This is a genomic window from Ferdinandcohnia sp. GQ5 (genome assembly GCF_059759275.1).
In genome coordinates this window covers 1-438,403 of sequence record NZ_JCAXEW010000001.1, presented here as the reverse complement: position 1 = coordinate 438,403, position 438,403 = coordinate 1, and the positions used below count along the sequence as shown (strand labels likewise).

General features: G+C 37.0%; 402 protein-coding genes, 1 tRNA gene, 3 pseudogenes and 4 riboswitches. Of the genes and pseudogenes, 265 read left to right on the top strand and 141 right to left on the bottom strand.

Translation table 11 applies throughout. The annotated features are described in order from the left end of the window. Positions 1–59: 59 nt before the first annotated feature. Entirely contained in the window at positions 60–1,796 is a 1,737-nt protein-coding gene (gene ade, locus AC6CHV_RS02030; RefSeq protein WP_341331530.1) for an adenine deaminase, read from the bottom strand. 91 nt (positions 1,797–1,887) lie between these two features. Further along, positions 1,888–1,989, bottom strand: a riboswitch (purine riboswitch). A gap of 278 nt (positions 1,990–2,267) precedes the next feature. On the opposite strand from ade, the gene AC6CHV_RS02025 reads away from it, so the two are divergent. Together AC6CHV_RS02025 and AC6CHV_RS02020 are read left to right on the top strand one after the other, a co-directional pair. Continuing rightward, positions 2,268–3,245 (top strand): S8 family serine peptidase, encoded by a 978-nt coding sequence (locus tag AC6CHV_RS02025; RefSeq protein ID WP_121446042.1) that lies wholly within the window; start codon positions 2,268–2,270, stop codon positions 3,243–3,245. Between the two features lie 51 nt (positions 3,246–3,296). Beyond that, a complete protein-coding gene (locus tag AC6CHV_RS02020) occupies positions 3,297–4,202 on the top strand; it encodes an endonuclease (protein WP_121446043.1) in 906 nt (301 codons plus the stop codon). A 201-nt stretch (positions 4,203–4,403) separates the two neighbouring features. On the opposite strand, the gene AC6CHV_RS02015 is transcribed toward AC6CHV_RS02020, so the two are convergent. Then, positions 4,404–4,658, bottom strand: a complete 255-nt coding sequence (locus AC6CHV_RS02015; protein WP_246006377.1) for a PGDYG domain-containing protein — start codon at positions 4,656–4,658, stop codon at positions 4,404–4,406. A gap of 301 nt (positions 4,659–4,959) precedes the next feature. Between AC6CHV_RS02015 and AC6CHV_RS02010 the strand changes: the two genes are divergently transcribed. From AC6CHV_RS02010 to AC6CHV_RS02000, 3 genes are read left to right on the top strand one after another with little or no spacing between them, the layout of a single operon-like run. Beyond that, a complete protein-coding gene (locus tag AC6CHV_RS02010) occupies positions 4,960–5,283 on the top strand; it encodes a helix-turn-helix transcriptional regulator (RefSeq protein ID WP_121446044.1) in 324 nt (107 codons plus the stop codon). Further along, complete coding sequence (locus AC6CHV_RS02005; protein WP_121446045.1) at positions 5,276–5,836, top strand: HAAS signaling domain-containing protein; 561 nt, start codon at positions 5,276–5,278, stop codon at positions 5,834–5,836. The genes AC6CHV_RS02010 and AC6CHV_RS02005 overlap by 8 nt, the downstream gene beginning before the upstream one ends. Then, complete coding sequence (locus tag AC6CHV_RS02000) at positions 5,829–6,743, top strand: DUF4097 family beta strand repeat-containing protein (protein ID WP_121446046.1); 915 nt, start codon at positions 5,829–5,831, stop codon at positions 6,741–6,743. Before AC6CHV_RS02005 ends, AC6CHV_RS02000 begins: the two co-directional genes overlap by 8 nt. 91 nt (positions 6,744–6,834) lie before the next feature. Here AC6CHV_RS02000 and AC6CHV_RS01995 read toward each other — a convergent pair whose 3' ends face one another. Further along, on the bottom strand, positions 6,835–7,197 hold the full coding sequence (locus AC6CHV_RS01995; RefSeq protein ID WP_121446047.1) for a winged helix-turn-helix transcriptional regulator: 363 nt from the start codon (positions 7,195–7,197) through the stop codon (positions 6,835–6,837). Positions 7,198–7,365: 168 nt separating this feature from the next. On the opposite strand from AC6CHV_RS01995, the gene AC6CHV_RS01990 reads away from it, so the two are divergent. The 18 genes and pseudogenes from AC6CHV_RS01990 to AC6CHV_RS01905 all read left to right on the top strand — a co-directional run bounded on the left by AC6CHV_RS01990 (position 7,366) and on the right by AC6CHV_RS01905 (position 23,345). After that, positions 7,366–8,580: an MFS transporter gene (locus AC6CHV_RS01990; RefSeq protein ID WP_341331532.1), complete on the top strand. Its 1,215-nt coding sequence runs from the start codon at positions 7,366–7,368 to the stop codon at positions 8,578–8,580. A 27-nt stretch (positions 8,581–8,607) separates the two neighbouring features. Then, positions 8,608–9,036: pseudogene (locus AC6CHV_RS01985) on the top strand (aldo/keto reductase); the annotation flags it as partial. Positions 9,037–9,171: 135 nt separating this feature from the next. After that, positions 9,172–12,210, top strand: a complete 3,039-nt coding sequence (locus tag AC6CHV_RS01980) for a Tn3 family transposase (protein WP_498077966.1) — start codon at positions 9,172–9,174, stop codon at positions 12,208–12,210. 13 nt (positions 12,211–12,223) lie between these two features. Further along, entirely contained in the window at positions 12,224–12,538 is a 315-nt protein-coding gene (locus tag AC6CHV_RS01975) for a hypothetical protein (RefSeq protein WP_066418426.1), read from the top strand. A 446-nt stretch (positions 12,539–12,984) separates the two neighbouring features. Next, positions 12,985–13,371 (top strand): DUF302 domain-containing protein, encoded by a 387-nt coding sequence (locus AC6CHV_RS01970; RefSeq protein ID WP_066418422.1) that lies wholly within the window; start codon positions 12,985–12,987, stop codon positions 13,369–13,371. 438 nt (positions 13,372–13,809) lie between these two features. Then, positions 13,810–14,073, top strand: a complete 264-nt coding sequence (locus AC6CHV_RS01965) for a metal-sensitive transcriptional regulator (protein ID WP_066418419.1) — start codon at positions 13,810–13,812, stop codon at positions 14,071–14,073. Between the two features lie 87 nt (positions 14,074–14,160). Then, positions 14,161–14,640 (top strand): DsrE/DsrF/DrsH-like family protein, encoded by a 480-nt coding sequence (locus AC6CHV_RS01960; RefSeq protein WP_066418416.1) that lies wholly within the window; start codon positions 14,161–14,163, stop codon positions 14,638–14,640. Between the two features lie 43 nt (positions 14,641–14,683). Beyond that, a complete protein-coding gene (locus AC6CHV_RS01955; RefSeq protein ID WP_121446050.1) occupies positions 14,684–15,046 on the top strand; it encodes a rhodanese-like domain-containing protein in 363 nt (120 codons plus the stop codon). 14 nt (positions 15,047–15,060) lie between these two features. Further along, positions 15,061–15,357, top strand: a complete 297-nt coding sequence (locus AC6CHV_RS01950; protein ID WP_066418413.1) for a rhodanese-like domain-containing protein — start codon at positions 15,061–15,063, stop codon at positions 15,355–15,357. Positions 15,358–15,411: 54 nt separating this feature from the next. Then, positions 15,412–15,987: a sulfurtransferase TusA family protein gene (locus AC6CHV_RS01945; RefSeq protein WP_066418408.1), complete on the top strand. Its 576-nt coding sequence runs from the start codon at positions 15,412–15,414 to the stop codon at positions 15,985–15,987. Between the two features lie 11 nt (positions 15,988–15,998). Further along, a complete protein-coding gene (locus AC6CHV_RS01940; protein WP_066418407.1) occupies positions 15,999–16,247 on the top strand; it encodes a glutaredoxin family protein in 249 nt (82 codons plus the stop codon). Further along, positions 16,244–16,639, top strand: a complete 396-nt coding sequence (locus AC6CHV_RS01935) for a DsrE/DsrF/DrsH-like family protein (protein ID WP_121446051.1) — start codon at positions 16,244–16,246, stop codon at positions 16,637–16,639. Before AC6CHV_RS01940 ends, AC6CHV_RS01935 begins: the two co-directional genes overlap by 4 nt. Before the next feature lie 52 nt (positions 16,640–16,691). After that, positions 16,692–17,825 (top strand): MBL fold metallo-hydrolase, encoded by a 1,134-nt coding sequence (locus AC6CHV_RS01930; RefSeq protein ID WP_121446052.1) that lies wholly within the window; start codon positions 16,692–16,694, stop codon positions 17,823–17,825. 122 nt (positions 17,826–17,947) lie between these two features. Further along, the gene (locus tag AC6CHV_RS01925; protein ID WP_066418396.1) at positions 17,948–18,175 is read left to right on the top strand and encodes a sulfurtransferase TusA family protein; all 228 of its coding nucleotides are present in this window, start codon (positions 17,948–17,950) and stop codon (positions 18,173–18,175) included. Between the two features lie 199 nt (positions 18,176–18,374). Continuing rightward, the gene (locus tag AC6CHV_RS01920) at positions 18,375–18,566 is read left to right on the top strand and encodes a hypothetical protein (RefSeq protein WP_121446053.1); all 192 of its coding nucleotides are present in this window, start codon (positions 18,375–18,377) and stop codon (positions 18,564–18,566) included. 184 nt (positions 18,567–18,750) lie between these two features. Beyond that, complete coding sequence (locus AC6CHV_RS01915; RefSeq protein ID WP_121446054.1) at positions 18,751–20,397, top strand: sulfate permease; 1,647 nt, start codon at positions 18,751–18,753, stop codon at positions 20,395–20,397. 23 nt (positions 20,398–20,420) lie between these two features. Then, the gene (locus AC6CHV_RS01910) at positions 20,421–20,963 is read left to right on the top strand and encodes a carbonic anhydrase (protein WP_121446055.1); all 543 of its coding nucleotides are present in this window, start codon (positions 20,421–20,423) and stop codon (positions 20,961–20,963) included. Positions 20,964–22,583: 1,620 nt separating this feature from the next. Continuing rightward, positions 22,584–23,345 (top strand): polysaccharide deacetylase family protein, encoded by a 762-nt coding sequence (locus AC6CHV_RS01905; protein ID WP_121446057.1) that lies wholly within the window; start codon positions 22,584–22,586, stop codon positions 23,343–23,345. A gap of 242 nt (positions 23,346–23,587) precedes the next feature. Here AC6CHV_RS01905 and AC6CHV_RS01900 read toward each other — a convergent pair whose 3' ends face one another. Beyond that, on the bottom strand, positions 23,588–23,749 hold the full coding sequence (locus AC6CHV_RS01900) for a hypothetical protein (protein ID WP_341331534.1): 162 nt from the start codon (positions 23,747–23,749) through the stop codon (positions 23,588–23,590). A gap of 225 nt (positions 23,750–23,974) precedes the next feature. Here AC6CHV_RS01900 and AC6CHV_RS01895 point away from each other — a divergent pair, with 225 nt between their 5' ends. The 3 genes from AC6CHV_RS01895 to AC6CHV_RS01885 are packed head-to-tail and all read left to right on the top strand — an operon-like array spanning position 23,975 to position 27,820. Then, on the top strand, positions 23,975–25,543 hold the full coding sequence (locus tag AC6CHV_RS01895; RefSeq protein WP_121446058.1) for a spore germination protein: 1,569 nt from the start codon (positions 23,975–23,977) through the stop codon (positions 25,541–25,543). Beyond that, positions 25,543–26,721, top strand: a complete 1,179-nt coding sequence (locus AC6CHV_RS01890) for a Ger(x)C family spore germination protein (protein ID WP_165918132.1) — start codon at positions 25,543–25,545, stop codon at positions 26,719–26,721. The genes AC6CHV_RS01895 and AC6CHV_RS01890 overlap by 1 nt, the downstream gene beginning before the upstream one ends. A gap of 28 nt (positions 26,722–26,749) precedes the next feature. After that, positions 26,750–27,820, top strand: a complete 1,071-nt coding sequence (locus tag AC6CHV_RS01885) for a GerAB/ArcD/ProY family transporter (RefSeq protein WP_121446060.1) — start codon at positions 26,750–26,752, stop codon at positions 27,818–27,820. 313 nt (positions 27,821–28,133) lie between these two features. On the opposite strand, the gene AC6CHV_RS01880 is transcribed toward AC6CHV_RS01885, so the two are convergent. The 3 genes from AC6CHV_RS01880 to AC6CHV_RS01870 form a co-directional block, all read right to left on the bottom strand. After that, complete coding sequence (locus tag AC6CHV_RS01880; protein ID WP_235858170.1) at positions 28,134–28,289, bottom strand: SDR family NAD(P)-dependent oxidoreductase; 156 nt, start codon at positions 28,287–28,289, stop codon at positions 28,134–28,136. Between the two features lie 436 nt (positions 28,290–28,725). Then, positions 28,726–29,160 carry a CBS domain-containing protein gene (locus tag AC6CHV_RS01875; protein ID WP_066417336.1) on the bottom strand — a complete coding sequence of 145 codons (435 nt, stop codon included), beginning with the start codon at positions 29,158–29,160 and terminating at the stop codon, positions 28,726–28,728. A gap of 309 nt (positions 29,161–29,469) precedes the next feature. Continuing rightward, complete coding sequence (locus tag AC6CHV_RS01870) at positions 29,470–30,048, bottom strand: cupin domain-containing protein (protein WP_066417339.1); 579 nt, start codon at positions 30,046–30,048, stop codon at positions 29,470–29,472. 322 nt (positions 30,049–30,370) lie between these two features. Here AC6CHV_RS01870 and AC6CHV_RS01865 point away from each other — a divergent pair, with 322 nt between their 5' ends. Then, positions 30,371–30,682, top strand: coding sequence for a hypothetical protein (locus AC6CHV_RS01865; RefSeq protein ID WP_084380491.1), 312 nt, complete (start codon positions 30,371–30,373; stop codon positions 30,680–30,682). A gap of 120 nt (positions 30,683–30,802) precedes the next feature. Here AC6CHV_RS01865 and AC6CHV_RS01860 read toward each other — a convergent pair whose 3' ends face one another. Continuing rightward, positions 30,803–31,756, bottom strand: a complete 954-nt coding sequence (locus AC6CHV_RS01860; RefSeq protein ID WP_066417341.1) for a zinc-binding dehydrogenase — start codon at positions 31,754–31,756, stop codon at positions 30,803–30,805. 637 nt (positions 31,757–32,393) lie between these two features. On the opposite strand from AC6CHV_RS01860, the gene AC6CHV_RS01855 reads away from it, so the two are divergent. The 3 genes and pseudogenes from AC6CHV_RS01855 to AC6CHV_RS01845 all read left to right on the top strand — a co-directional run bounded on the left by AC6CHV_RS01855 (position 32,394) and on the right by AC6CHV_RS01845 (position 37,990). Then, positions 32,394–32,969, top strand: a complete 576-nt coding sequence (locus AC6CHV_RS01855) for a recombinase family protein (RefSeq protein WP_066417344.1) — start codon at positions 32,394–32,396, stop codon at positions 32,967–32,969. A gap of 57 nt (positions 32,970–33,026) precedes the next feature. Next, positions 33,027–33,446, top strand: a pseudogene (pgoN, locus tag AC6CHV_RS01850) (glyoxal/methylglyoxal reductase); the annotation flags it as partial. A 758-nt stretch (positions 33,447–34,204) separates the two neighbouring features. Next, positions 34,205–37,990 carry a PDDEXK-like endonuclease domain-containing protein gene (locus AC6CHV_RS01845; RefSeq protein ID WP_498077965.1) on the top strand — a complete coding sequence of 1,262 codons (3,786 nt, stop codon included), beginning with the start codon at positions 34,205–34,207 and terminating at the stop codon, positions 37,988–37,990. Positions 37,991–38,058: 68 nt separating this feature from the next. Here AC6CHV_RS01845 and katG read toward each other — a convergent pair whose 3' ends face one another. The 3 genes from katG to AC6CHV_RS01830 all read right to left on the bottom strand — a co-directional run bounded on the left by katG (position 38,059) and on the right by AC6CHV_RS01830 (position 43,663). Next, positions 38,059–40,275 (bottom strand): catalase/peroxidase HPI, encoded by a 2,217-nt coding sequence (gene katG, locus AC6CHV_RS01840; protein ID WP_121446064.1) that lies wholly within the window; start codon positions 40,273–40,275, stop codon positions 38,059–38,061. Between the two features lie 588 nt (positions 40,276–40,863). Beyond that, positions 40,864–43,329 (bottom strand): heavy metal translocating P-type ATPase, encoded by a 2,466-nt coding sequence (locus AC6CHV_RS01835; RefSeq protein ID WP_121446065.1) that lies wholly within the window; start codon positions 43,327–43,329, stop codon positions 40,864–40,866. 13 nt (positions 43,330–43,342) lie between these two features. After that, a complete protein-coding gene (locus AC6CHV_RS01830; protein WP_121446066.1) occupies positions 43,343–43,663 on the bottom strand; it encodes an ArsR/SmtB family transcription factor in 321 nt (106 codons plus the stop codon). Positions 43,664–44,474: 811 nt separating this feature from the next. Here AC6CHV_RS01830 and AC6CHV_RS01825 point away from each other — a divergent pair. The 3 genes and pseudogenes from AC6CHV_RS01825 (at position 44,475) to AC6CHV_RS01815 (ending at position 46,045) form a co-directional block, all read left to right on the top strand. Continuing rightward, positions 44,475–44,678 carry a nucleic acid-binding protein gene (locus AC6CHV_RS01825; RefSeq protein ID WP_121446067.1) on the top strand — a complete coding sequence of 68 codons (204 nt, stop codon included), beginning with the start codon at positions 44,475–44,477 and terminating at the stop codon, positions 44,676–44,678. Positions 44,679–44,835: 157 nt separating this feature from the next. After that, on the top strand, positions 44,836–45,291 hold the full coding sequence (locus tag AC6CHV_RS01820) for an SRPBCC family protein (RefSeq protein WP_121446068.1): 456 nt from the start codon (positions 44,836–44,838) through the stop codon (positions 45,289–45,291). An 89-nt stretch (positions 45,292–45,380) separates the two neighbouring features. Beyond that, a pseudogene (locus AC6CHV_RS01815) lies at positions 45,381–46,045 on the top strand (HAD family hydrolase). Between the two features lie 161 nt (positions 46,046–46,206). On the opposite strand, the gene AC6CHV_RS01810 reads toward AC6CHV_RS01815, so the two are convergent. Further along, positions 46,207–46,830: a LysE family translocator gene (locus AC6CHV_RS01810; protein WP_341331545.1), complete on the bottom strand. Its 624-nt coding sequence runs from the start codon at positions 46,828–46,830 to the stop codon at positions 46,207–46,209. A 230-nt stretch (positions 46,831–47,060) separates the two neighbouring features. Here AC6CHV_RS01810 and AC6CHV_RS01805 point away from each other — a divergent pair, with 230 nt between their 5' ends. Together AC6CHV_RS01805 and AC6CHV_RS01800 are read left to right on the top strand one after the other, a co-directional pair. Then, positions 47,061–47,264, top strand: a complete 204-nt coding sequence (locus tag AC6CHV_RS01805) for a hypothetical protein (RefSeq protein WP_121446070.1) — start codon at positions 47,061–47,063, stop codon at positions 47,262–47,264. Between the two features lie 87 nt (positions 47,265–47,351). Beyond that, positions 47,352–47,897 (top strand): DUF1572 family protein, encoded by a 546-nt coding sequence (locus AC6CHV_RS01800; protein WP_498077964.1) that lies wholly within the window; start codon positions 47,352–47,354, stop codon positions 47,895–47,897. 441 nt (positions 47,898–48,338) lie between these two features. Here the strand turns inward: AC6CHV_RS01800 and AC6CHV_RS01795 are convergent, their stop codons facing one another. Genes AC6CHV_RS01795 through AC6CHV_RS01785 form a run of 3 tightly spaced genes read right to left on the bottom strand, consistent with a single transcriptional unit; the run spans position 48,339 to position 52,197 of the window. Beyond that, entirely contained in the window at positions 48,339–49,514 is a 1,176-nt protein-coding gene (locus AC6CHV_RS01795; RefSeq protein WP_498077963.1) for a Ger(x)C family spore germination protein, read from the bottom strand. After that, positions 49,511–50,602, bottom strand: a complete 1,092-nt coding sequence (locus AC6CHV_RS01790) for an endospore germination permease (RefSeq protein WP_498077962.1) — start codon at positions 50,600–50,602, stop codon at positions 49,511–49,513. Before AC6CHV_RS01790 ends, AC6CHV_RS01795 begins: the two co-directional genes overlap by 4 nt. Before the next feature lie 44 nt (positions 50,603–50,646). Continuing rightward, a complete protein-coding gene (locus AC6CHV_RS01785; protein ID WP_498077971.1) occupies positions 50,647–52,197 on the bottom strand; it encodes a spore germination protein in 1,551 nt (516 codons plus the stop codon). 182 nt (positions 52,198–52,379) lie between these two features. Here AC6CHV_RS01785 and AC6CHV_RS01780 point away from each other — a divergent pair, with 182 nt between their 5' ends. Both AC6CHV_RS01780 and AC6CHV_RS01775 read left to right on the top strand, forming a co-directional pair. Further along, entirely contained in the window at positions 52,380–52,655 is a 276-nt protein-coding gene (locus AC6CHV_RS01780; protein ID WP_440272588.1) for a histidine kinase, read from the top strand. A gap of 732 nt (positions 52,656–53,387) precedes the next feature. Then, complete coding sequence (locus AC6CHV_RS01775; RefSeq protein WP_341331551.1) at positions 53,388–53,813, top strand: hypothetical protein; 426 nt, start codon at positions 53,388–53,390, stop codon at positions 53,811–53,813. A 107-nt stretch (positions 53,814–53,920) separates the two neighbouring features. Here the strand turns inward: AC6CHV_RS01775 and AC6CHV_RS01770 are convergent, their stop codons facing one another. Genes AC6CHV_RS01770 through AC6CHV_RS01755 form a run of 4 tightly spaced genes read right to left on the bottom strand, consistent with a single transcriptional unit; the run spans position 53,921 to position 56,611 of the window. Further along, on the bottom strand, positions 53,921–54,688 hold the full coding sequence (locus tag AC6CHV_RS01770; RefSeq protein ID WP_440272589.1) for a thiazole synthase: 768 nt from the start codon (positions 54,686–54,688) through the stop codon (positions 53,921–53,923). A gap of 2 nt (positions 54,689–54,690) precedes the next feature. Further along, positions 54,691–54,894 (bottom strand): sulfur carrier protein ThiS, encoded by a 204-nt coding sequence (gene thiS, locus AC6CHV_RS01765; RefSeq protein ID WP_121446079.1) that lies wholly within the window; start codon positions 54,892–54,894, stop codon positions 54,691–54,693. A gap of 12 nt (positions 54,895–54,906) precedes the next feature. Next, on the bottom strand, positions 54,907–56,019 hold the full coding sequence (gene thiO, locus AC6CHV_RS01760; protein WP_498077961.1) for a glycine oxidase ThiO: 1,113 nt from the start codon (positions 56,017–56,019) through the stop codon (positions 54,907–54,909). Then, positions 56,009–56,611: a thiamine phosphate synthase gene (locus AC6CHV_RS01755; protein WP_498077960.1), complete on the bottom strand. Its 603-nt coding sequence runs from the start codon at positions 56,609–56,611 to the stop codon at positions 56,009–56,011. Before AC6CHV_RS01755 ends, thiO begins: the two co-directional genes overlap by 11 nt. A 118-nt stretch (positions 56,612–56,729) precedes the next feature. Next, a riboswitch (TPP riboswitch) is annotated at positions 56,730–56,840 on the bottom strand. Positions 56,841–57,132: 292 nt separating this feature from the next. On the opposite strand from AC6CHV_RS01755, the gene AC6CHV_RS01750 reads away from it, so the two are divergent. From AC6CHV_RS01750 to AC6CHV_RS01685, 14 genes are all read left to right on the top strand, one after another. After that, a complete protein-coding gene (locus AC6CHV_RS01750) occupies positions 57,133–58,239 on the top strand; it encodes a DUF4145 domain-containing protein (protein WP_498077959.1) in 1,107 nt (368 codons plus the stop codon). A gap of 524 nt (positions 58,240–58,763) precedes the next feature. Further along, a complete protein-coding gene (locus AC6CHV_RS01745) occupies positions 58,764–60,023 on the top strand; it encodes an ATP-binding protein (RefSeq protein ID WP_341331557.1) in 1,260 nt (419 codons plus the stop codon). 204 nt (positions 60,024–60,227) lie between these two features. Further along, positions 60,228–61,601, top strand: a complete 1,374-nt coding sequence (locus AC6CHV_RS01740; RefSeq protein WP_440274361.1) for a hypothetical protein — start codon at positions 60,228–60,230, stop codon at positions 61,599–61,601. A gap of 290 nt (positions 61,602–61,891) precedes the next feature. After that, positions 61,892–62,053: a hypothetical protein gene (locus tag AC6CHV_RS01735; protein WP_165918134.1), complete on the top strand. Its 162-nt coding sequence runs from the start codon at positions 61,892–61,894 to the stop codon at positions 62,051–62,053. Next, a complete protein-coding gene (locus AC6CHV_RS01730; protein WP_440274362.1) occupies positions 62,046–63,257 on the top strand; it encodes an MFS transporter in 1,212 nt (403 codons plus the stop codon). Before AC6CHV_RS01735 ends, AC6CHV_RS01730 begins: the two co-directional genes overlap by 8 nt. 101 nt (positions 63,258–63,358) lie before the next feature. After that, positions 63,359–64,054, top strand: coding sequence for a metalloregulator ArsR/SmtB family transcription factor (locus AC6CHV_RS01725; RefSeq protein WP_341331560.1), 696 nt, complete (start codon positions 63,359–63,361; stop codon positions 64,052–64,054). Positions 64,055–64,548: 494 nt separating this feature from the next. Then, complete coding sequence (locus AC6CHV_RS01720) at positions 64,549–65,739, top strand: hydantoinase/carbamoylase family amidase (protein WP_498077958.1); 1,191 nt, start codon at positions 64,549–64,551, stop codon at positions 65,737–65,739. A 1-nt stretch (position 65,740) separates the two neighbouring features. After that, the gene (locus tag AC6CHV_RS01715) at positions 65,741–67,381 is read left to right on the top strand and encodes a helix-turn-helix domain-containing protein (protein WP_498077957.1); all 1,641 of its coding nucleotides are present in this window, start codon (positions 65,741–65,743) and stop codon (positions 67,379–67,381) included. A 144-nt stretch (positions 67,382–67,525) separates the two neighbouring features. Further along, on the top strand, positions 67,526–68,977 hold the full coding sequence (locus AC6CHV_RS01710) for an aldehyde dehydrogenase family protein (protein ID WP_440274365.1): 1,452 nt from the start codon (positions 67,526–67,528) through the stop codon (positions 68,975–68,977). Positions 68,978–69,007: 30 nt separating this feature from the next. Continuing rightward, a complete protein-coding gene (locus tag AC6CHV_RS01705; RefSeq protein ID WP_440274366.1) occupies positions 69,008–69,889 on the top strand; it encodes an NAD(P)-dependent oxidoreductase in 882 nt (293 codons plus the stop codon). Between the two features lie 23 nt (positions 69,890–69,912). Continuing rightward, positions 69,913–71,106, top strand: a complete 1,194-nt coding sequence (locus AC6CHV_RS01700; RefSeq protein WP_498077956.1) for an amidohydrolase — start codon at positions 69,913–69,915, stop codon at positions 71,104–71,106. A gap of 43 nt (positions 71,107–71,149) precedes the next feature. Continuing rightward, on the top strand, positions 71,150–71,968 hold the full coding sequence (locus AC6CHV_RS01695; RefSeq protein ID WP_341331566.1) for a DUF3100 domain-containing protein: 819 nt from the start codon (positions 71,150–71,152) through the stop codon (positions 71,966–71,968). 6 nt (positions 71,969–71,974) lie between these two features. Further along, the gene (locus AC6CHV_RS01690; protein WP_341331567.1) at positions 71,975–72,430 is read left to right on the top strand and encodes a hypothetical protein; all 456 of its coding nucleotides are present in this window, start codon (positions 71,975–71,977) and stop codon (positions 72,428–72,430) included. Positions 72,431–72,772: 342 nt separating this feature from the next. Next, positions 72,773–76,165, top strand: coding sequence for a phosphodiester glycosidase family protein (locus AC6CHV_RS01685; protein ID WP_498077955.1), 3,393 nt, complete (start codon positions 72,773–72,775; stop codon positions 76,163–76,165). Between the two features lie 74 nt (positions 76,166–76,239). On the opposite strand, the gene AC6CHV_RS01680 is transcribed toward AC6CHV_RS01685, so the two are convergent. Beyond that, complete coding sequence (locus tag AC6CHV_RS01680) at positions 76,240–76,806, bottom strand: TetR/AcrR family transcriptional regulator (RefSeq protein WP_440274369.1); 567 nt, start codon at positions 76,804–76,806, stop codon at positions 76,240–76,242. Between the two features lie 204 nt (positions 76,807–77,010). On the opposite strand from AC6CHV_RS01680, the gene AC6CHV_RS01675 reads away from it, so the two are divergent. The 9 genes from AC6CHV_RS01675 to AC6CHV_RS01635 all read left to right on the top strand — a co-directional run bounded on the left by AC6CHV_RS01675 (position 77,011) and on the right by AC6CHV_RS01635 (position 86,458). Then, entirely contained in the window at positions 77,011–79,011 is a 2,001-nt protein-coding gene (locus AC6CHV_RS01675) for an MMPL family transporter (protein ID WP_498077954.1), read from the top strand. A gap of 2 nt (positions 79,012–79,013) precedes the next feature. Continuing rightward, entirely contained in the window at positions 79,014–80,804 is a 1,791-nt protein-coding gene (locus AC6CHV_RS01670) for a methyl-accepting chemotaxis protein (RefSeq protein WP_341331572.1), read from the top strand. A 554-nt stretch (positions 80,805–81,358) separates the two neighbouring features. After that, positions 81,359–81,736 carry an SET domain-containing protein-lysine N-methyltransferase gene (locus tag AC6CHV_RS01665; protein ID WP_121446096.1) on the top strand — a complete coding sequence of 126 codons (378 nt, stop codon included), beginning with the start codon at positions 81,359–81,361 and terminating at the stop codon, positions 81,734–81,736. 205 nt (positions 81,737–81,941) lie between these two features. Next, positions 81,942–82,202, top strand: coding sequence for a DUF1292 domain-containing protein (locus tag AC6CHV_RS01660; RefSeq protein WP_440274563.1), 261 nt, complete (start codon positions 81,942–81,944; stop codon positions 82,200–82,202). A 3-nt stretch (positions 82,203–82,205) separates the two neighbouring features. Continuing rightward, positions 82,206–82,583, top strand: a complete 378-nt coding sequence (locus AC6CHV_RS01655) for a hypothetical protein (protein WP_440274564.1) — start codon at positions 82,206–82,208, stop codon at positions 82,581–82,583. Between the two features lie 9 nt (positions 82,584–82,592). Next, complete coding sequence (locus tag AC6CHV_RS01650) at positions 82,593–83,861, top strand: erythromycin esterase family protein (RefSeq protein ID WP_440274572.1); 1,269 nt, start codon at positions 82,593–82,595, stop codon at positions 83,859–83,861. A gap of 289 nt (positions 83,862–84,150) precedes the next feature. Further along, on the top strand, positions 84,151–84,804 hold the full coding sequence (locus tag AC6CHV_RS01645; protein WP_440274565.1) for a 2OG-Fe(II) oxygenase: 654 nt from the start codon (positions 84,151–84,153) through the stop codon (positions 84,802–84,804). Positions 84,805–84,881: 77 nt separating this feature from the next. Then, complete coding sequence (locus AC6CHV_RS01640) at positions 84,882–85,658, top strand: alpha/beta hydrolase (RefSeq protein WP_440274566.1); 777 nt, start codon at positions 84,882–84,884, stop codon at positions 85,656–85,658. Positions 85,659–85,660: 2 nt separating this feature from the next. After that, positions 85,661–86,458 carry an alpha/beta hydrolase gene (locus AC6CHV_RS01635; RefSeq protein WP_440274567.1) on the top strand — a complete coding sequence of 266 codons (798 nt, stop codon included), beginning with the start codon at positions 85,661–85,663 and terminating at the stop codon, positions 86,456–86,458. A gap of 43 nt (positions 86,459–86,501) precedes the next feature. Here AC6CHV_RS01635 and AC6CHV_RS01630 read toward each other — a convergent pair whose 3' ends face one another. Then, positions 86,502–87,992, bottom strand: coding sequence for an extracellular solute-binding protein (locus tag AC6CHV_RS01630; RefSeq protein ID WP_341331579.1), 1,491 nt, complete (start codon positions 87,990–87,992; stop codon positions 86,502–86,504). A 283-nt stretch (positions 87,993–88,275) separates the two neighbouring features. Here AC6CHV_RS01630 and AC6CHV_RS01625 point away from each other — a divergent pair, with 283 nt between their 5' ends. The 6 genes from AC6CHV_RS01625 to AC6CHV_RS01600 all read left to right on the top strand — a co-directional run bounded on the left by AC6CHV_RS01625 (position 88,276) and on the right by AC6CHV_RS01600 (position 97,510). Then, the gene (locus AC6CHV_RS01625) at positions 88,276–89,379 is read left to right on the top strand and encodes a glycoside hydrolase family 88/105 protein (protein ID WP_440274568.1); all 1,104 of its coding nucleotides are present in this window, start codon (positions 88,276–88,278) and stop codon (positions 89,377–89,379) included. Between the two features lie 105 nt (positions 89,380–89,484). Beyond that, positions 89,485–90,159, top strand: a complete 675-nt coding sequence (locus AC6CHV_RS01620) for an FCD domain-containing protein (RefSeq protein WP_121446104.1) — start codon at positions 89,485–89,487, stop codon at positions 90,157–90,159. A gap of 22 nt (positions 90,160–90,181) precedes the next feature. Next, a complete protein-coding gene (locus AC6CHV_RS01615) occupies positions 90,182–91,102 on the top strand; it encodes a dihydrodipicolinate synthase family protein (protein ID WP_341331581.1) in 921 nt (306 codons plus the stop codon). 13 nt (positions 91,103–91,115) lie between these two features. Next, positions 91,116–92,570: an alpha-ketoglutaric semialdehyde dehydrogenase GucD gene (gene gucD / locus AC6CHV_RS01610; RefSeq protein ID WP_440274569.1), complete on the top strand. Its 1,455-nt coding sequence runs from the start codon at positions 91,116–91,118 to the stop codon at positions 92,568–92,570. A gap of 51 nt (positions 92,571–92,621) precedes the next feature. Continuing rightward, the gene (locus AC6CHV_RS01605) at positions 92,622–93,794 is read left to right on the top strand and encodes a mandelate racemase/muconate lactonizing enzyme family protein (protein WP_440274570.1); all 1,173 of its coding nucleotides are present in this window, start codon (positions 92,622–92,624) and stop codon (positions 93,792–93,794) included. A gap of 329 nt (positions 93,795–94,123) precedes the next feature. Beyond that, the gene (locus AC6CHV_RS01600) at positions 94,124–97,510 is read left to right on the top strand and encodes a carbohydrate binding domain-containing protein (protein WP_498077953.1); all 3,387 of its coding nucleotides are present in this window, start codon (positions 94,124–94,126) and stop codon (positions 97,508–97,510) included. Positions 97,511–98,334: 824 nt separating this feature from the next. Here the strand turns inward: AC6CHV_RS01600 and AC6CHV_RS01595 are convergent. Continuing rightward, positions 98,335–99,930, bottom strand: a complete 1,596-nt coding sequence (locus AC6CHV_RS01595) for an FAD-dependent oxidoreductase (RefSeq protein ID WP_498077952.1) — start codon at positions 99,928–99,930, stop codon at positions 98,335–98,337. A 165-nt stretch (positions 99,931–100,095) separates the two neighbouring features. Further along, the gene (locus AC6CHV_RS01590; RefSeq protein WP_341331586.1) at positions 100,096–100,725 is read right to left on the bottom strand and encodes a YesL family protein; all 630 of its coding nucleotides are present in this window, start codon (positions 100,723–100,725) and stop codon (positions 100,096–100,098) included. A gap of 186 nt (positions 100,726–100,911) precedes the next feature. Here AC6CHV_RS01590 and AC6CHV_RS01585 point away from each other — a divergent pair, with 186 nt between their 5' ends. The 5 genes from AC6CHV_RS01585 (at position 100,912) to AC6CHV_RS01565 (ending at position 106,404) form a co-directional block, all read left to right on the top strand. Beyond that, positions 100,912–102,033, top strand: a complete 1,122-nt coding sequence (locus tag AC6CHV_RS01585; RefSeq protein ID WP_341331587.1) for a GNAT family N-acetyltransferase — start codon at positions 100,912–100,914, stop codon at positions 102,031–102,033. Positions 102,034–102,298: 265 nt separating this feature from the next. Beyond that, on the top strand, positions 102,299–103,561 hold the full coding sequence (locus AC6CHV_RS01580) for a sugar ABC transporter substrate-binding protein (protein WP_341331588.1): 1,263 nt from the start codon (positions 102,299–102,301) through the stop codon (positions 103,559–103,561). A 208-nt stretch (positions 103,562–103,769) separates the two neighbouring features. Continuing rightward, positions 103,770–104,636: an ABC transporter permease subunit gene (locus AC6CHV_RS01575; protein ID WP_121446168.1), complete on the top strand. Its 867-nt coding sequence runs from the start codon at positions 103,770–103,772 to the stop codon at positions 104,634–104,636. A gap of 31 nt (positions 104,637–104,667) precedes the next feature. Beyond that, positions 104,668–105,474: an ABC transporter permease subunit gene (locus AC6CHV_RS01570; protein ID WP_121446115.1), complete on the top strand. Its 807-nt coding sequence runs from the start codon at positions 104,668–104,670 to the stop codon at positions 105,472–105,474. Positions 105,475–105,504: 30 nt separating this feature from the next. Then, positions 105,505–106,404, top strand: coding sequence for a Gfo/Idh/MocA family protein (locus tag AC6CHV_RS01565; RefSeq protein WP_440273709.1), 900 nt, complete (start codon positions 105,505–105,507; stop codon positions 106,402–106,404). Between the two features lie 565 nt (positions 106,405–106,969). Here AC6CHV_RS01565 and AC6CHV_RS01560 read toward each other — a convergent pair. Continuing rightward, positions 106,970–108,325 carry a helix-turn-helix domain-containing protein gene (locus AC6CHV_RS01560; RefSeq protein ID WP_440273708.1) on the bottom strand — a complete coding sequence of 452 codons (1,356 nt, stop codon included), beginning with the start codon at positions 108,323–108,325 and terminating at the stop codon, positions 106,970–106,972. A gap of 217 nt (positions 108,326–108,542) precedes the next feature. Between AC6CHV_RS01560 and AC6CHV_RS01555 the strand changes: the two genes are divergently transcribed. The 16 genes from AC6CHV_RS01555 to AC6CHV_RS01480 all read left to right on the top strand — a co-directional run bounded on the left by AC6CHV_RS01555 (position 108,543) and on the right by AC6CHV_RS01480 (position 127,822). Continuing rightward, complete coding sequence (locus AC6CHV_RS01555) at positions 108,543–109,559, top strand: NAD-dependent epimerase/dehydratase family protein (protein ID WP_440273707.1); 1,017 nt, start codon at positions 108,543–108,545, stop codon at positions 109,557–109,559. Continuing rightward, positions 109,559–110,614 (top strand): dihydrodipicolinate synthase family protein, encoded by a 1,056-nt coding sequence (locus AC6CHV_RS01550; RefSeq protein ID WP_440273706.1) that lies wholly within the window; start codon positions 109,559–109,561, stop codon positions 110,612–110,614. Before AC6CHV_RS01555 ends, AC6CHV_RS01550 begins: the two co-directional genes overlap by 1 nt. 21 nt (positions 110,615–110,635) lie before the next feature. Continuing rightward, positions 110,636–111,637 (top strand): zinc-dependent alcohol dehydrogenase, encoded by a 1,002-nt coding sequence (locus AC6CHV_RS01545; protein WP_440273705.1) that lies wholly within the window; start codon positions 110,636–110,638, stop codon positions 111,635–111,637. Between the two features lie 44 nt (positions 111,638–111,681). Then, complete coding sequence (nagA, locus tag AC6CHV_RS01540) at positions 111,682–112,839, top strand: N-acetylglucosamine-6-phosphate deacetylase (RefSeq protein ID WP_440273704.1); 1,158 nt, start codon at positions 111,682–111,684, stop codon at positions 112,837–112,839. A 39-nt stretch (positions 112,840–112,878) separates the two neighbouring features. Further along, the gene (locus tag AC6CHV_RS01535) at positions 112,879–114,762 is read left to right on the top strand and encodes a beta-N-acetylhexosaminidase (RefSeq protein WP_440273703.1); all 1,884 of its coding nucleotides are present in this window, start codon (positions 112,879–112,881) and stop codon (positions 114,760–114,762) included. A 134-nt stretch (positions 114,763–114,896) separates the two neighbouring features. After that, complete coding sequence (locus AC6CHV_RS01530; protein ID WP_440273702.1) at positions 114,897–115,901, top strand: Gfo/Idh/MocA family protein; 1,005 nt, start codon at positions 114,897–114,899, stop codon at positions 115,899–115,901. Between the two features lies 1 nt (position 115,902). Further along, positions 115,903–116,877: a Gfo/Idh/MocA family protein gene (locus AC6CHV_RS01525; protein WP_341331597.1), complete on the top strand. Its 975-nt coding sequence runs from the start codon at positions 115,903–115,905 to the stop codon at positions 116,875–116,877. Positions 116,878–116,956: 79 nt separating this feature from the next. Beyond that, complete coding sequence (locus tag AC6CHV_RS01520; RefSeq protein ID WP_440273701.1) at positions 116,957–118,534, top strand: FAD-dependent oxidoreductase; 1,578 nt, start codon at positions 116,957–116,959, stop codon at positions 118,532–118,534. 29 nt (positions 118,535–118,563) lie between these two features. Further along, a complete protein-coding gene (locus AC6CHV_RS01515) occupies positions 118,564–120,405 on the top strand; it encodes a hypothetical protein (protein ID WP_498077951.1) in 1,842 nt (613 codons plus the stop codon). A 17-nt stretch (positions 120,406–120,422) separates the two neighbouring features. Beyond that, complete coding sequence (locus tag AC6CHV_RS01510) at positions 120,423–121,988, top strand: hypothetical protein (RefSeq protein ID WP_440273699.1); 1,566 nt, start codon at positions 120,423–120,425, stop codon at positions 121,986–121,988. Continuing rightward, positions 121,985–122,602: an SGNH/GDSL hydrolase family protein gene (locus tag AC6CHV_RS01505; RefSeq protein ID WP_121446127.1), complete on the top strand. Its 618-nt coding sequence runs from the start codon at positions 121,985–121,987 to the stop codon at positions 122,600–122,602. The genes AC6CHV_RS01510 and AC6CHV_RS01505 overlap by 4 nt, the downstream gene beginning before the upstream one ends. Before the next feature lie 167 nt (positions 122,603–122,769). Next, the gene (locus AC6CHV_RS01500) at positions 122,770–123,324 is read left to right on the top strand and encodes a hypothetical protein (protein WP_341331603.1); all 555 of its coding nucleotides are present in this window, start codon (positions 122,770–122,772) and stop codon (positions 123,322–123,324) included. Positions 123,325–123,538: 214 nt separating this feature from the next. Further along, positions 123,539–124,702 (top strand): mandelate racemase/muconate lactonizing enzyme family protein, encoded by a 1,164-nt coding sequence (locus AC6CHV_RS01495; RefSeq protein WP_440273697.1) that lies wholly within the window; start codon positions 123,539–123,541, stop codon positions 124,700–124,702. Positions 124,703–124,732: 30 nt separating this feature from the next. Then, on the top strand, positions 124,733–125,779 hold the full coding sequence (locus AC6CHV_RS01490) for a tripartite tricarboxylate transporter substrate-binding protein (RefSeq protein ID WP_121446130.1): 1,047 nt from the start codon (positions 124,733–124,735) through the stop codon (positions 125,777–125,779). A 90-nt stretch (positions 125,780–125,869) separates the two neighbouring features. After that, the gene (locus AC6CHV_RS01485; protein ID WP_121446131.1) at positions 125,870–126,289 is read left to right on the top strand and encodes a tripartite tricarboxylate transporter TctB family protein; all 420 of its coding nucleotides are present in this window, start codon (positions 125,870–125,872) and stop codon (positions 126,287–126,289) included. 18 nt (positions 126,290–126,307) lie between these two features. Next, the gene (locus AC6CHV_RS01480) at positions 126,308–127,822 is read left to right on the top strand and encodes a tripartite tricarboxylate transporter permease (RefSeq protein ID WP_440273696.1); all 1,515 of its coding nucleotides are present in this window, start codon (positions 126,308–126,310) and stop codon (positions 127,820–127,822) included. A gap of 40 nt (positions 127,823–127,862) precedes the next feature. Here AC6CHV_RS01480 and AC6CHV_RS01475 read toward each other — a convergent pair whose 3' ends face one another. Then, positions 127,863–128,534 carry a response regulator gene (locus tag AC6CHV_RS01475; protein WP_498077950.1) on the bottom strand — a complete coding sequence of 224 codons (672 nt, stop codon included), beginning with the start codon at positions 128,532–128,534 and terminating at the stop codon, positions 127,863–127,865. Positions 128,535–128,539: 5 nt separating this feature from the next. Next, the gene (locus AC6CHV_RS01470; protein WP_440273694.1) at positions 128,540–130,138 is read right to left on the bottom strand and encodes an ATP-binding protein; all 1,599 of its coding nucleotides are present in this window, start codon (positions 130,136–130,138) and stop codon (positions 128,540–128,542) included. Positions 130,139–130,277: 139 nt separating this feature from the next. On the opposite strand from AC6CHV_RS01470, the gene pdhA reads away from it, so the two are divergent. Genes pdhA through AC6CHV_RS01450 form a run of 4 tightly spaced genes read left to right on the top strand, consistent with a single transcriptional unit; the run spans position 130,278 to position 134,589 of the window. Further along, positions 130,278–131,345 carry a pyruvate dehydrogenase (acetyl-transferring) E1 component subunit alpha gene (gene pdhA, locus AC6CHV_RS01465; protein WP_246006379.1) on the top strand — a complete coding sequence of 356 codons (1,068 nt, stop codon included), beginning with the start codon at positions 130,278–130,280 and terminating at the stop codon, positions 131,343–131,345. A gap of 13 nt (positions 131,346–131,358) precedes the next feature. After that, the gene (locus tag AC6CHV_RS01460) at positions 131,359–132,339 is read left to right on the top strand and encodes an alpha-ketoacid dehydrogenase subunit beta (protein ID WP_440273693.1); all 981 of its coding nucleotides are present in this window, start codon (positions 131,359–131,361) and stop codon (positions 132,337–132,339) included. An 18-nt stretch (positions 132,340–132,357) separates the two neighbouring features. Beyond that, on the top strand, positions 132,358–133,623 hold the full coding sequence (locus tag AC6CHV_RS01455) for a dihydrolipoamide acetyltransferase family protein (protein ID WP_440273692.1): 1,266 nt from the start codon (positions 132,358–132,360) through the stop codon (positions 133,621–133,623). 48 nt (positions 133,624–133,671) lie between these two features. Next, positions 133,672–134,589 (top strand): malate dehydrogenase, encoded by a 918-nt coding sequence (locus AC6CHV_RS01450; RefSeq protein WP_440273691.1) that lies wholly within the window; start codon positions 133,672–133,674, stop codon positions 134,587–134,589. A gap of 45 nt (positions 134,590–134,634) precedes the next feature. Here AC6CHV_RS01450 and AC6CHV_RS01445 read toward each other — a convergent pair whose 3' ends face one another. After that, positions 134,635–135,966: an NAD(P)/FAD-dependent oxidoreductase gene (locus AC6CHV_RS01445; protein ID WP_440273690.1), complete on the bottom strand. Its 1,332-nt coding sequence runs from the start codon at positions 135,964–135,966 to the stop codon at positions 134,635–134,637. Between the two features lie 148 nt (positions 135,967–136,114). Here AC6CHV_RS01445 and AC6CHV_RS01440 point away from each other — a divergent pair, with 148 nt between their 5' ends. Both AC6CHV_RS01440 and AC6CHV_RS01435 read left to right on the top strand, forming a co-directional pair. Then, positions 136,115–136,843, top strand: a complete 729-nt coding sequence (locus AC6CHV_RS01440; protein WP_440273689.1) for an ABC transporter ATP-binding protein — start codon at positions 136,115–136,117, stop codon at positions 136,841–136,843. Then, positions 136,840–137,592 carry an ABC transporter permease gene (locus AC6CHV_RS01435; protein ID WP_341331614.1) on the top strand — a complete coding sequence of 251 codons (753 nt, stop codon included), beginning with the start codon at positions 136,840–136,842 and terminating at the stop codon, positions 137,590–137,592. The genes AC6CHV_RS01440 and AC6CHV_RS01435 overlap by 4 nt, the downstream gene beginning before the upstream one ends. 111 nt (positions 137,593–137,703) lie before the next feature. On the opposite strand, the gene AC6CHV_RS01430 is transcribed toward AC6CHV_RS01435, so the two are convergent. From AC6CHV_RS01430 to AC6CHV_RS01410, 5 genes are all read right to left on the bottom strand, one after another. Further along, complete coding sequence (locus AC6CHV_RS01430; RefSeq protein WP_341331615.1) at positions 137,704–138,414, bottom strand: cell wall hydrolase; 711 nt, start codon at positions 138,412–138,414, stop codon at positions 137,704–137,706. A 177-nt stretch (positions 138,415–138,591) separates the two neighbouring features. Then, a complete protein-coding gene (locus tag AC6CHV_RS01425) occupies positions 138,592–139,287 on the bottom strand; it encodes an FCD domain-containing protein (protein WP_498077949.1) in 696 nt (231 codons plus the stop codon). 108 nt (positions 139,288–139,395) lie between these two features. Beyond that, positions 139,396–140,946, bottom strand: coding sequence for a Na+/H+ antiporter NhaC family protein (locus tag AC6CHV_RS01420; protein ID WP_498077948.1), 1,551 nt, complete (start codon positions 140,944–140,946; stop codon positions 139,396–139,398). A 139-nt stretch (positions 140,947–141,085) separates the two neighbouring features. After that, positions 141,086–141,949: a fumarylacetoacetate hydrolase family protein gene (locus AC6CHV_RS01415; protein ID WP_498077947.1), complete on the bottom strand. Its 864-nt coding sequence runs from the start codon at positions 141,947–141,949 to the stop codon at positions 141,086–141,088. A gap of 157 nt (positions 141,950–142,106) precedes the next feature. Next, on the bottom strand, positions 142,107–143,276 hold the full coding sequence (locus tag AC6CHV_RS01410; RefSeq protein WP_498077946.1) for an amidohydrolase: 1,170 nt from the start codon (positions 143,274–143,276) through the stop codon (positions 142,107–142,109). A gap of 209 nt (positions 143,277–143,485) precedes the next feature. On the opposite strand from AC6CHV_RS01410, the gene AC6CHV_RS01405 reads away from it, so the two are divergent. The 12 genes from AC6CHV_RS01405 (at position 143,486) to yodN (ending at position 155,198) form a co-directional block, all read left to right on the top strand. Continuing rightward, complete coding sequence (locus tag AC6CHV_RS01405) at positions 143,486–143,617, top strand: YjcZ family sporulation protein (RefSeq protein ID WP_099353023.1); 132 nt, start codon at positions 143,486–143,488, stop codon at positions 143,615–143,617. Positions 143,618–143,840: 223 nt separating this feature from the next. Further along, complete coding sequence (locus AC6CHV_RS01400; RefSeq protein ID WP_498077945.1) at positions 143,841–144,761, top strand: FAD-dependent oxidoreductase; 921 nt, start codon at positions 143,841–143,843, stop codon at positions 144,759–144,761. Positions 144,762–145,708: 947 nt separating this feature from the next. Next, complete coding sequence (locus AC6CHV_RS01395) at positions 145,709–147,064, top strand: aspartate aminotransferase family protein (RefSeq protein WP_498077944.1); 1,356 nt, start codon at positions 145,709–145,711, stop codon at positions 147,062–147,064. 20 nt (positions 147,065–147,084) lie between these two features. Then, positions 147,085–147,777 carry a 3-oxoacid CoA-transferase subunit A gene (locus AC6CHV_RS01390; RefSeq protein ID WP_498077970.1) on the top strand — a complete coding sequence of 231 codons (693 nt, stop codon included), beginning with the start codon at positions 147,085–147,087 and terminating at the stop codon, positions 147,775–147,777. Continuing rightward, the gene (locus tag AC6CHV_RS01385) at positions 147,762–148,424 is read left to right on the top strand and encodes a 3-oxoacid CoA-transferase subunit B (protein ID WP_498077943.1); all 663 of its coding nucleotides are present in this window, start codon (positions 147,762–147,764) and stop codon (positions 148,422–148,424) included. The genes AC6CHV_RS01390 and AC6CHV_RS01385 overlap by 16 nt, the downstream gene beginning before the upstream one ends. Positions 148,425–148,439: 15 nt before the next feature. Next, entirely contained in the window at positions 148,440–149,711 is a 1,272-nt protein-coding gene (locus AC6CHV_RS01380) for a peptidase (RefSeq protein WP_341331623.1), read from the top strand. A 40-nt stretch (positions 149,712–149,751) separates the two neighbouring features. Next, entirely contained in the window at positions 149,752–150,606 is an 855-nt protein-coding gene (gene ablB, locus AC6CHV_RS01375) for a putative beta-lysine N-acetyltransferase (protein ID WP_498077942.1), read from the top strand. 63 nt (positions 150,607–150,669) lie between these two features. Continuing rightward, on the top strand, positions 150,670–152,040 hold the full coding sequence (locus AC6CHV_RS01370) for a sigma-54 interaction domain-containing protein (protein WP_341331625.1): 1,371 nt from the start codon (positions 150,670–150,672) through the stop codon (positions 152,038–152,040). A gap of 84 nt (positions 152,041–152,124) precedes the next feature. Then, a complete protein-coding gene (gene kamA / locus AC6CHV_RS01365; protein WP_341331626.1) occupies positions 152,125–153,540 on the top strand; it encodes a lysine 2,3-aminomutase in 1,416 nt (471 codons plus the stop codon). Positions 153,541–153,561: 21 nt separating this feature from the next. Beyond that, positions 153,562–153,834, top strand: a complete 273-nt coding sequence (locus tag AC6CHV_RS01360) for a YokU family protein (protein WP_341331627.1) — start codon at positions 153,562–153,564, stop codon at positions 153,832–153,834. A gap of 73 nt (positions 153,835–153,907) precedes the next feature. After that, positions 153,908–154,126: a YozE family protein gene (locus tag AC6CHV_RS01355; protein WP_121448634.1), complete on the top strand. Its 219-nt coding sequence runs from the start codon at positions 153,908–153,910 to the stop codon at positions 154,124–154,126. A gap of 379 nt (positions 154,127–154,505) precedes the next feature. Then, complete coding sequence (yodN, locus tag AC6CHV_RS01350; protein WP_341331628.1) at positions 154,506–155,198, top strand: germination protein YodN; 693 nt, start codon at positions 154,506–154,508, stop codon at positions 155,196–155,198. Here the strand turns inward: yodN and AC6CHV_RS01345 are convergent. Then, on the bottom strand, positions 155,195–155,392 hold the full coding sequence (locus AC6CHV_RS01345; protein WP_498077941.1) for a hypothetical protein: 198 nt from the start codon (positions 155,390–155,392) through the stop codon (positions 155,195–155,197). The genes yodN and AC6CHV_RS01345 overlap by 4 nt on opposite strands. A 145-nt stretch (positions 155,393–155,537) precedes the next feature. Between AC6CHV_RS01345 and AC6CHV_RS01340 the strand changes: the two genes are divergently transcribed. Together AC6CHV_RS01340 and AC6CHV_RS01335 are read left to right on the top strand one after the other, a co-directional pair. Next, positions 155,538–155,705, top strand: a complete 168-nt coding sequence (locus AC6CHV_RS01340) for a YozD family protein (protein ID WP_121448698.1) — start codon at positions 155,538–155,540, stop codon at positions 155,703–155,705. A gap of 114 nt (positions 155,706–155,819) precedes the next feature. Further along, positions 155,820–156,590, top strand: a complete 771-nt coding sequence (locus AC6CHV_RS01335) for a sporulation protein (protein ID WP_341331630.1) — start codon at positions 155,820–155,822, stop codon at positions 156,588–156,590. Between the two features lie 40 nt (positions 156,591–156,630). Here AC6CHV_RS01335 and yoyE read toward each other — a convergent pair whose 3' ends face one another. Further along, positions 156,631–156,777: a protein YoyE gene (yoyE, locus tag AC6CHV_RS01330; RefSeq protein WP_010281467.1), complete on the bottom strand. Its 147-nt coding sequence runs from the start codon at positions 156,775–156,777 to the stop codon at positions 156,631–156,633. A 171-nt stretch (positions 156,778–156,948) separates the two neighbouring features. After that, positions 156,949–157,083: a hypothetical protein gene (locus AC6CHV_RS01325; RefSeq protein WP_281254514.1), complete on the bottom strand. Its 135-nt coding sequence runs from the start codon at positions 157,081–157,083 to the stop codon at positions 156,949–156,951. 135 nt (positions 157,084–157,218) lie between these two features. Here AC6CHV_RS01325 and deoD point away from each other — a divergent pair, with 135 nt between their 5' ends. From deoD to AC6CHV_RS01300, 5 genes are all read left to right on the top strand, one after another. Next, on the top strand, positions 157,219–157,923 hold the full coding sequence (gene deoD / locus AC6CHV_RS01320) for a purine-nucleoside phosphorylase (protein ID WP_099353011.1): 705 nt from the start codon (positions 157,219–157,221) through the stop codon (positions 157,921–157,923). Between the two features lie 255 nt (positions 157,924–158,178). After that, positions 158,179–160,371: an amidohydrolase family protein gene (locus tag AC6CHV_RS01315; RefSeq protein WP_498077940.1), complete on the top strand. Its 2,193-nt coding sequence runs from the start codon at positions 158,179–158,181 to the stop codon at positions 160,369–160,371. 67 nt (positions 160,372–160,438) lie between these two features. Continuing rightward, on the top strand, positions 160,439–160,678 hold the full coding sequence (locus tag AC6CHV_RS01310) for a hypothetical protein (RefSeq protein WP_121448699.1): 240 nt from the start codon (positions 160,439–160,441) through the stop codon (positions 160,676–160,678). A gap of 100 nt (positions 160,679–160,778) precedes the next feature. Further along, positions 160,779–161,588: a bifunctional DNA-formamidopyrimidine glycosylase/DNA-(apurinic or apyrimidinic site) lyase gene (mutM, locus tag AC6CHV_RS01305; protein ID WP_498077939.1), complete on the top strand. Its 810-nt coding sequence runs from the start codon at positions 160,779–160,781 to the stop codon at positions 161,586–161,588. Positions 161,589–161,662: 74 nt separating this feature from the next. Next, a complete protein-coding gene (locus AC6CHV_RS01300; RefSeq protein ID WP_121448641.1) occupies positions 161,663–161,929 on the top strand; it encodes a phosphocarrier protein HPr in 267 nt (88 codons plus the stop codon). Between the two features lie 224 nt (positions 161,930–162,153). On the opposite strand, the gene AC6CHV_RS01295 is transcribed toward AC6CHV_RS01300, so the two are convergent. After that, complete coding sequence (locus tag AC6CHV_RS01295; RefSeq protein WP_121448642.1) at positions 162,154–162,387, bottom strand: hypothetical protein; 234 nt, start codon at positions 162,385–162,387, stop codon at positions 162,154–162,156. A 177-nt stretch (positions 162,388–162,564) separates the two neighbouring features. Between AC6CHV_RS01295 and AC6CHV_RS01290 the strand changes: the two genes are divergently transcribed. From AC6CHV_RS01290 to AC6CHV_RS01275, 4 genes are all read left to right on the top strand, one after another. Beyond that, a complete protein-coding gene (locus AC6CHV_RS01290; RefSeq protein ID WP_121448643.1) occupies positions 162,565–162,909 on the top strand; it encodes a DUF1806 family protein in 345 nt (114 codons plus the stop codon). Positions 162,910–162,954: 45 nt separating this feature from the next. Next, positions 162,955–163,620, top strand: a complete 666-nt coding sequence (gene bshB2 / locus AC6CHV_RS01285) for a bacillithiol biosynthesis deacetylase BshB2 (protein ID WP_440273446.1) — start codon at positions 162,955–162,957, stop codon at positions 163,618–163,620. Positions 163,621–163,676: 56 nt separating this feature from the next. Further along, positions 163,677–163,955, top strand: coding sequence for a protein YoyC (gene yoyC, locus AC6CHV_RS01280; RefSeq protein ID WP_341331635.1), 279 nt, complete (start codon positions 163,677–163,679; stop codon positions 163,953–163,955). Positions 163,956–164,088: 133 nt separating this feature from the next. Beyond that, positions 164,089–164,274 carry a hypothetical protein gene (locus AC6CHV_RS01275; protein WP_341331636.1) on the top strand — a complete coding sequence of 62 codons (186 nt, stop codon included), beginning with the start codon at positions 164,089–164,091 and terminating at the stop codon, positions 164,272–164,274. A gap of 47 nt (positions 164,275–164,321) precedes the next feature. Here the strand turns inward: AC6CHV_RS01275 and AC6CHV_RS01270 are convergent, their stop codons facing one another. Continuing rightward, positions 164,322–164,450 carry a hypothetical protein gene (locus AC6CHV_RS01270; protein ID WP_498077938.1) on the bottom strand — a complete coding sequence of 43 codons (129 nt, stop codon included), beginning with the start codon at positions 164,448–164,450 and terminating at the stop codon, positions 164,322–164,324. A gap of 92 nt (positions 164,451–164,542) precedes the next feature. Between AC6CHV_RS01270 and AC6CHV_RS01265 the strand changes: the two genes are divergently transcribed. Then, positions 164,543–165,373 carry a deoxyribonuclease IV gene (locus AC6CHV_RS01265; RefSeq protein WP_498077937.1) on the top strand — a complete coding sequence of 277 codons (831 nt, stop codon included), beginning with the start codon at positions 164,543–164,545 and terminating at the stop codon, positions 165,371–165,373. Between the two features lie 155 nt (positions 165,374–165,528). Here AC6CHV_RS01265 and AC6CHV_RS01260 read toward each other — a convergent pair whose 3' ends face one another. Beyond that, positions 165,529–166,893, bottom strand: a complete 1,365-nt coding sequence (locus AC6CHV_RS01260) for an MATE family efflux transporter (RefSeq protein WP_440273445.1) — start codon at positions 166,891–166,893, stop codon at positions 165,529–165,531. A gap of 184 nt (positions 166,894–167,077) precedes the next feature. Here AC6CHV_RS01260 and AC6CHV_RS01255 point away from each other — a divergent pair, with 184 nt between their 5' ends. From AC6CHV_RS01255 to AC6CHV_RS01235, 5 genes are all read left to right on the top strand, one after another. Further along, positions 167,078–168,316 carry a DHH family phosphoesterase gene (locus tag AC6CHV_RS01255; protein ID WP_498077936.1) on the top strand — a complete coding sequence of 413 codons (1,239 nt, stop codon included), beginning with the start codon at positions 167,078–167,080 and terminating at the stop codon, positions 168,314–168,316. Positions 168,317–168,400: 84 nt separating this feature from the next. Further along, positions 168,401–168,508 (top strand): putative holin-like toxin, encoded by a 108-nt coding sequence (locus tag AC6CHV_RS01250; protein ID WP_373604844.1) that lies wholly within the window; start codon positions 168,401–168,403, stop codon positions 168,506–168,508. A gap of 458 nt (positions 168,509–168,966) precedes the next feature. Beyond that, the gene (locus AC6CHV_RS01245; protein ID WP_498077935.1) at positions 168,967–169,851 is read left to right on the top strand and encodes an AAA family ATPase; all 885 of its coding nucleotides are present in this window, start codon (positions 168,967–168,969) and stop codon (positions 169,849–169,851) included. Positions 169,852–169,861: 10 nt separating this feature from the next. Next, positions 169,862–171,778 carry a cobaltochelatase CobT-related protein gene (locus tag AC6CHV_RS01240; RefSeq protein WP_498077934.1) on the top strand — a complete coding sequence of 639 codons (1,917 nt, stop codon included), beginning with the start codon at positions 169,862–169,864 and terminating at the stop codon, positions 171,776–171,778. Between the two features lie 604 nt (positions 171,779–172,382). Continuing rightward, entirely contained in the window at positions 172,383–172,781 is a 399-nt protein-coding gene (locus tag AC6CHV_RS01235; protein ID WP_498077933.1) for a hypothetical protein, read from the top strand. 206 nt (positions 172,782–172,987) lie between these two features. Here AC6CHV_RS01235 and AC6CHV_RS01230 read toward each other — a convergent pair whose 3' ends face one another. Further along, positions 172,988–173,437, bottom strand: a complete 450-nt coding sequence (locus tag AC6CHV_RS01230; protein ID WP_498077932.1) for a cupredoxin domain-containing protein — start codon at positions 173,435–173,437, stop codon at positions 172,988–172,990. A gap of 179 nt (positions 173,438–173,616) precedes the next feature. On the opposite strand from AC6CHV_RS01230, the gene AC6CHV_RS01225 reads away from it, so the two are divergent. Together AC6CHV_RS01225 and AC6CHV_RS01220 are read left to right on the top strand one after the other, a co-directional pair. Continuing rightward, positions 173,617–174,732: a histidine kinase N-terminal domain-containing protein gene (locus AC6CHV_RS01225; RefSeq protein WP_341331645.1), complete on the top strand. Its 1,116-nt coding sequence runs from the start codon at positions 173,617–173,619 to the stop codon at positions 174,730–174,732. A 199-nt stretch (positions 174,733–174,931) separates the two neighbouring features. Next, positions 174,932–177,103 carry a DNA topoisomerase III gene (locus AC6CHV_RS01220; RefSeq protein ID WP_498077931.1) on the top strand — a complete coding sequence of 724 codons (2,172 nt, stop codon included), beginning with the start codon at positions 174,932–174,934 and terminating at the stop codon, positions 177,101–177,103. A 60-nt stretch (positions 177,104–177,163) separates the two neighbouring features. Here the strand turns inward: AC6CHV_RS01220 and AC6CHV_RS01215 are convergent, their stop codons facing one another. Beyond that, positions 177,164–178,993 (bottom strand): M6 family metalloprotease domain-containing protein, encoded by a 1,830-nt coding sequence (locus AC6CHV_RS01215; RefSeq protein ID WP_498077930.1) that lies wholly within the window; start codon positions 178,991–178,993, stop codon positions 177,164–177,166. Positions 178,994–179,258: 265 nt separating this feature from the next. On the opposite strand from AC6CHV_RS01215, the gene AC6CHV_RS01210 reads away from it, so the two are divergent. The 4 genes from AC6CHV_RS01210 to AC6CHV_RS01195 all read left to right on the top strand — a co-directional run bounded on the left by AC6CHV_RS01210 (position 179,259) and on the right by AC6CHV_RS01195 (position 184,015). Then, a complete protein-coding gene (locus tag AC6CHV_RS01210) occupies positions 179,259–180,140 on the top strand; it encodes an aminoglycoside 6-adenylyltransferase (RefSeq protein WP_498077929.1) in 882 nt (293 codons plus the stop codon). Positions 180,141–180,161: 21 nt separating this feature from the next. Then, positions 180,162–180,863, top strand: a complete 702-nt coding sequence (locus tag AC6CHV_RS01205) for a methyltransferase domain-containing protein (RefSeq protein ID WP_498077928.1) — start codon at positions 180,162–180,164, stop codon at positions 180,861–180,863. Between the two features lie 135 nt (positions 180,864–180,998). Then, the gene (locus AC6CHV_RS01200; RefSeq protein ID WP_498077927.1) at positions 180,999–183,368 is read left to right on the top strand and encodes a polyprenyl synthetase family protein; all 2,370 of its coding nucleotides are present in this window, start codon (positions 180,999–181,001) and stop codon (positions 183,366–183,368) included. A gap of 158 nt (positions 183,369–183,526) precedes the next feature. Next, positions 183,527–184,015: a hypothetical protein gene (locus AC6CHV_RS01195; RefSeq protein ID WP_121448659.1), complete on the top strand. Its 489-nt coding sequence runs from the start codon at positions 183,527–183,529 to the stop codon at positions 184,013–184,015. A 57-nt stretch (positions 184,016–184,072) separates the two neighbouring features. Here AC6CHV_RS01195 and AC6CHV_RS01190 read toward each other — a convergent pair whose 3' ends face one another. Then, positions 184,073–184,513 (bottom strand): GNAT family N-acetyltransferase, encoded by a 441-nt coding sequence (locus AC6CHV_RS01190; protein ID WP_440273440.1) that lies wholly within the window; start codon positions 184,511–184,513, stop codon positions 184,073–184,075. A gap of 147 nt (positions 184,514–184,660) precedes the next feature. Here AC6CHV_RS01190 and AC6CHV_RS01185 point away from each other — a divergent pair, with 147 nt between their 5' ends. The 3 genes from AC6CHV_RS01185 (at position 184,661) to AC6CHV_RS01175 (ending at position 186,370) form a co-directional block, all read left to right on the top strand. Further along, a complete protein-coding gene (locus tag AC6CHV_RS01185) occupies positions 184,661–185,416 on the top strand; it encodes a methyltransferase domain-containing protein (protein ID WP_498077926.1) in 756 nt (251 codons plus the stop codon). A 16-nt stretch (positions 185,417–185,432) separates the two neighbouring features. After that, on the top strand, positions 185,433–185,822 hold the full coding sequence (locus AC6CHV_RS01180; RefSeq protein WP_498077925.1) for a VOC family protein: 390 nt from the start codon (positions 185,433–185,435) through the stop codon (positions 185,820–185,822). A gap of 71 nt (positions 185,823–185,893) precedes the next feature. Beyond that, positions 185,894–186,370: an NUDIX domain-containing protein gene (locus AC6CHV_RS01175; RefSeq protein WP_498077924.1), complete on the top strand. Its 477-nt coding sequence runs from the start codon at positions 185,894–185,896 to the stop codon at positions 186,368–186,370. Positions 186,371–186,454: 84 nt separating this feature from the next. On the opposite strand, the gene pepF (AC6CHV_RS01170) is transcribed toward AC6CHV_RS01175, so the two are convergent. Then, positions 186,455–188,269, bottom strand: coding sequence for an oligoendopeptidase F (gene pepF / locus AC6CHV_RS01170; RefSeq protein ID WP_498077923.1), 1,815 nt, complete (start codon positions 188,267–188,269; stop codon positions 186,455–186,457). 479 nt (positions 188,270–188,748) lie between these two features. On the opposite strand from pepF (AC6CHV_RS01170), the gene AC6CHV_RS01165 reads away from it, so the two are divergent. Beyond that, entirely contained in the window at positions 188,749–190,968 is a 2,220-nt protein-coding gene (locus AC6CHV_RS01165; RefSeq protein WP_498077922.1) for a glycoside hydrolase family 3 N-terminal domain-containing protein, read from the top strand. A gap of 79 nt (positions 190,969–191,047) precedes the next feature. Here the strand turns inward: AC6CHV_RS01165 and corA are convergent, their stop codons facing one another. Beyond that, positions 191,048–191,998 (bottom strand): magnesium/cobalt transporter CorA, encoded by a 951-nt coding sequence (corA, locus tag AC6CHV_RS01160; protein WP_341331656.1) that lies wholly within the window; start codon positions 191,996–191,998, stop codon positions 191,048–191,050. A gap of 125 nt (positions 191,999–192,123) precedes the next feature. Here corA and AC6CHV_RS01155 point away from each other — a divergent pair, with 125 nt between their 5' ends. The 5 genes from AC6CHV_RS01155 (at position 192,124) to AC6CHV_RS01135 (ending at position 200,151) form a co-directional block, all read left to right on the top strand. Next, positions 192,124–193,458: an MFS transporter gene (locus tag AC6CHV_RS01155; protein WP_498077921.1), complete on the top strand. Its 1,335-nt coding sequence runs from the start codon at positions 192,124–192,126 to the stop codon at positions 193,456–193,458. A 116-nt stretch (positions 193,459–193,574) separates the two neighbouring features. Next, positions 193,575–195,314, top strand: a complete 1,740-nt coding sequence (locus AC6CHV_RS01150; RefSeq protein ID WP_498077920.1) for an ABC transporter transmembrane domain-containing protein — start codon at positions 193,575–193,577, stop codon at positions 195,312–195,314. Continuing rightward, positions 195,298–197,094: an ABC transporter transmembrane domain-containing protein gene (locus AC6CHV_RS01145; protein WP_498077919.1), complete on the top strand. Its 1,797-nt coding sequence runs from the start codon at positions 195,298–195,300 to the stop codon at positions 197,092–197,094. Before AC6CHV_RS01150 ends, AC6CHV_RS01145 begins: the two co-directional genes overlap by 17 nt. A 79-nt stretch (positions 197,095–197,173) precedes the next feature. Continuing rightward, positions 197,174–197,617 (top strand): YndM family protein, encoded by a 444-nt coding sequence (locus AC6CHV_RS01140; RefSeq protein ID WP_440273435.1) that lies wholly within the window; start codon positions 197,174–197,176, stop codon positions 197,615–197,617. 521 nt (positions 197,618–198,138) lie between these two features. Then, the gene (locus AC6CHV_RS01135; RefSeq protein WP_498077918.1) at positions 198,139–200,151 is read left to right on the top strand and encodes a DUF4179 domain-containing protein; all 2,013 of its coding nucleotides are present in this window, start codon (positions 198,139–198,141) and stop codon (positions 200,149–200,151) included. Positions 200,152–200,176: 25 nt separating this feature from the next. Here AC6CHV_RS01135 and mntR read toward each other — a convergent pair whose 3' ends face one another. Together mntR and AC6CHV_RS01125 are read right to left on the bottom strand one after the other, a co-directional pair. Then, complete coding sequence (mntR, locus tag AC6CHV_RS01130; RefSeq protein ID WP_341333538.1) at positions 200,177–200,593, bottom strand: transcriptional regulator MntR; 417 nt, start codon at positions 200,591–200,593, stop codon at positions 200,177–200,179. 66 nt (positions 200,594–200,659) lie between these two features. After that, complete coding sequence (locus AC6CHV_RS01125; protein ID WP_498077917.1) at positions 200,660–201,616, bottom strand: hypothetical protein; 957 nt, start codon at positions 201,614–201,616, stop codon at positions 200,660–200,662. A gap of 135 nt (positions 201,617–201,751) precedes the next feature. Between AC6CHV_RS01125 and AC6CHV_RS01120 the strand changes: the two genes are divergently transcribed. The 4 genes from AC6CHV_RS01120 to AC6CHV_RS01105 all read left to right on the top strand — a co-directional run bounded on the left by AC6CHV_RS01120 (position 201,752) and on the right by AC6CHV_RS01105 (position 204,881). Beyond that, positions 201,752–202,486: a glucose 1-dehydrogenase gene (locus AC6CHV_RS01120; protein WP_341331663.1), complete on the top strand. Its 735-nt coding sequence runs from the start codon at positions 201,752–201,754 to the stop codon at positions 202,484–202,486. Positions 202,487–202,510: 24 nt separating this feature from the next. Continuing rightward, positions 202,511–203,263 (top strand): exodeoxyribonuclease III, encoded by a 753-nt coding sequence (locus tag AC6CHV_RS01115; RefSeq protein ID WP_498077916.1) that lies wholly within the window; start codon positions 202,511–202,513, stop codon positions 203,261–203,263. A 99-nt stretch (positions 203,264–203,362) separates the two neighbouring features. Beyond that, positions 203,363–203,977, top strand: a complete 615-nt coding sequence (locus AC6CHV_RS01110; protein WP_498077915.1) for a VTT domain-containing protein — start codon at positions 203,363–203,365, stop codon at positions 203,975–203,977. Positions 203,978–204,050: 73 nt separating this feature from the next. Then, positions 204,051–204,881, top strand: a complete 831-nt coding sequence (locus tag AC6CHV_RS01105) for an undecaprenyl-diphosphate phosphatase (RefSeq protein WP_341331666.1) — start codon at positions 204,051–204,053, stop codon at positions 204,879–204,881. Between the two features lie 98 nt (positions 204,882–204,979). Here AC6CHV_RS01105 and AC6CHV_RS01100 read toward each other — a convergent pair whose 3' ends face one another. Then, positions 204,980–205,945, bottom strand: coding sequence for a PAS domain S-box protein (locus tag AC6CHV_RS01100; RefSeq protein ID WP_498077914.1), 966 nt, complete (start codon positions 205,943–205,945; stop codon positions 204,980–204,982). Between the two features lie 178 nt (positions 205,946–206,123). On the opposite strand from AC6CHV_RS01100, the gene AC6CHV_RS01095 reads away from it, so the two are divergent. From AC6CHV_RS01095 to dacB, 8 genes are all read left to right on the top strand, one after another. Then, on the top strand, positions 206,124–207,008 hold the full coding sequence (locus tag AC6CHV_RS01095; protein WP_498077913.1) for a nitrilase-related carbon-nitrogen hydrolase: 885 nt from the start codon (positions 206,124–206,126) through the stop codon (positions 207,006–207,008). A 63-nt stretch (positions 207,009–207,071) separates the two neighbouring features. Then, positions 207,072–209,195 carry a hydantoinase/oxoprolinase family protein gene (locus tag AC6CHV_RS01090; RefSeq protein WP_498077912.1) on the top strand — a complete coding sequence of 708 codons (2,124 nt, stop codon included), beginning with the start codon at positions 207,072–207,074 and terminating at the stop codon, positions 209,193–209,195. 19 nt (positions 209,196–209,214) lie between these two features. Next, positions 209,215–210,987 (top strand): hydantoinase B/oxoprolinase family protein, encoded by a 1,773-nt coding sequence (locus tag AC6CHV_RS01085; protein ID WP_498077911.1) that lies wholly within the window; start codon positions 209,215–209,217, stop codon positions 210,985–210,987. 17 nt (positions 210,988–211,004) lie between these two features. After that, positions 211,005–211,790, top strand: coding sequence for a glucose 1-dehydrogenase (locus AC6CHV_RS01080; RefSeq protein ID WP_498077910.1), 786 nt, complete (start codon positions 211,005–211,007; stop codon positions 211,788–211,790). 186 nt (positions 211,791–211,976) lie between these two features. Beyond that, entirely contained in the window at positions 211,977–212,804 is an 828-nt protein-coding gene (locus AC6CHV_RS01075) for an alpha/beta fold hydrolase (protein ID WP_498077909.1), read from the top strand. After that, positions 212,805–213,578, top strand: a complete 774-nt coding sequence (locus AC6CHV_RS01070; RefSeq protein ID WP_498077908.1) for a glucose 1-dehydrogenase — start codon at positions 212,805–212,807, stop codon at positions 213,576–213,578. A gap of 51 nt (positions 213,579–213,629) precedes the next feature. Beyond that, the gene (locus tag AC6CHV_RS01065) at positions 213,630–215,087 is read left to right on the top strand and encodes a cytosine permease (protein WP_498077907.1); all 1,458 of its coding nucleotides are present in this window, start codon (positions 213,630–213,632) and stop codon (positions 215,085–215,087) included. 180 nt (positions 215,088–215,267) lie between these two features. Beyond that, positions 215,268–216,749, top strand: coding sequence for a D-alanyl-D-alanine carboxypeptidase/D-alanyl-D-alanine endopeptidase (gene dacB, locus AC6CHV_RS01060; protein ID WP_498077969.1), 1,482 nt, complete (start codon positions 215,268–215,270; stop codon positions 216,747–216,749). Between the two features lie 34 nt (positions 216,750–216,783). Here the strand turns inward: dacB and AC6CHV_RS01055 are convergent, their stop codons facing one another. Continuing rightward, positions 216,784–217,317, bottom strand: coding sequence for a YceI family protein (locus AC6CHV_RS01055; protein ID WP_498077906.1), 534 nt, complete (start codon positions 217,315–217,317; stop codon positions 216,784–216,786). Between the two features lie 220 nt (positions 217,318–217,537). Between AC6CHV_RS01055 and AC6CHV_RS01050 the strand changes: the two genes are divergently transcribed. Beyond that, positions 217,538–218,875, top strand: a complete 1,338-nt coding sequence (locus AC6CHV_RS01050) for a CNNM domain-containing protein (RefSeq protein WP_498077905.1) — start codon at positions 217,538–217,540, stop codon at positions 218,873–218,875. A gap of 36 nt (positions 218,876–218,911) precedes the next feature. On the opposite strand, the gene AC6CHV_RS01045 is transcribed toward AC6CHV_RS01050, so the two are convergent. Then, complete coding sequence (locus tag AC6CHV_RS01045) at positions 218,912–220,255, bottom strand: sodium-dependent transporter (protein WP_498077904.1); 1,344 nt, start codon at positions 220,253–220,255, stop codon at positions 218,912–218,914. A 312-nt stretch (positions 220,256–220,567) separates the two neighbouring features. Here AC6CHV_RS01045 and AC6CHV_RS01040 point away from each other — a divergent pair, with 312 nt between their 5' ends. The 6 genes from AC6CHV_RS01040 (at position 220,568) to AC6CHV_RS01015 (ending at position 226,839) form a co-directional block, all read left to right on the top strand. Beyond that, on the top strand, positions 220,568–221,590 hold the full coding sequence (locus AC6CHV_RS01040) for an ABC transporter substrate binding protein (RefSeq protein WP_498077903.1): 1,023 nt from the start codon (positions 220,568–220,570) through the stop codon (positions 221,588–221,590). Between the two features lie 177 nt (positions 221,591–221,767). Next, complete coding sequence (locus AC6CHV_RS01035; protein WP_341331671.1) at positions 221,768–222,796, top strand: ABC transporter permease; 1,029 nt, start codon at positions 221,768–221,770, stop codon at positions 222,794–222,796. Continuing rightward, positions 222,771–223,565: an ATP-binding cassette domain-containing protein gene (locus AC6CHV_RS01030; protein WP_498077902.1), complete on the top strand. Its 795-nt coding sequence runs from the start codon at positions 222,771–222,773 to the stop codon at positions 223,563–223,565. Before AC6CHV_RS01035 ends, AC6CHV_RS01030 begins: the two co-directional genes overlap by 26 nt. A 225-nt stretch (positions 223,566–223,790) precedes the next feature. Then, complete coding sequence (locus AC6CHV_RS01025; protein WP_341331673.1) at positions 223,791–225,536, top strand: carbon starvation CstA family protein; 1,746 nt, start codon at positions 223,791–223,793, stop codon at positions 225,534–225,536. A 71-nt stretch (positions 225,537–225,607) separates the two neighbouring features. Continuing rightward, on the top strand, positions 225,608–225,871 hold the full coding sequence (locus AC6CHV_RS01020) for a cory-CC-star protein (RefSeq protein ID WP_341331674.1): 264 nt from the start codon (positions 225,608–225,610) through the stop codon (positions 225,869–225,871). Between the two features lie 14 nt (positions 225,872–225,885). Beyond that, entirely contained in the window at positions 225,886–226,839 is a 954-nt protein-coding gene (locus AC6CHV_RS01015) for a TRC40/GET3/ArsA family transport-energizing ATPase (protein WP_498077901.1), read from the top strand. 34 nt (positions 226,840–226,873) lie between these two features. Here the strand turns inward: AC6CHV_RS01015 and AC6CHV_RS01010 are convergent, their stop codons facing one another. Further along, on the bottom strand, positions 226,874–227,074 hold the full coding sequence (locus AC6CHV_RS01010) for a hypothetical protein (RefSeq protein ID WP_121448684.1): 201 nt from the start codon (positions 227,072–227,074) through the stop codon (positions 226,874–226,876). A gap of 179 nt (positions 227,075–227,253) precedes the next feature. On the opposite strand from AC6CHV_RS01010, the gene AC6CHV_RS01005 reads away from it, so the two are divergent. Beyond that, complete coding sequence (locus AC6CHV_RS01005) at positions 227,254–227,547, top strand: DUF6509 family protein (RefSeq protein ID WP_498077900.1); 294 nt, start codon at positions 227,254–227,256, stop codon at positions 227,545–227,547. An 89-nt stretch (positions 227,548–227,636) separates the two neighbouring features. After that, positions 227,637–228,569, top strand: a complete 933-nt coding sequence (locus AC6CHV_RS01000; protein WP_341331676.1) for a manganese-dependent inorganic pyrophosphatase — start codon at positions 227,637–227,639, stop codon at positions 228,567–228,569. A gap of 47 nt (positions 228,570–228,616) precedes the next feature. Here AC6CHV_RS01000 and AC6CHV_RS00995 read toward each other — a convergent pair whose 3' ends face one another. Continuing rightward, entirely contained in the window at positions 228,617–229,207 is a 591-nt protein-coding gene (locus AC6CHV_RS00995; RefSeq protein WP_498077899.1) for a guanylate kinase, read from the bottom strand. Positions 229,208–229,514: 307 nt separating this feature from the next. On the opposite strand from AC6CHV_RS00995, the gene desA reads away from it, so the two are divergent. From desA to AC6CHV_RS00945, 10 genes are all read left to right on the top strand, one after another. Then, positions 229,515–230,552 carry a Delta(5) desaturase DesA gene (desA, locus tag AC6CHV_RS00990; RefSeq protein WP_341331678.1) on the top strand — a complete coding sequence of 346 codons (1,038 nt, stop codon included), beginning with the start codon at positions 229,515–229,517 and terminating at the stop codon, positions 230,550–230,552. Positions 230,553–230,809: 257 nt separating this feature from the next. Next, the gene (locus AC6CHV_RS00985) at positions 230,810–231,943 is read left to right on the top strand and encodes a histidine kinase (RefSeq protein ID WP_498077898.1); all 1,134 of its coding nucleotides are present in this window, start codon (positions 230,810–230,812) and stop codon (positions 231,941–231,943) included. Further along, positions 231,940–232,539 carry a response regulator gene (locus AC6CHV_RS00980; protein WP_341331680.1) on the top strand — a complete coding sequence of 200 codons (600 nt, stop codon included), beginning with the start codon at positions 231,940–231,942 and terminating at the stop codon, positions 232,537–232,539. Before AC6CHV_RS00985 ends, AC6CHV_RS00980 begins: the two co-directional genes overlap by 4 nt. 93 nt (positions 232,540–232,632) lie before the next feature. Next, entirely contained in the window at positions 232,633–232,806 is a 174-nt protein-coding gene (locus tag AC6CHV_RS00975) for a twin-arginine translocase TatA/TatE family subunit (protein WP_498077897.1), read from the top strand. A gap of 129 nt (positions 232,807–232,935) precedes the next feature. After that, a complete protein-coding gene (locus AC6CHV_RS00970) occupies positions 232,936–234,693 on the top strand; it encodes a sulfatase-like hydrolase/transferase (protein ID WP_498077968.1) in 1,758 nt (585 codons plus the stop codon). A gap of 382 nt (positions 234,694–235,075) precedes the next feature. Then, entirely contained in the window at positions 235,076–235,915 is an 840-nt protein-coding gene (pgoN, locus tag AC6CHV_RS00965; protein WP_498077896.1) for a glyoxal/methylglyoxal reductase, read from the top strand. A 130-nt stretch (positions 235,916–236,045) separates the two neighbouring features. Continuing rightward, a complete protein-coding gene (locus AC6CHV_RS00960) occupies positions 236,046–236,495 on the top strand; it encodes a MaoC family dehydratase N-terminal domain-containing protein (RefSeq protein WP_341331683.1) in 450 nt (149 codons plus the stop codon). Then, a complete protein-coding gene (locus tag AC6CHV_RS00955) occupies positions 236,492–236,896 on the top strand; it encodes a MaoC/PaaZ C-terminal domain-containing protein (protein WP_341331684.1) in 405 nt (134 codons plus the stop codon). The genes AC6CHV_RS00960 and AC6CHV_RS00955 overlap by 4 nt, the downstream gene beginning before the upstream one ends. 169 nt (positions 236,897–237,065) lie before the next feature. Then, entirely contained in the window at positions 237,066–237,503 is a 438-nt protein-coding gene (gene hutP / locus AC6CHV_RS00950) for a histidine utilization transcription antiterminator HutP (RefSeq protein ID WP_121448695.1), read from the top strand. A 108-nt stretch (positions 237,504–237,611) separates the two neighbouring features. Beyond that, positions 237,612–238,427 (top strand): DNA polymerase beta superfamily protein, encoded by an 816-nt coding sequence (locus AC6CHV_RS00945; protein WP_498077895.1) that lies wholly within the window; start codon positions 237,612–237,614, stop codon positions 238,425–238,427. A gap of 22 nt (positions 238,428–238,449) precedes the next feature. Here AC6CHV_RS00945 and AC6CHV_RS00940 read toward each other — a convergent pair whose 3' ends face one another. Together AC6CHV_RS00940 and AC6CHV_RS00935 are read right to left on the bottom strand one after the other, a co-directional pair. Continuing rightward, positions 238,450–238,605, bottom strand: coding sequence for a hypothetical protein (locus AC6CHV_RS00940; protein ID WP_165918300.1), 156 nt, complete (start codon positions 238,603–238,605; stop codon positions 238,450–238,452). Between the two features lie 162 nt (positions 238,606–238,767). After that, positions 238,768–238,896 (bottom strand): hypothetical protein, encoded by a 129-nt coding sequence (locus tag AC6CHV_RS00935; RefSeq protein ID WP_309099552.1) that lies wholly within the window; start codon positions 238,894–238,896, stop codon positions 238,768–238,770. A 188-nt stretch (positions 238,897–239,084) separates the two neighbouring features. On the opposite strand from AC6CHV_RS00935, the gene AC6CHV_RS00930 reads away from it, so the two are divergent. Continuing rightward, positions 239,085–240,200 carry an FAD-dependent oxidoreductase gene (locus tag AC6CHV_RS00930; protein WP_498077894.1) on the top strand — a complete coding sequence of 372 codons (1,116 nt, stop codon included), beginning with the start codon at positions 239,085–239,087 and terminating at the stop codon, positions 240,198–240,200. Between the two features lie 2 nt (positions 240,201–240,202). On the opposite strand, the gene AC6CHV_RS00925 is transcribed toward AC6CHV_RS00930, so the two are convergent. Continuing rightward, positions 240,203–240,697, bottom strand: a complete 495-nt coding sequence (locus AC6CHV_RS00925; RefSeq protein ID WP_498077893.1) for a YfcE family phosphodiesterase — start codon at positions 240,695–240,697, stop codon at positions 240,203–240,205. Between the two features lie 99 nt (positions 240,698–240,796). Here AC6CHV_RS00925 and AC6CHV_RS00920 point away from each other — a divergent pair, with 99 nt between their 5' ends. The 6 genes from AC6CHV_RS00920 to AC6CHV_RS00895 all read left to right on the top strand — a co-directional run bounded on the left by AC6CHV_RS00920 (position 240,797) and on the right by AC6CHV_RS00895 (position 246,641). Beyond that, on the top strand, positions 240,797–241,519 hold the full coding sequence (locus tag AC6CHV_RS00920) for an NAD-dependent deacylase (protein ID WP_440273464.1): 723 nt from the start codon (positions 240,797–240,799) through the stop codon (positions 241,517–241,519). A gap of 194 nt (positions 241,520–241,713) precedes the next feature. Further along, complete coding sequence (locus tag AC6CHV_RS00915) at positions 241,714–242,628, top strand: hypothetical protein (RefSeq protein WP_341331688.1); 915 nt, start codon at positions 241,714–241,716, stop codon at positions 242,626–242,628. Positions 242,629–242,641: 13 nt separating this feature from the next. Then, positions 242,642–243,295, top strand: coding sequence for a DUF4129 domain-containing protein (locus tag AC6CHV_RS00910; protein WP_341331689.1), 654 nt, complete (start codon positions 242,642–242,644; stop codon positions 243,293–243,295). After that, a complete protein-coding gene (locus AC6CHV_RS00905) occupies positions 243,282–244,409 on the top strand; it encodes a DUF4350 domain-containing protein (protein ID WP_341331690.1) in 1,128 nt (375 codons plus the stop codon). The genes AC6CHV_RS00910 and AC6CHV_RS00905 overlap by 14 nt, the downstream gene beginning before the upstream one ends. After that, positions 244,406–245,335: an AAA family ATPase gene (locus AC6CHV_RS00900; protein ID WP_498077892.1), complete on the top strand. Its 930-nt coding sequence runs from the start codon at positions 244,406–244,408 to the stop codon at positions 245,333–245,335. The genes AC6CHV_RS00905 and AC6CHV_RS00900 overlap by 4 nt, the downstream gene beginning before the upstream one ends. Further along, positions 245,286–246,641: a DUF58 domain-containing protein gene (locus tag AC6CHV_RS00895; protein WP_498077891.1), complete on the top strand. Its 1,356-nt coding sequence runs from the start codon at positions 245,286–245,288 to the stop codon at positions 246,639–246,641. Before AC6CHV_RS00900 ends, AC6CHV_RS00895 begins: the two co-directional genes overlap by 50 nt. Here AC6CHV_RS00895 and AC6CHV_RS00890 read toward each other — a convergent pair. Further along, complete coding sequence (locus AC6CHV_RS00890; RefSeq protein WP_498077890.1) at positions 246,619–247,599, bottom strand: stage II sporulation protein M; 981 nt, start codon at positions 247,597–247,599, stop codon at positions 246,619–246,621. The genes AC6CHV_RS00895 and AC6CHV_RS00890 overlap by 23 nt on opposite strands. A gap of 101 nt (positions 247,600–247,700) precedes the next feature. Between AC6CHV_RS00890 and AC6CHV_RS00885 the strand changes: the two genes are divergently transcribed. The 3 genes from AC6CHV_RS00885 to AC6CHV_RS00875 all read left to right on the top strand — a co-directional run bounded on the left by AC6CHV_RS00885 (position 247,701) and on the right by AC6CHV_RS00875 (position 251,044). Beyond that, positions 247,701–248,507, top strand: coding sequence for an RDD family protein (locus tag AC6CHV_RS00885; RefSeq protein ID WP_440273459.1), 807 nt, complete (start codon positions 247,701–247,703; stop codon positions 248,505–248,507). A 125-nt stretch (positions 248,508–248,632) separates the two neighbouring features. Continuing rightward, complete coding sequence (locus tag AC6CHV_RS00880) at positions 248,633–249,307, top strand: N-acetylmuramoyl-L-alanine amidase (protein ID WP_498077889.1); 675 nt, start codon at positions 248,633–248,635, stop codon at positions 249,305–249,307. 147 nt (positions 249,308–249,454) lie between these two features. Further along, entirely contained in the window at positions 249,455–251,044 is a 1,590-nt protein-coding gene (locus AC6CHV_RS00875; RefSeq protein ID WP_498077888.1) for a long-chain-fatty-acid--CoA ligase, read from the top strand. A gap of 42 nt (positions 251,045–251,086) precedes the next feature. Here the strand turns inward: AC6CHV_RS00875 and AC6CHV_RS00870 are convergent, their stop codons facing one another. Further along, on the bottom strand, positions 251,087–251,968 hold the full coding sequence (locus tag AC6CHV_RS00870; RefSeq protein WP_498077887.1) for an EamA family transporter: 882 nt from the start codon (positions 251,966–251,968) through the stop codon (positions 251,087–251,089). A 420-nt stretch (positions 251,969–252,388) separates the two neighbouring features. On the opposite strand from AC6CHV_RS00870, the gene AC6CHV_RS00865 reads away from it, so the two are divergent. Continuing rightward, entirely contained in the window at positions 252,389–252,667 is a 279-nt protein-coding gene (locus tag AC6CHV_RS00865) for a DUF1292 domain-containing protein (RefSeq protein ID WP_341331698.1), read from the top strand. A 47-nt stretch (positions 252,668–252,714) separates the two neighbouring features. Here the strand turns inward: AC6CHV_RS00865 and AC6CHV_RS00860 are convergent, their stop codons facing one another. Continuing rightward, on the bottom strand, positions 252,715–253,002 hold the full coding sequence (locus AC6CHV_RS00860) for a hypothetical protein (RefSeq protein ID WP_498077886.1): 288 nt from the start codon (positions 253,000–253,002) through the stop codon (positions 252,715–252,717). A gap of 191 nt (positions 253,003–253,193) precedes the next feature. On the opposite strand from AC6CHV_RS00860, the gene AC6CHV_RS00855 reads away from it, so the two are divergent. The 5 genes from AC6CHV_RS00855 (at position 253,194) to AC6CHV_RS00835 (ending at position 257,947) form a co-directional block, all read left to right on the top strand. Then, positions 253,194–253,742 (top strand): isochorismatase family protein, encoded by a 549-nt coding sequence (locus tag AC6CHV_RS00855; protein WP_498077885.1) that lies wholly within the window; start codon positions 253,194–253,196, stop codon positions 253,740–253,742. A gap of 28 nt (positions 253,743–253,770) precedes the next feature. Next, positions 253,771–255,246 carry a nicotinate phosphoribosyltransferase gene (locus tag AC6CHV_RS00850; RefSeq protein ID WP_341331701.1) on the top strand — a complete coding sequence of 492 codons (1,476 nt, stop codon included), beginning with the start codon at positions 253,771–253,773 and terminating at the stop codon, positions 255,244–255,246. A 39-nt stretch (positions 255,247–255,285) separates the two neighbouring features. After that, positions 255,286–256,104, top strand: coding sequence for an NAD(+) synthase (gene nadE, locus AC6CHV_RS00845; RefSeq protein WP_440273453.1), 819 nt, complete (start codon positions 255,286–255,288; stop codon positions 256,102–256,104). Positions 256,105–256,227: 123 nt separating this feature from the next. Further along, a complete protein-coding gene (locus AC6CHV_RS00840) occupies positions 256,228–257,133 on the top strand; it encodes a WD40/YVTN/BNR-like repeat-containing protein (protein WP_498077884.1) in 906 nt (301 codons plus the stop codon). Beyond that, complete coding sequence (locus AC6CHV_RS00835) at positions 257,120–257,947, top strand: hypothetical protein (RefSeq protein ID WP_498077883.1); 828 nt, start codon at positions 257,120–257,122, stop codon at positions 257,945–257,947. Before AC6CHV_RS00840 ends, AC6CHV_RS00835 begins: the two co-directional genes overlap by 14 nt. Positions 257,948–257,974: 27 nt before the next feature. Here AC6CHV_RS00835 and AC6CHV_RS00830 read toward each other — a convergent pair whose 3' ends face one another. Further along, the gene (locus AC6CHV_RS00830) at positions 257,975–258,190 is read right to left on the bottom strand and encodes a hypothetical protein (protein WP_341331705.1); all 216 of its coding nucleotides are present in this window, start codon (positions 258,188–258,190) and stop codon (positions 257,975–257,977) included. Between the two features lie 108 nt (positions 258,191–258,298). Between AC6CHV_RS00830 and AC6CHV_RS00825 the strand changes: the two genes are divergently transcribed. The 3 genes from AC6CHV_RS00825 (at position 258,299) to glnA (AC6CHV_RS00815) (ending at position 265,204) form a co-directional block, all read left to right on the top strand. After that, positions 258,299–258,880, top strand: a complete 582-nt coding sequence (locus AC6CHV_RS00825) for a GNAT family N-acetyltransferase (protein WP_498077967.1) — start codon at positions 258,299–258,301, stop codon at positions 258,878–258,880. Positions 258,881–259,296: 416 nt separating this feature from the next. Further along, a complete protein-coding gene (gltB, locus tag AC6CHV_RS00820; protein WP_498077882.1) occupies positions 259,297–263,784 on the top strand; it encodes a glutamate synthase large subunit in 4,488 nt (1,495 codons plus the stop codon). Between the two features lie 85 nt (positions 263,785–263,869). Beyond that, positions 263,870–265,204 (top strand): type I glutamate--ammonia ligase, encoded by a 1,335-nt coding sequence (glnA, locus tag AC6CHV_RS00815; RefSeq protein WP_341333541.1) that lies wholly within the window; start codon positions 263,870–263,872, stop codon positions 265,202–265,204. Positions 265,205–265,519: 315 nt separating this feature from the next. Here glnA (AC6CHV_RS00815) and AC6CHV_RS00810 read toward each other — a convergent pair whose 3' ends face one another. Next, entirely contained in the window at positions 265,520–266,092 is a 573-nt protein-coding gene (locus AC6CHV_RS00810) for a DUF502 domain-containing protein (protein WP_341331707.1), read from the bottom strand. Between the two features lie 138 nt (positions 266,093–266,230). After that, a complete protein-coding gene (locus tag AC6CHV_RS00805; RefSeq protein ID WP_341331708.1) occupies positions 266,231–267,481 on the bottom strand; it encodes an MFS transporter in 1,251 nt (416 codons plus the stop codon). Between the two features lie 233 nt (positions 267,482–267,714). Between AC6CHV_RS00805 and AC6CHV_RS00800 the strand changes: the two genes are divergently transcribed. Further along, positions 267,715–267,981 carry a Parvovirus coat protein VP1-like protein gene (locus AC6CHV_RS00800; protein WP_498077881.1) on the top strand — a complete coding sequence of 89 codons (267 nt, stop codon included), beginning with the start codon at positions 267,715–267,717 and terminating at the stop codon, positions 267,979–267,981. A gap of 60 nt (positions 267,982–268,041) precedes the next feature. Here the strand turns inward: AC6CHV_RS00800 and hmpA are convergent, their stop codons facing one another. Continuing rightward, positions 268,042–269,262, bottom strand: a complete 1,221-nt coding sequence (hmpA, locus tag AC6CHV_RS00795; RefSeq protein ID WP_341331709.1) for an NO-inducible flavohemoprotein — start codon at positions 269,260–269,262, stop codon at positions 268,042–268,044. A 174-nt stretch (positions 269,263–269,436) separates the two neighbouring features. Here hmpA and AC6CHV_RS00790 point away from each other — a divergent pair, with 174 nt between their 5' ends. Continuing rightward, positions 269,437–269,892, top strand: a complete 456-nt coding sequence (locus AC6CHV_RS00790; RefSeq protein WP_341331710.1) for an RrF2 family transcriptional regulator — start codon at positions 269,437–269,439, stop codon at positions 269,890–269,892. A gap of 133 nt (positions 269,893–270,025) precedes the next feature. Then, the gene (locus AC6CHV_RS00785; protein WP_341331711.1) at positions 270,026–270,472 is read left to right on the top strand and encodes an RlpA-like double-psi beta-barrel domain-containing protein; all 447 of its coding nucleotides are present in this window, start codon (positions 270,026–270,028) and stop codon (positions 270,470–270,472) included. A gap of 44 nt (positions 270,473–270,516) precedes the next feature. Here AC6CHV_RS00785 and AC6CHV_RS00780 read toward each other — a convergent pair whose 3' ends face one another. Both AC6CHV_RS00780 and AC6CHV_RS00775 read right to left on the bottom strand, forming a co-directional pair. Next, positions 270,517–270,660 carry a hypothetical protein gene (locus AC6CHV_RS00780; protein ID WP_258722788.1) on the bottom strand — a complete coding sequence of 48 codons (144 nt, stop codon included), beginning with the start codon at positions 270,658–270,660 and terminating at the stop codon, positions 270,517–270,519. A gap of 128 nt (positions 270,661–270,788) precedes the next feature. Next, positions 270,789–271,841: an alpha/beta fold hydrolase gene (locus AC6CHV_RS00775; protein ID WP_341331712.1), complete on the bottom strand. Its 1,053-nt coding sequence runs from the start codon at positions 271,839–271,841 to the stop codon at positions 270,789–270,791. A 160-nt stretch (positions 271,842–272,001) separates the two neighbouring features. Here AC6CHV_RS00775 and AC6CHV_RS00770 point away from each other — a divergent pair, with 160 nt between their 5' ends. The 4 genes from AC6CHV_RS00770 (at position 272,002) to AC6CHV_RS00755 (ending at position 274,025) form a co-directional block, all read left to right on the top strand. After that, positions 272,002–272,346 (top strand): MerR family transcriptional regulator, encoded by a 345-nt coding sequence (locus AC6CHV_RS00770; RefSeq protein WP_341331713.1) that lies wholly within the window; start codon positions 272,002–272,004, stop codon positions 272,344–272,346. Then, positions 272,343–272,780 carry an SRPBCC family protein gene (locus AC6CHV_RS00765; RefSeq protein ID WP_341331714.1) on the top strand — a complete coding sequence of 146 codons (438 nt, stop codon included), beginning with the start codon at positions 272,343–272,345 and terminating at the stop codon, positions 272,778–272,780. The genes AC6CHV_RS00770 and AC6CHV_RS00765 overlap by 4 nt, the downstream gene beginning before the upstream one ends. Before the next feature lie 325 nt (positions 272,781–273,105). After that, positions 273,106–273,237 carry a hypothetical protein gene (locus AC6CHV_RS00760; protein ID WP_257215736.1) on the top strand — a complete coding sequence of 44 codons (132 nt, stop codon included), beginning with the start codon at positions 273,106–273,108 and terminating at the stop codon, positions 273,235–273,237. A gap of 125 nt (positions 273,238–273,362) precedes the next feature. After that, the gene (locus tag AC6CHV_RS00755) at positions 273,363–274,025 is read left to right on the top strand and encodes a DNA alkylation repair protein (RefSeq protein ID WP_341331716.1); all 663 of its coding nucleotides are present in this window, start codon (positions 273,363–273,365) and stop codon (positions 274,023–274,025) included. A gap of 20 nt (positions 274,026–274,045) precedes the next feature. On the opposite strand, the gene AC6CHV_RS00750 is transcribed toward AC6CHV_RS00755, so the two are convergent. Then, positions 274,046–274,444, bottom strand: coding sequence for a hypothetical protein (locus tag AC6CHV_RS00750; RefSeq protein ID WP_121448611.1), 399 nt, complete (start codon positions 274,442–274,444; stop codon positions 274,046–274,048). Between the two features lie 135 nt (positions 274,445–274,579). Then, positions 274,580–274,686, top strand: a riboswitch (TPP riboswitch). A 91-nt stretch (positions 274,687–274,777) separates the two neighbouring features. Between AC6CHV_RS00750 and AC6CHV_RS00745 the strand changes: the two genes are divergently transcribed. Then, a complete protein-coding gene (locus AC6CHV_RS00745) occupies positions 274,778–275,539 on the top strand; it encodes a 3-oxoacyl-ACP reductase (RefSeq protein WP_341331717.1) in 762 nt (253 codons plus the stop codon). A gap of 21 nt (positions 275,540–275,560) precedes the next feature. Continuing rightward, complete coding sequence (gene thiW, locus AC6CHV_RS00740) at positions 275,561–276,064, top strand: energy coupling factor transporter S component ThiW (RefSeq protein WP_440274514.1); 504 nt, start codon at positions 275,561–275,563, stop codon at positions 276,062–276,064. A gap of 885 nt (positions 276,065–276,949) precedes the next feature. Here thiW and AC6CHV_RS00735 read toward each other — a convergent pair. Then, entirely contained in the window at positions 276,950–278,365 is a 1,416-nt protein-coding gene (locus tag AC6CHV_RS00735; protein WP_498077880.1) for a Na+/H+ antiporter NhaC family protein, read from the bottom strand. A gap of 100 nt (positions 278,366–278,465) precedes the next feature. Between AC6CHV_RS00735 and AC6CHV_RS00730 the strand changes: the two genes are divergently transcribed. Next, positions 278,466–278,999 carry a GNAT family N-acetyltransferase gene (locus AC6CHV_RS00730; protein WP_498077879.1) on the top strand — a complete coding sequence of 178 codons (534 nt, stop codon included), beginning with the start codon at positions 278,466–278,468 and terminating at the stop codon, positions 278,997–278,999. Between the two features lie 47 nt (positions 279,000–279,046). On the opposite strand, the gene AC6CHV_RS00725 is transcribed toward AC6CHV_RS00730, so the two are convergent. Together AC6CHV_RS00725 and AC6CHV_RS00720 are read right to left on the bottom strand one after the other, a co-directional pair. Continuing rightward, positions 279,047–279,754, bottom strand: a complete 708-nt coding sequence (locus tag AC6CHV_RS00725) for a YetF domain-containing protein (protein ID WP_498077878.1) — start codon at positions 279,752–279,754, stop codon at positions 279,047–279,049. A gap of 112 nt (positions 279,755–279,866) precedes the next feature. Continuing rightward, a complete protein-coding gene (locus tag AC6CHV_RS00720; RefSeq protein ID WP_498077877.1) occupies positions 279,867–281,117 on the bottom strand; it encodes an Nramp family divalent metal transporter in 1,251 nt (416 codons plus the stop codon). A 197-nt stretch (positions 281,118–281,314) separates the two neighbouring features. On the opposite strand from AC6CHV_RS00720, the gene AC6CHV_RS00715 reads away from it, so the two are divergent. Together AC6CHV_RS00715 and AC6CHV_RS00710 are read left to right on the top strand one after the other, a co-directional pair. Further along, positions 281,315–282,316 carry an MsnO8 family LLM class oxidoreductase gene (locus AC6CHV_RS00715; RefSeq protein ID WP_498077876.1) on the top strand — a complete coding sequence of 334 codons (1,002 nt, stop codon included), beginning with the start codon at positions 281,315–281,317 and terminating at the stop codon, positions 282,314–282,316. Between the two features lie 109 nt (positions 282,317–282,425). Beyond that, a riboswitch (FMN riboswitch) is annotated at positions 282,426–282,555 on the top strand. 164 nt (positions 282,556–282,719) lie between these two features. Continuing rightward, a complete protein-coding gene (locus AC6CHV_RS00710; RefSeq protein WP_121448604.1) occupies positions 282,720–283,295 on the top strand; it encodes an ECF transporter S component in 576 nt (191 codons plus the stop codon). Between the two features lie 819 nt (positions 283,296–284,114). On the opposite strand, the gene AC6CHV_RS00705 is transcribed toward AC6CHV_RS00710, so the two are convergent. Beyond that, a complete protein-coding gene (locus tag AC6CHV_RS00705; protein ID WP_341331724.1) occupies positions 284,115–284,972 on the bottom strand; it encodes a nuclease-related domain-containing protein in 858 nt (285 codons plus the stop codon). A 150-nt stretch (positions 284,973–285,122) separates the two neighbouring features. On the opposite strand from AC6CHV_RS00705, the gene AC6CHV_RS00700 reads away from it, so the two are divergent. Genes AC6CHV_RS00700 through AC6CHV_RS00690 form a run of 3 tightly spaced genes read left to right on the top strand, consistent with a single transcriptional unit; the run spans position 285,123 to position 286,697 of the window. Continuing rightward, on the top strand, positions 285,123–286,019 hold the full coding sequence (locus AC6CHV_RS00700; RefSeq protein ID WP_341331725.1) for a TIGR01777 family oxidoreductase: 897 nt from the start codon (positions 285,123–285,125) through the stop codon (positions 286,017–286,019). A 57-nt stretch (positions 286,020–286,076) separates the two neighbouring features. Then, positions 286,077–286,280: a zinc ribbon domain-containing protein gene (locus AC6CHV_RS00695; protein WP_121448601.1), complete on the top strand. Its 204-nt coding sequence runs from the start codon at positions 286,077–286,079 to the stop codon at positions 286,278–286,280. Between the two features lie 21 nt (positions 286,281–286,301). Beyond that, complete coding sequence (locus tag AC6CHV_RS00690) at positions 286,302–286,697, top strand: secondary thiamine-phosphate synthase enzyme YjbQ (protein ID WP_341331726.1); 396 nt, start codon at positions 286,302–286,304, stop codon at positions 286,695–286,697. Positions 286,698–286,721: 24 nt separating this feature from the next. Here the strand turns inward: AC6CHV_RS00690 and AC6CHV_RS00685 are convergent, their stop codons facing one another. Further along, positions 286,722–287,966, bottom strand: a complete 1,245-nt coding sequence (locus AC6CHV_RS00685; RefSeq protein WP_341331727.1) for a TolB family protein — start codon at positions 287,964–287,966, stop codon at positions 286,722–286,724. A 140-nt stretch (positions 287,967–288,106) separates the two neighbouring features. Here AC6CHV_RS00685 and AC6CHV_RS00680 point away from each other — a divergent pair, with 140 nt between their 5' ends. The 4 genes from AC6CHV_RS00680 to AC6CHV_RS00665 all read left to right on the top strand — a co-directional run bounded on the left by AC6CHV_RS00680 (position 288,107) and on the right by AC6CHV_RS00665 (position 290,226). Next, complete coding sequence (locus AC6CHV_RS00680) at positions 288,107–288,625, top strand: YfiT family bacillithiol transferase (RefSeq protein ID WP_498077875.1); 519 nt, start codon at positions 288,107–288,109, stop codon at positions 288,623–288,625. A 92-nt stretch (positions 288,626–288,717) separates the two neighbouring features. Next, positions 288,718–289,203: a Cys-tRNA(Pro) deacylase gene (gene ybaK / locus AC6CHV_RS00675; RefSeq protein ID WP_341331729.1), complete on the top strand. Its 486-nt coding sequence runs from the start codon at positions 288,718–288,720 to the stop codon at positions 289,201–289,203. Positions 289,204–289,605: 402 nt separating this feature from the next. Further along, the gene (locus tag AC6CHV_RS00670; RefSeq protein WP_341331730.1) at positions 289,606–290,052 is read left to right on the top strand and encodes a DUF5392 family protein; all 447 of its coding nucleotides are present in this window, start codon (positions 289,606–289,608) and stop codon (positions 290,050–290,052) included. Between the two features lie 15 nt (positions 290,053–290,067). Then, positions 290,068–290,226 (top strand): hypothetical protein, encoded by a 159-nt coding sequence (locus AC6CHV_RS00665; RefSeq protein WP_341331731.1) that lies wholly within the window; start codon positions 290,068–290,070, stop codon positions 290,224–290,226. 23 nt (positions 290,227–290,249) lie between these two features. On the opposite strand, the gene AC6CHV_RS00660 is transcribed toward AC6CHV_RS00665, so the two are convergent. Both AC6CHV_RS00660 and AC6CHV_RS00655 read right to left on the bottom strand, forming a co-directional pair. After that, positions 290,250–290,705, bottom strand: coding sequence for a CBO0543 family protein (locus tag AC6CHV_RS00660; RefSeq protein ID WP_341331732.1), 456 nt, complete (start codon positions 290,703–290,705; stop codon positions 290,250–290,252). Further along, positions 290,632–291,771 (bottom strand): DUF2515 family protein, encoded by a 1,140-nt coding sequence (locus AC6CHV_RS00655; protein WP_498077874.1) that lies wholly within the window; start codon positions 291,769–291,771, stop codon positions 290,632–290,634. Before AC6CHV_RS00655 ends, AC6CHV_RS00660 begins: the two co-directional genes overlap by 74 nt. Positions 291,772–291,843: 72 nt before the next feature. Here AC6CHV_RS00655 and shc point away from each other — a divergent pair, with 72 nt between their 5' ends. After that, positions 291,844–293,730: a squalene--hopene cyclase gene (shc, locus tag AC6CHV_RS00650; protein WP_498077873.1), complete on the top strand. Its 1,887-nt coding sequence runs from the start codon at positions 291,844–291,846 to the stop codon at positions 293,728–293,730. A gap of 17 nt (positions 293,731–293,747) precedes the next feature. Here the strand turns inward: shc and AC6CHV_RS00645 are convergent, their stop codons facing one another. Continuing rightward, the gene (locus tag AC6CHV_RS00645) at positions 293,748–294,536 is read right to left on the bottom strand and encodes a hypothetical protein (protein WP_498077872.1); all 789 of its coding nucleotides are present in this window, start codon (positions 294,534–294,536) and stop codon (positions 293,748–293,750) included. A gap of 133 nt (positions 294,537–294,669) precedes the next feature. Between AC6CHV_RS00645 and pepF (AC6CHV_RS00640) the strand changes: the two genes are divergently transcribed. Then, a complete protein-coding gene (gene pepF, locus AC6CHV_RS00640; protein WP_498077871.1) occupies positions 294,670–296,460 on the top strand; it encodes an oligoendopeptidase F in 1,791 nt (596 codons plus the stop codon). Between the two features lie 34 nt (positions 296,461–296,494). On the opposite strand, the gene fumC is transcribed toward pepF (AC6CHV_RS00640), so the two are convergent. Further along, positions 296,495–297,883, bottom strand: coding sequence for a class II fumarate hydratase (gene fumC, locus AC6CHV_RS00635; RefSeq protein ID WP_498077870.1), 1,389 nt, complete (start codon positions 297,881–297,883; stop codon positions 296,495–296,497). A gap of 145 nt (positions 297,884–298,028) precedes the next feature. Here fumC and AC6CHV_RS00630 point away from each other — a divergent pair, with 145 nt between their 5' ends. Then, a complete protein-coding gene (locus tag AC6CHV_RS00630; protein WP_498077869.1) occupies positions 298,029–300,227 on the top strand; it encodes a UvrD-helicase domain-containing protein in 2,199 nt (732 codons plus the stop codon). A gap of 645 nt (positions 300,228–300,872) precedes the next feature. On the opposite strand, the gene AC6CHV_RS00625 is transcribed toward AC6CHV_RS00630, so the two are convergent. After that, on the bottom strand, positions 300,873–301,211 hold the full coding sequence (locus AC6CHV_RS00625; protein ID WP_498077868.1) for a lipopolysaccharide assembly protein LapA domain-containing protein: 339 nt from the start codon (positions 301,209–301,211) through the stop codon (positions 300,873–300,875). Between the two features lie 137 nt (positions 301,212–301,348). Between AC6CHV_RS00625 and AC6CHV_RS00620 the strand changes: the two genes are divergently transcribed. Genes AC6CHV_RS00620 through AC6CHV_RS00610 form a run of 3 tightly spaced genes read left to right on the top strand, consistent with a single transcriptional unit; the run spans position 301,349 to position 303,270 of the window. Next, entirely contained in the window at positions 301,349–301,951 is a 603-nt protein-coding gene (locus AC6CHV_RS00620) for a methyltransferase domain-containing protein (RefSeq protein WP_498077867.1), read from the top strand. 2 nt (positions 301,952–301,953) lie between these two features. After that, the gene (locus AC6CHV_RS00615) at positions 301,954–302,238 is read left to right on the top strand and encodes a DUF3219 family protein (protein ID WP_498077866.1); all 285 of its coding nucleotides are present in this window, start codon (positions 301,954–301,956) and stop codon (positions 302,236–302,238) included. A gap of 15 nt (positions 302,239–302,253) precedes the next feature. Beyond that, the gene (locus tag AC6CHV_RS00610) at positions 302,254–303,270 is read left to right on the top strand and encodes an MsnO8 family LLM class oxidoreductase (RefSeq protein WP_498077865.1); all 1,017 of its coding nucleotides are present in this window, start codon (positions 302,254–302,256) and stop codon (positions 303,268–303,270) included. 32 nt (positions 303,271–303,302) lie between these two features. Here the strand turns inward: AC6CHV_RS00610 and AC6CHV_RS00605 are convergent, their stop codons facing one another. The 6 genes from AC6CHV_RS00605 to AC6CHV_RS00580 form a co-directional block, all read right to left on the bottom strand. Then, a complete protein-coding gene (locus AC6CHV_RS00605) occupies positions 303,303–304,403 on the bottom strand; it encodes an AI-2E family transporter (protein WP_498077864.1) in 1,101 nt (366 codons plus the stop codon). An 85-nt stretch (positions 304,404–304,488) separates the two neighbouring features. Beyond that, positions 304,489–305,226 (bottom strand): phosphonate ABC transporter ATP-binding protein, encoded by a 738-nt coding sequence (phnC, locus tag AC6CHV_RS00600; protein WP_498077863.1) that lies wholly within the window; start codon positions 305,224–305,226, stop codon positions 304,489–304,491. Positions 305,227–305,280: 54 nt separating this feature from the next. Then, positions 305,281–306,036 (bottom strand): phosphonate ABC transporter, permease protein PhnE, encoded by a 756-nt coding sequence (gene phnE, locus AC6CHV_RS00595; protein ID WP_498077862.1) that lies wholly within the window; start codon positions 306,034–306,036, stop codon positions 305,281–305,283. Positions 306,037–306,047: 11 nt separating this feature from the next. Further along, positions 306,048–306,941 (bottom strand): phosphate/phosphite/phosphonate ABC transporter substrate-binding protein, encoded by an 894-nt coding sequence (gene phnD, locus AC6CHV_RS00590; protein WP_498077861.1) that lies wholly within the window; start codon positions 306,939–306,941, stop codon positions 306,048–306,050. An 83-nt stretch (positions 306,942–307,024) separates the two neighbouring features. Then, positions 307,025–308,077: a selenide, water dikinase SelD gene (gene selD, locus AC6CHV_RS00585; RefSeq protein ID WP_498077860.1), complete on the bottom strand. Its 1,053-nt coding sequence runs from the start codon at positions 308,075–308,077 to the stop codon at positions 307,025–307,027. Between the two features lie 50 nt (positions 308,078–308,127). Beyond that, positions 308,128–308,224 (bottom strand) — tRNA-Sec (locus AC6CHV_RS00580). Positions 308,225–308,359: 135 nt separating this feature from the next. On the opposite strand from AC6CHV_RS00580, the gene selB reads away from it, so the two are divergent. The 4 genes from selB (at position 308,360) to htpG (ending at position 313,486) form a co-directional block, all read left to right on the top strand. Next, positions 308,360–310,231 carry a selenocysteine-specific translation elongation factor gene (gene selB, locus AC6CHV_RS00575; RefSeq protein ID WP_498077859.1) on the top strand — a complete coding sequence of 624 codons (1,872 nt, stop codon included), beginning with the start codon at positions 308,360–308,362 and terminating at the stop codon, positions 310,229–310,231. Positions 310,232–310,243: 12 nt separating this feature from the next. Further along, the gene (locus AC6CHV_RS00570) at positions 310,244–310,477 is read left to right on the top strand and encodes a SelT/SelW/SelH family (seleno)protein (RefSeq protein WP_498077858.1); all 234 of its coding nucleotides are present in this window, start codon (positions 310,244–310,246) and stop codon (positions 310,475–310,477) included. 89 nt (positions 310,478–310,566) lie between these two features. Then, on the top strand, positions 310,567–311,478 hold the full coding sequence (locus tag AC6CHV_RS00565) for a CBASS cGAMP-activated phospholipase (protein WP_440272980.1): 912 nt from the start codon (positions 310,567–310,569) through the stop codon (positions 311,476–311,478). Positions 311,479–311,605: 127 nt separating this feature from the next. Further along, positions 311,606–313,486 (top strand): molecular chaperone HtpG, encoded by a 1,881-nt coding sequence (gene htpG, locus AC6CHV_RS00560; protein ID WP_498077857.1) that lies wholly within the window; start codon positions 311,606–311,608, stop codon positions 313,484–313,486. 251 nt (positions 313,487–313,737) lie between these two features. On the opposite strand, the gene AC6CHV_RS00555 is transcribed toward htpG, so the two are convergent. Beyond that, entirely contained in the window at positions 313,738–314,280 is a 543-nt protein-coding gene (locus AC6CHV_RS00555) for a transcription repressor NadR (RefSeq protein WP_341331752.1), read from the bottom strand. A 30-nt stretch (positions 314,281–314,310) separates the two neighbouring features. Further along, positions 314,311–315,429, bottom strand: coding sequence for an IscS subfamily cysteine desulfurase (locus tag AC6CHV_RS00550; RefSeq protein WP_498077856.1), 1,119 nt, complete (start codon positions 315,427–315,429; stop codon positions 314,311–314,313). 173 nt (positions 315,430–315,602) lie between these two features. Here AC6CHV_RS00550 and nadB point away from each other — a divergent pair, with 173 nt between their 5' ends. Together nadB and nadA are read left to right on the top strand one after the other, a co-directional pair. Continuing rightward, entirely contained in the window at positions 315,603–317,150 is a 1,548-nt protein-coding gene (gene nadB / locus AC6CHV_RS00545) for an L-aspartate oxidase (RefSeq protein ID WP_498077855.1), read from the top strand. A gap of 18 nt (positions 317,151–317,168) precedes the next feature. Continuing rightward, entirely contained in the window at positions 317,169–318,281 is a 1,113-nt protein-coding gene (gene nadA, locus AC6CHV_RS00540) for a quinolinate synthase NadA (protein WP_498077854.1), read from the top strand. Between the two features lie 54 nt (positions 318,282–318,335). Here nadA and ilvD read toward each other — a convergent pair whose 3' ends face one another. Continuing rightward, entirely contained in the window at positions 318,336–320,015 is a 1,680-nt protein-coding gene (ilvD, locus tag AC6CHV_RS00535) for a dihydroxy-acid dehydratase (protein ID WP_121448573.1), read from the bottom strand. A 350-nt stretch (positions 320,016–320,365) separates the two neighbouring features. Here ilvD and gnd point away from each other — a divergent pair, with 350 nt between their 5' ends. From gnd to glgA, 15 genes are all read left to right on the top strand, one after another. After that, complete coding sequence (gene gnd, locus AC6CHV_RS00530) at positions 320,366–321,778, top strand: NADP-dependent phosphogluconate dehydrogenase (RefSeq protein ID WP_341331756.1); 1,413 nt, start codon at positions 320,366–320,368, stop codon at positions 321,776–321,778. Between the two features lie 200 nt (positions 321,779–321,978). Further along, positions 321,979–323,247: a nickel pincer cofactor-dependent isomerase, group 22 gene (locus AC6CHV_RS00525; RefSeq protein ID WP_341331757.1), complete on the top strand. Its 1,269-nt coding sequence runs from the start codon at positions 321,979–321,981 to the stop codon at positions 323,245–323,247. Between the two features lie 72 nt (positions 323,248–323,319). Continuing rightward, a complete protein-coding gene (locus tag AC6CHV_RS00520; protein ID WP_121448570.1) occupies positions 323,320–324,090 on the top strand; it encodes an SDR family oxidoreductase in 771 nt (256 codons plus the stop codon). A gap of 83 nt (positions 324,091–324,173) precedes the next feature. Continuing rightward, positions 324,174–324,974, top strand: coding sequence for an ATP-dependent sacrificial sulfur transferase LarE (gene larE, locus AC6CHV_RS00515; RefSeq protein WP_341331758.1), 801 nt, complete (start codon positions 324,174–324,176; stop codon positions 324,972–324,974). 334 nt (positions 324,975–325,308) lie between these two features. Beyond that, on the top strand, positions 325,309–326,781 hold the full coding sequence (locus AC6CHV_RS00510; RefSeq protein WP_341331759.1) for a gluconokinase: 1,473 nt from the start codon (positions 325,309–325,311) through the stop codon (positions 326,779–326,781). A gap of 87 nt (positions 326,782–326,868) precedes the next feature. Further along, on the top strand, positions 326,869–327,624 hold the full coding sequence (gene larB / locus AC6CHV_RS00505; protein ID WP_341331760.1) for a nickel pincer cofactor biosynthesis protein LarB: 756 nt from the start codon (positions 326,869–326,871) through the stop codon (positions 327,622–327,624). Continuing rightward, on the top strand, positions 327,625–328,581 hold the full coding sequence (larC, locus tag AC6CHV_RS00500) for a nickel pincer cofactor biosynthesis protein LarC (protein WP_498077853.1): 957 nt from the start codon (positions 327,625–327,627) through the stop codon (positions 328,579–328,581). 201 nt (positions 328,582–328,782) lie between these two features. After that, the gene (locus tag AC6CHV_RS00495) at positions 328,783–329,760 is read left to right on the top strand and encodes a ring-cleaving dioxygenase (RefSeq protein WP_341331762.1); all 978 of its coding nucleotides are present in this window, start codon (positions 328,783–328,785) and stop codon (positions 329,758–329,760) included. Between the two features lie 262 nt (positions 329,761–330,022). Then, positions 330,023–330,406: a hypothetical protein gene (locus AC6CHV_RS00490; protein WP_341331763.1), complete on the top strand. Its 384-nt coding sequence runs from the start codon at positions 330,023–330,025 to the stop codon at positions 330,404–330,406. Then, positions 330,396–330,917 (top strand): hypothetical protein, encoded by a 522-nt coding sequence (locus AC6CHV_RS00485; RefSeq protein WP_341331764.1) that lies wholly within the window; start codon positions 330,396–330,398, stop codon positions 330,915–330,917. The genes AC6CHV_RS00490 and AC6CHV_RS00485 overlap by 11 nt, the downstream gene beginning before the upstream one ends. A 462-nt stretch (positions 330,918–331,379) precedes the next feature. Further along, positions 331,380–332,393: a glycoside hydrolase family 15 protein gene (locus AC6CHV_RS00480; RefSeq protein WP_341331765.1), complete on the top strand. Its 1,014-nt coding sequence runs from the start codon at positions 331,380–331,382 to the stop codon at positions 332,391–332,393. Between the two features lie 454 nt (positions 332,394–332,847). Then, a complete protein-coding gene (glgB, locus tag AC6CHV_RS00475; protein WP_341331766.1) occupies positions 332,848–334,791 on the top strand; it encodes a 1,4-alpha-glucan branching protein GlgB in 1,944 nt (647 codons plus the stop codon). Continuing rightward, positions 334,788–335,942, top strand: a complete 1,155-nt coding sequence (locus AC6CHV_RS00470) for a glucose-1-phosphate adenylyltransferase (protein WP_341331767.1) — start codon at positions 334,788–334,790, stop codon at positions 335,940–335,942. The genes glgB and AC6CHV_RS00470 overlap by 4 nt, the downstream gene beginning before the upstream one ends. A gap of 24 nt (positions 335,943–335,966) precedes the next feature. Continuing rightward, a complete protein-coding gene (gene glgD / locus AC6CHV_RS00465; RefSeq protein WP_341331768.1) occupies positions 335,967–337,073 on the top strand; it encodes a glucose-1-phosphate adenylyltransferase subunit GlgD in 1,107 nt (368 codons plus the stop codon). 12 nt (positions 337,074–337,085) lie between these two features. Next, positions 337,086–338,525: a glycogen synthase GlgA gene (glgA, locus tag AC6CHV_RS00460; RefSeq protein ID WP_341331769.1), complete on the top strand. Its 1,440-nt coding sequence runs from the start codon at positions 337,086–337,088 to the stop codon at positions 338,523–338,525. 34 nt (positions 338,526–338,559) lie between these two features. Here the strand turns inward: glgA and AC6CHV_RS00455 are convergent, their stop codons facing one another. Further along, complete coding sequence (locus AC6CHV_RS00455) at positions 338,560–338,697, bottom strand: hypothetical protein (RefSeq protein WP_341331770.1); 138 nt, start codon at positions 338,695–338,697, stop codon at positions 338,560–338,562. A 49-nt stretch (positions 338,698–338,746) separates the two neighbouring features. Then, positions 338,747–338,911 carry a hypothetical protein gene (locus tag AC6CHV_RS00450; RefSeq protein ID WP_165918252.1) on the bottom strand — a complete coding sequence of 55 codons (165 nt, stop codon included), beginning with the start codon at positions 338,909–338,911 and terminating at the stop codon, positions 338,747–338,749. A gap of 142 nt (positions 338,912–339,053) precedes the next feature. On the opposite strand from AC6CHV_RS00450, the gene AC6CHV_RS00445 reads away from it, so the two are divergent. After that, a complete protein-coding gene (locus AC6CHV_RS00445) occupies positions 339,054–339,983 on the top strand; it encodes an SDR family oxidoreductase (protein ID WP_121448557.1) in 930 nt (309 codons plus the stop codon). A gap of 40 nt (positions 339,984–340,023) precedes the next feature. Here AC6CHV_RS00445 and AC6CHV_RS00440 read toward each other — a convergent pair whose 3' ends face one another. Both AC6CHV_RS00440 and AC6CHV_RS00435 read right to left on the bottom strand, forming a co-directional pair. Next, the gene (locus AC6CHV_RS00440; RefSeq protein WP_281254541.1) at positions 340,024–340,158 is read right to left on the bottom strand and encodes a hypothetical protein; all 135 of its coding nucleotides are present in this window, start codon (positions 340,156–340,158) and stop codon (positions 340,024–340,026) included. A 53-nt stretch (positions 340,159–340,211) separates the two neighbouring features. Next, the gene (locus AC6CHV_RS00435) at positions 340,212–341,363 is read right to left on the bottom strand and encodes a glycosyl hydrolase family 18 protein (RefSeq protein ID WP_341331771.1); all 1,152 of its coding nucleotides are present in this window, start codon (positions 341,361–341,363) and stop codon (positions 340,212–340,214) included. Between the two features lie 140 nt (positions 341,364–341,503). On the opposite strand from AC6CHV_RS00435, the gene AC6CHV_RS00430 reads away from it, so the two are divergent. From AC6CHV_RS00430 to AC6CHV_RS00370, 13 genes are all read left to right on the top strand, one after another. Further along, complete coding sequence (locus AC6CHV_RS00430; RefSeq protein ID WP_341331772.1) at positions 341,504–343,999, top strand: DEAD/DEAH box helicase; 2,496 nt, start codon at positions 341,504–341,506, stop codon at positions 343,997–343,999. Positions 344,000–344,111: 112 nt separating this feature from the next. Continuing rightward, entirely contained in the window at positions 344,112–344,786 is a 675-nt protein-coding gene (locus AC6CHV_RS00425) for a YdeI/OmpD-associated family protein (RefSeq protein WP_341331773.1), read from the top strand. A gap of 221 nt (positions 344,787–345,007) precedes the next feature. Next, positions 345,008–346,285 carry an efflux RND transporter periplasmic adaptor subunit gene (locus tag AC6CHV_RS00420; RefSeq protein WP_498077852.1) on the top strand — a complete coding sequence of 426 codons (1,278 nt, stop codon included), beginning with the start codon at positions 345,008–345,010 and terminating at the stop codon, positions 346,283–346,285. Then, the gene (locus tag AC6CHV_RS00415; protein ID WP_121448553.1) at positions 346,269–346,949 is read left to right on the top strand and encodes an ATP-binding cassette domain-containing protein; all 681 of its coding nucleotides are present in this window, start codon (positions 346,269–346,271) and stop codon (positions 346,947–346,949) included. Before AC6CHV_RS00420 ends, AC6CHV_RS00415 begins: the two co-directional genes overlap by 17 nt. Beyond that, entirely contained in the window at positions 346,946–348,157 is a 1,212-nt protein-coding gene (locus AC6CHV_RS00410) for an ABC transporter permease (protein ID WP_498077851.1), read from the top strand. Before AC6CHV_RS00415 ends, AC6CHV_RS00410 begins: the two co-directional genes overlap by 4 nt. Positions 348,158–348,268: 111 nt before the next feature. Beyond that, a complete protein-coding gene (locus AC6CHV_RS00405) occupies positions 348,269–349,084 on the top strand; it encodes an alpha/beta hydrolase fold domain-containing protein (protein ID WP_121449451.1) in 816 nt (271 codons plus the stop codon). A 157-nt stretch (positions 349,085–349,241) separates the two neighbouring features. Beyond that, positions 349,242–349,916: a serine/threonine protein kinase gene (locus AC6CHV_RS00400; RefSeq protein WP_341331775.1), complete on the top strand. Its 675-nt coding sequence runs from the start codon at positions 349,242–349,244 to the stop codon at positions 349,914–349,916. 182 nt (positions 349,917–350,098) lie between these two features. Further along, the gene (locus AC6CHV_RS00395; protein WP_341331776.1) at positions 350,099–351,256 is read left to right on the top strand and encodes a pyridoxal-phosphate-dependent aminotransferase family protein; all 1,158 of its coding nucleotides are present in this window, start codon (positions 350,099–350,101) and stop codon (positions 351,254–351,256) included. A gap of 222 nt (positions 351,257–351,478) precedes the next feature. After that, positions 351,479–352,768, top strand: coding sequence for an SPFH domain-containing protein (locus AC6CHV_RS00390; protein ID WP_498077850.1), 1,290 nt, complete (start codon positions 351,479–351,481; stop codon positions 352,766–352,768). 45 nt (positions 352,769–352,813) lie between these two features. Then, positions 352,814–353,893, top strand: a complete 1,080-nt coding sequence (locus AC6CHV_RS00385; protein WP_341331778.1) for a TFIIB-type zinc ribbon-containing protein — start codon at positions 352,814–352,816, stop codon at positions 353,891–353,893. Further along, positions 353,887–354,708 (top strand): TPM domain-containing protein, encoded by an 822-nt coding sequence (locus tag AC6CHV_RS00380; RefSeq protein WP_498077849.1) that lies wholly within the window; start codon positions 353,887–353,889, stop codon positions 354,706–354,708. The genes AC6CHV_RS00385 and AC6CHV_RS00380 overlap by 7 nt, the downstream gene beginning before the upstream one ends. A 305-nt stretch (positions 354,709–355,013) precedes the next feature. Then, on the top strand, positions 355,014–356,549 hold the full coding sequence (locus AC6CHV_RS00375) for a carboxypeptidase M32 (RefSeq protein WP_341331780.1): 1,536 nt from the start codon (positions 355,014–355,016) through the stop codon (positions 356,547–356,549). Positions 356,550–356,738: 189 nt separating this feature from the next. After that, positions 356,739–358,037, top strand: a complete 1,299-nt coding sequence (locus AC6CHV_RS00370; RefSeq protein ID WP_498077848.1) for a Na+/H+ antiporter NhaC family protein — start codon at positions 356,739–356,741, stop codon at positions 358,035–358,037. Positions 358,038–358,081: 44 nt separating this feature from the next. On the opposite strand, the gene AC6CHV_RS00365 is transcribed toward AC6CHV_RS00370, so the two are convergent. Then, the gene (locus AC6CHV_RS00365; protein WP_498077847.1) at positions 358,082–359,305 is read right to left on the bottom strand and encodes a Bcr/CflA family efflux MFS transporter; all 1,224 of its coding nucleotides are present in this window, start codon (positions 359,303–359,305) and stop codon (positions 358,082–358,084) included. Between the two features lie 574 nt (positions 359,306–359,879). Between AC6CHV_RS00365 and AC6CHV_RS00360 the strand changes: the two genes are divergently transcribed. The 8 genes from AC6CHV_RS00360 to AC6CHV_RS00325 all read left to right on the top strand — a co-directional run bounded on the left by AC6CHV_RS00360 (position 359,880) and on the right by AC6CHV_RS00325 (position 372,092). After that, on the top strand, positions 359,880–362,825 hold the full coding sequence (locus tag AC6CHV_RS00360) for a fibronectin type III domain-containing protein (protein ID WP_498077846.1): 2,946 nt from the start codon (positions 359,880–359,882) through the stop codon (positions 362,823–362,825). Between the two features lie 548 nt (positions 362,826–363,373). After that, positions 363,374–363,661: a heterocycloanthracin/sonorensin family bacteriocin gene (locus AC6CHV_RS00355; protein ID WP_498077845.1), complete on the top strand. Its 288-nt coding sequence runs from the start codon at positions 363,374–363,376 to the stop codon at positions 363,659–363,661. Between the two features lie 173 nt (positions 363,662–363,834). Next, positions 363,835–365,799, top strand: coding sequence for a putative thiazole-containing bacteriocin maturation protein (locus tag AC6CHV_RS00350; RefSeq protein WP_121449440.1), 1,965 nt, complete (start codon positions 363,835–363,837; stop codon positions 365,797–365,799). Then, on the top strand, positions 365,796–367,739 hold the full coding sequence (locus tag AC6CHV_RS00345; protein WP_498077844.1) for a TOMM precursor leader peptide-binding protein: 1,944 nt from the start codon (positions 365,796–365,798) through the stop codon (positions 367,737–367,739). The genes AC6CHV_RS00350 and AC6CHV_RS00345 overlap by 4 nt, the downstream gene beginning before the upstream one ends. Before the next feature lie 20 nt (positions 367,740–367,759). Beyond that, positions 367,760–369,328, top strand: a complete 1,569-nt coding sequence (locus AC6CHV_RS00340) for a SagB family peptide dehydrogenase (protein ID WP_498077843.1) — start codon at positions 367,760–367,762, stop codon at positions 369,326–369,328. A gap of 430 nt (positions 369,329–369,758) precedes the next feature. Then, positions 369,759–370,475, top strand: a complete 717-nt coding sequence (locus AC6CHV_RS00335) for an HAD family hydrolase (RefSeq protein WP_440272953.1) — start codon at positions 369,759–369,761, stop codon at positions 370,473–370,475. A 131-nt stretch (positions 370,476–370,606) separates the two neighbouring features. Further along, positions 370,607–371,386: an SDR family NAD(P)-dependent oxidoreductase gene (locus AC6CHV_RS00330; RefSeq protein WP_341331789.1), complete on the top strand. Its 780-nt coding sequence runs from the start codon at positions 370,607–370,609 to the stop codon at positions 371,384–371,386. A gap of 361 nt (positions 371,387–371,747) precedes the next feature. Further along, positions 371,748–372,092: a hypothetical protein gene (locus tag AC6CHV_RS00325; protein WP_440274232.1), complete on the top strand. Its 345-nt coding sequence runs from the start codon at positions 371,748–371,750 to the stop codon at positions 372,090–372,092. 93 nt (positions 372,093–372,185) lie between these two features. On the opposite strand, the gene AC6CHV_RS00320 is transcribed toward AC6CHV_RS00325, so the two are convergent. Then, a complete protein-coding gene (locus AC6CHV_RS00320; RefSeq protein ID WP_440274231.1) occupies positions 372,186–372,443 on the bottom strand; it encodes a hypothetical protein in 258 nt (85 codons plus the stop codon). Between the two features lie 135 nt (positions 372,444–372,578). Between AC6CHV_RS00320 and AC6CHV_RS00315 the strand changes: the two genes are divergently transcribed. Continuing rightward, complete coding sequence (locus tag AC6CHV_RS00315) at positions 372,579–373,760, top strand: DHHA1 domain-containing protein (protein ID WP_498077842.1); 1,182 nt, start codon at positions 372,579–372,581, stop codon at positions 373,758–373,760. Positions 373,761–373,791: 31 nt separating this feature from the next. Here the strand turns inward: AC6CHV_RS00315 and ytvI are convergent, their stop codons facing one another. The 4 genes from ytvI to AC6CHV_RS00295 all read right to left on the bottom strand — a co-directional run bounded on the left by ytvI (position 373,792) and on the right by AC6CHV_RS00295 (position 380,074). Continuing rightward, entirely contained in the window at positions 373,792–374,847 is a 1,056-nt protein-coding gene (gene ytvI, locus AC6CHV_RS00310; protein ID WP_498077841.1) for a sporulation integral membrane protein YtvI, read from the bottom strand. 159 nt (positions 374,848–375,006) lie between these two features. After that, positions 375,007–377,451 (bottom strand): DNA topoisomerase IV subunit A, encoded by a 2,445-nt coding sequence (parC, locus tag AC6CHV_RS00305; protein ID WP_498077840.1) that lies wholly within the window; start codon positions 377,449–377,451, stop codon positions 375,007–375,009. 6 nt (positions 377,452–377,457) lie between these two features. Continuing rightward, positions 377,458–379,440 carry a DNA topoisomerase IV subunit B gene (gene parE / locus AC6CHV_RS00300; RefSeq protein ID WP_498077839.1) on the bottom strand — a complete coding sequence of 661 codons (1,983 nt, stop codon included), beginning with the start codon at positions 379,438–379,440 and terminating at the stop codon, positions 377,458–377,460. Between the two features lie 220 nt (positions 379,441–379,660). Continuing rightward, entirely contained in the window at positions 379,661–380,074 is a 414-nt protein-coding gene (locus tag AC6CHV_RS00295) for a CoA-binding protein (RefSeq protein ID WP_121446683.1), read from the bottom strand. Positions 380,075–380,357: 283 nt separating this feature from the next. Between AC6CHV_RS00295 and plsY the strand changes: the two genes are divergently transcribed. Further along, a complete protein-coding gene (plsY, locus tag AC6CHV_RS00290) occupies positions 380,358–380,969 on the top strand; it encodes a glycerol-3-phosphate 1-O-acyltransferase PlsY (RefSeq protein WP_121446682.1) in 612 nt (203 codons plus the stop codon). Positions 380,970–381,035: 66 nt separating this feature from the next. Here the strand turns inward: plsY and AC6CHV_RS00285 are convergent, their stop codons facing one another. Continuing rightward, the gene (locus AC6CHV_RS00285; RefSeq protein ID WP_498077838.1) at positions 381,036–382,820 is read right to left on the bottom strand and encodes a prolyl oligopeptidase family serine peptidase; all 1,785 of its coding nucleotides are present in this window, start codon (positions 382,818–382,820) and stop codon (positions 381,036–381,038) included. Positions 382,821–383,013: 193 nt separating this feature from the next. On the opposite strand from AC6CHV_RS00285, the gene AC6CHV_RS00280 reads away from it, so the two are divergent. Beyond that, the gene (locus AC6CHV_RS00280; RefSeq protein WP_440274225.1) at positions 383,014–384,201 is read left to right on the top strand and encodes a CapA family protein; all 1,188 of its coding nucleotides are present in this window, start codon (positions 383,014–383,016) and stop codon (positions 384,199–384,201) included. A gap of 34 nt (positions 384,202–384,235) precedes the next feature. On the opposite strand, the gene AC6CHV_RS00275 is transcribed toward AC6CHV_RS00280, so the two are convergent. The 6 genes from AC6CHV_RS00275 to acnA all read right to left on the bottom strand — a co-directional run bounded on the left by AC6CHV_RS00275 (position 384,236) and on the right by acnA (position 389,203). Further along, positions 384,236–384,661, bottom strand: a complete 426-nt coding sequence (locus tag AC6CHV_RS00275) for an acyl-CoA thioesterase (protein WP_121446679.1) — start codon at positions 384,659–384,661, stop codon at positions 384,236–384,238. 133 nt (positions 384,662–384,794) lie between these two features. Then, positions 384,795–385,028, bottom strand: a complete 234-nt coding sequence (gene tlp, locus AC6CHV_RS00270; RefSeq protein WP_121446678.1) for a small acid-soluble spore protein Tlp — start codon at positions 385,026–385,028, stop codon at positions 384,795–384,797. 128 nt (positions 385,029–385,156) lie between these two features. After that, a complete protein-coding gene (gene sspN / locus AC6CHV_RS00265; RefSeq protein ID WP_498077837.1) occupies positions 385,157–385,294 on the bottom strand; it encodes a small acid-soluble spore protein N in 138 nt (45 codons plus the stop codon). 100 nt (positions 385,295–385,394) lie between these two features. Beyond that, positions 385,395–385,535, bottom strand: coding sequence for an FbpB family small basic protein (locus tag AC6CHV_RS00260; RefSeq protein WP_440274224.1), 141 nt, complete (start codon positions 385,533–385,535; stop codon positions 385,395–385,397). A gap of 151 nt (positions 385,536–385,686) precedes the next feature. Then, positions 385,687–386,211, bottom strand: coding sequence for a TlpA disulfide reductase family protein (locus tag AC6CHV_RS00255; RefSeq protein ID WP_121446677.1), 525 nt, complete (start codon positions 386,209–386,211; stop codon positions 385,687–385,689). A gap of 283 nt (positions 386,212–386,494) precedes the next feature. After that, complete coding sequence (gene acnA / locus AC6CHV_RS00250) at positions 386,495–389,203, bottom strand: aconitate hydratase AcnA (RefSeq protein ID WP_121446676.1); 2,709 nt, start codon at positions 389,201–389,203, stop codon at positions 386,495–386,497. 219 nt (positions 389,204–389,422) lie between these two features. Here acnA and sspO point away from each other — a divergent pair, with 219 nt between their 5' ends. After that, a complete protein-coding gene (gene sspO / locus AC6CHV_RS00245) occupies positions 389,423–389,572 on the top strand; it encodes a small acid-soluble spore protein SspO (RefSeq protein ID WP_121446675.1) in 150 nt (49 codons plus the stop codon). 37 nt (positions 389,573–389,609) lie between these two features. Here the strand turns inward: sspO and AC6CHV_RS00240 are convergent, their stop codons facing one another. Beyond that, positions 389,610–389,864 (bottom strand): hypothetical protein, encoded by a 255-nt coding sequence (locus AC6CHV_RS00240; protein WP_121446674.1) that lies wholly within the window; start codon positions 389,862–389,864, stop codon positions 389,610–389,612. Between the two features lie 129 nt (positions 389,865–389,993). Here AC6CHV_RS00240 and AC6CHV_RS00235 point away from each other — a divergent pair, with 129 nt between their 5' ends. After that, on the top strand, positions 389,994–390,137 hold the full coding sequence (locus tag AC6CHV_RS00235; RefSeq protein ID WP_099355277.1) for a small acid-soluble spore protein P: 144 nt from the start codon (positions 389,994–389,996) through the stop codon (positions 390,135–390,137). Positions 390,138–390,160: 23 nt separating this feature from the next. Here AC6CHV_RS00235 and selA read toward each other — a convergent pair whose 3' ends face one another. Next, a complete protein-coding gene (selA, locus tag AC6CHV_RS00230) occupies positions 390,161–391,576 on the bottom strand; it encodes an L-seryl-tRNA(Sec) selenium transferase (protein ID WP_498077836.1) in 1,416 nt (471 codons plus the stop codon). Between the two features lie 152 nt (positions 391,577–391,728). Here selA and AC6CHV_RS00225 point away from each other — a divergent pair, with 152 nt between their 5' ends. After that, the gene (locus AC6CHV_RS00225; RefSeq protein WP_498077835.1) at positions 391,729–392,124 is read left to right on the top strand and encodes an Hsp20 family protein; all 396 of its coding nucleotides are present in this window, start codon (positions 391,729–391,731) and stop codon (positions 392,122–392,124) included. A gap of 23 nt (positions 392,125–392,147) precedes the next feature. Here the strand turns inward: AC6CHV_RS00225 and AC6CHV_RS00220 are convergent, their stop codons facing one another. Continuing rightward, the gene (locus tag AC6CHV_RS00220) at positions 392,148–393,407 is read right to left on the bottom strand and encodes a SpoIID/LytB domain-containing protein (RefSeq protein WP_121446671.1); all 1,260 of its coding nucleotides are present in this window, start codon (positions 393,405–393,407) and stop codon (positions 392,148–392,150) included. 133 nt (positions 393,408–393,540) lie between these two features. Here AC6CHV_RS00220 and AC6CHV_RS00215 point away from each other — a divergent pair, with 133 nt between their 5' ends. Further along, the gene (locus AC6CHV_RS00215) at positions 393,541–393,975 is read left to right on the top strand and encodes a DUF2621 family protein (RefSeq protein WP_121446670.1); all 435 of its coding nucleotides are present in this window, start codon (positions 393,541–393,543) and stop codon (positions 393,973–393,975) included. A gap of 45 nt (positions 393,976–394,020) precedes the next feature. On the opposite strand, the gene AC6CHV_RS00210 is transcribed toward AC6CHV_RS00215, so the two are convergent. The 3 genes from AC6CHV_RS00210 to AC6CHV_RS00200 form a co-directional block, all read right to left on the bottom strand. Next, positions 394,021–394,482 carry a CcdC family protein gene (locus tag AC6CHV_RS00210; RefSeq protein WP_121446669.1) on the bottom strand — a complete coding sequence of 154 codons (462 nt, stop codon included), beginning with the start codon at positions 394,480–394,482 and terminating at the stop codon, positions 394,021–394,023. Between the two features lie 84 nt (positions 394,483–394,566). After that, positions 394,567–394,926 (bottom strand): response regulator, encoded by a 360-nt coding sequence (locus tag AC6CHV_RS00205; RefSeq protein ID WP_121446668.1) that lies wholly within the window; start codon positions 394,924–394,926, stop codon positions 394,567–394,569. Positions 394,927–394,969: 43 nt separating this feature from the next. Next, positions 394,970–395,677 (bottom strand): cytochrome c biogenesis CcdA family protein, encoded by a 708-nt coding sequence (locus AC6CHV_RS00200; protein ID WP_341331821.1) that lies wholly within the window; start codon positions 395,675–395,677, stop codon positions 394,970–394,972. Between the two features lie 210 nt (positions 395,678–395,887). Here AC6CHV_RS00200 and AC6CHV_RS00195 point away from each other — a divergent pair, with 210 nt between their 5' ends. Next, positions 395,888–396,058 carry a Spo0E family sporulation regulatory protein-aspartic acid phosphatase gene (locus tag AC6CHV_RS00195; RefSeq protein WP_121446666.1) on the top strand — a complete coding sequence of 57 codons (171 nt, stop codon included), beginning with the start codon at positions 395,888–395,890 and terminating at the stop codon, positions 396,056–396,058. Between the two features lie 11 nt (positions 396,059–396,069). Here the strand turns inward: AC6CHV_RS00195 and AC6CHV_RS00190 are convergent, their stop codons facing one another. Both AC6CHV_RS00190 and AC6CHV_RS00185 read right to left on the bottom strand, forming a co-directional pair. Next, positions 396,070–397,854 carry an ABC transporter transmembrane domain-containing protein gene (locus AC6CHV_RS00190; RefSeq protein ID WP_498077834.1) on the bottom strand — a complete coding sequence of 595 codons (1,785 nt, stop codon included), beginning with the start codon at positions 397,852–397,854 and terminating at the stop codon, positions 396,070–396,072. A 4-nt stretch (positions 397,855–397,858) separates the two neighbouring features. Further along, positions 397,859–399,607, bottom strand: a complete 1,749-nt coding sequence (locus AC6CHV_RS00185) for an ABC transporter transmembrane domain-containing protein (RefSeq protein WP_498077833.1) — start codon at positions 399,605–399,607, stop codon at positions 397,859–397,861. 164 nt (positions 399,608–399,771) lie between these two features. Here AC6CHV_RS00185 and AC6CHV_RS00180 point away from each other — a divergent pair, with 164 nt between their 5' ends. Next, positions 399,772–400,161 carry a VOC family protein gene (locus AC6CHV_RS00180; RefSeq protein ID WP_341331824.1) on the top strand — a complete coding sequence of 130 codons (390 nt, stop codon included), beginning with the start codon at positions 399,772–399,774 and terminating at the stop codon, positions 400,159–400,161. A gap of 89 nt (positions 400,162–400,250) precedes the next feature. Here the strand turns inward: AC6CHV_RS00180 and AC6CHV_RS00175 are convergent, their stop codons facing one another. From AC6CHV_RS00175 to AC6CHV_RS00160, 4 genes are all read right to left on the bottom strand, one after another. Beyond that, entirely contained in the window at positions 400,251–400,475 is a 225-nt protein-coding gene (locus tag AC6CHV_RS00175) for a YneF family protein (RefSeq protein ID WP_099362934.1), read from the bottom strand. Positions 400,476–400,562: 87 nt separating this feature from the next. Then, positions 400,563–401,003: a sporulation inhibitor of replication protein SirA gene (gene sirA, locus AC6CHV_RS00170; protein WP_341331825.1), complete on the bottom strand. Its 441-nt coding sequence runs from the start codon at positions 401,001–401,003 to the stop codon at positions 400,563–400,565. Between the two features lie 145 nt (positions 401,004–401,148). Further along, the gene (gene tkt, locus AC6CHV_RS00165) at positions 401,149–403,149 is read right to left on the bottom strand and encodes a transketolase (RefSeq protein WP_498077832.1); all 2,001 of its coding nucleotides are present in this window, start codon (positions 403,147–403,149) and stop codon (positions 401,149–401,151) included. 112 nt (positions 403,150–403,261) lie between these two features. Continuing rightward, entirely contained in the window at positions 403,262–403,492 is a 231-nt protein-coding gene (locus tag AC6CHV_RS00160) for a DUF896 domain-containing protein (RefSeq protein WP_341331827.1), read from the bottom strand. 405 nt (positions 403,493–403,897) lie between these two features. Here AC6CHV_RS00160 and lexA point away from each other — a divergent pair, with 405 nt between their 5' ends. Then, positions 403,898–404,524 carry a transcriptional repressor LexA gene (lexA, locus tag AC6CHV_RS00155; protein ID WP_121446659.1) on the top strand — a complete coding sequence of 209 codons (627 nt, stop codon included), beginning with the start codon at positions 403,898–403,900 and terminating at the stop codon, positions 404,522–404,524. Positions 404,525–404,611: 87 nt separating this feature from the next. Here lexA and glnA (AC6CHV_RS00150) read toward each other — a convergent pair whose 3' ends face one another. The 30 genes from glnA (AC6CHV_RS00150) to yfmF all read right to left on the bottom strand — a co-directional run bounded on the left by glnA (AC6CHV_RS00150) (position 404,612) and on the right by yfmF (position 438,258). Then, positions 404,612–405,946 carry a type I glutamate--ammonia ligase gene (gene glnA, locus AC6CHV_RS00150; protein WP_341331828.1) on the bottom strand — a complete coding sequence of 445 codons (1,335 nt, stop codon included), beginning with the start codon at positions 405,944–405,946 and terminating at the stop codon, positions 404,612–404,614. 53 nt (positions 405,947–405,999) lie between these two features. Next, entirely contained in the window at positions 406,000–406,401 is a 402-nt protein-coding gene (locus AC6CHV_RS00145) for a MerR family transcriptional regulator (protein WP_121446657.1), read from the bottom strand. 110 nt (positions 406,402–406,511) lie between these two features. Beyond that, a complete protein-coding gene (locus AC6CHV_RS00140) occupies positions 406,512–407,792 on the bottom strand; it encodes a methionine gamma-lyase family protein (RefSeq protein ID WP_341331829.1) in 1,281 nt (426 codons plus the stop codon). Between the two features lie 13 nt (positions 407,793–407,805). After that, complete coding sequence (hflX, locus tag AC6CHV_RS00135) at positions 407,806–409,047, bottom strand: GTPase HflX (protein WP_341333545.1); 1,242 nt, start codon at positions 409,045–409,047, stop codon at positions 407,806–407,808. 135 nt (positions 409,048–409,182) lie between these two features. Continuing rightward, positions 409,183–410,130: a stage V sporulation protein K gene (gene spoVK, locus AC6CHV_RS00130; protein WP_341331830.1), complete on the bottom strand. Its 948-nt coding sequence runs from the start codon at positions 410,128–410,130 to the stop codon at positions 409,183–409,185. 401 nt (positions 410,131–410,531) lie between these two features. Next, positions 410,532–410,756: an RNA chaperone Hfq gene (gene hfq, locus AC6CHV_RS00125; protein WP_057999880.1), complete on the bottom strand. Its 225-nt coding sequence runs from the start codon at positions 410,754–410,756 to the stop codon at positions 410,532–410,534. A gap of 93 nt (positions 410,757–410,849) precedes the next feature. Then, positions 410,850–411,797: a tRNA (adenosine(37)-N6)-dimethylallyltransferase MiaA gene (gene miaA, locus AC6CHV_RS00120; RefSeq protein ID WP_341331831.1), complete on the bottom strand. Its 948-nt coding sequence runs from the start codon at positions 411,795–411,797 to the stop codon at positions 410,850–410,852. Positions 411,798–411,991: 194 nt separating this feature from the next. After that, the gene (gene mutL, locus AC6CHV_RS00115; RefSeq protein ID WP_341331832.1) at positions 411,992–413,887 is read right to left on the bottom strand and encodes a DNA mismatch repair endonuclease MutL; all 1,896 of its coding nucleotides are present in this window, start codon (positions 413,885–413,887) and stop codon (positions 411,992–411,994) included. A 53-nt stretch (positions 413,888–413,940) separates the two neighbouring features. Next, a complete protein-coding gene (gene mutS / locus AC6CHV_RS00110) occupies positions 413,941–416,538 on the bottom strand; it encodes a DNA mismatch repair protein MutS (RefSeq protein ID WP_498077831.1) in 2,598 nt (865 codons plus the stop codon). A 248-nt stretch (positions 416,539–416,786) separates the two neighbouring features. Next, a complete protein-coding gene (locus AC6CHV_RS00105) occupies positions 416,787–417,329 on the bottom strand; it encodes an outer spore coat protein CotE (protein ID WP_121446652.1) in 543 nt (180 codons plus the stop codon). A gap of 343 nt (positions 417,330–417,672) precedes the next feature. Beyond that, entirely contained in the window at positions 417,673–418,104 is a 432-nt protein-coding gene (locus AC6CHV_RS00100; RefSeq protein ID WP_341331834.1) for a YlbF/YmcA family competence regulator, read from the bottom strand. Position 418,105: 1 nt separating this feature from the next. After that, positions 418,106–419,635: a tRNA (N6-isopentenyl adenosine(37)-C2)-methylthiotransferase MiaB gene (gene miaB, locus AC6CHV_RS00095; RefSeq protein WP_498077830.1), complete on the bottom strand. Its 1,530-nt coding sequence runs from the start codon at positions 419,633–419,635 to the stop codon at positions 418,106–418,108. A 303-nt stretch (positions 419,636–419,938) separates the two neighbouring features. Then, positions 419,939–420,805, bottom strand: coding sequence for a 2-oxoacid:ferredoxin oxidoreductase subunit beta (locus AC6CHV_RS00090; protein ID WP_121446649.1), 867 nt, complete (start codon positions 420,803–420,805; stop codon positions 419,939–419,941). Beyond that, a complete protein-coding gene (locus AC6CHV_RS00085; protein ID WP_440273780.1) occupies positions 420,792–422,543 on the bottom strand; it encodes a 2-oxoacid:acceptor oxidoreductase subunit alpha in 1,752 nt (583 codons plus the stop codon). Before AC6CHV_RS00085 ends, AC6CHV_RS00090 begins: the two co-directional genes overlap by 14 nt. A 325-nt stretch (positions 422,544–422,868) precedes the next feature. Then, complete coding sequence (locus AC6CHV_RS00080) at positions 422,869–423,792, bottom strand: dipeptidase (RefSeq protein WP_341331838.1); 924 nt, start codon at positions 423,790–423,792, stop codon at positions 422,869–422,871. Positions 423,793–423,900: 108 nt separating this feature from the next. Then, complete coding sequence (gene spoVS / locus AC6CHV_RS00075; RefSeq protein WP_003211281.1) at positions 423,901–424,161, bottom strand: stage V sporulation protein SpoVS; 261 nt, start codon at positions 424,159–424,161, stop codon at positions 423,901–423,903. A 321-nt stretch (positions 424,162–424,482) separates the two neighbouring features. Next, entirely contained in the window at positions 424,483–425,277 is a 795-nt protein-coding gene (ymdB, locus tag AC6CHV_RS00070) for a 2',3'-cyclic-nucleotide 2'-phosphodiesterase (protein WP_341331839.1), read from the bottom strand. A gap of 131 nt (positions 425,278–425,408) precedes the next feature. Next, a complete protein-coding gene (rny, locus tag AC6CHV_RS00065) occupies positions 425,409–426,971 on the bottom strand; it encodes a ribonuclease Y (protein ID WP_121446645.1) in 1,563 nt (520 codons plus the stop codon). A gap of 409 nt (positions 426,972–427,380) precedes the next feature. Continuing rightward, a complete protein-coding gene (gene recA / locus AC6CHV_RS00060; protein ID WP_121446644.1) occupies positions 427,381–428,421 on the bottom strand; it encodes a recombinase RecA in 1,041 nt (346 codons plus the stop codon). Between the two features lie 269 nt (positions 428,422–428,690). Beyond that, a complete protein-coding gene (locus AC6CHV_RS00055; RefSeq protein ID WP_498077829.1) occupies positions 428,691–429,338 on the bottom strand; it encodes a DsbA family protein in 648 nt (215 codons plus the stop codon). Then, positions 429,335–429,526 carry a hypothetical protein gene (locus tag AC6CHV_RS00050; RefSeq protein ID WP_341331841.1) on the bottom strand — a complete coding sequence of 64 codons (192 nt, stop codon included), beginning with the start codon at positions 429,524–429,526 and terminating at the stop codon, positions 429,335–429,337. Before AC6CHV_RS00050 ends, AC6CHV_RS00055 begins: the two co-directional genes overlap by 4 nt. A 136-nt stretch (positions 429,527–429,662) precedes the next feature. Further along, positions 429,663–430,577 (bottom strand): VOC family protein, encoded by a 915-nt coding sequence (locus tag AC6CHV_RS00045; RefSeq protein WP_440273779.1) that lies wholly within the window; start codon positions 430,575–430,577, stop codon positions 429,663–429,665. Positions 430,578–430,670: 93 nt separating this feature from the next. Beyond that, positions 430,671–431,918 carry a competence/damage-inducible protein A gene (locus tag AC6CHV_RS00040; protein WP_341331843.1) on the bottom strand — a complete coding sequence of 416 codons (1,248 nt, stop codon included), beginning with the start codon at positions 431,916–431,918 and terminating at the stop codon, positions 430,671–430,673. 17 nt (positions 431,919–431,935) lie between these two features. Continuing rightward, positions 431,936–432,514 carry a CDP-diacylglycerol--glycerol-3-phosphate 3-phosphatidyltransferase gene (gene pgsA / locus AC6CHV_RS00035; RefSeq protein WP_121446639.1) on the bottom strand — a complete coding sequence of 193 codons (579 nt, stop codon included), beginning with the start codon at positions 432,512–432,514 and terminating at the stop codon, positions 431,936–431,938. An 89-nt stretch (positions 432,515–432,603) separates the two neighbouring features. Further along, positions 432,604–433,512, bottom strand: a complete 909-nt coding sequence (locus tag AC6CHV_RS00030) for a RodZ domain-containing protein (RefSeq protein WP_121446638.1) — start codon at positions 433,510–433,512, stop codon at positions 432,604–432,606. Between the two features lie 98 nt (positions 433,513–433,610). Continuing rightward, on the bottom strand, positions 433,611–434,396 hold the full coding sequence (locus AC6CHV_RS00025; protein WP_121446637.1) for a DUF3388 domain-containing protein: 786 nt from the start codon (positions 434,394–434,396) through the stop codon (positions 433,611–433,613). A gap of 175 nt (positions 434,397–434,571) precedes the next feature. Further along, positions 434,572–434,814 (bottom strand): DUF3243 family protein, encoded by a 243-nt coding sequence (locus AC6CHV_RS00020; RefSeq protein ID WP_121446636.1) that lies wholly within the window; start codon positions 434,812–434,814, stop codon positions 434,572–434,574. Positions 434,815–434,912: 98 nt separating this feature from the next. Further along, positions 434,913–435,638 (bottom strand): elongation factor P 5-aminopentanone reductase, encoded by a 726-nt coding sequence (gene ymfI, locus AC6CHV_RS00015; protein WP_341331844.1) that lies wholly within the window; start codon positions 435,636–435,638, stop codon positions 434,913–434,915. Positions 435,639–435,688: 50 nt separating this feature from the next. Beyond that, positions 435,689–436,978, bottom strand: coding sequence for an EF-P 5-aminopentanol modification-associated protein YfmH (gene yfmH / locus AC6CHV_RS00010; RefSeq protein WP_341331845.1), 1,290 nt, complete (start codon positions 436,976–436,978; stop codon positions 435,689–435,691). After that, positions 436,978–438,258, bottom strand: coding sequence for an EF-P 5-aminopentanol modification-associated protein YfmF (yfmF, locus tag AC6CHV_RS00005; protein WP_341333546.1), 1,281 nt, complete (start codon positions 438,256–438,258; stop codon positions 436,978–436,980). The genes yfmH and yfmF overlap by 1 nt, the downstream gene beginning before the upstream one ends. Positions 438,259–438,403 lie beyond the last annotated feature (145 nt).

Here is a 438,403-nt window from a genome sequence, read left to right as displayed (position 1 = left end):
TGGTACCTGACACTTTTTTTAGTTGTTCTTATTCCATATTTTCAAGGGGTTCATTAAAATTAGTTCATTTGTACTGGTATATGTGTAGATGTTTCCACATCAAATAATCCTAAATCTGTTAATTTCAAAGATGGTATTACGGGCAATGTAAGAAAGGAGAGGGTTAAAAACGGATTAAACTCACCGACAAACCCTAATTGACTTAATGACAGTTTTAATTGGTCAAGCTCCACATTCACAGTTTGTGAGTCTTTATCCGACATTAGTCCTGCTATCGGCAGGGATAAAGACGCCATAATTTGTTTGTTTTTGACAATCACTAAGCCACCATTCATGTCCTTAAGTACCTGTATCGCCACCAAAATATCACCATCATTAGTGCCTGTTGCAACAATATTATGAGAATCATGTGCGATGGTTGTAGCAATCGCCCCATCTGTAAAACCAAATCCTTTAACGACTCCTAATCCGATATTACCTGTGTTTTTATGACGCTCAATGACGACTAATTTAAGTTGGTCATTTTCTATGGATGGCTGAAAATCACCGTTTTCCACTGTAACTTGTTCCACTAGTTTGTTTGTGATCAATTGATTTGGAATAATCTCAATGATATTTGCTTTATTTCCGTTACGGAATGGGATTTGAATGTCTTTTTCATGTAACTCAGACACATGAACAGTTGACATTAACTGTGTATTTGGAACATGTTTAGCAGCTGATTTTCCAACAAAGCGACCATTCTGTGCAACAAGATTCCCAGATTTATACACTTCTGTTATTTGAATCGTCTCAAGCTGGTCCAGTAACAGGAAATCTGCGTCATAACCAGGAGCAATTGCACCTTTATCGGGGAGACGATAACATTCAGCAGCGTTTAATGTAGCCATCTGGATAGCCTGGAGAGGAGAGATCCCTTCTTCAATCGCTAACCGGATATTATGGTCAATACTTCCTTCTTCGATCAAATCATCTAAATGCTTATCATCTGTACAGAATAGACAACGACGTGCATTAGTTGGAGTGAGGACCTTTATCAGTGTTTTTAAATCCTTTGCAACAGAACCTTCACGAATTAATACATACATTCCTCGTCTTAACCGCTCTAGTGCATCCTGTGCCGTATTACATTCATGGTCGGTTTTGATACCAGCTGTTCGGTAGATATCAATCGCATTTGTATCTACTCCTGCTAAGTGGCCATCCATTAATCCATGATGTTTAGCAGTCATGACAATTTTATCAAGTATCGAATTCTCCGCGTTTTTGAGAGAAGGGAAGTCCATTACCTCAGCTAACCCCAGAACTCGTGGATGGCTGTAAAATGGTTCCAAGTCCTTAGCCTTGAGGTCTGCTCCATTATTTTCAAACGAAGTAGCAGGTACACTTGAAGGGAGCATAAGAAAAACATCAAGCGGGAGATTCTTAGAGTCCTCAATCATAAATGATAATCCTTCACTACCTGAAACATTCCCGATTTCATGAGGATCCGTAATAACGGTTGTTACGCCATGAGGAAGGACCACTTTCGCAAATTCAGAAGGGGAGACCATAGAGGATTCAATATGCACATGGCCATCAATAAAAGCAGGACATACATAGCGATTCTTCGCGTCTATGACTTGTTTACCCTCAAACTCACCAATTCCAACAAACATACCATCTGAAATCGCGACATCAGCCTCAATGATGTCAAGGTTAAACACATCTATGATTTTTCCATTCTTAATAACAAGATCTGCGGGGATTTGCTTACAAGAGACAGCTATTCTTTTCCTTACTAATTCTTTTTCCATTTTACTTCCTCCTCAATATAAACAGAAAACCCTGGGCTTTTACCCAGGGTTTGACACAGAGAAGGAAATAGAGCTTTTTGCAGGCGTACACAAAAAGCCGAACTCTTCTCGTAGTCAAACCATTTACGGTAGTTTGGTAGAAACTTATGGACCATATTTCCAAGATTATACGAGTAAATGTATGAAATTATTAGTTGATTTTATCGATAGGAATGATGAGTGTCAATGGAATATAGAAATGTTTAAAAATTAGAATTAGTCTGATGTACATATGTAATTTTAAGGATAAATAGAATTTTATCTGGGACCATCTATTCATTTTCTTAATTTTCAGTATTTTATCTTGATAAAAGTTTGTCCAGTTAGTATAATGAAACAAACGTTCCCATATCGAAGCAACAAGGAAACACAAGACAGAAGGGGAATGAAGGTAATTGTTTTGAAAACTAGATTTGAAGGAGGAGATTCATCTTGAAAAATCAGGTCAAATTATTACCGTATACCATTCAGTCAGTTGTGGATCAGGCAAATGAAACACCAGAGGGAGTTCAATTGGTACAGGCACCTTCATTATGGGAAGATAGCAGTCAGGGGGAAGGTGTTGTCGTTGCAGTGATTGATACTGGGATTGACACGTCTCATCCCGATCTGAAGGATCGGATTATTGCTGGACGGAATTTTACAAGTGATTATAAAGGAGACCCCGATGTATTTGAAGACAACAATGGTCATGGGACACATGTGTCGGGTACGATTGCGGCTAGCCTTAATAACGATGGAGTTGTAGGGATTGCTCCAAAGTCTCAAATATTAAGTTTAAAAGCTTTGACGGGAGAAGGGGCAGGTCAGTATGATTGGATCATTAATGCCATCCGCTATGCAGTAGAGTGGCAGGGACCTAACAATGAAAGAGTACGGGTAATCTCTATGTCACTAGGTGGCCCCCAAGATGTACCTGAATTACATGAGGCGATTAAACATGCAGTCAATCAAAATATTTCTGTCGTGGTGGCAGCGGGGAATGAAGGGGATTCATTAGAGGATACATTTGAGTATGCCTACCCTGGTGCTTATAACGAAGTCATCTCCGTTGGAGCCGTTAGCATGGATTTGCAGCTTGCTCCATTTTCCAATACTCATACAGAAATCGACCTTGTGGCACCGGGGGTAGATGTCGTTTCCACGTATCCGGATGATCAATACGCCAAACTAACAGGAACCTCCATGGCGGCCCCACATGTCGCGGGTGCAATTGCTTTACTTATTAATCTAAGTGAAAAAGAATTTGATCGAACACTGAGTGAAGCAGAAGTCTATGCCCAACTCATTAGACGAACCGTACCTCTCGGCCATAGAAAAAGCGCCGAAGGAAATGGATTTCTCCTCCTTAACGTTGTTGAGAAACTACATGACATGATTCCTGCTTCAAATATGAATGTGACCCCTTAGGAATAATGGCCTTCTGAACGGTTTACAAAGAAACCAGGAAAGGAGTAATCCATGAATTTTCTAAAGGAAGAAGATCCTGATTTAAAAGCCGCTTTAGTAGAGTTAACATATAACAAAAGGAGATTTGAAGACGAAAAGGAGTATTATGACGTAGAACAAGAAAAGCAGTTCATAAGTGATTATTATCGTAGTATTGATTTTAACCTTGAGGATAACAAAGAGTTATATAAACAACTAAATCAGTTAATAACGAGAACACATGTAAATCAGCTAGCTTATAATGCTAGAACCCGGGAACTTCTTTATACGCAGGTAGACCTACAAGCGGACGGAACGCTGAAGAGTATCTATTCAGGAAAGACTAAGGAACCTGAACAAGTTGTGAGAGAAGACTATGAATCTGAAGGAAAAAGACAAAAAGCCCGAGACATGTTGCTAATAAGCAACTTAAATAATGATGACTTTCAGCGGGTAGTTACGATTATTAATCAAGAAAATATGTTTAATTGTGAGCATGTAGTTCCCCAATCATGGTTTCACGAAGAAAATCCGATGAGAGGGGATCTCCATCATCTTTTTACTTGTGAAAAAGAGTGTAATTCAGCAAGATCCAATTATCCATATTTTGATTTTGTGGATTATCCACCTAATGTGGAAACGGAAGCCATTAGAGACGACTGTGGTAAATCAGAGAAGGGGAAGTTTGAGCCCGAAAGTGGGAAGGGAGAGGTTGCAAGAGCAACATTATATTTTTTATTACGATATCCGGGAGAAATTAGTCGATATACTCATGAAGATATTGAAATGTTACTAAACTGGCATCAAGTTCATGAAGTTTCTTTATATGAAAAACATCGTAACAAAGAAATATTCCTTATTCAAAAAAATAGAAATCCGTTCATCGACTTTCCGCAACTTGTTCGTAAAATTGATTTTATGTGTGGTTTAACAATGTAATCAACTAGGTTTAAGAACGAAAGGACAACCCGTTATTAGACATAAAATTTACCGATTTCAAGACACACTCCTAAAAAGGTGTGTCTTTTTTATTGTGCCAGACGGTGCTGTTCAACTTTATTCCAATTGTTGAGTTTGTTTCAAAAAAATAAGCAAAATGGAGAGAAAGACCATAATGCTTAATAATCACTACTAGTTGGGTCATGTCTTATACATTTTTGTTTTTATTAACCTAATGGATTTTCGAACAATTCTCTTGATATTCATTACTCCTTTTACTGGCTCATATTCTGCTTCAAATTGATCCCTATCACAAGGGTATTGTTCTCCGTCTTTATCTGTGATCAAATAATCTCCGGGTAGCCCCTTCATTGAACCATTCGATGTTTCAATCGTAATCGGTCCAGTAAGCTTTACAGCCTCAACAACAATGGGCTTTTTCCTATACTTAGGCATGAGCATCAACTCCTTTTCCTTACAGCCTATGCAAAAACAGTCCAAGATGTATAGGCGCTGGGACACAGGGACAGGTCCCTTGTCCCAGAACACACTAGCCAAGACGCAAACATTCGATTCTGTCTTTGCTTTTTTGGGTTTGTCTAAAATGCATAAAGCTAATCTCCACGACAGTACCTTGCAATGTATAGTAGATGGTGTTATATTGTACTCAATGGCTATATTTTATGACTAGGTACTGTACATTACATAGTAGTGTATGTTGTCGTATAGAAAATGGTAAAGAGTTGAGGTGACTGCATTGAACGTTCAATTTAAAAAGGGTGTTTTAGAACTATGTGTGCTTGTATTGCTGGATAAGAAAGATCGATATGGGTATGAGCTTGTACAGAAGATTTCCAACCAAATTGAAATCTCAGAAGGAACGGTTTATCCATTATTAAGAAGGTTAACAAAGGAAGAATATTTTACAACATATCTTCAAGAATCCAGTGAAGGACCTTCCAGAAAGTATTATAGACTGACAGATAAAGGACGGACATACTTGCACCAATTAGTAGGAGAGTGGAAGGAGTTCTCGGAAGGAGTCAACCAGTTAATTAAGGAGGGGATCAACCATGAATAAAAACCAGTTTTTATCAGAAATAGAGAGGCATCTAAGTCGGCTACCAAATGATGAAAAAGACGATATTTTACAAGATTATGAGGAGTATTTCTCAATTGGTATAGAGGAAGGAAAAACGGAAACTGAAATTGCAACTTCCTTAGGTTCACCTAAACAATTGGCAAAAGAATTATTGGCCAATTATCATATAGAGAAAATGGAAACAACGACAACTACTCGAAATATGTTCAGGGCCGTATGGGCAGTGATTGGTCTAGGCTTTGTTAATTTAGTTATTGTGCTTGGTCCATTTCTTGTCGTACTTTCCTTTTTACTGGCTGGTTGGATAACAGGAGTAGCAGGGGTGTTGAGTCCATTGTTAGTAATCGTAAATACCATCGTCAATCCTGACATTTTTGAATGGTATGATGTATTCTTTTCCCTTGCATTTTGTGGAATTGGTTTATTCATATTGATCGGAATGTATTATGCATCGAATGGTGTGAAAAATGTATTTCTACGCTATTTGAAATTTAATTTATCTATTGTGAAAGGTGGGACCAATCATGGTTAAAAAATTATCGTTCATAGCCCTATTGTTAGTCATTATAGGTGGAATCGGTAGTGCTGTGACATATGGTTCGATAAATAAGGAAGTTACGATCCATGAAACCAAACCAATTGAAAATGAGATGATCAAATCCATTCAAGTAAATGTAGATAGCACTGATATCGAGCTCATTCCTGTCCCCACCATGGAAAAAGCTAGGGTTGAACTCGTTGGTAGAGGTGCAGAAAAACAGATTCAAAAATTTTCAGTAGAAGAAGATGGTCAAACTCTCTCCATTTCTTTGCAATCTAAAAATGAAAAATGGTTTAATTTTAATTTCTATATCCCCGCGTTGACATTAAAAATATTTGCACCCGATAAGATGTATCAACAGGTTAACATAAAAGGATTCTCATCAGATATATTGGTGGAAGACCTTCAGTCAACAAAAATAAACTTATCATCGGATAGTGGAGATGTGAAACTAGAGAATATAACTTCTAAGGAAATGGCAGTCAAAACATTTTCTGGTGACATCCACATGGAAAAAGTTCAAGGTGCTATTGAAACGAAAACGGACAGTGGTGATCTATATGTCCAGGATGCTCCTGTTACATCATTTGGCGCCATTACGTTCTCCGGTGATATTAAATTAAATAAGATAAATGGTGCTTTGAATACAAAAACAGACAGTGGAGACGTCTTTATATCAACTAGTGAGATTTCTAAAGGCATTTTTAGTAAAACATTCAGTGGTGATATTAAAATTGAGACAGAAAAAGAACCAACCGACGTTCAATTTGAAGTAAGTACGTTCTCCGGAGACGTTAATTTATTTGATAAGTATCAGAATAATGCCCTTGTTGGAAAAGGAATAGTTTTAATTCAACTAGAAACAGACAGTGGAGATATTACAGCAACTAATAAATAGACTTTTACCTTTTAAAAAATTCAAAAGCCGATCATACTAGTTTGACATTAAGACTAGTATGATCGGCTTTTTTGTTTACTCTGAAATCAAATTAGTTATTTAAAATGTTTTCCTCTAAAACCTCTGATTTATCACCATAAACTTTAACAATATGCGTTTCTCCCCACGCACATAATGAATCTAAGATGTGTTCTAAACTTTTTCCATATTCACTTAATTGGTATTCCACTTTTGGTGGGACTTGATTATAAACTATCCGATCTATGACTCCATCTTCTTCAAGTTCCCTTAATTGTTGTGTAAGCATTTTTTGAGTGATATTCGGCATGAGTCGTTTTAATTCGCTCGTCCTTTTTTTCCCGTGTGTAAGATGGCAAAGGATCACGCATTTCCACTTACCACCGATTACCTCTAGTGTTGCTTCAACAGATATATTGTATTTCTTTTTTTCCATCTTTTATTCCTCCTGCCTATAGGTACTAAAAAGTACCTATAATACTTTTTGGTGTCTATATTACAAAAAAGTGCGTACTTTTCATTTTAAAACCTATCACACATAATAGCATTTGTCGGCCGAACAGACTAGTTATTTATTACAGAAGAACAAAGAGGAGGATACATCGTGGCTAAAGGAAACACATCAAGCACACTTGCATTACTTGCTTTAGCAGTTAGTGCTTTCGCGATAGGCACAACTGAATTTATCAGCGTTGGTTTATTACCACTTATCGCTGCGGATCTAAATATTCCAGTAACCACAGCCGGGTTAACTGTATCGATATATGCTTTAGGGGTAACATTTGGGGCTCCTATTTTAACGTCCCTAACATCAAAAATGTCTCGTAAGACGCTCTTACTTTGGATCATGATTGTATTTATTATTGGCAATAGCCTTGCTGCTGTTTCAACTACAATCGGATTATTACTAGTGGCACGAGTCATATCTGCGTTTTCTCATGGTGTTTTTATGTCAATCGGTTCTACAATAGCTGCTGATTTAGTTCCTGAAAATCGTAGAGCGAGTGCCATATCCATTATGTTTACCGGACTTACAATTGCGACTGTTACCGGTGTTCCGTTTGGGACTTTTATTGGACAACAACTCGGGTGGAGAGCAGCATTTCTCGTAATTATTATTACTGGTATCATTGCTTTGATTGCAAATAGCATTTTAGTGCCATCCAATCTGCGAAAAGGTGTAAAAACAACCTTTCGAGATCAACTTAAGCTCGTAAAAAATGGTCGTTTATTACTTATCTTCATTATTACCGCTTTAGGGTATGGTGGAACATTTGTTGTTTTCACTTTCTTATCACCATTACTCCAAAATATTACGGGATATAAAGAAGAATCTGTTGCTCTTATTTTACTCATTTATGGGGTTGCTATTGCAATAGGGAATATGATTGGAGGAAAACTGTCAAATCATAATCCAGTTCGCGCATTGTTTTATATGTTTATTGTACAAGCAGTCGTATTATTTATTTTGATGTTCACAGCTCCATTTAAAATTGCAGGGCTACTTACGATCCTATTAATGGGGATATTTGCCTTCATGAATGTGCCAGGGTTACAAGTTTATGTTGTCATGCTAGCAGAGCGTTTTGTCCCAAGTGCAGTTGACGTAGCATCTGCAATAAATATTGCAGCATTTAACGCAGGGATTGCGATCGGCTCCTATTTAGGTGGGTTAATAACTGATTCAATCGGATTGATTCACACCTCGTGGATTGGTGCGTTGATGGTATTAATTGCTGCTGTCCTAACAGGTATAAGTGCAGCTTTAGAACGAAAAGATCAAATAAATATAACAAAAATTAATAGTCTTAGTAACTAAAAAAATATTATTCGGAGGTTTTATAAAATGGCTAAACATTTACAAGATACAACTACTTTGCATAATGGTGTAAAAATGCCTTGGTTTGGTATTGGGGTTTTTAAAGTAGAAGAGGGACCTGAATTAATCAATTCAGTAAAAACGGCAATAAAAAATGGGTATCGAAGTGTTGATACAGCGGCGATTTATAGGAACGAAGAAGGTGTTGGAAAAGGGATTCAAGAAGGTCTAAAAGAAGCACAGATTTCTCGAGAAGAACTATTTGTAACATCTAAAGTTTGGAATGCAGATCTAGGATACGAATCAACACTTGCTTCTTATGAGACAAGTATTAAGAAACTTGGATTAGAGTATTTAGATTTATACCTCATTCACTGGCCTGTTGAAGGAAAATTTAAAGAAGCTTGGAGAGCTCTAGAAACTCTATACAAAGAAGGGCGCGTAAAAGCAATAGGGGGTACGGAAACGATTCGCACATTGAGGGGCCACTATGGAAAATAATGGATAATTTAACCGAACCTATCAAAACGATAGGTTTTTATTTATTATAAAATAGGGAATCTAAAAATTCAGATAAAGGTGGGATATGATTTGCCAAGTATTCAGGATACCATATACCCCAGATTTAAGAGTAATCTGACCGAGAAAGATTTGGAAGAAGTGTACACCCCAGTGATGAATGAAATAGAATGGGCAGAGGTTAAGTCTAAAGGCACTTTGCAGGAATTAGCCTTACTTGTTTTAATCAAAACCGTACAGAAGCTTGGATTTTTTATCCGTATTGTCGATGTTCCAGAAGCCATTATCAGACATATTGCGAAAAAAGCATACTTGCCTTTGCCTGCGAAAGAAGAGTGGAAAACGTATAGTGAAACAAGAACTGCCAAACGGCATTTTCGCTTTGTTCGGGATTACCTTCAGCTTCGGCCATTTGATCATGAGGCCCATCAAATTTTGATTGATACAATGAGCAAACTAGCATTTAACAAGGATGACCCGGCCGATCTAGTTAATGCTGCCATTGAAGAATTAATCCGTCAACGATACGAATTACCTGTCTATAATACCTTAAAAGATGCAGCCAATGATGTTCGAACTAAATCATATCGTGCCATCTATCATCAGATTGATCATGCACTAAATGATGAACAAAAAAAGAATATAGATCACCTTTTTCAGGTACCCGAGGGCACTGCTTACAGTCCTTGGAATGAACTGAAGGAGGACGCGAAAAGAGCTACTTTATTACACCTCAACAATTTAATTGTACGTCGGAATTGGTTAATAAACCAGCACATTCCGACCGATTTCCTTGAAGATATTCCTTATATCAAAGTAAAACAAATGGCAGCTGAAGCCAAAACGTTAGGTGCCTCTCGTATGATGGAAATGGAGTCTAAAAAAAGATATGCGCTTGCGCTTTCCTTTGTATCAATGCAATTGTCAAAAATATTAGATGATATTGGAGAAATGCTCATTAAAAGGATGATGAGCATTCATAAAAAAGGCCGTCAACGTTTAAAGGATCATAAAGAAAAAACACAAAAACGTACGGATTCGTTAATATCAACCCTCCAGGAATTACTACTTGCTTATCAAACGGAAGGCAGCCCTGAAGAAAAAATTCAGGAGATGCAAAAGGTACTCCAAGAGCAAGAAGCGCAAGTGTTACAAGATTGCGAAAACCATTTAGCCCTTAGTGGAGACAACTATTATCTATTCCTATGGCAATTCTATAAAAGCCACCGAGCTACATTATTTAAAATTCTTAAATCCATTCCACTTCGTTCAACAACACAAGATAAAGCATTGGAAGAGGCGATTTCTTTTCTCCTCTCTCATCAATATACGAAAAAGGAATACATATCAATTGTTCATATTGAAAAGAATGGAAAGTTGCGAAAGGACTGGGATATAACATCTTTATTAGACTTGTCTTGGATTCCTGATTCCTGGTGGCGATGGCTTAGTCCTAAAAAGAAGAAGGAAAAAATGCCTGATGAAATCAATCGCCGTCACTTTGAAGTATGCGTCTTGTCGCAAATTATGCTAGAGCTAAAAGCAGGAGACTTATATATAGAAGGAAGTGAAAAATATGCAGATTACCGAAAGCAGCTTATTACATGGAAAGACTATGAGGAGAATTTAGCCGATTTTTGCAAGCATGTAAATTTGCCTGTTTCTGGAACTGATTTCGTTAGAAAGACACAGCAAGATTTTAAACAAGTTACAAGCCAAACAGATCAATCCTTTCCTCACAATGAACAGGTACGAATTGAAAATGGCGAAGTTGTGATTGGAAAGTTAAAGAAGAAAAAAATCCCCACTGAATTAAAGAAGTTTGAAGGATATATAGCCGAAAACTTAGAACCAATCAATGTACTGGATATGTTGGCCGATACTGAATACTGGTTAAATTGGACCCGTTTTTTTGGTCCCATTTCAGGACATGAAGCGAAATTAGACAATGCCGTTGAACGGTATATTACAAATGCCTTTTGCTATGGTTGTAATTTAGGACCGACTCAAGCAGCTCGATCAATAGGAAGTCTAGACAGAAAACAAATAGCTTGGATTAATCAACGTCATGTAACTATAGAAAACCTAGACAAAGCGATTCAATATATTATTATTGCCTATAACCAATTCGATCTTCCAAAATATTGGGGTGATGGAAAGAGAGCTTCAGCCGATGGAACCAAATGGGATTTATATGAGCAAAATCTTTTATCCGAAAACCATATTCGCTATGGAGGATATGGCGGAATTGGCTATTATCATGTTTCGGATACCTATATTGCTTTATTCAGCAATTTTATTCCTTGCGGAGTATGGGAAGGGATTCATATTTTAGATATTTTGATGAATGATAAAGCCGAAATTCGACCTGAAATTCTCCATTCAGATACTCAAGGACAGAGTACAACGGTCTTTGGGCTTTCTTCTTTACTAGGTATTCAGTTAATGCCCAGAATTCGTAATTGGAAAGATTTAAAATTATTTCGTCCTTGTAAAGAAGAGGTATATGAGCATATTGATGATCTTTTTTCAGGAGAAATCGATTGGGAGCTCATTGAGACTCATTATCCGGATATGATTAGAGTTGCTATGTCGATCCAGTCAGGTAAAATTACCCCATCTACCATTCTTAATAAACTAGGTACATACAGCAAAAAGAATAAGCTGTATCAGGCGTTTCGCGAGCTTGGAAGAGTGATACGAACGATGTTTTTATTAAAATATATGGCTGACGAGGAACTGAGAGGAACGATTCAAGCAGCTACCAATAAAAGTGAAGCTTTTAATGGGTTTACCAAGTGGCTATTCTTTGGTGGCGAAGGGATTATCGCTGAGAATGACAGGGAAAAACAGCGTAAGGTCATTAAATATAACCACCTAGTGGCCAATTGTCTTATCTTTTATAATGTGTTCTCTTTATCTCGTATTCTCCATGACTACATGCAAGACGGAAATGATTATGATGAAGAGCTGATTTCCTATTTAAGCCCCTATGTTACAGCTCACGTCAATCGATTCGGCAAATACCGCATTGATCTAAACCGTAAACCTCCTAATCTTCCGTTTGAGGTGCCTGTAGCAAGGGAAAAAAGTATGCATTTAACAAGGTGAAGGAGTGACCTTAATGCTAGTTATTGATAAAATTCGCTGGATGATGAACCGAAGAGATTCAAGATGGTGGGAAGAAGACTCGTGGGAGATTTATACGAAACTTCGTAATGATATGTATGATACGATGGACTTCCTAAACACCTGTTCAACCCTAGAGTTACAGACTATTGAATGGGAACTTAATGACTTAATGGACGATTTTGGCGATGAAAATGGCGAAGGAGAATTTATTGACTTTCTTGAAAACCTCGGAGAAAGGAAATCTGATAGCTTGCTAGAATCTGTTAGAGAGTTCAAAGTTAATAAAAAAGAAGAAGCTGTTGATTAGCAGAATTGAATGTTAGTTTGTTCCGCAATCGGCCCAAATTAATGAGGAACGCTTTAAAGGCTATAAGGTATTTATGGTAAAGTAAATTATAAATATTATTTTCACTTGATTGCACGAAACTGTCAATAGCCTACCAACTGTTTATGCTGTTGATATTGAACCTAAGATGTTGGAGTTATTAAAGGAAAGATCAGATCAGGAAAAACGCCAAATTATTTAATATATCTAAAGTGATTTGGAAAACATACAGCTAAAAGACCATAGTGCAAACAAAGTAATCATGACATTTGTTATAAATAAAATACCTGATATGAAAAAAAGCATTTGGTGAATGTAAGAGAATTCTAAAAGCAAATTAATTTTAGCAATTCTAAATGTTATTTCTTTGAAACGAGCGATTAAGTTATTTCAATTGATATGAAATAGACTCAGGGAGGAAGATAATTATGTTTGATTATACGGCTGTTACAGATAAAAATATGGAAAAAGCAATTAAAAGTCTGGAGGAAAGCTTAAAAGAAGAAAAATTTGGTGTTTTATGGAGTTTTGATCTTAAGAAAAAGTTCCAGGAAAAGGGTCTAGAATTCCATAAAGAGTTTAAAGTGCTCGAAGTATGCAACCCACATGAAGCACAGAGAGTGTTAAATGAAAACGAAATGGCTGGATACTTCTTGCCTTGTAAAATAGTTGTTTATGATGACAACCATGGAAAAACGAAAATTGGGATGCCCAAACCAACAGCACTCATTAGTCTTCTGAATGATGAAAAGATGAAACAATTTGCTCAGGATATTGAAGATCGGCTAATTAGTTGTATAAATAGTAGTATTTAAATTAGTAACAATAGTTCTATATAAAAAATAATAAAATAAGCCTCGAATATCGATGCTATTTTATTTTCTTTGAAAAGGAAACACCTATTCCTCAGTAGACGGCATTTATCAACCACTTTCAATATGTATTGATCTACCCACTCTATTATTTAATCTAGTTGACATTATACCCATATGGGTATAATATAGTACTTGTTAATGTTGTTCCTTTTATCGACAAAGGAACAATCAATATTCCAACTGCCTATCTTAAGAGAAACTTTAATGAAATTCCAAACATGTAGTTGTATCAGGCATACTCGAAAAAATTATTGGAATTCACTTTTTAAGACAAAGGGGTTTTCGGGTCGTCGGATATAGAATAGCTGATCATAACAAATTACCCTTTAAGGAAAACTTTTTAAAAATAGAAACGAATGGTTAAAGGGAGGTAAGGACATGGATTATAATGATCAAATTAAAAATAGAGTAAAACGGGTTGAAGGACAGTTAAGAGGAATTTTAAGAATGATGGAAGAAAATAAGGACTGCAAAGAAGTCATCACCCAGTTATCTGCAGCAAGAACAGCCATTGATCGTACAATTGGGGTTGTGGTTAGTTCTAATTTAGTGGATTGTGTACGTTATGCAGAGCAAAGTGGTGAAAAGAATACTGAAGAACTAGTAAGAGAAGCCGTAAATCTGCTTGTGAAAAATAGATAAAAAAAAGGGTTGACACCCTCTTTTATTTTAGTTATTATCATACCCATAGGGGTATTAGTAAAATATTAACTGAGGAGTGATAAAATAATGACAGAAAACAAAAAAACAACAATTGTATTATTTAGTGGAGATTATGATAAAGCAATGGCAGCGTATATTATTGCAAACGGTGCAGCTGCCTATGATCACGAAGTAACCATTTTCCATACATTCTGGGGATTAAATGCTTTACGAAAAGATGAGAATATTGAAGTAAAAAAAGGTTTCATGGAAAAAATGTTTGGAAAAATGATGCCAAGAGGCGCAGATAAGATGGGGCTATCCAAAATGCACTTTGCAGGTTTCGGTCCTAAAATGATTAAAGATGTGATGAAAAAACATAATGCAATGCCACTACCAAATTTGATCGAAATGGCAAAAGAGCAAGATATAAAGCTTGTTGCGTGTACGATGACAATGGATTTATTAGGGCTACAAAAAGAAGAGCTTTTGGATAATATCGAATATGCAGGGGTTGCTGCGTATTTAGCTGATGCAGAAGATGGTAACGTGAACTTATTTATCTAAATCAGTTAGGGGAAATTTCCCGTTCATGAAGGAGGGACTAGGTTTGGAATATCTAAATTATTTAGTGATTGCACTTTTTCTATTCTTTATCATAAATCGAATAATCCCGGCCAAAGGTGTTAGACAGATTTCAACATCAGATCTAAAAAATGAATTAAAAGATAAGAATAAACAATTTGTCGATGTCCGAACTCCAGGGGAATTTAAGGGGAATAGTATTAGAGGATTTAAAAATCTCCCAATTCATCAGCTTGCACAAAAAGCAGAGAAGGAGCTGACAAAAGACAAAGAAGTAATTGTCATTTGTCAAAGTGGAATGAGAAGTCAAAAGGCTAGTAAAATGCTTAAAAAATTAGGATTTACAAAAGTGACGAATGTAAAGGGCGGTATGAGCGCCTGGAGATAAAGGGAGGAAAAAGAATGAAGCAATTAACTGCAAAAGAAGTAGAAATTTTACTGTTAGAAGGTAAACCATTAAACTTAATTGATGTTCGTGAAGTAGATGAAGTTGAGACTGGAAAAATTCCAGGAGCCATTCATATTCCACTAGGATTATTAGAATTCCGAATGCATGAATTAAGTAAGGCTAAAGAATATATCATGGTTTGTCGGTCTGGTGCACGAAGTGCTCGGGCATCTCAATTTCTTGAAAGTCATGGATTTAATGTGATTAATATGTCAGGCGGGATGCTTGCATGGGAAGGCGAAACTAAGTAAATTTTTTTAATTAATAAAATACCCATCAGGGTAAAAATAGGAGGCTTTTATATTATGGAATCATTAAAAACAGACTTTTTATTAGATGCAAAAGGGTTTGCTTGCCCAATGCCAATCGTGAAAACAAAAAAGGCAATGAATGATTTACAAGCTGGTCAGGTCTTGGAAGTTCAAGCCACAGATAAAGGGTCAAAAGCTGATATTCAAGCTTGGGCGAACAGTGCTGGTCATCAGTATCTTGGGACAATCGAAGAAGGAGAAGTACTAAAACATTATCTAAGAAAATCATCTAATGATGGTTTAATTGAAAGAAAACATCCTAATGTAACTAGCAATGAAGAACTTGAAAAGAAGCTAGATGCTAATGAAAACATCGTGGTTCTTGATGTAAGAGAATCAGCTGAATATGCATTTAACCATATTCCTAATGCTATTTCTATTCCTTTAGGAGAACTGGAAGAGCGTCTAAGCGAATTAAACACAGATGATGAAATTTATGTGGTATGCCGAACAGGAAACCGCAGTGATCTTGCTTCTCAAAAATTAGCTGAAAAGGGTTTTGCTAATGTGGTTAATATAGTTCCAGGCATGAGTGCTTGGACAGGAAAGAAGGAAACTTTAAGCAAATAGGAGGTATTAATATGAACACAGTGACAGTCTATACTACCACACGTTGCCCATATTGTGTTATGCTAAAGAACTTTTTAGTAGATCAAAATATTCCTTTCAAAGAGATAAATGTTGAAACCAAACCAGAGATAATGAACCAACTTGTAAACGAAACAGGGCAAATGGGAGTGCCTCAAACAGAAGTTAATGGTAAGTGGGTTGTTGGCTTTGATCCAAATAATATTATGTTGGCATTAAAAACTGGGAGGAATGAGGAATGAGTAAAAAAGTAGCAATCATCGCAAGTAATGGTGGATTATTTGATGCATATAAAGTGTTTAATATCGCAACAGCAGCTGCTGCGACAGATCAAGAAGTAGCTATTTTCTTTACATTTGAAGGATTAAACTTAATTCATAAAGATGCATACAAGCAACTTCCTATGCCAGAGGGTAAAGAACACTTTGCAGAGGGATTTGCTAAGGCTAATGTTCCATCTATTCCAGAACTGGTGGAGATGGCTTTGGAAATGGGTGTTAAGTTTATTGGATGTCAAATGACAATGGATGTTATGGGATTAGAAAAAGAAGCTTTTGTAGAGGGCATTGAAGTCGGTGGAGCAGTAACATTTTTAGAGTTTGCAAAAGACTCTGATGTAACATTAACATTCTAATCAACTTACAAAAAAATTTTAACCAAAATAATACCTATGGGGGTAATTAAAAATGGCAGTACGTAAACTGGTAGCAAAAGAAGTAACGGATAAGGTGTTAAATAAAGAAAACTTATTTATTTTAGATGTTCGTAATGTGAGTGATTTTAACGATTGGAAAATTGAAGGTGAAAACTTCGAGTATTTAAATATTCCATATTTTGAATTACTTGATGGAGTCGAAGGGATTTTGTCAAAACTTCCATCAGATAAAGAAATTTTAGTCGTATGTGCAAAAGAAGGTTCATCTATGATGGTAGCGGAAATGCTTTCTGATGAAGGGATTGATACAGCTTACTTAAGCGGTGGAATGAAGTCCTGGAGTGAGCATTTATATAAAGCAAAAGTTTACGAAGATGAAGATATAAAAGTTTATCAATTTGTACGCGTAGGAAAAGGTTGTTTATCTTATATGGTTGTTTCAGATGATGAAGCATTAATTGTAGATCCAGCACGTTTTGTGGATGAGTATATTGAAGCTGCAAAAAAAGAGGGAGCAAAAATAACTCATATTGTTGATTCACATCTACATGCAGATCACATTTCCGGCGGTAAAGAATTAGCAGATAAAACAGGTGCTTCGTACTACCTTATGAAAAGTGAAGGGGCAATCTTTGATTTCAAACCGTTTGAAGAACACGAGAAAATTGAATTTAAAAATATTGAATTAGAAGTGCTTGCAGTGAAAACACCTGGACACACACCAGGAAGTGTATCATTTTTTGTAAACAAAAAATTATTATTCTCTGGTGATACTATTTTCGTAAGCGGGCTAGGCCGTCCTGACTTAGGAAATAAAGTAAGAGAATGGGCAAACGACTTATATAACACTGTGTTTAATAAAGTATCTGAAATTGCAGATGATGTGATCGTATTGCCAGCACATTATGCTGACTTTGACGAAGAGCTGAATGCAGAAGGTTACATTGGCGATACTTTAGGTAACATCCGTACCCGTAATGAGAAAATGTTCAATGCAACAAGAGAGGATTTCTTAAACGATGTTGAAAAATCAGCAAGTTCTGTAAAACCACCTAACTTTGAAGAAATTATTATGATTAACCGTGGTGTTCAAGAAGCCGATGTTGAAAGAAAGCAAGAATTAGAAATTGGTCCAAACCGTTGTGCAGTCCATCATACGGACTGATCTTCATATGCATGTCATGCGCTTAAGAGGACTCCTGTAATGAAGGACAGAGTTCGGGTACAGTTAAGAGAAAATTTCACAGTCAAGTTTAACAAAATTCAAAAATATGGAGGGTACAAGAAATGAATGTCAATAAAACTTTAGACGCAAAAGGTTTAGCTTGTCCGATGCCTATTGTAAAAACGAAAAAAGCAATGAATGAATTAGCGTCTGGAGAAGTTTTAGAGATCCATGCAACTGATAAAGGGGCTAAAAATGACCTGACAGCTTGGGCAAAATCAGGTGGTCATGAATTTCTAAAAGTTCAAGAGGATAACGGTATATTTAAGTTTTGGATAAAAAAAGGCTGAGGGTATCATCAAGATACCCTTTTCTTAAAAAGAAAACTATATTAATTTAATTATAGGATTAGCCAAACTTTCAAATTAAATTAGTAAAAATTATATCTTTACTAGTTTGTAGGATTTAATTCTTTCCATAATAATGTCAAAAAGTACCCTATTCATTTCCGGAAAAATGTTTCAAGGAAACTAGGAAGAGGTGAATATTGTGGGAAATCTTATTAAAAGTCTTACGGAAGAACGTTGCCCTGTTTGTGGAAAAAAGTTGGTAATTTCGGATCAAAAATGGATGAAGAGTATGTATGTCAAGTCATGTCCTGAAGGTCATATAAAAAAAGAGGTTTATCCACATTTACAAACTACTATTGAATATAAGAAAAATAGTCCTGAGCATAGATAAAGTTCATTTTATATAAATTTCAGGCTAGTTGAAAGCGTTTTCCTTTTGAGGCGAAGCCTTGCGGTGGGCAGAGGTTCTCGAAATGATCATGAACACAGTTGAAGGCAGACAACGAAGAAAGCAAGCGTTTGTCAACAGCCTGAAATCTAATTGTAGAATTCGTATTTAAAGGGGGGAAGAGATCATGTTAAAAAAACTGATCCCGTCTATTGATTGGCTAGGTCATTATAACAAAAATGATTTAAGAGGAGATTTATCAGCTGGTCTAATTGTAGCTATTATGTTAATTCCTCAAGGAATGGCTTATGCGATGTTGGCTGGCTTACCTCCTGTTATAGGATTGTATGCTTCAACGATCCCTTTGATTATTTATGCACTATTTGGATCTTCTAGACAATTAGCAGTTGGACCAGTTGCGATGGTTTCACTTTTAGTATTTACAGGTGTGTCTCAACTTGCAAAACCAGGGACAGATGAATATATTGCATATGCACTGCTACTCGCTTTGATGGTAGGTGTGATCCAATTAGTATTAGGACTTTCCCGCCTAGGCTTTCTTGTTAACTTTTTATCACATTCTGTTATAAGTGGGTTTACATCTGCAGCTGCAATCATCATTGGTCTTAGTCAGTTAAAAAATCTATTAGGAATCGATATTCCGAAAGGTTCGATTTTTGTTATCATAAGTAATGCAATTATGAAAGTCAATGAAATAAATATGGTAACATTTTTAATTGGCCTAGGGAGTATTATCATTCTTATATTACTTAAAAAAATGGCACCTAAATTTCCAGCACCATTAGTTGTTGTAGTTTTGGGTATTTTAGTAGTTCGTTTTCTTCAATTAGACCAAGTTGGTGTTAAGATTGTTGGTGATATTCCGAATGGAATACCAGCATTTTCAATTCCAATGTTTAATATAGAGGCAATTACGGCTTTACTACCGATTGCATTGACGATTTCATTTGTCAGTTTTATGGAATCTGTCGCAGTTGCAAAGTCAATTGCCAATAAAGAAAAATATAAAATTAATGCAAATCAAGAGTTAAATGGTTTAGGCCTGGCAAATATCTTTGGGTCATTTTTCTCTGCTTTTCCAGTTACAGGAGGATTTTCAAGGACAGCAGTAAACTATCAAGCAGGAGCTAGAACAGGTCTTGCTTCTATTATTACAGCAGTATTAATTTTTATTACGCTTCAATTCTTTACAGGGTTGTTTTACTTTCTTCCTCAAGCTGTATTAGCAGCAATTATAATGGTTGCTGTGTATGGATTAATTGATGCAAAGGAAGCAGTTCATTTATTCAAGGTAAAAAAAGCAGATGGATGGACATTACTAATTACTTTTATAGCAACTCTTACATTGGGGATTGAACAAGGAATACTAGTTGGAATCGGTGTATCCTTACTGCTGTTTATTTGGAGAAGTGCATATCCTCATATAGCTGAATTAGGATATCTTAGTGATCAAAATATTTTTAAGAATGTGAAGTATTATCCAAATGCCAAAACATATGAGAACTTGTTAATATACCGAATAGATGCATCGTTATATTTTGCGAACATCGCATTTGTTGAAGAAAAACTTCAACAAGCTATCCTTGAAAAGGCAAACATTAATAAAGTCATTCTAGACTTTTCGGGGGTTAATTCAATGGATGCTATTGCGCTTGACGAATTAACAAAAATCATAGAAGGCTACAAAAAATCTAATATAGAGTTTTATATTGCTGGAATTAAACAACCAGTCTATGAACTTTTTAGAAAAGCAGGATTAGATAAAAAGTACAAGGGGAAAATTGATTTTCTGTCTGTAGATCAGGCTCTTTGAAATGTAAAACTTGGGGTGATCTCATGAGTAAGCAAATAATGGCTGATAACAATCAAGGGTTTGTTAATAGTATATTAAAAGAGGATCCTCATTATTTTGAAAGGTTAAAAGAAGGGCAATCACCAGAGTACTTTGTAATAGCTTGTTCTGATTCTAGGGTCAGTCCTTCTATTGTTGCTAACATGCCACTGGGGAGTATGTTTGTTCACCGAAACATTGCAAATCAAGTTACTGATGATGATGCAAGCTTGAATGCAAGCTTGTATTATGCACTAAAGCATTTAAAAGTAAAAAAAATAGTTATTAAAGGGCATACTAGCTGCGGGGGGATAACAGCTGCTTGTAGCGGTAATAACGAAAAAGAGTTAAAGAGTTGGATTTCAAAAATAAAAAAAGGATTACCAGAAACATGTAATCTGTCTGAACAAGAGTATTCCAGACAGAATATATTACAACAAATAGAAAATTTAAAAAGTCATCCAGTTTACAAAAAATATGGGGAAGGCATTGAGGTTATTGGCTGTCTGTTCCATGTTGAGACAGGAAAATTAGAAAGAATTAATTGATCCAGCAAAAAATGAGTATGCCAAAAAACCTTCCTTTTTCCAATTGGAAGGTTTTGTTTTGCTTCCCTAGATGTGTTTTCTAAACTATATTTCGAAAAGTCGTTTTACTTCTCAATAATGCATAAATCCAATGTAAGAGCTTATTCGCACAAGCGATTATTATAATGGACCCATAAAACTAGACACCAAGAAAGGAAATTCAATCCATCCAACTAAAGAGTATCCTTTTCACAGGAGAACCTGTCAAGGGTAAAGGCATGCACTCGCAAGCTCGCCTTTGACAGAACCACCTCTGAAAAGGAAGTTTCAATTAGGATGGATTTCCTCAAAAAATGTTGAGGGTCAACCTTCCCTTATGGCAATGAGAGTACCTCTTACTCTTATTTCCATTTTAGCTCTTATAAAGACTATAAGACCGACCCCACCTTATTTATTGAAAAAAGTGTCTTGACGATGGAGTCCGCCATATATGGCTAATCCAAAAGGCTTTCCTTTTTCTCGTTTTTTGTCGTAAACTTTTCTTAATCTCTTATTTCTAGAGATAATCTCATGACTTGTTTCTTTACGTTTTGTATAGAGAATAATCTCAATTATAATTTTTTCCTCGTAAATAAATCCTTCAAAGATGTATGGTAATATAAATCAACTAATGGTTCAAAGTACCTTGAAGAGCGCTTGATTTTCAAAGGGACATTGAATTTAAAAATAAAAAAAACAGTTGAACAAAGAGATAAGAACAACGTAGGTAGAGGACGTTTAGTAAATAAATGACTGTATACAAACATCTTAACGTATAGTAATCCTGACCATAAAACATTCCAACCGTGAGCATATAGAATTAAGTGCTTTTTGTGAATCAAATATTCAACAACGGTACTTATTATAGTCCACCGTATGAAATGAATAAATTGTTTAAACAGGGTATTTGGCATTTTGCTTAAGAATACGAGCACTAATAGTGGAGTTATTATTAGTGTATGGACTGTTCTAAGAAAAAACCAATTTACTCTATAAGGAATAAACTCCCAAACGAGATGTCTTCTACATAGTAAATAATATATTGCATTAAATGAACTAACATAAACCATATTTTTATAATACTTAGGAACCTCACGCCAAGAATTACTGAAAATGGATACTAATATAACGCTTAGTATCAAAACGATATGCCTATTTCTAACTTTTTGTTTCTTTCTCATTTTAAACTCCTTTATAAAGTTAAAAACATTAGTAAGAGGTTTCCCTAAATAGACACTTTTACTTATAAAGTAACTGGTAAATAATTAAAAGTGAGGGATATGTATGAATAAGAACCCGATCGAGCATGTATTAGGAACAAGAGTAAAATTAATTGAATACATATTCGCTTCAATTTAAACACCGACATTCCTATTGCCTCAACGTAGCTTTATTTTTGATTTAAAATTGGCAACTTTGATTTATTCGTTATCGGTTATTCGAAAAATAAGCATATTCAAAGTTAAATTTGAATATGCTTATTTCTTTCAAAAAATCAACAATCAAGTTAAACAGTGCCTGATTAAAAAATTGACAAGTGGATGGATATAATGACTGCATTTAACTCAATACTAAGGTAAGTATTAGAAAGAAGGGAATGACATGTTTTATAAACGTTGTTTTCTTATTATACAAGGTTTTTTTATCTTATTTGTGGGGCTAGCTTATTCCACTAATTCAGCTCAGGCTTCAGTAGCATACCCATTACAAGCAAAATATTCAAATACAATGCTTTATAAAGCACATACTAATCAAAAAGTGATTGCACTAACTTTCGACGATGGTCCAGACACTCGATTTACTCCCTTGATTTTAGAGGTTTTGAATAAATATGAGGTAAAAGCTACCTTTTTCTTATTAGGGACACGAGTGCATACCTATCCTGATATCGTAAAACAGATATATAGTAAAGGGCACGCAATTGGTAATCATACTTATTGGCATCCCAAACTAACGGACACAGATGTAAAAAGTATGATATGGGAAATTGAAAAGAGTGAACAAGAAATTTTTTCGGTTATTTGTATTAAACCTGAATTGTTTCGTGCTCCATATGGGGCTATAAATGAAGACCAGGTCAGACAATTGGAGAAAATGGGGTATCGTGGTATAGGATGGTCTGTAGATTCGCAAGATTGGAAAAGCCTACCGGCAAACGTAGTAAAACAAAAAGTGTTGGATTCTATTCACCCTGGAGCTATTGTCCTAATGCATAGTGCCGGACATTGGACACAAGACTTAACAGGAACAGTAAAAGCCTTAGATGAACTTATTCCATATTTGAAGAAGGAAGGATATATTTTTGTTACCATTCCAGAACTTTGGTTATTAGAAAACACTAATGAAAAGGAATTCCCTAAATAATTGTAAGGTAAAACAAATAGAAGCTTAATGCTGGAAAATGAAGGTATATTCGGTCGTTTAAAATAGGATTTTTGTTTCGGAAGGATTCTTTAGTTTAGTCAAAAGTAGCGACTATAATAACCCCGTTTTCTTAAAATATTTTAAAACTATTCTCCATTAAAGGTGCCATTTATTGAATTTTTATAAAAAAATCATGCTATATTTCCAAAACTGAAACCTTTTTGATTCGGCCTTGCAACATCTTATGTTGCTTTATTAGGTAATTCTATATCTGCAGATAAGTTTTCTCCCCGGTTTTTGTTCCCTTTCCAGAAGAATAAAGCAGCAAACAGAATGGTCATGACAATTCCACCGGGATGTGAAAATTGATAAGATAAACCAAAACCAAGATTGCTATCATACAAAATATAGGTTAACACCATACCTGTTATGAATAGTTCTGGTACAAGAGAGACAACATAATTCTTCTTATGTTAATAACCATAATAGTGCTCCGGTAAATTATTGGTAACACTTAATAATCATTACTTTATCATTTCCAAAAACGGTACATATTATTTGAAATAAAACTCATAATATAGGTATAAAATAACAACTTTTAAGAGAATGAATAGGGATGAATTGAAATTATGCGCTGTTTAAAAATCGAATCCATTCTGCAAAAAATAAAGCGAAATACGAAAAAGTTACAAAAAGAAGAACGATCAAATTATTCAATTTCATTCTCATCGGATGTTCATGAAAATGAAGAAAAACTAAAACAACTGTTAGATTCAAGTGAGGATATCATTTTTCATGATTTCATCATTCCGTTACATGACGGCCACTCATTGAAAGCACTGTTAGTTTTAGTTGATGGGTTAATTAATGAAGATGCCATTCGCAATAATGTATTAGAGCAACTGACCGAGGAATCACTCGAAAGTCCTCAGGGAGAAGAATTAAAAAAAGTAAAAGAGAGGATTGCTATTTTTAATATAAAAAATGAAGATAATCTAGAAAAAGCTGTATTCCAACTACTGAAGGGCAATACGTTACTATTGCTGGATGGATATAGTGAAGGATTGGTGCTAAACGCACCAGGGTACGAGGTTCGTGCAATCGCCGAACCCCAATCAGATCGGGCTGTGAGAGGGGCACATGAGGGATTTATTGAATCATCACCTACAAATATTGCATTATTACGGCGAAGAATTCCACATCCTTCTTTACAGTTTGAAACCATAAAAATTGGTGAATTTAGTCAAACAGATATAACGCTGGGATATATAAAGGGCATTGTGGATCCTAAATTGATCGAACGGCTCAAACAAAGATTAGATCAAATTAAAGTGGATGAAATCAATAATTCAGGGGAAATTGAACAATTCATTGAAGACCATCCCTTTTCAATCTTTCCTACTATTGGAAATACAGAGCGTCCTGATGTAGCCTCAGCCTTATTAATGGAAGGAAGAATTATGATCATAGTTAACGGAGATCCGGTAAGTTTGTATATTCCATCTCTATTTCTTGAAAATATGAAAAGCATAGAAGATTACAGTTCTCGTCCTTATTATAGTTCCTTCATTCGCCTGATGCGCTTTTTTTCATTTATAATCAGTATTTCTTTACCAGCCCTTTATATTGCAGCCATTAATTTTCACAAGGTAATGATTCCATCTGAAATGATTGTTCCGATCATCCAAGCAAGAGAGACAGTTCCATTTCCTCTTACAATGGAAGTTTTCATGATGATTTTAATGTTTGAAGTTGTCCGTGAGGCTGGTGTTAGACTTCCTCAACAAATTGGCATTGCTTTAAGTATTGTGGGTGCTTTAATTCTTGGACAAGTCTCTGTCTCAGCCGGACTGGTTGGTGCACCGACCATTGTTGTTGTATCTATATCGTACATTGCCGCCTTCGTCATTACTCCAATCGCAGATGTTACTGCGTTACTCAGGATAGGGTTATTTATTGCTAGCAGCTTATTTGGGGGATATGGACTAATTGTCGTCATGCTTGGTTTATTAACACATATGATCTCTTTAACATCACTTGGGGTTCCTTATATGGCGCCATTTGCGCCTTTTTATTTTCAGGATTGGAAAGATTCACTAATTCGTTTGCCGTTAAGGTGGAAAAAACATCGACCAAAAAGCATACCGAATCAGCGTGCGCCTAGAATTAAATCATTACCTAAGACAGGTGATAAATGATGGGAAGGATTCTATTTATCATCCCTTTTTTATTTTTATTAATGGGCTGTTGGAGTAGCCAAGAACTTGATAATTCCGCACTTGTACATGGAATAGGGTTGGACAAATCTGACGGTAAATTACGAATCAGCGTCGAAATCATAAAACCAACTGGAGCAAGTGAACAAGGTGGTGGAGAAGGGGGTGGAGGAAATGGCCAGCATATTCTATTAGAAAGAGACGCGGACTCAATAATACAAGGTACACGAGCACTCATACGAGATGCGAAGCGCAGGCTTTATTTTGATCATGCTCGTTTATGGGTGATTGGTGAGGAATTAGCAAAAGAAGATTTTATTGGCTACCTTGATGAAAGCCGGCGAGATCAAATGTTTCGTTTAAATAGTTATCTTTTCATTACAGAAGGTAATCCAATAGATATTTTGAGTACTTCTACACTTTATGAAGATCTTTCGTCAGCTGAAATCGTCTCTGCTTTAGAACAAACACAATATATTGCAGAATATACATCCGTAAAATTATATGAATTTTATAAGTTAATTGAGGGACCTATTCCTAATGCCTATATGCCGATCATTCAAACAAAAAAAGAAAAGGATAAAACTATTACTTCATTAGACGGTACGGCCGTCATTAGAAATGATAAAATGGTCGGTAAACTAAATACACATGAAACGGTTGGGCTAAATGTCCTTTTGAACAAGGCTAAAAGTGGAGGTGAAACTGTATCTCTGAATGAGAAGGAGAAGGTCTCTGTAGAGATAAAGAAATCAGAGACAAAAATAAAGCCGACACTAGTTGGAAATCAGCTTAAAGCACATCTTAATATCGAGATAGAGGGAACGTTAGCTGATAATACGACGAAAAGCAATATAAATGAACAATGGATAAGTAAGGTTGAAAAGGAAGTATCAAACCTAGCTGAAAAATACGTACGTTTAACTTTGGATAAACTTCAAAAGGAATTAAAGACAGATATTTCAGGAATTGGGCTAGAAACCTATCGGAAATATCCAAAACAATGGCAAAATATCCAATCTGAATGGAATGAGATTTTTTCTAACGCAGATATAATAATTGATGTTCATACGAACATTACTCATCAAGGCCTTATAAATAAGAGTATAAATAGACATCACAAAAAGCCTTATAACAACCCTTATAAACTAAGGAATTAAATGATCAAAGAAGAAGGAGATTACAGTCATGTTAACAAAATGGGAGACACTTTTTTTATTAGTAATGACACTTCCAATCATGGGACATGTCGTGATTCTCCCGTTAATGCTCGATGTTGCCGGAAGAGATGCTTGGATTTCCATATTTCTATCACTCCCGGTAGCATTTATATTTGCAATCTCCATTTATCGCTTGAGGCTTAAATACCCAAAAGAAAATATCTCTGATATGCTTCACAATTTATTGGGGAAATTTTTTGGAACAATGCTTACGGTGGTTTTCATTATCTACTTTTTATTTTTAACCATTTTCTCTTTTGCTCTGTTAGTTGATTTCGTCTATATTGCTTTTTTGCCTGAGACCCCTCTGTTGGCTATACTCGTTTGGTTTTTGATCTTTTTTGTCTATGTAGCTATAAAAGGTATGAAAAGAATCGCCTTAACGGCTGGTGTATTATCCATAATTGCTATGGTGTCAGGGCATACAGTCACTCTATTGGACACGAGGATGAAAGATTGGAGTGAGCTTCAACCCATGTTTGAGTTTGGTTGGAGTCCCATATTATGGGGATCTTTGCTTCTCACTAGTATATGGATTGAATTGTTGCTACTTTTATGTGTGCCCATTCAAAACATTCGTGAAAAACGAATGTTTTTACTATGGAGTATTGGAATCTTGTTGAATGCACTAATGATGTTTTCAACAACTACCGGCAGTATAACAATTTTCGGATTAGGGCAGGCTGACAATTTCGTATATCCGGCATTAGAGCCGGTACGAATTATTAGTTTGGGATTTATTGATCGTTTTGATATTTATGGTTTACTATTAATGGCAGTAGGAACATATATACGTTGCAGCCTATACCTTCGAATCGCTTACGACATAGTTGAATCAAAGGTTTCTTCAAAGTGGATAAAGCGAGGTTGGTTTTTGGGGCTTGTTTTACTCGTATTTCTAGGTACTTACTATTTGTCAAAAGAACATTATCGGCTAGATAAAACGTTAGATATATACGCATATATGATTGTCCTGCTTCCTATTCCATTTTTGTTATTAGGTGTCTCTTATTTAAAAGGAAAAACAAAGCAGAGTTAATTTCCAAAAGGGGTATTTCATCTGAATTACTAAGAAAAACAAAACGCACGAATGCAGTTATCAACATTCGTGCGTTTTCATTTTGGAGGATTTTTACCTTGAAGGATCCTTATAGGAAAGCCCAAGCGATCGTTATTCGTTTAATTACACGTTATATAGAGCACCATCGATAGTGAATGAAGATGAGCTTACATAAGAAGCTTCGTCAGAAAGTAAAAACGCAATTACTTAGCTACTTCTTCAGGCTCCCATAGCGTTTCATTGGTACTGAATCGTTATTAGCTGCTACTGATGAAGTATTGACGATTGCACCCTATTTTTGTGCTTTCATTATCGGTAATACGTATTTAAGACCGAAAAGTATGCCTTTTACGTTATTTCCGTAAACGAAATCAAATTCTTTTTCTGTAATTTCTTCAAGTGGTTTAACTGGACCCTCAACGCCTGCGTTATTTACAAAGCAATCAATGCGACCAAATTTAGAGATTGTTTGGTCTATTTAATTTTTAACACTTTCTTCATTAGAAACATCTGCTTTTACTGCTAAGCTATTTTCTTCTGTTAAACCAAGCTAAGCTTGAACGGCTTTGATTGTGTCTTCCTTTCAACTAATACAACTTTCAACTTGTGCGTTAGCTAATTTTCGTACGACTTCTTTCCCGATACCGCTTACTGCAACTGTAACATTAACTACTTTGTCTTGAAATCTCATACAATTCCGTCTTCTTTAAAATAATATATCCAGCTATAAAACGAAATTTCCCAAAACTTAAAAAAGTGAGATGACCAACCATGACAGAACTTTTCTGGATTAACTAAAGACCTGAGATTCCCTTCTATTATAAAAAGTGTTACAGATCGAGGCCTCTACTAATAATTATTTATGCAATAAAAGTAACCCCTTATTATTGTTGAGGTGCGGAAGGAGTTGAAATGCTTTGTAGTGCCTGTTCTGCCTCGTTTGCATATTGATTTTGTACGGCTAGATCACCCAACGCAACTATTCCAACAATTTGTCCATTCTCAGTTACCGGCAACCGGCGAATTTGCTGCTGTGCCATCAAATTTGCTGCTTGATGAACATCCATATCAGGTGTACCTTGTACGATTTGCTGTGCAGTCATAACTTGAGATACTGGAGTTTGTGCATTTTCTCCTTGTGCTATCGTACGAAGGGTAATATCACGATCCGTTACAATTCCAACAATTTGCCTGCTGTTATTTATTACTGGGATAGCTCCGATATTATATTTGCTCATTAACGCTGCAGCTTCCTGTACGGTCTGTGTTTCGTTAACTGTAAGAACATTTGGTGTCATGATATCTCTTAATTGTGCCATGAAATTACCTCCAAATATATTTTTCCTTTATAGGATGAGGAACATTGGCGATATTATTAATGGTAACTTTATGCTAAATATAAGCTGCACCGTCTTTTATGAATTAAACCTAGCTATTGTGTAATGATAATAAAATTGTTTAATTTTGAAGCTGAAAAAACGCATTACACCGTTCGCAAATGTGGACGGTGTAAAAATAAAGTTGCTTAATTTCTTGTGAAGTTACTGATTATGGAAGTAACAATAAAGTCGTTTAAAAATCAAATCCTTATGCCACAATCGCGCCCGATTCCAGAAGACCATAGGTCTCTAACCTTCGATAGCTTCGGCATCTGACTTTGTTCTATGCACAGTGCCAAATGGATGCTCGGGTGGTGCATAGATTGTGTAAAGTTTTAACGGGATATTTCCCGTATTTGTTAAATTATGCCACATGCCAGCAGGGACCATAATAGCAGAGTCATCATATACATGCCTTACAAAGTTTAACTGATCTCTACTCTCGCCCATTTGTACAAATCCTTGACCTTCCTCAATACGTAAAAATTGATCTACGTCAGGATGAACCTCTAGACCAATATCTTCCCCGACATTGATACTCATTAAGGTCACTTGCAGATTATCTCCAGTCCATATAGTAGTTCGGAATGTGTTGTTTTGCCTAGCAGCCTGATTAATATTCACTACAAAAGGTTCTTTTCCATAGTCATTTAATATGGTACCAGTATATCCTTGAGTGTTTGGATATGGCCAATATTGGTTTGCATAGCGCATTCCATACGACATATTTCCATAGCCAGGATCAAACATATTACCATGATTACATATTGGCCCATGACCATAATAAGCGTTCGAATAATAAGGGGATATATAAAAAGTGTTATTCATTGAAACATTCCTCCAAAGACCTTTGATTATAAATTCATCATATGTCCCGCGTACTTAGGAGGTTATTGATAATTCTTATTCCGATATCTGGCCTATTACTGAAAAAAGCACAATAGATATGCGCCCGATTGTGGAATATTGAAAAACACGAAACTAACGTTATGGGTTTATGTTGTATCGATAAAGACGAATTTATGAAAAAATGCAAAAAATATCGAATTGAATAATGCACAATAAAAGATTTTCAGCGACTAGATGTTTTGACAAACCTTTCTTGACATAATTATATTCGTCTTCTCTCATATTAAATACGAAGGAGATGATGACATTGAAAATATTTGATGATGAGAAAAATAAAAAGAGTGGTCAGACAAATAAAGGTCAATCGAAACTAGGAGCAAGTAGAATGTCAAATGCCTTTGCTTCATTGAAATCACAACCGAAGGGCCAAGAAGAGATTTCCAAAGAGTTCCTTCCTACAAACAGTCAAGCAAGTAGAATGTCTAATGCGTTTGCTTCATTGAAATCACAACCGAAAAGCCAACAAGAGATTGCGAAAGAATTTGCCCCTTCTAAAGGCCAAACATTTAAGCATGATAATGGTGCAAATTTGGGTAATCAGAAACCTAAGTAAGGATAATTTTATTTTAAAAATATGAAAGCCTGTGAAATTTTCCTTGTTGTAAAATTTCACAGGCTATTTCATTTCAGAGGAGAGTTTTGTCCCAACCTTTGTTACAAAGAAAACTTATATTTATTCAAATACGGCTACTAAACGGCCTTTTACTTCATGATTTTTGAGTTTTTCTAAGCCTTTGTCGATCTCTTCAAATGGGATTGTGATAAGAGTTGGACTCATTTTTCCAGTAGAGAAGCAATCATATACACCCTTTAAGTCTTCTACTGACCCACCATTACTTCCTAGAAGCTTAATTTCTTTTGTAATCATTAAATAAGTATTGATATTGGATTCTAATTTACCCATACCAACAATTACAACAGTTCCTTGTGCTCTTACAGCTTCCAGTGCATCTGCAGTTGTTTGTCCAAAACCAGCAAAGTCAACAATAACGTCACATTCCGCTTCTTTCATATCTAGAATAGTATCGAAAACTTTATTAGCCCCTAGTTCTTCAGCAAGTTTTCGAGCTTCTGGAGAAACATCAGTAGCGTACACTTCGCAACCTTTAATCAACGCCATTTGCAATGCAAACTGACCAAGTCCACCGATACCGATAATTCCTAATTTTGTACCTTCTTTTGCTTGTCCAATACTGAAGAGAGCTCGATAAGCTGTGATACCTGCATCTGTTGAAGCAGCTCCTTCTACAAAGGAAACGCCTTCAGGAATGATTACGCATTGAGCTGCAGGTACACGTACTTTTTCTGCATACCCGCCGTCATAGGTATACCCAGCAGTTACTTTTGTTTCTCTATTCATTGGGTTAGCCCCGACGCGGTCTCCAACTTTAATATCTTCTACACCTTCACCCACTTCAATAACTACCCCGGCAAACTCATGCCCCATAATAACAGGACCATTTGGGAAAAGTGGCATCCAACCCGGATCTTGTAATGCTGCAACGTCCGAATGGCATAAACCAGCAGCTTTCACATCTATCACAACGTGACCTGGAATCGCTTGTGGATCTTCTTTTTCAATTAATTCTAGTGGTTTATTTGTACCTGAAAATAGCCAGCCTTTCATACAATCGCCTCCAATTGTTTTACTTATATAATACCGTATATTAACGCATAAGATGCATAAGGAGGTTCTGCCAAAAGTTGAGTATTCTTTAACAGAACTTGGCCCCCTATATATTTTGGAACATTCTTGTTCCATTAACCTCTTTTAATTAGATTATTTCATAACCCTCTTTATATTTTGTCATAAATTCCCAATTATCTTCAGTGGATCTCCTCCACAATCCGTAATTAATGGAATAACAGGATTTGCAGTTTTAAATAACTTTATTGTCAATCAACAGCTATTCAACAGGTTATCAATTTCTTGTTGATTATTGTATGGTTTTGATAATTATGAAGACCCGATTACGGTTATAAAATTGTCATACATATCCTTTCTTAATTTGTAAAGGAAAACCTTTTAAAATTAATTTCTTTCATGATCGGGCACATCTCAATAAGAATTCCACTCTTTCTTTATGCATAGGGTGTTTTTTCTGGAGTAAAGTAATAATTTATGGACTGAACGGTAAAAACCAATCATCCATTTCTTATCAATAAGGTACACCCTATTGATATAATTTTGGTTCCTTGATATCATTAGCTTGATAGACTCTCAATAACACCTATCAAAAATACATATTAAAAGAGGACGAAATATGATCTATGGATACGCACGGGTAAGTGCACAAGACCAAAACCTTGATACCCAAGTTGAAAAACTCACAAAATTTGGAGTAGATGAAATTGTAAAGGAAAAAATTAGTGGTGTTTCTAAACAGAAGCAACAATTGGACGAACTTCTTTCCAAAATTGCTACTGGTGATACTTTAGTTGTGACTCGAATGGATCGTCTTGGTCGAAACACTGTTCAGTTGCTGCAACTGGTTGAACAGCTTCGTGAAAGGAACATCCACTTTGTTATCCTTAATTTAGGAATTGATACAAGGACACCTACTGGTAAATTCTTTTTAACTGTAATGGCAGCATTTAGTGAGCTAGATCGAGAAATGATTAAAGAGAAGCAACGTTCTGGGATTAAATTGGCCAAGCAAAAGGGCAAATATCGAGGAAGAGTAAAAAAATATACGGATAAACATCCAGGAATGAACCATGCCATTGAATTACGAGAGACAACAGATAAAACGGTAAAGGAGATATGTGCCATTACAAAGGTTAGTCAGGCAGCGTTTTATCGCAAGCTAAAGGAAATGGAGGAAAAAGAGGGTGAATAATAGAATGTAAATTATTCCCTGTGTGGCCCCTCAATCCTCGAATCGTTTCCGTACCCCATAGGGGTTAGTAATTTTCAAATTCACCATCTTGAAGAACTCATGAAAGATGCTGAAATTAAACCTATGATCAATCAAGTAGAATATCATCCACGATTATCTCAAAATGATTTACATGAGTTTTGTAAGCGAAATGGTATCCAACTTGAAGCATGGTCACCATTAATGCAGGGCCAATTGCTAGATAATGATATACTGCATGAAATTGCGCGGAAGCATAATAAATCAGTTGCACAAATAATTTTACGATGGGATCTGCAAAACGAAGTGGTAACCATTCCAAAGTCTACAAAAGAACATCGAATTATCGAAAATGCAAATGTTTTTGATTTTGAATTAACGAATGAGGAAATGGATGTTATTCATGGACTGAATCAAAATCTTCGCGTAGGGCCAGACCCAGATAATTTTGACTTTTGATTTATAAGAAATAATAAATCAGAAATATCTATGCTAATAATAATTGGATTTTATTTTCAAATCTGGACATTTTAAGATAGTATAAATAATCCAGGTCGAGGTGAAATTCACTTATGGCATCAAGACGTCACGTCGTATTTAACTTAGCGATGATCATTATTCCGTGGTTATCTTTACTATTAGTAGGTAAGCACCGCATCAAACGGTATTCGTTAGCAAGTATTATCATAACTATATTTGAAATTTTAAATCATATAATTGGACATAAACGGAAATTTTGGGTGTTTTATGATAAGCCAAAATCATTTCTAAGGGATGAACTACCTTTTGACATTGGGCCATATTTTCCAGTGTCGATCTGGCTCCTTCGATTTTCGTTTGGAAATTTTAAAATGTATGTGTTGCTGAATACAATCGCTCATGCAGTTTTTGCGTTTTTGTTCATGCCTTTTCTCAAAAAAATTAAAATCCTCCGTTTACATCGGCTATCCTATATTCAGTTCTTTCTATATATACATTACAAAGCTTATATATTATATGGAATACAATATTTGGTGGAAAAAATACGTCGGCCGAAGATTGAATGGAATAGATTCCTAAACTAAAATAGCAAAAAAAGCTCAGAGCATATGCCCTGAGCTTTTTATACCATTTCCTCAAAACAGCCACAATTTCCCATCTTGATGAAATATTCTTGCAAAAAGAAGTATATAATGAAACTATGTATTTGAACGAACTGAAAAATAAGGTGATCTAAATTGAAAGAGAAATTAACGATTTTAAAGGATCGGTTGAATGACATTAGTCGGCGGAATCGGTCCATTCGTATGTTAAAGATATATAACAAATGGAATTTTGATATAAGCGAAGTAGGTAAACTCAATAAAAATCCTCAAGATATCTTAGATGCGCTGATTAAAAATAGTCGAAACGTTGAACTAGTGAAACAGAATGTAAATGAAGAAGAATCTCTACTTTTGTCTGGGAAATTGACAACCCTTTATCGGAATTTAAAATCGATCGAGGACGAAACAGGATTATATGATTTATATATCGGCTATCCGTTCATAAGTGGTGCGATGCTTGATGGAACGTACATACGGGCTCCTTTGTTCCTCCATTCTGTAAAGTTAGAAAGGGTTAAAGAACATGGAACAAAATGGGTTCTTCATCCAATGGAAGATTCCGAGCCAATGTTAAATCGCCCACTCTTTTTAGCGATGCAAAAAATGAGCAATTTCTATGTACCTGATGAGATGTATGATGAGGCAGTTGAACAATCTTCTCAAATGAATTTTCTAGGATGGTTAACGTGGCTAAAAAAATACAACATTAATATCAACTGGTCAAATGCTCAAGATCTTGAATCCTTTCAAAATCTGACTTCTGACCTCATCCCATCCTTTAAAAAGGGAGAGTTTCAATTAGATAATTATGCGATTCTCGGTCATTTTCCACAAGGAAACTCGGCTATTTTAAAAGACTATGAGGACTTCCTGCAACAAATGGAAGACGGCGTTTCTGATTTTGGATTAGCAGGGGAATTGATGAATGTTGGGGAAGTATCTTCCTCTGCCTTTACAACCGATAATCTCGGTGAATGTCAATCGAAATCAGTTGAAACAGTCCAAAAAGATGAAAAGGAAAAGTTTTTTGTCCTTGATACGGATGCATCCCAGGAGGAAATCATCAATTCGATTGAAGAGATCGAAGGCATGGTCGTTCATGGGCCACCCGGTACGGGAAAATCACAGGTCATTGTTAACATGATTGCGAATGCGATTGCTGATAAAAAGAAGGTATTATTAGTCTGTCAAAAACGTGCGGCATTAGATGTGGTTTATCAAAGACTCGACAGCTTAGGGCTTTCAGCGAGTGTAAGTCTATTACATGATGAAAAAACGGACCGTACTAGTCTTTACCGAAAGCTTCATAATCGGTTAGTAAAAGATGAATTTGTACAAGAACTAGAGGTTCAATATGAACAACTTTCACAAAAAATTGAAAAATGTGAGCAAAAGCTGGATGCAATTGCAAAGGGATTGTATGAAGCACAACCTCATGGATATCGAGCTTACGACTTGTACGGTCTTGGTAAACCGGTTAATCAACAAGACGTCATTCTTAACTTAACGGCTGTGATTAATGACTTAAATAAGAATAATTTAGAAGAAGTCTTAACAACCATCTTTTCATATGGTGATTATTTTAGCCGATTTGGACAGGAAAACTATCCACTAAAAGACCGTAAATCGTTTGCAAAACTCGAAATAAAGGACCGTTTGACCATTGTTGAGATTCATAAGAAGGTCACTGAGAAGGCTGAGAAAAGCATTACATACCTAGAACATTTTGAAAAGGACGAGATTACTCCGGAGTATAGCTGGGAGGTTGGCGGTAAACTCGAAAAAATATATGAGGACTTAAATCCTCAGGAGAAAAAGACACTTCAGAAACTAAGACTTTGGTGGTGGACTTCCTTTACAGGAAAAACGATTGTTGAAGAATTAATCGTAGGCGACAAATTTAAGGGCTTATCTTCGACAGAGTGGCCAAAGCTTAGGGAAAGTTTACGAATCCTGTATGAACTTTCAAATGTGTCAACTGACATGGCGAACGAAATGAAACAGTTATCTCCATATTTTAAGGATGAAAAGTTGCAGAAATATAAGGAGCAAATTTCGAAAGGGGATATTCCATTACCCGAATTCCAAAAACAGCAGGAATATGTGATTCAGGATTTTGATGACCTTCGCAATATGGACAGAATCTATGTTGAGAGTATGCCTTTTGTCAAGTCGCTCATTGATGAATTAAAGGATAAAAGTAAAGACCAGCTTAACCGTGAACTTGCGAAAGAGTGGGTTGAAAATACTAAGCAATCTGCCTATATTTACTGGATTGATGAAATTGAACGTAAGCATCCAGAACTGACAAAGATTGGAACGGAAGAGTTTCACCGATTACGCTCAAGGTTTAAGGATCTTTTAGAAGAAAAGAAAGAACTTTCAGCTAAAGTTTTGCAAAATCGCTTAATTAAAGCCCTTGAATCAGTGAAGGAACAGCATTCTAAAGCAATAAAGGACATCATCTACCAAACTGGAAAGAAGCGACAAATATGGCCAGTTCGAAAGCTTGTAAAAAAATATGCTCAAGACGGATTATTAGATGTGTTACCCGTTTGGCTTGTCTCGCCTGAGACTGCATCGGCGATATTTCCGTTAGGCAAGGATTTGTTTGATCTGGTTATTTTTGATGAAGCCTCACAATTAACAGTTGAAAATGGAATTCCATCTGTCTACAGGGCATCTAAAGTCATTATTGCCGGGGATGAAAAGCAATTACCTCCAAGTAATCTGTTTAAGGGCGGTATCCAAATTGATGAAGATGATGTTGATGAGGACGATATGGTAATTTCAGAAAGTCTTCTAAATTTAGCAAAACGAGTGTTTCCTAGTAAAATGCTACAATGGCATTATCGTTCTAAATCTGAGGAATTGATTAATTTTTCAAACCATGCCTATTACAATGGCAATATTCAAATCGCTCCAAATGTGGAACATCTCAAGAATCCAGCAGCTATTCAATGGCGAAAAGTCGATGGCAAGTGGATTAATCAATGTAATGAGGTGGAAGCAAAAGAAGTCGTCCTCTTACTGAAAGACTTACTTCAAAAGGATGCGTCGCGTTCAATTGGGATCATTACTTTTAACGCGAAACAACAGGATAAGATTCTTGATTATATAGATACACTTGCCGAGGAAGATGAAGAATTTAATACCCTGTATCATCAGGTCATGGGGAAGGATTTAGATGAACAAATTTTTGTGAAAAATATCGAAAACGTACAGGGTGACGAGCGGGATATCATCATCTTTTCCGTTGGATATGCGAAAGCCGAAAATGGCAGAGTCTATAATCGATTTGGTCCGCTAGGACAGCAGGGGGGAGAAAACCGTCTGAATGTGGCGGTAACTCGTTCAAAAGAAGCGATATATGTTGTATCCAGTATTGAGCCAAATGAACTGGATGTATCGAAAACGAAAAATGTTGGACCAAAGTATTTCAAAAGTTATCTAGAGTACGCGCAGGCTGTTTCGAATCTACAGAAGGAGAGAATCGGAGCTGTGCTTTCAGAATTGAATGAAGAGATGAATACTCAGCGACAAGAGAAGGCACTTCATTTTGATTCACCATTTGAAACACAAGTGTATGAACAATTAACGGAAATGGGATATAAAGTCGATACGCAAGTCGGCATGTCCAATTATCGAATTGACTTAGCGGTTGTGCATCCAGAAAATGAATCGAGGTATATTCTCGGAATTGAATGTGACGGGGCGATGTATCATAGCTCACCATCTGCGAAAGAAAGAGATGTGTACCGACAAAAATTCCTTGAAAACAAAGGGTGGACGATTCACCGGATATGGAGCCGAAACTGGTGGAAAAACCCAAGCGCTGAACTCGAAGAAGTCGACCAACTCATCAAAGAAATCCTAGAGAAAGAAAAATACCATCAAAAAGTCCAACAAATGATGTAGTGGGGGGCAGCTGTCCTAAAAACACCCTTCTGTGTGGTTTCACAGAAGGGGTTTGATATTTTCAACAATTATTTACTTGTTAGTTGAGCTTTCTTCTTTTCAGCAGATTTCAGGTCAAAGCGATCCGCATTCATTACCTTTACCCAGGCAGCAACAAAGTCTTTTACAAATTTCTCTTTGTTATCGTCTTGTGCGTAAACTTCAGCAATGGCACGTAAAACAGAGTTTGAACCAAATACAAGGTCTACTCTTGTAGCTGTACGGACAACTTCGCCTGTTTTGCGATTGCGGCCTTCATAGACGTTTTCTCCTGCAGGGTTCCATGCGACACCCATGTCGAGCAAGTTAACAAAGAAATCATTTGTAAGTTGGCCAACACGCTCAGTGAATACACCGTGCTGGGTGCCACCGTAGTTCGTACCGAGAACGCGCAATCCACCAATAAGAACCGTCATTTCTGGGGCAGTAAGACCAAGAAGTTGAGCCTTATCAATAAGAAGCTCTTCTGGGCTTACACTATACTGTTTCTTTTGATAATTACGGAAGCCATCAGCGACAGGTTCTAGTACGTCAAAGCTTTCTACATCTGTTTCCTCTAGTGTTGCATCACCTCGCCCAGGAGCAAATGGAACCGTTACATCAAAACCTGCATCTTGTGCAGCCTTTTCGATTGCAGCACTTCCGCCAAGAACAATCAAATCAGCCAGACTGATATCGATATCTAAATCTTCTTTTATGCCTTCTAATACTTGGAGCACTTGTGCAAGTTGTTCCGGTTGGTTTACTTCCCAATCCTTCTGTGGTGCTAGGCGGATGCGTGCTCCATTTGCACCACCGCGATGATCAGAGCCGCGGTACGTGCTTGCAGAAGCCCAAGCCGTTGTCACAAGCTTACTGACTGTTAGTCCAGATTCTAGGATTTTTGCCTTAATCTCTGCGATTTCAGCATCTGTTAATTCAGCGTTTCCAGCTGGTACAGGATCTTGCCAGATGAAATCTTCTTCTGGAACCTCTGGACCAAGATATCTTGACTTAGGACCCATGTCACGATGTAGAAGTTTGAACCATGCACGAGCAAATACATCAGCAAACTCATCTGGATTCTGATGGAATCGGCGAGAAATTTTCTCGTATTCCCGGTCATGACGTAATGCCATATCTGCAGTGGTCATCATTGTTGGAACCTTAATAGAAGGGTCTTCTACATCTGGTGCAAGATGCTCTTCAGCAGGGTCTACTATAAGCCATTGCCATGCGCCTGCAGGACTTTTCGTTAGCCACCATTCATATCCAAATAAAAGATCGAAGTATCCATTGTCCCACTGCGTCGGATTCGCAGTCCAAGCACCTTCAATTCCACTGCCGATGGTGTCACGGCCATACCCTTTGCCATGAGAACTTTGCCAACCTAAGCCCATTGCTTCAATTGGAGCAGCTTCAGGCTCTGGACCAACCTTACTTGGATCTCCTGCACCGTGTGCTTTACCAAATGTATGACCTCCAGCTATAAGTGCAACCGTTTCTTCATCATTCATTCCCATGCGAGCAAAGGTTTCACGAATGTCTTTCGCACTTGCAATTGGATCTGGTTTCCCATCTGGACCTTCTGGATTGACATAAATAAGTCCCATTTGAACAGCAGCAAGCGGATTCTCAAGTTCACGTTCGCCAGAGTAACGATTTTCACCAAGCCATTCTGTTTCAGTTCCCCAATAAACATCTTCTTCAGGTTGCCAAATGTCTGCGCGTCCTGCGCCAAATCCAATTGTAGGGCCACCCATATCTTCAATCGCGACATTTCCTGCTAAAACAAGCAAGTCTGCCCAGGAGATCTTATTCCCATACTTTTGCTTAATCGGCCATAGAAGGCGTCGTGCTCGATCAAGTAGAACATTATCTGGCCAACTGTTTAGTGGTGCAAAACGTTGGTTACCCGTTCCACCGCCACCTCTACCATCCCCAACACGGTATGTACCAGCAGCATGCCAAGACATACGAATAAACATTGGACCATAATGTCCATAGTCGGCTGGCCACCAATCTTGACTTTCTTTCATGAGATTACGAAGATCTTGCTTTAGGGCATCATAATCCAACTTTTTAAATTCCTCTGCGTAATCAAAGTCTTCTCCCATAGGATTTGATTTTGTATCGTGCTGGTGGAGAATATTTAAATTTAATGCATTTGGCCACCAATCTCGATTCGTAGTACCACTCGTTTTGTTACTAGTAGCAGCCCCATGAAACGGGCATCCTGTGATGTTGCCATTGCCTTTAGTTTCCATTACTTACATCTCTCCTTCGTGAATAATTAGTAAATTTATTATTTCATCTAGTTTAAGAAACTAAGATGTTACTAATAAATAAAACGACATTGTTACACTAGTCATAGTTGAATGAAATATAGAATATTAGATTTCTAGAACATCAGGAAAAGTATATTAAGTAATAAAGCGAATTATGATAGATAGATGTATCGAAACAATGAAGTCTTAACATAGGGGAGGGTAAATTGTTGTAACGAACATATGAAACTAGTAACGAAATATTTTGTATATTTCAATTATAATGAAAGTGAATAGGGAAAGGCAAGTTTTAAGCCTAAGGGGTGTGTTTTTAAGAATCAGCATTAACACTTTATTGTAAAAAAAGACCAAATCATAAATGATTCAGTCTGAAGGTAGTTTAATTATACATGCTAGATCCGATGCTTTGGAGAAACATTGTAATAGCATATAAGTATTAACATCCTAGTAAAAAGCTTGGGGTTGGAAAATCCCTTGTGGTTTATTTACATTGTATTTTATATTACTAATCCGTATATTATTTATCCTGTGATGTTGAACCCCACGTTATCTGAACTACTTCAACGATTATTCTTTGACTTTTAAAAGTCGTAAAGCATTTAAGATCACAATGATTGCAGCTCCGGTATCACTTAATACTGCTAGCCAAAGTGTTAACAAACCAGGGAAGATTAGAGCTAGAGCCACAAATTTGACGATTAATGAGAACCAAATGTTTTGCTTAATGATTGTCAATGCTTTTCTACTTAGTTTTACCGTATATGGAAGTTTTTCAAGATTGTCTGCCATTAAGACAATGTCAGCAGTTTCCATCGCTGTGTCAGTTCCAGCACCACCCATAGCAATTCCTAGATCAGCAGTAGCAAGAGCAGGTGCATCATTTATTCCGTCTCCAACCATAGCTACCTTATAGCCTTCACTTTGCAATTGTTTGATGGCCGTAACCTTGTCTTCTGGTAGAAGGTCAGCAAAATAACGGCAGACATTCGCTTCCTTTGAAATCATTTTAGCTGTGCCTTCATTATCACCGGTTAACATGAAAACCTCGTTAATCCCAGCCTGTTTTAATCCTCTTAATGCTTTTACAGTAGTCTGTCGAATCGTATCAGCAACAGCAATAATACCGATTATTTTAGTTTCTGTACCGATCATTACGACTGTTTTACCTTGATTCTGAAGTCGTTGAACAGTTTCGGTTATATTCCCTAACGTTACATTCTTTTCTTCAAATAATTTTAGATTCCCAGCGTAATAGAGTTCTCCATCAAGAGTTGCTTGTACTCCTTTACCGACAATGTTCTTAAATAATTCACCATTTCTGGGTTGTATTCCTTTAGCCTGGGCATATTCCACAATGCTTTTTGCGATTGGGTGTGTCGAGTATTCTTCTAATGTCAAAGCAATTGACAATAGCTGATCGTCATCCGTATCTAGGGTAATTATTTCAGATACCTTTGGTTTACCTTCTGTTAACGTACCTGTTTTATCGAAGGCTATGGCAGTAATAGCACCAGCTTTTTCTAAGAACGTACCGCCTTTGATCAATACACCATTCTTTGCTGCATTTCCTATGGCAGATACGATTGCAACAGGTGTTGAAATCACTAAGGCGCAGGGGCAAGCAACTACTAATAATTCAAGTCCTCTGTAGAACCATTCAGCCCAGCTTCCAAAATCTAGTAGTGGAGGAAGAACCATGACGACTAATGCTAGAATAAACACAATCGGAGTATAGATACTCGCAAATCGATCAACAAATGCTTGTGTTGGAGCTTTTTGCTCCTGAGCTTCTTCCACTAAGTGAATAATTTTAGCGATTGTTGTATCTTCCACCAACTTAGTTACTTTTACCTCAAGTGAACCACTTTCATTTATTGTTCCTGCATAGACAGTATCTCCAATTTCTTTATCGACTGGAATCGATTCTCCTGTGATCGGTGCTTGATTTACACTGGACTCACCTAGTACAATTTCACCGTCTAGTGGGATCTTATCTCCAGGTTTTACGATCAAAATATCACCAATCGAAACCTCTTCAACTGGTTTTTTGATGAGATCTAATCCTACTTTTACAAAGGCTTCAGAAGGAGCCAGGTCCATTAAATTTCGAATGGAGTTTCTTGTTTTTTCAATCGACATATTCTGAAGAGTGGTTCCTAATGCGAATAACCATACAACGGTTGCACCTTCTAACCATTCTCCAATTAGGGCAGCGCCAATCGCCGCAGTAGACATGAGGACATTCATATCTAATGAACGACTTTTAATTGAATAATAGGCACTTTTTACAGGTTTATACCCACTTATAAGCATTGCAACTGCATACATAAGTGTTGTGAATAGGGTAGAGATGCCTGTAAAGGATCCAATAAATCCTAGAGCAATCATTATTCCAGAGAATATAATCCCACCATTAACACTTAAGGGTTTAGGTGATTCATTTGATATTTTACTAGTAAACACTGAAGCTTTATAACCTATTTTAGAAACTTCAGAAATGATATCATCAACACTGTTATCATGTTCAATTTTCATTTTGCCAGTTGAAAAATTCACACTTACACCTTTTACTGCAGGGATGGTGTTCAAGTGGTTTTCAATACTTTTCGCGCAACTTCCACAATCCATTCCTTCAACGTTGAAGATTCTTACATTTTTGTTTTTGAGTAGTGGTTCAATACCATATCCTAGTTTTTGTACTTCACTTTCCACTTGGTCAAATGAGGCACTGTTATTACCGACTATTTGTAATTTAGCAGTATTATAGTTTACTTTAACTTCTTGAATATCTCGCAAACCACTTAATCCTTTTTCAATTGTCAAGGCACATGAAGGACAATCCATACCGTGAATGCGGAACTCTGCCTTTTCACTAATAGAAGCAAGTGATTCTTGAGGTTTGTCATCAATATTACTACTGCAACAACTAATTGCCTCTAAACTTTTGTCTTTGTTATTGCTACTGCAACAAGATGTGTTTTCCGTACCCGCAACTGCGGTTTTTTCAGTCGAACCACAACATTTATCAGCCATTAACTCCAACTCCCTAATCTATGTGACGGTCACAACAAGCAACATCATTCTGCACGTCTTCAAATACGGTATTAAACATCATTAATAAATCACGAACTTGATCATTACGTAAGCTGTAATAAACGTATTTTCCTTCTTGTCTCCCGACTATGAGACCACAACCCTTTAAACATGCTAAATGCTGTGAAATATTAGATTGATTCCCTTTAAGGTCATCCACAATCTGAGAGACCGCTTTTTCTTGGTCTTTTATACTTACAAGAATTTGGATACGTGTTTTATCAGCAAATCCTCTAAGAAATTTAACTTTCGTATCAATATCTGTTTGCAGCAAAACATTTCCCCCTAATCATATTAGAATTCACTAATACGTTCTGTTAGTATCATATTAGCAACCTCTAATACGTGTGTCAAAACTTTAAAAAAATGGATTGTGTCAATTTGAAAGGTATTTGAATACTACATATTCTCCAAAAAAATTAAGCAAGTTTCACAATAAGGTTCTGGTTTTAAAAGGACTTATTCAATCTATATAGAAAATATAAAGAGATATCGATCGTTTAAAAAATGGGGAAGACCAGTAAATGACCAATTTTGGTGGTGATCCGGTAGGTAAAAATATATAAATATTTTAAAATAAAGGCTCTTTTCTAAAAGATTGTTCTTTCGGGTAATAAAGGCAAAACTAGATGATAGGAGCGTAAGGTGGCGACTCCTCGAAAATGTATTCACATTTTCTTCGTGCGTGGGTTATTTCAAAGAAGCAAATTTAATGTCCAGCGGGAAAAGCGTGAGACTTGAGACCCCGCAGGAGCGGCAGCGACGTGTCCAGTTTCAGCGGCTAGAAACTCGAGAAATTTCAACTCCTCCTTCAGAGGCAAAATAAGCCTCTTTGTCGGAGTCTCCGACGCACACGACGTGCTAGTGCCGACTTCGCCACAGGACGAGGCGCTTTAGTCGGCCAATTTTCTCGTTTCTGTGCAAGCCGCTTCCACATTTCGTTGAGGAGGATCAAGCCACGCCCGTGGAAAGCGTCCACCTGAAGCGGAAGCCAACGATATAAAAAACAACAAAGTTTGCGAAAACATCCTAAAATAATCGAAGTTCACACATTAAAAATTTTATTGAAATAGGGGGCTTTAGAGATGAAAAGAATATGTATTCAATGTCAAACTGAAATGATAGAGGATTGTAAAGTGACTGTTGAGGGTGATATTGCTGGACTAAAAATAAGTCAAAAAAGGAAAGGACTTTTCAACAATATTTCGGCAAAAACAAAAGCTTCAGTGTGTCCCAATTGTGGCTATGTAGCTCTATACATTGATGATTTTAAAGAATTTAATCAGTAATAGGTTTTAAAGCTAAGATAGACACTCCTTAATACCGATTACTATTATGGAAGTAACCGACACGAAAGTCCAAGACGGATTAACGCAAATTTTGTTGAAATTATATAGCTGCGGGGCAGTAGGGTTGAATAAATAATTCTTAAAAAGGGGATAGGAAATGCCTATTATAAAGCATAAGCAATTTATCCAAGCACCTGTGGAGGTATGCTTTGACCTTGCAAGAAACGTTGATATACATATTGAAACTACTGCTAAAACTAAAGAAAAAGCTGTCGATGGAATTACACAAGGGCTATTAACTATTGGCGATACTGTTACTTGGGAAGCTACTCACTTTGGTATTAGACAAAGGCTAACAGCAAAAGTAACTCAAATGGAAAAGCCTATCATGTTTGTTGATAGTATGGTGAAAGGAGCTTTTCGTTCCTTTACTCATACCCATCAATTCAAAGAAGAAAAAGGTGGGACTCTAATGATTGATACATTTGAGTATAAGTCACCTTTTGGTCCACTTGGAGTTATTGCAGATAAGTTATTTTTGGAAAAGTATATGACAAACTTTATCATTTCTCGTGCAAAAGAACTAAAAAGAATTGCAGAGAATGTAAATTAGCTTTATCAACTAATGTGTGCATTAATCTAAGAAAAATTAATGCCTTTTTTGATTAAATTTTTATTTATATTGGGAGGGTTAAAATGAAGATGATTAAGGCTGCTATTTTCGATTTAGATGGAACATTACTGAATAGAGATGAATCAGTTTATATGTTTATAAATGCACAATATAATAGGTTGAAAAAATTTGTTGGTCATATTCCAAGAGAGAAATATGTTACGAGATTTATAGAATTAGACAATCGTGGGTATGTATGGAAAGATAAGGTGTTTCAACAATTAATACATGAATATGAGATTCGTGATATTACGTGGGAGGAATTACTTCAAGATTATATATGTGAGTTTAAAAATAATTGCGTTCCTTTTCCTAATCTTATAAATATGTTAAGGGAATTAAAAAGAAGGAACATTATGTTAGGAATCATTACAAATGGAAAAGGGCAGTTTCAGATGGACAATATAAAGGCACTTGGTATAGAGAAGTATTTTGACACGATTTTAGTATCTGAATGGGAAGAAATAAGAAAACCAGATCCTAAAATTTTATAAGAGCGTTGGACCAACTTAATGTTTCACCTAATCAATGCATATTTATTGGGGACCATCCTGTAAATGATGTGAAAGCTGCAAAAAGTGTCGGGATAAAAGCGATTTGGAAAAAAGATCTTCAATGGACTACTGTTGAAGCTGATTTTATCATTAACGATTTATCTGAATTGCCTTTGATTATAGATAAAATAAACACTTAGTAAACTTATGGTAGTAGCGATCAATGTTTATATTGTAGATACCCTGCCATCTAGTTTATTAGGAATAGGGTTTAAATAAAAATAAATTCACACAAAAGCAATGTCACTACATATTAGACATTGCTTATTTTTGTGTTTTATTTTAGTGCAATTAGTATCGATTATTCCTTGCTAAAAGCAATTTTTAATCCAATTAAGGTGAATAATGAACCTTGAATATAGTTGATCTTTTTAGAGATTGTTGGGTTTTTACGTAAAAATGTCCCTACTTTCCCAGCAAAGATACTGATTAACGAGAAAATAACCAAAGTTTGGATTAGAAAAAGGATGCCGTAGACAAGCATTTGCAATGAAACATGACCATTTTCATAGTTAATAAATTGTGGAAAGAAGGCTAGGAAAAACAAAGACACCTTAGGATTTAGTAGGTTCATAATAACCCCTTTTTTGTATAGAGATTTATAGTCTAAAGTGTCCTCGTTTTTAAGTATAAGATCCGTATCTTTTTCTTTGAAAGACTTATAGGCTAAGAATAACAAATAGGCTGCGCCTGCATATTTGACGACCGTAAATGCAAATGCAGACTGATAAATTAAAGCTGAAATTCCAATCGTTGCAGCTGTAATATGTACTAGTAATCCTGTACAAAGCCCAAGTGTCGTAAAGATACCTGCCTTTTTTCCTTTTGCTAGACTCTGTGCCAACGTGAACAAATTATCTGGACCTGGCATCAGAGTAAGAATGATTGCAGCACTTAAAAAAGATAGTATAGAAAGAAAATCCACGTTTATCCCTCCAATTTTTTAAGATTAATATTAACATAACTCCGTTGAGTTAGGTTAATGAAAATAAGTTTACCGAGATTTTTCTGAAAAGTAATATAAGAGTGGGATACTATCCAAGTATTTGTATCGTGAATTATTTGAATCTTATTTATTTTATGGGTATTTATGTTAAAATATGGATAGTATTGGAATGGATCGATTTATGGAAATGATTCTAGGGAGTGGGTCGTTTGGCAAAAAGAAGCATTGGCATATCCTTTATAGGGATTTCAGTCATTTTGATTGGTTTTAAGTGGATTGGTGAATTCATTGGTGGCGCATCGGTTTCGGGAACTATTATAAACATTAGCACATTTACATTTTTAGCTGGGTTATGCTTTTTAGCTTGGAGTGAATATGACAAGCGTAAAGGTCATAAGAGGAAGTCAGGGTAATCCACTAAGGTAATGTAAAGCATTATACCAACAGCCTAGAATTTAAGATATTCCTGTGTAAAACATCTATTATTTGGGGGGATCGCCATGAATATTGGAAGCGAATATTTGAGAATCGTCATTGAACGATTTAAAAGTGTAAAAAGCCTCGGGGATAAGACCATCCAACAGTTAAGTGAAGAGGAAATCCATTGGTCTTATAATGATGAGTCTAATAGTGTTGCCATCATTCTAAAGCATGTAAGCGGGAACATGGTTTCAAGATGGACTGATTTTTTGACTTCAGATGGAGAAAAAGAATATCGTAATCGTGATGATGAATTTATTGACAATATATCTTCTAAGTCAGAGGCAATTAAGATTTGGGAAAAAGGATGGGAAGTGCTATTAGCTACACTTAACGATTTATGTGAGGAAGACTTATTAAAAAAGATTTACATTCGTGGAGAAAGTCATTTGGTTATAGATGCTATTGAAAGGCAAATGGCCCATTACGCATATCATGTCGGCCAAATTGTGTATATCGGCAAACTATTAAAGGACAGCAATTGGGAAAGTCTCAGTATACCAAGATGGAAATCCGAGGATTATTTAAGGGAAATGCTTGAGAAACACAAAAACCGTAATAAATAACGGAAAAACTTGAATGAACGTAGAGCAATAACCTTAGAACGGTTATTGCTCATTTTTTTGATATCCGTTTATTGGTACAGTAATATGGTTGGAGGAAGCCTAACTTATAGATATAAAATGCTAAAATACTACCATGTAGGAATAAAGTATGAATACACTATCAAATGTCACCCAGAAGGAACAACAAGAGACTGTAAAAGCAGGTAACAGTCTCTTAATATTCTTACTCCATGAACTTTCCTAAGGGCCCAAAAACGTAATGTAACAAAGTGGTGGGGCCAGGTACTTTTTCTAGGTTAAAGAAAGATAAGCCCACCGAGACAATAAGAATTGACACAAATATAATCTTTTCGACTTTCTTGAGGCCCATTAATCGATTCTTTTCAAAAAGGATAATAATACACACTAAGACTAGGACAGTCAGTCCTACACTCCAGTTCATCATTTTACCACATCGTCGTTAGGGAAGGCTGCAGGGGGACCGATGTCACCTGGTGTTCTAATGGTGGCGTCTACATGTATTTTCACATCCACTTCAGAAAATTTTTCATCCCACTGATTCTTTACTTTCTTCCATTCTTCAGGATATTTTTGATGGAACCTTCTCCCAAAGTCAATAGGATCAGAATGAAATTCATGCTGCAGCTTCTTGATAGTTTGACTCACTCTTTCTTTTAAAACGGCTTCAAATTCGTTTTGTAGTCGCTCGATGACTTGCTCATTAAATAAATTCATTTTTGTTTCATTTTGGACGATATCCCCTCTAATATCTAAATCAACATTCATGATCCAACGCCCTTTTTCGATTAGTGGTTTGAACTTTATCTTTCCAATGGTCGGCATCATGATAATTTCCTCATTATAGCCCTCAGGTTTAATGGATAATGTGCTTCTTTTTATTTTTCTTAATAACCACATAAGCCCACGTGTTTGTTCCATATTTAATTGCCCTACCATTTTATTCTTTTTAAAGATGGCTGTGCCAGTGATGGTTGGTATTGTTTCATTTTCTTGTCTAGCTTTTTCCGGAGAGAACAATGGTTTAACTAAAGGCAATGCTACTGCTTGGCTTTCTCCCATCAAATGGGTGTCCACATCAATCAGAGTCGTATCTATTCCACTTTCATGCGTTGATAATTTTCTAAGCGCCTCTGCAGAATAGCGCTCTAAAGGAGGTACTAGCATGAGAATTTCTCTTGCTTTTTCCTCGCTGACGTAGATGTAGGAGAAACCTCTTGGTGCAGGATGACGAAGCAAATAGTCGACTTCCTTTTGTATTCCCTTTTTTGCTAGTTCGTTTCCCATTATAAATATTTTACATTGGCCCCAGAAAAGTACTCTGGGTACATTCGATTGTAATTTAGATACAGCTTCTGCAAGACTATCTCCGGTTCCTTCACGTATAAATGTTGATCCAGCACTTGGATCTTCTCCTGTTTGGCCCGTTGTAATGGCACGGGGAATAAAAATTTGTACAGAGATTTGAATTTTATCGTCCTCTACAAGATCAATCGCTGCAGCTGTGATGATTGAAAGATCTTGTAATTCCTCAGAGTCCCAACAGCCAGAAAGAAGTAATAATGATAGTAGAATGATACAACTTTTCCTAAGTATCAAGTACTTTCACTCCTTTTTCTCTTGATTAATGCGATTCCAAGTAGAAAAAGGGGGATGATGGTTTGAATCGTTAGTAAATAAAATGGCTGAATTGTAGATATATAGTTCACTTTTACCACTAAATTTGGGAGATCCCAGTAACTAAAGATAAAGACTAATACACTTAACGGAAAGACGATAATCTTGTAACTGGAGAACCTAAATAATTGTGCGAGTGAAAGACTTGCTGCATATAAAAAGACGGAAATTTTAACAAAGTTTCCAAGGACCCATGATGCTGTAATCAGTACCTCAAAATTTTCAAAGAAGTTGTAAACAGTAATGGAACGAATGATTGCATATACTGGATAAAATAGATTTGCTGCAGATGTTCCAATTGCAGTAAGTACAAAAAAGTTCACATATAATAGTATGAACATTACAATTAGGGATGCTCGTAAACCAGATTTTAAGCCATTTTTTTGATTATTGATATACGGAAATATAAATGCTAATAGGAAAAATTCACTAAACCAAGAATTATGAATCAATGTCCCTTTCATAACAGGCAATAATCCATTTTCTAAAAATGGCAATAGATATCCAAGCTTAATGTCTTTTATTAATAACAACAGAACTACTGAGGAACTCATAAATAGTGTCGTGCAAATAATAGCGGTTCTCGCAATTACCTCTAATCCACCACGAACTGCTAATGCGCTGACAAACAATATCGTAATCGAAAAGATGATTATTGGGGTATCTGTCATTACATTTGTCGAAATGAAACTTGAATATTCTCTAACGATAATCCCTGAATTATGAATATAGAATAGTGTAAGGAGAAGTCCAAATACTCTCCCTGCAGCTTTACCAATTATCCTCTCGCTATACTCGATAGGGGTTTGCATAGGATATAATTCGTGCAATCTCCAGACGATGTAGACTGTTAAAAATCCAATCAACGAGCCTAAAATAGGAGTCATCCACATATCATGGCCAGCAAATTTTGCATCAATAGATGGAATGGAAAGAATTGCGGTCCCAATAATCGTTGGTATCATAATAAATTCCGTTTGTGGCGCTGTAATTCTGCCCTTTTCTACCATTTAATGTTTCACCGCCATCTAGCATAAAAATAGGTTGGAGAACATTAGTCTCCTCCTTTGTCTGGTTGTGGTTCTATTGTTTTTCCTTGTCTTACCGAATCAATGTTACCTGTTAAATGAGGTCGAAAGTTCATCTTCCATAATGGAAAACGAACAAACGTATCTTGCATTGGATTCTTATGTAAGGTATTAATTGGACTTAAATATGGAATATCAAAAGATCTCAACGTTGATAAATGAATGATTAGGACGATTAAAGCAAGCATTACTCCGATTAAGCCTAAAAGACCTGCCAAAATAATAATTGGAAATCGTAACAGCCGAATTGAAAGACCGATGGAATATCGTGGGACTAGAAAAGAAGCAATTCCTGTAATGCTAACCACAATAATCATAGGTGCAGAGACAATTCCAGCTTGTACCGCGGCTTGACCAATTACTAAGGCACCTACGATACTAACTGCAGAACCAATTTGCTTGGGTAATCGCAGACCAGCCTCCCGTAATGCTTCAAAGGCAAGCTCCATCAAAAAAGCCTCTACAATGGCTGGAAAGGGCACTCCTTCCCTTGCGGAAGCAATGCTCAGCATCAGATTGATCGGAAGCATTTCTTGATGAAAGCTCGTAATCGCAACATAGATAGAAAGGAGGAAGATAGCCACTCCTAAAAATATAAAACGAATGATTCGAATAAATGTTCCTATCCAAAAACGTTCATAATAATCTTCTTGGGATTGAAATAAGCTAAAAAAACTAATTGGCGCTATTAAGGAAAAAGGGGTACCGTCAATCATTAATACCGCTCTGCCCTCTAGTAAATTGGCAGAAACAACATCCGGTCGTTCCGTATATAAAACTTGTGGAAATGGTGAAAAAGGATGATCTTCAATAAATTGCTCGATATATCCGCTTTCTAAAACTCCATCAATATCAATCCGATTTAGGCGATTTTCCATTTCCTGAATTAAGTTCTGGTCAGCTAGTCCCTCTATATATGAAATGACTACTTTTGTTTTTGTATATTTACCAACATATAGTGGCTTCATTTTGAGGGAAGGATCTTTGATAATCCGTCGAACTAACGATGTATTTACTCCTATGGACTCAGTGAAACCTTCCCTGGGTCCACGGATTCCAGTCTCAGCTGATGGTTCTTCAATGGAACGCTTTTCATACTTTACAATTCCTAAAGAATAGGCCTCTTTAAGACCATCTAGCAGTAAGAGTGGGTTGCCATTGGCAATTGCATCACTACAGGCTGAATACGTATCTATCTTTTTTATATTCGAAATCGGAATCGTATTTTTTAAAGAATGAATGAAATCTTTCTCAATAATTTCTGTCATTTTCAATAAATTTTCAAGTACAAGTTCATCAAGCTTTTGTAGATCACTTAATCCTTCTATATAAACAACAGCGGCCTTTTTATTGCCAATCGCAAATGAATGAAAAACGACATCTGAACTATCTTTATAAAGTGAGGAAAAAAACAGGACATTCTCATCAAGGCTATTTGATAATGAAACACCCACAGATTGATTTTTCTCTGGAGCTTCTTTACCTTTCGTCCCTTTCTCTTGAGGAAGTCTTCTCATGCGAAACACCTTTTTTCCTCCTCTAACCCAGTATTAATACTTACATTGCCTTAATTGGTAATAAAATATGCATAGAGGAAATTGTTTCAAGTTATTGAGAAGGAAAATTGTACCAATTTGTAGAATTATTCGGAGAGAGTTAAACGTTGATATTAGAAGTTTTCTTTAAAGAGGTGGATGTGTTGAAAAAATCTCTAGGTTTGATTTCATTGATTTTAATAAGTCTTTTTATCGTTCTAGGTTTTGTAATCCCACAAGCAATAGAACCTTTACCTGAATCATTAGACTTATTGCTGTTGTTAAGCCTGTTAATAGGGTCATTTATAACCGCGATATTAAGTGAAAAAGGACGTTTGAAAATTATTAATGTCGCTTTTTCGTTAGTGGGTATGTTTGCTTTACTAATTATCATTATTTTCACAATTAGTATGATGTTGTTTGGGAACTTTGGGACTTAGGTTTATTTTAAATTATCCATCATAGTTTTAACTTGTTTATCGATGGATGGTGAGGGAGAAATTATTATTAAAATCATAATGATGAAGAACATTGAATATTATGTTACTATCACTAAAATTCGTTCGTGAAAAGGAGGTGACGAGTAACGGGGTACAAATTTACATCAAAAAAGAAATGGATTAGACAAGCGATAAATTCAATTTTATACGTACTCATTATCATTTTTTTAAGTATATATTATTATATAATCTTTGATGCAGCTAATTTTACAAATCCAATCATATTTATTATTTTAATTTCCTCCATTTTGATTGCGATACTTAGGGCAATATACTATTTTAAATTAAATAAAAAAGACTATCTTTTTCTTGAAGGCGAAAGTTTATCTATATACAGAGGATTTCTTTTTCGAAGAAAACAAATTCTATTTGGCCAAGTAGAGGTAGTTGTTCAAGTTAGTGATGTCATTCTATTTATTATGAACAATGGAAAGGAAGAACAAATTTATACTGATTTAATATCAGAGGAGGATCAAGTAGAGTTGATAAAAAACCTAAAGTCTATATTTGATTCTAAGGCAGTTGGGTTTTAACGTCATCTTTAAGGATTTTGGGTTTGAAAAAAACCCCATTGTATTACCGTTATCTAACAGATTTAGATAGACATGTGTTAAGCCATTCTATATATGAGCGTTAAAATTTTTAACGTTTCTATAAAGAGGGGGTTAATACATGAGGAAACCTGTCAAAACTATTTTAGGTGCAGCATTATTAGTTGTCGGACTTGCAGGATGTCAAGGTAACGATAATAACTTTGATACCAAAAATAATGGGGATGTCAAAATATTGAATCAAAGAAACGATAATGGGCATGGTTTCAATCAAAACGACAGATTTGACAATAACAATGGCCGTAGTAACATCATGAATGACCGTAACCAAGATTGTAATGATGACCTCTATTATGGTCAAAGTGGTACTGGTACTACTAGTATTGGGACAGGAACTACTGGTACCGGTGGTGCTGGTGCGATGGGAACTGGAACAGCAGGCAGTGGTGCTGGAACAGGCGCTGGTGTTAATGGAGGTCCTGGTGCAGGTACTACTGGATATGATGGTTGTCGAGACGGAACTGGACTAGGGTCAAATAATCGCTAAACAAGAACATTTCTATTGGAGTTGCAACAATATTCATGAACGTGGATATTCCAATGGCCTGCCTTTAAGCATGCTTAAGGGGTCAGGCCATTGGTTTTCAGTAATTGTTAAGATCCTACCAACCCTGTTAAAGGGCTACTCGCTACTGCGTAATCTTTTTCCTCAATGCGTCCGGCCTCATAGCCTAGTCTTCCTGCTTCTAACGCAAGTTTGACAGCGAGTGCCATTTTTACTGGATCCTTTGCACCTGAAACAGCCGTATTTAACAGAACACCATCTGCTCCAAGTTCCATTGCATGAGCAACATCCTTTGGTGAACCAATTCCCGCATCAATAATGACCGGAACTTGAGATTGCTCAATAATAAATTTTAGATTTAACGGGTTAATAATTCCTTTACCTGAACCAATTGGACTTGCCCCCGGCATAATCGCATGTACACCGAGATCCTCTAATCGCTTAGCTAGCACTACATCATCTGACGTATACGGCAACACAATGAAACCTTCATTGAGAAGCATTTCCGATGCCTTCAACGTTTCGATTGGGTCTGGTAAAAGGGACCTGTCATCTCCTATAACCTCAACCTTAATCATGTCACACAATCCAGATGCTTTAGCTAGTTTCGCTATTCGAACCGCTTCCTCAGCAGTTTTAGCTCCTGCTGTATTTGGAAGAAGTGTATATTTCGTTAAGTCCAATTGCTCTAAAAAATTGGGCTGACTTTCTTCAAAAATGTTCATTCTTCTCACAGCAAACGTTAAAATTTCAGCATCTGAAACCTCAACAGCTTGCTTTTGAATTTCAAAAGATGGATATTTTCCTGTTCCTAATAAAAGTCTAGAATGGAATGTACGATTTGCTATTGTTAACATGATTATCCTCCTCCTACAAATTGGACGATTTCAATAATATCGCCATTTTTAAGTCTCATCGCTTTATAGTCATCTTTTTGAATAATATCCTCATTAATCTCTACAATCGCGATCCGATTTTCCAAGTTATAATGAGTCAAAAGCTTATCCACTGAATTTACTTCTTCAGGAAGTTCAACCTGCTCTCCGTTAAGTCTAATCTTCATGTTCTCACCTCCCTAAATCAACGTTTTTTGTCTTCGATCAATACGAAAAGCATCGATCCATTCCTGTTTTACCTCTTTATTTAAAATTAGGTCACGTATCATTTTCCCAGTTGCGGGGGCAAGGAGAATCCCATTTCGAAAATGGCCACAGGCAATCAAAATTTGTTCCTCCTCAGGGTGTCTGCCGATAAATGGATGCCCATCAAATGTGGTAGGTCTCAAACCAGATGTAAACCCTTCAATCTTCCAGTTAGCAGAGGAGGGGAGCATCATTTTCGCTTTATTAATTAAACTCTGAACACTATCAAGGCTAATCGATTCACTCCAGTCATCTGGAATCATCGTTGCTCCGATCACGAGTTTTCCGTTATTTCTTGGAACGATATAGGATTTGTCATGGAACACCGTGTGCTGCAATAGAGGTTTCTCGTGCTTAACAATGATACTTTCTCCTTTTACAGGTGACAGTTGTTCAGAGATTCCTAGATTCTGAAAAAGGTGATTACTATAGACACCAGTTGCTATAACGATGTGCTTTGCTTTGACATTGCCTTTAGCTGTTTTTACAATGTAGTTGTTATCATGTTTTTCGATTTCATAGACGTGACAGCTATCAAAAATAGAAGCACCAAGAACTAGGGCGCTTTTTGCAAAAGCCTCACACGTACTAGTCGGAATAACGTTCACATCATCTTTGATATAGGCAGCTCCTAAAACGTCATCGCTAATCCCTGGTTCCATACATTGGACTTCTTGCCCGCTCAGCTCTTTTACAGTTGGCTGCTTTAAAAGTGAATGGAGGTCTAGCATTTCATTTTCAGTGAATGCTAGCTTTAAAATGCCGCCATTTCGATATCCAATATCAATACCACTTAAATCAAAGAGTTCATCTTTTAATCGTATGTACTCAAGTTGACTCGATCTTGCAAAAGGGAAGAAGAGGGAAAAATCACCATCGCTTTCGGAATGAGCACCAAGCATGCCTGCAGCAGCTTTGGTTGTTTTCGCACCAATTTGCCCTCCATCAAATAGCGCAACATCCATTTGCGCATTGGCTAAATAATAAGCAATGGAGCAACCAATAATTCCACCACCAATAACAACTACTTCATACCTATTTTTCATGATGAATCGCCTCACTGAATGTTTTTATGATGGAATAAGGTTCATCTGTCGCAAAAATACTGGACATGATTGCCACACCATCGGCCCCAACTTCTTTGATAGATGGTAATGTTTCTAACGTAATGCCACCAATTGCATAAACAGGGATGCTCAGTTCTTTTTTCATTTGAAATAAAGGCTCAATCCCGTTTGGGGCTAGACCTTGTTTGCTCTTCGTTTCGAAACAATGGCCATATAGGATGTAATCTGCACCATTTGCCTCCGCTTCTTTTGCTTTTTCAAAGGAATGAACACTACAACCCACTCTCATTTGCGGTACACATTTTTTCACCATCTTTACAGGTAGGCTGTGTTCAGGTAAGTGAACAGTAGGTATATCCATACATAGTGCAACATCAAGTCGGTCATTGATGATGATCTTCTCTTTCTTCACACCGTTGTTTAGTAAATATTCGATTAAGGACACAATTTCGAGAACAGATTTTGATTTCTCTCGAATCTGCACGTAATCAATTACATCTTTAATCGCAATAATTTTTTCAGCAATAGCTTTTACGGATTGTCGATCATCCGTCACAGCAATTAATTTCATTGAACTACTCCTTTTCGTCTAACAACTTGCAGCGTAAAAAAGGAATATAACGGCTAAAGCACAACAAAAAACCACTCTCCAAAGTAGGAAAGTGGTTGATATGTATACACATAAAAAACGATTGCCTTAACCACATCCCTACGCAGGTACAAGCCTGTTCAGGTAATGAGGGTTTCAAAGTACACTACTTTTTTCTCAGCTCTTATCAAGAGTTCCCCTAGTGAAAATACAAAACTATTAACTTATAACCTAAAATTACCACAATTCCGTCCAATTGAAAAGGCATAAGTTTCCAATGGGTCAGAGGGACAGGTCCCTTGTCCCAGTTTCTTTGTTACCTCTGATGGCAATGTCTCAAATTAAATGGGAACTTACTAAACATTCGCAAATACCCGAATTCAGATATCCTCCTTGCTTGTCATCTGTTTTTCACCTAAAATAAAAGAATCTCTGGACGGCCTGAGTCTCTCTATATACAGATTCAGGCCTTCAGTTTGCATGTAAGAAAGGAACATCATGATATGAATTCATCTGAGTATTTTTATAGATTTCTAGAGCCGATATCCAAAGAATTAGCATTCCTAGCTGGGGAATTGGAACACTCCATTTTTACAAGTCCACGTACAATGTTAACTCATTCAAGGGTACTCGTTGAAAATATTCTGCAGCAAGTAATGGAATATGAAAAAATGAAAGAAGATCCTCGCATAACCCTAAAAGAAAGACTCACTCTTTTAGATAATGAAGGAATTCTAACATCAGAGATAAGGGATGCCCTTCATTTAGTTCGTCAACTAGGTAATCAAGCCTCACATGACAAGAGAAGGTTTCGTTATTCGGAAGCACTGTTATCATGGGAAGCAATTTACCAAATTGTGAGATGGTTTGTTGAAGTGTATAGCTCCTTAACAATCGAAGTACCAGCTTATCAGGATCCGACAACTCCAAAGGAAGAGCGTTACGATATTACCGAACTAGAGCTTCGGTTGAAATCACTAGAAGATGTATTAGTTGCTTCTATGAAAAAGGGAACACCCGATACGAAGGTTCAAAATGAGGTTGCAGTTACAACAGAAGTTACTCCATCAAAAATGGCAGAGCCGGGATATACAACGATTCGTACGATTGAGTATAAAGGGGATACGTTGGAAGTTCCATATTTTCTACGTGATGCTTTTTTGCTGCCACAACGATTTGATAAATCAGAGACTTTTTTAATTAGACTAGGTGCTGAGCAGCAAGCGCGTATTATGAGCGAATTACCAAGCAATCTCGAAGACTTGCATAAGTATGTTAAACGTTTTAATGAAAACAATGATAAACAATTCTTCGAGGAGTTAAAAATCTTTATTGAAGAAGAAAAGATTCGTAGAAAAGTAACTCTTGAACGACCAGGAGAACTGCTTTTATTTTACAAATCAGATTACATGATCCTAACAGATTCTCTTAAACAGATTCCTCTTATTAAAGACGAGTTTATAGGCGTACCCAGCCTTATTAAACAATTAAACGAAGATGGAATCCATACAGTTGGACAACTTCCGAAGGAGCTTGTGATTCTCGGAAAATATAAAAATGTTGGGGTTGTGAATGTAGCGAGATTGTTTAAGCAGTTGAAGGGGAAGTAAACCGAGAACATTCCGATGTTAGTGTCACACATAAAAAATTATGAGCCACCCGGACTGGGTGGCTTTTTTAGTAGTGGCAGTAAATCCGGAATAGTGGCAGTATTTCCAGTTAGCAACAGTAAACTCGGCGGATTCTCAGTAATAGAGTGATATATCCATTTTACTTTCTTCAATCTTTTCATCTCTTAAGACATAAAAACTATCATTTTGTTGCAATTTGCAACAAAATGTTTTCAATTTCGGAAATAGTCTCAAAAATTTACTAAAACCATAATAAAAATACGACAATATGAGTAAAAAAAAGAAGGAAATTATTATTTTTTGACGAATTTATAGGAGCAATCCATTAGAGTGGCGAATTATCCCTCATAAATATTCCATCAGCAGTGGAATAAATTATTCGATGAAATCAAAAAAAGGTGAGTGCATAAACATAAAATAATTTCATAAACATTCTTTATTTATTAATTTTTGTCGGATAGTTTCCTAAGATGATTCTTCTAACCAGAAACAGGGGGAATAATGTGTTTAATTATATAGAAACCTTATTATTAAATTTGCTTTTTTTGGTCGTTTTTATTTTGTTTATTCCTCATATCATTGAAACAAATGTTAAGAATTTGTCATGCCAACTAAAAAAGGGAATACAATTAATTTCGGTCATCATAGCCATGATTAGTTGTATGCTATTTCCGTTTCATATTGGTGATGAGATTATCTTGGATTTACGGACGGTTGCCATTATGGTTGGTGGTTTATACCTTGGGAGAAAAGCTAGTGTCACTTTAGTCGTTATTTTTCTAATCATTCGTCTTTATTTAGGAGAATTCGGAATTGGTTTTTATGCATCAGCCATTGCAAGTTTAATCATTTTATCTGTTATATTTCTAATTCGAAATATTTTTGATAGAGCTTCAAAGCATAGAAGAATCCTTATTGCATGTAGTTTTTCGTTCTTTATTTGTACATTTGTTTTAGTCATACGATTTTTGCTTGGACATTTACATGTGTCTGATTATAAGGTAATTATCACATTTTTCTTAGTTCATCTAATAAGTACATTCTTTATTGTGTATTTCTCTGAAATGCTACAAGAGAGCTCCTACACGAATATGCAAGTTATCAAAGCTGAGAAATTAGAGGTAGTTAGTCACCTTGCGTCAAGTATTTCTCATGAAGTCAGAAATCCGCTTACCGTAGTGAAAGGCATTTTACAGATGTTATATAAAAATGAATGGGACGAAGAGAAGAGAAATCAGTTCATCGAAATCTCTCTCCAAGAAATTGACCGAGCAAATGATATTATTGGAAACTATTTAACTTTTGCAAAATCCGTACATGAAGAACATATAATCGTAAATCTTGAGCAAGAACTCCAACGTTCGATAAATGTGATTACACCAATGGCAAATATGAACTGTGTTGATATCCATACCATGATTGAACCAATTCGTATGAAAGGAGATCCTCAACTTTTACAACAATGCTTCTTAAATATTACAAAAAATTGTATTGAAGCGATGCCAAACGGTGGAAATCTTTTTATACGTACAGAAGAAATGGTTGATGGTGTGGTTATTGAGATCAAAGATACTGGAGAAGGAATGTCAGACGAACAGCTTAATCGTTTAGGAGAGCCGTTTTTTACGACGAAAGGAAGAGAGGGTACTGGCCTGGGTATGATGGCGGTCATAAAAATCATAAAACTCATGAAAGGAAAATTAGATGTTACCAGCAAAAAAAACGAGGGGACACTATTCCGGATCTACTTTCCTCACCCCTAGTTCGGAGCAGGTTGCCTGACCCATATCTAGCTTGAATACAGAGAGTTAGCAGTTCTGCAATTTCCATAAATGGATGCAGAGCTGTTTTTTTGACGGCATCATTTCTTCTTTACTTCCAAGGAATATCTGGAAATTATCCTTGTAGTTTTTTTCTTCTATGCTATACTTTGATGTGTTTGATTTAACATCAAGAAGGAGGAAAAAATGAAACAATATCCATTGTTCCGCTATCTTTACATTTTTTATTCATTTGTATTTTTACTCCATACAATTAATATTTTTATAGATAGTGAGACAATCAATTACATACTCGGAGTACTTGCTATTATCATGCTCATTGTGTCATTTCCTTTAGCATCAGGGCTTTTCAAAATTCTTGGGGGAGCTTTTCTATTTATCGGAGGATATTTATTCTTTACAACAGGTCAGTCCTTTCATATTATTCCTAGTTTATTAACTTCGAATTTATCTCTATTGACATTACTAGCCATGCTGCCTTGGATGAATAGCATCGTAAGAAGTGGAAGATTTGATCGGAATATGAATCTACTAATGAGAGTGAACGTCTCAGATTTAGGGAAACTATACCCAAGAAGCTCACTCATTACGCATATTCTTGCGGCCTTTTTAAATCTATCTGCTGCAACCATCTCTCAAGATGTTCTTAAGAGTACATTATCATCTTTTAGTAAAGAAATTCGTAATTCGTTTATCACAACAGCTTCACTAAGAGGTTATTCATTAGCCCTGTTGTGGAGTCCGTTGGAGATTATGGTCGCAGTTGCTATATTTACAACAGGTGTTGAATACGTAACCCTCTTGCCTTGGCTCATTCTAATGGCAGTTATTGCGTTTATATTAGATTCTTTGTTTGGACGAATTTTTTATAAAAAATATAAGTTTGACGAAGTGACTACTAATCGTCAGCCAACAATCAATATGAAACAATTAGTGAGAAAGATGATACAGTTCGTCATCGCACTAGTCTTGTTCCTGGTTCTCGTTATTGTAATAGGAAATCTATTTGATTTAAGCTTTACGTTAACAGTAACAATTGTTATTTTCCCATTTGCTTTCATTTGGTCTTTACTATTGAAAAGACGAAGAAGTTTCTGGACAATTGGTTGGAATAATTGGAAAACAAAAACAAATACCATGCAGAATTTCATTGTATTATTTATCTCCTTGTCATTATTTTCGACTAGTATAGGAGATACATCATTTTTGGAAGTGATCCAAAAACCACTTGCCTTTGTATCGAATTATCCAATGTTAATCTTGTTCCTTATCCAGGTCATCTTTGTATTCTTAAGTATGTTTGGTATTCATCCGATTGCAACAGTGGGTATTTTGACAGGAATCGTCACTCCTATGTTTGAAGTGATCAATCCAGTAAGTATTGCGCTTGTTCTAATTACAGGTTCTGTGGCTACCTTTACAGTAGGAACGTACGGCTTACTTGTGACATTAACGGCCATGGGAACGGGTCAAAGCCCATTCCGCATTACCGTGCAGAATATGCCATTCGCAATCGGTATGTGGATTATCGGAACACTTGTTGCGTATTTGTTATTGTAATATTAAAATGAAACCGCTTGTTGGGACAGATTTATTCTGTCCCATTTTTTGGTTAGTGAGAAAAGGAATGACATGATCCACCATTCTCTTAACCTAACATCATATGCTGTCAATCCTCAAAATAGACCACAAATTCCGTAAAACTTTTCGAATAAATTTCCTCAACTTTACGAATAAATCTCGAACCTCTCCAGTAGTGTAGTAATACAACTATTCAATTGAATTATTTAATACTCGACAAAACCCGAAAGAGATTTGAACTGAATAGGTAACTATTTAGGAGGAATGTGATGATTGTTGAAGATATGAAACATTATCCATCGATTCTTAGGGTGCTCAGTGAAGAAAGGGTTAAAAATAAAGATAAGAATGAAAGCGTTATTAAAAAATACGAAAATGAACTATGCTTAGAGGGTACGGCAGTTACGTATACTGCTGCTTTAGATGAATAAGAATGATTCTCTGGAAAAAGGAAAATATCACACCAGTAAGTTAATTTTGTTATCACTTGCCATGTTTGGCACAATGACAACATGGTTCTCAATGACTGCAGTTTTGCCAACTTTAATCGATTTATGGGAGTTGAGTAGCAGTCAAGTCAGCTTTATTACGATTATGGTCAATTTAGGATTTATTATCGGTTCAGTGCTGTCAGCATTTTTAAATCTACCTGATCGCATTGAACCACATATTTTATTCTTTTGGTCAGCTATACTAGCGGGAGTTACGACAATTTTAACCGCTTTACTAGCTAAAAGTTTAATTGTTGCATTATTGTTTCGCTTTTTTACAGGCGTTGCCTTATCAGGTGTATACGGTCCAGGGATGAAACTTGTTTCCACTTGGTTTAAAGAGAGGCGTGGGATGGCTTTGGGGCTAGTCGTGGGTGCACTTACGATTGGTTCAGCTGGACCCCATTTTTTTAAAGGAATCGGGTTCTCGTCATGGGAACTGGTCTTATTGATAACGGGATTATGTTCCATATTATCTGGTTTCTTAATGCTTCTCGTAAAAGTAGGACCCTATGCATTACCCACTGGAAACTTTGATCCAAATGCGATTCCTCGTGCTTTTAAAAATCAAAAGGTACGCCTTGCGAACTTTGGTTACTTTGGTCATATGTGGGAGCTTTACGCGATGTGGTCCTGGTTTGGGATATTTTTAGCAGAGAGCTTTAAAACAAGTGGGATTGTAAATTTTTCTACATCCGCTTCAATTGTAACATTCGTAGTAATTGGTTCCGGATTCTTTGGAGCTTGGTTTGGCGGTTTATTTGCCGATCGAATTGGCCGAGAAAAAGTAACATTATGGTCATTAGGGGTTTCTGGGACACTCACACTTTTTATAGGATTTTTCTTCGGTAGCTCACCCTGGATTATCTCCATTTTAGGAATCATCTGGGGAGTAAGTATTATTGCAGATTCTGCTCAGTTCTCAGTACTTATCACCGAGCACGTCGATCAGCGCTATGTCGGTTCATCATTAACAATCCAATTAGCACTAGGTTATGTACTTACGATTATTGTCATTTTCCTCGTACCCTTAATCGAATCAGTTATTGGTTGGGAATATACATTTTTGATCCTATTACCCGGACCTGTTTTAGGATTCCTTTCGATGTATCGATTACATCGAATAAAAACTAGATTTACATGAAAATAGTTGGTATGAAACTGTAGGTTTTCTATTAAACTAGATATATAGTAGAAGTCCTTCGGAATGTATTAAATGAGGGGGGATAAATCCAGGAGGTCATGATGGATAAGAGAGAATTTAACGATACAATCTATTATTATTTTTCTAGAGTCGGAAAGGCGTTAACGAGTCCGAAACGAATGGAGCTTCTGGATTTGTTGACGCAAGGTCCCAAAACAGTAGAAGCACTATCGAACGAAACCGAAATGAGCATCGCGAATACATCTCAGCACCTACAGGTTCTCCTAGATACTAAACTCGTAAAATGCCGTAGACGGGGAAACTTCATGGTCTACTCATTGGGAAATACAAAAGTTTGTGACTTAATCCAATCTTTACAAAAAGTAACGGAAGACAGATTTGATGAAGTGCGCCAGATGCGTACTGAGTTTATCGAAAGACCAGAAGAAATCGAAAGTCTAGAGTTGGAAGAGTTTTTAAAAATGGAAGATTTTGATAGCTATTTGGTCGTCGATGTTCGGCCAGAATCTGAGTATAATGCTTCGCATATAAAGGGTGCAATATCAATACCATATGATTCCTTTATGGACAGAGTCAGCGAACTTCCGACAGATCGTCGAATTATTGTCTACTGTCGTGGTTACTACTGTGTACACGCAACAGAGGCTGTTCAGTACCTTTCGACACAGGGATACCAAGCGATCCGACTAAATGCCGGAATCCAACACTGGAAGCGTGCCGTTGGGACAGAGGGACAGGTACATCGTCCCACCCAGCACGTTTCTGACTTTTGTTAAATGTTGATTGATTAATATAGTTTGTACGGAGGTTGCTAATGCAACCTCTTTTTATTGGCTCTATTCTAAAAGATTGTTGCCTTCTTATAATAAAAACAAAACTAGTTGTTTGGAGCGTAAGGTGGCGACCTGTCCAGTTGCAGCGGCTAGAAACTCGAGATCAGAGGCAAAATACGCCTCTTTGTCGGAGTCTCCGACGCACAGGACGTGGCGCTTTAGTCGGCCAATTTTCTCGTTTCTGTGCTAGGCGCCTCCACATTTCGTTGAAGAGGCTCAAGCCACGCCCGCGGAAAGCGTCCACCTGAAGCGGAAGTCAACGATATAAAAAAAAAGTTTGCGAAAATAGCCTTTTTAATTAAAAGGCAAACTGTCGGTTTTCTCAAAAACAAAAGCTATTGGATAATTAACAATTTTTCTTCTATAATGAAAACAAGTTCTAGAATGGGACAAGGGACCTGGCCCCGTGACCCAAGGGTAGTATAGAGGAGGAAATTATGAGTTTTCCAAAGGTTTACGTAGAAAATATTAAAAAGAATCTATTACATATTGGATCTATTAATTCCGGTAATATTGGTTATAATCGTTTAGCTTTTTCAAATGAAGAAAAAAAGGCAAACGAATGGTTAGAAGAGCAGTTAAAGGACCTAAATTTATCTGTATATAAAGATTCCATTGGTAATGTACATGGCAGATTAGGTAGCCTTGATAAACCTGCAATTGCTTTTGGTTCACATTTAGACACTGTAAAAAATGGTGGCCTTTATGATGGAGCATTGGGTGTAATAATTGGCCTTGAGTGTCTGAGAGTGCTAAAAGAACATGGCTATCAAGGAGTTCCACTTGAACTTATTAGTTTTGTCGGTGAAGAAGCGAATCCATTAGGCGGTACATTTGGAAGCAGAGCGACAGCAGGGTTAATTAAAGATGGTGATGTATCAGATGTGGAATTGGAGAAATTTGACCTTAACATGTCCAAAATTAAAGAGGCTAGAAAAAGTGACAATGCCTATCTATCCTTTTTAGAATTACATATTGAACAAGGAAGTGTGTTAGAGACTACGAACAACCAGATTGGGATTGTGACTGCCTTAGCTGGCATTTCAAGAATGCATGTTCATGTTATTGGAAAAGCAAGCCATTCTGGCACTACCCCTATGAACGCTAGGAATGACGCTTTAGTATCTGCTGCCTCTATTATCCAGTACGTTAGTGAACGAGCTACTAAGCAAAACAATGATATTGTTGCGACTGTCGGAAAGTTAGAGGTTTTTCCGAATTCGGAGAATGTAGTACCTGGTGATGTTCAATTAACGATTGAGGTCAGAGGTAGCGATTGGCATGAGATGAAGGAATTTGAACAACGATTAACAGACTGGATGAATGCAAACCATCGAGTTGAAATAGCAGTGGGTGTACAAAAGCATCCCAACACTTTATCTGTGAATGTCCAAAAAGCAATAGAGAAGACTTGTCAAAACTCAAAAGTAAATTATCACTATATGGTGAGTGGTGCAAATCACGATGCGAACTCATTAACCGAAATAACAGAAGCAGGGATGATCTTCATTCCTAGTAAGGATGGCCTTAGTCATCACCCTGATGAGTATAGTTCATGGGAAGATATTGAGGTTGGTGCCAATGTCATGCTTCAGACTATTTTGGAACTTTCGAAAAAGGTGAATTAACTTGAACTTTCAGCAAATCGAGACATCCTATCTGGACTTACATAAAGCTAAGAAACTATTAGAAATCAATAAGTTGCTTACGCAGTCGTTACATTTACAAGATGTGTTGCAAAACTTAATTACTGCAGCAAGTGAATTGGTAAACATTACTGATACGTTTATTATTTATTTATATGACGAAAATACTGGAAAGCTTAAGTTTGAAGAGGGTAAAGGTGTTGATGTAGAAAGTTTAAGGAAGCTTTCCCTTGATCCCGGCGAATCCATAACAGGCCAGGTATTCACCAAAAAGAAGGCCATCCTCTTTAATTCTGAGCAAGAAATTGATGAATCTATGAGTACAATGTCTCCAGAAAACTATCATTATTATTTGAAGGGTGTACATGGTCGGAAAATTAAAAGTGCTTTTTGTGTTCCGATCGTTTACAAAAATCATTGTTTCGGTATCCTAATCGTCGACAATTTTAACCATGATGGTCTTTTTTCAATGGCTGATATGGAAGTTATAAAAAATATTGCCGACCAAAGCGCGATCGCAATTGAACATTCCCGGGTTTATAATCATTTGTTGAAGAAGAATCAATTATTAACCGATTCAATTTCAATTCATAAAAAATTCTATCAAGTGATTATTGAAGGCTATGGAATCAAGTCAATCATTCCGTTGTTAGAGGAATTGATTCAATCTCGGGTCATCTACCATGAGACCAACCTTTTTCAGAGGAATGACCGCTACTTTCCCATTGTACGTGGCCAAGAAATTCTAGGGGTACTTGAACTGGAGAAACCTTTTGCTGCATTTGTTGAAAACGAACAAATCATTATTGAGCATGCAAGCTTAGCGATGGCGCTTGAAATAACGAAGGATAGTGCACTCCTTGAACAGGAGCTGCATTTTCGGAATGAAGTGTTTAATCAGTTGTTAAATGAGGTCCAACATTATGATGTCGGACGGATTATGCATTATTTAAAATGGGATCAAACAAATGACATTCAATGTATAATTGTTGAAAGTGCAGTAGATTCACTCTGGAAAAATAACAAAGTAAAAGAAAAGCAATGGCTCGTCCTATCTATTGAGAAGATGCTGAATAACATATGTAACAAAAGTTTTGTCGTCACTCATACGTTTCAGCTCATAATCCTTCTTCCAGGAGTGACAGACACGGTAATTAAAAAAATCATTCAAGAAGTCGAGTCAATTTTAAACAAAGAAAAAATCATAGTTGGAATTGGACGAAAAACTTCCTTGCAGCAATTAGCCACATCCTATCAGGAAGCACTACGTTCCATCAGCTATGCAAAGACCTATAAGACCTCAAACATCGTTGAATATTCGAAACTCGGTATGGAACGACTATTCCATGAAATGGAGCAGCATACAATTGACATGTACATTCAGGATAAAATCGGAAAGCTCTTAAATTCAGATGCCAGTTTACTAGAAACATTGCTTTGTTTTATTTCCAAAAATAAAAATCACAAGGAAACGGCTACTGAGCTCCATATCCATGGAAATACATTATACTATCGCCTTAAAAAGATAGAAGAAATTCTTCAATCTAGCTTAAACAATGAAAAAGATTGGGTCGACCTCATGATTGCGACTCAATTATATGTAGCGAAACAGAAAAATAGATAGCAATGGAACCTGTCCACTTGTCCTTTTTACGTCTCTAATTGTGGCAACTCACAAAAATGAATTCTAAATTTTGTGGGTTGCCACATTTGTCTTTATAATTTAGAATATTATAATTAGTAACAACAAAGAGGAGAGGTGATTCCGATGGTTCAAACGTATTTTAACTACATAGATGGTGAATGGGTGTCTGCCCAATCAGGTGATGTATATGCTAGTATCAACCCAGCAAACACAGAAGAAGTATTAGGTTATTTTCAGAAATCTGATGAACGCGATGTTGAGGTAGCGATTCAAGTAGCGGAAAAGGCATTTAAGGCTTGGTCACACGTTGCAGTACCTGAACGTGGGGATGTATTGTTTAAATTAATCTATTTGCTTGAAGAGCAAAAAGAAGAACTAGCAACTATTATTACAAAAGAAGTCGGTAAAACCTATAAAAACTCGCTAGCGGAAGTAACTATTACGATTGATGCGATGAAGCAATTCAGTGGTGAAGCAACCCGTTTAAAAGGGGAAACAGTGCCTTCAAAGAATGCTGAAATTTTTGGATACACCGTGAGAGAACCTCTTGGCGTTGTTGGAGTAATTGCGCCTTATAATTTCCCTCTTGGGATTGGAATTTGGAAGATCGCCCCTGCGATTGTTGCTGGAAACACGGTTATTTTTAAGCCAGCTAGCAACACATCACTTATTAGCGTAAAAATTATCGAACTCTTTGAAAAGGCCGGTGTACCTAAAGGAGTTATTAACATGGTAACAGGTCCAGGTGGTGTTATCGGACGTGCGATCGGTAATCATCAGAAAATCAAAGCTGTATCTTTTACCGGTTCAACCGACGTAGGATTAGCATTAGGAAGAGCAGTCACAACTCGTGGCGGAAAAATGCAGGCGGAAATGGGCGGAAAAAATGCCTCCATTATCCTTGAAGATGCCAATTTAGATGAAACGATTCAAAATGTAGTCATCAGTGGATTTTTTGATAATGGACAACGCTGTACTGGGACAAGCCGATTAATTGTTCCAAGAAGTATTTCAAAAGACGTTATTAGTAGATTAGTAGAAGCAGCCAATGCCTTACATATTACCGATGGCTTTGACGAAAAGGTAGACAATGGTCCAGTGATTGATGAAAGTCAATTAAATCTTTACTTAAAACATGTCGATTTAGCAATTGAAGAAGGTGCAACACTTGAATGTGGTGGTAAGAGATTAATAGACCAAGGACGAGACAATGGCTATTTTGTCGCACCAACAGTCTTTAGTGGCGTTACACCAGAAATGACTATTTTTAGTGAAGAAATCTTTGCACCTGTTATCGCAGTAATCGAAGTAGATTCTTATGAGGAAGCATTAGAAGTTGCAAACGACAGTGATTTTGGCTTATCATCAACGATTTATACAAAGGACCTAGAAAAAGCCATGCATTTTGTGAAACATATTCAAACGGGAGTTACACATGTCAACATTCCATCGAATTATTTTGAAAACCAGTACCCATTTGGTGGTAAAAAAGCATCCAGCTTAGGTCCGAGAGAACAAGGTTCAACTGCCCTCGAATTCTGGACAGAGTACAAAACAGTATATATCAAAGCGTAAATTACTAGTTTACAAGACTGGAGGATTATGATGACAGCGGTTGGTATAATTGGATGCGGGTTAATGGGAAGTGGCATTGCGAAGAACTTACTCAAAAAACAATTCAAAGTCCACGTATTTGATATTAATGAAGCTGCGGTGAAGAGTTTAGTTGACCATGGGGCGATTGCTTCTGCAACTCCTACTGATATGGCAAGTGAGATTGACTTTTTAATCATGTCACTTACTTCACCTGATATTATTAAAGATACACTGTTACACGAACAAAACGGTGTTCTATTTAAAATGAAAAAAGGTTCTTACATTTTGGATATGAGTACAAATGATGTACAGCTTACGAGGAAAATTCATAACACAGCTGAGGAAAACGGGGTCCAGTTTTATGATTGTCCACTAAGCGGTGGCCCTGAAGGAGCTGCAAACGGGACGTTGACCATTATGGTTGGTGGAAGTAAGGACCATTTTCCTACCATTCTCCCAATTTTAAAAGCTGTCGGCAAACATATTGAATATGTAGGGAAGAGTGGAGCAGGGCAAACCGTAAAGCTTTGTCACAATATGGTCGTAGCAGGTGTGATTACCTTATTAAGTGAAGCCTTTATAACTGGAGAAAGAGCTGGGGTTACAAAGGAGAAACTTGCGGGTATTCTACAAAAAGGATCTGGTCAAACCCGAGCAATGGATGTATTCGGGGTGAATATATTAGATGAATCATTTGACAATGTAAAGTTCTCTCTTGCCAATATGACAAAGGATATCCACTTGTACCGTCAATTGGCTGAAAACTCACAAATTTCAACTTTTGTCAGTGACATCACACATCAACTCTTTCACTTAGGTAAGAACAAAGGGAAGGGTCAACAAGATTCATCAGCGGTATATACCGTCTTAAAAGAAATGATGGAACAATAAAAACCACTAGGAGGGCATTTATAATGGAAAAGTTATTTGAGAAATTAGACGAAATTTATGATGAAATTGTCTCTATACGCCGTTATCTACACGAATACCCAGAGTTATCTTTTGAGGAAGTTAAAACAGCAGAATACATTGCAACTTATCATGAAAAATTAGGTCACGATATTCGCACAGGTGTTGGAGGCAATGGAGTAGTAGCTTATCTAAAAGGAGATCGTCCTGGACCAACTATTGCCTTACGTGCAGACTTCGATGCCCTCCCGATCTTAGAGCAAACGGATGTACCGTTCAAGTCAAAAAATGATGGTGTGATGCATGCATGTGGACATGATGGTCATACTGCAACTTTACTTGGTTTAGCGAAAGTGTTAAATAGTATGAAAGCAGAACTTGAGGGTACGGTAGTATTCATCCATCAGCATGCAGAGGAATTACCACCGGGTGGTGCCATTTCTATGATCGAAGATGGTTGCCTAGATGGTGTCGATGTAATCTTCGGCAAACATTTACAAGCTCAAATGCCAGTTGGAGAAATCGGTTATCGAGTTGGTGCAATCCAAGCAGCTCCTGACCGTTTCGATATTAAAATTCAAGGGCGAGGCGGACATGGTGCCTACCCACATCAAACAATCGATAGTATTGTCGTTGGAGGTCAACTCATAAATAATTTACAACAAATTGTTAGCCGTAAAGTAGATCCATTGGATTCTGCCGTTCTATCTGTAACCTCATTCGAGGCAAAAAATCCTTACAATGTCATCGCTGACTATGCTGAAATGATTGGTACCGTGCGTACTTTCAAAGAAGAGACGCGTGATTTTATCGAAAAAGAAATGGAACGAGTGGTTCGTGGAACATGTGATGTGAATGGTGCAGATTTCGAATTCACCTATACACGCGGCTATCCAACCCTCATCAACCATAAGGAAGAAACCGAATTTGTTGCAAAATTGGCGGAAGACGTTCCAGGAGTAAACAAGGTTGCTGAAACAGAACCTGTTATGGGCGGTGAAGATTACGCTTATTATTTACAACATGTAAAAGGTACCTTCTTCTTTACAGGTGCAGAGAATCCAGAGTGGAAAGACTCTTACCCTCACCATCATCCAAAATTTGATATCGATGAGCGTGCACTTTTAATCGCAGCAAAGGTATTAGGGAAAGCAACATTAGAATATATGAAAGTACATGCAAAAGCGGCTGTAAAATAAATACCATATAAACAGCATCACTATTAAAAAAGGGGGAAGAGCAATGAGTGAAAATGCAACGAATCTTTGGAAGGATTGGAAATTACATCTTTTAGTATTTGCCATTGTTTTGGTGACTGAATTGATAGGCACACATCGTATTCCAATTGGAGCAGGGGTCATTTTATTACTACCGATGTTGTATGCAGTTATCGTTGGAATTGCAGTCTATTTTACGCCACTTGTCACAGAAAAAATGTCTAAAAATGCGGAAAATCTCGTATTTATTTCCGTAACATTATTGATTGCAAAATTTGGTGTACAAGCAGGTCCAGCTTTACCTCAATTAATTGAAGCAGGTCCAGCCTTAATGCTTCAAGAACTAGGAAACCTAGGTACTATTTTTATTGCATTACCAGTAGCTGTATTCTTAGGATTAAAAAGAGAAGCAATTGGTATGACCCACTCCATCGGAAGAGAACCAAACTTAGCCCTTATTACGGATAAATATGGTCTTTCTTCTCCTGAGGGTCGTGGTGTAATGGCGATCTATATTTTCGGTACAGTGTTTGGATCGATTTTCTTAGGTCTTATTTCAGGATTTTTGGCAACAGCAACACCACTCCATCCATACTCTTTTGCAATGGCAACAGGGGTAGGAAGTGGTAGTATGGCTGCAGCATCACTTGGGCCACTCGTCGCAGCATATCCAGATATGGCAGATACAATTACTGCATTCTCAGGGGCAAGTAACCTATTAACTTCTGTAACAGGATTGTACGCTAGTATTTTCATTGGCTTACCATTAACAGTGAAGTTATATAATGTTCTTACTAGAGTAAGAGATAAAAAAGCTGCGAATTCGAATTCAAAGGGGGCGTAACAACCAATGTTAAAAAGTATTCAAGAATGGGTCTTATTATTTATTATTTGTTCTATATCAGTTCTTGCAGGAAACTGGATTGGTTATGATGTTATGCCACTTGCAGCCATTCCAGGAATACTTGTTCTTGCTGGAGTGAGTTTGGCCGGATTAATTATTCATAAAGCAATTCCATATAAAAAGGTTCCAAGTATTGCCTACATTGGGATTCTAGCATTCATTATTACAATCCCAGGCATGCCATTCCAAGAAAAACTCGTAGAATGGACAGCACAAGTGAATCTATTAGCGATTGCAACACCAATCTTAGCCTATGCTGGTATTTCCATCGGACGCTCATGGGCAGATTTCAAAAAATTAGGTTGGAGAACAATCGTTATCGGTATGTTCGTTCTACTCGGAACCTATCTCGGATCCGCTATCGTAGCCGAAATCATCCTACGAATCCAGGGAATCATCTAATGGGACACAGGGACAGGTCCCCTGTCCCAGAACCATTTTGAAAGAAGGTCTGTATTTATACAGGCCTTTTTTCCTGTTTTTTAAACAATGAAAATTGTCATGGCTAAAACTACTCCTGTAAAATTCAAATCCAAAGACCCGTATTCTAATGAATTCCTCTACTATTCTGACATTATTGTAAACAAATCTCCTACTTTTTTACTGTAAAAACTTTACAGTCTATTAATCACCCCTTTATATTCAGTAGTTATTCTGGAAGGAGATTCTTGGTATAATGAAAATATACTTCAAGAATATTCTATATATTATAAAATTATATTTTAGTAGAGGGGAGAACTATGTATGAATGTAAAGTGGTGGAGAAATGTTTTGTTTGCCTCAGCCATAACAGTACCATTAGCACCTACTGTTCATGCAGACAATGAACCATCAGATGTTGCTCAAGCTCGATCAACTTCGTCCGACAGAACAGAACCTGTCATTTTTGTTGGACCAGCTGGCAAGACGCTTGTTTCGAAGGAAAGTACAACCACGATTGGTCCTGGTATTATGCTTGCTAGTTTTGAAAGATTTGATGCACGAGGCTGGCTAAATGGAGAAGTAATGACCATTAACCTAGGAAATGATAGCATTTCAACCGATATACTTTATCCTGGCAGTGTTTCATCTGCGAAACCATTGTCAGAAATGGCGAAGGAAGCAGGTGCAATCGCTGGGGTCAATGGAGATTTCTTCGATATTAATAATACGAAAGCTCCTCTAGGCACTGTAGTTAGTAAAGGGGAAATGGTAAAAGGGCCTCAAGGTAGTCATACACTCACTGCCAGTGTTGATAAAAATGGTTTGGGTCATATCTCTACTATTCTATTAGATGGAAAAGTTAAGCTACCTAGCGGAGAAATCACACTTGACGCACTCAATCAATACGCAATTTCAAAAGATGGTATAGGATTATACACTTCTGTCTGGGGAAGCGCTGAAAGGTCTCAGGATGGAAGCACCGTGTATGAAGTAATGGTCGTAGATGGAAAAGTTACAACTGTAGTAGAAGGTGCAGGGAATGGTGCCATCCCTGAAAATGCTTTTGTACTTGTTGGACGTGAAAAAGGTGCAGAGACCTTAAGAGCTTTATCTGTTGGAGATGAAGTAAGTGTAGAATATGCTCCAAAGACTGACATCGATGTTTCATTTGCTGTTGGAGGTAATATTAAACTTGTTGAAAGTGGAGTTGTTATTTCGAATTTAGATGATACGACTTCTGCACCACGAACTGCTGTTGGTTTTTCTGAGGATCGCAAAACGATGATTTTAGCAGCAGTTGATGGACGTCAAACAGACAGTCGAGGTATGACATTTAAAGAATTAGCCGAACTGATGAAGGAATACGGTGCACATTATGCCTTAAACCTTGATGGTGGAGGTTCCACAACCATGGTTGCACAAAATCCTGGTACGAAAGATGTGAAGGTTGTGAATCAGCCATCCGATGGCACTGAAAGATCAGTACCGAATGGGATTGGAATTTTTGCAAAGGCTGGAAGTGGTGAATTAAAGAGCTTTGCAGTTAATACTGCATTTAAATCTGATATGAGTAACCGCGTATTCCCTGGATTAACAAGAACGTTTATTGGTTTAGGGCACGATGAAAATTACTCTCCAGTTCCTGTTGGTGAAGTGAAATGGAAGGCTCTTCCCGCAGACGTTGGTAAATTTGCGGAAAATGGCGTTTTTCATGCTAAAAAGTCAGGTAAAGCCATTGCTCAGGCACAAGTAAAATCTTCAAAGGGTTCGATGGAGATCACCGTCCTTGGTAAATTGGAGCGAATTGAAGCATCACAAGCACGCCTAAGTTTGGAATTAGGACAACAAGCAAGTTTTTCTGTTAATGGTTATGACAAAGTCGGATACAACGCACCAATTGAAGCTAGAGATGTAAATTTAGACTATGATGAGTCAGTAATTTCGATCATGGAAAATGTGGATGGTAGCTTTACTGTTATACCTAAAGCTGATGGTGCGTCGGCGCTCATCACAGTAAAAGTAAAAGACGAGGTTACGTATCTGCCAGTTACAATTGGCCTAGCTACAAAGAAAGTCGATGATTTTGAAGAGATAAGTGGGTGGTCCTTTACAAAATATCCAAATGAAGTTGGAGCATCTATGAAGCATGTTGCTGGTAGGGATGGAAAAGGGATCGAGTTAGCATACGATTTTTCAACAACAACGGCAACTCGTGCTGCTTATTTACAAGCATCTCCTACGATTGAATTACCAGGTGATGTTCAGAAAATTGGACTTTGGGTAAAAGGGGATGGGCAAGGAGCATGGCTTCGTACTGTCATTGAAGATGCAGCAGGGACAAGATACACATTATCACTTGCTGATGCAGTAGATTGGTCAGGCTGGAAGTACGTTGAGACGACGGTCCCTGAAGGCGTACGATACCCTGTAAAGCTTTGGAGAATCTATCCAGTTGAAACGAACAAAAATGAGCAATACACAGGTCAATTGGTATTTGATGATGTAACTGTTAAAGTCCCCACTTCTATAGAGGTTCCAGAAGTAGCGAAAGATCCAGACCCGCTCATTATTCAAAATGGAGAAATTGAAAAAGGACGTTGGACATTTGCGGTACTAGCTGACAGCCAGTTTGTTGCAAAGGATCCGAATAGTTCTCAAGTACAAATGGCAAGAGAATCTCTAAGACAAATTGTTGCAGCAAAACCAGACTTCCTTGTAATTAATGGTGATTTGGTTGATACAGCATGGAAAGAAGATTTTGCATTTGCTGAGCAAATTTTACAAGAAGAAGTTGGAGATAAACTCCCAATCTATTATCTACCAGGAAACCATGAAATTATGGGGCCAGGTACACTGGATAATTTCTTAGAAGTGTATGAAAATAACCGTTATACTTTTGATCACAAAGGGACAAGATTTATTTTGCTTGATTCATCGACAGGAAGTTTCCGTACGAGTGATTTCCAACAGCTACTCGATTTAAAAAAGACATTAACGGAAGCTGCAAAGGATTCAAAGGTTAAAAACGTAGTTGTCATGGCGCATCATCCAACGCGTGATCCACTACCTACGAAAAACAGCCAGCTTAGTGATCGAAAAGAGTCTAATCTTCTTGAACAATTCTTAACGGAGTTTCGTCAAACTTCAGGAGGTAAGGGGGCACTGTTTGTCGGTGGTCATGCTCATACTGTAAGTGTTGATCGTGTCGAAGGTGTTCCGTATATGGTTGTCGGTCCTTCAGGAAAAGCACCATATGGCTCCAGTGATGCAGGTGGTTTTTACGAGTGGACGATGTTCGGAGTCGACCCAACGCCTGTACCGGACAAGGCTATGGGGCCAGGACAATCTAATGGACAAAGTTCTGTTTCTGGTACTGACTGGATTCAAGCTGAAGTGAATCCACTTTTATTAGATATTACTCTTCAAGCACCGTCTGCAATAAAAGTAGGAGAAACAGTACAAGTTGAGGCAACTGGGCATCAAAAAGATAACCTAAACTTCCCACTTCATTATCCAGCAACTGTTCAATGGGAAGCGAGTGAGAACGTCTTTATCGGTAGTGGGGAAGAACTAACCCGGGCTGAAACTTCAGGAAAATACGCTGCACTCTTCGACTACACAACAGGGGAACTAAAAACTCTAAAAGCAGGAGAAATAACACTAAAAGTCGAAGTAAATCAAATGACCAAAGAGCAAACCATCACAATCGAATAATGGGACAGCGGGACAGGTTGACTGTCCCGCTTTTTATGCTTGGGACAAGTGACCCACCCCCACGGTTCATCCGCTTATTTCACAGCTGCTACGCCCTTGTTTATGATGTTATTGACCAATTCGCCCAGTTCTTTTGGGGATTTGTCCATTCCGTTCTTTAACCATCTTTTGATCACGTAAATACTTCCACTTATAATGAAGGTACTGAAATATTCAGAAACGTTCCCGTCAAGATGGCTACTGGCCCAGTTCTTCATGAGGTATCGATGGACAATATCCATGACCTTTTGCTGAAACGTGGTATCCACATTTTCATTCAATAATGTTTGGCAAATATCTTTCTTAGTCACAATATACTCCAGCAATTTTTCTGTCATTTGTAGAGTTTCGTCTTCTTTATCAAAATCATATTGATTGAGATACGTAATCATATCCTCAATAATCTCTTCTTCTATTTTTTCAAGTAGGTCATATTGGTCAGAGTAATGAGCATAAAACGTAGAACGATTAATATCTGCTTCCTTACAAATTTCCTTTACTGTAATTGTCGAAATTGATTTCTCTTTTAATAGCTTCATAATGCTATCCTTTAATACCATTCGTGTGTATTGTTTACGTCTATCTAATTTAGTTGATGTCATTTTAATCCCTCTTTTATTAGTTATCCAACATATTAGGTTATTATGTTGTGAAACGTACTCAAATTAATAAACTGTTTGTTGAATAGGCAACACCGTGTCGATATAATATTATAGTGGAATTGCCGGTTATGCAAGAGAGGGTGAAACATTATAGATATTGCAACACGAATTATTAAACATAAAAAATCAGTTGTCATCGTATTTATGCTCCTCACACTTTTAGCAACCATTGTTCAGTTTGGGGTTGTCGTTAACTATAATATGGTTGACTATTTGCCGGAGGATGCTCCTTCTGTGAAAGCCATGGAAATTATGGAAGACGAATTTGAAGGGGCTGTGCCGAATACGAGGGTCATGATACATGACGTCACGATACAGGAAGCACTAGGTTACAAAGAGAAACTTTCTGAAATTGATGGTGTGTCGGATGTCACGTGGTTAGATGATGCCATTGATATTAAAACGCCTATCGAAATGGCGGATGAAGAGACTGTTGAGTCTTACTACAAGGAAAATAACGCACTGTTTTCTTTAAGTATTGAAAAGGGAGACGAAGTTGCGGTAACGGATGCCATCTACGAGGTTATTGGAGAAGAAAATGCAATGGCAGGTGAAGCTCTAGATACAGCCACTTCACAAAAGATGGCTGGTCAAGAATCATTATATGCTGCTCTATTGTTAGTACCAATTATTATCATTATCCTAGTATTATCGACGAACTCATGGGTGGAGCCGGTATTTTTCCTTACTGCAATTGGGGTTTCTGTTCTCATTAACCTTGGAACCAATATTTTTCTAGGGGAAGTTTCGTTCGTAACCCAATCGGTTGCACCTATATTACAACTAGCGGTGTCACTCGATTATGCGATCTTTTTACTTCATAGTTTTTCAGACTATCGAAAGACAGTTTCCGATCCAAAAGAAGCAATGCAGCTTGCGATGAAAAAATCGTTTCCAGCCATTACAGCAAGTGCGTCAACCACCTTTTTTGGGTTTATGGCATTATCATTAATGAATTTCCAAATTGGTTCAGACCTTGGAATCAACCTTGTAAAAGGGATTTTACTAAGCTTTATCAGTGTTATGGTGTTTTTACCAGCTCTGACTTTGTTATTTTTTAAGTGGATCGATAAAACACAGCACAAACCACTGATCCCAAGTTTTACTAAAATTGGAAGCATGGTTGTGAAATTGCGAATTCCAAGTTTACTATTAGTTGCATTGTTAATTGTACCTGCGTTTATGGCCCAAAGTGAGACGAATTTCATCTATGGTCTTGGAGATCAACCTGAGTCAACGAGAGCTGGTAGCGATAAAATGATAATCCAGGAAGAATTTGGAGCCTATACTCCTATGGTTCTACTTGTACCAAAAGGGGATTTGGCCAAAGAAGAAGCGTTCATTCAAGATATTCAGAAGATTGATCAGGTATCGAGTGTTCTAGCGTACGTTAACACTGTAAGTAGCGCGATTCCTCCAGAGTATTTGGACAAATCGATCACTGAGCAATTTTATTCAGACAACTACAGTCGCATTATTATTAATACAACAACTAAAAATGAAGGCGACCAAGCATTTTCTTTAATCGAACATATTAAACAAACTGCAGAAGAGTATTATGGAGACGAGGCACATTCACTTGGGGAAAGTGTGACATTGTATGATATCAAAAATACGATTCAAAAGGATAACGCATTAGTGAATCTCTTAACGGTTCTTACGATTGCCCTTGTCCTTATTGTGACATTTAAGTCAATCTCGTATCCTATCGTGCTATTGCTCACGATTCAGACTGCTGTTTGGATTAATCTCTCCGTCCCATATTTTACAGATTCGTCATTAGTGTATGTTGGTTATTTGATAATCAGTACGGTACAGCTTGCCGCGACGGTCGATTATGCAATTCTCTTGACCGAAGACTACACAACGAATCGAAAGCAAATGTCTGCACTTCAAGCGATTAAGAAAACACTTGATGAGAAGATTTTCTCTATCGGGATTTCGGCAGCTATTTTATCAAGTGTAGGTTTTATTTTAGCGTTTACCTCATCAAACCCTATCGTATCATCAATTGGACTGTTGTTAGGAAGAGGAGCCTTGCTTGCATTTATCATGGTCGTATTTTTCTTACCAGCACTTGTGTTGGTTTTTGATAAGGTTATTGAAAAAACTACATGGAAAGCAAATCATTATAAGGAGAAATGAGGATGAAGAGAATACACAAAGTACTATTAATCTTACTTTCTATCACTCTCGTATTGCCGTCATTTCTTGTCACTGCTGCATCGGCCGACGGAATAATCTCAACGAAAGATGAGGTCGTATATGCAACGCTGAGTGCCACTGGAAAGCAGCAAGATATATATGTGGTTAATACTTTGGATATCGAAAAAGCAGGGAAGATCGTCGATTATGGATCTTATTCAACATTAAAAAACTTAACAGACTTCTCAGAAATTATCCATAAAGATGATAAAGTAGAAATTATAGCTCCAGAAGGGAAATTCTATTATCAAGGTTCAGTTAATGAAAAAGCATTACCTTGGAATATTGATGTATCCTATATACTAGACGGTAAAGAAATGGCACCAAAAGAACTAATTGGTGAAGACGGAAAAATTGAAATACAGATAAAAACGTCTTCAAATGAAGAAGTGAATCCGGTCTTCTTTAAAAATTATTTATTGCAAATTTCATTAACACTTGATCCAGCTCTTTACACGAACATTGAAGCTGAAGAAGGAATGCTTGCAAATGCAGGTAAAAACAAACAAGTTACTTTTACTGTCATGCCTGAAAAAGAGGAAGAATTCGAACTCCAAGCAGATGTTGTCGACTTTGAGTTTGAAGGAATCAACATTACAGCCGTTCCATCATCGATGTCGATTGATGCACCTGAAATCGATGAAATGACAGAAGACATGTCATCTTTAACGAACGCAATCAAGCAGCTTCATGATGGAGTAGGAGCGTTAAAGAATGGCGTTTCCGAGCTAAATAGTGGTGTGCAGGAACTTCAAAACGGTTCTGGTCAATACAATAAAGGTATGACTGATATTAACAAAGCTTCCTCTGGTCTTGTTAATGGCTCGAATGAAATTGGGAAAGCTCTTGAACAGATAAGCAAGTCCTTAAATTCTGGATCTGAAGATGTGAATCTTGGCGACCTTGATAAATTAACCGCTGGACTTCAGCAAATGGCAGCGAGTTTACAAGGGACAGTATCAGAAATAGCTAAGCTTAAAGAAGGATATTCAACAGCTTACTCTTCATTAGACAAAGCAATAGCAACTATCCCAAAAGCAACAATTACACAAGAACAAATTCAAGAACTACAAAACAGCGGAGCAAATCAGGAAGTTGTCAATCAACTTCTGAACACATATACGGCAGCACAAACTGTTAAAGGTACCTTTACTCAGGTCCAAGCTGGGTTTACGGAAGTAAATAATGCTTTAGCGGGATTAATGACTGGACTCACGGAAGTGGCAACAAATCTCAATCATATGGCAACCGAGGTTTCAGCATCATTAAAAGCATCGGGTTCAACTGAATCTCTTTCTCAGCTACAAAATGGCCTTGCTGCATTATCCGCCAATTATCAAACATTTCATTCAGGATTGGTGAAATACACAGGTGGAGTTGGTCAGTTATCGAAATCCTATCAAAAAATGCATCAGGGAATTGTGAAATTATCAGGTGGTACAGGTGACCTTGACAACGGAGTAGCTGAACTACACAATGGTACTCGTAAATTATATGAGTCAACGAGTGATTTACCAGAACAAATGAAGGAAGAAGTGGACCAGATGATATCCGAATATGATAAATCAGATTTCGAAGCGTTCTCTTTTGTATCAGACCAAAATAAAAATGTTAATCTTGTCCAATTCGTCATAAAAACGGAAAGCATTAAGAAAGAAGAACCAAAAGCAAAAGAAGTCGAAGAAAAAGAAGTCAAAGGCTTCTGGGCGAAGTTGATTGATTTGTTTAAATAGAATCTTTTCTAAGAGATTGTTGTATTTTGATAAAAAAGCGCAAAACTAGTTGATCGGAGCGTAAGGTGGCGACTCCTCGAAAATGTATTCACATTTTCTTCGTGCGTGGATTATTTCAAAGAAGCAAATTTCAATGTCCAGCGGGAAAAGCGTGAGACATGAGACCCCGCAGGTGCGGTAGCGACTTGTCCAGTTGTAGCGGCTAGAAACTCGAGAAATTTCAACTCCTCCTTCAGAGGCAAATTACGCCTCTTTGTCGGAGTCTCCGACGCACAGGATGTGCTAGTGCCGACGTCGCCACAGGACGTGGCGCTTTAGTCGGCCAATTTTCTCGTTTCTGTGAAAGCCGCCTCCACATTTCGTTGAGGAGGCTCAAGCCACGGCCGCGGAAAGCGTCCACCTGAAGCGGCAGTCAACGATATAAAAACAACAAAATTTGCGAAAACATTAATAAATAAGAAGTGATACGGGGTGTCAGTAAACTGGCACCTTTTTGTTTTCGCTCATTCATGTTAAAGTTAGTAGGAAGTCAAAAATGAGGTAGGGCAAACAATATGATTGAGATAAAAAAATCTTTACTAAGTGATGGGGAATTCAATAGAGGCGTATTTGCTACAATGGATATAAAAAAAGGACAACTAATCCATGAAGCACCTGTAATTTCTTATCCAAATGAACAACACGAGCACATTGAAAAAACATTACTTGCTGATTACGCTTTTGAATATGGAATTAATCATACGGCAATCCTTCTCGGATATGGCATGCTATTTAACCATTCCTATGAACCTAATGCCATTTATGATATAAACTTCGATAATCACACATTTGATTTCTATGCGTACAAAGACATAAAAGCAGGCGAAGAAATCCTAATCAACTACAACGGCGAAGTCGACGACAACACAAAACTTTGGTTCAATGAAGAATAATGGGACACAGGGACAGGTCCCTCGTCCCAGACATTAATTTCCAATTTAGTGGTTGTAGAGGACAAAACAAAAGTTAAATCAATATCACTTTAGAAGCAGTGTATTTCAATTTAGAAAATACACTGCTTTTTGCATTTCAAAAGTCCTTTAGTAATTTTGATGTTTTAGGAAAAAATATGAATACAAATTACAGGAGGTGTACAACATGAGCGAAGTCTATCGAGATAAGATAGTTGTGAAAGATGAGAATGGAGATGAAAAAGAATTTTCGATTGAGGCATTATTTGATATGAAGGAGAAAACATATGCATTGTTACACTCTTTACAGGATCAAAACAATACATTCGTGATGCAGGTTGAGAATACGGAAGATGGTCAGTATTTGACAGGAATCAAAAATCCATCTGAACGTGACATGGTGCTAGATGCCTACGAGATAGCTGTCGATGCAAATCCAGCGGAGTAAGCGATGGAAGAAAAGATTATTAATGTGATTGATCCACAAATGAATAGACAAATTGAGGAAGAAATTAAAGGTTTAACATTCACAAAAAACTTTCGATCTCCTTCGGCAGAGGAATGGTATGTTTTTTTACCAAGCTATAAGGACCCGACGACTGGCGGTGCAGCTGGTAAGGTTATTATCCACTATAACCTATATGATACAAAGGAAATATTCATAAATACCACAATAATATTTGACGACCCTGCCCTGCATAAGGAATCACTTCATCAGCTTGTTTATGTCATTTCGGATGAACTGGTAAATCGTTTAGTTGGTTATGCTGATACACTTCTCTCTGTTCATTCAGGTGAGAATTCGTATCAAGCAGAATACAAAAACTGAGGGGTTATGATGGTAGATAAAATAATTCAATCGATCCAACAACACTCAATTCCGTTAACTAATTTTAAAGATGACCTTGACCCACTAATTTCTGCAATCACAAATCAAAAATATATATTGTTAGGTGAGTCCTCACATGGTACGTCTGAATTTTATCAAATACGTGCGGAAATCACTAAAAGATTAATCCTTGAAAAAGATTTTACTTTTATAGCAGTGGAAGGCGATTGGCCAGCTTGCCAACAGGTGAATAGCTATATTAAAGGATACTCAAATGAATATAAAAATGCCCTAGATGTTCTAGCTTCGTTTAAACGTTGGCCAACCTGGATGTGGGCAAATGAAGAATTAATTGATCTGATTGAATGGTTAAAAGAATTTAACCAAGAAAAACCGAATGAAAAAAAGGTTGGTTTTTATGGAATTGATATTTATAGTTTATGGGAATCAATGGATGAGATACTAAAGTATTTAGAAAAAAGAAACTCTCTAAATCTTGAGGTCGCGAGAAAAGCCTTCGCCTGTTTTGAACCCTTTCATCGGGAAGCGGAAAAGTATGCTTTGTCTTCTGCATTTTATCAAGAAGGATGTCATGAAGAGGTCACAAGGCTTTTGATGGAAATAATAGCGAACAAACATGTTTACCAAGATTCACGGGAAAGCAGTTTAAATGTAGAAGTAAACGCACTTATTACGGCTAATGCTGAAAATTATTATACAACGATGATTACGAACGATAATGAATCGTGGAATATTAGAGATCGCCACATGGTTGAAGTTATACAAAGAATTGATTCCTTTTATAATCATCTTTCTAAAGGGATCATTTGGGAGCATAATACACATGTCGGTGATGCAAGAGCAACTGATATGGCCAATGAAGGCTTGGTCAATGTAGGACAATTAATAAGGGAAGAAATAGGTTCTGAAAATGTGTTTATCGTCGGTTTCGGTACACATCATGGAACGGTTATCGCAGCTAGCGAATGGGGTGTGGATTTTGAAAGAATGAATACCCCTCCCGCAGTTGTTGGCAGCTGGGAAGATCTCTTGTATAAGGCGGGAGAATTCGATAAGCTTCTTATTTTTACTGAGAAAAATAAAAATATATTTAAAAAAGAACTTGGGCACCGTGCAATTGGCGTTGTCTATAATCCGCAGTATGAGCATTATGGTAACTACGTCCCATCAGTAATATCTGAGCGGTATGATGCGTTTGTCTTTATAAATAACACAAAAGCATTAACACCATTAGAAGTAACAGGTATTTTAATTTAAACCAATACTACGATTAGCCGATGACCCCTTAACCAGGGGGGTATCGGCTATTTATTTTAAACTTCCCTTTAAAATATGACTAGAAAACTTATTTGTTATTTTTTACAAAAAAATAGTAGAAAAATACATTTTCAAAGTGTAAAATAAAAAAGCAAAAATTAGTTAGTCAAACTATTCAACATTCACATCCATTCTTAAAACAGGAGGGAACCAAGAACAATCATTATTTCTGTTTACTATCAATCTATTTATTTTAAAAAATCTAAATTTCAGTAGAGGTTGATGAAAGATGACAATGGATGCTACAGACTTACCAACAAAAGAGCCAACCATTTTTAATCATATTGGCAATAAAATCATAACAGAAGACCGAGTGATTAAGATAATTGCTAGGTTGGAAGAGCCCTTAATCGTGATTTTAGGTAATGTATTAAGTGATGAAGAATGTGATGAGTTAATTAGCTTGTCAAAGGATAAAATACATCGTTCAAAAATTAGTAATGCACGCGTAGATAATATGAGAACGAGTAGTAGTACGTTCTTAGAAGAAAGTGAAAATATAATAGTTAGTAGAATTGAAAAAAGAATCTCTCAGATTATGAATATACCAACTGAACACGGAGAAGGTCTTCAAATTCTTAATTATCAAATTGGGCAAGAATATAAAGCTCATTTTGACTTTTTTACATCCACTAACAAGGTGATCAACAACCCCAGAATCAGTACTATGGTGATGTATTTAAGCGATGTGGAGCATGGTGGGGAAACGTATTTTCCTAAACTTAATTTTTCAGTATCTCCTCAAAAGGGGATGGCTGTGTACTTTGAATACTTTTATAATGACCAGGACTTAAATGAGCAAACCTTACATGGTGGGGCGCCGGTTATTGTCGGTGACAAATGGGCTGCAACACAATGGATGAGAAGAAAAAGAATTAAATAGTGATACAATAGTAAACAAAAAGCACGGGCGATACTTCAAGTAGGAGATCGCTCTTTCTTTCTAAGGGGAGAGATGAAATGGCTTTATTAAATGTAAAATATCATTCAGAAATACTAGGCATGCCTGTCGAAATGACCGTATTATTGCCCCAGACAGTTACTGAAAATAGTCAATCCTTTCCAACTCTCTATCTATTACATGAGATGGGGGATGGTCACACCTCATGGCTACGAAAAACAAGCCTTGAAAGATATGTAGATGATCTTTCACTTGCTGTTGTCATGCCAGCGGGCCATACAAGCTACTACACAGATATGTACCATGGAAAACCGTATTTTACCTTTATCACCGAGGAATTGCCAGTGCTTTGCGAAAATATGTTTCCGCTTTCTCAAACTAGAGACGAACGTTTTATTGCCGGAAATGGGATTGGGGGCTATGGAGCATTAAAAGCAGGATTATCTGCTTTAGATACTTTTAGTGTCGCAGCTGCTTTTTCAAGTCCAATAAACGTAGTAGGGATTGCGAACCGCTTAGAAAAGCATAAGGCAATAGATATATTTGGCCAAGTTGACGAACTAAGTAACAGTATTGAAAATTTATACAAAGCAGCAGAGTCTTTACAAAATTTAAATAAACCACTATCGGATATTTATTTATCGTGTAATGAAGAACATCATTTATTGGAAGAAAACGAATCCTTCAATACATATCTAAAAAATCTCGGAGTGAAGACAACATTTGAAAAAACAGTTGGTGAACATACTGATTGGAAACAATGGGATCATGCGGTAGAAAAATTTATTTCATGGTTAACCGCAAAGAACCCAGTCTTACGAAGAGGGGGGAAATGATTGTGGCACTAATTGAAACCTGTGTATATTCTGAAGTGCTTGGGATGGAAGTTACATTAAATGTCATTCTTCCACAGGAAAGGCAACCGTTTCAGAAAGAAGAAAAACTTAAAGTACTATGGCTCTTACACGGTGGGTCTGGTGATGCATTTGCTTGGCTTCGGATGAGTAATATTGAAAAATATGCAATGAAATTTGGAATTGCTGTCATTATGCCAGGAGGAATGAATTCATGCTTTACAGACATGGAACATGGTGGGCAATTTTTTACCTATATGACAGAAGAACTTCCAGGTCTTATCCGTCATTTGTTTCCTCGCTTGTCTAAGGAACGCGAAGATCACTACATATCAGGCTTTTCGAATGGTGGGTATGGCTGTTTACGGATTGGTTTAGCACGACCAGACCTTTATGCTGCTATCGGCGCTTTCTCAGCTGGAAATAAGGCTGATGTTCCATTTAGTAATGATGGTTCTAAGAAAGCAAAAGGACGAATCGAGGTTTTTGGTGACGCTGATATAAAAAATACAGACCATGATCTTGAATATCTTGCGATTGAAGCGGCGAAATCAAATCAGGTTCTTCCTAAAATCTATCATGCATGTGGTAGTGAAGATCCTTGGTTAGATTTAAACGATAAGGTACGCGACTTTTTTCATGAACTGAGCCATTCTTATGACTACTCCTACCATGTAGCTGACGGTTATGGTCATACCTGGGAATTCTGGGATATGGAAATTCAACGCTTTCTAGAAACACTTTCTCTTAAACAAGACGACACGAGATTTATTGGAATATAACTAAAAAGAAGGCCTGCATTTGTTATGCAGGCCTTGTGAGTTATTATTTCTTTTTATATGCAGCCGTAAATTCTTCCATGATTTTGTCTCCGCCTTGCTTCACCCATTCATTGACTGCAGCTTCAAAACCAGCTTTATCAAGCTGCCCAATGATATATTGATAGGTAGCGTCATCAATGATTTTTTGCAACGCTAAGCTTTTTTCATTGAATGTAGGGGAGTGCAGTCCGACTGTTGGGTCAGGAATTAAATATTGTTCATTGTCAATGAATAGTTCTTCAGCTTTTCCCATTGGCTCGTAATCATATTTTGCTTTTAAACGACCATTTGTTTCCTCTTCAGCTATTTTTAGTGTTTGTAATGGACGAACTTCTTTATCATATATCTGCTGGTCTTTAATGACTACTTCGCCATTTTCAACAGTGTAATGTTCGCCTTCAATACCCCAATAAACTAAATTAGATCCTTCGGGAGTCATAAGGAAATCATAGAAACTTAGTATCTTTTTTAACTCTTCTTCTGTTTTAACAGAGGATTTCGGGAATAATATACCATTTCCATATCCAGGTAGGGACCAAACTGTAAATTTTCCATCTGGACCAGCAACCTGATTGTGTACATCGAACTCAGCATTAGGGTTAATTGCCACCGCATCTAAATAAAGCGATTCAACATCACCCATTGATCCAACATATACGCCTGCTTTACCGCTTTTAAGTAAGCCTTGTTGATCCGCCTTACTTGTAACTGGGAAATCCTTGTTTATGTAACCTTTTTCATGTAAGTCTCTAAAGAAATCAAGTGTTTTCATATATTCAGGGAACATAAATTCTGGTTTGATTTCTCCGTTATCTACACCAAAGTTGGTAGGAGTATGGAACCAAGAAGCAACCGTTTTGAATGCTCCAAAAATTAATTCATTTCGATCTGTTAACCCAATTGTATCGTCTTTTCCGTTCCCATCAGGGTCTTCTTCCGTAAAGGCACGCAGCATTTCATAGAATTCATCGATATTTTTTGGAGCCGATAATCCAAGCTTTTCAGCCCAATCCTTCCTATATATCATGCCTTGTCGAGAGAGAGGTTTTCCTTCATAAACCATATAAAGCTTTCCATCAACTTTTGTATTTTCAAGAATATCTTTTTTCATTTTACTCAAGTTTTCAAATTCATCTAAGTATGGCCCAATTTCCCAAAATTGACCATCTTGAATCGCTTCATGATATTGAGTAAGCATGTCTAAGTCTAAAACAACGGAGTCAGGGAATGAACCAGATCCAAATAAGGCATTTACTTTTTCCTTATAATTATTATAAGGCACAAATTGAAAATCAAGTTTCATGTCTGTTTTTTCTTCGAGGATGTTAATAATCTTTTTGTTAGGGACTTCAGGTGAGTGGAGTTTAACCATAGCTGATAGTGTAAATTCTTCGTTAGAATCTTTTGAAGCGCTTTCACCAGCACAAGCAGTTAGTGAACCAATTCCTAATGTAGCGGCACAAAGAAGAGAAAAAACTTTTCCGGGCTTTTTCATTACATCAACCTCCTACGTTTGAGTGATATTTGATATATCATGTTTTTTATCATAATGGATGATGGACGATTAGTAAATAGCTTTTTGAGAATTTTTTAACTTTTTAAAATTATCGGTGGAATGCTCTTAGCCACAATCCTTTGGTGTCAAGGATTGGACAACATTTTACGTACTTAAAATCCTAGTTTCACCGTGTTGACAACGATTACATATTCGATTTAAATAATAAGAAATATGATATATCTTCTAGAAGAAGATTACATAAAATTGGAGGGAAATCGGAATGACATATTCATTAGTTGAAAAGCTAAAACAGGATTATATGAAGCAGGAAGGCAAATGGTTTACGCATCGTTGGCATTACATTGAATCATGCATTTTAAAAGCTTATCTAGATAGCTATGAGCTAACAGGTAATGAGCGTGAGTATCAATTTGCAAAGGATTTTATTGACAGACTTTATAATGATGGGGGAGAAATTGAACAGATTGATACCCAATACTACAATATTGATCAAATTCGTATGGCAAACGTTTTATTTACCCTCTTTAATAGAGAAGGAGATTTAAAGTATAAAAGGGTTTTAGATACATTGTATACACAGTTACAAACGTATCCTCGTACAAAAAGCGGGAACTTTTGGCATAAAACGAATTATGAAAATCAAATTTGGCTAGATGGGCTTTATATGGGGCAGCCATTTTATGTGAGATATATCAAGGAGTTTCATGAAGAGAAAGATTTCTCTGATACAATCAAACAATTCAAAAACGTCCGCAAGTATTTATTTGATGATCAAACGAATCTATACGTTCATGCCTATGATGAGAGTCGTAGTATGTTTTGGTGTAATAAAGAAACGGGCCACTCACCACATGTTTGGAGCAGGGCGGTTGGTTGGTATGTAATGGCATTAGTGGATGTACTAGAACTTATAGAAGGTGAAAATGTTGATTCTGACGAGTTAAGAATCCTTTTAAAAGAAACAATTGATGGAATGTTACCTTATCAACAGCCAAATGGGATGTGGTATCAAGTAGTGGAACATCCAGGTGAGGAAGGAAATTACTTAGAGACAAGTGGAACAACAATGATGGCCTATGCTCTTTTAAAAGCTGTACGCCTAGGATACTTATCAAAAGACTACGAAAAATACGGAGTAGCTGCATTTAATGGGACAGTAGAAACCTATATGCGCGAAGAGGATGGGGAAGTGTATTTAGGAGGTATTTGTAGAAGTGCCGGTTTAGGGAAACACCCCGAATTAGGCAGAATTCGTGATGGTAGCTATGACTATTATGTTCGTGGCGAGAAGGTAGTAGATAACAACGGACATGGTGTTGCACCCTTATTAATGGCTTATAATGAGATCAATCACTTAAAATAATCTGAAATTTTTTACTACTCGTTATTTACAAAAAATAAAACAAGTGCTAATATATGATATATCAGATATCACAACTAAAAAATATCCAAATTGGAGGTGGAAATAATGAACGGTGAATTATTCTCTTTGAAAACAGAACAGGTGAAATCCTTACGAGATGTTGTTCTTGAATCCATTCGTGAAGCGATTATCTCAGGTCAATTCAAACCTGGGGATCATCTAAAAGAAAGGGAGCTCTCAGAAAAGATGGGAGTGAGTACCACTCCGATCAAAGAAGCGTTCCGTATGCTCAGCCAAGAAGGGCTTGTTGAAACCATTCCTAGAAAAGGTACATATGTATCAAGTTTAGCGGATGTAAATATACAAGAAGTGCAAATCTTACGAGCAGGCGTGGAAGCAGTTTGTGCAAAGCTTGCAGCGATGAAAATCAATGATAGCCAAAAAGCGGAATTACAGCAACAATTGGAGCAAATGGAGTCCCTCTTGCACCAAAATGAGGTAGAGCGATTGGTAGAGGAAAACACCAAATTCCACGGTATGATTCGAGCTATTGCTGATAATCCAATGGTTACGCAAATTCTTGATAATATCGCAAGCTTTGATAAAGCTTTTCGTAAAAGAGCACTAAAGGAAAAAGGGGAATTAGTATCTGGCTATACTGAGCATCGCAAAATTGGTAATGCGATTATCTCTAAGAATCCAGACCTAGCTGAACATCTTATGAAAGAACATATTTTACGAACCTTGCATGATGTATTAAAAGGATCGACAGAAAAATAATCAGGTATTAAAGGAGGATAAGATGAATTACGCTGACTGGAAAGAAAAATTTGAAACCATTTCTGGCATTACCATTACCCCATTTAAAAAAGAATCAAGAGAAATTGATTGGGACGGAGTAAAAGAGAATGTTGAATTTCTCATTCAAAGAGGTGTGAAGGTCATTGTTCCTTGTGGCAATACAAGCGAATTTTACTCCCTTACCATTGAGGAAGCAAAAGAAGAGATTAAAAGAGTAGTAGAGTATGTAGATGGAAGGGCCATTGTATTGGCTGGTATTGGTTACTCGGTCGATACAGCCATCGAGATGGGAAATTACGCGAAAACAGTTGGTGCTGACAGCGTCATGATTCATATGCCGATCCATCCATATATTACAAATGAAGGTGCATATGAATACTTCAAATCAATTATTGAAGGTGTAGATTTACCATCTTGTATTTATTTTAAAGATCCTAATTTAAGTGATGATGTTCTTGTCAAATTAGCCCCATTAGAAAAACTTGTCGCAGTTAAATATGCTGTAAACGACCTCCCTAGATTTACTAACACTGTTCAAACTGTATCACCCGAACACCATATTGCCTGGATTTGTGGAACGGCCGAGAAATGGGCACCATTTTTCTTCAATGCCGGGGCAGTTGGTTTTACTTCAGGACTTGTTAATCTTTTTCCCGAAAAATCTTTTGAAATGTTGAATGCGCTTCAATCAAAAAATGACGAAATTGTTTGGAAGGTATGGAAAGAGGTCGTACCTTTTGAAAATTTACGTGCGAAATATAATAGTGGAAATAATGTGGTTGTTATTAAAGAAGCAATGGAGCAAATCGGACTTAACGCTGGGATCACAAGACAACCCGTTTCTGCTCTTAATGAAGCCGATCGTAAGGAGTTAACTGATTTACTTGAATCATGGGGATTTGTACCCAATCTCATCAAATAGAAAGGGGAAAATTATGAGTCAAATCTATGAGAATTTCATTAATGGACTGTGGCGTACATCAAGTAGTGGTGAGTTATTAGAGAGCCAGAATCCTGCCAATTTTTCTGAGACTGTAGGGAAGTTTCCTAGTTCAACCACAGAAGATGTCGATAGCGCTGTTGTTGCTGCAAAAGGAGCTTTATCATATTGGAAGGATCTTTCTGCGTTAGAGAGAGGCCATTTTTTACATAAAACAGCTGATATTTTAGAAAAGAAGTTAGATGATATTGCAAGAACGGCAACACTTGAAATGGGAAAAACCTTAGCAGAAACAAAGGGTGAAGTAACTAGAGCCGTTCAGATTTTACGATACTATGCGCAGGAAGGTTATCGAAAAATGGGAGATAATATCCCATCGGGCGGAAGTAAAAACCTATTAATTACAACACGTGTACCAGTAGGTGTAGTTGGAGTCATTTCACCTTGGAATTTTCCAATTGCCATTCCGATTTGGAAAATCGCCCCAGCATTGGTGTATGGAAATACGGTGGTTTTAAAACCTGCTTCTGAAACATCGATTACAGCGATTAAGATAATCGAGGCTTTTGCAGAAGCAGAGTTTCCGAAAGGTGTCATTAACATTGTAACGGGAAGAGGTTCGGTTGTTGGTGATCATTTAATCAATCACCCTCAGGTGAATGCGATTAGTTTTACTGGTTCTAATGAAGTTGGCAAAGTTGTTGCCATGAGCTGTGTTGAACGTGGGGCAAAGTACCAACTGGAGATGGGCGGGAAGAACCCAGCAATTATTCTTGACGATGCAGACCTGGAGTCAGCTGCTGAATTGACAGTTAGCGGTGCCATGAAACATACTGGACAAAAATGTACAGCGACTAGCCGAGCTTTTGTTCACGAAGCAGTATATGAGGAGTTTAAAGCGAAAGTACTTGAAAAAGTAGCTGACATAAAAATAGGGTCGGGCTTAAATGAATCCACGTATATGGGGCCATTAGCATCAAAGTCTCAACTCAAAACCGTACTTCATTACTTAGAAGAAGGTAAAAAATCAGGGGGTACACTACTTACGGGTGGTAAAGTACCAGAGGGTAATGAATATAGTAACGGATTTTATGTTGAACCTACTGTGTTTGAGAAAGTCGACCACAAAAGCGCAATTGCACAAGAGGAAATATTCGGCCCAGTTCTATGTTTATTTAAAGTTGATAGTTTGAAAGAAGCGCTTGAAAAAGCAAATGATAGTAAGTTCGGCTTATCAGCATCATTATTTACAAAAGATATTGGTAACGCCTTCACGTATATTAATGAGATAGATGCAGGCTTGATCAAAGTAAATGGTGAGAGTGCGGGTGTTGAATTACAAGCTCCATTTGGTGGTATGAAGCAATCTAGTTCCCATTCAAGAGAACAAGGTGAGGCGGCAAAAGAATTTTTTACTTCTATTAAAACAATAACCATTACACCAGTTTAAGAATCGTACATATCAAGGTCTAAAATAATAGTAAAGTAGGGATGATGGTAAATGAAAATAACAGATATTACGTTAACAGTTGTTGGTATTCCACGTCATACCGGTTTTGTAAATAAGCATATTATTGTTAAAATTTTTTCTGATGAAGGGATCGTAGGAATTGGAGAGATGTCCGATTTTTCCCATCTCCCACGCTACGCACCAGATGTTGAGGATTTAACAAATGTCCTTAGGTCCATTCTGGTTGGTGAAAATCCATTTGATATTATGAAGCTTAACCTGGAGCTGTCTGGTAATTTCCCTGAAGCTATGTATTACTATGAAAAAGGGAACTTTATCCGTAATGGAGTCGATGTTGCCCTCTATGATTTATGTGCGAAGTACCTAGGTATTTCGGTTGCTGATATGCTTGGTGGAAGAATAAGAGAAAAAATTAAAGTATGTTACCCAATTTTCCGTATGAGATTTATGGAAGAAGTGGAAGAGAACGTCGAGGTCGTCCGTCAACGATTACACCAAGGATTTGATACATTCCGCTTATATGTTGGAAAAAATATTGACGCCGATGAAGCCTTTTTAGCAGCTGTAAAAAGCGAGTTTGGCAACGAAGTGAAAATTAAATCACTTGATTTTAGTCACTTGCTTGATTGGAAAGCAACATTACAAGCAGTTAAGCGACTAACTAAATATGATTTAGGACTTGAGATGATAGAAAGCCCTGCTTTTGCCAATGACTATGAGGGCTTGAATCATATTAGAATGAGAACCGATTATCCAATCAGTGAACATGTTTGGTCCACGAAACATCAGTACGAAATGATCAAGCATGATTCGGTAGATATTTTTAATATCTCCCCAATCTTTATTGGTGGATTAACAGCAGCAAAAAGAGCAGCAGCAGTTGCCGAAGTAGCTCGTAAAAGCGTCATCTTAGGAACCACACAAGAACTTTCGATTGGCACTGCTTCAATGGCCCATTTGGGAGCAAATCTAGTAAATCTAAATTATACTTCCGACCCAACAGGACCGGAACTCTATATCGGAGACGTCGTAAAAGATCGCATTCAATATCAAGACGGCTATCTCCATGTCCCTGACCGTAATGTACCAGGCCTAGGAATCGAACTAGACGAAAACCTAATCGAAACCTACCGCGTCAAAGATCTAAGCTGGGGTGAAGTATCCGTTCACCAACTCCAAGATCGAACCGCTCAAACCAAATAAGTGGGTCAGAGGGACAGGTCCCTTGTCCCATACATTAATTTCCATATTAGTAGAGAAGAAGAGGTTGCACTTATGCAGCCTCTTTTTAATATGCAATTTTGTAAAAACTGTAATTAGGATTCATTTTTAATCTCACTCCTGATTTAAAGTCCAATTTATGACAGAGTATCGGAAGAAAGACCTATTTTTATGAGTAATATAGTTAAGTAGAATCAATATAAGGAAGTGTTTACTAGTCTATCAAAAATATGTAAACGCTTTTTTGTTAAAGAAAGGAGGTCAAATCACGTATTACATATATCTAATTTATTAAGGGGAGGTTTGTTGTATTGAGAGTTAGAAATTTGAAAAAATCAATCATGCTCACATTTTGCTTTACTCTATTATTTGGTCTAATCGCTCCATTTACTACTTCAAATATGCTACCTGTTTCTGCTGAGACGATACAAGTCGAAGTGCCAAATGGTAGTTTTGAAGAAGTTGATAATCCTAGGTGGAGTCTTGTTACCAATAATCCATCGACAAGCATTAGTTTTAGTGAAGAAAAAGCTCGTACAGGAAACAGAAGCTTGCACTTTAAAGATGAAAATAGCAATAATCCAGGTGGGAACCTGCAGGTAACAAGCGAAAAAATCTCTGTTACCAAAGGTGTTTCATATATCGCAAAAGCATATGTGAATGTTGTTAGCCAATCACACAGTATTGGGTATGAGGTTCATTTCTTTAACGGTGAAGGACAAAAAGTTGGATCTGCTACTTTTATTAACTTTAATGCTGCTACTTTAGGTAAAGATAAGTGGACTGAAATTCAAGTTCCTTTTGAGGTGCCAGAGGGAGCAACACAAGTTGAACTTCGATTCAACTCGGGTCATCCTTCTATCACAGAGGCTTATTTTGATGATGTTACGATTGAAGGGACTACTATTGAAGAGCCTCCAGTTGACGATATCCATACGGAAGTGATGAATCCTAGTTTTGAAGAAGCTGTGGTTGATGGAAGTATTCCTGGTTGGACTTCCGAATTTGAGGGACCTGGAATAGAAGTAAGTACGGAGCGAGCTCGTACTGGAGCCCAAAGCGTGCACTTGCATGACACAACTGACAAAGCGAGTGTTAGTGTCTTAAGTGACAAAATTGCAGTTGAGGCTGGTGCATCTTATTTATTAACAGTTTATTCAAATGTTGTAAGTCAGACACATAACGTGGTAACCGAAATTCGTTATTTTGATGCGGACAATAATAGTATTACACAACATAGAGAATTAAATGGGAACCTACCAAAAAATGAATGGACTGACCTAAAAGTATTTAGTGTTGTTCCTGATAATGCAGCCTATGCGAGACTAGCATTCTATTCAGGCGGCATTAGCTTTACAGAGGTCTATTTTGACGATGTTACCTTCGAAAAAGTTACGGATGATGGTAAATTTGATCGTGAATATACAAATCCTATTAATTTAGGTGAGATGGTTCATGTTCAATTAGGCCAAGCAGGAGCAATTCAGGAAAATAGTCTAGGTGAAAATGAAGTATATTATCATTCTAATGGTGCACCAGGTACGTTTTCCGTTTTAGATGCTGAGACAGGGGAGCTTAAGTTTTCAAAAGTCATTCAGAATACCGAGGCAGTTTGGGCAATTACCATTGGTTCTGATAAAAATGTATACTTCGCAAGCACTTCTGACGGAAAGCTATACCGCTATGTCCCAGAATTAAAAGAAGTTCAAGACCTCGGGGCCAATCCTTCCGCAGCTTGGGTATGGGATTTAGAAGCGACAGATGATGGTAAAATTTATGGTGCCACATATCCAGGTTCAGGTGTTTTCGAGTATGACATAAACACAGGTGAATTTAAGGATTTTGGTAGTGTTTCGGACGAGGATTATGCACGCGGGCTCGCAGTAGATGGGGATTATATTTACGTTGGAACTGGAACAATAAAACATTTGTATAAGATTAATCGACATACAGGTGAAAAAGAGGAGCTAATTCTAGAAGGACACTCAGGTGAAAATGGATTCATCCAAGATGTTTGGGTTGTAAATGGGAAGCTACTTGTGGCCGTTTCAACAATTAACATGATTGTCGTCAATCCAGAGACAATGGAAGTTGAAGGTTCATTCTCATTTAGTAATATGATTTCCGAACCAGATCCTAATCAACCGAACACGATTTATTACAAAAATGGAACACAATTATTCAAATATGACCTTAGTTCAAACGTCGAAACGTTAATTGAAGACATTCCAATTCTTCCGGATACTCCTCGAGTAAAGGATATGGCTTGGATTACACTATCTACTGGTGAGACGGTATTAGCAATGGTCACACAGTACGGAGAATATATGTTATATAATCCGGAAACAAATGAACTGAATTTCGTCATTTTAGATCTTGCGGCAACAGCAGTAGCGATTCAGTCACTTGAAACGGGTCCAGATGGCAAACTATATATGGGTGGATATCAGCGTGGTATGAGTGTGTATAATCCGTTCACAAATGAAATCGAAGTAAATATTTCTTCCTTTGCTCAACCAGAGGGGATTGGCTTCTTGAATGACAAAGTGTATTTTGGCACATATGTGGGTGCGATTATGTACAGTTACGATCCAAATCAACCTGTAGACTTAAATAGCAATCCACAGCTTGAATATGATATAAAAGATGAACAAGATCGTCCTTTTGCGATTACGTCAGGGGATAACAAGCTATTTGTTGGAACAATTCCTGATTATGGTGTACTAGGTGGGGCTCTTGCTATCTATGATGAAAATACAGGTGAATGGTTCCAGCAACGAAATGTTGTTCAGGACCAAAGTATAATTAGCTTAGCTTATCATGATGGAAAATTATTTGGTGGTACTTCTGTATGGGGTGGCTTAGGAATTGACCCTAAAGCGACAGAAGCCAAAATTTTCGTATGGGATGTTGAAAAAGGTGAGAAAATTAAAGAATTTACACCTGAGATACCTGGTATTGATGTGACACCTCGTATGATTGGTGATTTATCATTCGGGCCAGATGGTTATTTATGGGGTGCTGTAGAAGGAACTATTTTTAAAATGGATCCAGAAACCTATGAAGTTGTTGATAGCAGAGTGATTCGACCAAGCTTATATAATAGTAGCAAATGGTTTCCTTACCAACTCGTGTGGGGTCCAGATGGCATGCTTTATACAACTTTATCTCGCAAACTAATTGCGATTGACCCTGAAACATTAAATTATAAAGTACTTGCGGAAGATTTCATAAATAGCATGACTCTAGGAAATGATGGAAGCATCTATTATGCTGTAGGTAGTGAGCTTCATAAAATTGCTATACCTGAAACAGATGCAACTTTAAAATCGATTACAGTAGATGGGGAAGCACTTGAAGATTTTCAACCTGGGGCAACAAACTATACGTTGGACGGTAAGCAAACTGAAAATATCGTGGCAGTGCCTACACAGTCAGGGGCTATTGTAGACATTGTACATTCCAAGGAAAAGGCGGAAATTAAAGTTACTGGAACAGATGGAATATCAACATTAACATATACCATCGTTTGGACAGGTAAGCCAGGAAAGCCAGATAAACCTGGAAAGCCGGACAAACCGGGGAAACCAGATAAACCAGGGAAACCTGACAAACCAGGGAAACCCGACAAACCAGGGAAACCCGACAAACCAGGAAAGCCAGATAAACCAGGGAAACCAAACAAACCTGGTAATTAAGGGAACTTTTATTAGTTCTGTATTAACCAAAAAGGACTTTTGCTGATGCAAATTGAAGAAAAATAAATTACATTTTTTGATACAAATAATTCACCAAAAAGCTTGAGGGGACGTTCAAACCCTCAAGCTTTTTTGACTTTAGTAAATTGGTTGCTTTTATATAGAATGTCATTTTACTAGCAACTTCGTAAGGTCCAAATTAGGAGAAGTGATACTAAAAGATTTATCAAATGTAATAATTATCCACTTGCGTATGCGTTTTCTTGATGTAAAGCAATAAAAGCATACGCAAAAAAGAAATGCGTATGCTTTTAGATAGATTTAGAGTATAGAACCATTCGCAAGATCCAAAAAAAGGGAGAAGGGATATTAAAGGAGCTCATAAATGTAATAATTATCCATTTGCACATCGTTTTTATGAAAAAAAGCAATAAAAGCATACGCAAAAAAGAAATGCGTATGCTTTTAGATAGATTTAGAGTATAGAACCATTCGCAAGATCCAGAAAAAGGTAGAATGGATATTAAAAGTGCTAATAATTGTAATAATTATCCATTTGTGTATCGTTTTTATGAAAAAAAGCGATAAAAGCATACGCAAAATAGAAATGCGTATGCTTTTAGATAGATTTAGAAGATAGAACCATTCGCAAGATCCAGAAAAAGGTAAAAATGATCTCAATAAATTCTATATGACCAACTAAATTTCACATTCTAACCATACATTGATGTGTAAACCAAAGCATTACCACCAAAACACATCCCGAATATTCCGTCTTAAAGTAGAAAAAAAGACTACATTTCATGAAAATGTAGTCCTTCTCTTTATTTCTTCCCAAACGTCTCTTTCATTCGTAATACAGGGTCATCTTCAATTGAATCGTCCCATTGTAGTACTTGTCCGTAAGAGAGTAGTTCATTTTTTAATTGTTCATAAGATACACCTTGTACAGTTGTTTTATTTTTATAAGCTAAAGCTGCTGCTGCTCCTGCTGATTGACCTAAAATCATAAATACAGGTTCCATACGTATTGAACCGTAAGCAATGTGTGAACTTGATAAACAAACCGGAACGAGTAGGTTTGTACAATCTTCAGCCTTTGGACGAATCGAACGATAGGAGATTGGATATGGGGATATTGGTATTTCCACATCACCTTCATTGTAAACACGTCCATCAATAAAGATTCTTCGAACATGATGAGAATCCATTTGATACGAGGCAAGTCCGATTGAATCTTCAACTGTTACATCACCTAAACAGTTGTGGTCTGTCATGACATAATCAGCTATCATTCTTCTTGCTTCTCGAATATATAACTGATGAGGCCAATGCCCAGTTTCTTCAAATTCATCACCAGCTAATCCCCATTGAGAGACCTCATCCCTAATCGCTTTTGGAACTTGTTCATCATTGGCTAAAAAATAGAGCAATCCCAGATTATATGTAAAATGGTCTTGGAAGATTCTTTCACGTGTTTTGTAATCTCCATCAGGCCATTCATAATTCATTCCAATATGGTCTGTTGAAAAACCACCATAATTATTTAAATCTGTCTTTCCGTTTGGTAACATAGTATGAAGATTCATTACATCCCAAACACCTGCATTGATATAACGCAATAATAACGAGTAACACCCCGGGTTGTAGGACGGTGGCTTTGGAAAAGATACACGATTATCCTCACGATTTGTTAAGCAAATGCGAAAATTATAAGCTTGAATTCGATGGTCACCTTGACCTTGATAGCCAAGCGTGTCATGAGCCGATTCTGTGATACCAGGCAATATTCCACTTGAAGGGTCACCTTCAACTACATACGGATCAATCCATTTTTCAAATTGATGGTGGGGATGTCCAAACTGAATTCCATTGTATCTTTCTCTATAAGTGACGTTTGATTCTCTACCAACAAAGTATGTGACACCTGCTTTGGCCATTACGTCACCCTCATAGCTAGTATCAATGAAAAAGTCTCCAATGTATATAGTTCCATCTTCCATCAATATTTCTGTTATGCTGTTATTCTCTTTTTTAACTTCTACGACATGCTGATGATAAACAACTTCAATATCGTAGTCCTTGAGCCATTTTTCAAATACAAATTTGGCAGCCTTCGGTTCAAAGGTCCACTGTTCGGTTGTATTGTAATAGTTTCCTAATTCCTGAAAGAATACTCTTGATAAACCACCTATTGCTTCCTTTGCTCCAATATCAGAGGCACCCAAACCACTTGCAGTTATACCTCCAATATTCTTACCAAATTCAGCAATAACAACAGAAAGACCCATTCGTTTTGCTTGAATCGCTGCCGTAATTCCAGCAGGAGTTGCTCCATAAATAACTAAATCTCTCACGAACTTCCTTGGCTCACGAGCTTTCGGAGTAGGCACATAATAATATAACTTACTAAAATCCATTTTGTTATCCTCCTTAGGTGGAAACATTCTACTAAACTTACTTAAAGTGTAAAAGAATAATGGGAATAATCAAGACTTTTAACGGACTTTAAATCCGGATAAAAAATGCACCACCATAATTAGACCACAAAAAAGAGTGTCCATTGAAGACACTCTAATCTGCTGCTATTTCAACTGATAGGTGATACTCTTTTTCTTGCCTTTGATTTTATAGAGCGCTTTGTTGCTACACCATGTAATTGCAACGGCTAGTACACTTCCAGTAAACAACGGGATGATTCCAGGAATTAGATTTATGATAATACCTAAAAGCATACATGCAGTGAAAATGAGAATAGTCTCTAACAAAGAGCTAGCTCCAATTAAGAATGATTGCTTAATATATTGAAAGAATTTCATTTCAAATTGTGTGTATACAGGGAAGAAATAGAGTAACGTAACCATATAACAAATTGTTAAAAAAAGTAGGACTGGAAACAGTAATTGTAGCTTGTCCATATTTTTATATACAAACATAAAGTCATACACTAATATATAGCCAATCACAATAAAGAAGAGGCCAAACTTGTTAAGTGAGATAAATTCTTTTTTATAGGTTTTCCAAAATGATTGAAAGATACGATCAACTGGTTCATTTTGCAACCATTTTTGAACAATTGCAAACATGGCAACTGTTGCCGGGAATAAACCAAATAGTCCTAAGCCAACAATCGTAAAGCCAATCCACAGTAAATTTAAGTAAGCAACTTTTATCATCCATATTGCATAATTATTGAACCTTTCCCAGCCACCCACTATATGTCACCTCATTTTAAAAAATATATCGATGGATCAAATTAAAGACACTTAATAGACTTGTCACTTAATAAATTTCTACTAAAATAGAAAGTAAGTTCAAAAAGATTAGTTGTATTATAACATGTTTCAAACTGTTAGCGATTACATTTTTTTAACAGCGTAAGAGGTTGTCTCCAAATCCTTGTGATTAGTAATGAAATGTTAAAAGTTGAGGTGAATGAAATGGTTGAATTCCGTTTATTAGAAGAAAGAGAATTTCAGCAGGCAATTGAGTTGGCCGATAAAGTGTTTCGTAAAGAAGGACATATCTCAATGGGGGCTGCTTTTCCACAAGTTTTCTCACACGCCCTTCACCAATCGTATGGTGCATTTATCGATGGGACATTAGTTTCTTTTATTGGATTGGTTCCATCTATACTTCATATTGAAAGTGCAGAAGTTCAAGCCTATTCAATTGGTGCTGTTTGCACGGAGCCGGAATACAGGAAAAGAGGGATAGCGAACACACTTTTACAAATGATTTTTGATCATGTGAATAAATCTGGCGCTTCCATTCTTTTTATTTCTGGAGATTTACCGCTATACATCAAACAAGGTTGCACATTTTATGGAAAGCTGAAGCAATATAAGATTCAACAAGTAGACCTGAAACCAGAGACGGCTTATCATGTTCGTGAACTGCAGCCTACCGACTGGTTTCAAATGAGAAAAATTAGTCAGCGTCGACCAGTTCGATATGAACAAAGTATATTTGAAATGGCACAGCTTAATGAGTCAGCGGGATTTGCTAGTATTTTCAAAATGAAGCACAAGGTTCTTGTGGCAGAAGAAAACAAGCAGATAAAAGCATTTATAATTTTCGGAGTTCCGTATCAGGAACAAAAAAACGTGGAATCTCGAATAATCGAATGGGGAGGAGATCCGACAGCCATTGTAAGTTTACTTAAAGAAGCCGTTACATATGGGATTGATTCTTTACTATTTAATATACCTACTTATGAAAAAGAGTTAATACAAAAGCTTGACCTAGCATTGGAAAGTGTAGAACAATCATTTCCAGGAACGATTAAGATTATGAATCTAGATTTACTGTTGCAGCAGCTCGCTCCATATTTTAAAGATAAGTTACAGATTTCTAATATAGATGAAAACAATAAAAGTCTTATAAATAAGAAGAATTCCGTTTCAATCAATAATCGGGAGCTGGAAGAGCTTATCCTAAAAGGGAATAATAATATAGATTCATATAGTAAGGATTTGTTTCCAGTTCCATTTCCTTTTCCACAAGGATTGAACTATGTATGATTGCTAATTAATTGTAAGGGTACTAAATTAATTCTAACTTTTTATTAAAGACAGTTTATAGACTTGTCACAATAATACAAACGAACTAGAATAAGATTAGTAAAGTATTTGAAATTATAGAAATTTTTTTAACATCTAATGTATAGGCTTTCAATTATGTGTTTATTCAGACAAGAAAGTAAGGAGGGGATGGCTAAACAGAATTTGTGGTAGATTGTTAGACTTACTAATTATATTTTTGAACTTAATAGGGGGTAATTCGTAGATGAAAAAGAAACGTTTTTCGTTCATGGCACTTTTGCTTTCAGGTAGCTTACTTTTTTCAGCTTGTAGTAATGACTCAAGTACAGAGCCTAAAAAAGAAGATGGAAAAGTTGATGGTGAAATCACAGTATGGGTACATCCATATACAGGTGATGCTACAAAAGAAGAAGAAATGTGGAAAGAGATCACTGCCAATTACAATAAAGAGTTTCCTGATGTAGAAGTAAATATTGAAACCATTCCATGGGCAAACCGTGACCAAAAAGTTCTAACGGCTTTAGCAGCTAACAATGGACCGGATGTGTTCTATGCCATTCCTGACCAAATGCCACAATATGCAGATGTAGGAATGCTTCTTGAATTAGATCCATACTTAGACGAAGGTGATCTTGATGGATTCGTAGAGTCCTCCTTAGTGTCAACAACGTGGAAAGATAAAAAATACGGATTGCCAATCCTTCAAGAAGCTTATACATTCCTTTACAATCTAGATGTCGTGAAAGCGATTGGTGAAGATCCAGCAAACCTTCCAAAAACATGGGAAGAATTCGAAGCTTGGGCAGCAAAAGCTAAAGAAAAAGGTTTCTATGCATTAAATTACCTAGGAGGAGGTTCCATGAACGGAACAATCTACCCTTGGGTTTGGCAAGCTGGTGGGGATGTTGTAACAGATGATAACAAGGTACTAATTAATAGCCCAGAAAGTGTGAAAGCATTCGATTACGTAAACAATATGTATCAAAAAGGTTATATTCCAGAAGATTCTATTACAGCAACTACACAAGATGAGTTATGGTTCGCTGGAAAAATAATGGCACAACTAGGGTCTGGAATAAGTATTACGATGATGGAAAAAGAAGGTGATTTTGAATTCGCCATTGCTCCACCATTAACGGGTGAAAAACAATTAACATACGGTACAACTGGTATGTTCGTGGTACCATCTAACACAGATAATCCAGCAGCTGCAGCAGAATTTGTAAAAGCAGTTACAAATGCTGAAAACCAACGTATTTTTAATACGGTTACTCAGTATATCCCAACTCAAGAAGAGGCAAAAGATATCTTTGATTCAAACAAATACATGAGCCAACTTGCTACTTATACACAATTTGCATTACCTGGTGTTATTCATCCTAAAGGGCGTGCAATCATGCCATTTATTCAAGCTGAAATACAAACAATGATGGCAGGAGATAAAACTCCTCAAGAAGCAGCAGATGCAGCAGCTGAAGCAATTGAAGCTGAATTAGCTAAGCCGTAAACAAATAGCTTCTTACGTAAAGAGAGTTTTATTCCTTTGTGAATAAGACTCTCTGTTTATTAAAAGTTCATTTGTTTACGAAAACTTTTCTTAATTAATAAAGAAATAAGGTGATAGCTTGGAAAAGGTCGTAGAAACTCATAACAAGGTACCTCTAAAAACTTTAAAAAAGGTCAAGCCTCCTTTAAAAAACAGGATAAAAGAAGAAATGAGAAAAAATGGTATTGTTTATATTGTACTGGCACCAGTTTTAATCCATTTTTTAATCTTTCAAGTCATTCCATTTGTGTATAGCTTCGTTTTAACGTTTCTTAATTATCGAATTATTGGTACTTCTGAGTTTGTTGGATTACGAAACTGGAAACAATTATTTGATGATCCGATTGCTTTAAAATCAATTTGGAATACTGTTTTATTTTCCTTCTATTATATAGTCCCTACAATGGCACTAGGTTTGATTTTAGCGCTTGTCATAAAATCAGGAATTCGTTTTACGAAAATTTTTAAAGGGATATTCTTCCTGCCTGTTGTAACATCATTCGTTGTTGTGGCAGGGATATGGGAATGGCTGTTTTCAGGAACGGAGGCGGGATTAATCAACTATCTGTTAAGCTTTATTGGAGTTGATGCCCAATTATTTTTATCTGATTCTTCACAAGCCCTACTTGTTTTGGCTGGTTTGAGTATCTTTAAAGTATCTGGTAGTACAATGATTTATTATTTTGCAGGGCTACAGTCCATTCCAAAAGATATGTATGAAGCCGCAAAAATCGATGGTGCTTCACCTTTTAAATCCTTTTGGTTAATTACTTTCCCATTATTAAAACCAATTCATTTCTATGTGTTGATCATTACGACTATTGGTTCTTTCCAAATCTTTGATTCTGCATTCCTATTAACAAACGGAGGACCAAATTTCTCGACAAGTACCATTGTATTCTATCTTTATCAAATAGGATTCACGAATTTGAACTTTAGCTACGCAGCTGTTTTATCTTATGTATTATTCGCGATAATCTTAGTTATATCACTTATTCAGAGAAAATATTTTGGTAAAGATCAAGGTATCTATTAATTGTTGAGAGTTGTAAAGGAGATGAACAAACTTGTTTACTAAAATAATAAAATATATTGTCACAATCTTCCTGGGGTTTTGCTTTCTCCTACCATTTCTGATCATGGTGTTAAGTTCATTTAAAGAAACGACATTTGCAGCAATGGACCCATTGTTTTGGATTCCTAATGATCCGTCTATCAATAACTTTACGTACCTTTTTCGGAATGATAACTTCTTACGCTGGATTATGAACTCTGTGGTTGTAACTGTTATCCCTGTCTTTTCACAAATGTTTTTTGCAGGACTATTAGGCTACATATTTGCAAGAAAGCAATTCTTTGGAAGAGAATTTATATTCTGGACATTCATGGCTGTTATCATGATTCCATCGCAATTGCTGATCATTCCTAAATTTATCATGTTTTCAAAGTTTGGATGGATCAATGAATATCAAGCATTGATTGTTCCTGAGCTTTGGGCAATTATGGGCGTATTTTTAGTACGTCAGTTTATGCAGGGCATTCCTATGGAATTAGACGAAGCAGCCAGGATGGACGGAGCCAATGATTTTCATGTGTTTCGAAAAATTTATATGCCATTAGCATTTCCATCCATTGCAACTGTTGGAACGTTTGCATTCGTAAGTAACTGGAATGATCTATTCCAACCACTTATTTATATGACAAATGAGAAAATGTATCCTATCACGGTTGGGTTAGCTTCTACCTTAAGTAAGGAAGGGAACTTTGGAATTGAGATGGCCGGCTCTACAATTTCATTTATCCCTACGTTTCTAATTTTCTTGTTCTTCCAGAAGTATTTTACAGAAGGTATTCAGCTCTCAGGACTTAAATAATCCGTTTTGATTTTATAGAGGAGTTACGATATGAGGAATAGAAAAATAGGAATGATTGGGCTAGATACCTCACATGCAACTGCTTTTACTAAATTATTAAATGATCCCACCAATCCCTTTTTTGTTAAAGGCGGGAAAGTAACTATAGCTTGTCCGGTCGGTTCGTCTGATTTTGAGTTGAGTTACTCTCGTATTGAGGCAATTACAAAAGAAGTGGAACAGTATGGTGTTCAATTGGTAAAGACGATTGAGGAAGTAGCAGAGACATGTGATGCAATCCTACTAGAATCTGTCGATGGCCGTGTACATCTGGAGCAGGTGAAGAAACTTGTAGGTTATCAGAAGCCACTCTTTATTGACAAACCTCTTTGTCTTTCTTTTTCAGAGGCTATTGAAATCGTGAAGCTATCTGAACAATATGGTACACCAATCATGAGTTCATCTGCTTTACGATTTGCTGAAGAGGTAAGACAGGCACTAGCGATTCAAGATAAAGGAAAAATCATTGGAGCTGACTGTTTCGGTCCGATGGATATGGTTGATACTCAACCGGGGTATTTTTGGTACGGGATACATGCGATTGAGATGCTATATGCCATTTTAGGCTGCGGGGCACAGCAGGTTACTACTGTCTCTACTGTACATTCAGATTTGATTGTTTCGCAATGGGAGGATGGAAGAATTGGAAGTGCAAGAGGGAGTAGGGGCGGTAATGGTGAATTCGGTGCGTTCATTCATTTTGAAAAAGGCAGTCATTTTGTATCGATTTCTTCTTCCTCAAAACCTTTTTATGCTAGTCTCTTAGAAGAAATTATTCGTTTTTTTAACACAGGACAATCCAGCGTTCCCTTACATGAAACGCAAGAAATTATTCGCTTTATTGAAGCAGCAAATGAGAGTAAAGATACAGGAAAACGGGTGAATCTATAGTGGAAATATCGTCGATTACTATTGCAAATTATAAAAGCGGGTAAACCATTTTACCCGCCATTTGTTTTTGCTCGTTTCTAAAAAATTGTTGCTATTAACTTAAAGATTATAGTGGAACTAGTGGTGATTTCCGCTACTGGCACTCGCTTTCCGCGGGCGATCCGCAAGCCTCCTCAACGAAAAGTGGAGGTGGCTTGCACAGAAACGAGAAAATTGGCCGACTAAAGCGCCACGTCCTGTGGCTGAGTCGGCACTAGCACGTCCTGTACGTCGGAGACTCCGACAAAGAGGCGTATTTTGCCTCTGAAGGAGGAGTTGAAATTTCTCGAGTTTCTAGCCGCTGAAACTGGACAAGTCACTACCTCACTGCGGGGTCTCGCTTAGCTCGCTTTTCCCGCAGGACGTTGGATTTGCTTCCTTGAATCTACACCGCACGAAGAAAATGCCAGCATTTTCTAGGATCTCGTGCCATACGATCCAATCACACGGAAATCACCTATTATGTTATTAAATAATGCCTATACAAAAAGCAACTACGTTTACGAAAACTACCTATATTTTGTAATTATTCGTTTTCATCAATGATAAAGCTCAGTCTATAGATTCGTCTTGGTCTACCTTTGTAGGTGATTTTTTCCTCGCCTACTATATTTACTAAGTTAGCGTCCATCCATTTTAATAGGATTCGATGGGCACTTCTTGTTGTAATATTCAATGTGTCGGCTAACTCTTGAGCTGTATAGTCAAATTTCTTATGCCGTGCTACTCTGGCCATAAGTTTTGTCATATAAGCAGCAGACATTCCGGCCTTTTCGGCCTTTTGCAGTAGTTCTGCATCTGTAATAGATAGGTCATATTTTTCATATTGAGTATCGGTTATCATATCAACTGGGCCAATTACACTTTGGTCTTCACGGACGATGTAACATACGTTTCCGCCTAATTCTTTTGATTGTCGGAGTGCGAGTCTTGCATGGTTACCAGCTTCCGCAGCTGAGAGACCAAAACCAACACCAATGCTAATGGAAACACCTAGCTCCGATTTAACCGTATTTAATAAGGGGATGAATTTATAACCGCGTGTTTCTCTTTCAAAAATACCACGTGTGGTGATAAACGAAAATTCTTCTCCACCGGAATTAATTAAATGACCATCAAGTAGCTTTGTATAATTTAACATGATTTGTTGAAATTTTAGTTTGAATAATTGCACTTCATGTTCCGATGTGTATTTTTCTGTAGCTTTATCAAATTTGTCAATATCAATAATCCCAAAGACAATTTGAGACTCTTTATGTTTACGAGCTTCCGTTGCAAGTAATGCACGTTCGAGGGAAACAATTAAATCTTGATAAGTGGGTGTAACCCATTCATACGGTATTGACAATTCCGATAGCTTTATCGCAATTTCCTGCACGCCGGTGATGGCGATGGAGCCATATTTTTGATAGTTGTCCTGATGAAAATCAACAATTTCCTCCAAACAATCAGGCTGACTGGAATTAGGGAAGGAAGTACATACATAGTTCGTTTCGTCTAATTCATAAAGGATTCTACGAATATATTTTTCTTCAACCGTGTCAATCGAGAAATGTTTCGTATCGAATTGATTGTTTATCAGGAATAATGACCGATATAACCCAGTTCCCATTATGGGAACATAATGCGCTGGTTTTGAAAAGTTGATAAGATGTTTAGCTTTTAAATAGGTTGGAAATTCCGTAAACAAAAGTACTTCCACTTTATTGATCAAAGTAGTCATAACCTCCGTTTCAATCGAAGAGGGGGTTGCATGTAGAAAAATTGGCTGGAAATTAGGAAATGCTTCAAGCGCTTTCATTATTTCCTTTTCAAGTGCTTCAGGACTAACAATGCCAATAATAATTTCAGTACCATGATCTGATAATTGGTTTGTTTTCATCATGTCATCTCCATTTAAAGACATTTCTTTAATATGTCTTTTAATAATCTTACTACTAGATTAAGAGGATTTTTTCGAAATGTCAATCAATAATCATCATTTATTAAAAGACCTTTAAGTGACTTGTCTTTTAATAACCCCGAATATACAATGTAGGTAAATAGTAAATAACCATGTTTTTCCTAAAGAAAATCAAATATATTCTAGGAGGATTTAAATGAAAACGATTGCTGAATTAGAGGATTTTATGTCAACACCTAGCACAAATTTAATAAAGGACATCCAACAACTAGATGGAGATATTATGATTTTAGGTGTTAGTGGGAAGATGGGACCGACTTTAGCGAAACTTGCGAAGAGAGCTGTTGATCAGTCAGGTGTACCTAAGAAAGTGATTGGTGTTGCGAGATTCTCAGATGAGAGTTTAATAGATGAATTAGAAGCGAATGGAATTGAAACAATTAAAGCGGATTTTTTGAGGGAAGAAGATCTCCAAAACCTACCAAATGTTAAGAATATTATCTTTATGGCAGGTACGAAATTTGGAACAGTTGGAAATGAGCATCGGACATGGGCCATGAACGCCTATCTTCCAGGACGTGTCGCAGAAAAGTTTAAAGATTCTCGAATTGTGTCTTTTTCAACAGGAAATGTATACCCACTCACTTCTGTGTTAAGCAATGGTTGTACAGAGGATGTGACACCTAATCCTGTTGGTGAATATGCACAATCCTGCTTAGGTCGAGAACGAGTTTTAACTTATTTTTCGCATAAAAACCAAACACCCATTGTTCACTTTCGTTTAAACTATGCGATTGACCTACGTTATGGTGTGTTACTTGAAATTGCAAGATCAGTACATCAAGAGAAACCGATTGATTTAACAATGGGAAATGTTAATGTGATTTGGCAGGGGGATGCAAATGAATATGCGATTCGTTCCTTATTACATACAAATTATCCACCAAAAATCATCAATGTAACAGGACCTGAAACATTGTCAGTCAGATGGCTCGCAAAGGAATTCGGTAAACGAATAAAAAAGGAACCGGTATTTGTAAATAATGAAAGTCCAACTGCCTTACTAAATAATGCTTCTCAAGCACATAAATTATTTGGTTATCCAAAAGTTACCGTACAACAAATGATTGATATGATTGCTGATTGGGTTGTAAACGATGGACACACAATCAATAAACCAACCCACTTCCAAGAAAGAGAAGGTGCATTCTAATGCTGAAAGAGGCTGTTAAGAAAAAGCTTCATGAGGGCACAGTGATTCCAGCTCATCCACTAGCGCTAACTGAAGAAAGAGAACTTGACGAAACAGGGCAACGTGCCTTAACACGATACTATATCGATGCAGGTGTAGGTGGTATCGCGGTAGGAGTGCATACAACACAATTTGAAATTCGTGATTCTGAGTTTAATCTTTATGAAAGAGTACTATCAATTGCAATTGAAGAAACAAAGCGCGCCAATGTTCCTGATGATTTTATTAAAGTGGCAGGAATTTGTGGACCTACTGAACAGGCACTAAAAGAAGCGGCGTTTAGTAAAGAGGTCGGCTACGACTTAGGACTATTGAGTATGGGTGGCTTGAATCATTTATCAGAAGATGAATTACTTGAGCGCGCTGAAAAAGTTGCAGAGGTTATTCCAGTATTCGGATTTTATTTACAACCTGCAGTAGGTGGACGTATTTTTTCGTATGAGTTTTGGGAACGATTCGCTTCCATTCCAAATGTATACGCGATAAAAATTGCTCCTTTTGATCGATATTGTTCAATTGATGTTGTCCGTGCTGTTTGCCATTCGCCTCGTAATGAGGAAATAGCGCTATACACGGGTAATGATGATAATATAATAAATGATTTGTTAACAGCCTTTGAATTCACAGTCGAAGGACAGAAGGTAGAAAAGAGAATTGTCGGTGGTTTACTTGGACACTGGTCTGTTTGGACAAAACGAGTTGTCGAAACATTTGAAGAAATTAAAGTAGTAAGAGGTCAAAAGTCAGTACCAAATGGTTTATTAACACTTGGACAACAAATAACAGATGCGAATGCCGCGATATTTGATTCTCGAAATAGCTTTAAAGGAAGTATAGCTGGCATTAATGAAATCTTAGCTAGACAAGGACTACTTCAAGGAAATTGGTGTTTAGTTGATCGTGAAGTTTTAAGTCCGGGTCAATCAGAAGAGTTAGACCGAATTTATACGAGCTACCCACACCTAAATGATGATGAATTTGTTAAAGCGAATTTATCAAAGTGGCTGTCTAAATAATTGACGGAAGAAGGATTTCATATGAAAAGAATTGTAGCTAACAACAAGAAAGTTGAAATCATTGAAGATGAAGTACCAAGCATAGAAAAGCCTTCCTATATCTTAGTTAAAACATTATATTCGGTCATTTCACCGGGCACTGAACTATCGTTGCTAGCCGTTAGTGAAAAAAGACAGGTTCATCTTGGATATAGTGCAATGGGCGAAGTCGTTGATTGTGGCAGTGACATTACCGATGTGAAAAAAGGAGATCTTGTTGCTTGTTACGGTGCACCATATGTTCATCATGATGAATATCTTCTAGTTCCTAAAACCTTGTATGCGAAAGTCCCCGATACGGTTGAACCAAAAGAAGCAGCTCTAGGTGGACTTGGTGCGATTGCCATTCATGCCCTACGTATCGCAAATCTTCAATTTGGTGAAACAGTCGTAATCGTAGGTTTAGGAGTTTTAGGGCAATTAATTGCAAAAATTGCCCATGCAGCAGCCTATAATGTGATTGCATATGATCTTCACGAAAGTCGAGTAGACATGTTAAAGGAAGACAATATTAAATCATTTGCGACGGTTGATGAGATGGAAGAAGCCCTTCAGATTGATACGAAATCACGTGGAGCTGATGCCGTACTACTTTGTGCGGGAGGAAAGCGTTCACCACTTACACATGAATGTTTGAAATGGATTCGTACCAAAGGAAAGGCAGTCATCGTAGGTGATATCGAACCCGACTTTCCAAGAGACTTAATGTTTGGTAAGGAGGCTCAGTTACTCATTTCTCGGGCTGGCGGTCCAGGAAGATACGACACCGTCTATGAGAAGGAAGCAATTGATTATCCTTATGAATATGTCCGCTGGACAGAAGGTAGGAACCTTGAAGAATATATTCGACTTGTTAACGAAAAAAAGATTGATGTCAGAGCGTTTCTTTCAGAAACAGTTGAATTTGATGATGCACCACAAGAATTTGAAAAACTGTTAAACAAAGAATCTTCAACTCTTACAAAAATCATAAAGTTTACGTAAATACGCTGAATTGGGCATAACAACGGAAAGGATTTTGAAGTTAAATGATGTGTAACCACTTTTACTTACAAGGAAATGTTGTTACAGATAAGAGAATAGATAAAAATATGATCATTGAAATCAAAGATGGAAAAATCATTTTCGTTGGTAAGAAAGAAAAGGAGGATCTGCCCTACTACCAAGTAGAAGGGTGGATCTGTCCTGGTTTTATAGATACACATATACACGGTCTAAATGGTCAAGATTTTATGGATTGTTCAAAGGAAGGTTTTTATCGCATTCAAAATGGGCTCCCATCCTTTGGTGTGACAAGTTTCTTGTCAACATCAAGGGCAGCCACATTAGAAGATATTAAAACCTTCCTTTTATTAAATAAACTCATAGTTGCTGAAAATCGTGGTGGTGCTCGCCTTTTGGGTATTCATTTAGAAGGCCCATGGATTAATCAAAAATATAAAGGTGCTCAAAAAGCAGAATACATACTGGATCCTGCTATAGAAGAAGTAAAATCGTTACTTCAAATGGCTGGGAATTTGATAAAAATTGTAACATTAGCCCCTGAACTTCCTAACGCAACCGATGTCATACAGCTATTGAAGGAAAAAAAGGTTGCCATTTCTGCCGGACATACAGATGCATCATATGAGGAAATGGAAATGGCGATTCAATACGGCCTATCAAGAGTGACTCATTGTTTCAATGGAATGGGCCCGCTTACACATCGCAATTTAACAGCTGCGTTTGCAGCACTTGATTTACAAGAATTACACTGCGAACTTATCGCAGATGGCATTCATGTGCATTCAAAAATAATTGAACTCCTTTACAGAATGAAAGGGGTGGATCATCTTACCTTAATTTCTGATTGTACTGGGACCAACCAATTACCAGATGGGTGTCATCAAATCGGTGGGAAGACCGTCTATAAAAGTGGTGGAAAAGTATCATTAGCGAACGGAAGCCTTGCGGGAAGTTCTTTAACGCTAGACAAGGCAGTTCAATACATCATTCAGAAATCTCGTATTCCGATTGAAGAAGCAGTACAAATGGCGAGCTATAACCCAGCTGTCGTCTGTGGAGTTAGTGAACATAAAGGTAGGATAGCCGTTGGATTTGATGCAGATGTTGTTATGTTAACAAATGATTTAGAGGTAGAAAGCACAATTATAGATGGGAATTTTGTTTTCAGACGAAATGATTAGAGATTAAATTTTTATGATAACTGAAAAGAGGTATTAAAGATGAAAATTAATTTATTGGGTGAAACAAATTCAATTATAAATGGATTAGAGTTATTAATTGAAGACTTGGGGATTAAGTTGAATGAAAGTGGCTACCCAATCTCCGTGATTCAAAGGGAAGGTCCGATCCGTGTTACCAATAAGGATGGAAAAGGTGAAATCTATTATCAGGAAAAAATTCATTTCTATCGGGCAATTGGTGTGTGGTTAGAGAATTATCAAAAGAATGGTGAATTTGAGATAACTGAACAGCCCAATTTTCAAACAAGCGGTGTCATGCTGGATGTTTCTAGAAATGCTGTCTTAAAAGTAGATGAGGTTCAGGCATTGCTTAGAAAACTATCCATTATGGGATTAAACGTTGTCATGCTCTATACAGAGGATACTTATGAAGTACCAGAGTACCCGTATTTCGGCTATATGCGTGGTAGATACACAGAAGACGAACTAAAGACCTGTGATCAATATGCAGACGCTTTAGGAATTGAGATGATACCTTGTATCCAAACTCTCGCTCATTTAACAATGGCATTGAAATGGGGCTATGCGAAGGAAATTAGGGACACATCTGACATTCTATTAGTAGGTGAGTCCAAAACATACCAATTTATAGAAAGCATGATTAAGGCTGCTTCGAAACCATTTAAATCAAATCGCATTCATATTGGAATGGATGAAGCGCATCAACTTGGACTTGGCCGCTATTTAGATTTAAATGGATATGAAAATCGTTTTGAGATTATGAATAAGCATTTAGAACAGGTTGTATCAATTGCAGAGCGTCATGGGCTAAAACCAATGATTTGGAGTGATATGTATTTCCGCTTAGGTTCAAAACATGGCGAATATTACGATGAAGATGTACATATTCCAGAAGAAGCGATTGCTTCAATACCAAAGAATGTGGAACTTGTGTATTGGGATTATTATCATGCAGATGAAGAGTTTTATCGGACTTATATTCAGAAGCATAAAGAATTAGGAAGAGATACTCTTTTTGCTGGTGGGGCTTGGACATGGAATGGGATTTCTCCCAACTATGGGCGCGCATTTGTAACGACTGAAGCTGCTTTATCAGCTTGTAAAAAAGATGGATTACATGAAGTGATTACGACATTATGGGGCGACAATGGAGGAGAAACTCCACTTACAACTGCATTACCAGTAATCCAGCTCTATGCGGAACATACCTATAAGCAAACAGTAACTATGGAGCATTTAGCTGAACGTTTCCATTTCTGCACGGGAAACCATTTGGAGGATTTCCTTACACTCAATCAATTAGATGAAACTCCAGGTGTAATGGAAAATAATCTGAACTCCTCAAATGCTTCTAAATTTTTATTATGGCAGGATCTCCTTATTGGTTTATTTGATGAAAATATCCGTGGATTTGAAATGAATGCACATTATCAAAAGTTAATTCCTCAATTAAGGGCAGCTAAGGATAGAAACCCTAATTCAGCTTTACTATTTGAATTCTATGAACAGCTTGCAACTGTACTTAGTATGAAGTCGGAAATGGGAATTCATTTAAAAACAGCTTATGACAACGGTGATAAAGAAACGATGAAACTTCTTTTAACCGATTTACACGAATTGACGAAAGAAATAAGTCTTCTGCATAACAAACATAGAGAAGTTTGGTTTTCCTTATATAAACCTTTCGGCTGGGAAATAATTGAATTCCGCTATGGGGGATTACTTGCCAGAATGGAAACGTCTAAACTCCGAATTTTACATTGGCTAGAAGGTTCAATCGAAAGTATTGAAGAATTAGAGGAAAAGAGATTAGTTCATGATGGTCCGAACGGGATACCTGACGGTTCGTTAGGTAATCACTTCTACAATCGAATTGCTACAGCGGGTAATTTTAATTGGTAAGGTTGATTAGGAGGGAAGGCGTATTCATTAAGAAAGAAAGCTACCACTGGTACAAAAAGAGTTATTTCCAATGGATGCTTGGAAATATATACCCTTAAAGTAATTTTCGGAATTTGAGAAGAGAGGTTGATTGTATGCAGAACGTATTATTGATAGGTGCCGGAACAATGGGAATGGTACATGCAAGTGCCTATTATGCAATGGAAGATGTCAAGGTCGTTGGAATTGTTGATATCAGAAAAGAGCAGGCAGAGCAAATCAGAGGTGAACATGATACAAAGATATTTCAAACCTTAGAAGAAGCTGTAGAAAATATCGAACGTATTGATGTGATCGATATTTGTGCTCCAACTTTTCTGCACAAAGAGTATGTGATAAAAGCAGCAGATTTAGGAATCAATGTGATATGTGAAAAACCACTAGCATATTCCCTTCAGGATGCCAAAGAAATGATTGATTATTGTAAAGAAAAAGATGTGAAATTATTTGTCGGACACGTGGTACGTTTTTTCCCACAATATTCAAAAGCAAAAGAGCTAGTAAAAAAAGAAGCAATTGGTGAGATTGGTATCGTTCGTACAAGAAGAGGCGGAAGTTTTCCTTTGGGATGGAGTGATTGGTATGCAGACCAATCGAAAAGTGGTGGCGTGATCCTTGATTTAATCATTCACGACTTTGATTTTCTTCGGTGGACATTCGGCGAAGTGGATCGAGTTTTTGCGAAAGGGCTATCTGAAAAAGGACTGGAACATCTCGATTATGCGATCGTTACATTGGTTTTTGAATCCGGTGTTATTGCTCATGTGGAAGGTACGTGGGCCCATCAAACTTTTTCTTCGCAATTTGAATTCGCCGGAAAAACTGGAATCATCGAATATGATAGTTTAAAAGAGGAGCCTGTTTTACTTTCGATTAGACAATCGAGCGAGGAACAAAATGGTGTTGAGGTACCTCAAAGTCCTATGAAAAAGTCACCGTATCATATAGAACTAGAGCATTTCTTATCATGTTTGAAATCGAATAAAACGCCAATTGTTACAGCTGAAGATGCATATAAAGCAATGGAGATATCAGTTGCTGCCCTTGAATCTTTAAAAACAGTTGTACCTGTATCACTAAGTAAGAAAGGGGAGAACTGATATGAAGATTGGAATCATAAGCTTTGCTCATATGCACGCCCATAGTTATGCATCCGTCATTAAAAATATGGAAGGTATCACATTAGCTGGTATTTCCGATGAAAATGAAGAAAGAGGAATGAAGAATTCTCAATTATACGATACAGTATATTTTCAAAATTATCATGAATTACTTGGATCTGATATTGATGCTGTCATTGTAACTTCTGAAAACTATCTTCACCATCAACACGTACTTGCTGCGGCGAAAGCAGGAAAACATGTCTTATGTGAAAAGCCGTTAGCCACCAATTTAAAAGATATTGAAGAAATGATAAGCGAATGTGAGCAACATCAAGTTTTGTTAGGTACAGCTTTTCCTGTTCGATTTAACACACCCATTCAACATGCTAAAAAAGTGATAGAAGAAGGTAGACTAGGAGAAATTTTAGCAATAAAGGGAACAAACAGGGGAACCAATCCTGGAGGCTGGTTTATTGACAAGGAAAAATCTGGCGGTGGAGCGGTCCTTGATCATACAGTACACGTAGTTGATATCATGAGATGGTTCACTGGAGCCGAAGTGCAGGAAGTGTACGCAGAAATCGGTAACGTATATATTGATCATCCCATTGATGATTGTGGAATTTTGACAATGGAATTTACAAATGGAATGTTTGCTACACTTGATTGCAGTTGGTCAAGAAACAGCTCTTATCCAACGTGGGGCGATGTAACCATGGAAATTATCGGAACAAATGGCACCTTAAAGATAGACGCTTTTTCGCAAAAAATGGATTATTATTCAAATCACGATGGGCTCAAATGGATTAACTGGGGCGATGATATGGATGCCGGTCTAATCGAGGACTTTGTTGCAAGCGTTAAAGAAGGAAAGTCTCCATTAGCATCAGGACATTCAGGGCTAAAAGCAGTAGAGGTAGCTCTGGCAGCCTATCAGTCTTCTGAAAAGGGAACACCAGTAAAACTAAAATAAGTAAAAAAGAATTTGAAAAAATTTCTGAATCTTAGAGCTCGATTTGATTCGAGCTCTTGATAACGAAAGGGGGCTCACAATGAAAGTCTCTGAAAAATTGCAAACGGATATTGTGATTATCGGGGGTGGCCTCGGAGGATGTGCGGCTGCACTTTCCGCCTTACAATCTGGGAAAAAAGTGGTCTTGACCGAGGAGACGAAGTGGATTGGTGGTCAAATTACAAGTCAAGGTGTACCACCGGATGAGCATCCATGGATTGAACAATTTGGAGGGACGAAAACTTATCAGACTTTCCGAAAAAAAATCAGAGAATACTATCTTTCCAATTATCCAGTAAAGACCAAAGAACGGATGAATGATCAATTCAATCCTGGTAATGCCATTGTTAGCAACATAAGTCATGAACCGCGAGTTGCATTACGTGTTCTTTACGATTTGCTTTCGCCCTATATAAGTAGCGGTAGGCTGACGCTATTAACAGAGTATAAAATCCTTAAAGCTGAATCCGAAAATGATCAAGTTCAATCAGTTACCGTTGGACATACAAAAACAGGCCATACATACCAATTAAGAGGGAAGTATTTTTTGGATGCAACTGAAATGGGAGAAGTTTTACCACTCGCCAATGTTGAATATGTAATTGGTGCTGAATCTCAAGGGGTAACAGGGGAAGCCCATGCACCTAAGGAAAATCAACCTTTCAATATGCAGGCTTTTACGTATTGTTTTGCGATTGATCATATTGATGGGGAAGATCACACAATTGAGAAACCTGTTCAATATGAATTTTGGAAGAACTATCAGGCAGAGTTTTGGCCAGCCAAACAATTAAGTTGGTGGGGACTTGTACCTCACACATTAGAACCGATAGAGTATTCTTTTTTTTACGAACCAGAACACTTTTCATTATGGAATTACCGGAGGATACTCGATAAAGATAATTTTGAACCAGGTATGTTTCAAAGTGATGTAACCATCGTTAATTGGCCACAAAACGATTATTGGTTAGGTCCTATTATTGATGTAACGGATGAAGAAAAAGAAAAACATTTATATAATGCCAAGCAATTAAGTTTATCGCTGCTTTATTGGATGCAAACGGAAGCACCCCGCCCAGATGGAGGAACAGGCTATCCTGGTATACGCCTAAGGAAAGATGTTTTAGGAACAGAGGACGGATTAGCCATGTACCCTTATATCCGTGAATCAAGACGAATTAAAGCTCAATATACCGTAAAGGAACAAGATATCAGCGGTGAAATCGATGGAAAAGAGAGTGCTACGTTCTTTCACGATAGTGTAGGGATTGGAAGTTATCGGATAGACCTTCATCCGAGCACAGGATTGGACACGTATATTGATATTTCGTCCCACCCATTTCAAATTCCTCTCGGGAGTTTACTGCCAATACGCGTTCAAAATTTGTTACCCGCTTGTAAAAATATTGGTTCTACTCATATTACAAATGGTTGTTATCGATTACATCCAGTGGAATGGAATATCGGTGAAGTAGCTGGCCATTTAGCGGCTTATTGTATTGATCATGAAATCATCCCCCTAGAGGTAAGAAATCAAGATGATAAACTATCAGATTTTCAATCGTGTATCGCCAAAGCTGGTATAGAACTTGATTGGCCCAAAATCCACAAAATTTAAATGAAGACAAAGAGTGGAGTGGATAAACTTTGATCGCTTTAGTTGACAAAAGTATGCATATGAAACGTGTTGTAAGCTATACTCATTATTTTTCGGATATTAATCTACTTTTAAAAGAGAACCTTCATCAATACTCAGTTATTTTTATCAATGGGTATGACAATGGTAATCCAATGAAAGTATCGTACGACATACTTGAAAAACTTTGGGATTTTATTGATTATGGTGGAATTCTATACGGTGAGCTTATAAACTGTGAGGATTTTCCTTCATCTCGTCTTTTTGGTTTCAAGCAGGATTTCACAGTAACGAATCGACGTCTAGAAAAGCTAGTAATTTCTCATGATACCCAATATTGTAAAAAAGGTCAGTTACTCGAATGGCAAGGTGCCTTTTTAACAGGCTTTACCTTTGACACGGAACGGCTTTTAGATATCGGTCATTTCAAAGAGACTCATCAAACTTCGGATGAAGGGCAATACCCTGGAATTGTTGTAAAAAAGCATGGGAAGGGGAAAACCATTTTTTCAACGTTTTCTTTTTTAGGTAATGAACAGAATTGGACGTTACGACCTAATTGGTTATGGAATGCAGTTGTAAAATGGCTGCAAATGGAGTATCACCTACCACTACAATCAATCCAACCAATTATTCAAAAACGTGAGAAATCTGATACTAAACAAACAATTGACAATGGAATGGACTGGTTTTTAAAATCTGGAATCTTACCGAAGGAAGATGGAAGTCTCGGAGTTTATGAAAATATCCATTCAATTCGAAGCGATGTAAGTAAGGATCGTCGTCCAGATTGTCATTCCCATACTGCCCTTTTATTTTATCTGTATGGAGAATATGCAAAAGACCCTGAATGGACCGAGAGATCACATCGATTATTGAACTACTTATTTAAAGCAGGCTATCAGGATACAGATCCGAATTCAGCTACATATGGTTTTTGGAAATGGTTTCAAAGTCCAAAGAGTAAGCCAGAGCAAATATTCACTGATGATAATAGTTGGGTAGCACTGGTTCTCTTATATTTATACCGTAAAACAGGTCAAACCATCTATAAAGAAAGGGGTCTATTAACAGCTTATGCTCTATTAAACACGCAGAATAAAAAGGGACTTCGACCAGAATGTATCCGTGAACAAGAGCTTATCAAGAAAGGACCTGCATACTTCCAGAATTCCACAATCGCAAGTATGAATCCTCACTTTGAGGCAATTGCCCATGTTGCCTTTATCCAAGCGTATTATGTGACCAAGGATGAAAAGTTTTTAGAAACCGCATTCAAAGGTACGTTAACGATGCTTGATAATAAAAGTGATTTGAAATTCATGTATAGCAAAACGGCTGGATATAGCAGATTCTTATTATCATTAGCTGACATGTACGCCGTTACAAAGAGCGATACCATTCTGGAAGGTTTATATGAAGTACTTGATTATTTAACTGAGAACCAGCATAAACAAGGCGGAATTGAAGAAAGTGATAATCCGGATCCTGAAAGATATGGTACAGAGGATACGGGTGTGTTCCGAATGAATGGTGAAGGGATTGCAGATCAATTGTACACTAACAATTTCTTACTCATGAATGTTTGGGAAGCATGGAAAGCAACAGGAGACACTAAAATAAAAAAAATTCATGAGAAGCTAGCCCACTTTTTATCAAACATTCAAATTACTTCTCAAAGAAAGGAATTTGATGGTGCCTGGATGCGTTCCTATCATTTAGACAGTGAAGAGTATTTCGGTAACAATGGTGACACAGGTTGGGGTGCATATGTAATAGAAAGTGGATGGACAAATGCGATCATCTTATCTGGCCTCATCTTAAAAGAATTAGATCAATCTCTATTAGATTAATATGGGAAGGTGTCCAAATGTCGATTAGATGTACAACTCTAACTAGTAATCCAGCAATTATGTTTGCTAAAGAAGAGTTGCTTAAGTATACACAACAGGTTCAAAAGCCGATAACTTATTCATTTGTTTTAGGATTGGATCAAGATTTTATAGAAAATGGGTTCATTGAACAGTCTTTATTTAATAATGATCCTGCTGTTGATGCATTTCATTTTATACAAAAAGAACGAGAAATTTATATTATTGGAAGCAATACCAGATCAGTACTTTATGGGGTTTATCATCTTTGTAAAAACATGTTTGGGTATAAATGGGTTCATTTTTTATCTAAAGAAAAAATAGGATACAAAGACGTTCATTTTATATCTTCTGAAATCCATAGCGGAAGTATGGTAAGAAGAGGGCTCGTAATTGAAAATTACAGTGATATTCCATTCCTAACAAAACTCATCGATTGGGCTGCTAAACATTATATAAATGAACTGTTTTTTACTTTTATGCTATGGGATAAAGTGAAAAATGTAATAGAAGAAGAGATTAATAAACGAGGCCTATCGATTACAATTGGCGGACATAGTATGCACTATTTATTAATGGAATCCTCGGTTTCTGAGAAAAAACAGATTGATTTTTCAAATGATAGCTGGAAAGTTACACTTGTTGATAAAATAAAAAACTATTGTGAAAAATCAACATCCATTAAACGAGTATCCTTATGGCCGGCCGATATTGGAATAAATGATAACCAAGATTTTTTAGCACGCTACATAGAATTTACTGAACTCATAAAAAGGGAGATTCCTAGCATTGAAGTAGAGCATATTGCCTACAATGCAGGTCTATCTTGGAATATGTTAGAACTTCATGAAGGGTTAAGTGGTTCTAGTAAAGTAAATACGCTATTTGCTTTTTGGGGAAGAAATTATCAGCAATCTTTTATGAAGGAAGAAAGAGCATTTGAGGCCTTACAAAAATGGTGTCAAAAAACTAAGGTAAATCAGCAGGATATCACTATTTTTGAATACTATAGTGACCATTACATGTTAGGGGATTTATTTCCTCCTTTATTTCACAGAATTCATGAGGACATTGACGTTTACGCTAAGTTAGGAATCAAATCAATGGTTAATCTAATTGTCCCCTACATAACTAAAGAAGATGAGAAATCATTGGATCAGCATTTTCCATGGGAATCGTTACAGTTTATGAACAGTTATTATTTTGCACGGTTAACTTGGGGGGATGACTTTCAGGAGATTGAAGCAGATTTCTACTCCATCTTTGACGATCATCAAATAAGTACAAAACAATTGCTTGTAAAATTGGAATCTGTACTTTCTGAAGTATCCAAATGGAATGTACCTCTGTTTCCATCCCGTGTAATTGATCCTGAAAAAGTAGTTCAACATGAAGCAATAAGTGAGATTATCTCTGATTTAACAAAATGGAAAAGAGAACTTGTACCTTTTAAAGTCGATTCAACAACAGAAATAAAAGATCCCAAAAGCCTGATATCATTTTACATCGATCATGTGTGTGAAAAGCTAGATGATCTCTTACGTACATGGAGGGGAAAAGAATGAAACAACGAATTGTTTTTATCGGTGACAGCATTACATGGTGGGGGATTAACGAGAGTGATAGCATTGGAACGGGATATGTGCGATTGCTTCATGATTATTTGAAGGTTAGCTTCCCACATAGAGAATTTGAAATCATAAACAAGGGGATTAGCGGAAATCGGGTAACGGACCTAGCTGAGCGGTGGGAGCAAGATGTTATTTCGTATCATCCCGACATTGTTTCAATCTCCATTGGTATCAACGATGTGTGGAGACAAGTAGATTCTCCTGAGATGGAACAAGTGTTACCAAACCGTTTTGAAGAAGTCTTAGAGAATCTACTGATAGAGATTAAGGAAAAAACCAATTCCTCTATTGTCTTAATGGAACCAACCATTATTTCAGAAGATATTTTGGGAATAGGAAACAGTATGCTAAAACCCTATATTAAAAACATTCATCAATTAGCAGAAAAGTATAATGCCGTCATTGTTCCAACACATCAGGCATTCATTTCATTCTTAAACCATAAGAAGAACTTCCCCCTTACAATAGACGGTGTTCATATGAACTCGCTTGGGAATATGCTAATGGCTAAAACCTGGATAGAAGCAACGAAGGATATGTTTGAATAGTTGTAGTACACTAATATGAAACTAATTATGAAAAAGAGTAGGCTTAAAATTATAGTAGCTTATTCTTTTTTATTATTGTAGATTAATAGATTCATCCACAATCTAACAGTTTTCGACACCCCCTTGACGGTATAATAAGGAAAATGATTAATAGGGAGGTTCGATTCTTGCTAGATTCTAGTCATGAATTCTATTTAAGTAGCGCAGAACGACAATTAATAATCAAAGGGATAAAGCGTGGATTAGAGCGTTTTTATAAGGATAGAGAAGGAAAACCTGATCTCGTCACCGAAAGAAACTTCATCTCCAGACAACGCGCCTCTTATGTTTTCGACTCCATCTATCACATCTCGAAACAACATCCAGAATTAAATGTAACACCTGAAATCCGAACAGCAGGCCTATCCTATGAATATGTATCACTCTTTTTTGAAACTCGAAAAATTGTCGTCACATTTAGCCAAGTAAAACGTCCTGAAGATCTGCCCGAATATAGTGAATATAGAAACGAATATACAGAAGGAAATCGGTTGTACAATCCGCAGTTATCCTTCTTCAGGGAAGATGAAGAATTTAATCTAAAAAGCTACAAACACCTCGTCGTCACGTTTAATGGATCGCATGGACCGGATCCACTTTTTATATGGATAGGTGCAACAACACCTGGACAAAATGCCTGGATCTATCATGAGGAATTAAAAGAAGGAGTAGCACTAGGATAAGTTTTTTAATATGAGTGACAAATTTAAATGATTAGAATGAGGTTGTAATTTTTACAGCCTCTTTTTTATGTTATAAAATCCAATTTTCAATGTATTAAATCTATTTTTTAAACTTTTTTAAAGTAAATTAAATAAAGTTAAAGGCGATATCAAAAAAAATAGATACTATAATGATGCTTAAGAAAGCGCTTACTAAAATGAAATTAAGGGGGGAATGAACAGAATCGTTAAAAACGAGTTCTGTACTAGGCCAATGAAAATTACGGGTATGACAGTAGACAGATATGAACGTATGGGAAAATCAGATATGGCATTTAGTGGTCATGAGGTTGTTGTTGTGAAGGTAGAAACAGATGAAGGAATTACAGGTACTGGATTTATAAGTTCTCCAGTTTACCCTCATGGAATTGCAAGTGATGTGGCAGCAAGGTTACTGAATAGAAACTTTAAAAATATCATTCTAGGTGAAAACCCGTTATACAATGAACAGCTTTGGTTGAAGATGTTTGATGGACCATGGCGACTAGGTATGAGGGGGATGATAAGAGATTGTATCGCTGCTATTGATTTCGCATTATGGGATATTAAGGCTAAAAAACTAAATGTTCCGTTATCCGACTTATTCGGTTCAAAGCGTAATAAAATACTCACCTATGCAAATGTAGGGCACCAGCTACCACCTGATGAACTGGCGAAAAAAGCCGTCGAATATGTAGAACAAGGACATACAGCCTTAAAAATCCGGGCAGGTTCTGTCGCTGTTCCGATTAAAGAGGCGAATAAAAGGGTTCAAGCCGTACGGGAAGCGATTGGTCCAGACGTGAAACTAATGGTGGACATTAACGGTTCTTGGGATACCGAAACAGCCATCCAACAACTTAAGGCATGGGAAAAATACGATATTTATTGGCTTGAAGAGCCTGTTGCACCTGAGGATATTTCAGGATATGCGAGAATTCGAGAGTATGCAGGAAACACCTATATTGCCGGTGGTGAGCAAAACAGTGGATTAACGGAGTTTCGCCAATTTATTGAAAAGAAAGCACTCGATATTATACAGCCAAACGCCATGGCAACTGGCGGAATCACAGATTGGTTACGTATCTATCATTTTGCTTCAGCTCACAATATTCCAATTTCACCTTGGAATCTTCAACAAATTCATATTCATTTAGCTGCAGGTCTGCCTAATGTGAAATGGGTAGAATATTTCTCTCACAATCGTGATTATTTTCAGGATGTGTTAATTAAAGGGCCGCATATTAGAGAGGTAAGAGGTGAAGATGGTGTATATCTACTTGCACCAGAAGGCCCAGGAATAGGAATTGAACTCGATGAAGAAGTAGCTGAAAGAACACATGTAAAAGATACCTTTTAAATTTATTGAAAATGAATTGGAGGAATATTGGTGAAAAAACAATATCATCTTATAGCTATTCTATTGTGTTTACTGCTCGTTCTTTTTGGATGCTCAAGCGGAGGAGACTCTTCAAAAGAGGCTTCTACAGATAAAAATTCGAAAGATAATCAGAGTCAAAGTGAAACAGATTCAACCGTCAAACTTGATGGCTCTGTTGAACTAATCGTTCCAGCAAGTGCTGGTGGTGGAAGTGATATAAATGCGAGAATGCTTGCAGAGATTATCCAAGCGAATAAATTGATTGATGAAAATGTGATGGTTGTCAATAAGCCTGGAGGAAGCACTGCAGTAGCTAACTCCTATACGTATAAGAAGGAAGGCACTAATAATACAATTTTAACTTGGAACTCCAGCCAAATTATCAGCCCATTTTTAAACAAGAATGATGTCACAATTGAAGATTTAACACCATTAGGTACACTGACTTTAGACAGCTATTTAATCATTGTTAAAGCGGATAGTAAGTATAAAACATTAGATGATCTATTGAAAGCAGCCAGAGAGAACCCACAGACGGTTTCGATTGGAGGAACAGGTCAAGGTACAGAAATTCACATCTTAAGTCATTTGATTAACAAGTATGGGGAAAGCGATTTAAAGTATATTCCTTTTGAAAGTGGTGGAGAAACTACTTCCGCACTACTTGGAGGACACATTGATGTTACTCTAGCCAACCCAAATGAAGTGAAATCCCAAATAGAAGCTGGCGAGGTTAGAGCATTAGCTACATCTTCACAGGAACGTATTGGTGGTGTATTAGAGGATGTTCCAACTTTTGAAGAAGTAGGATTAGGAGATATCAAAATTTCATCATTCCGAGGATATGTTGGACCACCGGGAATGACTGATGAAGAAATCGCTTATTGGGAAGATGTATTGAAACAAGTTCATGAATCAGAGAGTTGGCAAAAAGATTATATTCAAAAATACGATTTGACCAGTCAATATATGAATGCTGAAGAAAGTAAAGCATTTTACGAAGAAGTTCTAAATCTTTATTTAGAAGCATCAAAAGAAATGGGGCTTATTGATTAATATGGATGGCGGAAGGTCCATACCACCTTCTGCCAATGTTTCACCATACTACTCTAATCTTTTGAATTTAGTTGAAAAGAGGAATATAACATGACTAGAGTAATATCCATTCTTTTATTTATAGTCGCACTCTTTTTTATCCATCAAGGCTGGTTTAACTATACGTTTTGGGAGAATAATGCGCCAGGCAGTGGTTTCATTCCTCTCATTGCAGGTCTCGTTTTAGCTGTATTCACACTGAATATTTTTATTAAAAATGATAAAAAACCGTTTGGATTCGTGAAAAAACAATTATACCCCTTTATTGGGAGCTTAATCATGATCATATCAATCTATGTATTAGGAATGATTCTATCAATTGCCATTTTTATTATTGCTTGGCTCATTATTGTTGAAAAATATTCTACTTTACGAGCATCGATTTATGGAATTACAACAACATCTGTTATATATATCATTTTCAAAATCTCACTTAAGGTTCCACTTCCTGAAGGTTTTGTAGGATTTTAATAGAAAGGAGATATGCTTATGGAAACTGTTCAATTACTCCTTTCTGGGTTTGCGGAAGCAATTTCGTTACAGAACATGCTAGCTGCATTAATCGGGGCGATACTTGGTATCATTATAGGCGCCATACCTGGATTGGGATCAGCATTAGGAGTCGCCTTGCTTTTACCATTAACCTTTGGGATGGATCCAATTACAGGAGTAATCATGTTGGCCGCTGTATATTATGGTTGTATGTACGGAGGTGCATATAGTGCCATATTAATCAATATTCCCGGTGATTCTGCAGCTATTACAACAGCGTTTGACGGGTATCCGCTAACTCAAAAAGGAAAACCAGGTAAAGCATTATTTTCAGCTAATATGGCTTCGTTTATTGGAGGGACGATTGGAATATTGGCTTTAACGTTTATTGGCCCCCCATTGGCTGATCTAGGGCTAGCTTTTGGACCAGCAGAAGTTGCGTTATTAATTCTATTAGCACTTTGTTCAGTCGGTTGGCTTCTAGGGGAAAGCCCTTCGAAAGGTGTTGCTGCAACTGTTCTTGGAGTTATGTTCGCAACAGTTGGCGTAGATGCTATGTCAGGGCAAGCCAGATTTGCATTTGGTTCAGATCAATTACTAAGTGGACTCGAACTTATTCCAATGATTATAGGAATGTTTGGCTTTAGCCAAGTAATCGTTATGATTACTCAAAAACTCAATGTCAAAGAGACAAAGAAGCTATCATTTAAGGAAAGTCTATTAGATAAAAAAGATACAAAACGGATTGCAATACCTAGTATTCGCTCAGGTATACTTGGTACTTTTCTAGGAGTATTACCAGGTGCAGGTGCTACAACAGGTGGATTACTTTCCTATGTGTTAGAAAAAAGAGTTGGTAAAAATAAGAAAGAAATGGGAAAAGGAGCTATGGAAGGAGTTGCAGCTGCAGAATCAGGTAATAATGGGGCTGCAGTTGGTGCGTTTGTGCCTTTACTCTCACTTGGAATTCCCGGTTCTGCCACAACGGCTATATTATTAGGTGGGTTAATCATGTGGGGACTAGACCCAGGGCCACTACTATTTAAAAGCAATCCTGATTTTGTTTGGGGATTAATTTCATCCATGTATATAGGAAATATTATTAGTTTAATTGTGGGATTAGCCTTTATTCCAATCTTAATGAAAGTCATTCTAATTCCAAATTCACTAATGGTGCCGATTATAACCGTTATTTGTATTATTGGTTCATATAGTGTGAATAACAACATGTTCGATGTTTGGATTATGTTGTTTGGCGGTGTTATTGCATACATCCTCCAAGAAAATAATTATCCTATAGCTCCATTATTATTGGCGTTTGTATTAACACCAAAACTCGAAATGTCTGCACGTCAAGCATTTAGTCTTTCAAATGGGAGTTTGGATATCTTTGTTGGTAGTACAATTTCAATAATCATTTTGTTATGTATTACATTATTTATCTTTGCACCATTCGTATTAAAAGTTTTTAAAAAGAAGAAAAAAGAATTAACGGAAGACATACCAGCATGAGGAATGAAGAGGGAAATTCCTCATACTGTTCAATAAGAATTTATATTTTAATAGAATAAAGTTTTTTAGGGCGTCCCTTATCGGAGTATTCTAAATCTAACACAATTTCATCATTTTGAATCATGAATTCAATATACTTACGTACGGTAAGGGTAGAAATTTTTACGTGTTTACTAAGTTCTGTAATCGAAAAGGATCTCTTTGCTTTCTTAAGTTCATCTCTTATTAAGGTAAGGGTTACAGGATCAATCCCTTTTGGTAAAACAATTTTTTCTTCTGTTAAAGTAGTCGAGTAGAGTTGATCGATGTCTGATTGACGAATTCGTGGTAGTGAGTGAAACATTGTCTGTCTTTTTTCATAAAAAGCAAGTGATGTTTGGAATCGTTCAAAACCATATGGCTTAAGGATACAATCAACAACTCCATGACGAAGTGCTTCTTCGATTAAATGAGGAGCATCTGCAGCAGTAACGAGAATCACATCGACCATCACGTTCTTATTACGCAATACTCTTAATAATTCAATACCAGTCAACTCAGGCATATAGACGTCTAATAAAACGAGTTGTGGTCGGAGATTCATAATTTGCTGTAGAGCATCTTTACCATTTTTCGCATGACCTATGAGCGAAAAGGAGGTCATTTTTTGTAAATAATCAGCATTGATTTTAGCAACCATTGGATCATCTTCGACTATGAAGGTTGATATCATTGTAATCATCCTTTCAATATTTGATTATCCATTTTTTTTGGAATTTGCACACTAAAACAAACTCCATCATTTTGTGAAAAAGTGATTGAGCCATTTAATAAGTTTTCTACATGATGTTTCACAAGGAATAATCCATAACCTAAAGTTCCTTTTGAAGAATAGCCTTTGGTGAAGATAGTTTGAACATTCTCTGCATTGACACCACTTCCATTATCTTCAACTAAAATAGTGAGATGATTATCCTTGTCCAAAAATGTAAGCTGTACTTCTCCAGATGGTGTATGTTTAACCGCATCAATAGCGTTTTGGAGTAGGTTACCGATAATAAGTGCTACACTATCAACTGGAATTTTGGGAGGTAATGTTCCAATTTTACTTCCAGGAGTAAAGGTAACTTTCACGTTTAACTCGATTGCTTGTTGGATTTTACCTAATAAAAGTCCAGAAATTTTAGGTTCTAGAATATTTCGTGTTAAAAATTCTAATAATTTTTGTTGCTGAAAATTCGTGTTGGAAATATAAGCTTTAACTTCATCATAGCGATTTAATTCTATTAATCCTGATATCGTTTGAAGTTTATTAGAAAATTCATGAGTTTTTGCCCGCAAACCATCAACATATTCATTTACACCAGTTAGATCTTCAGCTAAGCGTCTAACTTCTGAGATGTCATGAAATGTAATGATATGTCCCCAAATTTTATTCTGTTTAGAAATGGGGTAGTAGTTTGCTAATATCACCGTATCATTCACAAATAATTCCATATTTTGGTGATTAAGAGGGGATTTTAATAGTGAAAATTCATCCATAATTTCGGAAAGTTTTCTTTTATCGATGTCTTGAGGAAGGTTTAGAATCTGCTTTGCCGCTGAATTTATAAGTGTAATATTATTTTCTTGGTCGGTAGCAATTATTCCTTCGCTTAAAGATTCTAGCATTGCCTCCCTTTGGATGAAAAGCTTAGCAATCTCCTCAGGTTCATGATTATGTAAGATTTTCTTGATTTGTTTTGCAAAAATAATAGCTGCAAAAATTCCAATTGAAAACGCAATTAAAAGCGAATAAACAAGTAAATCCATATTTCTTTGTACAAAACCACTGATGTTCTTTTGAGAGTATCCAATTGCTAGGATTCCTAGTTGTTGATTTGTATCAGGGTCGATAACGGGGACCCAAGTTCGTAAGGTAGGCCCAGATATTCCGTTTGCATAAGAATAATAGGCTTGACCAGAAAGAGCTCTTTTTATATCATTACCGGTTACATGAAAGCCAATTAAGGATGAGTCTGGATGGGTATATCGAACACCATCCTGATTCACTAGTACAAAAAAAAGTTCTTTATCTGATTCATTCAAATAGTCTTCATAGACTTCTTGGAGATCAACCCTTTTATCTGATTCTTTTAAAGCTTCATGTACTGCGGGCATCTTAGAAATAAGATGGGTAATTTCAAGAGCGTTTTCACCAACTGTCTCTTCAATCGATTTTGACAGAATAATGTAAGATAAATAGCCGGAAACAATTAAGACAATAGCAATGACAGAAGTGGAAAACAAAATAATTTTAGCTTTCAGGGGAATCCGTTCAAAAACTTTTGGAAACAAATTTGACTCACTTCCTTTAGCATACAAATAACGAGAGAAAAGTCTGAATTTAAAGAAAATAATATATTTATAGTTAAAATGATAACATGTATTCCTTTTGTGTCAATAAATAGTTCATTCATTGTAGGGAGGAAGTATGATGGAAACAAAAACATGTGATTTAGTCCGTAGAATTGGTGATGATGGCCAGCTATTACAAAACAAGACTCTGAATCTATCAGAATATGAATTACGTGGGCTTTATAAAAAAATGCTAATGGCCAGATTATATGACGAACGGGCATTTCGTTTACAAAGGCAAGGAAGAATAGGAACTTACCCTCCGTATAGTGGGCAAGAAGCTGCCCAAGTAGGTAGTGCTTTTGCCCTTGAAAAGGGAGATTGGTTGTTTCCTTATGGAAGAGACTTAGCAGCTTGTTTTACTTTTGGCAAGGACATGAAAACTGCCTTGCTTTATGCAATGGGCCACAAAGACGGAAGTCTCGTTCCAGACGACGTAAATATTTTTCCATTAGCGATTATGATTCCTCCTCAAATTCCTCAGGCTGTAGGTGCTGCTTGGGCAAGTAAATTAAAGGGAGAAGATCGAGTAGCCTTAACGACATTTGGAGACGGTGCTACCTCGAAAGGGGACTTTCATGAAGGTCTTAATATGGCTGCTGTATTAAAAGTACCAGCTGTATTCCTTTGTCAAAATAATAAATGGGCCATCAGTGTTCCAATTGAAAAACAAATGGCAACTGAGACCATATCCCAAAAAGCATTCGCTTACGGTATGCCAGGGGTTCGAGTAGATGGGAATGATGTATTAGCAGTCTATGAAGTTACGAAAGAAGCGATTATGCGTGCGCGAAATGGAGAAGGGCCAACGTTAATTGAAGCGGTTACATACCGAGTTGGACCACACACAACATCAGATGATCCAACTAGATACCGTGAAGATACAATTGCCCAAGAATGGAAATCAAAAAGAGATCCGGTATTTTTATTTAAAAACTTTCTCCTTAAACAAGGACTTTGGACTGAGGAAGAGGACGCTGAAACAGCAGAAAGAATGAAGAATGAGATAAATGAAGCTGTAAAAGAAGCTGAAAGCACAGCAAAAACGAAACTTTCAGATATCTTTGATCATGTTTATGAAACTCCAACCACTGACTTGATTTTACAAAAAGAAGAAATAAGTAGTGAGCAATTTATTACTAAATAAGGGGGTTACAACAATGCCGGTCAAAACAATCGTTCAGTCTGTAAACGAAGCAATGGAGATAGCTCTAGAACAAGATCCGAGCGTTATGGTAATGGGACTTGATGTAGGAACAAATGGAGGTGTGTTCAGAGCAACCGAACAGCTTCAAGAAAAGTTCGGAGAGCATAGGGTTGTAGATACACCACTCGCAGAATCTGGTATTGTCGGCTCAGCAATTGGCCTTGCTGCAAATGGAATGAAACCAATTGTCGAGCTACAGTTTATGGGGTTTATTTATTCAGCAATGGACCAACTTTGTTCGCAAGCAGCGAGAGTAAGATTCCGTACCGGTGGAAGGTTTACTGCTCCAATGGTCATCAGAGGACCCTTTGGAGGCGGAGTTCATGCATTAGAACTTCATTGTGATAGCTATGAATCTTTCTTTACACATACGCCTGGTTTGAAAGTGGTTATTCCAAGTAGTCCATATGATGCAAAAGGATTGTTATTAGCAGCAATCCAAGACCCCGACCCTGTTGTCTTTTTTGAACCAATGAAAATATATCGTTCTGTAAAAGAAGAGGTTCCTGATGAAGCATATACGATTCCTCTTGGGAAAGCCAAAATTGTAAAAGAAGGAGAGGATCTTACAATTGTTAGTTGGGGAGCTCCAGTACATATCGCAAAAAAGACGGCTGAAAAATTACAAAGCGAGAAGGGGGTATCTGTTGAGGTTATTGATTTGAGAACTTTGGTCCCTTTTGATACAGAAACAGTTATTAACTCAGTGCGGAAAACCGGTAGAGTCATTGTCATGCATGAAGCGGTTAAAACAAGTGGTTTTGGGGCCGAAGTCGCCTCAAGAATTATGGAAGAAGCATTCTTGTATTTGGAGAGTCCAGTTGAAAGAGTCACAGGGTTTGATACTCCATATCCTTTTTCACAGATAGAACATGAATGGATGCCAAACGAAAATAGACTCTTACGCGCTGTTGATAAAGTATTACATTACTAATCTTTTGGAGGTGATGAAATGATTTATGAATTTAAATTACCTGATGTAGGTGAAGGAATTGCGGAGGGAGAAATTGTAAAATGGTTTGTTACAAAGGGAAAGACCATTAATGAGGATGAGCCAATTGCAGAGGTTCAAACAGATAAAGCCTTGATTGAAATTACATCACCTGTAAGTGGGAGAGTAAGGGAAATTTTCTACGAAGAAGGCGATGTTGCCGAGGTAGAATCGGTTATTATTAGCTTTGAAATTCAAGATAAGCAGGCATCATTGGAAACTATCAATGAATCGGTTAATGAACAGGAAACAGGACGATTTGAAAATAAAGATGAAAAGCTATCATCCAAAATGGGCAAAAGACGAGTAATCGCAACCCCAACCGTTAGAAGAATTGCCCGTGAACTAAATGTGGATCTATTACAAGTTGTTCCATCCGGGAAAAACGGCAGGGTCCTCGCTGAAGATGTTCATAAGTATAAGGAAGAAAAAAAGCAAGTAAAGCCAACGAAGGAAAAAGTTTTTAAGCAGGAAAGGGAAGCAAGTTTTGAAAATAATCTAATCCAAACAGGAGAAGAGGTAGTAGAAAGAGTTCCACTAAGAGGTTTGCGACGAAGTATTTCAAAGAAAATGACACAATCTTCACAAATCGCTGCCCAGTCTACAATTTTAGAAGAAGTAGATGTCAGTAAGCTTGTTACACTGCGCAAGGAAATGTCCATAAAAGCGAAAGAAACAGGGGTTCATCTCACATACTTGCCGTTTATCATAAAAGCAGCTATTTCAGGACTAAAGGAATTCCCTTATCTAAATGCTTCAATCGATGATAAGAAAGAAGAAATCATATTAAAAAAGTATTTTAATATTGGGGTTGCGACCGATACACCAAATGGACTCATTGTTCCAGTCATTAAACAAGCTGACCAAAAGAGCATGTTAGCACTTGCAAGTGAAATTACAAATTTAGCTGAGAAAGCACGAAACAATGCTTTATCAATGGAACAGTTGAAGGGTGGAACCTTTACAATCACAAATATTGGTTCAACCGGTGTTGGACTCTTCGGTACACCAATCATTAACTATCCTGAGGCAGCCATCCTTGGAATACATCGTATTCAGAAAAAGCCAATCGTTACAGAAGACGAAGAAATTGTTATTCGTGACATCATGGGGATTAGCCTGAGTTTTGACCATCGATTAATTGATGGGGCAATGGCTTCATACTTTTTAAAGCATTTCATAAGCTATTTAGAAAATCCAAATCTACTATTTATGGAATTGGTGTAAAGGGACGTTATCCAGTACTATTTTTCAATATGAAAGGTGTTGAAAGAATTGAAGGTAAGTATTTTAGGAGGCGCAGGTACTCTAGGAGCAACAACAGCATTTGTACTAGCTCAACAAAACCTTGTCGATGAAATTAGCTTGATTGACCTGAAAGAAAACATTGCTGCAAGTCACAAAATGGATATGGAGCAGGCAGCAGCTGAATTTTCATCTGTAGAGATTACAAGTGGTGATTTTTCATTGCTACAAGCTTCTGACATTATCATCAATACAGTGGGAATACCCGAAAAACAAGTGCAATCACGGATGGACTATTTGGAGGGTAATTATAAAATTATCCAACAAATTTCTAGTCATATTAATCAATACACAAAGAATCCGATTATCATTTCAGCAACTAATCCCTTAGATATTATTCACACGCTATTACAGGACTTAGTTGCAATTCCCCAAAAAAGAATGATAGGTTTCTCTTTAAATGATACATTCCGTTTCCGTTGGGCACTATCAAAAGTTTTACAGGAGCCAATTGAGAACATAGAAGCCTTTGTGTTTGGTGAACATGGGGAAGATCAAATTCCAATTTTTAGTCGTATTTATATTAATCAAAAACAAATTCAGCTGGCAGAAGAACAAAAACAACTCGTCATTCAAATAATAAGAAATTGGTTTTCTGACTATCAATCCCTGAATTCAGGAAGAACTTCAGGGTGGCTTTCTTCTATAAATCTAGTAAAGATTATTAAAGCAATCGTTGAAGATACAAAAGAAATTATTCCTTCGTCAGTGATTGGGAAGGATGGAATTTCAATTGGTCAAGCAGCCAGAATAGGAAAAAATGGCGTAGAAGCGATTGAAGAAATTCCTCTTACATTGGAAGAGACCGAAGAATTTAATAGAGTTAAACAAAAAATAAATGAGCAAGTCAAACTGATACACGAAGGAATTACCTTACACAAATCATAACGCCTTTTAAAAACTAACCGGTAAAAAAAGGGAGACTGTAATTAATTACAGATTCCCTTTTTTCGTTAACCCATTCCTCAAAACCGCTAAAACAATGCTTGGTTTCATCAAAATCGTCATTGGATGTTTTAAGTTCATCACTTTTATAAAAGAATCATAAATCTGGATGTCTTTAGCTGATAAAAGAAATACCTGCCGGGCATACCATTGGAGAATGGGGAGTCCAACAGGTTTTTTACCGGTTGTTTCCTGGTAGCGAAAATCCTCTGTAAGCACCATGTTCCATATCGGAGCAATGATTTGAGATGCCTTTTTATGAAAATCACGAGCTACATTTTCCAACGATTGATTTTGTAAAGTTTCTTCTAAAGCAAGTGCTTCTAACACAGCAATGCTCATTCCTTGACCAAAAAAGGGATCAATTCTACATATTGTATCGCCAATCATGATAAGACCAGCTGGAAAGTTGTTGATTTTCTCAACTTTTCTCCATGAGATTTCTGGAACGCGAAAAACAGAAATACTGGTAAGAGGCTTGGCAGTTTGTAATGTCTGATAGATATCATTCTCCTGTAACCTTTTTGCTAGGTGTAATAAATTATTTCCTTTAATAGCCTCTTTGTCATTAATACAGCCATGGTATCCTATGAATGTAACCAAATATCGATTCCCCTCAACCTTTGAAATGGAACCGGCTAGTTTTTCGTGAGGTGGGTTAGGGTAAAGAAGCTTGATCGTCCAATCCTGGTTATCATTTTCAGGCAATTCCACAATTTGACTAACGTAGGTTAAATCAATTTTCACTTTTTCTAGCGGGGTTTGTATGCCTTGATCATTCAACCATCGATATGTGAAACTACTTGCACCACTCGCGTCCACAATCAAATCAGCATTTATCACACTGCCGTCTTTTAACACAACGCCAATCATTCGATGGGTTCCCTCGTCATATACATATTCTTTAACAGTTTGCTTGTATTTGATTGTTATGTTACTAAACTCTTTTATGGATTGGTTTATATGCCATTCCAAGTGCGGTCTGGTTTGAAGTGTGGTTGTGTAACCACCATCATAGCGCTGCTTCCAAACTCCGTGGTGATGCCAAGCAAGGTCTTTTGTTGAATTAATCTTCACGGCTCCTGTTGAATAAAACTTTTCAGTGATTCCAGGAAAAAGCTTCTCAAGTCCTTGTTCACCGGCATGTAACAATGCATGAATATGATTCCCTTGCGGCGCTCCTTTTCTTGGGATGGGTGAAGTAGCTTCAGCATCACGCTCTATAATAATCACTTCTCGAAAAGAATCAGAAAGAACGCGCGCTGCTAATTTTCCCGCAATTCCTCCGCCAATTATGATAACTTTATCCTTATGCTGCAATAAAAACACTCCTAATTACTTTCATATATTAATATTTTAAATTGCCTTTGACAAAAAAGGTACATAATATACAAAAATGAATTAAAATTTATCTATTCATCAGGCTCATATGTTATCTTATTGATATCGCATTAAAGGAAGTGAATAAATGCAAACATTAAACCGAGCGATTCATTTTAACAGGGTTAATTTTCATGCGGATGAAAAACATATTTTAAAAAATATTACGGGATCCTTTTATGAGGGGACGATTACTTCATTAGTTGGACCTTCCGGAGCGGGGAAATCAACACTCTTAAAGCTTTGTAATGGTCTTTTGTCACCAAATTCAGGTGAGATATACATAAAGGAAAAAGACATCCAAACATATGAACCAGTTGAATTACGTCGTGCAGTTGGAATTGGCCTGCAAAATGCTCCTATGGTAAATGGAACTGTTTATCATAATCTTGCTTTACCAATGACACTTCAAGACAAGGAATTAGAAGAAAAAACAGCCAAGGATTTATTAGAAGATGTTGGGTTAGAAGAGGAATACCTAAATCGAGATGTCCGTGATTTGTCAGGTGGACAACGACAAAAGGTATCCATTGCACGTACGCTTGTCAACCATCCGCAAATTTTGCTATTGGATGAAATAACATCCGCACTCGATCGAATTTCGAAACATGAAGTTGAGGAACTCATCGTAAAAATCAACCAGAAGTACAATGTAACCATCATCTGGATTACCCATAACCTCCAACAAGCCATTGAAATTGGCAATTATGTATGGGTTATGATGGAAGGGGAAGTTATTGAAACAGGTGAGAGTACATTGTTGAAATCTCCGAATCATGAAAAAGTAAAACAATTTGTGAAGGGGGAGATGGATTGAGTACACTTGCTTTAGCAATAGCCCTAATTTTTGTACTTATCCCAATTTTTTTATCAAAAACATTTAATCTAGGATTGGAAAAAGACACGACCATTGCAGTTGTCCGTTCAATCATACAATTATTTGCTGTCGGCTATATTTTAAAATTTGTCTTCGATACAGAGAGTCTCATTTATATTTTTCTAATGGTCATTGTCATGATTGTTGCAGCTACTCAAAATGCGAGGAAAAAAGGCAGGGCCATCAAAGGGATCACCTGGAAAATCGCTGCTACCTTAATTTTTATGGAGGTGTTAACTCAAGCAATTTTACTTGGATTCCAGATTACACCTGCAACAGCCCAATATATCATTCCAATCAGTGGAATGGTTGTTGGTAACTCAATGGTTCTTGCCATTCTATTTTTAAATCGATTTACGTCGGAGGTTGACAGCCATCAGGAGCAAACCGAACTTATCCTATCCTTAGGCGGGACACCAAAACAAGCAATCCATACACAACTGATTACGTCGATCAAGGCAAGTATGATTCCTACCATTGAAAGTCAAAAAACAATCGGACTTGTTCAACTACCGGGTATGATGAGTGGTCAAATCATCGCTGGCGCAAATCCCATTCAAGCAGTTCAATTTCAATTACTCGTGCTCTTTTTACTCCTAACCACAGCAGCTGTAACAAGCATTATGCTCGGATTTTTATCGTATCCAACATTATTTAACCAACGTATGCAATTTTTGAAGATGAGGTAATAATGGATAAAATCAAAAATGCCTGAACCTCATAAGGGTTCAGGCATTTTTTCTATAGTGAACAGGAACTTCACTAGTTCCCTAACTTATTTTCGAATTCATAAAACCAAATTAATGTTTAAATACGTGCCGACCAATTTTAACAGCAGTTGTTCTTGAATCTAACCAACGATTTGTGGCAATTGCTGGGTTATAGAAGAACAATGCGTCTTTCGCAATATTTCGCATTTCAGTGAGTGCTGCGCGCACTGCTTTTATCGACTCTTCATCTGCAGGTTTATTAATTTGACCATTTCGTACAGGTTGGAACTGGCCACGCTGATAAATTACATCTCGAATCGTATCAGGGAATTTCTTACTTTCTACACGATTTAACACAACTGCTGCAACAGCTACCTTTCCTTCAAAAGGTTCTGCTTGAGCCTCAGCTCGTACAATCCTTGCTAACAAATCTAGTTCTTCTGAAGAAAAATTGTAATTTGTAGAAACACTTTTAACTTCAGTAACTACTTTCTCTGCTTTTACCGTTTCCTGTTTAACTTCTTGCTTAGCTGCTGCAACTTCCTGTTTCTTTTCAATGTGCATACCTTCAAATAATTTAGGTGAGTTATCATCTACTTCTGCATTTATATGTTGACCTACGACAATCAGGTCTAAATCTTCTACTTGCGGGTTCATCACTGCTAATTCTTCTAAAGTCATACCATGTTTATGTGCGATTTCTGACATCGTGTCGCCTTTTTGTACAGTATACGCAAACGCTTGATCTGCAAAAAATAGAGATGCTATAAAAATCGCTAGTCCAAATAGTATTTTTTTCATAGTGATAGTCCTCCTAGTTAATTTAAGTACTGGGTAACTCTCTATGACTCATTTCTATGAAAAAAATAAATAGATTAGTATTACAGTTTCTTTACAGGTAAATTACAACCTGTCTATCTTCCAAAAACTAGTAAATAAAAACGGTTCCCTTCTAAAAAAAAGAGAACCGTCCACAACTCACTGTTGGCTCCTTTGAACGTATCCTTCAACACTATTGATGTGTTGCACCATGAGGTCGCTAGCTCGTTCTGCATTCCGTTCCTTCATCGCTGTAAAGATTGCTTTATGGTAATTAAGAGACTCGTTCATTACCCCATATACAGTCACTCCACTTTCCTGAGCGTGCTTCACTAAATTATTTATCGATTCATACAGGTTGAATAAAACAAGGTTTTTCGATGCTTTCGCAATCTTTTTATGGAATAGCAAGTTCGAACGAACATATTCTGTTTGATTGTTTTCACGAATGGAAAGTTCCAAATCAACAATGGTTTGCTCGATTTCATCAAAGTCTTTAGAATTTGCCCTCGTTGTTGCCAGGTATGTTAATTCTTTTTCTAAAAATCTACGGGCTTCAAAAATATCTTGCCATTGGGCTGAGGAAAAATAGAGTTGGAACATGAGGGAGTCAGAGAAAAACTTATCATGGTTACCTGTGATAATCGTACCTTTCTGTGTCTTTTCAATTAAACCTTGCGCCTCCAAAACCTTCAGTGCTTCCCTTAGTGAAGGCCTACCCACACCAAATAAATTCATTAGTTCTCGCTCTGGGGGAAGTTTATCTCCTTCATTAAGTTTACCTTGGAGAACAAGGTCCTTAATTTGGTTAACAATACTATCTGTAACATTCATACGTTTCACTGGTTCAATCATTTTTCTATCACCTTTCATATCGATTGCAATAATGGTAAATTTTCTCTAGATTACTAGAAAACACCCCCCTTATAAAATAAGAAGGGGGGATGAGGAGAAGTATTTTGTTTATTTGGCAATCTCCCCATTTAAGGTGTGAGTCTTGTTGAGCCGCATTTTAAATAAATATGCACCCACAACCATGACTAGAATAGCTGTTATCAAACCGATCACAATATTTTGTGTAAATCCTAGGACGATGAATCCAAAGATAGAAGAAACACTGGAAAGCATTGCATATGGGAGCTGTGTCACCATATGATCGATAGGGTGGACCGAGCTTCCAATCGATGCAAGAATCGTTGTATCAGATAAAGGAGAAGTATGCTCTCCAAATACAGTTCCTGCTAACACGGCACCAATGACCGGAATTAGGAAAGTAACATCAATTGTTGCTACGATCTCGGCACCGATTGGAATCATAAGACCAGCTGTACCGAGCGTACTTCCAATTGAATAAGAAATAAAAGCTGCGAAAACAAAGAAGATAACAGGTAACCAAGCAAGTTGTAGATTTCCATCAATTAATGTTGCAAGATAATTTCCAACTCCTAAGGAAGAGATGACTTTAGCTGTAACTAATGCAAGGAAAAGAATAATAACGCTTGGCAATGTTGTTTTAATACCAGCGAACGTAGAAATCTTTAAATGTTCGCCAGAGGTTTTTTTCATTAGCAATCTTGTTAAAATAACAAGGTCGGCTGCAATCGCACCATATACCAAGGAAAGAATAATGTCTGTATTAATTAACACATCAAAAGCTGTGATTGGTCCTTCGGCACTTGAGCGTCCAATCAAAATAGCAGAAATCACAGTTACAATAATTAAAGTTAAAACAGGGAAAAGTAAATCAGCCATTTTTCCATCATTTCTTGTTGGAAGTTTCGTATCTTCGGAACCTGGTACCTTACCACGTTTTGTATCAAATAAAATATCTTCTTTAACTGCGCGTTCTTCATCGCGCCGCATTTGGCCGACATTTATTCCAAAATAAGCAACGATAAATACGAGGACGATGGTAGTAATTGTATAATAATTGGTAGGTATTGCCAACAAAAACGCTTCTAAAGCCTGATAGGAGGTAATCTCAGTGTCAGTTAGAACACCTGCGATGATTGAAGTGATAAAAGCCGCAAGTCCTGAAATGGGTATAAGTAGAGCGATTGGTGCAGAGGTTGAGTGGATTAAATAGGAAAGTTTAGAGTGCGAAACTTGGTATTTATCCGTTACGGATCTCATTACGCTACCACGAAATAGACAACTAAATGCATCATCAAACCATGTAAAAAACCCGATTAACATTGTCGCCATTTGAGCTTGAACTCTCGTTTTGGCAACTTTTACTCCCCATTCGGAGAAAGCATAAATGCCACCTGATAGATAGAGAAGGGAGGAGAGTATGCCTATTAACACAACGAACAACAAGACTTTGCCGTCACCTATTAGTACATCGGCCATAATGTGGTAAACGTTCACAAAACTATCAATGATATTCCATTGATTATAATGCAGTGCACCAATTGCGATTCCAATACCTAATGCCAAAAATAATCTCTTTGTAATTAGAATAATAGCAATCGTAACAATCGGTGGAATCAGTGAAAATATAGTACCTTCCATTTGGTCGCCCCCTTTAAAATATCCCACAGTTGCAATCGCTTACAATTGTTATGAAAAATCATTCGTGACCGGTAATCATAATGGGGTAAATTCAAGCAGAAGCCCACAAATCTAGTCACGAATGAATGTGCGAAAAAGGTTACTCCGCAATCCTATTGACTAATTTACCTAGCCCTTCAACCTCACAGACCATTATATCGCCAGGCTTTAACCAAATTTTTTCCTTCATGCCTAAAATTACGCCTTCTGGTGTTCCTGTAAAAATCACATCACCTGGTTCAAGGGTCATTGTTTGAGATAAATCACTGATCATTTCAGCTATCGGGAAAATCATTAGCTCTGTATTTGAGTTTTGGCGTAATTCTCCATTTACCCAACATTTCAATTCTAAATTTTGAGGATTTGAAACTTCTTCAGCTGTTACAAGATAAGGTCCAATTGGAGCAAACTGGTCAATCGCTTTACCATATGTCCATTGGTTGGTCCTTGTTTGAAGATCCCGTGCAGAGATATCATTTCCTGTCGCATATCCAAAAACATAATCAAGCGCTTCCCCTTGTGAGATATTTTTTGCTTGTTTACCCATCACCACAACCAACTCAACCTCGTAGTCTACTTGCTTCGTTGCAGGGGGTGGTACAATATCCTCGTTATGTGCGGCAAGACTATTTTGATATTTAGAGAAATAAATTGGGTAATCCGGAACTGTAAAGTTTGCTTCTTCAACATGAGCACGATAATTTGCACCGGAACAAATGATTTTATTTGGCGTTTGTACAGCTGGTGCATATGTAATACTAGTTTCGTCTAAGAAATCATTTGCTACCGATACAATCTGCTGAAGTTGTTCTTTTGCAGGCTGGCCATTTAAAATCACTTCATTGATTGAAGCAGGGGCAATCAAACCTGCTTTTTCAGCAGTATCCCGCACATCAATTATGCCGCTATCTGTCTTAATACCTAAACGAACACCATCTGAAGCTCGAAACGAAAGTAATTTCATACACGTCACCATCCTGGTTAATTTTAAAACACATGCTGTACCTAGATGCATGGTCTTACCATAGAATATTGTACAAATTATCTTTTTAGAACATTAACAAAACGATTTAATCAAAAAAAGACGGCACCTAAATTACAAGGAACCGTCTATCATTCTCTTATCTTTTATTTTTTTCAAATTCTGTTTTTATTGATTCCAGTAATTCTGGGTTTGATAGAATTTTATATCCTGTTACTGCCATTGTTTTCGCACCAAGAATCATAGTTTCTTTACCTTGATTGCTTAAAGCTGCTTCTCGAAAACCGTGTGTGTGACAAGCAAAAGGCTCATCACAAATTTTTACATATGGATGAATAGAAGGGGCAACTTGACTGACATTCCCCATATCCAATGACCCAGTGCCCTCTGACCGTTCGTTGATCTCCTCAGGATTAACGCCTAATTCAATTAACGTATCATTAAAGACATTTGAGAGTTCTTCATTTGTAATCATGTCATCGTAAGAGAACTCATAATTTGACCATTCCATTGTAGCTCCTGTTTGAAGGGCAGCACCTTCTGCACATTTTTTCACCTTTTCTACCAGTTCATTTAAATAGGCACGTGAGGAAGCACGGACATAAAATTGTGCAACAGCATAATCTGGAACGATATTTGCAGCTTTTCCACCTTCTGGAATGACTCCATGGATGCGTGCGTCTGGTGTAATATGCTGTCTTAACGCATTAATGCTGTTGAACGTTTGAATCACAGCATCAAGCGCATTTATGCCTTCATGAGGGCTTGCGGCAGCATGTGCCGCTTTTCCGAAAAATTCAAATTGGATTGCGTCCATTGCAAGGGAAGCACCACTTTTTTCGTATTGGCTAAGTGGGTGAACCATCATCGCGACGTCAAGGTGGTCAAAAATACCTTGCTCCGCCATCGTTACTTTTCCGCCCTTCGTCTCTTCAGCTGGAGTACCATATACAACTACTTTTCCCCCAGTTTCAGAAAGGACCTTTGATAATCCAATTCCAGCTGCAATTCCCATTGTCCCGATTAGATTATGACCGCATGCATGTCCCAAATCAGGGAGAGCGTCATACTCAGACATAATTCCGATCGTCGCACCAGGTTTACCACTATCAAATGTAGCTTCAAACGCAGTAGGGAGGCCAGCTGTTCCTATTTCTACATTAAAATCATGTTTCTTTAGTTCATCCGTTAAAATTTTACAAGCTTTGAATTCTTCATGACCAAGCTCTGGATTGGCACCAATATATGCACTAATTTCATAAAAACGATCTTTGTTTTCTTCGATAGCTTTAAGTATTTCTGCTTTCATAATGACCCTGCTTTCTGATTATAGGTTTCTATTGGGTAATTATAAAACATCCTGTATAAAAATTCAATTAAACTCTTTGTCTACTATACTATTTTTAAATAATAAAAAAAGAAATAATAAAAAGTCCCAAAAAATAGGCACTCGCACATACAGTACAACCCATAGGCTCATATCTTAACAGTGTAAGAAAAAGAAAGGGAGATGACACTATGCATTACGGATATCATGATCACTGCGGACATGGATATGGATATGGTGGATTTGGATATAACAACAGCTTTGTATTAATCGTTGTACTATTTATCTTGTTAATAATTGTCGGAGCTTCTTACGTACGATAAAAAATATACAGAGCTAAAGAGAAGGTTCCTTTCACAACTAGTGAAAGGAGCTTTTTTTTGTTATTGGGTTAAAAAGAGGTAAGGATGGTGGTTTATCATAAAAATATTATGTAAAGTTATTTTTGTTTAACCATAATTACATTATGTAAACTTACTTTTTTTGAATAGAATCCTCTATTATAAACAAAAGATAAAAGGTATATGTCTTATACGAGGTGAAAGTATGTCTGTACAATATGATGTTACAATTATCGGTGGAGGTATTGCTGGTCTACAGGCAGCAATCCAACTTGGACGATATAAACATAAAATAACAGTGATTGATTCAAATGACGGACGTTCCACCATTTGCAGGTCTTACCATAATATTTTAGGCTGGCCAGACGGTGTGAGTGGACAAACTTTAAGAAAACTTGGAAAAATGCAGGCTGAAAAACTTGGTGTTTCTTTTATACAAAATGAAGTTACAAAGGTTGAAAAAGCGGATGGGATATTTAAGTTATATTGCCGCGGTGGAGATACCTATTTTGCTAAAAGGTTGTTACTGGCAACAGGTGTAAAGGACAATATTCCTCCCATCAAAAACATCTACAAATGCCTTGGTTTATCAATATATGTATGTCCTGATTGTGATGGATATGAAGTAGTAGACAAGCATGTAATTGTGATCGGTTCTGGAAAATCTGGTGCAAACATGGCACTCACTCTAACCTATTTTACAAAAGACATCACATTTATTAATCATGATTGGAAAAAACTTGATAGCGGATTGTTGTCAAAGTTAAAGCAAAACGGAATCACACATATCCAGGATGATACGGAGGAAGTATTGCTTGAAGAGGAATCCTCAAATTTTGTCGGTGTTCGCTTGAAAAGTGGAGAAGTCATACATGGGGACCGAGGATTTTTGGGGTTTCCAGGAAACGAAGTCCGTTCCGAACTAGCTACCCAGCTTGGCATTGAACGAACAGAAAATAAGCATATCATCGTTGATCCCAGGACAAAAAAGACAAACGTCGAGCATGTATGGGCAGCTGGAGATATAGCCGTGCACTCTGAACAAACAACGATTGCCATGGGAGACGGCATGCAAGCAGCCATTTGGATACACAAAAGCCTTTTAGAGGAAAAAACCTGCAATTAACGAAATTATCAATCCTTACATACATATGATGTAATAATAGGCTTTTATCTATTGTATCCGCTTACAAAAATAGCGTTTGTATAAGAGAAAGTTGATGAAGGGGATTCTGTGGACATTTCGTTTGGTTTTCCCCTTCATCGTGGCAATGAAGGGGATTCGCAAGGGGATTTCGTTTGGTTTTCCTCTTCATTGGGGGTATGAAGGGGATTCGCGGGGAGATTTCGTTTGGTTTTCCTCTTCATCATGGGTATGAAGGGGGTTCGTGGGGGGATTTCATTTGGTTTTCCTCTTCATCGGGGGTATGAAGAGGATTCGCGGGGAGATTTCGTTTGGTTTTCCTCTTCATCGGGGGTATGAAGGGGATTCGCGGGGAGATTTCGTTTGGGTTTCCTCTTCATCGGGGGTATGATGGGGATTCGCGGGGAGATTTCGTTTGGTTTTCCTCTTCATCGTGGCTATGAAGAGGATTCACGGGGAGTTTTCAGGTGGTTTTCCTCTTCATCTCGGTTATGAAGGACTATACGGCCAAGATCTCACATGCTAAAGTCCTTCATCAGCACTATGAAGGACCCTACGGCCAAGATCTCACATGCTAAAGTCCTTCATCAGCACTATGAAGGACCCTACGGCCAAGATCTCACATGCTAAAGTTCTTCATCAACACTATGAAGGACCCTACGGCCAAGATCTCACAATGCTAAAGTTCTTCATCAGCACTATGAAGCACCCTATAGCCAAGAGCTCACATGCTAAAGTCCTTCATCAGCACTAAGAAGGACCCTATGGCCAAGATATCACGTGTTAAAGTCCTTCATCAACCATAAAAACATAAAATTCCTAGTCCACCATCCACAGCCCAATTTTTACAACACTCAAACACAAAACACGCAGCATACCCATTACCATAATAGGACTGTAATACCATTTTTCGTGAGGAGGGGTTCGCGATGGACGCAACCCGCTTGATTAAACCTTTATTGGATAAGGAATATCCGATGATTAGCCATGGGGATGGAATCTACTTATACGACACAAATGGAAAAAGATATATCGATGGCTCATCAGGTGCCATCACGGCTAGCATCGGCCATGGCGTGAAAGAAATCATTGAAGAAATTGAAAAACAGGCTAACAAAATATCATTTGTCTACAGGTCACAGTTCACAAGTGAACCTGCAGAAAAATTGGCTAAAAAATTAAGTGACCTAGCAAAAGGCGGTGAATACTGGTCTTTTTTTGTGAACAGTGGCTCTGAGGCGACGGAAACGGCCATGAAGATTGCCATTCAGCATTGGCAAGAAAAAGGGATTAAAGGGAAAAACAAAATATTGTCACGTTGGATGAGCTACCACGGGATTACGATTGGTGCACTCTCAATGTCTGGACACACCGGAAGGAGAGCTCGCTTTGTACCATTATTAGAAGACTTTCCGACCATTCAACCACCGTATTGTTTCCGATGTCCTTTCAACGCCACTTATCCAGCTTGTAATCATATGTGTGCAACCGAGCTAGAACAAGCGATTAACAGAATTGGGGCCGATCATATTGCCGCATTTATTGCCGAGCCAATTATCGGAGCTGCGGGTGGTGCCATTGTCCCGCCTCCTGGTTATTATCAGGTGATTAAAGAAATCTGTAAAAAACACAATATCTTGTTTATTGCTGATGAGGTCATGACAGGAATTGGCCGGACCGGAAAGATGTTTGCCCTTGAACATTGGGACACACATGCTGACATCATTGCACTAGGAAAAGGTATGAGTGCGGGGTACACACCCATTGCCGCAACCCTCGTTAGTGAAAAGGTAATGGAACCAATTCAAAAAGGCTCAAAGCTAATTATGAGTGGACACACCTATAGTGCGAACCCGCAATCTACAGCTGTTGCGTTAGCAGTCGTCAGCTATCTTGAAACTCATAATCTAGTTGAAAAATCTGCGAAAAACGGAAAATATCTTAATACCAAACTAGAAGAATTGCAAAAAAAGCACCCGATTATCGGCGATGTTCGTGGAAAAGGGCTGATGTGTGGAATCGAATTCGTATCCGACATGATCACAAAGTTCCCTTTTAAAAAAGAAATCGACTTAACTTCACTGGTTGTCAGTCAAGGTCAAAACAATGGATTGTTACTATATCCGGCTGCAGCTGGCATTGAAGGGGTCGGTGGTGACGCTATTCTTGTAGCACCGCCTTTAACAATTACAACTCAACAAATTGATGAGTTAATCGAGCTCCTTGATCAAACATTTGAAGATGTTGAGGCAAAACTACAGAAAAAAGGAATCATTTCAACATAATCTGGAGGTGACCATAATTGATTGAAAATCGATACAATAAGATTTCAACTCTAGAAGATGCACTCACACATATCAATGATGGAACAACGGTAATGTTTGGGGGATTTGGTGGAATAGGAAGTCCCCCAGCGTTAATAGACGGATTGCTAGAAAAAAATGTGAAAGATTTGACGTTGATTGGAAATGACACCGGCTTTCCCAACATCGGAATTGGGAAACTTGTCAGTCGAGGACACGCGAAAAAATGTATTGTCTCCCATATTGGTTCGAATCCAGTTGCAGGTCAATTGATGACGGATGGAAAAATGGAAATCGAATTTTCACCCCAAGGCACACTTGCTGAACGAATCCGTGCAGGTGGTGTTGGTCTTGGTGGTATTTTAGTCGATGTTGGAATTGACAATGAAATCGTATCAAATGGAAAACAAATCATTCCAGTCGACGGCACAAATTATCTATTAGAAAAGCCTTTAACAGCGGACGTTTCCATTCTTTTCGCTAAAAAGGCCGATCCATTTGGAAATCTTGTCTATGATAAGAGTGCCAGAAACATGAATCCGCTTGTTGCCATGGCTGGGAAATTCACAATTGCCGAGGTTGAGGAAATTGTTCCATTAGGAGAATTAGATCCAGAAGAAATCGTAACACCCGGAATCTATGTAGACATGATTATTAAGAGCAGAGGGGTGAATTGGAAATGGGTTTGGGAGTAGATGTTCGCAATCGGATTGCAAAACGGGCTGCACAGGAAGTCAAAGATGGTATGATTGTGAACCTAGGAATTGGTATTCCTTCCCTCGTTCCAAATCACCTCCCTGAAGGGATTAATGTCATGATTCATGCTGAAAATGGCATTTTAGGGATCGGTCCAAGCCCAGAAAAAGGGTCAGAAGATGAGAATATTTGTAACGCCGCGGGCTACCCCGTAACCACCGTTACAGGTTCGTCCTATTTTGATAGTTCAATTGCCTTTGGTATGATTCGGCGGGGTTATATTGATATAACCATTCTTGGATCACTTCAGGTTAGTGAAAAAGGAGACCTAGCGAACTGGATTGTTCCAGGCAAACGTGTACCTGGGATGGGTGGTGCAATGGAGTTAGCACAAAAAGCAAAAAAAGTGATTGTTTTAATGAACCATGTCGATAAACATGGAAACTCAAAGATTGTTAAAGAGTGCAATTTGCCTTTAACCTCTAAAAGCTGTGTTAATCTTATCATTACCGATATGGCCGTGATTGAGGTAAAAGAGGATGGCCTCCATCTATTAGAAGTGATGACTCCTTTTACAATTGAAGATGTGATAAAAAATACGAGTGCCGAATTGAAGTGGGATGAAACCATTTCACAACTAACCTAAAGGGAGGGGAAGTGTTTGAGTGATACTAACGATAAAGTGAAGAAGTGGATCCAAGAAAATAGGGGAAAAGGCATCCGTCTATTAAAAAAGCTTGTTCAAGAACCGAGTCTCCAAGGCAATGAAAGGTCTTCGCAAGCAATTATTATAGAAAAATGCCGTCAACTTGGGATGGAAATTGACATCTGGGAACCGAATGGTTCGGAACTTTTAAAACATCCATATTTTGTTTCCCCAAGAACAAACTTTCTCGATAGTCCGAATGTAGTCGGTGTTCTAAAAGGGACAGGTGGGGGAAAATCACTTCTCTTAAATGGTCACATTGATGTTGTTCCAGAAGGTGATATCACCCAATGGGAGATGGATCCGTATTCCGCTGAAGTGAAAGATGGAAAATTATATGGGCGAGGTTCCACTGATATGAAAGGTGGAAATGTCGCAATGCTATTAGCAATCCAAGCCATCAAGGAATCTGGTATTCAACTAAAAGGCGATGTCATTTTCCAAAGTGTCATCGAAGAGGAAAGTGGTGGTGCCGGAACACTTGCAACGATTATCAAGGGCTATAAAGCAGATGGAGCCATAATCCCAGAGCCGACGAATATGAAGATTTTCCCGAAACAACAAGGTTCAATGTGGTTTAAAATTGATATTTACGGCCGAATTGCACATGGTGGAACGAGGTATGAAGGTGTTAGTGCAATCGAAAAGGCTATGACGGTAATTAACCATCTTTTGAAGCTTGAAATGATTCGCAATGCGGAGATTAATGATCCACTTTATAGAAATACGCCAATCCCAGTGCCTATTAATATTGGAAAAATAAACGGAGGAACTTGGCCGTCTTCTGTTCCAGACGTTGTTACCATTGAAGGTCGAATGGGTGTCGCCCCTGAGGAAACAATCGAGAACGCAAAAGCTGAAATGCAACAATGGCTTGAAAAATTACCTGAAATAGATCCATGGTTCCAAAACCATCCAGTTGGACTTGAGTGGTTTGGTGCACGTTGGGTGCCTGGTACAATTGATCCTGACCATGAACTAATGAATCTTTTAATCAATACGTATAAAGATGTCTTGGGGAAAGAACCAATCATTGAGGCATCTCCTTGGGGAACAGATGGCGGACTTTTAACAGCAGTCGGCAATATCCCGACCATTGTATTTGGTCCTGGAACAACTGAAGTTGCTCATTACCCAAATGAGTATATTGAGCTTGAACGGATGTTTGAAACGGCAGAAATCATTGCTCAAACGATTTTAGCATGGTGTGAAGTTTCTGAAAAATGATATGATAGATGAAAAGGCTATGCTATGAGGAGGTTTGATGTTGTCAGGTCAAAAATACAATGAACAAAAACGATTACATGCAGCTTCATATCAAGCAGACATTGTAGTAGACTATTTCAACCGGAGACTTCGTGTATTAGATTATCGAGGTAATCTTATGACCTTATTAGATGAGGTTAACGAGCTTGTAGTATTCCATTCTTTTGAAAAAGTTATTTGTATGGCTAAACGTGAGGACTTATTTGAATTTATGAAATGTGGCTTTATGATTGAGGCAATGGTTCAAAAATATTTTAATGGCAGTGATGCCTATTTTGTTACGAAGTATTTTACAAATGAAAGAAGAAATAGTGATAAATGGATGGAAGAAGAACAAATAATAACCGACATCTTAAGGAATCCGCGAAAAAATAATCAAACAAACACTCAATTTCTAATCCGCAAAGCAACACCCGAAGATGCAGGGCAACTTGCTAAATTGTATGATACTGTGTTCAAGATTTATCCAACTCCATTAAACAACCCAGACTATATTCAGAAAGCAATGAAGGATTCCACGGTTTTTTATGTCGCTCTCGACAATGGCGTGATTATTAGTAGCGCCTCAGCCGAAGTTAATTATAGCTTTCATAATGCGGAGCTAACCGATTGTGCAACCTTGGATGCGTATAGGAAACACGGCTTAATGAAGAAGCTTTTAATACAACTGGAAATGGAGCTTATTAACAATGGAATATATTGTGCCTATTCAATTGCAAGGGCACTTTCATATGGAATGAATAAAAGCTTTTACCAGTTAGGATACTCTTATACTGGCAGACTCACAAACAACTGCTATATTTTTGATAAGATTGAAGACATGAATGTGTGGGTCAAGGATTTATCAATTGACTGAACCTGCCAATTTTTCGGCAGTAAGCGCCGGATTTTCATCATGTGATGAGGGAGGTGGAGATGAGTGCAAATCGGGGAAGAACTTGTCATTGCCATTTTAGATAGTATTGATGAAGCCATACATGTTGTTAATGAGGAAGGAATCACCATCTTCTATAATCAGGTAGCAGCCGAGCATGATGGGCTTAGCCGGGATGAGGTACTTGGTAAGCATCTTCTCGAGGTCTTTCCTTCTTTAAATGAGGATTCTAGTACTCTATTAAAGGTCATTCGCACAAAACAGCCGATTTATCATCTTCCCCAAACTTATAAAAACAAATGGGGAAAGCTGATTGATACGGTAAATACGACTTTACCCATCCATATAAATGGTAAATTCATTGGTGCTGTTGAAATTGGAAAAGATTATTCGAAGATTAAAGATTTATCCAATAAATTGATGGACCTGCAATCAAAGGTTCGCAGTCCTTCAAAAAAGCCTCAGGAATTATATGGAGCAAAATACACTTTTCATGACATCCTGACGAAAAATGAGCGCTTCAACAATGTAAAAAAACAAGCAATGAAGGTTGCGAACTCATCATCGACTGTTTTAGTGTATGGTGAAACCGGAACTGGTAAGGAGCTTCTTGTGCAAGCGATTCATAATACCTCACCACGAAGGCAAGCTCCTTTTATCGCGCAAAACTGTGCAGCGTTACCCGAAAGTTTATTAGAAAGTATTTTATTTGGAACGGTTAAAGGGAGCTATACGGGAGCAGTGGACCGTGCTGGGTTATTTGAAATTGCACATGGAGGGACGCTTTTTTTAGACGAAATCAATTCGATGCCACTTGAGCTCCAATCCCGATTGCTCCGTGTCCTTGAGGATGGGATGGTTCGGAGAATTGGCAGCCCGAAGACACTTCAAGTCGATGTTCGCGTGATTGTTGCACTAAACAAATATCCAACAGATTGCGTGAGGGATCATGAACTAAGACCAGATTTGTATTATCGTTTGAATGTTTTCTCTTTAGAGATTCCTCCTTTAAAGAACAGACTTGAGGACATACCATATTTAGTCGACCACTTTGTTGGACTATATAACCATAGCTTTCAAAAAAGTGTCTCAAAGGTTGATAATGAGGTCCTTCAATTATTTGCTAATTACCTTTGGCCAGGGAATGTAAGGGAATTAAAACATATCATTGAACATGCAATGATTATGGCTGAAGGAACAGCACTTACAACGGATTTATTACCGGTTCATCTTGTCGATACCAAACCAAAGTCTACAGTCACATTAAGACCGCTTCGTGAAGTCATACAAGAAACCGAAAACTCTTTGATCGATGCAGCCATGAAAAAGTCAGGCGGGAACATCAATAGAGCGGCAAAACTTCTAGAGATTCCTCGTCAAACCCTGCAATACAAATTGCAAAAAAAAAATAATTAGACCCATATTTTCATTTAGATCTCTTTTCTACTTAACAGTTGGCATGCTACTTGCATGTTAATAAGAGTAGGGAGGAGATTTTTTATGCAGATGAACTTATATAAACCTAAGCGTCATTGGAAGGACATTGAATTATGGAAGGATGTAACGGATGAGCAGTGGAACGATTGGATTTGGCAATTGACGAATACAATTCGCACAATCGATGATTTACGTAAGGTCATTAATCTGACTCCAGAAGAAGAAGAAGGTGTCTTAATCTCCACAAAGACGATTCCTTTAAATATAACACCATATTACGCATCGTTAATGAATCCTGATGATCCACGTTGCCCAATTCGGATGCAATCAGTGCCAATTGGGAAAGAGATTTACAAAACAAAATATGATTTAGAAGATCCTCTTGAAGAAGACGAAGATTCACCAGTACCTGGTTTAACACATCGTTACCCTGACCGTGTCCTCTTCTTAGTAACGAACCAATGCTCAATGTATTGCCGCTATTGTACGAGGAGACGATTTTCCGGCCAAATCGGTATGGGTGTGCCGAAAAAACAGCTTGATGCTGCGATAGGCTACATCGCCAACACTCCTGAAGTACGTGACGTCCTTATTTCAGGTGGTGACGGCCTTCTTATCAATGACAATATTCTTGAGTACATTTTGAAAAATTTACGCGCGATTCCGCATGTGGAAATCATTCGTATCGGAACAAGGGCACCTGTTGTATTCCCGCAGCGAATTACAGAAAACCTGTGTAATATTTTAAAGAAATACCATCCTGTATGGTTAAATACACATTTTAATACGTCTATTGAGATTACAGAGGAAGCAAAAAAAGCGTGTGAAATGCTGGTTAACAGTGGTGTGCCAGTCGGAAACCAATCTGTTATTTTAGCAGGCATTAACGACAGCGTCGAAATCATGAAAAAGTTGATGCATGATTTAGTCAAAATCAGAGTTCGTCCTTATTATATTTATCAATGTGATTTATCGGAAGGTATTGGCCACTTTAGAGCACCTGTTTCAAAAGGGCTAGAAATTATCGAGGGCTTACGTGGCCACACTTCAGGCTATGCCGTACCAACCTTCGTCGTCGATGCACCTGGTGGAGGCGGAAAAATTGCAGTACAGCCGAATTATCTGCTTTCACAAAGTCCCGAAAAAGTGGTGTTACGTAATTTTGAAGGAGTCATTACTACCTATCCAGAGCCAGAAAACTATGTACCTGGCCGTGCAGACGCTTATTTTACAGAGCATGTAGGCTCGCTCGAAGATAAAAAATCAACTGCAGGAATAGCGGGGCTACTAGGTGATGGCTTTAACCTTGTCCCTGAAGGCATTAACCGAATTTCAAGAAGAAAGAAATACAATGAAGACCCAAGTCATAGCACATTAAAAGATAAACGTGATAAACGGGACGAATTGAAGGAGAAAAAATACCAATCTACTTTACAAAAAATGAAGGGCTCTAGTAAGGAAGATGAAAAATCTAGTTAAATGTGATTGGAGGTTATATTGTTGAATTGTATGTGGTGTGATTCGGAAAAGGCGAAAGAAGCAACAAACAGTGTATTTTGGGAACTTCCAGATGGAACAAGAGCAATTGAAATTACCGATACACCTAGTGTAAAGTGTGATGAATGCGGAATGGAGTATCAAGAAGAAAACATAATAAATGAAATTGAAGACCAACTCATGTTAATCGATACAAAAAAACTTTTGAAGACAATTAGCTATAAAGAACTAATGGAGATTCCGCGATTTTTAAAGCATAACTACTTCCGTTTTTAAGTCATTTTCAGTTGACTTGATTCGATATCATGATAAAATGACAAAACGAACGCTTATGTAGGATGTGGTTGTTATGGGAAAGTCATTTTATCACTATATTGTAAAATTTCGTACGGCAAAAGCGAAAGATGAGATTAGTCAATTTGCAAATGACATCTATTTGGATCATAGCTTTCCAATCTATTCGAAGGATTACAATGAATTAAGCTCTTATTTGGAGTTAAACGGCCAATATTTAAAAAGTATGTCTACTTTCGATAAGGCCTGGGATCTTTATGAAAACGAAGATTGATATAAACCACTGAGATACAGAATCTCGGTGGTTTTTTACGTTTTCTGAGCAACTAGATATTAAGAATGAAAAAATACTGTCACTATCCAAGATTTTCTGTCACTAGGTTAAATTACTGCCACTAACTTGGATTTACTGCCACTATTTCAAAAATACTGCCGCTATCCATGTTTTACTCCCACTATTTTAAAAATACTGCCACTAAACATTCCACCTTAAAATAAACCTCTATAACGAACACCTCACCTCCACAAATTTTAGGCTCGCCCACCCTTAATATTTCTTGATTCACAAGCCCTATTATATTGCCGTTTTGCAAAAGACTTGCATATACTATGTCACACCCTTTAAATCGACACCAAAGCAGAGGGATGAGGATATGGATGATAAAAGCAAAAAGCCAAAATACAAAATCGGGGATATCGTCGTTGTTAAGTTATATGGAACAGTTGGATCTGTGACCGATATCCGTAAGCTAGATGGAAACTTTCTATATAAAGTTAATAAAGGCGAGGCATTTTACTCAGAATCGGCCCTAACCTTGCTTTCCCAATATAAAGCAAGGCCGATGGAAATTGAAAAAATCGATATTGAATACAAATATTATTTTGGTGACCTTGTCTTTGTGCAAGGATATGACAATGATGTGTTTAAAATTGTCGGGATTCACACTGAAATTTGGAGATACAAAGAGGGTGCGTGGGAGGATGTGATTTACGAACTAGCGAGAGTGACAGACGGTGAGTGGCTCGAAGCAGGAGAGGATGAGCTGACACTACTTGCAGACTTTGATCAAGCTGAAACATTCCTTCAAAAATATTCGTTGAAGTATTTTGTGAAAAAGAAAAACAATAATGCGGGGATGTATGAAAATATGGATATCTATCGTAAATCCGAGAAAGATCATATGCGTATTAAGAAAGAGAAAAAAGAAATCATTGATGGTTTATTAGATGTGTACAACGACTACAAGATCCTGTACGACATGTTCCAGGATCAGAAATATAAAGATGTTATGGATTTAGCAATGAAAAATCTACAAAAATTTGAGTCTGGGAAAGGTAACGATTAACCCATGAGTAACGCTTGTACTAACACATAAAAGAAATAAGGGATCCCTAAAAACAAAATAACCGAAAATAATCCTTTTGTTACTTTTCCTAACACTTTGTCAAACCCGTCTCCGTCAATAATTGCTAGTAATTTATTGGTGCGATTAACTTCTGCTTGTACTGGAAATTTTACAATAACGGCTTGCTTTGTCATGAGAACCCCTCCATTAGGCTTGTCCAATTCTTATATTCCATCCTATGTATGAACTTTTGATTTCATGACTAAAAAATAATATACATATGAAATGACATAGGTGACGTTTTTACATCATACATCTTAAGTAAAGGGGGCGATCATGCTGAAGGAGATTGAGGTTGTTATTGATACGGAGGAAATTGCAGAGTTTTTCTATAACGAGCTTGTCCAAAGGGGATTTGCCCCAAGCGAGGAAGAGCTAGAGGAACTAGCAGATATTACTTTTGAATACTTACTCTTTAAATGTGTAATTGACGAAGAAGAAGACTAGGTACATATGACGGCGGGGAAACCCGTCGTTTTTTAATGAAAAAATATCATTTCTGTAGAAACTTTTTTCATGCCCAGTCGTATAGTTTTATATCAAGCATTAGGAGGAATGACCATGTCTTTATTTAATAAACTTTTTTCAAGTATTGGGATAGGAAGTGCAAGAGTTGATACTAAGTTAACAACTGACCAACTTAGGGCTGGTGACAAGGTTTCTGGCGTTGTTGAAATTGTTGGAGGAAATACGGAACAACAAATCGACGAGATTTATCTTTCCTTAATGACAACCTACATTAAAGAATCGAATGACAAAAAGTTTAACCAACAAGCAACGATTGAAAAAGTGAAAATTGTTGAGCGTTTTACAATTGGAAGTAACGAAAGACGTGAAATTCCATTTTCATTCGTCCTCCCACTTGATACACCTGTAACGTTCGGGAAATCAAAAGTGTGGATTCACACAGGCTTAGATATTAAAAATGCAATTGACCCATCAGATAAAGATTATATTTCAGTTTCTCCATCACCACTTGCAGCAGGTGTGTTGAATGCGGTATATGATTTAGGCTTTAGCTTACGTAAGGTAGATTGCGAAGCGGCACCATACCGACTAAGAAGACGATTACCATTTGTACAGGAATTTGAGTTTGTCCCTACGAGTGGACAATATCGTGGAAGATTAGATGAAGTAGAAGTAATGTTCTTCCCTCAATCTGAAGATCGGGTGGAAGTGATGATGCAGGTGGATCGACGTGCACGTGGGTTAAGTAGCTTCCTTGCTGAGGCATTGGATATGGATGAATCCTTTGTAAACTTCACTGTAACGACGAATGATCTTCCAAATCTCAAATCAAAAATTAACCAAATTATTAGCCGCCATAGCTAATTGAAAAAGGGCGCCATGCAATCGGACGCCCTTTTTCAATTTATTCATTATGCCCTGGTCCGTTTTTACGGCCACCAGCAGCTGAAAATTCTTTACCGTGAGCGATTTGTTCCGCTTCAATTGCTTCAGGTGGAGTATGGTTGTTTTTCTTAGGAGCATTAATACGATTACGATTTTTCTTACCCATTTTATTCCCTCCAATAGGATGTTCAAAAAGTCCGGTGAAATGACACATCGAATTTCTTCGTTGGCTTGCTTTTCCGCTCCTCGCGTATCAATTACATACGTTCCGGTGCTCGAAGCTTCGCCGCCTCGAACTTCTTGGTCCTTTTCATCCTCCTTTTGAACTCTCTTTTAATTATTTAGGCTGCATAAAGCCATCTTTTGCTTTTTTCGATGTATTTGGCGGATTTCCAACACCTTTTGTGGTGTCAGTTGCATTTGCATAGTCAACAGCTTGTCTTAATTTTTTGCTCATTTTTTCGTTTGCCATGTACGAATACCCCCTTTTTGATGATGATACAATCTTATCTTTCCCCATATTTTTGCGTTAATCAAACTTTTTAAGTAGAATGGAATTGTGGTAACATAGTAAAAGTGTAATTTTACCTACATAGGAGGATCATGAATGAGTACACATATTGGAGCAAAGCAAGGGGATATCGCTGAAACAATATTGCTTCCAGGAGACCCATTGCGTGCAAAGTATATTGCTGAAAACTTTCTTGAAAATGTTCAATGCTACAATGAAGTTCGTGGAATGCTCGGTTTTACCGGTACATATAAAGGAAAGCGCGTGTCTGTCCAAGGAACAGGTATGGGGGTTCCATCAATTTCAATATACATACATGAATTAATGAATGAATATGGAGTCCAAAACTTAATTCGAGTTGGAACTTGCGGTGCGATTCAAAAGGATGTGAAAGTACGAGATGTCATTTTAGCGATGACTTCCTCAACGAACTCACAAATGAACCGCATCAATTTTGGTAGTGTCGATTATGCCCCAACAGCATCATTTGATTTATTGAAAAAAGCATATGAGGCAGGGACTGAAAAAGGTCTTAATCTTAAAGTTGGAAATGTCTTCACTAGTGACGTTTTCTATAATGAAAATGCTGAATTAGAAAAATGGGCACAGTATGGGATTCTTGCGATTGAAATGGAAACAACGGCACTCTACACATTAGCAGCGAAATTTGGTCGCAATGCATTATCAGTTTTAACAGTAAGTGATCATATTTTAACGGGAGAAGAAACAACAGCTGAAGAACGTCAAACAACTTTTAATGATATGATCGAGGTTGCTCTAGAAGCAGCATTGAAAGAGTAAATAAACTATATCCAGCGGAGCAAAACACCGCTGAATATAGTTTATGCCTACGGCGGATGCCACGATTTTTCAGAGAGAATTTTTCGATCAGTAAGTAAGATTAAAGACTAACAAACGCCACATCCTGTGGCAACGTCTTTATGACCCACTTCATGTGGGCCTAAAAATCGGGCACAAATACGCCAAGGCGCATTTGATTAAGGGGAAAAGATTTCGGGATTCGAGATTTTTTCCTCTTTTATTAGGGTGATAATTATGAAAAATCGATTTATTAGATATGGTGTGACGTTAGCAGCTGTCTTGTTTGTTGCCTTTTTCGGCTCAAAAATCATTTCTCCATCTGAGTCTTTTACCGACACTGATGAGGAGGTAAAAAGCCAACTGGTTGTGAATGGCTTTAAGATAGATGGGATTACCTTTTATGGGAATCAAGTTCTCGCCTTGTTAGAGGAAAACGGTCAAAAAAAACTTTACATCGGGGACCGACAACAAGCTGTAATTGAGAACGTGACACCGTGGGTGGATTACCAAGTTCCTAACAGTCCTGATAAAAGTTATAGAGGGGTAGAAGTGAATCCGGACGCACACTTGTTGTATTTATACGGAAAGAAAGATGACGGCAGCAATTTTATCGAGATGATTAATATTGGCACGAAAGAAACCGTTTCCGAAATTCCGTTTGAGGGTTCTGCTAAAATCAGTAATATTAAGTTTAAAAACGGCTATGAAGAAGGGATGCTCTATGCCAAGACAAATCCCGAAAAGCAAAAAGCCGAAATCATTTTTAACACACCTGAATTTGATTCCCATATGGACCTATTCGTCGTTGACCTTCCATCAAAAAAGGCGACTGTTGACTGGGTCGATGCAGATCCCGAGCTGGAGCATATTGTCTACACAATTAAAGACCAAGGGAAGATTTCTGCTTTTGTTCATGATTTAGCGACCAATAAGACAACCCAACTTGATAAAATAAGTGGAGATAAGTTTCTATTTGACGGGGAACAGCTCATCGGTTTTAAATCAAAAAAGGACAAACTGGACATTAAAGAGTTCAAATATAAACAAATGACATCGACTAAAGAACCTGAGAACGTAACTTATGATATCGTGATTAAAAATGGAATTGTGATAGATCCAGACAAGGAAACCATGAAAATTGGCTATCATGTTGGAATTAAGGACGACAAAGTGGCTGCGGTTACTAAATCACCTATACGTGGAGAGACCGAAATTGATGCGTATCAAAAAATCGTAAGTCCCGGCTTTATAGATATGCTTTCGTTCAATCCAAATCCAATGGCAGCAAAGTTCAAGATTGGTGATGGGGTAACAACAAATCTTTCCATGCATGGGTGTACGGTTGATTTTAACGGTTTTTTTAATCAATATGAAAATCATCCAACATCAGTAAACTATGGGGGTGCCTTGTTTGCGGTACGTTTACGTTATGAAGCCGGACTTGGCAACCATGGCACACCAACTCAGGAACAAATTGACTATATGGTAAAACGGGCAAATGAGGAAATTAAAAAAGGTGCGCTCGCACTTGCTTTTAGCCCTGAGTATTATCCAGGAACAACTCCTGATGAAATCAGGGCCCTCATGAAAGTTGCAAAGGAATATGGCATTGTTACACATTTCCATGGTAGGCATTCTAGTCTAACAGGCGAACATACAAGTATTGATTCAGTAAAAGAAGTTCTTGGTTATGCAAGGGAGTTAGATGCCCCGGTTCATTTTATGCATCTTCACAGTACAGGTGGGACAGGTGCGATGGATGAAGCAATAGCCCTAATTGAAGAAGCTCGTGCTGATGGCTACCAAGTTACATATGATGTGTACCCATACGATTCTTGGGCAACAGATATTTCATTTGAGCGTCTCAGTGGAGATTGGCAATCAAGGTTTGGCATATCCTATTCCGACATTCAAGTAGCGGGTACAACTGAGAGACTAACGGAGGAAACATTTCCTATTTACCGTAAGAAAGGTGGACAAGTTATTGTTTATGCGATGGATGAGGACGAGCTCATTCAAGCATTACAAGTAGACCATAGTATGATTGGTAGCGATGCAACGATGGACAGTGAGTTTAATCATCCACGAGGAGCGGGAACCTTTTCGAGGTTTATCGGGCGTTACATTCGTGACCTTGATATCTTACCACTGATGGAAGGGATGAAGAAAATTACCATTCATTCCGCAAGACAACTTGAAGAAGTTGCACCAGCTATGAGTACAAGAGGAAGGCTTCATGTTGGAGCTACCGCAGATATTACGGTTTTTGACTACCATAAGATCATCGACACTTCAACAGCCGAAAAACCAGCATCCTTATCCAAAGGGATTGATTATGTTATTGTATCTGGTAGTGTTGCAAAAGACGAAACAGGTGTACAAACTCAGGTTAAAAATGGACAACCGATAATGGGGGTATTCGAATAAAATTTTTCCTTACCTTTATCATCATATTCCTTTAAAAAAAGCAGATACTTTTATAGAGGTGATTTTGATGAATCATGAAAAGGATTTTGATCGGGATCATGATCGTGAAGATGCGTTAACCGAGGATGCTTTAAAGGAAGTTCTAGAAACAGCCTATACTGCAGAGTCTGAACTGATGCGACGCTACTTGATTACCTCAGAAAGAGTTCATAATGATCCTGAACTGAAAGAAAGACTTGCGAACTTCGCAGAAGGAAATGCAAAGCGCACGAAACAGCTCCAAAATGAAATTTCAAAACTTCACTAATCAAAGCCACGAGGGAATCACACCTTCGTGGCTTTTATAGATACATGAAATATTCATTTATTGTTTATGCTAAATGTAAATAATCATCGGAGGTGTGAAAATGCCTGAGTTGCCAGAAATGGAAACATACAAAAACCTCCTTCAACTAAAAGTAGCAGGTCATGTCATTCAAGATGTGGAAGTAAATCGTGAAAAATCCATCAATACTTCGGTTTGTGATTTTACTAAAGAACTTGTCGGAAATAAAATTACTCAAATCCGCCGTAGAGGGAAGCATCTCATTTTTGAACTTGAAAGCGGAAATAAATTACTTCTTCATCTTATGCTTGGCGGTTTGATGTATATTGAAACAAATAACGATTCAATTTCAAGAACAAAACAAGTGATTCTTCGATTTACATCCCATCAACTTTGTTTTATTGGATTAAGATTAGGATACTTACATCTACTAACGCCTGACCAAGTTGAATCCGAATTAACAGATTTAGGGCCAGAACCTCTGCAACCTGGTTTTACACTTCAATCTTTTGAAGATTTAGTTGAAAACAAAAGGGGAATGCTTAAAACAACTCTTGTCGATCAGGATTTTATTGCAGGGATCGGTAATTGTTACTCTGATGAAATTTGCTTTGCAGCAGAACTTCTACCAACCAGGACGTTTGATACATTGGATGATGCACAAGTTCAAAAATTGTATCAATCGATTCATTCTGTATTTCAAGATGCCATTCGATTTGGTGGATACATGGAACAGCCACTTTTTAAGGGGGATCATTTAACCGGCGGTTATGATGAAAAATGTAAAGTATATGACCGAGAAGGTGAAGTGTGCGTTCGTTGTGGTTCCGTCATAAAGAAGAAAGAAGTGTCATCCAGGAAAACATTTTTCTGTGCAAATTGCCAATTCTAAAAAAATACACTTGATTATCACACAGGTTAATGGCTATTCTATATATGAGTCAATAATAGAAAGAGGGATTTTTTATGGCAGAAAAAACATTCACAATTACAAGTGATGCTGGCTTACATGCGAGACCAGCTACAAAGCTCGTACATAAAGCAAGTCAATTTCAATCAGAAATTACACTTACTTTCAACGGTAAATCTGTAAACCTTAAATCAATTATGGGTGTAATGTCTCTTGGTGTACCAAAAGGTTCACAAATCGTGATTCAAGCTGAAGGTAATGATGCAGATGCAGCCTTAGAAGGAATTGGGTCTGTGTTAAAAGAAGAAAACTTAGGTGAATAACACCAAATAAAAACAACCATCCATTCAGATGGTTGTTTTAACTTTATTCAGCAATTATCCAGACATATCGAACAGTAGAATGAATGGAGGATGCCATAGATTTCAATGGAAAGTTTTCGAGCATAAGATCGAAGACTAAGTACGCCACTTCCTGTGGCAACGTCTTTATGACCCACCTCGTGAGCTAAAAAATCTAGGCACAAATGAGCCAAGACATATTTGAATCAAGCAGTTTCTTCATCTTCATCCTTTGATAGAACTAATGCCCCATGACGAATTAAGTATTGAAAATGGGAAAGTGGGAAGACCCCTTTTTGCTTTGATTCCAGTTCAATTCGAACTGAAGTATGATTTATCTCAACAACTTTTAACGTTTTTGCTTCACATAAATTCGGAATGAATTTTGAAGTAATACCAAATTCCATATTATTTACTAGTTCAAGGTTTTCTCTTGCCAATTTTGTTCACCACCTTCTTCATATACGTAATATGTCCAATACGTAGAAAATCATACCATCTTTTCAAGGGATTGCTATTAATTTGATTTTGCAGTTCGCATTATTGGAATTTTATTGATAAAATCGTTAATATTTATATATGAATACATATTTATTTAGAGTTTGGAGGATTCACATTTGAAACCGATAAAAAAAGAAGACATTCAGGATATAATTAACCGTTTTGCCAATCAAAACGTTTATATTCACCTTGAAACTACAAATGGCGCATATGCTGTGCATTCTGGCGCTAAAAAAACATCAGCGGGTGCATTTATTCGAAATGCCCTTGTTACGTATACAGAAGGAAAAATCGTTGGAAATGATCCGTACCGTGTTGGCCTTAAGATGGATATTGGCTGGATTTATGCAGAAGGGTTAACAGATTGGGAGCTTGACGAGAAGGACCGTTTATTACTAGCAGGTCATGATGAGGAAGGCAAACTCGCAGTTGCGCTGCAAATTAGCACAACCCCATTCTAGAGTTTTGGAACTTCAACGGCATATTTTAATAAAAGGAGTAGTAAAATGGAGCGACATATTTTAATTGTATTGCCACATCCAGATGATGAAGCATTTGGAGTATCAGGTTTAATTAGTTTAAATACACAAAAAGGGGTTCCTGTTACATATGCCTGCCTAACCCTTGGGGAAATGGGCAGAAATTTAGGAAATCCGTTTTTTGCAACGAGAGAAACCCTGCCTGAGATTCGAAAAAAAGAACTAAGAGAAGCTTGTAAAGCATGTGGAATAAGCGATCTCCGCATGCTAGGATATCGTGATAAAACATTAGAATTTTTAGATTCAGAAAGAATCGCAGACACAATTGAGGAAATCATCAAGGAAGTAAATCCATCTCTTGTTATTACATTCTATCCTGGACATGGTGTCCATCCTGACCATGATGCAACAGGAGAAGCAACCATTCGTGCAGTTAAGCGTATTCCGAAAGAAAATAGACCAACTGTTTACTGCAAAGCAATCACTCATGACCGTGTTGAAAAAATTGGTGAACATGATGTTGAATTCGATGTAAGTGAAGTATTAGACAAGAAGATTGCGACATTGAAAGCACATCGTTCCCAAACAGAAGGCTTGATGGGAAATCTGCTCCAAAAGATTGATGACAGTGATAATGAAATTATTGAGTGGCTACGAACAGAAGTATATTGGACATATAAGTTTGACGATTAAGTACTTAGAGCCCAACTTTTGATGGGCTCTCGGGTATAAAAGGAGCTATATTGAAAATGGATCCTGTTAATTTTGATCAACTCTTAAAAGCATATCAGTCGCTTTGGATGAATCGTCGGCTATGGCAAAAGGACATGAGCAGTGAAGACATTCTGCGTTCCACAATTCGAAGGGATATACTAGATGAATTGACCCATCCAAGACTTCGCAAAACTCCCTATGAAAAATTTTTTATGGCAAGCAGACGAATTTTCGACTCCAGTCTATCAATTGAAGAAAAGCTTCAGTTGCAGCATGTCTATCTTGAGGAAATGGAAAATGTGAAGAAATTGTAAACAAAACAAGAAAATATTTACAATTAGTACTAATTTCTGTTGTACAACTCCTTAGTTTCCCTTATAATCTGATGATAATAAGAGAGACTCGTCAAAATATCTCAGCATGTCTAGATTTGAAAGGGGTATTTTTATGGAGATGAATATGTATATGGAGATTTCAATCATATTATTTTTGATTTTTGCATTTAGCTTCGCACATTCCATTTTTAAAGGAACACATAAAAGAGTAGCCAAAATACTTAGTGGAACATTTATCAGTTTATGTTCGTTTGCCATTGTCTGGAGAGCAACGAGTCTGTGGTCGTATTTTCATTAAATAAATAGATATTGAACAAAAAGAGCGAGTTGGTTTTCGCTCTTTTTTCATTGCTCTTCTTCTTCAAAAATAGAAATAATTTTTTCAGGTGAAACAATGTATAACCCCATTTCCTCTTCTAATTCTTCGATTGATTTATTTTGTACAGTCTCGTCTTTTGATGTAAAGTCTTCCATTTTTCTCACCTCAAAACTAGTATGTCCATTAATTGAATAGTTCCTACTCTGATAGAAAAACTAACTATATATGTAGGATAGGAGACGAAATCATGAGATTTGGGAGTCATATTAGTATTAGGGAAGGGTATTTAGGGGCTGCCCAACATGCAAAAAAAATTGGAGCACAAGCCTTTCAATACTTTCCAAAAAATCCACGAAGCCTGTCAGTTAAAGAATATAATATTCATGATGCACAAGAATGTGCGAAATTTTGTAAAGAGCATGATATCCAAACCATTGCCCATACACCGTATCCAACCAATTTAGTTGCGGATGAAGGACAAATTGACCTTGTTAAGTACTCATTATTAAATGATTTAGAGATTGCAAATGAATGCGGATCGATTGGTGTAGTTGTTCATTTTGGTGTATTGAAAAACGCTTCAGACCCACTAGAAGGCTATCAGCGGATGATTGGAACCCTCAATGAGGTTCTGTCGAAGTGGGAGGGGGAAGCAATGCTTTTATTAGAAAATAATGCCGGTAAAAGTGGGCCAACTGGCACAATGCTTGAAGAGCTAGTCCAAGTAAGGCAGCTAACAGAGTTTCCTGATAAAATTGGTTTTTGTTTAGATACTTGCCATGTATTCGCAAGCGGTGTTTGGGATGGAGACAATTGGGATGAGGTTGGAGCAAAAGGGACTGAACTCGGTTTTTTTGAACATTTAAAAGCGGTTCATTTAAACAATTCAGCATACCCAACTAGGTCTATGAAGGACCGACATGCCAATATCCCTTTTGGGGAGATAAAAGTAGAACAAATCAAAGAATTATTAACAAGTTCCGTGTTTGGTGATATTCCGTTTGTACTCGAAACCCCTCACGAGAATCACTTTTCCCATGAGAAAGAGATCAAGTTTTTGAATGAGATGATGGAGTAATTGACTAACAGCCATAAACGAAAAATATCGGCTATAAATTTACATTAACGGCCATAAAAATAAAAGATTGACCATAAAATCAAAATAATGTCCATAAAGTTAAATTTAGAGGAAATTTCACACACAAAAACCAGCCCTCAAAAGGCTGGTTTCCTTCATTCTTCACTAAACTTCACATGTGCTGCTCTTTTCTGGACAATGACTAAACGACCAGATAATGTTACAGCACCGGCAGCTAAACCTACTATCAAGCCGATCCAATAACCGAACGCACCAAGCGTTGTAAATTTTGCCAAGACATATCCTACAGGCAAACCAATCACCCAATAAGAGATAAGTGTCATCACAAAAGTCGTGTTTACGTCCTTATATCCACGCAGTGCACCTTGAATTGGTGCCGCAATGGCATCTGAAAGCTGAAAAAACAGCGCATATAGTAAAAATTGAGTCGTTAACCCGATAACTGCGGCATTTGTAGAGTACATTTTTGCAATTGGCTCTTGAAACAAAAGTATAATCATTGAACAAACAAGCGCCATAATAACAGCGATACAAATGCCAAGTATACTATATTGTTTTGCATCCTTAAATCGTTTCGCTCCGACCTCAAAGCCAACAACGATTGTAAGTCCCATCGAAATACTTAAAGGAATCATGTAGAGCAAACTCGCAAAGTTAATTGCGACTTGGTGAGCTGCAATTGTAGTCGTATTAAATTCACTCATTAGCAATGTAACTGCTGAGAAAATACTTGTTTCAAAAAAGATTGCAAACCCAATCGGCAACCCAAGTTTTAAGATTTCTCCCCAGCTTGAAAAGGATACTGAGTAAAGTTTCCGTAAAACACGATATTCAGTAAATGGAGGTCGACTTAAAATAATCCAAACAGCTAAAAACACAATCAGCCAATAGGTAATCGCTGTGGCATAACCTGCACCCGCACCACCTAACTCAGGAAAACCAAACTTCCCAAAAATCAACAGATAATTAAACAATACATTAATTGGTAACGAAGAAAGAGTAATAATCATCGTCACCCGTGTATGACCCAGTGCGTCAATAAATGATCTCAATACAGAATAAACAAAAAGAGGAACAATTCCAAATGAAAGTCCAATCAGATATTCCTTAGCTATTTCTCGTACTTCGGATTCAAGGTTCATAAAACCTAAAATTGGGTCAAGCACAAATCCACCAATTATAGCAACGACTATAGCGACGACAACAGAGATGTAGATACCTTGCATAACGGAATATGGAACCTTATTCTTTTGTCTTGCTCCAACATACTGAGCGATAATGGGTGTCATCGCTACTAATATCCCCGACAAGCCTGTGTATACCGGTACCCAAAGACTTGAACCAATCGCAACCCCTGCAAGGTCGTTTGCTCCAGCGCGACCAGACATCATCGTATCCACAAAATTTATGAGATTAAGACCAATCTGTGTGGCCAAAATTGGAAAGAGGATATGGAAAAATAATTTAGTTTTTTCTTTTAAATTAAATGTTTGATGCATAGATGATTTCCTTTTGCCTTCCTTGATGATTAAAGGATTATATCACAAAAATGACAAAATGGTAGGTGAAAATTATTCGATTGACAACCAATACTCGTCCTTTTTTCATTTTTAGTGTAAAGTAGTACATGTGTATGAAAATAGCAAATCTAATCGAAACTAGGAGTAAAAGGGGGAATCCGACTTGATAAAGTTATTTTCAGATAGTGATTTAGACGGAGTAGGATGTGGACTTGTTGCCAAACTGGCATTTGGTGAAGAGGTTGATGTCTCCTATTGCTCTTACCGAAACTTAAACGAGCGTGTGGAAAAATATATTGAAAACCCAGAACACCGTCAAGCAAAAGTATACATAACCGATCTTGCAGTGAACGATAAAAACGAAAAAGCATTGGAAAAACGTCATAAGGCGGGTCACTACATACAAATGGTTGACCATCATAAGACAGCCATGCATTTTAATAAATATGACTGGGGATTTGTACAGGCTGAATATGAGACAGGTAAGAAAACTTGTGCAACTTCGCTCTACTATGAATTTCTTCTTGAAAAGAACCTCATCCAAAAACATAATGGCTTAGAGGAGTTTATTGAACTTGTAAGATTATATGATACATGGGAATGGGAAACTGAAAATCGCATAGAAGCGAAACGCTTAAATGATTTATTTTTTATTATTGGAATTGAAGAGTTTGAAACGAAGATGCTAGAACGACTTCAGAACAATCGAGATACTTTCCAGTTAACAGAAGCGGAAGAATTTCTTTTAGATACCGAAGATAAGAAAATTGAAAGATATATTAACTCAAAAAATAGACAAATGGTGCAAACCTTCATTGAAGATTATTGTGTGGGAGTTGTTCATGCAGAACAATACATTTCTGAACTTGGAAATGCACTTGGAAAGCTAAATCCTCATCTTGATTTAATTGCTATACTAAATGTTGGCACTAAAAAAATTGGACTTCGTACCATATATGATGAGGTCGATGTTTCTGAATTTGCGAAGCGATTCGGCGGCGGAGGGCATCCAAAAGCATCAGGATGCTCACTTGGCGATACAGCATTTGAGCTTTTCGTCAAAAATACATTCCCATTATATGCAATTCGCCATGATGCACCTGAAAACCAACTCAATCTCAAAGTGAATGATAATGGCACTCTGTTTGTAAATCGAAAAGGGGAAAAGTCCTTTATATTTAAAAAGGACGCTCGCTGGGTGATTCACCACGATAAAAAAACACTCGATGCAAAGTTTTCAACGTTTGAAGAAGCCGAGCGCTTTATAAAACGTCAATTTGCAAGTGGCTTAGCCTTCGATAATGAGCTAATTGCCTATATTGGTGATCATCTTAATAAGAAAGAGGATGCGATTAAAGCAAACCTCGATGGCGCTCTTGTAAGTCTAAAGAACCAATTTTAAATGAAACGTGTGTTCGTATGGTAAAATGTGTTATAATGAATAAGCAATAGTTTGTCCAATAAGGGTGGTCGGCTAAGCTCCCAAATGAAAGGGGGTGATGCCTATATGACGATATATGAGAGCCTTGTGTTAATGCTTTCGTTCGCGTCGCTTGTTGTTGCGATTTTATCTTTTGACAACAATAAAAAATAGACCTCCCTTTTTCCGCTAAAAATCGGGTGAGGTCTATTTTATCTTAGGCTGATCCTCTTAGTGGGACCATTCTATTGCTAGGCCGTAGATGCTCGCAACATCTGCGGTCTATTTGTATTTTACGAGTATTTAATATTATAATACCATATCTTAATAAAAAATGTCACAAATACTTGAATTTCAAGGTGTATTCATTGCTCTCACGTACAAACTTCGGTAAAATACGTGGGGATATAAAAGGTTGTTCAAAAAGTCCGGTGAAAAATGACACGACGAATTTCTGAGTTGGCTTGTTTTTTAGTTCCTCACGTATTATCTATATACGTTCTGGTACTCTGGAGTTCGCACCGCCTTGCAATTTCTATGCACAGGAAGTGGCGTCCTTGTCGACGTGGTCCTTTTCATCCTCCTTTTTGAACTCACATTATAAACATATGTATGAGAGGATTTGATACTTCATGACGATTCAGCTAGAAGAATTGAAGTTACCGATAGAATTACAAACTGAGATTTCAAATAGAAAGAATAAAGGTTCTGATGATGAACTATTAATCGGAAAAGGTGGTTACACACCTTCAGATATCAATATTATTCGAGATGCGATTATTGCACTAAGCATCGGTAAAAATGTGCTTCTAAAAGGCCCAACTGGTTCAGGAAAAACAAAGCTTGCTGAAACCATTTCTCAGTTATTCCAACAGCCTATGTACAGTATAAACTGCTCAGTCGACCTAGATGCAGAAGCCTTACTTGGCTACAAAACCATTCAAGAGCATGATGGAAAAGTGAAAATTGAATTTGTTTCTGGACCTGTAATCAATGCAATGAAGAAAGGCTATTTACTCTATATCGATGAAATCAATATGGCAAAACCAGAAACATTGCCAATATTAAACGGTGTCCTTGATTATCGTAAAATGATCACTAATCCGTTTACTGCTGAAGTAGTACGTGCAGAGAATGGCTTCGGGGTCATTGCCGCAATTAACGAGGGCTATGTGGGAACCGTACCTTTAAATGAGGCATTGAAAAACCGCTTTGTCGTAATTGAGGTACCATATATTCAAGGAGAAACCCTTAAAGAAGTTCTTCAAACTCAAACAGCATTGAAGGATGAAAATGTAATCAATAAATTTGTATCCTTGTCTGCTGATTTAATTACACAGGTTCGAGGTGGTATGCTTTCTGAAGAAGCAGCATCCATTCGGGCATTGATTGATACTTGTGATTTAGCCATGTATATGCCACCATTACGCGCGATTGAACGTGGTATCATTGAAAAATTAGAAGATGAACGTGAGAAAGCAGCCGTTAAAAATATAGCAGAAACTCTGTTCGAGTGAGGTTTTTACAATGAGATTTATTCAATTTAATGATAAAAAGGTCGACTCCTTTCTATTCATGGAATTATCGGACCTTGCCAAAACAATCTCAAAAAATCCTGAACTCGAAATAGAGTTAGGCTATAAATCTTATCTTGACCCGATCCAGCAGAAGATTATCATTAGTCATTTTTGGGATAATCGCGCAACTAGCGACAAACGATATGGACTATTAAGTGATGTCTTTTTACGGACTATTGGTAGCATGAAATATACGGATTTTAAAGAAATTGATCGTTATTTATCATTCTGTAGAAAAAGCGATCTTCCAAGTTTCGCGAAGCAATTGTTTATGCTGTTTGAAGATAGTCGTTTGGAAGAACTATGTAAAAAAGAACGGCCAGGAACACGAAAATCCTTTACCGAAAGACGACGTATTTATCGCAAGTATTATGAGGATCAGCTCCATGTCAATATTGTTAAAAGTGTACCGACTGACGCTTTGTTTACCAGCATTTTTGTACTATTAACGGCTGAGTCACCTCTTGAAGAAATTCCGACGATTCAACAAAAAATAGATCTCGTGATTCCGTTTTTACGAGGGCAAATTGAGAAAGTCTTTGATGCAAAAAATACAAAGGATATCATCAAAATTTGCATGGAAATCATTGAAGTACTTGAGGATGTGCTTGATGAAGATATGTTAAATACGTATTTTCATTTACCAGAACTTGATTATGAAGTACTTGAAGATGGCTTAACAATTGATGATTTGAAACGGAAAGATAAGTTAAAAAATAATGATGTGCTTGATGATGTCAAAAAAGGGGATGAAGATATCCATGAGGAGAAGTTCGAAACCTGGCATCGTGAAACAAGTACACCAACAAAAAGCTTTTTACAATTTGATTTAGAACAAGGTTCACGAACGAATCTGATGGGTGAAGGGGCAAGAGAAGGAGAAGAGGGTGACCAAGCGTTAGGGATTGCCCAAGGCTCGTCTAAACAAAGTAAAAATAAAGACTATTCCAAGATGGAAGCAATGGAATTGGTACATTCTGAAAAAGAAGGTTCCTCAGAAACTGAATTTGGAAAGGAAAATCGCTTTGCATACCCTGTCTTCAAGAACACACGAAAACCAACGGACGAAGAAGTGATCCAATATGAAAAAAACAAATCGGTCATTGCGCCTTATCAGAAAAAGCTTAAGCAGATGATCCTTAAAACATTGGAACATAAAAAGAATCTCCCTAGAGGGGATTTGCATTTTGGAAGACTAAATAAGAAGCTAATTCGTATCTTTACAGACGACAATCCTAGATTATTTTATAAAAAAGAACAGCCATCCCATCAAATTGATGCGGTATTCTCATTGTTAGTGGATTGTTCAGCATCGATGTACGATAAAATGGACCAAACAAAGCTAGGGATTGCACTCTTTCACGAAGCGTTAAAATCTGTCCAAGTTCCTCATGATGTGACAGGTTTTTGGGAGGACACCAATGATGCCGATAGTACAAAACAACCGAACTATCTGCAAACAGTGATTGATTTCGATTCGAGCCTAAAGCGTAGCTACGGAGCGGAAATCATGCAGCTTGAGCCAGAAGAAGACAATCGTGACGGTTTTTCGATTCGTTTGCAAACGAAGAAATTATTACAACGTACCGAGAAACAAAAATTCTTACTTGTCTTTTCTGACGGAGAGCCCGCAGCATTTGATTATGAGCAAAATGGTATTATTGATACACACGAAGCCGTATTAAAAGCACGAAAACATGGAATCGAAGTCATCAACGTCTTCTTATCAAATGGAGAAATTGATGAAGGTCAACAAACAACGATCCAAAACATATACGGTAAGTACAGTATTTTAGTACCAAACATCGAGCAATTACCAGATGTCCTGTTCCCATTACTGAAAAAGCTATTATACAAAAGTATTTAACAAGATTATTTTGTCTTTTTCAATAATTGATACCAAGTTGATCGGAGCATAAGGTGGCGACTCCTCGAAAATATATTCACATTTTCTTCGTGCGTGGGTTATTTCAAAGAAGCAAATTCAAGTCCAGCGGGAAAAGGTGAGACTTGAGACCCCGCAGGAGCGGCAGCGACTTGTTCAGTTTCAGCGGCTAGAAACTCGAGAAATTTCAACTCTCCTTCAGAGGCAAATTACGCCTCTTTGTCGGAGTGGCCAAATTTTCTCGTTTCTGTGCAAGCCGCCTCCACATTTCGTTGAGAAGGCTCAAGCCACGCCCGCGGAAAGCGTCCACCTGAAGCGAAAGTCAACAATATAAAAACAACAAAGCTTAGGAAAACAGCCTTTTTTCAAAAATACGGCTAATAAAAAAGTTTTATGGCCAATAATTTAGATTTATAGCCGATAAAATAATTTTACGGCCAATAACAAGACTTTATGGCTGATAGCCACTATGTCATAGAAATCGATAAAAAAAGATCCAGCTACTTTAGCTGGATTTTTTCTGTACTAGAATGTTATCCCATCCCCAATCATATGATGAATTATCAAGTAATGAGGGGTGAAGGATGTGCAGGATTCAAAGCGATTTACACAAATTCCAGAAGAACTCATATCAAAGTATTTTACATTAAGTGAACAGGCTAAGGTAATTGAGAAGGAATTAAAAGAAATGAAGAAGGTTATTAATGTGTATTTTGATGAGACGGTAGGAAAGCAAGAAAAAGGGGAGTCAATCGTTGGAGATTACAAGATTCAACGACAAATACGTACCTCTGAAAGCTATCATGATGAAAAACTGGTTAAGAAATTAGAAGAACTTAATCTTGTCGATTGCATCCAAATTATAAAACAACCTGACCGTAAGAAAATTGATGCTGCAATTACACTAGGTCTTCTTGGACAAGCAGACATTGAGGATTGTATTGTTACAAAAACTACAAATGCAATCACTGTACGCAAACAATAAAAACAGGAGAGGTTTCTCTCCTGTTTTTACTACTTGTCTAGCTTTAGGCGCCATCGGCCCAAGGTCACAAGCCATTCGATTCTGAAGGCGAAAAGTGCATTCTGTCAACGTTTGTCTAGTGCTTGTCGCCCATGCCGGGAAGGCTAGGATTCCAGCGTTGGCACAGGGATGCTCTTAGCGGAATTGGGGCGCCTTGCACTTTTCTATTAATCTACGACAATATAACCAATCATCGGACCGTTATTATTAATATCGGAGTGATTCAAGCAAATGATACGATACATGCCTTCTTTCTCAAAGTTTGCATTAATCGTGATTTCTTCTCCTTTTTTCACTGTACCTTTGATGTCTGTACCTTCGATATAGAATGAGTGCTCTTTGCCATTTACCCCATAAATATTAAAGGTAACTTCCTTACCTTGAGGAATATAGACCGTACCAGGATTCCAGAAATAGGATTCAATTTCTTTGCCTTCATCTGTTTTTGATTTTAATTCTCCAGTTGTAATATGTATTACAACATCATCTTTGGCAGTTGTTTGTGGGGCTATCGTTGGAATAATCTCAGGCTGCAGCCAAACCCAACCTCCTATCATTACCACTGCAGCAACAAAAGCGGCAACAATCCAACTTCTTTTAATCACAACAAATTTCATAATCAACCCTCCTAATGTTTGTCTCCCTATAATGTATGCTTGACCCACTCGAAAACTTGTCTACTATTTAAGTTTTTTTAAAATTCTAAAAAGGAGTTTTGCGAAATATGTAGAATATTATAGAATATATAACTACGAACTTAAGAACTGATTGAAGTGAAGGAAAGGACTTGAACGGAATGAATCCTGTAGTAGGAGAACTGATTTATTATCTTGAAAGCAATCTATCGCTTTTTTTAACATCTTGGAAAGATAAAGCCGTAATGTCTGAAACTGACATTCATAAAGAAAAATTAGTTTTAAATGGGTTAACAATGTTTGAACTGATAAAAAACTCAATGATTAACCCAATTGATGAAGAAGCACTAAAATCGTTTGCATATAAACTAGCCAAAGAACGAGTAGAAGCGAATATTAATATCGGGGAATTCATTTATAATGTAAATTTAGGTAGAACAGAAATTTTAAAATACATATACCGTTCTAAACTAGATCATGATCAATTAGACCCTATATTTGAAGAAGTGAATCGGATTTTTGATCTGTTCTCCTATTATGCTGTTTCCAAATACACGGAAATAAAAGAGAATCAGCTCCAGGAAAAAATTCAATACATAGACCAAAGCCATCAAGAGCGGCTAACCATTTTGGGACAAATGGCATCTACATTTGTTCATGAATTCCGTAATCCGCTTACGGCAGTTATCGGTTTTGTTAAATTAATTGGAAATGATAACCCTAACATAAAATATTTAGATATCATCAGTCATGAACTAAATCAGTTGAATTACAAAATTTCGCAATTTCTTCACGTATCTAAGAAGGAATTAATTGAGAAAAGTGAAAATGAGGTTTCATTACTCGATTTATTTACTGAAATTACGGAGTTTATTTATGCTAGTATTTTAGATGGTGATGTAAAGGTACATACAAATATTGGATCAAACATTTATATTACTGTTAATGAGGATGAAATTAGACAAGTATTGTTGAATATTCTAATGAACTCCATTGACGCATTAAAACAAAGAGAAACCGATCGCAATATTATCATAAAAGGCTATAACCTTGATAATCAAATTATTGTGTCTATTTCTAACAATGGCCCAGCCATACCTAAGGAATCCTTGGATACGATATTTGAACCCTTTTATACAACAAAGGAATTTGGTACAGGGATTGGACTTTTTGTTTGTAAAAAAATCATTGAAAAACACGGTGGATCCATATCATGTTCATCAGATTCAAATTTAACGGAATTTAAAATCGTCTTACCATATAGTAATGCTAGCTAAACTCGGGAAAAGAACCGAGTTTTTTCATGTCTTGTTCCAGGCGCCATCGGCTCGAGATCATAAGCCTTCTGAAGGCAAAATGCACCTTCTGTCAGCGCTTGTCTTATGCTTGTCATCGATAAGAAGGCTCCTTGCACTTTTCATTATGTCCAAAAATAGGAATCGTGTATAATAGGAAGAGTGAATTGGAGGAATTTATATGAAATCACTTGTTCTTGCAGAAAAACCTTCTGTAGGAAGAGACATTGCACGTGTCCTTAATTGCCATAAGAAAGGGAATGGCTTTTTCGAAGGAGATCAATATATTGTGACATGGGCACTGGGCCATCTTGTTACATTAGCAGACCCTGAAAAATACGGAGACCAATATAAATCATGGAAATTAGAGGATCTACCGATTATACCGAATCCTCTAAGCCTCGTTGTAATTAAGCAAACAGGTAAACAATATAGTGCCGTAAAAACACAAATGCATCGTAAAGATGTCAATGAGATTATTATCGCAACAGATGCCGGTCGTGAAGGTGAACTTGTTGCTAGATGGATTATTGAAAAATCAAATACACGTAAGCCCATCAAACGTTTATGGATTTCATCAGTGACTGATAAAGCAATTAAGCAAGGTTTCGCAAACTTAAAGAGCGGGAAGGAATATGAGAATCTTTATTCCTCAGCCGTTGCCCGTGCCGAAGCTGACTGGTTAGTCGGAATCAATGCAACAAGAGCATTGACAACAAAGTTCAATGCACAGCTCTCTTGTGGACGAGTGCAAACTCCAACGTTAGCCATTATTGCAAAGCGTGGAGAAGAAATTCGCAACTTTAAACCAATACCATACTTTGAAATAAATGCATTAACGGACAGCTTAACCTTGAAGTGGCAACATGAAAAAACAAAGGAACAACGTATTTTTAAAAAAGAAGTTTCAACTTCCATTCTACATTCCCTTCAGGGACAAGAAGCTAAAATTACAGACGTGCAAACTGCACAAAAGAAAAGCTATGCACCACAGCTCTATGATTTAACAGAGCTTCAACGTGATGCAAATAAACGTTTCGGATTTTCAGCTAAGGAGACTTTAAATGTTCTTCAAAAGCTTTACGAACAACACAAACTTGTTACGTACCCAAGAACCGATTCAAAATTTTTATCAACAGATATTATAGATACTCTGAAAGATCGAATTGAGGCTTGTATGGTACAACCATACGCGAAACTCGGTGCCAAGATACTAAAAAGCGGAATTAAAACAAACAAGTCGTTTGTTGATAACAGCAAGGTAACCGACCACCATGCAATAATTCCAACGGAGGAACGCCCAAGCATACAGGCTCTATCCGCAAAGGAAGAAAAATTATATGATTTAATCGTAAAACGCTTCTTAGCCGTTTTTCTTCCACCGTATACCTATGAACAAAAAACCGTTCAGGCACGCATAGGCAAAGAACTGTTCGTGGCAAAAGGGATTACTGTTGCTTCACTAGGTTGGAAAGAAGTAATTACTTCGATTGATGAGAATGATGATGCAGGTCAAATACCGGCAACCATACATCCAGGAATGAGCCTAAAGGTTCTATCTGTTAAGGAAATCGAAAAAGAAACGCAGCCACCAAAGCCATTCAATGAAGGAACCTTACTTTCCGCAATGGAGAATCCAGCAAAATATATGGCTGGAGAAAGCAAGGAGTTAATTGAAACCATTGGTAAAACAGGCGGATTAGGTACGGTAGCGACACGCGCGGATATCATTGATAAACTTTTTAATACATTTTTAATCGAAAAAAGAGGGCAAGATATCCACATCACCAATAAGGGAAAACAACTCTTAGAGCTAGTACCTGATGATTTAAAATCTCCTGTACTCTCAGCGGAGTGGGAACAGAAGCTTGAACAAATCGCAAAAGGCAGATTAAAAAAGAATACGTTTATATCAGATATCAAGCAGTACACAAAGGAAGTCGTCAAAGACATAAAAATGAGTGATTCAAGGTTTAAGCACGACAATATCACAGGCACAAAATGTCCTGATTGTGGGAAATTAATGCTTGAGGTTAATGGTAAAAAGGGAAGAATGCTCGTTTGTCAGGACCGTGAATGTGGTCATCGTAAAAATATTGCAAAATTAACAAATGCAAGATGCCCGAACTGCCACAAAAAATTGGAGTTACGTGGAGAAGGGGAAGGACAATTATTTGTTTGTAAATGCGGACACCGGGAAAAACTCTCGACATTCAACGAGCGACGTAAAAAGAACCAATCCGGTAAACTATCTAAACGAGAAGTCTCCAATTATATGAAAAAACAACAAAAAGAAGAACCAATAAATACCGCATTAGCAGATGCCTTAGCAAAGCTAAAGCTTGATAAATAGGTTTGTTTGGTTCCACCAATTAGAAACCTGAGTCTAAAGTAGACTCAGGTTTCCCTATGTTTATTTTTTCTTACCTTCATTTGTGCTGTAATAGAATTTTGCTGTAATCGAACCATCTTCGTTTTCAACAATATCCGTCACATGGATTCCGGAATCGGCAGGTGTTGATCCATAGCCTTTCCAGAAGTAGTATGAACCAGTGTGAACATTGCCAGAAACAGGGGTGATTTTATCGCCCGACTTAAAGAAGTCACCAGCATCTCCGCGGTTTACATATTTTTCAAGATCATATTTTCCATCTGCTTGTAACACTGAGAGTCCATAATGTGTTACAACTGTACCATCGCTTGCAGTCTGAGACTGGTTGTGTTGGAATCTTTTATTCATCCAATTCGCGACGTTATTTGGACGGAAACCAGCAGTTTGGTATAAATTGATGATATTTTCATCCACATGCCATGCTACTAACCCATGTGCATCTCCACCTTGGCGGATTAACCCTTGGTTAAAGCCACTTTGTTGAACATTTTCAAATATGAAATATTCTGTTCCGTTAGAACCTGGAACCGCCATTTTTACGATTCCATTGTCGTCATCCGCTTGATCAATGGAAGGTAAGGTAATTTTCTGAACTCCATCATCTGGTTTCACTTCGATTGGATTCACCCAACCTAAGAAAATTTTAGAGAATGGGTCAAAATGAGTAGGAGAGTTACCGTTGTATTGGAGTGCATCAGGGTAACGCATCCAAGATCCACCCGCCATCATTGAGTAGTTACCAACACCTTCAGAGTTATATGCTGTATCATAGAAATCTGGTAATCCCAACGCGTGACCAAATTCATGTGCGTATACACCAACCTGTGCAGGGTATGGTCCTGTCACAGATGCTTCATCATATTCGCCAGTTGCCGCGTTAAATCCGGCTACATTTCCACCAATCGCTGGTTGGATATTGTAATTGTTAACAATTACGCCATCATAGGTCATTGCTTCATCTTCCGTCTTCGCAATCCATTCATCTTGGCTCATGCCTTCATAGACATCAGCTGGTATACCCGTTTCATAGTATTTACCATAATAAAGAGCACTTAATAGATTCCATTTATGGGACCAGAATTGAGCAGGATCACGACTCCATTCCGCTCCAGTTCCTTCGTGAACGATAAAAATGTTCGGAACTTCTCCATTTTCAGCGTATTTAGAGAAATCAATTTGATCATCAGCTGCCTTCAAAAGGTCACGAACAAACTCACCCGTATGTGCATCGCCATTTACGTTACCAAGAACATACCTTCCATTTTCAGCATATGTTCCTTCTTGATCGAGGTAATAAGATGCTCCTTTAGGTAGTTCCACCCAAGCAAACTCAGTATTTTCATGTCTCATTAAGTGCGTTTTTCCATAACTTGATTCTTGATAGGCGTTTTGCATGGTACGATCCTTAGGTACGTTGGGACCGTCGTATTCTTTAAAAACATCAAGTTCATACGGATTGTATTCGGTTCCAAAAATAAGATCCTCATAATATTTGGCAGGAACCTGGCCATCAAGATCACCAATCGGTTCATCTCCATCTTTATACTTTGCGAGAATTACCAAAACTGGAATATCCCCTGTGGCTTCTTTGTAAGCTACATGATTATCACCAGGTTGTTGAAACTTCTTGCCGTTATTCGCGATTTTTTCAGCTGGGTCCACTTTTGACACATCAAATCCTAACTCTTTCGCCTTGTCTGCTAGTTCTGGAGTCGCAGCAACATATTTCGCAAGACTTAAGTCATACTTGCTAGTTTCAACCGAAGAGGACTCATCAAGTTGAAAACCTGTAAGCACAACACTCCCAGCTAAAGCAAGAGTAATACCTGCTTTTGATAATACTTTTAACAAAAACATCACTCCTTTATGTATGATAGAGAAAATATAACAGAATATTCGGAAATAAATAAGATTCGTTCGTCCTAACTATCCATGTGACCTAGTTCTCATTATTTATAAAATCGAGAAATAGTCCTAGGTTATAGTTAGAAAGACATGGTTCTTTTTGAGTAATAATATTTAACTATGTATCTAATTTTTGTTGGGGAAATGCAGGTGATTTTATTGCAAGAATAGAAATATGTATTACTGAAAGTATATTGCAAGGAGTTTTTTTATGAGAAACGAACAAGAGATGATGGAACTTATCCTGAATATCGCAAAGGAAGACGAACGTATTCGGGCTGCCTACATGAACGGTTCAAGAACGAATCCAAATGTTCCAAAAGATATTTTTCAAGATTACGACATTGTATATGTAGTTACTAATACTCATTCTTTTATAGAGGATGATCACTGGATGAATAATTTTGGAGAATTACTCATGTTACAGGAGCCTGATAAAAATGACAAATTATGCGGAGCTAATTTAGATTTTGCTCACTCTTACGGTTATTTGATGCTTTTCAAAGACGGAAATCGAATTGATCTTCACATTGAAACAATAGAAAGAATGCTTGAAGGTTATGGTAGTGATAAACTAACCGTTCCTTTAGTGGATAAAGACAATATCTTACCAACCATTCCTGCTCCAACAGATATTGATCATCAGGTCAATCAACCCACCGAAGCTATGTTTTTTAGCAGTTGCAATGATTTTTGGTGGTGTTTGCAAAATGTTGCGAAAGGAATTTGGCGTGACGAGTTACCATTTGCTAAGCAGATGTTTGAAATAGTGATTAGGCATCGCTTGGATGAAATGGTCGAATGGTGGATTGGGTGTAACACTGATTTTCAGGTTTCGGTTGGAAAAATGGGGAAGTATTTCAAAAGATATCTTCCAGTACCCTATTGGCAGCAGTACGAAAAAACATATTCAGATCATAACTATGAGCACTTTTGGGATTCTATATTTATCACTTGTCATTTATTTAGAACACTAGCAATTGAAGTGGCAGAACAGCTCTCGTTTACATATCCCATTGAGGATGACCAGGGTATGAGCGAGTATTTGAAGCATGTGAGACATTTACCGTCAGACGCCAAAGAAATTTATTAAAACCGGAAAGGGGAATGCCTTGTGTCAGAGACAATTTATGATATTGAAGACGTAATGAAAATGTTAGATTCTTTACTACGAGAGCCCACTCATTTTTGGGATACTTTTTATACTGACAGAGAAAAAAGCATACCCTTCTTTGTAAACTCTCCTGATGAAAACTTAGTTTCATACTTCGATAGAAATTTCTTATCTGGTGGCAAAGTTTTGGATTTAGGATGTGGGCCGGGTCGAAACGCAATTTACTTTGCTGCAAAAGGATGTACAGTTGATGCTGTCGATTTATCTGAAGAATCTCTCAAGTGGGCCGAAGAACGTGCTACTGAGAGTAAGTTACAAGTAAACTTCATTCATAAGAATATTTTTGATTTAGAGATTGAAAATGGGGCTTACGATATTGTATATGACTCAGGTTGCTTTCACCATATTGCTCCTCATCGAAGGATATCATACATAAATTTAGTGAAAAAGGCATTAAAACCTAATGGTTACTTTGCAATTACTTGCTTTGAGGAGGGCGGAGAATTTGGTGGTTCTAATATCTCCGATTGGGAGGTTTATAGATTACGCAGTCTAAAGGGTGGCTTAGGCTACACCCCTCAAAAGTTAAAGTCTGTTTTTAAAGAGTTTAAAGCTATCGAAATAAGAGAAATGAAGGTATTTGAACAGCCAGAACAAGTTTTTGGTGTACCTGGTTTTTTAACAGCATTATTTCAAAGATAGTGAGGTTTCGAGGTTGATAGATAATCCATTAATGATGGTGTAAAAATAAAATGATAGAATAAATGAAATATTTTTTGAATAAACCTTACTATCATTAAGATAAGGTAATGAACTAAAGTTGAGGTATCTAAAAAAATGAATGTTGGATTAAAAAACAATGCCGAAAAATGTTATCAACTGGCTGAGCATAAAGCGGCTCAATATTTTCAAGAACTAGATCAAGATGTCAATGACAAAAGTTATATTCCAACACTAACAAAAGACTTCAAAACTTGGAAGCATCAGCATATTCATCGGTCGCCATTTCCTTTTCTGAAAGGGGCGAACAGACCATCTGATACAAAGGATTATCATAGTTATATAAAATGGCTAAATTACACTGGAAAATTAGATCATTACTTAGACAGAAGTATTTCATATATATTTATGAGAGATATGGGAAAAGATCTTTTAGCGTCTGATACTCAATCAAGGATTGATAACGTAGTTACTAGTCTGAAAGATCATTTACTTAAAACAGTATCAAAAGAAGAAAATGAAGGATTTGATTTCTTTAGTACGGCAGGATTATATAAATGGGGACAAAAGGAAGGTATTGAATCGTCGATTATTTGGTTGTTGGATAAATTAAAGACGGTGTCTTTAAATATTCCAGAGGGAATGGATGGAACCCATGCTCAGAGAAAATTACTCAAAATCATCGCTGGCGTCATTATTAATGAGATGGAGGAAATGGGGGAGGACCTCGCACAAGATGTACGCACCCAAAAACTAGATAAAGCCCTTCGACTAGGCTTTTCCTATGGTCTTACCTATCCATTTATTGATGACCTTTTGGATGCAAATATATTGTCTGACAAAGAACAGCGGCAATATTCCGAGATGATTCGTACCACACTACTTACTGAATCTGTACCTGAGTCAGGGAATTGGACAGGGAAAAATAAGAAATTACTTGAATTTGTTGAGGCTGAACTTTCAGAAGCCTTCCAGTATATTAAGAGTCAGCAACCCGCAGAGAAGTTGCACTCTTTTTTTGAACAATCCTATGTTTTTTTTAAATCACAAGAAATCGATCGTGATAAGGTACTTTCAAATGCAACATATACAAATGAAGATTTATATGTACCCATTATTATTAAATCATCTTCATCACGTTTGATTGTTCGTTCATTAATAAATGCTCCCGAAGATGAAGGTCATGACAAACGGATTTTCTGTTACGGGATTTATAATCAACTTGCAGATGATTTTTCTGATATGTTTTCTGACATGAAGGACAGTGCTGTAACCCCTTATACGTATTATTTAACCTATCACAAGAAGCGAACCGACTTAATAAACCCGTATGAATTATACTGGGCTGTCATTTCTTATCTAATCCATAACATATACAAATCTAATCCGAAAGCCTGTGACATTATTTTGAATCGAGCTATTAATGGATTGAAACGATTTAAAAAGCGGGTAGGAAACAAAGTGTATGAAGAAATGATGGAGACATTCGCTTCGGGTAATCCAGCCTTTAATCATATCGTTCAGAAAATGGTTCGAAAAGCAGAAGATGTCGATTTTTTTGATAAACTACTACGAGATCACATGGTTACGAACTTAAAAAAAGAACAGCAAGAAAAAGAAGACTTTACTGAACTAGTTGAAGAAGTGCGCACAAAGATAGATAACCTTATAGACATCCAACCACATAACACCCTTGTTTCACCAGTAATAAATGCTGCAAATTATAGTCTGAACGGAGGCGGAAAAAGGCTGAGACCTATCGCAACTTGGATGATGGGTGTAAAAGAATATGGGTTAAAAGAAAGCACGATTATGCCATTGCTGAAGTCATTAGAGTATATGCATACGGCATCTTTAATCTATGATGATCTTCCATCACAGGATAATGCAGCCTTTCGACGTGGTCAAAAAACTGTGCATCAAGAATATAATACCGCCATTGCGGAATTAACGGGGCTCTTTCTGACTCAAAGGGCCACTTTCGAGCAAGCATCACTTGGTTTTGATCCAGAAAGAGTACTAAAATTGATTCAATACTCGACACAAAGTACGGAAGATATGTGCAAAGGTCAAGTTATGGATTTAAATTCCAAGGGAAAACAATTAACATTAGAAGAATTAAATCTGATGTGCCATTTAAAAACAGGGAAAGGTTTTGAGGCTGCTCTCATTATGCCTTCTATCCTCGCAAATGTGAACAACGAAAAAATTCAAGCTTTAAAAAAGTTTGCCAATCATGCTGGCATAGCCTTTCAAATTAAGGATGATTTGCTAGATGTTGAAGGAACATCCGAAATACTTGGAAAAAGGGTTGGTATTGACGCTCTTAATAATCAATCAACTTTTGTCACGGTCCTTGGTTTAGAGGGGGCTAAAAGAAAAATGTGGGAGCATTACTGTAAGGCGATGGAAATTTTGCAAGATCTTCAACTAAAAACTAGATTCTTACAACAAACATTAAATTATTTTGTACATAGAAACCATTAACAGGAAATGCCTGTCTCTAGATACTAACGAGTATCAGGGATAGGTTTTTTGTGTTTTTCTCTCATCTAGGTAAAAAGCACATTTTTGAGGTACAAGTTGAAAGGCATAAGCCTATGGAATAGGATGCTAGTAGGCTATGAATAAGGAGTGATTAACAGATGTATTATTACGACCCAAACGGGCAATTGCCGACATCACTACCATACCACACTGATTTAGAAGATTATTATGATTACGAAAGACAACTAGGCTCATTATTCCCATCTTTTGGAGGAGGTTCTATGGGACCTCCATTTGGACCACCTAGTCAAGGTCCAGGAGGAGGACCACCTTTCGGATTTCCTGGCCAAGGTCAAGGAGGAGGACCACCTTTTGGATTTCCTGGCCAAGGTCAGGGAGGAGCACCAACAGCACCGCCACCATCGTTTGTTCCAACTCAACAAGCTCAAACATTTGCTGTTGATCCTGGTAGCATAAGGAGATGTATGTTTAGATATACCTATGTATGGCTACGTGGGCCTGGACAATTCTGGTTCTACCCGACTTTTGTTGGCAGAAGATCTGTCTCTGGATTTAGATGGACTGGGTTCAATTGGGTGTATTTTGGAATTAGTTTAAGACAAATTCAATCATTTACCTGTTTTTAAAGAAAAATGGAGGAGAGCAGAGGAATTAACGATTGTTCCTAAACTCTCCTCTTTTAATTATAATAACTTTTTCACCATTACAATATGAGGTCCAATCGGTGGATAATCAAAAACTTCCCCATGTTGCTTGAAACCCAATCTTTCATAATACCCCTGAACATTCGTTCTACCCATGCACCATAAAAGTTCAATATCTTTTATTTGTAGAATACTTTCTGCATAATTCACTACTTCTCTTCCTGCTCCTCGCTTTCGAAATTCCCCAACTGTAGCCATAGCCCTTAGACGATATTGCTTTTCACTTGAAAAGTCTGGGTTTAACATGGCACAAAATGATGCGGTGCTAATTAATCTCCCGTAATAAAATGCTCCAACATGGAAACTTCCATTTTCATGATCTGATTCGTACATGCTAGCTTCCATTGGCTGATGTGGGCGTAAGATGCTGTGTCTCAATTCGTACGTCATTTCTGCTTCTATTTTCTTCACTTCAAGCATGTTTTTCCTCCGCTAATTAAAGTAATGATATTTAATAAATTCTTTAATCTTGGAAAATCCCCTTCAATTTTTTGTAAGTTTTTGGGGATTAAGGAAAAGGGTATTATCATTTTTTATAGAATGTATGTTTTAGAGGAGGTATAGAATATGACAAGTGATATTCTGATAAACAATAAGAAAAGCTGGGATATCGTAGCACATCATTTTAACGGAAAGGATGCTCTTCCTAGCTATGGTCCGTTTTCACAAACAGAGAATGAACTGGGACTGTTTGATAATGTAACGCTTAGGAGAGTACTTGATATCGGCTGCGGAAGCGGACATTCATTAAAATACATGGCAGATAAAGGAGCTACTGAATTATGGGGAGTAGATTTGTCAGATGCCCAAATTACAACGGCCAACCATACATTGTCGGGTTTGGATCCTCACTTATTTTGTGCTCCAATGGAGAAGGATGTTGGCATACCAAAGGAATATTTTGATTTAGTTTATTCAATTTATGCAATCGGTTGGTCGACAGATTTATCAGAAACATTTAAATTAATCTATGACTATTTGTTATTTGGTGGTTATTTTATATTCAGTTGGGATCATCCATTATATCCTCATCTAAAAAGTGAAGAGGGTCGTATTTATCTAGAAGGATCATACCAGAATGAAGGGTTTGTTAAATACAATAACTTTAAAGGTGAAGATGCGCCGATGGTAATACCTACAAGAAAAATGAGTACATATTTAAACGAATTAATTAAAGCAGGATTTACAATTGAGCAAGTAATCGAAAGTGATGTTTCATCAATATTTCGTTCAAGTGAAGAGGAGGTTTCTGACCGTTATTATTCGCTATACAAAGCACGAAAATTTCCTACGACGATGATCGTAAAAGCTCGAAAACTATAAAAGGAGTGTGCAAAATATGAAGAAATTGAACCAACCACCGATAAAAAACATAATGGGAGGAGTGTTCATCCATGTTACAGATTTAAAAAAATCAGTTGAATGGTACAGTAAGATTTTAAGATTTGAACCAGATATTAATCGTGTCCAATCACCGGTTTATAACATTCCAATTAATGGAACAACGAGTTTAACCTTAGACGACCATGCATTTGACCCTACTTTCAATCATGAACCATCTCCAAATCCAATCTTTAATTTTCTAGTCGAAGACATTGATGTTGCTTATGATTTTATTAAATCATGTGATATCGAAATCGTAAGGGAAATTGAAAGAGTGGGGGAGAACTTTGCTTGGTTTAATTTCAAAGACCTCGATGGAAATGTCATAATGGCTTGTACGGGTTAACAATAACGATTCATATAATGGCACCTTGTCGTTTTTTTCAGATTACATATCTAATAGTGAGGGGTACATATATGGGCTATGTTACTAGATTAAGAAAATTAATCGGTACTCAACCTATCATAACAGTAGGAGCTACAATTCTTGTGATTAATGATAAAAGAGAGCTTCTTTTTCAACATCGTTCGGACACATTGGATTGGGGATTACCGGGCGGATCTATGGAACTTGGGGAAGCAGTTGAAGAAGTTGCAACCCGTGAATTAAAAGAAGAAACTGGACTTATAGCAAATAAATTCAGATTAATTGGTGTCTTTTCTGGTCCCCGATATTATTTTCGTTATCCGAATGGGGATGAAACTTACAGTGTAATTAACTTATTTCATGCTTTTAATGTCAGTGGTAATTTAGAAATGAACGATGGAGAAAGTATAAATTTAGCGTTCTTTAACAAAGATAATCTTCCTACCAACATTGAAAAAAGAGCAAGGGCGCTAATCGAAGAAATCGGAGAGCGTTTGTGGGAATTAGAATGTTCGTTTGAAATTTAGGTTTGAATACATTACTTGCTGATATGGATAGTATATGGATTAAAGATGTAAGAAAATGCCCAGATAAGCTCTGGGCATTTCACATTATTCGTATAGATCTTCTAATTCATCAATTAACTCACCAACATAAGCAACTGCTTTGCGGATTGCATCTGGTTTAGACATATCGACACCAGCATATTTCATGAGTTCAAGTGGCTTCATCGTACCACCAGCTTTTAATACTTCAATCCAACGATCAACTACTGGTTGTCCTTCTTCTTTGATTAATTGTGCTACAGCAGTAGAAGCTGTTAATCCAGCAGAGTACGTATATGGATATAGTCCCATATAATAATGTGGCTGACGCATCCATGTTAAGCTTGCTGCGTCGTCAATTTCCACCGTATCTCCCCAGAAAGATTTTAATACTTCACCTTTAATTGCACTTAAGGCAGGTGCTGTAATTGGTTTACCAGCTTCGGCTAATGCATAAACTCGACGTTGATATTCACCCTCAAGTAAATGAGTCACAAAGTTATGATAGTAAGTTCCTAACAATTGAAGGATTACCCAACGCTTCATTCTCTTATCATCTGTTTTCGATAATAGATGTTCCGCTAATAGTAACTCATTCATAGTTGATGGCGCCTCGATAAAGTAAGTGGATGGACGAGTGTTTCCAACACGTTGATGGCTATTTGCATGGTAAAAATGACCCGCATGCCCAAGTTCATGAGCTAATATAAACGCACCACGCATTGTATCAGTCCAAGTGATTAAAATATAAGGATGTGCACCATATGGACTAGAACAGAATGCACCCGTAGATTTCCCAACGTTAGCAGGAAGGTCAACCCAACGTTCAATAAGACCTTTTTCCATGATTGCACTGTATTCTGGGCCCATCACCTGTAGAGCTTCAAGAATTGTTTTTGATGCTTCTTCATAGGTTGTTTTTGGATTAAAATCAGGATCCATTGGTGCTTTTAAATCACTAAAGTGCAGGTTGTCTAAGCCGAGAACGCGCTGCTTCAATTTCGCAAACTTTCTCATATGAGGTGCAAGTTCAGTTTGAATAACATCTAATTGATTATGGTACATGTCAAGTGTAACCTGTTGTGGATGCAAGAGCATATGAGTAACAGATTCATAGTTACGTAATTTTGATAATGCCACTTGTTTTTTTACTTCTGTTGCATAGGCAGCAGCAAACGTATTTTGATATTTCTTCAATGTTTCTGAAAAAGCATTAAATGCATTGCGTCTGACCGTTGGGTTTTCAGAAAGCTCATAGCGATCTTCAAATAAAGCAAAGGAAAGTGGCAGTTCATTACCATCCTCGTCCTTAAAAGAAGGAAAAGTCATATCAGATGCTTTGCTACGTTGATAAATCATATATGGTGCGTCGTGAACCTCGCCTAGAGCGGCTAGCGCTTCTTCCGTTTCAGGTGAAAGAGTATGTGGCTTTTTTTCCAAGATGAAGCTTAAGTTATTCTGAAATACTTCTAATTCTTTTTCTTCTATTATGTATTGTTCAATTGTTCCATCCGGTAATGCAAGTGTTTCAGACTCAATAAATGATAGCGCTGCACCAATTGCTGAAAAAAGAGACGAAACCCTTGCTGCATTTCCTTGATTCTCAGGGTTGGTGGCGTCCTCATTAAATCGTAAACTCGCATATGTACCTAGTAAAACCATTCGCTTTTGAAGTTCTTCTTTTGCAAGTAAACAATCTAGGAATGTTTTTGCACCGTTTCCTAATTGCCCTTTATATTTTGTGACAGTTGATACATCAGACTCAATCGAAGCTAATTCTTGTTCCCATTCTTCAACCGATTGAAACAAATCTTCAAGTCTCCAGGTTTGTTCAACAGGGACCTCAGCACGAGTTAATAGTTTTTCTTTAACCTTTGTCATAAATTTACCTCCTAAAAAGTATTTCGTTACTCTAAGTATTATTATATCTGAAAAGAGGGGGGATTAAATAGTATTTTCATAAAGTTTTTATGAAAAATTTAAATACATCTGATTATTTAGTCAAAGATACTACATTTTAATATACATACTAAAAATAATTACCACCGAAAGTCCCGGTCTAAATAAGTAACTAAGACTCATGACGCTGCAATTATTTGAATGGTAATATATTAGTAATTAATTTGTTTAGTAGCCGAATTAATTATTTTTTCATTAAAAAATGGAAGCGCATTCTGAAAGCGTTAACTGGATATGCGTTCCAAAATTATTCCTTCTATAAACAATTCGATCAAGCAGGAAATGAAATTGAGAATAAATACCCCCCAAAAAACTATTTAAATTATTTGGAAGGGGAGTATTTTTCTATAAAACTCACTATTTTTATGTGAAAACTTTTATTTATTAGGGGAGGAAGTAAAATGGCATCAGTATCAAGGCAAATCAGAAAATCTTCAAAATTAAGAAAGAAACTATTAGCAAGTACACTTGCACTCTCAATTGTAGCTCCTACAATTGGTTTTGCAGATGAGCAAGGGTACACCGGCAATGAGGGAGAGGCTACTCCGTATGACGGAAGAGGTGCAATCACAACCTATAAAATTGAAAAAGCTGAAGGTCAACCAGAAATTGAGGTAGCAACTCAAGATAGAATCCTAAAAATTAACGACAAGTATTATAGAGATGCAAATGGAGACCAAAGCTTAGATGTCTACGAGGACTGGAGAAAGCCGGTATCAGAACGTGTTGCTGATTTAATTAGTCAAATGAGTCTTGAGCAAAAGGCTGGGTTGATGTACATCGCTACACATACTCCAGAAGCAGATCCAGCAGATGGAAATTTTGTAACTCCGGAAAATAGTAAAATTGTTACTGATAAAAAATTGCGCCATGTTATTTATCGTTTGTCTCAAAACTTAGGGGATATCGCAAACTATAATAACCAAATGCAAAAATTAGCAGAAAATTTAGAGTTAGGGATCCCAGTTGTTATCACTTCAAATCCTAGAAACTCTGCATCTACCGATTATACAAATATCACCAATGTCCAAGATCAACACACATTCTGGCCAGGGACATTAGGTTTAGCTGCAGCGAGAGATGTAGAAGCTGTTGGTGAGTTCGCCGATATTGCCCGTCAAGAATGGAGAGCAGCAGGTATTCGTAAAGTGTATGGATATATGGCGGATGTTGCAACTGATCCACTATGGGCAAGAATTGAAGAAACATTCGGGGAAGATCCAAAAGTAGTTGGAGATATGAACTATGAAATTATTAGAGGATTCCAAGGTGAAGAACTTGGGAAAGACAGTGTTGCGATCACAGTAAAACATTTCCCTGGTGGCGGAGCTCGTGATGATGGACAAGATCCTCACTTTGAAAACGGTAGCTTTAACATTTATCCGACAGAGGGAAGTATGGAAAAGTATCACATTCCTCCGTTCCAAAGAGCGATTGAAGCAGGAGTTTCATCCGTAATGCCTTATTATGCATATCCAAGTAATGATAGTGCTGACCAGGGGTTACCACCTTATGTAAATCAAGAGGATCAGCAATTTGAAGAAGTGGGTATGACCTTAAATGAAGGGATAATCCGTTACCTCCGTGAAGGCCTTGGTTTCAAAGGTTATGTTAACTCTGACTCTGGAGCAGTTGCAGGTAGTGCATGGGGATACAATGATAAAACAGCAGCAGAAAAAGTTGCAAAAGCTGTAAATGCTGGTACCAATATTATTTCAGGGAGTGCAACACCAGAATACTTAATCGAGGCAGTTAACAATGGCCTGCTAGACATTGACAAAGTAAATGAATCATTAACTTATACTCTTTCTGAAATGATGACATTAGGACTGTTTGAAGATCCATATGTAAATCCTGAAGAAGCGATTGTTTTGGCAAATGATGATGAACACAGAGCGTTAGCTTATGAAGCACATCAAAAATCAGTTGTTCTAATGCGTAATGATAAAGTAAAGGGTGAAAAATTATTACCGTTTACTGAAGAAAAATTAGAAACTGTTAAGCTTTATGTTGAAGGATTTGTTGGGGTTGCAGCTCCTAGAGGTAATGATAATCCTGAACAATATGTGATTGAGGAATCTAAAAAACAATCTGAAGGCTTTACTGCAGATTTAAAGCATACACTTAACGAAAAATTCCCTAACATTGAAATAGTGGATCGTGTTGAGGAAGCAACTCATGCATATGTATATGTGAAACCAACTCAATCGAACTGGGATAATAACCCACGAATTACGGTTGGTCCAGAAACAGGAATATCTGATATAGACCGAATTGTTGAGATTCAAAAAGCAGTTCCAACGATTACTGCTGTAAACTTTACGAACCAATGGCTAATTAATAAGCTTGAACCAAAAGCAGCTGCATTTATTGGTACATTTGGTACTCAACAAGAAGCAGTATTTGATGTCATCACAGGAAAATTCAACCCAGTTGGTAAACTTCCGTTTGCAATTCCAGCTAGCGCAAAAGCCGTAGAACGAGAAGTAGGTGACGTTCCAAGCTTTGCACCTGAAGAATATAAACATTTTACTTATAAAACTAAAGCGGGTGTCAAATACGAATACGGATTTGGACTATCTTACGAAAAAGAGAAGTCTAATAAGGGTAAAAAGAAATAATGAAAGGAGAGCCGACCAAATATATGTTGGTCGGCTCAAATGAATTCTCCCTTATTCGAAAAACATCTATACCGTAACCTCACCGAAACCAACCTTTTTTCTTAAACCACACGAACATACCTATTCCAATTATTATCATAATTGCTTGAATTACAAAATACCCATATCTATATGTAAGTTCAGGCATATGACTAAAATTCATACCATAAATACCAGCTATAAAGGTTAACGGCATGAAAATTGTCGTTATAACCGTTAAAATGCGCATCACTTTATTGGTTTGATGGGAATTCAATGACAAATAGCTATCTCGTATATCCGCAGTAAGCTCTCGGCTCGCATCAATTTTTTCAGTTAGACGTAACAGGTGATCATGGATATCATGAAAATACTCAATTCGATGCTGCAATAAGTCAAGTCGATGTGAGTTGATGATTCGATATACCAAATCCCTCATTGGTATCACCGTATGACGTAAGGTAAGTAAATTATGACGCGTATCAAAAAGTTCATCTAGTAGCTCTTCCATCGATTTTTCATTTGAATTATCCTCAATATGATTTAAGGTATCTTCAAGTTGATACACAATAGGAAAATAATTATCAACCAGCTTATCAATGATATGATACAACACGAGGGAGGGGTCCCAATTCTCAATCATTTCAGTAACCATTAATCGATTCCACACATCATTTATTTCACCTAATTCTGATAAATGAAAGGTCACTATATATTCTTCGCCTAGAAACATATTGATTTCTTCTTTTTCTAGTGTTAATCGATGAAGACTGTGAGAAACAAAGAAGGTATTTTTTTCGTAAAAATCTAATTTAGGTCGTTGCAACACATGGATGCAGTCTTCTATAGCCAGTGGGTGAAATTGAAGTGTTTTAGACAATTCTTCAATTTCCGATTCTGTTGGTCTGTTAAAATCAATCCAATACCATTTACAATCTATATCCTTTATTTCTGTAATCGAGATATCAGTTAAACGTTCATTTTGATGACTAATTGCAAGAATGCGAATCATTAAATAACCTCATTTTATTTATAAAATCTTGTTTGTAAAGAATATTTTTGAAAAAACATATAACTTATTTTTTCCAATTTTTGTAGTATAATGGAGTAATTCAAAGTAAAAAAGGGGAAGACATTATGAAATCTAGACCATTTGTGTTAGTAAGTATTGTACTTGCGATGCTTATCAGTGCTATGGATACGACAATCCTCCAAACAACTGCCCCTACAATTGCAGAAACACTAGGTGGATATAAGTTTTATGGGTGGATGTTTGCCATCTATGTTTTATTTTCTACTGTTTCCTTACCAATATTCGGGAAACTTGCCGATATTTATGGAAGGAAAAAAATTTTTAGTATTTCTATCATTCTATTTACAATCGGTTCATTACTTTGTGGATTAGCAGATTCGATGGTAGAACTAATCGTGTACCGTGGAATCCAGGGCTTAGGTGCTGGTGGAGTATCACCACTAACCATGATCATTGCCGGTGACCTTTATTCGATTGAAAAACGCGGAAAAATTCAAGGGTTCTTCTCAGCTATGTGGGGAGTTGCTGCTGTCATCGCACCGCTTGTCGGGGGCTATTTTGTAGAGACACTTTCATGGCGTTGGATATTTTTTATTAATATTCCAATTGGAATCATTGTCCTTTTATGTTTAATTCCTTACAAAGAAAACATTACTAAGGATAAAAATCCGCTTAATTATCTTAGCGCATTTCTTTTTACTGGAAGTATGCTGGCATTTTTAATGAACACCATTACAACTGAAAATCTTGTAATCTACAATATAATTGGGATCCTCTTTTTAATTGCATTTATATACGCCGAGAAAAAATCAGATAAACGCTTCATCCCAATTGAAATATTAAAGAATAAGAACATTTCTTGGTTGAATATTAATGGTTTTTTAATCTTTTTAAGTATTTTTGCGTTTTCTAACTATGTTCCATTGTTTATGCAGGAAGTTCAAGGGATTTCAATAACAGTTAGTGGACTCGTACTATTCGGAATGAGTGTTGCCTGGATGCTTGCATCTGTTCCGGCAGGAAACCTAATCTTAAAATATGGATATCGAAAAACAATCTTTCTAGGAAACGGCCTGCTCATATTATCCGCAGTTCTTGCATTTTTCATGAATAAAGACACAAGTTTCTGGTATATTTTCATGATTTTAACGATTCAAGGTTTCGCATTCGGAATAGTCGTTACAATCGGGACAATTGGATCACAAGAATTAGCAGAAGCTCATCAAAAGGGAATGTCAACAAGTCTTCAATTCTTTGCAAGAAACATTGGAACCACCTTTGGGGCAAGTATTATGGGAATGCTTATTACAAGTCAGGTTGATGTGGGAAAAGGAATGCATCATTTGATACTCTATATGTTAGTTTCAGTTACTCTTGCAACGATTATTAGCTTTTTGGTCAGCAATAAATTATATTCTCACAAACTAGAAAATCATTGAAACATCAAAAGCGGATGCTTTTGGTGTTTTTTTCTATAATAATATATGATTTTATTGTATGATTAAAATAATTCGGAATTTGAAATAATTTGTTGGTATACATTTTGGAGGCCCTTATGTTTAGAATTTTTTCGTATTTAAAACCCTATCGACTAGCCATTTCGGTTGCTCTTGTTTTGACTTTTGTTGAACTCACGGTGGAACTCTTGCAACCGCTTTTAATCGCAAAAGTGATTGATGATGGTATACTACAAAATGATCTTTCTGTTGTAATGAAGTGGGGAGGAATTATGGTCGGTATCTCGCTTCTTGCGTTTTTATCCGGTATTACAAATTCCTTTTTTGCATCACATGCCAGTCAAAGTTTTGCTTTTGACATTCGAAAAGAATTGTTTGGGAAAATTCAATCCTTCTCATTTGCAAATCTTCAAAAATTTGATACAGCAACATTAATTACGAGAATGACCAATGATGTCACCCAGTTACAAAATACCGTATTTATGAGTCTTCGAATCGCCATTCGGGCACCGATGCTCATCATTTTTGGAATGGTTATGGCATTCCTCGTAAATGCCAAGCTATCGATGATGCTAATATTAACAATCCCTTTTTTAATATTATTTCTTATTTTTGTAATGACAAAAGCAAGAAGGCTATTTCAATCTGTTCAACAAAAACTAGATACAGTCAATGAAGTGATGAGGGAAAACCTATCGGGGATGCGACTTATCAAAGCGTTTGTGCGATGGAAACATGAAACATTCCGTTTCATACATGCCAATGAAGACTTAAAGAAAAAAACGATAACATCGCTTCGCCTTATTGAATTGACAATGCCGGTACTTTTGCTCTTGATGAATGGCAGCATCATTGCGATTCTATGGTTTGGAAGTATAGATGTGAGTAAAGGGAATGTTCAAGTTGGGGAAGTTGTTGCAGTCATCAATTATACGACAAGGATTACCGGTGCACTTGGTGTATTTTCATGGATTATCATGCATTTTTCAAGAGCAAAAGCTTCATCTGAACGTGTCATTGATGTATTAGATACTGAAGTTGACTTAATAGAGTCAACAAAGAATGTTAAAAGTATGAAAAATCCGGAAGGTAGCATTCAATTTTCTCATGTTGATTTCAAGTATCCTGGAACAAGCGTGAAGGTTTTACATGATATTTCTTTCTTAATTAAGCCAGGTGAAACAGTCTCAATCCTTGGTGCAACCGGTTCAGGTAAGACATCCTTATTTCAATTAATTCCACGATTATATGATGTGATTCATGGAAGTGTTGAGATTGACGGGATAGATGTGAAGAATCGAAAACTTGATGAATTGAGAAAACAAATTGGCTATGTTCCTCAAGAGGCATTGTTGTTCACGGGAACGATCAAAGAGAATATACGCTGGGGTAAACAGGATGCGACGATGGAAGAAATCATAGAAGCAGCAAAGGTGGCCCAAATTCATGAAACGATTGAAAAGCTTCCATTACAATACGATACCATCATTGGTCAAAAAGGAGTTAACTTATCTGGAGGACAAAAACAGCGTATATCAATTGCGAGAGCACTTGTTCGCAACCCTAAAATTCTGCTATTGGACGATAGTACAAGTGCATTAGATTTAAGAACAGAAGCCCAATTATTAACGGCATTGAAAGCATACACCTGTACAACATTGATCATTACTTCCAAGATTTACACAGCCATGGAAACTGATACGATTTTACTGCTGGAAGATGGAAGATTACTTGCCTCCGGAAACCATGAAGAGCTTTTACAAACCTCAGCTTTTTATCAAAAAGTCTTTGAAACACAGTTCGGAAAGGGGGGACAAGCCCATGTCAACGCGAATTAATCGCCCTAAACAAAATGATGGGAGTAAGCCACAACAGGCTAAGGACAGAATGGGTACTGTCAAAAGAATTTGGTCCTATTTGGCGGTCAATAATAAATTATTAATCGCTGTCTTAGCTATGGTAGTCGTGAGTTCAGGGCTTGGTCTCCTTGGTCCGTACTTGTTAGGTAAAGGAATTGACGAATATATCGTAACAAAAGACAATAATGGAATCCTCATTGTACTTCTTAGTTTAGGAATTGTGTATATTCTTCATTCCATTTCTCTGTGGTATCAAAACTATTGGATGGTAGGGATTGCTCAAAATACAGTCTTTTCTATGAGAACTGAGCTTTTCGAGCAGTTACATCGGTTACCCATTCACTTTTTTGATAAACGCCAACATGGGGAACTGATGAGCCGAATTACAAATGACATTGAAAATGTAAGCTCAACTTTGAATACGTCAGTCATTCAAATTTTTTCAAGTTTACTTACATTGGTTGGTACTATAGCGATAATGGTCTGGCTAAGCCCTCTGTTAACTCTGATTACGATGATTATCATCCCTATCATGTTCATCGGGATTAAGTGGATTACAAAACGAACAGGGAAGCTATTTAAGGAACAGCAACGTTATTTGGGAGAACTGAACGGTTATATCGAAGAAACGATTTCTGGTCAAAGAATTGTAAAAACTTTTTCACAAGAGGAAAAAGTGATCAATGAATTTTTAGAAAAGGGTGAAAAACTAAAGAAAGCAGGCTATTATGCACAAGCTTATTCTGGTTTTATCCCGAAACTTATGAACGTATTAAATAATCTAAGCTTTGCAATCATTGCAGGGATTGGTGGGATACTTGCTTTAAATGGACATATCACCATCGGAACGATTGTCATTTTTGCAGAGTATTCAAGACAATTCACTCGCCCACTGAATGACTTAGCCAATCAATTCAATACATTACTATCCGCTATTGCAGGCGCTGAACGTGTATTTGATATTTTAGATGAAGAAGTAGAGGCTAAGGACGAAACCAATGCGAAAAACATGCATAAAATTCATGGTAAGGTCGAATTCAACCATGTTTCTTTTGCCTATGACAAGGGTGGCAATACAATTAAAGATGTATCATTTGAAGTAAAAGTAGGAGAATCAGTTGCCTTTGTTGGCCCAACGGGTGCTGGGAAAACAACGATTATTAATTTACTTTCCAGATTTTACGAACCGGACGAAGGCTCGATAAAAATTGATGGAGTTAATACCTCGTCCATGACAAGGGAAAGCCTTCGTCAAAATATGGGCTTTGTGCTTCAGGATGTTTATCTGTTCCAAGCCTCTATATTGGAAAATATTCGTTATGGGAAACTAGATGCAACGAACGAAGATGTAATAGAAGCTGCAAAATTGGCAAATGCACACTCGTTTATCATGAAACTTCCGAAACAGTATCATACGATTTTAAACCAAGATGGTAGTGGCATTAGTCAGGGACAGAAGCAGCTACTATCAATCGCAAGAGCCATTCTTGCAAGCCCGTCCATTCTTATCCTAGATGAAGCAACAAGTAGCATTGATACTGTCACAGAAATGAAAATCCAAGAAGCACTACAACGATTAATGAAGGGGAAGACAAGCTTCTTCATTGCCCACCGCTTAAATACGATTGAAAGAGCAGACCAAATTATTGTTTTGAGAGACGGAGAAATCATCGAAAAAGGGGATCATCTCTCCCTTTTAGAGCAAAAAGGGTATTATCATAACCTCTATCATAGTCAATTAGAGAATCAGGTTATCTAAATCCAAAAATTACCTTTTATATTCTATAGGGCATCATCAAATGATAAACCTAAATAAGAATTAAGGGTGATGTTCATTCATGAGGCACTTTAAGGCTTTAGGAATCAAGTTTATCGTAATATCTATTGTACTCTTGTCCCTTTTTGGAATATTTAGAGGTGCTTCCTTTGGAGAAATTCTACTCATGAGTATACTTGTAACGGGGCTCGCATACGTCGTTGGAGATTTATTTACACTGCCGAGAGCGGGTAATACCGTTGCTACTATTGCTGATTTTGGCTTATCTTTCTTTGCAATTTGGATATTGAGCTACATGTTCATGGATAATACATCAGGGTTAATCACAGCCTCTCTTGTTGCGGCTGGTGTTATTGCTATAAGTGAAGTACTCTTCCATGCATATATGCAAAATAAGGTTCTTAATGAAGAGAAACATGTGACAAGAACTCATTTTAGACCAAGCTATCAAACTGAGTTTGCAGAGGAATATGACGAAGAAACGAAAGATCTGAAAAAGAAATAAAATGGATGGTCATGGCTAAATCAAAACTGATTTAGTCTTTTTTATTGTAGAAGGCTCTTTTCTATAAGATTGTTGCTTTTTGATATAAAATTGTAAACTTAGTTGATTGGAGCGTAAGGTGGCGACTCCTCGAAAATGTATTCACATTTTCTTCGTGCGTGGGTTATTTCAAAGAAGCAAATTCAATGTCCAGCGGGAAAAGCGTGAGATTTGAGACCCCGCAGGAGCAGCAGCGACTTGTTCAGTTGCAGCGGCTAGAAACTCGAGAAATTTCAACTCCTCCTTCAGAGGCAAATTACGCCTCTTTGTCGGAGTGGCCAAATTTTCTCGTTTCTGTGCAAGCCGCCTCCACATCTCGTTAAGGAGGCTCAAGCCACGCCCGCGGAAAGCGTCCACCTGAAGCGGAAGTCAACGTTATAAAAAACAACAAAGTTTGCGAAAACGGCCTTTTAGAAAGAAGGGATTCGCTCGATTCATGTTGAAATAAAGAGAGAAGGAAAGGTAAGGGAGCGACATACATTGTGATCATAACGGAAACAGACCCGATTTTATTAAAGAAGTTGAAACAAAAGAATATGGATTCAATCATCGATTGGTTTGAACAAAGAAAATTAAGCTTGTACAAGCTTGCCTCTATCTATATAGGAAATACGGAAGACATTCAAGAGACTTTTTACAATGTGATGGTAAAGCTACAGGCGGAAAAAAACAAGAAAAAAAAGCAGGCTTCCTTTGAAAATTGGGTTGTTTCCCTTTTTATAAAAGAATGTAAGCTAAAAAATATGCAAGTAACTGTTGAGAGTGTACTAGATAAACTTAATGAAATTAGCAAAGATGTTCTCGCTTTAACATATATTCTTGGCCATAACCTTGAACAGGTAGCCGATATTCTAGAAATCCCTGTCGAAACAGTAAAAGTCCATTTACATAAAGGTATTCGGATTTTGAGTGGGGGAGAAGAAGGTCATTATCAAGAAAAATACATTGATTATTTGAGCCGAACATTAGATCGTCCTTCTAAAATAGATTTTGAGATTCATTTACACAGTTGTGAAATCTGTCAAAGCGGTCTAACAGTATTCCAAGCTACCATTTATTCACTAATTGAAGAGGCTGATGCGATTGAAGTTCCTTCACATTTTTTTGATGATGTGAAGACAAGGTTAATTGAAATCGAAGGATTTAAGAAGAGGAAGAAACAGAAACGAACCAAAATAAGTATTGGAATTGCATCTTCACTCGTCTTATTACTCTTAATCGGGTATGTAACGAACGGATTTGCTTATATGTATTACTCTTGGCTTGACCTGCGTGATCAAGAGGATGAGCAATTATTAGCATACTTAAAAAGTGGTATTGGTGAACCACTTAATCTTGTTCAAGAAAGCAATGGAATAAAAGTTACGATAAAAAGTGCTATCGCAGATGATTTTCAAACATTAATCTATTATGAAGTTGAAAATCTTGAAAATAGTGAACAATATGGAATTAATTTTTGGAATGGTGTATTTGTAGAAGAGGAAATGAACACCTTTGATCAACAGGCCATTCCCATCAACCATATACCGGTTCAAGCCCTTGAAAGTGAAGGGGATGTCTTTAAGGGAATTCTAAGTTTATTACCCGTTTCATCCGAAACAAAAACCATAAAACTGAATCTTTCAAAACTGCAAAAGATGGAAAAGAATGCTGAAAACTTTGAATGGATAGATGTCTATGGAGAAGGTTCGTTTTTCCCTGGTGAATGGAATTTTGAAATACCAGTTAAGAAGAAAGAATCGTTCGAACATGTCGTCCACAAAAAATTCAAAGTAGATGGGTTTCCAGTTGAGATAGAGAAATTGATTATAGCTCCAACCATCACGCTTCTTCAATATCGTTTTGAACCATATAGTGGTGATCAATATATTAATGAACTGTTTTTTGAAGGAATCCAAACAAAGAAAAAGAAGGCAAAACCATTTGGATGGAGTGTTCCTATACAAGGTGGGGATAGGCAATACAACACTTATCAATCACCTTTTGATTCTCTTTATTTTGAGAAGCCAAAAGAAGTCAGTCTTTTATTAAGCTCATTATACTACACGAAGAATGATGCCTATAAAGTAGAAATAGATATCAACAAACCATTTCCACAAACCTTTGAATATCAAGGTAGTGACATTTCAATTGATAAAGTTGAATTAGGTGAGCCTACAAAAATCGAAATTACAGCTGAAATGAATGAAGGACGAAAATTTGAATCGCTTCATTTTGAAGTACTAGGACAAAATAACAATTCTGCTATGTCTATGGGGATGACGGATAGCGATGGTGTATTTGTTGACCTGAATGGGAAAATATATAACCGTGATGAGTATGTCCAAAATGCGTATATGTATGTGGGAGACCATCCTCGTTATTATCAAACGAAAGTATTACTTGAAGTCTATGGAGAGAGTTCTACTGAAGAGAGTGTTCCTGGGTGGTTACAAATTCACGGTTATTGGGGAACTACCTATCTAGATGATAAGGTCAATATTAAATTGAAATAAGAAAGCTCAGGTAATCCTGAGCTTTTTACATCTTATCTTTTCGAAATTGTAGGTATTCTTTTTTAGCGGAAGGATTTTCTTCAAAAAAGTCAATTAAGGTTGATAAGCATAAGGAGGTTTCCTTACTTATATAATGTTCGAGCTTTTCAACTTCTTCATAAATATTCTTATCCTGAACGCCAATCATTTTTAAAAAGTCTTCAAGCATCTCATGTTTTTCTACTAACTTTTTTGCAATCGTGCTTCCTTTTTCGGTTAACACAAAACCTCTATATCTTTCATAAATCCCAAAACCTTCCTCATCCAACTTTTGCATCATCTTTGTAACGGAGGAAGGGAGGACATTTAATGAAGAAGCAATATCCACGCTTCGAGCGTAGCCTTTTTGCTGAATCGATAAATAAATTTTTTCTAAATAATCTTCCATACTTGGTGTTGGAATCGTCATTACCGCCTTTCAAAAAACTCTCTATTTATATTATATAATGAAATGCGGATAATTTTCTATCTAATCTTCCAAATGAAGTCGGATATCATCCGTACGAAAACCTATTGACGTTTCCAAATCAAGAACATCTATAGAAATAACTTCGTTTTCTTGCAAATCGATATTTGGAAAAGTAACAGATCCACTTTTGTCATCCGTAATTTCATAATATTCATAGTCTGCAAGATTTAACCGATAAGCCACATTCTCCTTTTTTTCGATATCAAAGGTCAAACTGTCATCCGTAACTAAAGACAACTTAGGGGTTTTCAATTTCCGGTTATCATCGATCATTATTCCAGTTTCTCGTTCAATAAATTGTTGCAATTCTTGATTTCCTAAGACATTCGTAAGTTGCTGATTTTCATGCTCGGTTCGCATATAAAACGCTTCATTCGAATAGACATCATCTCGATCTACTTCATTGATTGCCCCATATAATAGAACATAATCGTCAGCAAAAATTTCCTGCGGGTACCACTCATGTGCTGAGATGGAGTAATTAAAAAATGAAGACCATTTAACAGGTATATCATCTAACCCTCTTAGCTTTGACCACCTTGAAAAAGGAAAATGATGCGATGGAAAATAATAGTATGCAAAATGATGACCATACTCATGTGATAACGTATCTCGGTATTCTCGAGCGTTTGTATGTTCATTTCCTTTATAAAGCGTAATGCTGCTAATAAACGGATGATAGATTCCTGTAATACTATTATTTGAAGGTGATGGACCATCCATGACGCGAACTTCTTGTAACAGGTTCATTTCCTCACCGTGTTTGTTTTTTATTAGTTCCTGATAAAGTTCCTCTAATTGTTGCTCATTCCAGTTTTCTGAATAGCTTAGAAATAGAACTCCATTTGGTGATTCGTATTTAGCATAATATGAAGCGTTATACGTGATAGGGTCTAAGCTTAGTAGAATTGGAAGGCTACATAATGCGAATAGAAATACAATTATTCTTTTCCTCAATAACCTCACTCCCCAGTATATATCTTATCATTCTTGTAACACCTGAATCTCTGTTTTATTTTGCCAGAACGGCTTCGTCGTTTATAATGAAAAAGGAAAGTTTTTGAAACTATGAAAAATGGGCTGGTGAAATAAATGAATCGTGTTGTCATTGTTACTGGTGCAGCAAATGGAATTGGCAGAGGTATAGCGAATAGTTACGCAAATAATGGAGATAAAGTTATCTTAGCAGATATTGATGTAGAGGCAGGAACAAAACAAACCCTTGAACTTCAGGAACAAGGTAAGGAAGCCATGTTTATTAAAACAGATGTAAGAATTGAGCAGGATATCAAAAATTTGATAAACCAAACCTATCAAACCTATGGTAAAATTGATATTTTAATAAACAATGCAGGAAAAGGTTTGTTTAAATCACCATTCGATGTCACCGTTGAAGAATGGGATGACGTGATTCATACGAATTTACGAAGTGTTTTTTTATGCTCGAGAGAAGCTGCAAGATATATGAAGCAATTTGGCGGCTCAATCGTTAATATTGCGTCAACAAGGGCCTTGATGTCTGAAGCCCATTCAGAAGGATATGCAGCAACAAAGGGTGGAATCGTTGCAATTACTCACGCACTTGCTGCTTCATTTTCAGAGTATCAGATAACAGTAAATGCCATTTCTCCAGGTTGGATAGAAACAGGTAATTATGAAGAACTTCGTAAAGAAGACCATGACCAACACTTTTCTAAGCGGGTCGGTACTCCAACTGACATTGCAAATGCATGTCTATATCTAACCGATTCGAAAAATAATTTTGTTACGGGGATTAATCTCGTCGTAGATGGAGGAATGACGAGAAAAATGATATATGAGGAGTAACAAAGAGAGGAAGCTTTATAGATTATGAAACTTGTATCTTGGAATGTAAATGGATTACGAGCATGTGTTAAAAAAGGCTTTTTGGATTATTTCAATGAAATGGATGCTGATATTTTTTGCGTGCAGGAAACAAAACTTCAGGAAGGTCAAATTGAACTAGACCTTGAAGGCTACCATCAATATTGGAACTATGCGCTTAAGAAGGGCTATTCAGGAACTGCTGTTTTTTCAAAAGTAAAGCCCCTTTCGGTTTCATATGGTGTTGGAGATGAAAACGAAGAATCAGAGGGGAGAATTCTTACATTAGAATTCGAAGATTTTTATTTAATTAATGTCTATACACCGAATTCACAAAGGGATCTAGCAAGACTGAACTTCCGGCTTGAATGGGAAGACCGTATGCTTGCTTATCTTACTCAATTAAATGAGAGCAAGCCAATCATTATGTGTGGTGATTTGAATGTTGCTCATATGGAAATTGACCTAAAGAATGCAAAATCAAATCGAGGAAATTCTGGATTTACCGATGAAGAGCGTGGAAAAATGACCAATTTACTCAATTCTGGATTCATTGATTCCTTCAGATATTTTTATCCAGACATAACCGATCAATATACATGGTGGAGCTACATGAGAAATGTGCGTGAAAAAAATATTGGGTGGAGAATCGACTATTTTATTGTATCTGAACAATTTAAAGACCGTCTAGAAGATTCCCATATTCACTCACACATCATGGGAAGTGACCACTGTCCGGTTGTTTTGGAAATTCATTGATAGGAAAAAATTTAAAGGAATACTTTAAAGAAGGACAAACATAGATTACAATAGGTATGCTATAGAATTGACTTTGTAGCATCTTATTTGGAGGTAAAAATGGATAATTGGATAACAGATTTTATGGATCAATTTGGGTATGTTGGAATTTTTCTATTAATTGCACTAGAAAATATCTTCCCACCCATTCCTTCTGAGGTGATTTTAACCGCAGGCGGATTTATGACCACAATCACGAAATTAACCGTGGCAGGGGTTATTGTTGCTGCAACACTGGGATCAGTTGTAGGTGCGATTATTCTATATGGAATTGGACGCTTACTTGATGTTGAGCGATTAGAGAAAATTGTTGACCGCTATGGTCGCATTTTACGAGTAACAAAAGAGGATATCTATAAAGCAGATGCTTGGTTCGATAAATATGGATATTGGACTGTATTTTTCTGCCGGATGGTTCCATTAATCAGGAGCTTAATTTCCATTCCAGCAGGGATGTCCAATATGAACTTTTGGATGTTCATTCTCTTTACAACGCTTGGAACATTAATTTGGAATGTGATTCTTGTGATGCTAGGAGCTGCATTTGGTGAATCTTGGGACGTTATTGTTCATTACATGGACATTTACTCGAATATCACTTATGCATTGATTGCATTAGCGGGAATTGGATTTCTTGTTATATTTTTCACCAAGAAAAAATCAAAAACGAGATAATTAAAAATGTTTCGGGCGCACGTCTAATAGGCGCCTGAATCTAGACATTTAAAAAAGGAGTACTTTACGTCTGATGGAAATTATTGAAATCATAAAAGCGATTATTTTAGGACTGGTTGAAGGCTTAACAGAATTTGCCCCAGTTTCCTCGACAGGTCACATGATTATTGTCGATGATATGTGGCTAAAAACAGAGGAATTTCTTGGAAAATATCCAGCGAACACGTTCAAAGTTGTGATTCAACTCGGCTCCATACTAGCTGTTGTTGTCGTGTTTAAAGACCGATTTATTGACTTACTTGGACTTAATCGAAAAAACAAAATTGTTCCAGTTGGAGCAAAACACTTACGTTTAACACATATTATTGTAGGGTTAATTCCTGCAGGTGTCCTTGGAGTATTATTTGAAGATACAATTGATGAATATTTATTCACAACTGAAACTGTATTAATTGGACTAGTGATAGGTGCAATCCTAATGATTGTCGCTGACCGATATAGTGCTAAACATCCAAATACGCAAACTGTAGATCAAATTACGTATAAACAAGCATTAACAGTTGGTCTTATTCAATGTTTATCACTTTGGCCAGGATTCTCACGTTCAGGTGCGACCATCTCCGGTGGTGTATTAGTAGGACTTAGCCATAGAGCAGCTGCAGATTTTACATTCATCATGGCTGTTCCAATCATGGCAGGAGCAAGTGGAATATCGCTTCTAAAAAACATAGAGTATTTTTCAATGGACGCACTTCCAGTATTTATTGCAGGATTTATTAGTGCATTCGTATTTGCTCTAATTTCAATTCGCTTCTTCCTACGTCTCATCGATAAAATTAAGCTATTACCATTTGCCATCTACCGAATTGTACTAGCCGCTGTTATTTATTTTGTATTTTTATAAACAATCTCATTATTATTAGAATTCATAAATGTTTTGCATATTGAACATGACTATTTGAAAGGTGGTACTGTGAATCACAGTTACCACCTTTTTTATGTTTACTTAAGTTGTATTCCAAGCTTATTTAATTTTTTACTTATTGTCGATTGGCTTACATTCAGGGCATTTGCGACTTCAACAGTTGTCTTATATTTATTTAAAGTGTATTCAAGTATTTGTTTTTCAATCGACTTTAATGCTTCAAAGAGATCTAATTCACCAAATATTTCCAATTGATAGGGAGCATTAGAATTAATACTTGTGTTTTTTTGTTTTAGCTCTTTTATTTCTCTTTGATATCTTCCTAATATCTCTTTAGTTTCACTTAGTTCTTGATGTAATTTATCCACTTCCGTAATATCTCTAGAAGCATTTACTATACGAATGATATTTCCATATTCATCTCTTATTGGGGTACCCATCACCAATAATGTTCTTCCTGTATTTGTTTTTTGTATCGTGGAAATTTTTTTACCTTGCTCTAGAACCATCCTAGTCACTGAAGGTGAAAAAACACCTTCTTCTTCAAGTTTAAATACATTCGAACCTATAAAATCTTCCTTTTTGATCCCCCAAAACTTTTCACAAGCCGCACTAACTCTCAGAGCTCTTCCGTCTTTATCAGCTACAAAAATCACATCATATGACGATTCGAATATTACCTTTAAATCCATTGCCATATTTCGATACTCTTCAAAAATATTTAAATCTGGTATTTCAAAGATAATAAGTATTCCCAATAGAATACCTCTAGATAATATTGGTGTACCTCTAATTAAGATTAATGTTTTATTTATACCTATTTCTAATTCTTTAACCATCGTTTTTTGATTATTATATACATCATCAATAAATTCTTTAAAAATATCATCTTCTAAATTAAAATCATCGGTTAATGAATCAGTTAAATACATATATTTTATTTGTTTATTCTCACCAAAAAGGATGTAGGGAATCTGAAATGCATTCAGATATTCTTGGGGTAGTAAATCTGTTTCTGGGAAATTATTCGTATTGTGCAACATAATTAACCTCCGATATTCATAATGTAATTAATATAAGAATATTGTTATGACAGACAGAATATGAATAAATTGAGCAACAAAAAACTTATCAATATAGAATATAGAGTTTTAGTTTTATAGACAGTTAATGTTATGTAATATTCTCAGAAGAATAGTCTATATGAAAGGAGAAAAAGAAATGAAGCATCTCGTAAAAGTGGCATTAGTTCAATTCTCACCATTGCCCATGGTACAAATGCAAGAAAACATTGATTATATAATAAGAAAAATTGAAGAATTAGCATCTACCGGAAATGAATTAATTGTGTTCCCAGAAATGAGTATCACAAATTTTTATGAACACGGCCCACTTGGAAAGCAAATATATTGGGAAAATGGTACTCTTTCACTTGATGACACGGCCATAAACAGAATAATAACATCTGCCAAAGAACAAGGAGTGTATGTAATTGTATCCTTAGCAGAACGCTCTGAAATTATTGGTACCATTTATAATTCTGCTTTATTAATTGGCCCATCAGGGATAATAGGGAGAATAAGAAAAATGCACCTTCCTGGTTTAGAAAAACTCTATTTTTCTGGAGGAAATGAGCCAGAGGTATTTGATACCCCAATAGGCAAGATCGGAATTGCTATTTGTTATGATAGTATGTTTCCTGAATATGTTAGGCTCTTAGCAGCTAAGGGAGCAGAAATAATAGCATTTCCTTCCTCAATATGGAAAGGCGGGAATAAAGGAGGAATTGGTTCAAGTGGATCCAAAGAAAAGTTTTGGAATGTTTTACCTCTTGTAAGGGCCTTGGAAAACCAATGTTTCGTCATTGCATGTAATGGAGGTGGAGATCACTATATTGGAGAACATTATGGTAGATGGATAAGAATGGGACTAAGCAAAATCGTTTCACCAACAGGTGAAATACTAGCAGAAGCACACGGGAATGAAGATTGCGTGCTCGAAGCTATTATTGATAAAAAGCTACTTCCAGAATCAAGAAGTGCATACCCATTTTTAGCTGATAGAAAACCTGAACTTTATGGAACATTAGCAAAAGACTTAATTTAACGATTAATATCTGAATATTCTTATAATATTATAATAAAACTCATTAGTGCTAGGAGGAAGATTATGATTCGTTTAGGTGTAGATGTAGGTGGAACATTTACTGATTTAATCTTAGTAGATGATTCTGAAGGAAGATCTTGGGTGCATAAAGTGCCCTCAACTCCAAAGGATCCTTCAGAAGCTGTAATTACTGGCATACTAGAAATATGTGAGATTGCAAGTATTGAGCCAAAAGATATCAACCATTTTCTACATGGTACGACTGTTTCAACTAATACTGTACTTGAGCACAGCGGAGCAAATGTCGGAATGATTACAACAGAAGGCTTTAGAGATATTCTGCACATCGCTCGGCATAAACGACCATATAATTTTTCTTTGTATCAAGACCTTCCATGGCAAAGCTATCCACTGGTAAAGAGAAGGAATCGATTAGTTGTACCAGAAAGAATATCTGCACAAGGTGAAACGTTAATCCCACTTGATGTGGAAAAAACAAGAGAACAGGTTAAAAAGCTTAAAGAATTAAAAGTAGAGGCAATCGCTGTTTGTTTCTTGTTTTCATTTAAAAATCCAGAACATGAGAATCGTGTAAAAGAAATCATTCAAGAAGAGTTTCCAGAAGCATATTTGTCAATCAGTAACGAAATTTTACCTCAATATAGAGAATATGAAAGATTTAGTACTGTTGCATTAAATGCTTATATAGGACCTAAAACAAGTACGTATTTAAAGAAATTAGAATCAAATCTCAATGATGTAGGAATGGAAGCGGGACTCCATTTAATGCAATCAAATGGGGGAATAGCAACATCTTCCGTTGCTGCGGATAAACCTATTAACCTTCTATTATCTGGACCTGTAGGTGGTTTAATTGGGGGTATTCAAGCAGCTAAAAATGCTGGATTTGATAATGTTATCACGTTAGATATTGGGGGAACTTCAGCAGATATCGGGGTCGCACCTAATGGAGAGATGAGGATGCGACATTTACTAGATACAAGAATTGGTCAATATAACGCAATGGTTCCTATGGTAGATATTGATACAATAGGTGCTGGTGGAGGATCGATTGCATATGTAGATGAAGGAGGTATATTCCGAGTTGGCCCAAAAAGTGCGGGCGCAGACCCTGGTCCAGCTTGTTACGAAAAAGGTGGAACTTTACCTACATCTACTGATGCAAATGTGTTATTAGGAAGAATCCATCCAAAAAGCCAGTTAGCAGGTAACCTAAAAATCAATGCGAAGCTCTCTGAAAAGGCTTTCAATGAACACATCGCTTCTAAATTAAGCATGAGCACTTTGGAAGCAGCAGCAGGTGCATTAAAAATTATGACACATAACATGGTAAATGCAATTGAGATGAATAGTGTTCGTAAAGGGTATGACCCTCGCGAGTTTACACTTGTTGCAGCTGGGGGAGCAGGTCCGTTATTTGCGTGTGACATTGCCGAGGAATTAAATATTCCTTATGTCATAGTTCCACCATATCCGGGTATCACAGCAGCAATGGGATTACTTTCAACAGACATAACTTATGAAAAAGTATTTACAGTTTGGGGAAGTTTATCAGATCCGGATATTCCGAGTTTAGCAGCTACCTTCGAACAACTAGAAGCAGAATCTAGAGCTGCATTAAAAGCAGATGGATTATCAGATGAACAAATCATTCTAAAACGTGTTTGTGATTGCCGTTATGCTGGCCAGGGGTATGAACTACGTGTAGATGCGCCAGAGGGGGAAATTAACAAAGCCTGGGTTGCAGAAGTTATTAATAGATTCCATGAAGTACATGAACGAGAGTATGCTAGTAAGTTTACGGATCAGGAAGTTGTTGCGATTAATGTCAGAGTAATCGGTGTGGGACTTATTACATCTGAAAAAGAAATTACTAATGTAATAATTGATAATCCAGAATTTAGTTTATCGGATTATCCTAAATACCCAGTCTATTTCTGGATCAATGATGAACTAGAAGAACTGAGCACACCTTTTATAAGTCGAGAAGAAATTCCAACTAACATTGAAATAGTTGGTCCAGCAATTATTACACAGAAGGATAGTACAACAGTAATACCGCCACAGTGTAATGCAAAATTTGATTCATTTGGAAATATTGTAATTGATATGAAAAATAAAGTGAAAGTAAAAGAAAAATCAATAAACGCTGTTTCATTGAAATAAATAAGGAGCTGATTAATAGATGGATGAAAAAAAATCATATCGGGATATTGACCCTGTTACACTAGGTGTAATTGCTGGATCATTCAATTCAATAGCTAAGGAAATGGCATTGGTTTTATATAGAATGGCATATTCCAGTATCATACGAGAATCTGAAGATTTAGGTGCTGGATTATTTGACCCAGATGGAAATGAATTATGTGAAAGTGATTCAACACCTATGCATATTGGCTCTTTACCAGGTTATATTGCAGGGGTTAAACACTTCTTAGGAAACGACATTAATGATGGGGATATTATTCTACATAATAATCCTTATTATGGGGCCTCACATACCCCTGATTTAGCAATCATTATTCCTATATTTTATAACGGTAATTTGGTAGGGTACGCAGCAAATACTGGTCATGTACTAGATGTTGGTGGAATGGCTCCTGGTCTAATGGTAGATGTGGTAGATGTATACGCTGAAGGAAAACATTATAATGCAGTTAAACTGTATAATAAGGGCCAGAAAAATGAAGATGTATGGAGACATATCTTTGAAAATGTACGAACACCAAAAGAAAATAAAGGTGATGTAGAAGCAATGATTGCTTCGGCTAAACTTGGGAAGAAACGTTATCTCGAGTTGATTGAACGTTATGGATTAGATACAGTCCAAGCAGCACAGCAACGTTGGATGGATTATTCAGAAGAGATGCTTCGAAAAGAAATTGAGAAAATTCCAGATGGAATATATAAAGCTCCAACAGGTTGGCTTGATGATGATGGAAGAAATTACGGAGAACGTCTTCGCATTGAAACGAGTGTAAAGATTGAAGGAAGTGATTTGGTTGTTGATTTAACAGGAAGTTCGCCTCAAGTGGAAACGGCCTATAACGTACCTTATTCAGGCTCAACTCTTCCAGCAACTTACACAATAGTACGTGCAATATTATTAGACGAAGCTAATTCCGAAGTCTTCATTCCTCAGAATAGTGGAATTTTCAAACCCATCAAGGTAATTGCACCATACGGAAGCATTTTTAACCCAAAGCCACCTGCTGCGAATACCGCAAGAATAAATCAAGTACAAAGATTAGCAGATCAAATAAATTTGGCTTTATCTTCCGTATTACCAGATAAGACGACTGCAGGAAATTCAGCACATGTACATTTTAATTCATATGCAGGGATCAAAGCTGACTCAGGAGAATACTGGGTATATGTAGAAGTAAATGAAGGATCCTACGGTGGTAGATGTGGGAAAGATGGTTTAGATAGTGTCGATAATCTGATAGCAAATACTAGGAATAATCCAATAGAAGAGTTAGAAATGCGTCTTCCAATGAGATGTAATCGGTACGAATTACGAAATGAAGATGCAACCCCAGGAAAGTGGAGAGGTGGAGTTGGAATTGTTAGAACGTGGGAATTCCTAGAAGGCGGTCTCTTCACCGGTGAAGGAGATAGACATACTGATCCACCTAAAGGAATATTAGGAGGAAAAGATGGCTTAACAGGTTCTTTAACTTTAAATCCAGGTACCGATAAGGAGAAAAGCTTACCCGCGAAACTTACGAATTACAAAATAAAGGCAGGAGATATCTTAGAAATTAAAACCCCAAGTGCAGCAGGCTATGGCGATCCGTTTGAAAGAGATCCTAACAAAGTTTTAGAGGATGTACGCGACGAATATACCTCAAAGGAAAATGCTAAAAAACAATACGGTGTCATAATTACTGAAGACTATACAGTAGACATCGCAGCAACAGAGGAATATAGAAGACTTGTTAAATCAACAAACTAAAGGGGAGATAACAAAAGGTGAAACCATTATCTTTATCACTTGATGGAAAGATAGCAGTAATTACAGGTGCTGGACAGGGAATAGGAAAATGTGTAGCGAAGACAATTGCTGCAAATGGGGGTACCACTATCCTTATAGATTTAAATGAAGCAGCATTAAAGCAAACAGTTCAAGAAATAGAAAAGTTTGGATCAGAAACTACTTATATATTGAATGATGTTAGTAGTGTGTCTGATGTGGAAAAAGCTACTTCAATCATTCGAGAGACATACGGACATATTGATATTTTAGTAAATTGTGCGGGTGTAATCTGTGAAAATGTATCAGCAGAAAATATCAATATGGACGATTTCGATAAGGTAATTAACGTTAACCTAAAAGGAACATTAAATTGGTGTAAACATGCTGCACTTTTAATGATCCCTCAAAAATATGGAAAGATAGTAAACTTGGCATCTCAAGCAGCTTTACTATCACTACCACACCAATCAATTTATACAGCTAGTAAAGGTGGAGTTGCTGCCGTTACCCGAAGTTTGGCCATTGATTGGGCACCACATAATATCAATGTTAATGCCATTGCTCCTACCTTTATTAAGACACCAATGGCGGAGCCAATGCTTAATGACCAGTCTGTTCTTAACGCATCCCTTAAAAGGATTCCGCTAGGACGAATTGGAGAACCAGAGGATATTGCAAATACAGTAAGTTTCTTGGTTTCCGATTTAGCTAGATTAATTACAGGTCAAGTAATAGCAGTAGATGGAGGTTGGACAGCCGGAGAACCAGGTCTAGACTTATAGGATAATGTTATATATAACTAATTGAAAATTTATTATTCACACTTATATTCAAGAGTTTTATAAATAAGGGATGCCTATTCGGATTTGTCTACTTCGATTAGGCAGTCGTCTATACGGCAAGTTTTCATCAATAAATCTTTTAAAGTAAGCCGTGGCTAAATTATATAACATAAAGGAGGAAATACGATGAGTTTTGCTACAATCAATGGTGTTAAATTATGGTATGAGGAAAAGGGTAGTGGTGAGCCGATTATTCAAATACACGGATGCGGTTTTGGACACAATAATTTTTCGACTGCAACCCCATATTTAGCTGATTATTTTAGAGTAATAGATTTAGATTTAAGAGGGTATGGCCAATCAGAACAACCTATTCAACATTACGATATGGAAGTTTGGGCTGATGATATTGCAGGATTGATGGAATATTTAGAAATCGAGAAAGCTCATATACACGGGACATCAATGGGAGGAATGGTTGCACAACAATTCGCAGCCAAATATCCTGAAAAAGTTGACCGGCTCGTGATAAACTGTTCTGCAGCAAAATTGGATTATGCTGGAAGATTAACTTTTAGAAACTGGATTGATATTGCAGAGCATATGGGAGTTGGGAGCAGAACACTTGCTGAGTTAATTTCAATGCAAGCATTATCACGAAGTTTTCTTGATAGTGAAAACGGTGAATCGGCTGTAGATATGGTTCAAGAAATTTTACAAAAAAGCAATAATAAAGAAGTTTTTAAGAGGGCTTGCCAAGCAATGATTGATATGGACCTTAGACCATTACTACCCAAAATTACAGCAGAAACACTCGTTATTGGTGGAGACGAAGATATTATGACTCCTTGGGAAGTTGGACCAACGGGTGCAGGACAACAATATATTTATGAAAATATAGCCAATTCTATTAAATATGTCATTAAAGGATCTAATCATTCTTCCTTATTCGATAATGCTGAGGAAAATTGTAGAGTTGTAAGGGACTTTTTTTATGGAAAGGTTGTAGGTTAAATGAAACTACTTAACAAAACAGCCTTCATTACTGGAGCTGGATCAGGGATAGGAAGAGCCACAGCCCTTCGCTTCGCGGCAGAAGGCGGCAAGGTAGTTTGTGCTGATATTAATAAAGAATCTGCCGATTATACAGTAAGGTTAATTGAACAAAATGGAGGTAATGCGTTCTCTTGTTTTATTGATGTTACTAATATTGAAACAATTAAATTGGCCGTACAGGAAAGTATTGAAAAAGTGGGAAAGATTGATGTTCTCGTTAACAATGCTGGCATTACAATAACGGGAAGTGTTGAGGAATTAGAAGAACATCAGTGGGATCGAGAAATGAACATAAACTCTAAGAGTATTTTCCTTTTATCAAAAGAGCTTTGGTCACATTTTAAATTCAATAAAGGTGGAGTAATCTTAAATACAGCCTCAATTGCAGGTCAAACGGGCATTGCTAATGATGCAGCATATTGCGCTTCAAAATCAGCTGTTATTGGCCTTACAAAATGTATGGCGGTTGACGGTGCTCCCTATAACATTCGAGTAAATTGTGTATGTCCGGGATTTATTGACACACCTATGATAGAAGGTTTCTTCCAAGACCAAGATGATCCAGAGGGTGCACGAGAGTTCGCCACAAGAATCCATCCACTAGGGCGCTTAGGAAATCCAAAAGATATTGCAAACGGTTTTTTATATCTTGCTTCAGATGATGCATCCTGGGTTACGGGTACAGCCTTAACAATAGATGGCGGGCTAACATGCGCATTGCCAACAAGTTAAAAATATTGTGTTTGTAGATGACTGAACATTCTGAAATCCAGGAGGCGCAATATGACTAAAGAGATAGTAACAACCGAGACTCAAGCGCTCATTGAAGAACTTGCTAAAAAGAATAAGGCTCCAAAAAATGTTGAACAATTTGGAATTGAGCCCATTCCAAAAGAGCTAAAAACAGTTAAGTGGTATGACTTATTTGCAATGTTCGCTGCATTCATCATTAATCCAGTCCACCTTGTAATCGCTGGTGCTGCTGTTACAGTCACAGGATTGTCATTTTGGGGAGCTGTTTGGGCACAGATTGTAGGTATAGCCTTTTCATTTACATTTTATTGTTTATATGCAATGACAGGAGTGAAAAATGGGCTAGCCGGTTCAGTTTCTACAAGATTTACATTAGGTATACATTTATCAAAGTATGGTCCTTCGATATTAAGAGCCATTTTATCTGTATTTTGGTTTGCATCGCAAACACTTGCTGGTGGTTTGGCAATCCAAGCATTGTTAAGAGAATTAACGGGAATCTCATATAATTTAATAGTGATCAGTTTTATTTTCGCTGTATTTCAAACTATAATCGCGATTGTAGGTTATGAATCATTAAAAATTACGACAAGAGTTGTATTCCCTTTAAAACTGCTTGGTATGGGATATATTATGTATTTGATCATGAGCTCGAGTATTCCTGAATTTCAATATAGCTATATAGTTAGCGTCGAGGCTCAAAGTCCAGGATGGGGAGCATTTGCATTATCTGCAAGTATTATGGCTGGAATATACTTTACTTTATTTACTGACGCTGCCGATTTAACGAGATATTCAAGAAGTAAAGTCGATGTATATGTTGGAGTTTTAGGTGGAGCTATTTTTAGTGTGGCATTTATTTCCTTCATCGGTGCCTATTCTGCAATTGCAATAGGAAACTGGAATATCTTCGATGCTGCTACTCAACTTAATCCAGCAACATTCATCATCATCTTTTTAATATTAATGGTTGTTCTAGATAATTGGACAATAAACATTCTAAATTTGTACACAGGTGGATTATGCTTAGTAAACTCTTTCCCGAAGTTAGGTAGATTTTGGTCAACAGTACTCTGTGGAGTAGTCGCTACAATTGCTTCTTGTTTTCCAGTTTTTATTGATAATGCTACACCAATCATGAATACATTCGGTATAATCTATTCACCTTTGGTTGGTGTAATACTTGCTGACTATGTATTGTTAAAACGAATGAAGATTAATGTAAACGCATTATACGATCCACATGGACAGTATAGGTTTAATTCAGGAATAAATTGGCTTGCAGTAGTTTGCGTTGCAATTGGTTCCTTTACGTTTGGACTATGGCCTGATGCAATGATTCCAAACGTAAGTAATGTATTATTCGTTATGGCGCTATATTGGATCTTAGTTAAAGCGGTTAGTCCAGTTTGGCCGGCGATTAAAATCGCTTCTAAACCATATGATAACTCAGTAGAGCAATCTACTCTAGATTTAAAATCAAGTTAATCATTCATTTTAACGGAATCATGAGTTTTTTTCTCATGGTTCCTTTTTCACTTACAATTAATACTAAAATAATAACCAAATTGAATACTACTACTAATAATTATTATCTATACATGTATAAAATATGGCACTTTACTTAATAACTGAAGATTAGAACGAAAGAGATGGGAGTGTCTAATTATTAAATTATTTTATAAATTATTTTGTACTGCATTTATAATTAGCTTATTCATTATGTTTTTAATTAACTTACAGCCGGAATCGGTAGATGCTAACGCAAACCAAAAACAAGTGCTTGCACAACTTAATCAACTTGTTCTCAATGAACCCAACCTCAAAGGTGCAATTGCTGGAATAAGTATTAGGTCAGCAAAAAGTGGAGAAATCTTATATCAACATGCTGGAGATGTTAGACTTCGACCTGCGTCCAATTTAAAACTAATTACAGCAGCAACGGCATTATCTGCTCTTGGTGAGAATTATCAGTTCTCAACTGAAGTTCTCACAGATGGGAAGCTTGAGGGTAATAAATTAACAGGTAATCTCTATTTGAAAGGGAAAGGAGATCCAACATTACTCCAACAAGATTTAGATTTACTTGCAAAGAAAATCAAGAAATCTGGAGTTGATGTGATTTTTGGAAATATTATCGCGGATGATTCTTGGTATGATGATGAGCGTTATTCAATTGATTTAACCTGGAGCGATGAGACTTATTATTATGGTTCAGCTGTTTCAGGGTTAACAGCCTCTCCGAATAAAGATTATGATTCAGGAACTTTAATTGTCGAGGTAGCACCTGGAAAGAAAGCGGGAACCAAAGCTGAAATTTCAGTCCAACCCACGAACAATTATGTCAAAATCATCAATAACACAAAAACGGTACAAAAAGAAGAGAAAAAAGACATCGATATCATTCGTGAACATGGAGAAAATGTGATTACGATTGATGGTACAATACCTGTCAATGCACAATCGGTACAAGAATGGATGACGGTGTGGGAACCTACAGGCTATACATTGGATTTGTTCAAGCATGCATTAGCGAAGAACGGAATCCATGTGATTGGAACAGATGGCCTTGCAAAAACTCCAGAAGATGCAGAACTACTTGCAATTGATCAATCCATTCCATTAAAAGAACTCCTCATTCCTTTTATGAAATTAAGTAATAATGGACACGGTGAAACACTCGTAAAAGAAATGGGACGTATTCGTAAAGGGGAAGGGAGTTGGGATAAAGGGATTGCTGTTGTAAAAGATGAGCTTCGAAAAATCGGAGTGGACCCAAGTAGTATGGTCATTAGAGATGGCTCAGGAATTTCACATGTTAATTTAGTGTCCGCCAACGACATATCCAAGTTGCTTTATCATGCTCAAAAGCAATCCTGGTTTCCTACTTACTTAGAAGCATTACCTGTAGCAGGCAATAGTGAACGACTTGTGGGTGGTTCATTACGTTATCGCATGAAAAATCCTGATATGGCCGGGAAGGTAAAAGCGAAAACTGGAACAATTCGAACCGTGAGTTCATTATCTGGGTATATTAAGACGAAGAGTGGGGAAGACCTTATCTTTTCTATTCTTTTAAACAATTTAATGAATAATGCGCATGGAAAGCCAATTGAAGATAAAGTCGTTACATTACTATACAACTATTAAGAGCAGGCCTCAATGGCCTGCTCATTACATTGTTTTATTCAGCTTTTCCAGCTTCGATTTCAATAGAAATTTTAATTTGGTCCCCAACAAGAACGCCACCTGTTTCAAGGGCAGCATTCCACACTAAACCATACTCGCTACGATTGATCTTTCCTGTTGCACTGAAACCTACTTTTTCGTTGCCCCATGGATCTTTGCCTGCACCTTCAAATACAACCTGGAACGTTTCAGATTCAGTAGTACCACGAATTGTTAAATCACCAGTAACATTGTATTCATCTTCATCCGTTTTTACGATAGAAGTAGATTTGAAAGTCATTTCTGGATGATTTTCTACATCAAAGAAATCAGCAGAACGAAGGTGGTTATCACGATCACCATTCTTTGTATTTACACTTGCAAGATCAACTTTGAATTCAATATTTGCTGATGTTAAGTCCGCAGGATTTGCCTCAATAGTAGCCTCAAAGCTCTCAAATGAACCTTTCACCTTTGCAATCATCATATGCTTTACTGAAAAATCAATACTACTGTGTGATGCGTCAACTGCCCATTTTGTGTTTGCCATATTAATATCCCCCAAAAAGTTATTTTAGAATCATAAATCTTAAATTCAAGATATATTACTTTAAGATAAATTATAATGTCCTATTTATATTCTGTCAATCAACAAAGTAGATATTTTTTTAAAAAAACCAATCGTTTTATATAAAGCATAATGCTATGAAAAGAAGGGGAATTTAAGAAAATAAATAAATGTTTCTTTCCAACGCTTGGAGGTACTAAAAATGCTTGCTGAGATTTTAATCCTGGTTCTTTTGATCTTATTAAATTCCTTTTTTGCAGCATCTGAAATGGCAATGGTCTCACTAAATGATAATAAAGTAAAATTGATGGCTGACAGTGGGGATAAGAAAGCTATTTTGTTACACAGACTACTATCGAACCCAAGTGGATTTTTAGCAACAATACAAATAGGTATTACATTAGCAGGTTTTTTAGCGAGTGCATTTGCTGCTGGAAGCTTTGCTACATATTTAACTAAATGGTTAATTGACCTTGAAGTCCCAATTGCACCAGCTCTTCTGGATACAATTTCAGTTGTAGTCATAACACTCATACTATCGTACTTTACATTAGTAATAGGAGAACTGGTACCAAAAAGGCTGGCGTTACAAAAAGCAGAGGAAATCTCATTAATTGCTGCTAGACCTTTAACGCTTTTATCCAAGATTACACTGCCCTTTGTTAAGCTATTAACGGTATCAACAAATGGAATTGTTCGATTATTTGGTGTCGATCCCAATGCAGAGGATGAAAATGTAACAGAAGAAGAAATTCGGATGATGGTCGATGTTGGTAAAGAAAGAGGGACTATTCAAGAATCAGAAAAAATTATGATCAACAATATTTTTGAGTTTGATAATAAAACAGTGTCGGACATCATGACACATCGTACGAATATTATAGGAATACCGCTTGATTATACATTGAAAGAAATTATTCACCTCGTAACAGTAGAAAAATACACACGTTTTCCTGTTTATGATGAGAGTATTGATCAGATAGTTGGAATTCTACATTCGAAAGAATTAATAAAGTTTGTTGATGACTGTGATGATGTATCGTTTAACTTAAAAGACCTGCTAAGAGATCCTTATTTTGTATTGGAATCCAAACACACGAATGAATTATTTAAGGAATTGCAAAAAAATAATATCCATATGGCCATTGTTATCGATGAATATGGTGGAACAGATGGGATTGTTACGATTGAGGATTTAATTGAAGAAATCGTCGGAAATATTTTTGACGAATATGACGATTATACAATTGAGGATGAAGAATACATTCAGCTAGATGATATGACATACTCCATGGCTGGGACGATTAACTTATATGAAGTAGAGGATATTCTAAAGGTTAATCTTCCAACAGATGAATATGATACCTTAAGCGGCTTTGTGATTGGCCAATTGGGATATATACCTTCAGGAGATACTTTCCCAGAGATTGAATACGAAAATCATACTTTTAAAGTTGATGCAATGGATGAGAAACGAATCATGAGAATAAAGGTTATTAACAATATTGCTACAGAAGATAAGGACAAAAAAGAAGAGTAAGAAAAAGGTGTTCCAATTAAATTTGGAACACCTTTTTTAAATAACACCCAGACTATCTAAAAATACAATGATAATTACAATTGGAACAACATAGCGAATTAAAAAGAACCAAACCTGTATCACAATAATCGGAAATTTGCTGCCCATTTGCAATTCTTTATAGAGTGCTTCTCGCGGAACTATAAATGACACGAAAATCGATATAAAAAAAGCCCCAATAGGTAAAAGAATGTTACTTACAAGAAAGTCAGCAAGATCAAAAATTGATTTTCCAAATAAACTAACATCGCTTAATACTCCGAAAGAAAGGGCAGATGGGACACCCAGTAAAAAGATTGCTATTCCTGCCATCCACGCAATGTTTTTTCGTTTCTGTTCGTTCTCCTTTGACAAGATTGCTACAATTAACTCAAGCATCGAAAAAGCGGACGTAAGAGTAGCAAATAAAAATAAAAGCAGGAATGCTAATAAAAATAAAATACCAAAAGGCATTTTTCCAAAGACAGTAGGTAACACATTAAATAAGAGTACAGGCCCAGCATCAGGCTCTAATCCAAAAGCAAAAACAGCTGGAAATATTGCTAACCCTGCCAATAGTGTAACGAGAATATTTAACCCCACAATCGAGAACGCTGACTGTACCATGTTTTCCTTCTTCGAAAGATAAGAGCTATAAGTTAACATTGTACAAGCCCCAACACTAAGAGCAAAAAAGGATTGACCAAGTGCAAAAAGAACAGTATCAGAAGTAAGTGATGAAATAGAAGGTTTTAAAATAAACAGGATTCCTTCAAGAGAACCTTCAAGCGTGATTGAACGAAAAATAATAACGATGAAAAGAATAAAAAGTGCAGGCATCATCCATTTACTCGCCTTCTCAATACCAGCCTGGACTCCTTTTGCAACTACAAGAATCGTAATTAACATAAATAATAGTTGTGCGAGCACAACTAGAAATGGATTTGCAATGGTTTCTCCAAAATACGCACCATACTCAGATTCCGTTAAACCATTTAATTTACCAATACTGCCACTTACCAAATAAATTAAAATCCAGCCACCAACAACACTATAAAAAGAAAGTAAAACCGCATTTGTAAAAAAACCTAATCGACCAACGATATGCCAGTTCGTTCGTGGTGCTAATTCTTTAAAAGATTGAATCGCATTTTTTTGAGTCTTTCTACCAATTACAAATTCAGCTAATAAAAGGGGTAAACCTATTAACAAAGTGAATATAAGAAAAATAATGAAAAAAATTCCACCACCGCTAGTACCTGCCACATAAGGAAATTTCCAAATCGCCCCTAATCCGATTGCAGATCCTGCTGCTGCTAAAATAAAGCTTAATTTTGATGACCATTGTGCCGTTTGCTTCAATCAAATACCTCCATTGCAACTCATATTATTATATTTTTTGTAACGTGAAATAAAATAAAACGTATTATCATAAGAAAACAAAATATCTTTTTACGCAATTAAAAAAAAATTATAAGCTGAAAGTGTAAAATCTTCAGAAAATAATTGACGGAAGGCGCCTAGAATGATAATATTACGATTAACCAATGGCATACATTAACGCTTTTTCGCTTTTATGCAGTAAAGTGAAAGTGTATGAAAATTACTATTCTAGTAAAGTAATAGCTTACTAGAAAATCAAAAAAGAGTAAAGAAATTTCGGGGGGATATGCAATGAAAGGTTCAACAAAAATGCTTGGAGTGGTATTAGCGGGCTTCCTTGCTTTAGCAGGATGCGGGAGTGAAGAGACCGATGGTACTTCAAAGGATACTACTGGCGGCAGCAGTGCAAAAGATCAAGTTGTAGTTGGTATTACACAATATGCACCACATACTTCTTTAGATGCTGCAACAGAAGGTTTCAAAAAAGCGTTAGAAGATGAAGGGTTTAAAGAAGGCGATAATTTAAAATTTGATTTCCAAAATGCGCAAGGTGAGCAAAGTAACACAGCAACAATTGCACAAAACCTTGTCGGTAGCAAAGTGGACTTAATCTTTGCAAACGCAACGCCTAGTGCAATGGCTGCACTAAATGCAACTAGTGAAATTCCTATCATTTTCACATCAGTAACAGACCCTGTTGGTGCTGGTTTAGTAGAAGCTTTTGATAAGCCAGGCGAAAATATTACGGGTACAACTGATAACCACCCAGATGCTACTAAAACAACAATTGACTTCATCACTGGTGAAATGGGAGCGAAAAAGATCGGAGTCATCTATAACTCTGGTGAACAAAACTCTGTTGTACAGGTTGAACAAGTGAAAGAATTTGCAGAACAAGGCGGTGCGGAATTAGTAGAAGTTTCTGTATCTACAACTGCTGAAGTGAATCAAGCTGCTCAAAGCTTAGTAGGACGTGTTGATGCAATCTATATTCCAACAGATAACACTGCAGTTCAAGCTTTAGATTCAATCATAGCTGTAGCTAATGAGGAAGATATTCCACTGTTCGTTGGTGAACTTGATTCAATGAAAGCTGGTGGTTTTGCCGCAAGTGGATTTGAATACTACGATATTGGATATCAATCTGGACTTATGGCTGCTGCCATTCTAAAAGGTGAGAAGAAGGCTTCTGAAATTCCAGTTGAACTTCCAAACAGTCTACAGCTTTTCATTAATAAAAAAGCAGCGGAAGAGCAAGGAATTGAAATTAAACCTGAATGGGAAGAATTGGCTGACATCTACGAAGGTGAATAAACAATGATGTTCAAAAAGTCCGGTGAAAATGACACATCGAATTTCTTCGTTGGCTTGTTTTTGCGTTCCTCACGTATCAACTACATACGTTCCGGTACTCAAAACTTCGCCGCCTCGAACTTCTTGGTCCTTTTCATCCTCCTTTTTGAACAGTACTTAAAGAAAGGATGATTCAACATGTTTACAGCATTATTTGGGGCATTTGAATCAGGAATCATCTATGCAATCATGGCAATTGGTGTTTACCTGTCCTTCCGTATACTAGATTTTCCAGACTTGACGGTCGACGGCAGCTTCGTTACAGGAGCTGCTGTTTCCGCCATTTTGATTACGAATGGAGTAAATCCTTTTATCGCAACACTTTTTGCCCTTGTTGCTGGATTTATTGCTGGTAGTATTACGGGATTACTACACACGGTAGGAAAAATTAATGCATTACTAGCTGGTATTTTGATGATGATTGCCCTTTATTCAGTCAATCTTCGAATTATGGGTAAATCAAATGTTTCATTATTAAATATAGATACAACTTTTACAAACGTATCTGATATATCTGCATCACTAGGATTAGATTCATTGTTTAATTCAATGTTAACAGCATTCGGTCTTGGAGATAGCCTACCAAAGACCTGGGGCATTTTATTATTTATGATTGTTGTTACACTTGTGATTAAGTTTTTAATTGATCTTTTCCTACGAACAGAAATCGGTCTTGCAGTGAGAGCTACTGGAGACAACAAAAAAATGATTTCCAGCTTTTCTGCTAATACAAACTTAATGACGATTCTTGGATTAGGTCTATCAAATGCGCTTGTAGCATTCTCAGGATCACTCATTGCACAACAAGGTGGTTTTGCCGATGTTGGAATGGGTATTGGGATGATTGTTATTGGTTTAGCATCCGTTATTATTGGTGAAGCCCTTTTTGGTGCCAAAACGATTGCACGAGCAACACTTGCAGTAATTGGTGGTGCTATTATTTATCGTATCGTTGTATCCTTAGCATTAAGAGTTGAGTTCCTACAACCTGGAGATATGAAATTGATTACTGCCATCATCGTAATCATTGCACTTGTCCTACCAAAAATTCTTGAAGGAACAAAAGAGAAGAGCAGACGAGCAAAACGACAACAACTTGTACGAATGAAAAACGTACCTTCAGAAAGCGAGGGTGAAGCAAGTGCTACACTTAAATCAAATTCATAAAATCTTTAATGAAGGTACACCCGACGAAAAGATCGCTTTGGATTGGACCAATCTACAGTTAAAAGAAGGCGATTTTGTAACTGTAATTGGTAGTAATGGTGCTGGTAAATCAACATTAATGAATGTAATATCGGGCGTGCTCATACCGGATGCTGGCTCAGTTAATATTGCTGGAAAGGATGTTACATTTTTACCAGAACATAAACGGGCTAAGCTTATTGGGCGTGTATTCCAGGATCCAATGGCAGGTACTGCGCCAAATATGACCATTGAAGAAAATCTTGCAATGGCATATTCACGAAATAAAACGCGGACCTTACGAAGAGGAGTAACAAAAAACCGCAAGGACTACTTTAGAGAGGTTCTCCAATCACTAAACCTTGGATTAGAAAATCGCTTATCTGCAAATGTGGGATTGTTATCAGGAGGGGAACGACAAGCATTATCGCTATTAATGGCTACCTTCACTGAACCGAAAATATTGTTGCTCGATGAGCACACAGCAGCACTTGATCCAACTCGTGCAGAGTTAATCACAAACTTAACCAAAGAAATCGTCGAAAAATACAATTTAACAACATTAATGGTCACACATAATATGCAGCAAGCTCTAGATTTAGGGAACCGTCTGATCATGATGGATAAAGGACAAATCATATTAGAGGTTAATGAACAGGAAAAAGCAAATTTAACAATTGATCAATTACTAAATGAGTTCCAACGAATCAGAGGCGCGAAAATGACAAATGATCGTGCATTACTTTCATAACGAACAAAAAAGCCCGCGAAGGAGCATAAACCTTTCGCGGGTTTTTGCATGTCCATAATAGAATTGAGTAAGCGTTTTGAAATAATATTACTACTATTTTTGTCGTTTTTTGAATATATTGATTTTTTAGATAATGGTATTGACAACGCTTACAATAGGCCATTAACATATAAATGAGCATTAAGGTTCAATACCACTAATAAAAATTGTATTGGAGGGATTAGCTTGAGTGCAATATGGTTAGCAGTGTTTGGTACTATTGTTTTTATTTTAGGCTATCGTTATTATTCAAAATTTGTTGCTGAAAAGATTTATCGCCTTGATCCAAATTTCGTTACACCTGCCCACGAGTTTAATGATGGTGTTGATTTTGTACCAACTAAGAAACATGTTTTATGGGGGCATCATTTCACTTCTGTTGCAGGTGCAGCACCTATAGTAGGTCCTGCAATAGCTGTTTATTGGGGCTGGGGACCTGCGTTATTATGGGTTGTGTTAGGGACTGTTTTTGCTGCAGGAGTACATGATTTTGGTACACTTGTCCTTTCAGTCCGAAACAAGGGGCAGTCTGTAGGTACACTTGCAGATAAATTGATCGGAAAAAAAGCAAAGCTCTTATTTTTATTTATCATTTTGATCTTGGTGTTGATGGTAAACGCTGTATTTGCATGGGTAATTTCAAATCTCTTTATCAAATTTCCGGCAAGTGTCATTCCTGTATTTATTGAAATACCACTTGCCATTTGGATTGGATATGCTGTCTACAGGAAAAAAGGAAGTATGTTACTGCCATCCATTGTGTCACTCATTATCATGTATGGTTCAGCCGTTCTAACAAGTAAGATTCCTGCATTACAAATTGATCTTGTAAGCTATTTTGGTGGAGCAGAAGCTACGACATTATTTGGTCTAAGCGGAGTTTCTATGGCATTCTTTGTTTGGATTGTTATCCTAATGGTATATTGTTATTTTGCTTCCACACTACCTGTGTGGAAATTACTTCAACCGAGAGACTATATCAACTCTCACCAACTCGTAATTGGGTTAGGAATAATGTATTTGGGGCTTGTATTTTTAAATCCAGATGTAACAGCTCCTATGATGAATCCGGATGCAACTGATAAATCATGGTTGCCACTCATGTTTATCACCATTGCCTGTGGTGCAATCTCTGGCTTCCATGGACTTGTATCTTCAGGTACATCATCAAAGCAATTAGATAAAGAGACTGATGCTCGCTTTGTAGGATATTTTGGTGCTGTAGGGGAAGGATTCCTTGCCTTAATATCAATCATTGCTTGTGTTACTTTGTTTGCAAATGCTGGAGACTTTAAAGCAGCATATAGTAGTTTTGCAGCAGCGAATTCTGGTGGACTAGGAAACTTTATTTCAGGTGGAGCACAGTTAGCTACGGGGATAGGTATTCCTGCCGATATTGCAGCCACGATTATTGCGATAATCGTTGTTAGCTTTGCTGCAACAACGTTGGACTCGTCTGTCCGTTTAATGAGATATATTATTGCAGAGCTAGGAGCTGAATATAAGCTTCCTACACTTCAAAAAGCACATATTGCTACAACAGTTGCTGTTGTTACGAGTGCCGCGTTAGTACTTTTACCGAAGGGACCTAACGGGTTTGGTTCTGGTGGATATGTATTATGGCCATTGTTTGGAACCTCTAACCAGCTATTGGCGGCTATTAGTTTAATGTTAATTTCTGTATGGTTAAAACGACTAGGTAGAAATTATTTAGTTACTCTTATCCCAATGCTTTTCCTGCTTGTCATGACCGTCTGGGCAATGGTCCAACAAGTTATATTTGACTGGGCAGGTGTAGGAGGTACCGATACCAATTTACTATTATTTATTCTCGGAAGTATCATTTTAATTTTTGCCGTATGGATTGTATTAATTGCATTTAAAGAATTAAGTAATAAGGATACACCACATAATATTGATTCAAAGATGTAGATACCCGTTTGAAAAAGGAACCCTTGATGTAGAGGGCTTCCTTTTTCACTTTATGTAAAGAAGGTGAAAGAATGAAGGGAATAGAAGCATTGAAGAGAATGCTCCAATTATATGATGAGATTCTTTCAGTAAATCATCGCACAGAAATTGCACGAGAGTTAAGAAATGAAGATGACCTTTTCTTACTTCTATGTTTATCTGAAACTCTCGGACTCCCAAACCCTGCTTTTTACTATACATTGGAGCTTTATCCTTATATGCTTGAAAAATTTCATGACTGGCATTTGCGAATGGGGATGGAGAAATCTCCGCTTACAGGCATTCGCTGTTGTTAAATGGAGGGAACAAAATGATTGGAGATAGAAAGATTGTATTTGTTGGTGGAAAAGGAGGAGTAGGAAAGTCAACGAGTGCTGCAGCATTAGCAATTTTACATGCCCAAAATGACCATAAAACCTTACTCATATCGACCGATCCTGCTCATAATGTCGGGGATATTTTTCACAAATCCTTGAAGAACCAAGCCCTTGAGGTATACCCGGGTATGGATGCAATTGAAATTGATCCTGAAATTGAATCTAGAAAATATATTAAAACCGTAAAAGAACATATACAGGGTGTAGTTAGTTCACACATGCAAGATGAGGTTAATCGGCAAATTGATGCTGCTAGTTCCTCCCCAGGGGCAGAAGAGGCGGCCCTATTTGATCGTATCGTTTCTATCATTCTCGATGAAGGTAGACACTATGATACAATAATTTTTGATACGGCACCTACTGGACACACAATTCGATTACTTACTCTTCCTGAATTAATGAGTGTTTGGATTGATGGAATGCTCGAGAGAAGAAAGAAGAGAAATGATACCTATACACAGTTGCTAAATGACGGCGAACCAATTGATGATCCTATTTATAAAGTGTTGCAGAGAAGGAAAGAACGCTTTAGTGCTGTAAGGGAAATCATTTTAAACAAAGGCATGACTGGGTTTATTTTCGTCCTTAATCCAGAGAGGTTGCCAATCATCGAAACAGCAAATTCATTAAGATTACTAGATAGGCATGATATAAGAGTCAATACACTGTTTATTAATAAATTCTTAGCGGAAAATATCGATGGGGAATTTCTGAAAAAACGCAAGAGTAATGAACAAGAATATATATCAAAAATTGAACAAGAATTTCCAACTCAACAAAAATTTTATATCCCTTTATTTGAAACAGATATAAACTCAGTTAAGTTGTTAGAGGATTTTGCAGAACATATTAAAAGAAAGTTCGCTACACAATCAAAATATGAATAAAAAAACGGCCGCTTGATAACGAAGCGGTCGTTTTTTATGCTGTAGATTGACTTCCACGAAAATGATTTTTCTCTTTTTCCAGTTCCATTGCAGACACGATATAAGCAAAGCCATTTAACATAAAGATGACAACATTCGATTGTACTCTTTCAGTTTCCCCTAAATACGTATTCATCAAGATAATACCAGAGTATAATATGACAAAGAATAATGCGATTTTATTAAGTAGCGTCATTTAACAACAACTCCTCTTCCAATGGGATATAATAATATTCTATTTATTCAAAGGATGTCCTATGTGTCAAATGTATAAGGTTCCCAAAAACACGATGAATGAGGACAATTTTTTCACCATTAAGGAAAGAATGTGTATAATAGGTACGGACTCAATTCAAATGGAAGGGTGGAAAATTTATGAATATTACTGGATATACGGTTGAAAAATTAAAGGATCCTACTGGGATTTTAGAAGGTGAGCGATACGAGTTCTTTCTAGACATTGAAGTACCAGAGGATGATGAATTATATTCTGAAAATGGAATTGAATTAAAAGTGATATATGCGGTTGACACAAATAGTGAGCGAATTGCCCAATATTATATTTATGAAAAAAGTACTCAAAAAGTGCTTGATTTTGAACTTGAGGAAGATGAAGAAACAATTGTGAAAGAATTTTGCAAAACACATTTAGAAGAAGAAAATGAATAAAAATGGCCAAAATTGTTTAATCTCTACGAATCTTTGTGTAAAATGAGAGAGTACATCATACATATTAAGCAATAAGGAGTAATGAATAAATGGAAAAAGTACTTGTATTTGGTCATAAGAATCCGGACACTGATACAATTTGTTCCGCAATCGCATATGCGGAATTAAAAAAGAATCTTGGTTTGAACGCTGAACCAGTTCGCTTAGGAGAAATAAACGGTGAGACTCAATATGCATTGGATTATTTTAAAGCAGAAGCACCTCGTTTAGTGGAGAATGTAGCAAATGAAGTTCAATCCGTAATTCTAGTTGACCATAATGAACGTCAACAAAGTGCCGACGGACTTGAAAATGTAAAAATCAAAGAAGTAATCGACCATCATCGTGTTGCAAATTTTGAAACTAGTGATCCATTATATTTCCGCGTAGAGCCTGTTGGTTGTACAGCTACAATCCTTAATAAGCTATATAAAGAAAATAATGTTGAGATTACAAAAGAAATTGCTGGTTTAATGCTCTCTGCAATCATTTCAGATTCACTCCTATTTAAATCACCAACTTGTACAGACGAAGATGTAAAAGCTGCGCGGGAACTAGCTGAGATTGCAGGTGTCGATGCTGATAACTACGGTCTTGAAATGTTAAAGGCTGGTGCTAATGTGAGTGACAAAACAGCCGAGCAATTAGTTTCCCTAGATTCTAAAGAATTTTCAATGAACGGTAACAAAGTTCAAATTGCACAGGTTAATGTTGTGGACCCTCAAGATGTTCTTTCAAGACAGAGTGAGCTAGAAGAAGTAATGAATCAACAAATCAATGATAACGGCCTTGATTTATTCTTACTTGTGATTACAGACATTCTAAACAATGATTCTGTAGGGCTTGCAGTGGGTGCAAAAACTGAAGCAGTTGAAAAAGCATTTAATGTTACACTTGATAACAAAACTGCCGAATTAAAAGGTGTTGTATCTCGTAAGAAACAAGTTGTTCCAGTACTTACAGAGAGCTTCAATAGCCTATAAAATCATAAAGCCCTAAAGAGTTTAGTGCCTCTTTAGGGCTTTAATTTTTAATAATCATCCGAAATTAATTGTCTATCTAAATAGGTTTCAATTAACTCACTTATCTGATATGAGACCTGAGGTAGATCATAGTTTTCGTACACATGCTCACAAGCAGACCTATAGTCCATTGTCTCACTATAGTGTTTCATATGGCGCTCAATGTCCTCAGGGCTATCCCCACGTTTTATCTGGCGTTCTAGTACAGTATCTCGATCAGCATAAACAAAGATACGAACTGCTTTATCTCCATACATCTCCTTCAAAAGATCTGCACCTTCAGGGTTTAACGTTAAATAAACTACCTTATGCTTCTTAAAAATATTTACAATATCAATTTCACGTATTCCATAAAAGTGTCCATCAATTTCAACACTCTCTAGAAATTCTTTTTGCTGCATCATTTGGCGAAAGGTTTCTTTACTTACAAAGTGGTAATCTTCTCCGTTGTTTTCAAAAGGGCGGGGGCTTCGAGTTGTGAATGAGGGAACAGTCTGCATATCAAATGCTGTTGCAACCATCTTTCCTAAAGTCTTTCTGCCAGAACCATCTGGGCCAGTATAAATGAAAATCCTCTCACTGTCTTTTAATCTGTACATAGGTTTCCTCCTTTTAAAAGAATTTTTTAGAATGAATATTAGTTTAAATATTCTGTTTTTTAAGTATAGCATAAAAAATGTTTTTTAGCCCAAAATTGAATGTTAATTTTTTGTGTATTTTAAATTTTTGTACATGGTATATGACATTTATCATGTATTTCACATGACACCTATGTCTAGTGCAAATCTTTATTCTTTTGTAACATTGGAAATGTAGAAAACTGTTGGCGATTTGTCAGCAATTTCCTCATTAAATTTAAAAATCTGATTAAAATATGAAATGAGAATTTAGAAAGGAAAGGATTAAATGAACAAATTAGATCAAAGAAGCTTACGTAAACAAGTGGCACCATTTGAAAAATCAAACCTAAAGGCAAGTGTATTGCAACTTTGTAATACCTTAATACCTTATCTTGGATTATGGGTTCTTGCCTATTATTCATTAAACATTTCTTATCTATTGACACTTGTAATTGGCGTAGTTGCAGCGGGGTTTCTTGTCCGAATTTTTATCATTTTCCATGACTGTTGTCATCACTCTTTCTTTAAAAATCGCACAGCAAATAAAATCGTTGGTACGATTACTGGGATATTAACATTATTCCCTTATAGTAAATGGGGGCATGACCATTCTGTCCACCATGCAACAAGCTCAAATCTTGACAAACGTGGTACCGGAGACATTTGGGTTATGACAGTTGAAGAGTATTTGGAAGCATCTGCTTGGAAGCGTCTGTGCTACAGAGTTTACCGAAATCCATTTGTGATGTTTATTTTAGGGCCAATCTTTGTATTCCTAATTGAAAATCGTTTTAACAGAAAAAAAGCAAAAAAGAAGGAACGTTGGAACACGTATATTACAAATTTAGGAATCATTACACTCGCTGTAATAGTAAGTCTGATAATTGGTTGGCAGGCATTTTTAATCGTTCAAGGAACTATTTTTATGGTTTCAGGGATTGCAGGTGTTTGGTTATTTTATGTTCAACATACATTTGAAGATTCCTATTTCGAAGAAGATGAGCATTGGGAGTATGTAAAAGCTGCAGTTGAAGGAAGCTCTTTTTATAAGCTACCAAAGCCATTACAATGGATAACAGGCAATATCGGGTATCACCATGTGCATCATTTAAGCCCACGAGTACCGAATTACAAACTAGAAGAGGTACACAATCAAACTGAACCACTTCAAAAGGTACCAACCATCACTTTAAAAACAAGCTTAAAATCACTTAAATTCCGTTTGTGGGATGAAGAAGAAAAAGTGTTTGTAGGCTATGGAAAAATTAAAGAAATGGTTGCCGAACAAAAAGAGATTAAAAAGATTCCCAGCTTAGAAAAATAAGCTGGGTTTTCCTATTAACTTTATTCAGCGAGTATGCTACTTCATCATTATGCTGTAGTATGATTTATTAACATCTAAACAATTCAGTGGGAAAAACCCGGATGAATAAAGTAAAAGCCTCCGGCGGATGCCACGATTTTTCAGATGTAATTTTTCGAGCTTGCTCGAAAAAAATCGGGCTCAAATACGCCATGGGCGCATTTGATTATGCTATGATAAGATACAAAATAATCTTGAACTAAATGAGGGTAAGTTCTATGAAGAAATACTCACTTTTTCAAAAATGGTCAGGAGTTTCACCTTATATTTGGGCAGTAATTAGCATCCTGCCGTTTTATTTTATCTTTCAATCGTCATCGACGCCGGAAATAATTACTGGCATCATTCTAACGGTCATCTTTTTCATTTCACTCAGATTTGCCTTTATCTCAAGAAAATGGCCCGTATATCTTTGGACGTCAATCCTAATCGGGATTTCATTAACCATGTCAATTCTCTTTGCATTTATTTATTTTGCTTTTTATATTGCATATTACAATGGACACATCAAGAACCGCGTAGCCTTTTTAACGTTGTACATCATACACCTTGTGGCTACAACATTTTCTATAAATTACAATCTCGTATTACAAGACGAAGTGTTTCTTTCCCAATTACCATTCGTTATTATCATTTGGATCAGCGTAATTCTATTACCATTTAATATTTATAACAAAAAGAAACAAGAGAAGCTCGAGGAACAACTAGAGGATGCAAATAAACGCATTGCGGAACTTGTCAAACAAGAAGAACGTCAACGGATTGCCAGGGACCTTCATGACACATTAGGACAAAAGCTTTCAATGATTGGCTTAAAAAGTGATTTGGCTAGAAAACTCATTCATAAAGACCCAGAAAAAGCTCGTCATGAATTAAAAGATGTGCAACAAACAGCACGAACAGCTTTGAATGAAGTTCGAAAAATGGTCTCACAAATGCGTGGTATCCGTATTAATGAAGAAATTGTTCGAGTTCAACAAATATTAAAAGCTGCAGGGATAGAATTTGAGTATATACAGGACAACTCTCTGAAAGATGTTTCACTATTTTACGAGAACATCATCAGCATGTTGATTAAAGAGGGCATCAACAATGTTGTCAAACATAGTAAAGCAAGTCACTGTAAAATTGAAATAGCCCAGATTGAAGATGAAATCACTGTCATGATCGAAGACAATGGGATTGGTAAGAATCCTACTAAAGATATGGTTGGTGGTCATGGACTTCAAGGGATGCGAGAACGTTTAGAGTTTGTAAATGGTAGCCTTGAAATCCAGTCAACTGATGGCACAACATTGATTATTAAAATTCCAAATGTACGAAAACAGGTCGAAGTGGAGGGACTTTTATGATACGAATCATAATTGCTGAAGATCAACGAATGGTTCTTGGGGCGCTTGGTTCACTTTTAAACTTAGAGGACGATATGGAAGTTGTTGGAATGGCAAGTAATGGACAAGAGGCGATTACCCTGGCGAAGGAGCTCAAGCCAGATATATGCATGATGGATATTGAAATGCCGCTAAAAACCGGTCTTGAAGCTGCTGAAGAATTAAAGGAAACGGATTGTAAGGTTATTATATTAACTACCTTTGCGCGTACTGGGTATTTCCAACGTGCATTAAGGGCTGGTGTGAAAGGGTACCTCCTTAAAGATAGTCCCAGTGATGAATTGGCAGATTCGATTCGTAGTGTGATGAGTGGAAAACGTGTCTATGCTCCTGAATTAATGGATGATTTATATGCAGACGAAAATCCATTAACAGAGCGTGAACGAGAGGTTCTAGAGCTTGTGGCCGACGGTAAAAATACAAAAGAGATTGCCGATGAACTTAGCATTAAAACAGGTACTGTCCGAAATTATATTTCTACTATCTTGGATAAGCTCGAAGTCAAAAATCGTATCGAAGCCATCACTCAATCGAAAGAAAAAGGCTGGTTTAAATAAAAATGACGTGTCTTTTGTGAAAATTTAATTGAAAAAAGGTTGGAGTAGGACTAAAATAAGGTTGCAATACATTTCGTTTAGGGTGGAATGAATATGGGAAACCTCGGTTTCGGAGAATTAGTATTAATCATCTTTTTTGCATTACTTGTATTCGGACCTAAGAAACTACCTGAGCTTGGCAAAGCTGCGGGCATAACACTTCGCGAATTTAAAAAAGCAACAAAAGGCATACTTGATGATGACGATGTTGAAACAAAATCAAAATAAGAAACATGCAAATGAGAGGTATTAGCCTCTCATTTTTATATGGGTAAAATTCACTAGTTTGTGTAATCATCCTCCTCAACCATAACATATAATATCCATAGTTTGGAACAAGGAGGAACACAAGTGAATATGAAGGGCATTGACAAGCCACAGAAAAAGCGGAGACTTAATTTTTTGTTTTTTATTGTGGATGAGCAGCGTTTCCCAACCGTTTATGAGGATGAGAAACTTAAAAAATGGTGTGAAGAAAATCTGATAACCCAAAATTTATTACGAAAGAATGGGTTAGAATTCTTGAATCACTATATAGGAAGTACTGCTTGTTCTCCAAGTAGAGCCACCCTCTATACAGGACAATATCCATCCTTACACGGACTGACGAAAACGATTGGAGGAGCGGCTGAAAGTTTTGAACCAGATGTCTTTTGGCTTGACCCCAATGCTGTCCCTACATTTGGTGATTATTTTCGAAATGCTGGATATAAAACCTTTTGGAAAGGAAAGTGGCATACAAGTGTTGCAGATATTTTAATACCTGGTACACACTCTTCTCTGCAAAGCTATAATCCTTCCACGGGAGTACCAGACCATAAATTAGAACAACTCTATCTGGATGCGAATCGTCTAGATGACTTTGGATTTTCCGGTTGGCTTGGGCCGGAGCCACATGGTTCAGACCCTCGTAACTCAGCATCTTCTGCAGCAATCGGTACAAAAGGTCGTGATGAGGTTTATGCAAGGGAAGTTGTTGAACTCATTCAATCACTTGAACAGGAAGCAAGTGAAGAGCCATGGCTAATTGTTTCTTCATTTTTGAATCCACACGATATCACATTATATGGAGAACTCACTGCACATTCACCTTTATTTAATTTTGAACTAGACCCAACTCTTCCGCATATTCCACAAGCGCCTACAGCAAATGAATCGCTCGATACTAAACCTACTGCCCAAAAAAGCTATCGTGAAACCTATCCAAAGACATTCCAGCCAACGAGAGATAGTCTTTTTTACCGAAAATTGTATTACTCCCTTCAGAAACAAGTAGATTCGGAGATGGCAAAAGTTTACGATGCTCTAAGGCATTCAAGCTTTTATGAGGATACCGTTGTCATCTTCACCTCTGATCATGGCGACATGCTAGGTGCACATGGCGGATTGTTTCAAAAATGGTATAACACGTATGAAGAATCTATTCATGTTCCATTTATCATTCATAATCCTATACTTTTTCCTGAAAGTAAAACAACCACCATGCTAACAAGTCATGTTGATATTCTTCCAACATTATTAGGTTTAGCTGATATTGATGTAAATAAAACACAGAGGGAACTAAAAAAGAATCATTCAGAGGTACATTCCCTTGTTGGACGTGACTTAAGCCCTTTAGTTAAGGGGAACTCACAGTTTTTGCGAGCAAATGAGCCGTTATATTTTATGACAGATGACGATGTTACACGGGGACTTAACCAAATAACCTTTGCTGGCAAACCCTATGAATCTGTTACTCAACCAAACCATATTGAAGCAGTGGTTGCCTATATGGCAACGGGTTCACATCGAGAAAACGAACTTTGGAAATTTACCAGGTATTTTGACAATCCGCAATTTTGGAGTAATCCTGGGGTTGAAGACAAACAGACAACAGTAGAGAGTGAGGTTGCAGCAGGGGAAGACGTGACAATTACTGTGTCAAAAGTAACAACAAAAACCGAACCACTTCCTGACCAATTCGAACTTTACAACCTGACGAAAGATCCATTGGAACAAATAAATCTTGCACATCCGCAGAATGCAACAATTGAATCAAAACTTGTGCAATCACTGCTTTTAAACCTATTAAATGAGCAGCGTAAACAAAAGCGTCTTACACCTACACATAAATAAATGAAAAGGTTCTCTCCTTATTAGCAATCTATGGTAAAATGTAGAAAACTATATTTGGAGGGGACTTTTTGGATAAAAGTAAACTCTTATTTTGTATTTTATTCGTATTTTTTTTCTTTCTTTATATTAAAAGTATACAGTTTGTATTAACTATTTTGCCATTGGGTGTCCATGGTCTACATAATGTCGCATTTTTATTCTTTGGACCATTGATTCTTCTTGTTTTTTCTATCATTTCTGCACAAAAACTTACTAAATTCTTTATTCCTAAATAAACCAGACTTTCATTTTTTCTATAAATAAAAGCCTTTACATTTGAAAAATCATTTAACGTGTGAGAAACTGTGAAAGGGTAAATTTTTCTCAAACGAGGAGGAGCTATATGGTCAAAAGTCTTCAGGATACAACAACATTACATAATGGAGTAAAAATGCCATGGTTTGGCCTAGGGGTTTTTAAGGTACAAGAAGGGCAAGAGGTTATTGACTCTGTCAAATGGGCAATTAAGCATGGCTATAAAAGCATTGACACTGCAGCTGTTTATAAAAATGAAGAAGGTGTTGGACAAGCAATTCGTGAATCTGGTATTAACAGAGAAGAATTATTTGTTACTTCAAAGGTTTGGAACAGCGACCAAGGATATGAATCTACACTGCAAGCTTACGAAACAAGCCTACAAAAATTAGGTCTAGACTACTTAGACTTATATCTAATTCACTGGCCAGGAAAAGACAAGTATATTGAAACATGGCATGCCTTAGAAAAGCTATATAAAGAAGGGCGTGTACGTGCAATTGGTGTTAGCAATTTCCAAGTACATCATCTTGAAAATCTTATGAAAAATTCAGAGATTACGCCAATGGTGAATCAAGTTGAATACCATCCACACCTAACACAAACGGAATTGCATGAATTCTGTAAAAAGGAAGGTATTCAGTTAGAAGCTTGGTCTCCACTAAAACGAGGAGAACTACTGAATGATCCAACATTGTTAGAAATCAGTCAAAAACACAATAAGTCAGTAGCACAAGTCATTTTACGCTGGGACCTTCAAAACGGTGTTGTTACGATTCCAAAATCAATTAAAGAGCACCGCATACAAGAAAATGCAGATGTTTTTGATTTTGAACTTTCACATGAAGATATGGAAAAAATAAGCGCGCTCAACAAAAATGATCGTATAGGCTCACATCCTGACGAAATGACAACCGGATTTGAGTGATTTGATAGAAAGCCACACTGATTTTACTGTGTGGCTTTTATTCATACAACTTATATTATCTGAAATTTCAAAATAAAATTTAGTTATGTAAAAAGAAAAAAACAATAATTCTACAAAAGGGGTGTTGTAGGTGCTAAAAGAGTTTATCGGCAAGCAATCAGTAAAAGTGAAAAATGTTATTGAAAGAGGAGCGGTCAAAAAATTTGCTGTGGCCATTGGTGATGCTCATCCTATTTTCATTGATGAAGAGTATGGGAAGGCTTCCAGATATAAAACGAATATTGCACCACCAACATTTCCTAGAGTCTTAGAATTTGGAAGGATAGAAGGGCTTGTCTTACCGGAAAAAGGGCTTATCCATGGTGAACAAATTTTCAACTATGAAAGGCCAATACGTGTTGGCGAAGTGATATATTGCTATTCAAAGGTCGAAAACTACGTTGAGAAAAAAGGTTCTACAGGGTCAATGGGTTTTCTAACTATTAGTGAAAATGGAGAAGATGTAAAGGGCGAGCTCATCTTTTCATCTAAGATAATCGTAATTATCACAGAGGCGGTTAGAAAGGAGATGTTGGCATGAATTCGTTAATAAATATTCAAATCGGTGATTCACTACAAAATCTCCAACTTCCGCCAGTCTCTAGGATGGACCTAATAAAATATTCTGGTGCATCCAACGATTACAATCCAATCCATACTATCGATGATGAAGCACATAAGGCTGGGTTACCGGGTGTAATTGCACATGGTATGTGGACAATGGGAAATCTAGCAAAACTATTTACACCTTTTTATGAAGAAGGCTATATTCAAACCTATTCCATCCGTTTTCGTAACATGGTGTTTTTGAATGATGTGATAACTTTAAAAGCCACATTAAAAGAAATTAATGAAAACGTGCTAACTTTTGATGTTGCTGCATACAATCAGCATGACAAGCATGTAATCAAAGGAAATGTCATTTTTATAAAATACAAGTAAACCCATTTAAAAATGGGTTTTTCATCATTCCCCCATACTTTAACAAGGTAGATTATTACTATACTAATATACTAAATTTTACCAAAACCATTGACAATGGATTTAACTCAAGTTTACAATAATAAGAAGATGATAGATAAGAAAATTCAGAAATTAGAGGTTCTTAGTTATGAGTCAAAAAATAGCAATTGGGAAGATTGCTGTACTTTTAGCTACATTGACGGAAAAAGAAATGGAAACTTTATCATTTACGTTGAAGGATGTTAATTACTGCCAAGGAAAAGTCGGATCGATGAACATGCAGAAGGTAATTGCTGCTGTTGAAACAGCTGCAAAGCGTCATGGCCTTATACACGAGTCGCAGTATCGTGAAACCCACGCCTTGTATCACGCAATAATTGAAGGAATCGAAGGGGTAACAAGGGGGCAAACGGCAATAGGCGAAATCAGTCGAACAGTCGGTCTACGATTCGCCATCGTCCGAGGTACTCCTTATACCAATGAGGAAGAGGGAGAATGGATAGCCGTTGCTTTTTATGGAACAATTGGTGCGCCAATTAAAGGACTTGAACACGAAACAATTGGTCTTGGGATTAACCACATTTAGAGCTTATAGGACATGGAAAGTTTTATGTGCACGTAAAATGAGAATACTACTTACTAAAGGGAGATGACAAGAGCATCTCCTTTTCTTATGAAAGGAAGGGGTGTCATATTGGAAGAACATATTGTAGAGATTCTTAATCAAATTGAAAAAGAATACAACGTTAAAATTCTTTACGCTTGTGAATCTGGAAGCAGAACTTGGGGGATTGCAAGTGAAGAAAGTGATTATGATGTTCGTTTTATTTATATCCATCATCCCGATTGGTACCTTTCAATTGATCAAAAGCGAGATGTTCTTGAAATTCCGAAACATGATAAAGTAGGCATCCCAGTTAATCCATTAGTTGATATGACTGGTTGGGAACTTACAAAGGCACTTCGGCTATTTCGTAAATCTAATCCTGCGCTTCTGGAATGGTTGCACTCGAACATTACTTATTTCCAAGCGTATTCCTTCTTTGAAAGAATTCGACTTTTGGAACCTGCCGTTATATCACCTATTCCCTGCATGTACCACTATGTAAAAATGGCAAAAGGAAATTTTAAAGCTATTCAAGAAAAAGGTCAACATGTTAAAACGTATATCAATGTGATTCGGCCATTGTTGATGGCAAAATCAATTGAAAAATATAATAAAATGGTTAGTCTTGATTTGAATACTCTTGTTGCCGAAGTGATAAATGAGGACAAACTAAAACTGGAAATCGAGAATCTAATAAGAGTAAAGACTTCTGGTCAAAAATTAGTAAACCAATTAACTGAGCTAGACAAATTTATTGAACACGAAATTCATCATCTGGAACGTTATAATACAAAAATAAAATCAAGTACCCTTAATCAGACTGGACTCCTTAATCAACTTTTTAGAGATATACTAACTGAAGTCTGGAAACCTGACGAAACAAGAAATCGTAGCCATGAATAGGGGTAACAAAGTTATCCCTTTCTTATGCAATCTTATTATCTGAATCATCTTCTATTTTTTTCAGATGTGAGTGTCTAACATCCCAATAGTAGACCCTTGGTAGTCCCCAGTGTAGCCAATATTCATGAGCTAAAGTTACTCCGACAAATAAAATCATTTGAATCTCTACTTGTTTCACTATATATCTCCCCCTCTAAACAAGTATACGGACAGATACAGTTGTCCAATAACCTGTATAAAAAGAAAAACCCGTTCCAATAAATTACTAGCTTAGGAACAGGTCAAATATGTACCGGTACGAAAATCTGCGAATGCACTTTACTAAATAAAAGTTGGTTATTTATTTGTTTTTCTTATTTTCACGTGCAGCTTTCTTCCTTGCCTTTTTACTTAAACCTTGCTCAGCGCCAAATTCCGTGTCCATACTATTTGCTCCTGTTTGAGACTGGTTATTTTTCTTTTTAGCCAATTGTCAATCCTCCTTTTAGTTTTTATGTCCGCTGTTTTATACATTTTTCTTTTTTCCTATATTTTACAGCGTCCTCTATATCATAGGTAAAAAGGAAAATAATATACAAATTTCGACAAAAAGATGTTTCTTAAGCTTATTTTTAGTAAAATAATTCACATCTAGAGCATAGAAGGGATTTTGAAATAATGACATCATATCTTGTTATTGGAGCAGGGATACTTGGTTCATCAACTGCTTATCATCTGGCAAAAGCGGGTGAAGAAGTAATCATTGTCGACCGCAAGGATCAAGGTCAAGCAACAGATGCTGCGGCGGGAATTGTCTGTCCATGGCTATCCCAACGTCGAAATAAAGCATGGTACAGTTTAGCGAAAGCAGGTGCAAAATATTACTCCACGTTAATAAGCGAGCTTGAAGCATTAGGTGAGACTGATACTGGTTATAAAAAGGTAGGAGCAATTAGTCTTCATTTAGATGAAAACAAGCTTGATAAAATGGAAGAGCGAGCCCACACCCGTCGGAAAGATGCTCAGGAAATTGGAGAAATTACACGTTTAAACTCCACAGAGACAACCGAATTGTTTCCGCCATTATCTGTAGAATTTTCTGCTGTACACATAAGTGGGGCTGCCAGAGTGAATGGAAGGGAGCTTCGAAATGCATTAAAACGAGCTGCCAAGCATTACGGTGCAATTGAACGGAATGGGAGTGCGAGTATCGTAAAAACGGATAAACACGTAATTGGTGTAAAAATAGAAAATGAAATAATTGAAGCCGATAAGATAATTGTAACGGCAGGAGTTTGGGCAAATGATTTACTTCAGCCTCTCGGTATTGATTTTCAAGTTTACTCACAGAAAGCTCAAATCGTTCACTTAGATCTTGAAGATTCAAACACAGACAATTGGCCAGTTGTCATGCCACCAAATGATCAATATATCTTGGCATTTGATGAAGGGAAGATTGTTGTAGGTGCAACACATGAAAATGATAAAGGAATGGACTACAGAGTAACCGCCGGTGGACTTCATGAAGTTTTAGATAAAGCTTTAAATATTGCTCCCGGGTTATCTGAGGGTACGGTATTAGAAACAAGAGTTGGTTTTCGACCATTTACACCTGACTTTCTCCCAGTAATTGGTGGCATCCCTGGCTTCGAAAATCTTTATGCCGCTAATGGACTCGGTGCTTCCGGATTAACAGTTGGCCCATTTTTAGGTAGCGAATTGGCGAAACTTGCCATGGGAAAAACACTTGAAATTGACTTAAGTCTCTATGAGATTTCAGGTGCTATTAAGTAACATTAATCCTTGCGTTTATAATAGATATGCTCCGCATCCAGTGTTCCTCCAAGTGTAACAATTCCATAAGAAAACTCTGACTGGAAACGTTTATCAGTTGGGGAACCTGGATTAAAAAGTAATGTTTCACCATGGTATTGTTTATAGGGAATATGTGAATGCCCAAACACAATCAAATCCAATTTCTGACCTTGGAAAGCTTCATAGGCTCGATCTGGTGTAGTTTTCTTTTTACCAACATGACCATGAACAATTCCGATTCTATATCCTTTTTTTACAATCATTAGTTTCTCCCCAAATGGTAACTCGGGTGGATCAATGTTCCCTCGTACACCTATAACGGGAGCGATTGTTTGTAGCTCTTCATAAACCTCAATTGTCGACCAGTCTCCAGCATGAATAATTAAGCCGGTACCACGTACACCTTCTACTAATTTTTCCGGTAGTTTATTTGCTCTTTTTGGCATATGTGTGTCTGAAATTACGGCAATCCTCATGAATATCAATCCTTCGCTTCTATTTTTATCTATTGTACCTTTTAGATTTTGTAGAGGAAAGAAAGCATAGTACAATCTAAATAAAAAGGGGGCAACCGGATGGATAATTTAATAAACAAGCTAGCAGTATATTTGAGGTCTTCTTCATTTACAACTGTGCTAACTGGAGCAGGAATGTCTGTCGAGAGTGGAATTCCTGATTTTCGCTCTAAATCAGGATGGTGGAGAAAGATTGATCCGCGGACTGTGGCCACAATAGAAGCTCTTGAATCTAACTATGATTTGTTTCATGAATTTTATTGCGCAAGAATAAGAGGTTTTCAGGAATGTTATCCCCATAAGGGACATGTTCTTCTCGCGGAATGGGAGCAGACAGGACTTATCCAAGCGATAGCAACACAAAATGTAGATGGATTTCATACAGTTGCAGGTTCAAAAAATGTCTCTGAACTACATGGTTCAATTCGTAACTTTCGATGCAATGGATGTGGCCGGCCAGCAAACGAAACTGATTTTTTATCCAAGCACACATGCGTAAATTGTGGTGGTAAACTTAGACCCGATATCGTTTTATTTGGTGAAATGCTTCCAGAGCAAGCATGGAATAATGCTTTAAGAAATATTCAAATTTCAGATTTAGTCATCATAATTGGAACGAGCTTAGAAGTATACCCAGTAAATGAACTTCCATCCATGACAAATGGAAAAACTGTGTTAATTAATAAAGATCGGTTAGACAGCTACCATCAATTTGACCTTAATATCCAAGGTAATGCAAAGGAAGTTTTGGAAAAAACTGACGAGATTATGAGGGCAAAATAAGCCTATCACCGTTAATCTAATACCTAGATATTATTAAGCCTGACACCTAAATAATGGGGTCAGGCTTTAATAATATCCATTTATACCAACTAGAAAATTTTTCTAAATTAATAAAGAATATTTTCCAGAATAATGTTAAAATAGGCGATATTAGCAATTCCATTTTTACAACACGATAACAGGGGGATGTCAGTTTGAACACAAAATTTTCACGACCTAAGGGATTTGGGGAAATTCTTGATCTTACGTTTAGTTTGAGTAAAAGTCGATTTCGTGACTTTTTTACAATCTTACTTATTTTCATGGGACCTGTATATTTACTTGAAGCGCTTATCTTATTAGCTTCGGGAACAAGCTTTTTTAGAGAAGTTGGCCCTGGAGATGATTGGTTTACTCAAGTACTAAATAGTTTTGACGAAACAGTAGTTGCTGAGGAAATTGGCTTTGGCGGAGCATTAGGAACTATGTTTGTCGGTCTTGTTGGTGTATTGTTGTTTCCTGTTGCAGAAGCTGCAATTCTAATTGCATTAAACCATATTCGTAAAAATGAGGAATATACAATAAGTTCGGTTATAAAAAAAGCTTTTACACGCTTTTGGCCAATGCTCGGAAGTAATATCTTATTTGGTCTAATTGTGTTTGGTCTCTTCTTTGTTTCCATCATGATATTGGTACCGGTAGGGATATTTGGTGCTATTGCAGTACATATTTTCGGGATAATTTTAGCAATAGTATTAGGTCTAGGCTTGTTCGTTGGAACCGGATATTTACTAACACGTTGGGGCTTTTATTTTGGTTCTGTCATACTAGACTATGAGTCTCCTGGATTTTCTAGGAGTTGGCATTTATCAAAAAAACGTGGATGGGTTCTTTTTTGCCTATATATTGTTTTCTTTTTAATAATCAGTGCGATTAGTTTTGCCGTTGAAGCAACTTTCGGAATCTTTATGGGCAACAGTGTTCTATTAACTGTAATTGTTAACTTAACCACCATTTTTACGACCTTACTTTTTGCCGTAGGATATGGTGTGATGTACCTTGATGCAAGGGTCAGACATGATGCAGAGGACTTGGATGAGATGATTGAGGGTTTTAATGAACCTAGATAAGTGGTGATCAACAATGGCACAAATAAATGATGCAAGAGATCGGATTGATGAGATACTAAATGAAAAGGAATACCGAATTTACTATGACGAGTCCAGGAATGTGTTTCAGGAATGGTGGAATAAAGTAAAACAATGGCTCGCCGATTTACTAGAAAGTTTATTCCCAGCAATTGAATCAGGAAGTGGTGCCGCGGAGGTGGTGTTAATCCTGGTTATTCTTGCTGCTATTTTATTAGTAGGTATTGCGGTCTTTTTACTTGTACGAAATCAAACAAGAAAGTCAAAGTATAGTAATCATAAGCCTCTACATTCAGCTGAGGAACTTAACTGGACGTATCAAAAGCATTTGCGTGAAGCAATCAAGCATGAAGAAAATGAACATTTTTCACCTGCAACGCGCCATTTGTTTCTTGCACTGCTCTTATTTTTTCATGAAAAAGAATGGCTTGAGGCAAGGGTATGGAAAACAAATTGGGAGTATTATGATGAACTGCGCAAAGTAAATCAATTGTGGGCTGTTCAGTTTTATGATTTAGCACTTGTGTTTGATGAAGTTACTTATGGAGAATATGAGCTTACTAGAGCCGAGTATAGTCAATTTCGGAAAAAAGCTTTTATCTGGCTAGAAGCAAAAGGAGGAGGGGAGAACAATCATGCGCAAAACTAAAGTATGGATTCCCTTAATTGGGCTTATTGCGCTCCTACTCTTATTAACTTACTTTATTGAATCCCATAACCCAAAAGCGTATCCACATTACGTGTCTGATTCTCCTTCTCCAACTGGTGTAAAGGCAATTTATACATATTTAAATGATGACAATACCGTTAAAAGATGGTCACATTCCCCAAACCTACTCACAAAACAAGATGAGAAACAAGTTTTGATCATGGTGGAGCCATACTTTACACCTGAACAAGAAGAAATGAATGGCTATCTAGATTTTATTGAGGCTGGAAACAAGTTGATTTTGTTTAAGTCAAATCCTAAAGGAATGTTTGATATTAAGACTCTTCCAGCAGATATTGACCCTTTTCTCGATGAGGCAATCACGATAAAAGATAAAAACGGAGTAGAATTTGATGCGTTTTTTCAGGCTACAGCCCGTATCATTCCAAGCGAAAATGAAAAGGTGCTGTTAAAGGATGAAGCTGGTGTAATTGCAACAAGCCAAAAAATGGGAGAAGGTGAATTGATTACAACTATTACACCAGAGTGGATGTTGAATGGCAATCTATCAGACTATGATCATATCCCACTAGTACTATCGTTAATTGAGGATAAAGAGGCATCTATTTATTACTTTGATGAGTATGTACATGGTCCCAAAAATGCTTCTAATTTGACAACATTGTACCCTAGCTGGTTTTTAGTATTGCTTTTACAGGGAGGATTAATCGTCCTGCTTTGGATTTGGAACAGAGGAAAACGATTTGGACAAGTGATTGTCCCACGCGAGGAAAATGTACGTTTTAGTGATGAAGGTATTCAAGCTTTAAGTGCATGGTATATAAGAGGCCGGTACTATCATGAATCGTTAAACATTCAAGCAGATTATGTGAAACAGCTAATTCAGGAAAAATGGGGATTTCCTTCTCATCGGGACTGGACAGACCTTTCGTCAAAGCTTACACACCGATGGTCCCAAAAAAATGAAAGTGATGTTAAGCAATATCTAATCAAACTTACAAAAATCTTACAAAATGAAAAACTAACTAAACAAGATTATTTGATCTGGTCAAGAAACTTAGATGAATTAAGAAAAGAGGTGGAGAAAGGATGAGATTAGAACTTACATCCTTACTGCAGAAATACGAGCAACGAATCTTAGGTCAGAATACCAATTTACGACTTTTATTATCTGCCATATTAGCTGGAGGCCATGTCTTAATTGAAGGTGTACCTGGGACTGGGAAGACACAAATGGTCCGCTCACTTGCAAACTTACTTGGTGGTGATTTTACACGAATACAGTTTACACCTGACCTTTTACCTAGTGATATTACAGGTAGTATGATTTACAACATGAAGGAGGGCAGTTTTGAAACATTAAAAGGGCCTGTTTTCACAAATATCCTTTTAGCTGATGAAATTAACCGTACGCCGGCTAAAACACAAGCAGCACTATTAGAGGCAATGGAAGAAAAACAAGTAACCATTCAGGGTGAAACCTATCCGTTACCTGACGTTTTCTTCGTTGTTGCCACCCAAAACCCAATTGAATTTGAGGGTACCTATCGTTTGCCTGAAGCCCAACAAGACCGTTTCCTATTTAAATTACATATTGATTTTCCAGCTTCTGAGGAAGAAAAAAACATAGTAAAACAAGTAATTGAACAAAGTTTCATTCAATACGATGCTACAAATGTCCTTAACCTTCAAACATTTGTTTCGATTCGACAGGAAATTGAAAAAGTGACCTTAGGTGATGGCGTTTTAAATTACATAATCGAGATTGTTCGGAAAACGAGAGAATCCGAAACGATCCAATTTGGTGCGAGTACCCGAGCAGCAATCTCAATCGGAAAAGCTGCACAATCATGGGCATATTTAGCGGGAAGAGATTATGTGACTCCTGACGATGTAAAAGTCGTATCAAAACCTGCACTTAGACACCGAATTCAGTTATCTCCACATGCAGAATTGGAGGGAATCACTATTGACGAAATCATTGAAGAGCTGGTGGGATCGGTTCCTGTTCCTAGATAGAGGCATCTTACCCACAAAACGATTGATTATTTTATTACTAATCCTTTCTATTGGCTTTTTTTTAAGTCTCTCAAAACTTTCATGGGAGCTGATGATTGGGTTAAATCTCTTTATGATCATAGGAAGCTTAGTAGATTTGTTGTTTTCACCTAACAAAAAACAGCTTGCTGCAAAACGTAAACTACAAGCTGAAATAGAGCGGGGGCTTCCCACTTCTATCGATATTGAAGTAACAAATCATTCGACATTTGGGCTATCATACCGATTAATTGATGGCATTCCTGGTTCCTTTACTCAGCCTTTTCTGATTAGTGGAAGGATATCTGGTGAAACAACTTCTAGAATCACTTATGTTACACGAGCTATGGAGCGCGGTGATTATCAAATGAACAAAATATATTTCCGTTACAAAAGCTACCTAGGCTTATGGGAAAAACAATTCACATTTACGATAAGTAACGAAGTGAAGGTTATACCAGATTTATCCGAAACAAGGCAATATCTTAAAAATGCACAGAAATTTTTATTATATGAAGGGGTCAAAATCCGGAAACAGCAGACAGGTGCTGGCGAGTTTTCAAAAATACGAAGTTATGTCGTAGGAGACGACCCCCGAACAATCAATTGGAGGCAAACCGCAAAGCTCCAAGAAGTGATGACGAATGAGTACGAACCAGAGCATGGAAAGTATATTACGATTTTATTAGATTGTGGGCGAATGATGGGGGCTGAGTTAAAGAAGGGAAATCGTCTTGAGAGAGCGATGGAATCTGCTATTACAGTTGCAACAGCTGCACTACAAAATGGGGACTATGTTTCTTTCTTAGCATTTTCAACAGATGTAAAGGTGTTTGTCCCAGCCGGAAAAGGAATGGCACATCTCCAAACGATTTTGCATGCGATTTATAGTGTGAAAGTAGATGCTGCAGAATCAAATTATGGGGCTGTTTTATCTTATTTGGAAACGATGCAGAAAAAGCGAAGTCTTCTCTTGTTGTTTAGTGATATACATACATTTTTAAGGGAAGAAAGCATGTTAATCTATTTACGAAAGCTTAGACAAAGGCATTATTTCCTAATGGTCGGTATCCAGGATGCTACTTTAAACAAACGTATAGATGAGAATCCTACTACTGTCCAATCAGCCATGCTAAAAAGTATGGCACAGCAACAGATGCTCGTGAAAAAGAAGGAGAAACAAAAATGGGAAAAACAAGGCCTCATGATGGTTGAGGCCGATGAGGATAAATTAGCAATTACTGCTGTTTCCTATTATATCAATATCATGAATCGGAACTTGCTGTAGCTTCTTTTTTTAATAAAAAGAGTTTTCCTGTTACAACGTAAAGAATCAATCCAATAACCGTTATGAATGCAACAGCATACTTAGCTTCAAGTGAAATCGCAGCAGGTGTGATAAACCCTTCAATAATTCCGGCAATTACAAATAAAGGAATCGTACCTAACAGCAACTGCACAGAGCGTTTTGCCTGATATTTGAGTTGGTAGCTTCTTGTATACTTGCCAGGAACCAGCAATTTATAGCCCATTAACAATCCAGCGCCACCTGCTATAAAGATAGCTGTAAGCTCAATCATCCCATGAGGGACAATATATGCCCAAAAATCATACGTTTTCCCATAATGCCAATATAATCCAGCTAAAGCACCGACGATAATGCCATTGTAGATTAATATATAGACGGTTAAGAGACCAAAAGTGATACCACTAGCAAACGCAAGGATGGCAACCTGAATATTATTTGTCATAATACTAGCGGACATTAAGGATGAATCCACTTCACCATCTGCACTTCCTAAATAGTCTGGGTCAACTCCTTGGGCTATTTCTGCTGGTAAAATGGAAAAAATATGAAGGGGATCCTGGTGAACTGAAAAAAAGCTGCCTACACCACCTAAAGTAAATAATAGTAAAGCAGCTACCGCAAATTTCCATTGTTCAAGTAAAAGACCAATAAATTTCGTACTGAAAAAATAACGAATTTGTTGAAAACTGGATACTTGATCTCTGTACAGGAGATTATGGGCTTTCGAGACAAGACCATTTAAATAAGGCGTAATCTCCTCGTCTGGAAAATAGGTCTGACTATACGAAAGATGCCCGGCACACTTTTGATAAAGTCTATGAAACTCATTAATTTCGGTACTGCTTCGCGATTTTCGACGCTTATGTAGGATGGAAATCAATTGCTCAAGCTGCTTCCATTCATCTCGATGCTGATTGACAAATTGCTTCATGTTCAATATGTAATCACCTCTTGAAATAGCAATATCCTTATTATAGTAATTTTAGAGAAAAATAGAAACATCATATGAAAAAACTACCTAGAAAAGGGGGGGTCTTTTTGAATCAAGAACAGACCAATATAAAAACACCTGAGTTTGTCTCCATCCAATTTCAGTTAGCAGGGGTGGGTAGCCGAGCTGCAGCTTTTTTTCTAGATACATTAATATTAACAACGGCAAGTCTTCTTGTTTTACTTACTCTATTACTTATTTTACATGGTAGCCCTGATCTTTGGTTGCTCGGAGAAAGTTTTTCTTCGGGACCAATCGCCATTACAATCATTCTTTTATTTATCTTAAACTGGTGTTATTTTTTTCTGCTTGAATTTTTTGCAGGAGGGAAGACGATTGGAAAAAAAGTCGTTGGAATTCGAGTTATCCAAGAAAATGGACATAGTATTACATTGCTATCAAGCTTTATTCGTAATTTTCTTCGGATTATTGATTCCATGCCAGCAGCCTATTTTGTAGCAATCATAATGGTTTTCTTTCATTCTAAACATAAGCGTATTGGCGATTTAGTTGCCGGTACTATCGTTATCCACGAAAGAAGAGCAAAAAATCATAAAAAACAAAGTCCACTTGAAAAAGAGATTTGGAAAAGAGGTCTTACAAAAAATTCTCTTACAGTTGATCAATGGACATTAAAATCGTTTGGAAATAAGGAATGGAAGCTGCTACAAACATATTGCAATCGATTTTTACAATTGAAAAATGATGTGAAAGACAGAAGAACTAAACAAATTGCAGACATTTTACTGCCGAAGGCAGGAATCGAAATAGCAGGAAAAACATATGAACAATTAGAAAATGAGCTATTAGTCCTATACTTAATCATGAAGGACGAATGGGAATTCGAACTTTAATCTCCTACTTTAGACTGACATCTTAAGCTATCCTATGTATAATAAATATTACAGATTACTCAACTAGCGAGTAGGTATAATGACCCAAAATACTAGGATCTAAGATCACACAGGAGATTCGGAAAATGAAATGGAAAACTTTTAGCATTGGACTATTAATCATCAGCCTTTTTTCGGGGTGTTCAGCACATGCGAAGGAAGTAAAAATTGAAAATACGGAGGTAAAGGTGGGTTCAGAAGATATCATTGCTACAACAAATAAATCATTACCGCTCGATCTTTCAGAGGATCGTACAAAACAAATCACACATCTTATGATTCATTTTATTAGCAATGCCGCGCTCAAGCCCGAAGATCCTTATAATGTAGATGATGTCTACTCTCTTTTTAAGGAATATAATGTTTCTGTTCATTATTTAATTGATCGAAACGGAGAAATCTATAGTCTAGTCCCTGAGAATAGGGTTGCTTATCATGCTGGAAAGGGAAGTTTGAGTGATTTTCCAGAGTATGAAAATAAAATGAATGAATATTCAATAGGCATCGAACTCATTGCGATGGGAACAAAAGAAGAAATGACAGCAATTATACCCGAAGACATCTATAATCAAATTGAACCATCATTAGCTGGATATACGGATGCTCAATATCAATCACTTAACCGCTTGGTACATAACATAGTAAAAAGAAATACATCGATTTTACATGACAGACGCCATATCATTGGCCATGATGAATATGCTCCGGGAAGAAAAACAGATTCTGGCTCATTATTTGATTGGTCTAGAATCGGATTCTGAGTTATCAGTAAACCTATACTTTTTAAAGGAAATTTGCCTTTAGAGTATAGGCTTTTTTATTTGAAATAGTTTGAAAACTTTGGAAATATTCTTTATAATGAAAACGTATACACGCTTTGTTTTAACTTACTTAAGGGGGAGATCCATTTGTACGTGCCATTGCTTTTATCACAATTCTTAGATCGAGCTGTCAAACTATATGGTGCAAAAACGGCTTTAATTGATGATGACAAAAGCTTTACGTATGAGGAAGTAAACGAAAGAGTGAACCAGCTTTCACGTGGATTAATGCATCTTGGTGTGGAAAAAGGAGACCGCGTTGCGTACTTAGCTCCGAATACCTCTGAAATGTTTGAGGGTTTTTATGGTGTATTTCAAATTGGAGCCATCATTGTTCCTTTAAACACAAGATTAATTCCAACGGATTACGAGTATATACTAAACCACAGTGAAACAAAAATATTGTTTGTCGATCATGAGCTTATCGGAAACATTGAACCCATTCGCGAAAAACTAAAAACAGTTGAAACGATCATTGTCCATGGACAAAATGGGGAAACAGAATGGACTGTTCCTTATGAGGAATGGCTGTCACGTTTTGAAAAAACAGCAATTGAGCGACCGGATATGGATGAGCAAGACATTGCGACATTATTATATACAAGTGGAACAACTGGAAAGCCAAAAGGCGTTATGCTTTCACATCGCAGTAATTACCTCCATGCATTAACAACCATGCACCATCTTCGTGTATCAGACCATGATACATTACTACATATTTTACCTATGTTTCATGTGAACGGCTGGGGCTCACCTTTTTACTATACAGCAAATGGTGCGACACAGGTTTGCTTACGAAGGGTTAATGCTGATGAGATTTTCAGAAAAATAGATACCTATAAAGTAACCGTGATGCATATGGCACCAACTGTTTTAAATACATTATTACAATATGCTGCCAAAAATGAGATACCAAAACAGGACCAAGATGTACGAATTGTAATCGCAGGTTCAGCTCCACCACCAGCCTTCGTTAAACGGGTAGAAGAAGAGCTAGAGTGGGAGTTTATCCAAGTGTATGGCATGACTGAAGCTGCACCATTGATTACAACCTCCATCATACGTGATACACAGTATGATATTTCCCAAAGTGAAAAATATCGTTTAAAAGCAAAAGCTGGCTATGAATTTATCGGAGCCGACGTTCGTGTTGTTAATGAATTTGGGGAAGATGTTGCTCAAGATGGAAAGGAAATTGGCGAAGTCATCGTACGCAGTAACACTGTTATGGAAGGATACTTAAACAACAAAGAAGGCACGGACGAAGTCATTCGAAATGGCTATTATCATACAGGAGATATGGCGATTATAGACGCACATGGAAATATTGAAATTGCAGACCGGAAAAAAGATATTATTATCAGTGGTGGTGAGAATATCTCTTCGATTGAGGTTGAAAGTGCTCTATACGACCATCCTGCGGTTTTAGAGGTTGCAGTTATTTCCATTCCTCATGAAAAATGGGGTGAAACACCACAGGCAATTGTGGTCAAACGCGATGGCTATGACGTAACAGAAGAAGAGTTAATTGCATTTTCACGCAGTCGTTTGGCACATTTCAAAGCTCCTACAAAGATTGTCTTTAAGACTGAATTACCAAAAACTGCATCTGGTAAGATTCAAAAAGTACATCTTCGCAAAGAATACTGGCAGGAAAAAGAAAAATTTATTAATTAATTAAAAATCCCCCATTTTCCTAATTTGGAAAACGGGGTATTTTCATGCACCAAGCTTTTGTACTATTTTTTTATCCTTTGAAAATGTCCAATTCACTAGAAAAATGCCTAGAAAAATAAACAGTGAACCAGCATAGACATACCATTCTACTACTTCTTTTAAAAGGATCCATCCGAATAATACTCCGAAGAATGGGGCAAGAAATAAGAAGGCTGAAGTTTTCCCTGGGTCACCGATATTTATTAAATAAAACCAAATGGCAAATTGCACGATTGAAGCCATGATTGCAAGCCATAAAATAATAAAAATTGATGTAGGCGCTATTGTTATAGTAGGTGTTTCAAGTGTAAAACTCATTAAGAGAAGAAGAAGGCCGCCAAAGAGCATCTGATAAGCCGTTAATACCCAAATATTAAAACGGGCTCCCCATTTTTTAATTAACAACGTTCCAATTGACCACGATAATGAAGCACCAAGGCCTAATAGAATTCCAACTTCTAAATGAAGGTGAGAGCCTAGTGTAATAAAGACTCCTGTCAAACCAACGATTACCCCAATCCAATGAAAGAGTTGATAGCGAATTCCAAGAAAGACGGTACTTAAAATAACAACGAGTAATGGATTGCTAAATGTGAGAATTGATGATTCTCCAGCAGAGATCGTTCGTAAGCTTAAGAAAATACAGCCCATAACACCTGCTGTTTGAAAAAAACCGACTGTAAAAATACGTAGCCAATCTAGTACTTTTTTGGGGAGTGGCTTTCTCCAAATAATTAAAGCCATAAGAATACCAGCAATTGTAAAACGTAATCCAACAAGCAGAAGAGGCGACACATAATTCAATCCGATTTTACCAACCGCAAATGATGAGCCCATTAACGCAGTAGTGGTCACAACAAGAACTGCAAATAGATATGGATTCATATTATTACTCCCACTTTTTTCCTCATCATATCATAAATTTAGTTTATAAACGGTATTTTTCTAACTAAATTCAAAAGAAAAAGGCAAGCTCGATGTGCTTACCTCTTTCATCATCAATGAGAAATTGAACATACTGATTGAATATCCTTCCTACGCTAGAGCTGGAGTTCGTAACAAATTCAAAATCTTAGAAGTTAATCTTCTTATCGAGATTGTTAGTTTTACGAATGTAAAAAATAACTCTGGGAATAAGCGAAATAGAATATTCATCGTATTTCCCTCCACATTGATATTTTGTGATTGCAAAACTAATCACAAGATTATTGTTTCCTAATCGCGTATTATTAATGTGTACAGGTATGTTTTTATCTTTTCACTGGAAAGATAAAAGAGTACATAACTTTTGGGGAGGGTTCTAATATGGATAAGATTAAAGTTGGAGAAGTATTTTCAATTAGTGATGAAACTGGTGAGGAGCAAGATGTAGAAGTTCTTGGTGTCGTTACAATTGAAGAGACTGAATATGTAGCAGTTGGCTTTCTTGAAGACTTAGAAGAGGATACTGAGGATGATATCGATATCTTCTTTTTGAAAATCGATGAAGAGGGCGATTTTTCTGCAATTGATAGTGATGAGGAATTTGAAAAAGTGTCTTCAGCTTTCGATGAGATTTTCGACGAGGAATTAGACGAAGACTAAAATGAAAACAATCCACTAACTCCACGTGAAAGCGTGGAGTTATTTTTCTATTCCTCATTCCATTCTTTGATAATTTCTTTTACCTTCTTTTTATCAATGATATTAATGGCATAGTAAATAATTTCTTTCGTTTTCATTTTCCTTACGGGATGATGTGCTACACCGTACAAATCTCCAAGGACTAAAACATCCATCATGGTAAATCCTATTAAAATAATCATTGGGTTCCTGTTTCCTGTCCATGTACCTTTCGTCCCTAGGACTACTGGAAGTGGTTTTTTCCTATTACTTATGTACTCATAAACCCAATCCTGCTCAGTAATTGTTTTAAACATGTACACAGCTCCATTAACCAAATTGCATACTTAAGATTCTACAAAAAAGTGCAATTCTATTCAAAAATAAACAAACTTCATATAAAATGGACGTTATAGCCTAATAAAATTTTCCACTAGAGGTAACATCGACCTGGATGAATCGTTATGATATGAAACAAAGAGAATGTTCATATTAAGGAGGAAATCATATGAAAAAGGCATTGATAAATGTAGATTATACAAATGATTTTGTGGCTAGTGATGGCGCATTGACTTGTGGCAAACCAGGTCAAGAAATTGAAAAAGAAATTGTTCGCATCACCGAAGAATTTATAAATAATGATGACTTTGTTGTATTTGCAATTGATCTTCATAAACAAGGCGATGAATTCCATCCTGAAACACGACTCTTCCCACCTCATAATATTGAGGATACATCAGGAAGATTGCTGTATGGTGACTTACAACGTGTATTTAATGAGCAACAAACCAATTCAAATGTTTACTGGATGGATAAAACGAGATATTCTGCTTTTGCAGGCACCAATCTCGAAATCAAATTACGTGAGCGTGGAGTCACTGAAGTTCATATCGTAGGTGTTTGTACAGATATTTGTGTACTTCATACGGCTGTTGATGCCTATAATCGTGGCTTTAAAATTGTCATTCATAGCTCAGCGGTTGCAAGCTTCAACCAGGCTGGTCATGAATGGGCATTAGGCCATTTTAAAGATTCCATCGGCGCAGAAGTACGTTAAGCGGTTCAATTACTGGAGGTATTTTTGGATGAATAAATATTTTAAAGATGACAGCTTTGCATTACATACAGATCTATATCAAATTAATATGGCTGAGATTTACTGGAGGGAAGGCTTAAATAACCGAAGAGCCGTTTTCGAAGTAAACTTCAGGAAACTTCCATTCGGAAATGGTTATGCCGTTTTTGCAGGTCTTGAGAGAATCATTCATTTTCTTGAAAATTTCTCGTTCAGTGAAACCGATATTGCTTATTTAAGAGAAGAGGGATATAAGGAGGATTTTCTTAACTATCTCAAGGATTTACGTTTTACAGGAACGCTTCGGTCAATGAAGGAAGGAGAGGTCGTTTTTGCTAATGAACCACTTCTCCGTATTGAGGGTCCGATTTGTGAAGTCGTTTTATTGGAAACCCCTATTTTAAATATTATTAATTACCAAACATTAATTGCGACCAAAGCATCACGTATCAAACAGGTTGTTGGCGATCAAATTGCGATGGAATTTGGTACAAGACGAGCACATGAATTGGATGCTGCGATTTGGGGTACAAGAGCTGCCTATATTGCAGGTTTTGATTCAACCTCTAACGTTCGAGCAGGTAAATTATTTGACATCCCAGTTTCCGGTACCCATGCACACTCAATGATACAAGCATATCGGGATGAATATGAGGCATTTAAACATTATGCAAAAACTCATAAAGACTGTGTCTTTCTCGTTGATACATACGACACATTGAAATCCGGTGTGCCAAATGCGATTAGGGTGGCAAAGGAAGAAGGAGACAATATTAATTTTATTGGAATCCGATTAGATAGTGGAGACTTATCTTATTTATCAAAGGAAGCACGCAAAATGCTGGATGAAGCTGGATTTAAAGATGCCAAAATTGTAGCATCGAATGATCTTGATGAACATACAATTATTAACTTAAAATCCCAAGGTGCAAAAATTGACTCATGGGGCATTGGAACAAAGCTGATTACGGCCTATGATCAACCAGCATTAGGTGCCGTCTATAAACTTGTATCCATTGAAGATAAAAACGGAAATATGGTAGACACTATCAAAATAAGTGGAAATCCTGAAAAGGTTTCTACACCAGGTTTAAAGCGCGTGTATAGAATAATTAATAAGAGCAGTCAAAAATCTGAAGGTGACTATATCACACTTGAACACGAAGACCCACAACACGAAGAACGCCTTAAAATGTTCCATCCTGTTCATACGTTTATTAGCAAGTTTGTTACGAACTTTGAGGCAAGGGAATTACAGCACATGATTTACGAAAATGGAACACTCGTTTATGAGATACCTACCCTGCAACAAATTCGTGAATATCTAAATGAAAATTTAACATTACTTTGGGACGAGTATAAGCGTACGACAATGCCTGAAGAATATCCTGTAGACCTCAGTCAAGAATGCTGGAATAATAAAATGAACCGAATTGAAGAGGTAAAATTAAATATTGAAGAAAAAATAGGTAAAATAAACGGATAAGAGTTTGTTCCTAAACAACCACAAAAGGAGGGGAACTTCATGAGTATTCAACAACAGATAATAAATGATTTACATGTAAAGCCAAGTATTGAACCAAAAGAGGAAATAAAACACAGAATAGCTTTTCTAAAAGCGTATCTGTTAAAAAGTAAGACAAAAGGATTTGTATTAGGAATTAGCGGTGGCCAGGATTCTACTTTAGCAGGCAAGCTATGTCAACTGGCAGTCGAGGAATTACGAAGTGAGGGGCATGAGGCTACCTTTATAGCTATTCGATTGCCTTATGGAATTCAAAAGGATGAAGATGATGCCAGAGCAGCCCTCACTTTTATCCAAGCAGACCGTGAAATGACCTTTGATATTGCATCAACAGTCGATGCGTTTGTTTCTCAGTATAAACAAGCGACAGGTGAAGAGATTAGTGACTTCAACAAAGGTAACGTAAAAGCGCGTGAAAGAATGATTGCACAATATGCAGTTGGAGGCATGCACAATTTATTAGTTGTTGGAACAGATCATGCAGCTGAAGCTGTTACTGGATTTTTTACTAAATATGGTGATGGTGGAGCAGATGTACTGCCATTAACAGGGCTAACCAAACGACAAGGACGTGCCCTATTGAAGGAATTAGGCGCAGAGGAACGCTTGTATTTGAAAGTTCCTACTGCAGATTTATTAGACCATACACCACAGCAAGCTGACGAAACCGAGCTCGGAATCTCATATGATATTCTTGATGATTATCTAGAAGGAAAACAAATTTCGCAAGAAGATGCAGATAAAATTGAGAAACGTTATCTCATTACTCAGCATAAACGACAAGTCCCAGCAAGCATGTTTGATGATTGGTGGAAATAGGATAGAGCCTGTTCTAAAATGTGAACAACATTTGGAACAGGCTTATTTTCTATAATTAGCTATTGCATCTTGGAAACATTTGTTAAACTTAAAAGGATTCATAAAGCAAAGGAGCCTACCTTTTTGAAAAAATTGTTCTTTATTGTATCTAGTTTAGTAGCCGTTATTTTGGTAATTTCAATTATTAATTATGAAAGATCATTGAAGGACTCTTCGCCATCAAAAAACATTGTGAACCCTCCAGTTTCAGAACAGAAACCAGCCCCACTGCAACCTATACCTGTCACTGACAGAATTGGATATACATTGCAAAATAATGAATTAAACATCACATATGACAATGGGATTAACTGGGTTACTGTTCCAGTAGTAGTGGATCATTTATTTAGCGGTGAATATAACGGTAACAAAACTGAACTCATTCCAGACAGTTTTATACTTTCCGATAAAAGTGCTGCATTTCTAACTACAATTGGTCCTATAAAATTAATAGCCTCACTGGATAATGGTGCTACCTGGCAGGAATCAATTGTATATGAAAATGCCCCTGCTATTCGATTCCGTAAGGTGGATTTCCTCAATGACCAATTTGGCTATGTCATATTATCCGGTGACAGAACAATGTCTCAAGAATGGTCGTCTATTTTCATCACGAATGATGGGGGTAATTCCTTCCGAGAAGCATCTTCCCCTGGTACAACAAGACTTATTTATAATGGAAGCTTTGTCAATGAGAAGATTGGATTTTTATCGTACGGAGTCATTAATCCGGAAGAGCCTGACTTTTATGTGACCACGGATGCCGGATACTCATGGAATCAAGCCAGCTTTACTATTCCAGAAAAATATCATAAGGTATTCGTTACAGCAGAGGAACCTTATAAAGAAGGTGATCATCTAGCCGTGCTTCTAAATCAAGGGCCAAATGGAGATTATATGGGCGGAAAAGTAAAAGGTAAATTTATTTCATTTGACCAAGGTTTAACCTGGAAGTTTGCTTCGGAGGTAGCACCTAATGACGAACCGTAAAAAACTAGTTGGGTTGATTTTGTTTGTAATGGCTATCGGATTATTTTTACTCCAAATGATCTATTTTTACCTCCATGCTAAATTTTTTGTAGAGTATAGTGACAATCGGCTGTTTTATGTGTTCAATATTGCAATAGCTTTATTGTTTGGTCTTTCAATGATCGTACTATTTAACATGAAACGGACAGCTAAAATAATAAGCATTTTCATGTTACTATTATTTATTTTGATTAATAGTACATTGATTTTTAAACATCCAATACCTCAAATCGTAAGTGTTTCCCCAGATTTTAAGAATATTTTCGTTGTAAAAGAAATAAGGGGAGAAGCCAGGTATTATCGAACCTATTATGGCATTTTCGCACGACAAAAGGAAACGCTTCTGTATCATCTTAAGGGCGAATATAAAATTAACTGGGTAACAAATGATGTGGCTGCTCTGACATATAAGGCAATGGATGATTCACTCCACCAATTTATTGGTACTTATGGCGACCGAGGTAGTGGAATATCTTATTATTATGTAGGCTCAGCCTTATATGGTGAATGGAAAGGGAGCAATAGTTCAATATCTACACATACAGAAGGAATTACAGTTAATCATGGCGGGAGTAAGGAAACCTTTAACTGGGACCAAATAGTTCAATTTGGCACATTAGCTGTTGTATTAGTTGATGATCATGAAGCAAAATGGACAATTGCATTAAATGATGATTTTATAATGGATTCAGGTTCCGGAATAGGTGTGGCAGGAACAATCAGTCTTTTTCAAGCATCGATGGAGCATAAGGAAATACTGATACTAAAAAGATAAGAACGCACAAAGTGCGCTCTCGGAAATTTATCTTCTTTTCTTTTTTGGATCCACAAGCGCACTCTTTTTTACTACAGTAGCTAACTCAACCTGAACATGGACATTTCTTCCATCAATGTCTGTTACATTGATTACTTTTCCTTTTCGACCTTTTATTTTAATTGCATCCTCAACTGCAGGAACATTTTGTACGAGTTGTGTTAATAAGAGATTTTTATTTTCAAAGTAATGAACAACAAACATGCTTATCACCTCATATGAAATTCATTATAAGTGCCCAAATATTCACTTGATAATATATGTGGGAAAACTCTTTTGGTCCATAAAATATAAGATTTTTTTTGGGGGAGAATTACGATGGAAATAAGGGTATACGAGAATACTGATGAAATTAGTTGGTTACGATGCAGGGTATTGGCGTTTCTAGACACTGCCTACTATGACAACGTTTTAAAGGAAAAAGAGAAATACGATAATCCAGCCATTGAATTAGTTGCAATTGAAAACGGAAAAGTAATTGGATTATTGGACATAGAATATGAAACCGAGGAAAGAAAAGTTTGCTCGAGAGGAAGCGGACTTGGTGGGATGATTTGGCATCTGGCTGTCCATCCGGATTACAGAAGAAAGGGAATAGGTGCCGAATTACTTAGGAAGGCTGTACAAATAGCAAAAACAAAGAATCTAAATCGATTGGAAGCTTGGACAAGAGATGACAACTGGGTCCGAAAATGGTATGAAACAAGTGGATTCCTCAAGGTAAATTCTTATTTTCATGTATATCTAGAAGGACAAGAGGGACTTGAAACTAAGATACCTAACCTAAAACCAGTGTACTCCTTCGCACACTACTTAGGGAAGGACCTACAAATGATCAAAAACAAGTTTTCAAGGGTACATGAATGTATTTGTTATGAAAAAACATTGAAGTAAAACATAATATTATTATGTAAACTAATAACTTTATTGGAACGCACATTAATCTGGTGCGTTTTTTTAATTCAATAATCACCTCGTTTTGAATTAACCTATCTCAAAATTAGATTAATCTTATCAAAAAATGATATAAACAATGAAAAACACCTATTCGCCATTTTCTACTCTTGGCTATCACAACATAAAATAACAAAACCATACAAAAATTCTACTTTTTTAAGCATATTGAAAGTAGGTATATTAAGGGATCTGTCGTGATTATTATTAATTAATATCAAAATTAGATTGATTTTATAAAAAATTAGCATTGATTAGATGGATAAAAACGGTATAAAATAAAAAACAAGAAAAAAGACGATTTATAACTTAATATCTTAGTTCACTTCTAATAAACAAATGGAAAGGGTGATTGGATGCAACAAATTAGACAACCAAATAAACAGGGGTTATATGATCCTAAATATGAACATGATGCTTGCGGGATTGGCTTTATTGCTGATTTGAAAGGAGAAGCTACACATCAAACGGTAACGCAAGGAATATCCATGCTTTGTCGTATGGAACATCGAGGTGCACAAGCTGGTGATTCAAATACAGGAGATGGAGCAGGAATCTTAACTCAAATCCCGCATTTGTTTTTCCAAAAAGCTTGTTCAAAACTGAGCATGAAGGAACCAGGTAGCTATGGTGTAGCAATGGTATTTTTACCTCAAAATCCTGTGTTAAGAAAGCAATGTCAGGATACTTTTCAAAACATTGTTGAGGACGAAGGACAGGAATTACTAGAATGGCGCACAGTTCCTGTAGATGGGAAGTCTATCGGTGACAGCGCCAGAAAAAGTCAGCCTTTTATATGTCAACTATTTATAGGTAATAAAGTCGGGGATGGCGAGGAATTTGAAAGACTCCTTTATGTGATTCGGAAAAGAACGGAAAAAAAGATACGAGAAGCACAACTCGCTGCTAATGAAACATTTTATGTAGCCAGCGCATCAGCAAGAACCATTGTTTATAAAGGAATGTTAACTCCAGGGCAACTTGACCAATATTATCTTGATCTAAAAGACTACGATTTTCAATCGTCCTTTGTGCTCGTTCATTCTCGCTATAGCACAAACACTTTTCCTAGCTGGGAAAGAGCACATCCAAACCGAATGTTAGTTCATAATGGTGAAATTAACACACTTAATGGAAATGTCAATTGGATGAAGGCCAGAGAAAAAAAGCTTGAATCACTTGTTTGGAAAGACAAATTATCAGAACTTGTTCCAATCATTGACCAGAATGGAAGCGACTCCGCTGCATTTGACAACAGTCTAGAATTTCTAATACGATCCGGAAGATCATTACCTCACGCAGCTATGATGATGGTTCCAGAACCATGGGAGAATAATCCGTCTATGGATAAATCATTAAAAGCTTTCTACGAGTTTCATAGTCATTTAATGGAGCCATGGGATGGACCAGCAGCCTTTGCATTCACAGATGGATTGCAGATTGGCGCTATGCAAGACAGAAACGGTCTTCGTCCAGCGCGATATTATGTAACCGTTGATAATACGATTATTTTTGCTTCAGAAGCAGGTGTTATCGATCTTGAACCTGACCAAATTCTAGAAAAAGGAAGATTAAGTCCCGGAAAAATGCTACTAGTTGATTTAAATAAACAAAAAGTAATTCAGGACGAAGTAGTCAAACGCGAGATATCAAATGAGCACCCCTACCAAAAATGGTTAGAGTCAAATCGTATTCATATTAATCAATTAAAATCTTTATCTCATGAACAAAAAGAGTTCCCTATCTCAAGATACCAGCAAGTATTCGGTTTTACTTTGGAGGAAATCAAGCAAGTGATTGGTGCAATGGCGGTCGAATCAAAGGATCCTATCAATTCAATGGGGAATGATATGCCATTAGCCGTTCTTTCAAATCAATCACAGCTCTTATACAACTATTTTAGACAGCTTTTTGCACAGGTAACAAACCCTCCAATCGATGCAATTCGGGAGAAATTCGTGACATCAGCATCCACTCTACTAGGAGCAGAAGGAAATCTACTCAATCCAACTGAAAGTAGCTGTCAGCGTATTCGATTGGAATCACCTATTTTATCAGATAATGAACTGGCAAGACTTCAAGAACATTTCAGACTAAAAGAAATTCCAATGTTGTTTAGAGCAGAGGATGTTGAAGGTACACTGGAAACGGCTTTACAAGACCTATTCAGTAGGGTTGATGAGGCGATTCAAAATGGACACACCCTTATCCACTTATCTGATAGGCATGTTACTCATGAATGGGCACCGATCCCTGCATTACTTGCAGTAAGTGGACTGCACCACCACCTAGTACAACAGGGAACTAGAACAAATGTAAGCATTATTGTCGAAACAGGTGAAGCTCGTGATGTTCATCAACTAGCTATGCTAATTGGTTTTGGGGCAGATGCAATTAATCCATACCTCGCATTGGCAAGTATTGAAGATCTCGTAGCAAACGGGGAGCTTCAGGAAGAAATCAATATAGATAAGGCTATTCATAATTATACAAAAGCCATAACAGAAGGTATCGTAAAGATCATGTCAAAAATGGGGATTTCTACGATTCAAAGTTATCGTGGTGCCCAAATATTTGAGGCAGTTGGGATTGCTGAAAATGTAATCAATCAATATTTTAAAGGAACACCATCAAGTTTAGGTGGGATTACCCTAGATATTGTTGCAAAAGAAGTTTTGATGAGACATCAACTTGCCTTTAATGAGGCAGAAACAACAATAAAACCAGGAAACGAGTTCAAATATAGGAAAGATGGAGAACTCCATGCTTTCAACCCAGCAACCACACATGCATTAAAAACAGCTTGCCGGAAAAACGATTATGAGCTTTATAAAAAATATGTAGAAAAAGCAAACCAAGAGCAACTTATTTTCATTCGTGACTTGTTTAAGTTTAAAGAAACAACACCAATTCCAATTGATGAAGTAGAGCCTGTGGAATCAATTGTTCGCCGATTTAAAACCGGTGCGATGTCTTATGGTTCATTAAGTCAGGAAGCACACGAAACTTTAGCAATTGCAATGAATCGACTTGGAGGTAAAAGTAATAGTGGTGAAGGCGGCGAACATTATGACCGTTTTACCCCTGATTCCAACGGTGATTCCAGACGTAGTGCAATCAAACAAGTAGCTTCAGGAAGATTTGGAGTTTCCAGTCATTATTTAGTAAATGCAGATGAAATTCAGATTAAAATGGCACAAGGTGCAAAACCGGGTGAAGGCGGACAACTACCAGGAAATAAGGTATACCCTTGGATTGCAGAAGTACGTGGTTCAACTCCGGGAGTTGGACTAATCTCACCACCACCACACCACGACATTTACTCAATTGAGGATCTTGCACAACTGATTCACGATTTAAAAAATGCAAATCCATCAGCAAGAATTAGTGTGAAACTTGTTTCGAAAGCAGGGGTAGGGACGATTGCAGCCGGTGTTGCAAAAGGTTTAGCAGATGTCATTTTAATCAGTGGTGCAGATGGAGGAACCGGTGCAGCTCCTCGATCAAGTATTAAACATGCAGGAATGCCTTGGGAGATTGGACTTGCGGAAACTCACCAAACACTTGTTTTAAATGGACTTCGTGATCGAGTGATACTTGAAGCCGATGGAAAAATGATGACAGGACGCGACATCGTAATGGCTACTTTATTAGGGGCAGAAGAATACGGATTTGCAACGTCTGCTTTGGTTGTCCTTGGTTGCGTACTTGTTCGACAGTGTCACTTAGACACCTGTCCAGTCGGAATAGCAACACAGGATCCAGAGCTTAGGAAGAAATTCCTTGGTAAACCGGAACATGTTGAAGCGTTCATGAGATTTATCGCTCAAGATGTACGTGAGATTATGGCTCAATTAGGTTTTAGAACCATTAACGAGATGGTGGGTCGTACTGACTTACTTGTACCAAGTGATCATGCAACTTCACATTGGAAAGCGAAATATCTTGATTTATCTAAAGTACTGTTTCAACCATTTTCAGGTAATGGACCGCAATACAACAAGAAGAAACAGGACCATGGACTTGAGCATTCTCTTGATTATAAGGAATTACTAAAAGTATGTAAACCTGCACTTGACATGCAGCAACAAGTGGAAGCGCAATTTCCAATCCAAAATACAAACCGAGCAGTTGGAGCGATAGTTGGCAGTGAAATCTCCAAGCAGTATGGGCGAAAAGGTCTTCCTGAAGATACTATTCGACTCACGTTCACAGGATCTGCAGGTCAAAGCTTCGGTGCATTTATACCTAAAGGAATGACATTAACTCTTGAAGGTGATGCGAATGATTATGTTGGAAAGGGATTGTCTGGAGGAAAAATCGTAGTTACCCCATATGAAAACTCAATATTTATTCCTGAGGAAAATACGATAATTGGAAATACTGCCTTCTACGGAGCCACTTCAGGTGAAGCCTACATTCGCGGTCTAGCAGGGGAACGTTTCGCTGTTAGAAATAGTGGCATGAGAGCTGTTGTAGAAGGAATTGGCGATCATGGACTCGAGTATATGACTGGTGGAGTGGTTGCAGTTCTTGGCTCGATTGGGAAAAACTTTGCAGCCGGAATGTCGGGTGGTATGGCTTATGTTTACGCAGACGATTTTGTTCATTTCCGAAAGCAGTGCAATGTAACACAAGTGGATTTAGATACTATTAGAGAAGAAGATGAGCACCAGATTCGACAACTACTTGAAAACCACTATACATTCACAGGAAGTACAAAAGCATCCATTATTCTGAACCATTGGGACGATCATCTAGAAAATTGGATAAAAATCATTCCCAAAGAATACAAAAAAGCATTACAACAACAAGAAAAGCCGAATGAAACATTAATAAAATAACACTTTTCCAATGGCTAAAGTGATTATTATACTATTCTATCTTTCTATCAAAACAGATTTCAAAGGAGGAATTGGAATGTCACCCATACATTCATATTCAAGAGAACAAATTATTCAAATCGTGAAAGAGGAAAATGTTCGGTTTATTCGATTACAATTTACTGATTTATTTGGTCAAATTAAGAATGTTGAAATACCTGTTAGTCAGCTTGAAAAAGCATTGGATAATAAAATGATGTTTGATGGTTCTTCTATCGAAGGCTTTGTTCGAATCGAAGAGTCTGATATGTATTTATACCCAGACTTGAATACATTTGTTATATTCCCATGGACAGCAGAAAAAGGAAAAGTAGCCCGCTTCATTTGTGACATTTACCATCCAGATGGAACTCCATTTGAAGGGGATCCTCGTAGTAACTTAAAAAGAATGTTACATGAAATGAGGGAACTGGGCTTCACAGAGTTCAATGTGGGTCCTGAACCTGAGTTTTTCTTATTTAAATTGGATGAACACGGCGATCCAACTCTCGAATTAAATGATCAAGGTGGCTATTTTGACTTAGCACCTACTGATCTAGGAGAAAATTGCCGCCGAGACATTGTCCTTGAACTAGAAGAAATGGGATTTGAAATTGAAGCATCACATCATGAAGTAGCACCTGGCCAACACGAAATTGATTTTAAATACCAGGATGCATTAAAAGCGTGTGATGACATCCAAACATTCAAACTAGTCGTTAAAACCATTGCTCGTAAGCACGGTCTACATGCAACTTTTATGGCAAAACCTTTGTTTGGTGTTAACGGTTCAGGAATGCATAGTAATCTATCATTATTCCGCAATGGAGAAAATGCCTTTTATGATAAAAAGGGGGAATTGGAACTAAGTGAAACAGCGAGACAATTTATTGCAGGAATTATGAAGCACGCAACAAGCTTTACAGCTGTTACGAATCCTACAGTAAATTCTTACAAGCGCTTAGTACCTGGCTATGAAGCACCGTGTTATGTTGCTTGGTCGGCAAGAAATCGCAGTCCGCTAATTCGTATTCCCGCATCCCGTGGTTTAAGTACTCGTGTTGAAGTTCGAAGTGTTGATCCATCCGCAAATCCCTATATGGCAATGGCTGTACTTCTTGCTGCAGGGTTAGATGGGATTAAAAATAAGTTAACTCCACCAGCACCTGTTGATTCAAATATTTATGTAATGTCAAAAGGGGAGAGGGTTGAAAATGGGATTGTAGATTTACCAGCAACCTTATCAGAAGCACTGGAACATCTAAAACAAGATGAAGTTATAAAAAATGCATTAGGTATCCACTTACTTGAGCATTTTATTGAAGCAAAAGAAATAGAATGGGATCAATTTAGAGTATCTGTTCATCCTTGGGAAAGGGAACAATACATGAAGAATTATTAAAATAGGCTCTTTTCTAACAGATTGTTGTTTTTAAATGTAAGGTGATTTCCGCTCCTGGTACTCGCTTCACTGCGGGGTCTCGCCTGGCTCGCTATTCCCGCAGGACGTTGAATTGCTTCCTTGAAACTACACCGCACGAAGAAAATGCCAGCATTTTCGAGGATTTCGTACCATCCACTGAAATCACTGAATGGACAAATAATATATCCCTTGCATAATCGGATCAAAAAGCAACAAAGTTTACGATAACAGCCTTAAAATAAAAGGAACGCACTCATGTGCGTTCCTTTTGCATTATTCAATAGAGGGGATACATTATTTAGAAGTCATCCCACCCGATACTACAAATTTCATAGCATCCTCGGGCTTGACGTCAATAATTTCAATCTCATCTTTCGGTATTAGGAAGGTGAAGCCCGCGATTTGGAATGTTTGTTGTATATATACAGCTACATAATCCTTTAATGGATCATAAAAGCTTTCTACATCTTCAGTTGTAATAAAACCAATTGCTTTTACATCCGTACCCGGTATCGTTACAAGTGCGACTTTTGAAAATGATTTCTTTTCTCCAAGAAAGGAGTTAAATGTGTCCTTTATAACAGTGTAAAGAGTTTTGATTAACGGAATCCTTTCTAACAGTCTGTCAACCAATCGAAAGATAGCCCCGGCAAATACTCTTGTTGATAACCACCCCAAGATTGTGATGACTACAAACGTGAGTAAAAGGCCAATTCCTGGAATATAATCTTCTCGAAAATAGGGTTTCAGGAAGTTCCCCAAAATCCCATCTAAAAACAAAAATACTTTAAAGACAACATACACAACTAAAATAATCGGAACAATTGTCAAAATACCATTAATAAAGTTTCGTAAAATACTTTTCATATCATTTTCTCCTCGTATCCCTTTTCGACTAAATCACCACTGCTTAAAGATTTTACACTATGGCCAAATAAGAATACAAATGAAAATGGTTCTATTTTTATAAGGTAGAATAATAAAAAAGGGCAAAAGCTCGAAAAGTTAGCTTGCCCTTTTTTCCAATTCATTTAGTCGATTCGGTTCAGGTAATAAGAGATTCATAAACGCCGCAATGAGAACAATAAAGATTGAAAGATATAAAGATAAGTCGTAATTCCCATAATGACTAAATAAAAGGCCAGGAATATAAGCACCAAGTGCGGACCCAATTTGATGACTAAGAGACAAACATCCAACAATAAAACCAATTGAATACTCTTTAAAATATTGGGTTACCAATAATGAAGTTGGTGCAACTGTAGCAAAATCAACGAATCCAAAAACGGCGGCAAATATTAATAGCAACACAGTATTATGTGAGTAGACTAGAATACCAATTGATAGTGCGCGTGTAAAATATATGAACACTAATAATTTACGGCTACTCCAGTAATCAATGATAACACCTGAAAGAAGGATTCCAACTATATTACAAGCTGCTAAAATACTTACAGCTGTACCCGTCACAGTTGGTGAAAAGCCATGGTGATGGGATAAAGGTATTAAATGTGTATCCATTAATCCTGTTGTCGTAAACCCACAAACAGCAAATGGAAGCATTATAAACCAAAATTGACGCATTTTAAAAAGCATGCTGAGCGAAACAGGTTTCTTGGAGAAATCTGACTTTGTTTCCTCTTCCTCGATAATTTTTCCACCTAAAGGCTCCATTGCTTTTTCATTCGGGTGATTACGTAAAAAGAGTAGAACAATAGGGAAGACGATTATGACTAATAATGCCCCTAGTATAAAAATGGTTGTTCTCCAATCAAACCATTGAATTAACATTAATGATCCAGGAACAAGGAGCATTTGTCCAAAACCAAAACCTGCTTCCATGATTCCTAGCGCAAGCCCTCGCTTTTTATTAAACCAATTCGTAATAAGAACCGTCCCTGCTACATTTGATGCACCACCGACTCCAATTGATACAAGGGAGTAGAGGACAAATAATTGCCATGGCTGTGTAACGAAAGTGATAAAAAAGAAACTAACCCCTACAAGTAGGGTACTAATCGATAATATAAGTCGTGCACCATACCTGTCTATCAACCTACCAATAAAAGGCTGTGATAATCCATAAATGACAAAACTTAGTGTGGAAATAAGTGAAGTAGTTACCCGATCCATATGTAAATCATTTTCCCATGGTTCTACGAATGCCCCGAACGCAAGCCTTCCACCTTGAACTGCTAAGAATGTGAGGAATGTAACAAAGACAATCATCCACGCATAATGAAATTTACTCTTCATTTTGATCTCCTTCGTTTAATGATTGTATTAGGTCGTACAAATAAAAAAAGGCAAATGAATATTCCATTGGCCTATCGCTTTGGTCAATATATTAGAATAATAGTACCAAACTTTTATCAGATATTTCAATTATTTTTTAATAGTCTTATAGATAATCATGTCAATGGCCCTTCCTTTCATGAAATCACAACATATTTTATTAGTATATTTCATTACAAAAAGGAGGGAGTGTCATGAGTAGGAGAAGAAGATTTGGTTTATGTATGCCTGGCTATAGATGGTGTGGTCCAGGCTGTGGTGGGTCCGGTCCGCCTACAAATCGTGTTGATTCATGTTGTATGAGGCATGACCTTTGTTATCAAAGATATGGCCCGTCACGAGAATGTGACTTAGCTTTTATGGAGTGTTTACGTCAACAGCGAAATCGATATACAAAAGAGGGCAGGGATGCCGCATTTTTTTATAATGTTATGAGACTTCGTAATATGTTCAGAATATAAAAAGAGTGCCAATCGATTCTTACATAGAGTAGACGATTGGCACTTTTTTATTTTTGGTTTTTACGCTGTAACTGCTTCAGTTGGTTCTTCTAATTCACTTGCTGGTCCGAAGAATTCGAAGTGAATGTTTTCAGATGCAACTCCCCATTCTTTAAGTGAACGATACATCATTTTCATGAATGGGACAGGACCGCAAAAATAGAAGTCTGCTTCCTTCGTCTCTACAGTTGCTTTTAACCACTCAAGATCAATAAAGCCTTCCTTATCAAAATTCATGTCCTGACGGTCTTGTTCAGTAGGCGCAGAGTAAGCAACAAAATTCTTTACATGATCATGTTTTGCTGCAACGCTTGCAACCTCATCCTTTAATGCATGAACCTCACTGTTAAGAGCTCCATGGATGAACATGACTTCACGTTCAGGTTGTTGTTCTACGATCGTATTTAACATGCTCACCATTGGCGTTAATCCAACTCCACCACTAATTAAGATAGCAGGAGTTTCTTTTAATTCAAGGACAAAGTCACCAGCTGGTGCACTTACAGTAATCACATCGCCCTCTTTAATTTCTTGATGTAAGTAAGTTGAAACAACACCATGCTCTTCACGTTTTACAGAGATACGATAATAATCTTTTCCAGGTGCATCAGAAAGACTATAATGGCGAAGATGAGTATATTCATCACCTTCAGGCTGTACTTTAACAGTTAAGTATTGACCAGCTTGGTAAGATGCAATTTCTTTTCCATCTTCAGGCTTTAAGTAGAAAGAGGTAATCACTTCGCTTTCTTTTACCTTACGATCTACTACAAAGTTTCTAAAACCTTCCCAGCCACCAGGTTGTTCCTTAGCTTCATTATACATTTCCTTTTCTACACCAATGAATGCGTCTGCAATTACACCATAAGCTTCAGCCCATGCATTGATTATCTCATCCGTTGCTGCATCGCCTAATACTTCTTTAATTGCACCAAGAAGATTTTCACCAACGATTGGGTAATGCTCTGGTTGTATTCCTAATGCACGGTGTTTTTGACCAATTTGTTTTACAGCCGGAATAATCGCCGCTAAATTATCAATGTTTGCAGCTGCTGCGTATACTGCATTTGCTAATGCAGTTTGTTGACGGCCTTGTCTTTGATTTGCATGGTTGAAAATATTTAATAATTCAGGGTTATTAGTGAACATACGCTTGTAAAAATGAGAAGTAATATCTTTACCATATTTTTCTAGTACTGGAACTGTGCTTTTCACGATTTCAATTGTTTTTTGGCTAAGCATGATATAACGTCCTTTCCTAAACCAATATTTTGAATACATGTTTATAATATAATGACAGTGATAATAAAAGATACCCTTTGAATACATCTTTTGAAAAGTTGTCACATTTACAGTAGAAATAGGACTTTCATGCTATACTAATAGTGAACTCACCAATATAAGGGGTTTTTTATAATGAAACTAACAAATTATACCGATTATTCATTACGTGTATTAATGTATCTGGCAATGAAAAAAGACGAAGAATTGACCACAATACAGGAAATTGCAGAAGCTTATAATATATCAAAAAATCATTTAATGAAGATCATTCATCATCTAGGAAAACTGGAATATATCATAACCATTAGAGGACGTAATGGGGGCTTTAAGCTAGCAAAGCATCCAAAGGAGATTAATATCGGAGAAGTAGTTTCTAATACCGAAGAGGACTTTAACGTCGTTGAATGTTTTAAAGAAGGTGGAGGCTATTGCGCAATTTCACCATCTTGTAAACTAAAACGGGCTCTATACGAAGCATTACAGGCATTCATTAACGTGCTATATGGATATACATTAGATGACCTAGTTACCAATAAGAATGATTTGCTTGATTTATTTCGCCTACAAAACAACGAAGAAGGAAACTAAGCTGAACTTATTAAACACTTCGAACGGTATAACCTAAGTATTACTCTAATAGGAACCAATACTAGTCGTTTTACATACATTTAAGTAGACGAAGTAATTAGTAAAATACTGGTTTCGAAGGAGAAGAAGTGAGATGATAAGACAAACGTCTGGTTTTTACTGCCCTTATTGTCATGGATACTTAGAACCACGGAATATGTATGATGAGTATTATTACAACCAATACGTACCACAATACCCATCACCTTACTATGGCTGGGATTGGAACCGCAATCCTGATACTATCTTAGGTAAGGCCACTTGGACATGGGGAGGTACGCCAACAAAGTGTGAAATTGGCTGGTCCTATGATAACAACATGACTGCAGCCGTAGGGGAAAATAGCCCTTTTAAATGCGGCCAACGTTTACGAATCCGAAACGTTTCGTTTGTTCCGAATCAAGATATCATTGTAACAGTTGTTGATGAAGTGAAGAAATTCCCAGCAAACCGAATCAATCTTCACCGTAAAGCGTTTGAAGCACTAGGTGCAGCGCCAAGTGTTGGGGTACTAAATGTAGAAATTACACCCATTGATTAAATGACAAAAGGAGAACAATGTCTAAATTGTCCTCCTTTTTTATTTTATAATTCTCTATTCAATAGGGACAACTGTTCACGATCAATTTCTTCATCATGATCCTCAAGCAGATTTTCCGAATGCAAAGCATCATAAGCGGGGTTCGTGATATAAAGTACCTGATTCTTCAGATGTTCATCCTTCTTCATGTAATACCATCCTTTCCCAGTTAGTATGATACTAATATGGCTCTTTCTAGTTCATTTTACACATAAAATAAAACAAAAAAGCCATCTAGCAGGTAGATGGCGAGATCCTTTAATATAAATAAAGTCGTTTATACAGGAGTCGCTAAAAGTTCTTTAAGGTGTTTATCTATTTGTTCAAAATAAGCTGGACCATCTGCGCCGAATAATCCAAAATGACCGCAAATGCTGTTAATCACACGAAGTTCACTGTTAGGAATCAATTTTTGTTCTGCTTCACAATCACGCGGAGGGAAGAACATATCTTCATCAATTGGCATAACAAATGTTTTTGCTTTAATTCTTCCAAGCGCTTCTTCTAGATTACCATTTGTCATTCGGCTAACATCCCCGCGTTGCCATTTCCATGCCATTGTTAATAGCGCGTTTGGATCCATCGCTGCAAAAAGAGGCTGTAAAAAGTCGTTTACGAATTCTGCGACAGAATCGACACCAAATAGGCGCCATTTTTCCTGTTTGTAAAATTCCGTACTAAGTCCCATAACAGCCCATATTTTAGCATGCCTGTTTAATCCGTCAACCACTTCTGTACAAGACTGATAGTTTCCATGATTCCAGCCTGGATCTGAAGTAATCGCTTCGATTAATGTGTCAGTAAAGATGAAATCATGAGTCGTATTCTTGGCAGTACCCGCAATCGGAGCTGCACGTTTAACCATGTCGGGAAATCTAACTGCCCATTCGTATGTTTGTTGTGCTCCCATAGACCCGCCAACAACTAACGCAATTTCATTGATACCATACTTTTCAGTAAGGAATTGATGCTGAGCTCGTACATCATCACCAATTCTAACATCCGGGAAATTCGACATACTTATGGGAGCAGGACTGTTATGAGGTGAGCTTGAAAGACCATTTCCAATTTGGTTGATGATCACAATAAAGTATTTAGACGAATCCAATGCTCGTCCTTCGCCAATATATGGTTCATAGGCTTTATTTGTACCAGAAAACCAAGTAGGAATGACAATAGCATTATCTTTTGCTTCATTAAGCTCTCCGAACGTAGCATAGGCAAGCTGACAATTTGGAATCACGCCACCTTCCTCTAGTTTGAAATCTCCTAAATGAAAAAGCTCATAGGGTCCGTGGAATTCTTGTGTATAAAATGAATTTTCAATCAATGTAGCAACCACCTTTCATTTAATGGAATCTATTAATACAATATATATAGGTAAAATACGTTATTAAGAACTGCTAGATGGACAAACTTTTAAATAAAATTGACTTTTATATTGACTAAGGGGTGCACCACACACTTTAAGATAAAAAGGGAGGGCGAGGATGTACAAAATAAAGGAATTTGCGGAACTGACCGGATTAAGCAAGGAAACTTTGCGTTACTATGCGGAAGTCAAACTTCTAGAACCAGCTTACATTGATCCAAAAAACAAATACCGCTACTATGATGATGGTAGCTTTTTTCTTGCAGTACTACTAGTAAAACTAAGAAAGCTTGGCTTTTCAATTCAAGAAATGGTATCAGTCATGGAGGATGAGTCTTTCGCAAACCTAGATAAATTACTCATTCAAAAGAGAACTAAAATTGAGCATCAAATTGCAGAACTACAACAACAAAAGGAAGAGATTGATGAATTTCTCGCATCTGGGAAGGAGGAAAACAAATGATTGAATGGAAAGAAGAAACGATCATTGAGGCGAATATTGAAAAGGTTTGGATGCTATTTTCGGACGAACATATAAAGAAAATAATGCCGAAAGTAGAAGAGCATACCTTGATTGAAAAAACAGAAGAAGAGGTTGGGGCAAAGCATCAACAAAAATATCGGGAGGGAAAACGTGTAGAAACCTATATTGTTGAAACGACACAATATGATAATACCGAAAACAAAAAGCTAAAGCAAACAAGCTTTGTACTCGGGAAAGCATTTGAAATTACTACGACTTTCACCCTACTAAAAATTGACGAGTCCCACACTAAATTCATATATGAAGGACAAAACATAGGAGTTAATTTTGTCGGACGGGCCATGCTAAAACTAAGCAGTAAAAATGCAAACAATGATGTTGTAAGGGAATTTTATGGAGCGCGTACGAAATGAAGCATTAAAAATATAGGCTCTTTTCTAAAAGATTGTTGCTTTTTGTTAATAAATTGCAAACCAATTTGATTGGAGCGTAAGGTGGCGACTCCTGCGGGAAAAGCGTGAGACTTGAGACCCCGCATGAGCGGTATCGACGAGGAGGCTCAAGCCACGCCCGCGGAAAGCGTCCACCTGAAGCGGAAGTCAACGATATAAAAACAACAAAGTTTGCGAAACAGCCAAAATATAAAAGTAAAATTTTTTTTAAAAGAAAGCACATTTTCGTTACCTCATCATATACTACTTATTGTGTGAGAAAAATGTTAGAAGGGAAGTACGGAAAATGAGCAACGAGATTAAAACACCAGTTACAAATGATTACAAGGATAGTGAAGGGTATAAAGTAATTGAAGTCAACCTCAACAATCCAACAGAAAACCTATTTGCAGTCGTAACACCTATTAAAATGCAATAAGTAACGAATTTAAAATACTATCTTTTCGTACGTATACTTACATAGAAAAGATAGTATTTTTTATTTTGTAAGAATAGGAGCATCGAGTACAATGAGGATACCAAATCTTTTAAAGGAGCAATACAATGGAGGATTTAAACCATCTCGTTACATTATTCGAAGAACATAGTAATCCCGCTAATGCGTTACCGATGCAAAAATATATGAAAAACCATTTTCCGTTTCTCGGAATAAAAACACCTTTAAGGAGACAATTAACACGTAATTTTTATAATGAAACAGGAATATTAAAAAAGGATTTAAATCTTGAACTTGTTACACAGTTGTGGAAAAAGGATGAACGGGAATACCAATATGCTGCACAGGATTATTTAGTTAGATCTATAAAAAAAGTCAATAGTAGCCATTTAACTTTTATCGAAGAGCTCATTACTACAAAATCTTGGTGGGATACTGTCGATGTTCTTTCACCACATATAGTTGGAAATATTGCTAAAGTAACACCTAGTATGATAGAGGAAACAATTGAAGGCTGGGCATTTGGTGAGCATTTATGGCTTACACGTTCATCAATTCTTTTCCAGTTAAAATATAAGGAAGAAACAAATGAAAACATCCTGTACAAATACATAAAAGCCAATGCAACAAGTAAAGAATTTTTCATCCAAAAAGCAATTGGCTGGGCTTTGCGCGAATACTCAAAGACAAACCCAGATTCAGTCCGTCAATTTATAAATGAAACACCATTGCAAAAGCTAAGTGTTAGAGAAGGTAGTAAATATATTTAAGGCCAGGAATCTCCCGGCCTTTACTTAATTACTCCTAAAATGGTATATTTACCAGATTTAAACTGGAATGTGATTTCATATGTTTCACCTTTGCTAAATTGAGCGCAAAAATCCTCGACCTCTTTTTTATCTTCGCTATAAAACTGATACACGCTGTATGGATCACTTACATTACAACTGTATTTTCCATCACCATTTTTTTTGGCCGATACGGAAACTTCCTGAACGATTATGGAGGTTTCTTTCTCATAGGAGGGGCGAAGATTACCAGAACCCATGGTCACTATAATAATGAATAATCCTATTAAACTTATAATAAACGCCTTTTTCTTTTCCATTTTTACAAAAAACATAAAAATACCGCAACCAATCGCTCCAATTCCTACTGCAAATAGAGCGATCATTAAATAAAATAACATCCCAGCACTCCTTTCTATAAATTGAATATTCAGACTGTTATCCATATTATACCATATAATGAATCTTAGAATCTTGAATTCATCAAATACCTTTACATTTTTGCAAGTACATACTATCCTTATAGAAAGAATATTCGTAACTACTAGGGGTGCCCGATTGGGCTGAGAGAAAAGCGTGCGTTTTTTAACCCTTTGGACCTGATCCGGATTATACCGGCGGAGGAAAGTAGAGTGGAAAATGTCCATTTTTTCTTGATACCTTAAACCAGGTCCATTTATGTGGAACTGGTTTTTTTGCGTTTTTCTTATTTTCTATTTGAGGAGGCTACTAGAATGAAACTACAAAATCAGGTTATTCTCGTTACCGGTGGTGCACGAGGATTAGGAAAGGAAATCGTAAAAGCTTTATCGAATGAAGGGGCAAAGGTAGTAATCAACTATTTTCATAGTGAAGCAAAAGCTCGTTCTCTACAAGAAGAAATCGGTGAAAATGCGATCTCCATTCAAGCTGATGTGAGAAATCGTGAACAAGTACAGAATCTATTTGTTGAAGCGAAAAAATATTTTGATCAACCTATAACAACCGTTGTAAATAATGCCTTAATCAATTTTCGTTTTGACCCAGTCGCAAGAAAGAACGCCGAAACTATTTCTTGGGAGGATTTTCACGCACAGCTCGAAGGAGCAATAAAAGGAGCTTTACATACAACACAAGCAGCACTTCCAGACATGAAAGAGCTTGGCTTTGGACGTATTGTAACAATTGGCACGAATCTCTTTCAAAATCCTGTTGTTGCTTACCATGATTACAACACTAGCAAAGCAGCTCTTTTAGGATTCACTCGGAACATGGCAAAAGACCTTGGTCCATATGGAATAAACGTAAATATGATTTCTGGGGGATTACTTCAAACAACGGATGCAAGTTCGGCAACGTCTGAAGAGGTTTTCCAATTGATAAAGGAATCTACGCCACTACAAAAAGTAACAACACCGGAAGATGTAGCAAACGCAGTTCTTTTCTTTGCATCACCTTGGAGTAAAGGGGTAACGGGTCAAAACCTTATTGTTGACGGCGGTTTGGTAATGAATTAAATCGGTAATGGGGGATTCATCTTGAGTAAAACACTAAAAATGACACTCACAGCAATGCTTGTCGCTATCGGAACAGTTACAAGTCATTTATTTGCAATTCCAATAGGTTTCACAAAAGTATTTCCTATGCAGCATTTTATTAATGTCTTGTCGGCGGTTATCTTAGGTCCAGCATACGCCGTGCTTCAAGCTTTTTCTGTATCTTTACTTCGAAACATGCTTGGGACTGGCTCTTTATTTGCCTTTCCAGGAAGTATGATAGGAGCTTTTTTAGCAGCAATCCTTTATACAAAAACTAAGAAAGCGTCAATGGCAATGACAGGTGAAATTATTGGAACAGGGATCTTAGGGGCAATTGCTTGTTATCCAATTGCCACGCTTATTCTTGGACAGGATGCAGCCATTTTTGGCTTCATACCATCGTTTATTTTCAGCTCCATTGTGGGATCTATTTTTGGATTTATCATTGTTGGAATCGTATTAAAAAACCCCGCGTTCAATAAATATCTAGAACGAAACTACTAATACGTAAAAAAAAGCTAGAGGTGATTATGCAGTCTTCTAGCTTTTTAACATTAAAAGGGATGTTACTACTTATATAAATGCACAGAATTGGTTTCTAATTAAAACTACAAATTCACTTTCCATTGTATATTCAACACAGTAAAGAAATGCGTAAACTTTTATTTAGTTTGGTAGTATAAAGTCATTTGAAAATACATAATAAGGTAGAAATGATTTCTAAAAAAACAAAAACTGTAATAAATATCTATTTGTGTATCTTTTTTAAGGGAAAAAGCGATAAAAGCATACGTAAAATTGAGATGCGTATGCTTTTAGATAGTTTAGCAATATGAAGTCATGCGTAAATTCCAAAATAAGGTAGAGTCGATCTCAATTAAGATTAAGACTGTAATAAATATCCATTTGTGTATCATTTTTTAAGCGAAAAAGTGATAAAAGCATACGTAAAATTGAAATGCGTATGCTTTTATATAATTTAGCAATATAAAGTCATACGTAAATTCCAAAATAAGGTAGATTCGATCTCAATTAAGATTAAGACTGTAATAAATATCCATTTGTGTATCATTTTTTAAGCGAAAAAGCGATAAAAGCATACGTAAAATTAAATGCGTATGCTTTTAGATAGTTTAGCAATATAAAGTCATGCGTAAATTCCAAAAAAAGGTAGAATTGATTTCAATTATGATTAAAAATGTAAGAAATATCCATTTGTGTATTGTTTTTAAGCGAAAAAGCGATAAAAGCATACGTAAAATTGAAATGCGTATGCTTTTATATAATTTAGCAATATAAAGTCATACGTAATATCCAAAAAAAGGTAAAAATGATTTCGAATACGAATGTTTCCGCACCACAATATCCGAACTACTTCTTTAGTCTCTTTTAAATCACCAAACCACCAATGATATATAACACAATGGCAATTACTCCTCCTATTGCTGAAACCTTTAATTTATATTGTGCATAATCCACTAGTTCTAAATCTAGTATTGAGGCCGTGGTTATCGTTGTGTCACCAAGTGGTGAAGTCAAAGCTCCAAATGCTCCGCTCGCAAAAACAGCTCCGACGGTTAGCGGGATGGAGGCACCCGTCGAAAGGGCCAAAGCAATTCCAAGCGGCATAAATAACCCCCATGTTCCCCAAGAGGAACCAATAAAGTACCCAACAACTGACCCAATTAGAAAAATCGTCGCAGGTGTTAAAAACCCTGGTAAAAATGAGCCTAAAGTGGAACTAATAAATTCAGAAAATCCTAGTTCCTCAGCCGATAAGGTAAGAGCCCATATAAGAATGAGAAGGGTAATCGCCTGCATCATTTGGTTTCCACCATCGTAAAAATGATACATAATTTCATGTAATTTCTGCTTTCGGATTACATAAAACACAAAAGTGAAAATTAGTGTGATAAATACAGCAAGCAGCATGACAAAGGTTGCATCGGCCATTGAAAAAGCCTCAAAGACCGATTGAGCACCAAGTGATCTACCGTTTTCCCATAGCAGATAGAGAGACAATCCTAGAAGTAAAAACACTGGGACAATTAAATGCCAAGGTTGTGCCTTTACCAGAGAAAGTTCTTTCTTAATTCCAATTCGGTGAAATTCATGATCATGTTCTTCATCATCTGCATGCTGGTGGGATTTATCACTTTTTTTAGATGGCCAAAATGTTTGAATGATTCCAATAAGGAGCATCACAATCGCATAAAAATTAAACAAAATACTTAATAAAAATACTTGGTAGGCAGACATCCCTAAATCAAGACCTTTAATGCCACCTTCGACAAGTGAAACCATAAATCCAACAAACGCAGTCGCAACCGGTAATAGAACAATAACCGATTCGGTTGAAATATCTAATGTCATGCCGACCTTTTGTTTTGATAGGTTCATTTTTTTTATGAGTTGTTTTATGATAGGTCCAATCATCATGATCCGAAACATTGGCATCATAAAGGTAAAAGGGAGAGTGAGCCATATTAATCCTAGCAGGCCACGTTCAGTCTTAATTTTCTCACCAATCCATTCCGTAAATCCTTTGATACCCCCAGCAATATTCATCATCCCAACTAAACCACCAAAAACATATAAAAAGCTTACGATTTTGATATTAGTTGGATCAGATAGAGTCGTCACAATATATGTAATTGATTGCTGGGTTCCACCTAATACATCAGATGTAACAAGGATTGCCCCAATCAATAATCCTAGAACTAGTCCCGGTAAAATATCCTTTAACCAAATCGCCATTCCAATTACAATTAAAAAAGGAATAAGTGAGATCCATGAATGTTCCAAACCATAATCCTCCAATATCGAAAATGTTCATTTGGTTAGTATGACCAATTTGGGAGGGGAGTATTTCAGTACACAGGAATACTTAGGGAGGTAGTAGGTAATGGATGTAGATATCAGAAGGCCAAAAATTGAAGACAAGGATGAACTTCACCGTTTTTTCAAGGATGTCATTATGGACACATTTAGTAAAGAAGGGATAGCTCATTTAACAAAGGATATAGTCGAGGAAATCGAAACAAAAAAGAGTTATTTACAATCTGATTTTACAAGTGCAGGCAAGAACCGATATTTTCTACTTGCCACCTATGAAAACACAACTGTTGGAACCATCGAGTATGGTCCTGTAAGTAAATTAATCTGCAAAAAGCATCATGCCTATTGTGATTTAGTTGAAGTTGGAACTGTTTTCGTCCATCCGAACTATCAAAAACAAGGCATCGGTACTAGGTTATTGCAATCAATATTTACAATTTTAAGGGATAGAAAAATAGAAGAGTTTTGTTTAGATAGTGGATACAAAAATGCACAAAAATATTGGAAGAACAAATTTGGTAAGCCGGATGTTATTTTAAAAGATTACTGGGGTAAAAATTTTGATCATATGATATGGAAAATACAGGTGCCGAAAAATTAGGAGTATACACAATTTGGAATGAAATAGTATACTCCTTGAAAATTTAACTAGTGGTATAAAAATACTGTCACATTTTCGTTTTCATCAATTGTTCCAAGAAGAATTTCATTTAATGTTACATTTTTGTAGGTGGCTGAAATTTTTTGTATCAGCCAATCTTCATTTTTACCAATTTTATTTAGCTCGTTATAGTCAATCTTTTTCTCCTTAATTACAGTCCTAGGATATTGGAATGGTTGAATAGGTTTGTTATAGGTACTCGGAGTTAGCGGTTGGTGTTCACTCTTTAAGAAGATAGAAAAAGAACCACCCGGCTCCCAAAACGCAAGTGCAACCTTTTGAACATCTTCCGTACTCTTCATTCTTAATTCTGATAAAAGTACATCAATTGAAATCCTTGCTTTGTTTAAATTTTTATAAAGTATATTTCCATTCTCAATCAGTAGGATAGGTGAGGGGATAAACAACTTTCGAATCTTATTAGAACGTAAACTTAATAAAATACCAATCAAATATAAGACCAAAATTACAGTCATTGTAATCATGGAACCCTCTAAACCTAATCCCTCATCTGATAATGGATGAGCAATAATATTTCCAATTAGTAAGACGATAACAAAGTCGAGAAGCCCAACCTGAGAAATCGTTCGTTGCCCCATCATTCTAGCTATCACGATAAAGAACGCAAAGCCAACAATAGCTCTGAGAATCCATTCAACAGCAGTGAGATGCTCTTGTGAAGCAAAAAAGTGCATAATTCCTCCACCTTAACCTTAATTTTCTAATTAGTTTGTACTAAGTACATTACAACTATTAGCAATAAAAACACTTTCTATCTCAGGGGAATAGAAAGTGTTTTTATATGCTCTAGAATAATCCTACCAATTGTTGAACGGATAAAATTGCGAACAGAATCAAACATGCAACAAATACGATGTTGGATAGTAAATTATTTCTATATTCTTTTTCAACACGCTTGGAGTTAAGTAACCACATTAAACTTAACGATAAAAATGGCATGAACAGAGCTCCAAGGGCACCGTATAAAATAATTAGTTGAACAGGCTTACCAAAGAATAAAAGAAGCATTGGCGGGAAGGTTAACCAAGCTAAATACGCACGGTAGGCTTTGTCTTTTTCAGTAACTGTTCGATTATGTTCTTTTTTCATCAGTCGTACAAAATCTGCAAATAGATAAGGAACCCCATTCCAAACCCCTAAAAGAGAAGAAAATGCCGCAGCCCAAAATCCAATTAAGAAGAGCCACGTGAATACGCTACCAAATTTATCCCCAATCATTTCCGATAATTGATACAACCCTTGCTCTCCCTGGATTTCGATTCCACTACCAAAAAGGAACTGACTTCCTACTATTAATAGAGAAAGAGTGAACAGCGCAGTCATAAAATAGGCTGCCTTTGCATCCAACCTCATCATCGGAATCCACTCTTTTCCTTTCCAGCCTTTTTCTCTTAACCAATAACCATACGAAGCCATCGTGATTGTTCCGCCAACACCTCCAATTAGTCCGAGTGTTAGCATAAAAGAACCTTTGGGAACAGTTGGGACAAACCCGTTTAATAAATCACCAAGGCTAGGGAGGAATAAGATTGCAGAACCAACTACAGAAACAAACATTAGACCAATTAGAATCATCATTACTTTTTCAAATAGGAGATAACGACCACTCCAAATGAGGAGGAATCCTACGATAGCGTGAATAACAGCCCATGCCCAAAACGGAAGTACAGGAAACATCGCACTCATGGCTAAAGCACAGGCGGAAGTCGCTGCGGCTCCATACACAAATCCCCAAATAACAGAGTACACACCGAAATAACCAGTGGCCCATTTTCCCATTTGCTGCCAGCCTTCGATGATCGTTTTACCTGTGCCAAGGTGCAAACGACCTACACCTTCATTTAAAAAATATTTGAAAATAGAACCAAGAATGATTGCCCATACAAATACTAAGCCAAAGCCTGCCCCTGCAACCAATGCCGCTACCAAATCACCAGTACCTACACCTGTTGCAGCTGCAACAAAACCTGGCCCAATCATCGCTAATTTCTTTTTATAACTCGTAGGTGCATCTATTTGTGTATGAAGATTTGACATAAACTAGTCCCCTTTGTAACATTTTTTGACTATTACGATAATTCTATAGTTTAAAATTGTATCACACACTAGATAAATACACTTGATGCAAATGGTCTGAATATGCCTAGGAATATTTCCTCAAGCAGGAAAGTTTGTTTCTTACCTTTCAATTGTTAAAATAGGACTGAGGAAAAATGGAAGAAGGGATTCGTAAAATGACAAATATAAATATACCAGTCTCCGTTCTAAACCTTGCTCCAATTCGCAAAGGACAGAATGGGAAAGACGCAATCGATGCAATGGTGGACCTAGCCAAAGCAACAGAAGAAATGGGATATACACGTTATTGGATCGCTGAACACCACAATTCACCCACACTAGTTAGTTCAGCAACTCCAATTTTAATAAAACATACATTAGAACACACCAAAAAAATTCGGGTTGGATCGGGAGGTGTTATGCTTCCAAACCACTCACCACTTGTTGTGGCCGAACAATTTGGAACAATGGCCACTATTTATCCAGACCGTCTTGATTTAGGACTTGGCCGTGCACCAGGAACCGACATGATGACCGCAAGTGCTTTAAGACGGTCGCATAATGATTCTGTCTATACGTTCCCTAATGATGTAAATGCCTTACTAACATACTTTGGACCAATGGAAAAACAAGGCTATGTAAAAGCTTATCCAGGAGTTGGTACAGATGTACCAATCTATATTCTTGGCTCATCAACGGATTCAGCATATTTGGCTGCCAAATTAGGGCTACCATATGTGTTTGCATCACATTTTGCACCTCGGTTCATGGAAGAAGCGATTTCCATCTACCGCAAACGTTTTGAACCATCGGAATATTTAAGCTCTCCATACATGATGGTTTGCCTAAATGTAATTGCAACAGAAACAGACGAAGAGGCTAAACGGGAACTCACAACCATGCAACAATTTTTCTTAAATGTTGTTCGTGGTACTCAAACCCCATTACAGCCACCCGTTGATAACATGGATGAACTTTGGAATCAACCTGAAAAAGAAATGGCAACTTCTATGTCCAGTGTTACATTATTAGGAAGCAAAGATTCCATCAGGAACCAATTAACAAGCTTCCAGGAAAAATATAATGTCGATGAACTAATGGCCGTTTCATACATCTATGATCCGAATAAACAAAAACGTTCGTATGAGATATTAAAAGAAGTTGTAGATGGAAAGTAAATGCTTTTGCTCAAGAAATAGGTACCATTTTATAATAATTGGGCGACTAGAAGCAAATTGCTTCACAATAATCTATAAACTTGATAAAATAATGTATAATTAAATAATGATCTATCTTCGGGGCTGGGTGAAAATCCCGACCGGCGGTGATGAGATTATTCTCTAAGCCCGCGAGCCGCAAGGCAGGATTTGGTGCGATTCCAAAGCCGACAGTATAGTCTGGATGGGAGAAGATGGAGGTTCTGCGCGTTCAAAAATTTTAACCTCTTGAACGTTTATTAAGCATGCCTTTACCTTAACTCCCTCAAGAAACCATTCTTGGGGGTTTTTATTTGGGTATGTCTTAACATGCTGAACCTTTCTTCTTTTGAGGTGGATCGACAAAAGAGGAGAGGAAAGAAAAATGAAAAAAATACCTTTACGTCAATTTGTGGCAATTGCAATGTTGAGTACGATTTCGTACATTCTCATGTTCTTCAATTTTCCATTGCCAACATTCCCAAGCTTCTTGAACGTCGACTTTAGTGATGTTCCAGCTTTACTTGCAGCACTTATTTTTGGACCGATGGCCGGTATCTTAGTTGAATTATTCAAAAACATGATTGATTATTTTATTACCGGCAGTGAAACAGGTGTACCAGTCGGTCACATCTCAAACTTTGTAGCAGGGATAATCTTTGTACTAACAACCTACTACATTTTTAAACTATTAAAAACAAAATTAGGCTTAACAATCGGATTAATTGGCGGGACAGCCATGATGGCAATCATCATGAGTGTTCTTAACTATTATGTCTTCTTACCGGCATTCAACTTTTTCTTGAATATTCCGGCGATGTCATCACCAGAGGCACTTAAAATGGTGGTTTACGCAATCCTACCGTTCAACTTACTAAAAGGCTTGATCGTAGCAACAATCTTCATGTTGTTATATACCCGCTTACATCCGTGGATCAATAAACAAGCTTCATCGATATAGAGTACTGAAATGCAGGCACCCACTTGTGGGTGCCTGTTTTTAGGTAATAACTAGGGTATTGAACGAAGTACTTAACTCATATCGGGGCTTGAATTTTGTTCTTCATACCCTGGGTGAAGTACATAACTCGTCTATGACGCTTATGTTATGTTCTTCATGCGCTCGATGAAGTACTTAACTCATCAATGATACTTAAGTTATGTTCCTCATACACTCGGTGAAGTACATTTCTCGTTAATGAGCCTCAAGTTATGTTCCTCATAGCCCAGATGAAGAACTTACTCGACAATGATCATTAAGTTAAGTAACTTCATACCCTCGATGAAGTACATTTCTCGTCAATGAGCCTCAAGTTATGTTCCTCATAGCCCAGATGAAGTACTTACTCGACAATGATCATTAAGTTAAGTACTTCATACCCTCGATGAGGTACTTAACTCATCAATGAACCTCAAGTTATGTTCCTCATAGCCCAGATGAAGTACTTACTCGACAATGATCATTAAGTTAAGTACTTCATACCCTCGATGAAGTACATTTCTCGTCAATGAGCCTCAAGTTATGTTCCTCATAGCCCAGATGAAGAACTTACTCGACAATGATCATTAAGTTAAGTAACTTCATACCCTCGATGAAGTACATTTCTCGTCAATGAGCCTCAAGTTATGTTCCTCATAGCCCAGATGAAGAACTTAACTCGACAATGATCATCAAGTTAAGTACTTCATACCCTGGATGAGGTACTTAACTCATCAATGAACCTCATGTTATGTTCCTCATGCAATAAATCTATAAGTTTTATGTTTTATTTGAGTTGTATTAATCATAATATGTCCACTGGTGCAATCCGTTTTTAGTATAAAACTTATCCAATATCCTACCAATTCGTCGTTTAGACTCCACAATCTGACACCAATCATGAATAATATTTGTTGTGATCTTCAATTCAGGGAAAAGTAATTTTAGTTCGTCCGTACTACGTTTTACAGCATCCACAACCATTTCTTCATTACCACAGTTTTGGCAAATACACTTTCTTCCCACAATATTCACAGATAATGATCTACAATTCACACAACATATCCCTTTCCGTAAGTCACTATACTTATATTTCGGTAATGTACTGTACGGGGACTCCTCCATATGCAATGAAACTAACTTTTCCGCTAGTACTTTATGTTTCTTATTTAACATTGCAGTCGACTTATTTAGATTTTGGAAAAATGCATGTAATTGTGTTGGAAAGATTATTGGTTTTGTAAGTGGTGCTTGGTATAGGGTGAAAGCGGGGTTTACAAATACTACGTAAGCTTGAATCGGTATTGTAAAACCATAACTTTGGAGCAATTGGCGTAGTAAAGATTCACTACGATGAAGCTGGATAAGTGGATTGTAGATTTCTTTTTTTGGTTTCTTGTAAAGGATGTCTGATTCAAAAAAATAATCACATTCATAATTTTTCACTTCAAAAATATAGAGTTTGTCTGGGGTAATTATCAGGGTGTCAATTTGGAACGTGGTGTTGTTATATTGGAGTAATAAATCATTTATTACTAAACATTCGCATTCTAACTTGCTTGTATAAGAATCAAACAAAACTTCTCCATCATATCCCTTAAACAGATTTGAACAATATTGTTTTTCTTGTAATTCGTCTCTACTTTGTAGTAATTTCATAATTTCTGATCACTATAGATTCTGTTCGTTCCTTTTAAATCATACTTCACAACCTTTCTATTTAATTTCAAATCTATTATACTCATTTTTCCAAACCAACACCATAAAATGGTAAACTATTTATACATACAGCAAAAAGGGGATGGAGCGATGAAAAAGAAAATCGTCCTTGCGGGTGGTACTGGGTTTGTGGGTACTTACTTTAATAAAAAATTCACTGAACTTGGCTATGAAGTTAAAGTTATTTCTAGAAATGCACCAAACATAACGTGGAAGGATAAAACGGGGATTATACAAGCTTTAGAGGATGCCGAAATGCTGATAAACCTTGCCGGAAAGTCCGTCAATTGCAGATACAATGAGAGAAACAAACAAGAAATTCTCAATTCACGAACTGAAACGACAAAACTATTGGGGGATGCAATAAAAGAATGTAACAATCCACCCTCCTTATGGATTAATTCTAGTACAGCTACTATCTATCGCCACGCGGAGGACAGACCGATGACCGAGGAAAACGGGGAAATTGGTAGTGGTTTCTCAGTGGAAGTAGCAAAAAGATGGGAGGAGGCCTTTTTTTCCTTTATATTACCGAAAACAAGGCAAATAGCACTACGTATTTCGATCGTCCTTGGTTCAGATGGAGGGGTAATGATACCTTATAAAAATTTAGTTCGCTTTGGACTAGGTGGAATTCAGGGTCCTGGAACTCAGAGATTCAGTTGGATTCATATTGAGGATTTGTTCAAAATCATTCTTTACATTCAGGAACACAACCACTTATCAGGGGTATTTAATTGTTCAACACCGAACCCTATTACAAATCGTGATTTGATGAATGCACTTAAAAGAGCTTTCAATCGGAAACTAGGTTTGCCTGCACCAGCTTGGCTTCTTGAACTTGGTGCGATTTTTATTCGAACGGAAACGGAACTAATTTTAAAAAGTAGGTGGGTTATTCCAGAACGCCTTGTAAAAGAAGGTTTTATTTTTAGCTATCCCACAATCGACCAGGCTCTTGCACAAATAATAAATCAAAAATGTTGAAACTATTTTCCCATATAACCGTAAATAATACTATTAAAACGTAATGGAGGAGATTTTATGCAAAGTAAAGGTTGCGTTAAATGTGGGAGTACGAATGCCGGAACGAAGGATGTTTCGATGACAGGTTCAGGGATTACAAAAATGTTAGATATACAAAATAATCGTTTTACTGTGGTATTTTGTAAGAATTGTGGATACTCTGAGTTTTACAACAGGGATTCTTCGAAAGCATCAAACATACTTGATTTATTCTTTGGATAATATGAAGGAGACAAATTAATCATGTTGCAACAGTTCACTATACAAACAAATAAGCGAGACCAAATGATAGATGTAACAGATAAAGTCCAAGAGGTAGTTGATCAAAGTGGAATGAAAGGGTGCGTAGTGGTCGTATATTGCCCCCATACTACAGCTGGAATAACGATAAATGAAAATGCGGACCCTGATGTGAAACGGGATATGTTACGTCGTTTCGATGAGGTCTACCCATGGCATCATGAGCTAGACCGTCATATGGAAGGAAATACTGCAGCTCATTTGAAGGCAAGTACTGTTGGCGCATCACAACACGTAATTGTGACAGAAGGACGTTTACTTTTAGGGACATGGCAAGGTATTTACTTTTGTGAGTTTGATGGTCCACGAACACGTACCTTTTATGTGAAAATCATATAAAAAGGCGAATCCTGATAGATTCGCCTATTCACCGTTGTAAAAAACAATTTCATCTATATCGTGAATCCACTCCTTAGCATCAGTACCATCAGGATTTGCCTTCCAAAGTGTTCTTTTATGATCAAGGATAGATGCGCCTCTAGTCCATACCAGTTTATTAATAGAAGGGACAAATTGTGGACTAAAGTCTCCAACACCACTTGGAGGTTCGGTTATTTTTATTTGATTATTTGCTTTTAAATCAATACGAACAAGATAAGGACGGGGATGCTTGCTAAAATCATTGGTCCATTCCTGTTCGTGGACACGAGAGACAACAATCGATTCGTTTGATAGCCAATCAAAGTCCAATTCTGCGTAGTCTGCTGGAGTATACGTACTTGAAACTGGCATTTCCCGAACCTTTAAATCTTTGTTTTTAAAGCCAAAGACAATTCTTCCGCCACCCGCAATATACGCAAGTGTATCTGCACTTGGGGACCATTTCGGTTTTCCTACTCCGAAAATAATTTCATCCAATACTTCAAAATTTTCCCCTTTGCTATCAATCACGCAAAGCATATTGCTGTCCATTGACCATGATGCAGTAGGAGAAACGATAAACGAGATCCATTTTTTACTTGGTGAGTATTCAAAATGATCCGCATACACGGCAATTAATTTATTTTCTTTCGTTGTTCCAACTTCTCGCGGAAGTTGAAAAAAACGTTCAACCCCACCATATAAATCAATGTCATGGTAATTATCGTTTACCTTTTTGGTATAAAGTGTCGCGCTTGTCCATCCGTCAGGCTGCAACACACCTGAGGAAGAAAGGAGGAAGCCGCTTCCATCTGGAAGCCAACTGAAGCCATGCACACCTGTTGCAATATTATAGAAACGGATAAGATCAGAGATATCTAGGATTCCACTAGCATTAAAAGCGACCACATTATCCGTCGGAGACCAGGTTGGTGCATAGCCATCATAGAATAATTTCTGTTTCTCACCAGTTTTTACATGATAAGCCCATATCTCAGATTGTTGTTGGTCCTTTTCAAACTCTGATGGTGTAGAGAGTTGATATAAAATCCACTTTCCATCGTGGGACCAAGAGGGCTTTGAGTATACATTTTTTGATGAAGTAATTTGAATTTCTTTGTCATTCATGAATAACCAAACATCACCATCTCGTATAAAACTTGCTTTTATAGAATGTTGGCTTTCTGCAAAGATAGGGATAGGAACAAACAAAAGTAAGCAAACTGTCATTATCAAATATCGATACATCTAAATTCCTCCTTTTTTCTCATATATACCTTAATTTCTATCTAAAATCCTCGGAGTATGTGTAGCAGAAATTTTTCCAAGTATTTGTTAAAATGGGAATAAGCCTTACATTTTTGAATTTCTTTAGGAGGGGAATATGGATGGATGAACGTTATCCGATAGGAGAATTCCAATTTCAGGGGGATTTAACAGAAGAATTAATCACCAATTGGATTAAGGAGATTGAGAAATTACCAGGATTGGTGAGGGCAGCAGTGAATGAATTGTCAGACCAACAGCTTGACACACCTTATCGTGAAGGTGGATGGACACTTAGACAGGTTGTTCACCATATTGCAGACGCATCGATGAATTCATATATTCGTTTTAAATTAGCCGCAACAGAAAATAATCCAGTTATTAAACCGTATGACGAAGCCGAGTGGGCAAAGCTTGCAGATTCGACTCTACCAGTTGATGCTTCATTAGCGATTATCGAAGGTGTTCACAAGCGATGGGTGACTCTTCTACAAAACTTCGGAAAGGGCGATTTCCAATTGACCTATGTTCATCCAGAAGGTGGCGAAATGAAACTGGGTGTATTTTTAGGATTCTGCGCTTGGCATGGTAATCATCATCTTGCACATATCACAACATTGTCTACAAGGAAAGGCTGCTAAAATTTTCAGGAAAAGCGGTGCCATTAAAAGCATAGCTTTTCCGATCAACTTTAATTATCATAAACCTACATATATTTATTGGAGGTCAAATAATGGCAAAGGGACAAACAAAGACAAATGCCATGAGAATTTTAGATTCAAAAAAAATTCCATATGAAATCTATACCTATGAAGGCAATGATGGAAAAATTGATGGGGTTTCTGTGGCAAAAAAGGTCGGAATAGACCCCAAACTGGTCTATAAAACACTTGTTGCTCACAGCAATACAAAGGACATCTTTGTGTTCGTGATTCCAGTAGAGGAAGAACTTGATCTTAAAAAGGCAGCAACCGTATCCGGTGTTAAAAAAGTAGAGATGATACCGGTTAAGGATATCCAAAAACATACAGGATACATTAGAGGTGGGTGTTCTCCGATTGGTATGAAAAAAACATATTCAACTTTTATTGACGAACATTCTAACGATCTTGATCGTATTGTTGTAAGTGCAGGTAAAATCGGAGTGCAAGTGGAGATAAAAGTAGATGACCTAATTTCCACCACTAATGGTAGTATCGCAGATATCATTAAAGCGTAAGAAGTACCATACCGTGACACAATCCTCGAAAAACTCAATAAATGAATTCAATCAAAACTTTCCATAGTCGGAAGGTTTTTTTAGTGGATCGTCTGATATTTTTGAAGAAACGAAAGTCCTAAATGAGAAGATTTCCCTCTCAATATCTTTAAAGGGTTGTTGGGAAAACGCTAATATGTTAATATATGAGTATCAAATATTTAAACTTAATATCCTTAAGGGGAGTAGCTTTAACAGCAAAGTCGTCAATACAGAGAATCGTTCTCTCGGCTTTGTTGGCAACTATGATGTTGTTAGCAAGACCTTACCAATAATACGGTATAGGTCTTTTTTGTCTTTTGAGGCCTATATCATTAAGATATAGGCTTTTTCTCATCCACTTAAAAGGAAGGGGAGTTCATAATGAATATATTTACAACGAAAAATTTCCCATTATTTATTACGAAGGAGCTTGAGCAGCTACATAAGAAAATTAGTCCGATCATGGATAAAACCTCTAAATATATATTCTGGTCATTTCCATTGATCACGATTTCACTTATCAACTTAGGATTCTTATTATTTTTCATGCCGTTTACAAATGAAGCAATTCCATCACTTGTTATATATGCAATACTCGGAGCTATTGGATTTGCATTATCAAAGGAAGCAAAATTTAAGAAAAAAGAAATTGAGGATATATCCTCCGAATATATCATTGAAAGAATTAAAAAGAGTGATGTTGTAACAGAAGGGCGTCAAAAAGACTATATTTCGAGACTACAAAGTCAGCCTAAGCTTGCTCTACATTTTTTTATTGAATTTTTAAATGAGGAAAAACAAAGAGAAAATCGAAATCTTTATTCCTAAAGGAGTCTTAAAAATATGAAAGAACCTATTGCCGAAGGAAAGTTGAAGGAAACAGCACCCGCAAAAAAAGCAATGACGAAAAAAACAATCCACCAAATCCTAATTAAGTTGCAGAGCCAAGGAGTAAATGCATCCCTAAGTAAAAAAAGAAGCAAACTTGCTTTAGGATCATAAAGACAAAACCTGACCCTTTTGAGTCAGGTTTTTTTCGTAGTTACAACATAATAAACAACAAGCATTAGTAATAAATAGACTGTATATCCAAAAAGTGAATAATCATGTTTCCAAGATATATCGTGAACAAACCAGCCGAAGTCTTCAGACATTTTTTCTCCGCATGCCATGGTAGAAGCAAGTACTAACACAGCAACAAGCTTTCCAAACAAATTCAGTTTTTGACAGATCGAAAGAAATACAACTAACATTACTGGTAAACCTAGTAGGGTAAATCCTACATTAACGGAAAACACTTCAGGAAAAGGACGCTTCGGAAAAGAGTACAAGCCTTTACCAACAAAATATAGGTCGAGATATGTCCCTATAAGAGTACCAAAAAGGACGGTAACTAATAGGCCAAAATTAATCCAAAATGGAAATGGCCTTCTTAGCAATTGCTGCGAGTTCGAATTTTTCAAGCGTTTTACAATATTCATTTTGTATCTCTCCATCTACGTTTTCGTGATCATCCATAAGGTAATGAATAACTTCCCAATCCTTATACCAATCCCCAATTTCAACAGGCTTATGTTTTCTATTTTTCCAAGCCAATTCTAATCGCGGACTATATATTCTTGGAGAACCTTTTGTAAGTTCACAGGATCTCACACGTGATTTTAATAATGTACCAGGCAAGCCTTCATCCACTTGATTAAAAATATGCGGCCAGTAATCCTTTCTAGACCCTGTATGTTGGACTTTATTAGCCCACATCTCCACTTGTTTCAGCCTCTCTTTATCCCTAAATAAAATGGCATACAATCGTTTTCCTAACAAAATACGTTCTCGAACACTTTTAAAGTGATGGAGGGTTTGACCAATCAAGTAAGTTTTTCCTTTTTCTTCGAACGGAAAAAGAATATGGTTTAAATCGAATAAATCCTGCAACTTAAATTGCACTGTATCGAGGACCTCTTTTTTATACGTGCTGTTAGATATGATTCGCTTTTCAAGATAGCTTTGCTCGTTAATTATTTGAGCCATTGTTAATAGATATGTGTCTTGTTTCACCCAGAAATAATTCCACATCGTTTCCATAAAAATCGAAACATGAAAATGAGGGAGCAGGTAAAATAAATTTCGCCGATATTGTTTACTAGCCTCATAGAGTAAGAATTGTGGAAAAGCATCCTGAAAAATTAACCAGTTCCCACGTTCCAAAAAAGAAAAATAAGACTCTGTTTCTTTCTGTGTTAACAATCTTGAAAGCTGGCCACCTTTTAAATCTGTCATATTCCACCCTCCATTCCTGGACACCATATGTCCAAGGAATGCCCAATGGATTTCAGGGTGAGCATGATAGAAATCCAGATATGCTTTTGTCCTCGTAATATTATTTAAATTGAGACTTCCCGTTATCGCATGTATTCGCTGAATCAAATACTGCTCTTCTACTGACAGTGGTGGCATCATTTTTTGTCTTTGACGTCTTTTAAGCGCTTTTTTGATTTGCAAAAGAGATTCAGAGAGTGGAAGCTTCTTCTTTTGGAAAAATTTGCACATCTGTTGACCTCCTCTATGAATGCTCGCGGATTCCGCTGAATATGTATGGAGTAGGTTGAAGGGAGGTGTTTTATGTTAGACAAGGTTAATATCAAATTACATGATCTGATTGAAAAAGTTAGGAAGGACCAGTCTCCAAATGGCTCATGGAAGTATCCGTTTGAAACAGGAATTTCAACCGATTGTTATATGATTATCTTATTAAGAAGCCTTGAAATAAATGATGAGAAGTTAGTTCAACAATTAACAGAAAGGATTTTAAGTAGGCAAGAAAAGAATGGGGCATGGAAACTTTTTTATGATGAAGGAGATGGAAATTTATCCGCTACTGTGGAGGCATATTATGCACTTCTATACTCAGGTCTTATTAAAAAAACAGACCCAAGAATGAAACGTGCGAAATCGTTTATCGTGAAAAATGGAGGTCTTAAGAAATCCCATATGTTCACAAAATTCATGCTAGCCTTAACAGGGCAGCAAAAGTGGCCAACATTTTTTCCGCTACCACTTGAAATAATTCTACTTCCCACTTCGTTTCCTATCCATTTTTATAGTTTTTCAGAATTCGGCAGGGCAAATCTCACTCCGATTATGATTCTTGCTGATAAAAAATTTCAACTTAGAACAAAGAATAGTCCAGATTTATCTGAATTAACTAGTAAAAGAGAAGAAGATGTCTTTGAATTTCGACATTCACCCGAATGGCGGTCATTTTACTCTGGAATTCAGCAGGCAGTCAAAGGTTTAATTGGGTTACCTACACATCTTCACCAATTAGCAATTGAACAAGCAAGACAATACATGTTACGCCGGATAGAACCTGATGGAACTTTTCTAGGTTATTTTAGTTCGACATTTCTCATGATTTTTGCTTTACTTTCCTTGGGCTATCCTAAAAATCATCTATTGATTAGAAATGCGGTTAACGGCTTAAAGACAATGAAAACCGAAATAAATGGCCAAACTCATATGCAATATACCACTGCAGATATATGGAATACTTCGCTTCTTGGGTATGCTTTACAAGAAGCAGGGGTACCAGCATCAGATCCAATGATTAAAAAAGCAAACCACTATTTATTTAATCGGCAACATTACAAGTATGGGGATTGGGCAATCCAGAATCCAACAGCTCTTCCTGGAGGATGGGGTTTTGCAGACATGAACACCATACACCCAGATGTGGATGATACAACATCTTCACTGAGATCAATAGCAAGAACGATAAAAAAAGAGCCCATTAACAGACAATCTTGGCAACTTGGATTACAATGGCTTATGACCATGCAAAACGATGATGGGGGATGGCCGGCTTTTGAAAAAAATACGGATAGTAAGCTACTAAGCTTGTTACCGATCGAAAAAGCAGAATATATTTTAACAGATCCATCGTCAGCAGATGTAACTGGCCGAACACTTGAGTATCTGGGGAAATATACAAATCTGCCTAAAGATCATCCTTCTATAAAATCAGCCATAAGATGGCTAACAAACAACCAAGAGGAAAATGGCTCATGGTATGGGCGATGGGGAATCTGTTATATATACGGAACATGGGGAGCGGTTACAGGATTACGAGCTGTTGGTGTGCTACCAACGTATTCGGCTATAAAAAAAGCGATTATCTGGCTTGAATCCATTCAAAATCAGGATGGAGGATGGGGTGAATCTTGTAGGAGCGATAGTAAAAATAAATATGTTCCATTAAAAACAAGTACATTAACACATACCGCCTGGGCGCTGGATGCCCTTATTTCAGTAAGTGAAAAACGAACAAAAGCCATTGATAATGGGATTCGATTTCTTCTTGAAAATGTAGACCGAGATGACTGGACGACAAACTATCCGAAAGGGCAGGGGATGGCAGGAGATTTTTATATTCACTATCACAGCTACCGGTATATATTCCCGTTACTGGCACTCTCACACTATCAAAAGAAGTATCCCAAAAAAAGCTAAAAGAACAAAATGCTCTTTTAGCTTTTCTTTAGTTTTGATGGATTGTTGATTTTATAGTGAACTGGGTCTTCAATGATGAACTCTTCTTCAACGTCCTTACCCTTTGCAAGTCGCTTTTTCACGATTTTGGCATCAAATTCAAGGGTATTTCCGGGTTCAAGCTCTAATTTCTTTAATGTCTTTGAATGAGAACACCAAGCCAGTCCAATTTCAGTTGGTTCTTCTTGTTGAATAACCACATTCTCAAGAACAATGACTTCATCGTTATCCTCATTAAAATGGTTCCATGTTAACGCGAATTGCTTGACCTTAGCGGTAAAATGAACCTTATCTGCTGGCAGTTCAATTTTTGGTGTTTTTTCTTTTTTCGCTTTCTTTTCGGGTTGTTGTTCTTTTTTAACTGCTGGTTTCTTTTCAGTTGTTTCCGGCTTCTCTGAAACTACCTTGCTTACAGTTTCCTTTGTCTTCGGCTGAGATACATTTGCGTCTGAAATAGCAGCTTTTGTAAAGCTTGGTGACTGCATCTCTTTTAAATAAGCAGGGTGAATACAAGTGAGATTCCCATCTTGAAACTCAAGGACGATTGTATTGTGTTTCCCGGTCTTACCGTACACCTCATATCCTTTGATTGTAACAATTCGCTGATGTGTTCTTTCTTTGTACCAGTATTCCTTTTTTACGGAAAGGCCCCATTCTCGAACCTTCTCTTCATAGTGGGCATCATCAACAAATGTTTCATACTCATTTTTTGGTGGGAGATATACAGTTCCGCCTGAGTCCTCTACATGAGGCAATTTGTTCGCCATGTATGAACATCCTTTCACTTTTTACAAATTTATGTAATTCATATAAAATATAATGAAACATATCTATCTCATATCATATATTTCTTTCTTACATAATAAAAGTAATTTCAATTTAATTCAAAGGAGAATTGCGATGACAACTACCTATTCATCTCGAACTGAAGTGCCTGAACAGGAGAAATGGAATTTAAATGATCTCTATTCTGATCTAAACAAATGGGAGGAAGACTACAAACTCATTGAAAAGATGGGGGAGGAGCTAGGAAAATTTGATGGAAATATTCATGACGGACATTCGTTATGTGAGTATTTAACCTTGAGTGAAAAACTATCTTTCCATTTTAACAAGCTTTTTGCCTATGCCATGTTAAAGGTCGATGAAGATACACGAGTTACCAAATCACAATCCTATTTAGACCGAGCTAAACAGCTTAGTGTAAAGGTGAGCACGAAGAATTCCTTTTTCATGCCGTTCCTATTAAGCTTAGAGGAAGAAACGCTAAAGCGTTACATTGCCGAGGAAGAAGGACTTCAGTATTTTGAAAAAGAATTACTTGAATCGTACCGGTACAAACCACATGTTTTAAACAAAGACCAAGAAGAGATTCTCTCACAATTAGGTGAGGCACTTTCTGCACCAAGTACAACATACGGTATGATTAATAATGCGGATATTCGCTTTGGTAAGATCACAAAGGATGACGGTGAGAAGGTAGAGTTAACGAGAGGAATGTATGCAAAGCTGATCGAGGATGAGGATCGCGAGAAGCGAAAAGAAGCTTATAAAGCCTATTATGAGCCATATGTTCATTTAAAAAATTCAATTGCTTCGACTTTATCTGCCGCGATTAAAAATAATGTGACCATTTCAAAACTACGTCATTATCCATCGGCACTTGAAAAAGCATTATTCGGAGATAATGTTCCAAAAGATGTCTATGAAAACCTAATCGAAACAACAAAGAAAAACATCAGTGCCATGCACAAATACACAAGCATCCGCAAGGAAAAATTAGGTCTTGATGAGCTTCGTCAGTATGACTTAAGTGTACCACTCGTTAGCGGGGCAAAGAAGGATATTTCGTATGATGAAGCATTTGAAATTATGTGCAGTGCACTTGCTCCATTAGGCGAAGATTATATTCAAACACTGAAGGATTTTAGAACCTCGCGTTATTTCGATGTACGGGAAACTCCTGGAAAACGTTCTGGAGCCTATAATCTAGGTGTGTATGGTGTACATCCATATATTTTGTTGAACCATCAGGATGACTTAGACAGCTTATTTACATTGGTTCATGAATGTGGCCATGGCGTACACAGTAAGCTAAGTTCTGAGCATCAACCGCAAATTACCGCACGTTACAGTATTTTTGTCGCTGAGGTAGCTTCAACAGTTAATGAAGTTCTTTTGATCAACTACTTATTGAACAATGAAGCAAATGAAGAGGTTAAGAAATTCTTAATCAATCACTTTATCGATAAATTTAAAGGAACTTTCTTTACCCAAGTGATGTTTGCGGAGTTCGAAAAGAAAACGCACGAAATGGCAGAACAAGGATTGCCTTTAAATGTTGACTCGTTTAGTGAAGTATATGAGGGATTATTTAGAGAGTATCATGGTGAGGACCTTGTGTTTGATGATGAAGTAAAATATGGTTGGTCCCGAATCCCACATTTCTACCGACCATTTTACGTTTATAAATACGCAACTGGGTTTGCATCAGCGATTCATATTGCTACCAAAATTTTAGAAGGGGACAAAACAACACTCACTTCTTATCTTCAATTTTTAAAAAGCGGCAGCTCCGACTACCCGCTAGAATTGTTGAAAAAGACAGGGGTAGACCTTACTACTCCATACCCAATTGAAAACTCATTAAAGAAATTTAATGAATTAGTAGAGCAATTTTCTCAGTTATAAAAATGATAGCCTTCCTAGTGTGGAAGGCTATTTTTTATTCCTTTGGATGTACCATTTGTTCAGGTTTTACATATTGATCAAACTCAGCTTCTGTTAGAATTCCTAAATGTATGGCAGCCTCTTTTAAAGAAGTTTCGTGTTTATGAGCATGCTTCGCAATTTTCGCTGCTTTTTCATAGCCGATATGTGGGTTTAATGCCGTAACAAGCATCAAAGATTCGTGCAGGTATTTAGAGATAACTGCCTCATTTGCCTGAATACCAACGGCACAGTTGGTATTAAACGATTCCATCGAATCAGCTAAAAGTCTAACGGATTGAAGGAAATTATAAATGATCACTGGTTTAAACACATTAAGCTCAAAATTGCCTTGACTCGCTGCGATTCCGATTGTTGCATCATTTCCCATGACTTGAACCGCAACCATTGTAAGTGCCTCACTTTGAGTCGGATTTACTTTCCCTGGCATAATCGAACTACCGGGCTCATTTTCCGGGATTGTTATTTCACCGATCCCACAACGTGGCCCACTTGCTAGCCATCTGACATCATTGGCAATTTTCATCAAGTTAGCTGCCAATCCTTTTAATGCTCCGTGAGCAAATACGATTTCATCATGACTGGTTAACGCATGGAATTTATTCTCGGATGAATAAAAGCCAAGCTTCGTGTGTTCTGCAATTTCCTTCGCTACTTTCTCCCCAAACAAAGGGTGAGCATTAATCCCCGTACCTACTGCCGTCCCACCTATGGCAAGGGCGAGCATTTTTTCGGTAGACTCCTTGATCATTTCCTTAGATCGTTTCAACATGTGAACCCAACCACTTATTTCTTGGCCGAGTGTTAATGGTGTAGCATCTTGAAGATGAGTTCTTCCGATTTTTACAATGTTAGCAAATTCTTTTTCCTTGTCTTCTAATGTTGTCTGCAACTTTTGAATAACAGGAAGGAGGCGTTCATTAATAGCTTTCACACCAGCAATATGCATGGCCGTTGGGAAGGTATCATTTGAGCTTTGACTCATATTAACGTCATCATTTGGGTGAATTCTTTCATCAATCCCGTTATCCTTTAACCATTGGTTAGCCCGGTTAGCGACGACTTCATTTACATTCATATTACTTTGCGTACCGCTGCCTGTTTGCCATACAACGAGCGGAAAATGGTCAACTATTTTTCCTGATAAAATTTCATCACCCGCGTAAATAATCGCTTTAGTTTTATTGGCATTTAACTTCCCTAGCTTTTCATTTGCAATGGCGGCACTTCGTTTTAAAATCGCAAAGGCTTCAATCACTTCTTGTGGCATTTTTTCCGTCCCAATTCGAAAGTTCTCCTTGCTTCGTTGGGTTTGGGCAGCCCAGTATGCATCAGCTGGAACCTTTATTTCGCCCATGGTATCTTTTTCAATTCGATAATCCAAGATAATCACCTCAAATTTTCTTCTCTCTATAAAGTACCAATTATACCCTTGTTTTATGTCATAGCTTGTTTGGATTTCAACATCCTTGTCAATAAAATTAATAGACTTTATAATTGTATTTTGAGTAAAAAGGAGGTGTGCTAACATGAATAAAGGGGAAAGCTTTTTTCATCGAAAAAAGGAACAGCTTGGTGTCCAATTAAATAATGTTCAAAAACAGGCCGTCCTTCATAGAAGGGGACCTTTGCTCTTATTAGCATCACCTGGTTCGGGTAAAACAACCACAACCATTATGAGAATTGGGTATTTAATTGAAGAAGAAGGAGTCCATCCTTCACGAATTAAGGCTGTAACCTTTAGCCGTGCGTCCGCAGCTGACATGAAAGATCGATTTGCTCGCTTCTTCCCGGAACAATCCCTAGACACAGTGGATTTTTCAACCATTCATAGTTTGGCATTCCAGGTCGTACGAGATTATTTGTATAAACAACAAATTTCATATCAATTAATTGAAGGAAATCAAGAAGGTGGACCTAATAAAAAACAACTGTTACGGCAAATTTTTAAATCATTGAATGGTGAGAACATTACGGAAGAACAGCTTGAAGAGTTAACCACATATATTAGTTATATTAAAAACAAGCTACTTCCTCGTGATGAGTGGGATAAGATTGAGTGTGATATTCCATTAGTCGAAGCCATTTTTGAGGAATATGAAAAGATAAGGAATGCAAATCATAATCATCTTTTACTTGATTATGATGATATGCTGACGATAGCAAATGATGCATTTTCAAATGATGAACCTATTCTGAGGAAATATCAAAATCGCTATGATTACCTCCTAACAGATGAAAGCCAAGATACCTCGCTTGTTCAGCATGCGATTATTGAAAAACTAGTGAAGCCCCACCAAAACTTATATGTTGTGGCGGATGATGATCAATCGATCTATTCTTGGAGAGGAGCGGAGCCGAAGTATTTACTTGATTTTAAAAAAGTATATCCAAACGCCGTTATCCTTAAAATGGAACAGAACTATCGTTCGTCTAAGGATATTGTTCATGTAGCAAATCGTTTTATCAAGCGAAATAATAACCGCTATGATAAAAATATGTTCACCGAAAATCCGAATCAAAAGCCGATTGTGATTAAAGAATTTGAGGATTATCGGTTTCAAGCAAAATACATTGTCAAAGAAATTGATCGTGTAGACGAGAAGAAGGATGTCGCTGTACTATATCGGAATAATTCATCTTCCATCAATTTAATCAATGAGCTTGATCGGAGTCAAATTCCCTTTTATATCAAAGACTCAGATAATCGTTTCTTTTCGCATTGGGTCGTTAAAGATGTATTAAACTTTATGAGAATGACGTTTACAGATAAACGAATCGATATTTTTGAACAAATATATACGAAATGTGGATTTTTTCTATCAAGGGAACAATTGTTCGAATTAGCAAAAAAGAAGCCAACGGAATCCATCTTCGATCAACTGCTACAAAATAAAGGTTTAAAAGACTATCAAATAAAACAAATTCAAGCATGCAAAAAAACTTTCCAACAAATGAAAGGGACAAAGCCACTTAAGGCGATAAAACTCATAAGAAATCAACTTGGCTACGATAAAACACTTAAAGAAATGAGTAAGAAGCTTGGATTTAAAACGGATTATTTATTTGGTGTGCTTCAAACACTTGAGGAAATAGCAGATACTCTTGAAACAATGGAACAATTCGCTGAACGACTAAAGCATTTAGAAAATCTATTAAAGACGTCAAAGTTTAATAAGAATAAAGATGCCATTACCCTTTCTACTTTTCACAGTTCAAAAGGGCTTGAGTTTAAAAAGGTGTATATGATTGATTTGATAGAAGGTGTGATTCCTTCACATGACGAGATTAATGCATATAAAGAGGGTAACCGTAATTTAATGGAAGAGGCTGTCCGGTTGTTTTATGTAGGAATGACACGCGCGGAACAGGAACTCGAACTATTATCCTATAAAAAACAAAATGGGAAAGACGTTACAGGTTCACGATTTGTCTCAAATGTAAAAAATATCATCTCTCCACCGGTTAGAGTCGAGCAGGCCGTACAAAAGAAGAAGCCGGTACGTGAAAAGACGGTAGTCCCTTATAATCCAAATGCGATTAAAAGGGGAGACGACATTGAAGAGGGAATGGCTGTAAAGCATCGTGTATTTGGTCACGGAACAATCTTGTCGGTTACAGGTGAAAGAATTGAAATTCAATTTCAGAAAGAACGAAAAGCACTGCTCCTTGAAACTTGCTTAGAAATGGGGTTATTGGAGCCGGCGGATGTGGTGAAGGTAAAATAGGATCACGATAAATTGAAGACTATTTCTTTGAAAACGAGCAAACATTATTATGATCTTCGTGCCTTTATGAAGAGCATAACCCTTATAAATGACAGACATTATGGTCTTCATAACTTTGATGAAGAACATAACTCTATTAAATATAAGACATTATGGTCTTCATAACCTTGATGAAGATCATAACTCTGTTACATTTCAGCCATTATGATCTTCATTACCTCTATGAAGATCATAACTCTTTTAAATGGCAGTCTTTATGTTCTTCATAACCTCGATGAAGAACATAACTCTTTTAAATGACAGACATTATGGTCTTCATAACCTTGATGAAGATCATAACTCTGTTAAATGACAGACATTATGGTCTTCATAAACTCGATGAAGAACATAACTCTTTTACATTTCAGCCTTTCTGTTCTTCATAACCTTAATGAAGATCATAACTCTTTTACATTTCAGCCATTATGATCTTCATAACCTCTATGAAGATCATAACTCTTTTAAATGGCAGTCTTTATGTTCTTCATTACCTTAATGAAGATCATAACTCTCATAAATGGCATTCTTTATGTTCTTCATAAACTCGATGAAGAACATAACTCTTATAAATGCCAACCAATACCTTTTTCATTTCTAAAAATGACATTATTGATTTTGATTCTCTGACTGATCCAGATTAGCCTTTTCAGAAGAATCATTACTTTTATTCTCTACTGGTTTTTCCTCAACGCTTACACTCTTAAGTTGTTCAATTTCTTTCTCTAGCTTTTTAATTTGACGTTGCTGCCTATATTGACGAAGAATCCCAAACATGCCCACGATTAAGCCTCCGAGTAAGGCTGAACCCAAAATGATTAAAATAAGCGGGATTTCTGAATAACCAAACACATAATTAACTCTTACAGAATCAACGTTCACTACCGCAAAGATTGCTACAATAAGTGCAAATAATAGTCCTAAAATTAAATTCCACTGGAATCTCAAAATATACAACTCCTTAATCAAGCTTATTTTTATCTTACCCATTTTAGCATTACATGTTCCTACTGCATACCAATTATTCGAAAATCATATCCCAATTATTATATAATTAAAGTATTGAGGCTATTGGAGTTGAAAGAATGAGTTCATTATTTCCGTCGCTATACGATTTTTTTATGAAACCACTTGAAAAAAGAAAACTCAGCTCGATTCGTCGCCGTCTGCTCAAAAAAGCAACTGGACAAGTACTCGAACTAGGTTCTGGAACAGGTATCAATTTCCCGCTTTACCAGAACGTTCAAAGTGTCACCGCAATCGAACCTAATCCACTAATGACAGAGAGAGCTGTTAACAATAAATCACAAGCTATTGTGCCGATTGACATTGTTCAAGCAGGTGCTGAAAACTTACCTTTTGAAGATGAAACATTTGATACTTTAGTAGCAACACTTGTGTTTTGCACGATTCCAGACGCTGAAAAAGCAATACTAGAAATGAAAAGGGTTTGTAAACCGAATGGAACAATTCTCATGTTAGAGCATGTAAAAATGAGAAATCCATTTTTATCAAAACTACAGGATTGGCTCACTCCTGCATGGAAAAAAGTTTGTGATGGATGTTGTTTAAATCGGGAAACAGAAAAACTCGTGAGTCAAAATGGATTAAAAATTATCGAACGTAAAGAATTTTATGGAGGATTATTCGTTGTAATGGAAATAAGAAATAGTAAAGAGGAGTGCTGACAATGGTTAACGAAATTTACTTAGACGATTATAAATTGAACATTATAGATTACGATGAAGAAATAAAAAATGGGTTATTGTTAGTGAAAGTTGATTTCAACGTAACAACCGAAGAATACCATGATGTAACAACATTATTATACAAAGGAATTTTTCACTTAAAAGTGCCAGATCAACATATAGATTGTAAAGTGAATATCCAGGAATACTCAACTTCTATCACGAATCTTTATGAAAAAGAACAGATTGGACTTTTCAGACTGACTCTTTGTGAAATAGAAGAATAGAAGGGAGTCAAAAATATGCGATTAAGTATTTTAGATCAAGCTCCCATTTCTGCAAATCAAACACCACAAGAAGCATTGGTGGAATCAATGAAACTAGCCCAAGCAGGGGAGCGATTAGGATATATTAGATATTGGATTGCTGAGCATCACGACTTAACAGGATTAGCCTGTCCTGCACCTGAGGTGATGCTTGGTTATATCGGAGCTCATACCAAATCAATTAGAATCGGTTCTGGCGCTGTTTTGCTCCCACACTATAAACCTTATAAAGTAGCTGAGGTCTACAACATGCTCGGAACACTTTTTCCCGATCGTATTGACATCGGAATTGGAAGGGCTCCTGGTGGTTCTGCAGAAGCGACCAATGCATTATCTGATAATTTTTTGCAACAGGTTTGGAAAATGCCAGAATCAATTGATATGCTTTTACATTTCATACATCGTGATTTTCCACCTGGCCATGAATTTGCAAACGTAAAAGCTGCTCCAATCCCAGAAACACCGCCAGTTCCTTGGCTTTTGGGAACAAGCAAAAAGAGCGCTATACTCGCTGCTGAAAAAGGGCTAGCTTACACCTTTGGGTTATTTATGAGCGACAATGATGGCGAAGAGATTGTAAGAGAATATCGTAAAAACTTTGTAGAGCGAAAAGAAGGAGACAAGCCACAAGTAATTGTTACAGTTTCTGCCATTTGTGCTGAAACACAGGAAAAAGCCGAAGATATTGCGTTAAGTTCTTATATCTGGGGGAAGCAAAGAGATAAGAAAGAAGGTAGCGGGGGAATCCCCTCCATTTCAGAAGCGAAGGAATACCTAAAAAAGGAAAATCTTTACAAGGGTTTTGAAAAAATGAAACAAAAAGTCATCATTGGAGACCCAATGGAAGTGAAGAATAGACTCTTTGAACTTCAACAAGCATATCAAGCCGATGAACTAATGATCGTAACCATTACACATTCTCCTAAGGATCGACTCAAATCCTATGAATTAATAGCAAGAGAGATGGGCCTTAAAAGTATTTTATCAGACTAAAAACCACGGAACATAAGTCCCGTGGTTTTTATTTAGACATCTGGTGTTAGTTCGGCCTTCTTCTTGGCTTTCAGGAACCTCACAATATTGATGACAATCGTTTTGATAACCGCATAGGTTGGAATGGCTAGGATCATTCCTAATACTCCTGCCAGATTTCCAGCTGCAAGTAAAAGAATAATAATCGTAGCAGGGTGTGTATCCAATGTTTTACCAAGGATAAGTGGAGAAAGCACATTCCCTTCAATTTGCTGAGCGACGACAATCACTAAAACGACTAACAATGCTTTCGCAGGTGAGTCAAATAAACCAACAATGACTGCTGGTGCACCACCGAGAAATGGTCCGACATACGGAATAATATTCGTCACTGCAACAATTAATGCCATAACAAGTGCAAACGGTAAGTCAATAATTAAATACCCAATAAATGATAGGGTTCCAACTGCTAAAGCTACAGTAACTTGCCCTTGAATATAAGCAGAGAGTGTCTCACCGGTTTCTTTTAAGATGGTTAAAGCCTCGTCTCTATAATCGGTAGGAAAAAATCTTGCAATTGCTTGAGGGAAACGGTCGCCATCTTTGAACATATAAAACAAAAGGAACGGCACAGTCACAAGAATAATTGCAATATTCGTCACAAAGCCAATAATTTGCGTTATACCACCGGTTATACGGTTTGGAAGAGTATTTGCAAAAGCAATTAGCTTTTCTTCAATCGTTTTTAAAAGCTCCTGTTGTTCATCTTGAATCCACTTAAATTCCGAGGACTTTGTTACATTCTCAAAAAAGTCCATCACTTGGTTGGCATAACCAGGTAGGGCATTACCTAAGGCGGAAAATTGTTTTGTAATAACCGGGACTAAGTTTCCGACTGCTAACATTATTAACCCAAAAAACGCTACGTAAATAATGATGATCCCTATACTCTTTGGAACTTTATGGCGATGTAGAAATTTGACGACAGGATTTAATAGAAAATAAAGAAATCCAGTAATCAAAATTGGGAAAAAGATGGTAGAGAAAAACACACCAATTGGTTCAAATAGAAAGGTAATTTTCGTTGAAACATAGATAATCGTTAAAATCAAGAGGATCTGAATAAGCCAATATTGTAATTTCTTTTTCGTCAAAGCATGTACCTTCTTTTCTATTAATATAAAAAATTATATCAATTCAAGAAAAAGAAAACAATTACTTCCTCTCAATGGATATTTTTCATAAATGGTATGTTTGTCTATAAATTTCTTCTGTAAAATGTTCAGGTTTTCCGTCAAAAATGATTTCACCACTTTTTAGAGCTATAATTCTTGAAGCAAATTGTTTTGCTAATTCAACATCATGTAGATTCATAACGGAAAGGAGCCCATGGCGCTCATGCAATTCCTTTAATAAAGAGATTATACGATTAGCAGTGCCTGGATCTAAGCTTGCCACCGGTTCATCCCCTAAAAACACACGAGGTTTTTGTAATAATGCGCGTGCAATTCCAACACGTTGCTTTTGACCACCACTTAAATGTTCAATCCGACGATTTTCAAATTCAGAAAGACCAACAACTCCTAACACACGTTTTGCTTGGTCAATTTCTTCGTTCGAAAAGATCCCGAGTAAATTCCTCATAGAACTCCGATAACCAAACATCCCTGTTAATGTATTTTGCAATACGGTCAAGCGGGGAATGAGGTTAAAGTGCTGAAAAATCATTCCGATTTCTCTTCGTACTAGGCGTTGTTCTTCACTCGTTTTATTTGTAAATCGTTCTCCATCCAAAAATACTTCACCACTTGTTGGCTGTTGAAGACCGTTCATACAACGGATGAGCGTTGATTTACCCGCACCGCTTTTGCCAAGCACACAAACAAATTCACCTTCAACTAGGTGAAGATTTACTGTTTTCAATGCAGGTCTATTTGTATTTGGATAGTACACCGTTACATCCTTCAACTCAATCATTACACACATACCCCATTCAAAGCGTCATTGCTTCTTTGTACTGATTTATCAACTTCAAATCACTTTATTCCGAACATAACTTCCAAACGAGTCCACAATAATGACAATTACCATGATGAGTAAAACGTCCAACGATACAGATGAATATTGAAAACTTTTAAAGTCATTAAAAAGACGCTGCCCAATCCCGCCACCTCCAATAAATCCGAGTATGAGGGAAGTGCGGATCGCAACCTCAAACCGATAAAAATATTGTGATAAGACATTTGGCCAAATTTGCGGTAGGATGCTAAAAAGAGATGCTAACCAGTTTTTTGTTCCAACAGCTCTCATGGCTTCCTGTGGACCGGGTTCAGCTGATTCAATCAATTCGGAAATTAATTTTCCAAGAACACCTATATTGTGAAACATTATAGCTAACACAGCAGGAAAGGGGCCAAGCCCCAGTGCCGTTAATAAAATCAATCCGAACACAATTTCCGGTATTGAACGGACAAAGCTCATTAAGATCCGGACTACATTGTAAATTATGCCCGATGGAGAGGTGTTCTTGGCCCCAAGAAAGCTAATCGGTAACGCGATGATAAGCCCGAAAAAACTTCCTAGAAATGCCATCGCAAGGGTCTCAGCACTATCCCATAACAATAGAGGTAATGCTGTAAAATCAATAGGAAACCATTGTGAAAGAAAATCTATCATATTTCGAAAATCACGAAATTTTGATAAGTCGAATTCGGTTAATCTCATACTAACAAAAATTGCAATAACCAATAGAACTACAGTTAGAAAAGTAGATCGTTTAAACCACATATGAATCAGCTCTATTCATTAATAATTCCTTGTTTGATTGCAGCTTTCCGGATGCTCTCATAGTCCTCATCCGTTGCTTCTGTAAAACCGCTCGCGCCAAACGCTGCTAATATTTCTTCATCTTCAATGGCTAAGAAGGCATCTTTAAGTTTTTGAATGGTTTCGTCATCAGTATCTTTATGTACAGCCCATGGGTATTGAAACAATTTTTCAGATTGCCAAATTGTTTTAATTAACGAACCATCTACTTTTCCAGATTCAACTAACTGATTATAGATTGCACTATCGATGGCTCCTGCACCGACTTGTTTATTTTGTACCGCTAAGGCTGTGGCATCATGTGAACCAGTATATCGAACCGTTTTAAAATTGTGCTCATCTTCAGATTTAAACACACCTTGATCTTGTAATTCGATAGAAGGAATGAGAGAGCCTGAGGTTGAGTTAATATCACCAAAAGCAAAATCAATTTCTTTTGAGTTAGTGACCAAATCTTCTATCGAATTTAAAGGACTGTCTTTATGAGTAATGATATAAGAATGGTAAAATGGCTCACCATCAATCAATTGGGTGATGATCGCTTTTGCACCGCTTTTTTCGTGGGCCACAACATAGGTTAATGGACCAAAATAGGCCATATCAATTTTGTCATAATTCATTGCCTCTACTACACCGTTATAGTCTGGATACACTTCAACAGACACGTCACGGTTTAATTTTTCCGTTAATACAGTCTGAAGCTTATCCATCGCTGTCTCCATTTCGCCAACTGTTTGGACTGGAATGACTCCAATTGTAAAAGATTCTTCTTTCTCATTTTCGTTTTCATCACTAGTGTTTGAACCACAAGCCGTAAGAAGGAGGGTTAAAACTAGGAAGAGAACATAAATCGTTTTCGTTTTCAAATTTGACACCTCATTTTGTAAATTACATTAAAGTTAAAGGTATTATTTCCTATCAACCTAAAAAGGACTCAAACTAGAGTCCTTTAGATTACCTTAATAATTCCAGGTTTTTCGCTTGTTACTTCACCAATTATGCTCGCTTCTACATTGTTTTCGTGTAGTTTTTGCAGCATTTTTTCGGCTTCAGCTTCTGGAACAGATACAAGAAGTCCACCTGATGTGATTGCATCACAAAGAATGAGTTGATCGAGTTCATCAAGACCAGAACTATACTCAATTCGTTCTGCTAACCAAGCATGATTTTTCTTTGTTCCACCCGGAACTACTTTTTGTTCAGCGAGTTCTTTCGTTCTTGGCAAAATTGGGACACTTTCGTACTGAATCGTCATGCCAACTTGGCTTCCTTCAGCCATTTCCATTGCGTGACCTAGCAGACCAAATCCTGTAACATCTGTACAAGCATGAACATGATATTCTTCCATTACCTCGGCAGCATTTTTATTTAATGTTGCCATGACTTCTGTTACTTTTTTGATATCTTTAGTCTCTAATAGGTCTCTCTTAATAGCTGTTGTTAATATCCCAACCCCGATTGGCTTAGTTAAAATAAGGCGGTCACCAGGCTTTGCACCGACATTTGCACGAATTCGATTGGGATGAACAGTACCTGTCACGGATAAGCCGAATTTTGGCTCCTTGTCATCGATGGAGTGTCCACCAACTAATGAAGCTCCTGATTCTCTTACTTTTTCCGCAGCACCTGCTAAGATGTCGGCTAAAATACTTTTATCTAATGTATTAATAGGGAAGGCGACGATGTTCATAACTGTAATCGGTTTTCCTCCCATTGCGTAGACATCACTTAAAGCATTCGCTGCTGCAATTTGCCCAAACATGTACGGATCGTCCACGATTGGCGTAAAAAAGTCCAGTGTTTGCACAAGCGCAAGATCATCACTGATTCTATATACTCCGGCATCATCAGGCGTATCAAGACCAACTAATAAATTAGGATTTGGCGTAGCTTTTGGTAAATGACGCAGAACCTGCGTCAGGTCCTCAGGACCGATTTTGCATCCTCAGCCAGCCTTTGTTGAAAGGGAGGTCAATTTAATGATTTCTTCCTTCTTAGACATCAACTTCACTCCTTCCACACTTTTTAACATTTCATTTTTATAAACAATATTGGCGGGACTGTGTGGGAATCGAACCCACCAGAGACGACACGCGCCTCCCTCAGGGTTTTGAAGACCCAGGGGGACACCAGTCACCCAGCCAACCCCAAAAAGGAACACCTTTCATTATATACAGGAATCTATTTTCAAGGCAAATAATAATCATCCTGCTTGAAATTGCTTCAGGCTTCCTAGTAAAGTAGAAGGTAGAGACTACGGTAATAAAAAGAGAGGAGGGACATAATGACTGAAGTCTATTACACCATTGGAATGGCGGGACATATTGACCACGGAAAAACAACCCTCACGAAAGCATTAACAGGCGTTGATACTGATCGGTTAAAAGAAGAAAAAGAACGGAATATATCAATTGAGCCTGGCTTTGCACCTCTTTTATTAAATAACGAAATGCATATCTCAATCGTGGATGTACCTGGACATGAACGATTCATTAGACAAATGATTGCCGGTGTTGCCGGGATTGATCTTGTGTTGCTTGTGATTGCAGCGGACGAAGGGGTCATGCCACAAACAAAAGAACACCTCCAAATATTAAAATTTTTAGGTATTAAGAAATGTATGATTGTGGTTTCAAAGATTGAAAGGGTAGAGAAGGAGTTGCTGGAACTCGCTGTCGATGAGATAAATGAATTACTCGCCGATACGGATTATAAGGATGCTCCAATCCTGTATATTGATAGCTTATCAAGAAACGGAATACCCGAACTAAAGCAAGCTATTCAAAAGGAACTTAAAAATCTTAACCAAAGAAATAGCCATGGATCATTTCGCTTGCCAATTGACCAGGCATTTACAGTTCAAGGACATGGTACGGTTGTTAGAGGAACGGTGTTTGAAGGTAGTGTGACAAAAGACAGTCCATTAACCCTTTTGCCGTCAGAAAAAAAGATTAAAATACGCCAAATTCAGGTTCATAATCAAGAAACAAAACAGGCACAGGCAGGGCAACGGGTGGCACTAAATATTACCGGAGCAACAAAAGACGAGATTAGACGTGGTGATGTGCTAGTTGATTCAGAAAACTTTCAAGTAACTAACATTATTGATGTTTCACTGCAGCTTGTTTCATCACTATCAATTCCACTAAAGCAACGTTCTCCGGTCAAGTTACATGTAGGTACCACTGAAGCTTACGGCAAAATTATCTTTTTTGATCGGAATGAAGTTCAGGAATCAACGGATGAAATACTTTGTCAGATTCGATTAGATGATGAAATTGTAGTACGTCGTGGGGATAGGTTTATATTACGAAGACCCACTCCAGTTGAAACACTTGGTGGTGGATGGATTACTCAGCCACAAGCTCAGAAATACAGATTTGGTGAAGAAACCATAAATATGCTCAAAAAACAAAAGGAGCGTTCACCATCAGAAATCATTGATGATTTACTTCAGACTCATAAGCTATTATCAACGCTTAGGCTAATTCAACTATCCTCTTTACAAGAGGAAGAAGTAAAAGAAATTTTATCCTCGGGAAGTTATATTAAAGTTAATGAGAAGGGGTATAGTCTGAAACGAACCGTATCCGAACTAAGTGCAACAATCCTTGAAAGATTAATCAATTATCACAAAGAATTTCCTTTACGAATAGGTATGAGTAAGGCCGAACTTCTTCAAGAGATTAAACAAGATAAAAATTTAATTGAATACTGTATAAATGTGTTATTACAAAACAATGCCATTAAAAAGGATGTACAATATCTTTCAGTTGCAACTTTTTACCCGAGCCTACCGAAAGGACCATTGGAAAATATCGTCGATTCACTTCTCAACGATGCTATTCAACCAAGAAAATGGGGAGATTATATAAAAGAAGCTGCCATTGAGAACCAAGCTGCAAATGAGCTTAAGGCCTATTTATTAATAACAAACCAAGCATTCTTATTGGGTGAAGACACATTAGTTCACAAAAATGCTGTTGAAAAAGCTGTTGCTAAGCTTCAAGCTCAAACAAACGAACGTTTTAGTTTATCAGAAGCAAAAGAAATATTAACTCTTTCTCGTAAATATCTCATTCCTTTCTTAGAGCTACTTGATGAACAGCAACTTACACTTCGTGAAGAAGGGAATCGGGTATGGATAAAAAAATAGGAGGTTTTCATAATGTATAAGATTTCAATTGAGTTTTGTATGCAGTGAAACTACGCACCTAAAGCCGCAGGTCTTGCGGAAAAACTATTCACACACTTTAGACAAACCATTACAAACCTTGAACTCATTCCAGCTTCAGGCGGGGTGTTTGAAGTGACTGTAAATGGGGAAAAAGTGTTCTCGAAAAAAGAAGTAGGTAGATTTCCAACACCAGAAGAAATCATTTCAATCATGAAGCAAGTATAAGATGCCCTTTTAGAGGCATCTTTTTTGCTGCTTATACCTATGATGCTTCAAGGGAATACTAGTAAAAAAACGGCTAATAGGTGAAAAATATGAAAATCTTATGCATTGATGGGGGCGGAATTCGCGGAGTCTTTGCTGTTGCCATTTTACGCTTAATAGAAAAAGAATATAAAAAACCCATCTCCAAGATGTTTGATATGGTTGCAGGAACGAGTACTGGTTCAATCATTGCTGCTTCAGCAACTTTAGAGATAAATATGGAGGATGTACAGGAAAACTACATCAAATACGGGGAAAAGATTTTTACCAAGCAAGCGAAAATTGGGTTTCTAAAGAGTGTGTACAGTGATCAATTTTTACGACATTATATACAAGAAGCATTTGGTGAAATTACATTATTTGATATAGAAAAACCCTTGCTTATCCCGACAGTTGATATTACCAATGGGAAACCTTTTGTCCACCGAACGAATTATGGTAATGCAGAACAGGACGATCACTCCATAAAGCTTTGGGATGCCGTTCTGTCTTCATGTTCAGCACCCGTCTTTTTCCCACCAAATAATATTAATAATCACTATTTAGCCATTGATGGGGGACTTTGGGCTAATAATCCTTCGCTTGTTTGTATTACAGAAGCCCAGCATTATTTTGAAAAGAATTTATCCGACATTCAAATTTTATCAATTGGGACTGGTCTGCAAAAGATTGACTTCTCGATTGAAAAAAAGAAAGAATGGGGCGTAAATAAGTGGCTGCCATTTAATCTTCCATCGATGAAAATGACTCCAAAACTACTCGATCTCGCCCTGCATTTGTCATCGGAATCGGTAACTTATCATTGTCAGCATTTGCTAAGTGATAACTATGTTCGCATAAATGAAGAACTTGGCCGGGAGGTTCCATTTGATGCACCAGAATATATCGATTTTCTCGTAAAGCTGGGTGAACAATCCTTTCAAAATCATAAGGAGAAAATCACCACATTTATAAAGAATTAACTAGCAACTTGATTGACAGAGAAAAAAATATATGTTATTAAAAAGTTGGGTGTTAGCACTCCGGGAACGAGAGTGCTAACGTAAAACAATATAATTGTCACAGTTATTTACTGAAAGGGGATTTAGTATGGCAAAAAAGCAGTTTAAAGCAGAGTCTAAAAGGTTATTAGAAATGATGATTAACTCAATTTATTCCCAGAGAGAAGTTTTCTTACGGGAACTAATCTCAAACGCTAGCGATGCGATTGACAAAATCTACTATAAGGCGTTAACCGATGATCGTTATCAATTTGATAAAGATAGCTACTTCATCAAAATTACTGCCGACAAAGATAACAGAACTCTTACTATTTCTGATACCGGAATTGGTATGACAAAGGAAGAGCTAGAAACGAATCTTGGAACAATTGCAAAAAGTGGTTCCTTAGCTTTTAAAAAGGAAACGGAAATTAAAGATGGTCACGATATCATTGGTCAATTCGGTGTCGGATTTTATGCTGCTTTCATGGTTGCAGATGTTGTGACTGTTGTAAGTAAAGCACTGGGCAGTGAAGAAGCATATAAATGGGAATCAACGGGTGCCGATGGGTATACAATTGAAACTTTGGAAAAAGATACTGTCGGTACAGAAATCATTTTAAAAATCAAAGAAAACACAGAAGATGAAACGTATGATGAGTTTTTAGAAGAATATCGCTTGAAATCCATTATCAAAAAGTACTCAGATTTCATCCGCTACCCAATAAAGATGGATGTTACAACAAGTAAACTTAAAGAAGGAAGTGATTCTGAATACGAGCAGGTTTCTGAGGAACAAGTCATCAACAGCATGGTTCCAATTTGGAGAAAGAACAAAAGCGAATTAACAGATGAAGACTATGAAAAATTCTATAATGAAAAACACTATGGTTTTGATAAGCCACTGAAACATATTCATACCAGTGTTGATGGGACAATCCGCTATAATGCAATATTATATATACCTGAAAATATTCCTTTTGACTATTATTCAAAGGAATACGAGAAGGGACTTGAGCTCTACTCAAACGGGGTTTTAATAATGAACAAATGTGCCGACCTGCTTCCAGATTATTTTAGCTTTGTTAAGGGGTTGGTAGATTCTGAGGATTTATCACTTAATATATCAAGAGAAATGCTTCAGCAGGACCGACAATTAAAGCTTATTGCGAAAAACATTAATAAGAAAATCAAAAGCGAATTACAAAGCATGTTAAAAAATGAACGCTACAACTATGAAAAGTTCTACGATAGCTTTGGTCGCCAATTAAAATTTGGTGTGTATAGTGATTTCGGAAGTAATAAGGAAACCCTTCAAGATTTGTTACTCTTCTATTCTTCCAAAGAGAAAAAGCTTGTCACATTAGATGAATATGTATCTAGAATGTCGGAAGATCAAAAGTATATTTATTATGCAACTGGTGATTCAGTAGAACGAATTGATAAACTTCCACAAACAGAATTAGTTACGGATAAGGGCTATGAAATCCTTTATTTCACAGAGGATATTGATGAGTTTGCGATTAAAATGCTCATGAAATACAAGGAAAAAGAGTTCAAATCAGTATCAAGCAGCGATCTAGGCTTTGAACCAAATGAACATGACAAAGCAACAGAAGAAGAACAAAACGAGAACAAAGAGCTATTTGAATATATGAAAAATACATTAGCCGGTAAGGTAACGGATGTAAGAATTTCAAAACGACTTAAAACACACCCAGTCTGCTTATCAACAGATGGTGAGATCTCCATTGAAATGGAAAAAGTGCTTAATGCTATGCCAGATAACCAAAACATTAAAGCAGATAAGGTGTTGGAGATCAACATACAACATGAAGTCTTCCAATCATTGAAAAATGCATTCGAAAATGACCAAACAAAATTAGATTTATATACTCACTTATTGTACAACCAAGCACTTCTTATCGAAGGCCTACCAATCCAAGACCCAGTAGAATTTACAAATGATATCTGTAAGATTATGGTGTGATCATATGAGACGGTAGGGATATTACGTATTCGTAGCTTCACTTGGACTCAAAGGATTTAACGAGGGTACGCTTAAGCTGTTTTCTTACCCTCACTTAAACTCTGTTCAGTGAATGAGGGTACGTTTGAACCATTTCGGTTAATGAGGATACGATCACAGTCTTTTTGCATCTTCATGTTATATAGATCCATCCATTTTTAATCGGGAAACAAAAAAGCAACAGTCCTCACAAGGCTGTTGCTTAATTCATCTTACTGGTCACTAAATAAAATATTCTCTTCGCGTAAGGCTTCACAGGCTGCATTGATTTTTTCAATAGAATCCGCCTCAATCGTATGTAGGTGTACTCCATTTGTCAACAACGACAGAAGGGTAGCCTTTGTTTCAGTTATTCTTTCGACAAAACGTTTAACCTCGAATCGATTCTTAATCATTAAGGAACCTGTAATATCCCCATATACAGGATGCTCCACAATTACATCACGTACAGTCACTCCATGATCGACCAAAATATTTAGTTCTTTCGCTGTTTCCTCAGATGTGTGTTTACAAGCAATAATGCGTGTAAAATTTTCTTCCTTGGGCTGATCTTGTAAATAGATGTAGCCTTGACTAGTAGCAACGATTGGTTCATTTTTCGCCTTTAATAACGAGATATCTTGAACAATGACCTGGCGGCTTACATTTGCTCGTTTTGATAACTCCTCGCCAATGATTGGGGTAGGGCTTTCCTTTAACCATTTTATAATCGTTTCTCGTCGTTGCTCACCTAATAATTTTTTATCTCCACTCATTTTATTCACTCCAATATCACTTTCAAGCTGTTAAACAATATTCCTTAACACTTCGACTACCTTGTCGATATCCTCTGTAGTTGTCATTCGTCCAAATGATATACGAATTAGCTGTTTAGCTTCATCTTTTGTTTTTCCTATTGCAAGCATTGTTTTCGATGGGGTTTGCTTACCAATTTGACATGCGCTTCCTGTAGAAATTGCAATTCCATGTCGATTGCATTCAAGCATAATATATTGCCCTTGTAAACCGCCAACGGAAAAACCTATAATATGTGGAAGCTGATCAGTTGGATGTCCTTCAACATTTATTTCATTTTTTAAAATGGCTAGCCCAGATAATAGTCTATCTCGCAATCCTCGATTTTTCCTAGTATTCATTTCCATTTCACTACAAATTAACTGAGCTGCTGTAATAAAGGATGCAATTCCTGGTATATTTACGGTTCCGGGACGGAATCCATTTTCATGTGAAGTTCCAGGTATTTGCATTTTCCACATGACAGATGGACGTATATAACAAGCTCCAACTCCTTTTGGACCATATATTTTATGACTAGAAATTGACAAGCTATCAATATGTGCTTTTTTAACATCTATTGGAATCTTCCCAAAAGCCTGGACACAGTCACTATGAAATAAAATATTTCTCTCATGTAGAAAAGTGCCAATTTCTAAAATTGGTTGAATCGTGCCGATTTCTGGGTTTGCAAACTGAATCGACACAAAAATGGTTTTATCCGTAATTGCTGACTGCAAATCATCCAATCGAACCTGTCCAAATCGATCAGCAGGAAGATAGGTAACATCGTAACCTTCTGTTTCAAGCTGCTTACATACATTATGAATAGACGAATGTTCTGTTGAACTTGTAATTAAGTGGTTTCCTCTGGTTTTATGTGCTTCTAGAAGGGAGCGAATCGCTAAGTGATTTGATTCTGAACCTCCGCTTGTAAAATAAACACCTTCAGGCTCCCCATTTATTGTATCAGCAAGCTCTTTACGACACAATTCTAGCAATTGCTTCGCATTAGAACCAACATCATGTAAGCTACTTGGATTTCCATAATATTTTGTTGAAACCTCCGTAAACATTTGTAATGCTTCCTCGCGAATCGGAGTTGTTGCGGCATAATCTAAGTAAATCATCGTCTCTACCATCCTTTCAATCTACCTAAAAAAGCAGGGGACAATGAAAAAGGTCTTGTCATTAGTCTACATTTATGTAAATATAAGTGTCAAGACAGTTGTAAACTCAATTTGTATTTTCTCCTAAAAAGTTACCTAGATTGATAACGCATACTAAGGGAGGGTTTTTTCAAATGCCAAGCAGCGACATTATTATTATTGGCAGTGGTATTTCCGCATTAACCGCTGCGTATCGATTAAGTTTGAAAAAGAATGTGATTATTATCACAAAGTCAAAAGTGACAAACAGTAATTCCATATTGGCGCAGGGTGGTGTTGCATCTAGTGTTGGAAAGGACGATTCCTGGCGTTCCCATTTTAACGATACCGTTTCCGCTGGTTGTTATCATAACAAGGAGAGCGCAGTTGAAATTTTAGTACAAAACGGACCCAGCTATCTATGGAAGTTAATCAATGATGGAATGAACTTCGATAGAGATGAGGACCATAATCTGGTACTAGGAAAAGAAGGGGCCCATTCCACGAGACGAATCCTACATGCAGGTGGTGACGCCACTGGGAAAGCGTTGGTATTGCACATGCTTGCAAAAGTAAAGGAACGGGTTCAAATTTTTGAGGACTTAACAGCAATTGATTTTCTTATTGAAAATGATCACTGTATCGGGGTAAAAGCGAAATCTCAAAACAATGAGATTTTCGATTATTTTGCAGATTATACAATTTTAGCAACAGGGGGGTGTGGAGGACTATATTCCTTTTCTTCAAATGACAAAACCATAATGGGGGATGGTCTTGCAATGGCTTATCGTGCCGGTGCAGAGCTATGTGATTTAGAATTCATTCAATTCCATCCAACATTATTACACAAAGACGGAAGATCCTGTGGTCTTGTTTCTGAAGCAGTGAGGGGCGAAGGTGCCATCCTTGTTGATGAAGATGGTAGACCAATCATGAATGGTCTCCATCCTTTGCTTGATCTAGCACCAAGAGATGTGGTAGCACGGGCCATTTTTAATGAGATCTGTAACGGTAAAAAAATCTTTTTAGATATTTCTATGATGGACGATTTTGCTAGTCGCTTCCCAACAATCACTAACCTTTGCCTAATAAATGAGATTCAAATAGAAAATGGAGTAATACCCGTAGTACCAGGAGCCCATTTTTCAATGGGAGGGGTAAAAACAGATGCGAGAGGACAGACATCTATTCCGAATTTGTACGCTATCGGGGAAGTCGCATGTACTGGAGTCCATGGAGCAAATCGTTTAGCCAGTAACTCATTACTTGAAGGGATTGTGTTTGGAAATTTAGTTGCAAATGATATTTTTGTAGATTATATACCAAACAGATTGTACCCAGTTGCTAAAGAAATTAGTAAACAAGACTATACTCTTAATCTACCATCAAAGACTCAAATTCAAATAATGATGATGGAGAATGTAGGGATTGTACGTAATGATGACCAACTTGAACATGCAATAGAATGGTTAGAGAAATTCAAACGTAAATTTGATGAAATTTCACCATCAAGTTTAACAATTGAACAGCTTGAAATCGTAAACATGATCACCGTAGGTTGGCTAATTGCCAGTTCCGCCAAGATGAGAACAGAAAGCAGAGGTAGTCATTTCCGTGAAGATTACCCATTTGAAGACCACGATAATTGGTACAAAAAAGAGATAATCCGAAAGAGAGCTTTTGAAAATATCGTTTATTCATAAGTAAAGGAGAGAACATAGATGAACCTATTAGAAATGATGAAAAACACTTCATCTGGGGCTTTACTTCCAGATGAATATAAACGTTTATCTGTTCAGGAAATGGAAGAACGCGTTTTACAAATAAAGTCACGACTTGGTAAACGACTGTTTATACCGGGTCACCATTATCAAAAGGATGAAGTGATTAAGTTTTCGGACGCAACAGGTGATTCATTAAAACTTGCACAAATTTCTGCCGAGAACAAAGATGCGGAGTTCATCGTATTTTGTGGGGTTCACTTTATGGCAGAAACAGCCGATATTTTAACAACTGAATCACAAAAAGTCTATTTACCTGATATGAGAGCCGGCTGTTCAATGGCTGATATGGCCAATATTCACCAAACACAAAAGTGCTGGAGCCAATTACAGGATACTTTTGGTGACACAATCCTGCCATTAACCTATGTGAATTCAACAGCTGCTATTAAAGCATTTGTCGGAAAAAATGGGGGAGCAACTGTAACTTCGTCAAACGCGAAAAAAATGCTCAAGTGGGCTTTTACTAAAAAAGAAAGAATCTTATTCTTACCTGATCAGCATTTAGGAAGAAATACGGCATTTGAATTAGGTATTCCACTAGACCAGATGGCTGTTTGGGATCCGATCAATCATACATTAAAATATGAAGGAAACATGGAAGATATTAAAATCATCCTTTGGAAGGGACATTGTTCCGTTCATGAAAACTTTACACCATCAAATGTACAGAATATCCGTAAATCAAAACCCGATATGAATATCATTGTTCATCCAGAGTGTCCATATGAAACAGTAGTACTTGCAGATTATGCGGGTTCAACCGCTTATATTATTGATATGATTGAAAAAGCACCCAAAGGAAGCAAGTGGGCAATTGGAACTGAAATGAATCTAGTTCAACGAATCATCAAGCAACATCCCGAAAAAGAGATTATTTCACTTAATCCTCATCTCTGTGCTTGTTTAACAATGAATCGAATCGACTTACCACATTTAACATGGTCATTAGAAATGATTGAAAGAGGGGAGACCACACAAATTATTAAAGTTCCAGAAGAAATTGCAAAGGATGCCGTACTTGCCCTGGAGAGAATGCTAGAAAGAACATAACTTAAAAAAACATCCCGATTCTTTTGAATCGGGATGTTTCATATGTGAAGAGTATTATATTTTCATAACTCCACCAGTACTTGCATTTGTTACAAGTTTTGAATAGCGAGCAAGATAGCCTTTTTTCACCTTTGGTTCAAAGCCTTTCCACTCAGCTCTGCGTTTTTCAAATTCTTCATCAGAAATTTCTAATGTAATAGTACGATTATTTAAATCAAGCTCAATCATGTCACCATCTTGGACGAATGCAATTGGACCACCTTCAGCAGCTTCAGGAGAGATGTGTCCGATTGAGATTCCTCTAGATGCACCCGAGAAACGTCCATCAGTAATTAGACCAACTTTTGCACCAAGACCTCTACCAACAATTTGAGATGTAGGAGCAAGCATTTCAGGCATCCCTGGACCACCTTTAGGTCCTTCATAACGAATGACTACAACATCGCCTTCTTTAACTTTACCAACAATGATTCCAGATAGGGCATCTTCTTGAGAATCATAGCAAACAGCAGGGCCTCTGTGGTATCCGCCAACCTCTGGGTCTACAGCACCAACCTTAACAACTGCACCTTCTGGAGCAAGGTTACCAAATAAAATAGCTAATCCACCTTGTTCAGAATGTGGATTTTCAAGTGGACGGATTACGTTGTGGTCAGTGATTTCACAGCCCGCCACATTTTCACGTAAGGTTTTACCTGTAACAGTTAAACAATCTCCATTCAGAGCATCTGGCTTTTTAAGTAATTCATTGATGATTGCACTAACACCACCTGCATTGTGAACATCTTCAATATGATAATCAGAGGCAGGAGCAATCTTAGCTAAGTGTGGAACACGAGCAGCAATATCATTGATACGTTCTAATGAGTAATCAATTTCAGCTTCATTTGCTAATGCTAGTGTATGAAGGACTGTGTTAGTAGAACCGCCCATAGCCATGTCCAATGCAAAAGCATTATCAATTGCATCAATTGTTACGATGTCGCGAGGCTTAATATCTTTTTCTATTAAGTTCATTAATTGTTTCGCAGATTTTTTAACAAATTCTTTTCTTTCTTCGGATACCGCTAGAATTGTTCCGTTACCTGGAAGAGCAAGTCCAAGTCCTTCAGCTAAACAGTTCATAGAGTTTGCTGTAAACATACCAGAACAAGATCCACAAGTAGGGCAAGCAAATTGCTCGATTTCTGTTAATCTCGCTTCATCAATTTTACCAGATTGATAAGCTCCAACACCTTCGAAAACAGACGTAAGGTCTAGTGGGTTTCCTGCAGCATCACGACCAGCTTTCATTGGACCACCACTAACAAAAATAGTAGGGATGTTTAGACGCATTGCTGCCATCATCATACCTGGAGTGATTTTGTCACAGTTTGGAATACAAACCATTCCATCAAACCAGTGTGCAGATACAACTGTCTCAACTGAGTCGGCAATAATTTCACGACTTGGTAGAGAATATCTCATTCCGATATGACCCATTGCAATTCCATCATCAACACCAATTGTGTTCATTTCGAATGGAACTCCACCAGCCTCACGAATTGCTTCCTTTACGATTTTTCCAAATTCTTGTAAATGAACATGTCCTGGAACAATATCGATATATGAGTTTACTACTGCTATAAATGGTTTATTAAAGTCCTCTTCTTTTACTCCTGCTGCGCGAAGCAAGCTTCTGTGAGGAGCTCTATCAAACCCTGATTTGATCATATTACTACGTAATTCTGCCATTAAAAAATACCTCCATATCAAATGATGCATAAAATCAAAAAATTTAAATTATTACTCATTGTAACACTATTTTTAAGATAATCAATTAATAAATTTCTGAGTATTTACGAGTTTTATTAAAAAAATTGATTAAAAGCTTCATAGAAACTACAAATTTCAACAGTTGACGAATTGAAGCAAACAGTATATTCTTCTATATATAAAATAATTAGTTTAGGAAACAAATTAATTATTTGAGTACTACATAATCTTTTAAAAATAAATTGTCATAATCATTTTAAAAGATACGCAAAATATCATCATGATTTGTTTTCTATCATTGAATACATAAGTAGAAAGGTATGATTTATATGTCTAAGCAACAAATTGGTGTAGTTGGATTAGCAGTAATGGGTAAAAACTTAGCGTTAAATATAGAAAGCAGAGGATACTCTGTTGCTGTTTTTAACCGTTCATACGAAAAAACAGAAGAGTTTCTTCAAAATGAAGCTGTTGGCAAAAACTTTGTTGGCGCGAAAACGATTGAGGAATTTGTTAATTCCCTAGAAAAACCACGTAAAATTTTACTAATGGTTAAAGCTGGCCCAGCAACAGACGCAACAATTGATTCTCTAAAACCATATCTTGAAGAAAATGATATTCTAATTGATGGTGGTAACACATTCTTCCAAGACACAATTCGTCGTAACAAAGAATTAGAATCAACAGGCATCCACTTCATCGGAACTGGAGTTTCTGGTGGTGAAGAGGGAGCATTAAAAGGCCCTTCAATCATGCCTGGTGGACAAAAAGAAGCATATGAGCTTGTTGAGCCAATCCTAACAGCAATTTCTGCTAAAGTATCAGGCGATCCATGTTGTACATATATCGGGCCAAACGGTGCAGGTCACTACGTGAAAATGGTTCACAACGGAATTGAATACGGTGATATGCAATTGATTTGTGAAGCTTACTTCATTCTAAAAAATGTTCTCGGATTAAGCACTGATGAACTTCATGAAGTATTTGCTGAATGGAACAAAGGTGAACTAGATAGCTACTTAATTGAAATTACTGCAGATATATTCACTAAAAAGGATGAAGAAACAGGTAAACCACTTGTTGATGTGATTCTTGATACTGCTGGTCAAAAAGGTACTGGTAAATGGACTAGCCAAAACGCGTTAGATTTAGGTGTTCCACTACCAATCATCACTGAATCTGTATTTGCTCGTTTCATCTCTGCAATGAAGGATGAGCGTGTAAAAGCAAGTCAAGTTCTTTCTGGTCCATCTGCTGAAGGATTTAATGGAGATAAACAAGAACTTATTGAAGCAGTACGTAAAGCACTATACTTAAGTAAAATCATTTCTTATGCACAAGGTTTTGCGCAAATGCGTGTAGCTTCTGAAGAATATAATTGGAATTTAAACTACGGTGAAATTGCAATGATTTTCCGTGGTGGATGTATCATCCGTGCACAATTTCTACAAAAAATTAAAGATGCCTATGACAGAGACGGCCAATTAGCTAACCTTTTATTAGATCCTTACTTTAAAGAAATTGCTGAAGGTTATCAGTCATCATTACGTAAAGTCATTTCAGTAGCAATTGAAAAAGGAATCCCTGTTCCATGTTTCTCTAGTGCTATTGCATACTATGACAGCTATCGTACTGATACATTACCTGCAAACCTTCTTCAAGCACAACGTGACTACTTCGGTGCTCACACATATCAACGTGTAGACAAAGAAGGAACTTTCCATACAAACTGGATGGAATAATACACATTGTTGGGGTTTCAACATTGGAACCCCAGCTTTTGTTTGTTAAAATTGCATCATTTGATGTAAGGGATTACATATTTTTGAGCCACTGACTGTTCTGTTGTTGTAATGTCACTTAGTGTAAACAGAGACACAGTTTTGTGAAAACGCGTAAACTAATTCTATAGATGAAACGCTATAAAAGGAGGAGTTTTATCATGGGTATTCTCCAAGAGTTATTACGGGATATTCCTGTTCCAAAAATGCTCAAAGTGAAACAAATTTTCGATGATTCAAAGATCGAAAATTTAGTAGAAGAATTAACAAATAAACTTCAACGTGAAGAAGTAAAACAAACAATTAAACCAGGCATGGAAATTGCAATTGCAGTGGGAAGCCGTGGAATTGATCGATTAGTTGACCTCACGAAAACAACGGTTGAATTCATTAAAGAACAAGGTGGAACTCCTTTCATTGTACCTAGTATGGGAAGCCATGGCGGTGCAACAGGGGAGGGACAACGTGAAGTCCTTAAACATCTTGGTGTAACTGAAGAAAGTGTTGGTTGTGAAATTCGCTCTTCAATGGAAGTTGTAAAGTTGGGTGAATTAGCAAACGGATTACCTGTTTATATTGATAAATATGCCTCAGAAGCTGACGGTATTGTAGTTATTAACCGCGTTAAACCACATACAGCCTTCCGTGGTTCTGTAGAAAGTGGTATTCAAAAGATGATCAGTATTGGCCTTGGAAAACAAAAAGGAGCAGAAGCTTGCCATCAATTAGGTTTTAAATACATGGCAGAAAATGTTCCAGCAATGGCGCAGATGATCATGGAAAAAACACCTATTCTTTTTGGTGTGGCAACAGTCGAAAATGCATTCGACAAAGTCGCTGTACTTGATATTATGCTCCCAGATGAAATTGTCGAGAAGGAACCTGAACTTCAAGCACAAGCAAAAAAATTACTTCCTAAACTATTCTTCGATCAAATCGATGTCCTTGTCATTGATCAAATTGGTAAAAATATAAGCGGTGACGGAATGGATCCTAATATTACGGGTCGCTATCCTACTCCTTATGCACACGGCGGTCCTGAAGTGAACAAAATGGTTGTTCTTGATCTCACTCCAGAAACTGAAGGTAATGCAAACGGTGTTGGAACTGCCGACTTCACGACACAACGTCTTGTGGATAAAATGGACCGCGATTTCACTTATGCAAATGGACTTACTTCAACGGTTGTGGCACCAACGAAAATTGCAACAACATTACCAAACGATAAAGAAGCAATCCAAGCAGCAATCAAAACATGTAATATCTTAGATTTTACAACAGTTAAAATGGTTCGTATTAAAGATACTTTACATGTTAGCGAAATTGAAGTATCAGAAGCCTTACTCGATTACATTAAACAACATCCTAACATGGAACAGGCTTCAGATCTTTACGATTTCGATTTTGACGAAAACGGAAACCTAAAGTAATTTTTGTTATGTGGGGGTTCATCCCCCAAGAACAGATTTTGGATTAATCACATAAGAAAAAGGGGAATAGACATGACTAAATTATTTGACTTAACTGGAAAAACAGCTGTAGCTATTGGTGGAAATAGTGTCCTAGGTTCTTCTATTTGTAAAGGATTTGCTGAACATGGCGCGAAAGTTGCAATCGTAGGACGTAATCTTGAAAAAGCAGAAGCAGTTGTAAAAGAAATTGAAGCTGAAGGTGGCGTTGCTAAAGCTTTCTCTGCAGACGTTCTTTCACGTGAATCACTTGAAAATGCCGCAAATGAAATTGTAGCTTGGTCAGGTGGAATTGATATCCTCTTAAATGCACCAGGTATGAATAGTCCTACTCCATTCTTTGAACTTGAAATGGACGAGTATGACAAAATCATGGACGTTAATCTAAAAGGTTATGTGGTTGCGACTCAAATTTTCGCAAAGAGAATGATTGAACAAGAGCGCAAAGGAAGTATTATTAATATTTCTTCCGTTTCTTCTACAACACCTCTATCTAAAGTATTTACTTATTCGGTTTCAAAAGCTGGTGTTAACAGCATGACTCAGTTCTTAGCTAGAGAATTCGCACCACACGGCATTCGTGTAAATGCAATTATTCCTGGATTCTTCCCAGCTGAACAAAATCGTAAAATCTTAAGTGAAGAGCGTGTTGCATCAATCATGGGTCATACACCAATGAATCGTTTCGGTAACCCAGATGAGCTAAAAGGGGCTGCTGTCTTCTTAGCTTCAGAGAATGCTTCAAGCTTTGTAACTGGTACTTTCCTTCGCGTTGATGGCGGGTTTGGAAGCATGACCATCTAATTCAAACTTCTTTTATGCGTCATGAAACGATATATATATAGTGGATATTTAATTTACAACCGGGAGAGAAGGGGGAGAAGACAATGATAGATGAAAAGTATCAAAAGCTTGTGTCAATTCTCCGAGAGATGGAATCTGTTGTCGTTGCATTTTCCGGTGGTGTTGACAGTACCTTTTTACTTAAGGCTGCTGTCGACACACTTGGAAAAGAAAATGTGTTGGCGGTAACTGCCGATTCAGAAACATATCCCTCAACTGAGCTTAAGGAGGCTCAAGTTCTAGCAAAACATATTGGTGCCAACCATCGTGTGATTGAAACATCAGAGCTTGCCATTCCAGGCTACACAGAAAATGACCGAAATCGTTGTTATTTCTGTAAGAGCAGTCTATTTGATCATCTCATTCCTGTTATGGAACGTGAAGGCTTTCACAATGTCGTGTATGGAGTCATTGCAGATGATTTAAATGAGTTTCGACCTGGAATGAAGGCAGCTAAGGAAAAAGGCATTCGTGGTCCATTACAAGAGGCAAATCTTTTTAAAGACGAAATTAGGGAATTATCCCGTGAATTTGATTTACCTACTTGGAATAAACCATCCTTCGCATGTCTATCTTCACGAATTGCTTACGGTGAGAAAATAACGATTGAAAAACTTACAAAGGTCGAAAGAGCAGAGGAATTCCTTAAAACTCTTGAAATCCGCCAAGTTCGTGTTCGTACGCATCAAGATATTGCAAGGATTGAGGTTGAACCTACCGACATGAATATTGTCTTAGAAAAACATGAAGCCATTACTAAAGAGCTAAATGCAATTGGCTATAAATATATAACACTTGATTTAGTAGGGTATAAGAGTGGAAGTATGAATAAAGTACTTTCTTAAGAGAGGATGTTCAAAAAGTCCGGTAAAAATGACACTTCGAATTTCTTCGTTGGCTTGTTTTTCCGTTCCTTGGAAAAGAAAATCACTTTTCCGGCGTGCGGAGCGGATTCAGGAAGAAGTCTTCCTAGTGCTCACGTATAAAGTACATACGTTCCGCTACTCAAAACTGCGCCGCCTTGAAATTCTCGGTCCTTTTCATCCTCCTTTTTGAACACGAATCATAAGAAGAAAAGGCTTTGGGAATCTTTCCAAAGCTTTTTCTTTTGAAAGAATAATATGGTAACATTAAGTCGCAAACTAACGAAAATACGATTGAACGAAGGAAGATGTAGGGATGTCACATGAGTACGTTATTGGTCTCGATCTTGGGACAACCAGTGCAAAAGCAGTAATCTTTACCTTAGATGGTAGGGTAGTTGCAGAAGCAGAGGATCTAGTTACCTCTTACTATCCGAAGCATGGATGGGTTGAGCAAGACCCTGATGAAATTGAGCGCTCTGCTGTAAAGGCAATTAATATGGCTATTCAGCAAGCGAATGTTAACAAAGATGAAATTATTAGCTTAGGTATTTCAGCCGCAATGCATTCCCTCATTTGTATGGGAGATAATGGAGAGGCTCTTTCTCAAGCATTGATTTGGGCAGACGGTAGAAGTACAAAACAAGCAAATGAACTTATGGAATCAGACGGACTGGAAATTTTTTCAAAAACTGGCATGCCGATCCATCCGATGTCACCTTTAGCAAAGCTCATATGGATGAGGGAAAATGATTATATTCCATATAATCAAGCAAGCTATTTCCTATCCATTAAAGAATATTTGCTCCTAAAATGGTTTAATCAACGTGTTATTGATTATGCAATGGCATCTGCAACCGGAATGTTTAACGGTAACACTTTCCAATGGGATGAAGAGGTTCTTAATAAAGCCGGTATTACAGAGAACATGCTTTCAAAAATCGTACCACCAACCTATCGATTAACCGAAATGAACCTAGCAATTGCTGATGAAATGGGAATTTCAAGCGAGATGCCATTTATCATCGGAGCAGCTGATGGTCAGTTTGCAAATTTAGGAATTGGTGCTATTTCTCCAGGTGAAGTTGCGGTAACTGTTGGTACAAGTGGAGCCATTCGTCAATTTACAAAAGGTTTCCAATCCAATACAAAGCATGAAACCTTCTGTTATGCTTTTTCTGAAGAATATTTTATTGTTGGTGGCCCTACAAACAATGGTGGTATCGCTCTTCAATGGTTAAAAGAACTTCTTAATTATCAGGAAAGCTTTGACCATTTTACAGCAGAGGCTGCAAAGGTAGCACCTGGTGCGGATGGTTTGTTTTTCCATCCTTATATAAATGGGGAACGTGCTCCTTTATGGAACCAGCAAGCACGTGGAAATTTCTTCGGAATGTCTGTTACGCATAAAACTGAACACTTTGTACGTGCGGTCCTAGAAGGAATCACATTTAATCTCTATCAAATCGGCCAAGCATTAGAAAAACAAGCTGGAGAGACTGAAAAACTATACGTAAACGGCGGAATGGCACGTTCTTCTTTATGGCTTCAAATGCTAGCTGATGTATTTGGTAAAGAGGTTTATGTTCCTGAAAGCCATCATAGTGCTGCATGGGGTGCAGCTTGGACTGCATTAGTTGGAATTGGCAAAGCTAACTCATTCGAAGATATCAAAAACAATATTCCAATGGGTGATCCTGTCGTTCCAAATATGGAAAACCATGAAAAATACAAAAATATATACGCAAAATATGAAGCAATTGAAAAAGATATTATTAAACATTTTTAATTGAAAGCGTCAGATTGTTACTGGCGCTTTAGGCTATACATAGATTCTAGAATCGATCTTCAAATCGATTAAGGTGTGTGAAACAACATGGTAGAAGAAATTTTAAAGCAAGTGAAACAGGGAACTTTAAGTATTGATGATGCGAAACAGCAACTTGCAACATATGAGAATTTAGGTTTTGCAAAAATCGATCACCACAGAAAGAACAGGCAGGGTTTCCCTGAAATTGTTTTTGGTGAAGGCAAGACAAAGGAACAAATTCAAACCATAGTCAATGTGATTAAGGGACGTGGAGACAATGTCCTTGTTACAAGAATTTCACAGGACAAGGCAAACTTTATTTTACAATCGAATCCTGAGTTTGTTTACAATGAAACAGCTCAAATTCTATACTGGACCGACACTACGCAGGATAACAAAAAAAGAAATGGCTATGTTGCTATTGTTTGTGCTGGAACATCTGATTTAAGAGTTGCTGAAGAGGCTGCTATTACCGCTGAAGTATTAGGTAGTACTGTTCGACGTTTTTACGATGTGGGGGTAGCAGGGATCCATAGATTATTCGATAACATTGATGAAATTAGAAACGCAAATGTTTCCGTTGTTGTCGCTGGAATGGAAGGTGCATTGCCTAGTGTAGTTGGAGGGCTGGTATCCCATCCAATTATTGCTGTCCCAACAAGCATTGGATATGGAGCTAATTTTCAAGGGCTGTCAGCTTTGCTAACGATGCTTAATTCCTGTGCATCAGGAATAAGTGTTGTAAACATCGACAACGGTTTCGGCGGAGCCTACAGTGCAGTATTAATAGACCAACTTGCTCAGAAGGAGAACTTAAAGTAGATGAAAACACTATATTTTGACTGTTTTTCTGGGATTAGTGGGGATATGGTTATTGGTGCATTACTCGATGCAGGAGCAGACCCACAAATACTAGTTCAGGAATTAAAGAAACTTCAATTTGAAGATGAATACGAATTAGAATGGAAGAAAGTCGTAAAAAATGGGATTACTTCAACAAAATTTGATGTCATCTTAAAAAACGATGACAGTAATCACACGCATGGTCATCAACACGACCATGAACATACATATGACCATCACCATGAACATGATCACAATCATCACAGTCATGAACATCATCATGAACACGATCATAATCATAGTCACAACCATGATCACCATCACGAACACGAGCATAATCACGACCATCACCATGAACATGATCATCATCATCACAGTCACGACCATCATCATGAACATGGGCATAGCCATGATCATCATCACCATTCACATCGTTCCTACAAGGATATTGTGAAGATGATAGAACAATCAGAACTTGCACCAGAAGTAAAGGAAACATCACTTAAAGTATTCAGAAAAATCGGTGAAGCAGAAGGGCTTATTCATGGACTTCCTTTGGACAAAGTCCATTTTCATGAAGTAGGCGCTGTTGACTCCATTATTGACATAGTGGGGGCAGCAATCTTATTGCACCAACTTGAAGTGTCAACTATTAAATCATCATCCGTACCAGTGGGAACAGGTAAAATCAATATTGACCATGGTATCTACCCAGTCCCTGCGCCAGCTACACTTGAAATTCTAAAAGGAGTTCCAATTGAACAAAGCGATATTCGTTTTGAACTTACAACTCCTACAGGAGCAGGAATTGTATCCGTCCTGACTGAAGAATTCTGTAGCTTTCCTTCTATGAAGGTAACAACGATTGGCTACGGAGCTGGTACAAAAACATTTAAAGACCGCCCTAATGTCCTCCGCGTTATTATTGGAGAATAATGTGACACAAAAGTCCCCACAAAATGGTGGGGACTTTTATGTCTTACAAAGAAATTGGCTATGCTTTATTGACACATGCTAAATTACATTATATAATTATCTTGAATTTAAGATATATCAACTTAAGATATTTTTTCATTATATTAGTTTACTTCGCATTGGAGAAACTAGTATTAAGACAGACTTTTGGGGGCATATAGTATGAACACTATAAAGGGAATACACCACGTCACTGCTATTACAAGTAGTGCGGAGAAAAACTATGAATTCTTCACTTATGTTTTAGGTATGAGATTAGTCAAAAAAACAGTAAACCAAGATGATATTCAGACATATCATTTATTTTTTGCCGATGATACAGGCAGCCCAGGAACAGATATGACCTTTTTCGATTTTCCAGGGATTCCAAAAGGGGTCCACGGCACAAATGAAATCTCAAAAACATCTTTCCGTGTTCCAACAGACGCTGCAATTGAATATTGGGAAAAACGTTTTAATCGATTAAATATTAAACATTTCGGTGTAAAAGAGCAATTCGGAGTGAAAACCTTATCCTTTGTTGACTTTGATGACCAATACTATCAATTAGTTTCCGATGAAAACAATAAAGGTGTACCTGCAGGAACTCCATGGCAAAAAGGACCTATTCCATTAGAATTTGCAATCACTGGTTTGGGACCGTTATTTGTACGAACTGCACATTTTGATTTCTTTAAGGAAATGCTTGAAAAAGTATTACAATTTAAAGAAATTGCTCAAGAGGGCTCTTTCCACTTATTTGAAGTAGGGGAAGGTGGAAATGGGGCACAGGTTATCGTTGAAAATAACACAATTCTACCCTCAGGACAACAAGGTTTTGGAACAGTCCATCATGCTGCTTTTCGTGTAGAAGATAAGTCAGTACTTGAAGCATGGGACAAACATCTTCGCGCCTTCGGATTCCAGACTTCAGGCTTTGTTGATCGCTTCTTCTTCGGCTCTCTTTATTCTAGAGTAGCTCCTGGAATACTATTTGAGTTTGCGACAGATGGCCCAGGGTTTATGGGCGATGAACCTTATGAAACACTCGGAGAGAAGCTTTCATTACCTCCATTTCTCGAGTCAAAGCGTGAGGCTATTGAAAGCTATGTCCGACCTATTGATACCGTAAGAAGTACAAAAGAATTTATAAAAGAATAATCCGTTATTAAGATGCCTTGTTCGATAGATCGGGGCATCTATTTGTTTTTGCGGTTTGTAATTAATGGATATATCTTAAACCAAGCAATTTCCAATCCTCATTGTACATAGGTCCAAAGGAGGGAAACCTTGCTTTTCCCTCGTTAAAATCTTCCATTCCCACTGACTATGGAAGGATTTTATCGAAACTAATCGAAATTTGTCTTATTTCGTTGTATAATTGACTGTTGTAAGACAAAAAGCTTTGAAAGGATGATGTCCAATGATGGAGTGGGCGTTAGTCATATTATTCGGTGTAGCAGCGGTGTTGCTCATTTTATCTTATGCACTTACGAAAAAGGCAAAAAAGGCAGAACAGCGTGAGCTTGAATTATATTCAATTAGTTTTATGGAAGAAATTAATAAGCTACAGCAGCAAATAAGAAATCTCGAATTAGATAATGAAATTCTTAAAAACCAAGCAGGACTTGATACAACAGATATTGAACAACACGAATTACTTCGTGATGTACTCGATTTATATAAAAGAGGATATTCAGTATCAAGTATTGCAACTGAAAAGAATTTAAGTGAAATCGAAGTACAAGGTATGCTGTCTCCTTTTACAAAACAAAAAGAAGGGAGAAAAGCAGCAAATGACCGTTAAAACATTAACTAGCTTTGCTTCTGGGCTTTTACTCGCTTCAGCGGTTTGTGCGGTGGTATATTTTTACGGACCACAACAAGCAACTAGTTCAGGCTCAGAGGAAAAACCAACTGTTGAAGAGCTAAAAAGTCAACTTGCTGCAGAAGGCTATGTAGTCCATACAGAAGATGAATGGAACAATGCTATTGCTGGAGCGAAAAACACAGAAAAAGTCGAAGAACAACCGAAGGAACAACCGAAAGATAAAGCCAAAGAAGAAGTGAAAGAAGAGAAGAAAGAAAAGCCCGCTGAGCCAGTTGTTCGCAAAACAGTTATTACTGTTTCCGAAGGTATGACAAGCTATGAGGTTGGAAAAGCACTTATTTCAGCTAAAATCATAAGTGGAGATGCGTGGGATTTTGCAAATCTTGTTGAGAAAAAGGGAGTAGCAAAATACCTCAAGCTTGGCTCACATGAAATAAACAGTAACATGACAACAGATGAGATTATTGCAACCATTTTTAACAAATAAATAGATCATCATGAAAAGACCAAATCACCTAAATTAGATTTGGTCTTTTTCCTATTTGTACAGCACAAGCGCCAAGCCCCAGTCACAAGCCGATTCGTCCAGAAGGTCAAAGATGAACCTACTAGCAGTCTCGAATTGTGCTTGCCGGAGGAAGTGTTAACAACGACATTTGCGAGAGGAAGTAGCAGTAGTTAGTGGATGTTTTGCTGATTGTACATTTGATTTTCGTGGAACATTACTGTGAAACAAGAAAAATCGGGAATGACATGCACTAAAATGTAGGCGTTTCACACAAAAAGTAGACAATTGTTATCATTTTGGTTGTGCTTACATATTATAGAATATAAATTAATATTAAATATTAATTTGTAAAAAGACCCTAAAATGATTTTGATGTGTTTTATAAATATGATTTATGTCAAGAATGAATGTATATTAAATATGCTAATGGGGTGATACGATATGTATACCAATAAAGCAATTCAGGTTCTTGACCGTATGCGATTATCAAATGGGGCTTATACAGCAAGCTTATCGAATGATTACAGCTATGTGTGGATTCGAGACATAGTATATACAGTTCTACCGTTTATCAATGAACCATCTGAAAGATATGCAAAAGCCTATCATGCTTTATTAGATATGTTTAAAAGCTACGAGTGGAAAATTGATATCCATCGGAAAAAGAAACCAATTTATTTATTTGAATATATCCATTCACGCTATTCAACCGACTTAAAAGAAATGCCTGTTGAATGGGGGCATGCCCAAAATGATGCAATCGGCGCCTTTCTATGGGGTGTTGGAGAAGGATACCGTCTAGGACAAAAAGTAATCCGAGATAAAAAGGATATAGAAATCATACAAAAGCTTGTTGATTATCTAGAATGCTTGCAATATTGGCAAGCAAAGGATAATGGCATGTGGGAAGAAAACATGGAAGTCCACGCCTCAAGCATTGGTGCCTGTGTAGCTGGACTTAATGCCGTAAAGATTCTTGTAAACGTAAACGATGATCTGATTAAGAAAGGAGAGGAAGCTCTACGGAATTTATTACCTCGTGAAAGCGAAACAAAAGATACTGATTTAGCGTTGCTTAGCCTCGTATTCCCATATCGTGTGGTTGACCGTGATACTGCCATTAAGATTGTTGAAACCGTTTCCTCAAAATTAGAGCGTAATTATGGTGTCATTCGATATGAAAACGATCAGTATTATAATGAAGGTAAAGAAGCTGAATGGTGCTTTGGATTCCCATGGTTGGGACTTTGCTACCTTGAATTAGGGCAATTTCATAAAGCAAGTGAATATATAGCTAAAACAAAGAGAGTTGTTCCTGATAATTGGGAGGTTCCTGAACTCTATGTAGGAGGAACGAATAGACCGAATGGAAACACTCCATTAGCATGGTCAGTTGCGATGTCCTATATTTTCCTCACAAAAATAGAAGATATGTCTCAACAAATGATTTCTTAGAAAGCTGCGTTTGCAGCTTTTTTTAATGATGATATATTTGTCTACCCCGTTTGAACTACAAGTTAACACTATTTCGGAAAAATAAAAACCCCGATAATCAGATATGCTTTTACATTATTTTGCAATATCAAAATTTCACTTAAAAATGTAAAAATTTATCAAAAAACCCTTACCTATTGTAAACGGTTTCAACAACTTGTTGATTTTTTATCTTCACGAAAATAATAATTTTCTTCAAATTCTACCTAATCCGACAATAAAAAACATTATTCGCTAAAGGAATATTTCAACCTTAAAACGAATTAATATAATAAAGTGAAAAAATAATACCAAAATTGCGTTTATTCAGTTTTATACTATGGTTTTATTGTTTTTTATTTATTTTCATACAAATGACATAAGTTTTTGGTATTACACGCGTTCTCTATACATATATCAAAAGGAGGATATCAAGGTGAAATCAATCGCTGAAAAAGAGGTTGAACTTTTTCCAAGTGACTTCGATCTTTATTTATTTCACGAAGGAACTTTATTAGAAGCCTATAACATGCTTGGAGCACACGTCATGTCCTATAAAGGAGAAGATGGAGTACGCTTTTCTGTATGGGCACCTCATGCAAAATCCGTATCAGTTGTTGGGGATTTCAACAAATGGGAGGGCAGTGAACATGCCCTTGAAATGATTCCGAATTCAGGGGTATGGATTGGATTTATTCCAGGATTACGAGTAGGTGACATTTATAAGTACGAAATCATCACTGCTAATGGAGAAAAAAAGCTAAAAGCGGACCCTTTTGCATTCTCTTCTGAAGTAAGACCAAACACCGCATCTGTTGTAACAAGACTTGACCAGTATGAGTGGAATGATAAGAAATGGTTGAGGAATCGCGAAAAAGCTGATTCGTATAATAATCCAATGCTTATTTATGAATTACATACAGGTTCTTGGAAAAAGAAAGAGGATGGCAGCTTTTATACATATCGGGAGCTTGCTGACGATGTGATTGACTATGTTGTTGAACATGGGTTTACACATATTGAATTAATGCCCATTATGGAGCATCCATTTGACTTATCGTGGGGCTACCAGATAACAGGGTTTTATTCGGTAACAAGTAGGCATGGTAGTCCTGAAGACTTTATGTATTTTGTAGATCAATGTCATCAAAAAGGCATTGGTGTCATACTCGATTGGGTTCCTGTACATTTCTGCCGTGATGAACACGGATTAGGAAAATTTGATGGGACTCCTCTTTTTGAGTCATCCGATTCAAAAAGAGCAGACCGACCATTATGGGGTACGTATAGCTTTGATTTTACAAAAATGGAGATTCATAGTTTCTTATTATCAAATCTCGCTTTTTGGATGGATATGTACCATATTGATGGCTTTCGTATTGACGCCGTATCTTCATTAATTTTCCTTAACCACGACAACCCGCAACAAGAAAAGCTATTTAATCAATTTGGTGGCGAAGAAAATTTGGAGGCAATTGAATTTATTAAAAAAGCCAATGAAGCCATCTTTAAACGATATCCAGGCGTGCTAATGATTGCAGAGGAAGCAACCGATTATCCTCTTGTAACTGCACCAACTTCTGAGGGTGGATTAGGCTTTAATTATAAATGGAATATGGGCTGGGTAAATGACGTCCTTAAATACATGCGTCTTCACCCTTCCGACAGACGTTATCATCATAATTTATTAACTTTTTCTTTCTTCTATGCGTTTTCGGAAAATTTTGTTTTACCTTTTTCACATGACGATGTTGTTCACGGGAAAAAATCCCTTTTAGATAAGATGCCAGGTGACTACTGGCAGAAGTTTGCAAATTTACGTTTATTATATGGGTACTTAATGACCCACCCTGGAAAGAAACTTCTTTTTATGGGAGGAGAGTTTGGTCAATTCTCTGAGTGGAAGGAGCTTGAGGAACTAGATTGGATGCTTCTAAACTATGATTCTCATACTAAGCTTCAGTCCTATTTTAAAGAGCTTCAGCATTTTTATCGCATGAATTCTAGCCTTTGGAGACTGGATCATGAACAAGAAGGGTTTGAATGGATTGACCCGGATAATAACGACCAATCTGTGATTACCTTCATGAGACATGGAAAGCGCAAGGGTGATTATTCAATCATCGTTTGTAACTTCTCTACAGAGGTCTATGAAAATTATCGTATTGGCGTCCCATCAACTGGGAGTTATATAGAATTATTTAATAGTGATTCAGTGGAATTTGGAGGCTCTGGTCAGATTAATGCAGAATCTTTATCAGTTGATAAGACGCCAGCTCATAATCAACCATACAGCATAACAATTAAAGTTCCACCTTTAGCAATTAGTATCTTCAGAAAAGAGACAAAAAAGAGAAAAAGAGGTGTCGTCAAAAAATGAGGTCAAAGAAGTGGATTGCAGTTGTATTAGCAGGTGGTCAAGGGTCAAGATTGGGGGAATTAACAACGACTCTTGCCAAACCCGCTGTTCCGTTTGGTGGGAAATACAGAATTATTGATTTTCCTTTAAGTAATTGTACTCATTCAGGTATTGATACAGTTGGCGTCATTACCCAATACCGTCCACATGTACTCAATAATTATGTTAGTAATGGACGTCCTTGGGATTTAGATCGGAACAATGGGGGAGTAACAGTCCTTCCGCCATATCTTGGAAAACATGGCGGAGATTGGTACAAAGGAACTGCCAATGCAGTCTACCAAAATACCCATTATATCGAGCAATACGATCCAGAATATGTACTCATTTTATCTGGCGATCATATTTACAAGATGGACTATAGTAAGATGCTTAGCTTTCATCTTGAAAAAGATGCTGCTGCAACCATTGCGGTTATCGAAGTGCCTTGGGCAGAAGCAAGTCGCTTTGGAATCATGAATACGAATGACGAAAAGAGAATTGTTGAATTTGATGAGAAACCAGCGAATCCAAAGAGCAATCTTGCATCAATGGGAATTTACTTATTCAAATGGAAACTATTAAAACAGTATTTAGTTGAAGATGAAAGAAATATTCATTCTTCAAATGATTTTGGGAAGGACATTATCCCAAAATTACTTGCTGATGATAATCAGTTGTATGCCTACCAGTTTGATAGCTATTGGAAGGATGTTGGGACCATCGAAAGCCTTTGGGAAGCGCATATGGACTTGTTAGATGATGCTCCAGGCTTTGATTTACATGATCCAAGCTGGCCTTTTTTTACCGGGATTGCAACTCATCCACCACAACTTATATCAGCAACTGCAGATGTATCTCAATCATTGATAAATGAAGGATGTACCGTCGAAGGAACGATTGACCACTCGGTGCTCTCATACAATGTACAGGTTGGAGAGAATTCAGTCATTAAAGACTCTGTGATTATGCCGAATGTGCAAATCGGTAGGAATGTAACGATTCATAAAGCAATAATCGCAAGTGATTTATGTATTCCAGATGGAGCGCATATTGGGTCTGATGCCCCAGACGCTGCCATAACATTAATTGGAGATGAAAACACTGTAAGACCCTTAACCGTAATTAAGTAAATATCACACAAGGAGCGATTGGGATTGGAACGAGTAATTGGCGTAATAAATTTAGTAAATGATAAACAATATTTAAAAGAATTAACACAACATCGTTGTTTTGCAGCAGTACCATTCGGTGGAAGATATCGATTAATCGATTTTACAATGTCCAATTTTATTAACGCTCAAATTAAAAAGGTTGGCATATTCACAAAGGACAAATATCGTTCAATCATGGATCATCTCGGTAACGGGAAGGAATGGGACCTTGATCGACGAAATGGGGGATTGTTTATTTTACCTCCAATTCACCCAGACAAAAGTATAGTAGGTGATGTTCAGCAATTTTATGATCACCTTGAATTTTTCAAGCGATCCCATGAGGACACTGTGATTTTATCTCCTGGTCATCATGTTTATAAAATTAACTTTAATGAAGTTATCAAAAAACATAGAGAAAGTGGTGCGGATATTACTGTCGTTTATAAGGATTATGATGGAGAACCTGTCGATAAACCAATCTATCATAAATGTATTCTAGATGCTGATGACACAGTGACAAACCTCGAACTCTATACAATTCCAAAACAGGGAGATCCTGTGTGTACGGAAACTTTTGTTTTTTCAAAGAAATTATTAATTGAACTTATTACAAAGTGCTATGAAAATGGGGAATATGATTTTATTCGAGATGTCGTTAAAGCGAATTTACAACATCTTAATGTAAACAGCTATCATTTTAAAGGTTATATGCCATTTATTCATTCCATTTCGAGCTATTATAAAACGAATATGGATTTCTTAAACCCACAAGTGACAAAGGAATTCTTTTTCGATAACTGGGAGATCTATACAAAAACCAAGCATGAGCCACCCGTCAAATACTCGACAACATCTAATGTAAGCAATTCGTTAATTGCAAACGGTAGTGATATAGAGGGAACTGTCGAGAATAGTATTATTTTCCGTGGGGTCAAAATACGCAAAGGGGCAACTGTTAAAAATAGTATTATCATGCAGAAGAGTGTCATTGACGAAGGCACATACCTAGAAAATGTCATTACAGATAAACAAGTAAACATCACTTCAGAAAAAGTAATCGTTGGGGAACTTTCTCCAACTGTGATAAAAAAAGCTGATATTATCTAATGGGGGAAAATCATGAACGTATTATTCGCAGCATCAGAGTGTGCTCCATTTATTAAAACAGGCGGACTAGGGGATGTAATAGGGGCTTTACCGAATGCACTTCAACAGGAAGGGGTACATGTAAGTGTTATCCTCCCTAAATATGGAGATTTAGCTGATAAATATAAGGAACAGCTAGTTTTAGAACGAATCATCGAGGTGCCATTAGGTTGGCGCAGACAATATTGTGGGATTGAAAAATTAGTCCACAACGGAATTAGCTATTACTTTTTAGATAATGAATATTATTTTAAGCGCTATGGGAGTTACGGCTTTTATGATGATGGGGAGCGATTTGCTTTCTTTTCAAGAGCTGTACTTGAAGCTATTCCCTTTCTAGATAAAAAGCCAGATGTCATTCATTGTCATGACTGGCAAGCTGGACCGATTCCACTTTTATTAAAAGCTCACTACTCGAATCAACCAGACTATCAGGGGATTAAAACAGTATTTACGATTCATAATTTACGCTATCAAGGCGTATTCCCAAAATCTGTTTTAAGTGAATTACTTGATGTAAGTGATCGCTATTTTCATATAGATGGAGTGGAATTTTACGGCAATGTAAGCTATCTGAAAGCAGGATTAGCTTTCAGTGACTCGATAACGACCGTTAGCCCTACCTATGCAAATGAAATCCAGACTCCTTATTTTGGAGAACAATTAGATGGATATTTGCGAAAACGGAATTTTGAATTGCATGGAATTGTCAATGGAATTGACCATAAAGCATATAATCCCGCTTCAGATCGTGAACTATTTACCTATTATGATTCATATGAAGGTAAAATGAAAAATAAACGAGCACTACAGGAGCAACTTGGGCTTCCAGTGAACGAACAGGTTCCTGTGATTTCCATGATTACACGCCTTGTAGATCAAAAGGGAATTGACCTTGTTTTACACGTGTTTGAAGAAATACTTAACCAAAATGTGCAATTTGTTTTACTTGGAACGGGTGAGCGCCATTATGAGGATGCTTTCCGTGAAATGGCATATCGGTATCCAACGAAGGTTTCTTCGAATATCTTTTTTGACGAAGGACTTTCACGAAAAGTATATGCTGGTTCAGATTTGTTCCTAATGCCGTCACAGTTTGAGCCTTGTGGGATTGGTCAGTTACTAGCATTCCGCTATGGGACATTGCCTCTTGTAAGAGAAACAGGTGGGCTTAAAGATACAGTCCAACCATACAATGAATTTACAGACCAAGGAAACGGCTTCAGTTTTACTAATTACAATGCCCATGACATGCTATATACAATTGAGCGTGCGATTTGGTTCTACCGATTCCAACCAAAAAAATGGAAAGAGCTTTCTGAAAAAGCATTAAAACTTGATTTTAGTTGGGGAGCCTCTTCAAAGGAATATGTAAAACTGTATGAAGAACTACTACAATTTGCTCTGGTATAAGCTAAAAAAACGTTAGGGGCACACCCTAACGTTTTTACCGTTTACGACCTAATTGTGTGAGTGCGATTCGTCTTAGCGATGAACTGCTAAAATCAGTTGCATTTCTTTTTCTCACCCGTTCACGGATCGGGTTTTCATTTGAGGGTAATTTTTCATCAATGTTCTCAATCACAGGGAAATCCTCCAATCTTATGGAGTAATATTCCCTAGATAAAAATTTTTTATATCAAAGGAAAATAATGTTCATAACGTGGATTGTAATAGTAGGGCGGTCTTGTTCCAATTTGTGGCAAATCAAAGCTGTGGTTTATATATGATACCTCGACACGTTCTTTCGATTCGTTCATAAGCAAAAATGTCACTTCTGGACTGTAGTAATATTTCATAGTTCCAACTCCTTTTAAGTTTCCATACTTAGTTTATTCAATTCGTCCCTATAATGAGCCCGTACGCTAAGTAATGCATTCACTCTAAACTGAGTTCTACATAGACTAAATCATCCTGTATTTTATATTAGGAGGTATACCTATGTCTTGCTCTAGAGAAATAGATGGAGAGACTCAAAGCTATCCTATGTATCCGAATTATGGAAAAGTCACCCAATATAAGGACGTAGCCCTTACAGTCCCTGAACAGCGTCAGTATCGCCAACCAGGTGTCGAAGGCTTAATGGTACCGAAACCTATTGTTGATAATCCCCACTATAAAGGTAGTGGCAAGCTAAAAGGAAAAGTTACGTTAATCACAGGTGGAGATAGCGGGATTGGAGCCGCTTGCGCAATTGCCTTTGCAAAGGAAGGAGCAGACGTTGCTATTTCTTATTTAGATGAACATGAGGATGCGAATCGTACAAAATCAATGATAGAAGAGATGGGTCAACGCTGTTTGCTTTTACCCGGTGACCTACGTGAAAAAGAGATATGTATTGATATTGTAGAAAAGACCGTTCAAGCCTTCGGTAAGCTTGACATTCTGGTCAACCATGTCGGTATTCAATTCCAGCAGTCAAGTCTTCTTGATATTTCGGATGAACAGTTTGATGATACCTTCAAGGTTAATGTATATTCTTATTTTTATACAACAAGAGCCGCATTAAAACATTTAAAAACCGGCAGTTCCATCATCAATACAACATCAGTAGTGGCTTATTATGGTCATGATCAACTACTTGATTACACCATGACAAAAGCCGCGATAGTCGGCTTTACTCGTGCCCTTGCTAATAATTTGGTATCCAAAGGAATACGTGTAAATGCTGTAGCGCCAGGTAGAGTCTGGACGCCACTAATTCCATCAAGCTTTTCACCAGACCAAGTCACACTCGCTGGTAATCCAATGGACCGCCAAGGACAGCCATTTGAACTTGCGCCTGCTTATGTGTACCTTGCTACTGATGATTCCCGTTTTGTTACTGGTCAAACGATACATGTTAATGGTGGACAAATCACATCATCCTAAAAAAGTGATTCAATTGAGAATCACTTTTTTGTTTTCAACACTATTCATCTTTTTTAATCATTACATTTTGTGGCCGCTTTGGATGTCCATTCTTACCTTCGTCATCTGGACCTGTTAAGGTATTTCTTTTATCTAATACCTTCCCGGTAAATTCGACTGGATTGCGATTTGCCATTTTTTTCACCTCCATCTGTTAGGATGGATGGAAATTGAAATAACATTACAATTTTATTTTTTTAACGTGTAGTAATCGTCTATAGTCGTCTCTGCAATTGATTCATAAAGTGTGTTCGTTAGGTTATTTGACCCTTTTGAATCTAAGCCTAATTCCCAAATCATCATTCCACCAAAACCATGTTTTAACGCAAGCTTTGTTTTTCTTGTCATCATCGATTGGCCGTTATAATAATACGTTGTACCATTCATATTAACCGAATCCTTTACGGCATTGTCAGGATTACTTTCCACGATTGCTTCGTAGGAAACCTGTTTGATGTTTGGGTCAGCTGGCTGCGCATAAAATGGAACACCAAGGACAAGCTTTTCTTTTGGCAGCTTGTGAGTATCAAATAAATCTGCCCAGTAACCTACGATGCTTTCTGTAAATGGGTAGGGTGATAAATTCTGAGCATGATAACCACCGTCCCATTGGCCATCATATGCCATAATATTTACATAGTCTACATATTGAAACATGGCTGTCTCATATTTCACGTAAGCTAATTCAGTTAAGGTTTGGCCATGGATTTTTGAGTGAACCGCAATGGATAACTCTTTATTCTTATCGTGTAGCTTATTACCTAATGTTTTTATAAAATGATGTAAATGTTTCGCATCTGCATCTGTACGAGGGTGTTCAAAATCAATATCTATACCATCTAGATTTTCTTGTTCAACGACTTCAATGAGTTCATTCACAAGTTTTTGCTGTGAAGCTGGGTTCGCTAATGCTGCCGAAAAATAATCATAGGATTCTCCGCCATTCATATGGAACCATCCTCCAACCGCAAGCATTGCTTTAGTTTCATGCTTATGGGCATTGGCAACCATATTCTTGAGATTTTTTTCAGCATGTTCACCGGTAAACAATAATTGCCCATCCTTTGTCGGATGAACAAAGGAAAAGATAATATGGGTTAGTTTAGAATAATCAATTTGGTTGGGATCACGAAAATCCTGTATATAACCTACTAAAACGTTTGACATATTTTTATCAAGTTTTGGTTTTTCTTTTTGATTTGGTTTTTTTGAAGATTGTGGTACTTCATCACCTATTTTGGTTTCATGTTGATTTTGATTTGTTAACAACACACCTGTTAATAAACCACCAACAAAGATTATAGCCACCAAAATGCTAAGGAAGATAAATCGTTTCTTCATGATGTTGTCCTCCAAATTCAGTTTATCCTCAAATTTTAACAAATAGTCGGACCGTATAGATGTGGTAATATCATCCTATACATATATTGTTTCAGGCCTATGTAAACTAATAACAATACGTCTTTACAAGGAGCAATTCAATGAGTATTCAACTTAGTCAATACTATAATCAAGCAGTCGAAAGAGCAAAACAGATGATTATGGATGACATTAATCATTATATGGAACCAAAAGAAACGATTCCCTCATTTGAACAGTATGTCAGAGAAAGAGGGCAGTTTATCGAACAAATTTGGCTCAACGCTTGGTTAAATACAGCCGTTCATGCTTCTATATCTGAAAAGAAAGCCTATTTAGTGGAACATGGATTTGAAGTTGAGGATGTTGGTAAAAAACTGCTAAATAAATTATTTCGAACTGAAATACGTAATGTGCATCCTTATGATTTATTAGGTTGGTTAGAAGAGACCTATGCAAAACATCCTGACGAATGGCAAAAAAAGTATCAAACCGCAAGAGACGATTACGAAGCTCGAATTAAGAAGCAAATGGATCGAGAAACCAAGCGAAAATTTATTCTCAAGTTAAATTTTTATCTAAACGAAATACTTGGTGATCATTACGAAGAACTTTATCTAAGGATTCGATATTTATTAGGGAGTCATTTAGCAATTGAGATTGATCAAAAAGGGATGATTTTATCATCAGACGATGTGACGTTTGCTTCTTATCTTTATAAAGAAACTGAACTTGCACATAACCGCTATTTTTATCAAGAAAATTTGATTGAGGAATATGAAGATCTTATTTTACATCAACTCATGGATTTCGGACCAAATTGGTTAAAATCGCACTTACCTGAACATATATTTGTCGATTGCCAAAATAGCTTTCAAGAACCATTATCTGATGCATTTTTGCAGGAAGTGGCCTACGAGTATTTTCTCGACGTTCGTGATGATTTATTTGAGGATATATTAGAGGAATATGTGTCAGATCTTGTGAAGCTTATTGACATTCCATTTGAGTTGGACACACATAGACAACTCTTTTTAAAAGACATTACTGAGAGAAAAGAACGTGCCGAAAAGGAAAAAGAAGAATTAAGACGACAAAGAGAAGAAGAACAAAGAATGCTCGAGGATATATTTGGACGCGCATATAACTTATCACCAGGACGAAATATTCAGTACGTTCTTCATGTTGGCGAAACCAATACCGGGAAGACGTACCAGGCTATCCAACGAATGAAGGAAGCAAATAGTGGGGTTTATTTAGCTCCATTACGATTATTAGCACTCGAAATTTATGAAACATTGAATGAGGAAGGAGTACCCTGCAATTTAAAGACAGGAGAAGAAGAAAAGCTTGTAGAAGGGGCCAACCATCTCTCAGCAACCGTTGAAATGCTAAGAGAAAAAGATTTCTACGATGTAGTTGTAATTGATGAAGCCCAGATGATTTCCGATAAGGACAGGGGCTTTTCATGGTATAAAGCAATAACAAATGCAAATGCACAGGAGGTACATATCATTTGCAGCTTTCATGCAAAATGGATGATTCTACAGCTTCTTGGTGATTCAACTGTAGAAGTTTACGAATATCATCGAGATGTACCATTAGAGGTAGAACCGCAAGCTTTCCGTTTGAACCAAACCCGACAAGGCGATGCCTTGGTTTGTTTTTCAAGAAGAAGAGTTCTTGAGACAGCCTCCGAGTTACAACGAAGTGGACGTCGTGTGAGTATGATATACGGGAGCATGCCACCGGAAACTCGAAAAAAGCAAATCCAACGCTTTAATAATGGGGAGACAACGGTTATTGTGGCTACAGATGCAATTGGTATGGGTTTAAATCTGCCGATTAGACGGATAGTATTTTTGGAAAATGATAAATTCGACGGAACGAGAAGAAGGCTGCTAACCTCTCAGGAAGTAAAACAGATAGCAGGTCGAGCGGGAAGACGGGGAATTTATGATATCGGAAAAGTCGCTTTTACTAGTGATATCAAAACAATGACACGATTATTAGAACAAGAAGATCCCCCGCTTCAGGGCTTCGCGATCGCTCCAACAACAGCAGTTCTTGAACGTTTTCAGAAGTATTCTCGAAAAATGAGGATGTTTTTCTATCTATGGGATCAATTCAAGAGTCCAGAGGGAACGAAAAAAGCAAGTCTTTATGAGGAACGGATGCTATATGAGTTAGTTGAGGATACAATTATTGAAGCAAAGTTATCATTACCTGACCTTTATGGCTTTTTGCATCTACCATTTTCGTCAAATGAACCATCACTGCGTGCACAATGGAAGAAAGCACTCGAGGCGATTGTCGATGGTTTTCCACTGCCAGACCCGATCCTTAAAGAATCTGGACTTGAGGAGCTTGAGCTCTCCTATAAAGCGGTTGGCCTCCATTTGTTATTCCTTTATAAATTAGGGAAACAGACTGAAGCTCATTATTGGGAAAGAGTGAGGGAAGAAATTAGTGACAAGATACACGAACACTTGAAATCAGGCATTCAACCGACTAAAAGAGTATGTAAACGATGTGGAAAGAACTTACCAATTGGCTTTTCATTTGCTATTTGTAATGAATGCTATTTCGAACGGCCAAGACGTGTACAACCTAGATAATCTTTAGACAAAAAGTAGCTTTTTTGTAGCTACTTTTTTCTTTTACATACGGTTGCTTTCGCCAAATTTTACCTATAAACTAAATTAACAACTATACGAACAGGTGATTGCTATGGCTAAAACAATTGTAGAAAAATTAAACCTAACTAAATACAACAAGAAACTCCTATTAGATGTACCAGAGGGTCAAAACTACTTTGAAGGATTAACAGATTATGAAACAACTCTATCTAAGGAACATTCCTATGATCTAATTTTTGCATTTGTAATGGATTTAGAAACATTAAAGGAAATAGTTACTAAAATTATCGATCATAATCTATTAAATAAAAAAGGTTACTTTTTTGCTGCTTATCCTAACAAGGGGAATAAAGTATATGATACCTTTATTCATCGTGATGATCTGTTAAGCGGGCTTGATGCAGACGAATATGGCTACATCGGTAAAAGTGACATTAAATTTTCACGTATGGTCGGATTAGATGATGTCTTTACCGTTGTTGGTTTAAAAGAAGCAGGAAAAACTAAAAACGTAAAATCAACAAAGGCAAGCCAATGTGTTGATGATTATATTGATTTCATTCCTGCTATTGAAGAAGACCTCAAAGACACACCAGACATCCTTCGCTTTTACCAGGCATTAACTCCAGGTTATCGGAAGGATTGGGCTCGGTTTATTTATAGTGCAAAACAAGAAGCAACCAAGAAAAAACGACGTAGAGAAATGAAAATGATCCTTTCAGAAGGATATAAAACACGTGATTTATATCGCGCAAATAAAAAATAATCCAAAAGATCAACCAGACTTACTCTGGTTGATTTTTTTGTAAAAATTTAAAAATATTTGTAAAAAATTGAAACCTTTTAGCAATCTTCGCCGTCTTAATGGTTAGGGTAAAATTTGATTATTTTTAAAATCGCAATCTAATAGATTAAACAAGGATACAGTGATAGAGATATTCAATATTTACCTATCTAATGAGAATGAAAACTATAGGGGGAAGTATGTTGAAGAAAAAGAAGGTTTTAATTTGGATTTTGTCGATTATCGGAATCCTGGTAATCGCGGGTGGAGTAGCTGCCTTTTTCATAAAAGAAAAGAGTGTGGCATCAGTTGGAGAACAAATTGAGGAAGTAAATGTAACGGTACAAAAAGCGAAAGAACAAGAATTAATAGAAACGATTCTTGTAACAGGCGAAATCGTTCCTGAAGGGGAGCAAAAAGTATTCTTAAATCCAGAGCATGGAGAGATTAGCGAATATAAGGTAGAAGAAAACAAAACTGTAAAAGCTGGAGACCCGCTATTTGTCTACGATTCTTCTAAGCTAGATACGGAATTAGCTAGAGCAACTAGAGAAAGAGACTTAATTCAGGTAAGAGCTAAAACAGAACAAAATCAAATTGCGGCCCTAAATAAACGGATTGAAGTAGCAAAAAAAGAAATAGCCGCACAAAAAAACAAACTAAAAACAAAAGCTGCTGAGACACCTGAAAAGACTGAAGAAGGTACAGAACCACAACAAATAATAGAGGAACCACCAGTTGAAGACGTCAACCAACTTACAAGTGAAAAGGTTCAAATGGAGCTACAATATGAAAATACAAAATCAGAAATTACAGCAGCAAATGAACGAATCGCGGAAATTACAAATCAGAAAAAAGAAATGACAGTTGTTAGTAAAATTGATGGAATCATTGTAAAAGTGAATAAAAATATTGCATCAACCGAGACGGGTGCAACAGAGCCGGTCATACATATCATTTCGAATAAACCATATAAAGTAATAGGAACAATGAGCGAATTTGATGCAGTCAAAATTCAACAGGGACAAGAAGTAATTGTCCGTCCTAAGGTATTCAAGGATCGAGAATGGAAGGGTGTTGTCGAATCCGTTTCTCATTTTCCAAATGATGACGGAGGAGCTGGCGGAGAATTTTCGGGAATGGGTGGTGGCAATGTTACCATGTATCCTTTCAAAGTGGGAATTACAGACGACACAACTGACCTTCGTCATGGGTTCCACGTTTCATTAGAGGTTCGAATTCCTGGAACTGAGATTCTTCCTGTAATTTCGCATACAGCTATTTTGGATGAAGGTGGAGTAGCAGTTGTGTATGTATTAGTAGATGGTATCTTACAAAGACGTGAAGTTCAAACGGGGTCAATGAATGATGAATTTATCCAAGTCACTGAAGGTGTTAATAAGGATGATCTCGTGGTTTTAACACCATATGAGGGAATGTACGATGGAATGGAAGTGACCTCCTTTGATGAAGTTGAGTAAGATTACAAAGGTATATGGAAACGGGGCTCTTGAAGTACCAGTTTTACACGGGATAGATTTAACCATTGAGGACGGGGAATTTATTGCCATCATGGGACCATCTGGTTCAGGAAAATCTACCTTAATGAATATTATTGGTTTCCTGGATTCGCCAACTTCGGGCACGTTTGAATTGAACGATGAAAAAATAGGTCTTGTAAAGGATCGAAAGTTAGCAAAATTGCGTAATGAGCATATCGGTTTTGTTTTTCAACAATTTTTTCTGTTACCACGTCACAACGCACTAAAAAATGTTGAATCTCCACTTATTTATGCAGGAGTTCCGAAGCGGGAACGGATGGACAGAGCCAAACAAATGTTGGAGAAGGTCGGACTTGGAGATCGAATCAAACACTTGCCAAATCAACTCTCTGGTGGTCAAAAACAAAGGGTTGCAATTGCGAGAGCGCTTGTAAATAACCCTTCAATCGTGTTAGCAGATGAGCCAACTGGGGCTCTTGATTCTAAAACGAGTGAGCAAATAATGGAGCTAATGGTTCAACTAAATAATGAAGGTAGAACTGTTATCATTGTTACGCATGAGGATGAAGTTGCTGCATACGCAAATAGGGTTATCACTTTAAAGGATGGGTTGATAACGGATGACCAAAGGAGAAGGCTATGAGTCTATTAGAAAGCTTTAAAGTAGCATTATCCTCAATCTGGAATCATAAGATTATGTCCATTTTGACGATGCTGGGAATCATCATTGGTGTTGCGGCTGTAATCATTATTGTTGCAATCGGCCAAGGGGCCAAAACGAAAATGACAGAGGAATTATTTAGTATCGAAAAAAATGCAGTCGATATTTGGTATCAGCCAATGCCAAAAGAAGGAGAAGAAGATTCAGAAATGTTCTGGATGGAACCTGAATTAACTTCTGATGACGTCGAAACCCTTTCTGAAGTTCCAGGTGTAAAAGCAGTTATCGCTACAAACCAAGGCTGGGGGCCGTTGATTTATAATGACCAACAGGGAGAAATGGAAATTACCGGAGTAGGACCTGAGTTCTTTACAGCACGAAACATCCAAATTGTTGAGGGACGACCAATCAATGCGAGAGATAACGATGGACGAAATCGTGTAGTGATGATCGACACTGTCGCAAGGGGAAAATTCTTTAAAGATAAAGAAAATATTATCGGTGAAATCGTCGATTTGAATGGTAATCCCTATAAGTTAATCGGGGTATACGAGTCGCCAATCCCTGAGCAGTATCGGTATAATGAGTCAGGGGAAATGCTCATGCCACGAGGAGTCATTTCAATGATGTTTGGCAATCGAGAAATTGAACGTTTAGCTATAATTGCAGACAATCCAGAACGAATATCAGAAATCGGGCGTTCTGCAGCTGATACCCTAACGATGGCTAAAAAACTCGAGGATGGGATGTATACAGTAAACGATTTTTCTGAATATGAACAAGAAGTTGATACTGTTATAACAATCATGACATTAGTCATTGGTAGTATTGCAGGAATTTCATTATTAGTGGGTGGCATCGGTGTTATGAACATCATGCTCGTTTCCGTAACTGAAAGAACGAGGGAAATTGGTTTACGAAAAGCCCTTGGAGCTACTCGAGGAAGAATTTTACTGCAATTTTTAATTGAATCAGCAACATTAACCTCACTAGGGGGCATGATTGGAATCGGGCTTGCAACATTAGGGACGATTGTTGTATCTCAATTTGCACCAATCACTGCTACGGTAAGTCCAATGATTGTCATAATCGGCGTAGGCTTCTCTGCTTTCATTGGTATCATCTTTGGTATCTTACCAGCAAACAAAGCCTCAAAACTTAGTCCAATCGATGCATTACGTTACGAATAAGAGGGATAAAAAAGGAGGTGCTAACCTCCTTTTTTGTTTTGCCTGAAGGAAGTCATACATATATGTCGAAAATTTATATAGGTGAAGATTATTAAAAAAGGGTGAGAAAGCATGATTCACGAAAAACATGAACTAAAACACAAGAATGAAAAAGCTGAATTATTCACGTATCTTCTTGATAATTCGGTAAGTATTGATCCAGACCGTAAACGACCAATGATTGTCATTTGCCCTGGCGGTGGCTATGTCCATACGTCTGACCGTGAGGCAGAACCAGTTGCTATACAAATGCTAAGTAAAGGTTATCACGCGAGTGTCCTTAGATATAGTGTGGAACCATCTGTATTCCCGACAGCCCTTTGCCAATTGGCAAATGCAGTCGGTTTGATTCGTGACAATGCAGATAGCTGGAATGTTGACCCCAACAAGATTATTGTCATGGGCTTTTCAGCAGGTGGCCATCTAACTGCAAGCTTAGGAGTGTTCTGGGATAAGGAGTTTTTAACAGAACAATTATCCTATTCGAAGGATCAAATTAAACCAAATGGATTAGTCCTAAGTTACCCTGTCATTTCTTCTGGTCCTTATGCTCACGAAGGAAGCTTTAGGGCATTATTAGGAGAAAAGTTTGAGGACCAAGAGCAACGAGAATTTTTATCCTTGGAAAACCAAGTAACGCATGAAACCCCTCCCACATTTTTATGGCATACTGTATCTGATGCATCTGTTCCTGTTGAGAATAGCATGCTATTTGCACAAAGTTTATTAAAACAGAAAGTCCCGCTCGAAATGCACATTTATCCAGAAGGAGTTCATGGACTATCACTTGGAACAGAAGAAACACAGTCAAAAGGAAGAGACAATCACATTCAGCCAGAAATAGAGAATTGGATTGAAATGGCTGCAAGATGGGTGAAGGGATTATAAAAAATTAATATGCGCAAAAGAGGGTCGTTAATGGCCCTCTTTTTAATTTGCGACGAATAAGACCAATACCTTGCTATCTCTTTAATTAAATGCGTAAAATGAACAAATACTCATATACATAAATATGATTTATTCAGCTAACGATTGGAGAGATTATGTGGAGCATAATTGGGAAATTGCGTTTGATTCACTATCTAAAATAACTGTTTTATCAAACCCAAATAACGAACCAGTCACCATTATTGGTGATGCTGATGATTTAAACTGTATCGGTGTCGGTACGGATGCAGCCGTTTTTCAATCTATTGATGCCCCAGAATATGCATTTAAGAAATACGCGAAGAACAAAGTTGCCAAGGTTAAGGCTGAGGTAAATGTCTATCAGATCCTAGGGGAGTCCCGATTCTTTTCTAAGTGTTTTGCTTCTGAAGACCATTACCTTGTTTTAAGCTATGAAGAAGGGATAACTCTATATGATTGTATCCTTCAAGGAATCCATATCCCCAAACAAGTTGTAGAGGATGTGGAGGATGCAAGAGATTATGTTCGGAACAAGGGGCTAAACCCTCGTGACATCCATCTAAAAAATATTTTATTGCAAAATGGAAGAGCAAAAATAATTGATGTTTCCGAATACATTCAGCCGGGTAATGACTTTAGATGGGAACACCTAAAAAAAGGATATGAAGAGTATTATCATATGATTGACGGAAAAGCGGTTCCGTTTTGGGTCGTGGATACAGTTCGTAAGTGGTATAACCAACAAAACACATATTTCCCGTCAATAGATGACTTTATGAAAATCGTTCAGAAGCTTTTATATAGGAAGTAGAAAGAAGTTGTCAATTTTCACAAAAATACAACTATGCTGTGAATTGTTGCTTTCGTAAGGTCTAAAAAAGCACCGGAATACGACCGAATGTGTTAGAATAATGTGGAAAGCAATACAGGGTCTGGCTTCATCATTATTATAAAGCGATTATTAGTGTGGAAGTCAAAATGGAGGTAATTAATATGTATCCACTTATACTAAGACATCCTGGTCCTACTCCAATCCCTAAAAAGGTTGAACTGGCAATGGCTCAGGATATGTTTAGTCATCGTACTGAAGAATTTGTAAAGTTATACAAAGATGCCACACAACGTGTGAAACCTGTCTTTGGTACTAAGCAAGATATTTTACTACTTCCCTCGGGTGGAACAGCAGCATTAGAAGCAGCTGTGGTAAATACAGTTTCCCCTGGGGATGAGGTAGTCGTTATCACTGTAGGAGCCTTTGGAGATTATTTCGTTTCGATTTGTGAAAAATATGGCTTAACTGTACATAAATTAGCTAAAAATTGGGGTGAAGCTTGTACAAAGGAAGACCTCAATGAATTTTTGAAACCGTTATCTACTATTAAGGCCGTTTTTGCTACGTATAATGAAACCTCTACAGGAATCTTAAATCCGATTGAGCAATTGGCAGAAGAGGTGCGTAATCATTCTGACGCGCTATTTATAGTCGATGGGGTAAGCTGTATTGGAGGAGCCCCTGCTGAAATGGATCAATGGGGAATTGATATATTAGTAACAGGTTCACAAAAAGCGATGATGCTTCCACCTGGACTAGCACTTGTAGCCGTTAGTGAAAGAGCCTGGGATGTAATTGAGGCCAATAACACCACTGCTTATTATTTAAATCTATTAAGCTATCGGGAGTGGGCAGCAAAAGGAATGACGCCTAATACTCCTTCTATTTCGCTCATAATGGGGCTATCTGCTGTGTGCGATTTAATTGAAGAGGAAGGCGGATTTTCAAAAACGGTTGAACGACACGATGTCATGAAAAACATGGTTCGGGAATCTATGAAAGCCTTATCAATAGAATTATTAACGGGTGACGAGTATGCATCACCTACAATTACGGCAATTCGTGCCCCAGAAGGATTGGATCTTTCAGCCTATTTAGGACACCTTAAGAAGGAATATCACCTAGATTTCGCTGGGGGACTTGGCCATCTCCAAGGCAAGATTTTCAGATTTGGACATATGGGCTATTGCTTCCCTAGTGATGTCCTTCAAGCAGTTTCCCTAATGGAAGCAGGTTTACAGGATTTTTCTTATAACTTCAAGCCCGGTGCTGGAGTAAATGCGGCACAAAATGTATTCTTGGCCTCATTAAAAAAGTAAATGATTGTATTGCCAGACCCTATTGATGTAATTACTTAGTATAGGAAATGATAACAACTGAGTGGTTTTTCCACTCAGTTGTTTCTTTGTAGGAAATTTCTTAATTTAACTGAATATGAAACTTATTGCCTAATAAATCGTAGTACATTAATACAGAGAAATTTGCAAAAATGAAATTTCACATTCGTTTGTAATGTTTAGTTTTTTGCAGGAGGGGTTTAAATGGGAATTATTAAAGCAGCAGTTAGTGCAGTTAAAGGAAACTTAGCAGATCAATGGCTAGAGGTAATTGAACCACAGGAGATGAGTGATACAACCGTTATGTCCGTTGGTGTAAAAGTACGAGCTAAAGATCGTCGAAATCAAAACTTTAAGGGAACAGATTCCACGATTTCAAATGGTTCAATCATCCATGTGTATCCAAATCAATTTATGCTTTTAGTTGACGGAGGAAAAATTGTGGATTATACAGCAGAAGAGGGCTATTACCAAGTTGTAAACTCTTCACAACCATCCTTATTCAACGGTCAATTTGAAGAAGCTTTATACGAAACCTTCAATCGTTTTAAATTCGGTGGTGTTCCATCAACGTCTCAAAAAGTGTATTTTATTAATCTTCAAGAGATAAAAGGGATTAAATTTGGTACACGAAACCCGATAAACTACTTTGACAATTTTTATAATGCGGAATTATTTTTACGTACTCACGGGAGCTATTCTATAAAAATTGTTGACCCGCTCAAGTTTTTCATGGAAGCCATTCCTCGAAATAAATCAAATGTTGATATCAATGACATTAATGGACAATACTTATCTGAATATATGAATGCTTTGCAAACGGCAATCAATAAAATGTCCGCAGATGGGATCCGAATTTCTCATGTCACTTCAAAGGGAATGGAACTTGCAAAGTATATGGCAGAAGTTCTTGATGAAGACTGGACGCGGATGCGCGGAATGCAGGTTGAATCCGTAGGAATCAACAGTATTACGTATGATGATGAATCACAAAAACTGATAAACATGAGAAACCAAGGTGCTATGCTTCAAGACCCTTCAGTTCGTGAAGGATATGTCCAAGGTGCCATTGCAAGAGGGCTGGAGGCCGCCGGTTCCAATGATGCTGGATCGATGCAAGGATTTTTAGGCATGGGAATGGGGATGCAAGGTAGCAGTGGTTTTATGGGAGCTGCTTCTGAATCAAATCGTCAGCATATGCAACAGCAAGCAAAAAAACAGCAAAATCAACAGGTGGAAAATCCTAATCAATGGAAATGTTCTTGCGGTCAAACAAATACAGGTAATTTTTGCTCAGAATGTGGATCTCCCAAACCACAAGCTAATAAAGAAACGTGGGAATGTCAATGTGGCCAAGAAAATAAAGGGAAGTTCTGTTCAAACTGTGGCAGTAAAAAGCCTGAAGAACTAACATGTCAAACATGCGGGTTTAAACCTGCAAATCAAAATGCAAAATTCTGTCCTGAGTGTGGATCTCGTTGTGAACATAAATGATGTGCTGAATCGGGAATATTTCAGAAGAAAAAGAGGTGATAAGGGTTGGGGGTTGTAGTCTATAAATGTATTAACTGCGGGGGACCATTAGCATTCAAAGCGGAAACCCAGAATTGGACCTGTGATTATTGTTTGAGTGAATTTACAGAAGAAGACGTGAAGAATTTTATCAATAATGAAAAAGCAGAGGAAGAAGCAAAAGCAAGTAAAGAATCCCTACAACATTCAAAGGTATTAGATCAGGAATTTGATGAAAAAGCTACAGGCTATACGTGCAGCAGTTGCGGAGCAGAAATTGTAACCGATGATACCACTGCCGCAACTTTTTGTTATTATTGCCACAATCCAACGATTATCCCACGGCAATTAGAGGGAGAATATCGCCCTGAGATGGTTATTCCTTTTAAAATTAACCGTAAAAAAGCGGAAGAATTATTTATAAATTGGTGTAAGGGGAAGCCACTACTCCCCAAGTTCTTCACTTCAAATTCAGAGCTCGAAAAACTTTCAGGAATCTATGTTCCATTTTGGTTATTTGATAGTAATACTTCTGGAAAAATTGAGGGTGAAGCTAGAAGAGTTAGAACCTATACAAGAGGGGATACCAGGTATACTGAAACAAAATATTATAAGGTGATGCGGGAAGGAAAAGCAATATTCCGTGATGTACCAGCAGATGGATCTAAGAAAATGGATGATAAGCTCATGACCATCTTAGAGCCTTATGACTATAACGATTTAACCGATTTTTCAATGTCCTATTTGTCAGGCTTTTTTGCCGAAAAGTATGATATGAACCAAAATGAGGTGTACGGAAGAATTTCAAACGTTCTTCGTAATAATATCGGAACGTTACTTCAAGGTACGATTCATGGATATAGTACGGTTTCGATCCATAATGCAAACGTAAAACTCTCCAATGTTAAAGCAAAATATGTTTTATTACCCGTTTGGATGTTTACTTACCAATATAAGGGGAAGACCTATATATTTGCAATGAATGGCCAAACTGGAAAAATTGCGGGGGACTTGCCAATTAGCATTGGAAGAGCTAGTAAATGGTTTGGTATGATTTCAGCCAGTGTCTTTGCAGCCCTGTCGTTAGGAGGGTTATTTATATGGTAATGAAAAAAGTTCTCTTTATTCCATTATTCCTCCTCACGTTAATAGCTTTCGCGAGTGTTACGCTTGCTGACAACGAGCGTGTTTTTGATCAGGCAGGTTTATTCTCAGATACAGAAAAGGTAGAATTGCAGGAGCAAGCCATACAATTAACTGAACAATTTCAAATGGATATCCGTATCGTCACAACGGATGATAGTGGAGGAAAATCAGCAAGAGATTATGCAAGCGATTTTTATGATAGCCATGGATTCGGTTATGAAGGAACTGCGGATGGAATATTATATCTAATTGACATGGATAACCGGGAAGTGTATATCTTTACACGTGATCGAATTGTTGATTATTTTCCAGACGTAACCGTGGAGGAAATTCTTGACCATGTCTATCCTTATTTAACAGAAGAAGCATATGGTGAAAGTGCGAAAGCATTCTTGTCAGACCTTGAGACTACGATGAATGAAGGAATTCCTGAAGGACCATCTTCTTCTGGCGGATATGCACAATCGGATAATTCGACATCCTATTCATCAAGTACCTCCCAAGGAGAATTAGTTAAAGAACTCTTAATCTATTTTGCTATTGCAATTGGGGTTGGCGTTATTTCAGTTGGGATAATGGCGATGTACAACAGGGGGCGCTCGACGACAACAGCCCACACGTATTTAGAATCTAATTCATTTACTGTAACCAATAAAATGGACCGACATTACAATACACGAGTAACTCAACAAAAGATTCAAAGAAATTCAAATAGTGGTGGAGGATCATCTTTTTCCGGCGGCGGCAGATCTGGCGGTGGGGGAAGAGGGTTTTAAGTAAGCATGAGGAAATCATACGCCTCATGCTTTTTTCTATTCTAATAGTAAATCTCTAATTTATCAGGATAATGGTGCCGAAACTTAAAAACTATCACAATATAACACATTAATATTTTATTTCCCGAAGTTTTGTCGAAATGCGAAAACAAGTTGTTCTCAATAGTGAACAATCAAAAGAGAGATAGATTTTGTAAAAATTGTTATTTTTTATTATTAATTTTCGGAATTTTTATTTATAATAGGTTATAGACTGAACAGTCAATTTTATTTCTTCGGGATGAAACTCGAAATGGGGGTATAGTATGTCTAACCAACAAGTAATAAATGCTGAACTTCAAGAAAAGGTCAATCAATTTAAAAAATTAGATGAAAAAATTACTCATCTAAATAGTGTACTTGCTCTAGCAGATTGGGATCAAAAAGTAATGGCACCTAAGAAAGGACGATCTCTTTTTGCCAATTCCATCGGAACGTTATCAACGGAGATATTTAAGCTATCTATCTCGCAAGAAATGGGTGAGCTATTAGAGGTATTAACAGAAGATAAATTCTATGAGCAACTTGATGACGTGACAAAAGCAATTGTACGTGAAAGAAATAACTTCTATAAACAGTCAAAAAGCATTCCATCTGAACTGTACAATGAATATATCGTCTTAACTTCAAATGCAAATAATGCATGGGAGGAAGCTAGAGAAACGAATAATTTTGAAGTTTATCTTCCCTATCTTGAACGAATTGTGGAAATTAAAAAGGAATTTACGAAGTATTATGGGTATGAGGGGCATCCATATAATGCATTATTAAATGAATTTGAGCCTGGATTAACAGTTGAAGTTTTAGATCCACTTTTTGCAGATTTACGAAAAAACAGCATTGATTTATTAAATCGAATCAATCTATCAACTTCTAAGCCAAGTGGCGAGGTTTTTGAAAAGCTTTACAACCCTGAGATTCAAAAAGAGTTTAATAAATTCTTACTTCCGCGAATTGGATTTGATATGGATGCTGGACGACTAGATGAAACCGTACATCCATTTGCTCAATCGATTAATACAGGGGATGTCAGAATTACAACTCGCTATCTTGAGGATAATGTTCGTTCGGCAATCTTTGGCACAATCCATGAAGCAGGACATGGTATTTATGAGCAAAACATAAATTCTGAATTAGAAGGAACATCAATCTGCAACGGAACATCCTTTGGAATTCATGAATCACAATCAAGATTTTTAGAAAATATGGTGGGACGTAGTGAAGAATTTTGGAAGTTCTTCTATCAAGATCTCCAAAATCATTTCCCTGACCAATTAGGAAATCTGGATGTGAAAGATTTTTATCGGGCAATTAATATCGTTGAGCCTTCATATATTCGAGTTGAAGCAGACGAATTAACGTATAATTTACATATCATGCTTCGTTATGAAATAGAAAAAGGACTCATTAGTGGGGAAATTGCTGTAAAAGACCTACCGAATGTATGGAATGAGAAGATGAACGAATATTTAGGGATTGTACCTCCAACTGATACTTTAGGGGTACTTCAAGATGTTCATTGGTCATTTGGCGGCTTAGGATACTTCCCTTCATACTCTCTTGGAAACTTATATGCAGCCCAAATTTTGAATACCATTAAGAAGGAGCTCCCTGACTTTTACGGGCATATTGAAAGAGGTGAGTTTACCGTTATTCAAAATTGGCTGAAAGAAAAAATACACAAATACGGGGCTATTTATACACCTGATGAATTAATTAAGAAAGTCACTGGCGAAAGCTTAAATGCTACTTATCTAGTGAACTACTTAGAAGAGAAATATTCTAAGGTTTACCAGTTATAAGCAAGATGTAATTAAAAATCATACACAAAAATGGAAGATAACTAACCTCGTCTCTATTTTGAGACGGGGTTAGTTTTAGTTTTATCGGAAATGAATGAATGGTATAATGCATTTTGGACAGTACAAGTAAGTAAGCATTAGGAGTGAAAAAAACTGAACAACGATAGATTTACAATACGTCAGATATGTATGCTCATCACGATTACACTTGCAGGAGTTTTATGGTCTGTAAGCTTTGATATCCCATTATTTATTGGATTTTTACCTGGATTTGTATTTCTCATTTCATTAATAATAGGGAAAGGAAAATCTCTTCGTGAAATTTGGAAGATTTGTAGAAAGGGAATAAACAAAACACAGACTGTCATTCTTATTTTATTTCTAGTTAGTTTTATCCTTCCTTCTTGGTATGAAGCAGGTACTATTCAAGTATTAGTTTCTGTTGCCTTGCAAATTATTACACCTGATCATTTCTTTTTGCTCTCCTTTATCATTGCGATGATTTTTTCAATGACGCTAGGTACTTCTATAGGAACCCTAAGTGCCGTTGGGATTCCAATCATGAGCAGTGCTATTTCAATCAATTTGTCACCTCAAATAGTAGCTGGTGCTTTGATATCGGGAGCATTTGTCGGGGACCGAACTTCACCTTTTTCAAGCGCTTTTCAGTTATTATCACACACGGTTGAGATTTCTAATATGAAGCAATTTAGAGCGTTGGCACTAACTACTATTCCAGCCATTCTAATTAGTATAGTCTTTTTTAGTTATTTAGATTCTCAATATAACTTGAAGCAAGGTGAAATAGCAGCATTTAGCTGGGAAGATTTATACTTTTTGAAGTTATTACCACCACTTGTATTAATTGTAGTGGTATTATTTCGGAAAGGTATTGTCTATGCTTTTCTATCAAGTATAATCTGTGCTAGTATCATTTCACTCATCGACGGAACTGCCATTTACCAACTTTTTCATGCCCTATTCTTTGGTATAGAGGGAATGGGCGGGGGCCTCATCAAGATGTATACACTTCTTATCTTTTTAGCATTAGCTGGAGCATATAATGGGCTTTTAGAAGAATATCGTGTTATCCAACCATTAGTCGATGGATGGTTCCATAAATCTAAAACCTTAGTTGAAGATTCCGTAAAAACAATCATTGCTACCTTAGGGATCTCTCTAATTGCTGCAAATCAAACATTACCGATTATCCTTACTGGTAGAACGTTACTACCTCACTGGATAAATCGCCGAACGAAAGCTGACCTAGCAAGAGTCATGGCAGATTCGACCATGCTGTTTCCAGGCATGATTCCATGGAGTGTACTAACGATTATGTGTAGTACGGTATTGGGCTTACCGGTTACTGAATATCTTCCTTATGCCATATTTTTGTGGGGTTTACCTTTTATTACGGTAGTGGTTTCGATGTTGAAACAACTTAACCACAACAAGAGAAAGGGAGGACTAATAAAAAGGGCAGCTTAAGTCTCATAGAAAAAAGCAGAGTTTATTAAACTCTGCTTTTTACATTAACCTGAATATTTTTTAGAAGTCTGTAAACGTAATGATGCTCGGCGTACCAGTCCAAAATATGAAAATAGAGCTAGTAAACTCGTTGATAATATAACGACTCCCATAGGAATGGCTGAATATTCTCCCGCGACGCCAACAAGTGGAGAAGTTATTGAACCAAGAACAAATGGTAGTAAACCTAATAGGGCGGAAGCACTTCCGGCAATATGTCCTTGGCTCTCAATAGCTAATGCGAAGGAGGTTGTTGAAATCATACCAATCGAACAAACCAAAAAGAAGATCGGAATCGCAACTGCTAGAAGTGGTGCCTCTAACAAAAGAGCTATTAACAAACAAGTACCTGCTGTAGTGGAAAGAAATAAACCGAATTTCAAAAACGTTCTCTCTGGGATAATATCTGATAAACGTCCAACAGACTGAGTTCCAATTATTAATGCCAGACCATTAACCCCAAATAGCAAACTAAATACTTGAGGTGACACCCCATAAATATTCTGATAAACAAAAGGAATACCAGAAACATAAGCAAAAATTCCAGCAATGATAAAGCCTTGTGTTAGTGCATAACCTAGAAACTCTCGATCTTTAAATAATGAACCAAAATTACCTAATACTCGAGTTAGATTACTCGGCACACGCTTCTCTACAGGTAATGATTCTTCTAGATTAATAGAGATTATAAGAAACAGCACAAAGCCCAAACCTGCTAAAACAATAAAAACTCCGTTCCAGTCAGTAATTGAAAGGACTCCACCACCAACAATTGGGGCAACGATAGGCCCAAGGTTACCAACCAACATCAATAAGGAGAAAAACTTTGTTAATTCCCTGCCGCTATAGATATCACGGACAATGGCTCTTGAAATTACAAGACCACCTGCTGCTGCAAAACCTTGTAGAAAGCGACCTACAATAAATAGATAAATAGATGGGGCAAAAGCACAAATGACGGAAGCAATCAAATACATGATAAGAAAAATTCGTAATGGCTTTCGTCGTCCTTGTACATCACTCATTGGACCAATAATTAATTGTCCCAATCCAAGTCCTAACAAACATGTCGTTAAACTGACTTGGACTAGTGATGCAGTCGTTTCATAATCCTCCACAATCGTAGGAAATGATGGTAGATACATATCGATCGTGAATGGTCCTAAGAGTCCAAGTGACCCTAAAAGTAATGCAAGTTGCAAACGTTTCGTTCCTGTAGGTTTGTTCATGTTGTTCTCGCCTTTCCTCACAGTCATTTGGACAAATAACATGTCCCTACGTACTATGTATTATTTCCTAATAATAACAAGCACCGAATTACACGTCAATATTTGGAACTTTTAAGAATTTAATAGATAAATTGTTAAATATTGTATTGGATTATGTGTTGAGATAATAAGGAAAAACTTTATTCCTGGTATTCTACATAAGAACTCTAATCGGAGGCTCGATTTAGTTCTTTTACTGAAGAAGAGACAGTCGGGGTGAAACCGAATCCACTTAACTGGCTTTAAAGCTGTTGATGTCAATCCAACGGGTTAATCATAGTCATTTCATTGGTAGTAATCATTTCTTCATACAGGACTTTTTGCGTAGGAGGAAATAACCATAATTGTCTAAAAATTCAATAAAATGATTGTATACGTACTTATATGGAAGAGATTAACATAGTTGTGAAATCCTAAATTCCCTTTTAATAAACTTTTAAATGCATTCAGCATCTTAAAAAGTTTATATAAATTTTTAAAAGAATGGAGGGCAGAAAGTTCATATTACTAATTATATGGGAAGGTGGAAAAGTATTTGAAGAGCTTTAAGATAATTTTATCTGTTTTTCTAACTTTATTATTAGTTTCAAGTAACTTTAATGTAGTGGCAGCGAATGCAAAAACGGGGACATCTCCTAATGGACCTGCATCACCAGTAAATTTACAGATTCCAAACCTTGCTTATGATGAAGACAGCATCACTCTTGTATGGGAAAAGCCGGAACAGTATAAGGACATCGTTGACTTTAATATCTACATGAATAAGAAGAAAATTGGAAGCGCTTTAGAAGATAATAGTGGACCAGCAAAAGCCTATATCGATAATTTCTATGAAAATATTGATAAGGATCATTTCCACGAGAAGATATTAATCCATAATTTTCAGGTTAATAATCTTAAACCAAATAAATCCTACCAATTTTATGTTACATCAGTAAATGCTGAAGGGGTGGAATCAGCACCTTCCAATAAAATTGTAGGAAAAACAACAAAAGCACCTGAAATTTTTAATATCATTGATTTTGGGGCAATCCCAGATGACGAAACAAAAGATACGGAAGCTATTCAGGCAGCAATTGACGCTGCTACTCCTGGTTCAAAGGTGGTAATTCCAGAGGGGAAATTTATCTCTGGAGAATTGTGGCTTAAATCTGATATGACATTACAAGTGGATGGGTATTTGCTTGGATCTCCAGATGCAGAAGATTACAGTATGAATTTTTGGCTTTATGACTATTCAACAGACGAACGTTCATATTCACTCATCAATGCACATACATACGATTATGGAAGTTTAAAAAACATTCGTATCGTGGGCAACGGCATCATTGATGGTAACGGGTGGAAATATGATAAGAATCATCCTACTGTCGATGAACTAGGAAATGAATTACCACGTTACGTCGCTGGCAATAATTCAAAAGTAACCGGAAGTGTAAAAGTAGAGAACGGGAAAATGAGCCCATTAAACCTTGAATCTGAAGATACATTTGGTATTCTTGCTGCAAACCAATCATATGCAGCACAAGAACTAGGTATGGATGTGAAGTCTGCTTATTCTACCCGCTCAAATCTGATTACTGTTCGTGGTGTAGATGGCATGTATTACGAAGGCATCACACAGCTAAATCCTGCAAATCACGGGATTGTAAACCTTCATAGTAAAAATATCGTTATAAATGGAACCATTTCTAAAACATACGATGGAAATAATGCTGATGGTTACGAGTTTGGTGACTCTCAAAATATCATGGTATTCAATAACTTTGTTGATACTGGTGATGATGCTATTAATTTCGCATCTGGTATGGGACAAGCAGCATCTAATAGTGAACCAACCGGAAATGCTTGGATATTCAACAACTATATCCGCGAGGGACATGGAGGGGTTGTCACCGGTAGTCACACAGGTGGGTGGATCCAAGACTTCCTAGTTGAAGATAATATCATGTATAAGACGGATGTCGGTTTACGTAGTAAGACAAATACACCAATGGGTGGTGGGGCAAAAAATATCCTTTTCAGAAACAATGCCTTAGAAGGTATTGACGGAGACGGTCCATTTGTCTTCACTTCCTCATATACGGATGCGAACGCTTCAATCTTATACGAACCAGCGGAAGTTATCTCGCAATTTAGAGATATGGAGATTGTAGATACAACTGTTCGAAATCAAGGCGGTAGTAAAAAACAAGCCATTCTAGTTAACGGGAATAATGATGCTGGCGAGGTTTATCATGAGAATATAACATTTAAAAATGTCAAATTCGATAATGTCTATTCTGTTAATATGAATTACGCAAAAGGCTTCAAATTTATTAATGTATCTTTTACAAATGTGAAGGATAACGGTGGAAATCCATGGAGAATTAAAAATTCTACTGGACTTATCTTTGAAAATACGACAAACGCTCCAGTAGATGCAACTCAACAACCCCAATGGTCTGAAAATGCAGGTATTCAAGCAGAATCTACACCTGACGGAAAAAGTGTGACATTAACTTGGGATGAAGCTACTGATAATGTAGGAGTTACGGGTTACACCATCTTTAAAGATGGTGAAAAACTCAATGAAGACTATACAACAACTAATCAAACTAGTTTTACTGTTGAGGGGCTCGCTCCTGCTAAAGAATACACATTTAAAGTGGAAGCTACTGATGCAATCGGAAATCGAACATCAAATGGTCCAGAAATTAAGGTAAAAACAAGTGGGGACGCTGACCAAACAGCTCCAGTTTTACCAGAGAATACAAGTATATCAGAATCAACTACTAAAATTCCTTCTAGTGATACATTTAGCGGGAAAGCAGTAGACGTTGTGTATACAGGGTTTACTTGGACTTCAATCACTTGGGATGTTGCTAAGGATGACACTGGAATAGCGGGTTATAATATTTACGCAAATGGAGAGTTAGTAGGATTTGCAACATCAAATAAATACACATTAACAGGTCTTGAACCTGGCACAGCATATAAGATTAAGGTTGAAGCAGTGGATCTTGCTGGTAATAAATCACCATATAATAGTGCTCTAGAGTTTGAGACAGCAAAGCAATATCCTATAGGGGCTCCGTATTTTGAAGGTGACCTAGAAGCAATGATTAATACAGACGGAACAAGTGTTTCGCTTTCCTGGAATGAGGCAAAAGCAAAAAATCAAGATGTAATCGGATACCGAGTATATGTGAATGGTCAAGCAATCAAACCAGATGGAGCGACATTCACACCGATTAATTCGGAAATGACAACATCTGATACTAGCTATACTGTAACAGGATTAAAACAAGGAAAACGCTACACCTTTAAAGTAGAAGCGGTTGGCCATGCAACTAAATATTCTAAGAGAGAAAGACTCTCAGATGTCCTACCAAACGGCCTTGTCGAAGTCTCAGGTTACAGATGGAGTGGATTTGGACCAAGTGTCGATGTTCACCTCATTCCTGGTAAAGCAAAGAGCAAACAAGCTAAGTCTAATTAATCTATAAATCCAAAGAAGTGTAAAAAAGCCAACGTCATTAAAATGACGTTGGCTTTTTAATTCATAAAAATGACTGTTATGAATATGACGTTGGTCTTTATAGCAAAGAAATAGATCATACGTTCCTATCTACTTATATAAATGAAATAACCTTTTGTTATTTAACTCTTTTTAGACAATTTAACATGTTTTTGAAGGACGAAAAAATTCTAAAAATAGTTTATTAGATAAAGCGTGATGGTGGATAAGAGGAATTTATCCTGGTCAAAAATAAAGTCATGTTGCATGGACAAGCTAGTCTATAAGCTTTTCTATTTAGTAAATTCATAGTCTTAACTGTTTTCAATTAAAAATAGGCATTAGAATCAGGCACAATACCCATTAATCGTTCATAGTTTGTTGGGGAAAGACTTAGAATTATTTCCAATATAACTTAATCATATTACTTTACTATTTTGTTCGTTCTATTTTCTTTTAAAGTACTTTCACCCCTTATTAAATGAATAATCGGAGGTAATGTTCGTGAACAATTTCAAAATGAACTTCAAATGTTGAACATTGGAGATTTCCATTCGAGCGAAGCAGTTCCTTGGGACCCAAATCAGTATTATGAGGAATCTGCCCGTCAAATAGGTGGAATTGGCGGATTCGGTACATTTGGACGATGTTCAAGTTGCTTTAGTTGTTTTCGATGCTTTAATTGCTTTAATTGCTTTAATTGTTTCCGTTGCTTTAGTTGCTTTAGTTGCTCTAATTGTGGTGGACGCTGTGGCGGTGGACACCGTTGTGGAGGCGGAGGACGCTGTGGAGGCGGACACCGTTGTGGAGGTTATTAATTCGAATTTAATTATTAAACTAATCTAGCCTATTAAAAAGGCAGCCCCTAAAAAATTGCTTTAGGGGCTTTCTCTCTAAGATTAGACATATAAGACAAATTTCTGTACATAGGATTATAGTGACTGTGATGGTATAGAAACCTTAGTTGGATATTTTGTAAAGGAGGAGCGAAATGACAAAATTAACCCCTTCTATGCGTCTCAAAGTAAAAAGAGACACGTTTTTTCTCCCTGTTTCAAACAACGGAGTATATTTTCGGAATAATACAAGTTCGTTCAGTATGAAAGGAAATACGATTGATAAGTGGGTTCAAAAACTAATACCGATGTTCAATGGAGAGTACACGTTGGGGAATATAACAGAAGGATTACCCGGTCCATACCGTGAGCGGGTATATGAAATTGCGGAAGCACTGTATCGTAACGGATTTGTTCAGGATGTTAGTCAAGATTTACCGCATCAATTGCAATCTCATGTTACTAAGAAGTTTGCATCTCAAATTGAATTCTTAGAAAATTTCGGAGATTCAGGTGCTTACCGCTTTGAACTTTATCGACAGTCAAAAGTTTTGGTGGTTGGAGCTGGCCCATTCTTAGTATCTTTGGTATCTGCATTACTCGAATCCGGATTACCAAAGTTCCATGTATTTATTACCGATCAAGTATCTACTAATAGAAAGAGGTTGTCAGAACACGTTGTACATGCACGTCAAACCGACCCAGAGGTAATGGTAAATGAGTTAAACCCACAAAAGGATGAGATGAGTTCATGGCGGGAAATTGTGCAAGAATTCCAATTCATTTTGTATGTGTCACAAGAGGGTGATGTTGAGGAATTGCGGGCTCTTAATGAGATTTGTACAGAGGAAAAAAAGGGATTTCTCCCCTCTATTTGTTTAGAACACATAGGTATGGCTGGTCCTCTAGTACGTCCTAATTCTCAGGGGTGTTGGGAATCTGCATGGAGGCGCATTCACGAATCTGCACTTCACAACGATCAGTCGTTATCCAATTTCTCTGAAATAGCAGGAGCAATGCTTGCAAATGTAATCGTCTTTGAATTGTTCAAAGAGATTACCAGAAGAACCGAAATGGAAAAAGAGGATAATCAATTCTTTTTACTTAACCTAGATACTTTGGAGGGGAACTGGCATTCCTTCATCCCACACCCCTTTGTGACGGGATTTGCAGAAGCTAAACGGATACACGATTTAGATTTAAGGAGCAAAGAAGGAGTTAGCGGTGGTGATGTGGATAAATTGTTTCTATTATTCAATCATGTGACATCACCTGAAACAGGAATTCTTCATACTTGGGAAGAAGGGGATTTGAAGCAACTTCCCTTATCACTATGTCGGGTTCAGGCAGCAAACCCTTTGTCAGATGGGCCTGCTAAACTGTTGCCAGAGATTGTCTGTGCTGGTTTGACTCATGTGGAGGCTCGGAGGGAAGCAGGGTTGATCGGGATTGAAGCCCATGTTTCTCAAATGTTTAATCATATCTTTAAAACTCCTCCACAACTTGAAGTAGATGGTAGTATTAGAGAAAAAAACGAATTTATCAGTGTAGGAATGGGGGAAACGTTAGCAGAAAGTGTATGCAGGGGATTGCAAAAGTGTTTGGTTAAGGAACTAAGTGAAAAAAATGTAGAACGGAAGCATACTGTATCACTTGTTGAATTGGAATCTTTAAAAGATAAGCACTGTCAGTTTTATATGCAGGTATTGACTAGGTTGAATGGTGCACCGATTATCGGCTTAGGAGAGAAGGTTTCTGGATTCCCTGTTGTTTGGATTGGTACTAATAACCGCTGGTATAGCGGTATAGGATTGACTATCACAAAGGCATTGGAAAACGCATTACAACACGCAATTATGAAGGCAGAAAACATTGGGGATTTTCAAACATCTCATGCAATGGAAGTTTCTTCGGTACAGCTGGAGGAAACTGTCCCACTCAGCCTTGAAATACCTTCTTGTGAAAGAATGTTTCATGCCGAGATTTTGAATTCCGCTATAAAAGTATTAGAACGTAACAACAAACAAATATTGGTATTTGAACTTCAAATAGAACCATTTTGGAAAAAGGAACAAGTTGAACTGTGTGGTGTTCTTTTAAGAAAGGTGGAGTCCACATGAATGCTATCGTGGTGATTATCGGAGAAGGTTTTTTAGCTGATCACGTGTCCGAAGAATTGGCCTCCCATTACATGTTAATTCGTCATCCCGATATCAACTCAGGAATACCAGAAGAGACTAATTTGGTTTTAGTATTGCATGAAGCCTGGAATCCCTCCATCCATCAAAAAGCAGAAGAGTTATTACGCCCTAAGGGAATCCCCTGGTTACGAGGTTTTGTTTCCTTTGGAGAGGGTGTGGTTGGTCCGTTGGTTCGACCAGGTTCCACAGGTTGTTCCCAATGCGCTGACATGAGACGCCTCATGGCTGGCCGTGACCGAATAGAAATGCAGGATATGCAGAAACACCTTGCGGAACAGAGAGGAATTACTCGTGATGTTTGGGCATCTAACACGGGGCTTTTGCAGATGGCATATTTGATAGTTGGAGAGGTCAAGCGTATTCTAGATGGAAATATCCCTCATTCAGAAGGAAAACTACTATTAATGAACTTGCAAACTCTAAAAAGTTCATGGCATTCCTTTCTTTCTAATCCACTTTGTTCAGTGTGTGGTGGACTTCCCGTAGATTCAAAAGATAGTGCCAAAATTACTCTTCAACCAAGTCCTAAGACCAGCCTTGACAGTTATCGATGCCGTTCTATAGACGACTTAGAAACATTCTTAGTAGACGACTATTTGGATCCTAAGACTGGCTTTTTAAATGGTAAAATGTATGACCTCTTGCCGCCTTTTGCAGATGTAGGTGTTAATTTGCCTTTGCTGATAGGTGACGAGGGAGTTGCCGGACGGACCCATTCATACAAAGTAAGTGAATTGACTGCGATATTAGAAGGCTTGGAGCGGTACTGTGGTCTTGCTCCACGTGGCAAAAGAACTGTCGTACATGATAGTTTCCGCAATTTAGAGGGAAAAGCACTAAATCCTCTCACAGTAGGCATTCATGAACCGGAAAAATATTCTCAACCGGGTTTTCCGTTTAAACCGTTTGATCCTGATAGCCCAATGAATTGGGTATGGGGCTATTCACTTTTACAAGATCGACCGATTCTTGTTCCAGAGTTGCTTGCCTATTACAGCTTAGGCGATGGGGAGGGCTTTGTCTATGAAACCTCAAACGGATGTGCATTAGGAGGAAGCTTAGAAGAGGCTATTTTCTACGGAATAATGGAAGTAGTGGAACGTGATTCATTTTTGATGACCTGGTACGCGCAAATGTCCATACCCCAATTAGACCCGTATTCATCTAACGATAGGGAATTGGAGTTAATGGTTGATCGCATACGTGCAGTTGCAGGATATGAAATATTTTTGTTCAACTCGACGATGGAGCACGGAATTCCAAGCGTATGGGCATTGGCAAAAAACAGAAAGAAAGATGGATTAAATATTATTTGTGCAGCAGGAGCGCATCCCGACCCGATTCGAGCTGCTAAAAGCGCAGTTCATGAACTGTCCGGTATGATGCTTACGCTTGACGAAAAATTTGAGGAGAACAAGGGAGAGTATCTGCATATGTTGCATGATTCTTCCCTTGTTCAGAAAATGGATGATCATGGCATGCTCTATGGATTGCCGGAAGCGGAAGAGCGTCTAAAGTTTTTGCTGCACGAAAGTCGTCCATTGCGAACATTTGCCGAGGAATTCAAGTTGAAGGTACCACATTCAGACCTTACCGAAGATCTTAAAGACATTCTCCGGGAGTTTCGTCGATTGAAACTTGATGTAGTTGTTGTGGATCAAACGACATCGGAAACCCTACGAAATGGACTTCACTGTGTAAAAGTATTAATACCAGGAATGTTACCGATGACATTTGGACACCATCTTACTCGAATAACGGGACTTGAGAGGGTATTGAAGGTACCAATGGAGCTAGGGTATGAGAATCATCTTCTTACACTAGAACAGCTTAACCCACATCCACACCCGTTTCCATAAGTAGACTAGGAGGTAGTAGGATGAGTCTGAATGAATTTCTGTACAACTTACATTTTGACATTGATAAAGTAAGCCCACCAGATAAGGTAGTCGATTGGGATGATTCACCTTTGACATATAAATTATACCGTGACTTGGAGAGTTTTCCGATGACTTTAGATGTGCCGTTGAAGCTAGAAGAGCAGGATGTCCCCAGTAAACCTACTCATAGCAGAATGGGGCATTTTCTGTGGTATGTATTTGGTCTTAGTCAAATAAGCCAATCAGTCTTCACAACGGACCAAGACGTTGATCTAATGCAGTCGTACAGACGGTATGTCCCTTCCGGAGGAGCTTTATATCCAAACGAATTATACGTTTATCTAAAATTGGAGGATTTGCCTTTTGGGGTATACCACTATGATGTTGCACACCATCGATTAGTATTACTACGAGAAGGTAATTTCGATTTTTATATCAACCAAGCTCTTGGTAACCGCATTGATTTGTCTGCATGTTTTGGTACGGTTTTTATATCAACAATGTTTTGGAAAAATTTCTTTAAATACAACAACTTTTCCTTCCGTTTACAAGGGTTGGATACGGGAGTTCTGATTGGACAGTTACTCGAAGTAGCAAAACGGTTTGGATTTGAGACAGGGGTATACTTCCAATTTCTTGATAAGGCAATCAACCATCTACTCGGGCTATCCGAAAAAGAAGAAAGCATATATGCGGTTATTCCACTTACTGTAGAACCAACAAACTGGAATATTATTCAAAGTGACAGATACGGTAACGTCAATTCAGTGGAACTAGCTAGTAAATTGAATGAAATTAATAATAATTACTATTTACGATCACAGAGGGTACAAGAGTACCCAATGTTAACAAAGCTTAATGAAGAGTCTTTTATTGACTCCACGGAATCAATTTATAAAATTAAGCCCAAAAAAAGAATATTTTGTCGGGGTCCTAAAGTAACTCTTCCTCAGGTGAATCGTTTATCTTACGACCTTGCGTCGGTCTTGCAAAAGCGTTTTTCACCGGACATGGATTTCATTATTGGAAAGGTAAATCAGCTGGAACTGGCTAGTTTACTACAAGAGGCAACAGATTCCTTCGCATATCGAAATGATTTGGACAACGAAATAAAAGGGCAGGAGTCCCGTATCTCACTGTATGGCTGTTTTCATAATGTTGAGGGAATTCCGGATGCTGCTTATTCTTATGATAGCATTACTCATTCGTTACAACAGATAGAACCTGGAGACCATCGACTTGACCTTCAATACGGAATGTCTGCAGATAATGTAAATTTAACCCAAGTCCCACTCTGCTTTCACGTGGCAGGAGATAGAGATCACTTAAAAACTTCACTAGGTCTAAGAGGTTACCGGATTCAACAAATGGAAGCTGGTATGCTGGTGCAGAGATTACTTTTGGCGGCCACAGCAATTGGATGGGGAGGACACCCACTTCTAGGATTTAATGCGAATATGAATGATAAGATTTACAAAATGGATTCACATAAAAAAACTAGTTTAATCCAAATACCAATCGGTCCTTATCGACCTCGACCATGGTTAAGGGGTAGCTTACGTAGCTAAAGCAGAACACTTTAGAAAAGCAAAGAGAACTATTTTCTTTGCTTTTTTTGATAGAGCAACATTTCAACGTCAAACAATGGAAAAATTGGGAACAATAAAGAAAATTTTCGTTAGAATAAACAAACAATTAGATAGAAAAGAAAAGGACATCAAGGATGATAGAAAGTTCCTTTTATGGACGGCGTACAGTTTAGGTGCTGCACTGTTAGGAACAGTAACCTTTGTAGCTCCAAGAGCAATTGATGAATATACCGATAATAAAAAGATATGAATAAAAAACTGATACTAGCATTAGGGCTGAATAGCTCTGATCCCTCATACTTACTTGTGTAGGTGCTGTTGCTTATTTGTTTGATTAGATGAAGGAGGCCCTCTGTTTTCTCTAGTTGATAAATAGTGATATCATCATAATATAAGGAGGGCTGTGAAAATGGATACGATAATTTTTGATGTCGATGATACACTATATGATCAAGCACAATCTTTTCATAGAACGGTGAGGAAGCTTTTTCAAGAGCCATTTTCAGACGAGGAGATTGATCAATTATATACTGCAAGTCGTAAGTATAGCGAGATATTATTTGATCAAAGTGAAGCAGGTGAAATATCCCAATTTGAATGGCAAACCGGACGAATTATGGCTGCCTGTAAGGACTTTAACATCCCAATAGATACAGAAAAAGCAGCTATTTTTCATGAAACGTATGTGACCGAACAAAAAAACATTACGTTGTTTCCCGAAGTCGAGGAACTGCTAAATGTGCTCTACAAAGAAGGAAAACAGCTGGGAATTCTTACAAATGGTGAAGAAAAACATCAAGCAATGAAAATTAAACAACTCAGCCTTAGTCGATGGATTCCGGCAGAGATGACGTTTATTTCAGGTACAATTGGTCATGCAAAACCGAAAAGAGAAGTATTTGATTTTATTGAAAAGAAACTAGACCTTGACCAAACCAAAACCGTGTATATTGGGGATAATTTTGAAAAAGATATTATCGGAGCAAAACAAGCAGGCTGGCAAGCGATCTGGATGAATCATCGTAAGAAAGCTTTACCGACTAATGCTACCTATAAACCAGATAAAGAAGTACATAGTGCCATGGAGTTATTAGAATTATTTACGAAAAAGGCTTATTTATGGTAGGAATCAGCGATTGTCATCCTGGTTCCTATTTAGGTTTTTAGCTTTTATGTGCAGTCCAGTAATTAAAGTTTCTTGTTAAGGTTCCCTTTGTGGTAAAATTTAGATAATTCTAACCACAAGGGGTGGATGGTGTGAAATTTGAAAATCAAGTGGCGCTTATAACCGGGGGAACTTCTGGAATTGGACTAGCCGTAGCAGAACGATTACTTCGTGAGAGTGGAAAAGTTGTCATAGTTGGTCGTAATAGGGAACGCGGAAACTCAGCCCTAGAAAAACTGAAACAGATTAGTCCACATGTTCTTTTTCTATCAGTCGATGTAAGCAAAGGAATAGAAGTAGAACAGATGGTAAAAGAAACAGTGAACACATTTGGAAGAATCGACTTTGCATTTAATAATGCGGGAAATGCGGAAGGTACGCCTGCATTAACACATGAATTAAGTGAAGAAGACTTCGACCATATGATGGGTTCTACGATCAAAGGAGTTTGGTTGTGTATGAAGTATGAGCTGCAAGCAATGATTGAAAATGGTGTTGGTTCAATCGTTAATACATCATCCCTGGATGCCTTGATTTGTTCGGCATACACTACAGCATATGCAGCTGGGAAAAGTGGCATTCTGGCATTAACCCGCGGAGTCGCCCAAGAATATGGGAGTAAAGGAATTCGAGTTAATGCCATTACACCTGGTGCAATCAGGACTCCGATGATCGAACGAAAATTTGAAAACTTGACTGAAGAGCAATCAGAATGGTTAGAAGAAAAGTACAACAGCCTTAATGCCCTAGGAAGAATGGGGACCTCCTCTGAAGCGGCCGATGTGGTAACCTGGTTATTTTCTAAAGAATCTTCCTTTGTAACAGGTCAAAATATCATTGTTGATGGTGGAGTTTCCATCGTGACAAAATAAAGCTGTCTGGACTTAAAACCTGCGATGGTCAATAAGTGGAGTCAATAATAAGCTAATCTGTTTCTCTTTAAAGTTACTCGCATTTGAAAAGCTATAAATAAAATTAGATATAGAATAGAGGCAGTGGATTTCACATCAGAAATCACACTGCTTTTAACCATTATACTTATGGTTGATGAAGTTTTTATTCAGTTTACATAATATCTATTCTAGGAACTTAGACAAGATTACAAAATAAGCAGCAAATACATGATATAATCAAGTGCATACAGATTCCGTTAGCATCAATAATTGCCTTTATCATTAACTTACATATTAAATTAAACTACACAGTATATTCATTTAGGAGCTGATCTACCAAATGCCTTATGAAAGTAAAATTAGATACCATAATGCCGATCGTGTAACCAAAAATACGACTGTTAGCCACAGTTTACTGGAACAAATTAAAGAAATTGCAAACCGCAAACAAGTTCCATTTAATCAATTACTAACTGAAGGAATTGATTATGTATTAGATACATATAAGAAACCAAAAGAATTTAAAGCCCCAGCTAAACCTAAAGATCGCATAAAAATGGGCACAACATTTAGCAATTCACAATATGAACAACTAAAAGTTCGTGCACAGAGATTTCATACACATGCAAACACGTTAATTGAAATCGGAATGGAATTTATCATTAAAAAATATCAAAATGGTTAATTCCAACCCTCCCTCTTTTTTTCTTCATTTTAGTTTACATAATATTATTATGATTAACTTTATACTTTTTTCCAAACCTTATTGTTCCATCTTTTAATTCATCTTCCCACGTATGTTCATGAACTCATCTAATAACTCCTTCATCTCAACTTGATTAAGTCTAATCGGCATCTGATCATTTAACGTAATATAATGCTCCAGTTCCCCACTCTCTACTTTTCCCGATAAGTAATCGCAAATGGCCCCTAACCTCTCCTTACTTATGACAGATTGTGTATTCATGTGCTTGAATTGAGTTAACACAAACGCATCTTCTTCAATTTCTCCCATAATCAACTTATTCTCATCCATTAATTTTTCCACCTTTCTTATCATTAAATTGCTCTTCCTCCCTCTTATTTATAACAACTAACAACTTTATTCATTGAATCTTTATTTCTTTTCTTGTATGTTTTAATTATCTATATGGAAAGGATCGAGAAATTGATGACCCAAAAGCTATATTATGAAAATCCATACCTAACAAATTGGACAACTACAGTAACAAAGATGATAAAAAAAGAAGAATTCTGTCTTGTAACACTTGAGGAAACTGCTTTTTATCCTGAAGGCGGTGGGCAACCATCTGATTCTGGACAAATTGATAATATTCAAGTATTAGATGTGTATCAAGAAGCTGGAGAGGTTTACCATAAACTCCCCCATCCCCCAGAAAACTTGACTGTAGAATGTCAAATTGATTGGAAACTACGATATGACCATATGCAACAGCATACCGGCCAGCACTTGTTATCGGCGATCTGTATTGAAGAGTATGATGCACACACATCAAGCTTCCATTTAGGGAAAGACACGGTATCTATTGATTTAAGTGTTCCTGAATTTAATGCCGATCAACTCCTTCACATTGAAAATAAGGTTAATAAAGCTATCTATGAAAACCGTGAAATTAGAACATATTTTGTGTCTAAAGAACAAGCAAGTACCCTTCCTCTTCGAAAAACACCTGATGTTGAAGGGGATGAAATGCGCATTGTTGAAATTGACGGTATCGATACATCCGCATGTGCAGGCACACATGTCTCAAGAACTGGCGAATTAGGAGTTATGAAGCTTCTAAAAACAGAAAAAAGTAAAGGAAATACACGTGTGTATTTTATTTTCGGCGGCCGTGCTTTAGAGGATTATCAAGCAACACATAACGTATTAACAACCTTAGCAAACAAACATAGCACGAATCGTGAAGGGCTAATCGAAAAAATTACTAAAATAGAAGTAGATAACAAACAACTCCAGAGAGAAATCGAGGAATTAAAAGGAAAACTTAATCATTTCCTTGCTCAGGAGCTTATTCAAACGCATAATGATACAATCATTATCGAATCATTTGATGAGAAAGCTTTAAAAGAACTTCAAGGAATTGCAAAACAAATTAATGAGGCATCCAATCAATGTGTGATTTTTACATCTACACTAGAAAGTAAACTACTTATCTCCCATAATGGAACGCTTCCCATTGAGTGTGGAAAGTTATTTAAACAAGAGCTAAAAAACTATAATGGTAAAGGTGGCGGCAATAATACGACCGCACAAGCAGCATTCGATAACTTAGAAGATATGGAGGCATTTAAAAGCTTTTTAGAAACAAAAATTAAAGAATACTTATAAGTAAAAAGCTACCTGTGATGGTAGCTTTTTACTATAGTTTATCTGAATTAAAGTTTAGATTAATGACACCGGCTTTTGTTAAAGAATCATAAAGAATCACTAAAAGAGGACCAAGTAGTAATCCAACAATGCCGATTATTTTAAACCCTAGGTACATACTGATGAGTGCTGCTAAAGCACTGATACCAAAACTTTGTGAATAAACCTTTGGTTCAATAATTTTTCGAATTACGGTTATGAGTACAAAAAGAATCAATAACCCTATTCCAAGCTTTGTATTTCCGTTAATTAATACGAAAATCGCCCATGGCACAATAAAAGATCCTGTACCTAATATCGGTAGTAAATCGACTAGTACAATGAGCAAAGACACAATTAGAAGATACTTTACATCTAGAATCCAAAGTCCTACATATGTGATAATAAAAGTTACTCCACTAAGAACCAGTTGAGCCTTTAAAAAGCCAACAAATATCTTTTTCAACTGGGTTGTCACAATCTTCATTTTTTCAATAGAACTTTCCTGCAGCATATCTTTAAGTCTATTTTTAATTCCAGGTAGATCATTCATGAAAAGAAAAGCTGCCACTAAATAAACAATTAATTCTAATAATAGCTGAGGAAGACTTGAAACAAAACTAAACGTCCCCTCTGTTAAATTCCTTGCTGCAACGATTAATAAATCCTGGAAGGAATACAAAGTATTCATAATAGAATCCAAGACTTCCTTAGGTAGATCCTCAAAATAAGTTTCAAACTTTTCAAAGGTTGCAATAATTTGGTCTGTATCAATACTTGAAACATAAAACGGTATATTTTTCACGACTGTGATCAGTTGGTTAATAATGACATTGACTAACAAGTACCCCAAAAATAAAACAAATACCATAAAAATAACAAACGTTACTGTAACCGAATATATTCGTTTAAACCGGTATTTTGTTATTAATAAATTGACAATTGGCTCCAATAAAAGGGCAGTTAGAAAGGCCAAAATCAATGAAATTGACATTGGTAATAAATACAATAAAACAATTGCTATTACGAGAAGGAGAATGTTTCTTTTATTAATATATTTTTTTACCATTTTCTCAAAATTACCTACTCTCTAATCCTTATAAAATTATTGTACAGTAAAGCAGGCGTATTTAAAATATAAATATTTTTCAAAATAGATACTTCTTGTTAACAATATTATTTCAAAATCAAAAACAGCTACCCTTAAGTAGCTGCTTTTCAAGCATGATTATTTTATTTCGTCGGTATTTTCCTCATTCGTAACAATCCATGTATCAATTACTTCTCCCGCTTCATCTGTATCTACGACAAATGAACCGTTGCTATATCGATCATTTGGTCGTAAGGATTTTGTTTCGACTGATTCGATTTTTCCGTTTTGAGTTTTAAGGAAAAGCTCATCAAGATTTGTAACAAGATGTGCGCCTACAATACGATGTGGATGATTCTTTAGCTCACGAAGCATTACTAGTCCACGTTTAGCTCGTGTTGCTTTTTCAAATTCTGTGATTTTCATCTTCTTAACGGCTCCGCGTTGTGTAACAATACTAAGTTCAGCTGGCGTTGATGGTGGTACAACTGAACCGGCAACAACATAATCGCCATCCTTAAGGTTGATACCTTTAACGCCTGCTGCTCTAGCACCCACAACATTGACTTCTTCTTCACCAAACCAGAGTCCGTACCCTAGATGTGTAACTAAAAAGACATCCATATTGCCGTTTGTGATATGAGCAGATACGACTTCATCATCATTTTTCAAATTAATTGCAACAAGTGGTTTTGAATATCGTTGTGCTTTGTACATAGTCAGCTCTGATTTTTTCACCATTCCGTTTTTGGTGATAAAGAGTAGGTATTCCGGCAACTCGAAATTCGTAACAGGGAATGCCTCTATTATGAATTCATCACGATCTATACTTATGATATTGGCAACATGTTGACCTAGATCTTTCCACCTTATATCCGGTAATTCGTGAACTGGAATATATAAATAATTCCCTTTGTTAGTAAAGAGCAGTAATGTATCGGTTGTATTGATTTCAAATTTGTGCAACAGTCGATCTGTGTCCTTCATGCCAAAGTCTTGGCCGTTTGATGCAGCATATGATCGAGGGCTTGTCCGTTTAACATAGCCGTCCTGGGTAACAGTAACAATCACATCCTCAGATGGAATTAACACTTCAAGATTAATCTTAATTTCTTCGATCTCGTCTTCTATTTTCGAACGGCGATTATCTGCATAGGTTTTTTTCACTCGCTTCAGATCATTTTTAATGACCTGAAACAGCTTGCGTTCATTTTGTAGAATTTCAACTAATTCGCTTATCTTTTTGTTTAACTCATCATATTCTTGCTGAAGTGCTGTGATATCGGTATTTGTTAAGCGATATAATTGCAAGGAAACGATTGCTTCAGACTGCGGCTCTGTAAATCCGAATTTATCGATTAAATTATTTTTCGCGTCTTTTTTATCCTTTGAAGCACGAATTGTCGCAATAACTTCATCTAAGATAGATAACGCCTTAATAAGACCTTCAACAACATGCTGACGTTCACGTGCTTTATCTAATTCATAATGAGAACGATTGGTAATAACCTCTTTTTGGTGGGCAATGTACGCATCCAATATTTTCGGCAGACTCATCAATACTGGTCGTCTGTCCATAATAGCGACCATGTTAAAGTTATAGGTTATTTGAAGATCAGTATTTTTATAGAGGAAATTGAGCACTCCCTGCGCATCTGCCTCTTTTTTTAATTCAATAACAATTCTTAAGCCTGTTCGGTCTGTTTCATCACGTACCTCATTTATACCTTCCACTTTACGATCTAATCGAATCTCGTCAATTTTTTTAACCATATTTGCTTTATTCACTTCATATGGTATTTCAGTAACAACGATTTGTTGTTTTCCACCGCGAAGATCCTCAATCTCTACTTTTCCACGGACAATGATTTTTCCTTTTCCCGTTTCATAGGCTTTCTTTATCCCTTCAATCCCTTGAATAATGCCACCTGTTGGAAAATCAGGACCCTTAATCACTTCCATAAGTTCATCGACAGTTGAGTTTGGATTGTCTATACGCTTGATGACACCATCTATGACTTCACCTAGATGATGAGGTGGAATATCTGTAGCATAACCTGCAGAGATTCCAGTAGAACCATTTACAAGTAAGTTTGGGAACATCGCAGGTAATACAACGGGTTCCTTACTTGTATCATCAAAGTTAGGAATGAATTCAACGGTGTTTTTTTCAATATCACGTAACAACTCGGAAGCAAGACTCGAAAGACGTGCTTCGGTATAACGCATCGCTGCTGGTGGATCACCATCATTACTACCATTGTTTCCGTGCATTTCCACCAGGACATTCCGAACCTTCCAATCCTGACTTAGACGAACCATCGCATCATATACAGATGTGTCTCCGTGGGGATGGTAATTACCAATTACATTACCAACCGTTTTTGCCGATTTACGGAAACCTTTTTCAGCTGTATTACCCTCAACATGCATGGCATAAAGAATTCTTCTTTGAACGGGTTTAAGACCATCTCTTGCATCTGGTAAAGCACGATCTTGAATAATATATTTACTATATCTACCGAAACGATCTCCAATTACCTCCTCAAGAGGTAGATCACGGTATTGTTCTGTTTGTACCATTTATTGTTACTCCCCTTCTACGACCGATAAATTTTCATTGTCCAAAATATTCGAATCATCTTCAAGACCAAAGGCAACATTTGATTCAATCCACTTACGGCGCGGTTCAACCTTATCGCCCATTAGTGTAGTTACTCTTCGTTCAGCTCTTGCTACGTCATCGATACGGACTCGAATTAGCGTTCTCGTTTCAGGGTTCATTGTCGTATCCCAAAGCTGGTCGGCATTCATTTCTCCTAAACCTTTATAGCGTTGAATCATATAGCCTTTTCCGACTTTAGCGATTGCATCCTTTAATTCATTATCATTCCATGCATACTCAATGACTTCTTTTTTACCTGTTCCTTTACTTACCTTATAGAGCGGTGGTAATGCAATATATACCTTACCCGCTTCAATTAATGGCTTCATATATCGATAAAAGAAGGTTAAAAGCAATACTTGAATATGAGCACCGTCGGTATCAGCATCTGTCATGATAACAATCTTATCATAATTAATATCAGCAATAGTAAAATCAGCTCCAACGCCACCGCCAATTGTATGAATGATTGTATTGATCTCTTCATTTTTAAAGATATCGGCAAGCTTTGCTTTTTCTGTATTAATAACTTTACCTCTCAACGGGAGAACTGCTTGGAAACGACGATCACGTCCTTGTTTGGCCGACCCTCCAGCAGAATCTCCTTCAACAAGATAAAGCTCATTTTTATCTGGATTTTTTGACTGGGCAGGGGTTAATTTACCACTTAGTAACGCTTCGGATTTCTTTCGTTTCTTTCCGCTTCTAGCTTCTTCTCTTGCTTTTCTTGCTGCCTCTCTAGCTTGAGCAGCTTTTACCGATTTTTTAACAAGAAGGGTACTTATATCTGGATTTTCCTCAAGAAAATAAGCGAGGTTTTCAGAAACGACTGAATCAACAGCTGAGCGTGCTTCACTCGTTCCAAGCTTTCCTTTTGTTTGTCCTTCAAATTGCAATAATTCTTCAGGAATACGAACGGATACAATTGCCGTTAATCCCTCGCGAATATCAGAACCATCAAGATTTTTATCTTTTTCTTTTAATTGGCCTGTTTTACGAGCATATTCATTAAAAGCACGGGTCAAAGCTGTTTTCGATCCAACTTCATGTGTACCTCCATCCTTTGTTCTTACGTTATTTACAAAGGATAAGATATTCTCTGAATACCCATCATTAAATTGAAACGCAAAATCTACCTCAATTCGGTTCTGAACCCCTTCAAAAGAAACGACAGGATGTAGTACATCCTTTTCCTCATTCAAGTATTCTACGAACGCTTCAATCCCATTTTCATAATGATAAACCTCATGGAAATCATTGCGGTCATCAAAAATCTCAATCTTTAGCCCTTTTAATAAGAAGGCTGATTCTCTTAAACGCTCACTCAATGTTTCAGAATTAAATGTAGTCGTACTAAAAATAGTAGGGTCCGGCTTAAAATGGATCGTGGTACCCGTTTGATTTGTTTTTCCGATGTTCTCAAGAGTAGTAACAGGTTTGCCACCATTTTCAAAGCGCTGTTCATATACAAATCCATTACGCTTAATCGTGACTGTAAGCCATTCAGACAAAGCATTCACAACCGATGCTCCAACCCCATGGAGACCTCCACTTGCTTTATACCCACCTTGACCAAATTTTCCGCCTGCGTGGAGCACGGTAAAAATAACCTCAGGTGTTGGTTTACCCATTTTATGCATACCAGTTGGCATTCCACGTCCTTTATCCTGGACACTTAAACTATTGTCTTTATGGATTCTAACAATGATGTGATTCCCATAACCTGATAGAGCTTCGTCGACCGAGTTATCTACAATTTCATAAACTAGGTGGTGAAGTCCTTTACCATCAGTGCTTCCAATATACATACCAGGTCTCTTTCTAACGGCTTCAAGGCCTTCTAGTACCTGTATTGCATCATCATTGTAGTCAAATTGTTGCTTCGCCAAAAAACATACCCCTTTCATATACAAAACACTTGGGTTTTACCCCAAGTACATAGCTAAAAATAGCCTCTCTCTATATAAGTAGTATCACTAATTTAGTTGTTTCTTACTTAACAGAACAAATGTTTTGTTTCTTAATGCCTCATCCTTTATTTTATATCTTTATCAAAATTTCGCAAACCGTTTCTGGCGAAAAGGATAAAATCCTTGTATAAGAACAAGGATTTTATCTCATGGTTTGTTATTTTGTCAAAGCATGTTCTACCTTTATACAACGATCCATTACAACCGTAATCCCACGTTCCTTCAAATAGTAGTATGCTTCTTCACTAACACATCCAAGCTGCGACCAAAATACATCCGCATCAATATCATCAAATTCTTTCGCCACATCCATTAAATATTCTGATCTTCGAAAAACATTAACAATATCAATATGTCCTTCGATATCTTTTATTGATTTAACGGCTTTTACACCCAATGCTTCGTCAATAGTTGGATTTACAGGAATGATTTCATACCCCGCATCCTGCATTGCCTTACTCACCATATTGGAAGTTCTTTCAGGATTAGCAGATAAACCAACCACAGCTATCCTTTTACTTTTCTTTAAAATTTTACCGAGTTCAGCACGAGTCGGAATTTCCAATGACATGTTATTTGGTCCTCCCTTTAAATATATTCTAACAGATAATATCTCTCATAGTATTTCGGTCCCAAGCTTAGATATTCCTGCATTTATTTTGATTTTCAACGGATTTGAATATTTCTTCAGCATTTTACAATATTTTTTTGTCAAAATTAAAATAAAAAACGATTGTAAGTAAAAATATCTTGTATAATGAGAATACTTGTACAAGCATGGTATTATCGATAAAGAATGATACAATGTGTCAAGTAGCACTTATCTTTATTATTTTATTAAAGGAGTTAAGAGTATGGTACTAAATATTATTATTATACTCCTTGCCTATCTTCTTGGTTCGATTCCTTCTGGATTAATCGTTGGGAAGATTGGCTATGGTATAGACATTCGGGAGCATGGTAGCGGAAATTTAGGTGGGACAAATACGTTTAGAACACTTGGAAAAAAGGCAGGTTTAATTGTTACGAGTGCAGACATCTTAAAAGGGACATTAGCAACACTACTTCCTACCTTATTATTGGATGGGTCATTTCCAGATTATTTTCCTTTATTAGTTGGAATGGTAGCTGTTGTAGGACATATGTACCCAATTTTTGCAGGTTTTAAAGGTGGAAAAGCAGTTGCTACCTCTGGTGGGGTACTGTTGGGTTATAACCCGATCCTATTTATTACAACTTTACTATGCTTTTTTATTTTCTTGAAGTTAACGAAAATGGTTTCGCTATCTTCAATGTTAGTTTCAATTTATTGCGTATCATTCAGTATTGTTTATAGTATTTTTGTTAGAACGGATTACCCGTTAATTATTGTTGTCTCATTACTAGCCGTTTTCGTGTTCTATCGCCACCGAGCAAACATCACTCGAATTAAAAATAAAACAGAGCCAAAAATTAAATGGCTATAAACAGAGCTTATATCCTGATCAAAGGAAAGTGACGTGTGACCCTTCGAAAGTCACACGTCTTTCTTTTTAAATAAATCGATCAAAAAACTCTAGTATTTTTCGATTTACTTTGATTTCATTCTCCTTTTTCGAGAATCCATGCCCTTCATCTTCAAGAACCAAATATTCAACTTCCCTCCCTTTATCTTGCAATGCCCGTACAATTTTATCAGATTCCGCTTTTACAACACGTGGGTCGTTGGCCCCTTGTATAACTAACATCGGTTTTACCATGCCTTCTAAGTGGGTGATTGGTGAAAACTCTACTAACTTCTCATGATCTTTCACCGGATCGCCAACCCATTGGTTCATAACAGGCTTCCAGTGCTCTGGAACCGAATTAATAAACGAGAACAAATCACTAGGTCCAAAAATGTCAATGACAGCTTTAAAGTATTCTTGGTGTTTACCATGAAGCAAGAGTGCCATATATCCACCATAGCTACCACCTAAGAGAAGTATTTTTTCACGGTCTGCGTATCCGTTCTTAATTAACCATTCAAGTCCTTCGATATTATCTAGACGAGGACCATGTCCCCAGTCACCCTCCACCATTTTCGCAAATTTCAAGCCGTAACCAGTTGAACCACGGAAGTTCGGCGCAAAAATACTATATCCCCGATTCACCAGGGATTGGAACATCGCCCTAAATGACTTGCGTTCTGCAGCCTGTGGTCCACCATGTGGCCATAATATGACATGGCCATTTGATACATCTTCATTTGCCTTAAACAGTAATGCTTCAATCTCTAAACCATCAAAAGAAGGATAAGTGATTACATCAGGCTGAACAAGTTCTTCTTCTTTTACTCCAGGAACGCCAAAGTTCGTAACGGCTTTCCACACATTTTCAGTAGCCGCTCGCATATAGATGTTTAACGGTTTGGTAGCAGAACGCCCAAGGACATACAGGCTGTTATTTTCTGTTACAATTAGCTTTTCAATGACGGCTGAAGGCATATCATACTTTTCTACTTCTCCTGTTTCAATACGATATCCATAGAGAAAATCCTCAACACCCTTTTCACTCACAATGTAGATCGTTTGAGATTGTTTATTATATTTAATTGATTTCATTTCTTCTTTTTCGAATGATGCAACTTTAGAAAAAGTGTTTGTTGTTACATCAAATTTAGCAAGATATGAAAAGTCATCATTATAATCCGTTAATAGGTATATCGTATTATCAGATGTAAATAGGACATCTGATACTGTATGCTGTTGCTCTGTCTCTGGTGTTAAGCGTATTTCGTGGCCATCTCTATGTAAAAAGGCTAAGGAATATGTATTGGCAAAATGCTTTAAATAGATTTGACTACTTTCATCTGGGCTAAGTGCTAACAAGTAGGTGGCTGCATCTTTTCCTTCGTTGATAACCAACTCTTCTTCTGTTTCGAGGTTAAAGCAATATGAATTCAAACACATCCCGTTATCCTTAGTTGAAGTATAGAATAATTTCTTCCCATCCTTGGAAAGGATTGCCATCATATGTCGGTGCCCTTCCTGAATTCGAATAGGTTTTAATTCCCCACCTTGCGGCTGAATAGCATATAACTGTGTATTTTCATCGCCATCTTTATCAAATCCCGCAATTAAAAATTTTCCATTTTTATCATAAGTAAGCTCTTGACAGCTTTGGTCATTAAAAGTCAATGGATATGGAAATTGATTAGGCAGGTCGATTGCCCAAAGATTATACTTTCCACTTAAGTTTGTACTAAATACCATCTGTTTTTCGTCGGGACTAATCGTAAAATTCTGTATCCCAAAGGTTTTAAAAAATTGTTCTACATCTGGCTTTTGAAATTTCATCCTTTAACACCTACTTCTTTAGATTTCAATTCACATCAAACTATTTCGACAGTTTACTTAATTCTCCTGCCTTTTTATTTCGAAAGATGAAATACCCTTCAAATCATTGACAATATTCGATAAATTTCTAACATTTTTTCATAGTTTTGTATTATAGTAGAATTATCATATTCTGGTGAGGAGCAAATGTTATATGAGACGAAGCAGAAGGAAAAAAAGGGCATTAATTAGTACCAAATATCTCATTAGTACAATGATTTTATTACTTATTCCATTCGGAATTTATTTTACTCTACATAATGTTAAAGCCAATACAAAAACTGAGGCCTACATTGCTCAGAATCATGAATTCAAAAAGACTGAGCAACATTTCAAACCGTTTACAACATCAATTACACTAGCAGCGATCGGAGATATTTTAATCCATTCTACCGTATATAATGATGCAAAAACAGACAATGGATATGATTTCAAGCCAATGATTGCAAATGTAAAAGGCTTACTTGAAAACGCAGACATTACGATTGCCAATCAAGAAACAATAGTTGGTGGTACTGAAATTGGTTTATCTACTTATCCGAGTTTTAACAGCCCCTATGAGGTTGCTGATGCATTTAAGGATGCAGGGGTAGATATTGTTTCTATTGCGAATAACCATACCCTGGACCGCGGTGAAAAGGCGATTATTAGTGCTACAAATTATTTAAACAAAATCGGGATGGAATATACAGGAGGGTACCAGAGTCCTGAAGATAAAAGTAGAATTAGGGTATTAAATCAAAATGGAATTAAAATTGCATTTCTTTCCTACACTTATGGGACAAATGGGATTCCTGTCCCTAAGGGAAAAGATCATCTTGTTAACTTAATTGACATGGATCTAATAAAACAAGATATTAAAGCAGCAAAAGAGATTGCTGATGTCGTATCAGTAAGTATGCATTGGGGAAATGAATATCAATTACTACCGAATGATCATCAAAAACAATTGGCACAGCAGCTTGCCGATGAGGGTGTTGACCTCATTATAGGTCATCATCCTCACGTCTTACAGCCGATGGATTGGTTAACAGGTAAGGATGGAAATCAAACCTTCGTGATTTACTCATTAGGTAATTTTTTATCTGGACAGATGTGGGATTATAAAGATATTGGTGGGGTTTTAAAAGTTGAAATTATTAAAGAAGTAAAAGCAAAGGATGAATCCTTCATTCATATTCAAAACCCACAATTTACACCAACATTTGTATCAAACAGTCAAAATAAAAACTTTAAAGTAGTACCTCTCGAAAATGCAGGAGCGGTTGGATTAAGTAATGCTAAAAGTAAATACGATGAAATGACTCAGCATATGAACCAATGGCTTAACCAAAAACAGTAACTAAAAAAACAAGGCACCAAATGCCTTGTTTTTTCTATTCAACTTTCTTCTTTGATTCTTCATATGCCTTATGCCATTCAGGGTAATGTTTTCTGATCGAAATTGGGCGGAATGAATCTTTTTTCACACAAACATGTGACGATGTTGCATTTACGGAAACCTCTCCATCGGGGCGTACTATTTCATAGCCATAAATAACTCTCAGACCGTCATAATGATCGATCCACGTCTTCACTAAAGCTGTTTCACCATATCGCAAAGGTTTTTTGTAGGAAACCTGAAGATCAATTACAGGAGAAATAACGCCATCGCTCTCCATTGCTGCATAGCTAAATCCTAAATCCTTAATTAACTTGGTTCTACCTAATTCCATCCAAACTAGATAATTCGCGTGATAAACAACACCCATTTGGTCTGTTTCTGCATAACGAACTTCGACTTCTTTTTTTGAAATGAGCACTTCTAACCTCTCCCTATTGTGTTCTAAAAACGCTTTACATATATAGTAACATAAGTTGGAAATGCCCTAAAAATGATTTCATTCGAATGACAAAAATAGAGTACGCCATATAAGGTGGCATACTCTACAAGTTTTACTTATACCCATTTTCGCGAGCGGCAGCTTCGTCCTTTATTTCTTCGCGCATTGCAGCGATAGATTCTTCACGGCGTTCGTTCTTGGCCTGAATTCTTTGACGCTCTTCTCCATTTGAAAATTGCATTGCATCATGAGACTCCTCGATGTTCTCAATCGTGTTTTGAACCATGTCTTGTAGTCTTTCTACATTATCACTTCTATCATCTGGTTTAGATCTGTTGTGCGTCATTTCTTTTTCCTCCTATGTATTAGTAATACATCTCTATTTTGCTTCAGTTCTAATCATTTTATTTCTGGAAAAAAATAAAAGGACGTTATTGATTAACGTCCTTTTATCCATGTGTGCTAATGGTAGCATTATTCACCTTTAGTTTGCATAACTTGAGCATGCTTTCCTGATGTATACTGCATTTTTTTCCCTTTATTTCCACCAAATCCACGTGGTTGTGTACCTATTTGGTTATTTTTAAATTGGTTATGATAATTTTTCGGCATTTTATTTACCCCTCCTCCTTTACATTATCACCCGGAAAGGGCTTTCTCATGTAAAAAGAAGAGTGGATACTCTATCCAAATAAAAGATTTGATGGGAAATTTACTCAGCTTTTTCTAATCTTTTTTGCTCAATTCTCGCCTCAATACGCTCCATTGCTTCTTGGTCCTTTAATAATTGCTGTTTGTTTTCATTAACCAAATCTGCAAATGAAACCTTTCTTACTTTTCTCAATTTTCTCACCTTCCTCTATCTACCATTGTAATAGTATTAATCTCCAAAAAACGATTAAATTATTACAAATTTTCGAAAATTTATTTAAAAATAATTAAGATGTACTTTTTTTCCTAAAAAAGGCATAAAAAAAGAACCAAATCGAGTTGGTTCACATTTTTTACTTTAATTTTTTTACTTTAGCTTCTAACATTTCTAGGTCCATCTGTCCTTTGATATAATCATTAATCGTTCCATCGGAGTTAATAAAAAATGTTTCAGGTAATCCTAATACCTCATAATCACTACTTGCTTGATTTTTTGGATCTACTAAGAGTGGAAATGTATAACCTTTCCCCTCAACAAATTTATGTGCATTTTCTGCTTTTACTTCAGAAGCGGTCATGTTGACAGCAAGCACTTCAATGTCATCACTTTTTGTTTCATAAAACTCTTGAATCTCAGGCATTTCCTCACGACATGGTTTACACCATGATGCCCAAAAGTTCACAACAACTTTCTTTCCTTTTAAATCTGATAATCGAACTGTTTCATTTTCATCATTTAATAATTGAAGTTCAAAATCTGGGGCCATATTGCCAATTTCAATACCGGTTACCCCTCTTTTTTTATCTTCTACAAAATCAAAAACAGCATATCCTATTAGGACAATTAGAATAAGTGGAATAATAATTTTTTTAACCATTTGAATCCTCCGTAAATTTAAGCAAAATCAAAGGTTTTCCCTATTATCATTATATCAATTTACTTATGTAAAAGGACAATATTAAAAGGCAGTTTTGTGAAATCCACAAAACTGCCTTAGATATAAAGGTCATGTCTAGTTCCAGCTCCCAACGTCTAGCAGACTTCCCTCACCTGCCGTACGATAAGTCAACATCGATTCACTACGTTCATCGTGTTTCCTTTATCTCCGCTAGGCTCAGTCCAGTCTGTACGTCATTATACGGTCGCTTCCGCCTTTCATTTTAACCCTTCATTTTTTCACGAAGTACCATTTGCAGGATACCACCGTGACGGTAGTAATCAATTTCAACTTCACTATCGAAACGAACAAGTACTTCAAATTCTTTTTTGTTTCCTTCTTCGTCTGTAGCTGTTACTTTTACATAGTCACGAGGTCTTACATTTTCATCAATTTGAACTTCGATTGTTTCTTTTCCAGTTAGGCCAAGAGTTTCAGCATTCTCACCTTGTTTGAATTGAAGTGGTAATACACCCATTAATACAAGGTTACTACGGTGAATACGTTCGAAGCTTTCAGCAATAACTGTCTTAATGCCAAGAAGGTTAGTACCTTTCGCAGCCCAGTCACGAGAAGATCCCATACCATAGTCGTTACCAGCGATAACAACTAAGCCAGTACCATCTTGCTTGTATTTCATACATGCATCATAGATAGACATAACTTCTCCTGTTGGCCAGTGAGTAGTCCATCCACCTTCTGTACCAGGAGCGATTTGGTTACGAATACGGATATTCGCAAAAGTTCCTCTTGTCATAACACGGTCGTTACCACGACGTGAACCATAAGAGTTAAAGTCACGAGGTGAAACACCTTTTTCTTGTAGGTATTTACCAGCTGGTGTATCTTTACCGATTGAACCTGCTGGGGAGATGTGGTCAGTTGTTACGGAATCACCAAATTTACCAACTACACGTAAACCACTTAATGGCTTAACTTCACCAGCTTCTTTAGATAAACCTTCGAAGAATGGTGGGTTTTGAATGTATGTTGATTCGTCGTCCCATACATAAAGTGCTTCATCAGTACTTTCGATTGCGTTCCAACGCTCATTATTATCAAATACACGCTCGTATTCTTTTCTGAATAGCTCAGGAGTAACAGTCTTCTTAACTTCTGCTTTAACTTCTTCTGCAGAAGGCCAGATGTCATTAAAGAACACATCATTACCATCTTTGTCTTTACCGATTGGTTCTTTTTCAAGATCGATATCAACAGTTCCAGCTAGTGCATATGCCACAACAAGTGGTGGTGATGCAAGGTAGTTACCTTTAACTAACGGATGGATACGTCCTTCAAAGTTACGGTTACCAGAAAGAACAGAAGTGATCACTAGGTCATTTTCAGCAACAGCTTTTTCAATTTCAGGAGCTAATGGACCAGAGTTACCGATACATGTAGTACATCCATAACCAACAGTGCTAAAACCTAGCTTTTCAAGGTATGAAAGTAATCCTGAATCTTCTAAATAGCCAGTAACAACTTTAGAACCAGGTGCTAAAGATGTTTTTACATATTTAGGAACCTCTAGGCCTTTTTCAACTGCTTTCTTTGCAACAAGACCAGCACCTAACATAACGTATGGATTTGAAGTATTTGTACAACTTGTGATCGCTGCAATTGCAATGTCACCAGTCTTCATTTGTACTTCTTCGCCATCGTTGAATTTTACGGTAATTTCCTTATTGATTTCTTCAGGAGTTAAACCGTAGCCTTGGTTACCAGTTGCAGTTAGTGCAGTTTGGTAAGCTTCTTTCATTTTTGAAAGTGGAATTAAATCTTGTGGACGCTTAGGACCGGAAAGATTCGCTTCAATTTCAGAAAGATTAATTTCAACAACATCTGTGAAAATTGGATCTTCAGCATCTGCTGTATAGAATAAACCGTTTGCTTTACTGTATTCTTCTACAACTTTAACTTGCTCTTCGTCACGTCCTGTTAGACGTAGATATTCTAAGGCTTCATCATCTACAGGGAAGAATCCACATGTAGCACCATATTCCGGAGCCATATTAGAAATCGTTGCACGGTCTGCAAGCGGAAGTTGTGAAACTCCTGGACCGAAGAATTCTACAAACTTACCAACAACGCCCTTTTGACGTAATACTTGAGTTACTTTAAGCGCTAAATCAGTAGCTGTTGTACCATTTGGTAATGTACCTACTAATTTCACACCGATAACTTCAGGTACAGGGAAATATGAAGGTTGACCAAGCATTCCTGCTTCTGCTTCAATTCCTCCAACACCCCATCCAAGTACACCGATACCGTTAATCATTGTAGTGTGAGAGTCGGTACCAACTAGTGTATCAGGGAATGTTTCAAATTCACCGTTTTCACCTTCAACAGCGTGAACAACATTTGCTAAATATTCAAGGTTAACTTGGTGAACGATACCAGTTGCTGGTGGTACAGCACGGTAATTATCGAATGATTTTTGAGCCCAGCTTAAGAATTTATAACGCTCTGCATTACGTTCAAATTCTAGATCCATATTGAACTTTAATGAATCAAGTGTACCTGCTCTATCAACCTGTACAGAGTGGTCAATAACTAGATCAACTGGAATTTCTGGGTTGATTTTTTGTGGGTCTCCACCCATGTCAGCCATTGCTTTACGAAGTGAAGCCAAATCAACTACAGCTGGTACTCCAGTAAAATCTTGAAGAATTACACGAGAAGGCTTAAATGGAACATCAACCTCTTGTAATTCATCAGTTCCCCATTTTGCTAAATTTTCAACATGCTCTTTTGTAATTACTCTTCCATCAACTTGACGTAGTACTGATTCTAATAGAACCTTAATGGAATACGGCAATTTTGAAACGTTACCAATTTTCGCATCTTCTAATGCTTGTAAGCTATAATAGTTATACTTTTTGCCGTTTGCTTCAAAAGAAGAACGTGCATTAAATACATCATGCTTTGCCATATGTATGCCCCCTTCGTATCAATAATAACGCAATCATAAATATTTGTCGAAATTCAAGAGATTTTATACTCTCCCATTTAATTTCCCTGCATACATATATTAATATAACTATATACATAAGTAAATAACAAGATTGTTATTATGCTCTATAAGTTTTTCTTATTGACTTACAGGATAATTTAGTGAAAGAAGAATAAAATAAGGGCGGAGGTGAAAAGAATGTCGAAGCGTAAAGCGAATCATGTTCGACCAGGCATGAATGACGCAAGTGCCCAAGGTGTTGGTGCGGGATTTAATGAGGAATTTGCTAATGAGCCCTTAACTGCAGAACAACGACAAAATAATAAAAAGCGAAAGAAAAATCAATAATCATATAATTGGCGAGCCCGCTTAATGCGGGCTTATTTTATTCGTTAACTTCATTCATGATGGATTGTAAGTCCGATTGAAACTGTTGCAGTTGGGCCTTCTGATGCTCTGATGCCACTTCTAATGCATTTTCAATTTGTTGATAGGCTTCATTCACTTCATTTTTCAATCGCTTTAAATGAGCACCATAGTCAGGATCATTGCTTACAATATTTGCATACACATCTTTCGCTTCCTCTGTTCCTTGTTGTGCTGCTTGGAAAGCTTGCTGTTTATCCTTATGATACGGCATATTGTTCAACTCCCTTAAGGTAATTCGTGCAATAATAGCTTACCTTTTTTCCAGAAAATCATTCAGAACTTAAGCCGCATAAAAAAGTGGAAAATCATTATCCTAATACATATGAAGGGGGGATTTAACATGGGTGAAAAGAATACATTTAAGGATATTAGAGCAAACGGCGGCCAAAGCACAGGCAGCCAACCACAACCATTAAGTGGTTCGAAAAAAGTAAAAAACCGCAATCACACAAGACAAAAAAATAACCAAGGACATGATATGTAATAATCATGGATAATAAAAAGCCGCTAATCTTGCGGCTTTTTATCAATTTTCACAAAAGCTACTGCAATTTCTTCAATTTCATCTTGTTGTATGGTACGAAAATCAAGGAGTATTTCGTCATTTTTTATTCTTACAATAATTGGTGTGGATTGCTGACGTAGCATTGTTGCAATTTCAATAGCTGTCTTTTTAGGATGTTTTAAACAAACTACAAAAGTTGGCACTTCCACCCCGGGCATTGTTCCGCCCCCGATTGGTGAACCCTCTTTTCTTAGTTCAATATGATAATGATTTATTTTATCAGTTAAACAAGCTACAAATTGTTGACATCTATCTTTTATCTCTTCTTCAGTAGCCAATATATCCCGAATTGTAGGAATCGCTATCGAACTTCCTTTAAGATATGAAAATAACGTTGCTTCTAATGCTGCATATGTCAATTTATCAACCCGCAACACTCGAGCAAGTTGATGTTTTTTTAATTTATCTATCCATTCTTTCTTCCCTGCAATAATACCCGCTTGCGGTCCACCAAGAAGCTTATCACCACTAAAGGATACAAGGTCAACCCCCTTTGCCAAAACTTCCTTGATAACAGGTTCATCCCCAATTCCGTGCCCTTTTAAATCATATAGAACACCACTTCCTAGGTCTTCATAAATAACAAGGTTTTCTTTTTTCTGCTTTAATGTAACTAGTTCTGAAATATCAACAGTCTTTGTAAAACCAATTGTCCTGAAATTACTTGTATGTACCTTAAGGACCATCGATGTACTATCTGTAATGGCATTCTCGTAATCTTCAAGATGTGTTTTATTAGTTGTCCCCACCTCAACTAATCTTGCACCACTTTCCTCCATTATCGCTGATATCCGAAATGAACCGCCAATCTCAACTAATTGCCCCCGAGAAACAATAACTTCCTGGCTATTAGCCAAAGCCCGTAAAATTAAAAAAACAGCCGCAGCATTATTGTTTACAACCATCGCACTCTCAGCACCTGTTAATTCCATGAGAAGTGACTCCACAATAGAATGTCGTGAGCCACGAATCCCTTCTTTCGTGTTATATTCTAAATTAGAATACCCCTTTGCGATTTCTACAACATGTTGGATAGCTTCATCACTAAGTCTGGCCCTTCCTAAATTGGTATGTAAAACTGTCCCTGTCGCATTGATTGTTTTGGTTAGATAGTAATTCGTACTGTGTTCTAACTCCTCTTCGCTCTTTCGATATATGAAACGAACCATGTCTTCCTTTGAAGAAGCACTTTCATTCCATTCCCCATTTACAATCACATTCCGAATGTTACTTACGACATCCCTTAAGATATTAGTCAGATATTCCTTATCCACATTATATTTTTTTTGAAACTGTTCAAATTCTGTATTAGCTTGCAACTCATGAATTGCAGGGAGCAGTTGATACAAATTTTTCATACTCAATTTCCTCCACTAAAGCATGTTTAAGTCTAGTTTTACATGATTACCACGTACTTTACAAACAGATTGTACCCTTTTTTATTATTTCACTATCACGAACACTTACACTTGTGAATATCCTGAATATAGAATCCCATGGAGGTCAAGACATGAAAAATTTTGATAAGTCCAATCCCCTTTCCTTAAATGGTTTGGAGGACTGGATGAAACAGTTTCTCGAAGACCCATATCTTTTAGATGATTATCAATTTCGAATTGATTTATTTGAAACACAAAATGAGTATATCATCGAGGCTGAACTATCAGGTTATCAGCCCAATCAGATTCAGTTAAATGTCCAGGACGATGCATTCCACATTAAATTAACAGATTGCGAAAATCCTCCAAATGACAAAGTATTAACAGAAAGAGTTGTGACCCTTCCTTTCGAATTAGAAAAAAAGAAGATAGAAGCACTATTTCGAAATGAAATACTCGAAATTTATATCAAAAAGAACGAAAAACGGAAAAAAAAGAAAAGCAAAATTAAAATAAAGGTCCTGTGAAAGCTACAGGACCCTTTCTTGTTTTATTTACGTTCATAATTCGTGATTGACGTTCCAGGAAAATAAAATTGTATAATCTCCTCATAGTTTTTACCTTTATCACCCATTATACTTGCTCCCCATTGACTCATCCCTACACCATGCCCGTATCCTCTGCCACGCATCACATATTTCTTATCATCTGAATCAAGTGAGTCTATATAATAGCTCTTAAAAATAGTACCGCCAATCATTGGTCGTATTCGATTTAAATTCACATCTTGAAGGGCAACTTTTCCTAAAAGGATCGTACCATCAATTAATCGTTGTAAAAATTCCACTTCAATTGAACCCGTCATAGAACGTTTTGAGTTAAATTTCTTTGGATTCACCTCGAATTTAGGAATCGAAAGGATGACTATCTCTCCTGGGTAACCTTGACGATTTATTGATCTTTTCATGGCAGCTGCTATCTCTTTATCTTTTTCCTGTAACCCATCAAATCCATCAATAGAATCCCAATCTATGTCTTCTAGATATATTTGTGTTTTCGACAAAGTAAATTCCCACGGGTGGACTGGATCAAACGGATCTTCTTTAATTGGATAGAATGACCTACTTTTCCCTCCCCACACATTTTTATTATTCTCGGTCATACCACCATTACTTGCTGAATAAAAAGCATCAATTAATTTATTTTTATAAGTAATAACTTGACCCCTTGTAGCTTCAACAGCTTGAGTGGTACGTACATTCCAAGCATATCCCCCATACACCTGATAGAAAGTCGTATCATCCATGTCTTCTTTCATATGGGAAACGGCATATGTTCTTGCTGCTAAGGCTTGGGCCTTTAATGCTTCAATATTCCATGAGGAAAACACTTCTAGTGGAACAACCCCTTTTAAATAATCTTCCAAAGGGAGCTGATTAACAGGACGCACATTTTGATTATTTTCCAATTGAAATTCCATTGCACCTAAATATGGTCGTTCATTAATATAGACACGGTGATTCTCATCATAGTTTCGGGGGATCAATAAAAAGCTAGGGTCTACTTGTTGATTGACTTCTCCTCCTCTAAGATACAGATTCCCTTTATTGACATATAACCGGTAGTTCACTCCTTCTTGTAATGTTAGTGTCGGATCTATAGTGAAATAATCTCCTGTGATGCGCATCTGAATTTCATTCGTATCCCCGACAAAATTTTCAAGACGAACACGTACTAATTCTTCGGCACTCCCCTGATATAGATCGAATGCAAATAAAAACATACAAGTAAAAAATAGTATTTTTTTCATATCTGTATTTTTCCCAATCACAAAGAATAATATGAAGTCTTATCTGCCACGCAAATTTCATATAAAAAGAGGTTTTCTTTCTTTTAAAAAACTTATCAGTTAAGGTATAATGAAGCATTGAGGTGAACTATTCATGCAGTGGGAATTAACTGGTTGGTTTTTATGGTTTATATTGATATGGGTATTCTTATTTATTACACTTCTTGCAATTGGTGGCTTTTTTATGTTCCGAAAGTTTTTGAAAAAGCTTCCAAAGGAGGATGGAAAGTCTGATTTAGATTGGCAGGATTATTACATAGAAGAAACACGTCATTTGTGGCCAAATGAGCAGAAGGCGTTATTAGAGGATTTAGTTAAACCAGTTCCAGAGCTTTTTCGTGATGTTGCTAGACAAAAAATCGCTGGAAAAATTGGTGAGTTGGCTCTAACTGAAAAAGCAAAACAGATTTCACAAGATTTGGTGGTTAGAGGTTATATCATAGCCACACCGAAACGGGACCATAAATTCCTATTAAAAACATTAAAAGAAAAACAAATAGACGTCACTCCTTATAAAGAATTATTTTAGATTATAAAGAAAGAAACCTCGGTAAAGTCTACCGAGGTTTCCTCTTTATAATGTTGAGGCAAGCCTTTTATATTTTACATACATCGCAATTCGCCACGGAACAATCATGGCAAAAGCAAGAATCCAAAACATTCCACTCAATTCTCCGAAATCAATTGATGTACTTAATACCGATTTTAAAACAATCCGAATGACCAATAACCCTACTAAAATATATATAAACGCCTTTGAACGTTTCATATATATATCATTTTCCCTTATTTCAAATGATGAGGTTTTGATTAACAGGATTGAAAAAAGCATTCCTACCACAACGGCCTCTAAGACCTCAAGTGGTGTCACGCGAAACATTGGATGGACAAACATAAGTGCGCCTGTGCTCATGAAAACAGGAGGCAATATAATTTTTTTAACAGAAGCGGGTTTTTGGGCAGATTTTGCTCTTAGAAAGGTTACGAAAATCGCCATCATAATTGCGACAATGGAAGATGCAATAACCAAATAAATCAGTCCTTTTTATGAATCGTCTAGAAATTCCACTTATAGCAAATGAAACCCACTTAAGACGATTAATCTTAAATGGGTTTATATCTAATTTAACAATCTATTAACCGCCTCTACAACCCGACTAGCATCAAAAGGCTTTACAAGATAATCTTTAGCTCCAGCTGAGATTGCATCAACGACCATTTTTTGCTGACCCATGGCAGAACACATAATAATACATGCTTTTGGATCAATTTCCTTGATTCTTTTGACAGCTTCAATGCCATTCATTTCAGGCATTGTGATATCCATTGTGACTAGGTCCGGATTAGTCTCTTTATATTTTTCAACTGCCTCAATACCATTTACAGCCTCTGAAACAACCTCATGACCAGCTTTAACAAATATATCTGTGAGAGTAAGTCTCATAAATTTAGCATCATCAACAACTAGAATTCTAGCCACTATTCTGGTCCTCCTTAAACTACTTCATAAGTAGCTACTTCGACTAAAAACCAGTAAATCCTCCAAAAATAGCGGTTGCGTACGCAATTATTTTTGTCATCCAGTCAAAATAAAGAACAACACCCATAATAATCATTGCATATCCGCCGATTTTTACAATCTTTATGCTGTTTTTGCGAATCCATTGTAAACGTCCGATGAAAAATGAAAGGACAAGAAATGGAATAGAGAATCCTAATGAGTATAATACCATATACAACATTGCAGAATCCGGATTTGTACCTGCAAGTGCAATAACCGACATTAAAATAGGGCCCATACATGGTGTCCAACCAGCTGCAAATGCCATTCCGATAAAAATCGATCCAACATAACCCGCAGGTCGATTCTTAAACTCAATTTTGCGGTCTTTCATTAAGAATCCAGGCCGTATGATCCCAAGCACAACAAGACCAAAGAATATAATGAGAATTGCACCAATTTGACGAATTAAGTCCTTATAGTCACTGAAGATTTGTCCTACATAAGATGTCCCAAAACCAAGCATAACGAAAATAATCGAGAATCCAATTAAAAAGAAAATGGTATGTAAAATACTCCGTCTTTGCAACATTGCATTATCAGATTTCAATTCACTTACTGATGCACCCGTTATATAGGATAAAAATGCTGGATATAACGGTAAACAACATGGTGAAATAAAGGATAAAAATCCTGCACCAAAAGCAAGAAATGCATTAACATCTGCCATTTTAACAACTCCTAATTCGTTCATCAATATCATTCTAGCAAAAATACTCCAGTAATCATAATTTTTAATATGAACGTTTTGTGTCATAGCACTATTCTAATGTTGAATATATTTCCAAATAAGTTATTTACCATTGATTTACCATTATATGTTATACTATAAAAAACTCGTCCATGACGGAGCCTACTAACAAATGAGAGGGTTATTCCTGTGTCTAAAGAACAACTTCTACTTAAAATTGAACAAAAAAGAACTGAGCTGGTTGAAATTGTCTTGAAACACGGTTTTACAGCAACACCTACCATTAAAGTAAGTCAAGATTTAGACAATCTATTAAATCAATATAATACGGGTAAATCGGAAAAAAGCCTTTCAAACTAATGAAAGGCTTTTTACATAACAGCATTTTCGACATGATCCACACTGCCATTCTGGAGTAAATACATTTTATAATATAACCCCTTTTGGGCTAGCAATTCTTTGTGCGTTCCCCTTTCTATAATTTCCCCTTGATGTAATACCAAGATTAGATTCGCGTCTTGAATTGTTGACAATCGATGAGCAATTGCGATTGTCGTTCTACCCCTCCTCATTTTTTCGAGTGCCTTTTGAATCTCTTCCTCAGTTTCTGTATCGATGTTTGCAGTCGCTTCATCCAATACCAATATTTTAGGATTCGTTACAATGGTCCTTGCAAACGCTAGAAGCTGCCTTTGACCACTTGAAAAAGTTGACCCTCGCTCTACTACCTGAAAATCATATCCACCTTCTAGTTTTTTTATAAAACTATCCGCTTGAACAAATTTTGCTGCTTCTTCGATGTCGTGATCGGTAATATCCGGATTATGTAAACGAAGATTGTCTTTAATGGTTCCGACAAATAAAAATGGATCTTGAAGCACTAAGCCCATTTTTTGACGAAGTTCATTATTCTCATAAGAGATAATAGAATGTCCATCGATTAATATCTCTCCACGTTCAATATCATAAAACCTCATTAATAAATTAATAATCGAACTCTTCCCACTACCAGTATGACCAACAAGAGCAACAGTTTCGCCTTGTTTTGCTGTAAAAGAGATATTTTTTAATACATCTCGTTTTCCATCATAAGAAAAGCTAACATTTTTAAATTCAATTTCTCCTTTTTGGACTGATGGATTGTCGTTACCAATTGTTTGTGGTGCAAGCTCATCATGATCGAGAAGTTCAAATACTCGGCCAGATGCAACAACTGCTTGTTGCAGCAAAGATAAACGCATCATCATATTATTTACTGGTTCAAAAAATCGTTCAAGATAATTTACAAATGCATAAAGTACACCAATTTCAATCGGACTCTCAAGAGATGAAATACCGAAAAAGCTAAGCACCATAATTATTGTCACGATATAAATGAAATCAACTGCCGGTCTCAGTAACAAACCATCTAGCTTAATATTTTTTATTCCCGCTTGATAATGCGCATCATTGATTTCAGCAAACTCCTGTCGTAGTCTTTTCTCTTGTCGGAACACCTGAATAATAGCCATACCTTGGAGTGATTCATTAAGCTTTGCATTTAACTGACTAAGTCGTTCTCGCATATCGTGGTAGTATTTAGAACTGAATTTGCGATAAGTTTGCATTAATATAAACAGAATTGGAATTAATAGTAAGCAAACTAGAGCAAGTTGGACATTAAGATAAAACATTGCAATAAAAATTCCAATTAAAAAGACACCGTTTTGTACAAAAGTCGCAACAACCTCTACAAACATATCCTTGATTGCCTCTGTATCATTCGTAACCCTAGAAACAATACTGCCACCTGGTGTTTTATCAAAATACTTTAATCCAAGTTTGTGGACCTTTGAAAATACCTCAATTCTCATTTCGCGAATAATTTTCAATGCGATCTCTTGAAATTTTACCAATTGAAAATATTGAAGTATTACCTTTGTAAAATGAATTAAAAGGTAAATCGCTCCCAAAAAGATTAAAGGTTGAATAGGTAAATGTCTTGGTGTTAAATAATCATCTATGAAAATTTTTATTAATATCGGACCAACAATGTCCGCAATCGTTGCAAGTAATAGCAAAAAGAATGCAATTATAAACTCTCGTGTATGCGTTTTCGTATAAGAAAGAAGTCTTATTAAAGCAGCCCTTTGGTCTTTTTTTGTCATTTTGTTCATATTTCTACCCTCCATGCTCAACAAGAGATTCAAGCTGCTGACGATGATACATATCACGATACCATCCTTCATCCTCCATAAGCTCGTCATGTGTACCATGCTGAGCTATCCTGCCATTCTCTATGACAAGAATTTGGTTGGCGTGCTGAATCGCACTTAAACGATGAGATGTGATTATGGTTGTTTTTCCTTGTCGATTTTCTCGTAAAGCACGCAAAATTTCCTCTTCTGTTTTAGCATCAACTGCAGATAATGAATCATCTAGAATTAGTATTTCTGGGTTCATTATGAGTGCTCTAGCTATTGAAATACGTTGCTTTTGTCCTCCTGATAAAGACACCCCGCGTTCGCCAACAACCGTTTCATATCCGTCAGTAAACTGCAATATATCATCATGGATATTTGCAGTCTTTGCTGCTTCGAAAATTTCATTTATTGATGCATCCGGTTTTGCAAAGGCAATATTATCTGCGACGGTTGCCGAGAAAAGAAAATGATCCTGCGGAACATACCCAATACTTTTTCGTAAGGCATCTAGCGTATACCCTTTTATCTCTTTTTCGCCTATTATTATGTTACCCTCATAACCTTCTATTTCACGAATTAATAGTTTCAACAATGTCGTTTTTCCTGCACCCGTTTTTCCAACAATACCAAGTGTTTGGCCTTGTCTTAAGTGAAAATAGATTTCTTTAAGTGTCTGTTTTTGTTCTCCAGGATATGCAAATTTTGAAATCGAATATACGACATCACCTGATGGGGTCGTCTCACTCGAATTCTCACAATCTTTTATTTCCATAGGCTCAGCCAAGAGCTTTGAAACCCGGTCATAAGATGCTCTTCCGCGCTCAACTATATTAAATAGCCACCCGAAAGCTAGTAGTGGCCAAATTAAAAGTCCTAAGTATGTTGTAAAAGTGACCAACTCCCCTAGTGTCATTTCACCAGATAGCACATACCTTGAACCAAACACAAGTGCTAGAAAGAAAGAAATGCCTACAATTAATGAAATCGTTGGATCATAAAGGGCATCAACCTTTGCTACGGAAAGATTTTTTTGAACAACATCATCAGACTGCTTACGAAAGACATTTGTATCCTCTTCTTCCTGCCCGAATGTTTTAATGACCTTTATTCCACTAGTACTTTCTTGTACTTTATCATTAAGACTAGAAAAAGCTTCCTGCGCCTTATGAAAACGTCTATGTAACAGAGTTCCATAATAATTCGTAGAGAGAGCCATAAACGGCAATGGTATGAGACAAATTAAAGTTAGCTTCCAATTTATTGTAAATGCCATCGTCAATAACACAAACCCACCTGTTGCAAGCGAGTCGACTAAGGTAAGGACACCTGATCCCGCTGTTTGTTGAATCGCTTGCAAATCATTAGTGGAATGTGCCATCAAGTCACCAATTCTTCTTTTCTGGAAAAATCCTTGCGACATCTTCGTAAAATGTTCATACAAACGGTTCCTAAGTAATCTTGCTAATTTGACAGATGAGCCAAAAATCATAATTCTCCAAAAGAATCGAACGATATAAACGGTACACGCAGTTGCTAACAAAATAGCTAACCACTTATATAAGATTTCTTTTGTTAGTGTACCTTGTGCAATAAAATCAACCGTCATCCCAATTACTTTTGGTGGAACTAGTTCCAATAAAGCAACAATCATTAATAAAAAAATACCAGTAATGTAAGACTTTTTTTCCTGATTAAAAAACCACATTAATTCTTTAAAGATTTTCATCCTATTATCCTCCGAAAGACGAAATAAGTGCCATAATAGTTTACCAAATTTTTAGAATTCTAGGAAGGTGCTTCCAAGCTTTAAGTGATAAATAAGTGTAAAATATTCTATTTCCTTAAAAGTTTTACTATAATGGGTTTAGAGAAAAAATGAGGTGAATATTCATGATTAAATACAAGGAGCTTCATCATGTGAGTTTAACGGTAACGAATCTTGAAAAGGCAAAAGACTTTTACAGCAATATTCTATGTTTGAACGAGATTGAACGTCCTAATTTTGATTTCCCTGGTGCCTGGTATGAAATTGGAAACCAGCAGTTACATCTAATTTACCTACCGGAATCTCAAACGATTCGAAAGGATAAAAGTATAAGTAGTCGCGAAGGACATTTTGCACTAAGAGTTGAAAACTACTATGACACATTAAATTGGTTATCAATCAATAATGTGACCGTCCTAGAAAAACCGGATAGCGTCAGTGGTTTTGCGCAAATCTTTTGTGCGGATCCCGATGGAAATTTAATCGAGCTTAACGTAGATCAAATGGAATTATAAGAACGAATACAAAAAAGCCACTTTTCCAGTGAAATTCTCACTAGAGAAATGGCTTTTTATGGTAGTAGAATGCATATTTGTCCAAGTTTTTATTGCTTGTCCATTTGACCGTTCATTGCTTTTAGCATTTGATTGATCTTCTTTTGTGATGGTTTTTGACCCATTTGCATCATCATTACTTTTAGCATTTGCTCATTGATTGGTGGATTTTTCTTCAAGTAATTCATCATGTATTTACGTGCAATAAAAAATCCTAATGCAACGCCACCAAGTAAAGCTACCACGATTAGTAAGATAGCTAACCACATTTGCATAAAAAAACTTCCTCCTTCATGTTGTCTCATTACAGTGTACTAAACCATTAGCTATTATACAATATTTGTTTTATGTTTTCCTAGCTTTTATACAAACTTTCTTTCTTTAATCGGGTTTAACCACCCATATTTGTTTGCTTTAAAATCCATTGCTAGGAAACAACGATCATATTTACGAAGGATTTCAAAAAATGCCGTCTCAGCTTCATAGCTTCCTGTAGACTCTAAATGGATGTAATCATTATGTATCGTTAGTTTTGCAAAGCTATTAAATTCATTCCATTCGAGAGTGTGCATATGACTTTGACGACTATAATAAGAATAATGAGCAAGGCTTCCTTCAATTTTTTGGTGGATACGTAATGAAGGAATCGTCCTTGTAATAAATTCAATTTGCTTATTGAGTATTTCTTTCCGCTCATATTTAGCTTGGTTATGCTCTAAAAATAAATGATAGATTAGTGATTCCCGTCCAAAGTAATGAGTTGCAAATTCTTCTTCTATTAAATAAATGTGGTATTCTCTCATACTCTTTCCTCCTAATACTACCTATTAAGAATAGTATATTCGAAAGAGTCTGTGATTTTTGTCTGACGTTGGAGTAAGAATCGTCTAGTTTTGTCGAAACTTTTGTTTATGTAGTACAGGGGCCCGAATCGACCCCTATTTCTTATTAAAGCAGTTGTTTTACACGGCTTACTACATTTTCAACTGAGAAACCATATTCCTTCAGTACGATTTCACCAGGAGCTGAAGCACCAAACTCATGGATACCAAGTATATCTCCCTCATCACCCGTATATCTTTCCCAACCAAGTGGTGTTGCCATTTCAATCGCTAAACGTTTTTTCACATTCGGAGGAATAACCGACTCTTTGTATTCTTTTGACTGTGCCTCGAAACGGTCCCATGAAGGCATACTTATAACGGACACCTCAATATTTTCACTAGCGAGTTGTTTTTGTGCCTCAACTGCTAGACTAACCTCCGATCCTGTTGCTAATAGAAGAGCTGCTGGCTGTCCAGATTTTGCAGGTGATAGAACATAAGCACCTTTCTGAACACCTTCATAAGCTTTCTCGGCTGTTCCTTCTAATGTTGGCAGGTTTTGTCTCGTTAAAATGAGAGCTGTAGGAATTTCTTTCGATTCAATAGCCGTTCTCCATGCAGCTGCCGTTTCATTTCCATCCGCTGGTCGAATGACAGACAAATTTGGCATTGCTCGTAATGCTGGTAATTGTTCTACAGGCTCGTGTGTTGGTCCATCTTCTCCAACCGCGATACTATCGTGAGTAAATACATAGGTTACAGGAACTTTCATTAAAGCAGCTAATCGAATGGCTGGTCGTAAGTAATCGGAGAATACAAAGAATGTTCCCCCATATACCTTCACACCGCCATGAAGAGCCATCCCATTTAAAGCAGCACCCATTGCGAACTCACGTACTCCAAACCATATATTCCGACCACTGTAATCCTTAGGCATAAAGTCAGCAGCACCATTAATCATTGTTTTATTTGATCCCGCTAAATCAGCTGAACCGCCAAAGAATTGCGGTACACTCTTTGCTATTGCATTTAATGCTTCACCAGAAGATGCTCGGGTTGCTAGCTTCTTACCCACCTCATAAACTGGTAGCGTGTTCTCCCAGCCATCAGGAAGTCTACCCTCTATTGCCATTTCTAACTGCTTCCCGAGTTCTGGGTTAGTCTCCTTGTATCGACTGAACATTTGATTCCATTCTTGTTCACTTTGTTCACCATTTCTTTTTACTGTTTCCTCAAAATGAGTATAGACCTCAGTTGGAATGTGAAAATCATTTTCAAACGTCCAGTTATACGCTTCCTTCGTTAATTTTAATTCATCGGCTCCCAATGGTTCACCGTGTGCCTTTGACTTTCCAGCTCGGTTTGGAGAACCATAACCAATTGTCGTTCGAACTTCAATGAGAGCTGGACGTGCTAAATCTCCTTTAGCCTCCTCAATCGCTTTATCAATCGCTTCTACATCATTCCCATCCTCAACACGTAGATATTGCCAGCCATAGGACTTATACCTTTGTTCGATAGATTCTGAAAACGCTTGATTAAGATCACCATCAAGGGAAATATCATTAGAATCATACAAAACAATTAGTCGACCTAATTTTAGATGTCCTGCTAATGATGAAGCCTCACCTGATACACCTTCCATCAGGTCACCATCACCACAAATGGCATATGTATAATGGTTAACAATTTCAATTGAGTCATTATTATAGACACCCGCTAAATGGCGTTCTGCCATCGCCATTCCAACAGCCATAGCAATACCTTGGCCGAGTGGGCCAGTAGTTGCATCGACACCTGCCGTGTGGCCATACTCAGGATGCCCCGGGGTCTTACTGCCCCATTGGCGAAACTGCTTTAAGTCATCAATTGTTAAGTCGTAACCAGATAGGTGTAACATACTGTACAATAATGCAGAGCCGTGTCCCGCAGATAAAACAAATCGATCACGGTTGAACCAATGTGGGTTTTTCGGGTTATGTTTCATATGTCGAGTCCATAAAGCATATGTCATGGGTGCTGCTCCCATTGGCATACCTGGGTGTCCTGAATTTGCCTTTTCAACAGCATCAATAGAAAGTGTTCGAATTGACGCTATCGACAAGTCTGTTAGTGATTGTGTCATAAAAATAAACATCCTTTCAAGAGTTTCTAACGAACTAACATAAAACATAGCAGTTCTTCATTGATAGTATGCACAAAAAAAAAAGAATACATAGAAATCTATGTATTCTTTATTAATGCAATCTTTTCCGCTTACTATTTTTCAGTTTTTCTGGGGTTACATCATTACCCTCTGGATCAACAACTTTTACAGAATGTAATGTATTAGTCATTGAACTTCTAAAAACACGTAGGTACTCTTGTCTAAGCTCTTGCTGTTCTTCTTTTTCTTTATCCGTAAGACCAACTGTCTTCGCTTTTTTTGCAAGAGCATTGATCCGATTGATTTTATCTTTTGAAAGCATAATTATTACTCCTTGTTTATTCTTTTCTAAATCATAGTTCATAGTACTAGATGAAAAGATATTTTACAAGTCATCCACATTACGCATTTAGCTTGCACTAATAATAACCATTCCCATACTTAATAAAACAAATAGTACATAATAGATAAATCCGCCTTGTAATTTCCTTAACATCTTTATTTCACTCCTATAGAATGTTTGTTCGTATTTTATATTTCTATTATAGACCGAACATTTGTTTTGTGTCAACAAAAATTCGAACTTATGTTTGTATAATCTAGTAAAACATGCTATACTCAACTTAAGAAATTCGGTATTTGTCGAATTTACTAGGTCACCTGAACAGTGAGATCGAAGAGAAGATTTAAATACATATATAATATAAGTGCAAGGGGATGAGCGAAGATGACAACGAAGCTTTCTAAAAGACAGCAGGATATATTGAATTACATAAAACAAGAAGTTAAAGAAAAGGGCTACCCACCTTCCGTAAGGGAAATTGGGGAGGCTGTTGGTTTAGCATCAAGTTCAACAGTACACGGACATTTGTCCAGACTAGAAAGCAAAGGCTTGATTCGAAGAGACCCTACTAAACCTCGCGCGATTGAAATTTTACAAGTTGACGAAAATGAAACAATTCCAACTGCAAACGTTGTGAATGTCCCAGTCATAGGTAAGGTTACTGCAGGACAACCAATTACAGCTGTGGAAAATATTGAAGAGTACTTCCCATTACCTGATCGTTTTGCTGCCCATGATGACCAAATTTTTATGCTTGAGATAATGGGAGATAGTATGATCGAAGCGGGGATTCTTGACGGAGACTATGTGATTGTTAGACAACAGCATTCAGCTAACAATGGGGATATTGTTGTTGCAATGACAGAGGAAGATGAAGCGACTGTAAAACGTTTCTTTAAGGAAAAAGATCATATCCGCTTGCAACCGGAAAACTCAATGCTCGAACCGATCATCCTTAAAAACGTAGTCATATTAGGAAAAGTTATTGGCGTATACCGTACAATTCATTAATCTAAAAAAGGAACATTTCTAAATGAAATGTTCCTTTTTTATTAGCAAAAAAACCCTTAACACATCCACGTGTTAAGGGTTCATTTATTAATACATAGTCATGTATTGCTCTCTCTCCCATGGATGAACCTGGGTACGGAACATATCCCATTCGATCTCTTTTGCTTCAATAAAGTGTTCGAACAGATGTCCGCCTAATGCTTTGATTAACACTTCATCCTGCTTAAGCATATCCAATGCAAGAGATAAAGTTGGTGGTAAATCCACAATGCCCGCTTCATTACGCTCTTCTTTATTCATCACATAGATGTTTCTGTCAACAGGTGCTGGTGGTGTCAATTTGTTTTTGATACCATCTAATCCTGCAGCTAATAGTACAGCCATTGCCATATAAGGGTTTGCTGCCGGGTCAACTGAACGCACCTCGACACGTGTGCTTAAACCACGTGAAGCTGGGATACGAACAAGTGGACTTCTATTTTGAGCAGACCAAGCCACATAGCAAGGTGCTTCATAACCAGGTACTAGTCGTTTATATGAGTTTACAGTTGGATTTGTAACAGCTGTAAAATTAGGCGCATGCTTTAAAATACCTGCAATAAAATGTCTAGCATTATCACTTAATTGTAGATCCGCATTAGGATCAAAGAATGCATTTTCCGCGCCTTTGAATAATGATAGGTTACAGTGCATTCCTGAACCCGCTACTCCAAACAATGGTTTTGGCATAAAGGTTGCATGTAAACCATGTTTACGAGCAATTGTTTTTACAACAAGCTTAAAAGTCTGAATTTCATCACACGCTGTTAAAGCATCCTCGTATTTAAAATCAATTTCATGTTGTCCAGGTGCAACCTCATGGTGAGAAGCTTCAATTTCAAATCCCATTTCCTCAAGCTCTAATACGATATCACGGCGGCAGTTTTCACCAAGGTCTGTTGGCGCTAAGTCAAAGTAACCACCATTATCGTTAAGTTCAAGAGTTGGTTCACCTTTTTCATTTAACTTAAATAAGAAAAACTCAGGTTCAGGGCCAAGATTGAAATCCGTAAATCCTAGTTCTTCCATTTCTTTCAAGACTCTCTTTAAGTTGTTACGAGGGTCCCCTTCGAATGGAGTACCATCCGCATTATGAATATCACAAATTAAACGAGCAACCTTCCCTTTTTCTGCAGTCCACGGGAAAACTACCCATGTATTTAAATCTGGATATAGGTACATATCTGATTCTTCGATACGAACAAAGCCTTCGATTGAAGAGCCATCAAACATCATTTTATTGCTCAATGCTTTTTCTAATTGACTTACGGGAATTTCAACGTTTTTAATTGTTCCAAGAATATCTGTAAATTGTAAACGAATAAATTTTACATTCTCTTCTTTTGCTAAACGAAAAATATCATCTTTCGTATATTTGGACATTGTGTTTCCTCCCCAAACCTAGTTGTAAGTATAGTTTTGTAATCAATATGCTATTAATGAAAAAATCTCGACATATCATTATGATGCGGACCTGACTGCTTTTTAAATCTTCCAGCTTGCAATAATTCATTTCTTAAAAGTTTTCTCAGCTCAGAATTAGATATTTCCTGTTTCACAGGCTCAACAGGCTTTTCTTCCGCAACTTGTCCTGAATTTCGGACTGCGAATATTTGTTTAATTCCTGCCAAATTGACCTTTTGTTCGATCAAGCTTTTTATTTCAAGTAATCGATCAACGTCATTAAATGAGTATAGTCTTCGATTTGTTTCAGTTCTTGCTGGAGAAATCAAACCATTTTCCTCATAATAGCGAATTTGCCTTGCAGATAATTCAGTTAATTGCATGACAATTCCAATCGGAAAGAGTGGCATGGAACGCCGAATTTCATCACTCATATGGGATCCTCCTTTTCGCAATGAATAAGTTAATATTATATGATGTTAGATTATCTGTCAACACAATGTTAGAAAACATAACATGAAATTTCATATAAAAAAAGAGGAGTTTAATCCTCATTCTTTATCGAAATTAGTTGTTTAGTAAGCAATTGGTTAAGCGCAAGACAAATGGCAATTTTCACATGAGAATATGTAAGTCCACCTTGTACATATGCAACATATGGAGGACGTGTTGGACCATCCGCTGTTAATTCAATGCTAGCACCTTGAATAAACGTTCCTGCTGCCATGATCACGTCATCCTCATACCCCGGCATATAACTTGGATATGGCGTTACGTGTGAGTTTATAGGAGAAGCATATTGGATTGCTTGACAGAAGGAAACCATCATATCTTTGTTATCAAATTGAACAGATTGAATTAAATCTGTTCTTTCACTATCCCAGCTTGGCTCTGTTTTCAGACCGATTTTTTCTAAAATCGCAGCTGTAAATACGGCTCCTTTTAACGCTTGTCCCACAATATGTGGTGCAAGGAATAATCCCTGATACATTTCCTGCAGAGAATAAAGTGATGCCCCTGCTTCTGCTCCAATGCCAGGGGATGTCATTCGATATGAACATGCTTCAACAAGTTCTTTTTTTCCCACTAAATATCCGCCAGTTTTTGCAAGTCCGCCTCCTGGGTTTTTAATAAGCGAACCGGCAATTAAATCAGCTCCTACATGACATGGCTCTTGTAATTCAACGAATTCACCATAACAATTATCAACAAAAACAACAACATCAGACTTGATTTCTTTGACGAACTGGATCATTTCTTTTATTTCTGCAATCGTAAAGGAAGGTCTTGTTGCATATCCTTTTGAACGCTGAATTCCAATCATTTTTGTATTTTCATGAATAGCATTTTTAATTGCTTCAAAGTCTGGTCTTCCTTCAGGTGTTAAATCGACTGTATTATATCCAATATGAAACTCCTTTAAGGATCCATTTCCTGTACCTCTAATCCCTACAATCTCTTCTAAAGTATCATATGGATTTCCTGTAATATATAGCAATTCATCATTCGGTCGCAACACACCAAACAATGCAATCGAAATGGCATGAGTCCCTGAAATAATTTGCGGACGTACAAGTGCTGCTTCACCCCCAAAAATATGGGCGTACACCGCTTCCAATGTATCTCTTCCAATATCATCATAGCCATAGCCTGTTGAGGGAATGAAGTGAGAATCACTTACTCGATTATCTTGGAAGCTTTTTAACACTTGATATTGATTGTAATCAATATTTTTATCAATCTTCGTATGAACCTCTTTAATTTCTTGTTCGGTTTCTTCAACTAATTCCGAAATTAGTTTACCATAATCTAATTCTGTAAACATGATGTTTTCCCCTTTATGATTGAAAATCGTCTAGTTGACCATTCAATGAGTGACTTGGAAAAATAAAGCCAGTGCAATCGTATTTTTCCGCTTCTTCATTGTAACGAAGTTCTTTCAAAATCGTTTCTTGTTTTAAATGTGCTAATAATCTACCTTCCGAGCTAGGTAGAGATACCTTGTATTCTTTCATCTCCTCAATCATTGAATCCTCTACCCTTGTCTTAATTACCACTAAATCATTTTCATCAAAAGCACTAACTAAAATGGATTTAGATGTTGACGAAGGAACAAAATCAGGGTGAACTTTATCTTTTTTATTATAAATAGTCAGAATCGGAATTGATTCAACACCTAGTTCATCCAAAAGCTTCAATACTGTTTTTTCATGATTAAAATAATCAGGATTTGAAGAATCAACCACATGAACAATTAAATCTGCTTCTTTTACCTCTTCTAAAGTTGAGCGAAACGCAGCTATTAGCGAAGTAGGCAAATCTTGAATAAATCCTACTGTATCAGTTAATAGTGTAGTTAATCCACATGGAAGAATCATTTTACGAGTCATTGGGTCAAGTGTCGCAAATAATAAATTTTCTTCAAATGAATCTGCCTCAGTTAGTCTATTAAATAATGTCGATTTCCCTGCATTTGTATAACCTACCAATGCGATTTGATATGTATTATTTTTCTTTCTTCGTTCGCGATAGCGCTCCCTGTGCTGTACAATAACTGATAATTGATTTTTGATATCATCAATCCGCTTATGAATATGTCTTCTATCGGTCTCTAGTTTTGTTTCCCCTGGACCTCTCGTCCCAATTCCACCACCGAGTCTTGATAATTCAATCCCCTTACCTGTTAATCGGGGTAATAGATATTGGAGCTGAGCTAATTCTACCTGTAATTTTCCTTCTTTTGAGTTTGCTCTAGAAGCAAAGATGTCAAGAATCAGCTGGGTTCGATCAATCACCCTAGCTTGAAGACTAGAAGATAGATTCCTTACTTGGCTTGGGGATAACTCATCATTAAAAATGATTACATCTGGCCCTAGTTCTTCTTCAAGATGCACTAACTCTTCCACTTTACCTTTTCCTATGTATGTAGCAGGATGGACTTTTGCACGCTTCTGCGTAACAGTCATTACCACTTGGCCCTTGGCTGTTTTAGTTAATGATTGTAATTCTTCGAGCGAATATTCAAACCGACTTTCGTCTTCATTTTGAATATGACAGCCTACAAGTATCGCTTTTTCCATATCTTTCTTTTGTTCGTTTACCAATCAATTTACCTACTTTCATGGAAGGTGTTTTTCTTACGTTATCATATCAAATTTAATGAAACTATACCAATTTTGAAATTAAAATAAACCGCCTAATAATAGGCGGCACGTTTATTCTTTGAAAATCAAGTCCTGTGTTCTTATTGTCTGAAGGTCCTGTTTACTGTAAGTATCGTCGATTAATAATCTCATTGCTTGACTTCGAATTGATTTTTCGATGATATTCCGAACGTAACGCCCATTACTAAATTTTCCGGGGTAAGAATCCATTTTAACAGCAAGTAAATGCTCACGTAATTTTCTTTCTGCCTCTGGACTGAATTCATATTCACGTTCCACCATCATTTTTGCTGAAATTTCCATTAACTGTTCAACGGTATAATCCGGAAAATCAATTACAAGTGGAAAACGAGAATATAATCCTGGATTTAAAGATAAGAAATGGTCCATTTCTTTTGAGTATCCCGCTAAAATCAAAACAAATTCGTGCTGCTTATCTTCCATATGTTTAACTAACGTATCTATAGCTTCTTTTCCGAAGTCCTTTTCTCCACCTCTAGCTAGGGAATACGCCTCATCAATGAATAATATGCCACCAATAGCCTTTTTAATTAAATCCCGTGTCTTTTGTGCGGTATGACCAATATATTCCCCGACCAGGTCAGCTCTTTCTGCTTCAATGAGATGCCCTTTTGATAGGACATTCATTTGCAGAAATAATTTCCCTAATAATCGTGCAACAGTCGTCTTACCTGTTCCAGGGTTTCCTTTAAACATCATGTGTAATGCTTGTTTTCCTACCTTTAAACCCTGTTCTTCTCGCTTTTTATTAATATAAATCCAAGCATAGATTTCCTTTACCATTTTCTTCATTTCATCCATACCTACAAGAGCGCTCATTTCTTCCTCTATTTCTTTTAGAGCTGTATGTTTTGTTTGGATTTTCGTTGAAATAGCTTCTCTAGAAGTAGAGTGCAGTACTTTTAATTTCTTTTTTTCTCCATTCAGAACGACATTTATTTGTCCATTGTTCTTCATTGTAATGGGTTGTTGATCCAAGAGCTCTCACCTCTCATTTCAGTACATTATACGTTGTTGGGTTAAATTCGTGACAAAAGCCCAAGGAAATATAGAAAAGCGCAAGGCGCCCGCCTATCGGTGACAAGCATAAGACGAGCGCTGACAGAAGGTGCTTTTTACCTTCAGAAGCGATTGGCTTATGACTCGAGCCGATGGCGCCTGGAGCTAGACCTAGATCGCAAACTAAATTTCCCTTTTATTTCTACAATTTTCTCACTTTTATTACAAAAGACTCTTGCTTTTTGTCAAAGATTGCGCTTTCCCGGAAAATATTCCATAACACTATATGTATATGAGCCAATTTACAAATCTTGAAGAAAAATTAGACAAGATGAAAAAAACAACCTTACTTATCAAAGTAAGGTTGTTTTTTCGGTAATTTATTCAAGCTCTAGTTTAATGTTTTTTTGTGGAGCGAAAGTAGAAATTGCGTGCTTATAAATAAGTTGCTGCTTCCCTTCAGTTTCTAATAGAACTGTAAAGTTATCAAAGCCTTTCACTAATCCTCGTAATTGGTATCCATTTAATAAGAATACTGTTACAAATGTCCCATCCTTACGTAGAGTGTTTAAAATTTGGTCTTGGATATTGATTGCTTGTTTCATGAAATGTCCTCCTCTAGAATCTACGGCACAAAATGCCGAAACTGTCATTGCCCAATTTTGAACAATCGAATACATCTTATATTATCTATTCTCTTAAATTCCTAGCTTTCCTGCTATATATTTATAAATTTCATTAAATTTTTCTTTAAACTCATTATTTGCTGACATATCAAACCATTTTACATCGATTTTATTTCGAAACCATGTTAATTGTCGCTTTGCATATCTGCGTGTATTTTGTTTTAATTGTTGGATTGCTTCGTCTAGGGATGATGCCCCATCTAAATAACTATAAAGTTCTTTATAGCCAATTGCTTGGATGGATTGGCAATCTCGTAAACCTTGAGAATGGAATTTTGTTACCTCTTCAAGCAGTCCCGACTCTATCATCAAGTCAACCCTATGGTTAATGCGATCATACAATTTCTCTCGTTCCATTGTTAATCCAATTAGGGCAACATCATAGATAAGTTCATGCTTCTGTCCCTCCAAATATTCGGTCATCGTTTTCCCAGTTGTTTTGTAAATCTCTAAGGCTCGAATGACTCTTCTTACATTGTTGGGGTGAATCCGTTCTGCACTCTCCGGGTCTATTTTTTTTAGTTCCTGATAAAGAGGTTCAACTCCCCTTTCAGCAACTTTTTTTTCAAGTATATTCCGATATTCAGGGTTTGAGGCATCATCTGTAAATTGATAATCATATATTACAGATTGAATATAAAGCCCTGTCCCCCCAACAATCATCGGTAATTTACCACGATTATGTATTTCCGTTATTAACTTTCTTACAACCTCTTGAAACTCCGCTACCGAAAAGCTCTCATGTGGTTCCTTAATATCAATGAGATGGTGGGGTATCCCTTCCATTTCATCTTTAGTGATTTTGGCAGTACCGATGTCCATCCCTTTATAAATTTGCATGGAATCTCCACTTATAATTTCAGCATTAAGCTTTTTGGCAAGTTCTATGCTTAGTTTCGTCTTTCCAACTGCGGTTGGACCAATTAGAACGACAAGTTTTTCTTTTTTCAATTCTTCCAATCAATCACTACCTTTACCTCAATTCATACTATTATCGTAACATAGATAATAAGACGAATACTAAATTATTATAACCAAATTGACTTAGAAAATAACAATTTTCTTGAACCTTATCATAGTTTCCTACTACTTTTGTCTTATATAGGGAAAACTCGCCTATTTAGCGAGTTTTCCGCACTTTTTATATCGTTTATTTACATGACTCGTTTGAACATCTTTTCCATTTCATAGGTCGAATGGTGTATGATGATTGGTCGACCGTGAGGACATGTAAATGGATCACTTGTTTTACGGAGCGTTTCAAGTAATGCAAATATTTCATCGTTACGTAAATGGTGGTTCGCTTTTATAGAAGCTTTACAGCTCATCATAATCGCTGCTGCCTCTCTTAATTTCTTAATATCTATTTTCTTATCATTAAGCACTTGCTCGATAATTTCCTCAATGACTTCTTTTTCATCACCTTTTGGAAACCATTGGGGATGTGAACGTACAATGTAACTGTTATGGCCGAATGGTTCCAAGTAGATTCCAACCTGTTCTAAATCTTGCTTATGCGCATTTATGTTGATACATTCATCAGTTGAATATTCCAATGTAATCGGAAGAAGAAGTTCCTGAAGATCAGAAATATTTTCTCCTACTTTTTCTCTGAAATATTCATATTTAATTCGCTCCTGAGCTGCATGTTGATCGATAATATATAAACCTTTCTCATTTTGAGCAAGGATATATGTTCCGTGCATTTGACCGATGGGATACATAACTGGCACACGTTCATCTTTATTTATGTTGATTTCAGTACCTTCAAAATCTGTCTCTTCAATCTCATCCAAGGAACCGGTAGTTGTGTAATCATTTTCTTCAATTACCAGTTTTTCCGTATCATATGGTTTTTCTTCATATACAGATGTAATGACCTGAGTTGGTGTTTCAATATTAAGTTCTTCTTTCCTCGAAGCCTGTTGAATGGTCTCAACAAATTTAGGGACAAAGGGTTGTTTTTCTTGTGGTTCAGTTTTTATGGAATGCTGAAATACGAATTCTTGCTGCTCCGATTTTTGAACTTCCTTCTTCTTTGGATTTATGGCATCCGGGATTAGTTGTTTATGTTTAAAAACATCCTTAATTCCTTGATCAATTAATTGATTTAGTTCTTGTTCTTTACTAATCCTAACCTCTAGTTTTGCTGGATGGACATTCACATCAACTAACAATGGGTCCATCTTAATGTCGAGTAAGACAATTGGAAATCTTCCAATCGGTAATAAGGTATGGTAGCCTTGCTGTATAGCTTTAACTAGTGGAAAATTTCTTATATATCTACCATTAATAATGGTTGATATATAGTTTCTTGATGCCCTTGTAACTTCAGGCATAGATATATAGCCTTCTACACTAAAGTCTAATGATTGCAAATGAATAGGGACCATTTGCTTTGCAATTCCTAAACCATAGATCGCAGCAAGTACCTGTCTAACATCCCCATTCCCACTTGTATATAAAAGGCGTTTTCCATTATGCAATAACCGAAAGGAAACTTCCGGGTGAGCAAGGGCAATCCGATTGACAGCATCGGTAATATTGCCAAGCTCTGTGTGAACGGTTTTTAAATATTTTAAGCGAGCTGGAGTATTAAAGAAAAGATTAGAAACTGTAATGTCAGTTCCTTTACGACTATTTGTTGCCTTTTTCTCCGCAATCTGTCCACCTTTTATGAGAATATGAGTACCTGAATTATCTCCCGTACTGGTCTTCATTTCTAGTTCAGAAACAGAGGCAATACTAGGTAATGCCTCACCTCTAAACCCTAATGTCCGGATTCGAAATAAATCATTTTCGTCCTTTATTTTACTTGTTGCATGACGATGAAAGGCATTCACACAATCCTCACTATCCATGCCATCACCATTGTCAATAATTCGAATTTTGGAAAGGCCCGCTTCTTCTATTTCAATTTCGATAACAGTACTGTTTGCGTCGATGGCATTCTCAACTAATTCCTTTACAACTGAGGCTGGCCTCTCCACTACTTCCCCTGCTGCTATTTTATTTGAAAGAAGGTCATCTAGTTGGACGATTTTCCCCATGCCTTCACCTCATTCTCTTTTAAGAAAATCAAAAATTTATTGAACCTTCGTTTTTATCCTTTTAATTGTTTTTGAATTTCGTATAACTTATTGATTGCCTCTAAAGGTGTAAGTCCTAAAATATCCATATCTTTGATGGATTTCAAGACATCCTTTTCCTTAGAAGACACATCCTTTTCTTCTTTTTGGTAGGTTGACTTCGTTTCCCCAAAAAATGAAAGCTGTAAATTGTCTGTAAGGTCAATCGATTCTTCTTTTGTTACAGCTATTTCTTTTTCACCTTGCTCAAGATGATTTAATATTTCTTTTGCACGTTCAATTAAGTTCTCAGGAAGCTCAGCAAGTTTTGCTACATGAATTCCATAGCTTTTATCTGCTGCGCCTTCTTTAATTTTGTGAAGGAAGACGACATTATCATTTTCCTCTATCGCACTCACATGAACATTCACTAAGTTTTCCAGACCTGTTTCTAAATCGGTCAGCTCGTGATAATGAGTAGAGAACAATGTGTGTGCTCCGATATTTTGGTGAATATATTCAATAATAGCTTGTGCAAGCGCCATTCCGTCATAAGTAGATGTTCCACGTCCAATTTCGTCAAATAATAATAAGCTTTTCGATGTTGCGTTGACAATGGCATTTTTTGCTTCAAGCATTTCTACCATAAAAGTACTTTGTCCAGAGATTAAGTCATCTGCGGCACCGATACGAGTGAATACTTGATCATATATTGGTAGAACAGCTTCACTTGCTGGAACAAAACAACCAATTTGTGCCAAAATTGAGATCAGTGCAATCTGTCTCATATACGTACTCTTACCAGACATATTTGGTCCTGTAATAAGAAGCAATGACCGTCCTTGCTCCATCACACAATCATTTGGAACATATTCCTGTGCCTGCATCACTTTCTCAACAACCGGATGACGTCCATCTTTAATAAAGAGCTTGTCCTCAGAAAAATGAGGCATACAATAATGGCGTTCTTCACTTATCGTTGCAAAGCACTGCAGTACATCAAGCTCACTTATGACCTTTGCTAATGTCTGAAGTCTTGGAATATAGCTCTTAACTTGTTCGCGAATATCAAGAAAAAGATCATATTCTAATTGGACAATCTTTTCCTCTGCTTCAAGAATTAATGTTTCTTTTTCTTTAAGCTCAGGGGTGATAAAACGTTCTGCATTAGTTAGAGTTTGTTTTCTTTCATACAGACCCTCGGGTAAGTACTGTAAATTGGACTTTGTTACTTCGATATAATATCCAAAGACACGGTTATATCCAATCTTTAAAGACTTTATTCCTGTTTTTTCTCGTTCCTGTTTTTCTAAGGATGCAATCCATGTTTTACCATTTCGGCTTGCATCACGATATTGGTCAAGGGTGGCATTGTAACCATCTTGAATAATATCTCCTTCTTTAATAGACAAAGGAGCTGACTCCTTAATGGAACGTTTAAGAAGGTCGGTTAATGATTCGCAAAGATCCATTTGCTTGCTGAGATTGTCCGCATATGGGTGCTGCAACTGTGTTACAAGTTGATAAATTCCCGGAACCTGCTCAAGTGATTTTTTGAGTTGTAATAGGTCTCTTGCATTTACATTTCCGAAAGCCACACGTCCCGCCAGTCGTTCAAGATCATATACTTCCTTCAATAAATCCCTTAATTCTAATCTTTCAAAATAGTGTTCAATAAAGGTTTGAACCATGTTAAGCCGGGCTTCAATTTCATTTTTATTTAATAACGGTCTGTCGATCCAGTGTTTTAACAGACGACCTCCCATTGCAGTAACTGTTTGGTCCAGAAGCCAAAGTAATGAACCCTTTTTCCCTTTATTACGGATCGTTTCAGTAAGCTCAAGATTACGTTTTGAATAAAGATCAATTTTCATGAATTGATTAATATAAAAAATACGAACCTGTTGAAGGTGATCAAGTGAGCGCTTTTGCGTTTTTATTAAATAATTTAATAATCTTCCAAAAGTAAGAATCAATTTCTCATCCTCAAGCCTCTCGGTAAGCTGTTGAAAATGTTCAGCAATTGTGCAATTATCTTCATACGAAATCGTTACCTGGCAACGTTCAATCATTGCTTTTTTATACTGATCGTCAAAATCTGTCGAAACAACAACCTCTTTTACACCATTTGCATAAATTTCTCCGATAACTTCTTCAAACTGGGAAGACAATAATGAGACGCGGTTTTCACCTGTTGTTAAGTCAGTTAATGCAAATCCGAAAGAATTATCGGAAAAGTTTGAAACGGTTGCTAGAAAATTATTTTCTTTATCTAGTAAGTTTTTACCTTCCATTACAGTTCCAGGTGTAATTAATTGTATAACTTCACGTTTTACGACACCTTTTGCCTGTTTTGGGTCTTCTGTTTGCTCACAGATCGCAACTTTATATCCTTGATTCACTAATTGTTCAATATATCCTGCAGCTGAGTGATAAGGGACCCCGCACATCGGGATTTTTTCTTCAACACCACCATCTCTAGCCGTTAACGTTATTTCTAAAATTTGTGATGCATTTACTGCATCATCAAAAAACATTTCGTAAAAATCACCTAGTCTAAAAAATAAAAAGGCATCTTGATAATCTGCCTTAATCGTTAAATACTGCTTTATCATCGGCGTATACTCTGCCATTTAAAATCCCCCAACAACAATCAAATGCGCCTCGGCGTATTTGCGCCCGATTTTTTTCGAACTTGCTCGAAATGTTACCTTTGAAAAATCGTGGCATCCGCCGGAGGCTTTGACTTTACTTAGTCGGTCGCCCGACTGAGTAAAGTTTTATCTTCCAATAGTATAACATAACTTAAAAAAGGAAAGGGCAGGACTTGTCTCCCATTACATGAAAAAAAAACTAGGAAGTCATGCCTCCTAGTTTCCAATTATTCTTCTAAATCGCCAACTAAGAAGTCAGGATTTAAATCCTCGAATTCTTCGTCGTCTACATCCCAATCCTTATCATCATCATAGCATCCATCTGGATTCACATGTACGCAAACCTTTGTTTCCCCAATAATTTCTGCCATTAGCTCTCTTTCAACCTCAACTAAAATTTTGTTCCCGTTAGGTGAGATCGTACATTCTAAGCAGTTTGGCTGTTGCAACACATTAACAATCACGTCACAGTCATCATCTAGGAAATTCTCGTCTCTATACTTTAGCTTGATGTGGTCTGTGTATGAAAGTGTTTCAGTAACAACCTCTGTTTTGGTATTGTTACCAAAAGAATACCACACGTTGACATCAAATTTTCCGTATACTACTATTTTATTACCTTCTTTCTTTGCTTCATACTTGTGGTTAATAATCCAGCATCCCAAAATGCTTGATGGGTGGTGAGGTGGAGAAATGGTATAAGTAGACTGTGAAAATTTACGTCCTTTACCTACAACAGCTTTTGTGATAATCTCTCTGTATTCAGACATTCGAACAAACCCTCCTCAATCAATCTTCAATTCATCCTATGCGGGACATTTGACTAGTGTGCTAAAGACTGATTTCTTTTTACAAACTTTTTTCAATTTACTTTGTTGTTTCCTTATGAGTACACGAAAAAAGTTGAATAAACCAATCAAAGAAAATACTAAAAAAATGCATTGTCGTTCTCTTTATACTTAACCTTACGAGTACCGTATAGTTCATTGTATGCGGGTTCGCCCATTTATGTACCTTTTTTTCAAAGCCGTACAAGCAAAAAATAAAACCTGATGAGAGACATGCTTTACAAATAAAAAAAGACAAAAGCTTAAGCTTTTGTCTTTTTATTAATTAGTGGCAGCCACAGCCCTTATTGTTATTCACTTTTGAGCCAGTTTCTCCCGCTAACAAATCTCCACCAGTAGATGTAATAATCTGATTAGTTACATTGTTAGAAATGGTATGTGCCACAAGCTGTAAAAGATCATTCACTTCAATCTGTGAATTCTTAAATTCTTCTACAACCGGAATACTATCTAGTTCTGCTTGAAGATTATCAATCTTTTCTTCAACTTGTTTTAATGCTTCAGACTTTCCAAAATGCTGAAAATTAACTGCTTGTTTCTGTAAGCTTTTGATGCTATCAATAATTTCTTGAACTTTTTTATTCTGGTTTATTTGTGCTTCTGCACGCTTAAAAAAGTCAACCTCTTGTGTTTCTGCAATCATTTTTGCTAGTTCTGTTGCGCGTTCTACGATTTGTTCTTTTGTAAATTGTGCCATTTTAGTTCACCTCTACCGCTTCTTCGATCATTTCTCCATCTAGTGTCCATGTCTTTGCTTGGATAATTTTCACTTTTACAATTTTACCAATTGCAGATTTTGGACCTTTGAAGTTAACCAATTTATTTTTACTTGTATATCCAGCAAGTACTTCTGGATTGTTTTTACTTTCACCTTCAACAAGAACTTCTACTGTTTGACCTTTGTAGGCAAGGTTTTTCTTTGCAGAAATCTCATTAACAAGTGCGTTGAGACGTTGAAGTCTTTCCTTTTTAACTTCCATTGGAATATTATCTTCCATTTTGGCAGCTGGAGTTCCTTCACGTGGTGAATATATGAAGGTATAAGCCGAATCAAATTCTACTTCTTTATATAAGGAAAGTGTCTCTTCGAACTGTTCATCCGTTTCATTTGGGAAACCAACAATGATATCAGTTGTAAATGAAGCGTTCGGAATTTGTTCTTTCATTTTGCGAACTAGCTCTAAATATGTTTCTCTTGTGTATTTACGTGACATTAATTTTAATACTTGTGAGCTTCCAGATTGTACTGGGAGATGAATGTGCTCCATAAGATTTCCACCTTTAGCGAGCACTGAAATTAAATGATCATCGAAATCACGAGGGTGACTTGTTGTGAAACGAATACGCGGGATATCAATCTTACGTAACTCGTCCATTAAGTCTCCTAAACCATATTTCATATCTTCAAAATCTTTACCATACGCATTTACGTTTTGGCCAAGTAAGGTAATCTCTTGATAGCCTTGTCTAGCTAAGTGACGTACTTCTTCAATAATATCCTCTGGGCGGCGGCTACGTTCCTTACCACGAGTATATGGAACGATACAGTACGTACAGAATTTGTCACATCCATACATAATGTTTACCCAACCCTTGATATTTCCTTTACGTACTTTTGGAAGGTTTTCAATGATGTCCCCTTCCTTAGACCAAACCTCAACAACCATCTCTTTACTAAACATAGCTTCTTTAACAATATAAGGTAGGCGATGAATATTATGTGTACCGAAAATCATATCAACGAATTGATGTTTTTCAAGGATTTTATTCACAACTGATTCCTCTTGGGACATACATCCACAAACACCAATTAAAAGATTAGGATTTTCAAGTTTTAAAGGTTTTAAATGACCGATTTCACCAAATACTTTGTTTTCAGCGTTTTCACGGATCGCACATGTATTAAGTAAAATGATGTCGGCATCCTTCGTATTTTCAGTTGGCTCATAGCCCATTTCCATAAAAATACCAGCCATTATTTCCGTATCATGTTCATTCATTTGACAGCCATACGTACGGATTAAAAAGCGTTTTCCTTTTCCTGCATTCTTCATGTCCTCAGGAATCGAAAATTCTTTTAAGTAATTGACTTGTTCTTTACCGCGCTTCTTCGCATCCTTTAAAGAAGGTGGTTGGTAAACGGATTGAAAATACTTACTGTAATCCTTTTCGGATTTTTTGTCCGCAGGTTTTACTTGAGTACTTTCAAGACGTTGTTTTTCGTTCATGTTGTATCTCCTTTCTTTATCTAAAAACTACATTTTCAAAAAAATAAAATTCCATTTTACTAGTATAAGGTTTAACAAGTATTAATACAATAAAACCGTATAAATGTAGAAAAATGTACAATTTTAGCAGTTTTAAGTAACTAATTCTACTAACAGACACACATGCCTATTTTAACATTCAACAATTAACGAGTAAAGATATAAAGAATTGTAAAAGACTCGTGCAGCCATAAGGCCGATTTTGACTGAAACTATATTAAAAACCCTACTAAGAGAATCGTTCTTAGTAGGGTTTTGTTTGTATTACATAAATTCTGCAACTAGTTTATTAAACTTTTCTTCATCTAAATTCAAGTCTGCATGTACAAGCGGCGCTTCACCATAACCGTGAACAAGTTCTTGATAAGAAGGCTTTTCTGTATTTTGATAGATGAGCCCAGTAACAAGACTATTATGCTTCATCAACGTTTGCATAGCTACTGAACGGTCTGATGGATCATATCCCTCAACATCGCCAAGTTTTGTTAGGTTTTCTTTAAACCAGTCATATGTATTGACTTTATTATAAGTTACACATGGGCTAAACACATTGATTAAAGAGAAACCTTTGTGCTTGATTCCAGCTTCGATTAGAGCTGTTAAATCTTTAAGGTCAGTTGAGAAGCTTTGTGCAACAAAAGTAGCACCAGCTGTTAATGCCATTTCCATGACAGAAAGAGCAGACTCGATAGAGCCTTTTGGAGTGCTCTTTGTTTTAAAGCCCATTTCACTTCTTGGAGAAGTTTGACCTTTTGTTAAACCATAGATTTGGTTATCCATAACAATATATGTGATGTCTATATTACGACGAATTGCATGGATTGTGTGGCTCATCCCAATTGCATATCCGTCACCGTCACCACCAGATGCAATGACTGTTAAATCACGGTTAGCCATTTTTACACCTTGAGCGATTGGTAAAGAACGGCCATGAATTCCGTGCAATCCATAAGCATTGATATATCCAGAAATACGTCCAGAACATCCTATCCCTGAAATCACAGCTAGCTGTTCAGGCTCAAGACCAACATTTGCAGCCGCACGCTGAATCGCTGCTTGTACGGAGAAGTCTCCACATCCTGGACACCAGTTAGGTTTTACATTATTCCGAAAGTCTTTAAATGTTGCCATATTCGAACAACTCCTTACATTTTGTGTGAACTTCATGAGGTAGGAATGGATTACCGTCATATTTTAAGAAGTTAGTAATCTTGTCTGCATGTCCTACATTCATCTTCATAATGTTTGCGAGCTGACCAGTAGCATTATTTTCAACCACTAATACTTTCTTAGCTGATTGAATTAACGGTAAAATTTCTTCAGTTGGGAAAGGATGGATTAAACGAACTTGAGCATGATTCACTTTAATACCATCATTTTCAAGACGAGTCATCGCTTCTTCAATCGCACCACGAGTTGAGTTAAAACCTACAACTAATAGGTCCGCCTCTTCATGTTTAGCGTTTTTATGAACAGGTGTATTGAAACGAATATTTTTAGTCTTTTTAAGTCGTTTCTCCATTTGATCCTTACGGTTGCTTGCAGCCTCAGATGGCTTACCTTGTTCGTTATGTTCAACACCAGTTACATGGTGAATTCCATTCTTTACACCAGGTACAACACGTGGAGAAATACCACTTTCTGTAACTTCATAGCGTTTAAAGTATTCTTTATTCTCTAATTCTGGTAATTCGTCATCAAGAAGCAGATTGCCACGTCTGATTTCAATTTTTGAATAATCAAGAGGTTCAACAGTTTGCTTCCCTAATGAAAGCTGTAAATCTGTTAGGAAAATTACCGGGCACTGATATTCTTCTGCAAGATTAAATGCTTCAATAATGTCATAGAATGCTTCCTGAACAGTACTTGGAGCCATAACAATCTTAGGTATCTCACCATGTGTACCATAGATCATTGCTAGTAAGTCTGATTGCTCTTGCTTTGTTGGAAGACCAGTACTTGGACCTCCACGTTGTGTATCAATAATAACAAGCGGTGTTTCAGTAATACCTGATAAACCGATTGATTCCATCATTAACGATAATCCTGGCCCTGCAGATGCAGTAAATGCACGAACACCCGCGTAGTTAGATCCAATTGCCATTGTACATGCAGCAATTTCATCTTCTGTTTGGATAACTGTTCCACCAAATTCAGGTAACTTGCTAATTAAGTATTCCATGATTTCAGAGGCTGGTGTGATTGGATATGCAGGCATAAATCTTGCTCCACCCGCTAAAGCACCCAGAGCGATAGCGTCATTTCCAATCATGAACATACGTTGCTTTCCGTCTGCTTTATCTAATTTCATTATTACATCTTCACTAAGTAGATTAGTAAGGAATTCTGCACCGGCTTTGATTGCTTCCATATTCTTCTCAACAACTTGCTGTCCCTTACGTCCAAAGATTTCATCTACCACATTTAGATACACATTTAAATCAAGATCTAGTAATGAGCTAGTAGCTCCAATTGCGACCATGTTCTTCATTAGGGACGTGCCAAGTTCAGTTGCAATTTCAGTAAAAGGAACAGAATACAGATGAACTTTCGTATTTTCAGGAATGGTTGGTTTGAATTTAGCATCTGCCAATACTACCCCGCCATCGCGTAACTCATGAAAATTAAAATCAATTGTTTCTTGGTCAAAAGCTACTAAAATATCAAGATCATCAGATATTGCACGAACTTGAGTTGTACTTACACGAATTTTGTTATTTGTATGTCCACCTTTAATACGTGATGAAAAGTGACGATAACCGTATAAATAGTAACCTAAACGATTCAGAGCGATGGAAAAGATTTCCCCCGTACTCTCGATTCCTTCCCCTTGTTGTCCGCCAACTTTCCACGAAAGTTGATTGATCATGACTTACACCCCTTTGGAATACGTTATATATAAGATTTTTATTAATTTATAAGCATAGCACTTTCCAACTGAGTTGTATTGAATTGTAATATGTATATTCTATTGAATGAAAATGGACCATTTCTTACGACAAATCAGGAAGAAAATTCCAATTTTGAAGTCTAAAATGCTATCCAATTTTATATCGTTGGATATGTACTAAACGCTTTCAATTCTAGACCTATCAACGAAAAAAAGCAACCCTTAGCAAGCAAATTATGGTGAAAAATGCATATTTTTTTATTTTTCAATTAATTTTAGATTAAACCAATATAAAATGATTAATTTATGCTGGTAAATTCTCCACAAAATTTTGATACAAAAATTTTTTCACTTGGATTTCAGAGTAATATTTCAACAAACTGTTTACAAGTCCTTCATACCCTGAAAAGTTTTCAAGTCCAATAGTTGTATCTGTTATTCCATCAAAATCAGACCCAAATCCAACATGATTTTCTCCGCCTAATGAACAAATATAATCAAGATGTCTGATTACATCGTCGATAGTTGCTGTTTCTCGATTGCTTAAAAATTGAGGGACAAACGTTATTCCAATCATACCTTTCTTTTTAATTAATGCTAGAATTTGTTCGTCTAGCAAATTACGGCGGTGATTACAAATTGTCATTGCATTTGAATGAGATGCAATTGGGTAATCTGCCACTTCCATGACATCCCAAAATCCTTTTACCGATAGATGTGATACATCTGTCCATATTGATGCCTTATTGTGTTCTTTTACAACTTCTATACCAAAACTTGATAACCCTGCTCCACGTGGTTCACCAACGCCATCTGCGACAAAGTTGGCATAATTCCATGTTAAGCCAACAGAGGATACTCCCAGCCTCAATAAAGTTTGTAACTTTACAATACTTTGATCAATTGCATCGCAGCCTTCCAACGTTAAAAAAGCACCAATTTCATCCTCTTTCAAAGCTAAAATATCATTTCTTGTCCTTACTACCTTTAATAAAGGAGAGGGCTTAACTACTTTATTATAAAAAATTTCTACCATCTCTAATGCCACTTCAAATCGACTTTCGGGGTTTACTTCTTCTGGGATGTATATCGCAAAACTTTGCACTTTGCTGCCAGATGCTTTTAATTGATTGTAGTTAATATGTAATTTTGTTGAATTTGCAAAATCAATAGTAGGGTCCATCCACATTTTATATAAAACATCTGAATGGGCATCAAATATCTTCATACAAATCAGCTCCTTTACGTTTATTTTACACAAAAATACCTGTCTGTCACATTCGACAAACAGGCCACTTATCCACTACTTAACCACTTTATATAAAAGTACATAGTATTATCGTGGTTCAACGATTAATTTTATAGCCGTTCTTTCTTCACCATCAATTAGAATATCAGTAAACGCCGGAATACAAATTAGGTCCACTCCACTCGGTGCCACAAATCCTCTAGCTATCGCTACTGCTTTCACTGCCTGATTCAATGCACCAGCACCAATCGCTTGGATTTCTGCAGCTCCTCTCTCACGTAAAACACCCGCAAGTGCCCCTGCTACAGAGTTAGGATTAGATTTTGCTGAAACTTTTAATATTTCCATTTCTACTTTCCTCCTTGTTCTTTACAATGTTCCCTGAGTGACCGGTAGAACCATACAAATGAATCACCACCGTTACATTTGCGATCTTGCTTTAATACTCTCTTAACTTTTAAAATAATCGCAAACCTTCCAGAAGCTAGCTTTATTCAACCAGGGATTACCCGAGTCTGAATTGAATAACGAATAATGATCCCATAACTACTATATTCACTAGAAACTACCAGTATTCCTGCTTGTTTCTAATCTTTTTCTAAAAATTCAAAAACTTAGCGAAATCAAGAAAAAACCAAGATATCTCTTTGATACCTTGGTCAGAAATAATTAATCAAAAAATGGATGATCATCATTAATAAGAATTCGTTGAATGCCCTTAGCAGTCCCACTTTTAGGATCTACATCAATAAGTACTCCGTTTAATTGAGTTCTTCCTTCAACGACTTCGAAACGAACAGGTAATGCCGTTTTAAATTTGTGAAGCACAGCTTCTTTATCCATCCCTAGTATTCCATCGTACGGGCCAGTCATTCCAACGTCAGTGATAAATGCAGTACCTTTTGGCAATACACGGTTATCAGCAGTTTGAACATGTGTATGCGTGCCAACAACTGCTGTTACCCGTCCATCAAGGTACCAGCCCATAGCGATTTTTTCACTTGTAGCTTCCGCATGAAAATCTACAAAAATAACGGAGGTTCGCTTCTTTGCTTCCTCAATCAACTCATCGCACTTTTTAAATGGATCATCAATAGCTGGAAGAAATGTGCGCCCTTGCAAATTAATTATGGCAACCTCCTGTCCATTTACCTTGCTATACATGATCCCTTGACCCGGAGTTCCTTCAGGGAAGTTCGCAGGCCGTATCATGTTTTTAGCCGTATCAATAAACTCAAAGATATCTTTGTTGTCCCATGTATGATTACCTAATGTAATGGCTTGTGCACCATTCTCTAAAAATTGATTATATATTTTCTTAGTTATTCCCCTACCAGACGCTGCATTTTCCCCATTAATTATGGTTAGTGCTGGATGGAATTTTGCCTTAAGTTTCGGAAGATATTCCCGAATCATGCCTCTTCCTGGTGAGCCAACGACATCACCTATAAATAAAATCTTCATGTAAAAGCCCCTTTCACTATAAAGTGAAGCACAAAAACAAAAAAATCTCAATGTCCTTGTCGATATTTATGAAATAATTCAACAAAGTACCTGTTAATAAAATAAAAAAAGTGGTCAAAAATTGACCACTTTTATTTTGCGTATTCAACTGCTCTAGTTTCACGAATTACAGTAACCTTAATATGGCCCGGATAATCCAACTCTTCTTCGATTCGTTTACGGATGTCACGAGCTAATCGATGTGCATTTAAGTCATCGATTGCATCAGGTTTTACAATAATTCTAACTTCACGTCCTGCTTGAATTGCAAAGGATTTTTCAACGCCTTCATATGACTCTGAAATTTCCTCTAGCTTTTCTAAACGGCGGATATAGTTTTCAAGTGTCTCACTTCGTGCACCTGGTCTTGCAGCAGATAAAGCATCGGCTGCTGCAACCAATACAGCTATAATTGATGTTGGTTCTGTATCACCATGGTGGGAAGCAATACTATTAATTACAACTGGATGTTCTTTATATTTCGTTGCGAGTTCTACACCGATTTCAACGTGACTACCTTCCACTTCATGGTCAATTGCTTTACCAATATCATGCAGTAGTCCAGCACGTCGAGCCAATGTTTCATCTTCACCTAACTCAGCAGCCATTAAGCCTGCTAAGAACGATACTTCCATTGAGTGTTTTAAGACATTTTGGCCGTAGCTTGTACGATACTTCAAGCGACCTAAAATCTTAATTAAATCCGGATGGAGTCCATGAACACCAACCTCGAAGGTTGTTTGTTCACCCACTTCACGAATGTATTCGTCTACTTCACGTCTTGATTTGTCTACCATTTCTTCAATACGTGCAGGGTGAATACGTCCGTCTTGAACAAGTTTTTCAAGTGCGATTCTCGCTGTTTCACGTCGAATTGGATCAAAGCCAGATAAAATAACAGCCTCCGGTGTATCATCGATGATAAGGTCAATACCCGTTAATGTTTCAAGTGTACGTATATTTCGCCCTTCTCTTCCAATAATACGTCCCTTCATCTCATCATTAGGCAAGTTAACTACAGATACCGTAGTTTCTGCGACATGATCAGCGGCACATCTTTGAATAGCAAGAGAAAGTACTTCTTTTGCTTTCTTATCAGATTCTTCCTTTGCACGATTTTCTGCTTCTTTTACCATCATAGCTATATCATGGGAAAGCTCGTTTTCAATACGTTCAAGGATGATTTGCTTTGCTTCTTCACGTGTTAAGCTAGAGATTCGCTCAAGTTCGGCTTGTTGCTTGTGTACCATTTCTTCCACTTTGCTTTCCATCTCTTCAATATGCTGTTGTCTTTGAGCGAGAGAATCCTCTTTCTTTTCTAGCATGGATTCGCGTTTATCTAATGTTTCATCCTTACGATCAAGGTTCTCTTCTTTCTGCAATAAACGATTTTCTTGTTTTTGTAGTTCGTTTCTTCGATCACGGATTTCCTTTTCTGCCTCTGTACGAAGTTTGTGAATTTCATCCTTTGCCTCTAACAGTGCTTCCTTCTTTAAAGAATCTGCTTCTCTATTTGCATCTTCAATAATTTGTTCGGCAACACTTTTTGCACCAGCAATTTTAGTTTCGGCAATAGACTTACGAACATAAAAGCCAACAATCGCACCGACGATTAGGCCAAACAAAGCGGAGATGATTATAGAAATGGGATCCATCTTCTTCACCTCCTCTTGCTATAAACTTTTTCTTGCTAGATCAAAATGTCGGCATGTACATTTTACAATATACAGCACAAAGGCTTTTTAAGCTAATCAGATTCTTAGGTTACGACCGAAAGCAGCTCAGACTACTCCGGGTCTGAATAGCAAAAGCTCAAACCGAGTTTTGCTTCTAACGTTTTAATTCTAACAAAATGTAAAATATACATTTTAATTGTAAATCTGTGAATTTTTATTGTCAAGGCCTGTCAGAAATAGTATTACATGAAAATGGAAATTTTATTGGGTAACCATGTGATTATAAAGGCTTTTTGGTAAATAATGAGGTTTATCTATCGTGTTGAAAAAAGTAAGTTAATGGGGAAAATAAAGAAGAGACACATTAACTGTGCCTCAACTTTGATGATTAGTCTAGTAAATCAAACTCTTCTTGTTCCTCATCAGCAGGTGCTACTTTAACACCGTCAAGTCCATAATGATTTCTAATTTGCTGAAGGATTTCATTTCGAACATCTGGGTTTTCTTTTAAGAATTGTTTTGCATTTTCGCGCCCCTGGCCAACTCTTTCTTCATTATAAGAATACCAAGATCCACTCTTTTGAACGATATCAAGTTCCGAACCGATATCAATGATTTCGCCCTCAATTGAAATTCCTTCTCCGTACATAATGTCTACTTCGGCTGTTTTAAATGGTGGGGCTACTTTATTCTTAACAATCTTCACTTTGGTTCTATTACCAACAAGTTCATTGCCTTGTTTTAATTGTTCCGCACGACGAACCTCTAGTCTTACAGAAGAATAGAATTTGAGCGCGCGTCCGCCTGGAGTTGTTTCTGGGTTTCCGAACATTACCCCAATTTTTTCACGGACCTGGTTAATGAAAATTGCAATTGTATTTGATTTATTGATTGCACCTGAAAGCTTACGTAATGCTTGTGACATTAGGCGGGCTTGTAGACCCATATGGGAATCTCCCATTTCACCTTCGATTTCTGCTTTTGGAACAAGTGCAGCAACAGAGTCAACTACTAAAATATCGACTGCACCACTACGTACTAATGCTTCAGCTATTTCTAATGCTTGTTCACCAGTGTCAGGCTGCGATAATAATAGTTCATCAATGTTTACACCCAATTTTTGTGCATATGCTGGATCAAGCGCATGTTCCGCGTCAATAAATGCCGCTTGTCCACCAGTTTTTTGTACCTCAGCAATCGCATGAAGTGCTACCGTTGTTTTACCAGAGCTTTCTGGTCCATATATTTCAATTATCCGTCCTCTTGGATATCCTCCAACACCTAATGCTACGTCTACTGCTAGTGAACCACTTGAGATAGTGGAAATTCTACGATCTGTTTGTTCTCCAAGCTTCATGATTGAGCCCTTACCAAACTGTTTCTCTATCTGCTTCAATGCCATTTCTAAGGCCGCTTGACGATCACTCACTATATTTCCTCCTTTATTCGTGAAACTATTATTACTATACAATGTTTTGTTCGATTTGCCAAGCAAAAAGTCGAACATTTATTCGCTTATTTTTATTAATAGTTTTTTCCCATTAATCCAATTTCTGATAGTCAAAAATCATATTTTCAAAGAGATAGAAACCAACAAATTTGAATTTTAGCTCTTCATAAATAGTTAATCAATAATAAAAAGTGACGTAAGCATTTGCACACTTACGCCATTTTTATAAATATTACAACTTAATCATTCTATTTATTGGAATGCTCTTCATCCCATACCTTATCTAGAACTTGATTAAACACTTCAACTGGTTGAGCACCAGAAACAGCATACTTGTTATCAATAACAAAGAAAGGAACACCTTGTACACCAACCGACCGTGCCTCAGAGATGTCATTCGTCACCTGGTCAGTATGTTCTTTACTTTCCATAATTTTACGTACTTGTGCTCCATCAAGACCTACCTCTTCAGCCAAACGAACTACTGTATCTGTGTCGCTTAAGATTTCACCTTCTGTAAAATGGGCCGCATAGAAACGATTGAAAAACTCATTACCTTTCCCTTGCTCCTTTGCATATTGAAAAACACGATGTGCATCATATGTGCTTGTAAGTTTAGCTGTATCGTAGTTGATCTCAACACCAGAATTTTTGGCCATGTCTGTCACTTGTTTAAGCATTACTTCAGCCTGTTCTAATGGAACTCCCTTCATACTAGAAAAGGTTTCAGCATAATTTTGACCAGGAACGTATTTCGCATCTGGCATAAGTAGAAAGCTTTTATATTCTATTTCAACTTCTTTTGCATGTGTAAAATTTTCTAATGCTTTATCCAAATGGGACTCCCCTATAAAACAGAACGGACATACAAAATCTGACCAAATTGTTATTTTCATTCTTTTCCCTCTTTCTTTTGATTTACGGGACCACAAATTCCAGTATTAATATCACAGACGAATCCTGAGGAATTGTCAAAGTCTAAGCTTATTAATTTCTTTATGCCATTTAGTTCTTTAAATGCCCCATTAACATCTTTGCCATCTGTTGAGGATGCTTCAGATTTAAACTGCTTGTCATTTAACATCATGTATTCCTCCTTTTCAAACAATATGATTATTGTAAATGATATATCATTTGATTTCTAATAATTGAACTGAGATGTAAGTCTAATAAACATGAACTAGCGCTTCTAAACAAATATGTTACTTGTTGTATTTACATTAATCCTTGTATACTTTCTGTATCTCTTCAAGATCTAGTTTTTTCATTTTTAGAATTGCCATATTAACACGTGCAATTTGTTCAGGTCTACCACTGCTCATCATCTTGTCCATTTCTCGAGGTACAATTTGCCATGACAATCCATTCAAATCTTTCAACCAGCCACATTGCTCGGCTTCTGGAACCGAAGACAGCTTTTCCCAATAATAATCAATTTCTTCTTGTGTATCACAATAAACCATAAACGAGATTGCTTCGTTGAAATTGAATTTATGTTCTTCAGCACTGTCCATTGCGGCAAACCACTGGTTCTCAAGCATGAAATCAGAAAACATGATTGTTCCTTCTCGATTAGGTTCCATATTCTGAGGATAGCGGACGATTTGGCCCTGCTCTGAGTTCTTAAATACCGATAAATAATAATTAATTGCCTCCTCGGCTTTTCCACACTTATCTCCAACAAACAATAACGAAGGCACGATTGAAGGCCGTTTCTCACCTTCTGGATTGGTGAGATTTAACTGCCATGACAAACCAAACTTATCTTGAACCCAGCCATATTTCTCACTAAATGAATACTTATCAAGTGGCATTAATACCATACCACCTTCAGATAATTTGATCCACACTTCATTCATCTTCTCGCTTGCGTCTTTTTCTTGTGCAGGATCAAAATTGACAAAGAATGATATCGATGGATTGAATTTAAAAAAAGGTCCAGCACTTATTGCCATAAACTTCTGTCCTAACAGCTCAAATGAAACTAAATCGGCATCTCCTGAAGGTGTATCGTGAAGTGTTATTATATTTGTAATTCTTGAGTCTGGAAAAACGGAAGCATAAAACTCTGCTGCTTCTTTCGCCTCCTTGTCATACCATAAATGTGGAACGATTTGTTGGTTAGTTCGTATCATTGTCTTTTCTCCTTCATCTTTTTCTCTATATATTACCTCATTTGATTCTATAAAAAAAACGATCCACCAGGATCGTCTTGTTAAAGCAAAAAATCAGTTTCTCTGTTCATTTAATAATTGCAGTAAATAATAAAAACCATATTTAACCGTTCTAGTTCGAATTCCTTTACGGGAACCCGCTAATTGCAACGGAAATACCTTAGTCGGTTGATCTAAATAAGAAATCCCAATATATACTGTCCCTACTGGCTTTCCTTCCGACTCACTTGGACCTGCTACACCTGTAAAACTAATCCCTATATCAGCTTTTAAAAGTTTCTTTATGTTCTTCGCTAGTTGTTCTGCTGTAGAACTGCTAACAGCACCTTCTGTATCTAGGGTTTCTTTCTTTACATGCAGCACCTGTTCTTTTACTTCGTTTGTATAGCAAACTATTCCACCCTTCACAACTGCTGACGAACCCGCTAGATTGGTAAGCTCCTCAACAAATAAGCCACCAGTTAAACTTTCCGCACTTGCAATTGTAAGCTTTGAAGTTTTAAGCTTATTCATGAGTTCATTTACTAGGGAAGTCGAGTCATACCCATATAAGAACTTCCCTACTCTTTTTACTATTTCAGCCTCTGTATGATCTAGCAGTTGATTTGCAACATCTAGCGAGTTGTGTTTAGCAGTAAGTCTAAGTGTAACTTCACCATCGCCAGCCAATGGGGCTATTGTAGGGTTTGTTTGATTGTCAATTAAATCTTCAATCTCTGTTTCAAGTTGTGATTCGCCAATCCCGAAGAAACGCAGCACCCTAGATTCAATTCGTTCAACAACACCCAGTGATCTTAATAAGAATGGTGCACCATATGATAGGAACATTGGATTCAGCTCTTTGGGAGGTCCAGGAAAGAGCAAATATGTAATCTTATCAACTTCAAATCCCATTCCAGGAGCCATCCCATGGTCATTTGGAAGGATTTCAGAACCCTCAAGTACAAGTGCTTGTTTTTTATTATTCTCGGTCATATGGCGATTTGTTTTCTTAAAGTAATCTTCAATACTCCGTAAGGCTGCTTCATCAAATATAAGCTGTTTTCCTAATACCCTTGCAATTGTTTCTTTTGTTAAATCATCCTTGGTAGGCCCCAAACCACCAGTAAAAATGATTAAATCCGAACGAGATTGAGAGATTTTTATTGCGTCCTCTAAACGGTTGGGATTATCTCCAACAACTGTATGGTAATACACATTGATTCCAAGCTCAGCTAGCTGTTTGGAAAGAAACTGCGCATTCGTATTTGCGATTTGACCTAAAAGAAGCTCAGAACCTACAGCAATTATTTCAGCATTCATTGAAATACCACTCCATCCTATTTAGAGTTTGCAAAGACACCTTTGTTTTTCGCAAAATAATCCCAACCAGACACAATTGTAAATATAACTGCTACCCAGAGGGCAATCATGTCAAATGGGATAGAAAGAAATTCAAACGGCCAGTTATGTAATAATAATGCAGAAACAGCTACTACTTGAGCCCACATTTTTATTTTCCCGAGCATTTTTGCAGCTGAAACCTCTCCGCCTTCGGCTAATAATAAACGTAAGCCAGTTACAGCAAATTCCCTACTAATAATAATTACAACCATCCAGGCAGGTGCTAGTCCAAACTGAACTAAACTAACTAATGCAGCTGATACAAGTAACTTATCTGCAAGAGGGTCTAAAAACTTTCCAAGGTTCGTTACTAAGTTATGCTTTCTTGCCAAGTGACCGTCAATCCAATCAGTACTAGAAGCAACTATAAAAATAATCGCTCCAACTAAATGGGCAACTGGTATGGACATTGAGCCAATCCCAACATCACCCCATCCAAACGGAACAAACATGACAATTAAAAAAAGTGGAATTAAGCAAATTCTTGCTACTGTAATCTTATTTGGTAAATTCACAATCTTATACCTCCAACATTTACTAAATTCTTATAATAGTGATAATACCACCTATACGAAACAAAAAGCCATCATAATGATGACTTTTGTTATTCTTCAGTTCCTGGAGTATACTTTATCGTAATTATTTGACGAACAATTTGGCCTGTATCAAACGGATACGTAAAAGGTTCCCCATTGATTTCGACTTGAAGATCAGACGACCTTCCAACTGTTAAAATCACTTCAGATTGATTTGTTAAATCAACTTCTTTTGTTGCACCATTCGCAATGGTTTCATAAATAAATCTTTCGTTTTGACGATTTTGAAGTGTGACCCATGATTGACCAGCATCAGCCGCCGTTACTTTCACCTTAAATGAATCTGCATTTTTCAACTCAAAGGTTGCAGTACTCGATTGTTTTTCAACCTCTACAAGCTCTTGGGCAGGAGTTTCTTCCACAGATTCCTCTTCTTTTGAAGGGGTATTATCTGTTTCACCTGCAACCTGTTCCTCTTCTTTAGAGTCTTCTTTTTGTTGATCTTTAACAGGAGGCGGCTCATTTGATTCTTCATATTCCGTTTCCTGACTCTCTAGTTGTGTTTCTGGTTCTTCGGCAACATCCTTTTTAGAAACAAACCAGTAGATTGTCATTGCGCCACCAAGAAGAAAAAGAGCCAATATGATGATTGGTACTTTATCAACAATTTTCGAATTTGTGGTAGAAATTTGTCTTCTTGATTGGACTCTTGATATTTGTTCAGGAATTTCATCGTTATATGTACCAGGGATTTCTGACTTGTACTCTTCAAATAATTCTTCAGGGTTAAGTCCAACAGCCTCAGCATATTGCTTAATAAATGCACGGACATAGAATTTACCTGGCATAACATTATAATTTCCTTCTTCAATCCCAACCAAATACCTTTTTTGGATTTTTGTAATTTGCTGTAAATCATCAAGGCTTAAATCTTTTTGCTCTCTAGCTTCTTTAAGCCGAGATCCTAATTCAGTCATTTATTTCACCTACCAATTCCGGGATACCTATTGGTCTATTCGCGTTCATAATACTAGCATTTTTCTCATTTTCAGTAAAGGATTAATTCATAATAAATTCAAAAATTAAAACCGGAAAAATCAGAACTAGAAAACTGTTGGTCTTCTATATCATATGTAATTTCCTCTTCAGGATTATTTCGAAGTTCAATAATATAGTCAAAATCATTCAATGTATACTCTGTATGACGTACAAATATATCCGGATGCTCGACTAATTTAACAGCGGGCAGTCTCATAATTTCCCTAACAAGCTGTAGATGCCTTTCAGTTGCCCTTCTAGTTGAAACAATGCCGTCAATAATAAAAAGATTATCAGCATTGTATTCATCCTGAATTAATTCATTTCGCATCGTTTGTTTCAATAATGTCGATGACACAAACAACCACTTTTTATGTGCACAAACACTAGCAGCAACAACTGATTCGGTCTTACCGACCCTTGGCATACCCCGAATTCCAATCAACTTATGCCCCTCTTGCTTAATCAACTCTGCCATGAAATCAACAAGCAAGCCCAATTCATCACGCGTAAAACGGAATGTTTTTTTATCATCAGCATCGCGTTGAATATATCGTCCATGTCTAACAGCAAGCTTATCTCGAAGCTTCGGTTCCCTAAGCTTTGTAACGTTTATCGTATCCATTGTATGTAAAATTGATTCAAGTCTCTCAATTTGTTCATTGCTATCACTTAATAAGAGCATGCCCCTTCTGCGATCGTCTACACCATTTATTGTAACAATATTTATCGAAAGCATTCCTAGCAAGGAAGAAATATCCCCTAGGAGTCCTGGGCGATTTTTTGCTATTTCATATTCCAAATACCACTCTTTTTTCTCCAAGTGTCCCAGCCCCTCATACAATCCGTGGTTAAAAATTCCAACTATGAAATATTGCATCAATATTATTATAAACTAATCAATCCATATTTTATAGAGGGGCATAGAAAATTTAAGGGAAATTTACTTAAATAAAAAAGAGAGGAAAATCCTCTCTGCATTCAACCTACTACCAAACCTATTGGACAAGTTTAATCATTACATTTGCAATCGCTTGTTGCTCTTCTTCAGAAGCAACGGTCCAAAGGTCCCGTAATACTTTTTCTTGAGCATTTTTAGGCTCTACTTCGTTAGCTAGGTAATCACCTAATTGTTGAGCCATATTACTGATAACTTGTTCATCCATTCCCTCAGATTTAGCATGCTGCAAGCGATCACCTAAAAAATCTTTCCACTCTTCAAAATTGTCTAGTACTGACATAAGTGACCCTCCTTATAAGGTTAATACAATGTTAGTTTGTCGATTGTAAGGTAAATTATTCATTAAAATTTTTGACTTGTTTTACACTTGTACATAAACTAACAATGCCAACCACCATTTACAGACAAAACCTGTCCAGTGATATAAGAAGCCTTGTCGGAGAGTAAAAAACCAACCGTATTTGCTACCTCAATTGGTTCACCTATTCTTCCCATTGGAATCTCTCCACTTATACCTTGTAAATCCTCTTCAGTGAACTCCTGTAGCATGTTCGTATTAATCGCACCAGGTGCGACCGCATTCACTCGTACTCCACTTAACGCAACTTCCTTCGCTAATGCTTTTACAAACGAGAGTTGGCCACCCTTTACCATGGAATAAAGCACTTCACAAGATGCCCCCGTTAGTCCCCAAATTGAAGATATAACGATGATATTCCCGCTTTTCTTCGTTATCATAGTTGGAAGTAGGGCTTGCGTTAACATATAAGGTGTAGTTACATGAAGCTGCACCATTTGATCGACCGTTTTTTGATTAAAATCAGTCATTAATCCAAACACACTTTTCCCTGAATTATGAACAATGGTGTCAATTGGATGCTGTATTTGAGTTACCACAGATTCAGCACTGGTTCTTTGACTTAAATCAGCATTTACCAGATATGATTCTACACCTTTGCTCACCAATTCTTCCGCTAAACTCTTCACTGCCTTTTCATTTTCGTTGTAATGTAAATATAACGAATAACCTAGATTGGCAACTTCTTTTGCAATAGCACTTCCGATTCCTCCACTCGCACCTGTGATTAATGCATATTTTTTCATATTCATTTCCCCTTAAAAAAGCATCCTTTTGGAAAAGGATGCTTTAGCATTTACTTCTTTTTAGGAATAACCTGACATTCTGTCATTCTTACTTCATCAAAGATTTCATTCCCAATTTTCGTAATATCATCAACAGTTAGACTTTCCATTACAGGAACAACATCAAATAAATTCATATCATTAAATGCATATCTTGTAAACTGGTTTGCAATATAATCAGGTGAGTTTAAAGAGCGTAAAAATGCTCCAATCTTTTTCTTTTTAACACGGTCCAATTCTTCAGAAGTGATACCTTGTTTTTTACTTGAGAGCATAATATTACGTAATTTTGCTGATAATTCATCGGGTTTAGAGGTATCTCCTCCCACAATTGCAAAACCAAAACCTTGTTCTTCTGTGTAATCATATGAGAAAGTATCATCTATTAAGCCTTCATCATACAATGCTTGATAATGCTTAGAACTCTTTCCAAATAGCCAATCCAAGAGAATGGTCATCGATAATTCCTGTTTAAGTAATTCATCACCTTTACGTGAAGGATTTAAGGCCTTCACACCAACCATACACTTTGAAGATTGGACGTTCATTTCTAGAACTTTCTTCTTTTCGTTTACTTCAATTGGTTCGTCTTCAAAATGACGTTCGATTTCAGACTGGTCTTGATAATCTTTTTTGGCTTGATTAGATTTGATTTGCGCCATTATTTTTTCTGGGTCAATCGGACCAACAACAAATAGAACCATATTACTCGGATGATAAAAGGTTTCATAGCACTCATAGAGCATATCTTTTGTAATTTTGGCAATGGAATCAATGGTTCCAGCAATATCAATTCGGACCGGATGATTTTTGTACATATTTTCAATTACACCGAAATAAAGTCTCCAGTCAGGGTTATCATCGTACATTGTTATTTCTTGACCGATGATGCCTTTTTCCTTTTCAACTGTTTTTTCAGTAAAATAAGGACTTTGGACAAAGTCAATTAATGTTTCTAGATTTAGTTCAACATTGGATGTACTCGAAAAAAGATAGGCTGTTCTTGTGAATGAAGTGAAAGCATTCGCAGAGGCACCCTGTTTACTAAAGTCCTGAAACACATCTCCATCTTCTTTTTCAAATAACTTGTGCTCTAAAAAATGAGCGATCCCATCAGGTACTGTAGTTAATTCAGTTTTCCCTAATGGTACAAATTGGTTATCAACTGAACCATAATTAGTCGTGAATGTTGCATATGTTTTATTAAATCCTTTTTTAGGCAGGATGTAGACGTTAAGACCATTATCAAGCTTCTCGTGAAAAAGTACCTCTTGAAGTTGATCAAATGTGATTTTATCCATTATGACCGCCCCTCCAATCCAGTAAGGAAGTAAATCGTATCAAGTTCAACTTTCTTGGCAACATTAACTACTTGCTCCTTTGTGACTGCTTCAATTCCAGCTATCCAATCCTCAAGCCTTCTTGATTTCTGAGAAATAACATTATGATATAAAACTTCAGCGATACCACGGGATGTATCGATTGTTTCAAGTAACTGATTTCGGATGACCGCTTTTGTTTGAGCTAGGATTTCCTCTGTAAAATCACCATCAATCATTGCTTTCATTTGTTCTTTAATAATGGTTACTGCTCGGTCATAATTATTTACATCAATACCGGACATCACCATAAGAAGACCCTTATGACTTTCCACCCTAGATGCAGCATAGTATGCAAGGCTTTCTTTTTCTCGGACATTTATAAATAATTTTGAGTGTGAAAAACCACCATAAATTCCGTTAAACACTTGAAGTGCATCATAGTCTGGGTCACTAAAAGTTGTATTTGTCCGGTAGCCAATATTGAGTTTACCTTGTTTTACGTCTTGGTTTTCGATTACTTCATTAACTGTTTCAACCTGCTTGGTTTTAGTTTCAATTTCAGGACGTGTATTGCGCTCAGAAAACGTGAATGTAGATGAGACGACTTCTTTTACCTTTTCAGGTTCAATGTTCCCGATTATATATAAGTCAATCTCATCTTCAGCCAATGCTTTTTGATAATAGGTGTATAGAGATTCTGCTGATATGCTGTCTAGATCTTCAATTCTTCCGTTCACATGGAGGTGATACGGTTCATCCTTACACATTTCTTCAACTAAACGTAAATTCGAATATCTCATCTTATCATCATAAACAGCTTGAATTCGTTGTTTAAGGCTCCGTTTTTCTTTTTCCACGACTGTGCTTTTAAAAGCGCCATTTTCAGTTACTGGAGATAATACAATTTCCTTCAACAAAGTGATTGCTTTATCAAGAAGTGGTGTTTGGTCTTTTAAAAATAGTTCGTTTGCTATTTCCACGAAAAAGGTAATAATATGGTGTTCTCCTTTTTTCGCAAGATCCACATATAATACAGCACCATATAATTCATCTAAATAGGAACGTAAACTCGTTGTTGAGGGGTAGCTAGGTGTTTCACTTTGCAATACATATGGAAGTAATGCTCTTTGTGTAACATATTCCTCTTCCAGAGGGGCTTTCATTCTAAGTACAATTGTATTCGTTTTAAATTTATCTGTTTTAACCGTATGGAGCGTGAAGCCGTTTAATTTATGCTCATTTTCATCCAATAAAAACATCTTATACATAGCCTCCTTTTTGGTCATAGCAAAACACTATATGGCTATATTTTAACCAAAACTAATTTTTAATCTTAGAATCACTATAACCTCAAATTAGTAATAAATTCAAGTTTCGTCTCCTAAAATTTTCTTAATAAAGAAA

What these genes read in the sequence shown, in the direction of transcription:
- ade (WP_341331530.1), bottom strand. Translation starts at nt 1,796, where the DNA reads ATGGAAAAAGAATTAGTAAGGAAAAGAATAGCTGTCTCTTGTAAGCAA.
- AC6CHV_RS02020 (WP_121446043.1), top strand. Translation starts at nt 3,297, where the DNA reads ATGAATTTTCTAAAGGAAGAAGATCCTGATTTAAAAGCCGCTTTAGTA.
- AC6CHV_RS02015 (WP_246006377.1), bottom strand. Translation starts at nt 4,658, where the DNA reads ATGCCTAAGTATAGGAAAAAGCCCATTGTTGTTGAGGCTGTAAAGCTT.
- AC6CHV_RS02005 (WP_121446045.1), top strand. Translation starts at nt 5,276, where the DNA reads ATGAATAAAAACCAGTTTTTATCAGAAATAGAGAGGCATCTAAGTCGG.
- AC6CHV_RS02000 (WP_121446046.1), top strand. Translation starts at nt 5,829, where the DNA reads ATGGTTAAAAAATTATCGTTCATAGCCCTATTGTTAGTCATTATAGGT.
- AC6CHV_RS01995 (WP_121446047.1), bottom strand. Translation starts at nt 7,197, where the DNA reads ATGGAAAAAAAGAAATACAATATATCTGTTGAAGCAACACTAGAGGTA.
- AC6CHV_RS01975 (WP_066418426.1), top strand. Translation starts at nt 12,224, where the DNA reads ATGCTAGTTATTGATAAAATTCGCTGGATGATGAACCGAAGAGATTCA.
- AC6CHV_RS01970 (WP_066418422.1), top strand. Translation starts at nt 12,985, where the DNA reads ATGTTTGATTATACGGCTGTTACAGATAAAAATATGGAAAAAGCAATT.
- AC6CHV_RS01965 (WP_066418419.1), top strand. Translation starts at nt 13,810, where the DNA reads ATGGATTATAATGATCAAATTAAAAATAGAGTAAAACGGGTTGAAGGA.
- AC6CHV_RS01960 (WP_066418416.1), top strand. Translation starts at nt 14,161, where the DNA reads ATGACAGAAAACAAAAAAACAACAATTGTATTATTTAGTGGAGATTAT.
- AC6CHV_RS01950 (WP_066418413.1), top strand. Translation starts at nt 15,061, where the DNA reads ATGAAGCAATTAACTGCAAAAGAAGTAGAAATTTTACTGTTAGAAGGT.
- AC6CHV_RS01945 (WP_066418408.1), top strand. Translation starts at nt 15,412, where the DNA reads ATGGAATCATTAAAAACAGACTTTTTATTAGATGCAAAAGGGTTTGCT.
- AC6CHV_RS01940 (WP_066418407.1), top strand. Translation starts at nt 15,999, where the DNA reads ATGAACACAGTGACAGTCTATACTACCACACGTTGCCCATATTGTGTT.
- AC6CHV_RS01935 (WP_121446051.1), top strand. Translation starts at nt 16,244, where the DNA reads ATGAGTAAAAAAGTAGCAATCATCGCAAGTAATGGTGGATTATTTGAT.
- AC6CHV_RS01930 (WP_121446052.1), top strand. Translation starts at nt 16,692, where the DNA reads ATGGCAGTACGTAAACTGGTAGCAAAAGAAGTAACGGATAAGGTGTTA.
- AC6CHV_RS01925 (WP_066418396.1), top strand. Translation starts at nt 17,948, where the DNA reads ATGAATGTCAATAAAACTTTAGACGCAAAAGGTTTAGCTTGTCCGATG.
- AC6CHV_RS01915 (WP_121446054.1), top strand. Translation starts at nt 18,751, where the DNA reads ATGTTAAAAAAACTGATCCCGTCTATTGATTGGCTAGGTCATTATAAC.
- AC6CHV_RS01910 (WP_121446055.1), top strand. Translation starts at nt 20,421, where the DNA reads ATGAGTAAGCAAATAATGGCTGATAACAATCAAGGGTTTGTTAATAGT.
- AC6CHV_RS01905 (WP_121446057.1), top strand. Translation starts at nt 22,584, where the DNA reads ATGTTTTATAAACGTTGTTTTCTTATTATACAAGGTTTTTTTATCTTA.
- AC6CHV_RS01895 (WP_121446058.1), top strand. Translation starts at nt 23,975, where the DNA reads ATGCGCTGTTTAAAAATCGAATCCATTCTGCAAAAAATAAAGCGAAAT.
- AC6CHV_RS01890 (WP_165918132.1), top strand. Translation starts at nt 25,543, where the DNA reads ATGGGAAGGATTCTATTTATCATCCCTTTTTTATTTTTATTAATGGGC.
- AC6CHV_RS01885 (WP_121446060.1), top strand. Translation starts at nt 26,750, where the DNA reads ATGTTAACAAAATGGGAGACACTTTTTTTATTAGTAATGACACTTCCA.
- AC6CHV_RS01875 (WP_066417336.1), bottom strand. Translation starts at nt 29,160, where the DNA reads ATGGCACAATTAAGAGATATCATGACACCAAATGTTCTTACAGTTAAC.
- AC6CHV_RS01870 (WP_066417339.1), bottom strand. Translation starts at nt 30,048, where the DNA reads ATGAATAACACTTTTTATATATCCCCTTATTATTCGAACGCTTATTAT.
- AC6CHV_RS01865 (WP_084380491.1), top strand. Translation starts at nt 30,371, where the DNA reads ATGACATTGAAAATATTTGATGATGAGAAAAATAAAAAGAGTGGTCAG.
- AC6CHV_RS01860 (WP_066417341.1), bottom strand. Translation starts at nt 31,756, where the DNA reads ATGAAAGGCTGGCTATTTTCAGGTACAAATAAACCACTAGAATTAATT.
- AC6CHV_RS01855 (WP_066417344.1), top strand. Translation starts at nt 32,394, where the DNA reads ATGATCTATGGATACGCACGGGTAAGTGCACAAGACCAAAACCTTGAT.
- katG (WP_121446064.1), bottom strand. Translation starts at nt 40,275, where the DNA reads ATGGAAACTAAAGGCAATGGCAACATCACAGGATGCCCGTTTCATGGG.
- AC6CHV_RS01835 (WP_121446065.1), bottom strand. Translation starts at nt 43,329, where the DNA reads ATGGCTGATAAATGTTGTGGTTCGACTGAAAAAACCGCAGTTGCGGGT.
- AC6CHV_RS01825 (WP_121446067.1), top strand. Translation starts at nt 44,475, where the DNA reads ATGAAAAGAATATGTATTCAATGTCAAACTGAAATGATAGAGGATTGT.
- AC6CHV_RS01820 (WP_121446068.1), top strand. Translation starts at nt 44,836, where the DNA reads ATGCCTATTATAAAGCATAAGCAATTTATCCAAGCACCTGTGGAGGTA.
- AC6CHV_RS01800 (WP_498077964.1), top strand. Translation starts at nt 47,352, where the DNA reads ATGAATATTGGAAGCGAATATTTGAGAATCGTCATTGAACGATTTAAA.
- AC6CHV_RS01790 (WP_498077962.1), bottom strand. Translation starts at nt 50,602, where the DNA reads ATGGTAGAAAAGGGCAGAATTACAGCGCCACAAACGGAATTTATTATG.
- AC6CHV_RS01785 (WP_498077971.1), bottom strand. Translation starts at nt 52,197, where the DNA reads ATGAGAAGACTTCCTCAAGAGAAAGGGACGAAAGGTAAAGAAGCTCCA.
- AC6CHV_RS01775 (WP_341331551.1), top strand. Translation starts at nt 53,388, where the DNA reads ATGAGGAAACCTGTCAAAACTATTTTAGGTGCAGCATTATTAGTTGTC.
- AC6CHV_RS01770 (WP_440272589.1), bottom strand. Translation starts at nt 54,688, where the DNA reads ATGTTAACAATAGCAAATCGTACATTCCATTCTAGACTTTTATTAGGA.
- thiS (WP_121446079.1), bottom strand. Translation starts at nt 54,894, where the DNA reads ATGAAGATTAGACTTAACGGAGAGCAGGTTGAACTTCCTGAAGAAGTA.
- thiO (WP_498077961.1), bottom strand. Translation starts at nt 56,019, where the DNA reads ATGAAAAATAGGTATGAAGTAGTTGTTATTGGTGGTGGAATTATTGGT.
- AC6CHV_RS01755 (WP_498077960.1), bottom strand. Translation starts at nt 56,611, where the DNA reads ATGAAATTAATTGCTGTGACGGATGATCGACAATCCGTAAAAGCTATT.
- AC6CHV_RS01750 (WP_498077959.1), top strand. Translation starts at nt 57,133, where the DNA reads ATGAATTCATCTGAGTATTTTTATAGATTTCTAGAGCCGATATCCAAA.
- AC6CHV_RS01740 (WP_440274361.1), top strand. Translation starts at nt 60,228, where the DNA reads ATGAAACAATATCCATTGTTCCGCTATCTTTACATTTTTTATTCATTT.
- AC6CHV_RS01735 (WP_165918134.1), top strand. Translation starts at nt 61,892, where the DNA reads ATGATTGTTGAAGATATGAAACATTATCCATCGATTCTTAGGGTGCTC.
- AC6CHV_RS01730 (WP_440274362.1), top strand. Translation starts at nt 62,046, where the DNA reads ATGAATAAGAATGATTCTCTGGAAAAAGGAAAATATCACACCAGTAAG.
- AC6CHV_RS01725 (WP_341331560.1), top strand. Translation starts at nt 63,359, where the DNA reads ATGGATAAGAGAGAATTTAACGATACAATCTATTATTATTTTTCTAGA.
- AC6CHV_RS01720 (WP_498077958.1), top strand. Translation starts at nt 64,549, where the DNA reads ATGAGTTTTCCAAAGGTTTACGTAGAAAATATTAAAAAGAATCTATTA.
- AC6CHV_RS01710 (WP_440274365.1), top strand. Translation starts at nt 67,526, where the DNA reads ATGGTTCAAACGTATTTTAACTACATAGATGGTGAATGGGTGTCTGCC.
- AC6CHV_RS01705 (WP_440274366.1), top strand. Translation starts at nt 69,008, where the DNA reads ATGACAGCGGTTGGTATAATTGGATGCGGGTTAATGGGAAGTGGCATT.
- AC6CHV_RS01700 (WP_498077956.1), top strand. Translation starts at nt 69,913, where the DNA reads ATGGAAAAGTTATTTGAGAAATTAGACGAAATTTATGATGAAATTGTC.
- AC6CHV_RS01695 (WP_341331566.1), top strand. Translation starts at nt 71,150, where the DNA reads ATGAGTGAAAATGCAACGAATCTTTGGAAGGATTGGAAATTACATCTT.
- AC6CHV_RS01690 (WP_341331567.1), top strand. Translation starts at nt 71,975, where the DNA reads ATGTTAAAAAGTATTCAAGAATGGGTCTTATTATTTATTATTTGTTCT.
- AC6CHV_RS01685 (WP_498077955.1), top strand. Translation starts at nt 72,773, where the DNA reads ATGAATGTAAAGTGGTGGAGAAATGTTTTGTTTGCCTCAGCCATAACA.
- AC6CHV_RS01680 (WP_440274369.1), bottom strand. Translation starts at nt 76,806, where the DNA reads ATGACATCAACTAAATTAGATAGACGTAAACAATACACACGAATGGTA.
- AC6CHV_RS01675 (WP_498077954.1), top strand. Translation starts at nt 77,011, where the DNA reads ATGCTCCTCACACTTTTAGCAACCATTGTTCAGTTTGGGGTTGTCGTT.
- AC6CHV_RS01670 (WP_341331572.1), top strand. Translation starts at nt 79,014, where the DNA reads ATGAAGAGAATACACAAAGTACTATTAATCTTACTTTCTATCACTCTC.
- AC6CHV_RS01665 (WP_121446096.1), top strand. Translation starts at nt 81,359, where the DNA reads ATGATTGAGATAAAAAAATCTTTACTAAGTGATGGGGAATTCAATAGA.
- AC6CHV_RS01660 (WP_440274563.1), top strand. Translation starts at nt 81,942, where the DNA reads ATGAGCGAAGTCTATCGAGATAAGATAGTTGTGAAAGATGAGAATGGA.
- AC6CHV_RS01655 (WP_440274564.1), top strand. Translation starts at nt 82,206, where the DNA reads ATGGAAGAAAAGATTATTAATGTGATTGATCCACAAATGAATAGACAA.
- AC6CHV_RS01650 (WP_440274572.1), top strand. Translation starts at nt 82,593, where the DNA reads ATGGTAGATAAAATAATTCAATCGATCCAACAACACTCAATTCCGTTA.
- AC6CHV_RS01645 (WP_440274565.1), top strand. Translation starts at nt 84,151, where the DNA reads ATGACAATGGATGCTACAGACTTACCAACAAAAGAGCCAACCATTTTT.
- AC6CHV_RS01640 (WP_440274566.1), top strand. Translation starts at nt 84,882, where the DNA reads ATGGCTTTATTAAATGTAAAATATCATTCAGAAATACTAGGCATGCCT.
- AC6CHV_RS01630 (WP_341331579.1), bottom strand. Translation starts at nt 87,992, where the DNA reads ATGAAAAAGCCCGGAAAAGTTTTTTCTCTTCTTTGTGCCGCTACATTA.
- AC6CHV_RS01625 (WP_440274568.1), top strand. Translation starts at nt 88,276, where the DNA reads ATGACATATTCATTAGTTGAAAAGCTAAAACAGGATTATATGAAGCAG.
- AC6CHV_RS01620 (WP_121446104.1), top strand. Translation starts at nt 89,485, where the DNA reads ATGAACGGTGAATTATTCTCTTTGAAAACAGAACAGGTGAAATCCTTA.
- AC6CHV_RS01615 (WP_341331581.1), top strand. Translation starts at nt 90,182, where the DNA reads ATGAATTACGCTGACTGGAAAGAAAAATTTGAAACCATTTCTGGCATT.
- gucD (WP_440274569.1), top strand. Translation starts at nt 91,116, where the DNA reads ATGAGTCAAATCTATGAGAATTTCATTAATGGACTGTGGCGTACATCA.
- AC6CHV_RS01605 (WP_440274570.1), top strand. Translation starts at nt 92,622, where the DNA reads ATGAAAATAACAGATATTACGTTAACAGTTGTTGGTATTCCACGTCAT.
- AC6CHV_RS01595 (WP_498077952.1), bottom strand. Translation starts at nt 99,930, where the DNA reads ATGGATTTTAGTAAGTTATATTATTATGTGCCTACTCCGAAAGCTCGT.
- AC6CHV_RS01580 (WP_341331588.1), top strand. Translation starts at nt 102,299, where the DNA reads ATGAAAAAGAAACGTTTTTCGTTCATGGCACTTTTGCTTTCAGGTAGC.
- AC6CHV_RS01575 (WP_121446168.1), top strand. Translation starts at nt 103,770, where the DNA reads ATGAGAAAAAATGGTATTGTTTATATTGTACTGGCACCAGTTTTAATC.
- AC6CHV_RS01565 (WP_440273709.1), top strand. Translation starts at nt 105,505, where the DNA reads ATGAGGAATAGAAAAATAGGAATGATTGGGCTAGATACCTCACATGCA.
- AC6CHV_RS01560 (WP_440273708.1), bottom strand. Translation starts at nt 108,325, where the DNA reads ATGAAAACAAACCAATTATCAGATCATGGTACTGAAATTATTATTGGC.
- AC6CHV_RS01555 (WP_440273707.1), top strand. Translation starts at nt 108,543, where the DNA reads ATGAAAACGATTGCTGAATTAGAGGATTTTATGTCAACACCTAGCACA.
- AC6CHV_RS01550 (WP_440273706.1), top strand. Translation starts at nt 109,559, where the DNA reads ATGCTGAAAGAGGCTGTTAAGAAAAAGCTTCATGAGGGCACAGTGATT.
- AC6CHV_RS01545 (WP_440273705.1), top strand. Translation starts at nt 110,636, where the DNA reads ATGAAAAGAATTGTAGCTAACAACAAGAAAGTTGAAATCATTGAAGAT.
- nagA (WP_440273704.1), top strand. Translation starts at nt 111,682, where the DNA reads ATGATGTGTAACCACTTTTACTTACAAGGAAATGTTGTTACAGATAAG.
- AC6CHV_RS01535 (WP_440273703.1), top strand. Translation starts at nt 112,879, where the DNA reads ATGAAAATTAATTTATTGGGTGAAACAAATTCAATTATAAATGGATTA.
- AC6CHV_RS01530 (WP_440273702.1), top strand. Translation starts at nt 114,897, where the DNA reads ATGCAGAACGTATTATTGATAGGTGCCGGAACAATGGGAATGGTACAT.
- AC6CHV_RS01525 (WP_341331597.1), top strand. Translation starts at nt 115,903, where the DNA reads ATGAAGATTGGAATCATAAGCTTTGCTCATATGCACGCCCATAGTTAT.
- AC6CHV_RS01520 (WP_440273701.1), top strand. Translation starts at nt 116,957, where the DNA reads ATGAAAGTCTCTGAAAAATTGCAAACGGATATTGTGATTATCGGGGGT.
- AC6CHV_RS01510 (WP_440273699.1), top strand. Translation starts at nt 120,423, where the DNA reads ATGTCGATTAGATGTACAACTCTAACTAGTAATCCAGCAATTATGTTT.
- AC6CHV_RS01505 (WP_121446127.1), top strand. Translation starts at nt 121,985, where the DNA reads ATGAAACAACGAATTGTTTTTATCGGTGACAGCATTACATGGTGGGGG.
- AC6CHV_RS01495 (WP_440273697.1), top strand. Translation starts at nt 123,539, where the DNA reads ATGAACAGAATCGTTAAAAACGAGTTCTGTACTAGGCCAATGAAAATT.
- AC6CHV_RS01485 (WP_121446131.1), top strand. Translation starts at nt 125,870, where the DNA reads ATGACTAGAGTAATATCCATTCTTTTATTTATAGTCGCACTCTTTTTT.
- AC6CHV_RS01480 (WP_440273696.1), top strand. Translation starts at nt 126,308, where the DNA reads ATGGAAACTGTTCAATTACTCCTTTCTGGGTTTGCGGAAGCAATTTCG.
- AC6CHV_RS01475 (WP_498077950.1), bottom strand. Translation starts at nt 128,534, where the DNA reads ATGATATCAACCTTCATAGTCGAAGATGATCCAATGGTTGCTAAAATC.
- pdhA (WP_246006379.1), top strand. Translation starts at nt 130,278, where the DNA reads ATGGAAACAAAAACATGTGATTTAGTCCGTAGAATTGGTGATGATGGC.
- AC6CHV_RS01460 (WP_440273693.1), top strand. Translation starts at nt 131,359, where the DNA reads ATGCCGGTCAAAACAATCGTTCAGTCTGTAAACGAAGCAATGGAGATA.
- AC6CHV_RS01455 (WP_440273692.1), top strand. Translation starts at nt 132,358, where the DNA reads ATGATTTATGAATTTAAATTACCTGATGTAGGTGAAGGAATTGCGGAG.
- AC6CHV_RS01440 (WP_440273689.1), top strand. Translation starts at nt 136,115, where the DNA reads ATGCAAACATTAAACCGAGCGATTCATTTTAACAGGGTTAATTTTCAT.
- AC6CHV_RS01430 (WP_341331615.1), bottom strand. Translation starts at nt 138,414, where the DNA reads ATGAAAAAAATACTATTTGGACTAGCGATTTTTATAGCATCTCTATTT.
- AC6CHV_RS01425 (WP_498077949.1), bottom strand. Translation starts at nt 139,287, where the DNA reads ATGATTGAACCAGTGAAACGTATGAATGTTACAGATAGTATTGTTAAC.
- AC6CHV_RS01420 (WP_498077948.1), bottom strand. Translation starts at nt 140,946, where the DNA reads ATGGAAGGTACTATATTTTCACTGATTCCACCGATTGTTACGATTGCT.
- AC6CHV_RS01415 (WP_498077947.1), bottom strand. Translation starts at nt 141,949, where the DNA reads ATGAAATTACTTTCGTTTCGAGCTTCAGATGGTGTTCGTTTAGGTATT.
- AC6CHV_RS01410 (WP_498077946.1), bottom strand. Translation starts at nt 143,276, where the DNA reads ATGAAAGCAGAAATACTTAAAGCTATCGAAGAAAACAAAGATCGTTTT.
- AC6CHV_RS01405 (WP_099353023.1), top strand. Translation starts at nt 143,486, where the DNA reads ATGCATTACGGATATCATGATCACTGCGGACATGGATATGGATATGGT.
- AC6CHV_RS01400 (WP_498077945.1), top strand. Translation starts at nt 143,841, where the DNA reads ATGTCTGTACAATATGATGTTACAATTATCGGTGGAGGTATTGCTGGT.
- AC6CHV_RS01395 (WP_498077944.1), top strand. Translation starts at nt 145,709, where the DNA reads ATGGACGCAACCCGCTTGATTAAACCTTTATTGGATAAGGAATATCCG.
- AC6CHV_RS01385 (WP_498077943.1), top strand. Translation starts at nt 147,762, where the DNA reads ATGGGTTTGGGAGTAGATGTTCGCAATCGGATTGCAAAACGGGCTGCA.
- kamA (WP_341331626.1), top strand. Translation starts at nt 152,125, where the DNA reads ATGCAGATGAACTTATATAAACCTAAGCGTCATTGGAAGGACATTGAA.
- AC6CHV_RS01355 (WP_121448634.1), top strand. Translation starts at nt 153,908, where the DNA reads ATGGGAAAGTCATTTTATCACTATATTGTAAAATTTCGTACGGCAAAA.
- yodN (WP_341331628.1), top strand. Translation starts at nt 154,506, where the DNA reads ATGGATGATAAAAGCAAAAAGCCAAAATACAAAATCGGGGATATCGTC.
- AC6CHV_RS01345 (WP_498077941.1), bottom strand. Translation starts at nt 155,392, where the DNA reads ATGACAAAGCAAGCCGTTATTGTAAAATTTCCAGTACAAGCAGAAGTT.
- AC6CHV_RS01335 (WP_341331630.1), top strand. Translation starts at nt 155,820, where the DNA reads ATGTCTTTATTTAATAAACTTTTTTCAAGTATTGGGATAGGAAGTGCA.
- yoyE (WP_010281467.1), bottom strand. Translation starts at nt 156,777, where the DNA reads ATGGGTAAGAAAAATCGTAATCGTATTAATGCTCCTAAGAAAAACAAC.
- AC6CHV_RS01325 (WP_281254514.1), bottom strand. Translation starts at nt 157,083, where the DNA reads ATGGCAAACGAAAAAATGAGCAAAAAATTAAGACAAGCTGTTGACTAT.
- deoD (WP_099353011.1), top strand. Translation starts at nt 157,219, where the DNA reads ATGAGTACACATATTGGAGCAAAGCAAGGGGATATCGCTGAAACAATA.
- AC6CHV_RS01315 (WP_498077940.1), top strand. Translation starts at nt 158,179, where the DNA reads ATGAAAAATCGATTTATTAGATATGGTGTGACGTTAGCAGCTGTCTTG.
- AC6CHV_RS01310 (WP_121448699.1), top strand. Translation starts at nt 160,439, where the DNA reads ATGAATCATGAAAAGGATTTTGATCGGGATCATGATCGTGAAGATGCG.
- mutM (WP_498077939.1), top strand. Translation starts at nt 160,779, where the DNA reads ATGCCTGAGTTGCCAGAAATGGAAACATACAAAAACCTCCTTCAACTA.
- AC6CHV_RS01300 (WP_121448641.1), top strand. Translation starts at nt 161,663, where the DNA reads ATGGCAGAAAAAACATTCACAATTACAAGTGATGCTGGCTTACATGCG.
- bshB2 (WP_440273446.1), top strand. Translation starts at nt 162,955, where the DNA reads ATGGAGCGACATATTTTAATTGTATTGCCACATCCAGATGATGAAGCA.
- yoyC (WP_341331635.1), top strand. Translation starts at nt 163,677, where the DNA reads ATGGATCCTGTTAATTTTGATCAACTCTTAAAAGCATATCAGTCGCTT.
- AC6CHV_RS01275 (WP_341331636.1), top strand. Translation starts at nt 164,089, where the DNA reads ATGGAGATGAATATGTATATGGAGATTTCAATCATATTATTTTTGATT.
- AC6CHV_RS01270 (WP_498077938.1), bottom strand. Translation starts at nt 164,450, where the DNA reads ATGGAAGACTTTACATCAAAAGACGAGACTGTACAAAATAAATCAATC.
- AC6CHV_RS01265 (WP_498077937.1), top strand. Translation starts at nt 164,543, where the DNA reads ATGAGATTTGGGAGTCATATTAGTATTAGGGAAGGGTATTTAGGGGCT.
- AC6CHV_RS01260 (WP_440273445.1), bottom strand. Translation starts at nt 166,893, where the DNA reads ATGCATCAAACATTTAATTTAAAAGAAAAAACTAAATTATTTTTCCAT.
- AC6CHV_RS01250 (WP_373604844.1), top strand. Translation starts at nt 168,401, where the DNA reads ATGAAAGGGGGTGATGCCTATATGACGATATATGAGAGCCTTGTGTTA.
- AC6CHV_RS01245 (WP_498077935.1), top strand. Translation starts at nt 168,967, where the DNA reads ATGACGATTCAGCTAGAAGAATTGAAGTTACCGATAGAATTACAAACT.
- AC6CHV_RS01240 (WP_498077934.1), top strand. Translation starts at nt 169,862, where the DNA reads ATGAGATTTATTCAATTTAATGATAAAAAGGTCGACTCCTTTCTATTC.
- AC6CHV_RS01230 (WP_498077932.1), bottom strand. Translation starts at nt 173,437, where the DNA reads ATGAAATTTGTTGTGATTAAAAGAAGTTGGATTGTTGCCGCTTTTGTT.
- AC6CHV_RS01225 (WP_341331645.1), top strand. Translation starts at nt 173,617, where the DNA reads ATGAATCCTGTAGTAGGAGAACTGATTTATTATCTTGAAAGCAATCTA.
- AC6CHV_RS01220 (WP_498077931.1), top strand. Translation starts at nt 174,932, where the DNA reads ATGAAATCACTTGTTCTTGCAGAAAAACCTTCTGTAGGAAGAGACATT.
- AC6CHV_RS01210 (WP_498077929.1), top strand. Translation starts at nt 179,259, where the DNA reads ATGAGAAACGAACAAGAGATGATGGAACTTATCCTGAATATCGCAAAG.
- AC6CHV_RS01200 (WP_498077927.1), top strand. Translation starts at nt 180,999, where the DNA reads ATGAATGTTGGATTAAAAAACAATGCCGAAAAATGTTATCAACTGGCT.
- AC6CHV_RS01195 (WP_121448659.1), top strand. Translation starts at nt 183,527, where the DNA reads ATGTATTATTACGACCCAAACGGGCAATTGCCGACATCACTACCATAC.
- AC6CHV_RS01190 (WP_440273440.1), bottom strand. Translation starts at nt 184,513, where the DNA reads ATGCTTGAAGTGAAGAAAATAGAAGCAGAAATGACGTACGAATTGAGA.
- AC6CHV_RS01185 (WP_498077926.1), top strand. Translation starts at nt 184,661, where the DNA reads ATGACAAGTGATATTCTGATAAACAATAAGAAAAGCTGGGATATCGTA.
- AC6CHV_RS01180 (WP_498077925.1), top strand. Translation starts at nt 185,433, where the DNA reads ATGAAGAAATTGAACCAACCACCGATAAAAAACATAATGGGAGGAGTG.
- AC6CHV_RS01175 (WP_498077924.1), top strand. Translation starts at nt 185,894, where the DNA reads ATGGGCTATGTTACTAGATTAAGAAAATTAATCGGTACTCAACCTATC.
- pepF (WP_498077923.1), bottom strand. Translation starts at nt 188,269, where the DNA reads ATGACAAAGGTTAAAGAAAAACTATTAACTCGTGCTGAGGTCCCTGTT.
- AC6CHV_RS01165 (WP_498077922.1), top strand. Translation starts at nt 188,749, where the DNA reads ATGGCATCAGTATCAAGGCAAATCAGAAAATCTTCAAAATTAAGAAAG.
- corA (WP_341331656.1), bottom strand. Translation starts at nt 191,998, where the DNA reads ATGATTCGCATTCTTGCAATTAGTCATCAAAATGAACGTTTAACTGAT.
- AC6CHV_RS01155 (WP_498077921.1), top strand. Translation starts at nt 192,124, where the DNA reads ATGAAATCTAGACCATTTGTGTTAGTAAGTATTGTACTTGCGATGCTT.
- AC6CHV_RS01150 (WP_498077920.1), top strand. Translation starts at nt 193,575, where the DNA reads ATGTTTAGAATTTTTTCGTATTTAAAACCCTATCGACTAGCCATTTCG.
- AC6CHV_RS01145 (WP_498077919.1), top strand. Translation starts at nt 195,298, where the DNA reads ATGTCAACGCGAATTAATCGCCCTAAACAAAATGATGGGAGTAAGCCA.
- AC6CHV_RS01140 (WP_440273435.1), top strand. Translation starts at nt 197,174, where the DNA reads ATGAGGCACTTTAAGGCTTTAGGAATCAAGTTTATCGTAATATCTATT.
- AC6CHV_RS01120 (WP_341331663.1), top strand. Translation starts at nt 201,752, where the DNA reads ATGAATCGTGTTGTCATTGTTACTGGTGCAGCAAATGGAATTGGCAGA.
- AC6CHV_RS01115 (WP_498077916.1), top strand. Translation starts at nt 202,511, where the DNA reads ATGAAACTTGTATCTTGGAATGTAAATGGATTACGAGCATGTGTTAAA.
- AC6CHV_RS01110 (WP_498077915.1), top strand. Translation starts at nt 203,363, where the DNA reads ATGGATAATTGGATAACAGATTTTATGGATCAATTTGGGTATGTTGGA.
- AC6CHV_RS01105 (WP_341331666.1), top strand. Translation starts at nt 204,051, where the DNA reads ATGGAAATTATTGAAATCATAAAAGCGATTATTTTAGGACTGGTTGAA.
- AC6CHV_RS01100 (WP_498077914.1), bottom strand. Translation starts at nt 205,945, where the DNA reads ATGTTGCACAATACGAATAATTTCCCAGAAACAGATTTACTACCCCAA.
- AC6CHV_RS01095 (WP_498077913.1), top strand. Translation starts at nt 206,124, where the DNA reads ATGAAGCATCTCGTAAAAGTGGCATTAGTTCAATTCTCACCATTGCCC.
- AC6CHV_RS01090 (WP_498077912.1), top strand. Translation starts at nt 207,072, where the DNA reads ATGATTCGTTTAGGTGTAGATGTAGGTGGAACATTTACTGATTTAATC.
- AC6CHV_RS01085 (WP_498077911.1), top strand. Translation starts at nt 209,215, where the DNA reads ATGGATGAAAAAAAATCATATCGGGATATTGACCCTGTTACACTAGGT.
- AC6CHV_RS01075 (WP_498077909.1), top strand. Translation starts at nt 211,977, where the DNA reads ATGAGTTTTGCTACAATCAATGGTGTTAAATTATGGTATGAGGAAAAG.
- AC6CHV_RS01070 (WP_498077908.1), top strand. Translation starts at nt 212,805, where the DNA reads ATGAAACTACTTAACAAAACAGCCTTCATTACTGGAGCTGGATCAGGG.
- AC6CHV_RS01065 (WP_498077907.1), top strand. Translation starts at nt 213,630, where the DNA reads ATGACTAAAGAGATAGTAACAACCGAGACTCAAGCGCTCATTGAAGAA.
- AC6CHV_RS01055 (WP_498077906.1), bottom strand. Translation starts at nt 217,317, where the DNA reads ATGGCAAACACAAAATGGGCAGTTGACGCATCACACAGTAGTATTGAT.
- AC6CHV_RS01050 (WP_498077905.1), top strand. Translation starts at nt 217,538, where the DNA reads ATGCTTGCTGAGATTTTAATCCTGGTTCTTTTGATCTTATTAAATTCC.
- AC6CHV_RS01040 (WP_498077903.1), top strand. Translation starts at nt 220,568, where the DNA reads ATGAAAGGTTCAACAAAAATGCTTGGAGTGGTATTAGCGGGCTTCCTT.
- AC6CHV_RS01035 (WP_341331671.1), top strand. Translation starts at nt 221,768, where the DNA reads ATGTTTACAGCATTATTTGGGGCATTTGAATCAGGAATCATCTATGCA.
- AC6CHV_RS01020 (WP_341331674.1), top strand. Translation starts at nt 225,608, where the DNA reads ATGAAGGGAATAGAAGCATTGAAGAGAATGCTCCAATTATATGATGAG.
- AC6CHV_RS01015 (WP_498077901.1), top strand. Translation starts at nt 225,886, where the DNA reads ATGATTGGAGATAGAAAGATTGTATTTGTTGGTGGAAAAGGAGGAGTA.
- AC6CHV_RS01010 (WP_121448684.1), bottom strand. Translation starts at nt 227,074, where the DNA reads ATGACGCTACTTAATAAAATCGCATTATTCTTTGTCATATTATACTCT.
- AC6CHV_RS01005 (WP_498077900.1), top strand. Translation starts at nt 227,254, where the DNA reads ATGAATATTACTGGATATACGGTTGAAAAATTAAAGGATCCTACTGGG.
- AC6CHV_RS01000 (WP_341331676.1), top strand. Translation starts at nt 227,637, where the DNA reads ATGGAAAAAGTACTTGTATTTGGTCATAAGAATCCGGACACTGATACA.
- AC6CHV_RS00995 (WP_498077899.1), bottom strand. Translation starts at nt 229,207, where the DNA reads ATGTACAGATTAAAAGACAGTGAGAGGATTTTCATTTATACTGGCCCA.
- desA (WP_341331678.1), top strand. Translation starts at nt 229,515, where the DNA reads ATGAACAAATTAGATCAAAGAAGCTTACGTAAACAAGTGGCACCATTT.
- AC6CHV_RS00985 (WP_498077898.1), top strand. Translation starts at nt 230,810, where the DNA reads ATGAAGAAATACTCACTTTTTCAAAAATGGTCAGGAGTTTCACCTTAT.
- AC6CHV_RS00980 (WP_341331680.1), top strand. Translation starts at nt 231,940, where the DNA reads ATGATACGAATCATAATTGCTGAAGATCAACGAATGGTTCTTGGGGCG.
- AC6CHV_RS00975 (WP_498077897.1), top strand. Translation starts at nt 232,633, where the DNA reads ATGGGAAACCTCGGTTTCGGAGAATTAGTATTAATCATCTTTTTTGCA.
- AC6CHV_RS00970 (WP_498077968.1), top strand. Translation starts at nt 232,936, where the DNA reads ATGAAGGGCATTGACAAGCCACAGAAAAAGCGGAGACTTAATTTTTTG.
- pgoN (WP_498077896.1), top strand. Translation starts at nt 235,076, where the DNA reads ATGGTCAAAAGTCTTCAGGATACAACAACATTACATAATGGAGTAAAA.
- AC6CHV_RS00955 (WP_341331684.1), top strand. Translation starts at nt 236,492, where the DNA reads ATGAATTCGTTAATAAATATTCAAATCGGTGATTCACTACAAAATCTC.
- hutP (WP_121448695.1), top strand. Translation starts at nt 237,066, where the DNA reads ATGAGTCAAAAAATAGCAATTGGGAAGATTGCTGTACTTTTAGCTACA.
- AC6CHV_RS00930 (WP_498077894.1), top strand. Translation starts at nt 239,085, where the DNA reads ATGACATCATATCTTGTTATTGGAGCAGGGATACTTGGTTCATCAACT.
- AC6CHV_RS00925 (WP_498077893.1), bottom strand. Translation starts at nt 240,697, where the DNA reads ATGAGGATTGCCGTAATTTCAGACACACATATGCCAAAAAGAGCAAAT.
- AC6CHV_RS00920 (WP_440273464.1), top strand. Translation starts at nt 240,797, where the DNA reads ATGGATAATTTAATAAACAAGCTAGCAGTATATTTGAGGTCTTCTTCA.
- AC6CHV_RS00910 (WP_341331689.1), top strand. Translation starts at nt 242,642, where the DNA reads ATGGCACAAATAAATGATGCAAGAGATCGGATTGATGAGATACTAAAT.
- AC6CHV_RS00905 (WP_341331690.1), top strand. Translation starts at nt 243,282, where the DNA reads ATGCGCAAAACTAAAGTATGGATTCCCTTAATTGGGCTTATTGCGCTC.
- AC6CHV_RS00900 (WP_498077892.1), top strand. Translation starts at nt 244,406, where the DNA reads ATGAGATTAGAACTTACATCCTTACTGCAGAAATACGAGCAACGAATC.
- AC6CHV_RS00880 (WP_498077889.1), top strand. Translation starts at nt 248,633, where the DNA reads ATGAAATGGAAAACTTTTAGCATTGGACTATTAATCATCAGCCTTTTT.
- AC6CHV_RS00870 (WP_498077887.1), bottom strand. Translation starts at nt 251,968, where the DNA reads ATGAATCCATATCTATTTGCAGTTCTTGTTGTGACCACTACTGCGTTA.
- AC6CHV_RS00865 (WP_341331698.1), top strand. Translation starts at nt 252,389, where the DNA reads ATGGATAAGATTAAAGTTGGAGAAGTATTTTCAATTAGTGATGAAACT.
- AC6CHV_RS00860 (WP_498077886.1), bottom strand. Translation starts at nt 253,002, where the DNA reads ATGTTTAAAACAATTACTGAGCAGGATTGGGTTTATGAGTACATAAGT.
- AC6CHV_RS00855 (WP_498077885.1), top strand. Translation starts at nt 253,194, where the DNA reads ATGAAAAAGGCATTGATAAATGTAGATTATACAAATGATTTTGTGGCT.
- AC6CHV_RS00850 (WP_341331701.1), top strand. Translation starts at nt 253,771, where the DNA reads ATGAATAAATATTTTAAAGATGACAGCTTTGCATTACATACAGATCTA.
- nadE (WP_440273453.1), top strand. Translation starts at nt 255,286, where the DNA reads ATGAGTATTCAACAACAGATAATAAATGATTTACATGTAAAGCCAAGT.
- AC6CHV_RS00835 (WP_498077883.1), top strand. Translation starts at nt 257,120, where the DNA reads ATGACGAACCGTAAAAAACTAGTTGGGTTGATTTTGTTTGTAATGGCT.
- AC6CHV_RS00830 (WP_341331705.1), bottom strand. Translation starts at nt 258,190, where the DNA reads ATGTTTGTTGTTCATTACTTTGAAAATAAAAATCTCTTATTAACACAA.
- gltB (WP_498077882.1), top strand. Translation starts at nt 259,297, where the DNA reads ATGCAACAAATTAGACAACCAAATAAACAGGGGTTATATGATCCTAAA.
- AC6CHV_RS00810 (WP_341331707.1), bottom strand. Translation starts at nt 266,092, where the DNA reads ATGAAAAGTATTTTACGAAACTTTATTAATGGTATTTTGACAATTGTT.
- AC6CHV_RS00805 (WP_341331708.1), bottom strand. Translation starts at nt 267,481, where the DNA reads ATGAAGAGTAAATTTCATTATGCGTGGATGATTGTCTTTGTTACATTC.
- AC6CHV_RS00800 (WP_498077881.1), top strand. Translation starts at nt 267,715, where the DNA reads ATGAGTAGGAGAAGAAGATTTGGTTTATGTATGCCTGGCTATAGATGG.
- hmpA (WP_341331709.1), bottom strand. Translation starts at nt 269,262, where the DNA reads ATGCTTAGCCAAAAAACAATTGAAATCGTGAAAAGCACAGTTCCAGTA.
- AC6CHV_RS00790 (WP_341331710.1), top strand. Translation starts at nt 269,437, where the DNA reads ATGAAACTAACAAATTATACCGATTATTCATTACGTGTATTAATGTAT.
- AC6CHV_RS00785 (WP_341331711.1), top strand. Translation starts at nt 270,026, where the DNA reads ATGATAAGACAAACGTCTGGTTTTTACTGCCCTTATTGTCATGGATAC.
- AC6CHV_RS00780 (WP_258722788.1), bottom strand. Translation starts at nt 270,660, where the DNA reads ATGAAGAAGGATGAACATCTGAAGAATCAGGTACTTTATATCACGAAC.
- AC6CHV_RS00770 (WP_341331713.1), top strand. Translation starts at nt 272,002, where the DNA reads ATGTACAAAATAAAGGAATTTGCGGAACTGACCGGATTAAGCAAGGAA.
- AC6CHV_RS00765 (WP_341331714.1), top strand. Translation starts at nt 272,343, where the DNA reads ATGATTGAATGGAAAGAAGAAACGATCATTGAGGCGAATATTGAAAAG.
- AC6CHV_RS00760 (WP_257215736.1), top strand. Translation starts at nt 273,106, where the DNA reads ATGAGCAACGAGATTAAAACACCAGTTACAAATGATTACAAGGATAGT.
- AC6CHV_RS00755 (WP_341331716.1), top strand. Translation starts at nt 273,363, where the DNA reads ATGGAGGATTTAAACCATCTCGTTACATTATTCGAAGAACATAGTAAT.
- AC6CHV_RS00750 (WP_121448611.1), bottom strand. Translation starts at nt 274,444, where the DNA reads ATGTTATTTTATTTAATGATCGCTCTATTTGCAGTAGGAATTGGAGCG.
- AC6CHV_RS00745 (WP_341331717.1), top strand. Translation starts at nt 274,778, where the DNA reads ATGAAACTACAAAATCAGGTTATTCTCGTTACCGGTGGTGCACGAGGA.
- AC6CHV_RS00730 (WP_498077879.1), top strand. Translation starts at nt 278,466, where the DNA reads ATGGATGTAGATATCAGAAGGCCAAAAATTGAAGACAAGGATGAACTT.
- AC6CHV_RS00725 (WP_498077878.1), bottom strand. Translation starts at nt 279,754, where the DNA reads ATGCACTTTTTTGCTTCACAAGAGCATCTCACTGCTGTTGAATGGATT.
- AC6CHV_RS00720 (WP_498077877.1), bottom strand. Translation starts at nt 281,117, where the DNA reads ATGTCAAATCTTCATACACAAATAGATGCACCTACGAGTTATAAAAAG.
- AC6CHV_RS00715 (WP_498077876.1), top strand. Translation starts at nt 281,315, where the DNA reads ATGACAAATATAAATATACCAGTCTCCGTTCTAAACCTTGCTCCAATT.
- AC6CHV_RS00710 (WP_121448604.1), top strand. Translation starts at nt 282,720, where the DNA reads ATGAAAAAAATACCTTTACGTCAATTTGTGGCAATTGCAATGTTGAGT.
- AC6CHV_RS00705 (WP_341331724.1), bottom strand. Translation starts at nt 284,972, where the DNA reads ATGAAATTACTACAAAGTAGAGACGAATTACAAGAAAAACAATATTGT.
- AC6CHV_RS00700 (WP_341331725.1), top strand. Translation starts at nt 285,123, where the DNA reads ATGAAAAAGAAAATCGTCCTTGCGGGTGGTACTGGGTTTGTGGGTACT.
- AC6CHV_RS00695 (WP_121448601.1), top strand. Translation starts at nt 286,077, where the DNA reads ATGCAAAGTAAAGGTTGCGTTAAATGTGGGAGTACGAATGCCGGAACG.
- AC6CHV_RS00690 (WP_341331726.1), top strand. Translation starts at nt 286,302, where the DNA reads ATGTTGCAACAGTTCACTATACAAACAAATAAGCGAGACCAAATGATA.
- AC6CHV_RS00685 (WP_341331727.1), bottom strand. Translation starts at nt 287,966, where the DNA reads ATGTATCGATATTTGATAATGACAGTTTGCTTACTTTTGTTTGTTCCT.
- AC6CHV_RS00680 (WP_498077875.1), top strand. Translation starts at nt 288,107, where the DNA reads ATGGATGAACGTTATCCGATAGGAGAATTCCAATTTCAGGGGGATTTA.
- ybaK (WP_341331729.1), top strand. Translation starts at nt 288,718, where the DNA reads ATGGCAAAGGGACAAACAAAGACAAATGCCATGAGAATTTTAGATTCA.
- AC6CHV_RS00670 (WP_341331730.1), top strand. Translation starts at nt 289,606, where the DNA reads ATGAATATATTTACAACGAAAAATTTCCCATTATTTATTACGAAGGAG.
- AC6CHV_RS00665 (WP_341331731.1), top strand. Translation starts at nt 290,068, where the DNA reads ATGAAAGAACCTATTGCCGAAGGAAAGTTGAAGGAAACAGCACCCGCA.
- AC6CHV_RS00660 (WP_341331732.1), bottom strand. Translation starts at nt 290,705, where the DNA reads ATGAATATTGTAAAACGCTTGAAAAATTCGAACTCGCAGCAATTGCTA.
- AC6CHV_RS00655 (WP_498077874.1), bottom strand. Translation starts at nt 291,771, where the DNA reads ATGTGCAAATTTTTCCAAAAGAAGAAGCTTCCACTCTCTGAATCTCTT.
- shc (WP_498077873.1), top strand. Translation starts at nt 291,844, where the DNA reads ATGTTAGACAAGGTTAATATCAAATTACATGATCTGATTGAAAAAGTT.
- AC6CHV_RS00645 (WP_498077872.1), bottom strand. Translation starts at nt 294,536, where the DNA reads ATGGCGAACAAATTGCCTCATGTAGAGGACTCAGGCGGAACTGTATAT.
- pepF (WP_498077871.1), top strand. Translation starts at nt 294,670, where the DNA reads ATGACAACTACCTATTCATCTCGAACTGAAGTGCCTGAACAGGAGAAA.
- AC6CHV_RS00630 (WP_498077869.1), top strand. Translation starts at nt 298,029, where the DNA reads ATGAATAAAGGGGAAAGCTTTTTTCATCGAAAAAAGGAACAGCTTGGT.
- AC6CHV_RS00620 (WP_498077867.1), top strand. Translation starts at nt 301,349, where the DNA reads ATGAGTTCATTATTTCCGTCGCTATACGATTTTTTTATGAAACCACTT.
- AC6CHV_RS00615 (WP_498077866.1), top strand. Translation starts at nt 301,954, where the DNA reads ATGGTTAACGAAATTTACTTAGACGATTATAAATTGAACATTATAGAT.
- AC6CHV_RS00610 (WP_498077865.1), top strand. Translation starts at nt 302,254, where the DNA reads ATGCGATTAAGTATTTTAGATCAAGCTCCCATTTCTGCAAATCAAACA.
- phnC (WP_498077863.1), bottom strand. Translation starts at nt 305,226, where the DNA reads ATGATTGAGTTGAAGGATGTAACGGTGTACTATCCAAATACAAATAGA.
- phnE (WP_498077862.1), bottom strand. Translation starts at nt 306,036, where the DNA reads ATGTGGTTTAAACGATCTACTTTTCTAACTGTAGTTCTATTGGTTATT.
- selB (WP_498077859.1), top strand. Translation starts at nt 308,360, where the DNA reads ATGACTGAAGTCTATTACACCATTGGAATGGCGGGACATATTGACCAC.
- AC6CHV_RS00565 (WP_440272980.1), top strand. Translation starts at nt 310,567, where the DNA reads ATGAAAATCTTATGCATTGATGGGGGCGGAATTCGCGGAGTCTTTGCT.
- htpG (WP_498077857.1), top strand. Translation starts at nt 311,606, where the DNA reads ATGGCAAAAAAGCAGTTTAAAGCAGAGTCTAAAAGGTTATTAGAAATG.
- AC6CHV_RS00555 (WP_341331752.1), bottom strand. Translation starts at nt 314,280, where the DNA reads ATGAGTGGAGATAAAAAATTATTAGGTGAGCAACGACGAGAAACGATT.
- AC6CHV_RS00550 (WP_498077856.1), bottom strand. Translation starts at nt 315,429, where the DNA reads ATGATTTACTTAGATTATGCCGCAACAACTCCGATTCGCGAGGAAGCA.
- nadB (WP_498077855.1), top strand. Translation starts at nt 315,603, where the DNA reads ATGCCAAGCAGCGACATTATTATTATTGGCAGTGGTATTTCCGCATTA.
- nadA (WP_498077854.1), top strand. Translation starts at nt 317,169, where the DNA reads ATGAACCTATTAGAAATGATGAAAAACACTTCATCTGGGGCTTTACTT.
- ilvD (WP_121448573.1), bottom strand. Translation starts at nt 320,015, where the DNA reads ATGGCAGAATTACGTAGTAATATGATCAAATCAGGGTTTGATAGAGCT.
- gnd (WP_341331756.1), top strand. Translation starts at nt 320,366, where the DNA reads ATGTCTAAGCAACAAATTGGTGTAGTTGGATTAGCAGTAATGGGTAAA.
- AC6CHV_RS00525 (WP_341331757.1), top strand. Translation starts at nt 321,979, where the DNA reads ATGGGTATTCTCCAAGAGTTATTACGGGATATTCCTGTTCCAAAAATG.
- AC6CHV_RS00520 (WP_121448570.1), top strand. Translation starts at nt 323,320, where the DNA reads ATGACTAAATTATTTGACTTAACTGGAAAAACAGCTGTAGCTATTGGT.
- larE (WP_341331758.1), top strand. Translation starts at nt 324,174, where the DNA reads ATGATAGATGAAAAGTATCAAAAGCTTGTGTCAATTCTCCGAGAGATG.
- AC6CHV_RS00510 (WP_341331759.1), top strand. Translation starts at nt 325,309, where the DNA reads ATGTCACATGAGTACGTTATTGGTCTCGATCTTGGGACAACCAGTGCA.
- larB (WP_341331760.1), top strand. Translation starts at nt 326,869, where the DNA reads ATGGTAGAAGAAATTTTAAAGCAAGTGAAACAGGGAACTTTAAGTATT.
- larC (WP_498077853.1), top strand. Translation starts at nt 327,625, where the DNA reads ATGAAAACACTATATTTTGACTGTTTTTCTGGGATTAGTGGGGATATG.
- AC6CHV_RS00495 (WP_341331762.1), top strand. Translation starts at nt 328,783, where the DNA reads ATGAACACTATAAAGGGAATACACCACGTCACTGCTATTACAAGTAGT.
- AC6CHV_RS00490 (WP_341331763.1), top strand. Translation starts at nt 330,023, where the DNA reads ATGATGGAGTGGGCGTTAGTCATATTATTCGGTGTAGCAGCGGTGTTG.
- AC6CHV_RS00485 (WP_341331764.1), top strand. Translation starts at nt 330,396, where the DNA reads ATGACCGTTAAAACATTAACTAGCTTTGCTTCTGGGCTTTTACTCGCT.
- AC6CHV_RS00480 (WP_341331765.1), top strand. Translation starts at nt 331,380, where the DNA reads ATGTATACCAATAAAGCAATTCAGGTTCTTGACCGTATGCGATTATCA.
- AC6CHV_RS00470 (WP_341331767.1), top strand. Translation starts at nt 334,788, where the DNA reads ATGAGGTCAAAGAAGTGGATTGCAGTTGTATTAGCAGGTGGTCAAGGG.
- glgA (WP_341331769.1), top strand. Translation starts at nt 337,086, where the DNA reads ATGAACGTATTATTCGCAGCATCAGAGTGTGCTCCATTTATTAAAACA.
- AC6CHV_RS00450 (WP_165918252.1), bottom strand. Translation starts at nt 338,911, where the DNA reads ATGAAATATTACTACAGTCCAGAAGTGACATTTTTGCTTATGAACGAA.
- AC6CHV_RS00445 (WP_121448557.1), top strand. Translation starts at nt 339,054, where the DNA reads ATGTCTTGCTCTAGAGAAATAGATGGAGAGACTCAAAGCTATCCTATG.
- AC6CHV_RS00440 (WP_281254541.1), bottom strand. Translation starts at nt 340,158, where the DNA reads ATGGCAAATCGCAATCCAGTCGAATTTACCGGGAAGGTATTAGATAAA.
- AC6CHV_RS00435 (WP_341331771.1), bottom strand. Translation starts at nt 341,363, where the DNA reads ATGAAGAAACGATTTATCTTCCTTAGCATTTTGGTGGCTATAATCTTT.
- AC6CHV_RS00430 (WP_341331772.1), top strand. Translation starts at nt 341,504, where the DNA reads ATGAGTATTCAACTTAGTCAATACTATAATCAAGCAGTCGAAAGAGCA.
- AC6CHV_RS00425 (WP_341331773.1), top strand. Translation starts at nt 344,112, where the DNA reads ATGGCTAAAACAATTGTAGAAAAATTAAACCTAACTAAATACAACAAG.
- AC6CHV_RS00410 (WP_498077851.1), top strand. Translation starts at nt 346,946, where the DNA reads ATGAGTCTATTAGAAAGCTTTAAAGTAGCATTATCCTCAATCTGGAAT.
- AC6CHV_RS00405 (WP_121449451.1), top strand. Translation starts at nt 348,269, where the DNA reads ATGATTCACGAAAAACATGAACTAAAACACAAGAATGAAAAAGCTGAA.
- AC6CHV_RS00395 (WP_341331776.1), top strand. Translation starts at nt 350,099, where the DNA reads ATGTATCCACTTATACTAAGACATCCTGGTCCTACTCCAATCCCTAAA.
- AC6CHV_RS00390 (WP_498077850.1), top strand. Translation starts at nt 351,479, where the DNA reads ATGGGAATTATTAAAGCAGCAGTTAGTGCAGTTAAAGGAAACTTAGCA.
- AC6CHV_RS00380 (WP_498077849.1), top strand. Translation starts at nt 353,887, where the DNA reads ATGGTAATGAAAAAAGTTCTCTTTATTCCATTATTCCTCCTCACGTTA.
- AC6CHV_RS00375 (WP_341331780.1), top strand. Translation starts at nt 355,014, where the DNA reads ATGTCTAACCAACAAGTAATAAATGCTGAACTTCAAGAAAAGGTCAAT.
- AC6CHV_RS00370 (WP_498077848.1), top strand. Translation starts at nt 356,739, where the DNA reads ATGCTCATCACGATTACACTTGCAGGAGTTTTATGGTCTGTAAGCTTT.
- AC6CHV_RS00365 (WP_498077847.1), bottom strand. Translation starts at nt 359,305, where the DNA reads ATGAACAAACCTACAGGAACGAAACGTTTGCAACTTGCATTACTTTTA.
- AC6CHV_RS00355 (WP_498077845.1), top strand. Translation starts at nt 363,374, where the DNA reads ATGTTGAACATTGGAGATTTCCATTCGAGCGAAGCAGTTCCTTGGGAC.
- AC6CHV_RS00350 (WP_121449440.1), top strand. Translation starts at nt 363,835, where the DNA reads ATGACAAAATTAACCCCTTCTATGCGTCTCAAAGTAAAAAGAGACACG.
- AC6CHV_RS00345 (WP_498077844.1), top strand. Translation starts at nt 365,796, where the DNA reads ATGAATGCTATCGTGGTGATTATCGGAGAAGGTTTTTTAGCTGATCAC.
- AC6CHV_RS00340 (WP_498077843.1), top strand. Translation starts at nt 367,760, where the DNA reads ATGAGTCTGAATGAATTTCTGTACAACTTACATTTTGACATTGATAAA.
- AC6CHV_RS00335 (WP_440272953.1), top strand. Translation starts at nt 369,759, where the DNA reads ATGGATACGATAATTTTTGATGTCGATGATACACTATATGATCAAGCA.
- AC6CHV_RS00325 (WP_440274232.1), top strand. Translation starts at nt 371,748, where the DNA reads ATGCCTTATGAAAGTAAAATTAGATACCATAATGCCGATCGTGTAACC.
- AC6CHV_RS00320 (WP_440274231.1), bottom strand. Translation starts at nt 372,443, where the DNA reads ATGGATGAGAATAAGTTGATTATGGGAGAAATTGAAGAAGATGCGTTT.
- AC6CHV_RS00315 (WP_498077842.1), top strand. Translation starts at nt 372,579, where the DNA reads ATGACCCAAAAGCTATATTATGAAAATCCATACCTAACAAATTGGACA.
- ytvI (WP_498077841.1), bottom strand. Translation starts at nt 374,847, where the DNA reads ATGGTAAAAAAATATATTAATAAAAGAAACATTCTCCTTCTCGTAATA.
- parC (WP_498077840.1), bottom strand. Translation starts at nt 377,451, where the DNA reads ATGGTACAAACAGAACAATACCGTGATCTACCTCTTGAGGAGGTAATT.
- parE (WP_498077839.1), bottom strand. Translation starts at nt 379,440, where the DNA reads ATGAAAGGGGTATGTTTTTTGGCGAAGCAACAATTTGACTACAATGAT.
- AC6CHV_RS00295 (WP_121446683.1), bottom strand. Translation starts at nt 380,074, where the DNA reads ATGTCATTGGAAATTCCGACTCGTGCTGAACTCGGTAAAATTTTAAAG.
- plsY (WP_121446682.1), top strand. Translation starts at nt 380,358, where the DNA reads ATGGTACTAAATATTATTATTATACTCCTTGCCTATCTTCTTGGTTCG.
- AC6CHV_RS00285 (WP_498077838.1), bottom strand. Translation starts at nt 382,820, where the DNA reads ATGAAATTTCAAAAGCCAGATGTAGAACAATTTTTTAAAACCTTTGGG.
- AC6CHV_RS00280 (WP_440274225.1), top strand. Translation starts at nt 383,014, where the DNA reads ATGAGACGAAGCAGAAGGAAAAAAAGGGCATTAATTAGTACCAAATAT.
- tlp (WP_121446678.1), bottom strand. Translation starts at nt 385,028, where the DNA reads ATGACGCACAACAGATCTAAACCAGATGATAGAAGTGATAATGTAGAA.
- sspN (WP_498077837.1), bottom strand. Translation starts at nt 385,294, where the DNA reads ATGCCGAAAAATTATCATAACCAATTTAAAAATAACCAAATAGGTACA.
- AC6CHV_RS00255 (WP_121446677.1), bottom strand. Translation starts at nt 386,211, where the DNA reads ATGGTTAAAAAAATTATTATTCCACTTATTCTAATTGTCCTAATAGGA.
- acnA (WP_121446676.1), bottom strand. Translation starts at nt 389,203, where the DNA reads ATGGCAAAGCATGATGTATTTAATGCACGTTCTTCTTTTGAAGCAAAC.
- sspO (WP_121446675.1), top strand. Translation starts at nt 389,423, where the DNA reads ATGTCGAAGCGTAAAGCGAATCATGTTCGACCAGGCATGAATGACGCA.
- AC6CHV_RS00240 (WP_121446674.1), bottom strand. Translation starts at nt 389,864, where the DNA reads ATGCCGTATCATAAGGATAAACAGCAAGCTTTCCAAGCAGCACAACAA.
- AC6CHV_RS00235 (WP_099355277.1), top strand. Translation starts at nt 389,994, where the DNA reads ATGGGTGAAAAGAATACATTTAAGGATATTAGAGCAAACGGCGGCCAA.
- selA (WP_498077836.1), bottom strand. Translation starts at nt 391,576, where the DNA reads ATGAAAAATTTGTATCAACTGCTCCCTGCAATTCATGAGTTGCAAGCT.
- AC6CHV_RS00225 (WP_498077835.1), top strand. Translation starts at nt 391,729, where the DNA reads ATGAAAAATTTTGATAAGTCCAATCCCCTTTCCTTAAATGGTTTGGAG.
- AC6CHV_RS00220 (WP_121446671.1), bottom strand. Translation starts at nt 393,407, where the DNA reads ATGAAAAAAATACTATTTTTTACTTGTATGTTTTTATTTGCATTCGAT.
- AC6CHV_RS00215 (WP_121446670.1), top strand. Translation starts at nt 393,541, where the DNA reads ATGCAGTGGGAATTAACTGGTTGGTTTTTATGGTTTATATTGATATGG.
- AC6CHV_RS00200 (WP_341331821.1), bottom strand. Translation starts at nt 395,677, where the DNA reads ATGGCAGATGTTAATGCATTTCTTGCTTTTGGTGCAGGATTTTTATCC.
- AC6CHV_RS00190 (WP_498077834.1), bottom strand. Translation starts at nt 397,854, where the DNA reads ATGAACAAAATGACAAAAAAAGACCAAAGGGCTGCTTTAATAAGACTT.
- AC6CHV_RS00185 (WP_498077833.1), bottom strand. Translation starts at nt 399,607, where the DNA reads ATGAAAATCTTTAAAGAATTAATGTGGTTTTTTAATCAGGAAAAAAAG.
- AC6CHV_RS00180 (WP_341331824.1), top strand. Translation starts at nt 399,772, where the DNA reads ATGATTAAATACAAGGAGCTTCATCATGTGAGTTTAACGGTAACGAAT.
- AC6CHV_RS00175 (WP_099362934.1), bottom strand. Translation starts at nt 400,475, where the DNA reads ATGCAAATGTGGTTAGCTATCTTACTAATCGTGGTAGCTTTACTTGGT.
- sirA (WP_341331825.1), bottom strand. Translation starts at nt 401,003, where the DNA reads ATGAGAGAATACCACATTTATTTAATAGAAGAAGAATTTGCAACTCAT.
- tkt (WP_498077832.1), bottom strand. Translation starts at nt 403,149, where the DNA reads ATGACACAATCACTAACAGACTTGTCGATAGCGTCAATTCGAACACTT.
- AC6CHV_RS00160 (WP_341331827.1), bottom strand. Translation starts at nt 403,492, where the DNA reads ATGCTTTCAAAAGATAAAATCAATCGGATCAATGCTCTTGCAAAAAAA.
- lexA (WP_121446659.1), top strand. Translation starts at nt 403,898, where the DNA reads ATGACAACGAAGCTTTCTAAAAGACAGCAGGATATATTGAATTACATA.
- glnA (WP_341331828.1), bottom strand. Translation starts at nt 405,946, where the DNA reads ATGTCCAAATATACGAAAGATGATATTTTTCGTTTAGCAAAAGAAGAG.
- AC6CHV_RS00145 (WP_121446657.1), bottom strand. Translation starts at nt 406,401, where the DNA reads ATGAGTGATGAAATTCGGCGTTCCATGCCACTCTTTCCGATTGGAATT.
- AC6CHV_RS00140 (WP_341331829.1), bottom strand. Translation starts at nt 407,792, where the DNA reads ATGTTTACAGAATTAGATTATGGTAAACTAATTTCGGAATTAGTTGAA.
- hflX (WP_341333545.1), bottom strand. Translation starts at nt 409,047, where the DNA reads ATGGAAAAAGCGATACTTGTAGGCTGTCATATTCAAAATGAAGACGAA.
- hfq (WP_057999880.1), bottom strand. Translation starts at nt 410,756, where the DNA reads ATGAAACAAGCAATCAATATCCAAGACCAAATTTTAAACACTCTACGT.
- mutL (WP_341331832.1), bottom strand. Translation starts at nt 413,887, where the DNA reads ATGGGGAAAATCGTCCAACTAGATGACCTTCTTTCAAATAAAATAGCA.
- mutS (WP_498077831.1), bottom strand. Translation starts at nt 416,538, where the DNA reads ATGGCAGAGTATACGCCGATGATAAAGCAGTATTTAACGATTAAGGCA.
- AC6CHV_RS00105 (WP_121446652.1), bottom strand. Translation starts at nt 417,329, where the DNA reads ATGTCTGAATACAGAGAGATTATCACAAAAGCTGTTGTAGGTAAAGGA.
- AC6CHV_RS00100 (WP_341331834.1), bottom strand. Translation starts at nt 418,104, where the DNA reads ATGGCACAATTTACAAAAGAACAAATCGTAGAACGCGCAACAGAACTA.
- miaB (WP_498077830.1), bottom strand. Translation starts at nt 419,635, where the DNA reads ATGAACGAAAAACAACGTCTTGAAAGTACTCAAGTAAAACCTGCGGAC.
- AC6CHV_RS00090 (WP_121446649.1), bottom strand. Translation starts at nt 420,805, where the DNA reads ATGGCAACATTTAAAGACTTTCGGAATAATGTAAAACCTAACTGGTGT.
- AC6CHV_RS00085 (WP_440273780.1), bottom strand. Translation starts at nt 422,543, where the DNA reads ATGATCAATCAACTTTCGTGGAAAGTTGGCGGACAACAAGGGGAAGGA.
- AC6CHV_RS00080 (WP_341331838.1), bottom strand. Translation starts at nt 423,792, where the DNA reads ATGAAGATATTTGATGCCCATTCAGATGTTTTATATAAAATGTGGATG.
- spoVS (WP_003211281.1), bottom strand. Translation starts at nt 424,161, where the DNA reads ATGGAAATATTAAAAGTTTCAGCAAAATCTAATCCTAACTCTGTAGCA.
- ymdB (WP_341331839.1), bottom strand. Translation starts at nt 425,277, where the DNA reads ATGAAGATTTTATTTATAGGTGATGTCGTTGGCTCACCAGGAAGAGGC.
- rny (WP_121446645.1), bottom strand. Translation starts at nt 426,971, where the DNA reads ATGGATCCCATTTCTATAATCATCTCCGCTTTGTTTGGCCTAATCGTC.
- AC6CHV_RS00055 (WP_498077829.1), bottom strand. Translation starts at nt 429,338, where the DNA reads ATGAAAATAACAATTTGGTCAGATTTTGTATGTCCGTTCTGTTTTATA.
- AC6CHV_RS00050 (WP_341331841.1), bottom strand. Translation starts at nt 429,526, where the DNA reads ATGTTAAATGACAAGCAGTTTAAATCTGAAGCATCCTCAACAGATGGC.
- AC6CHV_RS00045 (WP_440273779.1), bottom strand. Translation starts at nt 430,577, where the DNA reads ATGATACGAACTAACCAACAAATCGTTCCACATTTATGGTATGACAAG.
- AC6CHV_RS00040 (WP_341331843.1), bottom strand. Translation starts at nt 431,918, where the DNA reads ATGAATGCTGAAATAATTGCTGTAGGTTCTGAGCTTCTTTTAGGTCAA.
- AC6CHV_RS00030 (WP_121446638.1), bottom strand. Translation starts at nt 433,512, where the DNA reads ATGACTGAATTAGGATCTCGGCTTAAAGAAGCTAGAGAGCAAAAAGAT.
- AC6CHV_RS00020 (WP_121446636.1), bottom strand. Translation starts at nt 434,814, where the DNA reads ATGTCAGTACTAGACAATTTTGAAGAGTGGAAAGATTTTTTAGGTGAT.
- ymfI (WP_341331844.1), bottom strand. Translation starts at nt 435,638, where the DNA reads ATGAAAAAATATGCATTAATCACAGGTGCGAGTGGAGGAATCGGAAGT.
- yfmH (WP_341331845.1), bottom strand. Translation starts at nt 436,978, where the DNA reads ATGGATAAAATCACATTTGATCAACTTCAAGAGGTACTTTTTCACGAG.
- yfmF (WP_341333546.1), bottom strand. Translation starts at nt 438,258, where the DNA reads ATGTTTTTATTGGATGAAAATGAGCATAAATTAAACGGCTTCACGCTC.